The 461373-nt window shown below is 41.3% G+C and carries 404 protein-coding genes, 10 tRNA genes and 1 pseudogene (2 of these 415 only partly in view); 248 read left to right on the top strand and 167 right to left on the bottom strand.

Annotated features, from left to right (window positions below; genetic code table 11):
• The 4 genes from pcnB to sfsA all read right to left on the bottom strand — a co-directional run.
• Positions 1-217, bottom strand: partial view of a polynucleotide adenylyltransferase PcnB gene (gene pcnB / locus OCU78_RS11680; protein ID WP_137373398.1) — the start only. The gene continues 1142 nt to the left of window position 1, outside the view; the window shows 217 of its 1359 coding nt (coding positions 1-217); the start codon lies at positions 215-217; the stop codon falls past the left edge of the window.
• A gap of 164 nt (positions 218-381) precedes the next feature.
• Positions 382-1257 carry a tRNA glutamyl-Q(34) synthetase GluQRS gene (gluQRS, locus tag OCU78_RS11675; protein ID WP_137373399.1) on the bottom strand — a complete coding sequence of 292 codons (876 nt, stop codon included), beginning with the start codon at positions 1255-1257 and terminating at the stop codon, positions 382-384.
• Between the two features lie 129 nt (positions 1258-1386).
• Positions 1387-1833 (bottom strand): RNA polymerase-binding protein DksA, encoded by a 447-nt coding sequence (gene dksA, locus OCU78_RS11670; protein WP_137373400.1) that lies wholly within the window; start codon positions 1831-1833, stop codon positions 1387-1389.
• 134 nt (positions 1834-1967) lie between these two features.
• Complete coding sequence (gene sfsA, locus OCU78_RS11665; RefSeq protein ID WP_137373401.1) at positions 1968-2684, bottom strand: DNA/RNA nuclease SfsA; 717 nt, start codon at positions 2682-2684, stop codon at positions 1968-1970.
• A gap of 112 nt (positions 2685-2796) precedes the next feature.
• Between sfsA and hrpB the strand changes: the two genes are divergently transcribed.
• The 10 genes from hrpB to OCU78_RS11615 all read left to right on the top strand — a co-directional run bounded on the left by hrpB (position 2797) and on the right by OCU78_RS11615 (position 19384).
• Entirely contained in the window at positions 2797-5235 is a 2439-nt protein-coding gene (hrpB, locus tag OCU78_RS11660) for an ATP-dependent helicase HrpB (RefSeq protein WP_240701739.1), read from the top strand.
• Positions 5235-7658, top strand: coding sequence for a penicillin-binding protein 1B (gene mrcB / locus OCU78_RS11655; protein ID WP_137373403.1), 2424 nt, complete (start codon positions 5235-5237; stop codon positions 7656-7658). Before hrpB ends, mrcB begins: the two co-directional genes overlap by 1 nt.
• A gap of 37 nt (positions 7659-7695) precedes the next feature.
• A complete protein-coding gene (locus OCU78_RS11650) occupies positions 7696-10062 on the top strand; it encodes a patatin-like phospholipase family protein (protein WP_137373404.1) in 2367 nt (788 codons plus the stop codon).
• A gap of 289 nt (positions 10063-10351) precedes the next feature.
• Positions 10352-12940 carry a bifunctional aconitate hydratase 2/2-methylisocitrate dehydratase gene (gene acnB / locus OCU78_RS11645; RefSeq protein WP_137373405.1) on the top strand — a complete coding sequence of 863 codons (2589 nt, stop codon included), beginning with the start codon at positions 10352-10354 and terminating at the stop codon, positions 12938-12940.
• Between the two features lie 197 nt (positions 12941-13137).
• Positions 13138-13509 carry a YacL family protein gene (locus tag OCU78_RS11640; protein ID WP_137373406.1) on the top strand — a complete coding sequence of 124 codons (372 nt, stop codon included), beginning with the start codon at positions 13138-13140 and terminating at the stop codon, positions 13507-13509.
• Positions 13510-13756: 247 nt separating this feature from the next.
• Positions 13757-14095: a P-II family nitrogen regulator gene (locus OCU78_RS11635; protein WP_137373407.1), complete on the top strand. Its 339-nt coding sequence runs from the start codon at positions 13757-13759 to the stop codon at positions 14093-14095.
• A 27-nt stretch (positions 14096-14122) separates the two neighbouring features.
• Positions 14123-15352 (top strand): ammonium transporter, encoded by a 1230-nt coding sequence (locus OCU78_RS11630; RefSeq protein WP_137373408.1) that lies wholly within the window; start codon positions 14123-14125, stop codon positions 15350-15352.
• Positions 15353-15614: 262 nt separating this feature from the next.
• Positions 15615-16628, top strand: a complete 1014-nt coding sequence (locus OCU78_RS11625) for a Fe(3+) ABC transporter substrate-binding protein (RefSeq protein ID WP_137373409.1) — start codon at positions 15615-15617, stop codon at positions 16626-16628.
• Positions 16629-16730: 102 nt separating this feature from the next.
• Positions 16731-18356 carry an ABC transporter permease gene (locus tag OCU78_RS11620; protein WP_137373410.1) on the top strand — a complete coding sequence of 542 codons (1626 nt, stop codon included), beginning with the start codon at positions 16731-16733 and terminating at the stop codon, positions 18354-18356.
• Positions 18356-19384 (top strand): ABC transporter ATP-binding protein, encoded by a 1029-nt coding sequence (locus OCU78_RS11615; RefSeq protein WP_137373411.1) that lies wholly within the window; start codon positions 18356-18358, stop codon positions 19382-19384. The genes OCU78_RS11620 and OCU78_RS11615 overlap by 1 nt, the downstream gene beginning before the upstream one ends.
• Positions 19385-19506: 122 nt before the next feature.
• On the opposite strand, the gene OCU78_RS11610 is transcribed toward OCU78_RS11615, so the two are convergent.
• The 14 genes from OCU78_RS11610 to hemL all read right to left on the bottom strand — a co-directional run bounded on the left by OCU78_RS11610 (position 19507) and on the right by hemL (position 42205).
• On the bottom strand, positions 19507-20919 hold the full coding sequence (locus OCU78_RS11610; protein WP_137373412.1) for a phosphoglucomutase/phosphomannomutase family protein: 1413 nt from the start codon (positions 20917-20919) through the stop codon (positions 19507-19509).
• A gap of 67 nt (positions 20920-20986) precedes the next feature.
• Positions 20987-23392 carry a GH36-type glycosyl hydrolase domain-containing protein gene (locus OCU78_RS11605; protein ID WP_137373413.1) on the bottom strand — a complete coding sequence of 802 codons (2406 nt, stop codon included), beginning with the start codon at positions 23390-23392 and terminating at the stop codon, positions 20987-20989.
• Between the two features lie 98 nt (positions 23393-23490).
• On the bottom strand, positions 23491-25407 hold the full coding sequence (locus OCU78_RS11600) for a beta-N-acetylhexosaminidase (RefSeq protein WP_137373414.1): 1917 nt from the start codon (positions 25405-25407) through the stop codon (positions 23491-23493).
• A gap of 21 nt (positions 25408-25428) precedes the next feature.
• Entirely contained in the window at positions 25429-26304 is an 876-nt protein-coding gene (locus OCU78_RS11595; protein WP_137373415.1) for an N-acetylglucosamine kinase, read from the bottom strand.
• A 2-nt stretch (positions 26305-26306) separates the two neighbouring features.
• Positions 26307-28043, bottom strand: coding sequence for a glycoside hydrolase family 9 protein (locus tag OCU78_RS11590; RefSeq protein WP_137373416.1), 1737 nt, complete (start codon positions 28041-28043; stop codon positions 26307-26309).
• A 93-nt stretch (positions 28044-28136) separates the two neighbouring features.
• The gene (locus tag OCU78_RS11585; protein WP_137373417.1) at positions 28137-29132 is read right to left on the bottom strand and encodes an ABC transporter ATP-binding protein; all 996 of its coding nucleotides are present in this window, start codon (positions 29130-29132) and stop codon (positions 28137-28139) included.
• A 108-nt stretch (positions 29133-29240) separates the two neighbouring features.
• Positions 29241-30221, bottom strand: coding sequence for an ABC transporter ATP-binding protein (locus OCU78_RS11580; protein ID WP_137373418.1), 981 nt, complete (start codon positions 30219-30221; stop codon positions 29241-29243).
• A gap of 2 nt (positions 30222-30223) precedes the next feature.
• Positions 30224-31249 carry an ABC transporter permease gene (locus OCU78_RS11575; RefSeq protein WP_137373419.1) on the bottom strand — a complete coding sequence of 342 codons (1026 nt, stop codon included), beginning with the start codon at positions 31247-31249 and terminating at the stop codon, positions 30224-30226.
• Between the two features lie 2 nt (positions 31250-31251).
• The gene (locus OCU78_RS11570) at positions 31252-32238 is read right to left on the bottom strand and encodes an ABC transporter permease (protein WP_137373420.1); all 987 of its coding nucleotides are present in this window, start codon (positions 32236-32238) and stop codon (positions 31252-31254) included.
• A 170-nt stretch (positions 32239-32408) separates the two neighbouring features.
• Complete coding sequence (locus OCU78_RS11565) at positions 32409-34091, bottom strand: ABC transporter substrate-binding protein (protein WP_137373421.1); 1683 nt, start codon at positions 34089-34091, stop codon at positions 32409-32411.
• Positions 34092-34758: 667 nt separating this feature from the next.
• Positions 34759-38148 (bottom strand): response regulator, encoded by a 3390-nt coding sequence (locus OCU78_RS11560; RefSeq protein WP_137373422.1) that lies wholly within the window; start codon positions 38146-38148, stop codon positions 34759-34761.
• A gap of 215 nt (positions 38149-38363) precedes the next feature.
• Positions 38364-39386 (bottom strand): 16S rRNA (guanine(1207)-N(2))-methyltransferase RsmC, encoded by a 1023-nt coding sequence (gene rsmC / locus OCU78_RS11555; RefSeq protein ID WP_137373423.1) that lies wholly within the window; start codon positions 39384-39386, stop codon positions 38364-38366.
• 117 nt (positions 39387-39503) lie between these two features.
• On the bottom strand, positions 39504-40589 hold the full coding sequence (locus OCU78_RS11550) for an AI-2E family transporter (protein WP_137373424.1): 1086 nt from the start codon (positions 40587-40589) through the stop codon (positions 39504-39506).
• Between the two features lie 320 nt (positions 40590-40909).
• Entirely contained in the window at positions 40910-42205 is a 1296-nt protein-coding gene (gene hemL / locus OCU78_RS11545) for a glutamate-1-semialdehyde 2,1-aminomutase (RefSeq protein ID WP_137373425.1), read from the bottom strand.
• A gap of 296 nt (positions 42206-42501) precedes the next feature.
• Between hemL and erpA the strand changes: the two genes are divergently transcribed.
• The 3 genes from erpA to OCU78_RS11530 all read left to right on the top strand — a co-directional run bounded on the left by erpA (position 42502) and on the right by OCU78_RS11530 (position 47455).
• Positions 42502-42843, top strand: coding sequence for an iron-sulfur cluster insertion protein ErpA (gene erpA / locus OCU78_RS11540; protein WP_137373426.1), 342 nt, complete (start codon positions 42502-42504; stop codon positions 42841-42843).
• A gap of 365 nt (positions 42844-43208) precedes the next feature.
• Positions 43209-44345 carry an efflux RND transporter periplasmic adaptor subunit gene (locus OCU78_RS11535; protein ID WP_137373427.1) on the top strand — a complete coding sequence of 379 codons (1137 nt, stop codon included), beginning with the start codon at positions 43209-43211 and terminating at the stop codon, positions 44343-44345.
• 11 nt (positions 44346-44356) lie between these two features.
• Positions 44357-47455, top strand: a complete 3099-nt coding sequence (locus OCU78_RS11530) for an efflux RND transporter permease subunit (RefSeq protein WP_137373428.1) — start codon at positions 44357-44359, stop codon at positions 47453-47455.
• Positions 47456-47643: 188 nt separating this feature from the next.
• Here the strand turns inward: OCU78_RS11530 and OCU78_RS11525 are convergent, their stop codons facing one another.
• Positions 47644-48933, bottom strand: a complete 1290-nt coding sequence (locus tag OCU78_RS11525) for a peptidoglycan DD-metalloendopeptidase family protein (RefSeq protein ID WP_137373429.1) — start codon at positions 48931-48933, stop codon at positions 47644-47646.
• 129 nt (positions 48934-49062) lie between these two features.
• On the opposite strand from OCU78_RS11525, the gene tyrS reads away from it, so the two are divergent.
• Both tyrS and OCU78_RS11515 read left to right on the top strand, forming a co-directional pair.
• Positions 49063-50250 carry a tyrosine--tRNA ligase gene (gene tyrS / locus OCU78_RS11520; protein ID WP_137373430.1) on the top strand — a complete coding sequence of 396 codons (1188 nt, stop codon included), beginning with the start codon at positions 49063-49065 and terminating at the stop codon, positions 50248-50250.
• 421 nt (positions 50251-50671) lie between these two features.
• On the top strand, positions 50672-51517 hold the full coding sequence (locus OCU78_RS11515; RefSeq protein WP_137373431.1) for a magnesium transporter: 846 nt from the start codon (positions 50672-50674) through the stop codon (positions 51515-51517).
• Positions 51518-51646: 129 nt separating this feature from the next.
• Here the strand turns inward: OCU78_RS11515 and dacB are convergent, their stop codons facing one another.
• Together dacB and OCU78_RS11505 are read right to left on the bottom strand one after the other, a co-directional pair.
• Positions 51647-53047 (bottom strand): serine-type D-Ala-D-Ala carboxypeptidase, encoded by a 1401-nt coding sequence (dacB, locus tag OCU78_RS11510; protein ID WP_137373432.1) that lies wholly within the window; start codon positions 53045-53047, stop codon positions 51647-51649.
• A gap of 112 nt (positions 53048-53159) precedes the next feature.
• Positions 53160-54152 (bottom strand): porin, encoded by a 993-nt coding sequence (locus OCU78_RS11505; RefSeq protein ID WP_137373433.1) that lies wholly within the window; start codon positions 54150-54152, stop codon positions 53160-53162.
• Between the two features lie 513 nt (positions 54153-54665).
• Between OCU78_RS11505 and greA the strand changes: the two genes are divergently transcribed.
• Entirely contained in the window at positions 54666-55139 is a 474-nt protein-coding gene (gene greA / locus OCU78_RS11500; RefSeq protein ID WP_137373434.1) for a transcription elongation factor GreA, read from the top strand.
• A gap of 76 nt (positions 55140-55215) precedes the next feature.
• On the opposite strand, the gene yhbY is transcribed toward greA, so the two are convergent.
• Entirely contained in the window at positions 55216-55512 is a 297-nt protein-coding gene (gene yhbY / locus OCU78_RS11495) for a ribosome assembly RNA-binding protein YhbY (protein ID WP_004738252.1), read from the bottom strand.
• 127 nt (positions 55513-55639) lie between these two features.
• Between yhbY and rlmE the strand changes: the two genes are divergently transcribed.
• The 17 genes from rlmE to OCU78_RS11410 all read left to right on the top strand — a co-directional run bounded on the left by rlmE (position 55640) and on the right by OCU78_RS11410 (position 73889).
• On the top strand, positions 55640-56269 hold the full coding sequence (gene rlmE, locus OCU78_RS11490) for a 23S rRNA (uridine(2552)-2'-O)-methyltransferase RlmE (protein WP_137373435.1): 630 nt from the start codon (positions 55640-55642) through the stop codon (positions 56267-56269).
• A 107-nt stretch (positions 56270-56376) separates the two neighbouring features.
• Entirely contained in the window at positions 56377-58347 is a 1971-nt protein-coding gene (gene ftsH, locus OCU78_RS11485; protein ID WP_137373436.1) for an ATP-dependent zinc metalloprotease FtsH, read from the top strand.
• Between the two features lie 108 nt (positions 58348-58455).
• Complete coding sequence (gene folP, locus OCU78_RS11480) at positions 58456-59298, top strand: dihydropteroate synthase (protein ID WP_137373437.1); 843 nt, start codon at positions 58456-58458, stop codon at positions 59296-59298.
• Between the two features lie 19 nt (positions 59299-59317).
• Positions 59318-60658: a phosphoglucosamine mutase gene (gene glmM, locus OCU78_RS11475; protein WP_137373438.1), complete on the top strand. Its 1341-nt coding sequence runs from the start codon at positions 59318-59320 to the stop codon at positions 60656-60658.
• A gap of 240 nt (positions 60659-60898) precedes the next feature.
• The gene (secG, locus tag OCU78_RS11470) at positions 60899-61231 is read left to right on the top strand and encodes a preprotein translocase subunit SecG (RefSeq protein ID WP_137373439.1); all 333 of its coding nucleotides are present in this window, start codon (positions 60899-60901) and stop codon (positions 61229-61231) included.
• A 15-nt stretch (positions 61232-61246) separates the two neighbouring features.
• A tRNA-Leu gene (locus OCU78_RS11465) sits at positions 61247-61331 on the top strand.
• 53 nt (positions 61332-61384) lie between these two features.
• A tRNA-Met gene (locus OCU78_RS11460) sits at positions 61385-61461 on the top strand.
• Positions 61462-61696: 235 nt separating this feature from the next.
• Positions 61697-62152: a ribosome maturation factor RimP gene (gene rimP, locus OCU78_RS11455; protein WP_137373440.1), complete on the top strand. Its 456-nt coding sequence runs from the start codon at positions 61697-61699 to the stop codon at positions 62150-62152.
• Between the two features lie 35 nt (positions 62153-62187).
• On the top strand, positions 62188-63675 hold the full coding sequence (nusA, locus tag OCU78_RS11450) for a transcription termination factor NusA (RefSeq protein ID WP_137373441.1): 1488 nt from the start codon (positions 62188-62190) through the stop codon (positions 63673-63675).
• 20 nt (positions 63676-63695) lie between these two features.
• Positions 63696-66386, top strand: a complete 2691-nt coding sequence (gene infB / locus OCU78_RS11445; protein ID WP_137373442.1) for a translation initiation factor IF-2 — start codon at positions 63696-63698, stop codon at positions 66384-66386.
• A 134-nt stretch (positions 66387-66520) separates the two neighbouring features.
• Positions 66521-66934, top strand: coding sequence for a 30S ribosome-binding factor RbfA (gene rbfA, locus OCU78_RS11440; RefSeq protein ID WP_137373443.1), 414 nt, complete (start codon positions 66521-66523; stop codon positions 66932-66934).
• Complete coding sequence (truB, locus tag OCU78_RS11435; RefSeq protein ID WP_137373444.1) at positions 66934-67887, top strand: tRNA pseudouridine(55) synthase TruB; 954 nt, start codon at positions 66934-66936, stop codon at positions 67885-67887. The genes rbfA and truB overlap by 1 nt, the downstream gene beginning before the upstream one ends.
• 218 nt (positions 67888-68105) lie before the next feature.
• A complete protein-coding gene (gene rpsO, locus OCU78_RS11430) occupies positions 68106-68375 on the top strand; it encodes a 30S ribosomal protein S15 (protein WP_010436144.1) in 270 nt (89 codons plus the stop codon).
• Between the two features lie 378 nt (positions 68376-68753).
• Positions 68754-70874 carry a polyribonucleotide nucleotidyltransferase gene (gene pnp, locus OCU78_RS11425; protein WP_137373445.1) on the top strand — a complete coding sequence of 707 codons (2121 nt, stop codon included), beginning with the start codon at positions 68754-68756 and terminating at the stop codon, positions 70872-70874.
• A 120-nt stretch (positions 70875-70994) separates the two neighbouring features.
• The gene (gene nlpI / locus OCU78_RS11420) at positions 70995-71912 is read left to right on the top strand and encodes a lipoprotein NlpI (protein WP_137373446.1); all 918 of its coding nucleotides are present in this window, start codon (positions 70995-70997) and stop codon (positions 71910-71912) included.
• Between the two features lie 131 nt (positions 71913-72043).
• Positions 72044-72451 carry a MarR family winged helix-turn-helix transcriptional regulator gene (locus OCU78_RS11415; RefSeq protein WP_137373447.1) on the top strand — a complete coding sequence of 136 codons (408 nt, stop codon included), beginning with the start codon at positions 72044-72046 and terminating at the stop codon, positions 72449-72451.
• A 100-nt stretch (positions 72452-72551) separates the two neighbouring features.
• Positions 72552-73889, top strand: a complete 1338-nt coding sequence (locus tag OCU78_RS11410) for an MATE family efflux transporter (RefSeq protein WP_137373448.1) — start codon at positions 72552-72554, stop codon at positions 73887-73889.
• A gap of 93 nt (positions 73890-73982) precedes the next feature.
• Here the strand turns inward: OCU78_RS11410 and OCU78_RS11405 are convergent, their stop codons facing one another.
• From OCU78_RS11405 to OCU78_RS11395, 3 genes are all read right to left on the bottom strand, one after another.
• Complete coding sequence (locus OCU78_RS11405; protein WP_167494033.1) at positions 73983-74861, bottom strand: U32 family peptidase; 879 nt, start codon at positions 74859-74861, stop codon at positions 73983-73985.
• 19 nt (positions 74862-74880) lie between these two features.
• A complete protein-coding gene (gene ubiU / locus OCU78_RS11400; protein ID WP_137373450.1) occupies positions 74881-75894 on the bottom strand; it encodes a ubiquinone anaerobic biosynthesis protein UbiU in 1014 nt (337 codons plus the stop codon).
• A 144-nt stretch (positions 75895-76038) separates the two neighbouring features.
• The gene (locus OCU78_RS11395) at positions 76039-78078 is read right to left on the bottom strand and encodes a bifunctional diguanylate cyclase/phosphodiesterase (RefSeq protein ID WP_137373451.1); all 2040 of its coding nucleotides are present in this window, start codon (positions 78076-78078) and stop codon (positions 76039-76041) included.
• 211 nt (positions 78079-78289) lie between these two features.
• On the opposite strand from OCU78_RS11395, the gene ubiT reads away from it, so the two are divergent.
• The 4 genes from ubiT to rimI all read left to right on the top strand — a co-directional run bounded on the left by ubiT (position 78290) and on the right by rimI (position 80264).
• Positions 78290-78817, top strand: a complete 528-nt coding sequence (gene ubiT, locus OCU78_RS11390) for a ubiquinone anaerobic biosynthesis accessory factor UbiT (RefSeq protein WP_137373452.1) — start codon at positions 78290-78292, stop codon at positions 78815-78817.
• Positions 78801-79304 carry a GNAT family N-acetyltransferase gene (locus OCU78_RS11385; protein ID WP_137373453.1) on the top strand — a complete coding sequence of 168 codons (504 nt, stop codon included), beginning with the start codon at positions 78801-78803 and terminating at the stop codon, positions 79302-79304. The genes ubiT and OCU78_RS11385 overlap by 17 nt, the downstream gene beginning before the upstream one ends.
• An 89-nt stretch (positions 79305-79393) precedes the next feature.
• Positions 79394-79804, top strand: a complete 411-nt coding sequence (locus tag OCU78_RS11380) for a DNA polymerase III subunit psi (protein ID WP_137373454.1) — start codon at positions 79394-79396, stop codon at positions 79802-79804.
• Positions 79797-80264 (top strand): ribosomal protein S18-alanine N-acetyltransferase, encoded by a 468-nt coding sequence (rimI, locus tag OCU78_RS11375; protein WP_137373455.1) that lies wholly within the window; start codon positions 79797-79799, stop codon positions 80262-80264. Before OCU78_RS11380 ends, rimI begins: the two co-directional genes overlap by 8 nt.
• Before the next feature lie 84 nt (positions 80265-80348).
• On the opposite strand, the gene OCU78_RS11370 is transcribed toward rimI, so the two are convergent.
• On the bottom strand, positions 80349-82409 hold the full coding sequence (locus OCU78_RS11370) for a putative bifunctional diguanylate cyclase/phosphodiesterase (protein ID WP_137373456.1): 2061 nt from the start codon (positions 82407-82409) through the stop codon (positions 80349-80351).
• A gap of 236 nt (positions 82410-82645) precedes the next feature.
• Between OCU78_RS11370 and prfC the strand changes: the two genes are divergently transcribed.
• The 8 genes from prfC to deoD all read left to right on the top strand — a co-directional run bounded on the left by prfC (position 82646) and on the right by deoD (position 91651).
• Positions 82646-84235 (top strand): peptide chain release factor 3, encoded by a 1590-nt coding sequence (gene prfC / locus OCU78_RS11365; protein WP_137373457.1) that lies wholly within the window; start codon positions 82646-82648, stop codon positions 84233-84235.
• Positions 84236-84415: 180 nt separating this feature from the next.
• On the top strand, positions 84416-84592 hold the full coding sequence (locus OCU78_RS11360; RefSeq protein ID WP_167494034.1) for a DUF5363 family protein: 177 nt from the start codon (positions 84416-84418) through the stop codon (positions 84590-84592).
• Positions 84534-85352 (top strand): TatD family hydrolase, encoded by an 819-nt coding sequence (locus OCU78_RS11355; RefSeq protein WP_373367625.1) that lies wholly within the window; start codon positions 84534-84536, stop codon positions 85350-85352. The genes OCU78_RS11360 and OCU78_RS11355 overlap by 59 nt, the downstream gene beginning before the upstream one ends.
• A 204-nt stretch (positions 85353-85556) precedes the next feature.
• A complete protein-coding gene (locus OCU78_RS11350; RefSeq protein ID WP_137373459.1) occupies positions 85557-86819 on the top strand; it encodes a NupC/NupG family nucleoside CNT transporter in 1263 nt (420 codons plus the stop codon).
• Between the two features lie 592 nt (positions 86820-87411).
• Complete coding sequence (gene deoC, locus OCU78_RS11345; RefSeq protein WP_137373460.1) at positions 87412-88188, top strand: deoxyribose-phosphate aldolase; 777 nt, start codon at positions 87412-87414, stop codon at positions 88186-88188.
• Positions 88189-88299: 111 nt separating this feature from the next.
• Positions 88300-89628: a thymidine phosphorylase gene (gene deoA, locus OCU78_RS11340; protein ID WP_137373461.1), complete on the top strand. Its 1329-nt coding sequence runs from the start codon at positions 88300-88302 to the stop codon at positions 89626-89628.
• 21 nt (positions 89629-89649) lie between these two features.
• Entirely contained in the window at positions 89650-90870 is a 1221-nt protein-coding gene (locus OCU78_RS11335; protein WP_137373462.1) for a phosphopentomutase, read from the top strand.
• A gap of 64 nt (positions 90871-90934) precedes the next feature.
• On the top strand, positions 90935-91651 hold the full coding sequence (gene deoD, locus OCU78_RS11330; RefSeq protein WP_137373463.1) for a purine-nucleoside phosphorylase: 717 nt from the start codon (positions 90935-90937) through the stop codon (positions 91649-91651).
• Between the two features lie 175 nt (positions 91652-91826).
• Here deoD and OCU78_RS11325 read toward each other — a convergent pair whose 3' ends face one another.
• Complete coding sequence (locus OCU78_RS11325) at positions 91827-92438, bottom strand: YtjB family periplasmic protein (protein ID WP_137373464.1); 612 nt, start codon at positions 92436-92438, stop codon at positions 91827-91829.
• A 108-nt stretch (positions 92439-92546) separates the two neighbouring features.
• Between OCU78_RS11325 and serB the strand changes: the two genes are divergently transcribed.
• The gene (gene serB, locus OCU78_RS11320) at positions 92547-93527 is read left to right on the top strand and encodes a phosphoserine phosphatase (RefSeq protein ID WP_137373465.1); all 981 of its coding nucleotides are present in this window, start codon (positions 92547-92549) and stop codon (positions 93525-93527) included.
• A gap of 109 nt (positions 93528-93636) precedes the next feature.
• On the opposite strand, the gene OCU78_RS11315 is transcribed toward serB, so the two are convergent.
• Positions 93637-95985, bottom strand: coding sequence for a PilZ domain-containing protein (locus OCU78_RS11315; protein WP_137373466.1), 2349 nt, complete (start codon positions 95983-95985; stop codon positions 93637-93639).
• Between the two features lie 179 nt (positions 95986-96164).
• Here OCU78_RS11315 and radA point away from each other — a divergent pair, with 179 nt between their 5' ends.
• Positions 96165-97544: a DNA repair protein RadA gene (gene radA / locus OCU78_RS11310; RefSeq protein WP_137373467.1), complete on the top strand. Its 1380-nt coding sequence runs from the start codon at positions 96165-96167 to the stop codon at positions 97542-97544.
• A gap of 234 nt (positions 97545-97778) precedes the next feature.
• Entirely contained in the window at positions 97779-99863 is a 2085-nt protein-coding gene (gene fusA, locus OCU78_RS11305) for an elongation factor G (protein ID WP_137373468.1), read from the top strand.
• Positions 99864-100006: 143 nt separating this feature from the next.
• Here fusA and OCU78_RS11300 read toward each other — a convergent pair whose 3' ends face one another.
• Together OCU78_RS11300 and OCU78_RS11295 are read right to left on the bottom strand one after the other, a co-directional pair.
• On the bottom strand, positions 100007-100222 hold the full coding sequence (locus OCU78_RS11300) for a VF530 family protein (protein ID WP_137373469.1): 216 nt from the start codon (positions 100220-100222) through the stop codon (positions 100007-100009).
• Between the two features lie 44 nt (positions 100223-100266).
• Positions 100267-101217: a LysR substrate-binding domain-containing protein gene (locus OCU78_RS11295; protein ID WP_137373470.1), complete on the bottom strand. Its 951-nt coding sequence runs from the start codon at positions 101215-101217 to the stop codon at positions 100267-100269.
• Positions 101218-101326: 109 nt separating this feature from the next.
• Between OCU78_RS11295 and OCU78_RS11290 the strand changes: the two genes are divergently transcribed.
• Positions 101327-101527 carry a DUF1127 domain-containing protein gene (locus OCU78_RS11290; protein ID WP_240701737.1) on the top strand — a complete coding sequence of 67 codons (201 nt, stop codon included), beginning with the start codon at positions 101327-101329 and terminating at the stop codon, positions 101525-101527.
• Between the two features lie 120 nt (positions 101528-101647).
• Here OCU78_RS11290 and OCU78_RS11285 read toward each other — a convergent pair whose 3' ends face one another.
• Together OCU78_RS11285 and OCU78_RS11280 are read right to left on the bottom strand one after the other, a co-directional pair.
• Positions 101648-103336, bottom strand: coding sequence for an AMP-binding protein (locus tag OCU78_RS11285; RefSeq protein WP_137373472.1), 1689 nt, complete (start codon positions 103334-103336; stop codon positions 101648-101650).
• 183 nt (positions 103337-103519) lie between these two features.
• Positions 103520-104260, bottom strand: a complete 741-nt coding sequence (locus OCU78_RS11280; protein WP_137373473.1) for a helix-turn-helix domain-containing protein — start codon at positions 104258-104260, stop codon at positions 103520-103522.
• A 172-nt stretch (positions 104261-104432) separates the two neighbouring features.
• On the opposite strand from OCU78_RS11280, the gene OCU78_RS11275 reads away from it, so the two are divergent.
• The 15 genes from OCU78_RS11275 to OCU78_RS11205 all read left to right on the top strand — a co-directional run bounded on the left by OCU78_RS11275 (position 104433) and on the right by OCU78_RS11205 (position 117079).
• Complete coding sequence (locus OCU78_RS11275) at positions 104433-104606, top strand: Flp family type IVb pilin (RefSeq protein WP_137373474.1); 174 nt, start codon at positions 104433-104435, stop codon at positions 104604-104606.
• Positions 104607-104679: 73 nt separating this feature from the next.
• Complete coding sequence (locus OCU78_RS11270) at positions 104680-104841, top strand: Flp family type IVb pilin (protein ID WP_167494035.1); 162 nt, start codon at positions 104680-104682, stop codon at positions 104839-104841.
• A 12-nt stretch (positions 104842-104853) separates the two neighbouring features.
• The gene (locus OCU78_RS11265) at positions 104854-105363 is read left to right on the top strand and encodes an A24 family peptidase (protein WP_137373475.1); all 510 of its coding nucleotides are present in this window, start codon (positions 104854-104856) and stop codon (positions 105361-105363) included.
• A gap of 12 nt (positions 105364-105375) precedes the next feature.
• A complete protein-coding gene (locus tag OCU78_RS11260) occupies positions 105376-106722 on the top strand; it encodes an AAA family ATPase (RefSeq protein WP_137373476.1) in 1347 nt (448 codons plus the stop codon).
• Positions 106719-107465 carry a Flp pilus assembly protein CpaB gene (gene cpaB, locus OCU78_RS11255; protein ID WP_137373477.1) on the top strand — a complete coding sequence of 249 codons (747 nt, stop codon included), beginning with the start codon at positions 106719-106721 and terminating at the stop codon, positions 107463-107465. The genes OCU78_RS11260 and cpaB overlap by 4 nt, the downstream gene beginning before the upstream one ends.
• A gap of 26 nt (positions 107466-107491) precedes the next feature.
• The gene (locus tag OCU78_RS11250) at positions 107492-108940 is read left to right on the top strand and encodes a type II and III secretion system protein family protein (protein ID WP_372264999.1); all 1449 of its coding nucleotides are present in this window, start codon (positions 107492-107494) and stop codon (positions 108938-108940) included.
• Positions 108941-108948: 8 nt separating this feature from the next.
• Positions 108949-109212 carry a hypothetical protein gene (locus OCU78_RS11245; protein ID WP_137373479.1) on the top strand — a complete coding sequence of 88 codons (264 nt, stop codon included), beginning with the start codon at positions 108949-108951 and terminating at the stop codon, positions 109210-109212.
• 12 nt (positions 109213-109224) lie between these two features.
• Positions 109225-110448: a pilus assembly protein TadG-related protein gene (locus OCU78_RS11240; RefSeq protein ID WP_137373480.1), complete on the top strand. Its 1224-nt coding sequence runs from the start codon at positions 109225-109227 to the stop codon at positions 110446-110448.
• Position 110449: 1 nt separating this feature from the next.
• The gene (locus OCU78_RS11235; protein WP_137373481.1) at positions 110450-110899 is read left to right on the top strand and encodes a TadE/TadG family type IV pilus assembly protein; all 450 of its coding nucleotides are present in this window, start codon (positions 110450-110452) and stop codon (positions 110897-110899) included.
• A gap of 13 nt (positions 110900-110912) precedes the next feature.
• On the top strand, positions 110913-111407 hold the full coding sequence (locus tag OCU78_RS11230; RefSeq protein ID WP_240701738.1) for a TadE/TadG family type IV pilus assembly protein: 495 nt from the start codon (positions 110913-110915) through the stop codon (positions 111405-111407).
• A 2-nt stretch (positions 111408-111409) separates the two neighbouring features.
• Entirely contained in the window at positions 111410-112624 is a 1215-nt protein-coding gene (locus OCU78_RS11225; RefSeq protein WP_137373483.1) for an AAA family ATPase, read from the top strand.
• A 33-nt stretch (positions 112625-112657) separates the two neighbouring features.
• A complete protein-coding gene (locus OCU78_RS11220; RefSeq protein WP_137373484.1) occupies positions 112658-114124 on the top strand; it encodes a CpaF family protein in 1467 nt (488 codons plus the stop codon).
• Positions 114125-114136: 12 nt separating this feature from the next.
• Positions 114137-115105, top strand: coding sequence for a type II secretion system F family protein (locus tag OCU78_RS11215; RefSeq protein WP_137373485.1), 969 nt, complete (start codon positions 114137-114139; stop codon positions 115103-115105).
• A 4-nt stretch (positions 115106-115109) separates the two neighbouring features.
• Entirely contained in the window at positions 115110-116057 is a 948-nt protein-coding gene (locus OCU78_RS11210; RefSeq protein ID WP_137373486.1) for a type II secretion system F family protein, read from the top strand.
• 8 nt (positions 116058-116065) lie between these two features.
• Complete coding sequence (locus tag OCU78_RS11205) at positions 116066-117079, top strand: tetratricopeptide repeat protein (RefSeq protein ID WP_137373487.1); 1014 nt, start codon at positions 116066-116068, stop codon at positions 117077-117079.
• 210 nt (positions 117080-117289) lie between these two features.
• Here OCU78_RS11205 and chrA read toward each other — a convergent pair whose 3' ends face one another.
• Positions 117290-118432: a chromate efflux transporter gene (gene chrA, locus OCU78_RS11200; protein WP_137373488.1), complete on the bottom strand. Its 1143-nt coding sequence runs from the start codon at positions 118430-118432 to the stop codon at positions 117290-117292.
• A gap of 115 nt (positions 118433-118547) precedes the next feature.
• On the opposite strand from chrA, the gene OCU78_RS11195 reads away from it, so the two are divergent.
• Positions 118548-119474 (top strand): LysR family transcriptional regulator, encoded by a 927-nt coding sequence (locus OCU78_RS11195; protein WP_137373489.1) that lies wholly within the window; start codon positions 118548-118550, stop codon positions 119472-119474.
• A gap of 87 nt (positions 119475-119561) precedes the next feature.
• Here the strand turns inward: OCU78_RS11195 and OCU78_RS11190 are convergent, their stop codons facing one another.
• The gene (locus tag OCU78_RS11190) at positions 119562-120968 is read right to left on the bottom strand and encodes an O-antigen ligase family protein (protein ID WP_137373490.1); all 1407 of its coding nucleotides are present in this window, start codon (positions 120966-120968) and stop codon (positions 119562-119564) included.
• A 335-nt stretch (positions 120969-121303) separates the two neighbouring features.
• Complete coding sequence (locus OCU78_RS11185; protein WP_290346861.1) at positions 121304-122353, bottom strand: MBL fold metallo-hydrolase; 1050 nt, start codon at positions 122351-122353, stop codon at positions 121304-121306.
• 114 nt (positions 122354-122467) lie between these two features.
• Here OCU78_RS11185 and OCU78_RS11180 point away from each other — a divergent pair, with 114 nt between their 5' ends.
• The gene (locus OCU78_RS11180) at positions 122468-123085 is read left to right on the top strand and encodes a TetR/AcrR family transcriptional regulator (protein ID WP_137373491.1); all 618 of its coding nucleotides are present in this window, start codon (positions 122468-122470) and stop codon (positions 123083-123085) included.
• 100 nt (positions 123086-123185) lie between these two features.
• Here the strand turns inward: OCU78_RS11180 and OCU78_RS11175 are convergent, their stop codons facing one another.
• Positions 123186-123767 carry a gamma-glutamylcyclotransferase family protein gene (locus OCU78_RS11175; RefSeq protein WP_137373492.1) on the bottom strand — a complete coding sequence of 194 codons (582 nt, stop codon included), beginning with the start codon at positions 123765-123767 and terminating at the stop codon, positions 123186-123188.
• Between the two features lie 277 nt (positions 123768-124044).
• On the opposite strand from OCU78_RS11175, the gene OCU78_RS11170 reads away from it, so the two are divergent.
• Positions 124045-125229, top strand: coding sequence for an NnrS family protein (locus OCU78_RS11170; protein WP_137373493.1), 1185 nt, complete (start codon positions 124045-124047; stop codon positions 125227-125229).
• A gap of 189 nt (positions 125230-125418) precedes the next feature.
• Entirely contained in the window at positions 125419-125736 is a 318-nt protein-coding gene (locus tag OCU78_RS11165) for a DUF3622 domain-containing protein (protein ID WP_137373494.1), read from the top strand.
• Positions 125737-125889: 153 nt separating this feature from the next.
• Here OCU78_RS11165 and OCU78_RS11160 read toward each other — a convergent pair whose 3' ends face one another.
• Entirely contained in the window at positions 125890-126936 is a 1047-nt protein-coding gene (locus tag OCU78_RS11160) for a succinylglutamate desuccinylase/aspartoacylase family protein (protein ID WP_137373495.1), read from the bottom strand.
• Positions 126937-127208: 272 nt separating this feature from the next.
• Between OCU78_RS11160 and OCU78_RS11155 the strand changes: the two genes are divergently transcribed.
• Positions 127209-127748, top strand: coding sequence for a DUF3332 domain-containing protein (locus OCU78_RS11155; RefSeq protein WP_137373496.1), 540 nt, complete (start codon positions 127209-127211; stop codon positions 127746-127748).
• 126 nt (positions 127749-127874) lie between these two features.
• On the opposite strand, the gene OCU78_RS11150 is transcribed toward OCU78_RS11155, so the two are convergent.
• On the bottom strand, positions 127875-129347 hold the full coding sequence (locus tag OCU78_RS11150; protein WP_137373497.1) for an aminoacyl-histidine dipeptidase: 1473 nt from the start codon (positions 129345-129347) through the stop codon (positions 127875-127877).
• Positions 129348-130403: 1056 nt separating this feature from the next.
• Between OCU78_RS11150 and OCU78_RS11145 the strand changes: the two genes are divergently transcribed.
• The 15 genes from OCU78_RS11145 (at position 130404) to OCU78_RS11075 (ending at position 143455) form a co-directional block, all read left to right on the top strand.
• Positions 130404-131699 (top strand): NCS2 family permease, encoded by a 1296-nt coding sequence (locus OCU78_RS11145; RefSeq protein WP_137373498.1) that lies wholly within the window; start codon positions 130404-130406, stop codon positions 131697-131699.
• A gap of 40 nt (positions 131700-131739) precedes the next feature.
• Positions 131740-132204 (top strand): xanthine phosphoribosyltransferase, encoded by a 465-nt coding sequence (locus OCU78_RS11140; protein WP_137373499.1) that lies wholly within the window; start codon positions 131740-131742, stop codon positions 132202-132204.
• 88 nt (positions 132205-132292) lie between these two features.
• Complete coding sequence (gene frsA / locus OCU78_RS11135) at positions 132293-133546, top strand: esterase FrsA (protein ID WP_137373500.1); 1254 nt, start codon at positions 132293-132295, stop codon at positions 133544-133546.
• A 116-nt stretch (positions 133547-133662) separates the two neighbouring features.
• Complete coding sequence (crl, locus tag OCU78_RS11130; RefSeq protein ID WP_137373501.1) at positions 133663-134052, top strand: sigma factor-binding protein Crl; 390 nt, start codon at positions 133663-133665, stop codon at positions 134050-134052.
• Between the two features lie 122 nt (positions 134053-134174).
• The gene (gene proB, locus OCU78_RS11125) at positions 134175-135314 is read left to right on the top strand and encodes a glutamate 5-kinase (RefSeq protein WP_137373502.1); all 1140 of its coding nucleotides are present in this window, start codon (positions 134175-134177) and stop codon (positions 135312-135314) included.
• A gap of 64 nt (positions 135315-135378) precedes the next feature.
• Positions 135379-136629, top strand: a complete 1251-nt coding sequence (locus tag OCU78_RS11120; protein ID WP_137373503.1) for a glutamate-5-semialdehyde dehydrogenase — start codon at positions 135379-135381, stop codon at positions 136627-136629.
• Positions 136630-136796: 167 nt separating this feature from the next.
• Positions 136797-137246 carry a transcriptional regulator NrdR gene (gene nrdR, locus OCU78_RS11115; protein WP_137373504.1) on the top strand — a complete coding sequence of 150 codons (450 nt, stop codon included), beginning with the start codon at positions 136797-136799 and terminating at the stop codon, positions 137244-137246.
• A 41-nt stretch (positions 137247-137287) separates the two neighbouring features.
• Entirely contained in the window at positions 137288-138364 is a 1077-nt protein-coding gene (gene ribD, locus OCU78_RS11110; protein WP_137373619.1) for a bifunctional diaminohydroxyphosphoribosylaminopyrimidine deaminase/5-amino-6-(5-phosphoribosylamino)uracil reductase RibD, read from the top strand.
• Positions 138365-138391: 27 nt separating this feature from the next.
• Positions 138392-139048 (top strand): riboflavin synthase, encoded by a 657-nt coding sequence (locus OCU78_RS11105; RefSeq protein ID WP_137373505.1) that lies wholly within the window; start codon positions 138392-138394, stop codon positions 139046-139048.
• Positions 139049-139130: 82 nt separating this feature from the next.
• Positions 139131-140240, top strand: coding sequence for a bifunctional 3,4-dihydroxy-2-butanone-4-phosphate synthase/GTP cyclohydrolase II (gene ribBA, locus OCU78_RS11100; RefSeq protein WP_137373506.1), 1110 nt, complete (start codon positions 139131-139133; stop codon positions 140238-140240).
• 253 nt (positions 140241-140493) lie between these two features.
• Positions 140494-140964, top strand: coding sequence for a 6,7-dimethyl-8-ribityllumazine synthase (ribH, locus tag OCU78_RS11095; RefSeq protein ID WP_137373507.1), 471 nt, complete (start codon positions 140494-140496; stop codon positions 140962-140964).
• A complete protein-coding gene (gene nusB / locus OCU78_RS11090; RefSeq protein ID WP_137373508.1) occupies positions 140964-141431 on the top strand; it encodes a transcription antitermination factor NusB in 468 nt (155 codons plus the stop codon). The genes ribH and nusB overlap by 1 nt, the downstream gene beginning before the upstream one ends.
• A 161-nt stretch (positions 141432-141592) precedes the next feature.
• A complete protein-coding gene (gene thiL, locus OCU78_RS11085; RefSeq protein ID WP_137373509.1) occupies positions 141593-142564 on the top strand; it encodes a thiamine-phosphate kinase in 972 nt (323 codons plus the stop codon).
• A complete protein-coding gene (gene pgpA, locus OCU78_RS11080; protein ID WP_137373510.1) occupies positions 142564-143070 on the top strand; it encodes a phosphatidylglycerophosphatase A in 507 nt (168 codons plus the stop codon). Before thiL ends, pgpA begins: the two co-directional genes overlap by 1 nt.
• Positions 143071-143095: 25 nt before the next feature.
• Positions 143096-143455, top strand: coding sequence for a putative quinol monooxygenase (locus OCU78_RS11075; RefSeq protein WP_137373511.1), 360 nt, complete (start codon positions 143096-143098; stop codon positions 143453-143455).
• An 82-nt stretch (positions 143456-143537) separates the two neighbouring features.
• Here the strand turns inward: OCU78_RS11075 and dxs are convergent, their stop codons facing one another.
• From dxs to xseB, 3 genes are read right to left on the bottom strand one after another with little or no spacing between them, the layout of a single operon-like run.
• Positions 143538-145421, bottom strand: a complete 1884-nt coding sequence (dxs, locus tag OCU78_RS11070) for a 1-deoxy-D-xylulose-5-phosphate synthase (protein ID WP_137373512.1) — start codon at positions 145419-145421, stop codon at positions 143538-143540.
• A gap of 20 nt (positions 145422-145441) precedes the next feature.
• The gene (gene ispA, locus OCU78_RS11065) at positions 145442-146326 is read right to left on the bottom strand and encodes a (2E,6E)-farnesyl diphosphate synthase (RefSeq protein WP_137373513.1); all 885 of its coding nucleotides are present in this window, start codon (positions 146324-146326) and stop codon (positions 145442-145444) included.
• 19 nt (positions 146327-146345) lie between these two features.
• The gene (gene xseB, locus OCU78_RS11060) at positions 146346-146588 is read right to left on the bottom strand and encodes an exodeoxyribonuclease VII small subunit (RefSeq protein WP_137373514.1); all 243 of its coding nucleotides are present in this window, start codon (positions 146586-146588) and stop codon (positions 146346-146348) included.
• A gap of 299 nt (positions 146589-146887) precedes the next feature.
• Here xseB and pomA point away from each other — a divergent pair, with 299 nt between their 5' ends.
• The 7 genes from pomA to rlmM all read left to right on the top strand — a co-directional run bounded on the left by pomA (position 146888) and on the right by rlmM (position 153894).
• Positions 146888-147652, top strand: a complete 765-nt coding sequence (gene pomA / locus OCU78_RS11055; RefSeq protein WP_137373515.1) for a flagellar motor protein PomA — start codon at positions 146888-146890, stop codon at positions 147650-147652.
• An 11-nt stretch (positions 147653-147663) separates the two neighbouring features.
• The gene (locus OCU78_RS11050; RefSeq protein WP_137373516.1) at positions 147664-148605 is read left to right on the top strand and encodes a flagellar motor protein MotB; all 942 of its coding nucleotides are present in this window, start codon (positions 147664-147666) and stop codon (positions 148603-148605) included.
• A 359-nt stretch (positions 148606-148964) separates the two neighbouring features.
• Positions 148965-150413, top strand: coding sequence for a tRNA uracil 4-sulfurtransferase ThiI (thiI, locus tag OCU78_RS11045; protein WP_137373517.1), 1449 nt, complete (start codon positions 148965-148967; stop codon positions 150411-150413).
• Positions 150414-150833: 420 nt separating this feature from the next.
• A complete protein-coding gene (locus OCU78_RS11040; protein ID WP_137373518.1) occupies positions 150834-151760 on the top strand; it encodes a transcriptional regulator GcvA in 927 nt (308 codons plus the stop codon).
• Positions 151753-152418 carry an alpha/beta fold hydrolase gene (locus OCU78_RS11035; protein ID WP_137373620.1) on the top strand — a complete coding sequence of 222 codons (666 nt, stop codon included), beginning with the start codon at positions 151753-151755 and terminating at the stop codon, positions 152416-152418. Before OCU78_RS11040 ends, OCU78_RS11035 begins: the two co-directional genes overlap by 8 nt.
• On the top strand, positions 152408-152806 hold the full coding sequence (locus tag OCU78_RS11030; protein ID WP_137373519.1) for a DUF423 domain-containing protein: 399 nt from the start codon (positions 152408-152410) through the stop codon (positions 152804-152806). Before OCU78_RS11035 ends, OCU78_RS11030 begins: the two co-directional genes overlap by 11 nt.
• Positions 152803-153894 (top strand): 23S rRNA (cytidine(2498)-2'-O)-methyltransferase RlmM, encoded by a 1092-nt coding sequence (rlmM, locus tag OCU78_RS11025; protein ID WP_137373520.1) that lies wholly within the window; start codon positions 152803-152805, stop codon positions 153892-153894. Before OCU78_RS11030 ends, rlmM begins: the two co-directional genes overlap by 4 nt.
• Positions 153895-153994: 100 nt before the next feature.
• Here the strand turns inward: rlmM and OCU78_RS11020 are convergent, their stop codons facing one another.
• The 6 genes from OCU78_RS11020 to queF all read right to left on the bottom strand — a co-directional run bounded on the left by OCU78_RS11020 (position 153995) and on the right by queF (position 162448).
• A complete protein-coding gene (locus OCU78_RS11020) occupies positions 153995-154759 on the bottom strand; it encodes a DNA/RNA non-specific endonuclease (RefSeq protein WP_137373521.1) in 765 nt (254 codons plus the stop codon).
• 186 nt (positions 154760-154945) lie between these two features.
• A complete protein-coding gene (gene xni / locus OCU78_RS11015) occupies positions 154946-155719 on the bottom strand; it encodes a flap endonuclease Xni (protein WP_137373621.1) in 774 nt (257 codons plus the stop codon).
• Positions 155720-155960: 241 nt separating this feature from the next.
• Positions 155961-157316, bottom strand: coding sequence for a nucleotide 5'-monophosphate nucleosidase PpnN (ppnN, locus tag OCU78_RS11010; protein ID WP_137373522.1), 1356 nt, complete (start codon positions 157314-157316; stop codon positions 155961-155963).
• A 305-nt stretch (positions 157317-157621) separates the two neighbouring features.
• Positions 157622-159187 carry a GGDEF domain-containing protein gene (locus OCU78_RS11005; protein ID WP_137373523.1) on the bottom strand — a complete coding sequence of 522 codons (1566 nt, stop codon included), beginning with the start codon at positions 159185-159187 and terminating at the stop codon, positions 157622-157624.
• Between the two features lie 118 nt (positions 159188-159305).
• Positions 159306-161564 (bottom strand): tetratricopeptide repeat protein, encoded by a 2259-nt coding sequence (locus tag OCU78_RS11000; RefSeq protein ID WP_137373524.1) that lies wholly within the window; start codon positions 161562-161564, stop codon positions 159306-159308.
• Between the two features lie 38 nt (positions 161565-161602).
• Positions 161603-162448 (bottom strand): NADPH-dependent 7-cyano-7-deazaguanine reductase QueF, encoded by an 846-nt coding sequence (queF, locus tag OCU78_RS10995; protein ID WP_137373525.1) that lies wholly within the window; start codon positions 162446-162448, stop codon positions 161603-161605.
• Between the two features lie 131 nt (positions 162449-162579).
• On the opposite strand from queF, the gene syd reads away from it, so the two are divergent.
• The 3 genes from syd to lamB all read left to right on the top strand — a co-directional run bounded on the left by syd (position 162580) and on the right by lamB (position 165467).
• Positions 162580-163125 (top strand): SecY-interacting protein, encoded by a 546-nt coding sequence (gene syd / locus OCU78_RS10990; RefSeq protein WP_137373526.1) that lies wholly within the window; start codon positions 162580-162582, stop codon positions 163123-163125.
• A gap of 4 nt (positions 163126-163129) precedes the next feature.
• Entirely contained in the window at positions 163130-163906 is a 777-nt protein-coding gene (locus OCU78_RS10985) for a Zn-ribbon-containing protein (protein WP_137373527.1), read from the top strand.
• Positions 163907-164261: 355 nt separating this feature from the next.
• Positions 164262-165467, top strand: coding sequence for a maltoporin LamB (gene lamB / locus OCU78_RS10980; protein WP_137373528.1), 1206 nt, complete (start codon positions 164262-164264; stop codon positions 165465-165467).
• Between the two features lie 215 nt (positions 165468-165682).
• Here the strand turns inward: lamB and OCU78_RS10975 are convergent, their stop codons facing one another.
• The 3 genes from OCU78_RS10975 to metN all read right to left on the bottom strand — a co-directional run bounded on the left by OCU78_RS10975 (position 165683) and on the right by metN (position 168315).
• A complete protein-coding gene (locus OCU78_RS10975) occupies positions 165683-166492 on the bottom strand; it encodes a MetQ/NlpA family lipoprotein (RefSeq protein WP_137373529.1) in 810 nt (269 codons plus the stop codon).
• 115 nt (positions 166493-166607) lie between these two features.
• Positions 166608-167291, bottom strand: coding sequence for a methionine ABC transporter permease (locus OCU78_RS10970; RefSeq protein WP_137373530.1), 684 nt, complete (start codon positions 167289-167291; stop codon positions 166608-166610).
• Positions 167281-168315, bottom strand: coding sequence for a methionine ABC transporter ATP-binding protein MetN (gene metN / locus OCU78_RS10965; RefSeq protein ID WP_137373531.1), 1035 nt, complete (start codon positions 168313-168315; stop codon positions 167281-167283). The genes OCU78_RS10970 and metN overlap by 11 nt, the downstream gene beginning before the upstream one ends.
• A 215-nt stretch (positions 168316-168530) precedes the next feature.
• On the opposite strand from metN, the gene gmhB reads away from it, so the two are divergent.
• The 5 genes from gmhB (at position 168531) to treC (ending at position 174037) form a co-directional block, all read left to right on the top strand.
• On the top strand, positions 168531-169082 hold the full coding sequence (gmhB, locus tag OCU78_RS10960) for a D-glycero-beta-D-manno-heptose 1,7-bisphosphate 7-phosphatase (RefSeq protein ID WP_137373532.1): 552 nt from the start codon (positions 168531-168533) through the stop codon (positions 169080-169082).
• A gap of 45 nt (positions 169083-169127) precedes the next feature.
• On the top strand, positions 169128-169472 hold the full coding sequence (locus OCU78_RS10955; RefSeq protein ID WP_137373533.1) for an MliC family protein: 345 nt from the start codon (positions 169128-169130) through the stop codon (positions 169470-169472).
• 103 nt (positions 169473-169575) lie between these two features.
• Positions 169576-170520 carry a trehalose operon repressor TreR gene (treR, locus tag OCU78_RS10950; protein ID WP_137373534.1) on the top strand — a complete coding sequence of 315 codons (945 nt, stop codon included), beginning with the start codon at positions 169576-169578 and terminating at the stop codon, positions 170518-170520.
• Between the two features lie 208 nt (positions 170521-170728).
• Entirely contained in the window at positions 170729-172156 is a 1428-nt protein-coding gene (gene treB / locus OCU78_RS10945; RefSeq protein WP_137373535.1) for a PTS trehalose transporter subunit IIBC, read from the top strand.
• A 198-nt stretch (positions 172157-172354) separates the two neighbouring features.
• A complete protein-coding gene (gene treC, locus OCU78_RS10940; protein ID WP_137373536.1) occupies positions 172355-174037 on the top strand; it encodes an alpha,alpha-phosphotrehalase in 1683 nt (560 codons plus the stop codon).
• A 147-nt stretch (positions 174038-174184) separates the two neighbouring features.
• Here treC and OCU78_RS10935 read toward each other — a convergent pair whose 3' ends face one another.
• Positions 174185-174787: a YitT family protein gene (locus OCU78_RS10935; protein ID WP_137373537.1), complete on the bottom strand. Its 603-nt coding sequence runs from the start codon at positions 174785-174787 to the stop codon at positions 174185-174187.
• A gap of 347 nt (positions 174788-175134) precedes the next feature.
• On the opposite strand from OCU78_RS10935, the gene glyA reads away from it, so the two are divergent.
• On the top strand, positions 175135-176385 hold the full coding sequence (gene glyA / locus OCU78_RS10930; RefSeq protein WP_137373538.1) for a serine hydroxymethyltransferase: 1251 nt from the start codon (positions 175135-175137) through the stop codon (positions 176383-176385).
• A 186-nt stretch (positions 176386-176571) separates the two neighbouring features.
• Here glyA and OCU78_RS10925 read toward each other — a convergent pair whose 3' ends face one another.
• From OCU78_RS10925 to tsaA, 5 genes are all read right to left on the bottom strand, one after another.
• Positions 176572-176763 carry a DUF4250 domain-containing protein gene (locus OCU78_RS10925; RefSeq protein ID WP_137373539.1) on the bottom strand — a complete coding sequence of 64 codons (192 nt, stop codon included), beginning with the start codon at positions 176761-176763 and terminating at the stop codon, positions 176572-176574.
• Between the two features lie 2 nt (positions 176764-176765).
• Entirely contained in the window at positions 176766-176969 is a 204-nt protein-coding gene (locus tag OCU78_RS10920) for a YaeP family protein (RefSeq protein WP_137373540.1), read from the bottom strand.
• Between the two features lie 126 nt (positions 176970-177095).
• Positions 177096-177797: a tellurite resistance TerB family protein gene (locus OCU78_RS10915; RefSeq protein WP_137373541.1), complete on the bottom strand. Its 702-nt coding sequence runs from the start codon at positions 177795-177797 to the stop codon at positions 177096-177098.
• Positions 177798-178044: 247 nt separating this feature from the next.
• Positions 178045-179760 carry a proline--tRNA ligase gene (locus OCU78_RS10910; protein WP_137373542.1) on the bottom strand — a complete coding sequence of 572 codons (1716 nt, stop codon included), beginning with the start codon at positions 179758-179760 and terminating at the stop codon, positions 178045-178047.
• A 101-nt stretch (positions 179761-179861) separates the two neighbouring features.
• A complete protein-coding gene (gene tsaA, locus OCU78_RS10905; protein ID WP_137373543.1) occupies positions 179862-180557 on the bottom strand; it encodes a tRNA (N6-threonylcarbamoyladenosine(37)-N6)-methyltransferase TrmO in 696 nt (231 codons plus the stop codon).
• A gap of 121 nt (positions 180558-180678) precedes the next feature.
• On the opposite strand from tsaA, the gene OCU78_RS10900 reads away from it, so the two are divergent.
• From OCU78_RS10900 to OCU78_RS10890, 3 genes are all read left to right on the top strand, one after another.
• The gene (locus OCU78_RS10900; RefSeq protein WP_137373544.1) at positions 180679-180930 is read left to right on the top strand and encodes a type B 50S ribosomal protein L31; all 252 of its coding nucleotides are present in this window, start codon (positions 180679-180681) and stop codon (positions 180928-180930) included.
• Between the two features lie 10 nt (positions 180931-180940).
• Positions 180941-181066, top strand: coding sequence for a type B 50S ribosomal protein L36 (gene ykgO / locus OCU78_RS10895; protein ID WP_137373545.1), 126 nt, complete (start codon positions 180941-180943; stop codon positions 181064-181066).
• Positions 181067-181453: 387 nt separating this feature from the next.
• On the top strand, positions 181454-183040 hold the full coding sequence (locus OCU78_RS10890; RefSeq protein ID WP_137373546.1) for an AbgT family transporter: 1587 nt from the start codon (positions 181454-181456) through the stop codon (positions 183038-183040).
• Between the two features lie 185 nt (positions 183041-183225).
• On the opposite strand, the gene OCU78_RS10885 is transcribed toward OCU78_RS10890, so the two are convergent.
• Positions 183226-183669: a YaiI/YqxD family protein gene (locus tag OCU78_RS10885; protein WP_137373547.1), complete on the bottom strand. Its 444-nt coding sequence runs from the start codon at positions 183667-183669 to the stop codon at positions 183226-183228.
• Positions 183670-183755: 86 nt separating this feature from the next.
• A complete protein-coding gene (locus tag OCU78_RS10880) occupies positions 183756-184043 on the bottom strand; it encodes a hypothetical protein (RefSeq protein WP_137373548.1) in 288 nt (95 codons plus the stop codon).
• 770 nt (positions 184044-184813) lie between these two features.
• Here OCU78_RS10880 and OCU78_RS10875 point away from each other — a divergent pair.
• Positions 184814-185338 (top strand): GNAT family N-acetyltransferase, encoded by a 525-nt coding sequence (locus tag OCU78_RS10875; protein ID WP_137373549.1) that lies wholly within the window; start codon positions 184814-184816, stop codon positions 185336-185338.
• Here OCU78_RS10875 and OCU78_RS10870 read toward each other — a convergent pair.
• Together OCU78_RS10870 and OCU78_RS10865 are read right to left on the bottom strand one after the other, a co-directional pair.
• The gene (locus OCU78_RS10870; RefSeq protein WP_137373550.1) at positions 185304-185618 is read right to left on the bottom strand and encodes a DUF3301 domain-containing protein; all 315 of its coding nucleotides are present in this window, start codon (positions 185616-185618) and stop codon (positions 185304-185306) included. The genes OCU78_RS10875 and OCU78_RS10870 overlap by 35 nt on opposite strands.
• Before the next feature lie 74 nt (positions 185619-185692).
• Complete coding sequence (locus OCU78_RS10865) at positions 185693-186730, bottom strand: DUF3549 family protein (protein WP_137373551.1); 1038 nt, start codon at positions 186728-186730, stop codon at positions 185693-185695.
• Between the two features lie 87 nt (positions 186731-186817).
• Here OCU78_RS10865 and OCU78_RS10860 point away from each other — a divergent pair, with 87 nt between their 5' ends.
• On the top strand, positions 186818-187132 hold the full coding sequence (locus tag OCU78_RS10860; protein ID WP_137373552.1) for a YqcC family protein: 315 nt from the start codon (positions 186818-186820) through the stop codon (positions 187130-187132).
• A complete protein-coding gene (gene truC / locus OCU78_RS10855; protein ID WP_137373553.1) occupies positions 187123-187878 on the top strand; it encodes a tRNA pseudouridine(65) synthase TruC in 756 nt (251 codons plus the stop codon). Before OCU78_RS10860 ends, truC begins: the two co-directional genes overlap by 10 nt.
• Before the next feature lie 198 nt (positions 187879-188076).
• On the opposite strand, the gene OCU78_RS10850 is transcribed toward truC, so the two are convergent.
• The 3 genes from OCU78_RS10850 to map form a co-directional block, all read right to left on the bottom strand.
• The gene (locus OCU78_RS10850) at positions 188077-188460 is read right to left on the bottom strand and encodes a DUF3461 family protein (RefSeq protein WP_137373554.1); all 384 of its coding nucleotides are present in this window, start codon (positions 188458-188460) and stop codon (positions 188077-188079) included.
• A 257-nt stretch (positions 188461-188717) separates the two neighbouring features.
• Positions 188718-191339, bottom strand: a complete 2622-nt coding sequence (gene glnD / locus OCU78_RS10845; protein ID WP_137373555.1) for a bifunctional uridylyltransferase/uridylyl-removing protein GlnD — start codon at positions 191337-191339, stop codon at positions 188718-188720.
• A gap of 160 nt (positions 191340-191499) precedes the next feature.
• Entirely contained in the window at positions 191500-192378 is an 879-nt protein-coding gene (gene map / locus OCU78_RS10840; protein ID WP_137373556.1) for a type I methionyl aminopeptidase, read from the bottom strand.
• A gap of 432 nt (positions 192379-192810) precedes the next feature.
• Here map and rpsB point away from each other — a divergent pair, with 432 nt between their 5' ends.
• From rpsB to OCU78_RS10735, 21 genes are all read left to right on the top strand, one after another.
• The gene (gene rpsB, locus OCU78_RS10835) at positions 192811-193545 is read left to right on the top strand and encodes a 30S ribosomal protein S2 (protein ID WP_137373557.1); all 735 of its coding nucleotides are present in this window, start codon (positions 192811-192813) and stop codon (positions 193543-193545) included.
• A gap of 139 nt (positions 193546-193684) precedes the next feature.
• Positions 193685-194530 (top strand): translation elongation factor Ts, encoded by an 846-nt coding sequence (tsf, locus tag OCU78_RS10830; protein WP_137373558.1) that lies wholly within the window; start codon positions 193685-193687, stop codon positions 194528-194530.
• A 179-nt stretch (positions 194531-194709) separates the two neighbouring features.
• Entirely contained in the window at positions 194710-195441 is a 732-nt protein-coding gene (gene pyrH / locus OCU78_RS10825) for a UMP kinase (RefSeq protein ID WP_009847418.1), read from the top strand.
• 97 nt (positions 195442-195538) lie between these two features.
• Entirely contained in the window at positions 195539-196096 is a 558-nt protein-coding gene (gene frr / locus OCU78_RS10820; RefSeq protein ID WP_137373559.1) for a ribosome recycling factor, read from the top strand.
• 98 nt (positions 196097-196194) lie between these two features.
• Positions 196195-196950 carry an isoprenyl transferase gene (locus tag OCU78_RS10815; RefSeq protein ID WP_137373560.1) on the top strand — a complete coding sequence of 252 codons (756 nt, stop codon included), beginning with the start codon at positions 196195-196197 and terminating at the stop codon, positions 196948-196950.
• 12 nt (positions 196951-196962) lie between these two features.
• Positions 196963-197805 carry a phosphatidate cytidylyltransferase gene (locus OCU78_RS10810; protein WP_137373561.1) on the top strand — a complete coding sequence of 281 codons (843 nt, stop codon included), beginning with the start codon at positions 196963-196965 and terminating at the stop codon, positions 197803-197805.
• Positions 197806-197856: 51 nt separating this feature from the next.
• Complete coding sequence (gene ispC / locus OCU78_RS10805; protein ID WP_137373562.1) at positions 197857-199065, top strand: 1-deoxy-D-xylulose-5-phosphate reductoisomerase; 1209 nt, start codon at positions 197857-197859, stop codon at positions 199063-199065.
• Positions 199062-200420: a sigma E protease regulator RseP gene (gene rseP / locus OCU78_RS10800; RefSeq protein WP_137373563.1), complete on the top strand. Its 1359-nt coding sequence runs from the start codon at positions 199062-199064 to the stop codon at positions 200418-200420. The genes ispC and rseP overlap by 4 nt, the downstream gene beginning before the upstream one ends.
• 48 nt (positions 200421-200468) lie before the next feature.
• Complete coding sequence (bamA, locus tag OCU78_RS10795; RefSeq protein WP_137373564.1) at positions 200469-202880, top strand: outer membrane protein assembly factor BamA; 2412 nt, start codon at positions 200469-200471, stop codon at positions 202878-202880.
• A 27-nt stretch (positions 202881-202907) separates the two neighbouring features.
• The gene (locus tag OCU78_RS10790) at positions 202908-203408 is read left to right on the top strand and encodes an OmpH family outer membrane protein (RefSeq protein ID WP_137373622.1); all 501 of its coding nucleotides are present in this window, start codon (positions 202908-202910) and stop codon (positions 203406-203408) included.
• A 3-nt stretch (positions 203409-203411) separates the two neighbouring features.
• Entirely contained in the window at positions 203412-204443 is a 1032-nt protein-coding gene (gene lpxD, locus OCU78_RS10785) for a UDP-3-O-(3-hydroxymyristoyl)glucosamine N-acyltransferase (protein ID WP_137373565.1), read from the top strand.
• Positions 204444-204534: 91 nt separating this feature from the next.
• On the top strand, positions 204535-204987 hold the full coding sequence (gene fabZ, locus OCU78_RS10780) for a 3-hydroxyacyl-ACP dehydratase FabZ (RefSeq protein WP_137373566.1): 453 nt from the start codon (positions 204535-204537) through the stop codon (positions 204985-204987).
• Between the two features lies 1 nt (position 204988).
• On the top strand, positions 204989-205777 hold the full coding sequence (gene lpxA, locus OCU78_RS10775) for an acyl-ACP--UDP-N-acetylglucosamine O-acyltransferase (protein ID WP_137373567.1): 789 nt from the start codon (positions 204989-204991) through the stop codon (positions 205775-205777).
• A gap of 83 nt (positions 205778-205860) precedes the next feature.
• A complete protein-coding gene (gene lpxB / locus OCU78_RS10770) occupies positions 205861-207045 on the top strand; it encodes a lipid-A-disaccharide synthase (protein WP_137373568.1) in 1185 nt (394 codons plus the stop codon).
• Position 207046: 1 nt separating this feature from the next.
• The gene (rnhB, locus tag OCU78_RS10765; RefSeq protein ID WP_137373569.1) at positions 207047-207667 is read left to right on the top strand and encodes a ribonuclease HII; all 621 of its coding nucleotides are present in this window, start codon (positions 207047-207049) and stop codon (positions 207665-207667) included.
• A gap of 81 nt (positions 207668-207748) precedes the next feature.
• Positions 207749-211228: a DNA polymerase III subunit alpha gene (gene dnaE, locus OCU78_RS10760; protein ID WP_137373570.1), complete on the top strand. Its 3480-nt coding sequence runs from the start codon at positions 207749-207751 to the stop codon at positions 211226-211228.
• 45 nt (positions 211229-211273) lie between these two features.
• A complete protein-coding gene (accA, locus tag OCU78_RS10755) occupies positions 211274-212233 on the top strand; it encodes an acetyl-CoA carboxylase carboxyl transferase subunit alpha (protein ID WP_137373571.1) in 960 nt (319 codons plus the stop codon).
• A gap of 165 nt (positions 212234-212398) precedes the next feature.
• Positions 212399-213745, top strand: coding sequence for a tRNA lysidine(34) synthetase TilS (gene tilS, locus OCU78_RS10750; protein WP_137373572.1), 1347 nt, complete (start codon positions 212399-212401; stop codon positions 213743-213745).
• Positions 213746-213804: 59 nt separating this feature from the next.
• Positions 213805-214119, top strand: a complete 315-nt coding sequence (locus tag OCU78_RS10745; RefSeq protein WP_137373573.1) for a c-type cytochrome — start codon at positions 213805-213807, stop codon at positions 214117-214119.
• 163 nt (positions 214120-214282) lie between these two features.
• Positions 214283-214621, top strand: a complete 339-nt coding sequence (glnB, locus tag OCU78_RS10740) for a nitrogen regulatory protein P-II (protein WP_167494036.1) — start codon at positions 214283-214285, stop codon at positions 214619-214621.
• Positions 214622-214679: 58 nt separating this feature from the next.
• On the top strand, positions 214680-215594 hold the full coding sequence (locus OCU78_RS10735) for an endonuclease/exonuclease/phosphatase family protein (RefSeq protein ID WP_137373575.1): 915 nt from the start codon (positions 214680-214682) through the stop codon (positions 215592-215594).
• A gap of 55 nt (positions 215595-215649) precedes the next feature.
• Here OCU78_RS10735 and OCU78_RS10730 read toward each other — a convergent pair whose 3' ends face one another.
• From OCU78_RS10730 to gloB, 3 genes and pseudogenes are all read right to left on the bottom strand, one after another.
• Entirely contained in the window at positions 215650-216327 is a 678-nt protein-coding gene (locus tag OCU78_RS10730; protein ID WP_137373576.1) for a YIP1 family protein, read from the bottom strand.
• Positions 216324-217724, bottom strand: a pseudogene (locus OCU78_RS10725) (LysM peptidoglycan-binding domain-containing protein); the annotation flags it as partial. The pseudogene OCU78_RS10725 and the gene OCU78_RS10730, both read right to left, overlap by 4 nt.
• Positions 217725-217968: 244 nt before the next feature.
• On the bottom strand, positions 217969-218727 hold the full coding sequence (gene gloB / locus OCU78_RS10720) for a hydroxyacylglutathione hydrolase (protein ID WP_137373578.1): 759 nt from the start codon (positions 218725-218727) through the stop codon (positions 217969-217971).
• A 53-nt stretch (positions 218728-218780) separates the two neighbouring features.
• Here gloB and OCU78_RS10715 point away from each other — a divergent pair, with 53 nt between their 5' ends.
• Positions 218781-219572, top strand: coding sequence for a class I SAM-dependent methyltransferase (locus OCU78_RS10715; RefSeq protein ID WP_137373579.1), 792 nt, complete (start codon positions 218781-218783; stop codon positions 219570-219572).
• Between the two features lie 35 nt (positions 219573-219607).
• Here the strand turns inward: OCU78_RS10715 and rnhA are convergent, their stop codons facing one another.
• A complete protein-coding gene (gene rnhA / locus OCU78_RS10710) occupies positions 219608-220072 on the bottom strand; it encodes a ribonuclease HI (RefSeq protein WP_137373580.1) in 465 nt (154 codons plus the stop codon).
• 56 nt (positions 220073-220128) lie between these two features.
• Between rnhA and dnaQ the strand changes: the two genes are divergently transcribed.
• Entirely contained in the window at positions 220129-220881 is a 753-nt protein-coding gene (gene dnaQ, locus OCU78_RS10705) for a DNA polymerase III subunit epsilon (RefSeq protein ID WP_137373581.1), read from the top strand.
• Between the two features lie 8 nt (positions 220882-220889).
• Positions 220890-222140: a TIGR03503 family protein gene (locus OCU78_RS10700; protein WP_137373582.1), complete on the top strand. Its 1251-nt coding sequence runs from the start codon at positions 220890-220892 to the stop codon at positions 222138-222140.
• Between the two features lie 128 nt (positions 222141-222268).
• On the opposite strand, the gene fadE is transcribed toward OCU78_RS10700, so the two are convergent.
• Positions 222269-224713: an acyl-CoA dehydrogenase FadE gene (gene fadE, locus OCU78_RS10695; RefSeq protein ID WP_137373583.1), complete on the bottom strand. Its 2445-nt coding sequence runs from the start codon at positions 224711-224713 to the stop codon at positions 222269-222271.
• Positions 224714-225059: 346 nt separating this feature from the next.
• On the opposite strand from fadE, the gene lpcA reads away from it, so the two are divergent.
• Positions 225060-225635 carry a D-sedoheptulose 7-phosphate isomerase gene (lpcA, locus tag OCU78_RS10690; RefSeq protein WP_137373584.1) on the top strand — a complete coding sequence of 192 codons (576 nt, stop codon included), beginning with the start codon at positions 225060-225062 and terminating at the stop codon, positions 225633-225635.
• A gap of 107 nt (positions 225636-225742) precedes the next feature.
• Complete coding sequence (locus OCU78_RS10685) at positions 225743-226597, top strand: class II glutamine amidotransferase (protein ID WP_137373585.1); 855 nt, start codon at positions 225743-225745, stop codon at positions 226595-226597.
• Between the two features lie 184 nt (positions 226598-226781).
• Here OCU78_RS10685 and purN read toward each other — a convergent pair whose 3' ends face one another.
• Positions 226782-227420 (bottom strand): phosphoribosylglycinamide formyltransferase, encoded by a 639-nt coding sequence (gene purN / locus OCU78_RS10680; RefSeq protein WP_137373586.1) that lies wholly within the window; start codon positions 227418-227420, stop codon positions 226782-226784.
• Between the two features lie 174 nt (positions 227421-227594).
• Entirely contained in the window at positions 227595-228635 is a 1041-nt protein-coding gene (purM, locus tag OCU78_RS10675; RefSeq protein WP_137373587.1) for a phosphoribosylformylglycinamidine cyclo-ligase, read from the bottom strand.
• 169 nt (positions 228636-228804) lie between these two features.
• On the opposite strand from purM, the gene upp reads away from it, so the two are divergent.
• Complete coding sequence (upp, locus tag OCU78_RS10670) at positions 228805-229431, top strand: uracil phosphoribosyltransferase (protein WP_137373588.1); 627 nt, start codon at positions 228805-228807, stop codon at positions 229429-229431.
• Positions 229432-229580: 149 nt separating this feature from the next.
• On the opposite strand, the gene OCU78_RS10665 is transcribed toward upp, so the two are convergent.
• Positions 229581-230819, bottom strand: a complete 1239-nt coding sequence (locus OCU78_RS10665) for a uracil-xanthine permease family protein (RefSeq protein ID WP_137373589.1) — start codon at positions 230817-230819, stop codon at positions 229581-229583.
• Positions 230820-231102: 283 nt separating this feature from the next.
• On the opposite strand from OCU78_RS10665, the gene OCU78_RS10660 reads away from it, so the two are divergent.
• Positions 231103-232299, top strand: a complete 1197-nt coding sequence (locus OCU78_RS10660) for a DUF2066 domain-containing protein (protein ID WP_137373590.1) — start codon at positions 231103-231105, stop codon at positions 232297-232299.
• 157 nt (positions 232300-232456) lie between these two features.
• Here OCU78_RS10660 and OCU78_RS10655 read toward each other — a convergent pair whose 3' ends face one another.
• From OCU78_RS10655 to bepA, 4 genes are all read right to left on the bottom strand, one after another.
• Positions 232457-232876, bottom strand: a complete 420-nt coding sequence (locus tag OCU78_RS10655; RefSeq protein WP_137373591.1) for a DUF2069 domain-containing protein — start codon at positions 232874-232876, stop codon at positions 232457-232459.
• Positions 232876-233448: an NAD(P)H:quinone oxidoreductase gene (gene wrbA / locus OCU78_RS10650; protein WP_137373592.1), complete on the bottom strand. Its 573-nt coding sequence runs from the start codon at positions 233446-233448 to the stop codon at positions 232876-232878. The genes OCU78_RS10655 and wrbA overlap by 1 nt, the downstream gene beginning before the upstream one ends.
• 6 nt (positions 233449-233454) lie before the next feature.
• A complete protein-coding gene (gene arsC, locus OCU78_RS10645) occupies positions 233455-233805 on the bottom strand; it encodes an arsenate reductase (glutaredoxin) (RefSeq protein WP_137373593.1) in 351 nt (116 codons plus the stop codon).
• 62 nt (positions 233806-233867) lie between these two features.
• The gene (gene bepA, locus OCU78_RS10640; protein WP_137373594.1) at positions 233868-235322 is read right to left on the bottom strand and encodes a beta-barrel assembly-enhancing protease; all 1455 of its coding nucleotides are present in this window, start codon (positions 235320-235322) and stop codon (positions 233868-233870) included.
• 196 nt (positions 235323-235518) lie between these two features.
• Here bepA and OCU78_RS10635 point away from each other — a divergent pair, with 196 nt between their 5' ends.
• The gene (locus OCU78_RS10635) at positions 235519-235758 is read left to right on the top strand and encodes a sulfurtransferase TusA family protein (RefSeq protein ID WP_137373595.1); all 240 of its coding nucleotides are present in this window, start codon (positions 235519-235521) and stop codon (positions 235756-235758) included.
• Complete coding sequence (locus OCU78_RS10630) at positions 235751-236830, top strand: AI-2E family transporter (protein WP_137373596.1); 1080 nt, start codon at positions 235751-235753, stop codon at positions 236828-236830. The genes OCU78_RS10635 and OCU78_RS10630 overlap by 8 nt, the downstream gene beginning before the upstream one ends.
• Positions 236831-236995: 165 nt before the next feature.
• Here the strand turns inward: OCU78_RS10630 and bcp are convergent, their stop codons facing one another.
• The gene (bcp, locus tag OCU78_RS10625) at positions 236996-237466 is read right to left on the bottom strand and encodes a thioredoxin-dependent thiol peroxidase (protein ID WP_137373597.1); all 471 of its coding nucleotides are present in this window, start codon (positions 237464-237466) and stop codon (positions 236996-236998) included.
• 65 nt (positions 237467-237531) lie between these two features.
• Positions 237532-238074, bottom strand: coding sequence for a glycine cleavage system protein R (locus tag OCU78_RS10620; RefSeq protein ID WP_137373598.1), 543 nt, complete (start codon positions 238072-238074; stop codon positions 237532-237534).
• A 370-nt stretch (positions 238075-238444) separates the two neighbouring features.
• Between OCU78_RS10620 and dapA the strand changes: the two genes are divergently transcribed.
• Positions 238445-239323 carry a 4-hydroxy-tetrahydrodipicolinate synthase gene (dapA, locus tag OCU78_RS10615; RefSeq protein ID WP_137373599.1) on the top strand — a complete coding sequence of 293 codons (879 nt, stop codon included), beginning with the start codon at positions 238445-238447 and terminating at the stop codon, positions 239321-239323.
• Positions 239324-239370: 47 nt separating this feature from the next.
• Positions 239371-240402 carry an outer membrane protein assembly factor BamC gene (gene bamC / locus OCU78_RS10610; protein ID WP_137373600.1) on the top strand — a complete coding sequence of 344 codons (1032 nt, stop codon included), beginning with the start codon at positions 239371-239373 and terminating at the stop codon, positions 240400-240402.
• A gap of 96 nt (positions 240403-240498) precedes the next feature.
• Here the strand turns inward: bamC and OCU78_RS10605 are convergent, their stop codons facing one another.
• From OCU78_RS10605 to OCU78_RS10590, 4 genes are all read right to left on the bottom strand, one after another.
• Positions 240499-240711, bottom strand: a complete 213-nt coding sequence (locus OCU78_RS10605; RefSeq protein ID WP_137373601.1) for a DUF2897 family protein — start codon at positions 240709-240711, stop codon at positions 240499-240501.
• Positions 240712-240719: 8 nt separating this feature from the next.
• Positions 240720-241394: a M15 family metallopeptidase gene (locus OCU78_RS10600; protein WP_137373602.1), complete on the bottom strand. Its 675-nt coding sequence runs from the start codon at positions 241392-241394 to the stop codon at positions 240720-240722.
• Position 241395: 1 nt separating this feature from the next.
• Positions 241396-242532, bottom strand: coding sequence for a succinyl-diaminopimelate desuccinylase (dapE, locus tag OCU78_RS10595; RefSeq protein ID WP_137373603.1), 1137 nt, complete (start codon positions 242530-242532; stop codon positions 241396-241398).
• A gap of 72 nt (positions 242533-242604) precedes the next feature.
• A complete protein-coding gene (locus OCU78_RS10590) occupies positions 242605-242952 on the bottom strand; it encodes an ArsC family reductase (protein WP_137373604.1) in 348 nt (115 codons plus the stop codon).
• 205 nt (positions 242953-243157) lie between these two features.
• On the opposite strand from OCU78_RS10590, the gene OCU78_RS10585 reads away from it, so the two are divergent.
• A complete protein-coding gene (locus OCU78_RS10585; protein WP_137373605.1) occupies positions 243158-243445 on the top strand; it encodes a winged helix-turn-helix domain-containing protein in 288 nt (95 codons plus the stop codon).
• A gap of 110 nt (positions 243446-243555) precedes the next feature.
• On the opposite strand, the gene OCU78_RS10580 is transcribed toward OCU78_RS10585, so the two are convergent.
• Together OCU78_RS10580 and OCU78_RS10575 are read right to left on the bottom strand one after the other, a co-directional pair.
• The gene (locus tag OCU78_RS10580; RefSeq protein WP_137373606.1) at positions 243556-243891 is read right to left on the bottom strand and encodes a DUF4156 domain-containing protein; all 336 of its coding nucleotides are present in this window, start codon (positions 243889-243891) and stop codon (positions 243556-243558) included.
• A 9-nt stretch (positions 243892-243900) separates the two neighbouring features.
• Complete coding sequence (locus OCU78_RS10575; protein ID WP_137373607.1) at positions 243901-244245, bottom strand: DUF2956 domain-containing protein; 345 nt, start codon at positions 244243-244245, stop codon at positions 243901-243903.
• Positions 244246-244356: 111 nt separating this feature from the next.
• Between OCU78_RS10575 and OCU78_RS10570 the strand changes: the two genes are divergently transcribed.
• The 5 genes from OCU78_RS10570 (at position 244357) to OCU78_RS10550 (ending at position 249724) form a co-directional block, all read left to right on the top strand.
• On the top strand, positions 244357-244818 hold the full coding sequence (locus OCU78_RS10570; RefSeq protein WP_137373608.1) for a DUF2919 domain-containing protein: 462 nt from the start codon (positions 244357-244359) through the stop codon (positions 244816-244818).
• Positions 244819-244881: 63 nt separating this feature from the next.
• Positions 244882-245805, top strand: a complete 924-nt coding sequence (locus tag OCU78_RS10565) for a Dyp-type peroxidase (RefSeq protein WP_137373609.1) — start codon at positions 244882-244884, stop codon at positions 245803-245805.
• A 134-nt stretch (positions 245806-245939) separates the two neighbouring features.
• Positions 245940-247073 (top strand): flagellin, encoded by a 1134-nt coding sequence (locus tag OCU78_RS10560; RefSeq protein ID WP_137373610.1) that lies wholly within the window; start codon positions 245940-245942, stop codon positions 247071-247073.
• A 234-nt stretch (positions 247074-247307) separates the two neighbouring features.
• Positions 247308-248441: a flagellin gene (locus OCU78_RS10555; protein WP_261856017.1), complete on the top strand. Its 1134-nt coding sequence runs from the start codon at positions 247308-247310 to the stop codon at positions 248439-248441.
• A 155-nt stretch (positions 248442-248596) separates the two neighbouring features.
• Entirely contained in the window at positions 248597-249724 is a 1128-nt protein-coding gene (locus tag OCU78_RS10550) for a flagellin (RefSeq protein WP_137374789.1), read from the top strand.
• Positions 249725-249795: 71 nt separating this feature from the next.
• Here the strand turns inward: OCU78_RS10550 and crr are convergent, their stop codons facing one another.
• From crr to cysZ, 5 genes are all read right to left on the bottom strand, one after another.
• Positions 249796-250305 carry a PTS glucose transporter subunit IIA gene (crr, locus tag OCU78_RS10545; RefSeq protein WP_004737851.1) on the bottom strand — a complete coding sequence of 170 codons (510 nt, stop codon included), beginning with the start codon at positions 250303-250305 and terminating at the stop codon, positions 249796-249798.
• 107 nt (positions 250306-250412) lie between these two features.
• Positions 250413-252137 (bottom strand): phosphoenolpyruvate-protein phosphotransferase PtsI, encoded by a 1725-nt coding sequence (gene ptsI / locus OCU78_RS10540; RefSeq protein WP_137374788.1) that lies wholly within the window; start codon positions 252135-252137, stop codon positions 250413-250415.
• A gap of 137 nt (positions 252138-252274) precedes the next feature.
• The gene (locus tag OCU78_RS10535; protein ID WP_004734263.1) at positions 252275-252532 is read right to left on the bottom strand and encodes an HPr family phosphocarrier protein; all 258 of its coding nucleotides are present in this window, start codon (positions 252530-252532) and stop codon (positions 252275-252277) included.
• 298 nt (positions 252533-252830) lie between these two features.
• Positions 252831-253799 (bottom strand): cysteine synthase A, encoded by a 969-nt coding sequence (gene cysK / locus OCU78_RS10530; RefSeq protein ID WP_137374786.1) that lies wholly within the window; start codon positions 253797-253799, stop codon positions 252831-252833.
• A gap of 202 nt (positions 253800-254001) precedes the next feature.
• Positions 254002-254751 carry a sulfate transporter CysZ gene (gene cysZ, locus OCU78_RS10525; RefSeq protein ID WP_137374799.1) on the bottom strand — a complete coding sequence of 250 codons (750 nt, stop codon included), beginning with the start codon at positions 254749-254751 and terminating at the stop codon, positions 254002-254004.
• A 214-nt stretch (positions 254752-254965) separates the two neighbouring features.
• Here cysZ and zipA point away from each other — a divergent pair, with 214 nt between their 5' ends.
• The 5 genes from zipA to cueR all read left to right on the top strand — a co-directional run bounded on the left by zipA (position 254966) and on the right by cueR (position 261032).
• Positions 254966-255976, top strand: a complete 1011-nt coding sequence (gene zipA / locus OCU78_RS10520; RefSeq protein ID WP_137374785.1) for a cell division protein ZipA — start codon at positions 254966-254968, stop codon at positions 255974-255976.
• Positions 255977-256126: 150 nt separating this feature from the next.
• Entirely contained in the window at positions 256127-258139 is a 2013-nt protein-coding gene (gene ligA, locus OCU78_RS10515; RefSeq protein WP_137374784.1) for an NAD-dependent DNA ligase LigA, read from the top strand.
• A 526-nt stretch (positions 258140-258665) separates the two neighbouring features.
• Complete coding sequence (locus OCU78_RS10510) at positions 258666-259739, top strand: porin (protein WP_137374783.1); 1074 nt, start codon at positions 258666-258668, stop codon at positions 259737-259739.
• 81 nt (positions 259740-259820) lie between these two features.
• Positions 259821-260573 (top strand): YccT family protein, encoded by a 753-nt coding sequence (locus tag OCU78_RS10505; RefSeq protein ID WP_137374782.1) that lies wholly within the window; start codon positions 259821-259823, stop codon positions 260571-260573.
• Positions 260574-260639: 66 nt separating this feature from the next.
• Positions 260640-261032: a Cu(I)-responsive transcriptional regulator gene (gene cueR / locus OCU78_RS10500; RefSeq protein WP_137374781.1), complete on the top strand. Its 393-nt coding sequence runs from the start codon at positions 260640-260642 to the stop codon at positions 261030-261032.
• Positions 261033-261058: 26 nt separating this feature from the next.
• On the opposite strand, the gene OCU78_RS10495 is transcribed toward cueR, so the two are convergent.
• From OCU78_RS10495 to OCU78_RS10470, 6 genes are all read right to left on the bottom strand, one after another.
• The gene (locus OCU78_RS10495; RefSeq protein WP_167494066.1) at positions 261059-261229 is read right to left on the bottom strand and encodes a hypothetical protein; all 171 of its coding nucleotides are present in this window, start codon (positions 261227-261229) and stop codon (positions 261059-261061) included.
• A gap of 293 nt (positions 261230-261522) precedes the next feature.
• Positions 261523-261978, bottom strand: coding sequence for an NfeD family protein (locus OCU78_RS10490; RefSeq protein ID WP_137374780.1), 456 nt, complete (start codon positions 261976-261978; stop codon positions 261523-261525).
• A 2-nt stretch (positions 261979-261980) separates the two neighbouring features.
• A complete protein-coding gene (locus tag OCU78_RS10485) occupies positions 261981-262910 on the bottom strand; it encodes an SPFH domain-containing protein (protein WP_137374779.1) in 930 nt (309 codons plus the stop codon).
• Between the two features lie 213 nt (positions 262911-263123).
• Positions 263124-263978, bottom strand: a complete 855-nt coding sequence (locus tag OCU78_RS10480) for a co-chaperone YbbN (RefSeq protein WP_137374778.1) — start codon at positions 263976-263978, stop codon at positions 263124-263126.
• Between the two features lie 474 nt (positions 263979-264452).
• A complete protein-coding gene (locus tag OCU78_RS10475; RefSeq protein ID WP_137374777.1) occupies positions 264453-265280 on the bottom strand; it encodes an SDR family oxidoreductase in 828 nt (275 codons plus the stop codon).
• Between the two features lie 46 nt (positions 265281-265326).
• Positions 265327-266241: a TIGR01777 family oxidoreductase gene (locus tag OCU78_RS10470; protein ID WP_137374776.1), complete on the bottom strand. Its 915-nt coding sequence runs from the start codon at positions 266239-266241 to the stop codon at positions 265327-265329.
• Between the two features lie 316 nt (positions 266242-266557).
• Between OCU78_RS10470 and OCU78_RS10465 the strand changes: the two genes are divergently transcribed.
• The 5 genes from OCU78_RS10465 to yfcE all read left to right on the top strand — a co-directional run bounded on the left by OCU78_RS10465 (position 266558) and on the right by yfcE (position 269439).
• Positions 266558-267292 carry a DUF1538 domain-containing protein gene (locus tag OCU78_RS10465; RefSeq protein WP_137374775.1) on the top strand — a complete coding sequence of 245 codons (735 nt, stop codon included), beginning with the start codon at positions 266558-266560 and terminating at the stop codon, positions 267290-267292.
• Positions 267289-268083, top strand: a complete 795-nt coding sequence (locus OCU78_RS10460; protein WP_137374774.1) for a DUF1538 domain-containing protein — start codon at positions 267289-267291, stop codon at positions 268081-268083. Before OCU78_RS10465 ends, OCU78_RS10460 begins: the two co-directional genes overlap by 4 nt.
• The gene (locus OCU78_RS10455) at positions 268073-268423 is read left to right on the top strand and encodes a P-II family nitrogen regulator (protein WP_137374773.1); all 351 of its coding nucleotides are present in this window, start codon (positions 268073-268075) and stop codon (positions 268421-268423) included. The genes OCU78_RS10460 and OCU78_RS10455 overlap by 11 nt, the downstream gene beginning before the upstream one ends.
• Entirely contained in the window at positions 268420-268827 is a 408-nt protein-coding gene (locus OCU78_RS10450) for a CBS domain-containing protein (RefSeq protein WP_137374772.1), read from the top strand. Before OCU78_RS10455 ends, OCU78_RS10450 begins: the two co-directional genes overlap by 4 nt.
• Positions 268828-268893: 66 nt before the next feature.
• A complete protein-coding gene (gene yfcE / locus OCU78_RS10445; protein WP_137374771.1) occupies positions 268894-269439 on the top strand; it encodes a phosphodiesterase in 546 nt (181 codons plus the stop codon).
• 98 nt (positions 269440-269537) lie between these two features.
• Here the strand turns inward: yfcE and OCU78_RS10440 are convergent, their stop codons facing one another.
• Both OCU78_RS10440 and OCU78_RS10435 read right to left on the bottom strand, forming a co-directional pair.
• Positions 269538-270053, bottom strand: a complete 516-nt coding sequence (locus tag OCU78_RS10440; RefSeq protein WP_137374770.1) for a regulatory protein ToxS — start codon at positions 270051-270053, stop codon at positions 269538-269540.
• Between the two features lies 1 nt (position 270054).
• Positions 270055-270963 carry a transcriptional regulator gene (locus tag OCU78_RS10435; protein WP_137374769.1) on the bottom strand — a complete coding sequence of 303 codons (909 nt, stop codon included), beginning with the start codon at positions 270961-270963 and terminating at the stop codon, positions 270055-270057.
• A 272-nt stretch (positions 270964-271235) separates the two neighbouring features.
• On the opposite strand from OCU78_RS10435, the gene htpG reads away from it, so the two are divergent.
• The 4 genes from htpG (at position 271236) to rfaH (ending at position 275895) form a co-directional block, all read left to right on the top strand.
• The gene (htpG, locus tag OCU78_RS10430; RefSeq protein WP_137374768.1) at positions 271236-273140 is read left to right on the top strand and encodes a molecular chaperone HtpG; all 1905 of its coding nucleotides are present in this window, start codon (positions 271236-271238) and stop codon (positions 273138-273140) included.
• A 401-nt stretch (positions 273141-273541) separates the two neighbouring features.
• Positions 273542-274186 carry an adenylate kinase gene (gene adk, locus OCU78_RS10425; protein WP_137374767.1) on the top strand — a complete coding sequence of 215 codons (645 nt, stop codon included), beginning with the start codon at positions 273542-273544 and terminating at the stop codon, positions 274184-274186.
• Positions 274187-274297: 111 nt separating this feature from the next.
• Positions 274298-275251: a ferrochelatase gene (gene hemH / locus OCU78_RS10420; protein WP_137374766.1), complete on the top strand. Its 954-nt coding sequence runs from the start codon at positions 274298-274300 to the stop codon at positions 275249-275251.
• A gap of 137 nt (positions 275252-275388) precedes the next feature.
• Positions 275389-275895, top strand: coding sequence for a transcription/translation regulatory transformer protein RfaH (gene rfaH, locus OCU78_RS10415; protein WP_137374765.1), 507 nt, complete (start codon positions 275389-275391; stop codon positions 275893-275895).
• 98 nt (positions 275896-275993) lie between these two features.
• Here rfaH and asnB read toward each other — a convergent pair whose 3' ends face one another.
• From asnB to nagA, 4 genes are all read right to left on the bottom strand, one after another.
• Entirely contained in the window at positions 275994-277658 is a 1665-nt protein-coding gene (gene asnB, locus OCU78_RS10410; RefSeq protein ID WP_137374764.1) for an asparagine synthase B, read from the bottom strand.
• A 256-nt stretch (positions 277659-277914) separates the two neighbouring features.
• Positions 277915-279501, bottom strand: coding sequence for a cation:proton antiporter family protein (locus OCU78_RS10405; protein ID WP_137374763.1), 1587 nt, complete (start codon positions 279499-279501; stop codon positions 277915-277917).
• A gap of 80 nt (positions 279502-279581) precedes the next feature.
• Complete coding sequence (gene nagC / locus OCU78_RS10400) at positions 279582-280796, bottom strand: DNA-binding transcriptional regulator NagC (protein WP_137374762.1); 1215 nt, start codon at positions 280794-280796, stop codon at positions 279582-279584.
• Between the two features lie 2 nt (positions 280797-280798).
• On the bottom strand, positions 280799-281935 hold the full coding sequence (gene nagA, locus OCU78_RS10395) for an N-acetylglucosamine-6-phosphate deacetylase (protein WP_137374761.1): 1137 nt from the start codon (positions 281933-281935) through the stop codon (positions 280799-280801).
• 475 nt (positions 281936-282410) lie between these two features.
• On the opposite strand from nagA, the gene nagE (OCU78_RS10390) reads away from it, so the two are divergent.
• Both nagE (OCU78_RS10390) and glnS read left to right on the top strand, forming a co-directional pair.
• Entirely contained in the window at positions 282411-283970 is a 1560-nt protein-coding gene (nagE, locus tag OCU78_RS10390) for an N-acetylglucosamine-specific PTS transporter subunit IIBC (RefSeq protein ID WP_137374760.1), read from the top strand.
• Positions 283971-284272: 302 nt separating this feature from the next.
• A complete protein-coding gene (glnS, locus tag OCU78_RS10385) occupies positions 284273-285940 on the top strand; it encodes a glutamine--tRNA ligase (RefSeq protein WP_137374759.1) in 1668 nt (555 codons plus the stop codon).
• 108 nt (positions 285941-286048) lie between these two features.
• On the opposite strand, the gene fcrX is transcribed toward glnS, so the two are convergent.
• Complete coding sequence (fcrX, locus tag OCU78_RS10380; RefSeq protein ID WP_137374758.1) at positions 286049-286498, bottom strand: ferric iron uptake transcriptional regulator FcrX; 450 nt, start codon at positions 286496-286498, stop codon at positions 286049-286051.
• Positions 286499-286710: 212 nt separating this feature from the next.
• Here fcrX and OCU78_RS10375 point away from each other — a divergent pair, with 212 nt between their 5' ends.
• Positions 286711-287217 (top strand): DUF4442 domain-containing protein, encoded by a 507-nt coding sequence (locus tag OCU78_RS10375; RefSeq protein WP_137374757.1) that lies wholly within the window; start codon positions 286711-286713, stop codon positions 287215-287217.
• A 59-nt stretch (positions 287218-287276) separates the two neighbouring features.
• Here OCU78_RS10375 and fldA read toward each other — a convergent pair whose 3' ends face one another.
• The 3 genes from fldA to OCU78_RS10360 all read right to left on the bottom strand — a co-directional run bounded on the left by fldA (position 287277) and on the right by OCU78_RS10360 (position 288979).
• Positions 287277-287810, bottom strand: coding sequence for a flavodoxin FldA (gene fldA, locus OCU78_RS10370; protein WP_137374756.1), 534 nt, complete (start codon positions 287808-287810; stop codon positions 287277-287279).
• A gap of 54 nt (positions 287811-287864) precedes the next feature.
• Positions 287865-288086 (bottom strand): DUF2788 domain-containing protein, encoded by a 222-nt coding sequence (locus OCU78_RS10365; protein ID WP_137374755.1) that lies wholly within the window; start codon positions 288084-288086, stop codon positions 287865-287867.
• Positions 288087-288217: 131 nt separating this feature from the next.
• Positions 288218-288979 (bottom strand): alpha/beta fold hydrolase, encoded by a 762-nt coding sequence (locus tag OCU78_RS10360; protein ID WP_137374754.1) that lies wholly within the window; start codon positions 288977-288979, stop codon positions 288218-288220.
• Positions 288980-289071: 92 nt separating this feature from the next.
• Between OCU78_RS10360 and seqA the strand changes: the two genes are divergently transcribed.
• Complete coding sequence (gene seqA / locus OCU78_RS10355; RefSeq protein ID WP_137374753.1) at positions 289072-289614, top strand: replication initiation negative regulator SeqA; 543 nt, start codon at positions 289072-289074, stop codon at positions 289612-289614.
• A 93-nt stretch (positions 289615-289707) separates the two neighbouring features.
• Positions 289708-291354: a phosphoglucomutase (alpha-D-glucose-1,6-bisphosphate-dependent) gene (gene pgm / locus OCU78_RS10350; protein ID WP_137374752.1), complete on the top strand. Its 1647-nt coding sequence runs from the start codon at positions 289708-289710 to the stop codon at positions 291352-291354.
• Positions 291355-291471: 117 nt separating this feature from the next.
• Here pgm and OCU78_RS10345 read toward each other — a convergent pair whose 3' ends face one another.
• Positions 291472-292230, bottom strand: coding sequence for a DUF1853 family protein (locus tag OCU78_RS10345; RefSeq protein ID WP_137374751.1), 759 nt, complete (start codon positions 292228-292230; stop codon positions 291472-291474).
• A 91-nt stretch (positions 292231-292321) separates the two neighbouring features.
• On the opposite strand from OCU78_RS10345, the gene OCU78_RS10340 reads away from it, so the two are divergent.
• The gene (locus OCU78_RS10340) at positions 292322-293080 is read left to right on the top strand and encodes a Nif3-like dinuclear metal center hexameric protein (protein WP_137374750.1); all 759 of its coding nucleotides are present in this window, start codon (positions 292322-292324) and stop codon (positions 293078-293080) included.
• 113 nt (positions 293081-293193) lie between these two features.
• On the opposite strand, the gene OCU78_RS10335 is transcribed toward OCU78_RS10340, so the two are convergent.
• The gene (locus OCU78_RS10335; RefSeq protein WP_137374749.1) at positions 293194-294483 is read right to left on the bottom strand and encodes a citrate synthase; all 1290 of its coding nucleotides are present in this window, start codon (positions 294481-294483) and stop codon (positions 293194-293196) included.
• Between the two features lie 414 nt (positions 294484-294897).
• Here OCU78_RS10335 and sdhC point away from each other — a divergent pair, with 414 nt between their 5' ends.
• The 8 genes from sdhC to sucD all read left to right on the top strand — a co-directional run bounded on the left by sdhC (position 294898) and on the right by sucD (position 304493).
• Positions 294898-295290 (top strand): succinate dehydrogenase cytochrome b556 subunit, encoded by a 393-nt coding sequence (gene sdhC, locus OCU78_RS10330; RefSeq protein WP_137374748.1) that lies wholly within the window; start codon positions 294898-294900, stop codon positions 295288-295290.
• A complete protein-coding gene (gene sdhD / locus OCU78_RS10325) occupies positions 295284-295631 on the top strand; it encodes a succinate dehydrogenase, hydrophobic membrane anchor protein (protein ID WP_137374747.1) in 348 nt (115 codons plus the stop codon). Before sdhC ends, sdhD begins: the two co-directional genes overlap by 7 nt.
• Positions 295632-297398, top strand: a complete 1767-nt coding sequence (gene sdhA / locus OCU78_RS10320) for a succinate dehydrogenase flavoprotein subunit (RefSeq protein WP_137374746.1) — start codon at positions 295632-295634, stop codon at positions 297396-297398.
• Between the two features lie 15 nt (positions 297399-297413).
• The gene (locus tag OCU78_RS10315; protein ID WP_137374745.1) at positions 297414-298127 is read left to right on the top strand and encodes a succinate dehydrogenase iron-sulfur subunit; all 714 of its coding nucleotides are present in this window, start codon (positions 297414-297416) and stop codon (positions 298125-298127) included.
• A 95-nt stretch (positions 298128-298222) separates the two neighbouring features.
• The gene (sucA, locus tag OCU78_RS10310) at positions 298223-301042 is read left to right on the top strand and encodes a 2-oxoglutarate dehydrogenase E1 component (RefSeq protein ID WP_137374744.1); all 2820 of its coding nucleotides are present in this window, start codon (positions 298223-298225) and stop codon (positions 301040-301042) included.
• A 21-nt stretch (positions 301043-301063) separates the two neighbouring features.
• Positions 301064-302269 carry a 2-oxoglutarate dehydrogenase complex dihydrolipoyllysine-residue succinyltransferase gene (odhB, locus tag OCU78_RS10305; protein WP_137374743.1) on the top strand — a complete coding sequence of 402 codons (1206 nt, stop codon included), beginning with the start codon at positions 301064-301066 and terminating at the stop codon, positions 302267-302269.
• A gap of 185 nt (positions 302270-302454) precedes the next feature.
• A complete protein-coding gene (gene sucC, locus OCU78_RS10300; protein ID WP_137374742.1) occupies positions 302455-303621 on the top strand; it encodes an ADP-forming succinate--CoA ligase subunit beta in 1167 nt (388 codons plus the stop codon).
• Positions 303621-304493, top strand: a complete 873-nt coding sequence (sucD, locus tag OCU78_RS10295; RefSeq protein ID WP_137374741.1) for a succinate--CoA ligase subunit alpha — start codon at positions 303621-303623, stop codon at positions 304491-304493. Before sucC ends, sucD begins: the two co-directional genes overlap by 1 nt.
• A gap of 103 nt (positions 304494-304596) precedes the next feature.
• Here the strand turns inward: sucD and znuB are convergent, their stop codons facing one another.
• A complete protein-coding gene (gene znuB, locus OCU78_RS10290; protein WP_137374740.1) occupies positions 304597-305382 on the bottom strand; it encodes a zinc ABC transporter permease subunit ZnuB in 786 nt (261 codons plus the stop codon).
• Positions 305382-306164, bottom strand: a complete 783-nt coding sequence (znuC, locus tag OCU78_RS10285; protein ID WP_137374739.1) for a zinc ABC transporter ATP-binding protein ZnuC — start codon at positions 306162-306164, stop codon at positions 305382-305384. The genes znuB and znuC overlap by 1 nt, the downstream gene beginning before the upstream one ends.
• Before the next feature lie 83 nt (positions 306165-306247).
• Between znuC and znuA the strand changes: the two genes are divergently transcribed.
• The 5 genes from znuA to OCU78_RS10260 all read left to right on the top strand — a co-directional run bounded on the left by znuA (position 306248) and on the right by OCU78_RS10260 (position 314083).
• The gene (gene znuA, locus OCU78_RS10280; protein ID WP_137374738.1) at positions 306248-307132 is read left to right on the top strand and encodes a zinc ABC transporter substrate-binding protein ZnuA; all 885 of its coding nucleotides are present in this window, start codon (positions 306248-306250) and stop codon (positions 307130-307132) included.
• 227 nt (positions 307133-307359) lie between these two features.
• Entirely contained in the window at positions 307360-310707 is a 3348-nt protein-coding gene (locus OCU78_RS10275; protein ID WP_137374798.1) for a helix-turn-helix domain-containing protein, read from the top strand.
• A 651-nt stretch (positions 310708-311358) separates the two neighbouring features.
• Positions 311359-311580 (top strand): FeoA family protein, encoded by a 222-nt coding sequence (locus tag OCU78_RS10270; protein WP_137374737.1) that lies wholly within the window; start codon positions 311359-311361, stop codon positions 311578-311580.
• A gap of 2 nt (positions 311581-311582) precedes the next feature.
• Positions 311583-313856 carry a Fe(2+) transporter permease subunit FeoB gene (gene feoB, locus OCU78_RS10265; protein ID WP_137374736.1) on the top strand — a complete coding sequence of 758 codons (2274 nt, stop codon included), beginning with the start codon at positions 311583-311585 and terminating at the stop codon, positions 313854-313856.
• Positions 313853-314083 (top strand): FeoC-like transcriptional regulator, encoded by a 231-nt coding sequence (locus OCU78_RS10260; RefSeq protein ID WP_137374735.1) that lies wholly within the window; start codon positions 313853-313855, stop codon positions 314081-314083. The genes feoB and OCU78_RS10260 overlap by 4 nt, the downstream gene beginning before the upstream one ends.
• A gap of 145 nt (positions 314084-314228) precedes the next feature.
• On the opposite strand, the gene OCU78_RS10255 is transcribed toward OCU78_RS10260, so the two are convergent.
• Both OCU78_RS10255 and argS read right to left on the bottom strand, forming a co-directional pair.
• Positions 314229-314657 (bottom strand): HIT family protein, encoded by a 429-nt coding sequence (locus tag OCU78_RS10255; protein ID WP_137374734.1) that lies wholly within the window; start codon positions 314655-314657, stop codon positions 314229-314231.
• 105 nt (positions 314658-314762) lie between these two features.
• Positions 314763-316496, bottom strand: coding sequence for an arginine--tRNA ligase (gene argS, locus OCU78_RS10250; protein ID WP_137374733.1), 1734 nt, complete (start codon positions 316494-316496; stop codon positions 314763-314765).
• A gap of 313 nt (positions 316497-316809) precedes the next feature.
• Here argS and OCU78_RS10245 point away from each other — a divergent pair, with 313 nt between their 5' ends.
• A complete protein-coding gene (locus OCU78_RS10245) occupies positions 316810-317406 on the top strand; it encodes a VOC family protein (RefSeq protein ID WP_373367630.1) in 597 nt (198 codons plus the stop codon).
• Between the two features lie 156 nt (positions 317407-317562).
• On the opposite strand, the gene purU is transcribed toward OCU78_RS10245, so the two are convergent.
• A complete protein-coding gene (gene purU, locus OCU78_RS10240) occupies positions 317563-318396 on the bottom strand; it encodes a formyltetrahydrofolate deformylase (RefSeq protein WP_137374732.1) in 834 nt (277 codons plus the stop codon).
• A gap of 216 nt (positions 318397-318612) precedes the next feature.
• Between purU and OCU78_RS10235 the strand changes: the two genes are divergently transcribed.
• The 8 genes from OCU78_RS10235 (at position 318613) to rnd (ending at position 326581) form a co-directional block, all read left to right on the top strand.
• A complete protein-coding gene (locus OCU78_RS10235) occupies positions 318613-318813 on the top strand; it encodes a hypothetical protein (RefSeq protein ID WP_137374731.1) in 201 nt (66 codons plus the stop codon).
• Between the two features lie 119 nt (positions 318814-318932).
• Positions 318933-320861, top strand: coding sequence for an ATP-dependent DNA helicase (locus tag OCU78_RS10230; protein WP_137374730.1), 1929 nt, complete (start codon positions 318933-318935; stop codon positions 320859-320861).
• 57 nt (positions 320862-320918) lie between these two features.
• Positions 320919-321620, top strand: a complete 702-nt coding sequence (tsaB, locus tag OCU78_RS10225) for a tRNA (adenosine(37)-N6)-threonylcarbamoyltransferase complex dimerization subunit type 1 TsaB (RefSeq protein WP_137374729.1) — start codon at positions 320919-320921, stop codon at positions 321618-321620.
• 145 nt (positions 321621-321765) lie between these two features.
• Positions 321766-322071, top strand: coding sequence for a chromosome partitioning protein ParA (locus OCU78_RS10220; RefSeq protein WP_137374728.1), 306 nt, complete (start codon positions 321766-321768; stop codon positions 322069-322071).
• A 39-nt stretch (positions 322072-322110) separates the two neighbouring features.
• A complete protein-coding gene (locus OCU78_RS10215) occupies positions 322111-322671 on the top strand; it encodes a Slp family lipoprotein (protein ID WP_137374727.1) in 561 nt (186 codons plus the stop codon).
• Between the two features lie 37 nt (positions 322672-322708).
• Positions 322709-323560 carry an alpha/beta fold hydrolase gene (locus OCU78_RS10210; RefSeq protein WP_137374726.1) on the top strand — a complete coding sequence of 284 codons (852 nt, stop codon included), beginning with the start codon at positions 322709-322711 and terminating at the stop codon, positions 323558-323560.
• 108 nt (positions 323561-323668) lie between these two features.
• Positions 323669-325363 carry a long-chain-fatty-acid--CoA ligase FadD gene (gene fadD / locus OCU78_RS10205; RefSeq protein ID WP_137374725.1) on the top strand — a complete coding sequence of 565 codons (1695 nt, stop codon included), beginning with the start codon at positions 323669-323671 and terminating at the stop codon, positions 325361-325363.
• Between the two features lie 99 nt (positions 325364-325462).
• The gene (rnd, locus tag OCU78_RS10200; protein WP_137374724.1) at positions 325463-326581 is read left to right on the top strand and encodes a ribonuclease D; all 1119 of its coding nucleotides are present in this window, start codon (positions 325463-325465) and stop codon (positions 326579-326581) included.
• 101 nt (positions 326582-326682) lie between these two features.
• On the opposite strand, the gene minE is transcribed toward rnd, so the two are convergent.
• The 3 genes from minE to minC are packed head-to-tail and all read right to left on the bottom strand — an operon-like array spanning position 326683 to position 328449.
• Positions 326683-326946, bottom strand: coding sequence for a cell division topological specificity factor MinE (gene minE, locus OCU78_RS10195; protein ID WP_137374723.1), 264 nt, complete (start codon positions 326944-326946; stop codon positions 326683-326685).
• 6 nt (positions 326947-326952) lie between these two features.
• Positions 326953-327765 carry a septum site-determining protein MinD gene (gene minD / locus OCU78_RS10190; RefSeq protein WP_137374722.1) on the bottom strand — a complete coding sequence of 271 codons (813 nt, stop codon included), beginning with the start codon at positions 327763-327765 and terminating at the stop codon, positions 326953-326955.
• Positions 327766-327786: 21 nt separating this feature from the next.
• Complete coding sequence (gene minC, locus OCU78_RS10185) at positions 327787-328449, bottom strand: septum site-determining protein MinC (RefSeq protein WP_137374721.1); 663 nt, start codon at positions 328447-328449, stop codon at positions 327787-327789.
• 220 nt (positions 328450-328669) lie between these two features.
• Between minC and OCU78_RS10180 the strand changes: the two genes are divergently transcribed.
• Positions 328670-328954 (top strand): YcgL domain-containing protein, encoded by a 285-nt coding sequence (locus OCU78_RS10180; RefSeq protein WP_137374720.1) that lies wholly within the window; start codon positions 328670-328672, stop codon positions 328952-328954.
• Positions 328955-328978: 24 nt separating this feature from the next.
• Entirely contained in the window at positions 328979-329977 is a 999-nt protein-coding gene (locus tag OCU78_RS10175) for a lytic murein transglycosylase (RefSeq protein WP_180033741.1), read from the top strand.
• A 123-nt stretch (positions 329978-330100) separates the two neighbouring features.
• On the opposite strand, the gene folD is transcribed toward OCU78_RS10175, so the two are convergent.
• Positions 330101-330958, bottom strand: coding sequence for a bifunctional methylenetetrahydrofolate dehydrogenase/methenyltetrahydrofolate cyclohydrolase FolD (gene folD, locus OCU78_RS10170; RefSeq protein WP_137374719.1), 858 nt, complete (start codon positions 330956-330958; stop codon positions 330101-330103).
• 210 nt (positions 330959-331168) lie between these two features.
• Between folD and OCU78_RS10165 the strand changes: the two genes are divergently transcribed.
• The 6 genes from OCU78_RS10165 to aroC all read left to right on the top strand — a co-directional run bounded on the left by OCU78_RS10165 (position 331169) and on the right by aroC (position 339382).
• Positions 331169-331245: transfer RNA gene (locus tag OCU78_RS10165), tRNA-Arg, on the top strand.
• A gap of 323 nt (positions 331246-331568) precedes the next feature.
• Entirely contained in the window at positions 331569-333335 is a 1767-nt protein-coding gene (locus tag OCU78_RS10160) for a hypothetical protein (RefSeq protein ID WP_137374718.1), read from the top strand.
• A 211-nt stretch (positions 333336-333546) separates the two neighbouring features.
• The gene (locus OCU78_RS10155) at positions 333547-335019 is read left to right on the top strand and encodes a serine/threonine-protein kinase (RefSeq protein ID WP_137374717.1); all 1473 of its coding nucleotides are present in this window, start codon (positions 333547-333549) and stop codon (positions 335017-335019) included.
• Between the two features lie 20 nt (positions 335020-335039).
• Complete coding sequence (locus OCU78_RS10150; RefSeq protein ID WP_137374716.1) at positions 335040-335675, top strand: ECF-type sigma factor; 636 nt, start codon at positions 335040-335042, stop codon at positions 335673-335675.
• A 181-nt stretch (positions 335676-335856) separates the two neighbouring features.
• Positions 335857-338076, top strand: a complete 2220-nt coding sequence (locus OCU78_RS10145) for a hypothetical protein (RefSeq protein ID WP_137374715.1) — start codon at positions 335857-335859, stop codon at positions 338074-338076.
• 220 nt (positions 338077-338296) lie between these two features.
• The gene (aroC, locus tag OCU78_RS10140; RefSeq protein WP_137374714.1) at positions 338297-339382 is read left to right on the top strand and encodes a chorismate synthase; all 1086 of its coding nucleotides are present in this window, start codon (positions 338297-338299) and stop codon (positions 339380-339382) included.
• Between the two features lie 103 nt (positions 339383-339485).
• Here the strand turns inward: aroC and OCU78_RS10135 are convergent, their stop codons facing one another.
• On the bottom strand, positions 339486-340109 hold the full coding sequence (locus OCU78_RS10135) for a trimeric intracellular cation channel family protein (protein WP_137374713.1): 624 nt from the start codon (positions 340107-340109) through the stop codon (positions 339486-339488).
• Between the two features lie 231 nt (positions 340110-340340).
• Here OCU78_RS10135 and OCU78_RS10130 point away from each other — a divergent pair, with 231 nt between their 5' ends.
• From OCU78_RS10130 to OCU78_RS10120, 3 genes are all read left to right on the top strand, one after another.
• Positions 340341-340871: an elongation factor P hydroxylase gene (locus OCU78_RS10130; RefSeq protein ID WP_137374712.1), complete on the top strand. Its 531-nt coding sequence runs from the start codon at positions 340341-340343 to the stop codon at positions 340869-340871.
• A gap of 9 nt (positions 340872-340880) precedes the next feature.
• On the top strand, positions 340881-341144 hold the full coding sequence (locus OCU78_RS10125) for a YfcL family protein (protein ID WP_137374711.1): 264 nt from the start codon (positions 340881-340883) through the stop codon (positions 341142-341144).
• Between the two features lie 169 nt (positions 341145-341313).
• A complete protein-coding gene (locus OCU78_RS10120) occupies positions 341314-341841 on the top strand; it encodes an NADPH-dependent FMN reductase (protein WP_137374710.1) in 528 nt (175 codons plus the stop codon).
• Positions 341842-342056: 215 nt separating this feature from the next.
• Here the strand turns inward: OCU78_RS10120 and mnmC are convergent, their stop codons facing one another.
• A complete protein-coding gene (gene mnmC, locus OCU78_RS10115; RefSeq protein ID WP_137374709.1) occupies positions 342057-344186 on the bottom strand; it encodes a bifunctional tRNA (5-methylaminomethyl-2-thiouridine)(34)-methyltransferase MnmD/FAD-dependent 5-carboxymethylaminomethyl-2-thiouridine(34) oxidoreductase MnmC in 2130 nt (709 codons plus the stop codon).
• A 56-nt stretch (positions 344187-344242) separates the two neighbouring features.
• On the opposite strand from mnmC, the gene fabB reads away from it, so the two are divergent.
• The 10 genes from fabB to purF all read left to right on the top strand — a co-directional run bounded on the left by fabB (position 344243) and on the right by purF (position 359663).
• Positions 344243-345454: a beta-ketoacyl-ACP synthase I gene (gene fabB, locus OCU78_RS10110; RefSeq protein ID WP_137374708.1), complete on the top strand. Its 1212-nt coding sequence runs from the start codon at positions 344243-344245 to the stop codon at positions 345452-345454.
• A gap of 424 nt (positions 345455-345878) precedes the next feature.
• On the top strand, positions 345879-347012 hold the full coding sequence (locus OCU78_RS10105) for a 4-phosphoerythronate dehydrogenase (RefSeq protein ID WP_137374707.1): 1134 nt from the start codon (positions 345879-345881) through the stop codon (positions 347010-347012).
• 12 nt (positions 347013-347024) lie between these two features.
• On the top strand, positions 347025-348038 hold the full coding sequence (locus tag OCU78_RS10100; RefSeq protein ID WP_137374706.1) for an aspartate-semialdehyde dehydrogenase: 1014 nt from the start codon (positions 347025-347027) through the stop codon (positions 348036-348038).
• A 206-nt stretch (positions 348039-348244) separates the two neighbouring features.
• Positions 348245-353701 (top strand): FimV/HubP family polar landmark protein, encoded by a 5457-nt coding sequence (locus OCU78_RS10095; protein ID WP_261856016.1) that lies wholly within the window; start codon positions 348245-348247, stop codon positions 353699-353701.
• Between the two features lie 110 nt (positions 353702-353811).
• On the top strand, positions 353812-354606 hold the full coding sequence (gene truA, locus OCU78_RS10090; protein WP_137374704.1) for a tRNA pseudouridine(38-40) synthase TruA: 795 nt from the start codon (positions 353812-353814) through the stop codon (positions 354604-354606).
• A gap of 175 nt (positions 354607-354781) precedes the next feature.
• Complete coding sequence (accD, locus tag OCU78_RS10085; RefSeq protein WP_137374703.1) at positions 354782-355708, top strand: acetyl-CoA carboxylase, carboxyltransferase subunit beta; 927 nt, start codon at positions 354782-354784, stop codon at positions 355706-355708.
• A gap of 42 nt (positions 355709-355750) precedes the next feature.
• Complete coding sequence (gene folC / locus OCU78_RS10080) at positions 355751-357013, top strand: bifunctional tetrahydrofolate synthase/dihydrofolate synthase (RefSeq protein ID WP_137374702.1); 1263 nt, start codon at positions 355751-355753, stop codon at positions 357011-357013.
• Positions 357014-357562 carry an SPOR domain-containing protein gene (locus OCU78_RS10075; protein WP_137374701.1) on the top strand — a complete coding sequence of 183 codons (549 nt, stop codon included), beginning with the start codon at positions 357014-357016 and terminating at the stop codon, positions 357560-357562.
• Between the two features lie 61 nt (positions 357563-357623).
• Positions 357624-358115: a CvpA family protein gene (locus OCU78_RS10070; RefSeq protein WP_137374700.1), complete on the top strand. Its 492-nt coding sequence runs from the start codon at positions 357624-357626 to the stop codon at positions 358113-358115.
• A gap of 33 nt (positions 358116-358148) precedes the next feature.
• Positions 358149-359663 carry an amidophosphoribosyltransferase gene (purF, locus tag OCU78_RS10065; RefSeq protein WP_137374699.1) on the top strand — a complete coding sequence of 505 codons (1515 nt, stop codon included), beginning with the start codon at positions 358149-358151 and terminating at the stop codon, positions 359661-359663.
• 101 nt (positions 359664-359764) lie between these two features.
• On the opposite strand, the gene OCU78_RS10060 is transcribed toward purF, so the two are convergent.
• A complete protein-coding gene (locus OCU78_RS10060) occupies positions 359765-360640 on the bottom strand; it encodes a LysR family transcriptional regulator (RefSeq protein WP_137374698.1) in 876 nt (291 codons plus the stop codon).
• A 231-nt stretch (positions 360641-360871) separates the two neighbouring features.
• Here OCU78_RS10060 and OCU78_RS10055 point away from each other — a divergent pair, with 231 nt between their 5' ends.
• The 7 genes from OCU78_RS10055 to recR all read left to right on the top strand — a co-directional run bounded on the left by OCU78_RS10055 (position 360872) and on the right by recR (position 366755).
• Positions 360872-361975, top strand: a complete 1104-nt coding sequence (locus tag OCU78_RS10055) for a response regulator (protein ID WP_137374697.1) — start codon at positions 360872-360874, stop codon at positions 361973-361975.
• Positions 361976-362134: 159 nt separating this feature from the next.
• The gene (locus tag OCU78_RS10050) at positions 362135-362272 is read left to right on the top strand and encodes a hypothetical protein (protein WP_167494064.1); all 138 of its coding nucleotides are present in this window, start codon (positions 362135-362137) and stop codon (positions 362270-362272) included.
• A 46-nt stretch (positions 362273-362318) separates the two neighbouring features.
• Positions 362319-362684: a YbaN family protein gene (locus OCU78_RS10045; protein ID WP_137374795.1), complete on the top strand. Its 366-nt coding sequence runs from the start codon at positions 362319-362321 to the stop codon at positions 362682-362684.
• A 154-nt stretch (positions 362685-362838) separates the two neighbouring features.
• Positions 362839-363384 (top strand): adenine phosphoribosyltransferase, encoded by a 546-nt coding sequence (apt, locus tag OCU78_RS10040; RefSeq protein ID WP_137374696.1) that lies wholly within the window; start codon positions 362839-362841, stop codon positions 363382-363384.
• An 18-nt stretch (positions 363385-363402) separates the two neighbouring features.
• On the top strand, positions 363403-365649 hold the full coding sequence (gene dnaX, locus OCU78_RS10035) for a DNA polymerase III subunit gamma/tau (protein ID WP_137374695.1): 2247 nt from the start codon (positions 363403-363405) through the stop codon (positions 365647-365649).
• A gap of 143 nt (positions 365650-365792) precedes the next feature.
• The gene (locus tag OCU78_RS10030) at positions 365793-366122 is read left to right on the top strand and encodes a YbaB/EbfC family nucleoid-associated protein (protein ID WP_137357674.1); all 330 of its coding nucleotides are present in this window, start codon (positions 365793-365795) and stop codon (positions 366120-366122) included.
• A gap of 33 nt (positions 366123-366155) precedes the next feature.
• Entirely contained in the window at positions 366156-366755 is a 600-nt protein-coding gene (recR, locus tag OCU78_RS10025; RefSeq protein WP_137374694.1) for a recombination mediator RecR, read from the top strand.
• A gap of 53 nt (positions 366756-366808) precedes the next feature.
• Here the strand turns inward: recR and OCU78_RS10020 are convergent, their stop codons facing one another.
• From OCU78_RS10020 to OCU78_RS10000, 5 genes are all read right to left on the bottom strand, one after another.
• Positions 366809-367921, bottom strand: coding sequence for a PKD domain-containing protein (locus OCU78_RS10020; RefSeq protein WP_137374693.1), 1113 nt, complete (start codon positions 367919-367921; stop codon positions 366809-366811).
• 15 nt (positions 367922-367936) lie between these two features.
• On the bottom strand, positions 367937-368938 hold the full coding sequence (locus tag OCU78_RS10015) for a DUF2860 family protein (protein ID WP_137374692.1): 1002 nt from the start codon (positions 368936-368938) through the stop codon (positions 367937-367939).
• Between the two features lie 117 nt (positions 368939-369055).
• Positions 369056-370654 carry an ATP-binding protein gene (locus OCU78_RS10010; RefSeq protein WP_137374691.1) on the bottom strand — a complete coding sequence of 533 codons (1599 nt, stop codon included), beginning with the start codon at positions 370652-370654 and terminating at the stop codon, positions 369056-369058.
• The gene (locus OCU78_RS10005) at positions 370651-371370 is read right to left on the bottom strand and encodes a response regulator transcription factor (protein ID WP_137374690.1); all 720 of its coding nucleotides are present in this window, start codon (positions 371368-371370) and stop codon (positions 370651-370653) included. Before OCU78_RS10005 ends, OCU78_RS10010 begins: the two co-directional genes overlap by 4 nt.
• A gap of 181 nt (positions 371371-371551) precedes the next feature.
• Positions 371552-371803, bottom strand: a complete 252-nt coding sequence (locus OCU78_RS10000; protein WP_137374689.1) for a YkgJ family cysteine cluster protein — start codon at positions 371801-371803, stop codon at positions 371552-371554.
• Positions 371804-371947: 144 nt separating this feature from the next.
• On the opposite strand from OCU78_RS10000, the gene OCU78_RS09995 reads away from it, so the two are divergent.
• Entirely contained in the window at positions 371948-372388 is a 441-nt protein-coding gene (locus OCU78_RS09995) for a YcgN family cysteine cluster protein (protein WP_137374688.1), read from the top strand.
• Positions 372389-372501: 113 nt separating this feature from the next.
• Here the strand turns inward: OCU78_RS09995 and OCU78_RS09990 are convergent, their stop codons facing one another.
• The 7 genes from OCU78_RS09990 to gap all read right to left on the bottom strand — a co-directional run bounded on the left by OCU78_RS09990 (position 372502) and on the right by gap (position 381695).
• A complete protein-coding gene (locus tag OCU78_RS09990; protein WP_137374687.1) occupies positions 372502-374388 on the bottom strand; it encodes a BCCT family transporter in 1887 nt (628 codons plus the stop codon).
• Between the two features lie 145 nt (positions 374389-374533).
• Positions 374534-374887 (bottom strand): hypothetical protein, encoded by a 354-nt coding sequence (locus OCU78_RS09985; protein ID WP_137374686.1) that lies wholly within the window; start codon positions 374885-374887, stop codon positions 374534-374536.
• A gap of 249 nt (positions 374888-375136) precedes the next feature.
• Positions 375137-376072 carry a ChaN family lipoprotein gene (locus OCU78_RS09980; protein WP_137374685.1) on the bottom strand — a complete coding sequence of 312 codons (936 nt, stop codon included), beginning with the start codon at positions 376070-376072 and terminating at the stop codon, positions 375137-375139.
• Positions 376073-376184: 112 nt separating this feature from the next.
• Positions 376185-377027: a 23S rRNA (guanine(745)-N(1))-methyltransferase gene (rlmA, locus tag OCU78_RS09975; protein ID WP_137374684.1), complete on the bottom strand. Its 843-nt coding sequence runs from the start codon at positions 377025-377027 to the stop codon at positions 376185-376187.
• Between the two features lie 189 nt (positions 377028-377216).
• Positions 377217-379253, bottom strand: coding sequence for a methyl-accepting chemotaxis protein (locus OCU78_RS09970; RefSeq protein ID WP_137374683.1), 2037 nt, complete (start codon positions 379251-379253; stop codon positions 377217-377219).
• A gap of 328 nt (positions 379254-379581) precedes the next feature.
• Positions 379582-380469 (bottom strand): D-hexose-6-phosphate mutarotase, encoded by an 888-nt coding sequence (locus tag OCU78_RS09965; protein WP_137374682.1) that lies wholly within the window; start codon positions 380467-380469, stop codon positions 379582-379584.
• Positions 380470-380699: 230 nt separating this feature from the next.
• A complete protein-coding gene (gap, locus tag OCU78_RS09960) occupies positions 380700-381695 on the bottom strand; it encodes a type I glyceraldehyde-3-phosphate dehydrogenase (protein ID WP_137374681.1) in 996 nt (331 codons plus the stop codon).
• Between the two features lie 361 nt (positions 381696-382056).
• Here gap and msrB point away from each other — a divergent pair, with 361 nt between their 5' ends.
• Positions 382057-382452 carry a peptide-methionine (R)-S-oxide reductase MsrB gene (msrB, locus tag OCU78_RS09955; protein ID WP_137374680.1) on the top strand — a complete coding sequence of 132 codons (396 nt, stop codon included), beginning with the start codon at positions 382057-382059 and terminating at the stop codon, positions 382450-382452.
• 40 nt (positions 382453-382492) lie between these two features.
• On the opposite strand, the gene OCU78_RS09950 is transcribed toward msrB, so the two are convergent.
• On the bottom strand, positions 382493-383323 hold the full coding sequence (locus OCU78_RS09950) for a DUF2989 domain-containing protein (RefSeq protein ID WP_137374679.1): 831 nt from the start codon (positions 383321-383323) through the stop codon (positions 382493-382495).
• 103 nt (positions 383324-383426) lie between these two features.
• Between OCU78_RS09950 and OCU78_RS09945 the strand changes: the two genes are divergently transcribed.
• Positions 383427-383708 carry a YeaC family protein gene (locus OCU78_RS09945; protein ID WP_137374678.1) on the top strand — a complete coding sequence of 94 codons (282 nt, stop codon included), beginning with the start codon at positions 383427-383429 and terminating at the stop codon, positions 383706-383708.
• Positions 383709-383872: 164 nt separating this feature from the next.
• On the opposite strand, the gene ansA is transcribed toward OCU78_RS09945, so the two are convergent.
• Positions 383873-384889: an asparaginase gene (gene ansA / locus OCU78_RS09940; protein WP_137374677.1), complete on the bottom strand. Its 1017-nt coding sequence runs from the start codon at positions 384887-384889 to the stop codon at positions 383873-383875.
• A 130-nt stretch (positions 384890-385019) separates the two neighbouring features.
• Entirely contained in the window at positions 385020-386870 is a 1851-nt protein-coding gene (gene sppA, locus OCU78_RS09935) for a signal peptide peptidase SppA (protein ID WP_137374676.1), read from the bottom strand.
• Between the two features lie 342 nt (positions 386871-387212).
• On the opposite strand from sppA, the gene OCU78_RS09930 reads away from it, so the two are divergent.
• The 3 genes from OCU78_RS09930 (at position 387213) to OCU78_RS09920 (ending at position 392067) form a co-directional block, all read left to right on the top strand.
• A complete protein-coding gene (locus tag OCU78_RS09930; RefSeq protein WP_167494067.1) occupies positions 387213-389222 on the top strand; it encodes an NADPH-dependent 2,4-dienoyl-CoA reductase in 2010 nt (669 codons plus the stop codon).
• 219 nt (positions 389223-389441) lie between these two features.
• A complete protein-coding gene (locus OCU78_RS09925; protein ID WP_137374675.1) occupies positions 389442-389990 on the top strand; it encodes an NAD(P)H nitroreductase in 549 nt (182 codons plus the stop codon).
• Between the two features lie 103 nt (positions 389991-390093).
• On the top strand, positions 390094-392067 hold the full coding sequence (locus tag OCU78_RS09920) for a DNA topoisomerase III (protein ID WP_137374674.1): 1974 nt from the start codon (positions 390094-390096) through the stop codon (positions 392065-392067).
• On the opposite strand, the gene OCU78_RS09915 is transcribed toward OCU78_RS09920, so the two are convergent.
• Positions 392064-393065: a DUF3080 domain-containing protein gene (locus OCU78_RS09915; RefSeq protein WP_137374673.1), complete on the bottom strand. Its 1002-nt coding sequence runs from the start codon at positions 393063-393065 to the stop codon at positions 392064-392066. The genes OCU78_RS09920 and OCU78_RS09915 overlap by 4 nt on opposite strands.
• 323 nt (positions 393066-393388) lie before the next feature.
• Between OCU78_RS09915 and OCU78_RS09910 the strand changes: the two genes are divergently transcribed.
• Positions 393389-394312 carry a histone deacetylase family protein gene (locus OCU78_RS09910; RefSeq protein WP_137374672.1) on the top strand — a complete coding sequence of 308 codons (924 nt, stop codon included), beginning with the start codon at positions 393389-393391 and terminating at the stop codon, positions 394310-394312.
• Positions 394313-394522: 210 nt separating this feature from the next.
• On the opposite strand, the gene OCU78_RS09905 is transcribed toward OCU78_RS09910, so the two are convergent.
• From OCU78_RS09905 to OCU78_RS09880, 6 genes are read right to left on the bottom strand one after another with little or no spacing between them, the layout of a single operon-like run.
• Positions 394523-395317: a TrmB family transcriptional regulator gene (locus tag OCU78_RS09905; RefSeq protein ID WP_137374671.1), complete on the bottom strand. Its 795-nt coding sequence runs from the start codon at positions 395315-395317 to the stop codon at positions 394523-394525.
• Positions 395318-395375: 58 nt separating this feature from the next.
• On the bottom strand, positions 395376-396305 hold the full coding sequence (locus OCU78_RS09900) for an ROK family protein (protein WP_137374670.1): 930 nt from the start codon (positions 396303-396305) through the stop codon (positions 395376-395378).
• Between the two features lie 4 nt (positions 396306-396309).
• Complete coding sequence (locus OCU78_RS09895; RefSeq protein ID WP_137374669.1) at positions 396310-398088, bottom strand: glycoside hydrolase family 13 protein; 1779 nt, start codon at positions 398086-398088, stop codon at positions 396310-396312.
• A gap of 15 nt (positions 398089-398103) precedes the next feature.
• Positions 398104-398937: a sugar ABC transporter permease gene (locus OCU78_RS09890; RefSeq protein ID WP_137374668.1), complete on the bottom strand. Its 834-nt coding sequence runs from the start codon at positions 398935-398937 to the stop codon at positions 398104-398106.
• A 1-nt stretch (position 398938) separates the two neighbouring features.
• Positions 398939-400222, bottom strand: coding sequence for a carbohydrate ABC transporter permease (locus tag OCU78_RS09885; RefSeq protein ID WP_004734076.1), 1284 nt, complete (start codon positions 400220-400222; stop codon positions 398939-398941).
• 9 nt (positions 400223-400231) lie between these two features.
• Positions 400232-401458 (bottom strand): sugar ABC transporter substrate-binding protein, encoded by a 1227-nt coding sequence (locus OCU78_RS09880; RefSeq protein WP_137374667.1) that lies wholly within the window; start codon positions 401456-401458, stop codon positions 400232-400234.
• Between the two features lie 409 nt (positions 401459-401867).
• On the opposite strand from OCU78_RS09880, the gene OCU78_RS09875 reads away from it, so the two are divergent.
• From OCU78_RS09875 to OCU78_RS09850, 6 genes are all read left to right on the top strand, one after another.
• Positions 401868-402872, top strand: coding sequence for a hypothetical protein (locus OCU78_RS09875; protein WP_004734074.1), 1005 nt, complete (start codon positions 401868-401870; stop codon positions 402870-402872).
• A 20-nt stretch (positions 402873-402892) separates the two neighbouring features.
• Positions 402893-403897 (top strand): UDP-3-O-(3-hydroxymyristoyl)glucosamine N-acyltransferase, encoded by a 1005-nt coding sequence (lpxD, locus tag OCU78_RS09870; protein WP_137374666.1) that lies wholly within the window; start codon positions 402893-402895, stop codon positions 403895-403897.
• A gap of 21 nt (positions 403898-403918) precedes the next feature.
• The gene (locus OCU78_RS09865; RefSeq protein ID WP_137374665.1) at positions 403919-404320 is read left to right on the top strand and encodes a hypothetical protein; all 402 of its coding nucleotides are present in this window, start codon (positions 403919-403921) and stop codon (positions 404318-404320) included.
• Between the two features lie 25 nt (positions 404321-404345).
• Positions 404346-404828 carry a glycosidase gene (locus tag OCU78_RS09860; protein ID WP_137374664.1) on the top strand — a complete coding sequence of 161 codons (483 nt, stop codon included), beginning with the start codon at positions 404346-404348 and terminating at the stop codon, positions 404826-404828.
• Between the two features lie 208 nt (positions 404829-405036).
• A complete protein-coding gene (locus OCU78_RS09855) occupies positions 405037-406158 on the top strand; it encodes an ABC transporter ATP-binding protein (protein WP_137374663.1) in 1122 nt (373 codons plus the stop codon).
• A 222-nt stretch (positions 406159-406380) separates the two neighbouring features.
• Entirely contained in the window at positions 406381-408231 is a 1851-nt protein-coding gene (locus OCU78_RS09850; RefSeq protein ID WP_137374793.1) for an alpha-amylase family glycosyl hydrolase, read from the top strand.
• A 326-nt stretch (positions 408232-408557) separates the two neighbouring features.
• Here the strand turns inward: OCU78_RS09850 and OCU78_RS09845 are convergent.
• The 3 genes from OCU78_RS09845 to OCU78_RS09835 all read right to left on the bottom strand — a co-directional run bounded on the left by OCU78_RS09845 (position 408558) and on the right by OCU78_RS09835 (position 410888).
• A tRNA-Ser gene (locus tag OCU78_RS09845) sits at positions 408558-408648 on the bottom strand.
• Positions 408649-408829: 181 nt separating this feature from the next.
• The gene (locus tag OCU78_RS09840) at positions 408830-410632 is read right to left on the bottom strand and encodes a DUF3413 domain-containing protein (protein ID WP_137374662.1); all 1803 of its coding nucleotides are present in this window, start codon (positions 410630-410632) and stop codon (positions 408830-408832) included.
• Positions 410633-410660: 28 nt separating this feature from the next.
• A complete protein-coding gene (locus tag OCU78_RS09835) occupies positions 410661-410888 on the bottom strand; it encodes a YejL family protein (protein WP_137374661.1) in 228 nt (75 codons plus the stop codon).
• Positions 410889-410972: 84 nt separating this feature from the next.
• On the opposite strand from OCU78_RS09835, the gene yejK reads away from it, so the two are divergent.
• Positions 410973-411974 (top strand): nucleoid-associated protein YejK, encoded by a 1002-nt coding sequence (gene yejK / locus OCU78_RS09830; protein ID WP_137374660.1) that lies wholly within the window; start codon positions 410973-410975, stop codon positions 411972-411974.
• Between the two features lie 131 nt (positions 411975-412105).
• Positions 412106-413533: an Hpt domain-containing protein gene (locus tag OCU78_RS09825; RefSeq protein ID WP_137374659.1), complete on the top strand. Its 1428-nt coding sequence runs from the start codon at positions 412106-412108 to the stop codon at positions 413531-413533.
• Positions 413534-413708: 175 nt separating this feature from the next.
• Here the strand turns inward: OCU78_RS09825 and nhaC are convergent, their stop codons facing one another.
• Positions 413709-415145: a Na+/H+ antiporter NhaC gene (nhaC, locus tag OCU78_RS09820; protein WP_137374658.1), complete on the bottom strand. Its 1437-nt coding sequence runs from the start codon at positions 415143-415145 to the stop codon at positions 413709-413711.
• 506 nt (positions 415146-415651) lie between these two features.
• Between nhaC and asd the strand changes: the two genes are divergently transcribed.
• The gene (gene asd, locus OCU78_RS09815) at positions 415652-416767 is read left to right on the top strand and encodes an aspartate-semialdehyde dehydrogenase (protein WP_137374657.1); all 1116 of its coding nucleotides are present in this window, start codon (positions 415652-415654) and stop codon (positions 416765-416767) included.
• A gap of 92 nt (positions 416768-416859) precedes the next feature.
• On the opposite strand, the gene OCU78_RS09810 is transcribed toward asd, so the two are convergent.
• Positions 416860-417804: a PstS family phosphate ABC transporter substrate-binding protein gene (locus OCU78_RS09810; RefSeq protein ID WP_261856015.1), complete on the bottom strand. Its 945-nt coding sequence runs from the start codon at positions 417802-417804 to the stop codon at positions 416860-416862.
• Between the two features lie 267 nt (positions 417805-418071).
• Here OCU78_RS09810 and OCU78_RS09805 point away from each other — a divergent pair, with 267 nt between their 5' ends.
• Positions 418072-420066, top strand: coding sequence for a putative bifunctional diguanylate cyclase/phosphodiesterase (locus tag OCU78_RS09805; RefSeq protein WP_137374655.1), 1995 nt, complete (start codon positions 418072-418074; stop codon positions 420064-420066).
• 103 nt (positions 420067-420169) lie between these two features.
• On the opposite strand, the gene OCU78_RS09800 is transcribed toward OCU78_RS09805, so the two are convergent.
• From OCU78_RS09800 to OCU78_RS09785, 4 genes are all read right to left on the bottom strand, one after another.
• Positions 420170-421009, bottom strand: a complete 840-nt coding sequence (locus OCU78_RS09800; RefSeq protein WP_137374654.1) for an ion transporter — start codon at positions 421007-421009, stop codon at positions 420170-420172.
• A 167-nt stretch (positions 421010-421176) separates the two neighbouring features.
• Positions 421177-421815, bottom strand: coding sequence for a YchE family NAAT transporter (locus tag OCU78_RS09795; RefSeq protein ID WP_137374653.1), 639 nt, complete (start codon positions 421813-421815; stop codon positions 421177-421179).
• Between the two features lie 231 nt (positions 421816-422046).
• On the bottom strand, positions 422047-422757 hold the full coding sequence (locus tag OCU78_RS09790) for a response regulator (protein ID WP_137374652.1): 711 nt from the start codon (positions 422755-422757) through the stop codon (positions 422047-422049).
• A 10-nt stretch (positions 422758-422767) separates the two neighbouring features.
• Entirely contained in the window at positions 422768-426109 is a 3342-nt protein-coding gene (locus OCU78_RS09785; RefSeq protein WP_137374651.1) for a response regulator, read from the bottom strand.
• A 562-nt stretch (positions 426110-426671) separates the two neighbouring features.
• Between OCU78_RS09785 and adhE the strand changes: the two genes are divergently transcribed.
• A complete protein-coding gene (adhE, locus tag OCU78_RS09780; protein ID WP_137374650.1) occupies positions 426672-429374 on the top strand; it encodes a bifunctional acetaldehyde-CoA/alcohol dehydrogenase in 2703 nt (900 codons plus the stop codon).
• Between the two features lie 158 nt (positions 429375-429532).
• On the opposite strand, the gene OCU78_RS09775 is transcribed toward adhE, so the two are convergent.
• The 3 genes from OCU78_RS09775 to sodB form a co-directional block, all read right to left on the bottom strand.
• Complete coding sequence (locus OCU78_RS09775; protein WP_137374649.1) at positions 429533-430216, bottom strand: SDR family oxidoreductase; 684 nt, start codon at positions 430214-430216, stop codon at positions 429533-429535.
• A gap of 267 nt (positions 430217-430483) precedes the next feature.
• Positions 430484-430987 carry a VC2046/SO_2500 family protein gene (locus tag OCU78_RS09770; RefSeq protein WP_137374648.1) on the bottom strand — a complete coding sequence of 168 codons (504 nt, stop codon included), beginning with the start codon at positions 430985-430987 and terminating at the stop codon, positions 430484-430486.
• 141 nt (positions 430988-431128) lie between these two features.
• Positions 431129-431713, bottom strand: a complete 585-nt coding sequence (gene sodB, locus OCU78_RS09765) for a superoxide dismutase [Fe] (RefSeq protein ID WP_137374647.1) — start codon at positions 431711-431713, stop codon at positions 431129-431131.
• 263 nt (positions 431714-431976) lie between these two features.
• Between sodB and OCU78_RS09760 the strand changes: the two genes are divergently transcribed.
• Together OCU78_RS09760 and OCU78_RS09755 are read left to right on the top strand one after the other, a co-directional pair.
• Positions 431977-432312, top strand: a complete 336-nt coding sequence (locus OCU78_RS09760; RefSeq protein ID WP_137374646.1) for a Grx4 family monothiol glutaredoxin — start codon at positions 431977-431979, stop codon at positions 432310-432312.
• 107 nt (positions 432313-432419) lie between these two features.
• Positions 432420-433040 carry a DsbA family protein gene (locus OCU78_RS09755; RefSeq protein WP_137374645.1) on the top strand — a complete coding sequence of 207 codons (621 nt, stop codon included), beginning with the start codon at positions 432420-432422 and terminating at the stop codon, positions 433038-433040.
• 105 nt (positions 433041-433145) lie between these two features.
• Here OCU78_RS09755 and rrtA read toward each other — a convergent pair whose 3' ends face one another.
• Positions 433146-433700 carry a rhombosortase gene (gene rrtA, locus OCU78_RS09750; protein WP_240701772.1) on the bottom strand — a complete coding sequence of 185 codons (555 nt, stop codon included), beginning with the start codon at positions 433698-433700 and terminating at the stop codon, positions 433146-433148.
• 9 nt (positions 433701-433709) lie between these two features.
• Between rrtA and OCU78_RS09745 the strand changes: the two genes are divergently transcribed.
• Positions 433710-434309, top strand: coding sequence for a tRNA-uridine aminocarboxypropyltransferase (locus tag OCU78_RS09745; protein ID WP_137374643.1), 600 nt, complete (start codon positions 433710-433712; stop codon positions 434307-434309).
• Between the two features lie 63 nt (positions 434310-434372).
• On the opposite strand, the gene OCU78_RS09740 is transcribed toward OCU78_RS09745, so the two are convergent.
• The 3 genes from OCU78_RS09740 to OCU78_RS09730 all read right to left on the bottom strand — a co-directional run bounded on the left by OCU78_RS09740 (position 434373) and on the right by OCU78_RS09730 (position 437735).
• On the bottom strand, positions 434373-435698 hold the full coding sequence (locus OCU78_RS09740) for an anti-phage deoxyguanosine triphosphatase (RefSeq protein WP_137374642.1): 1326 nt from the start codon (positions 435696-435698) through the stop codon (positions 434373-434375).
• Positions 435699-435762: 64 nt separating this feature from the next.
• A complete protein-coding gene (gene yfbR, locus OCU78_RS09735) occupies positions 435763-436347 on the bottom strand; it encodes a 5'-deoxynucleotidase (RefSeq protein WP_137374641.1) in 585 nt (194 codons plus the stop codon).
• A gap of 170 nt (positions 436348-436517) precedes the next feature.
• A complete protein-coding gene (locus OCU78_RS09730) occupies positions 436518-437735 on the bottom strand; it encodes a pyridoxal phosphate-dependent aminotransferase (protein WP_137374640.1) in 1218 nt (405 codons plus the stop codon).
• A 218-nt stretch (positions 437736-437953) separates the two neighbouring features.
• Between OCU78_RS09730 and OCU78_RS09725 the strand changes: the two genes are divergently transcribed.
• The 6 genes from OCU78_RS09725 to menE all read left to right on the top strand — a co-directional run bounded on the left by OCU78_RS09725 (position 437954) and on the right by menE (position 445375).
• Positions 437954-439261 (top strand): isochorismate synthase, encoded by a 1308-nt coding sequence (locus OCU78_RS09725; protein ID WP_137374639.1) that lies wholly within the window; start codon positions 437954-437956, stop codon positions 439259-439261.
• On the top strand, positions 439258-440985 hold the full coding sequence (gene menD / locus OCU78_RS09720) for a 2-succinyl-5-enolpyruvyl-6-hydroxy-3-cyclohexene-1-carboxylic-acid synthase (RefSeq protein WP_137374638.1): 1728 nt from the start codon (positions 439258-439260) through the stop codon (positions 440983-440985). The genes OCU78_RS09725 and menD overlap by 4 nt, the downstream gene beginning before the upstream one ends.
• A gap of 9 nt (positions 440986-440994) precedes the next feature.
• Positions 440995-441825 carry a 2-succinyl-6-hydroxy-2,4-cyclohexadiene-1-carboxylate synthase gene (gene menH / locus OCU78_RS09715; RefSeq protein ID WP_137374637.1) on the top strand — a complete coding sequence of 277 codons (831 nt, stop codon included), beginning with the start codon at positions 440995-440997 and terminating at the stop codon, positions 441823-441825.
• Between the two features lie 47 nt (positions 441826-441872).
• Complete coding sequence (gene menB, locus OCU78_RS09710) at positions 441873-442739, top strand: 1,4-dihydroxy-2-naphthoyl-CoA synthase (RefSeq protein ID WP_137374636.1); 867 nt, start codon at positions 441873-441875, stop codon at positions 442737-442739.
• A gap of 97 nt (positions 442740-442836) precedes the next feature.
• Entirely contained in the window at positions 442837-443835 is a 999-nt protein-coding gene (menC, locus tag OCU78_RS09705; RefSeq protein ID WP_137374635.1) for an o-succinylbenzoate synthase, read from the top strand.
• A gap of 1 nt (position 443836) precedes the next feature.
• Entirely contained in the window at positions 443837-445375 is a 1539-nt protein-coding gene (gene menE / locus OCU78_RS09700) for an o-succinylbenzoate--CoA ligase (protein WP_137374634.1), read from the top strand.
• Between the two features lie 171 nt (positions 445376-445546).
• On the opposite strand, the gene nagE (OCU78_RS09695) is transcribed toward menE, so the two are convergent.
• The gene (gene nagE, locus OCU78_RS09695) at positions 445547-446992 is read right to left on the bottom strand and encodes an N-acetylglucosamine-specific PTS transporter subunit IIBC (RefSeq protein WP_180033743.1); all 1446 of its coding nucleotides are present in this window, start codon (positions 446990-446992) and stop codon (positions 445547-445549) included.
• Positions 446993-447184: 192 nt separating this feature from the next.
• On the opposite strand from nagE (OCU78_RS09695), the gene OCU78_RS09690 reads away from it, so the two are divergent.
• Complete coding sequence (locus OCU78_RS09690; protein WP_137374632.1) at positions 447185-448063, top strand: LysR substrate-binding domain-containing protein; 879 nt, start codon at positions 447185-447187, stop codon at positions 448061-448063.
• A 465-nt stretch (positions 448064-448528) separates the two neighbouring features.
• Here OCU78_RS09690 and OCU78_RS09685 read toward each other — a convergent pair whose 3' ends face one another.
• The 3 genes from OCU78_RS09685 to OCU78_RS09675 all read right to left on the bottom strand — a co-directional run bounded on the left by OCU78_RS09685 (position 448529) and on the right by OCU78_RS09675 (position 452140).
• Positions 448529-449449, bottom strand: coding sequence for a YeiH family protein (locus OCU78_RS09685; protein WP_137374631.1), 921 nt, complete (start codon positions 449447-449449; stop codon positions 448529-448531).
• A 209-nt stretch (positions 449450-449658) separates the two neighbouring features.
• Positions 449659-451533 carry an MFS transporter gene (locus OCU78_RS09680; RefSeq protein ID WP_137374630.1) on the bottom strand — a complete coding sequence of 625 codons (1875 nt, stop codon included), beginning with the start codon at positions 451531-451533 and terminating at the stop codon, positions 449659-449661.
• A gap of 16 nt (positions 451534-451549) precedes the next feature.
• Complete coding sequence (locus OCU78_RS09675) at positions 451550-452140, bottom strand: TetR/AcrR family transcriptional regulator (RefSeq protein ID WP_137374629.1); 591 nt, start codon at positions 452138-452140, stop codon at positions 451550-451552.
• 194 nt (positions 452141-452334) lie between these two features.
• On the opposite strand from OCU78_RS09675, the gene OCU78_RS09670 reads away from it, so the two are divergent.
• Both OCU78_RS09670 and OCU78_RS09665 read left to right on the top strand, forming a co-directional pair.
• Positions 452335-453243, top strand: coding sequence for a Tim44 domain-containing protein (locus OCU78_RS09670; RefSeq protein ID WP_137374628.1), 909 nt, complete (start codon positions 452335-452337; stop codon positions 453241-453243).
• A gap of 191 nt (positions 453244-453434) precedes the next feature.
• Complete coding sequence (locus OCU78_RS09665) at positions 453435-453695, top strand: DUF5062 family protein (protein ID WP_137374627.1); 261 nt, start codon at positions 453435-453437, stop codon at positions 453693-453695.
• 195 nt (positions 453696-453890) lie between these two features.
• Here OCU78_RS09665 and OCU78_RS09660 read toward each other — a convergent pair.
• The 6 genes from OCU78_RS09660 to OCU78_RS09635 all read right to left on the bottom strand — a co-directional run bounded on the left by OCU78_RS09660 (position 453891) and on the right by OCU78_RS09635 (position 454906).
• Positions 453891-453975: transfer RNA gene (locus OCU78_RS09660), tRNA-Tyr, on the bottom strand.
• A 101-nt stretch (positions 453976-454076) separates the two neighbouring features.
• Positions 454077-454161, bottom strand: a tRNA-Tyr gene (locus OCU78_RS09655).
• 101 nt (positions 454162-454262) lie between these two features.
• Positions 454263-454347: transfer RNA gene (locus OCU78_RS09650), tRNA-Tyr, on the bottom strand.
• Between the two features lie 101 nt (positions 454348-454448).
• Positions 454449-454533, bottom strand: a tRNA-Tyr gene (locus tag OCU78_RS09645).
• Positions 454534-454634: 101 nt separating this feature from the next.
• A tRNA-Tyr gene (locus tag OCU78_RS09640) sits at positions 454635-454719 on the bottom strand.
• A gap of 102 nt (positions 454720-454821) precedes the next feature.
• Positions 454822-454906, bottom strand: a tRNA-Tyr gene (locus tag OCU78_RS09635).
• Positions 454907-455249: 343 nt separating this feature from the next.
• On the opposite strand from OCU78_RS09635, the gene OCU78_RS09630 reads away from it, so the two are divergent.
• The 3 genes from OCU78_RS09630 (at position 455250) to OCU78_RS09620 (ending at position 459947) form a co-directional block, all read left to right on the top strand.
• The gene (locus tag OCU78_RS09630; protein WP_137374626.1) at positions 455250-456323 is read left to right on the top strand and encodes an efflux RND transporter periplasmic adaptor subunit; all 1074 of its coding nucleotides are present in this window, start codon (positions 455250-455252) and stop codon (positions 456321-456323) included.
• A complete protein-coding gene (vexH, locus tag OCU78_RS09625) occupies positions 456323-459436 on the top strand; it encodes a vibriobactin export RND transporter permease subunit VexH (RefSeq protein WP_137374625.1) in 3114 nt (1037 codons plus the stop codon). Before OCU78_RS09630 ends, vexH begins: the two co-directional genes overlap by 1 nt.
• Positions 459437-459629: 193 nt before the next feature.
• Positions 459630-459947, top strand: coding sequence for a DUF1244 domain-containing protein (locus OCU78_RS09620; protein ID WP_137374624.1), 318 nt, complete (start codon positions 459630-459632; stop codon positions 459945-459947).
• Positions 459948-460064: 117 nt separating this feature from the next.
• On the opposite strand, the gene OCU78_RS09615 is transcribed toward OCU78_RS09620, so the two are convergent.
• The gene (locus OCU78_RS09615) at positions 460065-461129 is read right to left on the bottom strand and encodes a PLP-dependent cysteine synthase family protein (RefSeq protein ID WP_137374623.1); all 1065 of its coding nucleotides are present in this window, start codon (positions 461127-461129) and stop codon (positions 460065-460067) included.
• A 153-nt stretch (positions 461130-461282) separates the two neighbouring features.
• On the opposite strand from OCU78_RS09615, the gene OCU78_RS09610 reads away from it, so the two are divergent.
• On the top strand, positions 461283-461373 hold the 5' end (the start) of the coding sequence (locus OCU78_RS09610) for an Lrp/AsnC family transcriptional regulator (protein WP_137374622.1). The gene runs 368 nt beyond the window's last position; 91 of the gene's 459 nt are visible here — the first part of the coding sequence; the start codon lies at positions 461283-461285; the stop codon falls past the right edge of the window.

Genomic DNA, 461373 nt, shown 5'->3' with positions numbered 1-461373 from the left:
TATCAAAATCTTTTGGCTGAGTACCGAGTAAAATATCGCGTACACCACCACCGACTAAAAATGCGTCAAAACCCGCACCATTCAGCCGATAAAGCACTTTTAGTGCATTGTCACTGATCTGCTTGCGTGAAATATTGTGCTCTTGGCGAGTGTAAATATTCAGAGCTAATTCATGAAAGCTACGTTGTTCACTTGGGGTATTGTCGTTTGTATTCATTAGTTTATAGCAAAGTTGGTATCGCCAACTTTGATTTTCTCTAGTCAAAAGTGGTGTTGCAGCGCGTAATTGCGGCTAATAATAGCCTAGCGCGAGGCATTTGAGAATATGAGCGTGACCGCAAACCATTCTGAATGACGGTATTTTTGTGCTCAAAGACCATTTTAGCTGTCGTGTATTTGCTGCAAAGTGTTCGGTAGCAGGGTTAAATCCCAATTTTTGCAGCCCCATAATAGAATATCGTCTATTGGTGAGGTTGCTATGTTTTTCGGAATATTAAATCCTAAAAATTGCATTGCTGTCAGTAATGTAGGCACTGGATTATCTATATCAATAGCCGTTGCGTAGTTTTGCTTTGATAATTTCTGACCATTTTTATCTGTTGCCAGTGGCAAGTGTAAATAACTGACTTCAGGCTGCCCTAGCATCTTATATAAGCTTATTTGTCGTCCTGTTGGCTCAATTAAGTCAGCGCCTCGAACAACTTCTGTTATTCCTTGGTCAATATCATCCAGAACTACTGCAAGATTATAGGCAAAAAGACCATCACGTCTTTTGATAATAAAATCTTCTTTTGCCAATGCTGGTGGAATATCAATTTGACCATGACGCAAATCCTGGAAATTCTCAACAGGGTATTCCATAGCTAAGCGCACCGCACTCATAGAAGCGTCATTGATATTTTTATGGCGGCATGTACCAGAATAAAAGCCACCTAATTCTTTTATCTGTTTACGAGTGCATTGGCAAAAGTAGGCTTTATCGGTTAATAGCCACTGCTCAATTTGAGCTTGATACAATTCATGCCTTTGGCTTTGGTAAACGACTTCACCATCCCAAAATAGATGATAGCTTTTCAGTGTTTGTAATATTAGTTCAGCAGCCCCAGCCATTTCTCGGGGCGGGTCTAAATCTTCAATTCTAACGAACCATTGTCCACCGTTTGCTTTAGCTTGAAAGTAACTGCCTAAGGCGGCTACTAAAGATCCAAAATGCAAAGGACCTGATGGAGAAGGCGCAAAACGCCCAATATAACTCATGATTTGAACCTAATATTTCAACAAGGAAGAGGAATAAAAACGATGCCGGGATGAATTAAGGACTCGTAACCTGAATTCTGGAAACAAGAAAGGGAGCAAGCGCTCCCTTTCTTTATATTTGCTAAGGCATTAACCCTGCATTTGCTTCTCTTTAATTTCTGCAAGTGTCTTACAGTCAATACAAAGATCCGCAGTTGGGCGAGCTTCAAGACGACGGATGCCAATCTCAACACCACAAGAATCACAGAAGCCAAAATCGTCTTCTTCGATTTTATCTAGTGTCTTTTCAATTTTCTTGATCAGACGACGCTCACGGTCGCGGTTACGCAACTCTAGGCTGAACTCTTCTTCTTGTGAAGCACGGTCAACTGGATCTGGGAAGTTTGCTGCTTCGTCCTGCATGTGGTGCACAGTACGGTCAACTTCAACCCTTAACTGGTTGCGCCAAGCTTCTAAAATCTTGGTAAAGTGTTCAGTTTGCTCAGGTGACATGTACTCTTCACCTGGCTTTTCTTGATATGGTTCAACACCAGCGATGGCTAGGATGCCTAGCGCTTTTTTCTTAGATTCTGGCATACAGCATCTCCTATTTACACCTAGTCAACTGCTAAGCAGCTAATTTTTAGGCGGGTATCTATAGCAGAAAGATGTGGTGCTGGCAAACTCTTGTGCATAAACTTGTAATCAATGTGAACTATCAGTGCTTTTGCTTAGTTCCTGATAAATTTCAGTGAATGTTTAAGTTCCATCTGAGTATTGCTTAGTTCTGCTTTATAGCAAAGAACTTCAACTCCAGCGTCTTGTGCTTGTTTTAGTAATAATGAATATTTGGCGTCTATATGGTGTGCCGAAGAGACTTTTTCAATACCTGAATGTAAAACAGTGAATAAAAGTACAGCTCTGCTTCCAGATTCGACCATTTCTGTGAGTTCGCGCAGATGCTTTTGACCTCTTGTTGTCACTGTGTCTGGAAAATAACCTTGTCCCTGTAGGGTATCATCCAAAAGTGTGACGCTTTTTACTTCAACATAGCAACTCGGTTTATCTGGATCGTCTAAAAGAATATCAATACGGCTATTTTCACTGCCATATTTCACTTCGGTGCGTAATTCTTTGTACCCTGAAAGTTCAACTATAGCTCCATTTTCAATCGCTTCCACTGCTAGTTGATTGGCTCTTGCAGTATTAATACAAATCTTATGACCTTCTAAGGTTTCAGAAAGCTCCCAACTATTGGGGTATTTACGCTTTGGATTGTCAGATGTCGAGTACCAAACGGTGTCTCCTTCCGTTGCACACCCTGTCATTGCGCCTGTATTGGCACAGTGAATAGTGCGCTCGCTGCCATCAGGTAAGGTAATATCAGTGAGGAAGCGTTTATAACGTTTAATGAGTGTGGCTGGTTCTAATGGCGGTTCGAAGTGCATTTTACTTATTTCGATAGATGGGTTTTTATGTACAATATTGGCAACATTACACCATAAGGTCTTCCCATTGTCACAACTTCCTCCGCCGTCAACGCTACCTATTGAAGCTGTGATCCCAGAATTATTATCTGGTGTCCAAAATAGTACCCAACTTATTCTTAAAGCAGCGCCTGGTGCTGGGAAATCTACGTATTTTCCTTTGCAACTCGTCTTATCAAAAGCGGTGGCAGGAAAAATTATCATGTTGGAGCCAAGACGTTTAGCGGCGAGAAATATCGCTACTTACTTGGCTCAACAGTTAGGTGAAAAAGTCGGGGAGACGGTTGGCTATCGTGTTCGTGGGGAAAGCAAAACAAGCCCTTCCACTAAGCTGGAAATTGTCACTGAAGGGATCATGACACGAATGATCCAAGCCGATCCCGAACTTGCCGGTGTCGACTTAGTTATTTTCGATGAGTTCCATGAAAGAAGCATTCACGCTGATACAGCCTTAGCTTTTAGTTTGGAGATTCAAGAGGCACTACGTGATGATCTAAAAATTGTTGTCATGTCAGCAACGCTGGACCAGCAAGCCTTGCAAATCCTACTTCCTAGTGCGGTTTATGTTGAATCTCAAGGGCGTTCATTCCCCGTGTCATTTCATCATCGTCCACTCTCATCTAATGAATATGTTGAAGCCAAAATGGCGCGCCAGATAGAACAGTTAATGGCTTCGGAGTCTGGTTCATTACTGGCATTTCTACCTGGTGTGTCTGCAATTAAACAAGTAGAAAAGCAGCTGCACCATTTAGGTGAAGAGATCGATGTTTGTACGCTTTATGGACAATTGAGCTTTTCACAGCAGCAGCAAGCCATTTCGCCATCTCCCAAAGGGCGTCGAAAAGTTGTTTTAGCCACCAATATTGCCGAAACCTCTTTAACCATTGAAGGTATTCGAATGGTGGTGGATTCTGGGTTAGAAAGAGTCGCTAAGTTCAATTTAAAAACAGGTATCACTAAATTAGAGCAGGTAAGAATCTCTCAATCTTCAGCCGAACAAAGAGCTGGTCGAGCCGGGCGTATCGAAGAAGGTTTATGTGTTCGTCTTTATTCTGAAGAACAGTTGAAACAGCAACCTTTAGTTCCTGAACCTGAGATTTTACATTCTGACTTAGCACCCTTGGTTGCAGAGCTTGCCCAATGGGGAGCAAATGATGCGAGTGATTTACAGTGGTTGGATATCCCTCCTCACGCAAGTATTCAGCAAGCCTCGCAGTTATTAGAGAAACTAGGGCTGCTTGATTCAAAAGGAACGCTTACGGCTCTTGGAAAAGATGCACAAAAGCTTGGTTTAGATCCTCGTATTGCGAGCATGTTAGTAAAAGCATCTCAGAAAAATAACGCACTATTGAATGCCGCTTTAGCGATTGCCGCTTTGCTGGAAGAGCCTGAACGAAATGTCAGTGATTTGCAGCACTCCTTACATCGGTTAAAACAAGGAACTCATGCTAAAGCTAAGATTGTTTTGCAAAGAGGGCAAAGCTTAGCTCGTAAATTCCAGTGCTCTTTTGATGTAAAAGGAGTCGATGAATCGTTAATTGCATTGACTTTGTGCTTGGCTTTTCCTGACCGTTTAGCTCAGTCAAGAAAGATCGGGGATGGTAAATTTCTTCTTGCCAATGGACATGGTGCAGAGATGCGGTCTGATAATTCTTTGATAAATAGTGAATACATTGTCGCGATTGATTTGATGAGGACTTCAAACAGTGCCAGTCAGATATTCTTAGCGGCTGATGTTGATATCAATCTTTTAGAAAATACTTTTCCTGAATTGTTATCAATAGAAGAGTATGTTGACTGGGATGAAAAAAGAGGGCGTTTAATTGCAGAGATGCGTTCATGTATTGGCGATGTAGTTATTCATCGAAAAGCATTACCAGAGCCTAACTCTAGTCAAATTACCGAAGCAATGCTGACGTATATTCGGCGTAAAGGTTTAGCGTGTTTGAACTGGACTGAGTCGGCATCTCAGTTACTTGAAAGAATCCGTTGCGGTATGCTTTGGTTACCAGAGCAAGAATGGCCAGCAATGGATGAAGAACATCTACTTCGAGATATAGAAAGTTGGCTTGCACCTTACTTAGTTTCTGTTAAATCAGTTAAGGGGCTAACTAATGTTTCGGTTGAGCAAGCCTTATTTGCTCGACTTGGATGGCCGCTTAATCAAGATATTGATAATTGGCTTCCAACTAAATACACCATGCCTACTGGGTCTCAAAAAAGAATCCGATATGATGGAAAATCGGAGCCAGTGATTTCAGTGCGTATGCAAGAAGTCTTCGGCGAGCAAGACTCTCCTATGATCGCTTTAGGGCGAAAGAAAGTCGTACTAGAGCTGTTATCTCCTGCTCAGCGTCCCTTGCAAATTACTCAAGATTTAGCGGGCTTTTGGGCTGGAGCGTATAAAGAAGTGCAAAAAGAAATGAAAGGGCGATATCCCAAACATCCATGGCCAGATGACCCTGCGAACCATGTTGCGACGACAAAAACTAAACGACAGCTGAATCGATAATGATTAAAAAAATTGCTCAAATTAAACTTAGCGCTCCTAAAAAAGCACCACCTAAAAAGGCGCCAGCTAAAAAATCACCAGCCACAAAAGCGGCTAAGCCTCGTAAACCAAGAGCGGCTTCAAAAAGTAAAGGGAAAGCAAAATCCACAAAGCAAAAATCATCGAAAGGGTGGTTAAAAACATTGTGGAGCATTGGCTGGAAGTCAACTTTGGCTGTGGCAGCGGTTTTATTATTTGTCGGTATCTATTTAGGCACGATAGTTAAGCAGAAATTTGATGGGCAGTTATTTGACCTTCCCACAGTTGTGTATGCTCGCGTCCTGCATTTATCACCTGGCACTCAAGTAAGCATTGAGCAAATTCGTAATGAACTGGACGTATTGAACTACCGGAAAGTTCAAGCGCCAAGGCACCCAGGTGAGTACTCATCATCATCGACCAAAATTGAATTGATTCGTCGCCCTTTTGAGTTTGTCGATGGTCCTGAGCCTGATCGCCATATTATGTTGTTTTTTAAAGGCAATGAGTTGACTCGTATTAAGTCTCTTGAGCAAGACGCGGATATGGGGTACTTGAGAATTGAGCCTAAAATGTTGGGTATGCTTGAAAAGAGTAATGATGAACAACGTTTATTCTTAAGAAGAGAGCAGTTCCCTGAAGTGATGGTTGATGCTTTGTTGGTAACAGAAGACCGAAATTTTTATCAGCACGAAGGTGTATCACCACTGGCGATTGCCCGAGCGATGGTCGTGAACGTAAAAGCAGGAAGAACGGTTCAAGGTGGTAGTACGCTGACTCAGCAATTGGCAAAGAACCTATTTTTATCCAGTGAGCGAACCATATGGCGTAAAGTGAGAGAGGCGTATATCGCGCTGATTTTAGATTATCGTTACAGCAAAGATCAGATCTTAGAAGCTTACTTAAATGAAGTGTATGTGGGGCAAAGTGGTGGCGAAGCGATCCATGGTTTTGGTCTTGCCTCTCGTTTGTACTTTGGACAACCCGTTCAAGAACTAAGAATTGATCAAGTTGCTCTTCTTGTTGGAATGGTCAAAGGACCCTCTTATTACAATCCCGTTCGTTACCCTGAAAGAGCTAAAAAGAGGCGAGATCTCGTATTACGCTTGATGATGCAGCAAGATATTTTAACGGCTGAACAGTTTAATGAAGCCGCTAGCCGAGATCTAGACATTCAAGATAACCCTCGTATTGCTAGCCGTCAGCCTGCTTATTTCCAGCAAGTAAATAGAGAACTTAAGCAATATGTAGGTGATAAGTTTCAAGCCCAAGCTGGGCTGCGTGTGTTTACCTCTCTTGATCCTGTCTCACAAGATAAGCTTGAAAAATCGATAGCTCATAAAGTGCCTTCTTTAGCCAAAACTGCAGGCGACAAATTAGAAGCTGCTGCGATCGCTGTTGACCGAAATACCGGTGAAATCCGGGCTATGGTTGGAGGAAAGCGAACCGGATACGATGGGTTTAATCGAGCATTAAATGCTAGCCGCCCAATAGGTTCGCTAGTTAAGCCTGCTGTGTATTTAACAGCGCTCCAACAGCCAGATAAGTACACATTAGCCACCACACTTATGGACACACCTTTAAGCCTAAAAGGGAGTAAAGGAAGCGTTTGGAGCCCTAGGAACTTTGATAGGAAATTTCGAGGTGAAGTGCCAATGTATGTAGCGTTGTCAAAGTCTTACAACGTACCGACAGTACGATTAGGCATGCAACTTGGTATCAAAGAGGTGTCCAATACTTTAGAAAAACTAGGGGTTGATAAAAGTGAAATAAGACCTGTGCCTTCTATGTTTTTAGGTGCATTTTCACTAACGCCATATCAAGTGGCTCAAATGTATCAAACCTTAACCAACTCTGGCCGAAAAGCGCCATTGTCTGCCTTGCGTTCTGTAGTGGATTTTGATGGTAATGTGCTTTATCAATCTATCCCAAGAGTCTCACAAAGTGTGGATCAACAAGCTGCATGGCTGACAACTTATGCGATGAAAAAAGGTGTTTCAGAAGGGACTGGGCGCTTTTTATCAAGTAAATTCTCTTGGGCGGCGCTCGCAGGGAAAACAGGCACCAGTAATGATAGCCGTGATAGTTGGTTTGTCGGGGTCGATGGGCGTGAAGTGACCACTATTTGGTTAGGACGAGATGACAATAAACCGACTAAATTAACCGGTTCCAGTGGTGCATTACGAGTTTATGCTGATTATTTACAACAGCGCATCCCAGAAAAACTTATCTTACCGTGGCCGACAAATATTGCGACGGCGCATTTTAATAAAAGCGTGCAGGGCGGTTTAACATTTGATTGTGATGGTTCTATTACCATTCCCGTCTGGGACGAAAAAGGTGAAATAAAACAAGGCTGTGAAAGTCAGCCAAAACAGTGGCTAAAAAAGCTTTTTCAGTGGTAGAGTCGCTATAGAAAACAATGACAAGGAATGAATTTAGATGGTCGTATCCCGTTGGCTAAATAGCTATGTAGGTGTATTGAGCGCTGTATTTAGTTTTAGTGTACTAGCTGATAGTACGAATATATCTGAAAATATTGCAGCTGCAGAAAGCGCTGTGGTAGCAAAGTCAGAGTCTTTATCTCAGGATGAGAAAACACGCCCAACCGTTGCCGTGGTCTTGGCTGGTGGTGGTGCGAAAGGCGCCGCTCACATTGGTGTTCTAAAAGCACTTGAAGAGATGCAAGTTCCCGTTGATTACATAACAGGGACTAGTATGGGAGCTTATGTCGGTGGCTTATACGCTACGGGCATGAGCGCTGAAGAAATTGAAAGTTTCATCTATACGATTGACTGGAATAAAGGTTATCGAGACAGGGTTAACCGCAGTGAACGTCGTGTTAGAGACAAAGAGTATGAAGATCGTTACCAATTAACGACGGATCTTGGTTTGCGCTGGGGCGAGGTACGCGCACCAAAAGGTGTAGTACAAGGTCAAAATATGCTACGCATTCTACGTGAAACTACGGGAAACCTTTCTCAGCTTGAATCGTTTGATCAACTTGCAGTGCCGTATCGCTCTGTTGCTACTGATATTATCGAACTAGAAGAAGTTGTTATCGACAAGGGCTACTTAGTTGACGCGATGATGGCGAGTATGTCTGTACCAGGTGCATTACCTCCATACGATTTGGATGGGAAAATGCTCGTTGATGGTGGCGTGACCAATAATATGCCCGTTGATGTGGCAAGAGCCATGGGCGCTGATATTGTCATTGCTGTTGATATTAGTACGGACTACAAAGATGAAGAAGACTTTACAACGTTTTTAACGGTGGCAGATCAACTCTCAAATTACCTTGTTCGTCGAAGTACTCAAAGGCAAGCCAAAACTCTCAATGAAGAGGACGTATTTCTTCAGCCGGATGTTGGAGAAATGGAAACGACTGAATTTGATAAAATGCCGAGCGCCTATCAGGCGGGTTATGACATTGCATATCAATTTGAAGACCAGTTAAGAGCGTTGTCTGTGACGAGTGCTAAATTTCAAGGTTACATTGATCATAAACAAGCAGCACGAAAGCAGTTAAGTCATATTGATAATGTTGTGGTGGATAGTGTGACCATTAATAACAACACGCACTATACCGATAAATTACTTCAAAACCGTTTGGCTTTGGAAAGTGGTGATGTTCTGAAGACTCGTCATTTAGAGTCGAGTGTTCAAGAGTTATATGCTTTAGATCGATTTGAGCTGATTACTTATCGGTATGAAAAAGTCGGTGATGAAGACCATCTAGTTGTGGATGTGGATGAAAAATCTTGGGGACCTAATTACCTCAATTTTCGTTTCTATTTAGAAGATGACTTTGAAACAGAAAGTACCTACGCGTTAGGGATGTCTGCAAATTTCACCGATATAAATGCACATGGTGCAGAGCTTAGAACGAATATTGAGATGGGGACGGATAAGCTCATTGAGGCTGAATTGTTTTCTCCTTTCTTTTCAAAAGAAAAACTGTTTACGTCCGCCTCATATGTATACAGCAAACAAAAACGAAACCTACCAGCTTCGATTGATGCTATTGAAAAGCCTTCGCTAGAAGTCACGCAAGATTTCATCCCTTTGACCTACTTAGAGAATATCGGAGAGGTTGCTTTTGGCTATCAACCGACGTTATGGCAAGAGTTTAAATTTGGCGCTCGATACACTGACGGTAAAGTGGATTCGTCTTCACTATCCTCAATAGGTAGCATTGATTTTACTCGTACAGGGGCCTTTGCTGCTTATCGTTTAGATACACTAGACAGCTTTAGTTTACCGACAAAAGGTTACTATTTTGATTTTGAATATTTAGTATCACACGATGATACTAAATCGAATGTCGTAGGCACCCCTACCGAAAAGTCGAGTGATACTGTATATGAATTGAATGCTAAATTTTTAGCTGCACAAAGTTATAAAAGGCATACTTTAGTCGCAAAGTTAGATTACGGGATTGTTGAGAGCAAAAACGCTACTTTTCCAATTGATCCCAAAGAGCTTGGTGGCTTCTTGAATTTATCGGGTATTCCTCGAAATAGTTTAATTGGGCAGAACTTAGCTTACTCTAGTTTAGTGTACCGATATAAGTGGTTTGAAAATGATTTTGGGTTATTCCAATCCCCAGTTTATCTAGGTGCGTCGATAGAGCATGGGGGAGTTTGGTCAGACAATAACTTAAAACTGCATGAAGCCCCAATGTACACCGCAGGGTCGATATTTACCGGAGTTGATTCTCCGATTGGTCCTATTATTTTCGCATACGGTAAGACTGAAAATAATTATGATTCCATTTACTTAATTATTGGAACATCTTACAAATAATCAATTATTTGATAGCAGGTAAAACGCATAAATAGCCAAAAAAGTTAGAACTTTAGTCTTAACTTGCTATGTTGGTCAAAATGATGAGATTTTAATTTATCGTTAAATTTGCTATTGTACTGCCCACAGTTTGGCCTCTCTGGCGCTGCTGATTATTCTTTGTATATGTCAAAGATAGTTAGTTGAATTGGCAATGGAGAGCCAAGTTTCCAAGGATGTTCACTCCATCACTATTCTCAATATAGAGTAATGATAATAAATGGAGGAACCGCAATGAGAGGAAAAAGTCGTGCTTGAAGCCTACCGTAAACACGTCGCAGAGCGTGCTGCCGAAGGAGTTGTTCCTAGACCGCTAAATGCCGAGCAAGTTGCTGGCCTAGTTGAACTACTTAAAACCCCACCCCAAGGTGAAGAAGACGTTCTTCTTGATCTACTAGAAAATCGAATTCCTCCAGGTGTTGATGAAGCTGCTTATGTAAAAGCTGGTTTTTTAACTGCAATTACTAAAGGTGAAGTCGAATCTCCATTAGTAAGCCGCGCTAAAGCTGCTGAATTACTTGGTACTATGCAAGGCGGTTACAACATTGAATCACTTGTATCTCTATTAGACGATGCAGAACTTGCTCCTATTGCTGTTAAAGCGCTGTCGCATACTCTACTCATGTTTGACGCATTCTATGATGTAGAAGAGAAAGCAAAAGCGGGCAACGAATTTGCACAACAAGTTCTTCAATCTTGGGCTGACGCAGAATGGTTTACTGCAAAAGATAAAGTTGCAGAAAAAATCACAGTTAAAGTTTTTAAAGTTACTGGTGAAACGAACACCGATGACTTATCACCAGCACCTGATGCTTGGTCACGTCCAGATATTCCAGTTCACGCAAAAGCGATGCTGAAAATGGAGCGTGATGGTATCACTCCTGACGAACAGGGCAGTGTTGGTCCAATCAATCAAATTGAAGAAATGCAAAAAGACGGCATTCCACTGGCTTACGTTGGTGATGTTGTTGGTACTGGTTCTTCACGTAAATCGGCAACAAACTCAGTACTTTGGTTTATGGGTGAAGATATCCCATTCGTACCAAATAAGCGTACTGGCGGCGTTTGTCTTGGTGGTAAAATTGCTCCAATCTTCTACAACACAATGGAAGATTCAGGCGCGCTACCAATTGAACTGAATGTACAAGACATGAACATGGGGGATGTTATTGATATCTACCCGTATGAAGGTGTTGTTCACAAGAACGGTTCTGTGATTTCAAACTTTGAATTAAGCAAGGTACTTCTAGATGAAGTGCGTGCTGGTGGTCGTATTCCACTGATCATCGGTCGTGGCTTAACTGGTCGTGCTCGTGACGCTCTAGGTCTAGCTGAAACCGATCTGTTTGCTAAACCAATCGACCCATCTGCATCTGATAAAGGCTACACGCTAGCTCAGAAGATGGTTGGTAAAGCATGCGGCGTTGAAGGTGTACGTGCTGGTCAGTACTGTGAACCTAAAATGACGACAGTGGGTTCTCAAGATACTACCGGTCCTATGACTCGTGATGAGCTTAAAGATCTGGCGTGTCTTGGTTTCTCAGCAGACCTAGTGATGCAGTCTTTCTGTCACACATCTGCATACCCGAAACCAGTTGATGTAAACACTCACCATACGCTACCTGATTTCATCATGAACCGTGCGGGTGTTTCACTTCGTCCGGGCGATGGTGTTATCCACTCATGGCTAAACCGTATGCTTCTACCTGATACTGTTGGTACAGGTGGTGACTCGCATACTCGTTTCCCTCTAGGTATTTCATTCCCTGCAGGTTCTGGCTTGGTAGCATTTGCTGCGGCAACAGGCGTTATGCCTCTTGATATGCCTGAATCTATCTTGGTTCGTTTTAAAGGCGAAATGCAACCGGGTATCACGTTACGTGACCTAGTACATGCCATTCCTCTTTACGGTATTAAGCAAGGTCTACTAACGGTAGAGAAAGCAGGTAAGATCAATGAATTCTCTGGTCGTGTACTAGAAATTGAAGGTGTTGAGCACTTATCTGTTGAGCAAGCATTTGAGCTTTCTGATGCATCTGCTGAGCGTTCTGCTGCAGGTTGTACTGTTAAGCTATCTCAAGAGTCTATCGATGAGTACCTGAACTCGAATATCGTTATGCTTAAGTGGATGATTGCTGAAGGTTACGGTGATGTTCGTACTATTGAGCGTCGTATTACTGCAATGGAAGAGTGGTTAGCGAATCCAGAATTGCTATCTGCTGATTCAGACGCAGAATATGCACATGTTATCGAGATTGATCTTGCTGACATCGATCAACCTATCCTATGTGCTCCAAATGATCCAGATGATGCTCGTCTTCTTTCTGACGTTCAAGGTACTGAAATTCAAGAAGTGTTCATCGGCTCTTGTATGACGAACATCGGTCACTTCCGTGCTGCTGGTAAGATGCTTGAAGAGTTTAATGGCTCTTTGAATACTCGCCTATGGGTGGCTCCGCCAACGAAGATGGATAAAGACCAACTGACAGAAGAAGGCTACTACGGCATCTTCGGTCGTGCTGGGGTACGTATCGAAACTCCGGGCTGTTCATTATGTATGGGTAACCAAGCTCGTGTTGCTGATGCTTCGACGGTTATGTCGACATCAACGCGTAACTTCCCTAACCGCTTAGGTAATGGCGCGAACGTTTATCTGGCTTCTGCTGAGCTTTCTGCTGTTGGCGCGATTCTAGGTCGCATCCCAACGAAAGAAGAGTATTTAGAGTACGCTGAGAAGATTAATGCATCGGCTGCTGATACATACCGTTACCTGAATTTCCATAAAATGGGTCAGTACACGGAAAAAGCAGATACGGTTATCTTTCAAGAGCCTGCGTAATACCTTGGGATAGCGCTCAGGAAATTCTTCTGGGTAAATGAACTAAACGCCTTCTAATATAGAAGGCGTTTTTGTTTGTTAGCTGTTTTGGGTTTTGACTTTTAGGTCAGCGAACTCCTCGAATTAATCAAGCTCGATCTCTTACGATCTTCGCTATATACTCTCGCCTCATTTTTATCTTATGTCTGGAAGCCATTATGGAATTCGAATTTACAAGAAACACTTTGATGGGTGAATATTACGTAAAATGTAGTATGGGACACGAAATCATTGGTCGTTGGCTTCAGGAAGAAATAGGTAAAGATAAGCAGAAGCTTAATCAAGTAATGGATGCTATTGAGCGTTCTCGAACGAATATGAGTACAGAAACGGCTTTATTAGGAAAAGAAATTAGCCTGTCGATTAATGAAGATGAAGTCACCATACAAGAAAATGTACTTGGCCATGGTGAAGAAATGGAAGAAAGCAGCGAGTTTGATTTTTATAACTGTGAAAGCACCGCAAGCTGTGGCATTGATGACTTCGAACTGCTAATGACGAATTGGCTGGATTTTTTGGGTTATGCATAGCATGAGCTAAAGAGCTGTACTCGCTGTAGTATATTTTGAATATTTACAGCATTGCCCTTAAATGAGGCAACAAAAAAAACGCTTCAAGATAGTGAAGGCTCGCACCGTAATGGTGCGAGCCTTTTTGTTTCTTATTGGTTAAATAAGGGTTTATTACTTAAAAAACAATGATTTAAACTTTTGGCACGGTACTTGGATTGTTAGTAAGTAATTAACGAATTACAGAGAACATCTCAAAGGAAATGCTATGAAACTGATTAACGCAATTGTAAAGCCATTCAAGTTAGATGATGTGCGAGAAGCACTTTCTGATGTAGGTATTGAAGGCATGACTGTTTCTGAAGTGAAAGGTTTTGGTCGACAAAAAGGTCATACAGAGCTTTATCGCGGGGCTGAATATCAAGTCGATTTTCTACCAAAAGTAAAACTAGAAATCGCGACTCAAGCTGAAAATGTAGACCGCGTAGTAGAAGCGATCACTCAAGCTGCACACACTGGAAAAATTGGTGACGGTAAGATTTTTGTTTACGACCTTAGTCAGGCTGTACGTATTCGTACTGGTGAAATGGATTCGGAAGCACTTTAAAGATTATTAGGGATTGGAGATTAATATATGGATATTACAACAACAGTAACAGAGTTACGGTACGCACTAGACACTTTTTTCTTCCTCATTTCAGGTGCGCTCGTAATGTGGATGGCTGCAGGTTTTGCAATGCTTGAAGCTGGTTTAGTTCGATCTAAAAACACCACAGAAATTTTAACTAAAAACATCTGCTTATACGCGATTGCTTGTACCACTTTCTTAGTGGTTGGCTACAACATCATGTATGTCGATAACGGTGAAGGTGGGTGGTTACCATCATTTGGTACTTTAATTGGTACTCAAGGTGAAGGTGCAGATCATTCATTAGAATCAGACTTCTTCTTCCAAGTAGTATTTGTAGCAACAGCTATGTCAGTCGTATCTGGTGCGGTTGCTGAGCGCATGAAGTTATGGTCATTCTTGATTTTCTCTGTAGTACTAACAGCATTTATTTACCCAGTGGAAGGTTACTGGACTTGGGGCGGTGGTTTCTTATCAGAAGCAGGTTTCAGTGACTTCGCTGGTTCAGGTATCGTACACATGGCTGGTGCAGCTGCAGCGTTAGCTGGTGTTCTACTACTAGGCGCTCGTAAAGGAAAATATGGTAAAAAAGGTGAAATCTACCCGATTCCTGGTTCAAACATGCCACTTGCAACTTTAGGTACATTTATCCTTTGGTTTGGTTGGTTTGGTTTCAATGGTGGTTCTCAGTTAATGGTTTCAGACTTTGAGAATGCTACAGCGGTTGGTCAAATATTCCTAAATACGAACGCAGCAGCAGCAGCTGGCGCGATTGCAGCATTATTAGTATGTAAGACAACTTGGGGTAAAGCAGACCTAACTATGGTACTTAACGGCGCGTTAGCGGGTTTAGTTGCAATCACTGCAGACCCTCTTTCACCATCTCCTCTATTTGCTGTTGCTATCGGTTCTGTATCGGGTGCTCTAGTGGTATTCAGTATCGTTGCTCTAGATAAAGTGAAGGTTGATGATCCAGTAGGTGCTATTTCTGTACACGGTGTATGTGGTTTCTTCGGTCTAATGGCTGTGCCACTAAGTAACGCTGATGCAACATTTGGCGCTCAACTACTCGGTGCTGCAGTCATCTTTGCATGGGTATTCGGCGCGAGCTTAGCGGTATGGGCCGTGCTTAAAGCGACAATCGGTATTCGTGTAACAGAAGACGAAGAACTTGAAGGTATGGATATGCATGATTGTGGTGTAGGTGCTTACCCTGAGTTTGTATCAGTTAAGTAATACATATTTGAAGAGTTTATTTAAGTAAAACAAAGCCCGCTTACAAATAAGTGGGCTTTTTAATTTTGGCTAAATAACTAAGGGGAGAATGACTTATCGCTCTATAATCTGTAAAGAACGTAAAGATTTGTTACAAAATAGTGAGGGGGTACAGGGAGTTTTAGTGGGGCTTTTTTTGATGATAAGCATTGAAATTAGACTAATGATGAATATAATAACGCAACTGATAGACATTATCATTTCGATATAAAGGATTTTACTAATGAAAAAACTGCTAACTCTTTCAGCTTTAGCGTGCAGTGCATTTGCTCCAACGGCAATGGCTGCGGAAGAAGTAAACGTATACTCTTACCGCCAACCATTCTTAGTTGAACCAATGTTCAATGAATTCACTAAAGAAACTGGAATTAAAGTAAACGTTAAGTTTGCTAAAAAAGGTTTAGCAGAAAAATTAGCTCAAGAGGGCGAATACAGCCCTGCAGATGTGGTATTGACTGTTGATATCAGCCGCCTATCTGAGCTAACTGGAAAAGATTTAGTCCAAGCGGTAAACAGCGATGTTCTAGAAAAGAACATCCCAGCTCAGTACCAAGATACAGACAATGAGTGGTTTGCTCTAACGACTCGTACTCGTAGCGTTTACTCTTCACGTGACCGTGTTGGTCGTCTAGGTGAAGATTTCACTTACGCTGATCTAGCTAAACCTGAATTCAAAGGTAAAATCTGTACTCGTAGCGGTAAGCACCCATACAATGTTTCTCTAGTCTCTTCTATGATTGCTCATAAAGGCGAAGCGGAAACTAAAGAGTGGCTAGAAGGCGTAAAAGCAAATCTAGCTCGTAAGCCTCAAGGTAATGACCGTGCACAAGTTAAAGCTATCAAAGAAGGTCTATGTGACGTTTCTCTTGGTAACAGCTACTACTTAGGAAAAATGGTTAATGATAAAGAGCAAAAAGCTTGGGCTGACGCTGTTTACATCAACTTCCCTAACCAAGAAACAACGGGTACTCACGTAAATATTTCTGGTATGGCAATGGCTAAATTCTCTCCGAATAAAGAGAATGCAGTTAAACTAATGGAATTCCTATCTGGCAACACAGCACAAGGTATGTACGCAGAAGTAAACTACGAATACCCAGTAAAAGCTGATGTTAAACCTTCTGAGCTTGTGGCTTCTTGGGGTGAATTCAAAGCAGATACAATTTCTCTAGACCAAATTGCAGATCATCACGAAGCTGCAATCAAGCTTCTAGATGAAGTGAAATTTGACCTTTAATCGGAACTAGGGGTATAACTGTACCCCTATTTTTTTAAAGGGATATGAGATGTATTTGCAAACGCATTTATGTGTCATAAAGCCTTGTTGTAAATTGGGCTAATGAAAGAAAAAAACTCTCTATTAAAAACCAGTAGTGGAAGCTTTGCTTTACTGCTGGTTTTGCCGATCTTAGCGATCTTCTATACTGCCATTGGCGAAACCGATGAAGTGTTCAGTCATCTTCTTTCGACCGTCATGCCTACCTACGCCTATAACACTGTTGTGTTAGTGGTGGGTGTTATGGCTTTAACTCTTCTTTTGGGTATTCCAAGTGCGTGGCTCATGGCGATGTGTCGTCTGCCAAGTGAAAAATGGCTTCAATGGGCGCTTGTTCTTCCATTGGCAATGCCAGGTTACATTATCGGGTATATTTTTACTGACTGGTTCGACTTTGCTGGACCTATCCAGATATTCCTACGAGATATTACAGGCTGGGGTCCGGGGGAGTATTGGTTCCCTGATATTCGAACGTTAGCTGGTGCGACAGTTGTTTTAGCATTAGTTTTATATCCTTATGTTTATCTGCTTTGTCGCGCAGCATTTATGGAACAAAATGTTTCTTTACTGCAATCTGCACGGCTCTTGAAGTGTTCTCCTTGGGAAAGTTTCCGCCGAATATCCTTGCCCTTAGTGCGACCATCCATCGCAGTAGGCTTGTCTCTCGTCGCCATGGAAACGATTGGTGACTTTGGTACCGTCAGCTACTTTGCCGTTAATACGCTCACCACTGCGGTTTATGACACATGGCTAGGCTATTCTAATCTCAATGCTGCAGCTAAAATTTCGGCAATCATGCTACTAATTGTCATTTTGTTGCTGAGCGCTGAACGTTATAGCCGTCGAAAACAAAAATTATTTCAAAATCAATTTAGCAGTAATGAAGACTTTCGATATGTGTTAACTGGTTGGAAAAAGTGGCTAGCATTATTGTGGTGCTGGGGCTTGGTTGGTATCGCATTTATTCTGCCATTGATGCAACTCTGCATTTACTCATATAAATATTTTGCACAGAGCTGGACTGCTGAATTTAGAGACTATGCTTTAAATAGTTTGTATGTCTCTGTAAGCGCTGCTGTTATTGGTGTAAGCGTCGCTTTAATTGTGAACTTCTATCATCGTGTGAGTCCAAGCAAACTTAGTGCTAGCTTCATGAGGTTTTCATCATTAGGCTATGCCGTGCCAGGGACAGTGCTTGCGATCGGTGTGATGGTCTCGGTTATTTTCCTTGATCATAAAGTGAATGATATTGCGAAAGCTATGGAGTGGGGTAGACCAGGATTAATATTCTCAGGGTCTATGTTTGCTCTAATTTTTGCTCTTGTGGTGCGCTTTTCAGCAGTTGCTATTGGCAGTATTGAAAGTAGCTTGAGTAAAGTTTCTCCATCTTTAGATATGGCATCTAAAACAATGGGGTGTAATACCAATCAAATGTTATGGCGAGTTCACTTTCCGTTGATCAAACGAGGTGCATTAATTGCTGCACTTTTAGTGTTTATTGAATCAATGAAAGAACTCAATGCGGCATTGCTTTTGAGACCATTTAATTTTGAGACACTCGCAACCTATGTCTATAACTATGCATCGGATGAGCATTTAGAGTTGGCAGCAATGCCTGCTGTATTACTCGTTTTAGTTGGGTTAGTCCCTTTAGTCATCGTTAACCGTTCCCTGGAGCAGAAACACTAATGAGCTGTGCATTATCAATAAAAGATCTGACCTGTCAGTATGAGTCTCAAACAGTTCTAGAGTCGTTGTCACTTGAAGTTGAACATGGTGAGATTGTTTGCCTGCTAGGTGCAAGTGGTTGCGGTAAAACAACCCTTCTAAAAGCAATTGCAGGGTTATTACCATTAACTAGTGGGGTTATGAACCTTAACTGCCAAACGATTGATGACGGTAAGCATTGGTTGCCACCAGAGCAACGTAATATTGGCATGATTTTCCAAGACTACGCTCTTTTTCCGCACTTAACGGTATTTGAAAATGTAGCTTTTGGTCTGCGAAAAGAAAGTGAGCAATCTAAAAAAGATAAGGTTCAAGAAATGCTTGAACTTGTGCATCTTGATGGCTTTGGCGATAGGTACCCACACCAATTGTCAGGTGGTCAGCAGCAGCGTGTTGCGATTGCTCGATCACTCGCTTATAAACCTGACTTACTCTTGTTAGATGAACCATTTTCAAATATCGATACCCAGGTTCGTCATGAATTGATTTCTGAAATTCGTAAGATTTTTAAGAAGCAAGGTGTGACAGCCATTTTTGTTACTCACAGCCGTGAAGAAGCATTTGCCTTCGCGGATAAAATGGCAGTAATGAACTATGGTGTGATAGAGCAATATGGTTCGGCGTCAGAGTTGTATTACCAGCCATCAAGCAAATTTGTAGCTGACTTTCTTGGTGGTGGGAGCTACCTAAAAGCTAAACGTGTTTCAGAGCAAGAGTTTGAAACGGATTTAGGGGTAATAGAAGCAAAACCTCAGACGGAAATAAGCTTAGAAGCTCACTGTGAACTATTACTTAGACCTCAGCATATTCAGGTGACATCCGGCACTGAAAGTACTATTTCGGTTCTAGAGCAGCAGTTTATGGGTGATCATTGTCGTTACGTAATAGAAGCTAATGGACAAAAGCTATTAGCTACCTCTGCAGAGGCGTTAGAAGTGGGGCAACCTGTCGCGGTAAAAGTGGACACTCACGGTGTGCTTGCCTTTTAAATGAAAAAAGCCCGAAACCATGAACACTCTGGATATGTTATGGGCTTCGGGCAAGATTGGTTCTTCTTTGGTGCCTCAAAGGAGGACTGAGAGTTACCTACCAGTACTTAATATAGAAGTACTTAAAGTGATAGGAACTCTTTAACCTGCAGAAGAACTCGCTCGGCAGTTTCTTGGTTTTCCATTTCAGCAAAAATTCTTAAAAGTGGTTCTGTGCCTGAGAAGCGAGCAATTACCCATCCTCCATTTTTAAAGTACACTTTAGCCCCATCTTCATAGCTGACTTTTTCAATCTCATATTCAAATTCTGGCAATTGCTTTTCTACGTAAATGCGTGTGTAAAGCTGCTCTTTTTGAGAGGGCTTGAACGTACAATCGCCTTCTGCTGTATAGGCATAGCCATATTTCGAATAGATTTCATCCAGCATTTCAGAGAGTTTTTTACCTGTCACGCTGATCATTTCAACAAGTAGGCTTGATGCAAACACTCCATCTTTACCTTTGATATGACCTCGAATGGTAAGTCCACCTGAACTTTCGCCACCAAGTAGGGAGTCATCTGCTTCCATTTGGGAGCTAATATGCTTAAAGCCTACTGGTACCTCAAAGCTCTTCTCACCATGATCTGCTGCAACTTTATCTAGAAGGTGTGTGGTGGCGATATTCCGAACAACGGAACCTTTCCAGCCTTTGTATTCCAGCAAGTAGTAATATAGAAGTAGTAGTACTTCATTTGGGTGAATGAAGTTACCTTTTTCATCAATGATACCAAGGCGGTCCGCATCACCATCCGTACCAATGCCTATATCGTAACCTTCAGCCGCTACAAGGTGTTTCAGTCGATATAAAGTAGATGCATTGGGTGATGGCATTAAGCCACCAAAGTCTGGGTTTTTGCCATCGTTAATCACATCAACATCACAGCGACCATTGATCAATACTGTCTGAAGGGCATTTTTTGCTACGCCAAACATAGGGTCGATGAGCACGCGAAGGTTTGCTTTTTTTATTGCATCAATATCGATGAAGTTAATGATTGAATCGACAAATTCATTCATTGGGTTGATCACTTGAATGGTTTTATCATTCAGCGCTTGTTCAAAATCGACCCTAACTACATCTTCTTGAGTAAGGTTTGCTATCTGCTGCTCAATCTTTTCTGTGATGATCTCATCAGCATCACGTCCACCTTCGATGAAGATTTTGATACCATTGTAGTCTGCTGGGTTATGGGAAGCAGTAATGCATGCTGAATAAATGCATCCCATCTCTTTTGCTTTAAACATTACGATTGGCGTTGGAACAAACTTATCAATAAAGCTGACCGGTATTTCATTTGCTGCTAGTACTTCAGCAAACCAACAAGCGGCTTTATCAGATAAAAAACGTCGGTCATAGCCAATAACAAACCCGTTATTAGCGGCATTTTCGTTATTGATGATATTAGCAAGAGCTTGAGCAACTAAACGTACGTTATCACGAGTGAATTCTTCACCTATGAATGCGCGCCAGCCACCAGTACCAAATTTGATCATTATAAAATCCTTTTGGAAATCACTTTTAAGTAGCAGCTCCACTGGTGAAGCTGCCATACCGTGATAATTAACCTAAAACGACAATCACTTCGTTTACGCTGCCTTCTTCAAGGACAGGAACCGTGCCTTCAACCGCTTCGCCATTAACCGTAATGGTTTTAACGCCTTTGCTGACTGAATTTGGGTTTTGGACCGTGATGTTATAGGTTGCTCCTCGCCATTGACGTGATACTTCAAATTCAGGCCAATCTGTTGGAATACAAGGATCGATGGTTAAACCATCAAAGCCAGTACGAACACCTAAAATGAAGTTAGTTACGGCAAAGTAAGCCCAGCCTGATGTACCAGTTAACCAAGGGTGATTAGCTCTACCATGGTCTTGGTGATCTTTACCCATGATGAATTGCACGTAGGAGTATGGTTCTGCGTAACGTGTTTCGATCATGTCATTTTGGTTGTAAGGGTTAAGAGCATCGTAGAACTTCATTGCTCTGTCACCACGACCAAGTTTTGCTTCTGCAACCCATGCCCAAGGGTTTGGATGCGAGAAGATTGCTCCATTTTCTTTTACGCCTTGGTAAACTCGAGTCACGAAACCAATGTCGTCATTTGGTGTAGCGAATGATGGTGAATTTAGGTGTAAACCGTATTCTGAGAATAAATTCTCATCCACCGCATCCATTGCTTTTTCACCACGCTCTTGAGAAACCGCTCCAGAAAGAACAGCTAGGGTATTTGACTCTAGGTGTACTCGACCTTCTGCTTGTTGAGCAGTACCAATCTTTTCACCATTTTTCGTTAAGCCACGGATGTACCAACCACCTTCATCATCCCAAAGGTGTGATTCACAAGCTTCACGAACGTTTGCTGCCATTTCTGTGTATTTTTCTACATCAGCGGTGTTCTTACGGAACTTAGCTAGATCTAGGAACTCTTGAAGTGCCCAAAAATGCAGGAAAGACACCATAGAGGACTCGCCACCACCTAGGTTCAGACAGTCATTCCAGTCTGCTCGAAGACCTTTACAGATTCCTGTTTGACCAACATATTCTGCTGAGAAATTAAGCGCAGCTTTCATATGTTCATAGACAGTTGCTTCACCTGAATCAGCGTAAGGAATCACTTCATCGAAGAAGCTATGTTCGCCTGTCTCAACCACATATTTAATGATGGTTGGAACGATCCATAGGTGATCATCAGAACACGTATCATCAATGCCATGAATTTTGTCATCATCAGATGGTGTAGGTACAACGGTTGGTGACTTAGATGGTTCAACGTCTGCTTTTTCTGGATCAAACCAATCAGGATCAAACAGGTGTAACCCGTAGCCAGCTTTTACCTGTCCACGGAGTAAATCAACAATACGCTTACGAGTCATTTCTGGGTTTGCATGAGGGACCGAAATCGCGTCTTGCGCAGTATCACGGTAACCTAAACCTGTACGACCACCCACTTCGATGAAAGAAGCAAATCGAGACCAAACCACACAGGTTTCAGCTTGGTAAAGCGTCCATGTATTGATCATGGTATCCAAACCTTCGTTTGGCGATTTTACTTGGAATTTCTCACAGCGTTCATTCCAGTGATCTTTAATGCCTTGGAATGCTGCATCAACATTAGCAAGATCTTGGTACTTCTCACGCAAACGCTCGCCATTGCCTTTACCTATGCCTAGCACATAAGCGAAACGAACTTCTTCACCTGGCTGGATGACAAACTGTTTGTGCAGAGAACCACAGTGGTTGTAACAGGTTTGAGCACTGTTCGTACATTTGCCTTGTTCAACGGCAATTGGGTTTGCTTCATCACGGTACAAGCCTAAGAAATTATCACGCTGCCCATCGTAGCTATCAGGATCAAAAGTAGAAGCTAAGTAGTAGAAACCTTCAAAGTCATTGGTGTTGTAGTAAAGATCGTATTCAAGCACACCATTTTTGTATTCAGTTCCAGCAGAGTACAAAGACATTTGATGGTTTTGGTTATCTGATTGAATGTGGCTGAATGAAAACTCAACGAATGAGAAAGTACTAATTGTACGTGGCTTGTCAGTGTTGTTTTTAAGCACTACATCCCATACTTCAGCATCTTCACCTTTTGGAATGAATAGTGTCTTAGTTGCCGTAATGCCGCTGTATTCACACTTAAATTTGGAGTAAGACAAGCCATGTCGAACTTCGTAATTAGCTTCATCCAAACTTTTTGCTACTGGTTGCCATGATATTGACCAGTAGTCACCAGTTTCGTCATCACGAAGGTAGACATAATGCCCAGGACGGTCGAATGTACCGTTAGGGCGAAACTTAGTAACACGGTTATATTCAGGCGAGTTGTAGAATGAATAACCGCCAGCATTATGTGAAATTACAGTACAGAACTTCTCCGTTCCTAAGTAATTTGTCCATGGCGCAGGTACGTCTGGTTGAGTGATGACGTATTCGCGATTATCGTTATCGAAATAGCCGTATTTCATTGTTATATCCTTTTTAACAAACTGCACTTCTTGCAGTTGATCGTACTAATATTGATTCTATTGTGCTGTGAGGCGGTAATACCGTCTTCAGCTTTCCGTTATTTCCAAGGGTTGCGGTATTGAACTTTGAGACGGTCCAATAGAGGCAAATGCCCTTTTAATCGAGATAGGTAATTCAACCAATCTCGGTTGTTTTTATAGGTCCAACAGCCTTCGGCTAATGCTCCTAATCGTGGATGGATCATGTAATCCATACGCTCTTGATTCGTAATAATTTCACACCACAAAGCACATTGAATTCCACGAATGCGCTTTCTAATTGGATCTGTTTCTGGAATATCTGATAAAGCTTCGTAGTTATAGGCTTGCTCTAATGGGATGACAGACGCCCAGTCAACGCCTGGTTCTTCTGGAGAGTAATCTTGAGTCATGTCTAAATAAGTGTATTGACCTGGTTGCAGAACCACATCAAACCCTTGTCGTGCGCAATTCACCGCTGCTTCTTCGCTTAGCCATGAATAAATGATTGTTTCTTTACTTACTTTATTGCCATGCTGCGCTTCTTCCCAGCCAACCATTCGCTTGCCTAGTTGTTTTAACTTATCTTCGGCATAGCGGAACAAGTGACCTTGAAGATCCTTGCTATCTTGGTAACCATATTTTTGCATAACTGACTGCGCTGCTGGGCTTTCGCTCCACACGCCATGAGGCACTTCGTCAGCGCCCATATGGATAAGTTCACTAGGGAAGAGTGCTGCTACTTCCTCAATGACCGTATCAAGGAATTGGTACGTACCTGCTAGCCCCGGGTTTAGGACATTATCGGTGTAGTGCTGAATACTTTTGTATTGAGTGGTATCCGCATCTTCAACCAACATATGTGGCAGAGATTTTATGGCTGCACGACAGTGACCAGGAATATCAATTTCAGGGATAATGGTAATGCTTCGCTGCTCAGCAAAAGCAATCACATCTTTTATTTCTTCTTGAGTGTAATACCCGCCATAGGTTTCAGATAAATGCGTATATTGAGGCTCGATAGCATGTTTTATGCCACGCCATGCACCAATTTCAGTCAACTCTGGCAGTGCTTTTATTTCAATTCTCCACCCTTCGTCATCGGTTAGGTGCCAATGGAAAACATTGAATTTGTAATACGCAAGTTGGTTAATGAGACGTTTTACTTGTTCGACGGAGTGAAAATGTCTCGCACAATCGAGCATCATTCCGCGATATTTAAATCTAGGTTCATCTACAATTTTGCAGTTAGTAACTGAGAAGGTTGAATCTTGTTTAGCTTCGATTAATTGAATGAAACTTGCGACCGCATGAGTAAAGCCTGATTGGCTTCCTGATTCTATACATACACCGTCAGTGGTCACTGAAAGTTTGTATTCACCATCATCTAATATTGGATTACTTGAAAAAGTAATAGAACCAGATGCCGATTCATTAACGTGTAAACCAAAGCAATCATTGAGCTCTTGTGTCAGCCAAGTGACCGCGTTCGTTGCCAGTGTGGTTTTAACTAATAAGCCCGAGGCAGGAGTTAAGCTAAAAGAACCTGACTCTTGTGTTAAAGAATTTGGTTGTGGAATTATTGCAATTTGAGCACTTTCTACATCCTCAATAGTGCTGCACTCTCTATATGGAGAGGCGAGAACAATTGGCGATATAGTGATAGGTAATACCTGAGTCTCACCCTGTACTTGAGATTGAATAAATGCTTCGTTTAAGCCATCAGAATAGAATCTAAATGGGGCACTCTGGATACTAAATTCAAAATAGAAATGGTTGTTCGCCTTCAGTTGGGTAGTATCTGGCGTGAAAGAGCAAAAACTTCCTACTTGTTTGAGAGTGCCTTGAGAAAGGCTTTCAGGAAGAATGAAACGATCGAAAGCGAAATGCAGTGACCAGTCAGTCACATCCATATCACTTAAGTTGTGCACAGTTAAACCAAAGCGGCACGTTTGCTTTTGTTCAGATAAAACAGCTAAGTCGATGCGGTATGTCATAATCCTTCCTTGTATAGCTTGTTAATACAAGTTGTGTTCGGGTTTACCGGCAAACATCAATGCGCCTTCGATAGCGTCAAATTGAGGTTGTACGATCCATTGCTGAACAGGAGGCGATAACCAATCTAGAATGCGTTCAGCGATACTGCCCATCAGGCATACTTTTTGTGCCCCCTTTCGGTGTAAGGCGAGGATAAACATTTCAATGTCAGCGGCGGTTTGTTTGAGCATTTCAATGGCAAGTTCATCACCTTCATTTGCTAGTTGAAAAATGACAGGAGAGAACTGACCGTAGTCTTTTGGAATGGCAGTTTTAGACCAGGATACGATCTCATCAATGTTGTTATTGAAGTGATTCATAACATGTAATGAGAGCGCGGTTTTCTCACGAATACCATCTTCAGCCAGTAGTACTTGTTGGATAAGGCGTAGTCCCATCACTGCGCCACCACCTTGGTCTGATATTGGGAACTCACGCCCACCAACAACATGTTGTGTCTTACCTTGAAGATAGATTCCACAAGAACCAGTTCCACCGATCATGATTGCGCCATCGCTGCCGTTATGTGCACCAATACACGCGCCATAAGCATCCGTATTAAGAGTCATGCTTGCGAATGGGTGCTCTAGCTTCATAAAGTCAATCCATGCAGACTTTTGTTCTGCTCCAGCTAAAGCAAGACCGACATGCATATTAGAAAAATCGCTAAGTGTAAGCCCACCTTTCGTTGCTGCGTCAGTAATGGCTGACGTTAAAGATGCCATCGCGACTTCAACACCAAGTAAAATATTGGCACTGCCACTCTTTGCTTCACCAATTAATATGCCATTGTTGTCTCTGATTCGAGCTCGGCAGGAGGTACCACCGCCATCTATTCCTACATAGTAAAGAGTCATGGTTATAGCTCCTTATTTGAAATGAGATTGTTCGATGTTAGGTGGTTAAACTGACACGCAGTTGCAAGTAAGAACCAAGCCCCATGAGGGATCCATTGCTCACCCCAGCGCCAGTTTTGAAGCATGTCATCTTTTTGACCAGGAGGGTTAAATGCAATGTCTTGTTCGTCGTCGAACCCAGCAGTAATACCGTTACAAACACCGCCTTTAGCATTGAAAAAACCAAGCTTAGGCAGGTAGTCAGGGTTATTATGTCCATGACCGTCTAACATGCACATGTGGTACGGATTAAGACCTAAAATCCAATCTAAGCTGTTTTGCGCTAATTTAGATAAACGCTGTTTCAATTTTGGATCTTGGATGTGTGGTTGAGCTAGGTAAGCCATAGAGGATAATGACCCTAAACGTGCATTTTCACCTTGCCACCAATAGCCTGTTTCATTGTCTTGCGCGACAAAGAAAGCGTCTCTCTTTTCACTATTAACTGATTTGACGTATTGTCTTGGGTAGCCAAATGGATTCGTTACAGCATCGGTAATTGACACTTCAAAATGGCATGCATTTTCAATGGCATTTATAGCTTCTTGTTTGGACTCTGTATCGGTTTCGATAGAGACAAATTCGCATAAAGATATGACAGGTAGACCCGCTTCTGCAGCGTGGAAATAAGGGCGACTACCGTCTGAGTTTGCTGACCAGAAGTGATTGAAATTACGGTCTGTCATTTGACGGTTTATTAAGCGTTTAGCCCAAACTCTTGCTTCTAAAAGGTATTCTTCCTTTTCAGTTACGCGATGAAGTTCTGTGGAAGCCAGCAGTGCGCAATACTCATCAATGATGTTTTCTACACCATCATTTAAATACTGAAGGTTGTACTCTTTCAGGTGGCAGTAACCACGTTCTGCAGCGTCTAGGTATTCTAGGCTGGAGAATTCACCAGACACTTCTAAAGCCGATGCAGATGCTAAAGCTGCAATTGCAACACCAGCGCCTTGGCGAAACCCTGATTGGTAATCATCTGTTTTATGACCTTCTTGAGTCGCATATGCGCAGATATCTCTTTGTTCGATATCTTTGCTCCACTTATCAAAAACAGTCATGTAAAAGTAGCCATCTGGGCTTTGCATTCTGACTAAAAAGTCAGCACCGAAAAGTGCTTCTTCGGTTAGGCGAGTTGTGGAAAATTTCGGAAAAAGAGTGTGTTCACTTGTAAGTGTTAAACTCTTCAACATATTCCAAACAACCATTGGAATCTGCTGCGGGTTTAGATAGTTCGCGTAAGATAAATGGCTGAAATATTTACTCACATCACCGGATGCGTCATACCAACCTCCACGTACATCAACGTGAGTGTCCGAATTCAGCAGTTTGGCGTGCTGATCTTTTTTATCAAAGATCCCACCGCATCGCTGTGATTTGAAATAATGTAGAACATCAGAGAATGTCGAGTCGATAAGCAAGTTTTCACTAATAGAAAACACTTCAGAACGTAAATTATCGAAACGTAGGTAATAGCGGCCAATCTTAGAAATAGCGGTAAAATCTATGGTATAAAACTGCCCTTGATGCCAATTAGCAACCTGACCACTTTTAACCAATTCAAAAGTGTCTACAGTCACGTGGTCATCAGCACATACGAGCAATACTGAATGGCTTGATAAGCGCTCTTTTTGGGTTTGTAGAATCGCTTGTTTAAAGCCGCTAGATTCATAGCCAATATGGTTAGTGAGTAACTGCATCAATATTCTCCGACAGTCCTAGTTTCTTTTGGCTAGGTACTTTTATTTTGGATACAAATAGTTAGGGCGGTTAAGCCCTAACTGGATTTAATGTTAGCTTTCGTGCAAGTAGCAGCGTACAAAGTGGTTATCAGCTAATTGAGTGACACCTGGTAAGCGTTCTTTACATTTATCCATGACTTGAGTACAACGACCTGCGAAAGGACAACCTGCTGATTCTGGTGTCCAAAGAGGAATTTCACCTTTGTTACCTGCAAGTTTTTCATGGATCGACTTTTTAGGATCTGGCACTGCTGAAACAAGAAGTTGAGTGTATGGGTGTTGTGGATTAGCGATGACGTCATCAGTATCGCCCCATTCAACCATGTGACCGACATACATAACTGAAAGGTCTTCAGCAATGTAACGTGCCGTTGCGATGTCGTGAGTGATATAAAGCAGAGACATTTGTTTCTCAAACTTCATTTCTTCCATTAAGTTTAAAACACCAGCTCGAATCGATACATCTAGCATTGATGTCGGTTCATCCGCTAAAACAACCTCAGCTCCGACTGCAATGTTACGAGCCAAGTTGACACGTTGACGTTGACCGCCAGAAAGCTGGTGAGGGTACTTTTCTGCGGTTTCTTTTGGCGGAACAAGACCAACTTGCTCAAGAAGATCGTAAACTCGCTCTTCAAGCTCTTTCTTATTACCCGGAGTCACTTTCTTATGGATAAGCAGTGGACGAGCAATGTGGTGAAAAATATTGTGAGTTGGGTTTAGAGAGCCAAACGGGTCTTGCCAAACCATCTGCACACCTTCGCGGTAGTGCATAAGATCTTTTCTACTTGAAATATCTTGTATATCACGACCTTTGTACTCAATGGTTCCGCCTGATGGAGCGTACATTTTGGCAATCATTTTAGCCGTTGTTGATTTACCTGAGCCGGATTCACCAACTACAGCCAAACCGCGGCTTTTATACATTTTGAAAGACACGTCATTGATTGCACGCATCATAGGGGTTTGTATGGTGGTACTGCTTATTGGGAAGTCTTTTACGACATTCTTGCCTTCTACCAATAATTGACCGAATTCTTTGCTCATAATTGTCTCCAGAAATCCTTATTACTACCAAGCTTGTTCTATTGCGGCTTTATGCTCGCTAGTTGTTATATCCGCCGTTTCCAGCGGACAAGCTATCTTCTCGCTAAGCTATAGTTTGCTATGTGCTATTTCGCCGTATAAATGGCAGTTTGATAAGTGCCCTGGGTCAATAGTGCGCAATGTTGTCGGGACTTTGGTGCATGCTTCATGTACACGGTCGCAACGAGCTTGGAAGCGGCAGCCTTGTGGTATCTCTAGTAAATTTAGAGGGTTACCTGGAATGCCGGCTAGTTTGGTTTTTGGCCCCGTAAGAGGAGGGAATGAACTTCCCAGCCCTTTGGTATACGGGTGATAAGGGTTTTCTAAAATATCCTGTGAATTAGCCACTTCGATTAACTCACCTGAATACATGATGCCGATACGGTCAGAGAACTCGACCATTAGAGACAAGTCATGCGTGATGAATAGAATCGAGAAACCGAACTCTTCTTTAAGCGCGTAGATCTTTTGAAGAATCTCACGCTGAACTACAACGTCTAGTGCTGTTGTTGGTTCATCCATGATGATCAGTTTTGGGTTCAGTGCTAATGCAATGGCAATTACCAAGCGTTGACGCATACCACCAGAGAACTGGTGTGGGTAATCGGTTAATCGACTAGGGTGAATATCAACGATTTCAAGTAATTGACCAGCACGCTTTAGCGCTTGCTCACGAGTCATGCTCGTGTGGCGCATGATTACGTCACAGAACTGCTCAGCCATTGGCAATACAGGGTTTAGCGCATTCATCGCACTTTGGAAAACCATCGACATTTCGCTCCAGCGGAACGCTTGCATACGGTCATCGCTGTACTCCAGGATATTTTCACCGTTGAAAATAACCTCACCGCTTGAAATGAATGCTGGCGGCTTATGGAGGCGCATCAGAGAGAAAGCGACAGTGGATTTACCACATCCAGATTCTCCAGCTAGCCCTAGGACTTCACCAGGGGCAATATCAAAGCTAACATTGTTACAAGCTCGGACATCGCCAGCTTCAGTAATGTAGTCTACGCATAAGTTGCGGACAGAAATTAGTGGATTAGACATGATTATTTATCTCCGCTCCAAAGTGCATTTTGTGGTGGTAGTTCTGGCTCACGCTCAGACTTGTCTTGTGCCGCTAGTTTCTTCCAGCGTTTCATACCTTTGTGTGAACGTAATTGCGGGTTAGCAATTTCATCAACAGCGAAGTTAAGTAGCGCCAGTCCTGTTACAAGGAATGTCAGGGCGATACAAGGAGCCAGTAATTCCCACCATGCGCCAATCAGCATTGAAGATGATGTCTGTACGTTGTACAGCATGATGCCCCAGCTAATTGTATTCGGGTCACCAAGACCTAAGAATGAGATAGTTGCTTCCATCATGATTGCGTACATTACAGAGCCAATGAAGCTCGCACCTACAATCGAAATTAGGTTTGGAAGAATTTCCACAAAGATAATTCGGAATGATGATTCACCTAGAACTTCAGCTGCTTTAACAAATTCTTTCTCACGTAAGGCTAAGGTTTGTGAGCGGACAACACGTGCGCCCCAAGCCCAGGATGTACACCCAATTATCAATGCAATGGTTAATGGACCAGCCTCCCCGACAAATGCTGCTACTACGAATAGAAGCGGGTATTGAGGGATAACCAACATGATGTTCATTGCCGCGGTTAAGATGTCATCAACACGACCACCGAAGTAGCCAGCGGAAACTCCTATTACCGTTGCGAAGAAACAAACTGTTAGACCTGCACCAAAACCTACCGCTAGAGAAACTCGTGCACCGTAAGCCACTTGTGACCAGATATCACGACCCATACGAGAAGTGCCTAATACATGGTCTGCTTTTTTCGACATGATTAGTGTACGTCGGTCATCTGCTAGGTTTGTAGCAATCCAACCATCTGGGTTAGCTTGTGCTGATTTAACAACAAAACCTGGGTATTCATGTGGGTTGCCCGTTCGCTTATCAGGAGCGTGCTTAGTAACCAGTGGAGCTGCTAAAGCGATGAATAAAAATACGCTTAGAATCACAACACCAACTAGTGCTACAGGGTTTCCCCAAATTAGTTTGATAATACCTTTCATGATTATTTACCTCCCTTACGTAGGCGAGGGTCAAGTACAACGTAAAGCATGTCTGCTAGTAAGTTAAAGAACAGCATAAATAGCGTCATGATAAGTAACTGACCTTGTAGAACTTGGTAGTCACGAGCTGTGATTGCGTTGAAAAGAACGCTGCCTAGACCTGGGTAGTTAAAGATGATTTCGATGATAAGCTGACCACCAATTGCCATACCAAGAGACATAGATAAAGCCGTTACACTTGGTAGCATTGCGTTTCGAGCTGCGTAGTTGAATACCACTCGGTTTTCACTTAGCCCCTTACCTTTAGCCATTGTGATGTAGTCTTCAGCCAGTAAGTTGATCATGTTGTTACGCATGTTTACTAAGAAGCCACCAATTTGAACGACAGAAGCACAAAATAGAGGAAGAGCTGCGTGGTATAAGACATCTTTGATGAATTCCCAGCTTGTCCAGTCAGGTAGAGTACCTGCGGTATAAGCGTAACCAGTCGGGAACCATTTTAATCCGATTGCGAAAGTGAACATCGCAAGCATTGCGATAACAACCTGAGGAACAGCTTGAATAACAAGCATCCCTGGAGTAACAAATGTGTCGTACTTACTACCACGGCGCCAAGCAGCAAAAATACCGAGTATTGAGCCGATCGAGAATGACAAGATTACAGCTGTACCGGCTAGGAATAGAGACCAACCAAATGCTCCACCTAGAAGTGTATTAACTGAAAGCGGGTAAAATTGGATAGATGTACCAAGCTCCCAGCTTAGAATGTTTTTCATGTATGCGATGTATTGAACAAGTAATCCGCCATCTACAAAGCCAAGAAGCTCTTTCATGGCAGCGATACGCTCTGGTGTTACTTGAACTGAAGCGTTAGCAAACATCATGGTAACTGGGTCACCAGGCATTGCTCGCGGAATAATAAAGTTTAACGTCGCAGCAACTAACAGCGCGACAAAATAAAATGACAAACGTCTTAAAAAATAACCCATAACTCACACCTTACTCACCCAGATTGTTTCCCTGTTTCTGGTTTCAGGTCGTTCCTAGCGAAATTTGGAACGAAAAACCCCCTGACGACAAGCGCCATACATTCAATTAAGACTGCGGGGGATTTTTATAAGCGGCGTAAGAAGTTACGCCGCCAAGATTGAACGATTACTTATTTAACTGGTTTTAGGTCCAGTACATGAAGTAGACGCTCTGGGATACCAGCCCAAATGTTTGGACGGCCTTTTGGATTTTCTTCGTTCCACCAACCCGTAAAGCGAGTTGTGTTGTACTGGAACATGTAAGCACCAGATAGAACAGGAACTGTTACTTGATCTTCAGCGATGATACGTTGAATACCATGTGCAATTTCTAGCTGTTCGTTCTTATCAGCTGTCTTGTAGAAGCTGTTTAGAAGACCGTCTAGTTTGCTGTTTTCATAGTAGTGCATCGCGAAACGAGGCATACCATCACCAGATTGTAGTGCTGAGTTGTAAGCACTGTTCCAGTAAGTGTATGGATCAGCACCGTGGAAGTAGTTTGTGTAAGCTACGTCGTATGTACCCTCAAGCATCGCTTGGTTGTATACAGAGAAATCAGGTGTACGAGCTTTCGCTTTAATACCGATTTCATTCAATTGCTCTACTGCTAGTTGAACTGTGTTGTTGAAATCAGTCCAGCCGTTTGGCGATTGAATCATTAGCTCGAACGACTTACCAGATGGAGTGTCAACAAAGCCATCTTTGTTGACATCTTTAAAGCCAGCTTTTGCTAGAAGGTCTTTAGCACCTTCAGCATTGTACGTGTTGAAGCCTTTGTACTTGTTGTGAGTCTTTTCGTCAGACCATGCTTCGAATGCGTAACCTAGACCAGATGCGAAGTCATTCACTGTACCGCCACCGTAGAATGCGATGTCGATGATTGTTTGACGGTCAAGAGCCATAGAGAATGCACGACGGAAGTCAACATTGCTTAGCGCTTCGTTTTTAGCAGCGTCTGGGTGCTTGAAGTTAACTACGAATGCTTGAGTACCTGCTGGCGGGTACCAGTAGTGGTGTTTAGGACTTGCAGCAGCGTATGTACGATCAATGTCTGGTACGAATGAAGACGTCCAGTCCATTTCGCTGTTTACAACTTTACCAAGGAATTGGTCATTGTTAGCGATTTGAGGTACACGTAAACAGTCAACGTCTAGGTTATCAGCATCCCAGTAATTCGGGTTTTCACACTGAATGTAAAGTTGAGCTGTGAAAGTATCAATTTCAGTGAACGGACCTGAACCTACTGGGTTTTCATTAGTAAACGTTGCAGGATCTTTGATGTCTTTCCAAATATGCTTAGGTACTACAGGTACTTTAGCAATTTCGTAAGGCACATTTGAGTTTGCTTCAGTTAGACGGAAGCGAACTTGGTTATCGTTCAGTTTCTCAACGCTAGAAACCCAAGAGTTGATACCACTTTGGTCAAGCTCAGGCTTGTTTTTTACTAGGTTGAAAGAAAAAACAACATCATCAGCAGAGAATGTTTCGCCATCAGACCATTTAACACCTTTACGAATGTCGAAAGTCACGCTCATCAAGTCATCAGACATTTTGTAGTTTTCAGCTAAGCGGAAAACCGGCGTGTTACCGTGCATTTCGTTAAATACAACAAGAGGCTCATATAAGAAGTCAGTTGTTGTATGAAGGTTAGTAGCACCTAAGTACGGGTTAAAGTTACGTACGAAAGTAGTAAATTCCTTCGGGTGGATAGTCAGTTCACTGCGTTCTGCAGCGGTTGCTACTGATGCAAAACCTGTCGTAGCAGTTGCAATAATTGCTGTTGCTAGTGCTGTTTTTTTTATATTGGCAAGCATAGCTGTTCCTTACTATTTGCTTTCATTTCACTAATGGATTGAATGTTATCTAATCTAACAAGACACATTCTTTTTAAGGCCTACCTCTTAGATTTTCGCTTCCTCTTGAAGCGTTAAGAGTGGCCTGTAGGCCTTGGGCACCCTTAGAAAACACCGAATGGAGAGATTTGGCAAACTAGATTTACGTTAAAAACGTCAAAAGCACCTCTCGTCTCGTTATTCTCGTTAAAAACATTAAGTTTGGTTGAAAAGTGAGCCAAACTGCCGTGTTGATATGTGTCGCAATAAGGTGTTGGGTGAATTATATCTGTAAGTGGTTACTTACTTGTTGATCTCTGTATTTTGAGGCTTTTTTGTAATTGCAAGTATTTGTAGATCAAGGTCACTTAATGAATTTTCGTTAATTTATCTTGAAAAATTAAATCTGCCGTTCTGTCGTGACTAAGTTCGCAAACTCGAGTAATGAGTAGGGTTATTAAGCTAAATAACGGAAATTAGAGTTTTTTGATGGGTGATAAATTCATATAAATCCATGTTAATTTACCAAGTTAAATAACTGAGGTTTATTGATACATTAATAAACTTTCAGTGAAGAAAGGCACTAACTTCTATCTAAAAAAAAGCCTGCGGAACGCAGGCTTGAAATCGATTCTGGTGGTTAAAAACTTTAGCTAGTCAGTAGTTTTTGGAGCTTATCTCTAAGTGCTTCGATGTGGGTACGCTCAGGGCTTTGTTCATTACAGTGCTCTAGAATAAATTCAATTGAACTGAGCACTGTACGCCATCTAGGAGTCTTAGGCAGCGTTTCTACGCGCAAGTACTTATCTAGTGTTCTAGTTTGTAAAGTGCTTCTATCTAGATAGACTCGCCATAGTTGGCTCTTCTCCGCAAAAGCGAACTTACTTTCACCAGTTACTGATTCCCAGTAATCTAGTGAGTTAGTCATAGCTTCAACTAAGACTTCTCGCATGATGTCTTGCTTATTTTTACCTTCACCAGCGGCTTTATCCGCAATGCGAGTAAATTCTCCACCAAGCTCTTTAAGTTGCTGTAATTTATCTTTGTCCCCTTCGAATGCATAGCTAGAAAGCGCCTCTACAGCTGTCTCTAGGTTATTAATTCGAGCTGAATTAACCCCGCCTCCAACATTGAAAATATACATGGAATCTAACCCTGAGCCTTGTGGAAGCTTGAGAATATCCGTTGATATATGCTGCCTTGTATCATTTATGTATATATCGATGTCGCCACAATAGTGCGCCTGTTCCACATTTAAGTATTTCGGCGCAATAATTTCATCAGCTCTAGAGCGTTTCAGTTGTTCTTGGCTTCTTCTGAATAGTTTGGTCGCAGCTTCGTTCGCGAAACGGATGTGCTTATCATCTCGAATACAAATAATTGCCTCTGGCGCGGACTCTAGCTGTTCCAGTAACCTTCCTTGTGTTTCTAACAGGTTCGCTTCAACCAATGCTCTCTGCTTCAGCTCTTGCTGCAGCTGATCATTTTCTACTCGGCGTTGTTCAGCTTTGCTTGCGGATAAATGTGCAGTAATCCTTGCTGCAAGTTCCTGTTTATTAAATGGTTTTGATAAGTAGTCATTTGCACCAACATCAAAACCTCTTACGCGGTCTTCTGTTTGATTTAGAGCCGTGAGCATTATGATAGGCAGTTGCGCGTGATCGAATTCTTTTCTGAGAGTTTCACAAACTTGATAGCCACTCATTCCTGGCATCATGATATCGAGCAATAAAAGTTCAGGTTTTTCTTTCTTTATTAGTTCAATAGTTTCAGGGCCATCATTTGCTGTACGAACTCTGTAGCCTTCTATTTTTAAGAAGCTATCCAGAACTCTCAGGTTTACAGGCTCGTCGTCGGCAATAATTAATAACGGACCATCAGGGTTTTCATCAATGACACAGGCATCTAGCTGATGGTTTTCAATAATTTCAGGTGCTTGGAAGTGGGAAAAAGGATTAGCAGGGCTAGTTGCCGCTATTTCTTCTTCGGATGCAAGTGGAAGGGTAAAGCTAAAGGTAGTCCCTACCATGGTTTGGCTGCTTACATACAGTGAGCCACCCATTAGTTCGATAAGTTGGCGGCTAATTGATAATCCTAGACCTGCACCTTGTCTATAGCGGTTTGCATCTTGGCCAGCTTGAATGAGCGGTTCGAAAATATGGTCTAAATATTCCGCAGGAATTCCTTGCCCAGTATCGACAACTTGCACGCGAATGTTGTCATCAATAATACTGGCTGAAATGACAATCTTACCTTCAGTAGTATATTTAATGGCGTTGCCAACTAAGTTATACATCACCTGTTCAAGTCGCTGAGGATCTGATGATACAAGTGCTAGGTCATTTGGTACTTGGTTAATAATGCGAATTGGTTTATTGCCCAATAAGTGATGGGAAAGTTCTAAAACTAAGCTGGTGGCTGCTGAAAGGTCTACGGCTGATTTGTTGATGTCTAAGCTGCCATAGCGCATCTTGTGATAGTCCAGAAGATCATCGACCAAGGTGGTTAAGCGTTGTCCGCTGTTAATAATAATGTCGAGTTGGTACTTTTGACTCGCAGGGATAGGACCGTTTGCTCCTGAGATCAAAGCTTCAGCGATACCGACCATACCGTGTAATGGAGTTCTTAACTCATGAGATGTTGTGGCTAAGAATTCATCTTTAAGCTTATTGGCAAGTTGAAGGTCGTCATTCTGTTTTTGGATGACTTTTAAGTTGTCCTCAAGTTCTTGGTTTTGGCTTTTTATCAGGAGTATTTTTTCGCGAATAGAGCGCTGCATTCTTTCAAAGCTTACTGCAAGGCGTCCAATCTCATCTTTTCGCTCCATGTTGATCATTGCTTCATCCAAATCACCAGCCGATACTTTTTCTGCAGCCCAAGTTAACTTTAGAAGTGGGGAAGTAATGAAATTAGAAAGGTAGTGAGAAGCAACTACTACCAAAATAATGGCAGTAAGCATGGTGATAATAAATATTTTTTCGAGTTGATATATTCGAGAAAAAGCTTCTTTTTCAGGTAGTTCCACCACAAGAGCCCAGGTTGCATATTTAAGCTTAATTGGGGTGTATGCTGCAATAGTCGGTTCACCTAGTGCATTATTAAAAGTACCTACTGCATTTTCACCGGCTAAGGCTTTATCTACAACCTCAAGGCTTAAATTTATCGACTCTTGGCTATGAGCTAAACTACGAGGTAAGTGGTCACTACCCACTAAAAGCGAATGCATATTTGATGATTTGTTGAGGTCGGCGATAAGGTTTGTGATGCCATTGTTTGGCAGCCTAAACATTGCGTAACTGTGCAGGTAACCTTGTTGAATAATAGGCGCTCCGAGCCATGCACTTTGCTTACCATTTTCTAATTCAAAATCAGAAACAATGATAGGCGTATAGTCTTCATTCGACTTACGTTTGCTTATCACGTCTTGGTTCAATCGCGTAAATGTTTTCCCTAAATTAGAGTCTTTATATACACCGGTTGTTAAATTAGTACCGTAATTGTCATTCTTATAGACGGAGTAAGTGACGTTACCATTGATATCGACAAGTAAAATATCATCAAAATCAGAGCGTTTTAATAATTCAAGATAGGCTTGATGGTAGCGCTTATGAAGCAGACGGTAGCGTTCGCTTCCAACGTAACTGCTTGATTCAGGAAGGATTGATGTTTTTATCTGGTTGCCAGAACCTTGGATGTATCGTTGTTGTGCATTTTCTCTAGCCTCATCTATATCTAGCCCAAGCCGTTGAAATGCGTTAACTAATCCATAAAAACGTCCACCACTGGCTATGGCGAGCTCGGAGCGTACAAATCCAATGACCTGTGACTCTTGTGCTTGTAAGTAATCGGTGACTTGCTGCTGCTTAGTATCTCGCACTGAAACTAAATGAGAGGTACTTTGTTCTTGTAGGTCCGCACTGTGTGATTGAAGAAAGAAGAAGGCGATGACAGTGACAGGGGTAATACTAAGAACAAGAAATGCAAGCATTAGGGTGTTTTGAAGGCGCTTAAACTTCTGTTTTCGATAGAATCTGAACATAAATAAGGTACAACTTCCCTTTAAAGTACGGCTCACATAGCTGAGAAACAGTACAAAGAATCGAATGAATGGGTCCTAATTTAACGAAATTAACGAGTTTTTTTACTTTGACAAGTAAGTGGTATTTAAAGCGTGTGCGAAGGCGCATTTTTATAGGATATTGCAGATTATCTAAGCGTTTAGTGCAGGGAAACCCCTGCACCAAATAGAATGTGTTATTTGTTAGCGTGATATATCGCGAATTTAGTCGTCTTATTTAGCGTCGAACATTTACCGAAAGCTCGCTCAATGATTGGTGTGTATTTTAAAAAACTGTTGGCTACGATTATAAGCTCGCCTTTTTTATTTAATTGACTAGGAGCTTTTGCTAATAAGGTTTCCGTCGCGCTATAACTTGTATCTAAACCTGAATGGAATGGTGGGTTACTAATAATAAATCGATAGTCTTTAGAGGTGTCGGAATAGACATCAGAGGCGAAGACTTTCCCTTGTAGACCATTAGCTTCTAAGGTTGCTTGGCTAGAAGCAACGGCGAAAGCACTGATATCACACATCTCTAGCTCAATATCAGGGTTTCTTGAGACCATTACGGCACCTAAAACACCAGCACCACAACCAAAGTCGAGCACTTTCCCACTTAACGAAGGTAGGCTATCTAATAGTAGTTGGCTGCCTACATCAAATTCACCATGGCTAAAGACACCTGGTAAACTTTTTACTGTTAAATTTTGGTCGTCGATATTTACAGAGTAGGTTTTGAACCAATCTTGTAGATCAAACTTTGCCGGTTGTTCGAAGCATTGTCCCCAGTAAAATGAACAGCGGCGGGCTGAATCATATTTGACTACTTTTCCGTAGGGGCTAAACATCTTTTCAATGCTCTTAACGCCAGAACGGTTTTCACCGACGACGACGATCTCCGTATCTTTGCCTAATTTAGCAAAGATCATCGCTAATAAGTATTCAGCTTCAGCTTTAGCTTTTGGCCAGTAGAGTAATACTAAATTTGCTTTTGTCTCTTGCGTCAATTCAGTGCCATAGAAACGTTCAATCGAATTGCACCCATCAAGTTGACGGTAATAGCTATAGTTTGATGTAAAAACAGATACAGATTCACAATGCTTTGCCAGTTCAACCGGAAATAAATCTTCCGACTCGCCAGCTACTAGAACATGTTTGCCTTCGAAATAGGCGAGTTGGCGTTGAGCAATTTGGCTTGGAGCAATATATGCAGACATAAGGCACTCTGTTGAATGGTTAGCAAAAAATGAGGGCGGATTTTCGCATAATCCGCCCTAAGCTTGAAGTTTTAATGTTTGTTGGCTGCGCTTAGAGCACAAGCGCGCAGTAGGTCATTAGTTGTTGTCTTGTTGATCGAGAAAATCTTTAAACTCTTCATCATAAATATTAAAGAGTACTATCGTGATTGCGAAAATCAGCGGACCATAAATCAGACCAATCAAACCAAATAGCTGGATACCACCTAGCAGTGAGAAGAAAATCATCAAAGTATTCATGCCCGCGCTGCCTTGCATCAGAAGTGGGCGAAGTAAGTTATCAATCGACCCTACAATAGCAATGCAATAAACCGTTAGGAAAATAGCCCAGGTGGTTTCGCCTGTGAGGAATAGGTAAGTTGCGGCTGGGATCCAAATTAAAGCGGTGCCAACGACTGGGATAAATGAAGCAAAGCCCATCATCGTACCCCAGAATAATCCTGGGAAACCTGCAATCCACATACCTATCCCGCCAGCAAAGCCCTGCGCAATAGCTGTTAAGAACGAGCCCATTACTGCAGATTTAGAAACCTCTTCAATCTCTGTCAGTAATTTGTCTTCTTGGCTGCGTGACAGCGGTAAAATATGCCTTACGACACTGATGATCTTATCGTGGTCTCTTAATAAGAAGAATAAAACGAATAGCATCAAGAAGAAGTCCATCAGGAAGTTGGTTGCGTCACCTAAGATTTTTGCACTAATTCCAACTAACTTAGAGCCGAAGCTTGTCGCAAATTCTCCCACTTTTTGCGCGATAGCTTGAGGCTCAATATTATCAAATGGCAGATAGTTATTGATAAATGCTAAGGCTTTAACTACGAGAGGGTGTTCGAATAGAGTTTGGATGCCTCCATGTGTCACCCATTGATAAGTATTTTGGGAGAATAAAGAACCTTGCTGAACGATGGCGGCAAATACGGCAAGTAGGGGAATGACAATAATAAACGTCAGTATGATACAAGAGAGCAAAGACACGGTATTGGCTTTATTAGGGAGTTTCTTTTCAAGCCATTCATGTATAGGGAACATCAGTAAAGAAATAATAAATGCCATTATTATTGAATTTACATAAGGTTCAATAAGTAAGTAGCAGGCATAGGCTGCAGCGAGTAGAGCAACAATAATGACCCAATGGCTGGAGGTGATTTTAATTTTTTCTGACACGATGATGGTCTCTCGATTAACGTTCTATGTTTATAATGGCTGTAAAACAGATGGTTAGCAATGAGGAGTTTATATTATGGGATGTTGTAATAAGAATGAGAAGTGCGAGAGTGAAGAACAGCAGCCGCGTAAAGAGATTCCTTGGTTTCGGATGTTTTTAGGAACCATCATGCTACTTGTTTTTCTGTTCTGGGAAAGATAAGTACTTATATGAAAGCTAGCGTTCATCGCTAATGTTATAAGTATTCTTTACTCTAAGAAAGTACCAATAAAAAGAGCCGCGGAATCGCAGCTCTTTTTGTAGTTTTACGTTATTTACGTTATTTAGCTTCTGCTGCAATGATAGCAAAGCTGCGATCAGCCGCTTCTAATGTCGCATCAATTTCTTTAGAGCCATGAGCAAGAGAAGTAAAGCTTGCTTCGAATGCTGAAGGTGCAAGGTAAACACCGTGGTCTAGCATTAGATGGAAGAAGCGTTTGAATCGTTCAACATCGCACTTAGTAACATCTTCATAGCAGGTTACTGTTTCTTGGTCAGTAAAGAAGAAACCAAACATACCGCCAACTTGGTGCACTAGCATTGGAATACCATGCTTATCAGCAAGATCTTTGAAGCCATTTGCAAGTTGCTTAGTTTTTGCAGCAAGGCGCTTTTCATTACCTTCTTCACGAAGAAGTTTTAATGATGCATAGCCAGCAGCCATTGCTACAGGGTTACCTGAAAGTGTACCAGCTTGATATACAGGTCCTGTTGGTGCGATGTACTGCATCACATCTTTACGACCACCAAAAGCACCAACAGGCATTCCGCCGCCGATAACTTTACCAAGACAGGTTAAGTCAGGCTTGATGTTGTAGTAAGCTTGAGCTCCGCCTTCTGCTACGCGGAAACCAGTCATTACTTCATCAAAAATAAGTAGCGCGCCTTCTTGATCACAAATTTCACGTAGACCTTCGTGGAAGCCTTCTACTGGTGGAATACAGTTCATGTTACCAGCAACAGGTTCTACGATAATGCATGCAATTTCGCCTTTATTAGCTGCAAAAAGCTCACGAACAGAATCCAGGTTATTGAATGTTGCTGTCAGTGTTAGTTTTGCAAAGTCTGCTGGAACGCCAGGTGAACTTGGTTGACCAAGTGTTAGTGCACCTGAACCAGCTTTTACTAGCAGGCTGTCAGCGTGACCGTGGTAGCAACCTTCAAACTTAAGAATTTTATCGCGACCAGTGAACCCACGAGCTAGACGAATAGCGCTCATTGTCGCTTCAGTACCAGAGCTCACCATACGGAGCTGCTCCATTGAAGGAACCATCTCAGATACTAATTCAGCCATATTAATTTCAGTTTCAGTTGGAGCACCAAAACTTAAACCACGCTGCGCAGCATCAATAACAGCTTCACGAATCACACCGTGGTTGTGACCTAGAATCATAGGTCCCCAAGATCCAACGTAATCAATGTACGCTTTACCATCAGCATCAAAAATAAGTGGGCCATCTGCACGTTCAACGAAAATAGGAGAACCGCCAACACCGTTAAATGCACGAACTGGTGAATTAACGCCACCGGGAATGGTTTGCTGTGCTTTTTGATACAACTCTGCTGATTTGGTCATTGATATATCCTCTTTTGATTGTCGGACCAATTGGCTCGCATTGTACCTATCCATTATCTAACTAGAAATGTTTTCGCTAATATAATCACTTGAAACTGCCTTATTTGAGGTGTTACGCGTCTTATTAAAGAAATTAAATTGCCTTTAAAAGCTTAAACGGACATATCCTATGGTGAATACTTGAACGTTTCAGTCAGGTATTAGATAATCACTGTGTATTATAAAAATATTCAGCAACTATGATCTCGAACTAGATTTGTATCAGGTTGTTTTTGACACGAATGAGAGAGGTTGTCGTGAGCGAAGCAAATATTCCTTTATCTTTTTCTGATGCAGCAGCAAATCGCGTACAAACGCTGATCGCAGAAGAAGAAAATCCAGATCTAAAACTACGTGTATATATTACGGGTGGTGGTTGTAGTGGTTTCCAATATGGTTTTACTTTTGATGAGAAAGTTAACGATGGCGATACAACCATTTTGAATAGTGGCGTAACATTGGTTGTTGATCCAATGAGCTTGCAATACTTAATGGGTGGTATGGTTGATTACACAGAGGGTCTAGAAGGCGCTCGCTTTTTTGTTAACAACCCGAATGCTACGACGACATGCGGTTGTGGTGCTTCATTTAGCGTGTAGCTTTTCGCAGTAACACCAACGATAAAGTAGTACCCCAAATATCCCTAACGCCGAACTTTTGTTCGGCGTTTTTTATTGTCTATTAATTGTGATTTCTTGATTTCCTTCACTCTAGCCTTTCTACCTGCAACATTGGTTTTAAGATTAAACCTTTGTTATTCCATTAGAATGGATTTTAACGGGTATTTTCATTAATTTTGTTTGTGTTTAGTAAACGCCATATTTATTAAACTGTAGATAACATCTCAACTTTGATAAACCTTGGTCTGTTAATGTTACCTTTGTGTATCAGGAAGTTGCACCTGGTTGCGTTTATCTTTATTCGTTTGCCCTCATCGCACGCTCCAAGCAGAAAAGGATTTGTTATGCCCTCTGAGTTTTCTCGAACATTTATTCCCCACCAATTTAAGCAGCCATGGTTAGTTTCCTTAGTTCTCGTGGTGTTGCTATCCATTTGGCTGGGATTAGGTGCTGGTCATGCAGAAGAAGCATTACCAAACAAATCAATTGAAATTCCGCTGGCGAAAGTATCTTTTCAGACCTTTATGTCTTCACCTACTTACAAAACCATTGAGCTTTATGGTCGTACAGCACCTGATCGGCATGCACGATTAGGTGCGGAAATCGCAGGTAAAATCGTCAAATTAAATGTTAAAAAAGGCGATAAAGTAAAAGCCGGACAGGCCATCGCGCAGATAGATAAAGGCGATCTCGAAATTCAACTTGAACGGGCGTCAGCTTTATATAGATTGAAACAAAAAGAATTTAAAGCGGCTCAATCACTTAAGAAGAGAGGGCTGCAGGGTGAAATTGCTTACACCACGGCAGAGGCTTCATTAACAGAAGCAAAAGCGATGAAAAGTAATGCTGAACTGGCTCTAAAGAATACGAAAATCACCTCACCATTTTCAGGTGTGGTTCAAGAGTTACTGGTTGAATTAGGAGATTTTGTTGGGGTTGGTGACCCAGTCGCAGGTGTTATCGACCTTGACCCTTTGGTGATTGAAGCGGATGTTAGTGAGCGTCATATACAGCATCTTCAGGTCGATCAATCAGCTTCTGTACGCTTGCTAGGTAGAAATGAGGTAGAAGGTAGCTTACGTTATATTTCTCGTATTTCATCGACTTCAACCAATACTTTTCCAATCGAAATTGAGATCGCCAACGCACAAGGTTTTTTACCTGCTGGGGTTAGCGCGGAAGTGACTCTCAGCCTTGAAAGTCAAGATGCCATAAAAATAACCCCAGCGATGCTTGCATTAGATGAAGCAGGGAATTTAGGTGTTAAGACATTAGTTTTGAAAGAAGATAAACCTATTGTTAAGTTTGTTGAGATTCAACTTGTTAAAGCTGAGCAAGATGGTGTTTGGCTTACAGGGTTGGGTCAACAGGTTGATATTATTACTGTTGGGCAAGGCTTTGTGCGTGATGGTGACTCTGTAGTTGCTGTGGAGCAGCAATTGACTCCCGAACCTGAACAGTTAACGATGACAGATAATTAGAGGGATAACGAATGTATTCAATTATTGATGCGGCGTTGTCTCGTGCAAGAACAATGTTGTCTTTATTAGCACTTATTCTGATCGCGGGTGTGGGTACATATATAGCCATACCTAAAGAATCCAGCCCTGATATTACGATCCCCATTATTTACGTCTCTGTTGGACACCAAGGGATCTCACCAGCCGATGCGGAACGTTTACTCGTAAGACCTATTGAGCAAGAGCTAAGATCAATAGAAGGTGTGAAGGAAATGACAGCAACAGCGGCTGAAGGCCATGCTTCTGTTGTGTTGGAATTTAATGTCGGTGTCGATCTTACAAAAGCAATGGCAGATGTTCGTGATGCGGTTGATCTTGCAAAACCTAAACTGCCGGAAGATAGCGACGAACCTACCGTAAATGAAGTGACCTTAGCCTCTGAGCAACCAGTACTTTCTGTCGTTTTATATGGCACAGTGCCAGAGCGGACAATTGTTCAGATTGCCCGAGAGCTAGGCGATAAATTAGAAAGTTATAGGCAAATACTAGAGGTAGATATAGCAGGCGACAGGGACGATATTGTTGAGATTATTGTCGACCCTTTACTCATGGAAAGTTATAGCCTAGATCAGGCGGATATTTATAACCTTATCGCCTTGAATAACCGAGTAGTAGCGGCTGGCTTTGTCGATACTGGCTATGGACGATTTTCAGTAAAAGTGCCTTCTGTTTTCAATTCTTTAAAAGATGTACTTGAACTACCTATCAAAGTTGATGGCAAACAAGTCGTAACTTTTGGAGATGTTGCCACGGTTCGCCGCGCCTTTCGCGATCCTGAAAGTTTTGCTCGTTTAGATGGGAAATCGGCTGTCGTTTTAGATATAAAGAAACGCGCCGGGGAAAATATCATAGAGACAGTTGCACTCGTAAAAGCTGTAATGGCTGGTGCTCAGCAACGAGCAGAATGGCCGAATAATTTACTCGTTAAATACACATGGGATGAATCTAAAGATGTGAAGATCATGCTTAATGATCTTCAGAATAATATTTTGTCAGCAATTATCCTGGTTGTGATCGTTATTATCGCCATTTTAGGGGTTAGAACGGCATTGTTAGTTGGCATCTCGATTCCTGGGTCATTTCTTACTGGCTTATTAGTGCTTTCAGTTTTCGGCTTAACAGTGAATATCGTCGTATTGTTCTCACTGATCATGGCGGTTGGCATGCTCGTGGATGGCGCTATTGTTGTCACCGAATTTGCAGATAGGCGAATGCAAGAAGGGGAAAGTAGAAAAGAAGCTTACCGGGATGCGGCTAAGCGTATGGCATGGCCGATTACTGCATCTACAGCGACAACACTTGCAGCCTTTGCTCCTCTGCTATTTTGGCCGGATGTAACTGGCGAATTCATGAAGTATTTGCCATTAACGTTAATTGCTACATTAAGTGCATCACTCATTATGGCGCTTTTATTTGTGCCAGTATTAGGCGGTTTAATTGGAAAGCCGCAATATGTGTCGTCAGCTAACCAAGCTCGAATGGTTGTCTTACATAACGGTGACTTTTCACAAGCGAAGGGGTTAACTAAAGCGTATTACCATACGCTATCGATAGCCATCAAACATCCATTCAAGATTCTTTGTAGCGCAATCATATTATCTGTGGCGGTCGGCTTTACTTATTCTAAAGCCGGGCTTGGCGCTGAATTTTTTCCTGAAGTAGACCCGCCATTCTTTAACGTCAAAGTGCGTTCTCATGGCGATCTCTCAATTCAAGAAAAAGACACTATCATGCGTGATATTGAGCAAACTATGCTGAATCATGATGAGTTTGAAAGTGTATATACTCGAACGGGAGGGGATGACCAAATCGGTTTGATCTCAATAACCCCTGTCGATTGGCAATACCGCCGAAGCGTAAAAGAGATCATTGAAGAGTTAAAGCTACAAACCGATCTCTATGCTGGTGTCGAAATTGAATACAAGTTTCCAGATGCGGGACCACCTGTTGAAAATGATCTGGTTATTGAGTTGTCCGCTCGTACCCCTGAAGAGTTAAATCAAGCTGCAAAAGTGGTGAGAGCTTGGGCAGATGGTAACTCTGTTCTTAAAAACATCAGTGATACTTCAAGCAAAGAAGGGATCGATTGGAAAGTTGATATTCGAAGAGATGACGCGGCTCGTTTCTCTGCGGATGCCACCTTAGTCGGTAATACCGTTCAGTTTGTGACTAATGGGTTGAAAATTGGTGACTATTTACCGGATGATTCCTCAGAAGAAGTCGATATCCTTGTACGCTATCCAAATGATAAGCGAGATATCGGTCGTTTTGATCAACTAAGAGTGAAGACGCCAGCAGGTTTAGTGCCTATTACAAATTTTGCTCAAATTATCCCTGACCATAAACAAGATACGATTAAGAGGCTCGATGGTAAACGAGTCGTAAACATTATGGCGGATATGGAGGAAGGGTTTAATTTAGCGTTAGAATTACCAAAAATAGAGCAAGCATTGAATGAATTAGGGCTCCCTAGCGGCGTTGATTTTCGTATTCGTGGTCAGAATGAAGAACAAGAGAATTCTTCAGCCTTTTTACAGAGTGCCTTTTTGGTTGCACTAGCGGTAATGGCGTTAATCCTTATTACTCAGTTCAATAGTTTCTATCAAGCGTTTCTAATCTTGAGTGCTGTCTTGTTTTCTACAGTTGGTGTTTTTGTTGGTTTGCTTATATTCCAAAGACCATTTGGTATCGTGATGTCTGGGATTGGCGTGATTGCATTAGCTGGGATTGTGGTGAACAACAACATTGTACTCATCGATACTTATAATCAGTTGATTAAGCGGGGTCTAGATAAGCGAGATGCCATTTTAAGAACTGGTGTCCAGCGTTTAAGACCTGTAATGCTGACCACTGTGACAACCATCTTAGGCTTGTTGCCTATGGTTTTAGAAATGAATATCGATTTAATTAATCAAAAAATTGAGTTTGGAGCACCGAGTACGCAGTGGTGGTCACAACTCGCCACTGCTATTGCTGGTGGTTTAGCATTTGCAACTGTGCTGACGTTAGTCTTAACACCTTGCTTATTGATGTTAGGTCGAACTAAGAAGGAAGAGGTTCAATCGGATTAATTGGTTTTAATCAGTCAGCCATTACTATCAATAGTAGTTATTATCAAAGCACTTACTATTAAGAGCCGCTACCTTCAAAATAAGTGAGCAGTAAAATAAAAAATAGCGCCTGATTTCGGCGCTATTTTTATTTTAGACTTTCATTTTTATTACTCAGCTTAGAATCGTTAGGGGCTACTAGTTAGTGATTACTTTGTTGCGAGTAGTTGCCCGTAACGTTCTAATTTATCTAATCGAATCTTAGAGTTAGCAATAAAAGTGTTCTTTGTTTTGCCTTTGAGTGATTTTGATTGGGGTAACTTCACCGTTCGAGCATTTTTGTGAACCCCATTGACTAAGAATTCGTAATGTAGGTGAGGACCCGTGACTCGACCTGTTCCTCCTAAAGTACCAATGGTTTGCCCTTGTTTTACTCGCTGACCTGTTTTGACAGAGCGCTTTTTCAAGTGCAGGTACTTCGTTATGTAGGTGTTGCTGTGGCGTATGAAAACGTAGTTACCATTAAATTGGTTGTAACTCGATTTTTGAACAATACCATCGCCTGCTGCCCAAATTGGTGTACCAACCGGTGCCGCGTAATCCGTACCTCTGTGGGCTCTTATTTTACCCGTAACTGGGTGTTTTCGGTTAGGGTTGAAGTTTGATGTTACACGTCTGAAATCAACAGGAGAGCGTAAGAAAGCCTTCTTCATAGCTCGGCCTTTTTCATCGTAATAGTTACCGCTCTTATCATCTAAAACAGCAGTAAATGTATCACCTTGGTTACTGAATATAGCCGCCATAATTTTCCCGCGCCCAACGACCTCTCCTTCCACTACCTTTTCTTGGTATAGGATTTTAAAACTGTCGTTTTTTCGAATATCTAAAGCAAAATCAATATCCCAGCCAAATATTCCCGCAAGCTCCATGATTTGGTTGGCTGTTAAACCAGCATTGATGCCAGCATTCCAAAAGTTAGAAGTGATGTTGGCTTGGGCATAATTGTATTGGTAATTGACTTCCTTTTTATCCAGTTTAGATGTGAACTGATCACCTGACGCGGTAATGCGAAAGGTCTCAAAAGCATTGAGCTGGCGCTTCAGTTGAATTAGATCGTTATTTTCATCAAAACCGAATTGAAGTACGTCTCCAGGGCGAAGGTTAGACAACTGGTCTTTAATGTCTTTATCGCTGCTGACTAAGTTATGGAGTAAGCGTGGTGATAATCCAATACGCTTAAAAAGGACGGCGGTACTTTCGCCTGAACGAACCGTGTATTTTTCCCATTTGAGAACGGCAGTTGGGGCTATGTCTGTACCTATAGCAAGTGCTTCAGCATTTATGGTTAACGGGTAGAGTTTACCAACCTCAAGTCGATTCTCAGAATCTCTTAAGCTACTGGCGTCTGGTAACAAAAACAAAGCTATGAAAATTATCGCACTAAAGAATGCGATCAAAGCCCGGTGCAAAATAGGAAGGCGTGCAAAAATAGACAACATGATCCGGTTCGTTCTGTAAATTTTGAGAAAATAGGCGACAGAATAGTGTAACTGGTTTCAAAATACATCGCTATTCAAGTAAGATGTCGAACTATTATATTTTTGCCAAATCTGTGGGAGTGAACAAGAATGGCGAGTATTGAAGCAGCATTAGCCGAGATCAAACGTGGCGTAGAAGAACTGATTCCAGAAGACGAACTGATAGCTAAGTTAAAAGAAGGTCGTCCTTTACGCATTAAGTTGGGTGCCGATCCGACAGCACCAGATATCCACCTTGGTCACACCGTAATCTTTAACAAATTACGTGCGTTTCAAGAGCTAGGTCATGAAGTGACATTCCTTATTGGTGATTTCACTGCAATGGTTGGTGACCCATCAGGTAAGAATTCAACTCGTCCACCACTAAGCCGTGAAGACGTATTGAAAAATGCTGAAACTTACAAAGAGCAAGTATTCAAGATTCTAGACCCAGCGAAAACGCAAATTCGTTTCAACTCTGAATGGCTATCTGAACTTGGTGCTGAAGGCATGATTCGTCTTGCATCTAACCAAACTGTTGCTCGTATGCTTGAGCGTGATGACTTTAAAAAGCGTTACGCTGGTGGTCAACCGATCGCAATTCACGAATTTATGTACCCACTTCTACAAGGTCACGACTCTGTTGCACTAGAGAGCGACGTTGAGCTTGGCGGTACTGACCAGAAGTTTAACCTTTTAATGGGTCGTGAACTGCAAAAAGCTGCCGGTCAAAAACCACAAGCGGTACTGATGATGCCATTACTTGTTGGTCTAGACGGTGTTAAGAAGATGTCTAAGTCTGCGCACAACTACATCGGTATTAGCGAAGCTCCAAGTGAGATGTTTGGTAAGATCATGTCTATCTCTGACGATCTAATGTGGAGCTACTACGAGCTGCTGTCTTTCCGTCCTCTCGAAGAAGTAGCGGAACTGAAAGCTGGCGTTGAAGCGGGCAAAAACCCTCGTGACGTTAAAGTTCTACTGGCTAAAGAGATCATCGCTCGTTTCCACAGTGAAGCCGATGCTGAAGCGGCTGAGCAAGAGTTTGTTAACCGTTTTGCTAAGAACCAAGTGCCAGATGAAATGCCTGAATTCGAATTCGAAGCAGGTCTACCAATCGCTAACGTTCTAAAAGAAGCAGGTCTTGTAAACTCTACTTCTGATGCGATGCGTATGATCAAGCAAGGCGCGGCTAAGCTAGAAGGCGAGAAAATTGAAGACAGCAGATTTGTACCTGAAGCGGGTACGGCGGTTTACCAAGTAGGTAAGCGCAAGTTTGCTCGTATTACTATCAAGTAATATTCAATTTAAGTGTTTTTAACGAAAAGGCATCTACGGATGCCTTTTTTATTGCCTAAAAGATTATTGACCGAAAGTTGACGAAGTTTTTAAATGAGTATTGCTACACTGTGCGCGCTGTCAAATAGACAGTAATTCTGGAGATTTTTATGAACAATACCGACCATCCTCCTAGTTTGAATGGAGAAGAATAACCTGTCTCGGTATTGATCTATTGTCCTGCCGTTCAGGTAGGGTATCTTTGTTTTCACCCTTCATTCTTTTCCACACACTAGATTCTAACAAGTAGACACCACGAGTAGTTTTCAGCTCTTGGTGCGCCTAGTTATACGCTCTTGGTATGCTCGTTATATGCTTTTGTCTACTAGCTATAAGCTATTTGTTTTGATGGTCGTTACCTTTGCCAATCGGGAGATTCGCCATGACGGTAATGAACAATACTTTTTTATCTATTGAAGCTCTGTACTCAGAGCAAGACATCCAAGCTGTATCGAATGCATTTCAACAGTACGGACGTGAGCAACAAGTTAACCTTTTGAACCGAATGCCGCTTGAAGATGCGGTGCTAGTACTTGGGCAATGCTCTCTTAGTACGATTCAGACTTTACTTAGTGAGTTAGAAGAGCAGGGCTTTGAGAAGCGCTCTCGACATCTAGCTCACCAATTAGGGCTGATTTACTCAGAGGTTGAACCTCAGCAGGGCTACCTTTCTACAGGGGTGATGAGCCATGTTAGGCAGCGTATCGGCTGGATTATAGCGTTAGCACTACTTGGGATCGTATCCGGGCTTATCATTGCTCAATATGAAGATATTCTCAGCCAGTTAGTACTTTTGGCTATCTACATGCCAGTGATCGCTGCTGCTGGTGGTAATACGGGAACGCAAGCCGCGACTTTGGTCATCAGAGCTTTAGCCACTGGTGAGTTGAAGAAGCGACAATGGGCTAATGTTCTATGGAAAGAGTTTAGAGTCGCGATTTGTTTAGCACTTGCGATTTCGGTGGTGATGATAGGGCGTATTTTGATGTTTAGTGAAAGCCAATCAACAGGCGGCTATGACATCAACATGATTGCTTTAGCCATTGCTGTCGCTCTGTTTATTCAAGTTACGATATCAACGGTGCTTGGTGGTGGGTTACCGATAGTTGCACGACTATTCAAGCTTGATCCTGCCGTGTTAGTGAGTCCTGTACTTGCTTCAATTGTGGATATCTCAGGGATGTGGATCTACTTTACTGTAGTAAATACTTTTCTTGAAATAGCTTGAATCAATACGGGGTAGGTTACAACACTTCTTAGAGCTTAGAGCTTAGAGCTTAGAGCTTAGAGCTTAGAGCTTAGTGTGCAGATATTAGATATAGGGAGCGAACTTAGGTGGTTGCTCCCTATTCAATGATTATTGTTGACTGAATTTGATGACATCTTTGTAAAATGCTTTTTCAAATTGAGTAATTGGAGCAATGACAGGCGTATCAGTATTATTTTTTACAGGGTAGTAATCTCTCACAAATTGAACAAAAACACTGTTAGGTTGACCTGCTTTGTCTAAACCAAAGCCTGCCATATTATAACTCCCGTATAAAGAGCCACTTTTTGCAATGATGTTGCCTTCTATTGGTGCCTTTCTCATACTCTTTCGATAACGAAGTGTACCGCTTAGCCCTGACTTAGGCATAGACTGAAGTAAATTCAGCTCTTTTTCGTTTTCCCAAATATAGTGCAGGACTTGGGTCATACTTTCTGCTGTCATTCTATTGTTACGAGATAACCCCGAGCCATCGGTTAGCTTTGCACTTTGAAGATCAATTCCAGCCTTACTTAATAAAATTTGTTTGATTGCCTCAGTACCATTATTAAAACTACCTGCTTGGACAAAAAAAGTAGCGCCTAACGTCTTCGTTAGATTATCTGCAATTAAGTTGTCAGACTCTTTCAACATAGTATTAAGAAGCGAGGGAAGCGAAGGTGACCTGTGCTTTGATACTAATGTCATCTTGGATGAGCTAGTAGGCTTAACTGTGATTTGCCCTTTTATATCCATTTTAAGTTCAGAGACTAGATCGGAGGTTACATTTTGCACGTACAACTCGGGGTTTTGTATAGCAAACTTAAGAGGGAGAGGTTTCTTTCTCTCTATTAAGCAGCCAGACAGTTGGTATTCATTATTAGGTGTCGTTGTTAATTCTAAGCTGCATTGTGTTGCTTTTTGCCCTGAGCGGGAGACTGTTGATGTTTCAGTGTTTACAGTGATTGGGTAGTGAGCCGGAATGTAAACACGGGTATGTCCATCATCTTGAGTATATATTGATGCTTGAGCGCAATTTTCATCAAGCGTAATAGCCGATGCTGGAGCGCTGTAACACACACCTAAAATATCCCAAGGCCAGCCAACTGCTCGGTCATAGCCTGTAAAAGCGGAGTTATCTAGAAAAATGTTTCCGTCTATTTGATTGCCATACTTTTTTTTATAATCACGCAGTAATTGCTTTAAATGTTCTCGCTTTAAAGTTGGATCTCCAGAGAAAGAAATCACAACATCACTGCCGCTTTTATATAAAGAGGTTGAGTAGTGGAAGTCATTCCCTAACTCTAATTTAGCGGCGAGAGCAGTGACGAGCTTAAGGGTGCTTGCTGGAGGGTAAAACCGATCACTATTGAGTGAAATGAACTCTTCATTTGAATTTAGTGACTCTACGATCAAGCTTGAGACACTTCCTTTTGGTAGATAATTCAGAGGAGTATATGCAAAGACTGAAAAGGAAAAACTAAAAAAAATTAGAGCTGTAAGAATTCGCATAGTCAGATAAAAGTTGTGGTTAGAGTTTTCAGTATACAGATATAAAAAACGCCCGCTAGAGAGCGGGCGTTTTGATTCTCAATTAACTAATTAATCAATTAGCTAACTAGAATTAGAAGTCGTAACGTAGACCAAGAGCTAGTTCGTCTTCAGCTTGGATTGACGTTGCGCCAGTGTTTGCGCCGCCAACAGAACCGTACGTGTCACCTTTTGAGATAAGGTTGAAGTTGTACGATACGTAGCCACGGAAGTTAGGCTTGAAGAAGTAAGTTGCGTCAACTGCTAGGTTATCAGCAGATGTGTCGCCGTTAGTTTCAGCATTGTTGTATGTAGAAGAGAATACAGTTTGGCCCATAGTGTACGCAGCTGCTAGCTCGTAACCAGTGTAGTCGCCGTTGTTCTTCGCTTTTTCACCGTCAGTAAATACACCAGCGAAGTATAGGTCGCCCATTGTGTAAGAACCAGAAAGCATGTATTCGTTTTCTTCAGCTTGGTCTGCGAAGCCTGCACCTAGTTTAACGCCAGTTTCGCCGATAGCGTAGATACCAGATAGAGAGTAACCGTCTTCGCCGTTATCTACATATTCAGTTTCTGCTGTGTTCTCATAACGGTCAGCAAAACGGTAGCTTGCTTTTACGCTTAGATCTTGGAATTGACCTTTGTAAGAAAGCATGTTGTCTGTACGGTCAGCTGCCGCTAGTTTATCTGCAGCAGAGTTACCGTGGTAAGCCATGATATCTGTGAAGTCAGTGATTACGCCAAGTGCGCCATCGTTTTTACCGTAAGTTACTTCACCAAATTTACCGCCAAGACCAGCGTAAGTGTAACGGTTATCTAGATCAGAACCGTCATCGTTGTCAGCTGTAGTGAATTCACCTTCGTAGAAACCAACGCCGTATAGACCGTCTTGGATTTCAACTTTACCTAAAAAGTTAAGACGGATACGAGAGTTATCAGATGCTTTGCCATCTTTCATAGATAGACGAGCTTCAGCACGACCGCCCATTTCTAGAGAAGTACCATCTTGGTTGTAAAGTTCAGCAGCATTTGCACCAGTAGTAAGAGCAGCAGCAGATACTGCTAGAGCGATAATTGTTTTGTTCATGTTATTAATTCCTAATTACTGTCCATAAATAGTTTTATCAAGGATATGTATCCTTTTTGTATTGCCTGTATAAATCAAGCTTCATAATCAGGCTTATAACATTAAGCGAGAAACTTGCCAGTGCAATCCGTGGGTTACTTTTTACCTTAAAGTTCCCTGTTGAGTTAGTAAAACAATATAAATTGAAATTATGAACACTGTTTTATTGTGGTTGTTTTTATTTAAGTTATTGATTTTTATTGTTTTTGATTTTTCGTGCAGTGTAATTTATTTTTATTTTTTTTTGTTTTTTTATATTTTTCTTTTGTTAGTTTTAAAGATGAGACTGAAATTCTAGTTTTGAGAAGTAGGCAAATATGAGCTCGATTACGCTTTTTGAATACAAAGTGGAATAAACGTGATTTAGATATCAAGTTTGTTTACACTATCAAAATGAGTTTGTTTCTATTACCTAATCACTAAGGTTGGGTAGGTTTATTTTGTCCAAAGAAAACTTTGGCATAGAGGTAAGAAATGGAAAAGGTTCCAATGACAGTACGTGGCGCTCAGCAGCTACGTGACGAATTAGATCGCCTATTAAAGCTACGCCCTGTTATCTCAGCAGCGATTGGTGAAGCTCGTGAACTCGGTGATTTAAAAGAAAATGCTGAATATCATGCTGCTCGTGAAGAGCAAGGCATCTGTGAAGCACAGATCCGTGATATCGAATATAAGCTTTCTTTAGCTCAAATTATTGATGTTACTCAAATGGAAAATACTGGGAAAATCATTTTTGGTACGACAGTGACACTAATTGATGTAGATACTGACGAAGAAGTGAAATACCAAATTGTTTCAGAAGATGAAGCGGATATTAAAACAGGTCGTATCTCTGTTAAGTCTCCAATTGCTCGTGGTCTTATTGGTAAGATGGAAGGCGACGAAGTGCTTATTTCTACCCCAGGCGGCGAGAAAGATTTCGAAATTGATAAAGTAGAATATATCTAAGCTGATTATTTTATTGTTGATATTAAAAAGGTCGCTCACAGCGACCTTTTTTGTTTCTCATGTAGGTAATAATAGATTACTTACGTGGAATCTCGATTTTACGTGCTTCTGACTGACGGAACAGTACTAGAACTTTACCGATAGTCTGTACTTTCTCTGCTTTAGTTTCACGTACAATTGCATCGATAATCAGTTGCTTAGTCTCACGGTCTTCTGATGCAACTTTAATCTTGATCAGTTCGTGGTGGTCTAGAGCTAATTCGATTTCCGCTAGAACAGCTTCAGTAAGTCCATTTGCGCCCATTAGCACTACAGGTTTTAAACTGTGAGCTAGGCCCTTTAGATGCTGCTTTTGTTTGGTACTTAGGTTCATTACGCGGCCAATTTTCTTTAATATTAGGGTTGAAAAAACCTATTTTAACGCCATCTAATGCTGAAGACTATAATTTATTCATCATAGTATTGGGCAATCAGTATTTATTCACCGATTTAGGTATCTAATGAGTAAACAGAAACATTCGGCCAGTTCTGGTCGTTGGTTGAAGGAACACTTCGACGACAAGTATGCAAATGAAGCTAGAAAAAAAGGCTATCGTTCTCGTGCTTATTTTAAAATGGAAGAAATTCAGTCCAAAGATAAGCTGCTTGCGCCAGGTATGACAGTTGTTGATTTGGGTGCCGCTCCTGGGGGGTGGTCTCAATACGGTGCTAAGGTTATAGGGGACAGTGGTCAAATCATTGCCTGTGACTTGTTACCAATGGACCCAATTGCTGGTGTTAGCTTTCTTCAAGGTGATTTTCGTGAAGAAGCAGTATTAGATGCTTTATTAGAGCGAATTCAACCTAATATGGTTGATGTAGTTATGTCAGATATGGCACCAAATATTGCGGGTAACAACTCTGTAGATCAACCTAGAGCTATGTACTTAGTTGAATTAGCATTGGATATGTGTCGACAAGTTCTAGCTACCAATGGTAGTTTTGTTGTCAAAGTTTTCCAAGGCGAAGGGTTTGATCAATATGTTAAGGATGTCCGAGAGATATTCAAAACAGTAAAAGTCAGAAAACCCGATTCATCACGAGCACGTTCTCGTGAAGTTTTTATCGTAGCCACTGGTTACAAAGGTTAACGATTCTCTTTCAAAAGTGAGCGTTAACAATATGGCTACAGTTTACAAACTGTAGTACCCTACCTTTAATTACAATTAGTTATCGAGAGGCTGACACCTTGAGTGACATGGCAAAAAATTTAATTCTGTGGCTTGTTATTGCTGTAGTGCTTATGTCTGTATTCCAGAGCTTCGGCCCTGGAGAAAGTAACGGCAGAGCAGTAGATTACACCACATTTGTACAGGAAGTTGGCCAAGGCCAGATTCAAGACGCACAGTTCAATAACAGTGAAATTACCTTTACCCGTCGTGGTGGTGGTTCTAAGTATGTAACTTACATGCCTGTTTATGATCAAAAGCTACTTGATGACTTAATTAATCAAAATGTTCGAGTCCAGGGCACACCACCAGAAGAACAGAGCCTGCTTGGCACTATCTTCATCTCTTGGTTCCCTATGATCTTACTAATTGGTGTGTGGATTTTCTTCATGCGTCAAATGCAAGGCGGCGGCGGCGGTAAAGGCGCAATGTCGTTTGGTAAGAGTAAAGCTCGAATGATGAGCGAAGAACAAATCAAAACTATGTTTGCTGATGTTGCTGGTTGTGACGAAGCAAAAGAAGACGTGAAAGAGCTTGTTGATTACCTTCGTGACCCTAGTCGTTTCCAAAAGCTAGGTGGTAAGATCCCTACAGGTATCCTGTTGGTTGGTCCTCCTGGTACTGGTAAGACATTGCTTGCAAAAGCGATTGCTGGTGAAGCGAAAGTACCGTTCTTTACTATTTCTGGTTCTGACTTCGTTGAAATGTTTGTTGGTGTTGGTGCATCTCGTGTGCGTGACATGTTCGAACAAGCGAAGAAAGCGGCACCTTGTATTATCTTTATCGATGAAATCGATGCGGTAGGTCGTCAGCGTGGCGCTGGTGTTGGTGGTGGTCACGATGAACGTGAACAAACACTAAACCAAATGCTGGTTGAGATGGATGGCTTTGAAGGTAACGAAGGTATTATCGTTATCGCTGCGACTAACCGTCCAGACGTACTTGATCCAGCACTACTTCGTCCAGGTCGTTTTGACCGTCAAGTTGTGGTTGGTCTGCCTGATGTACGCGGTCGTGAACAGATTCTTAAAGTACACATGCGTAAAGTTCCACTGTCAGGCGATGTTGAACCATCTCTGATTGCTCGTGGTACTCCAGGTTTCTCTGGTGCAGATCTTGCGAACCTTGTTAACGAAGCGGCTCTATTCGCTGCTCGCGGAAATAAACGCAATGTATCTATGGTTGAGTTTGAACTTGCGAAAGATAAGATCATGATGGGTGCAGAGCGCCGTTCAATGGTTATGTCTGAAGAAGTGAAAGAATCAACGGCTTATCACGAAGCGGGTCACGCTATTGTTGGTCGTTTGGTACCTGAACACGATCCTGTGTACAAGGTATCAATCATCCCACGTGGTCGCGCACTTGGTGTGACTATGTACCTACCAGAGCAAGACCGCGTAAGCATGTCTCGCCAACATCTAGAGTCAATGATTTCTAGCTTGTACGGTGGTCGTCTAGCTGAAGAACTTATCTACGGTAAGGACAATGTTTCAACTGGTGCATCTAACGATATCGAACGTGCAACAGATATTGCTCGCAAGATGGTTACGCAATGGGGTTTCTCTGAAAAACTAGGCCCTCTTCTTTATGCTGAAGAAGAAGGTGAAGTTTTCCTAGGTCGCGGCATGAGCCAAGCTAAACATGTTTCTGACGATACAACTCGACTGATCGATGAAGAAATTCGTATCCTTATCGACCGCAACTACGCTCGTGCTAAGCAAATCCTAGAAGATAATATGGATTTGATGCATTCGATGAAAGATGCACTTATGAAGTATGAAACGATCGATGCAGGTCAGATTGATGATCTCATGGAGCGTAAAACTGACATTCGTGAGCCAGCTGGTTGGGGTGATCAGGAAAAAGCAGAACCTGCAAAGGAAGAAGCTAAAACTGAAGCCAAATCAGAAGAGCAAGCTAAAACTGAACCAAAAGCTGAAGAGCCTAAAGTTGAAGAAGCTAAGTCTGAATCAGATGATGCCCAAAACAAAGACTCTTAATCTTTAAGTTATAAACAAAAACCCTGAGGAGACTCAGGGTTTTTCTGTTTATAGCTCGAGTATATTTATTGCGTAAAATAACTATTACATTTGTTGAAGATAGTTCCGATGAAATTAAAATCTAACAATAAAACTCTTGTTCTTGACCGAACACATGTCATGGGGATTTTAAATGTTACCCCTGATTCCTTTTCTGATGGCGGAAAATTCAATTCATTAGATAATGCTTTACTGCAAGCTGAACAGATGATTGAAGCTGGTGTAAGTATTATTGATATTGGTGGAGAATCGACTCGCCCAGGAGCTCCTAACGTTTCCTTAGAGGAAGAACTCGCTCGTGTTATCCCTGTTATTAAAGCGATTCGAGCTAAGTTTGATGTTTGGATTTCTATTGATACCAGTAAAGCGGAAGTGATGCGCCAAGCGGTTGAAGCTGGAGCTGACTTGATCAATGATGTGCGCGCTTTGCAAGAACCAGGAGCTTTGGAAGCTGCCGCTGAGGCTAATGTACCTGTTTGCTTAATGCACATGAAAGGTCAGCCAAGAACTATGCAAGCCAATCCAAGTTATGACGATGTTTTAAAGGATATCGAAGCATTCTTGCAAGAAAGAGTGAAGTCTTGTAAAGCCGTCGGTATCTCAAAGGAACAGCTGATTCTTGATCCTGGTTTTGGTTTCGGTAAAACCATCGAACATAATTACCACCTATTAGCGCACCTTGAAAAATTTCATACACTTGAGTTGCCGATCTTAGCGGGGATGTCGAGAAAATCGATGATTTTTAAGCTTTTAGATAAAGCTCCTGCCGACTGCATGATAGCAAGCATCACTTGCGCTACAATCGCGGCAATGAAAGGTGCGCAAATTATTCGTGTTCATGATGTTGAAGAGACATTAGAAGCGATGAAGATAATTCAAGTGATGAACAATAATCATTCAATTGAAAAATAATAAAAATTAAGGAAAACCCATGTCAGATAAAAGACGTTATTTTGGTACAGATGGTGTGCGTGGAAAAGTAGGGCAATACCCTATCACTCCGGACTTTGTACTTAAACTTGGTTGGGCTGCTGGTCGTGTTCTTGCTAAACAAGGAACAAAAAAAGTTATCATAGGTAAAGATACCCGCATTTCTGGTTATATGCTTGAATCTGCTTTAGAGGCAGGTCTTGCTGCTGCTGGCCTTCAAGCAACTTTCACAGGTCCAATGCCAACCCCTGCTGTTGCTTATTTAACACAGACCTTCCGCGCAGAAGCTGGGATTGTTATCTCAGCATCTCATAACCCATATTATGATAATGGTATTAAGTTCTTCTCTTCTGAAGGCACTAAGCTGTCTGATGAAATTGAGTTAGCGATTGAGGCTGAATTAGATAAAGACATTGAATGTGTAGAATCATCAGAGCTTGGTAAAGCGGTTCGCTTAAATGATGCAGCAGGTCGTTATATTGAATTTTGTAAAAGCACATTCCCTAACCACATGAGCTTGTCTGGAATGAAAATTGTTGTGGATTGTGCTCATGGTGCGACATACCATATTGCTCCTGCAGTTTTTAGAGAGCTTGGTGCAGAAGTGATTGCCATGGGTGTTGAGCCAAATGGCACCAACATAAATCATGAAGTCGGTGCAACAGATGTACGAGCTTTACAAGCTAGAGTGCTTGAAGAGAAAGCGGCACTCGGTCTAGGTTTTGATGGTGATGGCGACCGTATCATCATGGTTGATGAGCTAGGTAACAAAGTTGATGGTGACCAAATCGCTTATATCATTGCTCGTGATGCCCTACGTCGCGGTGAACTGAAGGGTGGTGTTGTAGGTACATTAATGACTAACCTTGGTATGGAAAATGGGCTTAAGCAATTAGGGATTCCATTTGTACGTGCAGCTGTTGGTGACCGATATGTAATGGAACAGCTTTTAGCTAAAGGTTGGAAGATCGGTGCTGAGAATTCTGGTCACGTTATTTTGCTTGATAAAGTAACAACTGGTGATGCGATTGTTGCGGCATTGCAGGTATTAGCATCAGTAGTGGACAGTGAAATGTCTCTGAACGAGCTATCACAAGGTATGACGCTATATCCACAAGTTTTAGAAAACGTAAGATTTAGTGGTGACTCAAACCCATTAGAAGCAGAAGCGGTAATTCGGTCAGTTAAAGAGGTTGAACTTGTTCTTGGTGAAAAAGGTCGAGTGCTACTTCGTAAGTCTGGAACAGAGCCTCTACTACGTGTAATGGTCGAAGGTGAAGATGCAGAATTAGTTCAAAGCTCAGCGCTTAAAATTGCAGAGGCGGTAAAAGCCAGCTGTTAATCAACTTATTGTTGAACTAATCAAAACAAGCATAAGGTAGTTTTATGCTTGTTTTGTCTTTTTTTTGAGCGTTTGTTTTCTAAAGGCTTATTTTTGGCAAATTCCACTTGTCAGGTAAGTAAGCATTCGTTAGTATTGCTCGGCCTTCAGTTAGGAGGTCGCTAGCCTTGTTCTCTAAACATCGTGTAAATAGTGTTTTAGAACGGCGCTGGCTCAACAATTAGGAACATAGGTGGAAAAATGTTTACAGTTCTACTTGTGATTTACCTGTTGGCAGCGCTTGGTGTAATTGGCCTAGTGTTAATTCAACAAGGTAAAGGCGCAGATATGGGAGCTTCATTCGGTGCTGGTGCTTCAAACACTGTGTTTGGTGCTGGTGGCTCAGGGAATTTCCTAACCCGAATGACTGCAATTTTTGCAATCGTATTTTTTGTTATTAGCTTAGTACTTGGTAATATGTCTACACATAAAACTGAGTCACAGTGGATTGACCCGACTCAAGGTCAGGTAATTCAGCAAGCTAATGATGCAGTGAGTGAAGTTCCGGCGCAAGGCGACGAGATTCCACAATAATCTGAAAGATTTGATGCCGAGATGGTGAAATTGGTAGACACGCTAGCATGAGGTGCTAGTGCCTTAGGGTGTGAGGGTTCGAGTCCCTCTCTCGGCACCATGTTTACAAACTTGTAAAACATCTTGTTGGGCGTATAATGCTCACAAGTCGGACGCGGGATGGAGCAGTTTGGTAGCTCGTCGGGCTCATAACCCGAAGGTCGTCGGTTCAAATCCGGCTCCCGCAACCAATTTTCAAAGCACGCTATGTGTGAAAGTTGGTAGCAAGTTTACGTAGTGTGAACCTCACTACGAGTTAAGTATTAATCTTATTAGATAATTGCTTAACGAATCAGGGTCCAGCAACAAAAACCCCGGCTTATACGGGGTTTTTTGTTATCTAAGCATTTATAAATGCATTTAGGTAATGTTTGCTTGGAATTTAAATTGGGCTTTGAGCCCTTTTTTTGTTTCTGGAGTGGTTAAATGACTGGTTTAGAAAGACAACTTACTGAAATGCTTGAAGCTCCTGTAGCTGCGTCAGGTTATGAGTTAGTTGGATTAGAATTTATTCGTGCGGGTGAGCACTCAACGCTACGTATCTACATTGATCATGAAAATGGTATTTTTGTAGATGATTGTGCTGAAGTAAGTCATCAAGTAGGTGCAGTATTAGACGTTGAAGATCCAATTTCAGTGATTTACAACCTTGAAGTGTCTTCACCAGGTCTAGAAAGACCACTATTCAAAGCTGAGCATTACCAACAATTTATTGGTCACGAGGTAAGCATTGTTTTGAAAATGGCTGTAGCCAACCGTCGTAAATGGAAAGGTGATATCCAATCTGTTGATGGTGAGACTATTTCAATATTAGCTGAAGGGAACACAGAAGAGTTTCCACTAAGTAATATTTCGAAAGCTAACCTGATCCCTAAATTTTAGTTCTCCTCGTGAGAAAAGCTTAAGAGGCTAGATTAATGAACAAAGAAATTTTAGCGGTAGTAGAAGCTGTTTCAAATGAGAAAGCAGTTCCTCGTGAGCGTATTTTTGAAGCGCTTGAAATCGCGCTTGCAACAGCAACTAAGAAGAAAAGCGAATTTGAAATTGAAGTTCGTGTAGAAATCGATCGTAAAACGGGTAACTTTGAGACTTTCCGTCGTTGGGAAGCTGTTGAAGTTGTTGAATTCCCAACAAAAGAGATCTCTTTCGAAGCTGCACAGTACGATGATCCTGAAATCGAACTAGGTGGTTTCATTGAAGATGATATCGAGTCAGTTACATTTGACCGTATTACGACTCAAACCGCTAAGCAAGTTATTGTACAAAAAGTACGTGAAGCTGAGCGCGCTCAAATTGTTGAACAGTTCATCGATAATGAAGGTGAGTTAGTTACTGGTGTTGTTAAGAAAGTTAACCGTGACACAATTATCTTAGATCTAGGTAGCAACGCTGAAGCGGTAATCCTTCGTGATGACCAACTTCCACGTGAAAACTTCCGTCCAGGTGACCGAGTACGTGGTTTGCTTTACGCAGTTAAGCCAGAGGCTCGTGGTTTCCAGTTATTCATTACTCGCTCTAAGCCTGAAATGCTAGCTGAACTATTCCGCGTAGAAGTACCTGAAATTGGTGAAGAACTGATTGAATTAAAAGGTGCGGCTCGAGATCCTGGTTCGCGTGCTAAAATCGCAGTGAAAACCAATGATAAACGCATTGACCCTGTAGGGGCTTGTGTTGGTATGCGTGGCGCACGTGTACAAGCGGTTTCTAATGATCTTGGCGGTGAGCGTATTGATATCGTGCTTTGGGATGATAACCCGGCACAATTTGTTATCAATGCAATGGCTCCTGCAGATGTAGCTTCTATCATCGTTGATGAAGATGCGCACTCAATGGATATCGCAGTAGAAGCAGATAACCTAGCTCAAGCTATCGGTCGTAGCGGTCAAAACGTACGTCTAGCTTCTCAACTCACTGGTTGGGAACTGAATGTAATGACAGTTGCTGATCTTCAGAAGAAACACCAAGAAGAAGCGGTTGCTTCAATTGAAAACTTCATGAAGCACTTAGATATCGAAGAAGACTTCGCTCAAATGCTTGTAGAAGAAGGTTTCTCTACTTTAGAAGAAGTAGCATACGTTCCAGTAAACGAACTTCTTGAAGTCGATGGTCTAGATGAAGGCATCGTTGAAGAGCTACGTAACCGTGCGAAAGATGCTCTGACTACTCTAGCGCTTGCTAAAGAAGAAACTTTTGATGGTGTTGAGCCAGCAGAAGACTTACTTGCACTAGAAGGTCTTGAGCGTGAGATGGCTTACAAGTTAGCAGCAAAAGGTGTTGCAACACTTGAAGATTTAGCTGATCAAGGTGTTGATGAACTAGAAGGTATTGAAGATCTAACAGAAGAACGTGCAGGTGAGCTTATCATGGCTGCGCGTAACATCTGTTGGTTCGGCGACGAAGAATAACTCAGCAAGGAGAGAGCGGTATGACACAATTAACAGTTAAAGCACTGAGTGAAGAGATTGGTACGCCAGTTGACCGCTTAATTGAACAACTTGCTGATGCAGGAATGAAGAAAGCAGGATCGGATCAAGTTTCAGATGCAGAAAAGCAAAGTTTGCTTACTCACCTGAAAAAAGAACATGGTGACACTTCTGGTGAAACTGAACCGACTCGCTTAACTCTTCAACGCAAAACCCGCAGCACGTTAAGTGTTGCCGCTGGAGGCGGTAAGAGTAAGGATGTTCAAGTTGAGGTACGTAAGAAGCGTACTTACGTAAAGCGCAGCACAATCGAAGATGAAGCGAAACGAGAAGCCGAAGAAGCTGATACTCGTGAAGCGGAAGATAAAGCACAACGCGAAGCTGAAGAGCAAGCGCAACGTGTAGCTGCAGAGAAAGCACAGCGCGAAGCCGAAGAGAAAGTAAAACGTGAAGCAGACGCTAAACGTGAAGCTGAAGAAAAGGCAAAACGCGCACAAGCTGATAAGGCTAAAAAAGACATGAATTCAAAGAACGCAGACACAAACGCACAAGCGAAGAAAGAAGCTGATGAGCTAAAAGTACGTCAGGAGCAAGAAGCAACGCGTAAAGCTGAAGCTGAAGCTGCAAAACTAGTTGAAGATGCTCGTAAGCTAGCAGAAGAAAACCAAGAACGTTGGTCTGAAGAAGAGAAGAAGAAGAAAGAACAAGAAAAATCTGCGGATTACCATGTTACGACTTCTACTTACGCTCGTGAAGCAGAAGATGCAGCGGATAAAAAAGACGAGAAAGCTCCTCGTCGTCGTAAGAAGAAAGCTGCTCCAGCTACTCAACCAGGCAATAACCGTGGTGGTCGCAACCAACGTGGTCGTGGTGGTAAAGGTAAGCTTGCTAAACCAACTTCAATGCAGCAAGGTTTTGATAAATCTGCAACTGTTGCTAAGTCTGATGTTGCTATTGGCGAAACAATCGTTGTTTCTGAACTGGCTAGCAAAATGTCAGTTAAAGCAACTGAAGTAATTAAAGTTATGATGAAGATGGGCGCTATGGCGACTATCAACCAAGTGATCGACCAAGAAACAGCAGCTCTTGTTGCTGAAGAAATGGGTCACAAGGTTATTCTTCGTAAAGAAAATGAACTTGAAGAAGCAGTACTAGCGGATCGTGATAGCGATGCAATCGCTGAAGGTCGTGCTCCTGTTGTTACTATCATGGGTCACGTTGACCACGGTAAAACTTCAACACTTGATTACATTCGTAAAGCACACGTTGCTTCTGGCGAAGCTGGCGGTATCACGCAGCACATTGGTGCTTACCACGTAGATACTGATAACGGTATGATCACTTTCCTTGATACTCCTGGACACGCGGCGTTTACTGCCATGCGTGCTCGTGGTGCTCAAGCGACAGATATCGTTGTACTAGTCGTTGCAGCAGACGATGGCGTAATGCCACAAACAATCGAAGCAATCCAGCACGCGAAAGCGGCAGGCGTTCCTCTGATTGTTGCTGTGAACAAGATCGATAAAGAGGGTGCAAACCCAGACAACGTTAAGAATGAGCTAGCTCAATACGACGTTATCCCTGAAGAATGGGGCGGTGAGAACATGTTCGTTCACATCTCAGCTAAACAGGGGACAAACATCGAAGGTCTTCTAGAAGCAATCCTTCTTCAGTCTGAAGTTCTTGAACTTACAGCAGTTAAAGAAGGCATGGCGTCTGGTGTTGTTGTTGAATCTCGTCTTGATAAAGGTCGCGGTCCAGTTGCAACAGTACTAGTACAGTCTGGTACTCTAAACAAAGGCGACATCGTTCTTTGTGGTCAAGAGTACGGTCGTGTTCGTGCAATGCGCGATGAAAACGGAAAAGACATCGAAACTGCAGGTCCATCTATTCCTGTAGAAATTCTAGGTCTTTCTGGTGTTCCTTCGTCAGGCGACGAAGCGACTGTTGTACGTGATGAGCGTAAAGCACGTGAAGTAGCTAACTACCGTCAAGGTAAATTCCGTGATGTTAAACTAGCTCGTCAACAAAAAGCTAAACTAGAAAACATGTTCGCAAACATGGAAGCTGGTGAAGTTGCTGAACTTAACGTTGTACTAAAAGCAGACGTTCAAGGTTCTGTTGAAGCAATCGCTGACTCTCTACTGAAACTTTCAACTGACGAAGTTAAAGTGAACATCGTAGGTTCTGGTGTTGGTGGTATTACTGAAACTGATGCAACGCTTGCAGCAGCTTCTAACGCTATTATCCTTGGTTTCAACGTTCGTGCTGACGCAACTGCGCGTGGTACTGTTCAGAATGAAAACCTTGACCTACGTTACTACTCAATCATTTACCAACTGATCGACGAAGTGAAACAGGCGATGGGCGGTATGCTTGCTCCTGAATTCCGTCAAGAGATTATTGGTCTTGCTCAAGTTCGTGACGTATTTAAGTCTCCTAAGATCGGCGCAATCGCTGGTTGTATCGTGACTGAAGGTATCATTAAGCGTAACAACCCAATCCGCGTTCTTCGTGAAAACGTTGTTATCTACGAAGGTGAACTAGAGTCACTTCGTCGCTTTAAAGATGATGTTCAAGAAGTTAAAAATGGTTACGAGTGTGGTGTTGGCGTTAAGAACTACAACGACGTTCGCGTTGGTGACCAGATCGAAGTATTCGAAATCGTTGAGGTTCAACGTACTCTAGACTAACCAGTCTGTACGACTCGACATATTGACTAAGGTTACTAACATTACTAGTAAAGGTAATAAGTAATCGGTTGTTGAATACACCATGGGGGGCTGGTTATTACCAAGCCCCCCATCTTTCTAAGTGAGAAAAGAAAATGTCAAAAGAATTTAGCCGCACACAACGTGTGTCTCAGCAGCTACAAAAAGAGCTAGCACTTATCTTGCAACGTGAAGTCCGTGACTCACGCATTGGTATGGTTACGATCTCAGACGTAGAAGTGTCTCGTGATCTTGCATACGCAAAAGTGTTCGTGACTTTCCTATGTATCGGTGAGCAAACACCTCAATCATGTCTTGCTGCTCTTAAAGAGCACGAAGTGCCAGTCCGTATGGCTCTAGGTAAGCGTATTCGCCACCGCCTGACTCCTGAAGTTCGTTTTACATATGACGATACATTAGTTGAAGGTATGCGTATGTCTAACTTAGTAAGTGAAGTTTTGAGTGAAGACAAGCGTAAGCAGCATGAAGCTGGTCGTGATGAAGATACAGAAGTAAAAGGTGAAGAGTAATGGCTCGCCGTCGTAAAGGTCGCCCAATAAACGGGGTAATTCTGTTAGATAAACCAACTGGTATCTCATCTAATGATGCACTGCAAAAAGTAAAACGCATTTACTTTGCAGAGAAAGCTGGGCACACAGGTGCTCTGGATCCTCTTGCGACTGGCATGCTGCCAATTTGTCTTGGTGAAGCGACGAAGTTTTCTCAGTTTCTTCTAGATTCTGATAAACGCTACGTGGTGATCGCTAAGCTTGGTGAGCGTACCAATACCTCTGACTCTGATGGTGAAGTGGTAGAGACTCGTGATGTTAACGTGACTCAAGAGCAGCTTGAACAGTGTATTGCAAGCTTCAAGGGCGAAACCGACCAGATACCATCAATGTTCTCAGCATTGAAGTATCAAGGTAAGCCTTTATATGAATACGCACGTGCTGGTATCGAAGTTCCTCGTGAATCTCGTAAGATCACTGTTTACTCTATCGAGCTACTTCGTTTTGAAGGTAATGAAGTTGAGATGGAAGTACATTGTTCGAAAGGCACTTACATCCGCACAATCACCGACGATCTTGGTGAAATGTTAGGTTGTGGTGCTCACGTTACAATGCTTCGCCGTACTGGTGTTGCAAAGTACCCGTACGAGCGCATGGTGACTTTGGAGCAGTTAAACGCGATTTTAGAGCAAGCTCAGGAACAAGAGATTGCACCTAAAGAGCTACTCGATCCTCTGCTAATGCCGATGGACACTGCCGTTGAAGATTTACCAGAAGTAAACCTGAATGCAGAGCTGACTGACCTTGTTCAACATGGTATGCCAGTTCAAGTATCCGGAGCACCAGCCGAAGGCACTGTACGCATGACAAGCGGCGAAGAGAAGTTGTTTGTTGGCGTTGCTCAAATTGCTGAAGATGGTCGAGTTGCACCAAAGCGTCTGGTTGTTTTCAGAGATGAAGAGCCACAAGTTTAATGTGTAAATCTAGTTAGATATTAGCTTTTCGCATTGAAAAGTTGATAAATAAGACAGAAAGCGAACGCCTGATTTAGGTAGTTCGCTTTTTTCGTTTTTCACGGGTTCGATTGTTATTGCACCAACTCGTAAACTTCCCTATAATCCTCGGCTCGCGTAGCGGCTGAATCAGAGATTGGCTGCTACAAATATAAACTTACTCTTATCAGGAGAGATTTATGTCTCTGAATGCAGAAACTAAAGCAGCAATCGTTGCAGAATACGCACAATCTGAAGGCGACACAGGTTCACCAGAAGTACAAGTAGCACTACTTACTGCTTCTATCAACCACCTACAAGGTCACTTCAAAGCGCACAAACACGATCACCACAGCCGTCGTGGTCTACTACGTATGGTTTCTAGCCGTCGTAAGCTTCTTGATTACTTGAAAGGCAAAAACCTTGCTCGTTACCAAGACCTAATCAAGCGTCTAGGCCTACGTCGCTAATAGCGATGTCTGCAAAGACAGTTTGAAGAAAAGGAGCATTTATGCTCCTTTTTTTGTGCCTGTAAGAAAATGGCTGACCGGATGCTCAGAATATCGTCTGGCTTTTTCTGATAGGAAATATCTCTCCTAATAAAAATAGTTTATACTACGCCCGCCTATAGCGTTTTCACGTTAGGCACTCAACCTCTCAAGAGATTACAGTCACAGATGTCGGCCAATAGGTCGCGACTATTCAAAGGCGGATTTAGTCTTAATTCGGCGCGTGAACTCATGTAAAGAGTCACTATTCTGAGTCCCTTTTCACTAGTCGCGATTGGTAATATCTTGAGTCATTATTCACTTAATCTAAAGTCATGACTTTAGAGCTAAGGATATACAATGTTTGAAAAACCAGTTGTAAAATCGTTCCAGTACGGTAACCACACCGTTACTCTAGAAACGGGCGTAATTGCACGTCAAGCTACTGCTGCTGTAATGGCAACTATGGATGATACATCAGTATTCGTTTCTGTTGTTGCTAAGAAAGAAGCTGTTGCAGGTCAAGACTTCTTCCCTCTAACAGTTAACTACCAAGAGCGTACATACGCTGCGGGTAAAATCCCTGGTGGTTTCTTCAAGCGCGAAGGCCGTCCATCTGAAGGCGAAACGCTAACAGCTCGTCTGATTGACCGTCCAATTCGTCCACTTTTCCCAAGTGCGTTTAAAAACGAAGTTCAAGTTATCGCTACGGTTGTTTCTATCAACCCTGACGTAAACCCAGACATGATCACTATGATCGCAACGTCTGCTGCACTTGCTATCTCTGGTGCTCCATTCAATGGTCCTATCGGTGCTGCACGTGTTGGTCACATCGACGGTGAACTAGTTCTTAACCCATCAAATACTGAGCTTGAAAACTCTAAACTAGACCTAGTTGTGTCTGGTACAGAAGGCGCAGTACTAATGGTTGAATCTGAAGCAGATAACCTATCTGAAGAAGAAATGCTTTCAGCTGTTGTTTACGGCCACGACCAACAACAAGTTGTAATCAAAGCAATCAACGAGTTTGCTGCTGAAGTTGCAACTCCATCTTGGAACTGGGAAGCGCCAGCAGTTAACACTGAACTTAAAGCTAAAGTTGCTGAGCAAGCTGAAACTCGTCTATCTGACGCGTACCAGATCACTGAGAAAATGGCTCGTTATGAGCAAGTTGGCACAATCAAAACTGAAGCTGTAGCTGCACTTCTTGCTGAAGATGAAAACCTAGATGAGCGCGAAATCCGCGGCATGCTTGGTTCTCTAGAGAAAAACGTAGTACGTAGCCGCATCATCGCTGGCAACCCTCGTATTGATGGTCGTGAAAAAGACATGGTTCGTGCGCTAGACGTACGTACAGGTGTTCTTCCACGTACACACGGTTCTTCTCTATTCACTCGTGGTGAAACTCAAGCTCTTGTTACAGCAACGCTTGGTACACAACGTGATGCACAAATCATTGACAGCCTAATGGGTGAGAAGAAAGATAACTTCCTTCTACACTACAACTTCCCTCCATACTGTGTAGGTGAGACTGGTTTCGTTGGTTCTCCTAAGCGTCGTGAAATTGGTCACGGTAAGCTTGCTAAACGTGGTATCCAAGCAGTAATGCCTTCTGTTGACGAATTCCCATACACAGTTCGTGTTGTATCGGAAATCACAGAATCTAACGGTTCTTCTTCAATGGCTTCTGTATGTGGTACATCTCTAGCACTTATGGATGCTGGTGTTCCAATCAAAGCTTCTGTTGCGGGTATCGCAATGGGTCTTGTTAAAGAAGGCGACGATTTCGTTGTTCTTTCTGACATCCTTGGCGACGAAGATCACCTAGGTGACATGGACTTTAAAGTAGCAGGTACTAACGCTGGTATCACTGCACTTCAAATGGACATCAAGATCGAAGGTATCACTAAAGAGATCATGCAAATTGCACTTAACCAAGCGCAAGGTGCACGTAAGCACATCCTTTCTGTAATGGATGAAGCTATCTCTGGTGCTCGTGAAGATATCTCTGAGTTCGCTCCACGTATCCACATGATGAAGATCAACTCTGATAAGATCAAAGATGTTATCGGTAAAGGCGGCGCAGTTATCCGTGCTCTTTGTGAAGAAACGGGTACTACAATCGAAATCGAAGACGATGGCACAATCAAGATTGCTGCAACTGAAGGCGCAGCAGCTAAAGAAGCTATTCGTCGTATCGAAGAGATCACTGCTGAAGTTGAAGTTGGTCGTATCTACCAAGGTAAAGTTGCTCGTCTAGCTGACTTTGGTGCATTCGTAACGATTCTTCCTGGTAAAGATGGTCTAGTACACATTTCTCAAATCGCTGATAAGCGTGTTGAAAAAGTGTCTGACTACCTAACTGAAGGTCAAGAAGTACCAGTTAAGGTTCTTGAGATTGACCGTCAAGGCCGTGTACGTCTAAGCATGAAAGAAGCAGTTGAAACTCCAGCTGAAGGTGAAGCACCAGCTGCTGAGTAATCAGCCTATGATAGGTTTATCGCTTTTTGGTGATTTCTAACCTATCAATACTAAAGCATGTTATAAAGGGGAGCATATCGCTCCCCTTTTTTTATTGCGGTCTTATAGGAGTATTTATTCGTGAAATGGTTTCAAACCGCGAGCTTGTGTGTGTTACTCACGCTGACTGGTTGTGCATCAACATCTGATAAGATTACTCAGCAATGGGTTTACCCTCCAATGGCTGTGCCTCTGCAGGCTAGCGTCCAACAAGAAGTTCAAATAGCTCGGTTAACTCAGTTACTACAACGTACTGATTTAAAAAAAGAAGTTCGAGCAAAGATGCTATTTGAACGCGGTAATTATTACGATAGCGTAGGTCTACGTGATTTAGCTCGTCTTGACTTTAACCAGTCACTTTCTCTTAATCCCGCTCAACCGGATATCTTCAATTTATTGGGCGTGTACTTTACTCAAATAGGTGAATTTGATGCGGCTTATGAAGCATTTGATTCAACGTTAGAGCTTGATCCTAGTAACTCTTATGCTGAAAGAAATCGTTCAATTGCGCTTTATTATGGTGAACGATATGACTTAGCCAATGAAGAAATGTTGAAACATTACAAAGATGACCCTAGCGATCCATTCCGTGCTTTATGGCTTTATGTGATTCAAAATGAACTAACGCCTGAACAAGCGAAAAAAGATTTAGAACAACGCTACAGCGCTCGTGATGAACAATGGGGTTGGGTGCTTGTTGCTATTATGCTAGGGGATATTACTGAAGAACAAGCGTTTAAAGCTATCTTATCAGGAACCCGTGACAACACATTGCTAGCACAAAGATTAACGGAAACGTATTTCTATTTAGCCAAGCGTCACCATTTAGCTGGTGACTACGCGAATGCTATCTCACTTTATAAACTCGCGTTATCATTCAATGTTTATGAGTATGTAGAACATCGATATTCTTTCTTAGAGTTGGGACGTATTTTCGAGCAGCTTCAGGCTGAGCGTATTGCTCAAGCTAAGCTCAAGGAAATAGAGCAAGCTCAGTAATAGATAATTTTTTACAAGCATTGTTGTATATAACTAGTTTCATCGTGAACCGCTGCCTGTCAGCGGTTTTTTCTTGCCAAAATAAACTCACAGAGTATTATAGTTAGCCATGCTAACTAATTGGGTTGTTTATGTTAACGTCTAACTTAGAAAAAATAGAACGTTTTGCTGCTAAAGTTTGGCGAATTCATAGTAAAGAAGATCCTATTAACCAGTTGAGCTTTAATGAGTACGACTACTTAAAAGTGATTCAGTTGGCTCCAGAGCCGATTCGATTAACTGATTTAGCTGTGGAAATGGAAGTGACAAAGCCATCTGCCACCAATATGGTACAACGCTTAGAGCGAAAAGGGCTGGTACAGAGAAAAATGTGCACGGAAGACTCACGCGCGAAGCGAATTGAGCTGACGGAAAAAGCAATAATAGGCTTACAAGAAGAAAGCCATGTATATGGAATTATGTCTAAAGGATTAGAAAAAAAATTATCACGTGAAGAGTTAGAGCAGTTAAACCTGCTTTTGACTAAAGCGTTGAAATAAGTTTCTCTGATTTAAGTAAATAGTTAGCTATGTTAACTAAATTGCTAACGTACAAACTGCACTTAAAGAAGACTATATTCTCGGAAATAGAGATACCTTGATGAGTAATTCAATTAACCGCCAGTTCTGGCGATATACAATCCCTACAGTCGCAGCAATGCTGGTGAATGGTTTATACCAAGTTGTAGATGGCATTTTTATTGGTCGTTATGTGGGAGCTGACGGCTTAGCTGGAATTAACGTTGCTTGGCCTGTGATCGGAACTATTTTAGGGATAGGGATGATGATAGGCGTGGGTACGGGAGCTCTGGTTTCAATCAAGCAAGGTGAGCAAAAGCCTTTAGAAGCTAAGCAAACTTTAGCCACTGGTTTTTTAATGTTGCTTATACTTGCCCCTATTGTTGCGACAACATTATGGTTTTTCTCCGATGATTTCTTGGCCTTGCAAGGAGCAAGCGGAAGAGTTCTAGAGCTTGGGGTTCAATATCTCGACATCTTAATTGTTGCGAGTGTTTTTTCATTAGGGTCGATTGCGATTCCTTTCCTATTGAGAAATGACGACAGCCCTAATTTGGCAACTATCTTGATGATTGTCGGTGCGGTTATCAATATCGTGCTCGATTATATTTTTATTGCCCATTTACAGTGGGAACTTAGAGGTGCTGCGATTGCTACCGGAATTGCTCAAATGACGGTAACTCTTTTAGGTATCTTATATTTTTTCTCTAAAAGAGCCAAAGTTCGCTTAACGCTTAAGTGTTTGGTTTTACGATTGGAGTTTGTACCTACTATTCTGACTATTGGTATTTCAAGCTTCTTTATGTATGCCTATGGCTCAATGATGGTCGCTGTACATAATGCGCTATTTACCCAGTATGGTAGTTCTGTGTTAATTGGTGCTTACGCTATTATTGGCTATATTGTGACTGTTTATTATCTCACGGTAGAAGGGGTTGCGAATGGTATGCAACCATTAATGAGTTATAACTATGGAGCTAAGAACCCCGAAAACATGCGTAAGTTGCTTAATATAGCAATGGTAACGTCTGTCGTTGGTGGTTTGGTGTTTGTAATCGTATTGAATATCTTCCCTTACCAGGCGGTATCTGTATTCAATTCAAATAACACAGAATTAGTGGAAGGGGCTGTTCTAGGGTTAAGGCTACATATGTTTGCACTGTTCCTAGATGGTTTTTTGGTGGTCGCAGCTGCTTATTATCAGTCCGTGAACCGTGGCAGTAAGGCAATGTTTGTGACTATCGGCAATATGCTGATCCAACTGCCATTCTTGTACCTACTTCCTAAAGTCTGGGGGCTAACCGGTGTATGGATTGCGTACCCAATTTCAAATATTGCACTGAGTTTAGTAGTGATAGTGATGTTACTAAAAGATGTTAAGAAGCTAAACCCACCTTCAGAACAACCAGTGATGGTATAGATATTCTGATGTGAACTCTTTATAAACAGAAAAAGGTCTAGCGTTAGCTGGACCTTTTTATGATATCGAGTGGTGTAAAGCTGTACTGAATATCTAGATATTCTTAACGCTTAACCCCGCCAATTGATGCCAATAACCATTACATTGTCTATCTGAAATAGGTTGAGGTTTTAAGCCTTGCTCATTAGCTTTGAACTTTTCAACTTCAGAGAATGTATCAACACCTAATGGGCTAAGCCTAGCCACATCAACTAATTCATTCATACTCGGTAAGTCATTCACTAAATTATAGCAGTAGCCAGACTGAGTTTGAATACCGTTTAAGTTGAAGACTGATTGCCCTTCTTGGCTGTCTACTTGTAAGCCTGTTGGGTACTTAATACAGCAAGTTTCACAGTCATCTTTCGCTTTATTCTCTGCACGAGCGGTAAAGCAACGTGCTGAATACGCTAAAGGTAAATAGCCATGGCTGAATACTTCGACTTCAAACTTATTACGAATATTTAGCTCTTCGCATTGTGCCATTATATTGCTCAACCATTCGCGAGAAAGCTCAACTGGCATGCACCAGCGCGTCATTCCTTGCTTTAAGAATAGGTTTAACGTGTGAGCGTTATAAGTATTTACAGCAGGACCTACAACAAAAGGCACTTTGCTTTCACTAGCCAGTTGGATTGCAGATACATCATTTGCTTCAATAGCAAAGTCACCATTATCGATGTACTTCTTCATGATGTTCACTTCGCTTGGTGCTTCCAGCAATGCCATTGTCGATAACACGACCTGTTTACCGGTAGACGATAAATCTTTAGCGATATCAAGCCAGTGTTTAGTTTTCATTTCTCGACGTTTTGAACACACAGATTCACCCAGATAAATAATATCCGCTGAACTATTTTTTGCTTGTTCGTAAAAACTTTCAACATCTTGTTTTGGCCAAAAATATAATAGAGGCCCTAATGCGTATTTCATAGAATTCTCCATCTATTTATTATTGCCATTTACGGTGGTAAGCACCCAGGGTAGTTTGAGTACCTTCAGATACATTAGCCAATGCAGCATTCCAAGAAGGCTCCACATGATATTGTTTTGGGTTTGCTAAGTACCGGTCAATAGCTGCGCGCCATGTTCGAGTTACTTGTTCAACATACGCTGGGCTACGTTGGCGTCCTTCAATCTTCACTGAAGCAACATTTGCAGCAAAAAGCTCTGGTATCATGGATAAGGTATTCAGGCTAGTAGGCTCTTCTAATGCGTGATAGCGCTTACGTTCGCCATCAATATTCGCATCAAAACGTCCTTTACAAAGTGTAGGGTATCCTGCATTTTCACCTGCGGCATATTTATCAATTAATATCTCATTTAAACGAGATTCTAACCCTGATTCTGTTTCTTGCCAGCGTACATACTTTGCTGGTGAACAAGCGCCTACAGTGTTAGGAGACTCACCCGTCATGTATGAAGAAAGGTAACAACGACCTTCTGCCATAATACAAAGACTGCCAAATGCGAAAACTTCAAGTTCAACGTCAGAAGTGATGTTACGAGAAAGTTGTTTTACTTGATGAATTGACAGTACGCGAGGCAGCACGACTCGTTTTACATTGAAGTTTTGCTTGTAGAAATCTATCGCTGCAATGTTAGTCGCGGATGCCTGAACAGATAGGTGAAGTTCAAGATCTGGGTATTTGTTAGCTGCATACTCCAACACAGCAATATCTGCAACGATCAGCGCATCAACACCAAGTGCGGCAGCGTTATCGACTGCGTTCGTCCAGCGTTCAAACCCATTAGGATGTGCAAAAGTGTTGAGTGCAACGTGGATTTTTTTATTTCGGTCATGAACATATTGGACAGCACGGTCCAGTTTTTTTCCGGCAAAATTCAAACCAGCAAAATGGCGAGCGTTAGTATCATCTTTGAATCCGATATAAACCGCATCTGCACCACAATCAATTGCTGTTTTTAAAGCAGGTAAGTTGCCTGCTGGGCATAGGAGTTCCATTTGCTTGATACCAATAGGATAAAATTGAAGCGAGCATTTTATGAAGAATTATGAATACCATAATTGATGTGGGGCAGGTTTAGATGGATAAATCGAGTTTTACTCAATAAGGAGTAGGGAAGGGCAGGTGTTTAAATAAGAAAATCAGTTTTTATGACGGCGATTTTGTGCAAACAACTCTTCAACTTCTTCTTTTGGTTGAGGTCGATAAAAGTGAAACCCTTGTATAGAGCTGCAATTAAGATTGGAAAGAAGTGTGGCTTGCTCGCGTGTTTCAACACCTTCAGCAACAACCGTTAAATCGAGTGATTTACCTAAATTGATAATGTTTTCAATCACAGTCACTTGCTTTGGCAAAGTGTCAACATTCATGATGAATGCTCGGTCAATTTTTAGCTCATCAATAGGGAAACGAGCTAAATAAGATAATGAAGAATAGCCGGTACCGAAATCATCAATTGAAAGGGCGAACCCTAACTTCTTGATAGCATTAAGCATTTGCAATGTATGATCACTATCACTCATTACGGCACTTTCGGTTAATTCAAACGTTATTGCGCTAGGGTCAAGCTCTGTGGTGCGAAGCAGTTTTTCCATGTAATCGATTAATTTAGGATTTCCAAACTGCTCAGGTGATAAATTGATTGCGACTCTTCCTGGCAATATGCCCTGTGTTTTCCAACGTTTGACTGTGGTGAATACGTCTCTCATGACGACTCTACCTAAGTGTTCTATCAAACCTGCTCGCTCTGCTACTGGTATAAATGCAGCAGGGCTAATGTAGCCTTCTACAGGGTGTTTCCAGCGAACTAAGGCTTCCGCACCGTTGATAGTAAAATCACGAGCATTAACTTTAGGTTGGTACCATACTTCTAAACCGTTTTGTTGAAGTGCTTTTTGCAATTCAATTTCAAGCCAAAGGCGCATACGCGCTTCTTTGTTCATTTGGTCGTTGAATTTAATCAAACGGTTACGTCCACGATCCTTCGCTTCATACATAGCGGTATCGGCATTCTGCAGCAAAATGCGAGCATCTCTGCCATCTTGTGGAAAAGTAACGCTGCCAATTGAACAAGCCAATCTTTTACTAAAGTGGTGTAGGTCAAATGGTTGGTTAATAAGGGAAATAATCCTTTCAGCCAGCATTTCAGCCATTCGGTCATTTTCAGGTTCAGGTAAAATGACCCCAAACTCATCGCCGCCTAAATGACCAATTACAGCATGGCGAGGTAACAGTCTCTTAAGACGTGAAGAGACTTCTTTAATGACTTTATCACCAATATGGTGACCGAGAGAGTCATTGATATTCTTAAAGTTATCGATGTCTAAGTAGAGCATCACAACAGGTGTATTATTTTGAATAAATTGTTCTAGCCGCTTGGTAAAACCCACTCGGTTATACAGCTTTGTTAGACAATCAATATAAGCGTCTTCATTGGTCGTACTAGAAAGTTGTTTCGGTGCATCTTGAGCATTTTGGATAAGCACTAATTGAGTTGTGTTACCTAAAATTGCTGTTGAATCAGTATGTAACTGAACTTTTCTTTCGAAGCCACAACGTGCGCCAGTTAAGCAAACCAAACCAGACTCTGAGATTAAAGAGCTAATTTTAGTACTGAATACTGTTTTGGTTTGCTGATCTATAAATAATCGCCCTAACTCTTCACCAATCAATTCAGTGGTTGAGTTAAAGCCAAGAATTCGGGCTGCTGCCGGGTTAGATGACAAAATATAATCATCTTCTACCAGTAAAAGGCCATCAGGGAGGAGCTGAGACAATTTTGTAAATTTGGCTTCAGACTCTTCAAGAGAACGTATTAATACTTGGTTTTCTGAGGTGTCGATTGCATGAAATACAATGTATTCCGTTTTATCGTCACTAACGAGGGGGGATAAACTGAAATGAATACTGGTTTCTAAGTCAGTTTCATTAAGCGTTATTTCTGCTTCAATTGTTTCACCTGAAAAAGCACGCTCATAATAAGGTTTTATATGGTTGTAGAATTGTTCGCCGAGAGTTTGTCGATCATTCATGCCTGCCAATTCATTTTGGCTTAACCCTGCAATATCACAGTAACGTTCGTTGACCATAAAATAATTATGTTGGTCATCGAGCACCGCAAAAAAGAACGGGCTATTTGATGTGAATTTTTCAAACCAATGCTGTAATTGCTGGGGAGGCATCAAAGTACTACCAATTCTCCAAAAGGTTGCACACTCACAGTAGGTGAATGCTTGTAACCATATATCTACTAATAGTTCTAACTATAACTGTGATTTTCAGGATATTAAAGCTGAGTAGCAAAGAGAAATTAATTGATACACAACAGTAATAGAGGCTAACACATCATTTATGATGGTTTCATTGTTATTGTTTAAGTTACGGATAAGTCACGTGATACACAAGATTCGCACTCAACTAGTTCAAAATGCCGCATCAATTTTGCGATCCCCAGTCCAGTTATTGCCTAAATCAGTACAAAAAAAAGCCTTGCTTGAAGGGCTGAAAACAGTCTTCCAAGAAGCCTTAGAAGATGGTGACTTTGAATTCCTCGAAGATAAGTGGCTGAAAGTTTCGATAAAAGACATGGAGCTAAGTTGGTGTATTAGTTACCAAAATGAAAAGCTTATCGTCGCTGATAAAGAAGTAGCAGAAGATGTAAGCTTTAGTGGTAACTTGAATGATCTTGTTCTGATTGCAGGTCGAAAAGAAGATCCGGATACTTTATTTTTCCAACGACGTCTTTCTATTGAAGGTGATACAGAGCTGGGATTAGAAGTGAAGAACTTAATGGACAGCGTAGATTTAGAGTTACTTCCCGCTCCTATGAAAATGTTATTAAATCAATTAGCTGATTTTGTGCAGAAGGGAGTACAATCGCCTCATACACAAAATGAGGTAATAAATGCTTATTCGAACTGAAGCACCCGCTGATATCTTAGCGATAGACCGCCTACTTAAGTCAGTGTTTGAAACCGATGCGGAAGCCAAACTGGTCATGAGCCTGCGTGAAAATAGTCACTTAACGTTATCGTTGGTGGCTTGCTCTGATGAAGGTGAGGTGATCGGTCATACTATGTTTAGCCCTGTGATGTTGGATGGTACTGACCACAACTGGCAAGGTTTAGCGCCTTTAGCTGTAAAAGAAGAGTTCAGAAAACAAGGCATCGGTGAAACTTTAGTGAAAGAAGGCTTATCTTCTTTGCATGAATTTGGTTACCCAGCTTGTATGGTGCTTGGCGATCCGAATTACTACTCTCGTATGGGCTTTAAATCTGCCAGCCAGTTTGATCTGACGTGTGCTTGGGAAGTTCCAGCCGGCGCGTTTCAGGCTGTTGAGCTAGCTTCTGGGGCTTTTGACGAACATAGCGGTGTTATTGAATATTGCCCTGAGTTTAATGAACTGTAGTGTTTCTATTTGATTCATTAACAGAATAAAGGAGCTTGATGCTCCTTTATTTTTTGTTAGTATCGGCGTCGTTCTATAAAGGGTTATTTATGGTAAGCATATCATCATCAGTACAGTCTCAATATTTGCACGAAATGGGTATAGACCAATGGGAGCTTATTCACCCAGAGCGGTTAACCGGATACACAGTTGACCTCGAGGTATTGCCTGAAGGCTGTAAGTTACTGCTGGTTTCTGATGAAAAGCCTGAAGGTAAATTAGCCGAGATGTTTGAGCGTGTGGTAAAAAGTATCAAGCTAGATTTATCGCAAGCCTTATATATACCTTCTAACCAATTTGCATCTATCGAGAGTAATACGGCTGATTGGGTATGGTTTGCTGGTTGTTCTTCTCCAATCAAACTAGACGCTAAAGTACTTCAATCTCCTTTGTTATCTGAGATTGACGGTAATAACCAACATCGCCGTGATTTATGGCAACAAATTTGTGCTTATGACTAACCAATCTGCTGTAAATAAAATTCAACTATTACCCACTTCTGAACAGCATTTAGATTCTGTTTGGCGAATAGAGCAAGAGGCTCATTCTCACCCATGGTCTGAGACTATGATTCGTGACCTGAATAGTCGTGGTGCATGTCATCATGCCATGATTGTTAATGATGAAATCGTTGGCTATTTCTTTGCTCAAAATATTGTTGGGGAAGTCACCTTGTTGAACATTGCCGTTGACCCAAAAGAGCAAGGTAAAGGCTACGGTAAAGCCTTAATTGAACATTTTCTTAATGTGTGTGAAAAAGCAAAAGCGGAAAGCGCATGGCTTGAAGTCAGAGAAAGCAACCACAACGCATTTGGTTTATACGAGTGGGTCGGTTTCAATGAAGTTGACCGCCGTAGAAACTACTACCCGAGCAAACAAGGTAAAGAAGATGCCATTATTATGAGTTACATCTTCTTCTAGAGATAAATGCTGTGTCTTAAATTGAGCGAGTGAGCAAGCAAGGCTATCCTCATTAGCTCATTAGCTCATTAGCTCATTAGCTCATTAGCTCATTCGTTCATTTCTTGTTGCTAAAGGTTCCTCGCTTTTCAATTCATAGTGGTAATTCAATAATCGCTGAGTGACTTCACTTACGGGTAAAGGCTTATCAAATAGGTACCCTTGAAATTGCTTACAGCCTAAGGCTTTTAATGAATCGAGTTCAGGTATTTCTTCCACTCCTTCAGCTATGACTTCTAGGTTTAATCGTTGTGCAGTCATAATGATTGTGTCGACAATGGCTTGATCACTTTCATCTAAATGCAGCTGGGTAACAAAAGAGCGATCTATTTTCAAAACATCTACAGCGAGATGTTTTAAGTAGCGAAGAGAAGAGTAGCCAGTACCGAAGTCATCAATAGATATTTTTAAGTTATGTTCTTTAAGCTGCGCCATTTTTCGGATGGCATCATCGACATTCTCAAGCAGTAAACTTTCCGTTATTTCAAGCTCTATATTTTCTCCAGTGATACCGGCTTGAGATAAAGTGTGGGTTATGTGCTCGACAAAAGACTCTTGAGAAAATTGCAGAGGGCTAATGTTTATGGCGAGACGATGGAAGCATTCAGGTAAAACGCCTTGTTTTTCCCAGCTCGCATATTGGTAGCAAGCCTGCTCTATGATCCAATCCCCAATTTTCAAAATTTGCCCGGTTTCTTCTGCAATCGGCATAAATACACCAGGAGGTAGCAAACCGCGATCCGGGTGATTCCAGCGAATTAAAGCTTCCACCCCGATGATTTCATGTTTGTCATTCACCTGTGGTTGATAGTAAAGCTCTAATTGATCTTTACTCAGAGCTTCATGTAGACCCTTTTCAATATCAAGAAAGGTTTCAACCTGAGCTTGCATCTCAGGTTCATAAAACATGTATTTATTCCGACCTGCCACTTTGGCTCGGTAGAGCGCTGTATCGGCTTGACGCAATACATCAATACTGGTTATCCCTTCTGAAGGGAACATGGAAATACCAATACTCACAGTGCAATAAAGCTGGTGGTCATCAATGGAGTAAGGGTTAGAGATTAAAGCCAACAATTGTTTTGCCATATCTGGAGCTTGCTCGATTTTGATGTCAGGCATTAAAATCGCAAACTCATCCCCGCCTATTCTCGCGGCAATATCTTGTTCTTTCACCCAAGCTTCAATTCTCATAGAGATAGCTTTAATTAAATGGTCTCCAATCGTGTGACCTAATGAATCGTTGATAGTTTTGAAGCGATCCAAGTCTAAATAAAATAAAGCTCCAGACGTTTTAGACTTCATGGCTGAACTGATGGTCTCATTGAGTTTTTTCAGTAATAAGCTACGGTTTGCCAGCCCTGTTAACGTATCAAAATACGCAAGTTGATTAAGTTGGTTTTCAGCCGCTTCACGAGCTTGCCAAATGTTATGAAAGGATGTCGCGAGCCGGCTTAATTCATCCTGTCGATTATTCATCGGAAGTGGGAGAGCGGTTTGACGATTTTGAAGAGATTGCACCCATTCAATTAATGTCACGATTGGTTTTGACAGCTTGTAATAGAAGAAAGCCAGCAAAATAGTGGTCAGTAATATATTTCGAATGAGATCAAAAATAAGTATCCGGCTGGATTTAGAAATAAATGCTTCAGCTATGGTGGTTCCATTGACTGAAAAATTGAGCGTTCCAACAATAACATTAGAATCTGGCTGATGAAGTTCAGCGCTATAAAAAGGAGTATCAGGTGTTAAGAAGTCCGAAAGTAAGCGTGTAATAAGATCTTGCTGTTCGATTACACGATCTTGTTTGGTCAGCATATCGCCAAAATCATCAATAATAGCAACGCTATAAATAGCTTTATCCATCATTAGGCTAGAGGCAACTTGATCTGCCAATAAATGATTAAGGTGATATGCCGCTTGGCTTGCATTCGAATAATTCTGCAACAGCTTGAACTGGTAATGGTCTTCAATTCGAGTTTGTTCTTGGTGTAAATCCACAACAATGTGGTAGAAGCTAAAAAACACCCCAAGAACAACGGAAACTAAGAAAACTGTTTTAGCCTGTTTAAATGCTAACGAATGTATTTTTTTTGTTGTCGTCATACCTATAACCATTATCTGCCACTTATTTAGTTATAGCTCATATTTATTGATAATTTGATCATCTATTGTAATTTCATCAACATTGCATCAAAGGTTGTGCTCGAAGCTTATATACAGACAAGTTGCCCATTGAGTAAATATAGGGGAAAATACGCCGTAATAGATTCGTCCAACTCGCTCTCATACAATTTTATTGAATTGTTTGATACATTGGCCAACCAAAGAAGAACACATTCATGTCAAATACTCCATTTATTGGTGAAGTATCTAAACGTAGAACTTTCGCCATTATCTCTCACCCGGATGCGGGTAAAACCACGATTACTGAAAAGGTACTTTTATTCGGAAACGCGATTCAAAAAGCGGGTACTGTTAAAGGCCGTGGCTCTAACCAGCATGCAAAATCTGACTGGATGGAGATGGAAAAAGAACGTGGTATCTCGGTAACTACATCTGTAATGCAGTTTCCATACAACGAATGCCTAGTGAACCTATTAGATACTCCTGGACACGAAGACTTCTCGGAAGATACTTACCGTACCTTAACTGCGGTTGATTCTTGCCTAATGGTTATTGATGCTGCGAAAGGTGTCGAAGACCGTACACGTAAGCTAATGGAAGTAACTCGTCTTCGTGATACGCCGATCGTTACATTTATGAACAAACTTGACCGTGATGTTCGTGATCCAATGGAAGTGCTGGATGAAGTGGAAAGTGAGCTAGGTATGGCTTGCGCTCCAATCTCATGGCCAATTGGTTGTGGTAAAGAGTTTAAAGGTGTTTACCATATTCACCGCGATGAAACGATTTTGTATGAATCTGGTCATGGTCATGAAATTCAAGAAGTGCGCATCATTAAAGGGTTAGATAACCCAGAGTTAGATGTTGCTGTTGGTGAAGACCTTGCTGGAAGTGTTCGTGAAGAACTAGAACTAGTGATTGGCGCATGTCCTGAGTTTGATCATGAGCTTTTTTTAGCTGGTGAGCTAACGCCTGTTTACTTTGGTACTGCATTAGGTAACTTCGGTGTGGACCACATGTTAGATGGTCTGACTGAATGGGCTCCGGGTCCACAAACCCGCCAAGCAAATGAGCGTGAAGTTGAAGCAACTGAAGAGAAGTTCTCTGGTTTCGTATTTAAGATCCAAGCAAATATGGATCCTAAGCACCGTGACCGTATTGCGTTCATGCGAATTGTATCGGGTACTTATGACCAAGGTATGAAGATGAACCATGTTCGTACTGGTAAAAATGTAAGTATTTCAGATGCAGTAACTTTCATGGCAGGCGATCGTTCTCGTGCAGAAAAAGCATACGCAGGCGACATTATCGGTTTACATAACCACGGCACAATCCAGATTGGTGATACTTTCACTCAAGGTGAAAATCTGAAGTTTTCTGGTATTCCAAACTTTGCACCTGAGTTATTCCGTCGTATTCGTTTACGTGATCCTCTTAAGCAAAAGCAACTTCTTAAAGGTCTGGTTCAATTATCTGAAGAAGGTGCGGTTCAAGTATTCCGACCACTGCAAAATAACGACCTAATTGTTGGCGCGGTTGGTGTACTTCAGTTTGATGTGGTTGTGGCTCGTCTAAAAGCAGAATACAACGTAGAAGCGATCTATGAAGGTGTTAACGTTGCAACAGCTCGCTGGGTTGAATGCGATGACGTGAAAAAGCTGGAAGAGTTTAAGCGTAAGAGCCAAGCTAACTTAGCATTAGATGGTGGTGACAACCTTTCTTATATTGCTCCAACGATGGTAAACCTGAACTTAGCTTCAGAACGTTTCCCTGAAGTTAAGTTCCGCGCTACACGCGAGCACTAATCAACTCGATAACACTCGTCTTTGGCTTTACGCTTAATCACGATGTGTATGTTTGATAAAACGCCTATTGTTCAGCAATAGGCGTTTTTTTATACTCGAAATATTATCTTGGTGATTTTTACTTCATTTATTTAGAAGTTATGAAATTACAGGGAACAAACACATGTGTGAGAGGCTGCGATGTTGAGTTGGTTAAAATCATTAGTAAGGCGATATGACAAGTGGTGTGAAGAACTTGGCTTAACACCAGAAAACAAGCGCAGTTGTGTTCCACATCGAACTGACACTATTAATGCTGATGACGAAACCACTAATACAAAGCGGTCCAACGGGAAGCACCATGACTCATTTGTTTGATACCCATTGCCATTTAGATTTTGAGGTTTTTAGTGAAGGTGTTGAGCAGTATCTTGCTGATGCAGGGAAGTCTCATGTGACTAAATTTATGGTGCCTGCAATTGGAAAAGCTAATTGGGCTCGTCTCCATGCTATTTCTAAGCAATATAGGAACGTGTACTTTGCCGTTGGTTTCCACCCTTATTTTTTGGATGATTACTCATCATCTCAATTAGAGTCACTGCGAGATTTTTTGATTCAACGTTCAGGACAATGCGTGGCAATAGGTGAATGTGGCTTAGATTTCGCGATTGGTGTCGATGTGCAAAAACAAGAGGATTTCTTTGTTGCTCAATTGACTTTAGCTACTGAGTTTAAGCTACCTATAGTAGTCCATGAAAGACAATCACATAATCGCCTTATACAACTTATTAAGCAAAATAAGTTTAAAGGTGGTGGAGTGGTTCATGGTTTTTCTGGAAGTAAACAGCAAGCGTTAGAGTGGATAAAGCTCGGTTTCTTCATTGGTGTAGGAGGAACGATAACTTATCCTAGAGCAAAAAAAACACGAACTACGATCTCAGAACTTCCGCTTGAATCATTAGTACTAGAAACGGATGCGCCGGATATGCCTTTTAATGGGTTGCAAGGGCAGCTGAATCATTCGAAATACTTAGAGGTTTTATTGAATGAACTGGCTTTGCTGAGAAAAGAAACAAAGCAATCGGTTGCAGTGCGAATGTGGCAAAACAGCCATTTGCTATTCGATATCTGTGAATAAAATCTGAATATTTTGTTTATCGTTTGCCTAAATTACACATCACCTGTGATCCGACTCACAGATGCGTGTGAATGATTCATGAATCTTATACCAAAGTGTGAGGCCGGCATTACTTTATTAGTGGTCGCATGAGTATAATTGCTCCCGCTTTATAGCTCCATTTTGTCACACGCCAATCAATAACTAATAAGGAAGTCATAAACTATGAGCCTGTTTATGAGCCTCGTCGGAATGTTTGCACTGATCGCAATCGCAGTACTACTATCCGATAACCGCAAAGCAATTAATATCAGAACAGTGGCTGGCGCTTTCGCTATCCAATTCGCACTTGGTGCATTCGTACTTTACATCCCTTGGGGTCGTGATCTACTTGCAGGTTTCTCTGCTGGTGTAGCAAACGTGATCGACTACGGTAAAGATGGTACTGGCTTCCTATTTGGTAGCCTAGTTAACTTCTCAGTTGACGGTATCGGTTTCATCTTTGCATTCCAAGTTCTACCTACACTAATCTTCTTCTCTGCTCTAATCTCTGTACTTTACTACATTGGTGCGATGCAAGTTGTAATCAAGGTTCTTGGTGGTGGTCTTCAGAAAGCTCTAGGTACTTCTCGCGCCGAGTCTATGTCTGCAGCAGCAAACATCTTCGTTGGTCAAACGGAAGCTCCTCTAGTTGTTCGCCCATTTGTTCCTAAAATGACTAACTCTGAACTATTCGCAGTAATGTGTGGTGGTTTAGCATCTGTTGCTGGTGGTGTACTAGCGGGTTACGCATCTATGGGTGTTCCTCTAGAGTACCTAGTTGCAGCGTCATTCATGGCAGCACCTGGTGGTCTACTATTCGCTAAAATCATCAAGCCTGAAACTGATGAAGTTGATGAGAACCTAGGTTCTGACATCGACGGTGGCGACGACAAGCCTGCTAACGTTATCGATGCAGCTGCTGGCGGTGCTTCTGTTGGTCTTCAACTAGCACTTAACGTAGGTGCAATGCTACTAGCATTCATCGGTCTAATCGCTCTTATCAACGGTATCCTAGGTGGCATCGGTGGTTGGTTCGGTATGGACAACCTAACTCTAGAACTTCTTCTAGGTTACATCTTCGCTCCACTAGCATTCATCATTGGTGTGCCATGGGAAGAAGCGACTATCGCTGGTTCTTTCATTGGTCAGAAGACAGTTGTTAACGAATTCGTTGCATACTTAAACTTCGTACCATACGTTGGTGAGAACGCTCAAATCGTTGAAGCGACTGGTCAAGTGATGTCTGAGAAGACTCAAGCTATCATCGCATTCGCACTATGTGGTTTCGCAAACCTTTCTTCAATTGCGATTCTTCTTGGTGGTCTAGGTGGTATTGCTCCAAACCGTCGTCACGACATCGCGCGTATGGGTGTTAAAGCGGTTATTGCTGGTACTCTATCTAACTTGATGGCAGCAACTATTGCTGGCTTCTTCCTATCTTTCTAATTCGTTAGAACTCGATATATAGACGCCATTATAATATCGCCCCGTAGCAAGAAATTGCTACGGGGCTTTTTTGTTTTAGAAACGAGCAAATATCTCTGTTGAATGGAAAGTGATAGTTTTCATCTTAGATATTCATTGAGTAAATGCAGTTTTCTAATTTATTTTGAGATACAAACCGTTTGCGTTCTAAGGAGCACTACAAATTTTGGGCTGATGCCTATAATGTATAAGCTTAAGAGATAGGATTCTCTTCTTGGCTTTACACTGATGATTCGTAATATTTGCTCCCTATAAGTGATATTGGTTTTATTAGATTAGGAATTTAGCCATACTTAGCTTTCGTTAAATGTAGCTTAGCTAGATTTGACTCAAGTTATAGATGTTAGACACAACATGACTGAATTGTTGTGCCATAGACCAAACTGGTACTGTGCGGTGACAAGGATAGCAATTGATAATGCAGTAGTGTGTTATCAAGTCTTCAGGGAACCAAGTCCGTTCATTGGTGACTACTGAGCATTTTTTTATTCTCCATCTATACTGGATGGGGGCGAAGTAGTTAACTATTTGAATATATTGATCGGAGATAGAAATGAGCGATTTAAAAGCAGCAGCTCTACGTGCACTTAAACTTATGGACCTAACTACGTTGAATGACGACGACACGAATGAAAAAGTGATCGCTCTTTGTCATGACGCGAAGACTGCAGTGGGCAACACAGCTGCAATCTGTATCTACCCTCGCTTTATTCCTATTGCTAAGAAGACACTACGTGAGCAAGGTACGCCAGAAGTTCGTATTGCTACTGTAACTAACTTCCCACACGGTAATGACGACATCGATATTGCTGTTGCAGAAACAAAAGCAGCAGTTGCGTACGGCGCAGATGAAGTTGATGTTGTCTTCCCATACCGCGCATTAATTGCTGGTAACGAAGAAGTTGGCTTTAACCTAGTTAAACAGTGTAAAGCTGCTTGTGGTGACATCACTCTTAAAGTGATCATCGAAACGGGTGAGCTAAAAGAAGAAGCTCTAATCAAGAAAGCATCTCAAATCTGTATTGAAGCAGGCGCTGACTTTATTAAAACTTCTACTGGTAAAGTGCCAGTAAACGCAACACCTGAATTTGCACGCATGATGCTTGAAGTTATTCGTGACATGGGTGTAGCAAAAACAGTTGGTTTCAAACCTGCTGGTGGCGTTCGTACAGCTGAAGATGCACAAGCATACTTAGCAATGGCTGACGAGCTTTTAGGCGCAGAATGGGCTGATAACATGCACTACCGTTTTGGTGCTTCAAGTCTTCTGACTAACCTACTTAATACATTAGAAGTAACAGACAAAACTGCGGATCCAGCAGCATACTAATTTACCCATTCGGGTATAAAAAATTAAGTCTGTTTGATGGAGTGGCGTTAAGTCACTCCATATTACCTCTTTATCCTACAACCATACTCGCTCAGAGTTTGGGAGGCACTAATGTATCTACCTCAAGAAATTATCCGTAAAAAACGCGACAACGAAATTCTTACTACTGAAGAAATCAACTTTTTCATTCAAGGCGTTGCTAAGAATGAAGTATCTGAAGGCCAAATTGCAGCATTCGCAATGGCTATTTTCTTCAATGAAATGTCTATGCCAGAGCGTATTGCACTAACTTGTGCGATGCGTGATTCAGGTATGGTTATTGATTGGAGCCACATGAACTTTGATGGTCCAATCGTTGATAAACACTCTACTGGTGGTGTGGGTGACGTAACTTCATTAATGCTTGGCCCTATGGTGGCAGCATGTGGTGGTTTCGTTCCAATGATTTCTGGACGTGGTCTAGGACACACTGGCGGTACGCTAGACAAGCTAGAATCAATTCCTGGTTACAACATTACCCCAACAAACGATGTGTTTGGTCAAGTTACTAAAGACGCTGGTGTTGCGATCATTGGTCAAACTGGCGATCTTGCACCTGCTGATAAGCGTGTTTACGCGACTCGTGATATCACGGCAACAGTAGATAACATCTCGCTAATCACTGCTTCTATCCTATCTAAGAAATTGGCTGCTGGCCTTGATTCTCTAGTCATGGATGTAAAAGTAGGTTCAGGCGCATTCATGCCAACGTATGAAGCATCTGAAGAACTTGCGAAGTCTATCGTTGCAGTAGCAAACGGTGCTGGTACGAAAACAACGGCAATCCTAACTGATATGAACCAAGTATTGGCTTCATCGGCAGGTAATGCAGTTGAAGTACGTGAAGCGGTTCAATTCCTAACGGGTGAATACCGTAACCCACGTTTATTAGAGATCACTCTAGCGTCATGTGCTGAAATGCTTGTTCTGGGTAACCTCGCGAAAGATTCAGATGAAGCACGCGAAAAACTGATGGCTGTACTGGATAACGGTAAAGCTGCAGAGTGCTTTGGTAAGATGGTTGCAGGGCTTGGTGGTCCAGCAGATTTCGTAGAAAACTACGATAATTACCTAGATAAAGCAGAAATTATTAAACCAGTGTATGCGTTAGAAAGCGGTGTCGTATCTGCGATGGATACGCGTGCAATTGGTATGGCTGTTGTTGGTATGGGTGGCGGTCGCCGCGTAGCAACAGACAGTATTGATTACGCTGTTGGTTTTGATAACTTCATTCGCCTAGGCGAAGTAGCAAGTGAAGATAAGCCATTAGCAATGATTCATGCTCGCAACGAACAACAGTGGCAAGAAGCCGCGACTGCATTACAAAATGCAATCACTGTGGGCGGAGAATATACAGCAACTCCAGATGTTTACCGTCAGATTCGTTCTGAAGACGTATAAATTACTCTGGTGGAGAGAGCAATGAAAAGAGCATTTATTTTAGTTTTAGATTCATTTGGTATTGGCGAAACTGCAGATGCAGATACATTCGGTGATGTAGGTTCTGACACTATGGGTCATATCGCAGATCACTGTGATAAAGGCTTAGCAGATAACGCTGATCGTCAAGGTCCGCTAACATTACCTAACCTGTCTAAGCTTGGCTTAGCTATGGCTCATAAAGAGTCAACAGGTCGCTTTGCTCCTGGTATGGATGCAAATGCTGAAATTATTGGTGCATACGGTCATGCAGCAGAGTTGTCTTCTGGTAAAGACACGCCATCTGGTCACTGGGAAATTGCTGGTGTACCGGTATTGTTTGATTGGGGTTACTTCACTGATAAAGAGAACAGCTTCCCTAAAGAGCTAACTGATCGCATCCTTGAGCGTGCTGGTTTGTCTGATTTCTTAGGTAACTGCCACTCATCAGGTACCGAAATCCTGGACAATCTAGGTGAAGAGCACATGAAGACGGGCTTACCAATCTTCTACACTTCAGCGGATTCAGTATTCCAAATTGCTTGTCATGAAGAGACATTCGGTCTGCAAAACTTGCTCGATCTTTGTCAAATCGCTCGCGAAGAATTAGAAGATTACAACATTGGTCGTGTTATCGCGCGTCCGTTCGTTGGCCCTGGTAAAGGTCAATTTGAGCGTACTGGTAACCGTCGTGACCTTTCTGTTGAGCCTCCAGCGGCAACTGTTCTTCAGAAACTTGTTGATGAGAAGGGTGGTAACGTTCACTCAATCGGCAAGATCTCTGATATCTATGCAGGTTGTGGTATTACTCAGAAAACTAAAGCGACAGGTATTCCTGCTTTATTCGAAGCGACAAAAGAAGCAATCAAAGAAGCGGGCGATAACACTATCGTATTCACTAACTTTGTAGACTTCGACTCAGCTTACGGTCACCGCCGTGATGTTGCAGGCTACGCTGCAGCGCTTGAGTACTTTGATGGTCGTATCAATGAAGTCATTGATATGATGGAGCAAGATGACGTACTTATCCTAACTGCCGATCACGGTTGTGATCCGACATGGCCAGGAACTGATCATACACGTGAACATATCCCAGTGATTGTTTACGGTAAGAACATCCCTGCGGGCTCTTTAGGACGTCGCGATACATTTGCAGATATTGGTCAGAGTTTAGCAACATACTTTGGCACATCGGCGATGGGACACGGTACAAGCTTTTTATAATAGTTAACTAAGAGAGAGGGAGACCTCTCTCTTCTTTTTTGGTTTGAGATAAAGGATATTTTCAATGGCAACTCCACATATTAATGCAGAAATGGGTGCATTCGCTGACGTTGTTTTAATGCCAGGTGACCCGCTACGCGCCAAGTACATCGCTGAGACTTTTTTAGATGATGTTGTACAAGTTTGTGATGTTCGAAGCATGTTTGGTTATACCGGTACTTACAAAGGTCGTAAGATCTCAGTAATGGGGCACGGTATGGGCATTCCATCTTGCTCAATCTACGTGACTGAACTTATTAAAGACTTTGGTGTTAAAAAGGTTATCCGTGTCGGCAGTTGTGGCGCTGTAAATGAAGATATTAAAGTTCGTGATGTTGTGATTGGCATGGGTGCATGTACCGATTCTAAAGTGAACCGCATTCGCTTCAAAGGTCATGACTTTGCCGCTATTGCTGACTACAAGATGGTTCGTAATGCAGAAGAAGCAGCAAAAGCTCGCGGTATTGATGTAAAAGTCGGTAACTTGTTCTCTGCTGAACTGTTTTATACGCCAGATCCTGAAATGTTCGAAGTAATGGATAAGTACGGAATTGTGGGCGTTGAAATGGAAGCGGCTGGGATCTACGGTGTTGCGGCTGAGTACGGTGCTCAAGCACTAACGATCTGTACTGTTTCAGACCACATTAAAACGGGTGAGCAAACCACATCAGATGAGCGTGCAACCACTTTTAATGAAATGATGCTGATTGCTTTAGATTCAGTTCTTCTTGGCGACGCATAATAATTATGAGTGTTAATCTTTTTATCATAAAGAGATGAGACATTTGTAATGGACAAACAAAAGCCCTCAAAACTGCCTGAGTTTTGGGGGCTTTTTTTATCTGGAATCTAATTAGAGCCAGAATATTGAATCTTAGCTTCTAGCTACTGATTGCACGGCACTTTATTTAGTGTTCTTACTGAGCCACATTCTTAAGTAGTAAGTTTTCACCAGGCTTTGTTTTCTTTTTACGGATGATTAAGATGAAAAGCATCCCACTAATAAACCCCATCAAAATCATTCCTAGCATGTAACGATCAATCCTACGGTAATGATGATCTGAAATCGAGGTCACCTTTCCGGTTTCGAAGGTCACTCTAACAAAACCTATAATGGCATTTTCTGCTGAGTAAATAGGCTCAACAAGTTGTTGTCGCCCAATGCTTGCCGTTGCGAGTGGCGTATCTAAACCTAGAATCTCTCTTACAGTGCTTGCTTGTTCACTGGATGCTAAACGAATCCCTTCAGCGTCGTAAATAGTGGCATCAAATACCAAGCGATCTTGGGATAGCTGGTTAGTCAGCTGTAGCAACCTTTCTTGATCTTGTTGAGCAATCATCTTGCTTGCTGATAAGGAGGCTTGAGAAATTAAAACCTTGGTTAGGGTTTCTAACTGTTTACTTTGAATTTTCTCGTTGCCTTTACTAATAACGACGCTATTTTTGATGGTGACAATAAACATCACACTAAGCAAAATTAAGGCAAAAATACGCAGAGCATTACGCAATGAAAAAAGTGATTCATTCATGTTTAGATAAACCTAGAGTAAACAAATTTTATATTTAGACATATTGAGACTTGCGTTTTTAAATTGCAATAGGTTAACGTCTAGCTAGGTTATTTAGGAATTACATACATGGACGCTCACAAATATTTGCCAATTAAAAGGCATACAACACTTATCACTCGGTTGCCTGAAACTCGTTTTTCATCGCAATTGTCTAAATCGAAAGCCAATTGGATCGTGTTTGCCGAGTACTTATCTCCTCAGTATTTTGATGATATTGATTTCTTCACGGGTTTTTACAACACGATTTTAGATACTTGGAAAGTGGGGCAATACGAAGTCGCCTTAATGTCCGGGAATTTGACTCCTGCGCATGAAGAAATCTTACAAGCACTAAAACTTGATTACGCAAACTTGAGTGAAGTACCTGACTTGTCTAAGCCGGGTCTGATTGTGATGGATATGGACTCAACCGCTATCCAGATCGAATGTATTGACGAAATCGCAAAGTTAGCCGGTGTGGGCACATTAGTCTCGGATATTACGGAGCGAGCAATGCAAGGTGAGCTCGACTTTGAGCAAAGTTTACGTCAGCGTGTTGGTGCATTAAAAGGTGCAGACCAAGAGATTCTAGAGCAGGTTCGTAAGACATTACCATTCATGCCTGATCTAGCTGAACTTGTGAATACGCTGAAGGCGCTTGGTTGGAAGACTGCAATTGCTTCCGGTGGCTTTACTTATTTCTCAGATTACTTAAAAGATACGTTAGATCTCGATCATGCTCAGTCAAACACCTTAGATATTGTGAATGGAAAACTGACGGGTGAAGTGCTTGGTGATGTTGTGTCAGCACAAACCAAAGCAGACATTTTGGTTGAACTAGCGGAAGAACATGAAATCGAAATCCATAACACAGTCGCAGTTGGCGATGGTGCTAATGATCTGGTGATGATGGGAGCAGCTGGTTTGGGGATCGCATATCATGCCAAACCTAAAGTTGAGGAGCAGGCTCAAACTGCTGTCCGTTATTCTGGGTTGGGTGGTGTACTGTGTATTTTATCTGGAGTTTTAGCTAAGCAGCAAAAAATCAGCTGGAAAGTAAAACCGTAGCGAATTTCAGTTTCTATTACGTTTACATTCTTAACTAAAAAGAGAAAAGCAGGCATAACGCCTGCTTTTTTATTTCTAATGTACATCTTTATCTTTATCTTTATCTGTATCAGGTTGTTAACTCTAAGCGGATAAGCACTTCTTCAGTAATATCTTCAGCTTCACCATACCCAACAAATGCTGTGACTTCCTTTTCAAGTTTACGTGCTTGATGCATGCTGACTTTGGCTAACTCTTCTAAGTCCGTCTGAAATAGGCTACTTAACGGGTTGAAAATTGGTGCAGTTGATACTCGGAGCACATAAATTTCACCCATTTGCTGTGCTTTCTTGATGAAGAGAATACGTTCTTTAACCGATGTGAAATCTTTCGTTAGCTTAGAATGAACGGATTGAATCTTCCCTGCAAATTTTATGGCGGCAATATACACGTCGTGGTGCTGTGGCTCTGCCCCTTCAATTTTTCTGAGAGGTTCAGCAAGTAATGAGTTCGAATGTCCTTTAAAGATAGGTTCTAAAGAGAAATGTTGCTCATGCCCAAGCTTTGCTAATAACATTAAGTGATTCGGCAATGGGAAGTTGACCCCAATGACTTTGGTTCTCAATGTAGAGCTTGGTTTATCAATAAAAATCGGGTTGCTGACTATTTTGCTTAAAAGAATATTGTGTAAAGATTCCAATAAAGCGTTAGTTGGAAGCAGTTCCTTTTTCTTCATCAGCTTATCTTGGTTTTGTTCTATCAAACCATTTAAGAAACCAATAGTGCGTACTGTTTTACTGTTTTCTTCAATAACCAGCTGTACATTTTTTCCATTGGGGCTCACTCGAATGACGCGATAGGGGACTGAGCTTAAAGGTAGCTTTTTGTCATAAAGTTGAAGTTCGCTGAAATTAACAGAAATTAAATCGTCAATCTTCAATACTAGAGGTTGCTCTAGCGCCAAACTTAACCCGCGCTTTGAAAGGTCAACGGTAGAACCATTTGCAGACGCATCATTAGGGCTAGTTATTTGCAGTGGCGATTTGAATTGGTATCTTGGTTCTTTACGACGCGACTGGGAATCAAAGTAAATACTTTGAATATTTCCTATCACTTTTCGAGGGTGACGGAAGCGATTCAGCTCACTACTAGCAATTCTTGGTTTTTCAGAAAGTAAGTAATCCTGAGCGCTTTCTTCATCGCCAATCTCCTGCAAAATACCACAGTGCGTTAATCCATCAGAGCTTTGAGCTAAGCTGTCGGAGTGAGAGGCTAACGCTTGTCGTTCTTCTTTTGACAACTCGAATACAGAAAATTTGAAAGCTTTCCAACTCTTGCGCTTGGCACCGACATGCCAAAATAATTGTCTTTGTTCTCTTGAGGCTTCAGGGAGCATCATTGAATAAAATAATGTTTTATCTTGGTGAACATGAGTAAAAGAATAAATAACAGTGCTCGTGCCTTTAACACCAGGCTTAGCTAGCTGTTTCATTCTCTGTTCGTTAAACAAAGTGCCGAGAGCATGCTGGTTGCGCTCATCATGCCAATACTGCCACAACGGGTGGTTGTTATCTGTTAGTAAGGCGAGCTTGAGTTCATCTTCTTTAAAAAAGAGTGGCAAATTACAAGTGTGCTTTAAAAAGGTATGTTCAAAGCCTCGAGAGCGAGCTCGTATTATTTTGTCTTGGTTCTCATGCTGTGTTTTTTTACTTGTGCTGTGCAGAGCCTCATCAATCAATTGACTCATGATATTAGTATCTGTGAGGCGGATGGTTCTGAGATACTTAACAGCATTGTTTTCGTAAGAGTCGTCTATACCTAAGACTCTAAATTCAACAGCGTCACTCACATCAGTTAATGATGATTTTTCTGCCAATTCAGTAAATGAAACGGCAATGACTTCGCCTAAGTTATATTTGAATGCGCTCGGGACTTTGAACTTAGCCCCTGACGGAGAAATATCGACAGTAACGGCTTGTAATACTTGCCCCTTAGAAGCTTTGACTTCGACTTGAGAATGAAGTCGAAGTCGGTTTTCTTTGCGTTTAAGATCGTAACCTAGGTTGATCGGTTCCGCTTCGTAAGGGCTACTGGCGCTGGTAAGTTCTTTGGTTTCAGCTGGTGGTTTATTGACATTATTTGTTCGGAAGGTGTTTCGAGAGTTGATTAGATTCTCCCATACACCTTCAGTATAACCTTTGAATTTTATTGTGCCTTTTTGATACGCGTTAAATGCAATATCATCTAACCAGTGCTTACGACCATCTAAAACGTATTGATGGCACTCTGTATCGACTCGACCTCGTAAATCAATGCTCTTAGTACACGGAGCCATGATACGATTCAATTCCATCTTAACGAGTAATTTGAGCGACGGGGATTCCCCTTCTGTCATTTGTGCAAGAAGGTAATCAAAGTCACTGGCATGGTAAGCGGAGATAAGCCGCTCAGCTAAAGATAGAATTTCAGATTGCTGCATACTTTTATTGTTAAAATGGTCTGGGCATTTATGTTATCGACTAGTTACCTTCGATCTTTAAGTATAAGTAAGCTTACTGCAACTTTTATTTTCATGCGTACGGTCAACTGAGTCACAGAGTTTTAAATTTTAGGTTACTTAGTACAACTTTAATTATGTTGTATAACAATTGAGGTCATATGGCTAAAGCGAAACGAGCATATGTATGTAACGACTGTGGCGCAGACTTTCCGCGTTGGCAAGGTCAGTGCAATGCATGTGGGGCATGGAACACAATAACGGAAGTCAGGTTAGCTGCGTCGCCACAAGTTGCGAGAAATGAAAGGTTATCTGGTTATGCAGGTGGAGCGACGGAATCAGCCGTTCAGACTCTTTCTGAAATTAACCTTCAAGAAGTCCCACGCTTTAGTAGTGGCTTTAAAGAGCTCGATCGTGTGCTTGGTGGTGGTGTTGTTCCGGGTGCAGCGATTTTGATTGGTGGTAACCCTGGTGCCGGTAAGTCGACACTGCTGTTACAAACAATGTGTTTGTTGTCTTCGCAGATACCAACCTTATATGTCACGGGTGAAGAATCATTACAGCAAGTCGCCATGCGAGCTTCTCGCTTGGGTTTGCCTAAAGATCATTTGAAGATGCTGTCTGAGACCAATGTCGACAAAATTTGCCAAGTTGCAGAGAAAGAACAACCCAAAATAATGGTGATCGATTCGATTCAAGTTATGCATGTGGCGGATGTGCAATCCTCACCGGGTAGTGTTGCTCAAGTTCGAGAATCGGCGACGGCTTTGACTCGTTATGCCAAGCAAAATAATGTTGCGGTATTCTTAGTAGGTCATGTAACTAAAGACGGCACATTGGCAGGACCTAAAGTTCTGGAACATATTATCGACTGTTCGGTTTTGCTAGATGGTGGAACGGATAGCCGGTTTAGAACACTTCGAAGTCATAAAAACCGTTTTGGTGCTGTGAATGAACTAGGCGTTTTTGCAATGACAGAGCAAGGTTTGAAGGAGGTAAGTAACCCTTCAGCTATATTCTTGTCTCGCGGTGAAGAGGAAACGTCAGGCAGCTCGGTTATGGTTGTCTGGGAGGGCACTCGACCTTTACTTGTCGAAATTCAAGCCTTGGTGGATTACTCACAACTGGCTAACCCGCGTCGTGTCGCGGTTGGTCTTGAACAGAATCGCTTATCACTCCTGCTGGCAGTATTACATAAACACGGTGGTTTGCAGATGGCTGACCAAGATGTATTTGTCAATGTAGTCGGGGGCGTTAAAGTAACCGAAACCAGTGCTGACCTAGCATTAGTGATGGCGCTTTTATCGAGCTTTAGAGACCGCGCGCTACCAAAAGATGTGGTTGTATTTGGTGAAGTTGGTTTAGCCGGTGAAATTCGCCCTGTACCAAGTGGACAAGAACGTTTAAATGAAGCGTTTAAGCATGGGTTTACTAAGGCGATTGTACCTGCGGCAAATATGCCCAAAGGTGGGATTCCTGGAATGCAAATCCATGGGGTTAAAAAGCTTTCGGAAGCAATTAATGCCTTTGATGAGTTGTAATCAATTTTACTTCAGCTAATCTATAGGTCAGTAATCAGCTTAGGGTTATTAAATAACATTTAATGATTCTAACCTTTTAATAAACAATCGCTTAGATTGTTTTAATTGAGTCACCTTTTCATTTTATTCTGAAAAGGTGAAGTTTTTCAATCTCAAATGCATGCAAAGCTATCAGTCTTCACAGATTGTGATATACTCTGCGCGCATTTTATATCCTATTAACAGAGTAAGACAATGGCAGATTTATCGAAATACAGAAACATTGGTATTTTCGCGCACGTTGATGCGGGTAAAACTACTACCACTGAGCGTATCCTTAAGCTAACTGGTCAAATCCACAAGACTGGTGAAGTACATGATGGCGAATCAACGACTGACTTCATGGAACAGGAAGCTGAGCGCGGAATTACTATCCAATCAGCAGCTGTAAGCTGTTTCTGGAACGGTCACCGTCTAAACGTTATCGATACTCCTGGACACGTTGACTTCACAGTTGAAGTATACCGTTCTCTTAAAGTACTTGATGGCGGTATCGGTGTATTCTGTGGTTCTGGTGGTGTTGAACCACAATCAGAAACTAACTGGCGTTACGCTAACGAATCAGAAGTATCTCGTCTGATCTTCGTTAACAAACTAGACCGTATGGGTGCTGATTTCTACAACGTTGTTGACCAAGTTAAAAACGTTCTAGGCGCAAACCCACTAGTTATGGTTCTACCAATTGGTCGTGAAGACGAATTCGTTGGTGTTGTAGACCTACTAAGCCGTAAAGCATACGTTTGGGATGACACTGGTCTTCCTGAAAACTACGAAATCCTAGATGTTCCTGCGGACATGGTAGATGACGTAGAGCAATACCGTGAAGAGCTAATCGAAACTGCTGTAGAGCAAGACGATGACCTAATGGAAGCTTACATGGAAGGTGAAGAGCCTTCTATCGAAGACATCAAGCGTTGTATCCGTAAAGGTACTCGTGACCTAGCGTTCTTCCCAACTTTCTGTGGTTCTGCATTCAAAAACAAGGGCGTACAAATCGTTCTTGACGCTGTTGTAGATTACCTACCTTCTCCAACTGAAGTTGATCCTCAACCTCTAATGGACGAAGCTGGCGAAGAAACTGGCGAACACGCTATCGTTTCTACAGAAGAAACTTTCAAAGCGCTTGCATTCAAAATCATGGATGACCGTTTTGGTGCTCTAACTTTCGTTCGTATTTACTCTGGTAAATTGAACAAAGGTGACACGATTCTTAACTCATTCACAGGTAAAACTGAGCGTGTTGGCCGTATGGTTGAGATGCAAGCTGATGACCGTAACGAATTAACTAGCGCACAAGCTGGTGACATCATTGCGATCGTTGGTATGAAGAACGTGCAAACTGGTCACACTCTATGTGATCCAAAAGATCAAGTAACGCTTGAGCCAATGGTTTTCCCAACTCCAGTAATCTCTATCGCTGTATCTCCAAAAGATAAAGGCGGTTCTGAGAAAATGGGTATCGCGATCGGTAAAATGGTTGCAGAAGATCCATCTTTCCAAGTTGAGACTGACGAAGAAACTGGCGAAACTATCCTGAAAGGTATGGGTGAGCTTCACCTAGACATCAAGGTAGATATCCTTAAGCGTACATACGGCGTTGACCTAACTGTAGGTGCTCCTCAAGTTGCTTACCGTGAAACTATCACTCAAGCAATTGAAGATAGCTACACGCACAAGAAGCAATCTGGTGGTTCTGGTCAATTCGGTAAGATCGATTACCGTATCAAACCAGGCGAAGCTGGTTCAGGCTTCAAGTTCAATTCTGTAGTTGTGGGCGGTAACGTTCCTAAAGAATTCTGGCCTGCAGTTGAGAAAGGCTTTGCTGGCATGATGGATAACGGCGTACTAGCTGGCTTCCCTACGCTAGACGTTGAAGTTGAACTTTACGATGGTGGTTTCCACGCAGTCGATTCATCTGCTATCGCATTTGAAATCGCAGCGAAAGGCGCATTCCGTCAATCTATGCCTAAAGCTGGCGCGCAACTTCTTGAGCCTATCATGAACGTTGACGTGTTCACTCCAGACGATCACGTTGGTGATGTTATCGGTGACCTTAACCGTCGTCGTGGCATGATCAAAGATCAACAAGCTGGTGTTACTGGTGTTCGTATTAAAGCTGACGTACCTCTTTCTGAGATGTTCGGCTACATCGGTCACCTACGTACTATCACTTCTGGTCGTGGCCAATTCTCTATGGAATTCGCACAATACTCACCATGTCCAACTAACGTTGCTGACGAAGTGATTGCAAAAGTTAAAGCAGAAAAAGAAGCTAAGTAATTAGCCCTTATCTGAAATAACTTAAAAAGCCCCGCTAGTTTAACTAGCGGGGCTTTTGTTTATTAGTAACACTGTGTTTAGCTGTTTAGCTGTTTAGCTGTTTAGCTGTTTAGCTGTTTAGCTGTTTAGCTGTTTAGCGAAAGCTAGCTTTGCTTTAACTGCACGTAGATATTTTCTACTTTAGTACGTGCCCAGTCTGTTTTTCTTAAAAACTTCAAACTAGATTTAACGCTTGGATCTTTCTTGAAACAGTTTATGTTGACCATATAGCTTAATTCTTCCCAGCCATAATGCTCCACGAGCTCAGTTAGTAGTTTCTCTAAAGTGATGCCATGCAGTGGGTTGTTCGCTTGTGCCATTATTCTATCTCATCTGTAATTATCAGCGCATTATAGCAGCTAGTTTACTTCTCTTGTTCCCATTTTAAGGTGTAGTCGGAGTCTATAATTTCTAAGTCATTAAGATTTTGATTTTGAAATTCTTTAACTTGTTCATTAATCCACAATTGGAAATCTTGAACTTTCTTTCGCTTAAAATAGCCCTTTGGTGCACATAAGAAGTACTTATATTTGGGTTTCATTGCTTTATTTCCGATTCGGACCAGCTTGCCTTCTTCAATATATCGCCGAGCTAAACTGTGTTTGACCAGTGCTACTCCTTGTACAGACAAAGCGCCTTCTAGTACAAAATGTGAACCGTCATACTTAATACTGGATTGCTTACCTACTTTGCTGAAGGTTGTTAGCCAGTGCTCCCAATCCATATCTGGCCATGAGTCTTCAATTAGTTCTGCCCTTGAGAGGTCTTCAATATCATAGATCTTGTGCTTTTCTTGATAAATAGGATGACAAACAGGGTAGATAATTTCTTCCATCAAGAGAGTTGACTCTAAATTAGGGTACTTTCCTTGCCCGTAACGGATACATAAATCGACAGACGAGTCTTCAAAAGTGACTAGCCTGTTTGTTGGCTCTATCAGCAAAGATAAGCTAGGGAATGTTTCTCTGAATTGATTGACTCTTGGTACTAGCCAGTTTTGAGCAAAAGATGGCAAAGTCGAAATAGATAACCGATTTGGATCGGGGTCCTGATTAATTTGTCTGACACCATCTTGAATATGAGCAAAGCCTTTTTTGGCTTGTGTAAACAAGATCTGCCCTTCAGAAGTGAGCACAACTTTTCGGTGCTGTCTGATAAATAAGGAAGTGCCTAAGAATTCTTCCAGTACACGAATTTGTTGGCTTACGGCTGCTGACGTGACAAATAAGTTTTCGGCTGCGAGTTTAAAGCTTCCAAATTGAGCTGCCTTATAGAAGTAGTACAAGCCTTGTAGCGGGGGCATTTTATCTTTCACATTAGAATACCTTAACTGTATGGCGATATTAATCGTTTGTTAGAAATACGAACTTGTTCGATTATTAATCACGAAAAGAGAATCGACAAGAGGTATTTGGACCATGGAAATGACAACGAAAAGAAACGCAGATTTATTACAACCTTTCTCTGCAACTTTGGTTAAGAAATTCTATACTTACTTTTTAAAATGGAGACAGAATTCAAGGACTCGCAAAGCTCTTTCAGAATTACCCGATTACTTACTGGAAGATATTGGAGTGACTAAGCTTGAGGCGAACAAAGAATCGTCAAGACTATTTTGGGACTAGTGCTTATGAAAGGAGAAGCGTTGGATGTTACAAATTAGTGTATTAAAAAAAGGGAGCTTTAGGCTCCCTTTCTGTTTTTATTAGAAGGATTGTATTCAGGTGATAGGGTTACTCTGAACTTTATTCTTCCCAAACAACCAATTTATCACTCGGCCAGTTGTGCCCAATTTCATGGTATTTTTGCTCAAGGACATGTCGTTTAATTTTTAATGTAGGAGTAAGAACACCGTTCTCAATACTCCATGGGTCTTTTATCATTAAGACGCCTTTAATTTTTTCATGAGAGGCTAATTGCGCATTCATTTTTTCGATTACGCGTTTAGTGGTTCTCTCATAGCGGTCTTTATCAAAATTCGGAAAGTCATGAGGGACGACAAGTAAAATAGGACCTGGAAGACCTAAACCAATTAAACACATCATTTCAACACGGCTGTATTCAAATAGCTTATTCTCAATCGGTACGGGAGCAACAAATTTCCCTTTAGCGGTTTTAAAGGTATCTTTCTTACGACCTCTAATGGTTAAGTAGCCTTCACTATCAAGTGAACCAATGTCACCCGTATGAAGCCATCCTTCAGCGTTAAAGGCTTCTTGTGTCGCAATATCATTCTTATAATAGCCAGAGAATAACCCCTCACCTCGGACTAAAATTTCATCATCTTCAGGAGCTATTTTTAGCTCTATTCCTGGTCCAGCATTACCTACAGATCCAATTTTGTCGGCTCTGAATGGGTAGTTGAGCGTGCTATAAGCGAATGATTCGGTCATTCCCCAAGCTTCAGTAATGTGTAAACCAACGCTTTCATACCACTCAAGTAAAGCTGGTGGTACAGCAGCTGACCCACATCCTAAAACGCGAGCTTGATCTAACCCTAAACCGTCAGCGAGCTTTTTCTTAATGATTCCATTTACAAACGGAATCTTCAGTAAGAAATTGAGCTTCTTCTGCGGGAGTTTATCTTGGATTCTTTGTTGAAATAGCGTCCATAAACGCGGCACTGAGATAAACAGTGTTGGTCGTTGCATTTTCACATCATCGATAAAAGTATCTAGTGACTCTGGGAAAGCTGTTTGTACGCCACCCACAATGGATGAACCAAAGATGTAAACACGTTCAGTTATATGAGCAAGTGGAAGATAGGAAAAGAGTCGATCGTTTTTCTCTATACCAATATGATCAATTAACCTTTGGACAGACCAACAGAATGAACCATAAGTGAGCATTGCGCCTTTAGGTAGACCAGAGGTGCCAGAAGTATATACGAGCGACATGAGTTTATCGTCGTAATGTTCAGGGCGTTTCTCTGTTGGACTGTTTTGGCTGATGAGGTCATCAAATGTGTGAGTGCATTGTGCAGCCGTATCATAAGGTAATGAAATGCTGATTAAGCTCGGGTTGTCATCTAAAACTTTTTGAGTAGCGGCTGGGTCATCTAGCTTACCAGTGATAACGATTTTGCTTTCACTATGTGTAATACAGTATTCAATGGTATCAGCGCCGGCTGTAGGGAAAATTGGTACGCTGACAAAGTCGCCCAGCATCATGGCTAAATCGCAAATAAACCATTCAGCACAGTTTTTTGAAACCAGCGCGACTCTATCACCAGGCTTTGCACCTAAGTTTTCAAGTGCACTGGCAAGACGAAGTGCTTTATCGGCAACCTCGTGGTAAGTAAATTCAACGAATTGTCGATTAATTATCTGTCTTAAGTAAACCTCATTTGGGCGTTCCTCTGCCCATTTTAAGATCATTTCGTTTGGTGGCGGGAGAGCGCAGGTTGGTTTGCTTAACTCGTTAGGTTGGATCATTCTCTAACTCCGTGTTATTGGCAATCTAGCTTATTATTTTTATGATAGCTTATTGATTTATGATAGCTTATTTTTCTTGTTAAATACTTGTTAACTTTATCATGCCTTTTTACAGAGTTAAAACATAAGCAGTATAAGTGTGATTTGAACGCGAGTAGGTTGGTTCGAGATTTTGTAAGCAAGTTAGTGAACGTGTCTAAAAGCACAAGGAGTCATCCCTGTCTTCTTTTTAAAGATTCGAGAAAAGTACGATACATCGCTGTAACCGCATTGATAAGCAATAAAAGCAACTTTTGAGGAGCGATCGCTTATTAACATAGACTTGGCTTGATTAATCCTTTTGTTGCATAGGTAATCACGGAAGCTAATACCGATAGATTTATGAAATATTTTAGAGAAATAGGTGACAGAATAGTGGCACTTCTCCGCAATATCTTCCTCTCGAATAGTGTCAGAAAGGTTATTCTCGATATATCGCAATGTATTGATAAGTTCTTTATTCACACTCTTTTTTAGAATAAGTGGCTCTAAATGCTTATTTTCTAAGTACTCGTGATTCATAGAGAAGCTTAATTTCACTTTTGAAGCTAACTCATCTATCCAGTTATCGAACCCTTCAGTATTTATGTTGTAACTGTCATATATAGAATGATGATTTGGTGTTCTTCTTTCAATATCACTTTTATTTATAATTATTAGATTCTTAGCAAGATTATTACTTATCACTAAAGCTGAATTTAGAAGGTCTTGATTACTTCCGTAGTCATAACAAAAAAAACAAAAACTCACCTCACTGTCGCTAAGAATAGAAATATCTTTTCCATGCTCAATAATATTGAATCTATCTGATATTTCAGATGATATTTCTATCATTAAGCTGTTGAGGGGTGCACCAATCCAGTGACCAATATGTGTGGCTTCCATAAATCACGCTCGTGTTTAATAAACTTTAAGATTACATCCTTGTATATTTATAGATTAGAAGAGTGACAAGAAAGTGCAAGAAGAAGATAAGAAAGTCCTAACGACTCTTGAAAGTTGTACCTAAGTTTAATAGGCACTTAGGCATAAGTTGCATTTGGAAGGAGACCAAATTATGAATAACTTTATTAATAATTGTAAAGCATTTATGAAAGACGAAGAGGGGCTAACAGTAGTTGAATACGTAGTTGGTGCAGGGCTATTGGTTGCTGGACTTACTGGTATCTTCACTACTTTCAGTAGCACACTAACTACTGAGCTAGGTAGTATATTCTCATCCGGTAGTTAGGAATGATAATTGGTTATCGAATGTTTAGAGCTTGTTTAATTATAAGCAAGCTCAGCATTTATGAGGTTTAGATATGTTTAATCAATTTGAAAAAATTAAAGATTTTATTGATGATGAATCCGGACTTACGGTTGTTGAATATGTTGTAGGTGCTGGGCTGATTGTTATTGGTTTTGCTGGGTTGTTTATTGCATTTAGAGATATATTAACAGCTAACTTTTCCACTTTATTTTAATAGTGGGTGGATATGGACATTATTATCTGGGGATTGTTTTTTATTATTGCTGTTTTTGATGCTCGAGATAATAGAATACCCAATAAGTTGCTTATTTCAATAATAGTAGTGGTAACTATAAATAGTATTATATTTACTCATTCTGTATCAATGATGCACTCCCTTTTAGGGGGGGGAGTATTGTTTTCTATAGGGTTATTGCTTTTTTTCGTTAAAGCTATGGCTCCTGGGGATGTGAAATTACTTGGTGTAGTTGGCTATTATATTGGTTTTTGGAATATCCCGAGCTTTACGTTCTATACACTTATTTCGGGTGCAATAGTTGGCTCTTTATATAGTTTACAGGTTCTTGCAGATAACCCTAATCAATTTAAATTACTGGTTAATAGATACTCAACAGTATTTTTATATGGGAAAGGATCAGAAGACCTAATAACTAATACTGAACCCTCAAAAAAACTGAGAATGCCATTTGGGCCTGTTGTTGTTATAGGGCTTGCGTTATATAGCTATTTCCAATAAGGCGAAACCTCTATGGAAATGAATAAAGAAGCTAAACATAGAGACATATTGGTACCGCAAGCGAGTGCTCCGGCCGTACCCACTTCTCTTGATAGCCTAAAAATTCCCTCAGCTGTTGTTGAAAATCTACTTATAAAGCAGTTAGCTGCCTATCCTAAATCGGATGTTTTGACGTTAACTCGGTTAATGGGGATTAACAGCCATATCATTGAAGACTTAATTGCAGGTCTTAGAAAGAAATCCTTAGTAGAAGTGTTTCAAGCATCAACAGCTCAATTTGGGAGCGATAAAAGTAATAACGTTCGCTATGCGCTATCTGAAACCGGGATGTCCGAGGCGGATGTTGCTTTTAATAAAGACGCTTATTTAGGACCTTGCCCTGTTTCAATGCAAGATTATAACCAAATGGTTGAAGCTCAAGACGTACGAGCAAAACTAGTAAGAAGAGACGATGTGTCTTTTGCTCTGCAAGATGTGCTGGGAGCCGATCGTATGGTCTCAGTTTTAGGACCTGCCATTAACTCTGGTCGAGCTCTTCTGCTGTATGGTGATGCCGGAACGGGTAAAACTTATGTAGCCACACGTTTACTTAATTCTTTAAATACATCTGTTTATATTCCTTATTCGGTGTTTGCAGCGGGCAACATCATCAAAGTGTTCACTCCACAACATCATAAGCGGGTGGATGAAAATCACCAATCTCAAACGATTCTGTTTAAAGAGCAATACGACAGACGTTGGACCTTATGTGAAAGACCTAGTATTCAAGTCGGTGGTGAGTTAACTATGGACATGCTCGAAGTGAATCATACCGAGCATAACCGTGTATGGATGGCTCCTCTGCAAATGATGGCGAATAACGGTATTTTCATTATTGATGACTTGGGCAGACAACCTATGCCTGTCGATACGCTCTTAAATCGCTGGATTGTTCCTATGGAGTATTTTTACGACTACTTGTCATTACCCAATGGACAGCAAATCTCTATCCCCTTCATTTTAACAATCGCATTTTCAACAAACTTAAGCCCAGAAACGATCGCAGACCCTGCTTTCTTGCGACGTCTTGGTTACAAAATTCAATTCCAACCTCTGCTCGAAGAGGAATACCGAGAATTGTGGCACATCATGGCATCAAACAAGTCACTCGTACTTGATGAAGCTTTATTCGACACATTATTGAACCTACACCGTCAACACTCCGTTGGGTTTTACCCATGTTTACCCAAAGATCTTGTCGGGATAAGCCGAGATATTATCGCCTTTGAAGAGGTCGAGCCTGTGATCTCTTCTGCTGTATTGGAAAGATCTTGGGAAGTGTACTTCACAGCAGACGGTAAGGGAGGGGGAGAACGATGAGTAGAAATCAAATCATCCTATTGTTTTTATTATCTATTCTATTTGGTTTGGCAGCGGTTTTCTTTGCAAAGCAATGGATGGATAGCCAATTACAACCTCAAGTAGAAGTAGAGGTGGTAGAAAGAGAGCCTGTCATCATTGCCGCCCAAGAAATTGCAGCAGGCAGTGTGATAGAAGAGCAGCATCTTACGACCAAATTACTAGAAAAAAGTTGGAGAAGTGAAGACCAATTTACTTCTGCTGAAGAACTACTTGGTCAGGTTGTCGCGACATCCATATACCAAGGTGAGATTGTTAGCCGTATTCGATTAACGACTCCTGGAGAGGGCTCAACACTTGCCTCTTTGATTCCTGAAAATAAACGAGCCGTCACTATTCGGGTAAATGATGTGATTGGGGTGGCTGGGTTCCTATTGCCGGGTAATAAAGTCGATATTCTCAATACGATTAGTTATGGGCAGGGGTCTGCAACGACTAAAACAGTACTAAAAGAAATAAAAGTATTAGCGGTCGACCAAACGGCAAAAACTAAAGAAAACAAGCCAGTTATTGTACGAGCGGTGACGTTAGAAGTGACCCCTAGAGAAGCAGAGAAACTGCTGTCTGCAAAAAGTAAGGGGCAAATACAGTTAACACTTAGAAATCCACACGAACCAGAAGAAAAAGTTGTGAAGCGCTACGTAGCTCCGCAGGTAACGATAATCAAAGGAACGCAATCTTCCAATGTTCGAGTTAGGGATTGAGGTGATGTATGAAAATAATAATAGCAATGGTATGCACATGGGTTATCTGTAGCTTTTCAGTTTTAGCTTCAACTCAAACGGGGAAAGTCGTTAAAGTTCCTCATCATAAATCGACTCATGTTGAGCTTTCTGGCAAAGCGAAAAGGGTGTCACTGGGTGACCCTGAAGTGCTTGATATTGTGATGCTTAAATCCGATGAACTGTTTTTAATCGGTAAAAAGTTAGGCTCGACTAACTTAATGGCATGGGATAGCCGTGGGCGATTGATTGAATCGATTAATATAGAAGTCACCCATGATCTTAATAGCCTAAAAGCAAAGTTGTATGAATTTCTTCCGGATGAAACGGTGCAAGTTCATAGTGCCCAAAATCGCTTAATCTTGAGTGGTCAAATTAGTTCTCAAGAGAAAATGAATGTGGCGTTGAGGGTCGCGGAAACGTATTCAGGTGGTCAAGAAGTTGATGAAGCTGAAGAGTCAGCAAGCGCGCAGGTAGAAAAAACAGGGATCATAAACCTAATGTCTATTGGTGGGGCGCAGCAAGTTATGCTTGAAGTGACGGTAGCGGAAGTTCAACGCAGTTTAGTACGACGCTTTGATGCCAATTTTCACTTCTTAGAGAGTAATGGGAACTTCTCTTGGGGGGCAACATCAGGGGGCGGAATTATTGATGATATTGGCGGCAGTATCGGACCAATATTTAATGCGCCAAGTATTGATTCGACTGGTTTACTCGGCACTTTCATTGATGGGGATACCTTGTTTACTTTCGCATTAGATATTGCGAAAACCAATGGGGTAGCCAAAGTTTTAGCTGAACCAAATTTAACCGCATTAAGTGGCGCAAAAGCTGAATTTTTAGCTGGGGGAGAATTCCCTATTCCGGTACCCAATGAAGATGGGATCACCATTGAATATAAAGAATATGGTGTTGGGCTTAAGTTTATCCCTACGGTGCTAAGTGATAAGAAAATCAATCTGAATTTAGCGGTCGATGTGAGTGAAATAGCGAGTGCAAGCAGCTTAACGTTAAATCCAAATGGTTCGAACGGGACGTATTTTATTCCACCTATCACCCGTCGTAGTGCGTCTTCCACCCTAGAACTTGCAGATGGTCAGACTATTGGTATCGCAGGTCTACTTAGCGAGAATGTGCGTGACTCAATCAGTAAAATGCCGGGCTTTGGTGATATTCCTGTTCTGGGGCAACTATTCAATAGCCAAGAGTATATTTCTGGTGAAACTGAATTGGTTATTTTGGTGACTCCACGTCTTGCCCGTCCTGTTGATCGTAACGATATTTCGCTTCCAACTGACTCATTTGTAGAGCCAACAGACTTAAAATATTACTTATTAGGTCAGGGTGCATACATTGACTCTTCATCTGCTAATCGCACATCCAAAAAACCTCAAGATGAACAATTTTTGGAAAATTCCAGTGGTGGTTCTGAGGGATCTTTTGGGCATAGTTTATAAGGATATTTATGATGAATGTACGAATTACAGCAGTCATTTTAGGATTATCAACCATACTTATAGGGTGTGCTAATGATGCGCCTTTAGGGAGTCACGTCGCAAAGCTTAGAGTGGCTCAAACCTACGACCCAAATGCGACACAAGATAATTTAGGCATAGTGCCAGATGGTAATGGGGAAAGAACGGAAGGGGCTTACCAAGCGTACACTGGGAAAGAAAGTAGTTCATTGCAAGGGAGTAGTGAAAGCCAAGTTTTAGAAGGCTTTAACTAGTTAGGTGGTTATATGTTACATGGATATCGAGCTGATTTACGTTTTTCTAAATCAATGAAAAATAAACAAAAGGGTATCGTACTGGTCCTTATGACCGCTGCGCTTTTGTTATTGATTGTTGCCGCAGCCTTTGCCATTGATGTGAACCATTACCGCTTAAACCTAACACGTTTACAAAATGCGGTTGATTCAGCCGCCCTGGCCGCCGCCGATGAAGCTAATTTTGGAGGAAGTGAAACCTCAGCGACTACCGCTGCTAATAACCTGTTAAGTGCAATAACGAACGCCAGTGGTAACTCCGAAATGGACATGTCCAACGCAACGGTTGAGGTCCAATTTTCAAATGATCCGCTGACATTTCCTGATAACAGCTTTGATATTGATTTAGATGTGTATGCGCGTGTTTTAGTGACAGGAATGGATCTGGATGAATACCTGATTGACACAATGGGCATGGAAAAGTTGGTTACAGCCAGTGCAGTTGCAGGCCCTAGCTCAGCGCTGAATACTGTCAATATTGTGCCTATTGGAGTGTGTACCGGTGATGAATCCACCGGTGTGTTTGGTTACACACCAGGAGAGGTATATGCCTTAAAAGTAGGGGACTCTTCTGTAAGTTTAATGGGAAGCGGTAACTATCATTTACTCGATTTTGGCTCAGGGGCAAGCACGGTTAGGAAAGGGCTCGCTGGAGCATACACCCAATCGGTTTCTATTGGAGATACTGTTATCACCAAGCCTGGAGCATCAACAGGTCCAACTGCACAAGGTATCAACACTCGCCTTGGCGTATATAAAGGTGGGTTAAGTGACAGCGATTACCCACCAGATCTTGTTACGGAACAACCTTCAGACGAAGCCGAATTAGATAGCGATGGAGACGTGGTCTATAACGACACCTATGACTATGCTGAGTATAAAGAACAGACGGAAGATTGTTTAAGTGGCGTGGGTTCTGATTGTGAGACCGATGGTGTCGCATGGCGAAGAATGCTAACGCTGCCTATGCTCAACTGCACAGGGCAATCTGGCGGGGTTTCATCTTTTGTTGTTGAAGATATTGGTTGTTTCTTTTTCCTTCAACAAGCACCCAATAATAACTCTGGTGGACAAACGGTATTTGGTGAATTTGTTGAATCTTGCGCGTCATCCAATGGTGGCTTAGGGCTTGTACCGAGTGCCGATGGTGCATTTCGAATTGTACTTTATAACGACCCCTTGAGAGAGGAGTCTTGATATGAAGAATATGAAAAGTTGTTTACAGCAGCAAAAAGGGCTAGCCGCCATAGAGGTTACTCTGACATTACCAGTGTTGCTGATATTGCTCATGAGCATTTCTGAAATAGGAAATATGTTCACTCAGTACAATAACTTAACGAAAGTGGTACAAAGCGGATCTCGATTTGCAGTGACTCAATCTTATGGAACTGCTGGGGTAACTTGTACCGATATTACCGACAAGCTTAGTGATATTCGTAACGTTGTCGTTTATGGCGATATTGATGGTGGGCAGACCTCCGCATTAGAGTCGATGCAGGTCTCTGATGTTAGTGTTTCTTGCTCAAGCTCAGGGCTTGTTACGGTGGCCGCCAATTATTCATACACACCTAAAATGGCTGAAAAAATACCTTTTACGGATTTTTCTTTAACCTTTCCAATGAGTGCATCTTCGATAAATCATTTCTAGAAGGAGATGGATTGTGGCTAAACGGATAAATAAAAAACAGAAAGGTTTAGCTATTGTGGAGTTTTCTATCGTGGCGACATTTCTACTGTTGCTTCTTTTGGGGATTGTTTCGATAGGTTATTACATGTACTCAGTGCAAACGCTTAATGATATGACAAGGAAAGCAGCAAGGTTAGCAAGCGTCTGTAATACTTCTAATGTAAGCCAACAAGAAATTTTCGATATTGTCATTGATGATAACGCTCCCGTCGGCTTTACATCCGCTAACTTAGTTGTCGAATATCTTGATGAAGATAGTGATGTCACTGCTGTATTTGCCGATATTCGATATGTTCGAGCTCGAATACATAACTATGACTACCAGTTCACATCTTTATTGAATTTCATTGGGAATGACGGAGAAGTAACGGTTTCTGCATTTGAAACCACCCTACCTTCAGAAAGCTTGGGGGTGATTAGACCAAATAAAAATGATAACGATGGTAGCAATTTTGACTGTGGGGGATAGTGATGGGAGAAGCAGTGAAGTTAACTCGAAACGACGACAGTGCAATTAGACTAAAAACAAACCTGCACATTTGGGTTTTGTATTCTAATGACCGTTTTAAATTACATATGAGCCATGAACTGTCTCAATGTCGAAGTATCACTTTCGATACGATTTCAATGCATGCCCTTGATGTCGAATCTCTTAAATCACATACCCCACCGGATATTATCTTTGTAGAAACAGGACCTAATTGGGCGCAGAAAATAGTGTCACTTCAAGAATACGAAGCGCCAAGTGATGACTTTGAGGCATCCCTGATTGTATTTGGAAATGAATCAGATAATGGGGCACTTAAGATAGCATTAAGAATTGGTGCGGCTGACTTTATTTCTGACAAAGCGACGCTTGATGAGTTTACTCCGCTACTAAAAGGGGTGGCAGAAGAAAAGGTATCAAATAGAGATCTTGGTGAGCTATTTGTTTTCTTGAATAGTAAGGGCGGGTGTGGAGCATCGACTCTTGCGCTGAATACCGCGCTGCAAATAGCGCTTGAACATAAGAACGAAGTGCTTTTGTTAGATTTAGACCTACAGTTTGGTGTGATACCTGATTATTTAAATATCTCACCGAAGTATAGCCTTTCAGACGCTATCTCTAGTGTCAGCGATTTAGATGAAGAATCACTAGATTCAATGGTGACTAAGCACTCATCGGGGCTACATGTACTAAACTTTCAGCATGAAAACAGTAATGACGATTACGATAAAGCTAAAAATATAGGCAAGCTACTGCCAGTGCTTAGAGAGTTTTATCCTTACATTATTGTGGATTTATCTCGAGGTATAGATCGCATGTTCTCATCGGTTTTGTCTCCTGCTACAAAAGTGTATTTGGTATCACAACAAAACTTAGTCGCGATTAAAAACACCACTCGAATTTCTAAGTCACTGACTTTTGAATTTGGCCTATCAAGAGAACAAGTTGAGTTGATTATTAACCGTTATGAGAAGCGTCAGTCGATCAAAATAAAAGATATTGAACAAACCGTTTCAGGGGTGGTGATTCATATCATCCCGAACGATTTTAAAGTGGCGATAGAAAGTGCGAATTTAGGTAAGCCTTTTATCGAATCAAGAAAGAGCAGTTCGATTTCGCGATCCGTTATTGAGTTTTCCCACACCATAGCCGCTCCTGGGGATAATAAAAAAGGTTGGTTTAAGCGCCTATTTTCTTAGGGCTTCTTAGGTCAGCGAATAAAGGGAATGAGTATGTTTTTTAAAAGAAAGAATGTGAATTCAGAATTTCAAAACAACGTAGTCGAAGAAGAGCAGGAAGCATCATCACCTAATGAAAGTGGTCTAGGTCGATCGGCATCGGATGACTCTGGAACTGAAAACCGAATAGAAAAAAAACTTCGAGCTGCTGAAGAAAAAGATAAAGAGATCGAAGAGTCGCGTAAGGTTTTAGAGCAAGAGCTGGAAATTAAGCATTATTATCATCAGCGCTTACTTGAAACGTTGGACTTAGGCTTACTGTCTAGCTTAGATCAAGACCGAGCTAAACAAGATTTACACGAAGCGATCATTCAAATCATGGCAGATGATCAATCACACCCAATGAGTGCTGAAGGGCGAAAACGCGTCGTCCGCCAAATTGAAGATGAAGTCTTTGGCTTAGGACCTCTCGAACCGCTTCTTAATGATAAAACGGTTTCGGATATTCTAGTGAATGGTCCGAAAAGTGTATTTGTGGAACGCCGCGGAAAACTAGAGAAAACACCGTATACCTTTCTTGATGACAGGCACTTAAGAAATATTTTAGACCGCATAGTGAGCCAAGTGGGTCGTCGTATAGATGAAGCCTCACCCATGGTAGATGCTCGTCTCATGGATGGTTCAAGGGTTAATGCCATAATCCCACCTTTAGCATTAGATGGTCCTTCATTATCAATTCGTCGTTTCGCGGTAGATAAACTGACTATGGATAACCTGTTAGGTTTTAATTCCATCTCTCCTGAAATGGCAAAGTTTGTCGAAGCCGCCGTTAAAGGTGAACTGAATATCTTGATTTCCGGTGGTACAGGGTCTGGAAAAACCACCACCTTGAATATTTTCTCAGGTTTTATTCCAAGTGATGACCGCATTATTACCATTGAAGATTCTGCTGAATTGCAATTGCAACAGCCTCACGTAGTGCGTTTAGAAACTCGCCCCGCCAACCTTGAAGGTAAGGGCGAAATATCCCAAAGAGAACTGGTTAAAAACTCTTTACGTATGCGACCTGACCGAGTGGTCTTAGGAGAGGTGCGTGGCAGTGAAGCGGTAGATATGCTGGCGGCGATGAACACGGGTCACGATGGTTCATTAGCGACCATTCATGCCAATACCCCACGAGATGCTTTAAGCCGTGTTGAGAACATGTTCTCAATGGCTGGGTGGAGCATTTCAGCTAAAAACTTACGCTCACAAATTGCTTCGGCTATTCACCTTGTTGTTCAAATGGAACGTCAAGAAGACGGTAAGCGCCGAATGGTGAGTATTCAAGAAATAAATGGCATGGAAGGGGAGATCATTACCATGTCTGAAATATTCAAATTCCACCGTAAAGGCTTGGATGAAGACGGCAATATCATTGGATATTATACGGCAACAGGCGTTGTGCCAGCTTGCCATGACCAGCTTGCGAAAAGAGGGCTCGATCTTCCCTTTGAGCTATTCAATGAAAGTGTCGAGTAGGGAGATAAGACTATGGGTGATGACATTACGTATTTCTTGGTTTTACTCTTCTTTGCTGTGGTGTTTATTTCTCAGGCACTCATACTTCCTGCGGCTGGGAGTAAAGCAAGACACAAAGAGTTAGCGGCTAGGTTGAAGGAAACACAATCCAACTTAGATGATGAAAGCCGATCACTACTCCAAGAACATTACTTAAAAGGACTAAGCCCGCTTGATAGAAAGCTCGTGAGTGTAGAAGCTTTTTCCTCATTAAAGAAAATGATTGAGTTAGCGGGCTATGATTGGTCATTAAACCACACCCTTTCAGTCACAGGGTTGATCAGCCTCTGTACGGCGATTGTGTTATTGATTCTCGGGCAGTTTTGGTACGTGGCGCTTGCCGCGGCAGTGGGCATTTGGTTCATCATGTACTTTTCCCTTCAGAAGAAGATTGGAGACCGGCTTGCCATGTTTGAAGAGCAACTTCCGGATGCGCTCGATATTATCCGTAGGATGCTACAAGCCGGCCAGCCGGTGACTCAAGCGTTCAATGAGGTGGGTAATGAGATGCCAGATCCGATTGGTACTGAGTTTAAAAATACCTTCAATTTATTGAATTATGGCTATGACTTACGTTTAGCAATCATGCAAATGGCGGAGCGAACTCCGACGGTTTCGATGCTGGCTTTCTCAAGTGCTGTTCTTTTACAAAAAGAAACGGGGGGCAACTTGTCTGAAAATTTGGATAAGGTGTCTAAGGTATTAAGAGCTCGTTTTAAACTGACTCGGAAGATTAAAACTATTTCAGCTGAAAGCCGAATGTCAGCATGGATACTGGTGCTATCTCCGTTTGTTTTGTTTATTGGGTTATTGTTTATTAACCCTGAATATGTTGCTCCTCTGTATGAAGACCCCAGAGGTTTTACCATTGTTAGTGTTGGTATCGTAAGTTTGTTTATTGGTTCGATATGGATGCGCAATATCATAAACTTTGAGGTGTAACAGTATGGGTAGCCTTCTCAGTTTTTTTTCAGAAATACAATTTAATGAACAGACATTTTTTCTATTTGTCATCTTAATCGCAAGCATCTTAATCGTGATGAGTTTGGGGCTGTTTTTGATAGGCAGTAAATCTCCACTGAAGCAAAAATTAGAATCGCTTAGGGCTGGTGAAGTGTCTCATTCAAGAGCTAAGCGCCATGGTCGTTTAGATTCAACGTTAGAATCACTCGCGCCTATCGTGACCTCAAAAGATACCAAAGAGCGGGAAAGTATTCGGCACAAACTTATGCATGCTGGGTTTCATGACAGTAATGCTTTAACCATTTTTTATGCCGTGAAAGTTTTTTTCTTAGTGGTTGGTGTGGGTTGCGCAGCTTCTTTATACTTTTTTGCCCCTGACTTTAAGCACTTGAATCTATCTATGATAGGCAGTGTTGCTCTTGGCTTCTTTACACCTAACGCGATCCTTGAGCGTTACGTAGATAAAAGACAAAGGTTAGTACGTGGTGGGGTGCCTGATGCGCTCGATTTGCTGGTGGTTTGTACTGAATCAGGTCTTGGTTTCAATGCAGCTTTAAGAAGGGTTGCGGATGAATTAATGATCTCTCACCCTGATTTTGCTGATGAGCTTGATACGGTTTGCGGCAAGATCAAAGCGGGTGTTGAAATGTCGGATGCCTTTGAGGACTTAATTGAAAGAACGGGTGTGGTCGAGATTACTGGCTTGGTGAGTATGCTGTCTCATGCCTCACGTATAGGGGGCAGTTTGTCACAAACGTTACGTGATTATACGGAAGATTATCGAGATAAGAGAAACCAAGAAATCGAAGAAATTGCGGCGAAAATCCCAACGAAAATGATTTTCCCATTATTACTTTTCATTTGGCCCTGTTTCTTTATTGTCGCTATCGGGCCTGCCATGCTCACACTTACGAGCACGCTTGGAAACTAGGAGTCAGTATGAAACAACTATGGATAGTGTTAGTCACGGTGCTTTTTATCTCGGGGTGTGCGAGCGAACCTGAGCCAGAAAGTTTTGATAGCGTACTCTACGATGGTCGACCAATCGACACTCTTACCTCTGAGTTAGCTCCTCTTACTGAAAAAGAGGCGATTACCCGCGGTGATTTAGCGTTATCTAGCGGTAATACTGACTTGGCACTTTATGAATATATCCGATCTCTAGAGTTTGCAGATGCGAAGTATCAAGACCAGTCTCTTTATACCATAGGGAGAATTCATTACTCCCGCGGCAACTTCGCCTTGTCTGAGAAAGCGTATTTGATGTCTGTGGAATACAACCCAAACAACGCTAAAGTATTGGAACATTTAGGGGCAATGTACACCAAGCAAGGAAATATTGAGCAAGGGCGATCTTACTTTTTCCGTTCGGTGAATGCAGACCAGGTGCGTTTGAGTAATACCGATGTTTTTGACGGTGATGAGCTAACCGTTGCAGGTATTGATGATTTGCAAGTCGATAATTCATCCCCAGCTTTGGCTTATATGGGGCTTGGGGTTTTATACGACGTGGAAGCTAATCATGAAATAGCCAAAGCCTTTTTGCATAAAGCGTTAAAGATTAAGCCAGGCTCTGTAAAAGCATTAATCAATTTGGGCTACTCTTATTACATGAATGGTGAGTATAACGACGCTCAACGTTTTACCTTGGCCGCACTTGAAAAATCACCCAATAATGAAAATGCTCTGAATAATTTAGCGCTTATCTACTTAGGAAAAGGGGAGATTAAGCGGGCGATTAATGTATTTATGAGGCATATGGATGCTGCTGAGGCTTTGAATAATGTCGGTTACTTCTTGATTCTGCAGGGTAAGCCCGATAAGGCGATTCCTTACTTAGAACAAGCAATAGATAAAAAGCCTTCATATTACAAAGTGGCGAATGAGAACTTGGAAAGAGCGGTTGCAGAAGTGAGAGCGAATAAGCCGAAAGATACAGAACCCGAGTCTTAAGCTTCTTTCCACTCTATGTTTAATGCACGATGCTTAAAATACGTTTAATACTCTGTGTTTAATAAAAGAGCCTACTAAAATAGTAGGCTCTTTTTTGTTTGGGTATTATCTTTAAGCCCAAAGCCCAAAGCCCAAAGCCCAAAGCCCAAAGCCCAAAGCCCAAAGCCCAAAGCCCAAAGCCCAAACGCTACTCTGAGTGAGTAACGAGCTTTAAATCAAACCAATGAAAGCGCCTGATAATGCAAAGAAAGCCACTAAGTACACGATAGGTAATTTGAGCTGTTTCAGTAAGTAAATACCCGTGATCACAAGTGCTATGTCGATAGCACTAAAAATAGCACTGGTAAATACAGGGATATACAGCGCAGCTAATAGTAATCCCACAACTGAAGCATTGACCCCAACCAGAGCTCCTGCAATTTTTGGTTGGCTTGCCAATGCTTGCCAGTTTTTAAGTACGCCAAGTAGTAATAAAAAGCCCGGTAAAAATACTGCGATGGTCGCTAAGAACGCTCCTGTTAATGGTGCACTAGGAAGCATCTCATAACCGACATAGGTTGCCAGTGTGAACATTGGACCCGGTACGGCTTGTGCTGCCGCATAGCCTGTTAAAAATGCATCTTGGCTAACCGTATCGCCAACAATATTTTGCAGTAATGGAAGAACCACATGACCGCCACCGAATACTAAGCTGCCAGCTTGATAAAAATCAGAGAACAATTGAACAGAGTCACTTAAAGATGCCGCAACAGGTAATCCAATCAGTAAAGAGATAAAAATAATGAGAGGAGTGAATGACAATTCAGACGTTTTAAATGGCTTTGCTTCTCCTTTTTTTAGGTAATAGCTACCTAATAGAGCAGCGAAGATCAACACACCAATTTGAGTCATGATGCTCGGGGCAACAAGCAGTGCAATAGCTGTAAATACACATAACCCGACGGTAAGTTTGTCTTTGCAAAAATTCTTGTACATCCCCCAACAAGCGTCGGCAACCACGACAACGGCTAACAACTTTAGGCCGTGAATAATGCTTTGAAAGAGTGATGATTCAGTGAACTGGCTACTTAGTACGGCAAGTAGCAGCATGAGAATAACAGAAGGTAGAGTGAACCCGACAAAAGCAGATACCGCTCCTAACAGCCCTCCTTTTTTGTAACCCACAGCAAAACCAACTTGGCTTGACCCCGGACCTGGCAGAAATTGACTTAAAGCGACAATCTGCGCGTATTCTTCATCACTCAGCCATTTACGCTTTTCCACGAAAGCATTTCTAAAATAGCCAATATGTGCGGCAGGTCCGCCAAAGCTTACCCAACCTAATAAAAAGAAGGTTTTGAATATAGAGAACATCTTTGTTTACTCAGTGATGGTTTATGATCGTCGCTAGAATAAAAAATGAATTATAATGATTCAAATCGATAGTTTTAATTTTAACTATGAATAAAATTGATTGGGTGGATCTGGTGTGAATGAGTTCAATTGGAAAAGTATTGATTTAAACCTGTTAGTCGCTTTTATGGCTTTGTATGAAACTGGAAGCGTGACAGGAGCGGCTGAAAGAGTTTTTGTGAGTCAGTCTGCTATGAGCCACAGCTTAGCGAAATTAAGAGAGCTCATGGGAGACCGATTATTCGAAAGAAAAGGTCATAAAATGCAACCAACTGAAAGAGCCGACCAGATTGCCCCCATCATTCAAAAGTCTCTTACTCAGTTACAAATGAGCGTATTTACGACCGAAGAGTTTAACCCAACGCATTATCAAGGAACCTGCAAAATTGGACTAACTGATTATGCAGAATTGATCTTCGCACCAATCCTTTTTGACGCCATTTCTCAAGTTGCCCCTCAGTCTCGGGTGAGCTTTGTGCATGCTAACCGACATAATTACCAACAGCTGTTAACTGAAGAAAATGTCGATGTGATGATAGGAAGCTTCCCTGCTTTGGATTCCTCTTTATCCGCTGAGAAAATTTATACTGAAAAACACGTATGCATGTTCGATCCAACAAAAGTCAGTTTGTCTTCTCCATTTCGTGTTGAAGAATTTGTTCAGTATCCTCATGCCTTGGTGAGTCCCGATGGGCATTTGAAAACACAAGTGGATGAAATGGTAGGGGAGTTAGGTTTAAGTCGAAGAGTGGCGGTAGCATCGCGAAACTTTCTCACTATTCGGCACTTAATTGCTGGCAGGGCGTTGTTATGTATTGTTCCTGAACTCATGGCAAAAATAGACTTAGGTGAAACTCACCTATCGTCTGTTGAGCCGCCATTACCTATCGCCGATTTTGATATTTCGCTTATTTACCGTAAAGGTGTGGCTCATACCGAGAAAAACCAGTGGTTAAGGGCGTTAGTGCATGACTCTATCTCAAGCTTTGTTGAACAGCCGTGATGCCTGGCTAACCGTGATATTTTGTTAAGCATGAGACTTAGTTAAACGTGAGATTTAATCACCGTTTTCTAGATATCAAAATTTTTATTAATATAGTGATTTTTCACAGTTATACCCCATCCAAAATTGCGGATAGATTTTTTTGTGCGCGACATGGTTTTCGTATCCCTCAATACGCAGGTAACTTTTGTACGTTATTGCCGATATTGAAAAGACAGCACATATGATGGTGATATATAAGAAAGCTTGGAAGTATGAACCAGCCCGAGGGAGGGGAGGTTTAAAGGCTGAATAGGTTCTATTTCGAGAGGTTAGTGAGAACCAGAAAAGACCAAGAGTTAAGGCCATTAATAATTGGCTTAAAGGCATAGTGAGCACTCCGGAAATTAAGCTGTATGCAAAACCTGTCAGTAAGCTTAACCCTGTGACTCTTATTTTGCGCAGTGTGCTTTGGAGCACATGTTTGAAAGTGTAAAGCAGCAAGCATAGATAGCTTAGAGCTGGAATTACTCCCCAGTTAACCAGTAGTAATAAAGCTGAATTATGTGGATGTCCAAAAGCAGATGATGTTCGACAAACAAACCCGTCTCCACCATAGCCCCACCATTGAGCTATTTCTAATGACTCTTTCCATAGCGCTAATCTTCCTGGAGAGTCGGTTCGAATTTTTGAAATAGAGAAAGGTTCACCGTAGACAAGAAAAGCAGGTAAAGGCTCTAGTATCACTAGCTTTAAAATTATGCCGAATACAATGCTTTGCCAGAGAAGCTTTAATATCAACCCGCGCAATGGCTTGTCTAGCCACGCCCACAGTAACACTCCTGTTGTGACTGCAATCGTAACTCCCCGAGCATCTAACGCCATAAAAATAGCGACATGCATCGCCAAAGTTAATCTAAGAAAATTAAATAGAAGAGGTTTCCTGCGCTGTGTTATCGCTAGATACAAAGTAGGTAGCACTAGCCACACTTGCATTTGATTAAGAAAACGCGCGTTAGCAAAGCCGAAAATAGAGTGGATGGTCGTATCTAATTGATAGTAAACCCGTATCCAAAATGCAGTGAGCACTGAAAGAAACAGTAAGACAGAGATCCAAGAAAGATAAATGTAAATTCGAACTCGATGATTCTGCGCTGATATGGAAAATAAAACGCTTAATAAGCCTAAGCTTAGCAGGTAAAAGAAATCAGTGTGGGAGCGAAGAGGGTGCTCACTCAATGTGTTCGCAATCAAGGCTCCAACCAGCATAATGGTAAGCAGGATACGGGTGGTTTGATTTAAGTGGATGAGCCTGTCATAGGTTTGTTGTTTGAGGGTGTTTGAATAGAGTAAAGCACACCAAGCGAATAGAATTAAAAAACAAACGAAGAAACGTTTGGCGTCGTAGAGAAGAATGATGTCATCACGTGAAATGAAAGTATTAAAGCTGAAAACAAGTAAACCAATGAGAGCTAAAAATAATAAACTTGAGAGAAGAATCCCTTCTGCTTTCATAGGCGGTTGTCCCCGATAGCTCTCTGAAATATGTATCTATAATCCTAGTGTAAAACACGGCTCCTTGATTGGTTTTAAAAAGGAATCAATCGTTGAGATAGGAAGAGAGAAAAAGAAGCAAATAAACGCGAGAAATTTGAGTTTGTGACTATACTTAATTTAAAGCTCCTTTTAGTCATATCAATCCTTCTTAGGCTTGTTTTGTAATATGAAAACTAAGCCCTGTCTATATTATGTAGGCAAAAGTTCTCCTTTACTAAATGGATTTAGTAGGAAATCAAAGCGCTAGTTCCCCCTAGCGCTTTTTCTTTATTTACCGAGTTCTAATTCACGTATTAATCTTTCCACCAAGCATTCACTGGAAGTGGTTCGCTTAATGACATTCTTTGCCCAATTTCAGGGCTGACCATAGTCACGTTTTTTTGTTGGCTCAGTTCCATGGCTTGTTGCAATGGTTCATTCCAGTCATGCATAGATAGATCAAAGGTACTGTTATGAATAGGCATCAGGACCTTGCCTTTCAAATCAATGTGAGCTTGGATACTTTCCTCTGGGAACATGTGGATGTCGGACCAAAGGCTGTTATAAGCACCGGTTTCTATCATGGTGAAATCAAATGGACCATATCGCTCACCAATTTCTTTAAACCCACCGAAATAGCCAGAGTCGCCACTGAAAAAGACTTTATTCTCTTGAGCATTGATCACCCAACTTCCCCAAAGAGTGGCATCTCTGTCCGTTAGCCCACGACCTGAGAAGTGCTGAGTGGGTGTGAGTGTGTATTCAATACCGTTATGAGTGTGAGATTGCCACCAATCAAGCTCAACCACTTTTTCTTGAGGCACCCCCCATTTGATCAGTAGCTGACCAACTTTCAATGGTGTTAAGAACAGCCCGGTTTTTTCTGCGAGAACTTTGACTGATGCTTTATCTAAGTGATCGTAATGATCATGGCTGATCACAATCGTATCGATGTTAGGTAATTCACTTAGTGTAATCGGTGTTTTGTGAAAACGTTTTGGACCAGCCCACTGAACTGGTGAAGCTCTATCACTGAATACCGGATCGGTTAAGATCAATTGATTATCAAGCTTCATCGCCACGCTGGAGTGCCCTAAACGAAAGATAGCGTCTTCCTTTTCTGTCACTAACTGTTCAGCGGTAATGGTATGAACAGGTAATTCAAAAGTGGGAGTAGGGTTAGCTCGCTCCGTTGTAAAGTAAGCTTTCGCGATACTAAGGATGTCACTCAGACCACTTTTATACTCAAGCTCTGTATTTGTAAACTTATTTGGATAAGTGGTTTCTTCTTCTACTTTTGAACAAGCGGTCAGTGATGAACTCATGGCAAAGACTCCTACAGTCGCTAATAGTATTTTCTTCATGGCAGTTTCGTTTTTTAATGTAAACTATACGGTGTAGTTTACATTGAAAGCTTTAAAAGTAAACTGCCTAGTGTAAAATAGAAATCAATGAATTGAATTAGAGTAACTAAGCTCATGAATATAAAAAAAAAAGGTCGTAGTGAAATAAAGCGAGAATCTATTTTGCTGGCGGCGAAACAAGCCTTTCAAGAGTTTGGTGTGCAAAATACTAGTATGGATAAGCTTTCTGCGATGGCAAAAGTATCCAAAAGAACGGTGTATAACCACTTTAACTCTAAAGAAGCGATTGTGATGGAGCTGTTGTCTGAGCTTTGGCGTAGTGCAATGGCTGAAGATGATATTTCAGGATTGAGTTTATTGCCTCTTGAACAGCAGTTGATAGCTTTGCTTGAAAGTGAAATTAAAGTTGTGACCGCACCGCATTATATTGAGTTAGCGAAAGTGGCGTTGGGGCATTATTTTTATAAGCCTGATGAACTGAAAGAGCAAGAAGCAAAAATGTCGAAGCAAGATACGGCTTTATTTCGTTGGTTAGAAGCCCAAAATGAGCAAGGGAAACTCAGTATTGATGATGTTGTACTTGCAGGAACTCAGCTTCATAGTTTAGTAAAAGGCAGTGCGTTTTGGCCCCAAATTATGGGTGTGAAAGCTTCGCTTACCGATAGTGAATCACATGAACTTGCGCTGCAAACCACACAATTATTTTTAAGTCATTATAAGACTAAAAAATAGTGATGGGCTTACGGCTAAACAGTTAAACGACTTAACTGTTTAGCATTTGGAACACTATGATCCTAAAGCTTACGAGTTAATAAACCTCATGAGTACGTAATTAGGCTTCGCAGCGTACATCAATCAGCAAACCGTCAATGACACTATGGTGGTGCTCTGCAACACCAGCAAGTTTGTTGTATTTAGGCTGGTGGCGATCATTTTCAAAAGGGTGATGCCAGCCTTTAGTGTGTGTTACGAAGTGTTCTGCGAATTTTTCAGAGACTTCTAAACATCCCGCCATGACAGTGTCTACGTAGCTTTGCACAATAGGGCTTTGCTCACTGGGAGCAATCACTTCATCATTGATGTAAACCCAAATGGCTTGCTGTGAGTCAAAAGCTTCAGCGTGATTTTTTGAATCAATATTGAGTTCAATTTGTTCCGGAGAAAGCTTGACTCTATGGTAGCCACGTTCGCGAATATCGAACTCATCTAGTGCTTCATCATCGACTTTTAAAAGTACGCCATTAACTTGTCCTTGACCTTTATTGACCACTAAAGGGGATAGCACGTAGCTATCGTCTATTTTACTCCAATGCCTAACTAAACCATGCACTATTACAGGAATGGCTGCGCCGGTTTGCCCTGTGAGTTGTCTTGAAGACGAATTCATTAAACTGCCATAGCCGAAAATATACATACCATTCCTTGTGCTGCTTTAGTGATTGAATCCTATTATTACTAGAAGTTAACCCAAGATAAAAGTAGCCTAATCTGTAACTAATGACACATTGTAGTCATAGTGACCTTTTGTGGTGAGTCTTTATGACTTTATTTTAGCTAGGTTTGTATTGTTAAGTGCTGATTTTATTGGTTTTATACTGTTGGCTTGAAATCTGCATTGATATGGGTAATTGAATGATTGAGTGTAATATAACCTTAAGCTTATATTGCCATTTAGAGTGTTAGGAGTGAATTTGTTAAATATCACCGATAAAAGTGTTGAGGATGCTATTCCCGCTTATCTTCGCTTAGGGTTCAGACCGTTCTTTTTCTTGGGCAGTGCCTATGCGGTTATTGCCATTGCGGCTTGGGCTTGGATGTTTCAATACGGTCAGCCTGACATGCTAAAAGTACCAGCCTTGTGGTGGCATGTTCATGAAATGCTTTTTGGATTTTCAATGGCAATTGTCGTAGGCTTTGTGCTCACTGCTGTTCAAACTTGGACAGGCGTCAATGGAACCAAGCATCACAGGTTAGGTGTGCTGGTGGCATTATGGCTAGCACCAAGAATACTATTTTGGACGCCTGCGCCAATGTGGTTAATTTCCTCAATCGAAGCGGTGTTTTTATTAATGGTTGCTTACGAAGTGGGCTTTAGAGTGGTTCGCTCTAAAGGGTGGAAAAACTTATTCTTCGTTCCTTTATTTATATTGGCAATCGTGGCGAACTTTGCGAGTTACGCAACCATTAAAGGTCTTCCTCCTTTCCCTTCTTCGGCGGTGTGGCAGGCCATGTTGTGGTGGTTTACCCTGTTACTGTCAGTCATGGGGGGAAGGGTTATTCCTTTCTTTACCGCGCGTCGCTTTAATTTTGAAAAAGCCCAACCACTGGTTTGGTTAGAGTGGGTTGCGAACTTACCGCTCGTCGCATTATTCATTTTAAGTTTCTTCCCGCTGACTTTTGCACAGGTGGGGGCGCCATTAATGGTGCTGGCTGGTATCGCGCAACTTGTTCGTTTTATGCGTTGGAAGCCATGGTTAACATTGTCTGAGCCTTTAGTGTGGTCTTTACATACTGCTTATCTTTGTATTCCGTTGAGCTTGTTATTACGAGGCTTGCTGGATAATCCATTTGCCAACCACAATATGATTCACTTATTTGCGATTGGCGCTTTAGGCGGACTAATCATTGCGATGATTTCACGAGTAACAATGGGACACACTGGTCGAGCGATCTACAAAGGTCCGAGCATGGCGATTGCTTTTTTCGCTATATTTGTTGCCGCGTTAGTGCGCAGTGTTGGTGTCGCTTTTTTCCCTGTATATCTGATAGAAATGGTTAACATTAGCGCAGGGCTTTGGGTGTTAGCTTATGTGATGTTCATGTGGAAATTCGGCTTAATGTTATTAACTCCAAGGGTTGATGGGCATCCTGGTTAACTGGCTAATGCAAGAGTGAAAGGGCACAAGCAAAGAAGGTGTGATCTACGGCAAATATTTGCAGCAATGTGTATTGAATTGTGCTCTAATACCGCGCTTACCAAGGGATGGTGTTGAAAGATGCTCACTTAGATGGAGTTATCAAAGTTGACCGATCCCTTAATGATCTCCCTTAGGAAATAAAAATACATGTCTAAAAGCAAAAAATTCGATATCCGCCTTTCTGAAAAACGCACTGGTTGGACGGCTGAAATCACTCGCCAAGTAACGTCTCGCAGCACTACCGTTTCTAAACGTGAAAACGGTTTTGAAACAGAAGAGCTTGCAAAAGAGTGGGCTGAAAAAGAACTAGCTGGTTTCATTAAGAACCAAGCTGAGCGTAACGAGCGTAAATCTGAACAGCGTAAAGAACGTGATGAAATTCGTCACACTAAAGAACTAAAAGCAGAGCAAGCTCGTGAAGCACGTGCAAAAGCTCGTGAAGCTGATGATTTTGACGCTGAGTAATTAGCCTAAATTGATGGCGCTTTTTCTCTTTAGAATGAGCGCATAAAAAAGCCCCGATGTTTACTCATTCTGAGTGTATATCGGGGCTTTTTAGTTTTAGTGAATCTTTTTATTCGTTCTTCACTTTAGCCATTGAACGCTAGTAATTAAGCGCTAGTTGTTAAGCTCAGTTAGCCAATTATCTTCAGCCACTTCTTCAATGTAGGTTTCAACGGTTTGTTCAACATCGTCATCATCTTGCTTGAAATACGCAAGGTGGAAGACTGCATCGCCTTCATTTACTAAAGGAAGGGTTTGTTGTCCAATTACAATTCCGCCTTTCAATGTTTTGATTTGAGTTTCTTGGTGACCAAGTGGTGAGCTAATGTAAGCCAGAGTTTGCCCTGCTTCTACCTTTTCACCTAGCCTAACCATATTACGTAAAATACCGTCTGATTCAGCGCGAATCCAACTGGTTGATCGACTAATCACTGGTTCTGGTAGCTTTTTACGGTTTGGTCTTAACATGCCAATTTCTTTCATTACTTGGTGAATACCTAAGTAACCCGCTCGGATGGCTAAGTGATCAAAACGTAATGCTTCTCCGCCTTCATATGTCAGAACTGGAATTCCCAGTTTTTCCGCTTCACTTCGTAATGAACCATCTCTTAGTGGTGAATCAATAATAACAGGTGTTGCAAAGGCTTTTGCCATTCTCAGAGTTTCTGGGTTAGATAAATTCGCACGAATTTGTGGCAAGTTAGTTCGGTGGATCGCACCTGTATGTAGATCCAAAATATAGTCACAATGCTTCGCGACACTTTCGAAAAAAGTATAAGCAATACGTGATGTTAATGAGCCTTTTTCACTACCCGGGAAGCATCGGTTTAAATCACGTCGGTCTGGCAGGTAACGAGATTTATGTATAAAACCAAATACGTTCACAATAGGAACCACAATTAATGTTCCTTTAAGCTTATTCGGCTCAATTGCGTTGGTGAGCTGTCTTGCTATCTCAACACCGTTTAACTCATCACCATGTATTGCAGCATTGACCATTAAGGTTGGTCCAGCTTGACGGCCATGAATGATTTCAATAGGGATAGAAAGTGGTGAGTGAGTGTATAGCTGAGCGGCTTGCAGCTCAATCTCCATTCTCTGACCGGGCAGTACAGTGTACCCAAGCATTTCAAAAGGGTTATTCGGTTTTAGTCGTGCCATCGTAGAGAGTTCCCATTAAAGTGATTTATGCTTTTGGGGGAATGTAACAATCGTTGATTTTTAGTACGAATCAATCGCTTTGAGGTCACGACAAATAATATTAATCATGAGATGTTTTTTTAGGTTATTCTCTTTTAAAACAATGCTATAACTTTAATTGAGCAATCTGGTTTTAGCTTCATTTCTGACAATTCCCTGATAAAAGTAAAATTGTTTATCGGTATCATCCAGCCCCCCAATTTTGTGGGGGTACTGTTGAAATAGAGATAATCATGAAAAAATCAATTGCTAAAATTGTCGCACTTTCTGTTGTGGCGGTTGCTTTGTCTGGCTGCGTTGGTAGCAATGCTGTGACTGGATACTTAATGAAGTTCAACCTTAAGGCGGTAGATAACCGTTACGCACGTGGTGGTCTGAACCTTCTATTAGCCCCAGTTTATGGTTTAACGGTTGCTGCTGATTATTTAGTGATTAACTCACTGGAATTTTGGACAGGTAAAAACCCAATCACGGGTACACCACATATCTTTGATTCGAAGATGGATACTTACATCGATATTAATGATCAACTGGATAAGTCATTAACAGAAGCTCCAGTAGGACCAATTTCAAACGTTCATATGATTGAAAAAGGTGAGATGCAGCAGATTGACGAAAATACTATTCAAATGAATATTACGTATTTATCTGGAGAGAAAGCGACGCTGATTGGTATTCGTGAAGGTGAAGTTGTGACTTACTTCCTTGATGGAGAAATGATCTCTCAAACTTCAATGACAGAATTAGAAGCATACGCAGATTCGCGTGCTTAAGTCGTTCGTTATGAGATCACTTTGCATAATGAAATAGCTTTGTAGATAGAAAAACAGGTACTCAATGAGTACCTGTTTTATTTTGTTCTTATAAATTGTGTTTCTTTCAAACAGCAATTAAAGCAACTATGCTTTTTCAGGAATAGCTTCTAGTAGAGCAACCATTTGGTTCCAGAACAGTTCAACGGTATCAATCTGTACTTTCTCATCTGGAGAGTGTGGGAACTTGATAGTTGGACCGAAAGAAACCATATCCATTTCAGGGTAAGGTTCTTTGAATAGACCACACTCAAGACCAGCATGAATAACCATGATGTTTGGTTTATGACCGTAGATGCCTTCGTACATGTCACGGAAAATGTGCATGATCTCTGAATCTGCGTCTGGCTTCCAACCTGGGTAAGCTCCAGAGAATGCGATGTTCGCGTCTGCTAATTCAGCAACAGAATGAAGCATGCTTTCTACTTGGCTACGACCAGAGTCGATAAGAGAGCGAATTAGGCAAAGAACAGTGATTGAGTTTTCTTCTGTTGTGATAACACCAACGTTAAGAGACGTTTCAACAACACCTTCAATTTCATCACTCATACGAATCACGCCATTCGGACATGCGTTAAGTGCAGCGATAAAGCGTGCTTGGTCAGCTTGTGCAAGTACACCTAGTTCAACTGTTGCTTCTTCGTTAAAAGTCACAATGCTGTCTTCAATTTTGCCAAGTTCAGTAGAAAGAAGCTCAGTATAGAAGTTGTATAGAGAAGCCAGTTTTTCTTGGTTCTCACTAGGAACAGCAACAGTAACGAAGCCTTCACGAGGAATAGCGTTACGTAGGCTACCACCTTTAAATTCAACAACTCGTAGATTAAGCTCTTGTGCGTGACCTGCTAGAAAACGAGCAAGTAGTTTGTTCGCATTAGCACGACCTGTGTGAATATCACAACCAGAGTGACCGCCTTTTAAGCCTTTCAGCGTTAGTTTACGAGTAACAAAACCTGTAGGAAGTGCTTCACGAGTGATATCAAATGTCATTGCACCATCAATACCGCCAGCGCAACCCATGTAAACTTCGCCTTCTTGCTCTGAATCTGTGTTTAGAAGAATGTCGCCTTCTAACCAATCAGCTTCAAGACCAAAAGCACCAGTCATGCCTGCTTCTTCATCTACAGTTAGAAGTACTTCCAGAGGACCGTGCTTAATGTCGTTTGATGCCAATACTGCAAGACATGAAGCCATACCCATGCCGTTATCTGCACCTAGTGTTGTGCCTTTCGCTGTTACCCACTCACCATCAATATATGGTTGGATAGGATCTTTAGTGAAGTCATGCACTGTATCTTCATTTTTCTGTGGAACCATGTCGATATGAGCTTGCAGTACGACACCTTTCTTGCCTTCCATTCCTGGTGTTGCAGGTTTTTTAATGAAGACATTTCCAGTTGGGTCGCGGCGAACGTCAAGACCTTGCTCTTTTGCCCAAGAGATAATGTATTGAGCTAATGCTTCTTCATGTTTTGAAGGGTGCGGAATAGAACAAATTTTATCGAAAAACTGCCAGATTGGAGCTGGAGATAGGTTGCTAATTTCAGAATGGAATTCAGACACGGATGACTCCTTTTGTATATTTTAGCCACAGGTATTGGAGTGTTCATACTTAATATGTAGATGAAAAAACTAGATATAGAGTAAAGAACTAAAATATGGCTCTGTTTGATGGCGACAGCATACCACTAGTGCCTTTTTACGAGTAGGGCTTCTAAGCTTCAAATGTTTCAATATTTGAAAGGAGTCTTGTCTATAAGATCACTAAAGAACAATGGCTAAGTGCGTAAGTGCATAATTACTAGTCAAGCAAACGTTTGTAATTGTCTTTTTTTGTAATTTAATTACATTTTACTAAGTGTTTTTAGCTTTTTTTAATAAAAAATGTGATGAAGTGCAAATAATTCTTGTAATAAAAATTCTTTAGGGTATATTAAAACCAACTTCAGCAGTGAAGACGAAATGCTCAAAGGAAGAGTCCGTTTTATCGCCTCCATGGAACTGAGAAATCAAACTTAATTTTTATTGATTTAATAAGGTGATATTTATGAAAGGTTTACCATCTGCAATGTTCTGGATTAACAACTCTGTTTACACTGGCAACTTTGCATACCCAACAAGCTTTGGTTACTAAGACCAACTGCATGTGACTTGAACAGTTTGTTCACCCCTATATTTATTAAGAATTTTTCTTACAACCTATATTGGTTGAGTAATTCTACCGCCACTCATTTTAGAGTGGCGTTTTTTTTGCCTGTTACTTTCAGTGTGTAAATTTTAAGCTCAGACATAGATAACCAATGCTTATAACTAATTATGTTGAAGTTGTAATGCATTTCATTAGGTTGATGATGAGCTATTGGGCTTATATTGTTTAGAAAATTGGTGTGAAGTATAAAAAATCACCATTAGATTTACATATAGTAATCTAATGTATTTTATTGTTTTATAAGCACTAAATTAAAACCCTCCCTCCCTGTTATGTCCTTAGTTTCGTAATGTTTGTCATAAATATCTATTAGAGTCTTAATTCTATCTGGAATTTGTTATTTGATAACTTTATAATCCGAAGCCAATCGTTTACGCAACCGTTTACCTTTACCCTTATAGGAAATGAAAATGCTCGAAAGGCTATTCAAACTTAGTGAAAATGGCACAAATGTGCGCACTGAAATCATTGCTGGTTTAACAACCTTCTTAACCATGGCTTACATTATTTTTGTAAACCCAGCGATGCTAGCAGATGCTGGTATGGATCATGGGGCTGTATTTGTTGCCACTTGTCTTGCTGCTGCCGTTGGTTGTTTCATCATGGGCTTCGTAGCAAACTACCCAATCGCACAAGCTCCGGGTATGGGGTTGAACGCATTTTTTACGTATGCCGTTGTTTTAGGCATGGGTTACACATGGCAGGTTGCACTTGCTGCTGTATTCGTTTCCGGTGTGCTATTCATTTTCTTAAGCATTTTTCGCATTCGTGAATGGATCATTAATTCAATTCCGATGTCACTGCGTACCGGTATCTCTGCGGGTATTGGTTTATTCCTTGCGTTTATCGCACTGAAAAATGCAGGCATTGTTGTTGATAACCCAGCGACATTAGTTTCTATGGGCGCAATTACGTCGGTTCCTGCTGTTCTCGCCTCTATTGGTTTCTTCATTACTATTGCTCTTGTACATCGCGGTGTTAAAGGCGGTGTAATGATCGCAATTTTAGCGGTTACAGGTCTTGGCCTTATTTTTGGTGATGTTGAATACGCGGGGATTATCTCTGCTCCGCCAAGTATTGCTCCAACATTTCTACAGTTAGATTTTTCAGCTGTATTTGAAATTGGTATGATCTCTGTTGTATTTGCTTTCTTGTTCGTCGATCTTTTCGATACGGCAGGTACGCTTGTGGGTGTGGCTCAAAAAGCTGACCTAATAGGTAAAGATGGAAAAATTCCACGTTTAAACAAAGCGCTACTGGCTGATTCAACTGCTACATCTGTAGGTGCTTTATTAGGTACTTCAAATACAACGTCATACATCGAGAGTGTTTCAGGTGTTGCGGCTGGTGGTCGTACAGGTTTAACTGCGGTTGTAGTTGGTATTTTATTCCTACTTGCATTATTCTTCTCGCCATTAGCAGGTATGATCCCCGCTTACGCGACAACTGGTGCGCTTTTCTACGTAGCAATTCTAATGCTATCTGGCTTAGTTAGCATCGATTGGCGTGATTTAACGGAAGCTGCACCAGTTGTCGTGACGTGTCTATTAATGCCACTGACTTTCTCTATAGCAGAAGGTATTTCTCTAGGGTTCATTGCTTACGCTGCAATCAAACTAGCAAGTGGTAAAGGCCGTGATGTTTCACTTAGTGTGTGGGTGATGTCTGCAATCTTTATTTTAAAATACGTTTTAACTGCTGCTTAATTCGTAAACCAACAAGCTTATAACTATTAGGTTCAATACTATGACTACAAAATTCGTCATCTCTTGGGACAACATGCAAACATATTGTCGCCAACTTGCAGAAAAGCAAATGCCTGCAGAGCAGTGGAAGGGAATCTGGGCTGTAAGCCGTGGAGGCTTAGTTCCAGGTGCAATTCTTGCTCGTGAACTGGGTATTCGCCATGTTGATACGATTTGTATTTCTAGCTACGACCACGATCACCAACGTGATATGACAGTAGTTAAAGCGCCTGAAGGTGATGGCGAAGGCTTCTTGATTGTAGAAGATTTAGTGGATAGCGGTGATACTGCCCGTAAGCTTCGTGAAATGTACCCGAAAGCAAAACTTATTGCGGTATGTGCTAAGCCGTCTGGCGCTGATTTACTTGATGATTATATTGTTGATATTGCTCAAGACACTTGGATTGAGCAACCGTGGGATACAGGCATCACGTTTATTGAGCCTATTAACCGCAAGCAAAAGTAAGCTCTAGTTACGATTTATGAAAAATGCCCCTTTATTGGGGCATTTTTTTTTATATTATGAGAATAATAGTTCCCTACTAAGTAAGCCCATGTCTGAATCAAAAGAAACCAGCAGCAACCTCTCAGAAACCTTGTTTGTAAAACATAAGCAAGCTAAAGAGACATCCATGCTCACGCGTTATATGCCAAGTTCAATTGAATTGCTTGACGAAAAGAAAGCAAAGCAAGATCAAGCTTGGTATAGAAACTTAAGGCGCTTGCAGTGGGTGTGGCAGGGTGTTGATCCAATAGAACAAGAAGAAGTGCTTTCTAGAATCGCCTCTTCTACTCATTCCCGTACGAGTGATGAGTGGTTAGATACTGTGATGGGATACCACAGTGGAAACTGGGCGTATGAGTGGACCAAATTGGGAATGCGACACCAAAAACGTTCAAACAACTTGGATGATAACAGTGCTGCAGAAGAGCTCTTTTCGGCATCTTTGTGTTTTAGTATTGCTGGTTACCCTCACCTTAAAAACGATAATTTAGCGACACAGGCGCAAGTCCTTGCGAATTCGGCATACAGCGAAGCCATCAAAAAGACCGATTTTATTGTTAAGCAGATCGAGATTCCATACGAGAATAAAAAAATCAAAGCGCATTTACACCTCACCAAAACGGATAAGCCTCAGCCAGTTGTGATTGTGAGTGCGGGTTTAGACAGTCTACAAACCGATATGTGGCGTTTGTTCCGTGATTTCTTAGCTCCCAAAAATATTGCGATGTTAACGGTAGATATGCCGTCTATTGGTCATAGTTCTCACTGGAACTTATCTGAAGATTCTTCGTGTTTACATCAAGCCGTATTAAATGAGCTCTATAATATTCCTTGGGTTGATCACCATAAAGTGGGTCTATTTGGCTTTCGTTTTGGCGGGAATGCAATGGTTAGATTGTCGTTTATGGAGCAAACGAAAATCAAAGCCTGTGTTACTTTTGGGGCGCCTATTCACGATATATTCGCAAACTCCAAGAAACTCAAACAAATGCCCAAAATGTATTTGGATGTATTAGCATCACGTCTTGGTAAAAGTGTGGTCGATATTAATAGTCTGTCAGGGCAATTAATGGCTTGGTCACTGAAAGTGCAAGGGTTGCTTGCCAATAGCAAAACTCGAGTGCCGATTTTAGCTTTATCGCTAGAAGGCGACCCAATCTCACCTCATTCAGATAATCAATTGGTTGCGATTTACAGCGATTACGGTAAAGCCAAAATGATCAAATCTAAATCAATTACAAAAGGGTATGAGCAATCCCTCGATTTAGCGATAAAATGGCTGGAAGATGAATTATTTAGATGACATTCCTCCTAAATTAGTTAAGCATGATATACGTATGCGCAAGCATATGACATTTAACAATAATTTATAAAAACTGTTAGATGGCGTCATTCTTAACATTGAAATGGAGATTCAATATGTCAGAAGTGACAAAGAAACCTACACATTATCGTTTGTTGACCGCACTTAAAGCGATTGGACCATATCTGAGGGAACCTCAGTCTGAAGATGGGCATTATATCTTTGACTGTTTATCAGTATGTGTTAGTGACAAAAAGTCACCAGAAGAACGCGAGTTCTGGGGGTGGTGGTTAGAGCTAAACCGATCAGAAGATGGATTTACGGCAAAATATAACATTGGTCGATACAATGTTGCTGGTGATTGGGATTCACAGGCTTTGCCGAAAAAAGCAGTAGCAGAAGTTAGCCGTACCCAAGAAGCCTTCCACCAGAAGTTGGTAGATGAGCTTTCCAAAAAGTTTGAAATCAATGTTCAATTGGATGAAGAGTCTGTTGAATTCGTCTGATTTTAAGCGTTACCTTCCTCGATAAGATAAAAAGGTGCTAATTAGCACCTTTTCTACTTGTGAATTGGTGCTTTGATTGCTAAAACATTACCTCTTATTTGTTTTATTCCATAAAAGACCCAATGACTACAAATCAACAAAGCGGAACCGCAGCACAGCGTAAAACTGTTGTTGTGAAACTAGGTACCAGTGTTCTTACTGGTGGAACGTTAGCATTAGACCGAGCTCATATGGTTGAGTTGGTGCGTCAGTGTGCTGAATTAAAAAAACAAGGCCATTCAGTGGTCATGGTTTCGTCTGGTGCAATTGCTGCTGGGCGTGAACACCTAGGTTACCCCGCACTCCCCAACTCAATGGCAAGCAAACAGTTGCTTGCGGCAGTAGGGCAGAGCCAGTTGATTCAAGCATGGGAATCATTATTCGCCATTTATGGTATTAAAATTGGTCAAATGCTACTTACCCGTGCTGACCTTGACGATCGTGAACGTTTCCTTAATGCCCGCGATACCATAAATGCATTAGTCGACAATGACATTATTCCAATCGTGAATGAAAACGATGCGGTTGCCACCAATGAAATCAAAGTCGGTGATAACGATAACTTATCGGCATTGGTTGGCATTTTATGTGGCGCAGATAAATTGTTACTTCTGACGGATCAAAAAGGGCTGTTCACTGCAGACCCAAGAAAAGATCCGAATGCTGAGCTTATTAAAGAAGTAAAAACCATTGATGATACGCTACGTAAAATAGCGGGTGGCAGTGGTTCTACATTAGGTACTGGCGGTATGGCGACTAAGTTGCAAGCTGCTGATATTGCACGTCGCGCTGGTATTGAAGTAATTATTGCAGCGGGCAGTGCTGAAAATGTGGTTTTTGACTCATTGAGCAATGACCCGCAAGGCACTCGCTTTTTACCATTAGCCGAAGCGCTAGAAAACCGTAAGCGCTGGATTCTGGCTGGGCCGGCATCTGCTGGCGATATTATGATTGATGATGGCGCTGTAAATGCCGTTATCACTAAAGGTAGTAGCCTTTTGGCTAAAGGCGTGACGAAAGTCAGCGGAGAGTTTTCTCGTGGAGAAGTGACTCAAGTGACTGATTTGAAAGGAGCCGTTATTGCTCGTGGTATTTCAAGTTACTCAAGCCAAGACCTGGCAAAAATTGCCGGTAAACACAGTAAAGATATTGGTGCGATTTTAGGTTATGACTATGGTTCAGAAGTCATTCATCGTGATGACTTGGTTGTGATTCAAGAATAACTTTTTAGAAGAACACACCCTTAGAATAGCATTCAGAGACAGACAGAATTTAGGAGAGTTAAACGTGGATTTAACTAACATGGGTATTGCGGCAAAAGAGGCTGCCTTTCACCTTGCGACTGCTTCGACAGCGCAAAAGAACCAAGCTCTAGCGATTATTGCTGATGAGCTGGAAGCAAATGCCAGCACAATTTTAGAAGCAAACTCGAAAGATATTCAATTAGGTCGAGATGCAGGTCTAACAGAAGCATTACTTGATCGTCTTTTATTGAATGAAGAGCGTCTGACTGGAATTGCTAACGATGTTCGCAATGTTATTAGTTTAAATGACCCTGTAGGCAGTGAAATTGACAGCAAAGTCTTAGAAAATGGCATGTCACTTTCTCGCCGTCGTGTTCCTTTAGGTGTTGTTGGCGTAATTTACGAAGCTCGTCCTAATGTGACGATTGATATTGCTGCTCTTTGTTTAAAAACAGGCAACGCGAGTATTTTGCGTGGTGGTAAAGAAACGTTTTTCTCAAACATGGAATTGGTAAAAGTAATCCAATCTGCACTTGAGAAAGCGAAGCTACCTGCGGCTTCTGTTCAATACATCGAAAAGCCAGATCGTGAGCTAGTTTCTCAATTGCTTAAATTGGATGACTACGTTGATATGATCATTCCTCGTGGTGGTGCCGGATTACATAAAATGTGTAAAGAAAACAGCACTATACCTGTAATTATTGGTGGTTTTGGCATTAGCCATATTTTTGTTGATGAAAGTGCCGATCTTGATAAGTCTGTTGATGTTGTTGAAAACTCGAAAGTTCAACGTCCATCAGCATGCAATTCACTCGATTCATTGCTCGTTCACGAGGCGATTGCGCCAGAGTTTCTAGCGAAACTTAAAGCACGATTAGATGGAAAAGTGACTTTAGTAGCGGATGCGAGTGCAAAAGAGTTATTAGTAGGCTTTGCTGACCAGCGAGACGCAGTTGAAGGTGACTTTGATACTGAATGGCTAAGTTACACGCTAGGCGTAAAAATCGTGGCGGATGTAAAAGAAGCCGTTGACCATATGCGTATTCATAATGCGAGCCACTCAGATGCTATCATGACTAATAGCTTAGAAAGCTCAGAGCTATTCATTAACTCTGTAGGCTCAGCGGCGGTTTATGTCAACGCTTCAACTCGTTTCACTGATGGCGCACAATTTGGTTTAGGTGCTGAAGTGGCCGTTTCAACTCAAAAACTTCACGCCCGCGGGCCAATGGGGCTTGAAGAGTTAACCAGTTATAAGTGGGTAGGCAAGGCGAACTACTTAGTTCGAAGTTAAACTTATCCATCACGTAGCTGACAGCGAGTACGACCTAGTGAGTGATAAATACTAATTTATAACCGCATATATAGGTGTACAACCTGAGTAAAGGACCTTAAATGGTCCTTTTTCTTTCCTAACGTTTAGCAATTCCGTTACACTGAATATAATTGTTTGGAGGTGATATGCATTGTCCTTTTTGTTCAGAGAACGACACTAAAGTTATTGATTCGAGGCTAGTTGCTGATGGGCACCAAGTGCGTCGTCGTCGTCAATGCCTAGCATGCAGTGAGCGTTTTACTACTTTTGAATCGGCTGAACTCGTGATGCCGAAAGTAATTAAATCGAATGGAAACCGTGAACCATTTAATGAAGACAAAATGGTGGGCGGTGTCCAACGAGCATTAGAAAAACGTCCAGTAAGTGCTGATTCTATTGAACTTGCAATCAGCACCATCAAATCTCAACTTCGCGCTACTGGTGAACGAGAAGTACCGAGCGATATGATTGGTAACTTTGTTATGGACCAACTTAAAGAACTCGATAAAGTCGCTTATATCCGCTTTGCATCGGTTTATCGTAGTTTTGAAGATATTCGAGAGTTTGGTGAAGAAATCGCAAAATTAGAAGACTAGTACGCCTTATCATGCCTAAATTTACTCCCTTTGATTTTGAAATGATGTCACGAGCTATTCAGTTAGCAAAGCGTGGTATCTATACAACAGCTCCTAACCCAAATGTAGGGTGTGTGATTGTCAATGATGGTCATATTGTTGGTGAAGGTTATCACCACAAAGCAGGAGAGCCTCATGCTGAGGTCCATGCTATGAGAATGGCTGGCGAGCAAGCAAAAGGTTCGACAGCTTATGTCACTTTAGAACCATGCTCGCATTATGGTCGAACACCTCCATGTGCTGAAGGGCTTATCAAGGCTCAAGTTTCAAAAGTGATTTGTGCCATGGTCGATCCTAATCCTCAGGTAGCCGGTCGCGGTATTGCAATGTTGCAAGACGCTGGGATCACTGTTGAAGTAGGGCTGTTAGAGCAAGATGCGAATGATTTGAACCCGGCATTCATAAAAAAAATGAAAACGGGTAAGCCTTTTGTACAACTAAAAATGGCTGCCAGTTTGGATGGGCAAACCGCTCTGAGCAATGGTGAAAGTCAGTGGATTACTTCTTCAGAAGCTCGAAGAGATGTTCAGCATTTCCGAGCAAAAGCTGGAGCCGTATTATCAACAAGCCAAACGGTTATTGATGATAATGCGTCACTGAATGTTCGCTGGGAGGATTTCTCAACGAACTTAAAAAGCCAGTATTTTAAAGACGCATTACGTCAACCTGTCCGAATTATCTTAGATCGCCAAAATAAACTGACGCCTGAATTGAAGCTATTTCGTTCTGAATCTGCAGTCTTAAGAGTAGCGGAAAGTAACGCTGACATTCATGTCATTGCATCTGATAAAGGGCTAGATCTAGAGGCTCTTTTTTCTCAGTTACCAGCACATCATATTGACCATGTTTGGGTTGAAGCGGGCGCTACCTTGGCAAAAAGCCTGATGGAAGCGCAGCTTGTTGATGAACTAATCCTTTATTTAGCACCTAAGCTTATGGGCAGTGATGGACGGGGTCTAATGGGTGCTCTTGGGATTGATTCAATGTCTGAAGTTATTGACCTTGATATTAGCGATCTTAGAATGGTAGGTCCTGATATCCGCATTATTGCAAAACCGCGCTGGAAAGCATCGAATTAATCACGTTAAAAATACAAGAGCTTGAATATGTTTACAGGAATTGTAGAAGCCGTTGGCACCCTAAGCGCAATCACTCCTCGTGGAGAAGATATTACCGTAACGGTAAAAGCAAATAAGTTGGATATGTCTGATGTTAAATTAGGCGACAGCATTGCGACCAATGGTGTGTGTTTGACTGTGGTTGAATTTGACGAGAATAGCTACAGCGCTGACCTTTCACTAGAAACATTAAAAAAAACCGGTTTCATTGATTACCAAGCTGGCGATAAATTGAATTTAGAAAAAGCCATGCTGCCAACAACGCGCTTTGGTGGGCATATCGTTTCTGGTCACGTTGATGGTGTAGGCGAAATCATAGAGCGAAACCAAGTTGGACGAGCCATCGAGTTTTGGGTAGAAATGCCTGAAGAGATATCTAAATATGTCGCTCAAAAAGGGTCAATTACCGTTGATGGCATTAGCCTAACAGTGAATGATTTACGTAAAAACGCGTTTAAATTGACGATTGTTCCTCATACTTCATCCGAAACCACAATCGACCAGTTTAATGTTGGGCGAAAAGTAAATTTGGAAGTGGATGTTTTAGCGCGATATATGGAGCGTTTGTTACAAGGGCAACAGCAAAATGCTGAGCCTGAGTCACGTCTTACAATGGAATTTTTACAGCAGAATGGTTTTGCTTAACTGAAACAGCATAAGTTAAGTAATATCATCAGGTTTAATCGTGTCGGTTCTAGGAAGCTGAACCATTTCATAGGAATAGAAAATGCCAATTAGTACTCCTCAAGAAATTATTGAAGACATTCGTCTAGGAAAGATGGTTATCCTGATGGATGATGAAGATCGTGAAAACGAAGGCGATCTTATTATGGCTGCGGAGCATGTAACACCAGAAGCCATCAACTTTATGGCTATGTTTGGTCGCGGTTTAATTTGCTTAACATTGACTAAAGAGCGCTCAAATCGAATGGGTTTAGCGCCAATGGTTCAAGATAACAATGCCCAGTACACCACTAATTTTACGGTTTCGATTGAAGCTGCTGAAGGGGTAACTACAGGTATTTCAGCTTCTGATCGCGCTGTCACAGTGCAGGCTGCCGTTGCAAAAGATGCGAAAGCGGCTGATCTTGTGCAGCCAGGACACATCTTCCCTTTAACAGCTCAAGAAGGTGGGGTGTTAACCCGTGCTGGTCATACAGAGGCAGGTTGTGATTTAGCTCGTCTAGCGGGCTGTGAACCAGCGTCTGTTATTGTCGAAATTCTTAATGACGATGGCACAATGGCACGTCGTCCAGACCTTGAAGTGTTTGCTGAAAAACACGATATCAAATTGGGTACGATTGCCGATCTCATCGAATACCGTAACAACACCGAGACCACAATTGAGCGTGTTGCACAGTGCCATTTACCGACAGAGTTTGGTGACTTCGAGCTTGTTACTTACCGTGACACTATCGATAACCAAATTCATTACGCCATGCAGAAAGGGGATTTATCAGCAGGTGCTCCATTAGTTCGTGTGCACTTACATGATACTTTCACAGACCTTCTTCATTCAGACCGTGGTACAGAGCGTAGTTGGTCGCTAGATAAAGCGATGAAGCGCATTGGTGACGAAGGTGGAGTGCTGGTTATCCTTGGCAACGAAGAGTCGTCTGATTCTTTGATTCACAAAGTGAAGACCTTTGAAGCTCAAGATAAGAACGAGCAGCCAAAGATGGCGAAGAAGCAAGGTACCTCTCGTCGTGTTGGTGTTGGCTCTCAGATCCTACAAGACCTAGGTGTCCATGATATGCGCTTACTTTCTTCAAGTTCGAAGCGTTACCACGCACTTGGTGGTTTTGGTCTTAATGTTGTGGAATATGTGTGTGAGTAATTGTGGCTTTTGCTGTTCAAGTGCCCACATTAGTATTTTACGAAAAAAGAAAACACACAGTATTACGTGAATTATCAATATAAAAATAAAGGAAACAACCATGTTTCCTTTATTAATTTTTCTGAGTTGAATTCTAGCTTGCAATTCCAATAGCGTGGTTAAGGTATAAACCTAAATTCCATTAGATATTGCTCACAGTTTTATGCTAGAATCCGGCGATTCTCACTTGATGAATATAGTTAAAGGAAGGCTTATGAAAGTGATCGAGGGTGGCTTCCCAGCGCCAAATGCAAAAATTGCTATCGTTATAGCTCGTTTCAACAGTTTTATTAACGAAAGTTTACTTTCTGGTGCAATCGATACTTTAAAACGTCACGGACAAGTAAGCGAAGACAATATTACTATTGTTCGTTGTCCTGGTGCGGTAGAACTTCCACTTGTAGCGCAACGCGTTGCAAAAACAGGTAAGTTCGACGCTATTGTATCTCTAGGTACAGTTATCCGCGGCGGTACGCCTCATTTCGACTATGTTTGTAGTGAATGTAATAAAGGTTTGGCACAAGTGTCTTTGGAATATTCTCTTCCAGTAGCATTTGGTGTTCTTACTGTTGATACGATCGATCAAGCTATTGAACGCGCAGGGACCAAGGCTGGTAATAAAGGTGCAGAAGCTGCACTAAGCGCACTTGAGATGATCAACGTTCTTTCTGAAATCGATTCCTAATGGGGGCCAGTGTGAAACCAGCCGCACGTCGTAACGCACGTCAATTTGCTCTACAAGCAATTTATTCGTGGCAAATTACTAAAGAAAATGTTGCTACTGTTGAAGAACAGTTCTTATCTGGTGGTAAGTATGATGAAGAAGAGCATCATGCAGCAGAGCCTGCTCTTGCTATGCCAGAAACAGACGTTGCATACTTCCGCGACCTACTGACTGGTGTTGCTCTTAGCCACATGGAACTAGATAGCAAGCTTCGTCCTTTCGTATCTCGCCCTATGCAAGATCTTGATTTGATGGAACTGGCTCTTCTACGTTTAGCTATGTACGAGATGACTCGTCGTGAAGATGTACCATACAAAGTGGTCATCAATGAAGCTATCGAGCTTGCAAAAGTATTTGCAGCAGAAGACAGCCATAAGTTTGTTAACGGTGTGCTTGATAAAGCTGCACCACATGTACGTAAGAAGTAATACGTTCATAAACGAATATAAAAGGTCAGCTATCATGCTGGCCTTTTTTGTAGCTAAAATAAAGTGACTGTAGTGATTAAATACACGTAACTAAAAAAGCAACATAGCTAACAAGAGTACGTGTTTACTAGGTTCAAAAAACAAAATAATAGGCTTATCTGATGTCTGGTGAATTTAACCTGATTGACAAATATTTCGTAAACCGACAACCACAAAGAAAAGATGTACATTTAGCGGCGGGTGATGATTGTGCGCTTGTGAAACCGCCTAGCAATGTTGAGATTGCAATAAGTACGGACACTTTAGTTGCGGGTACTCATTTTCTTCCTGAAGCTAACCCTGCATGGGTAGCGCATAAAGCACTATCTTCCAACATCAGTGATTTGGCTGCCATGGGTGCAACGCCTGCGTGGGTATCATTTGCTTTGACGATGCCAGAAGTCGATGAAGAATGGCTGGCTCCTTTTTGTGACTCCTTTTTTGAATTAGCTGATTATTTTGGTATTCAGCTCATTGGCGGAGATACCACTAAGGGGCCTTTAAGTTTAACCTTAACGGTTCAAGGCTTCGTACCTGAGGGTAAAGCACTGCGCCGAGATGGAGCTAAAGTTGGTGATTGGATTTACGTTACAGGAAACTTGGGTGATAGCAAAGCTGGCTTAGAAGTGTTGCTTGATACAGAGAATCGAGTACGTCCAAACGCAGAAGAATTGGAAAAGCGTCATTATTTGAGTGCACCGAGAGTGTTAGCTGGGCGTGCATTATGCGACCTTGCTTCTTCAGCCATTGATATTTCAGATGGTGTTATAGCTGACCTTAAGCATATCTTGAAGCGCTCTGAAGTAGGGGCAAGTATAGATGTAAGTTTGCTACCGCTCTCTGTTGAATTATTGGAATATGCGACCTCCATTGATAAAGCACAGCATTATGCGTTAACCAGTGGTGAAGAGTACGAATTGTGCTTTACTGTACCTGAAGAAAATAAAGGGTCACTAGAGAGTGCGTTGGCGCACGCAGGGACAAAAGTCACCTGCATTGGCCAGATAAGACCTGTAGACTACTTTGAAATTCATGATAACAATAAACCACTTAATTGGGATTTAAGTGGTTACGATCACTTTAAGGCGAAATAATGACAAACCCTCTATCACTTATCTCATTGAAGAACCCATGGCATTTATTAGCGACAGGGTTTGGAAGTGGCTTGTCTCCAATTATTCCCGGCACTATGGGTACTTTGGCTTCTATTCCATTGTATTTTCTGCTGGTTCAGCTGCCTTTTCCAGTTTATGTAATTGCCGTAGTGATTAGCTGTATTGTTGGAATTAAAATTTGCCAAGTGACTTCTGATGACATGAAAGTTCACGATCATGGCTCTATTGTATGGGATGAGTTTGCAGGCTTTTGGATCACCATGGGCCTTGTTCCACTTCTCAATATTCCACCAACAGATTGGAAGTGGTTATTAACGGGTTTCATATTGTTCCGTTTTTTCGATATGGTAAAGCCTTGGCCAATTGGTTGGCTAGATAAGCGCATACATGGCGGCTTAGGTATTATGATTGATGATATCGTTGCAGGTATCATGGCTGGTATCGCGTTGTATGCGATTGCTCGATATGCAGGTTGGCTGGTTTAGTCGTTAATGAATAATAGGAATAAAAATGTCTAAGAAAGTTTATTGTATTGCTCAATTTCTACCGAAAGAAGGTAAATTAAATGAGCTATTTAAAGTGCTACAAGCGCTTGAACCGAACACTTTACGTGAAGATGGTTGCATCCAATATACAGTGACACGTCATATTCAAAGCCCATTTGCTGAAGGGGAAAGTTACCCTATTGCATTCAATGAAATTTGGGCAGATAACGAAGCGTTCGAAGCACACTGTCAGCGTCGTGAAATTCAGGCTTTCTTCGAAGAGCAATGTGTTTCTGAAGATGGGCTAGTTGATAAATTTAATGTTTCTATCTATTCAGATGAACCAGAAAACTACGATGCACCTAAGTTGAAGCCTTGCTGCTAGCATTAAGTTTTTCCCATTAAAAAAGGTTGACCATTTGGTCAACCTTTTTGTTTTTAGCTTCAAGTAATATCGACTACTTAGCTTACTTAGATACATAAGTAGTTATTGAATTAAGAATGCCTTTAACATCTAAACCTAGCTCTTCGTGAAGCTCGCCTTGAGTCCCTTGAGATATAAACTTATCTGGTAAGCCTAAATTCAGCACTGGCATAGGCTGTTTTTCTTGCATTAAGAATTCCACAACACCGGAACCTGCACCACCGGCAATGGCATTTTCTTCTATAGTCACTAGCACATCATGCTCTGCTGCTAAAGACTGAATAAGCGCTTCATCGAGTGGCTTAACAAATCGCATATCCGCGACTGTTGCATCGATAGATTCAGCTGCTTCTAGAGCACTTTCAAGGAAAGTACCAAAGCTAAGAATTGCGACTTTCTGACCACCCTTAACTTTATTACTTTGACGTACAATCCGTCCCTTACCAATCTCTAGAGCAGTAAATTCACTTTGGATTTCAGTGCCCATACCATTACCCCTAGGGTAACGAACGGCACTTGGACCAGTATGTTGGTGACCGGTATACAGCATCTGGCGGCATTCATTTTCATCACTTGGCGCCATGATGACCATATTTGGAATACAGCGCATAAAGCTTAAATCAAAAGCACCTTGGTGAGTTTGTCCGTCTGCCCCAACAAGACCTGCGCGATCAATGGCGAACATTACGGGTAAATCCATAATCGCCACATCATGGATCAGTTGATCATAACCACGCTGTAGGAATGTTGAGTAAATCGCGACAATTGGTTTATCACCAGAAATCGCCATACCTGTTGCTAGGGTCACTGCGTGTTGTTCTGCGATAGCAACATCAAAGTACTGGTTAGGGTACTCTTTAGAGAAGCGAACCATTCCAGAACCTTCACGCATGGCTGGTGTAATTGCCATTAGCTTTGGATCTTGAGCTGCCATGTCACAAAGGAAGTCACCGAAGATCTTAGAAAAAGTCGGTTTTGAGCTTGTACTCTTAGGCAAGCTTGAGTGTGCAGGATCAAATTTCGGTACGCCATGGTAGCCGATAGGATCTTTTTCTGCAGGCTCGTAGCCTTTGCCTTTTTTCGTCATGATATGAAGAAATTGAGGACCTTTTAAATCTCTCATGTTCTTCAATGTTTTGATTAGCTCATTAACATCGTGACCATCAACAGGACCAATGTAGTTAAAGCCAAGCTCTTCGAACATAGTGCCAGGTACAACCATACCCTTCAGATGCTCTTCAGTGCGACGAACCAGTTCTTTAATTGGTGGTACACCTGATAACACCTTTTTTCCACCTTCACGGATCGAGGTATAAAGGCTGCCAGAAAGGACTTGAGCTAAGTGGTTATTTAACGCGCCAACATTCTCTGAAATAGACATTTCATTGTCATTCAGTACGACAAGCATATCGTTGTGAATGTCACCAGCATGGTTCATTGCTTCAAATGCCATGCCCGCAGTAATAGCGCCATCACCGATAACACTTACGACTTTACGGTTCTGACCTTCTTTCTCAGCGCTGATCGCCATACCAAGTGCAGCACTGATAGAAGTAGAAGAGTGACCTACAGACAATGTGTCGTATTCACTTTCTTCGCGCCAAGGAAATGGGTGTAATCCACCTTTTTGACGAATCGTAGCTAATTTATCACGACGACCAGTCAAGATTTTATGCGGGTATGCTTGGTGACCCACATCCCACACTAATTGGTCAAATGGTGTGTTATAAACATAATGTAATGCGACAGTTAGCTCCACTGTGCCTAAACCTGATGCTAAGTGGCCACTTGATTGGCTCACAGAATTCAGTAAATAGGATCTCAGTTCTTCACAGAGTTGCGGTAGCGTCTCTTTTGGAAGTAGACGCAAATCCTCTGGCTTATTAGCCAAAGCAAGTGTTGGGTACTTTGAAATATCAAGAGTCATAGTAATGCGCGCTTATAATCTTAGTTCTTGCGCTCGATGACGTATCGGGCGAACTCTTCGAGTGACTGAGTATTGTAGGGGATCATGTCCAAAGCTTGAAGTGCTTCATGTAACAGAGTTTGTGCTTTTTCTTGAGCACCCTCTAAACCTAACAAAGAAGGATAAGTACTCTTGTTTAATTCTAGGTCTGAACCTTGTGGTTTGCCTAATGTTTCAGTATCACTAATGATATCCAAAATATCGTCCTGAACTTGAAAAGCGAGCCCTATAGCGTCTGCAAATTTATCAAGTTGAGGTAACAGATCTAATCCTTTTTTACCGGCAGATAATGCGCCTAAACGAATCGCACACTTTAATAAAGCACCGGTTTTATTCCTGTGGATTTCTTCTAATTCGGTAAGAGAGACCGTTCGGTTTTCAGCAGCAAGATCAAGAGATTGCCCTAAGCACATGCCCTGAGCACCAGAAGCTTGAGCTAAATTTTGGATCATTTTAACTCGGCAACTTTCACCTGCAGAACTGAGTTCACCTTCAGCAAGAATAGTAAATGCTAACGTTTGTAAGGCATCGCCCGTTAAGATAGCTGTCGCTTCATCAAACTTTATGTGACATGTTTGATGTCCGCGGCGTAACTCATCGTCATCCATCGCTGGTAAATCATCATGAATGAGGGAATAGGCATGAATGCATTCAATCGCAGAGGCTGGAGTATCCAGGTCTTCGCTACTGCACCCAAGCATTTCACCAGTCATGTATACAAGGAAAGGACGAGCACGTTTTCCACCAAGCAATAGCCCATAGCGCATTGCGTTAATGAGATCTAAATTTTGGTGAGGGAGGCGATTTAGCCAAAGGTTTAGTTGAGCATTATTACGTGCTTGATAAGACGATAAAGTCTCAATCATAGAGGGTCTCATACAATAATTATTCTGGTTGTGGGTTAAAGTCACTAAGTTCTGCGTTTTCATCATTTTGCAGCAAGATACTGACGCGCTGCTCGGCATCATTTAGTTTACTTTGACCAGCACGAGCGAGAGAAATACCACGCTCAAATTTTTTCAGCGCATCATCTAAAGCTAGATCACCATTTTCTAGTTGATCAACCAAGCCATCAAGCTCTTCAATTGCAGCCTCGAAGGTCATATTTTCCGGTTTCTTAGTCGCCATAATAATTCTGCGTTGGGAAAGATGAACGAACGTTACCTTAGGGCGTAGAGTTGGTCAAATTTAACCAATAAAATTTGTCAGAAAGTTTGTTTTCAGACGGTCTACACTTATGGTCGCAAAGCTTGGTTAACTCTCGTAGAGTCACAGGAGGAAGATATGAGTCCAAATGCCGAGCAATTGCTGGTGTTAGAACAGAAAAGTGTGATACTTAGACCAAGAATTTACTTAAAGATCTTATGATCTTGCCGATAACAAGATTATTCTAAAAGTAGAAAGATAAACAGCATGAGGAGTGCTCAGTGGATTTAGCAACCCTATTAGGTTTGATTGGTGGATTTGCCTTTGTAATCATGGCGATGATCTTAGGTGGAAGCCTAGGCATGTTCTATGACACGACTTCGTTACTGATCGTGGTAGGTGGTTCTACTTTTGTTGTATTAATGAAATTCACTATGGGCCAGTTTTTTGGAGCCGCAAAAATTGCAGGCAAGGCATTCATGTTTAAAGCTGATGCGCCTGAAGAATTGATTGCTAAAGTGGTTGAAATGGCAGATGCCGCACGTAAAGGCGGTTTCCTTGCATTGGAAGAGATGGAAATTACCAACAGTTTTATGCAGAAGGGCATCGATCTGTTGGTTGATGGTCATGATGCTGATGTCGTTCGAGCGGCTTTACAAAAAGATATTGCGCTTACCGATGAGCGTCATGAGCAAGGCGGTAAAGTATTCAGTGCATTTGGTGATGTTTCCCCTGCAATGGGAATGATTGGTACTTTGGTTGGTCTTGTTGCCATGCTTTCAAATATGGATGATCCAAAATCAATTGGTCCAGCAATGGCGGTAGCACTTTTAACAACACTATACGGCGCTGTGCTTTCAAACATGGTGTTCTTTCCTATTGCCGACAAACTAGCCTTACGCCGAGATCAAGAAACACTGAACCGCCGCTTAATTATGGATGGAGTCCTCGCTATCCAAGATGGTCAAAACCCTCGAGTCATTGATGGCTATCTGAAAAACTACCTAAATGAAGGTAAACGAATTCTTGATGGCGAAGCAGACTAAGGATATTCACAATGGAAGAAGAAGTTCCCTGTAAATGTCCCCCTCCCGGTCTTCCTTTATGGATGGGAACGTTTGCGGATTTAATGTCACTGCTAATGTGTTTCTTTGTATTACTACTTTCATTCTCAGAAATGGATGTACTGAAATTCAAACAAATTGCAGGTTCAATGAAATTTGCTTTTGGTGTGCAGAATAAGCTGGAAGTAAAAGATATTCCCAAAGGCACCAGTATTATTGCTCAGGAGTTTAGACCAGGTCGTCCTGAGCCAACGCCTATTGATGTCATCATGCAGCAGACGATTGATATTACTCAGCAAACCCTTGAGTTTCATGAGGGAGAATCAGACAGAGCTGGCGGCACTAAACGTGACCAAGGTAAATTGACTGGTGGTCAATCACCAGATACGTCGACTCAGAATAATCAAAACTCCGAATCTGAGATGCAACAGCAACAAGCTGAAGCACAATCTCAAGAAATGGAAACCTTAATGGAGAGCATTAAAAAAGCTCTAGAGCGAGAGATTGACCAAGGGGCGATCGAAGTTGAAAACTTAGGTCAGCAAATTGTGATTCGTATTCGTGAAAAAGGTGCATTTCCATCAGGGTCTGCGTTTCTACAACCTAAGTTTCGCCCCCTAGTGAGGCAAGTCGCGGAACTTGTTAAAGATGTTCCGGGGATTGTTAGAATTTCAGGGCACACTGATAACCAGCGCTTAGACTCTGAACTTTATCGTTCTAATTGGGATTTATCTTCGCAGCGCGCTGTGTCTGTTGCTCAAGAAATGGAGAAAGTTCGTGGTTTCTCACATCAGCGTTTACGTGTGAGAGGCATGGCGGATACAGAACCTGTTGAACCTAATGATACTGAAGCTCAGCGCAGTTTAAACCGCCGTGTTGAAATCAGCATTATGCAAGGTGAACCTTTGTTTAGCGAAGAAGTGCCAGCGCTTTAATGGGTCCTGCTTAAATAGCATTAGCTCTGCAGAATTGTTATTAGTTCTATTTAATATAGAACGGTTCTAGCTAAAACGGTTCATAGCAGAAACAGAAAAGCCTGAGGTGTCATAGCCTCAGGCTTTTTTATTATCAGTGCGCCGTGTTTTATTTATTGAATTGTTTGGAAAATGCATCAGATCTGAAGGAGTATTTTTAAGCAGAAAGGCGGTAGTCTTTTCTTTGAATCTGGTTCTCATGTATAATTCGCGCCCTTAGATTTAGATAATGATCTATTCTGCTTTAAGTGCCGTGTTAAAAACGCTTCACTTAACGATGGACCTTCTAAAATTGTGAACCTTATTGTTGTGAAAGTATTATGAAATTTATTGTTAAGCCCCATCCGGAAATTTTTGTAAAAAGTGAGTCGGTGCGTAAGCGCTTCACAAGGATTCTAGAATGCAATATCCGAAATGTTATTCAGCGCAAGGCTGAAGGCGTTGCGGTATTCAACCGTCGTGATCACATTGAAGTCACATCTGAAAGTGATAAGTTTTACCCTGAAGTGTTAGAGGCATTAACTCACACTCCGGGAATTCATCACTCGCTTGAAGTTCAACAATCAGAATTTAAAGACCTGCACGATATTTACGAGCAAGTTTTAGAGCGCAGCCGTGCTGATATCGAAGGTAAAACTTTCTCAGTTCGTGCTAAGCGTCGTGGTAAGCATGAATTCACATCGATTGAATTAGAGCGCTATGTTGGTGGTGGCTTAAACCAAGCGGTTGAGTCTGCAAAAGTAAGACTGAAGAACCCAGACGTAACCGTTAAAGTTGAAATAGCTAACGACAAACTAAATCAAGTATTGGCTCGCCATAAAGGTTTAGGTGGTTTCCCTCTTGGTACTCAAGAAGATCTGCTTAGCTTGATCTCTGGTGGTTTTGATTCTGGTGTCTCAAGTTACCTACATATTAAGCGTGGCTCTAAAGTGCATTACTGTTTCTTCAATCTTGGTGGGCCTGCTCACGAGATTGGCGTTAAGCAAGTTGCTCATTACCTATGGAATAAATATGGTTCATCGGCAAAGGTGAAGTTTGTTTCAATAGATTTTGAACCTGTAGTGGCTGAGATTCTAGAAAATGTAGAAGATGGTCAAATGGGTGTGGTACTGAAACGTATGTTTATGCGTGCTGGTGGCATGGTTGCAGAGCGTTTTGGTATTGAAGCATTAGTCACTGGTGAAGCGCTTGGCCAGGTGTCTAGTCAAACGTTGACGAACTTACGCCATATCGACAATGTGACAGATACTTTAATTCTTCGTCCTTTGATTAACTGGGATAAAGAAGACATTATCGATTTGTCTCGTATTATTGGCACTGAAGACTTCGCGAAAGTAATGCCGGAATACTGTGGTGTGATTTCTAAGAAGCCGACGGTAAAAGCGAAGAAAGGCAAACTTGAAGCGGAAGAAGCAAAATTCAATTTCGAAATCCTTGATCAAGTGATTGAAAATGCTCGTGTGATGGACATCCGTGATATTGAAAAAGAAAGCCAAGAGCAGGCGCCTGAAGTGGAACAAGTTCAAGCGGTCGCTGAGCATGCTGTTGTGCTGGATATTCGTAGCCCAGATGAAGAAGATGACAGCCCATTAGAAATTGATGGCGTAGAAGTAAAACATCTTCCATTCTATAAGCTTGCGACTCAGTTTGGTGATCTTGACCAAGGTAAAGAATACTTACTGTATTGTGACCGTGGCGTGATGAGCCGCTTACAAGCGCTTTACCTGCAAGAGCAAGGCTTCCACAATGTGAAGGTTTACCGCCCTTAGGTGACTTACCTGAATCGCAGATGTGATTTGAAAAGCCGCTTACATGGGTAAGCGGCTTTTTTATTTGAATAAGAAAATTTATGGGCACCTATGTGCTGTTAAATTTGTTTTCTTCCATAAAAAAACACCGCCATATAGGCGGTGTAAAGAAATTTGACAGACAGGTCAAAATAAACAGGAAGTAGATGCCTCGTTACATTGGATTAGCTGTAACGAAACACTTGGTAGAACTCTACCCAACTCGAAAAGTTCGAGTTTGCAAACACAACATCGCAACAACTAAGCCAATTGATTCTAGAGAGAATCAAGCCGTTCAGGCTAGCGCTGCGAAACGAAATATAGAATTTCTCTAGCCGCTAGACAATGGACAATTTATAATGTTTCAGATGAAAAAAACTAATGCTTTAGTAGAGAGTAGCCATGTCTCGTAGATTACCCCCATTAAACTCCTTAAGAGTGTTTGAAGCGGCGGCACGTCATTTAAGTTTTACTCGTGCAGCGGAAGAGCTTTTTGTTACGCAGGCGGCAGTTAGCCACCAAATAAAAGCGTTGGAAGAATTCTTAGCTTTAAAGTTATTTCGCCGTCGAAACCGTTCTTTATTATTAACGGAAGAAGGGCAAAGCTATTTTCTTGATATCAAAGATATCTTCACATCCCTTGCTGAGGCTACCGATAAGGTACTTGAACGCAGTGAGAAAGGCGCATTAACCATAAGTTTACCGCCTAGTTTTGCTATTCAATGGCTAGTTCCGAGATTAGCGGATTTTAATCAGCAAGAGCCTGATATTGATGTAAGAATCAAAGCGGTTGATATGGATGAAGGCTCGCTCACGGACGATGTGGATGTTGCTATCTATTATGGTCGGGGTAATTGGCCGAGTTTAAGAGCCGATAAACTGTACCAAGAGTACTTGATACCATTATGCGCGCCATCAGTATTACTAGGAGCAAAACCATTAGAATCCCTAACTGACTTAGCATGTCATACGTTATTGCACGATACATCTCGAAAAGATTGGAAACAATTTGCTAAGCAGAATTTCATTGATGGGGTCAATGTGAACCATGGTCCTATCTTCAGTCACTCTACTATGGTACTGCAAGCTGCAGCTCACGGGCAGGGGATTGCACTAGGCAACAACGTACTGGCACAACCTGAAATTGAAGCGGGTCGTTTAATTGCTCCTTTCGATGAGGTTCTTGTTAGCAAGAATGCGTTTTATGTCGTGTGCCATGAAAAACAGGCTGATATGGGCAGAATAGCGACATTCCGAGATTGGATGTTAGCGAAAGCTCAGAGTGAGCAAGAGGATTTATTGGATGAAGCAGGAAGTGAGCATGAGTAATGTGTCAGTTGATGCGCTGTCGGCTGTAGAGAAAGCTTCCAGTTTGCTTATTGATGGTGAGAAGCACCCTTATACCTTTATCTTTGCTCACGGGGCTGGAGCGGGAATGGACCATGAATTTATGGAATCCGTTGCGAAAGGGTTATCTTTTAAGGGAATACGGGTTATTCGCTTTAACTTCCCATATATGATTAAACGTGCGGAAGACGGCAAGCGTCGCCCACCAGATAGAGCGCCTAAGCTACTGGAAGCCTACCAGCGTGTGATTGATGAGTTATCAGTAACGAATGTGGTTATTGGTGGTAAATCTATGGGGGGGCGTATGGCGAGCCATCTATCGGAGTATGACAAAGTTGCAGGTGTCGCGTGTTTAGGGTTTCCGTTTCATCCCCCAGGTAAACCGGAAAAATACAAAGGTGAGCACTTAGCTGAAGTGCAAAAGCCTTGTTTAATCCTGCAAGGAGAGCGAGACACCTTTGGTAAGCGCGAAGAGTTTGCAGAATTTAACTTATCAGATTCAATCAAAGTCTCATTTATCCCTGATGGTGATCATAGCTTTAAGCCTCGTAAAAGCTCAGGGTATACAGAACAGAAAAATATAGCGCTGACGGTTGAGTTGCTTTCTACTTTTATCAAAGAGGTGTTGGATGAAAAGTAAGGCACTGCTTATATTTTCTGGGCTTTCAGCAATGGTAGCTGTCATTTTTGGAGCTTTTGCTGCGCATGCATTGAAAGGGCAGTTATCTGAATATTTACTTGGTGTGTTTGAAACGGGTGTTCAGTATCAGTTCATTCATACGCTGGCTATTTTATCCTGTGGCATCTTACTCCAATTGAAACTTGGCTTAAAATCACAAAAATATTTTTTCATTGCCGCGATTTGCTTTATCATCGGCATCCTTTGTTTTAGTGGCAGCCTTTATGCGCTCGCTTTAACAGGAATTAAATGGTTTGGTCCCATCACTCCACTGGGTGGGCTACTATTTATTATCGGTTGGGGAGCTTTCTCCTTTGCTGCTTTGAATATAAATGAGGTAACTAAGTGAAACACGTACTACTCTATTGTCGCTCTGGTTTTGAAAAAGAATGTGCTGGCGAAATTCAAGACAAAGCAACACAACTTGAAGTGTTTGGTTTTCCTCGCTTAAAGAACAATACGGGTTTTGTTTTGTTCGAATGTTATCAAGCTGGCGAAGCCGATAAACTGGTTAAAGGTGTTGATTTTCAGTCTCTGATTTTTGCTCGTCAAATGATTGCAGTTGCTGTTGAAATTAAAGATCTACCAAGTGAAGATCGTATCTCCCCAATTTTAGAAGCGCTTTCTACAAAAGATAACTTCCCTCGTTGTGGTGATATTCGCATTGAAACACCAGATACGAATGAAGCGAAAGAGCTTTTGAAATTCTGTCGTAAGTTTACAGTGCCTATGCGTCAAGCATTACGCGGTAAAGGTCTTATGACATCAAAAGACAATGTTAAGAAGCCTGTGCTTCACGTATGCTTTATTGCACCGGGTCATTGCTTTATTGGTTACTCCTACCCAACAAACAACTCTCAGTTCTTTATGGGTATTCCTCGTTTGAAGTTCCCTTCAGACTCTCCAAGCCGTTCTACATTGAAGCTAGAAGAAGCTTTCCATGTATTTATTCCTCGTGATGAGTGGGATGAGCGTTTAGCTCCGGGTATGTGGGGTGTCGATTTGGGCGCTTGCCCTGGCGGTTGGACTTACCAACTGGTGAAGCGTTCAATGTTCGTTCACTGTGTTGATAACGGCATGATGGCTGATAGTTTGATGGAAACGGGCCAGATTAAACACCACATGGTTGATGGTTTTAAGTTTGAACCAGATCGTAAGAACGTAACTTGGATTGTTTGTGACATGGTTGAGAAACCAGCTCGAGTTGCTCACCTTATGGGAGAATGGATCATTAAAGGTTGGGCAAAAGAAGCCCTATTTAACCTGAAGCTTCCTATGAAAGGTCGTTACGATGAAGTACTTCAAGATATCGAAAACTTGAAAGTCTTCTTAATTGAGAATGGCGTGAAGTTTAAGATGCAAGCTAAGCACCTTTATCATGACCGTGAAGAAATTACGGTTCACATTCAGTCTCTATCGAATATTTCTCCGCACTAAAACGGTTAATAAATCGATAATAGAAACGCTCCTTTTTAGGAGCGTTTTTTATACTTAATATTCTAAAGTAAACGGCTTTAAACGAGACTGGAACATTCGGTTATTCCGGTGTTGGCCACATTTCCCAAAGCATTGCTTCCATCGTTGTTTCTGTGCCGTCTGCAGTTGCAGAGAAGAAGTCTAAATTAGTGCGCTGTTCTACTTCATCAATGGTCGTTACAAAATTAACTAACTCAGAACCCGATACATCTCTGTGTGGGACAATAAATGCAATCGCATCATTGTAGTAGGGGTCTAGGATAACTTTGTAGAATGCACTTGGGATAACTACCCCATTGCCAATCGTTGCTTCGTTTCCTTCATAAATAGGACCTGTTACTACGTAAAGCTCTTGATATTCATTGGCAAGATCTCGAACGTGCTCTTCCAGTAATCGCCAGCCCACGCGGTTAAAGCCGGGAAGTTGTGGTGACATGTTACTGAGCAAAAAGCTAGATTGCATAGATTCTTGAGAAAAATCCATAGCGGCAGAAGGCGCTAAATGTCCACGGTCATAGCCTGATTTGGAGTAGTCGCTTAACGTTGATTGAGCATACTCTGGTAGTTCTTGGTCTGCTTTGAAGCGGTTACTGCGTTTGAACTTTGCATTCACACTTTCTGCGGTGATGTGATAGGCAACCCAGTCTGCATTTTTAGTGTCATAGTTATAACCAACTGCATACCCAGATCTACATAATATTTGGTCTGAGGTTTCAGATGGTGTGCCTTTTATCAGGTGCTGACCGCAAGCTTCACTTTCTGCAGAAGATAAAGAAGAAAAGCTGACTAGAAGGGTAGTTAATGAGAGTAATAGTATTTTTTTCATGTGTTGCTCCTTATTGGGAGCTACGAAAATAAATACTTTTGTCAGTAAGACTGTGACGGTGGTTGAAAGTTAATCAATACTAGGTAAGGTATTGATTCAACAATGCAAAGTTTTGTGAATGCAACGGAGAACACAACAGGTTTCATTAACATTTAAACTGGCTGATTTCCGTTTTTCTTGTCTTCGTTACTGAGGTTCGTTATAGCGGAGATCTTGCAGGTTAAAGCCTAATTCTATATCGGTTTTCAGAGCTGAGATCTTTTTGCATACACGTGCAGATTCAATGTGCTCATCAAACTTCTTACGGTATTTCTTAGGTAAGTCATCGGCTTGATAGGCTTCTTCAATGTCGTTATAGGCAGTTAGAATTTCTTTTGCTGCTTTTGGACCCACGCCGGGGATGCCAGGCACTTGGCTAGAGCTGACTCCAGTTAGCCCCCAATAGTCAGATAATTGTTCAGGTTTAACACCAAACTCACTTTCAATGAATGGTTTATCTAACCAGCGATGCTGGAAGTAATCGCGAATTTGCAGAGTAGGAGAGAGTAATTGGCAGTAACCCTTATCTGTAGAAATAATGGTCACAGTTTCACCGTGGTCAGCGACTTTTTTTGCGAGTGTTGCGACCAAGTCGTCAGCTTCATCACCATCGGAAAGTAATGAGTCAATTCCTAGTTCCCACCAAGCTTGTTGAATGGCATCTAACCCTTCCATTAAAGGTGTTGGCATGGGTTTACGGTTTTGTTTATAAGTCGGTAGCAGCTCGGCTCGCCAGCCACGATCTTGTAGGTGATGGTCAAAAACAGCAATGATATGCGTAGGTTGAGATTCCGATAAAATTCTAGATAGTGTGCGATTGGTAGTCGTAATAGTTCTTGCGATATCGGCTGGATCCGGCTGAGCAGAGTGTACGCGTCGGATGAGGTTTAAAGCATCGATAATAACAAGGTGGATAGACATACGTTTCCAGTAAAGGTAATAAATAAGGGGCTTATCAATTCGCCCCTTATAGTAACGCATCGTTTAGTCAGTTGAAATGTCAGTGACGTGTGTGTGGCTTTTTATCCATTGCCATTCTGGTTTTACTTATACCATTTAGACAAAAATCTTTCGGCTCAATCACCAATCTGGTTAATTACCTCTTGGTTTAATAACCTTTCACCCAATAACCTTTGGGTTCAAAACTTTTAGTTTCAAAAAACTAAGCAATTTTATAGCAAGGCACATAGTCGCTACCGCCAGGCAGTTTCATTCGATGCTGATCTACAAAGTCATTAAGCAGTTTGTCCATTTTTGTCATCAGTGCTTTATCGCCATCTATGATGAATGGACCATGTTGTTCGATTTCTAAAATACCTTCTGCTTTTACATTACCAGCGACAATACCAGAGAATGCTTTACGTAAATTCGCCGCCAGATCTTCCGCTTTTTGATCCATATGTAGGTCGAGCGCAGCCATAGACTCATGAGTTGGATCAAATGGCATCTGGAATTCAGGTTCAATATGTAAAGACCAGTTGTAGCTATAAGCATCACCTGTCTCTTTACGGTGAGAGCGTACATTTGGCATCGCTTGCTTCATGATTTTTGCGGCGCGTGCAGGGTCATCAATGACAATCTCGTAATGTTTCTGAGCTTCTTCACCTAAGGTTTCTGCAATGAATTTGTCAATCGAACGGAAGTAAGCTTCGCTTTCTTTTGATCCCGTTAATACGATTGGCATTGGTTGATCGGCATTTTTCGGATGCATCATGATCCCAAGGATATAAAGTAGCTCTTCTGCAGTACCTGGTCCTCCTGGGAAAATCACAATGCCATGAGCCATACGTACAAAAGCTTCAAGACGTTTTTCGATGTCTGGCATGATCACCAGCTCATTAACAATAGGGTTAGGCGGCTCAGCAGCAATAATTGAAGGTTCAGTTAGCCCTAAGTATCTATGTTGAGTATAGCGCTGTTTGGCATGCCCAATTGCCGCCCCTTTCATTGGTCCTTCCATTGCTCCAGGACCACAGCCTGTGCATATGTTGAGCTCCCGGAGCCCCATTTCATTGCCAACTTCGCGAGTATATTGGTACTCGGTTGCATTAATTGAGTGACCACCCCAACAGACTACAAGGTTGGGTTCAATACCTGGAGTTAGAGCTCTAGCATTTCTTAAAATACCAAAGACTAAGTTGGTGATATGTGTAGCGTTGGTAGGGTTTAACCTTTGGTTATCTGCAAGGTGCATATTTACATACACAATATCTCGAAGTACTGAGAATAGGTGCTCTTGGATACCTTTAATGATCTCACCATCAACAAATGCGTGCTCTGGTGGATTGCTGAGTTCAAGCTTTATTCCACGCTCTCGTCGAACTACTTCTACATCAAATGATTGATATTTATCGAGTAACTCTTTGGAGTTGTCAGTATGGCTGCCTGAATTAAGCACTGCGAGAGTACAGTTACGATACAGTTGGTAAAGGTCACTGGATGCAGTTTTTTTAAGACGCTCAACTTCAAGTTGAGAAAGCAAATCCATGCTGCCTGCTGGGCTGATATGAGTAATCATAATGCCTCCTAATAAAATCTGAATCAGGCCATAGTGTTTGTGACGGGCGCTAATTCATATGATGAGAAAGCAAAGCATTGGAACGCTTTTAGAGGAATGTAGAAAACGGAAAACAATTAATTATGATTAAATCAAAAGAATCAGTTTGCTTTGCCTTCAAAGAAAATGACATGTCTGCATGAAGCTATGCATTACATTTAGATTTGCCTGTTAAGCAAATGTTAACCATTAGCTTAGCAAAGATTTGAGGGTTTGTTATGTGATAAGTATTTGAATTATTGAAGGTAAATTAATAAGCCAATAAATTAGTGCCAAACCAACTGGTTAGTACCGCGCTTTTTCGCTTTATTTAATGTCTTATTCATTCGTTCTAATACTTCTTCAGGAGTATCGGATTCTTTGAATTGGGTACTAGCAGCACACAGTGTGATCGTAATTTGCTGGTCGCGGAACTTAAATGGTAAGCGGCTTACCTGAGCTTGAATATTTTGAATGAGCTGGTGGCAATATTCATCACTTTGTTCCGGCAACAGTAAAACAAACTCCTCACCAGAGAAACGAGCAACCGTGTCGGTATCACCTGCTTCTTTTGTGATAGTACGAGCGATAATTTTTAGTGCTTTATCGCCAGCGGTGTAACCGAAACTATCATTGATCGCTTTGAAGTTATCAATGTCTAAAAGCACGACTCGTAGCGAGTGCTGAGAGCGGATCCAACGACGATACTCTAACTCTAAACGATCCGTCAGAGCTGTACGGTTATAGACCTTAGTTAGAGGGTCAAGCAGCATTCGCTTAGCTTGATCTTCTAAACGACGACGATAATCTTGGGTCACTTCGTAAAGTGTACCAAGTTGATTTTTGCCGTAATTCATTCGTTCGATCAGAATTTGTTCCCTTTCTTCTGCGTGATTTAATCTTTCAGATAATGAAGCGAGCTCACTGAGTAGAGGGTTAATCGAGGTTTTTAGTGTGTCGAGATCTTTTGAGTTATCAACAGAGGCTTGGCTTTTTACGACTAACTCACCGAGCTCATTATTCAGATTCTGGCGGTGCTCGAAATAGCTTTGGCTTTGGTCTGCATTTTGGTCTGCGGTTTTGATACTTGAAGATAGGGAAGCGTTGAGTTGTTCAATGAACTGTTCAGATGTTTTACGTTCTAGGTTTGTCCCTTCAATGACGAGCTTTAGGACTTGTAGAGTTAATTCAAATAAATTTTGGGTGGATACGCCAAGTAAAAGCTTTGCTCTAATATCTATCAAAACATCACCAGACTCGCCTTCAAAATCAAGTTCAGTAATTAAGTGCTGGAGTTCGTCAGCGAGTGCGGAAAGTAATTCTTGTTCCGGAGAATTATCTGAGTCGGCAAAGTTAGCTTTAGAATTGGTGGCCATAATCTTAATGGCACGTTCATAGATACCCAGCAACTTCATTGCGTGGTCAACCTTCTGGCTGCCATTGCTCTCTGAAAAGCTCAGTAAATTGCGTAGGTCTCGCTTTAATTGAGCGGGTAGCCCAGTTATGCGCTGAAGTGTTTCACCGCTGTGTTTTATGCTTTCGTCTAGATATCCGGTCTGTTTTTCCATAGCCAACGTTTTTTGCTTGAGCATCCTTTCTATGACTGCAAGACGAGGGATCATTGAGCTGATATCTTTTTGTTTTTCTAGCTCTTCCCTAAGTGCCGTCAGGTTTTCATCAAGGTGCTGGTTATTGCCAATGCAAGCACCACTTAAAGATGCAACTATGCGCTTAAGAACTTTTTGTTCTCGTTTAAATTTGAACGATGTATCTCGTTGTGTCAAACGCACCTGTTCTAACTGAGATTTCAGTAGGTGAAGTTGAGCTTGAATGTCTTGTTCGAGCATACCCATAAATTAATAAACTATTACCGCATAGATCAATTACGATCTTTATAATGAAATCAGAATTCATTGATAATAACAAAACTAAAAATAAGGTCACTGATTCAGGTCATCAACCGCTTGCTAATTAGTCATCTTTTAGCATTTTTTTGATGCTGTCCTCATTCTTATAAGAGGACTGAACCTTTATTAGCCCTTGATTTATTGCGTGTTTACAAGCTTCTCTTATGTTACCAGTTGCAAGGCTTGCTGCTGGTGCACTGTCGATTGCCTTCAGATATACCCACTGACTACTGCGCTCCTTAAGGCTAATCTCACGAGCAATGTTGGTCGACATGAGTAGAACATCTAGCAACTCCTGGTCATTGATAGCTGTGTATGCGCGAGGCAAGAATGGATAGTCGGCAATACCGACTCTAATATTTCTATTAATATTGCGCTCAGGTTCAAATTCAACAATCCATGATTGGACTTTTCTGAACATACTTTCTGGTGAAGTATTTCGCTCACTATTAGGTTCGATATAGAGTAAGTTCGCATCTGAAAAGTGATAAATACGAGCGGGTCCTTCTAGCTTGCTCTTCAAAAATGCGCCAAAAGCTTCTTCTAACTCTAACCCTGCTTTGTAACCATTTTGAGTGTACATATTGCGCAGGAAAGGCAAGTCAATCATCACAAAGCGGAGCCGGTCATTGAGTGGTTCATGAATGAGCTCACCAAGCTGCCATTGTTCAAATGTCTGACTTGTTTGTAGCAATGAATTCGAGAGCTTTGCATTCAGCATTCTTAGGTTACTCATCTTAGACCGAGAGTGCGTGAAGAGATCTTCTCGTAATGAATCAATTTCTCTAGCTTGATTTTGAATGATATATCCACGTCGCAATACAAAGAAAAATAAAATGATGCTAAATAAGAAGAGCGCAAAAGAGATTTTTTGGAATTTACGATGCTCTAATTTATATCGCTTGAGCTCAAGTTCTTGTCCTGAATAATGAAGTGTCTGCTCCGCAAACTCTTTTTGCTGACGGAATGCGTCTTCACTTACGCGGTTGAGCGTTTGCTGCTTTAAAGCCACAAGAGCATTGTATTGTTTTAAGTAACTCAATGCTTGTTGGGGCTGACCGGCTTGCTCATAACCAAGAGATAACAAAAAGTAAGATCGTTTAGATAAAACGGTGTTGTCTGATGCAAGTGCAATATCCAGCGCTCTGCTAGCATTCTCAATTACAGCACTGCTTTCTTGTAGGTGATACGCTAAACCTGCGGATAGTAAAGCAGCTTTTGCCTCTAAATGTGGTGCGTCGGTGTATTCGAGTAAGTCGAGAGCGCGTGATAAGTATTGTTCCGCTAGTGGGTAATTATACAAGCGTAAATAAGTAGCAGCTAAACTGATGCGAATATCTATAACTTGTGAGATATCTCGGTCCGTACTTTCATGGTCTAACACGTTAAAAAAGTGAACGAGGGCTAGGTTATATTTACCTTGGAAGTAATACACATCACCCATTTGCTTTAGTACATTTGCAAGAATCGGGGATTTTTCAAAATTATCATAAAAATCAGCAGCTTGAGATAGGTGTTCGAGTGCTTTATCCAGAACTTGTCTTTCAAAAAACAGTTGAGCAAGTAGACGGTTTACTTTAGCCAGTCTTGAGCTTAAATTCCCTTCTACAGACTTCCAGTACCCGTATAAAAGCTCAGATAAAGCGTGGTTATATTGCTGATGCTTTAGGTAAAACTCACCAATAGAAATATGGTAATCAATGGTGACTTTTTCGGAATAACGCTGATCTAAATACGATTTAGCTTGTTTAAAGTAACTTTCAGCATCATCCACTCTATTTTCAAAAGAAGCGACTTCAGCTCGGAGCATGGTTAATCGATAAGTAATACCATCGGTTAGGCGTAAAGTTTGGCTTGCCGACTCCAATTCACTTTCAATCGTGTCTAGCGTTTGGTTTGCTTTTAATGAATTTTGATCATTTTTCCAAATCAATCTTGCCTTGAGTATTTGAACATCTAAGTAAACATAAGGAAGATGATGTGTTTCTGTTAACTTCTCTGCATCATTTAAGTACTGAATAGCAGCACGGGTATTGCCTAGGTTGAATTCTGCCTGCGCGAGAATTCGGTAAGCATCAATACTGCCATTTGGCGTTCGTAAAGAAGAGTCCGTTTCTTCTCTTGATATCGCTGAGGGGCTCTTCTCACTTTGATCAGACAAAGTGCGATGATTTAGGTAATTGCTAGCAATGAGCCGAGCTCGCTTAGGCTCTATTTCTATAAGATTGTTCGCTTCATTCAGCAATGCTGAAGAGTACACAGAGGCGGTTGCCGCTGAGCTTAAACTGACAAACAATAAACCAATTACATAAAACCAACGCATTTTAAGATCCCTGAATAATAATGTGATTAAGCCAAACGCTATTGGCGAGCCATGCGCATGTTATGGTTTGGTTTATCTTGCTCACTTGAGCGATATGGGTTGATGTCTAACCCACCACGACGAGTATAGCGAGCGTAAACGGTCAACTTACTTGGTTGGCAGTACTTCATGATGTCTGTAAAAATACGTTCAACACATTGTTCGTGGAACTCATTATGCTCACGGAAAGACACCAAATAACGAAGCAGGGCTTCACGGTCAATTTGTTTTCCTGAATAAGCAATCTCAACACTTCCCCAATCTGGTTGGTTGGTTATTAGACAGTTCGATTTTAATAAGTGGCTATGCAGTGTTTCTTCTACTTCTTGTTCACTTGCCGCCCCCTCTAAAAGAGAAGCTTCAAATTCATAACTTGAAATTTCAATGTCTTGATCATCAATACATGAACCTCCCATCGTTACAATTGGCTGATCCGTATATTCAGAAACAGAATGAATATTAACATCAACCGCTTCACCAGCACATCGTGATAGGTCTTGAATCAAGCGCGCTTGCACATCACTCCAAGACTTGAAACGAGTTTGGTTGTAGCTGTTCAGATAAAGCTTGAATGATTTTGACTCGATCAAATTTTGACTAGTTGCCGGAATATAAACATCACCAACCGCGACTTGAGGTAACCCTTTGTCGTTTAACCAAGAAAGTTCATACATTGTCCATAAATCATGCCCTTTGAAAGGCAGTTCATTACCAAGATTTAGGTCATCACGGTTTAGGCTACGCGGAACTGGTTGCAAGAGGCTCGCATCGTATTGGTTTGAGTACTCGGTTTTTTGCCCTAAGGTTAAACCCGCTAGCTCTTTTGCATCAGAATATTTGCTCATACTTTCGCTTCAAATTCGATTAGAATGGTGCCAATTTTACTGAATCCCCTTAACTGTGTCATTAAGTCATCGCTTAGTCGATGCAGAAAGGTGAGAGATTCCAATTTAATATTATGCGTTAGGAGATTTTCATGGCTCAATGTGCCCAAGATGCACTGTTTTCTTTTAGTCAACGTTATGTTGATGCATGGCAGCAGCATCACCAGAGCTTACCTCGTAATGAAGAACTTATGGATTTAGTGTCACCTTGTGTTGAAAGCAAAACTGAAGACGCAGTGCTATGGAAAAGCTACCCACGTGAGCAACATGCTGATTTTACTAATGTCGAGAATGGCATTGAATTAACACTGCATGAAGATATTAAAACTTTCTATGGGGTGCAATATAGCGCCGATATGAATGCGACTTTCGATGGTAATGAATTAACCTTGCTTCAAATTTGGAGTGATGAGGATTTTGATTGCCTACAAGAGAATATTCTTGGTCACCTGGTGACTCAGCGCCGTTTAAAATTAAAACCAACGGTATTTATTGCTGCAACTGATGCTGAACTCGATGTTATCTCTATCTGTAATTTAACTGGCAATGTTGTGCTTGAACGTTTGGGTACCAGTAACCGTGATGTATTGGCAGAGACTCTTGCAGAATTTTTAGAAAAACTTGTTCCAGCGGTATAAATCCATGTACGTATTAGAATTACAATTTGAATGTTTTGATAACACAACAGTAAGCGCCGTTGATAAAGCCGTAAATGGATTAATGGATGCATTTCGTTACAACGGTCAAGTTCTCGGTCGTGAATTTCCTATTGTGATGGGAGATGGTGAGTTTTTTGTTCGTGTTGTTTGCCCGGATGAAGACAGCCTTCACCCTAAATATCATTCTGATTTCGTAAAGGTGTGTTTAGGGCGTTTGTCTGAAGCAAGCTTGTTAGCACCTAAAATGAGAATGTTGGGTCGAGATTTAAACTCTGAAGAAGTAGCTGAAGAGGAAGCACCAAGCTGGCAAGTTCTTTACACCACATTTGTTCACACATGCTCACCATTGCGTAGCGGTGAAAGTTTGTTGCCGATCCCTTTATACCGTAACCCACCAACTTTTAACGGTGACCACAAAGCGGTGTTGAAATGGCAAACGGAATGGCAAGCCTGTGACGAAGTCCAAATGGGAGGCGGATGCCGCGCTGAACATGCGACACTAACCGAAATAAGTGACGCAACAAGTGTGTTATTTAAACGAGGCTGGGGACTGCGCGGGCGTATTGAGTTTCTGACTAAGATTCCAACCTACTATTACTTATATCGTGTTGGTGGTGTGAGTTTGAAAGCCGAAAAAGAGCGTAAGTGCCCTAAATGCGATGGTGAATGGTTACTTGATGAGCCTTTGCATGACATTTTCTATTTTAAATGTGATGACTGCCGTTTAGTGTCTAATATCTCTTGGGATCATCTAAAATAACCCCTTTAATAATTAGCTCTGTATCATTACTTTTGGTGCCGAGTGAACAGGCTAAATCTGATAGAAGTCTGATTTAGCCTGAATATCTTCTTTCTACCTCTCTTCTTGATTCATCTTGTTTTTGGTGATGTAAACATGTCGCTTCTATGCTTTTCGTGTTTCTTTTTTGCTTTAACTATTCATCAAATTAATCCAACTTCGCTCAACTTTATTTCATTTCTATAGTTAGCTTGATCACAGTAATTAATCGACTCTCTTTCAATTTATAATTTTCAGAATATAAATGGGATCGATCCCATGGGAATGTTCCCATTTGTAAATAATAAGCTGAACGAAGATCTGAAAGGAATAGACGATGAAACTTTTACCAATTGCTGCTGCGCTATCAACTGCGTTACTGACACCAAATTTATTTGCAGGTGAGACCACACCTCTGGAATTTAATGGCTACATGAGGGGCGGTGTAGGACTAAGTAATGAAGGAGGTTCCAACAGCAAGTGGGAAGTGAATAAAGTCGGGCGCTTAGGAAATGAAAATGATCTTTACGGTGAATTTGGATTTAAGAAAGAGCTGTACTCTGAAGATGATGTTTCGTTTCTTGTCGACTCTATGCTGGCTTACTGGCAAGGACAAGATGACAATGCCGCAGATAAGAGCGTAGATGTAGTTCAACTCAACATTCAAGCGGTTGGTTTATTTGAAGATAAAGACGTCGCGATGTGGGCGGGTGAGCGTTATTACCAACGTCACGATGTGCATATCATTGATAACTACTACTGGGATGTGAGTGGCATTGGTGGTGGTGTCGAACACATTAAAATGGGACCAGGTAAATTATCGGTGGCTTTGATTCAAGATACCGTTACTGGTGATATTGACGATGGGAAAGAAACGACCGCTATGATCGCTGATGTTCGTTACGCAGGTATTCAGTTGTGGGATAAAGCGGATCTCGAGCTCGGCGTTGACATGAACTTCGCCAATGAAAAACAAGGTCAATCGGTTGATGCTGATGACAGCGTTTTATTCACTGCGAGTTTAAATCAGGGCTTTTCTACCGGTTTCAATAAGACCATTGTTCAAGTGGCAAACTCTGGTTATGCGGAACAAATGGCGACATTCGGAACAGGTAAAGGCATTGTTCGTGATGCTGGAAATAATAATGCAGAAGGGTTTCGTATTATTAACTGGGGCGTAGTTTCTATCGGTGACAATATCGAATTTGGACACACAGTTCGTTATGCCTCTGCGTCTGATGTTGGCAGTAACAACAGTGATGATGAATCTTTCAGCGCCGTTATTCGTCCTTTATACAAGTGGGATGAAAGAATGCGTACGGTTGTAGAGATCGGTGGCTTTGTTGAAAACATTAATAATAAAGATGGTGCAGGGAGCAAATTTACTCTTGCTCAAGCTTGGGTTCCCCAAGTCGGTTTTTGGTCTCGCCCTGAATTTCGAATCTTTGCAACGTACTTAAATGATTCAGAAAACGAAAACACATTCGGTGAAGGTAAAAGCAGCGAAGTCAGTGTAGGCATGCAAGTAGAGGCTTGGTGGTAAGCTTGTTCAAGACTGTCAGAATACAATTGATGAGCTTATTCATCCGTTAATAGGATAGCGCTTTAAATAGCAAAGAGGCTGACAAAAAATGTCAGCCTCTTTAATTTAGTTGCTAGTTGCTAGTTGCTAGTTGCTAGTTGCTAGTTGCTATTGGTTAGTAAGGCAGTAATTAATTACTAATTATTTCCAATAATAACTATTATCAACCTGAGCGATTACCAACCTTTAACTACGCCACCTTGGAAGATTTCTGAAGCTGCGTTGTACACTTCTTCAGTTTGGTATGCTTTAACGAAGTTTTGTACGTTTTCAGCATTTAGGTTGTCTTCACGAGCAACGATAAGGTTAACGTATGGAGACTCTTTGTCTTCAACGAAGATACCATCGCGTTGTGGTGTTAGGTTAATAGAACTTGCGTAAGTTGTGTTGATGATAGAAAGCGCTACATCGTCAAGTGAACGAGGAAGTTGTGCAGCATCAAGCTCAACAATAGTGATGTTCTTTGGGTTACCAACGATGTCACGAACTGTTGCTAGAAGACCAGCGCCGTCACGAAGTTCAATTAGACCTTGTTGTTCTAGAAGAAGTAGAGAACGGCCAAGGTTTGTTGGGTCGTTTGGTACTGCGATGCGAGCATCATTTTGAATCTCAGATACTGATTTTACTTGCTTAGAGTAACCCGCAATTGGGTAAACAAAAGTGTTACCAGCGACAGCTAGCTTGTAACCACGGTCAGCCACTTGTTGATCTAGGTAAGGAACGTGTTGAAATGCGTTGATGTCGATAGAACCATCATCCAGAGCTGCGTTTGGTGTTACGTAATCAGTAAAAGTTACAAGCTCAACGTCAAGACCATATTGCTCTTTTGCTACTTTAGCTGCCACTTCAGCTACTTGAGCTTCAGCTCCAGCCATTACACCTACTTTTACTTTCGTAACATCAACTTCTTTCTCACCACAACCAGCAAGAACAAGTGCAGAGGCAGCAGCTGCGATAGTCAGTAAACCTTTAAGACTAAATTTCATAATAATTTCCTTTTAGTATATCTATTTAATTATTTGTTCCAGAGTGCACCTAATAACTGTGAGCAAAATGCATTCTGTGATTAATTTTTTATTTGTTTAAGTACGATTTGTATAGCTATCTGTGGTCTACTCGTCGAACAATGCTGTCACCAATAGACTGAATGATTTGAACTAACACAATCAGCATGACGACTGTGACTGCCATGATAGTTACGTCATATCGGTGGAAACCGTATCGAATCGCAACGTCACCTAAACCACCACCACCAACAGTACCTGCCATTGCAGAGTAGCTTACTAGCGTCACTAGAGTGATAGTTACAGAGTTCACAATAGTAGGTAGAGCTTCAGGAAGCAGTACCTTGTTGATAATTTGAGTTGGAGTTGCCCCCATTGATTGAGCTGCTTCAACTAACCCTGTTGGTACTTCAAGCAATGCACTTTCAATTAAACGAGCAACAAATGGAATAGCGCCAATCGTTAAAGGCACGATAGCTGCTGTGGTACCTATGAAAGTGCCGATCAGCATTTTCGTTAATGGAATAATCGCCACCATTAGTACTAAGAAAGGTACAGAGCGGCCTATGTTGACAATCGCACCGAGAATCTTGTTGAGTTTAGTATTCTCAAGTAGCCCACCTTTTTTAGTCGTGTGCAGAATCACACCAAGAGGAATACCCACAGCAAAGCCAACAATGCCAGCAACTGCTACCATGTAGAGTGTTTCCCAAGTAGCACCTAGAAGTAGGTTGCCGTTCAGGCTTATCCAATCTGTAATTTCACTGACATTAAAGGACATAACCTAGCACCTCTACTTTTACATTGTGTTCGCGTAAGAATTCAATTGCTGCATTATCGTTTTCTTCATTACCAAATAGCTCAGCGACCATCATGCCGAATTTCACGCCACCTGCGTAATCAAGGTCAGAACTTAATATGCTTACATCGATATTAAATTTACGTGCAATTTGCGTCATTAAAGGGGCATCAACGGTTGCGCCAGTAAACTCAAGACGTACAAGAGGGTAGCTACCGTCTACACGAGCCTGCTGCAAACGTGCTTGGTAGTCTTCAGGAATGGTTAAATCTAATGTTGAACGAATGAACTGATGCGCTAATTCTGTTTTAGGGTGAGCAAAAATTTCACCTACCGTGCCTTTCTCAACCAATTCACCACCACCAATGATAGCGACTTCATGACAGATGCTTTTCACAACATCCATTTCATGGGTAATCAGTAAGATGGTGATATCTAGTTTACGGTTAATCTCACGCAGTAGCTCAAGAATTGATTGTGTCGTTGCTGGGTCTAAAGCACTGGTTGCTTCATCGCACAGTAGAACTTTAGGGTCAGAGGCAAGGGCACGAGCAATCGCGACTCTTTGTTTCTGACCGCCGCTCAAATTAGCTGGGTAAGTATCGCGTTTGTCAGCAAGCCCTACCAGATTCAGTAATTCATTAACTTTAGTTTCAATCTTTTCTTTATTTGTGCCAGAAAGCTCTAAAGGTAGCGCGATATTTTCAAACACTGTACGTGATGAAAGTAAATTAAAGTGCTGAAAGATCATACCGATATTACGGCGAGCTTCGCTGAGTTCAGATTTACTGAGTTTTGTTAGATCTACACCATCAACAATCACTTCGCCTGTTGTCGGTGCTTCTAACATATTAACACAGCGAATCAGCGTGCTTTTCCCTGCACCTGAAGAGCCGATCACCCCAAAGATTTGACCTTGAGGAATATGTAGGTTGATGTCTATTAAGGCATTGATTTCCTTAGTGCCTTGATAGAAAGTCTTGTTTACTTGATTAACTGTAATCATAAAAAACCTGTGCAGGGAAAACAGAATAAAATGTTGATAATTAGTTCGATTTACAGACGATGCTATGGTGTTATGTGATCTAAGTCAATAGATATTTTTACGTCTAGACGTCTAAACGTAAATGGCTGAGTCACCGTTCATTTAAATAGATAGTGATGAAGCAAATAAAGCGTGTAATAATTAATGATTATAGAGAGTCTATTGAGAACTGAATTTTGTCTAAACCTGCCGTTTTTTTAGATCGTGATGGTGTGATTAATGTGGATCACGGTTACGTACATGATGAACATGACTTTGAATACATTGATGGTGTATTTGAAGCAGCTAAAGCCTTTAAAGATATGGGCTATTTATTGGTTCTAGTGACAAACCAATCGGGTATTGCTCGTGGCATGTTCAGTGAAGACCGTTTTATTTCTTTAACCCAGTGGATGGATTGGAACTTTGAAGATAACGGTGTTGAACTTGATGGTATTTACTATTGTCCTCATCACGCCGAACATGGTGTAGGTGAATATAAGCAAGATTGTGAATGCCGTAAGCCTAAGCCTGGTATGTTTATTTCAGCTCGTGATTTTCTAAAAATCGACATGGCTAACTCAGTGATGATCGGAGATAAAGCAGAAGACATGATGGCCGCTGAAGCTGCAGGTGTGGGTACTAAGGTGTTAGTGCGTACAGGTAAACCTGTTACTGAGAAAGGCGAATCGCTTGCGAGCGTTGTACTCGACAGTATTGCTGACGTTCCGCACTATCTTAAAGGCTAAATCAGTTAATCGACTTAACGCTAATAATATCTTTTGGAGCATTAAATGAAGAAGACATGGTCTATTCCTGTTTTAATCATTGTTACGGCTTTAGTGGGCTGTAGTCAGTCTGCAGTAGTAAAAGATGATACTTCTAGTCAGTTTATGACGTATCAGTGTGAATCTAATCGCTCATTTGACGTGGCGTTTCCTGAACATGAAAAAGCGGTGTTACGCTTACCTGATCATGAATATCGTCTTACGCAAGTTGCAGCTGGATCTGGAACTAAGTACATTTTGGATGATGGTACTGCCGAAATACTGAATAGCGTGGCGCTTCATACTAAAGGTGACAATGCTCGTCTTGAGCTAGGTCGAGTTATCTATAAAAACTGCTACTTATCGAACTAATATAAACCGTGCATTGTTAGTCAATGTACGGTTTAATTTTATGAGTTAAGCGGGATTACCTTCATTATTTCATACTCTTTTTTCACTAAATATTAGACTTTTTATGCGCAAAAACCTCACCATTCTTGATATCGCAAAACTCTCCGGTGTTGGAAAATCAACAGTTTCACGAGTTCTGACCAATGACCCTAAAGTAAAGCCAGCAACACGAGAAAAAGTGGAGAGAGTTATTGCGGAATCTGGGTACATTCCTTCTAAGTCGGCTCAGTCTATGCGTGGCGGAAGCCAAAAAGTCATTGGTGTCATTATTTCTCGTTTGGATTCTCCTTCAGAAAATAAAGCCGTAAGCACCATGCTCAATAAGCTTTATGGTTCTGGATATGACGTAGTGATCATGGAGAGCCAATTCGACCGTGATAAAACCAATGAACACCTTCAAGTTTTAAAGAGAAGGAATGTTGATGGCGTTATCGTATTTGGGTTCACAGAGTGTGATATTGCTGAGATAGAGTTATGGCAACATCGCGCAGTAGTGATTGCGCTAGATACTGAAAACGTCACTTCAATTAATTATGATAACCAAGGTGTTATTGATAACGCACTGGATCATCTTACCCAGAAAAACTTATCAAATATTGCATTTATTGGTGTTGACCCAAGTGATAAATCGACTGGTGAGATGCGCCTAAAGGCCTATTTAGATTGGTGTGAGCGAACTCAGTCTACTCCCAATTATCAAACTGGGCAGCTGCATCATGAGAGTGCATACCAGCTGGTGGATCGTGTCATACAACCTGAAACCCAAGCCATAGTATGCGCCAGTGACACACTTGCGTTAGGCGTAATCAAACGCTTACAAGAATTACAACGTGAAGATATTGCAGTAACAGGGGTCGGTGGTAATGATCTCTTATCTTTCCTATTTCCAAATGTCCATAGCATTGATCCTGGTTATCAAAGCGCAGGTGAATTGGCGGCTAACTTATTGATCTCCCAGCTTTCTGGTCGAGAAGTGATCACTCACCATACTCAAGTTCCTATCATCTAGTACCTCAAAAACAAACCTTTAATCCAAAAGTCATTTAAAATTAGAGTGTGATCTCTTTCAATTATTGGGACTGTTCCCATTTTAATTCTATCAATGTTTGGGCAGTATACTTGCAAGTGGGTGGGAATGTTCCCATTCGTGCTTTTGCAAATCCGGATTGCATGATATCTGGGTAAAGAGATGATCCAAGAACCAGGGTGGGGAAAGTATGAGTAAGATTGCGAAGCAAGACATCACGCGTCTTATCGAGCAAATCGGTGGAAGTGATAATATTGCGAGTGTAAGTCACTGTTTGACACGATTACGCTTTGTATTAAACGATACTGAAAAAGCGAATACAGTAGAATTAGAAAAGCTCAAAATAGTGAAGGGCTGCTTTACGAATGCTGGTCAGTTTCAAGTTGTTATTGGTACAGAAGTTGATGACGTTTATAAGCTGCTTATTGAGCAAACAGGTAAGCAATCTTCCTCAAAAGATGAATCAAAACTTGCAGCTCGTCAGAACATGAACTTTCTAGAGCGTGGTATTTCCCATTTAGCTGAAATTTTTGTACCTCTGCTCCCTGCCATTATTACTGGTGGTCTGATCCTTGGTTTCCGTAATGTGATTGGCGACATTCGCATGTTTGATGGAAAAACCTTAGTTGAAATCAGTCAATTTTGGGCAACGGTTCATTCTTTCTTGTGGTTAATTGGCGAAGCAATCTTCTTCTTCTTACCTGTTGGCGTGTGTTGGGCAACGGTGAAAAAGCTAGGAGGGACACCAATTTTAGGTATCACGTTAGGTGTTACTTTGGTTTCTCCTCAATTAATGAATGCTTACATGATAGGTAAATCGGTACCTGAAGTGTGGGATTTTGGCTTCTTTGTCATTGAAAAGGTCGGTTACCAAGCACAAGTTATCCCTGCAATGTTAGCTGGTGTGGCGTTGGCATTTATTGAAACAAATCTAAAGCGTATTGTACCTGCTTACTTGTACTTGGTCGTGGTTCCATTCGTATCCATTATTCTATCGGTTATTCTGGCTCACGCTTTCATTGGACCATTTGGTCGTGTTCTTGGTGATGGGGTTGCGTTCGCGGCTAAAGCTGCAATGACGGGTGATTTCGCGATTCTAGGTTCGGTAATCTTTGGCTTCTTGTATGCACCTCTGGTTATTACAGGGATTCACCACACCACGAATGCAGTTGATCTTCAATTAATGCAGGAACTTGGCGGAACTCCAATTTGGCCATTAATCGCATTATCTAATATCGCACAAGCATCGGCTGTCGTTGGCATCATTATTCTAAGTAAGCGTGAAGGTGAAAGAGACATCTCAGTACCTGCGGCGATTTCTGCTTACTTAGGTGTAACAGAACCTGCAATGTACGGTATTAACTTGAAGTATAAATTCCCAATGCTGAGTGCAATGATTGGTAGTGCAGCCGCAGCGGCGATTTGCGGCAGTGCAGGCGTGATGGCAAATGGCATCGGAGTAGGTGGCTTACCAGGTATCCTATCGATTCAACCTCAATATTGGTCTATTTACCTAGTTGCAATGTTAGTTGCCATTGTTCTACCTGCAATGCTTACGCTGTTTTTCTATAAGCGTGCACAGTCTAAAGGTGAACTTGAAATGGCAAGCGCTAGCTAATACTACCCATTAATTAAAACATGGCATCCACTATGTTTAGTGGGTGCTTACCTTTCTTCCTCTCTACTAAACTAATGATTTTTAAATTAACTAATTGTGGTTTGGAGTGAAGGGCAAGTAGTAGAGATTTTTGGAGTAGCAATGTTCGTTCCTCCACATTTTGTTTTGTAAGTTTTGAACTGGTAAGAGTAAGTAGAGATGACGATTAATAAGAAAGATAAGTTGTGGTGGAAAACAGCAACCATCTATCAAATTTACCCAAAAAGCTTTTGTGATAGTGGCGCTCAAGGTTCTGGTGATATTAAAGGCATTATCTCTAAGTTAGATTATTTGAAAACCTTAGGGATAGACGCGATTTGGCTAACGCCTGTTTATGAATCACCAATGATTGATAATGGTTACGATATTTCCGATTATTATGAGATCAACCCAGAGTTTGGAACCATGGCTGATTTTGATGAACTGCTTGCTGCTGCTCATCAACGCGGTATCCGAATTGTAATGGATATCGTGGTTAACCATACTTCCACAGCGCATGCTTGGTTTCAGTCTGCGCTCGGCGATAAAAACAGTCCATATCGAGATTACTATATTTGGAAAGACCCTATCTACGGGCAAGCACCAACGAATTGGCAATCAAAATTTGGTGGTAATGCTTGGGAATTGGATGAAGCTACAGGTCAATACTACCTGCACTTATTTGCTAAAGAGCAAGCGGACTTAAACTGGGAGAATCCTAAAGTCCGTGAAGAAGTGAAAGGGATTATCAGTTATTGGGCTGAAAAAGGCGTGGATGGTTTCCGTTTAGATGTGATCAACCTTATTTCTAAACAGCAAGACTTCCCTAATGATGAAATTGGAGATGGTCGCCGATTCTATACAGATGGTCCACGTGTGCATGAATACTTACAAGAAATAAGTGAAGCGGTATTTCAGCAATATGGCAGTGTAACCGTGGGTGAAATGTCATCAACCACACTTGAACACTGTCAGCAATATTCAAACGTAGATAACAGTGAACTGTCTATGGTGTTTAACTTTCATCATTTAAAAGTGGATTACACCAATGGTGAAAAGTGGACGAATGCCCCGTTCGATTTCTTACAATTAAAATCCATTTTTAACCATTGGCAGACTGGCTTGAACGGCAAAGGGTGGGGTGCTTTATTTTGGTGTAACCATGACCAACCGAGAATTGTTAGCCGGTTAGGTGATGATAAAAACTATCGAGTTGAGTCAGCCAAAATGCTTGCGGCGTCCGTACATATGATGCAAGGCACACCTTATATTTATCAAGGTGAAGAGATTGGAATGACGAATCCTGGCTACACTGACATTGAGCAATACCGAGATGTAGAAAGCACCAATATGTATCAGCTAATGGTTGAGGAGCAAGGTGTATCTCATCAGGATATGATGGATGTATTGGCTCAAAAGTCTCGTGATAATTCGCGTACACCAATGCAGTGGAATAGCGCAATGAACGCAGGGTTCTCAGAAGGAAAGCCTTGGTTAGATGTTGCTAAAAACTATGTGGATATCAATGCTGAAAAAGCACTGCAAGATAAGGACTCAGTTTTTTACTTCTACAAGCGATTAATTGAGCTGAGAAAAGAGGTAGCAGTGATTACCCAAGGTGATTACACCGATTTATTGCCCGAGCATGAACGTGTGTTTGCTTACCAGCGTAAGACTGAAACACAGACCTTAGTGAGCATTAGTAACTACTATGGTGAAACGAGTGAGGTTGAGCTGCCAAATGAGCTTGAATTGGATAAAGCACAATTGTTGTTGGGGAATTACCCTGATGAGCAGTCACACATTCCTTCAAGTACGGTGACCTTGCGCCCGTATGAAACAAAAATTCTCTTGATAGAGTAATACTTGTTCCCCTATACGAGTAAAAGCTTTGAGTCTGAACTCTATGTCAGGCTCAAAGCTTTCATATTTATAGTTTTCTTTAACTGGTAGATCGTGAGTTTTTAGACAGTTAGCTTCCAGTATCCCGCTTTACGATAAAATAAGCGATTAAGACCCGTAGTTAACAGAGTAACGCGTAGGCTTATGGTTCATGGCTAGTACTACATTCAATGCAACGGTGCCGATGATTGAAACCATTATGATCCATGGTGATACAAAGAAGAAAGAAGCAAACAATATACAAGCGTCTATCCCCATTTGAGTCTTGCCAACCGAGATGCCATATTTATCTTGGATGAATAAGCATAAAACGTTGAAGCCACCCAAGCTTGAACGGTGTCTAAATAGGATTAACATTCCTAACCCCATTAATAAACCACCCGCAACAGCACAATAAATTTCATTAAACGTATCGAGTGATATCATCAAATAGAGGTTATCTGCGAAAACGGAAACCAAAGCACCAGATATTGCACTGTTGATCGCGAACCTGCGCCCAAATCGTTTCCATGCTAAAAGATAGAAAGGGCTATTTGCGATAAAGTACAGGACACCAAATGTCACAGGCAGAAACTGGCTAAGTAAAAGAGCTAAACCTGTTGTACCACCAGTCAGTAGGTGAGCCGATTGTAGAAAGAAGACACCTTGGGCGACTAAGAAAGTCCCCGTTAAAATTGCCATCCAGTCTTCTTTTTTTGAGTGTTTTTCCATCAATTTCATAATTATCTAGCCAGTAAGGGCGAGCATAGTAGAGAAAAACTTATCATTTCGGTAGCTAGAGGCATAAAATTAAGGTAAATGTATGTAATCTGCGTTTTACAGGGTGTAAAGCGTAAAATTGACAGTAAGGTAAATTATCGATGCGACTCGTCGCACAAGTATGATGAGGCTTACATGTCATTATGAAAAAACTGCATGATAAAATTGCAATTAGCTCTTTATGACCTAGATCAAATTATGTAGAATGCGTCGCATTGAAACGGTGACGAAAACGTTTGCTTTCGGTCGTTATGTGGTTTTTTTGAAACTTTCAGTACAATCTGAGTCAGGAGATACAGATGCTTAAGCGTGACATGAACATTGCTGATTACGATGCGGATCTATTCGCAGCTATCCAAGAAGAGACTCTTCGTCAGGAAGAGCACATCGAACTTATCGCTTCAGAAAACTACACAAGTCCACGTGTAATGGAAGCTCAAGGTTCTCAGCTTACTAACAAGTACGCTGAAGGTTACCCTGGTAAGCGCTACTACGGTGGTTGTGAGTACGTAGATAAAGTTGAAACTTTAGCAATTGAACGTGCATGTGAACTATTTGGTGCAGAGTACGCGAACGTACAGCCTCACTCAGGTTCTCAAGCAAACAATGCGGTATACATGGCGCTTCTAAACGCTGGTGATACTGTTCTTGGTATGAGCCTTGCTCACGGTGGTCACCTGACTCACGGTTCTCCAGTAAACTTCTCTGGCAAGCTTTACAACATCATTCCTTACGGTATCGATGAAGCTGGTCAAATTGATTACGAAGAAATGGAAGCGTTAGCAGTAGAACATCAGCCTAAGATGATCATTGGTGGCTTCTCTGCTTACTCTCAAGTTTGTGATTGGGCGCGCATGCGTGAAATCGCTGATAAAGTAGGTGCTTACTTCTTTGTAGATATGGCTCACGTTGCGGGTCTTATCGCTGCTGGTGTTTACCCTAACCCAGTACCACATGCGCACGTTGTTACTACTACTACGCACAAAACGCTTGCGGGTCCTCGTGGCGGTCTAATTCTTTCTTGCGAAGGCGAAGACCTTTACAAGAAGCTGAACTCCGCGGTATTCCCTGGCGGTCAAGGTGGTCCTCTAATGCACGTTATCGCTGGTAAAGCAGTAGCGTTCAAAGAAGCTCTAGAGCCAGAATTCAAAGAATACCAAGCGCGCGTTGTTGCTAACGCAAAAGCAATGGTTGCTGAATTCCTAGCACGTGGCTACAACATCGTTTCTGGTTCTACTGAAAACCACCTGTTCCTTGTTGACCTAATCGACAAAGACATCACGGGTAAAGAAGCGGATGCTGCACTAGGTTCAGCTAACATTACAGTGAACAAGAACTCAGTACCAAACGATCCACGTAGCCCATTCGTTACTTCTGGTATCCGTGTTGGTTCTCCTTCTATTACTCGTCGTGGTTTCTCTGAAGCTGACGCGAAAGCTCTTGCTGGTTGGATGTGTGACATCCTAGATAACATGGGCGATGAATCTGTTATCGAAGCAACTAAAGCTAAAGTACTAGAAATCTGTAAGCGTCTACCTGTTTACGCTTAATTTTTCTTAGTAGTGATTTGAAAGGCTCCTTCTGGAGCCTTTTTTGTATCTGGAGTTTGGTAAATGTGGCGAGAATACATGAGCCGTAGTTTGCTACAGTGAGAGGTGATTAAGGAAGTTAAAGTCAGCAGAAACAAAAAGACCAACACTAGGTTGGTCTTTTGGAAGAATATCGTTTTCAAATTATTATCTGAATTGTTTTGCTTCTTCTATAAATTCAAAACCTGCAGAGGCAAGTTTTGCAATAAGTGCATCTTTGTCTATTTCGTAGAAATTCACTACGCGGTCTAAATCCCCTGCGAAATCGTCACGTAATTTCATGTTGACGATGCTCATGAGCATGACAGGATCCATCTTTTGATAGTTCGCTAGGTTCATGCTTAGTCCTCGAAATCTGAGATAAGTAGATTTGCCGCAGCAAATGCAGCGCTGTCTCGTGTTTCTTTAGGGAGAGATTCATCTGCAGCAATATCGTTAAGTGTCTTTACTGCGCAAGTGATCGCTTTAGGGATGTAACCTTGATCACCACTACCAATCTGAGAATACAGCTCACGAACTAAATCACAACAATCGTATACTTTCATCTTTATACCTAACCAAATGATAACTGCTCTCAATATACACATAGAGAAAAGCAAAAACAAAGCTGTTCTGATTAAGATCAGGATTAGTTTGTTCTTGCTCAATGTCTCATTTTGTATAGCGTTAAATTAACCAGATATCTGCTGTTGAAGTTGTTCTGTGACTTCATTTGAAAGCTGTAATTGTTTAGCCAACTCTTTGAGATAAGCTTTTTCCATAAAGTTCTGCTCATCAGCAACAATTAGTGAGGCTAAGTAAATTTCGCTGGCTTGTTGAGGTGAGGTAGCCAGTTGAGCTATCTCGCTTGGGTCTAGTGGCTTGTGAAGTTCTTCCGAGACTAGGCGAGTCAGTTGGTAATCGGCACCCATGCTTTCGACAGCTTGTTCTATTTTTGCCATCTCTTCTTCATCAACATGACCATCAGCTTTTGAAGCTGCGATCATAGAGCGCAAAATCAACACGCTATGGTTAGCATCATTTTCATCAAATTGAGCTTGCTGAGGTTCGACAGGTTGACCTTGTTTTGATTGATGGTCGTTATAGACCTTGTAAGCAAGCGCGCCTAAAGCCGCAACACTGCCCACACCTATGGCTTTTTTCCCCATCTTCTTAGTTTTCTTAGAGCCCATAAGCATTCCTAAGACACCACCACCTACAGCTCCTGCACCTAATGCGCTTAAGGTACTGGTGTTACCTGATTTACTTGAAAGAGGACTACTATTTGATAGAGAACTATTACTGAGTTTAGAGGAGCCTTGAGATAGCTTCTGTGCTCCCTGTTTAACTAAATCAGATTTAAGAGCTTGATTCAGTAGACTTTTGATATCCATAGATATCCTCCAACGTAATTATCTAAATGAGTGATGCGATCCAAATTAATAAGATCAATATACGGATTTAAAGATGAACAGGGGATTAACTTACGTTATTTATTTTAGCTTGTGCATGAGAGATGTAGGATTTGGGAAATAGTCGATATAAAAGGGTGGGTTTAAAAGGAAAGTATAAAAAAGGCCACCAAATGGCAGCCTTTTAAATCAAAAACTCTTTACTTAATGTGTAAGCAAGTACTTAAACTTAAGCAAGTTGAGCTTTAAGGTGTTCGATAACAGTGTCCATTGCGATAGCTTCTTTATCACCTGAACGACGGTTTTTGTATTCGAAGTTACCTTCGTCCATGCTGCGGTCACCGATAACGATAGTGTGAGGAATACCCACTAGCTCGATATCTTTAAACATAACACCTGGGCGCTCTTTACGGTCATCAAATAAAACTTCGATGCCCATAGCCGTTAATTCAGCGTATAGCTTCTCAGCGGCTTCTTTAACGCGTTCAGACTTGTGCATGTTCATTGGAACGATAGCTACTTGGAAAGGAGCTAGCGCTTCTGGCCAAATGATGCCGAATTTATCGTGGTTTTGCTCGATAGCTGATGCAACAACACGTGAAACACCGATACCGTAACAACCCATTTCTAGCGTAGTCGCCTTACCGTCAGGACCAAGAACATTACAGTTCATCGCTTTAGAGTAAGTGTTACCTAGCTGGAAGATGTGACCAACTTCGATACCGCGTTTAAGTTGAATAGTGCCTTGACCACATGGGCTAAGATCGCCTTCAACAACGTTACGTAGGTCTTCAACTTGAGCAAGCTCAACGTCACGACCCCAGTTGATACCGAAGTAGTGCTTACCGTCTACGTTTGCGCCAGCGCCGAAGTCGCTCATTACAGCAACAGAGCGGTCAACGATGAATGGTAGCTCTAGACCAACAGGACCTAGTGAACCAGGACCTGCACCAACAAGAGTACGGATTACAGCTTCATCAGCCATCTCTAGTGGAGAAGCAACCTGTGGGAGGTTTTCTGCTTTCACTTCGTTAAGTTCGTGATCACCACGGATGATAAGTGCGATGATGTCTGCTTCAACATCGTCAGATGCTTTAACGAATAGAGTCTTAACAGTCTTCTCGATTGCTAGACCGTGCTGCTCTACAAGTTCTGCGATTGTTTTTGCGTTTGGCGTATCAACCAGTTCCATCTCTTGAGTTGGCGCTGCCGCTTCAGTTGTAGGAGCTAGTGCTTCTGCTTTCTCGATGTTCGCTGCGTAATCAGATTCAGAAGAGAATGCGATTAGATCTTCGCCGCTTTCAGCAAGAACGTGGAATTCTTGAGAACCGCTACCGCCGATTGCACCAGAGTCTGCCAATACTGGACGGTACTCAAGACCCATGCGGTCGAATGCTTTACAGTAAGCATCGTGCATCGCTTGGTAAGACTTTTCTAAGCCTTCTTTGTCGATATCAAAGCTGTACGCATCCATCATAGAGAATTCACGTGCACGCATTACGCCAAAACGAGGGCGACGCTCATCACGGAATTTAGTTTGAATTTGGTACAGGTTTAGAGGTAGCTGCTTGTAAGAGCTGATCTCGTTACGTACTAGGCTCGTCACAACTTCTTCTGCTGTTGGGCTAAGAACGAATGGACGAGAGTGACGGTCTGTGAAACGAAGTAGCTCAGGACCCATCTTTTCAGAACGACCAGTCTCTTCCCAAAGCTCAAACGGTTGAACAACGGGCATCAAGATTTCAACGGCACCTGCATTATCGATCTCTTGGCGAACGATATTTTCGACTTTACGCAGAACACGTAGACCGGTAGGTAGCCAAGTATATAAACCTGAAGCTAGCTTACGGATCATACCTGCACGTAGCATCAGCTGGTGGCTGATAACTTCTGCGTCGTTTGGAGTCTCTTTCACAGTAGAAAGAAGATAGTTACTGGTACGCATTTTATGGTATCCGTTTCATCATTGATAAAAGAAAACTTACTGTAGCCCTTTGCTACAATAAATCTGATTTAGCCGCATATAATATCAGCCTATTTCGAATCTCAAAAGCGCTCAATGTCAGTAACATTGATGAAAAACGCCTCAACAACGAATTTCACGTTAAGATCGAACAAATTTACTGCATATTCTTTATTGTCGGGCTTTCCCTTCTTATAAGCAGGTCGTGGGTCTTGTGCCAATACTTCTTTGATTACTTGCATAATATGGCGGGCGCTTGGGTGAGATTGCAGCTTATTAAGTGCGCATTCTGAAAAGTTGACATCTAAAGTCACTGGCTCATCAGCAGCAAACCCTCCTTGTGCATTTGGGATAGAATCCGAGTAGGGGATATAAGGTTTTATATCGATGATCGGAGTCCCATCAACAAGATCGGCGCTACCCAGATCAAGCCAAGTTTGGTTCCCTTTCTGTGTTATTCCCTTCAACTCCACTGCTGACATACCAATAGCGTTAGGTCGAAAAGTTGCACGAGATGCAAATACACCTATTCGTTCATTTCCTCCTAATCTGGGCGGTCGAACAGTAGGCTTCCAACCAGCTGCAATATTTTTATCAAACAAAAATAGTAACCATAGATGGCTGAATTGTTCTATACCGCGAACGGCTTCTGGTGAATTACTGTCTCCGATTAGCTCGACTCTGGAGTGCGCGCTGGGCGTTAATCTAGGCTGTCTAGGAACTGCAAATTTCTCTTTAAATGGGCTCTGAATATAGCCTATAGGTTCAATTGAATGCATCGGAAAGGCGCTGTTTTACGAGAAAGAATGCAAAGGTAGCACATTTTATCCCTTTACTTTTAATTGATAATGGTTATCATTTGGTATGTTATAACATTTCAAATTAAGCGTAGAGGAAATTATGAAAGAAGGAATTCACCCAGACTACCGCCCTGTTGTATTTCATGACACGAGTGTAGATGAGTATTTTGTTGTTGGTTCAACTCTTAAAACTGACAGAACCATCGAATGGAAAGATGGGAAAACGTACCCTTATTGCACCTTAGACGTGTCTTCTGAATCTCACCCTTTCTACACTGGTAAGCAACGAGTTGTAAGCCAAGAAGGGCGAATTGCTAACTTTAAACGTAGATTTGGAAAGATCGTTAAATAAGGACATTAAAATGAAGGTATTAAGTTCACTAAAAAGCGCTAAAAATCGACACCCTGATTGCCAAATCGTAAAGAGAAAAGGGCGCCTTTATGTGATTTGCAAAACTAACCCGAGGTTTAAAGCGGTTCAAAAATGACCGTCAATATGATGTGACTCGTGTGTAAAAACGAGGGGAAAGTCAAACTTCATTTATTTGCCTGTTTTTCTTTTCCTTCGAGAGAAGCTTTACCAAATGTAGAGTGTATATTTATCGTACGCTGTGTCTTGTTGTTTAAAGAAATCAAAGAGTTATATTTTTAGTTATACCTCCGGTGAATGGGTGGTTGTGAACTATAAATCTTAATTTTGTATTTAATTTAGATTTATTTGCTAATTAATTGTTTAAATTTAGTTAAGAATACCTGCCTGTTACACATTTTGTAACATTTTGAGTTTCTAATTGATAATGTTGTCGCGTACCCTTCGCTGGCAATTTGAACATTTTTGTCACAATTGCACAGGAATCACTACAAGGAGGGAACTGATGAGTTCATCAGCTTCAATAAAAAACAATTCGCCAAAGAAACCTATTTTTACCCGCTTTCTCGATGGCGTTGAATATTTGGGGAACCTTTTACCCCACCCAATCACTCTTTTCGCAATCTTCTGTGTCGCAATCCTAGTCTCTTCAGGAATTGCTGGTTACTTCGAAGTATCTGTAATGGATCCTCGCCCAGAAGGTGCTAGCGGTCGTGCTGCTGATGGCATGATCCACGTTGTAAGCTTACTTAATGCTGAAGGCTTACAACTAATCGTAACTAATCTAGTTAAGAACTTTGTTGGCTTTGCGCCACTTGGTACCGTGCTTGTTGCCATGCTAGGTGTTGCGATCGCTGAACACTCAGGTCTGTTATCTGCGGCAATGCGCGGCATGGTAATGGGCGCATCTCAGCGCATGGTTACTGTAACCGTGGTATTTGCTGGTATTATCTCTAACACTGCTTCAGAGCTAGGTTACGTAGTACTTATCCCTCTTGCAGCAATGCTTTTCCACTCATTGGGTCGTCACCCATTAGCAGGTCTAGCGGCAGCATTTGCTGGTGTATCTGGTGGTTATTCTGCAAACCTACTTATCGGTACGGTTGATCCACTGCTTTCTGGTATTACAGAAACCGCAGCACAAATGCTTGACCCTTCTTACTCTGTTGGCCCTGAATCAAACTGGTACTTCATGTTTGTTTCAACCTTCTTTATCTCTATTGCTGGTGCATTTGTAACAGAGAAGATTGTTGAACCTAAACTGGGTAAATACAACGATGAAGACGCGTCTGAAGATCTTTCAAATGACTCAATGGGCAAGCTCACTGCTATTGAGAAGAAAGGTCTTAAATTTGCTGGGGTTGCAGTATTAATCGTTAGTGCGCTTTTAGCTTGGACTGTAGTTCCTGCTGACGGTGTTTTACGTTCAGAGGCGGGTACTATTTCAGGTTCTCCATTCCTGAAGAGTATCGTTGCGTTTATCTTTGTATTCTTTGCAATTCCTGGCTTTGTTTATGGAAAAATCACCGGTTCAATGAAAAATGACCGTGATGTGATTAATGCAATGGCAACGTCTATGTCTTCAATGGGCATGTATATTGTTCTAGTATTCTTTGCTGCGCAGTTTGTCGCTTTCTTTAAGTGGACGAACTTTGGTCAAGTAGTTGCTGTAGGTGGCGCAAGCTTCTTACAAGATATTGGCTTAACGGGTCCAATGTTGTTCTTCGCATTTATTTTAATGTGTGGTTTCATCAACTTGATGATTGGCTCGGCTTCTGCTCAGTGGGCAGTGACGGCTCCTATCTTCGTTCCTATGCTAATGCTAGTAGGCTACGCACCTGAAACGATTCAAGCGGCTTACCGTATCGGCGATTCAACAACCAACATCATTACACCTATGATGAGCTACTTCGGTCTTATCCTTGCGGTAGCAACTCGTTATATGAAGAACTTAGGTATTGGTACTCTAATTGCAACTATGTTGCCTTACTCTATGGTATTCATGTTCGGTTGGAGTATTTTGTTCTACTTATGGGTATTCGTCTTTGGTTTACCTGTTGGTCCGGGCGCCGCAACGTTCTACACGCCTTAATCAATTTTACTAGAGCAACACGCTTACTTTATTCGAGCTTCATGCTTATATAGCTAAGCTCTAAAATTGAGATAATAAAAAACCTGCACTTGATGCAGGTTTTTTTTGTTTTAACAGCCTAAGTGATGAAACCAAAATTTAGCAGCTTTAGATTTCAATCAACGGAGTCTCTCAATAAATATGGATTAACGTTTAGCTAAAATTTTATCTAAATGATTAGCAAATTCGCGTCGGTCTGTTTGAGATAATGAGCTTGGACCGCCCGTTTGAATTCCGCTTGAACGCATGGTGTCCATAAAATCTCGAATATTGAGGCGCGCTTTGATCGTTTCTTTAGTGTAAAGCTCACCTCGAGAACTTAGAGCTTGCCCTCCCTTAGTGATGACTTCGTCTGCTAGAGGGATGTCTGAAGTAATCACAAGATCACCTGGCTCTGTTCGTTTCACTATTTCATCATCAGCAATGTCAAAGCCACTTGGCACTTGAATGGAATGTATATTGTTGCGCTTAGGGACAGGGACTAGATGGTTTGCAACAAAAGTACATTCAACTCCTGTTCTTTCTGCTGCACGAACGATGGTTTCTCTAATTACTTTTGGACAGGCATCGGCATCAACCCATATTTTCATGATTAATTCTCTTTATCTTGGGGCATTAATTAAAAGTTCGAGTCTTAGTACTTAAAACGAATGACCTTAAATTTGTGTTATATCGATTATTTATCTGACAACTGAGCTTCTAGAGCTGTAATTCGTGCGGTTAAATCGAGCACCTGTTGCTCAAGTTGAGATACTCTGTTTATCTCGGGTTGCTCAGAAGCCGCCACTTCAATTTTGGGAATTCGGTTCGCACTTTTCCAGCTTTTAATGGTTGTGATAAGTGCAGGCATTGGAACTGAAGTGCTCATTCTCGCTTTAACCAGCGCAACGGTTGGTTCTTTTCCTTGCGCTTGCAGTCCTTCAAGTACGGCTCTTAATTCTTCTGAAACATCTTTAGTCAGCATGATAATGACCTCCATTTTCGTTGATACCGCATAATACTTGTTCTAGTGGTTTTTAGCGAATATCAAAAGCGCCCAAGGCTTGTGCGAGATCTCTTACAAAGGGTGTGAGAGAAAGTAAGTTTAGATATGGTGTAAATATACCGTAAAATTCTAAATTGCTGATTTTTAAGTGTAATATATATTTAACAACTATTGTATGTTCGGAAGTGTGACCTGAATCTATTGTTTAAAATAGCCAATCACGTAAATTATATCTTGTCGGAAGGATACTGACACGGAACAGGAAAGCACCACGGATTTGGTCATCTTCAGGATGAAGATTTGGTTACTTAGGATTAGTAATCAAGCATGGAGTAAAGGACATTGTAGGGAAACAACAGTTAATAGGATGTTAGCTGCAACGGAATGACAATGGACACCTTTTGGATGAAGGTTTTGGAACAACATCAGGATGATGTAAAGGACACCGCTCACGGAACAAGTGATGTGCGCTAACTAGGATTGTTAGCTTTCAGGATGATTGGACACCGCTAGGACGGCGAAGTAAAGGAAAGAGCTGAAGGATTACAGCCACTATTATGGATGATGCATGGAGCATTAATAAGTAGCCGGACTGCTGCGAGTAAGACTATAGCCCTGACACTTCGGTGTCGGGGCTTTTCTTTTTCTGCTCCTTTAAAACAAAGCCACGCTGTTTTATAAAGTTTAACTTGTCACTTTGAATACACGATTTATCACTGAAATAAACAGTCAACACAAGGAATGTGGAAATGACGATTGCAACTTCAAGAGCTTTACTCGTACCGTATACTGAACATTTAGAACACGATTTTATTTTATTAAATTGTTGTCCAATAAATCGATTAGAAATGAATGGTCCCCATACGCTTGCTTCAGCTAAGCGTGTCTTTGAAAACTTAATTACAGATAATCAAAGCTTTACACGAGCGATCATTGATAACAAAACTCGTGAATATATAGGGCACTTATTTGTGACACAAAGTGAAGGCAAGCATGAGCTAGGCTATATCATTAATAAAGAGTACTGGAATGAAGGTTTGGCGACAGAAGTTCTGCGACCGTTTTTCACCATGGCTTGTTTTGAATTAGACTTATCCGAGGTTTTTGCTACAGTGAATATCGACCATGTACCATCGATTAAGTTGCTAGAAAAGTTAGGGTTTGTGCAACAAGAAGCCAAACAAGATCAGTTTGGCCCTTATTATTTATATCAATATTCAGCGTATGGAAGTAAAGCGACTACATCTTATGGGGCTGTAGCTCAAAGTGCATAGGTCGAAAGCCGATCATGACTAGTTTACCGTGGTAACAATCATCGCCCAAAGATGAAAACTCAAATTGGTAAACGGTGTGCCAGCGCCATTTTACTTTCATTGCGAGTTCATCTGGCATTTTCAATTTATGACCATTGAAAGCGACACTTAACAGTTGCAAATCCAGTTGCTTACATTTTTTCGCTATGGCTGATTTTGCCAATTCTGACTGCCTACGCTGCTGCCAAAAAAAGAAGCAGAAGAAGCAAAGCAGTAAAATCGCCAGTAGATTATCTATCATTCCTGATGTGTTCCTTTCATATAATCTGAAGCTTTCTCATTCAGCACCTAATACCTAGTACCAAATATCAATACTTAAGCTTTTGCTGCTTGTTGAAGTTTGAGCAAAGCATTGGTTAACTCTGGAGATGGGCTGGAATTCAATAGTGGTAAAAAAATCATTCTTAATGCAGGGATCATAACGAGATCGGCAAAAAGTTGGTTAAACAGCGTTTGGTTACCTGTTTGAGCTAAGCGAAGCAGGAATTGCTCGGCAATGATCGGATCTTGCAGAGTTTGCCAACTACGACCCGCTAACCCAATAAGTACCTCTTGGTGGCTCAGTCTAGGACTTGATAAGATTTGAGATATAACCGCATGGCTAATTGTATTTTTAGCGCCTGATAGTGCACGAGCAAGGGCTGACAGTAAAAATAGATCTGGGTCTTGGCTGTTGATTTGATTTTCTGCTAACTCTTGGATGCGCTCTGCCAATTTGTCGGAAATCTTCGTATGCTCTAAAGCACCTAGCGTTGCATATAATGGCTCGTTAGGCAGTTTTATTAATGCTTTACGTACCGCAACACCATTTTGCTGGCTACTTAGTCGAGCGCAGATATCGGTAATACCTTGTAACCCTACGGTTTGCCAGTTTTCCCAACCAAGATCACCTGTGAAATAATGCTGAGCATGTTCGTAGTATTGGCTTGTCGGTAAATCTAGTTCAGCTCTTACTTGGCTGTGAAATACTGCCATTTTGTCTTCAGATGGTTTGAACGTGTAGGGATTGTTAGATAATTTTTGTTGTTGATCTTCACTCATTTCACCACTTAGACGGGTGCCCATAGCTTCAATAACAAACTTTAAAAAATTACCCACATCCCCTTGATTTAACAATCCACGTTCATCAAGTTTGAACTTTAAGAACCAAATCCAAGGTTGTTTTTCTGAATTCCAATAAGCAATTGCAAGATGAGCTTGTTTTTGAAGTGGAAACGGGTAGGGCTGCTTACCCTGTTCAACATCCGAAAATAGGCTGTTATCGACTTTTTGAATACGTCGACCAAGATCGTAAATATTATATTGGCTGCCGCTATTCTTAAGTAACTGGGTAAGAGTATGAATTGTTTCCATGAGTAATAAGGTCCTAACTTTCTTTACTAAATAGATGGTACTCTATGGCCCAATTTCAAGGTCACAGGACAAATTACTTGGTGAAAAATGACAGCTGCCGCAAAGTTATCTTCATTACTTGTTCAACTTAAGCAACAAATGCAAGAAGCGAAGTTATGGGAGACTCTCCCACCATCAGATCAAGCTTTAGCGAGTGTTGAACCATTTGCAATAGATACCTTACAGCCAGAGCAGTGGCTACAGTGGGTGTTTATTCAAAAGTTAAGTGAGATGCTCAAAGCTAATCAACCATTGCCTAAAGGTTTCTCAATATCGCCCTATTTTGATGAAGTGTGGAAATTAGAGCCGGCTCTGAATGGCATTCTGAAGACTTTAAATTTAATTGATGAGGTATGCGCGTAGTGTTAGAAATCATTTATCAAGATGAATACTTTGTTGCGGTCAACAAGCCCGCAGGGATGCTCGTTCACCGTTCTTGGTTAGATAAGCATGAAACTCAGTTTGTGATGCAAACACTGCGAGATCAAATAGGTCAGCATGTATTCCCACTTCATCGCCTAGATAGACCGACATCTGGAGTGCTGGTTTTTGCTCTTTCGAGTGAGGTGGCGTCTGAAGTAATGCCAATGTTTGCTAACCAAGAGATGCAAAAGACCTATCATGCCATCGTACGAGGTTGGATAGAGGAAGGGGATACGCTCGATTACGCTTTAAAAGTTGAACTGGATAAAATCGCAGATAAGTTTGCTAAAGAGGATAAAGAGCCTCAAGAAGCGGTTACGGTTTACGAGCCTTTGGCTAAAGTTGAAGTGCCTTATTCTACTGGTCGTTTTCCTACCAGCCGTTATTGCTTAGTAGAGATGCTACCTAAAACGGGTCGAAAGCATCAATTAAGAAGGCATATGGCTCACCTAAGACACCCAATTGTAGGTGATACATCCCATGGTGACGGCAAGCATAACCGGTTATTTAGAGATGATTTAGATTCGCACCGTTTATTATTACATGCATCGGAATTACGTTTTATCCACCCTTTTACAGAAAAAGAGGTGATCATGACGGCTGGGCTGGACGAGACTTGGTTACGTTTATTTGAGACGTTTGGCTGGGAAGTGTCGATGGTGGATTTGAAAAACGGTCAGCTATAACGGCAATGATTTTTTACGCAAAACTATCCAATGCGACCTATGAAAAACAAGCAACACGGTAATTAAAACAGTATAGAACTTAAAGCTACCTAAACATAAACGTTAAAATCAACTAAACAGACGCTTAAAATAAAGGGTTAATGCTCAGCATTAACCCTTTATATATTTGGAATTCAAAAGCTAAAGTAGGTAAAAAGCCTACTTTAGTTTTTCTAAATCTGCTTCAATTTCCGCAATTTTACTTGAGACAACTTTTTCAAGATGTCTTAAATCAGTAAGAATCTTTTCTTTCACATCGACTTCAGCTTTAGGTGCTGGTTTTGTGATCTTATTTAATTCATCGATAACCAGCGTTAAATTACGGTTTATTTCAGTCACTTCTTTGTACTGATGGCTACCGCTATCAACTAGCACATTCTTGACTTGTCGTGGGTATTTGAATTTCACGCTTTTAGCGAAGAGTTCGCCTTTTTGCTTGCGGAAATAAATTTTAAGGATGTCTTTGTGAGCTTCTTGACGAAGAGAGTAGCGTTCAATCTGTTTAGGTTCATGAATACCTAATCCAGTGAGGTTTGGAAACATAAGCGACCTCTAAATTTTTAGTGAAATACATCAATGTTATAAGTTGTGACAGAAATAATGTAGCAGCCAAATGGCGAGCTAGATAGCGCTTATCAGTATTATCGTTTAAGTTGTGGGCAAGATCGCTCTATACCTTACCCACTGTTTCAATTACTGATGTTTATATTTCTATACTCGTTAGATCATTATTTCGTATGCTCTCATCGGTAAATAGACGGCTTAGTTATAATCATCAGTAATCAGTAATCAGTAACCAGCTAGGGTGCAAGCTCAGAAACGTTCTCGGTAAGCTTTTCTCTGAGAGCTTGCTCTTGCTCTTCAGATAATCGACCACCGGTATCACTGGTAAGAATAAATAAATCTTCCGCTCTTTCACCAATAGTGGTGATTTTCGCGCCGTGTAGATTGATATTAAGCTTGGAGAAAGTTGCACCGACATGAGCTAATAATCCTGGGGTGTCTAATGCTCTGAACTCCATGAGCGTACGCTTTTTGTTCTTACTGGGTAGAAACTCAACCACCGTTTTCACGGTGAAATGCTGTAAATTTCTAGGTGTTTTTCTTGCTTTAATTTTTGTTGGGCGACCGTCTTCTAACACATGAGTTAGATGTTTAATGACCGCCTTATGGCGGCTTTCATCAATGGCTTCACCATGCTGATCCAGCACCATGAAAGTATCAAGAACATGGCCATCTTTACTGATCATGACTTGAGCATCATGCACGTTAAAATTGCGTCTATCCAACTCAGCTACGACTGAAGCAAAAAGGGCGGGTTGATCTTTGCTGTAGACAAAGACTTCCGTACCACCACGAGTTGACTTCTTGCTAATAAGAACAACTGGTTGATTTGGGTTTTCTTGACGAAGCAAGTGCTCACAATGCCAAGCAATCTGTTTGTGCGTATGCCTCAGGAAATAGTCAGCTTTAAAGCGTTGCCAAAGCACTTCAATTTCGCGAGCGGTGAAGCCTTCTTTTCTTAATAGCGCCGACGCCATTTGCTGATTGTGGCGAATGCGGTCTCGGACATCGACTGGGTTTTCTAGCCCTCGGCGTAGTGCTCGTTGAGTAGAATGGAAAAGCTCAGCAAGTAAGGTGCGTTTCCAGCTATTCCAAAGCTCTGGATTGGTTGCACAGATATCTGCAACAGTTAAACAAACTAAGAACTCTAACCGCTCTTCATCTCTTACTTGTTTGGCAAATTCGGTAATGACTTCAGGGTCGTAAATATCTCGACGTTGAGCAGTCACAGACATTAACAAGTGATTTTGAACTAACCATGAAACGAGCTTCGCCTCTGGCTTAGAAAGCCCGTGTTCCATACAGAAATCATAGGCTTCAACCGCTCCAATTTCTGAGTGATCACCTCCTCGACCTTTACCAATGTCGTGGAAAATTGCCGCAAGAATTAACAATTCTTTTTTATAGATGCGAGGATAGACTTCACAGCAAATCGGGTGACGATCTCGATTAGAAGCATAGCTGAAACTATTGATGTGTTTTAGTAAGCGAATACTGTGCTCGTCTACTGTATAAACGTGGAATAAATCAAATTGCATCTGACCTACAATTTGGCTCCACTGAGGCAGGTAGGCAGAAAGTACACCAAGCTTATGCATTAAACTGAACGCTTTATGTAAAGCATTAGGATGGCGGACTAAATCCATGAATTTTTCACGAGCAGCGGGAATAGAATGTAGGAATTTATTTAGCCTACGTCTTGCGGTTCTCAGCTGACGAAGTGTCGGAGGGCTAACACCTTCGATCGAAGAGTCATTGGCAATGTGGATAAACATATCGAGGATGGTTTCAGGTCTTGCTTGGAATAGCGCAGGCTTACGAGCCTCGATAAGTGCCCCTCTACGTTGAAAATCTCCATCAATGATTTCAGCCTCTAGCGTAGCTCCACCATTGATAATCGCTTGATCAAATAATTTAAGTAGCATTTTGTTGAGTTCAGCTACGCGACGTAAGGTGCGGTAGAACTCTTTCATCATCATTTCGATGCCGCGGTTTCCTTCGCCTATGTAGCCTAAATGCTCGGCAACTTGGACTTGATGTGCGAAGGTTAGCCTGTTGTCATAGCGGCGTAATTCAACGTGTAAAGCAAAGCGAACGCGCCATAAGAAATCCTGACACTCTACCAGTTCACGGTATTCGGCATCCGTGAGAAAGCCATATTTACTCATTTCTAGAAGTGAAGTTGCACCGAAGTGCCTGCGAGCAACCCAGCTTAATGTATGTATATCTCTTAACCCGCCAGGTGTTGATTTAATATCAGGCTCAAGATTGTAAGTTGTATCATGGTAACGAGCATGTCGACTTTTTTGTTCTTGAATCTTTGCGCGATAAAAAGTTTCGCTAGGCCAGAATGAGTCCGAATCTATTTTACGTTTGAGGATTTTAAAGGTGTCCTCACTTCCACAAAGTAAGCGAGATTCTTGAAGATTGGTGGCAACTGTTAAATCTTCGCCTCCAATTTCAATGCATTCCTCAATCGTTCGAACTGCGTGACCCACTTCTAATCTTAAATCCCATAGCATGGTAATAAATTGGCTGACTTTCTCGCCTAATGCTGCTGGTAGCGTTTTCTTTGAAACAACGAGGATGTCGATGTCAGACAGTGGGTGAAGCTCTCCTCTTCCATAGCCCCCAACCGCAACCAAACTTATATGGGGTAAATCACTGAAGCCAAAATGCCGCCACAAACGGTTGAGCAGCAAATCCATATACTCAGAACGACCAAGTACAAGATCAGTAACCGGGTGGTGGTTAAGAAATTCGTTTTTTTGATAGAGTGTAAAACCTTCTAACTGGCTTTTTAACACTGAAATATCAATTTGTTCATCAGTGAACGTGAGAGGAGATTGGTACGGCATTGTTTGCTATCCATGCAGGTCGAGATAAATTCAATTTAACAGATGTTGAACATGGAACAGAAGGGATTAGATAAAAAAATCCCCGCATGAGCGAGGATAGGGGAGTTACTATTGTAATAATGACCATCATGTGAGTTCTGATGGCTTATTAGTTTGTGATTTATACGTTTTTCATGATGCGTGGAATCGCGTCATCACTGCGTAAAGTCAGCACTTCACAGCCAGTTTCAGTGACAACTAAAGTGTGTTCCCATTGCGCCGAGTTCTTGCTGTCGCCAGTGTAGACTGTCCAGTTATCTTCATCGTCTAGGCTGCAACCGAATTTACCTGCATTAATCATTGGCTCAATGGTGAAACACATGCCTGCTTTTAACACAGTGCGGTCATTGTTTTTGTAGTGAACAACCTGAGGATCCTCATGAAATTCAGAACCAATACCATGACCACAGTAATCTTTAACAATTGAGAACTTCGCTCTTGGGTTGTTCTTGTTATTTGTTTTTATGTATTTCTCAATTGCTGTACCAACTTTACCCAGTTGTACTCCTGGTTTTACTTGGCGCATGCCTTCATAAAGCGCTTCTTGTGCCACCATACATAGACGTTTGTTTGCAGGAGAAACTTCACCAACTAAGAACATTTTTGACGTGTCACCGTGGAAGCCTTGTGGGCGAACGCTAAGATCTGCATTCTCGTCATCAGGAACAATCACCGTGATGTCGACGTTAAGAATATCGCCGTCTTTTAAAACCGCTGGTTTCAACTGACCATTGCTGCCCATTTCATCTTGTGATGCAGGAATGCCATGGCAAACAACGTGGTTAATAGATGTGCAGATTGATTTAGGGAAACCATGATAGTCAAGTGGTGCTGAGTATGCGCCTTTTGCTAGTGCGTACTCGTGACAGATCGTGTTCAGTTCCTCTGTTGTTGTACCCACTTGGATGTGAGGTTCAATCATTTCTAGGATTTCAGCGGCAAGCTTGCCAGCAACGCGCATCTTTGCTATTTCATCAGCAGTTTTAATTTTTACAGCCATTGTATGTCTCTTAAATTCTGTAGCACCTGAGTGTGCATATGGCGCTATTCTAGCAGTGCAGCATATAAGCGCAACAACCCGATAACCCGAGAAGGAAAGTGGTTTTAGATAATTGGCGTTTTATAGCAAATTTTAGGGACCGTCTAGGCGATCTATTTTTGGCTAAAGATTCGGTGTGATCTCATCGAGATTCTTATTTTTTTCTAGCCAAAGATAGACGAAATATGGTATAAAGCGCGCCGGACACAAGGACTGATTTCTCCACATTGGCGAATTAGGCTTTCTGTCTATACTAATTATCTTTAAATCACACACATTTCGACACATGCTCCGGGGTGCCTCAACAATAAAACTGCTTGTGCTTAAACAAGTAGATGTTAGGGGTCGGATTTATGGGAAATGTGGAGGCCTAACCCCATAGAGGATTTTAAAATGGCAACTGTATCAATGCGCGATATGCTTAAAGCTGGTGTTCACTTCGGTCACCAAACTCGTTACTGGAACCCAAAAATGAAGCCATTCATCTTTGGTGCTCGTAACAAAGTACATATCATCAACCTAGAAAAAACTGTACCAATGTTCAACGACGCTCTAGCTGAAATTGCTAAAGTTGGCGAGAAGAAAGGTAAAGTTCTATTTGTTGGTACTAAGCGTGCTGCATCTGAAGCTGTTAAAGAAGCTGCTATCAACAGCAACCAATTCTACGTTAACAACCGCTGGTTAGGCGGTATGCTAACGAACTACAAAACTGTTCGTCAGTCTATCAAGCGTCTGAAAGAACTTGAAGCGCAAGCTCAAGACGGTACTTTCGACAAGCTTACTAAGAAAGAAGCTCTAATGCGCACTCGTGAAATGGAGAAGCTAGAGAAGTCTCTTGGTGGTATTAAGAACATGGGCGGCCTACCTGACGCTCTATTCGTAATCGATGCTGACCACGAACACATCGCAGTTAAAGAAGCTAACAACCTAGGTATCCCAGTTTACGCTGTAGTTGATACTAACTCTAACCCAGACGGCATTGACTTCATCATTCCTGGTAATGACGATGCAATCCGTGCAGTACAGCTTTACCTAAACGCTGCTGCTGATGCGGTTAAAGAAGGCCGTAACAAAGATGTTGTTATCGCTGCTGCTGCTGAAAAAGACGGTTTCGTAGAAGCTGAATAATAGCGGCTCTGAGCCATATTTAGTTCATATTCGGCTGTCATTATAGATAGCTGAAACAAACTAAATACAGTCAATATCAGGGGCCATTTAATGAGGCCCCTGTTTTTTATCTTTTTTAGAATTAACTGAGGAATAGAGAATGGCAACTGTAACTGCAGCTCTAGTTAAAGAACTTCGTGAACGCACAGCTGCGGGCATGATGGAATGTAAAAAAGCGCTTGTTGCTGCTGAAGGCGACATCGAGCTAGCAATTGAAAACATGCGTAAATCTGGCGCAGCGAAAGCAGCTAAAAAAGCTGGTAACGTTGCTGCAGAAGGCACAATCATCATTAAAGAAGAAGCTGGCGTTGCTGCTCTTCTTGAAGTGAACTGCCAAACTGATTTCGTAGCTAAAGATGCAGGTTTCCTTGCATTCGCTAACGAAGTTGCTGAAGCTGCTCTAGCAGAGCGTTTAGATATCGTTGCACTTCAAGCTAAATTTGAAGACGCACGTATTGCGCTAGTAACTAAAATCGGTGAAAACATCAGCATCCGTCGCGTTGAGCTTGTTGAAGGTGTAGCACTAGCTTCTTACCGTCACGGCGAAAAAATCGGTGTTGTTGTTGCTGGTGAAGGCGAAGCTGAAACGCTTAAGCACATCGCTATGCACGTTGCTGCTTCTAAGCCTGAGTACGTTAACCCATCTGACGTACCTGCTGACGTAGTAGAAAAAGAGAAAGCTGTTCAAGTAGAAATCGCTATGAACGAAGGCAAGCCTCAAGAGATCGCTGAGAAAATGGTTATCGGCCGTATGAAGAAATTCACGGGCGAAGTATCTCTTACTGGTCAAGCTTTCATCATGGAACCTAAGAAAACTGTTGCTGACATTCTTAAAGAGAAAGGCGCATCAGTATCTACCTTCGTTCGTTTAGAAGTTGGTGAAGGTATCGAGAAAGCTGCTGAAATGAGCTTCGCAGACGAAGTTGCAGCGGTACAACAAGGTTAATCCTTAGTGTATTGATTGAATAAAGACCGTGGCCATTGCTACGGTCTTTTTATGACTAGTACTTTTTCAACGAATATTAGGTCATATTTTAGAATTTAGCCGTTATGAATGAAAATTGCTTTGAGCATTTAGTTTTCATCCATGACTGTTAATCATCAACTTTTTGAAAGGTAAACTCCATGACTACGAACCCTAAACCAGCGTATCAACGTATCCTGTTAAAACTTAGCGGTGAAGCCCTACAAGGCGAAGAAGGTTTTGGTATTGATCCAACGATCCTTGATCGTATGGCTCAAGAAGTGAAAGAATTGGTAGAACTTGGTGTTCAAGTTGGTGTGGTTATCGGCGGTGGTAACCTTTTCCGTGGTGCAGGCCTTGCTGAAGCTGGCATGAACCGCGTAGTAGGCGACCACATGGGTATGCTTGCAACGGTAATGAACGGTCTTGCAATGCGTGATGCTTTGCACCGTGCCTACGTAAACGCACGTGTAATGTCTGCTATTCCGCTTAAAGGTGTGTGTGACGATTACAACTGGGCAGATGCAATCAGCCAACTGCGCCAAGGCCGCGTTGTGATCTTCTCTGCTGGTACAGGTAACCCATTCTTCACTACAGATTCTGCTGCGTGTCTACGTGGTATCGAAATTGAAGCTGACGTAGTTCTAAAAGCGACGAAAGTTGATGGTGTATTTACTGCTGACCCAGTAGCAAACCCAGACGCAGAGCTGTATGATACTTTGTCTTACAACACGATTCTTGAGAAAGAATTGAAAGTAATGGATTTGGCTGCATTTACACTAGCTCGTGATCATAAAATGCCAATCCGTGTATTTAACATGAATAAACCAGGCGCACTACGTCGCGTGGTTATGGGTGAAACTGAAGGTACATTAATCAGCGATGCTGACTAATTTTTCGGGCCTACTGAGGTTTACACTTTGGTAGGCTTATCCTTATCACTCCAAATAAAAAGCTTTCTTGAAGAAAGAACATAATCAAGGTGAAATTGTGATTAACGAAATCAAAAAAGACGCTCAAGAGCGCATGGTAAAAAGTGTTGATGCACTAAAAAACAGCCTGCAAAAGATTCGTACAGGTCGTGCTCACCCGAGCCTACTTTCTGGTCTGACTGTTGAGTACTACGGTGCTCCAACGCCTTTGACCCAAGTTGCTAACGTTATTGCTGAAGACGCACGTACTCTAGCGATCACTGTATTTGATAAAACACTGACGCCTCTTGTTGAAAAAGCAATCATGTCGTCTGACCTAGGTCTAAACCCTATGTCTGCTGGTACAGTTATCCGTGTTCCACTTCCACCGCTAACGGAAGAGCGTCGTAAAGACCTAGTTAAAATCGTTCGTGGCGAAGCTGAAGGTGGCCGTGTTGCTATCCGTAACATCCGTCGTGACGCAAATGGCGATCTAAAAGCACTTCTGAAAGACAAAGAAATTTCTGAAGATGAAGATCGTAAAGCACAAGACGAAATTCAAAAGCTAACTGATGCTGCAGTAAAAAATGTAGATGAAGTACTAGCTGGTAAAGAAAAAGAGTTGATGGAAGTTTAATTTTCCTTATTCTTTATGTTGGAAAAACGCTGCACTCACACAGTTCAGCGTTTTTTTATGCTAATCTGTCCAGCTGTTAGAATGTAGTTCACTCTTTTATGCATAATTCTCAAGTATTCTCAGATTCCCTTCCTAAGCATATTGCTATCATTATGGATGGCAATGGTCGTTGGGCTAAAGCTCAAGGCAAGCCACGTGTCTTTGGCCATAAAAATGGCGTAAAAGCAGTCAGAAAAACCATTTCTTCAGCCGCTAAACTAGGTATTAAAGCTGTATCTTTATTCGCTTTTAGTAGTGAAAACTGGCGTCGACCTGAAGCTGAAGTTGGTGTGCTGATGGAGCTTTTTATTACCGTTTTATCCAGCGAAGTAAAAAAGCTACACAAAAATAACTTACAACTTAGAGTTATTGGCGACAAAAGTCGCTTCAATGAACGTTTACAAAAAAAAATTGAAGAAGCTGAAACTCTAACCAGTACTAATACCGGTATGGTTATTAATATTGCTGCTAATTATGGTGGTAAATGGGATATCCAACAGGCGGTGAAATCGATTTCTCAAAAAGTACAAGCTGGGAGCTTAGATGTAGAGGCTATTGACGAGTCTTTGATTACACAACATCTAACCATGTCTGATATTCCAGAAGTTGATCTGTTGATTCGTACTAGTGGTGAATGCCGAATTAGTAATTTTATGCTGTGGCAACTCGCTTATGCCGAGATGTATTTTACGGAACAATACTGGCCTGATTTTAATGAAGATAGCCTTGTTGAAGCCGTTACTTGGTTTATTAATCGAGAGCGTCGATTTGGATGTACAGGCGAACAAGTCAAAGCATTGATGGAAACCGAATAAGGATTTATAAGTTTGAAACAACGAATTATTACAGCGTTGATTTTAGCTCCCCTAGTTATTCTAGGCATTTTTGAGTTAGCTCTGCCCCATTTTATTTTGGCCCTTGCTGCCATAACCATTTTAGGTTTTTGGGAGTGGACTCAATTTGTTGAAAGCAAATCTCGATATCTCGCACTTGTACCTACTGTTGCTATTAGTGCGCTTAGCCTCGTATTTATCCCCTTCGATGCATTCAGTTTAAATGACATTTCAAGTGCCCATTATGCCATCTTAAGTGCTGGGTTTATCTGGTGGATAATAGCCAGTGGATTAGCCATTAGCTATCCTAAATCTTTACCTTCATGGCAACAATCAACGATATTGAGGCACAGCTTTGGTCTACTAACATTACTCCCATTTTTTTGGAGTATCATTATTTTAAGAGCGACAAATATCAGCGTAGATCCTTACCACGGCGCAAAGTTAGTGATGTTTGTTTGCTTTATCGTTTGGGCTGCTGATAGTGGAGCGTACTTCACTGGAAAGAGTATTGGTAAACGAAAAATGGCGCCATCGGTCAGCCCTAATAAGACTATTGAGGGTTTAATTGGCGGGATTATCACTGCTTTAGTCATTGCGTGGATCTTTGCTGGCATGTTTGATATTCAATTTACTAGCCCTGTTCACATGGTTGTTATTACATTAATAACTGTAGTGATTTCTGTGCTTGGCGACCTTGTTGAAAGTATGTTCAAACGAGTCTCCGGGATAAAAGACAGCAGTAATCTTATTCCAGGCCATGGTGGCATATTAGATAGAATTGACAGTTTAACCGCTGCTTTCCCTGTCTTTGCTCTGCTTTATCTAGCATTCTAATAAATAAGGGCAGACATTCTGCCCTTTATTACATCTCAACGGTCATACGCAATGCGATATATAACGATTCTTGGCGCTACTGGTTCTATAGGAACGAGTACATTAAAAGTTGTTGAACAAAACCCTCAGCAATATTCAGTAATTGGTTTAGCAGCTGGCTCCAATGTCGAGAAGATGATCGAATTGATCGACAGATGGAAGCCTAAGTATGTCGCTATGGCTTGTCCTGAAGCCGCTAGCAAGCTAGCTGATACTCTCAAATCGAATAACCTTGATACCTCAGTTCTTTCAGGACCGGAAGGAATGTGTCAGATTGCTTCTCTTGAAGAGTCCGATACCGTTATGGCTGCAATTGTTGGCGCTGCTGGGTTACTTCCAACAATGGCTGCAGTAAAGGCTGGTAAGAGAGTGTTACTTGCCAATAAAGAAGCTTTGGTTATGTCTGGTCAGCTATTTATTGATGCAGTTAAACAATATGGTGCGGAGCTTCTGCCTGTAGACAGTGAGCATAATGCAATTTTTCAGTGCTTAAGTGAGAAGGTTCAGACGAATTTAGGCTATTGTGATCTTAAAGAGCATGGTGTTAACCATATTTTGCTGACAGGCTCTGGCGGACCTTTTCGATACACCGAAGTTAAAGACCTCGATACTGTCACCCCAGAGCAAGCTATTGCTCATCCTAATTGGTCGATGGGTCCCAAGATATCTGTAGACTCTGCAACCATGATGAACAAAGGCTTAGAGTTTATCGAGGCTAAGTGGCTATTTAACGCTTCTGAAGAACAGCTAAAAGTCATTATTCACCCACAGTCTGTTATCCATTCCATGGTTCAATATAAAGATGGCTCTGTCCTTGCGCAGATGGGGGAGCCAGATATGGCAACGCCTATTGCCTTATCTCTATCTTACCCTGATAGAATTGAGGCCGGCGTTCAAGCTTTAGATTTTACAAAAGTGGGTGAGTTAACTTTTCTTGAACCTGATTTTGCACGCTATCCTTGCCTTAAATTGGCAATAGATGCTTGCTATAAAGGCCAACATGCTACCACTGCAATTAATGCAGCCAATGAGATTGCTGTTGATGCTTTTTTAAACTCTGCAATTAAATTTACACAAATTGCCATGATCAATGAGCATGTAATGAACAAAGTCTGCGAACAATATGGCTCTGATGAGTTAGATAGCTTGGAAAGCTTGATAGAGCTAGATAATATATCGCGTAAATTTGCCGTTAAATATATTGAAGAGAATCTATCATGACAGGAGTTTTATGGAACTTTGCCTCCTTTATAGTCGCTCTGGGCATTCTGGTTGCCGTGCATGAATATGGTCATTTTTGGGTCGCTAGACGCTGTGGCGTAAAAGTTGAAAAATTCTCAATTGGTTTTGGTAAATCAATTTGGAGTAAAGTTGGACGTGACGGCACTGAATATAGCCTTTCTATTATTCCTCTAGGTGGATACGTGAAAATGCTAGACAGCCGGGTCGATGATGTCCCTGCTAGCCAACATCAATATGCCTTTGATAAAAAGCCTTTGTGGAAGCGAAGCTCAATCGTTGCAGCGGGACCTGCATTTAATTTTATTTTTGCTATTTTTGCATATTGGCTTGTTTTCCTCATCGGTATTCCTGCGGTAAAGCCCGTTATCGGTGAAGTTACTCCTCAGTCTATTGCAGCACAGTCAGGAATTGAAACGGGAATGGAACTTAAATCTATTTCAGGAATCAAAACCGCTGATTGGGAATCTGTAAATATGGGTTTGATTTCTCATATCGGTGACGAATCAATAGCAATGACTGTAACCTCACCTGATAATATTGGTGTAGAACAGCATATAGTGGTTGATACTTCTGAATGGAAATTTAACCCAGAGACAGAATCCGCGATGGGATCATTAGGCTTTTTGCCTTACACCCCTGAAATATCAACGGTATTAGCTCAAGTGATTGAAGATGGTGCAGCTAAGCAAGCTGGCTTTGAGGCGGGAGATAATATAGTTGCAATCGATGGACAGAAGATTGAGCGCTGGCAGTCAGTCGTTGAGCTTATTCGTTCTAATCCCAACAAAACTATAGAAGTAGTTGTATTGCGAAATGGGTATGAAGTCGAGCTGGCTTTGACCCCAAATAGCCGTAACGCAGCTGACGGTACAAGTATTGGTTATGCTGGCATTGCTCCTGAAGTCGCAGAGTGGCCTGAAAATTATCGCTTTGAATTACAATTTGGTGTAATTGAATCTATTGGCAAAGCGATAGATAAAACTGGGCAAGTCATTGGGCTTACCGCGAGTATGCTAAAAAAATTAATTGTTGGCGATGTAGGTCTCAATAATTTGAGCGGACCGATTTCAATTGCTAAAGGTGCAGGCACTACTGCTGATTATGGATTGGTGTACTTTTTAGGCTTCTTAGCCTTAATAAGTGTCAATTTAGGTATTATAAATTTAGTTCCACTGCCGATGTTAGATGGTGGGCATTTACTCTTTTTCGCTATTGAAGCAATCACTCGTAAGCCAGTACCTGAAAAAATTCAGGAAATGGGATATCGACTGGGAGGGGCGATTATTTTCTCCCTCATGGCTCTAGCAATATTTAACGATTTTACTCGTCTGTGAATGGTTTCTCACAGGCTTTAGTAGTAGCAAGGAATAATTAGAATAAGTATGGCGATTAAGAAAATCCTGTTCGCAAGCCTCTTGGCAACAAGCGTCGCTGCGAACGGCTCACAAAATTTTGTAGTTCAAGATATTCAAATTGAAGGCTTACAGCGTGTTGCTTTAGGTGCTGCTTTATTGAAGATGCCAGTTCGTATTGGTGATGAATTAAGCCCGAATGATGTGTCAGAAATTATTCGAGCATTATATGCCTCTGGTAACTTTGAAGATGTAAAAGTACTGCGCGATGAAGGGGCTTTGATTGTTCAAGTTAAAGAGCGACCAACAATTGCCAGCATTTCATTCTCAGGAAATAAAGCGATAAAAGAAGAGCAACTTCAACAGAACCTAGATGCTTCAGGTGTACGTGAAGGTGAAGCTTTAGATAGAACGACGTTAAGTAATATCGAAAAAGGTCTGGAAGATTTCTACTACAGTGTTGGTAAGTACAACGCAACGGTAAAGGCGGTTGTTACTCCACTACCTCGTAATCGTTCAGATCTAAAATTCATTTTTACTGAAGGTGTATCTGCAAAGATTCAGCAAATAAACTTCATTGGTAATGAAGTTTATTCAGATGCTGATTTACTTGGTCGCTTTAACTTAAATGTAGATGTTGCTTGGTGGAACTTCCTGGCTGATGAAAAATATCAGAAGCAAGTACTAGCTGGTGATATTGAGGCTCTAAAATCTTACTACTTAGATCGCGGTTACTTGAAGTTTAAAGTCGACTCTACTCAGGTTGCGATCTCTCCAGATAAGAAAGGGGTTTACATTACCCTTGGGCTTGATGAAGGTGAAGCTTACACGGTAAAAGATGTCTCTTTTCGTGGTGAGCTAATCGGACGTGAAGACGATTTTAAAGCTCTGGTTCCATTTGAAGATGGTGATACCTATAACGGTTCTAGAGTGACAAGCTTAGAAGAGGACGTGAAGCGAGTTCTTGGTGAATCTGGCTATGCATATCCTCAGGTTCGCACTATCCCTGAATTTAATGATGAAACAAATGAAGTATCACTTGTTATCAATGTTGAAGCTGGAAGTCGTATCTATGTACGCGATATTCGTTTCTCAGGGAATAACTCAACGAAAGATGAAGTTTTGCGCCGTGAAATGCGTCAAATGGAAGGTAGTTGGTTAAACTCAAAAGCTATTGATACCGGTAAAGGTCGTTTGAATCGTTTAGGTTTCTTTGAAACGGTTGATGTACAAACGGTTCGAGTGCCTGGAAGTGAAGACCAAGTCGATTTGGTTTACAACGTCAAAGAAGCAAACTCTGGCAGTGTTAACTTTGGTGTCGGTTACGGTACTGAGTCGGGTGTGAGTTTCCAAGTTGGTTTACAGCAGGATAACTTTGCAGGCTCTGGTGATCGTGTTGGTATCAGCGCGATGATGAATGACTACCAGAAAAATGTAAGCTTGGACTATCGAGACCCTTACTGGACGCTAGATGGTGTAAGTCTTGGTGGTAAGATTTTCTACAATACATTTGAAGCTTCTGAAGCGGGTATTGTTGACTATACCAATGAAAGTTATGGCACAAGCTTAACATGGGGTTTCCCTATGGATGAGCTGAATCGTATTGACCTTGGTGTTGGTTATACGCATAACAAGATCGGTAATGTCCCGACTTATATTCAAGTTGAACAATTTGCTAAAAGTATTGGCCAGTATGGTGACGAAAATATTTTAGTAAACGATTTTGATGTCAATATCTCTTGGACGCGTAATAACTTAAACCGTGGTTTTTTCCCAACTGCTGGTAACCATCAACGTGCGTTCTTTAAAATGACGGTACCTAGTTCAGATGTTCAATATTTTAAAGCGCAGTATGATGTAAAACATTACATTCCCCTGACCAAAAAACATGAGTTCACTCTGTTGATGCGTGGTCGTTTAGGCTACGGTAATGGTTATGGTCAAACGGATGGTAACGACAACTTGTTCCCATTCTATGAAAACTACTACGCAGGTGGCTTTACAACTTTACGTGGTTTTGGTTCGAACTCTGCAGGTCCAAAAGCTGTGTATGCTGATGGTGGCGGTAATAACCCTAACCACACATCGGTAACCGATGATTCTGTTGGTGGTAATGCAGTAGCATTAGCAAGTTTAGAACTTATTGTTCCAACACCATTTGCGTCTGATGAAGCTCGTAGCCAAATTAGAACCAGTGTTTTCTTCGATATGGCTAGTGTCTGGGATACTGAGTTTAATTATCAAAGCAGTAGTCAGATAACATCTGGTGGTCAGTATTATTACGATTACTCAGATCCAACGAATTACCGAGCTTCATATGGTGCAGCTTTACAGTGGATGTCACCAATGGGACCACTTGTTTTCTCAATTGCTAAACCAACAAAAATTTACGAAGGTGATGATGAAGAATTCTTTACATTCACCATTGGTAGAACTTTCTAAAATTTAAAGGACAATATTTTGAATAAAATGATTAAAGCAGCAGGCCTAGGTCTTGTAGTACTGAGTTCATCTTTCTTTGCAACAGCTGCAGAAGCTGCACAAAAAGTTGGATATGTTAACACTGCTCAAGTATTTCAAGCTTTGCCTCAGCGTGAAGTTGTTCTTCAGAAAATGCAGGAAGAATTTAAAGATAAAGCGGCAGAGCTTCAAAGTATCCAAGTAGAAGCTAAAACTAAAATTGAGAAGCTGAAGCGTGATGGCGAGCTACTAGGGCCTGATGAAGTAGAAAAACTTCGTATCGAAATTGGTCAACTAGACAGCAAGTATAAAATTAAAGCTCAGGCTTTAGAGAAAGCGAGTCAACGTCGCGAAGCTCAAGAAAAGCAAAAACTGTTTAAAGTGATTCAAGATGCTGTGCAAAAAGTGGCCGAGAAAGAAGGCTACGATCTTGTTGTGGATATTCAAGCAATGCAGTACGGCAAACCTGAATACAATATCTCTGAAAAAGTAATTAAAGCACTGAAATAATTTATGAAAAATCTGACTTTAGCCGAAATAGCAACAATCACTGGTGGTGAACTTCACGGTGATGGTGATGCGATCATCTCAGCAATCGCTCCAATGGATAAAGCAAAAGAAGGGGATATTACATTCCTTTCTAATGCTAAATACAGTAAGCATTTAGCAAGTTGTAATGCATCAGCCGTAATGGTTAAGTCTAGTGAATTAGAGCTATGTTCTAGTAACGCAATTGTTGTCGATGACCCGTATATTGCTTTTGCAAAGGTGTCACAGGTTATGGACACCACACCGGCTCCCGCTTGTGAAATCGCAGACTCTGCCGTTATTGCAAGCACTGCGACTATTGGTACTAATGTTTCAATTGGCGCTAATGCTGTGATTGAAACTGGTGCTGTACTTGGCGATAACTCTGTTATTGGAGCCGGGTGTTTCATTGGTAAGAATGCAAAAATTGGGGCTGGAACTAAGCTTTGGGCAAACGTCAGTATCTACCATGATGTGGTTTTGGGTGAAGCTTGTTTAGTTCAATCAAGCACTGTTATTGGATCTGATGGTTTTGGCTATGCGAATGAAAAAGGCGAGTGGATTAAGATTCCACAAATTGGCTCTGTTCAAGTAGGCAATCGAGTTGAGATTGGTGCGTGTACTACTATAGACCGTGGTGCTCTGGATGATACGATTATCGAAGATAACGTTATTCTTGATAACCAACTTCAAATCGCCCATAACGTGCACATCGGATATGGTTCAGCGATTGCGGGTGGTACTATTATTGCTGGCAGTACAAGCCTAGGTAAATACTGCATCGTTGGTGGTGGTTGTGTGATTAATGGACACATTGAAATCACTGACGGAGTAACCATTACTGGAATGGGGATGGTGATGCGTAATATTACTGAAAAAGGTATGTACTCGTCTGGCATTCCATTGCAATCCAATAAAGACTGGCGCAAGACAGCGGTTCACGTCCATCGTATTGATGAAATGAACAAGCGTTTAAAAACTGTCGAAAAGCAAATCGAAAAGAATGTGGAATCATAATTCCATTTTCTAATAAAAGGCTCGCGAAAGGCGGGCCTTTTTCGTTTATAATCCTCATAATTGAATAAAGAATCCAAATAGGAATACGACTTTGACTACTGAACAGAAAACGATGAATATTACTGAAATTCAGGAGCTACTTCCTCATCGCTACCCATTCTTAATGATTGATCGTGTGACTAACTTCGATGAAGCTAAAACGCTAACAGCTATTAAGAATGTCTCTGTGAATGAGCCTCAATTCACTGGCCACTTTCCACAATTACCAGTATTCCCAGGTGTTCTAATTTTGGAAGCTATGGCTCAAGCGACTGGCTTATTGGCATTTAAATCGTTTGGTGCGCCATCTGAAAATGAACTGTACTATTTTGCGAGTGTCGATAAAGCTAAATTCCGTAAGCCTGTTGTTCCTGGTGACCAGCTAGTGATTGAAGTTGAATTTTTGAAAGAACGACGTGGTATTGCTTCATTTACTGGTGTTGCCAAAGTTGACGGCGACGTGGTGTGTTCAGCTGAACTTAAGTGTGCTCGTAGAGAGTTTTAATATGATTCATGAAACCGCAAAAATTCATCCAGCAGCCGTAATTGAAGGTGATGTGACTATTGGTGCTAATGTGTCTGTAGGTCCATTTACTTATATTGCGGGTAATGTAACGATTGGTGATGACACTGAAGTGATGTCACATGTTGTAATCAAAGGTCACACTACGATTGGTAAAGAGAACCGAATTTTCCCTAATGCGGTTATCGGCGAAGAAAACCAAGATAAAAAATACGGTGGCGAAGAAACAACGGTAGTGATCGGCGATCGTAACGTGATTCGTGAAGCCGTTCAGATCCACCGTGGTACGACTCAAGACAAAGCAACCACAGTGATTGGTGACGACAACTTACTTTGTGTAAATGCTCACGTAGCGCACGATGTAATCGTTGGTAACCACACTCACATTGGTAACAACGCTATCCTTGGTGGTCACGTTACAGTTGGTGATTACGCTGGTGTGATGGCTCTTTCTGCGATTCACCCGTTCTGTTCAATTGGCGCTTATGCGTACATTGGCGGTTGTTCTGCGGTTGTTCAAGATGTACTACCGTACGTGCTTGCGCAGGGTAACCATGCAGCGCCATTTGGTCTTAACCTAGTGGGCTTGAAGCGTAACGGTTTTGAGAAACCAGAAATCCGAGCACTACAGAAAGCGTACAAAGAGTTATACCGTTCAGGTAAAACTTTAGAGGAAGCTAAGGTCACTCTTACTGAGATGGCAGAAGAATTTCCTTCAATTACCCCTATGTTGGATATGCTTGAAAGTTCAGAACGCGGTATTATTCGATAGCGATTTGAATTGGAGTAAAGAAAAGATCGCCTACTATTGAGCGATCTTTTTTGTTTTAAGCTTGGATGAATTTAGGAAGAACAATGACACAGCAGCAGTCTCAAACATTATCTGCAGACATTAATGTAGACTCTAGACCAATAAGAGTTGGTATCGTCGTGGGTGAACTTTCTGGGGATACCCTAGGTGAAGGTTTCATCAAAGCGATCAAATCTAAATACCCTAACGCAGAGTTTGTTGGTATCGGTGGTCCTAAAATGAATGCGTTAGGCTGCGACTCTCTTTTTGATATGGAAGAGTTAGCTGTTATGGGGTTAGTTGAGGTATTAGGTCGACTGCCTAGGCTGCTGAAAGTTAAGGCCGAACTGGTTAAGTATTTTACTCAAAACCCACCAGACGTTTTTGTTGGTATCGATGCTCCTGATTTTAATCTGAGACTAGAATTAGATTTGAAAAATGCGGGTATAAAGACGGTTCATTATGTGAGCCCTTCAGTGTGGGCTTGGCGTCCGAAGCGAATTTTCAAAATTGATAAAGCAACGGATCTGGTTCTTGCATTTTTACCCTTTGAAAAGGCTTTCTACGACAAATATAACGTTGCATGTGAGTTTATTGGTCATACATTAGCTGATGCGATTCCATTACAGTCGGACAAACACCAAGCTCGTGAATACTTACAGTTAGAAACTGACAAGCAGTGGGTAGCCGTTTTACCAGGCAGCCGTGGTGGTGAAGTAGCATTAATTGCTAAGCCATTTATTGAAACTTGCCAACGCATTCAGCAAAAATATCCCGAGATAGGTTTTGTAGTTGCAGCCGTTAATGAAAAGCGTAAACAGCAGTTTATAGATATTTGGCGAGCAACAGCCCCTGAATTAGATTTTGTGATCGTTGAAGATACGGCGCGTAATGTCATCACAGCAGCAGATGCGGTATTGCTTGCATCAGGAACTGTTGCATTAGAATGTATGTTGATCAAACGCCCTATGGTTGTGGGTTATCAAGTTAATAAACTCACTGGGTGGATAGCTCAGAAGTTGTCGATTACAGAGTTTGTGTCTCTTCCAAATGTTCTAGCCGGTGAAGAGTTAGTTAAAGAGTTCATTCAAGAAGAGTGTCACCCAGACTTCTTATACCCAGCAATGGATAAAGTGCTTTCTAATGATAATTCTGAATTGATAGCGAAGTTTACTGAAATGCATCAATGGATCAAAAAAGATGCCGACCAACAAGCTGCGAACGCAGTTCTAAAATTAATAGAGAAATAAAATGGCAGCGAAAGATAAAAAAGAACTTCCACCTTTTGAATATCCATCAGGTTATCAGCTGATTGCTGGTATTGATGAAGTTGGAAGAGGTCCTCTGGTCGGGGATGTTGTGACTGCTGCTGTTATTCTTGATCCAAACAACCCAATTGAAGGGTTGAATGACTCCAAAAAGCTCTCTGAGAAGAAGCGACTGGCCCTTTTCCCAGAGATCAAAGAAAAGGCGTTAGCTTGGTCTGTTGGACGATGTTCTCCACAAGAAATTGACGAATGGAACATTTTGCAAGCAACCATGATCGCAATGCAAAGAGCGATAGCAGGGTTAGCTACTCAGCCTGATCTTGCTTTAATTGATGGTAATAGGGTACCTGATTTACCAATGGATGGTATTGCCGTTGTAAAAGGCGATTTAAGAGTCGCGGAAATCAGTGCCGCTTCAATTATTGCGAAAGTAGTTCGTGACCAAGAGATGGAAGAATTAGATAAGCTGCACCCGGAGTTTGGCTTTGCTAAGCATAAAGGTTATCCGACTAAAGCGCATTTTGAAGCAATTGAGAAACATGGCGTAACCGAGCATTACCGTAAAAGTTTTAAACCGGTTAAGCGTATTTTAGGTTTAGATTAACCTTGTTTAGCCAGTACGTAAAAAAATAGAATACACCCAGTTAGAACCCTAGGCGAGAACGTCTAGAACTCAGGAATAATAATGTCAGATCCGAAATTTGTTCACCTGCGCGTACACAGTGATTTTTCAATGGTGGATGGTCTCTCTAAAGTGCCACCCCTTGTTAAAAAAGTCGCTGAAATGGGCATGCCAGCATTAGCTCTTACCGACTTCACTAACCTTTGTGGTTTGGTGAAGTTTTACGGTACTGCCCATGGGTGTGGGGTTAAGCCAATCATTGGTGCAGATTTCTTAATGCAATCCGCTGAATTTGGTGAGGAGCTTACTAAGCTCACAGTATTAGCTACCGACAATAAAGGTTATAACAACCTCACATTATTGATTTCTAAAGCCTATTTGAGAGGTCATGTTCAGCATCAACCTGTCATAGATAAAGAATGGTTGGTTGAGAATGCAGAAGGGCTGATCATTTTATCTGGTGCTAAAGAAGGTGAAATTGGTAAAGCTCTTTTAAAAGGTAACCAAGAATTGGCTGAAAGCTGTGTTGAGTTTTATCAAACACATTTTGCCGATCGCTTCTACCTTGAATTAATTCGAACTGGACGCCCAGACGAAGAGTCTTATCTGCATTTTGCCCTAGAGTTGGCAGAGCAAACTGAACTTCCTGTGGTTGCTACCAATGAAGTTGTTTTTCTAACAGAAGACCTATTTGACGCACATGAAATTCGTGTTGCGATTCATGACGGCTATACCATTGTTGATCCTCGCCGACCTAAGAACTACAGCCCGCAGCAATACCTTCGAACTGAAGAAGAGATGTGCGAACTGTTTTCTGATATTCCTGAAGCTTTAGAAAATAGTGTTGAGATTGCTAAGCGCTGTAATGTGACAGTTAGGTTAGGTGAATACTTTCTACCAAACTTTCCTACCGAAGGTTTGGCAATTGAAGACTTCTTAATCAAAAAATCAGAAGAAGGTTTAGAACGACGTTTGGCGTTCTTATTTCCAGATGAAAAAGTCCGTGAAGAACGCAGACCTGAATACGACGACCGCCTAAAAATAGAACTTGAAGTTGTCAATAACATGGGGTTCCCAGGGTACTTTTTGATCGTAATGGAATTCATCCAATGGTCAAAAGACAATGATGTACCTGTAGGACCTGGACGAGGTTCTGGTGCTGGTTCTTTGGTTGCTTATGCTCTTGATATCACAGACCTTGATCCACTTGAATATGATCTCCTCTTCGAACGTTTCTTGAACCCAGAACGTGTATCTATGCCAGATTTCGATATCGATTTCTGCATGGATAAGCGTGATCAAGTTATTGATCACGTAGCTGAAATGTATGGTCGAGATGCGGTATCCCAGATCATCACGTTCGGTACTATGGCTGCAAAAGCGGTAATCCGAGATGTGGGTCGTGTGCTTGGTCATCCATTTGGTTTCGTTGACCGAATTTCAAAACTGGTTCCGCCTGATCCTGGCATGACTCTAGAAAAAGCATTTCTAGCAGAACCCGCATTGCCTGAGCTTTATGATGGTGATGAAGAAGTTCGTGAACTGATCGATAAGTGCCGGATTCTAGAAGGTTGTACGCGAAACGCAGGCAAACATGCTGGTGGTGTTGTAATTTCACCCACCACGATCACTGATTTTGCCCCAATTTATGCCGACGCGGAAGGCAACTTCCCGGTTACTCAATTTGATAAGAATGATGTAGAAACGGCGGGCTTAGTTAAGTTCGATTTCTTAGGTTTACGTACACTTACCATCATCGATTGGGCTTTAGGTTTGGTTAACCCTCGCTTGGCTAAAGAAGGGAAAGACCCTATACGAATAGACTCGATTCCTCTAGATGATCAAGCGTCATTTAACCTTTTGCAAAACTCTGAAACTACGGCTGTATTCCAATTGGAATCTCGTGGTATGAAAGATCTGATCAAGCGCCTTCAACCAGACTGTTTTGAAGATATTATCGCATTGGTAGCTTTATTCCGTCCTGGTCCACTGCAATCAGGCATGGTAGATAACTTTATCGACCGTAAACATGGTAGAGAAGCGGTTTCTTATCCTGATGAAACGTGGCAGCACGAATCACTAAAAGAAACATTGGATCCGACATACGGAATCATTCTATACCAAGAACAGGTAATGCAAATTGCACAGATCTTAGCGGGTTATACGCTAGGTGGCGCAGATATGCTACGTCGTGCGATGGGTAAGAAAAAGCCTGAAGAAATGGCAAAGCAGCGTGGCACTTTCAAAGATGGTGCAATAGCAAACGGTGTAGATGGCGAACTGTCGATGAAGATCTTCGACTTAGTAGAAAAATTCGCAGGTTACGGCTTTAATAAATCTCACTCAGCGGCTTACGCACTGGTTTCGTATCAAACATTATGGTTAAAAACGCATTACCCTGCTGAATTCATGGCTGCAGTAATGACTGCTGATATGGATAACACAGAGAAAGTAATCGGCTTAGTTGATGAATGTATCAGAATGAAGCTCAAGCTGCTTCCACCAGATATTAACTCAGGACTTTATCGATTCAATGTTGATGAAGAAGGAGCGATTGTTTACGGTATCGGAGCTATCAAAGGTGTAGGTGAAGGTCCGATTGAAGCGATCATTGAAGCTAGAGAAAAAGGCGGGTATTTTAAAGACCTATTTGATTTCTGTGCTCGCATTGACTTGAAAAAAGTTAACAAGCGTGTGATAGAAAAGCTGATTTATTCGGGCGCGCTTGATAGATTAGGTCCTCACCGAGCTGCAATGATGGCATCACTTAAAGATGCGGTGAAAGCGGCGAGCCAGCATCATCATGCTGAATCTTTCGGTCAATCGGATATGTTTGGTGTGTTAACTGATGCGCCAGAAGAAGTGGAACATAAATATACGCAAGTTCTCAAATGGCCTGAAAAAGTATGGCTAGAAGGGGAACGCGAGACACTGGGCTTATACTTAACCGGTCACCCAGTTAATGCGTATATTAAAGAGTTAGCTAAATATACGAGCTGTCGCTTAAATGATGCAACTCCAACAAGACGAGATCAATCACTGACCATCGCAGGTTTAGTTATTGCCGCGCGAGTCATGACGACAAAGCGTGGAACTCGTATCGGATTGATGACTTTAGATGACCGATCAGGCCGAATGGAAGTCATGTTATTCTCTGATGCCTTAGATAGGTACGCAGAATTACTAGAAAAAGACAAAATTGTGGTCGTTTCTGGACAGGTCAGCTTTGATGACTTCAACGGTGGCCTTAAAATGTCCGCGCGCGAGGTGATGGACTTAGGAAGCGCCCGCGAAAAATATGCTCGAGGATTATCAATATCAATTGAAGAATCCCAAATAACGGGTCAATTTTTTGAACGCTTTGGTCAAATCTTAGAACCGTATAGAGCCGGAACAGTCCCAGTCAATGTATACTACCAGCGTGCCGACGCTAGAGCGCGGTTAACTTTGGGCACAGAATGGCGTGTAACGCCAAGTGATACATTGCTTGATGAATTAAAACAGCTGCTTGGAAATAACCAAGTAGAACTCGAATTTAACTAAATTTAGCTCCACTTACTTGAGAGCTGAATCAACAAGGATTCATAGATGAGCCTGAACTTTCTAGAATTTGAAAAGCCTATCGCTGAACTTGAAGCAAAAATTGAAGCGCTACGTGACGTTTCTCGTCATGGTGGTGACACAGCGGTAGATCTAGACAAAGAAATCGCACAACTAGAGAAAAAAAGCTTAGAGCTTAAACAAAAAGTATTTAGTGACTTAGGTGCTTGGCAAGTCGCTCAATTGGCTCGTCACCCACAGCGTCCATATACTTTAGATTATTTAGAGCACGCTTTTACTGAATTTGAAGAGCTTGCGGGTGACCGTGCTTTTGCTGACGACAAAGCGATTGTCGGTGGTATGGCTCGTCTGAATGGTCGTCCTGTGATGGTTATTGGTCATCAGAAAGGTCGCGAGACAAAAGAAAAAGTAAAACGTAATTTCGGTATGCCGAAACCTGAAGGTTACCGCAAAGCTTTGCGCTTAATGGAAACAGCAGAACGTTTTAATATGCCAATCATTACGTTTATTGACACAGCTGGTGCATATCCTGGTGTTGATGCTGAAGAGCGTGGGCAATCAGAAGCGATCGCTAAAAACTTAAAAGTAATGGCTGGTCTAAAAGTCCCAGTTATTTGTAATGTTGTTGGTGAAGGTGGTTCTGGTGGCGCACTTGCAATTGGTGTAGGTGACTACGTCAATATGCTTCAATACTCAACTTACTCGGTAATTTCTCCAGAAGGTTGTGCTTCAATCTTATGGCGTGATTCTGATAAAGCGCCACAAGCGGCGGAAGCTATGGGTTTGATCGCTCCGCGTTTAAAAGAGTTAGAGTTGATTGACGAAATTATTCCTGAGCCATTAGGCGGTGCACACCGTGACCCTATTCAAATGGCTGAGAATATGAAAGCGACGCTAGTTAAGCAACTAGAAGAGCTAGAGCAATTTGATAATGATGATTTGTTAGAGCGTCGTTACCAGCGCTTAATGAGTTACGGTTACTGCTGATCATCAAGTACTATTGATCGTCAAGTCGCATTGTTCATCGAGTAGTATTGGTGATCAAGAAATAATATAAATCAGCGATAGAATGAAAGGGTTGGACTCAGTGCCAGCCCTTTTTTATTATTAAAACTATTCTTTATTTAATTTTAGTCACTTCTAGGGCGTTTCATGTCGAGTTTGTTTGAGACATTTACATTAGCAATGCAATCTATCACTCACCAACCAAAGCGTATTGTGATTGCGTTTAGTGGTGGCGTCGATTCAAGAGTGTTGCTTGAGTTGAGCTCGAGATATCAAAAAACGTTCCCGTCAATTGCAGTGATTGCTGTACATGTACATCACGGTCTGAGTGCTCATGCCGATGAATGGGCGGAGCAATGCTCAACTTGGTGTGATCAATTAGGAATTTCGTTTTTTATAGAGAAAGTGACATTAGATGAGAATTCAGGGGAAAGTTTAGAAAAACTAGCAAGAGATGCAAGATACAAAGTACTTAGCCAATATCTTGATGATGGTGATTTTCTTCTTACAGGGCAGCACAGTGATGATCAGGTCGAAACGTTTCTATTAGCGCTAAAGCGAGGAAGTGGACCTAAAGGGCTTTCTTCAATGGCGCAAATAATGCCGTTTAGAAACGCCTTTATAGTAAGACCTCTTTTGGCAGCTTCACGTACAGATATAGAAGCATTCGCTCATCAGCAAGGTTTAAGCTGGGTAGAGGATGAAAGTAACACTGATTTACGATTTGACAGAAACTTTATACGCCATGAAATTGCTCCTCGCTTCCAACAAAGGTGGTCCAGCTTTAGTGCTTCAGTTCAACGCAGTGCACAGTTATGTGCTGAACAAGAGCAATTACTTGATGAGCTTTTAGCCCCACAATTTTCTCAGGCTTATCATCTGGATCAGAGCTTAGATATTACGTTTCTTGAAAATCAAACGACGTTATTACGTGCACGCTTAATTCGAATGTGGCTGGCAAAATTAGGTTTTACCATGCCAAGTAGAACGCAGCTACAGTTGATTTGGGATGAAGTGGCAGAAGCAAAGCATGATGCTAACCCCAAATTTATATTGAATAGTGTAGAAATTCGACGCTATTCAGGGCGATTATATGCAGTAAAAAATGCTAAGGACATCACAAATTGGTCTCAATCAATTTCGCTGAATGAACTAATCTCATTGCCTGACCGTATCGGTTCAATATGCTTACAAACTGACGAAAATAAGTTTGGAAAGCATAAAATGGATAGCGTTGGAATGTTGTCGCTTGATGTTATAAAAGATGCGGAATGTTTGCGGGTAATATTTAACCCTGAAGGTTTAGTAGCACACCCTGTTGGGCGTAATCATAGTCGTAAGATGAAGAAACTATTCCAAGAATATAATGTGCCGAGTTGGTTAAGAAGACGAACGCCGATTGTTATGGATGGTGAAAATGTCGTTGCTGTTCTTGGAGTGTTTGTTGACCAAAAATATCAAGGTCAAGATTGTGAGGTTCTTTGGAGTAAGTGACTTTTATTTATGTCACAATTACTCTTAATCTTATATAAAAATAAATAATGGAATGAGCAATGAAAAAAATTACTCTTGGATTGGTTTTGGGTTTTGGCTTATTAAGTGGTAACGCTCTCGCAGCTGGTGATGTTGCAGCTGGACAAGCAAAGGCTGCTATTTGTGCAGCATGTCACGGAGCTGACGGTATTGCTGTTATCCCAGGCTACCCTAATCTTAAAGGTCAGAATGAGCAATACCTAGTTTCTTCAATGAATGCCTACAAAACAAAGCAGCGTAATGGTGGTTTAGCCGTAGTTATGCAAGCTCAGGCTTCTATGCTTAATGATGCAGATATTGCAAATTTAGCGGCGTATTACTCAAGTTTGAAGTAACTTAGCTTTACGTTGTCCTAAAAGGCAGCCGTAATGGTTATATAAGCTGTTATGATTTATGAATTATTTTGGAAGCCAGAGCCTTTATGCTCTGGCTTTTTTGATTGAATGTTTAGTATAGCTATCCGATAATAGTCATATTCGTAGAGTTTAAGGGATGAACATGAAAAAAATTGAAGCCATCATCAAGCCATTTAAGCTGGATGACGTACGTGAAGCGTTAGCTGAAGTAGGCATTACAGGCATGACAGTATCAGAAGTTAAAGGCTTTGGACGTCAAAAAGGACATACAGAATTATATCGTGGCGCCGAGTACATGGTTGATTTTTTGCCGAAAGTAAAACTAGAAATTGTTGTGACAGATGATGTTGCAGATCAATGCGTGGATACCATCATTGAAACAGCTCAAACTGGAAAAATTGGAGATGGCAAAATCTTCATTACTGAAGTTGAGCGTGTAGTTCGTATTCGTACTGGCGAAGAAGACGAAGACGCTGTTTAAAATGAATTATTGAAAGGAGCGTTTATCGCTCCTTTTTCTTTCCTAAGTAGATCGACCTATGCTCAAAAAATTAACGTGTTTAGCTGCTCTTATTATTCTTGTTAGTTTTATTTCTTTCAAAGCTGTTTTTACCGTCCCTTCTCAAGTACAGCTAAATATCATCACTAACTCAAACTCAAACTCAAACTCAAACTCAAACTCAAACTCAAATCGAACCGCTTCTTCTTTATTAAATGAAATCGGCGTGGCAGAGCACAGCTGTTTTACTCAATCATCCCCTCAGTCTCTTGATGTATCTAATGGCTTATCGATCTTAGTATGGAATATCTATAAGCAAAATAAAGTGAATTGGCAGGAGGCTTTAGAGGAGCTCTCTAAAGATCGCCAGCTGATCTTATTACAAGAAGCGAGCATGACCGATGAGCTGAGAAGTTACATTAGTAGCTCCGAGTGGAGAGTAAACCAAGTGAATGCATTTGAAGCTTTTAATACACAAGCGGGAGTGCTTAACCTTGCATCAGTCTTGCCAATTAAAGCGTGTGCTTATACGCATGAAGAGCCGTGGTTACAGTTACCTAAATCAGCTTTGTGGACATTATATCAACTGAGTGACGGGCAAAAATTGGCTGTTGTTAATATCCATTCTGTTAATTTTACGTTTGGTACAGAAGACTATTTTGAACAGTTAGATGTTCTGACTAATCAGTTACTAGTTCATAAGGGACCAATTATTTTTGCTGGGGATTTTAATAGTTGGAGTGAAGCTAGGTTTACCGTATTAAAAGGAGCTTTAAAGAAGGTAGGCTTACAGGAAGTGACGTTTGAGCCTGATAATAGGACTCAATTTGTTACCGGTCTGCCACTTGATCATGTTTTTTATCGTGGGCTCGAAGTGAAAAAAACAAAAGCGCCCATTTCGGACGCTTCTGACCATAATCCATTACAGGTGACCTTTTCAGCGAAGGTTAACTAATCAAATCGAGGAGGGCGAACAGTTTATGACCTTACATGACCAGGTTATCGTTTGATTAAGAAACTAGAATATAAATAGCCCAGATCAAGTAGTAACCAACCCAAGGTAAAGCTGAGATAACAAGTGCTTGACCGCGTTCAAACTCAGTCCATGTCAATACTGCTGAATACCCTAGAACAATATACCAAGGTAGTAGCAATGGTAGTGAACTTGCAAATTGAGACCAGTCATTGGTCAATGGAAGCTTAATCAAACCATTTAAACTATTAAGATCAGCAGCATAATACATCACGTTACCGTGTTTCAGTATTAAACTGGCGTAGCTTGCAATATCACCCAATACAGCAGGGAACATTACCGCTGAAGATACTGCAAACCACTTCCAGTAACCGTGCTGGTGGACACTTGGCTTTGCCGCGAGGTTAAACCAAAAAGCAAGCATCAGAACGGCAAGGGTACGACCAAATACATCACTGATAATTTCACTGGCAAGTAGGGTATTACTGTCTAATAGTTCCAGTTGCTCTGGATTAAGTTGTTGGGATAACTCAGCACTTAGCCAAGTAAAATCGACATTTGAAAAATACGCACCCCAAAACAAAAATGGACTCAATATTAATACAATGTAGGGTTGCCATCCCCAAGCTCCACGTTGATGAAGCGCTAAAAAACAAGATGTTGGTGAACGGAATATATCCAACAACATCACGAGCGGGTTACTTGAAGGGTTCATACACTTACCTTAGTTACATCAACATACAGCTTCAGTTTTTGCCCAGGCTGCAGATATTTTTTATTTTTCAAACTGTTCCATTTAACAACATCAGCACTTTTTACTTTGAATTTTGAAGCAATTCCGCTGATAGTATCTCCTGAACGTACATTGTAAAAAACGGTGCGGATTATTGCGCCGTCAGAGCCGTTTTTCCAAATAACCAGTTCTTGACCGACACGTAATGTATCTCGAGGTCCCATTCCATTCCATTTCGCTAGAGACTGATGTGAAACTTTATTCTTTCTGGCAATCGTCCATAAATTATCTCCAGGCTCAACAGTATGAGTCAGTTTATATTGCCCACGAGATTTTGATTGTGTGGCTGTTAAGCGGTTTGATGCACTTAACGCATATACATTATCGTTACTGGTTGATGTTGGAATCATAAGGTACTGACCAATTCGTATATTGTTATTGGTCATATTATTGGCAGAACGAATCACTTTGCTGGTGGTGCTGTATTTGTTTGCTAATACGCTAAGGCTATCCCCAGATTGCACTTTATAACGAACAAGCTTCATGCCTTTGCCGCGATTCTCTTCAACTTGTTGGTTGAATCGCTCAATAGATTCGATAGGAAGCAATAGTTGATGAGGACCATCAGGTGCTGTCGCCCATTGGTTATACGCTGGGTTTAGCCCTTGTAGCTCTTTCACGGTTATATCAGCGTACTTAGCTGCAATCGCGAGATCGAGTTGTTCATTCGGATTCACTAATTGAAGAACAGGCTCGTTCGCAATGGCAGGGATCTCTAAGCCATATTTTTCTTGGTTGGCTACGATATCAGCAAGAGCAAGGAGTTTAGGGACATAACTACTGGTTTCTTTGGGTAATTCTAGAGAGAAGAAATCAGTTGGCTTTCCTTGTTTTTTATTTCTTTTGATTGCATTTGATACACGACCACCACCACTGTTGTATGCAGCTATTGCATGGTTCCAGTTGCCTTCAAAACGTTTGTTTAGATAAGTCAGGTAATCTAGCGCGGCATCCGTTGATGCATCAACATCACGGCGTCCGTCGTACCAAAAATCTTGCTTTAGACCAAACCATTCAGCGGTCCCTGGAATAAACTGCCATAGACCAGCAGCACTGCCATGAGAGTATGCAAAGGCATCAAAAGAGCTTTCTACAACAGGCAGTAAAGCCAGCTCTAATGGAAGGTCACGCTGCTCAATTTTCTCTGTTATTAAGTAAAGAAAAGGCTCGGCTCTTTTTGACACTGTGCGAAGATGGTTGGGATGTTTTAGATACCAAGTACGGTAGTAGTCGACTTTTTTATGATCTGGAACCGTGAGCTCCAATTGCATCGCGATACGTTGCCATACATCCTGTTGATCTTGTGGAGTGACAATCGGTGCTTGTATTTGAGTTTTTGATTCAATAACAGGTTCAGCCGTTGTTTCAGATGAGACGACGTGATCAGGCGTAGGTTGATTCGTTGGTTCGGGATCTTGTTGTTGATTGTCTGACTGAGTTAATTGGCAACCAGAAAGCAGAAGCGCCAATGCCCAGCTGTACTTAACTCGCATGATACAGCCTTTTAAATAAACGGCTGCTGATAATACTTGCCACCCCCTAGGAGTGACAAGTATCAAATCGTTAAAATTCGTTCTTCCACTCACGTAATGCAGTAAAAACAGAGATTGGATCGGTTTCTTGAGTTCTATTTGAGACTGATTTTATAACGCTTGGTTGCGTATAACGTAAGAATGGATTGATCCACTTTTCTTGTCGGAGTGTTGTAGGAATAGTGGACTGATTCTGGGCTCGTAAACGGTTCACCTTGTCTCGATATTGGTGAAGTAGATCATTATCAGGTTCAACAGCCAACGCAAAAGCTACATTACTAGCCGTATACTCATGAGCACAATAGACTTCAGTTTCCTGAGGTAAGGCTGCGATCTTATTGAGGGAGTCAAACATTTGCTTTGGTGTTCCTTCAAAAATACGACCGCATCCAGCAGAGAATAAGACATCACCACAAAAGAGTTTGGCGTCTCCTACAAAGCCAATATGTCCTGCAGTATGTCCACTTAAACCTAGTACAAGAAAAACTTCATCAAATAGTTTAATTTGGTCGCCATCTTCCACTGGGTGAGTCAATGTTGGAATTGGTTCATTTCTTGGTCCCACGACATCAATGCCTGGGTATTGTCTAACTAACTCTGGAACACCGCCAATGTGATCGTTGTGGTGGTGCGTAACGAGAATTGCATCTAAAGTAAGCTCATGTTTTTGCAAATACTCTAATACTGGAGCGGCATCACCTGGGTCAACGACAGCACAACGGCGATCGCTATTTTCAATCAGCCAGATGTAATTGTCATTAAATGCAGGTATGCTTTTGATATGTAACATTATTGGTTCTCCAGTCACTTTTAGTGAGACAGAATAAGTGAGACAGATTATTGATGAAGCCCGCGCGTAGCCAAAAGAAATTTGAACGCCCTTATACTTGGTCCCAGTTACATAATGGTGAATGGGTAAGGGAATCAATTCAAATGAGACTTGATGAATGGTGCCCAAAACTTTTTGGTTACCATATGCTCAAACTCGGCGGACTTAGTAGTGAGCTTGCTAGCTGTACTTGTAACATTCAACATCAAGTAAACTTAGATATCCAGAACCCATTACATAATGTGATTGCGGATGTTTATAATTTACCCTTTGTCGAAAAAAGTTTTGATGTTGTAGTTCTCAGCCATCAACTGGATTATAGCAACGACCCCCATAGATTACTTCGAGAAGTTGATCGCGTGATGATGGATGATGGCTATCTGATTATCTCAGGCTTTAATCCGTTTAGCTTAACGGGTTTAGCGAGCTTAATGCCATGGCGGAAAAACAGCTTACCTTGGAGTGGAAGGATGTACACGCCAAGTCGAATGAAAGATTGGCTAGGGGTACTTAACTATCAAGTTATCCAATGTGATAGCTATGCTTTATTTCCGATGAAGAAATATCAAACGGTGTGGACTTGGTTAGAGAATAGTCTTGGTGACTGGGCATCATCTGCCGGAAGCCAATATTTCATTGTCGCGAGAAAGCGCACTTATCCTATCAAACCAATTAAACCACACTGGCACTTAAAACGACGATTTTCCCCCGTAGGAGCAAGCTTGACTACGAGGTGTACAGCGCATGCTGGGTCTTTATCACCTAAAAAAACTCAGCACCCTACAAAGCATAAAAAAGCCGACTAACGGCTTTCATTCAAGACTCTATGCTGGATAACTGGTTAATTGGGTTGATAGCCAATATCTTCTTCAGATGGGTTTTCTGCAGCGGTTCTTGCTAATTCATCACACATTTCATTTTCGCGATGACCCGCGTGGCCTTTTACCCAGCGCCAATCTACGCTATGGCGTGCTGTTTCTTGATCAAGTTGCTTCCATAAATCGGCATTTTTTACTGGTTTTTTGTCTGCGGTTTTCCAGTCTCTCTTTTTCCAGTTATGTATCCATTGAGTGATCCCTTGGCGAACATACTGGCTATCGGTAGTTAAAATAACAGAGCAAGGTTCTTTCAAGGCTTTTAGCCCGACAACAGCAGCAAGCATTTCCATGCGATTATTTGTGGTGAGGGTATAGCCTTTTGCTAAGGTCTTTTCGACTTTTTTATAGCGAAGTACAACACCATAGCCACCGGGGCCTGGGTTACCTAAACAAGACCCATCAGTGAAAATTTCGACTTGTTTCGTCATGATTTGATACTATTACTTTAAGCACATTATTGGCATAGTCTGACACAGTTATCCTTATGAATACCAGCAGCAATTCTGAACGACAAACCGACGCTAAAAACAAGCGCATCATCGTACTCGATACCGAAACAACCGGTATGAACACCGAGAGTGGTCCACACTATCTTGGTCACCGAATCATTGAAATTGGTGCCGTTGAGATCATTAATCGCAAATTAACGGGGCGTCACTTTCACGTTTATTTGAAGCCAGATCGAATGATTCAAGATGAGGCGGTTGGAGTTCACGGTATTACAGATGAATTTCTGATTGATAAACCCTTGTACCGAGATGTTCATAAAGAGTTTCTTGAGTTTATTAATGGTGCCGAGCTTGTTGCTCATAATGCGCCCTTTGATACAGGGTTTATGGATTATGAGTTTGAAAAGCTAGATCCAACCATAGGCAAAACGAGTGACTTCTGTGAAGTGACCGATACCTTAGCGATGGCAAAAAAGATATTTCCAGGTAAGCGAAACAACCTAGATATCTTATGTGAAAGATACGGAATTGATAATTCTCACCGTACTTTGCACGGCGCTTTGCTCGATGCTGAGATTTTGGCCGACGTTTATTTATTAATGACGGGTGGTCAAACATCACTGCAATTTAATGCTGGTCAGCAAGATGGTGGGGCAGAAAGTATTCGCCGAGCACAGACTGGGCGAAAACTATTAAAGGTTTTAAGGGCTTCGGCCGATGAACTAGATGAACATCAAAATCGGTTAGATATCGTAGAGAAAAGCGGAAGCTGCCTCTGGCGTCAGTAGGAGAATATATGTTGAGGGTAATGGTTACCTGTTGTTTGTTATTGATGAGCCTTGGTGCAAAAGCTGCTACTGAATCAACAATGAGTTTGTTGGATAATCTTTTTCGAGTTGACCCTACTATTGAGCAGATTACCTTCGTAATTTATCGTGCGGAAAGTTCTCAACCCGTTGTACTTGTTCGCCCTGATGGTAAAAAGTATTACTCGTGGAGAAATGCCGACAATGTACGTTGGTATGAAGAATCGTCCATGGATATTATTTCGATTGATAACCCTATGCCTGGTCCTTGGCAGGCGGTTGGTAAAGTTTCCCCTAAGAATAATATTAAGCTCCTTTCGCACCTTGTGCTAAAAACGGGTAACTTCCCGAATAGGCTTTATCAAAGCGAGCACATTAAGTTTACTGCTCGCCTTTCTTCTGATGGTAAGCCTTTAGTCCTGCGGGATTTCTTAGATAGGGTGAAGCTTAAAGTCACTTTTACTAAGTTCGTTGAAAATGAAGACACATTAGTTAAAGAAGCTCGCCCAATTCCTATGGTTATGGGTGAGTTTGCCGATGACGGTGAAGGTTTGGATGAAATACCTGGTGACGGAGTGTTTACCGTTGCTCTGCCCGTTGATATCGAACCGGGAAAATACCGAGTGCGAATTACTTCAGGCAATGGAGTCTTTCTTAGAGCTCAGGAGCAAGAAGTTTTAGTTTACCCTTCGCCGATTTCGACTACTTTCATCCAATCCAGAAAAGAAGGAAAACCTCATAGTGTGGTGGTTTCTGGTGAGCAGGGGATGATTGAACCTGGCACATTAGCTGTCCATATTGAACATAAAGCGCCTGATGAATATGTTTACTATGAGCAAGGTCAGGCTGGCACTGATGAAATGAAAGTCCCGCTTACTATTAATTTTAATGGTGAATTAGGGATTTATTCATGGTTCGGTAAAGTGTTTGCTAATGATGCTTCAACTAAGCGTCCGTTGATGTTCCCAATTCAAGAGCATACTTATAGTGTGGTTGAAGAAATTGATCTAGCTGAATCTAGAAGATTACAAGAAGCGGCTTTAGCGGAACAGAAAAAGCTAGAAGAAGAGCAACGCATCTTAGAGCAAAGAGAAGCTGATAGACAAAAAAATATGATTATCATTGGCGTTGGAAACGTAGTTGCAATCCTTTTAGGGCTGTTGATTTGGTTTGTGATTAGAAAGATAAAGGCTAAGAAACAAGCAATGCCAGAGATGCAATTACAGGCTCCTAAGAAATAATCGTGAAGATAGAAGATAGAAGATAGAAGATAGAAGATAGAAGATAGAACAAACAGAAAGGGACTCATCAGAGTCCCTTTTTTATTGAGTGTACTAGATTGAATTTAAATGTACTTAGAAACAATAAACTAAGCGACGTTCTCAATCGTTGGGTACTGAGGTTTTGCTGCTAATTCCTCTGGGTTAAAGTCATCGACGTTAATTGTGTATAAACGATGTACTTCAGCTGTTTTTAATAGCTCGGCTTCTTGCGCGTTTAAGATGCCTTTTTCTAGCCCAATATCAGCGATCAGATCTAAGCGAAGGAAAGGTCTCTTTTTATGAGTTTCTTTACAAACGCGGTCGAACAGAGGTTCGGCTTTCAGAATGATTTCTAAAGCTTGTTCTATTTTCCCTACGGCATTGTGCTCTGTAGGTTCTAGGTATTGGCCTCGACCTATACGTGAACGAGTAGCACTTGGTGTTTGGATAATATGCGCCACTTGGCTATCCAGTTTGTCACTTGGCGCGCGGCGAACACGACCAAATGGCATTAGAATTACGCGTAACGCACGACCAAGGATTGGGTTAGGGAAGTTCATCAAGAATTCATCAATGGCAACTTCAGCTTGTTGTAGGCTATCTTGCATACCCCAGTGAACTAAAGCTAAATCTTCGCTATGTCTGCCGTCGCTTTCATAACGTTTTAAGGTTGCAGAGCTTAAATAAAGTTGGCTAAGAATGTCTCCAAGCCTCGCCGATAAACGTTCTCTTCGTTTTAATGAACCACCAAGCACTGCCATCGAAACATCTGAAAGGAATGCCAAGTTTGCACTGTAGCGGTTGAGCTGCTGGTAGTAACGTTTAGTTTCATCTTTAGCTGGAGAGTTAGACCCAATACCATCGGTTAAACCTAACCAGAAGCTGCGGACAAAGTTACTGAGTGTGAAACTTACATGCCCTGCAAGTGCAGAATCGAATTTTTCTACAGAGTTAGCATCATCGGAATAAGCGGCTTCCATTTCTTCTAAAACATAAGGATGGCAGCGAATCGCGCCTTGTCCGTAGATAATCATAGAACGAGTCAGAATATTCGCCCCTTCAACGGTGATTGCAATAGGCGCACCTTGGTAGCTACGAGCTAGGAAGTTAGATGGACCTAAGCAAATCCCTCTACCACCAACTATATCCATTGCATCAATAATGCTGCGCTGTCCACGATGGGTACAATGGTACTTTACAATGGCTGAGATAACAGAAGGTTTCTCGCCTAGATCAATTCCCGCTACGGTTAGAGTACTTGCAGCATCTAGAACATAAGCATTACCTGCAAGGCGAGCTAGTGGTTCTTCCACTCCTTCCATACGCCCGATAGGCTGTTTGAATTGACGACGAATACGAGCATAAGCTCCAGTTGCAAGAGCGGCTGTTTTTATGCCTCCAGTCGAGTTGGAAGGCAAAGTAATACCACGACCAACTGAAAGACATTCAACCAGCATTCTCCAACCTTGACCTGCCATTTTCGAACCGCCAATGATGAAGTCCATCGGCACAAATAAATCTTGAGCTTGAGTTGGACCATTTTGGAAAGGAACATTTAATGGGAAGTGGCGGTTACCAATTTCAACACCTTTTAAGTCAGTTGGAATCAGGGCACAAGTGATCCCTAGATCTTCCTTATCACCCAGTAAACCTTCAGGATCTCGTAGCTTAAAAGCAAGACCAAGCACGGTTGCCACTGGTGCTAGTGTTATATAGCGTTTATTCCAAGTCAGACGCATACCGAGTACTTGCTTACCTTCCCATTCACCTTTGCAGACTATGCCATAGTCAGGGATAGAACCTGCATCTGAACCTGCTTCAGGGCTGGTCAAAGCAAAACATGGAATCTCTTTCCCTTCTGCTAGGCGGGGCAGGTAGTAGTCTTTTTGATCTTCTGTGCCGTAGTGTTGTAATAACTCACCTGGACCTAGGGAGTTAGGAACACCAACAGTAGAAGATAGAACGCTTGAGACACCCGTTAGCTTTTGTAATACCAGAGACTGTGCATAAGCTGAAAATTCCAAGCCACCATATTTTTTCTTAATGATCATCGCGAAAAATTTATGGTCTTTGAGGTATTGCCATACTTCTGGCGGTAGATCTGCCAGTTCATGAGTTACGTGATAATCACTGACCATTTCGCAGACGTGATTAACGGGTCCATCTAAAAATTTTTGTTCTTCTTTAGATAGCGATGGCGCAGGGATTTGTTGAAGCTTCTCCCACTGTGGTTTGCCTTTAAAAAGTTCGGCTTCCCACCAAACCGTACCAGCATCTAGTGCCTCTTTCTCGGTTTGAGACATAGCAGGCAGCACTTTTTTAAACAGAACTAAGGCTTTTTGGCTAATTAGGGTTTGTCTAATACTTGGCACAGCGAAAATTGCAGTGAACAGTAAGTAAGTTAACCAACCCGTAGCACCTATGTTTCCATTAAAGGTTAGCCCTATCATTACCAGCGTAATGGCTAATAGAGCACGAGTTAAGCTAAGGCGATGATATAAGCACACACCAGCAGTTAAAGTGACGCAGAGTAGGGAGAGCAATATGTCCATTGTTGATTTCCTTTTCAGACATTATTCTTGTTTTTAGTTACTAAAATTTTTTATGTAAGCTAATAAAGAGGTCGAACCAGTTAAGTGTAATTGAATTGTTGAATATTTGTAAAATCCCTAACTGCATAAAAAGTGATCTAAGTAGAGTTAAAGTTCTAATTATGAGAGGTGGGCGGTGAAGAAGTGCTCAGTTTCGGCTTAGGAAGAGAATTAACGTGGCAATCTTTTAGCTTAAGTGTCGACACTATGAAATGTTTCTGGGTAAACTCAGATAATAGAAGGAATAACCTTCAGTTCTCACTTTACGAGCGATACGCTGCGTGAACTAATATAAGAGATAAGCCTTATGTACCAAGACCTAATCAAAAGTGAATTGAACGAAGCTGCTGACGTTCTAAATAAATTTTTAAGTGATGATCATAATATTGCTCAGATAGAAGCCGCAGCTAAAATGATCGCAGATTCTTTTAAGCAAGATGGCAAAGTTCTTTCTTGTGGTAATGGTGGTTCGCATTGTGATGCTATGCATTTTGCTGAAGAGCTAACAGGTCGATACCGTGAGAATCGTCCAGGTTATGCGGGTATCGCAATTTCAGATCCAAGCCACCTTTCTTGCGTGAGTAATGATTTTGGCTACGATCACGTATTTTCTCGTTATGTAGAAGCGGTTGGCCGTAAAGGCGATGTGTTGTTTGGTTTGTCGACTTCAGGTAACTCTAGCAACATTTTAAAAGCGATTGAGGCGGCGCAAGCAAAGGGTATGAAGACCATTGCTTTAACCGGTAAAGATGGCGGTAAAATGGCTGGTTGTGCAGATATTGAAATCCGTGTGCCACATTTTGGCTACGCAGACCGTATTCAAGAAGTACATATTAAAATTATCCATATTGTTATTCAGCTTGTTGAAAAAGAAATGGAATAATCGCTATATCTAAAGTTAGTTAAACAGAATTTATAGTGAATTAAACAGATATAAATTGGAGCATGCTTTGCTCCAATGATGGTGATAACAAGGGAGTAGGTTAGACCATGTGTGAATTGCTCGGTATGAGCGCCAATGTGCCAACTGATATATGCTTTAGTTTTACAGGGCTCATTCAACGTGGGGGGAATACTGGTCCGCATAGAGACGGATGGGGTATTACTTTTTATGAAGGAAAGGGCTTTAGGACGTTCAAAGATCCTAATCCTAGCTGTGAATCTAAAATTGCTGAACTTGTTCAAAACTATCCAATTAAGAGCTGCGCTGTTGTTAGCCATATTCGTCAGGCAAACCGAGGTGGAGTGAATTTAGAAAATACTCACCCATTCACGCGAGAACTATGGGGAAGGTATTGGACATTTGCTCATAACGGTCAGCTTACGGATTATGATGATCTAAAAAGTGGTCGCTTTCGTCCTGTTGGTCAAACAGACAGTGAGCTTTCTTTTTGTTGGCTATTAAAGCAATTAGAAGAACGTTACCCAGAGCCACCACAAGATCAAGAAAGCATGTTCCGCTTTGTTGCGCAGTGCTGCGATACCCTCAGAGAAAAAGGCGTATTTAATATGCTGCTGAGTGATGGTGAGTATGTAATGACTTATTGCACTAACCATTTGTACTGGATTACACGACGTGCTCCTTTCGGGAAAGCGAGTCTAATCGACGAAGATGTTGAGATTAACTTCCAAGAAGAAACGACGCCGAATGATGTGGTGTCTGTTGTGGCGACCCAGCCTTTAACAGATAACGAGGAATGGTGTCGTATGAAGCCAGGGGAGTTCACACTGTTCCACTTTGGCGAAATGGTGGATAGTAATCATGGGCAGCTTTCAGATGTGGCTTACGCCCCGAAAAAAGTGTTGAGCCAGGCTCCCACGGCACCTTTAACCAGTGATTGCTAACAGTTTCTGTTACGTTTCTGCTATGTAGTTAGCTGTTCATAGCTAATCTATGATAGTTAACTACAGCTTGGGTAGTTAATTACAGACAGTTAACGAGTGAGTATGATTTTATAGCACTCATTAAAAAGCCGCTTAAACTGAGCTTTTAGTTTAAGCGGCTTTTTATTTGATTGTTCACTTGTTGCTATTCTTCGGCGTAGCCGTGTTGACCTAAACATTCACCGTCTAACAGTGCTTTTCCGTTATTCATCTCTAATCGACCTTCAATAAACCATTTGCTGACTAGAGGGTAAATATTATGCTCTTGAGTCAGAACACGGTTAGCCAACGCATCGGAGTCGTCATCGGAGAAAACCGGTACTTTGGCTTGTAATATAACCGGACCGCCATCTAATTCTTCCGTAACAAAATGCACACTTGTTCCATGCTCGGTATCTTTAGCATCAATAGCGCGCTGGTGGGTATGCAGACCAGGATATTTAGGAAGTAGTGATGGGTGAATATTGATCATTTTACCTAAGTAATGACGAACAAACTCAGGGCTTAAGATTCGCATATAGCCAGCAAGAACAATTAAATCTGGCTGGTATTCATCGATTTGCTTCATTAACTCAATATCAAACAATTCACGAGATTCGTAAGCTTTAGGGCTTAGACTACGAGCAGGAACATTAGCTGATCTTGCGCGCTCTAAACCGAAAGCGTCCTCTTTATTTGAAAAGACCGCTTTTACAGAAGCGTCGATGATATTGTCCTCGCAAGCATCGAGAATGGCTTGAAGGTTACTTCCGTTTCCTGAAATTAAAACAACAATATTTTTCATGCGGTAGTCTAACTCGTTTGTTCAAAGTACATTTATAGTGAATAAGCTTTATGTAATGTACCTATACATTTTAAGGTTTTCTGGGGGCTAAATAGCAGAATGAGGACCATAAGGTCCTCATTCGTGAAATTCACTAATAATGTTTTGGATAAAACCAAATCAGATAATAGGCTATTAGTTGATTTCTACTTGTTCTTCACCAGCTTCAGCATTGGCAATCTCACCGATAACCCAAGCGTTTTCGCCTTCAGCTTTCAGTAGTTCGACAGCAGCATCTGCTTGATCTTTCGGTAAAGCAACCACAAGACCTACACCACAGTTGAAAGTGCGGTACATTTCGAATGTTTCCACGTTACCTTTCTCTTGTAGCCAGTTAAAGATAGAAGGCCATTCCCAGCTCTTACCATCAATTACGGCTTTCGTACCTTCAGGAAGTACGCGAGGGATGTTTTCCCAGAAACCACCACCAGTAATGTGCGAGATAGCATGAATGTCATGTTCTGCAATCATTTTAAGTGCTGATTTGATGTAAATTTTAGTCGGCTCTAATAGGTGTTCGCCAATCGTGCGACCTTCTAGTTCTTCACTCTTATCAGCACCAGAAACTTCTAGAACTTTACGAATTAGAGAGTAACCGTTTGAGTGAGGACCGCTTGAGCCAACAGCAATAAGAGCATCGCCCGCTGCTACTTTTGTGCCATCAATGATGTTTGCTTTTTCAACAACACCCACACAGAAACCAGCTACGTCATAGTCGTCGCCTTCATACATGCCTGGCATTTCAGCAGTTTCACCACCGATAAGCGCACAACCTGCTTGAACACAACCTTCAGCAATACCAGAAACTACATCAGCTGCAGTATCAACATCTAATTTGCCAGTCGCGTAGTAATCTAGGAAGAAAAGAGGTTCACCACCTTGAACGATTAAGTCGTTCACACACATAGCCACAAGGTCAATACCAATTGTGTCGTGCTTTTTCAGATCCAGAGCAAGGCGAAGTTTAGTACCAACGCCGTCAGTACCAGAAACGAGAACAGGCTCTTTATATTTAGTTGGAAGTTCACATAGGGCACCAAAGCCACCAATACCACCCATTACTTCAGGGCGACGAGTGCGTTTAACAGCACCTTTAATACGGTCTACTAGTGCGTTACCTGCATCGATATCAACACCAGCGTCTTTGTAGCTTAGAGAAGAAGTATTACCACTCACGGGATAGTCCTCGAACTTAAGTTGGATGTGAAAACGGCGCTATTCTAACAGGGCTTGATTACGAAGAGCAAACGTTTGCGCGGTTTTTTTTATTAGAATAAAGATTCTGAAATAACCACAAAATTCGTGTATAATCTACAGGTTTGTTTAAATATTGCCGGAGTTGGAAATGAAAGTTGTTGAAGTGAAACACCCGCTAGTAAAACATAAAATTGGCCTGATGCGTGAAGGTGACATTAGCACTAAGCGTTTTCGTGAGCTAGCAACAGAAGTGGGTAGCCTTCTAACGTATGAAGCGACATCTGATTTCGAGACTGAGCGAGTAACCATTAATGGTTGGAACGGCCCAGTAGAAGTTGACCAAATCAAAGGTAAGAAAGTAACCGTAGTGCCAATTCTTCGTGCTGGTTTAGGTATGATGGATGGTGTACTTGAGCACATGCCAAGTGCTCGTATCAGTGTGGTTGGTATCTACCGTGACGAAGAAACACTAGAGCCTGTACCATACTTCAACAAGCTAGCATCTAACATTGATGAGCGTATTGCTCTAGTTGTTGATCCAATGTTAGCAACTGGCGGTTCTATGATTGCAACTCTAGACCTTCTAAAAGAGCAAGGCTGTAAAGTATTTAAAGTACTTGTACTTGTTGCTGCTCCTGAAGGCATTGCTGCTCTAGAAAAAGCACACCCAGATGTTGAGCTTTACACTGCTGCAATCGATGAGAAGCTAAACGACAAGGGCTACATTGTTCCAGGTCTTGGTGATGCAGGCGATAAAATCTTCGGTACTAAGTAATTCGGTTTTTTGTTTAAGTTAATCTGAACAGTTTTTTACTCGCTGAATTGGCTTAATTAACCGCATTAATAAAAAGGGAGAGCGTTTGATGCTCTCCCTTTTTTGATCTTGTTAGTTTGTGATTTTTTGTAGGTTGCCTTAACGACTGATTAATCGATTTGAGCTTTGTCTACTACAGTGTTGTCACCTAGCTCTTCTGGAAGCACTAGATTAAGTAATATTGCAACGATACCGCATAAGCTTACACCTTGTAGGCTGAAATCACCGATGCCAAATGCCATGCCACCTATACCAAAAACTAAAGTAATGCCCACAATCACTAGATTACGTGATTTGTGAAGGTCTACATTATTTTTAATGAGGGTATTCAAACCGACTGTTGCAATAGAACCAAACAGTAGAATCATGATGCCGCCCATTACTGGAACTGGGATCGTTTGCAGTAGAGCGCCGAGCTTACCTACCAACGCAAGAACGATTGCTGTCACCGCAGCCCAAGTCATGATCACTGGATTAAATGCCTTAGTAAGCATTACAGCACCTGTTACTTCACTATAGGTTGTGTTTGGCGGGGCGCCCAACATAGAAGCAGCAATCGTTGCTACACCGTCGCCAGTGATAGTGCGGTGCAAACCGGGTTTCTTAAGGTAGTCTTTGCCTGTCACATTAGAGATAGCAAGCATGTCACCAACGTGCTCGACAGCTGGAGCAATCGCAACAAATATCATGAATAGGATGGCGTTGATGTTGAACTCAGGTGTTGTGAAGTTTGGTAAAGCTAACCAAGATGCTTGAGCTACTGGGGTGAAGTCTACCGCACCATACACTAAGCTCGTGACGTATCCCGCGACAATACCAGAGAAAATCGGCAACAGCTTCAGGAAGCCTTTTGAGAATACACTGACGACGATCGTTACTAGCAGTGAAATCGAAGAAATCCAAAGTGCCGCGTCAGCATCAACAAGCTGAACTGCACCATCTCCTGTTTTACCTAAAGCCATGTTTACCGCAACAGGCGCCAGACCTAAACCGATAACCATGATTACAGGACCAACTACCACCGGCGGAAGCAGTTTGTGAATAAAGCCGACACCTCTTACTTTAATTAGAGCGCCCATCAACACATACACAACACCTGCAGCCATGAGACCACCCATGGTTGCGCCTATGCCCCACGTTTGTATACCAAACATGATAGGAGCAATGAATGCAAAAGAAGATGCTAAGAAGATTGGCACTGAACGGCGTGTAATAAGTTGGAATAAAAGGGTACCGATGCCGGCACCAAATAATGCAACGTTTGGATCCAAGCCAGTTAATAATGGTACGAGGACGAGTGCACCAAATGCAACAAACAGCATTTGAGCGCCCTGCAAAGCATTCTTCATGGAATATCCTTTGAACTTAAGTGAGAAGATAAAATTTAAGATAAATAAAATTCGCAGGATTCTATCATTTGGCAATCGATTGCTATGTCGGGTAGATCAAACTTATTCGTCTAAATGATAGATTGAGGAGGAAAATTTTTTATTTCATGTCGTTTTTGAATGAGTGATGCCTAGTTAGGCTATTTCAATTTAATTTTTATCAAGCTATCTGAACGGACTATCCTTGCCCCTTTTTCGATAGTTGCTTATCATCAAGCCACAAGATTAGAATATTAGGATCAGTATGCGCTATATAGCATTGTTGTTGATGGTTTTTTTGTCATTACCGAGTTACGCATTAACTCAAGTCGATATCTTTAGTTCCGAAGTCGTAATTAACGGTGAAAATAAGCAACCAGAAACGGTCGCTAGAAATACTGGTATGCAGCAAGTACTTGTTAGAGCTACAGGTCTAAAAGACGTAGCGTCTAATGACATGATCAAAAAAGCGATGCGCCAAAGCTCTCAATATATCTCTCAGCTAAGCTATGGTGAGCAGGGCGACCAAACGACATTACGCATGAGATTTAATTCAGCGCAAATTCGTTCATTACTCACCCAAGCACAGTTACCTTACTGGCCAGATACTCGCTCGAATATTTTAGTGTGGCTGGTAGAAGAGCAGAACTTTGATAAGAATATTGTTTGGGAACATTCTGCTTCTGAATTAGCTGCTGGTTTACAAGTTAATGCTGAAACCCGTGGTTTACCCTTGATTCTGCCTGTTGGTGATTTTGATGATATTACAGGAATCGCTACTTCTGATTTATGGGGAGGTTTTGTTGGGCCAATCAGTACCGCGAGTCAGCGTTACCCTGCCGATGCTGTTTTAGTGATTAAGTCTCAAGGCAACTCGCTACGTTGGACTTTATACGACCAGCAACCTGCATTTATGACAAGCTCACCTAAAGCACCTTTAAGTGGTTCTGCTTCCTCTTCTAAGCAATTAATTGATGAAGTGAGCCATTACTATGCGAGCAAAAGCGCAGTTACAGTAGCAAGCGAATCTTCAGAATATATTTTGGCTCAGTTTATTAGCATCAATAATGCTAAAAGTTTCTTTGAATTAGAAAATGCACTGAAACGATTAAACTCTGTTGCAAGCTTAGATATTTTAAAAATTCAAAACAGTGAAGTGACATTCCGTATTCACTTATTGTCGACTCAACAAGAGTTTGAACAAGAGGTAGAGCGAATTCGTCAGGTGACTGTTATCGAGCGACAATCTGATCTGCCGGAAGTTGCACCAGGGTTTGAAAAACAAGTTAACACGCAGACGGTTGGTGATGAAAGTGAGGCTCTTGAGGCAGTAGAACAGTCTTCTATTGAAGGTGTTTTCGAAGGTCAAAACGGGGAACCAACTGAACTGAATGAAGCCGAAATCGTGGTTCCCGTTCAGGAAGTTAAGCCTGACTTGGTTTATGAGTGGCTTACTAAGTAAGCAAAATTGTAGATAAGTAAATAAACTGTAAGTGATTATAAAAAGCCCGATACGTCATAATGGATGTATCGGGCTTTTTTATGAACAAACGGTGTCTTGTGAAGTCGTTGAACTCAGCTTGTCTTCGGAAAGGAACAAACTTTAAGAAAAATAAGGGTTACTGATTGAATCTTGATTTCTCTTGTTTTTCCACTTCTGATAACAATGGTAACTTAAGGCTTAGTTCTTTGCCGCGCGCGCGCGTATAAAGAATATTGCCAACGAAACCTAAAGAGGTGAGGGCGAATTCAACCACGGCGAGTATACGCTCACCACCGTCAACGTAGAAAATAGTGAGAGCATGTAAGAAATACAGCATGAGCACGAAATTAGCCCAAGCATGCGTATAAGGCTTACCAGCAATAATCCCTGGCAGTGGTAACAACAATGGTATCGCCCATACAAAAGCTAGTGTTAAGTTGTTTAAATGGGGGTGGGGCGATAGTGTGACCTGCCACAAAACCACCCAAACAAGTAATGAAACATTACTGATTAATGCAAGGTAACGAAATTGCTTAGTGCGCAGTGACATATCCATTACAACTGAACTTCCTTCTGTTTTATAGCAACTTTAGCTAAGCGCTTACCTAACTTCTGAGCCAGTTCCATTTCATCTTTTGTTAATGAAGCTGAGTGACCGGTACTGCTGGCACCGTAAGGTGTTCCACCCGATTGAGTGGTGTGCAGAAGTGGTTCAGAGTAAGGAATGCCTAATATCATCATCCCGTGGTGCAGCAGTGGCAGCATCATGGTTTGTTGAGTGGTTTCTTGCCCGCCATGCAATGACGAAGACGAAGTAAACACACAAGCTGGCTTATCTATAAGATCGCCATTTACCCAAAGTGGTGTGGTTGAATCCCAAAAATGCTTCATAGAGCCAGACATATTGCCAAACCAGACAGGACTACCAAGTGCGAGTCCATCACACTCTCTAAGCTCAGCTAGAGTGACTATCGGTTCTATCGGCTCGCCATGCGGGGTGATATCTTCAACTGTGCGTAATACGGCTTCACAATCAGGGATAGATTCTATCCCTCTTGCGATTTGTCTTGCGAGTGCTTGAGTAGAACCATGGCGACTGTAGTACAGCACAAGTATTTTAATGCTCATCGTGAGTTATAAGATCTCTAAGACTTGTTCTGGTGGGCGACCAATCTTTGCTTTGTTATTCGCAACAACAACAGGTCTTTCAAATAGTTTTGGATTATCTACCATCGCAGAAAAAAGTTGCTCATCAGTAAGTGACTCATCACTTAAATTCGCTTCTTTGTAATCAGCTTCCTTTGTTCTCATCATTTCACGAACGCTTTCAAAGCCGAGCTGAGAGAATAACGTTTTCAGTTGCTCAACAGTAAAAGGTGTATCTAAATATTTGATGATTTCAGGTTGAACCCCGTTTTCTTCTAGCACTGCGAGCGTTTGGCGGCTCTTTGAGCAACGAGGGTTATGGTAAATGACGACAGACATATTGTTCTCCTAATTATTATTGTTGTTAATGTTACACAGTTACCGCGTGAGAAATAGAGCCATTATTGTAATGATAGAAAACGATCACGTTGAATCATCAGTTGATCGATTCTGGCATCGTAGCGTGCCTGTTTTAAACTTCCTAATTCAGCAAGTTGGCTAGCCTGTGTGTAGTACTGGATGGCTTTATTCCATTGAGCCTGTAAAGCTAGAATTTCCGCTCGAGCTGCGAGATCTTCATCACTATTCGCTAGGCTGATGTTCGCTTTAGATAGTAAGTGCCAACCATTGGTGTCGTTTGGGTTATCGTGAGTGTAGCGTTGTAGTACGCGAATTCCTTCTTGGTATTGCTCTTTTTCTAATAAGGCGTTGGCATAATTAATTGTTAATACTGGGTTATTTGGCTTACGAGTTAGTGCAGATTTCATCTCTTTTATGGCTAGTTCAGGTTTATTCTGTTCGATGTGAAGGTCTGAAATAGCATCTAGATAGAAGGTATTTAGTGGGTCATTAGTGATCAATTTTGTCAGGATTGGTTCGGCTTTATCTAGCTTTTTAGAATCTAAATAAACTAAGGCTTTACCGTATTCTAATGAAGGCACTAGTGATGTAGGGGCTTTCTTCAACTTACGTTCAAACCAATCTAAAGCAGAATCATTCTCTATACCCGCATAACGAGCAACAATCCGAGCTCGTGCTAGGTGGTAATCGAGAGATGGCGATACTTTTAAAGGTGGATATTGACGTGCACGCTCACGAGAATCAGTAATACGGTCTTCAGGCAGTGGGTGAGTAAGCAGCATGGGTGGTGGTGTGCTTGCGTAGCGATATTCATCGGCTAATCGACCAAAAAATCGTGGCATTGCTTTTACATCAAACCCAGCTTTAGCCAAAGTGTTAATACCGAAACGGTCAGCTTCTTTTTCGTTGCTTCGAGTGTAGTTGATCTGACTTTGCATACTACCCGCAGTCGTAGCTGTAATCGCTGCAATACCAGCTTCTGGGGCTGCGATAGCCAGTAAGACAGAAGCTGCAAGCGCAGCAATAGTTGCTGGGGAGCGTCTTGCTTGATCTTCCATACTACGAGCTAAATGACGCTGAGTTACATGTGCGATTTCATGTGCAATAACAGAGGCTATTTCACTTTCAGACTGGGCATGAAGAAATAGCCCTGAATGCAAAGCGACGTAACCACCAAAAAATGCAAAGGCATTAATATTACGGTCACGAATCATAAAGAATTCGAAAGGGGTTTTTACATCGTTGGCATTCGCAACGAGTCTATGACCGAGGTTACTGATGTACTCATTTAACACCGGATCATTGACGATAGGCTGGCTACCTCTGATGATCCTCATGTAAGCATCACCATAAACGAGTTCTTGATCTATGGTTAATGTGCCACCTGCAGCAGTGCCAATATCTGGGAGATCTAGGCTATTTGCATTGGTTGAAATAGGGGTGCTTAATGCAGTTGCTATACACAAGCAAACAATCGAGCGGGTGCGTTTTAACATATTAGTCAGTAATACTCCGTTTCATCTGACATTAAGACAAGGGTTGTTTGAATTGGTTTCCTTTATCTCATAAAGCTTTATGAGATAAAACTTCACGATACGCGACTCTCATCTCTCGTGTTAATGAAATAGAAAGATGGCGCGTTTTAAAAAACAGATTACAATACGCCTCTTATAATAAGCATCGAGCTCAAGAATGAAACCTAATATTCTCGATTTACGCGAAGAGCGTTGCCCAATGGCACTATTATTAGCGAAGCGTTATGCTGCTAGGTTAGAGAACGGTCAATCATTATTAATATATATATCTGACATGAGCTCAATGAAAGACATTGTGAACTTCTTATCACAACAAGCTTATTCTGTAGAACAGGAAGCGAGTTCTGGTTTTCACCAAATCCAAGTTATTAAAAAGGAAGTGCAGTCAAATGCTTGAAATGGTCAGTCGCTGGTATAAGCGACGTTTTTCAGATCCTCATGCCGTCAGCTTAGTTGCTATCATTCTTTTCGGTTTTATTACTATTTACTTCTTTGGTCACCTAATTGCTCCGTTATTGGTAGCGATTGTATTGGCATACCTTTTAGAGTGGCCGGTGGTTCAACTGCAAAGAATAGGTATTCCTAGAACACCGTCGGTTATGTTAGTCATTTTGATGTTCTTCAGCTTAATGCTTCTAGCATTGTTTGGCTTGGTCCCGACAATATGGAACCAAGTGGGAAATTTGATTAATGACATTCCAAGCATGTATGGTGGATTGCAGAATTTTATCTCTACTATTCCAGAGCGCTACCCTGAATTAGCCAACCTTCAGATTGTTGAATCTGTTGTTTCTAATGCGAAAAATAAAGTGTTAGGGATGGGAGAGAGCGTCGTGAAAGGATCGCTAGCTTCATTGGTTAGTATCGCGACATTAGCGGTGTATTTAATTTTGGTCCCTTTGCTCATCTTCTTTTTGTTGAAAGACAAAGAAGAAATGATTCAGATGGCAAGTGGCATATTGCCCCAAAATCGTCGACTTGCTACGAAAGTGTGGGTGGAGATGAATCAACAGATCTCAAATTATATTCGAGGCAAGGTTGTTGAAATTCTAATTGTAGGCGGTGTTAGCTACGTCACGTTCGCCATTCTTGATCTTCGCTATTCCGCTTTACTTGCGGTTGCTGTCGGCTTATCTGTGTTGATCCCGTATATAGGTGCTGCTGCTGTGACAGTTCCTGTCGCGATTGTCGGTCTGTTCCAATGGGGCTTAGAGCCACAGTTTTATTGGTTGCTTTTAGCTTATGGTATAATCCAAGCTCTGGATGGTAATGTTTTAGTACCAGTACTGTTCTCAGAAGCGGTGAACTTGCATCCTGTGGCGATTATTGTTGCTGTACTCGTGTTTGGTGGGTTATGGGGCTTTTGGGGCGTCTTTTTTGCGATTCCATTAGCAACTTTAGTTAAAGCTGTTTGGAACGCGCTCCCAAGTCATGAGTTACATGAAGCAGAGTCTAAAGCTAAAGGTTGATATATGCCTCGGGTTAGTTATTGATGATAAAAAGGGCGAACATGAAAATGTTCGCCCTTTTGCTATCTGTATTTCCAACTAACCCACGTTAACGTTAGGCACCGTTACGTTATATCAAATAACTACACCGGCAATTAAACCGTGGGCTATTTTTATGAGTTAGGCTTAAGCGTCTTTGTTGAAGTAATCCAACACAACTTCATGGTGCGTTTTTGTTTTGAATTTATTGAATACGTGCTCAATAACTCCTTCTTCATTGATTAAGAAGCTAATTCGGTGCAGGCCGTCGTACACTTTACCCATGAATTTCTTCTCTCCCCATACTCCGAACTGTTCAGCGACAGCGTGGTCTTCATCCGATAATAGAGTGAAGTTAAGGGATTTTTTCTCAACAAAGTTAGGTAAGCGTTTTACTGGGTCGATACTCACACCAAGTACAACTACATTGAGATCATCAAGTTGAGGCTTTATATCTCGTAGACCTTCAGCTTGAACAATACAACCAGGCGTCATCGCTTTCGGGTAAAAGTAGAAAAGTACTTTTTTTCCTGAAAAGTCACTAAGAGAAACGGTATTTCCGTCTTGATCGAGTAGAGAAAAAGCAGGAGCCGGAGTGCCAGCTGTCAGCGTATTCATGAGTTTTCCTTTTTACGGTTACTATGCTTTCAAAAAGCCATCAAAAATGGTCAAAGGGTACATAATTATTGGCTGTTTTTAATAAAGTTGAGCGAGCCTTGAACATTGAGCTCTTGGCACAATGAATTGAATTCTTCTTGTAGCTGCATCAAATTACATTCTGAATGAACGGAAGCGGTAATTGAGATATGAAATTGGTCATTATCTAGATCAACCTTTGATTTATTGATTGTTTGAGCACTCAATGAATCAATACCTATTTGGCGATTTGCAAAAAAAGTGGTGAATTTTTCAGTTAAACCAAGTTTGTCATCGGACTCGACGAATACTTCTAAGGTATATGAGTTATCGATTTGTGCATGAGTAGAAGTGCGTTTCATTATGGTAATGAAATCGTGCTCTTGCCCCAATAAAGGTAAGGTAGTTTCTACTCTAGTAATGTTACTTGCTTTACCTGATAACAGCATAATCAGGGTGAACTCTTCACCGAATAAAGCAATGCGGCTATCAATAATATTACAGCCTGATTGGGTGACTAACTGAACCACTTGGTTACATATACCCGGGCGATCTGTGCCCACAGCTGTGATTACTAGATGCTGAGTCATAAAATCACGTCTCTTAATATTCCATTGTTTCATGCATGTTAGCACAGTTACCAAAATGAATAAGTGACGGTAAAGGTTTTTACTTAAAGGGTACATGCCGTTTTAGGGCACATATCTATGGCTGATTTTGGTTTGAGTCACTTTCATTGAATAGAAACAAGCAGGTACTTTATCCCTTAAATAAGGACCAGAGAGCCATACATGCGAACAGTTGTTACCCAAATGTATAACCTTCCGAAGCTTAAGTTGGTGCAACCTCAAACATACGACAATATTTAATGCCGATGTGGTCGGTAAGAGGCTTTAAAGTCTTGTGTTTATCAATCGCCATACAGTACCATGCAAAAAGATTAAATTAAGGGAGATAGACATGTTTTCAGGAAGTATCGTTGCGCTCGTTACGCCATTTAACTTAGATGGTGAAGTGGATTTCGACAGCCTTAAAAAGTTAGTTGATCATCATGTAGCTGCTGGAAGTGATGGTTTAGTTGCTGTTGGTACAACAGGTGAGTCTTCTACACTTACTATTGAAGAGCATGTCAAAGTCGTGAATAAGATTGTTGAGTTTGCTGACGGTCGTATCCCTGTTATTGCAGGTACGGGCGCGAATGCGACTCATGAGTCAGTACTATTTAGCCGTTTGCTTAATGGTTCTGGCATTGTTGGCTGTTTAAGCGTGACGCCTTATTACAACAAACCGACTCAAGAAGGCTTATATCAACATTACAAAGCCATAGCTGAAGTGAGTGATGTACCTCAAATTCTATACAATGTACCAGGTCGTACCGCTGTCGATCTATTACCTGAAACGGTAGCTCGCTTATCTAAAATTGAAAACATTGTTGCCTTGAAAGATGCGACAGGTGATTTAGAAAGAATTGCAATTCACCGTGAACTTTGTGGCGAAGATTTCATCTTACTAAGTGGTGATGACTTAACAGGTCTTGAGTTTGTTAAGCGTGGCGGTGATGGTGTTATCTCGGTTACTAATAATATTGCAGCTGCAGACATGGCTAAAATGTTTAAACTAGCCAAAGAAGGCAAGTTTGAAGAGGCAGAGATTATTAATGAACGCCTGATGCCATTGCACAAAAACCTATTTGTTGAGTCAAACCCAATTCCTGTAAAATGGGCGGTTCACAAGCTTGGCTTAATTTCTGAGGGTGGTTTACGCTTACCGCTGACAGAACTTTCAGCTGAACAACAACCTACGGTTGCTCAAGCTATGACAGAAGCGTGTATTTACTAATTAGTATGAAATAATGCCGGAGTAAACTTCGGCATTTAGGAGCTTAAATGAAGTATTCTCACCAGCTAGTGATCGGTTCACTGGCTGTTTTTGTTCTTACTGCGTGTTCAGGCAGTGCGACTCAACGTCGCCAAGCCAAAGATGATTTTGAGTATTTAGAAACACCAGAATTTACACAGTGGCAAGTACCTGAAGGTGCTGAGCCATTCTTTTACCCTAATTTTGATATCCCACAAGGTGAGTTCACTGGCGGTACTGGTCCTAGTGTTGATATTCGACCACCTCAGCAAATCTTAGAGCTTATTCCCGGAGCTCGTGCTGAACGTCAAAATGGTGAAGTAACGCTTTGGCTGCTGCGTAAAGAGGAAGCTGACAGAGTATGGCAAACTGCGGTGGATATGTTATCTGCTCGACAAATTGAAATTCGTGAGCAATCTACAGACTCTGTTGAGACAGGTTGGGTTACGTGGGTTTCTGAAGATGAAGAAACTGAAATCGGCAGCAGATACTCTATTTCTCGTTTTGAAGCCAATAACCGATTTGGTTTTAAGATTAATCTGATTGATTGGCGAGAAGGCACGACTGTTCAGCCTGTGACAGCAACGAACAAAGAACGTTATAACGCGTTTATGACGAACTTAGTGACAGCAAGATACGATCAAGATTTGCGAGATGAAGCGGCATTAAAAGCTCAAGAATTGGTGAAGAGAATCCCAATTACAATGGGCTCAGACAGAAGTGGATTCCCTGTAATTATTGCTCGTACTCCATACAATGTATTGTGGCAGCGCCTACCTGAACTATTACCGACGATGGGTTTTGAGCTAGAAGAACGAAATCAATCTCAAGGAACGATCAAAGCTAAATATGCCTCTCCAGATGATGAATTTTGGGAAAGCATTGGTGTTAAACCTCTTGAACTTGAGACAGGGACGTACACTTTCCTAATGGGTGATTTAGGTAACCGAACTTCAATTAACGTGACTGATGCGTCAGGTAAACCGGTAGAAGAAGAGTTCCTTAAATCATTAGCTCCTGTTTTAGCCGCAATTGTAGAAATTAAAGAACCAGCTGAATAAAGAAAAAGTTGGTTAGCAGATACAAAAAGAGGACGTAAGTCCTCTTTTTTATATCTGTCGTTTTTAACTGAACAACTATGTATCAACTAAGTTTAATTATGCGTCTTTATGGGCGTCTTGCTCGGCTGCCTTTCTCGCATTATTCAATTTATCTAAACGGTTCAGCTTATCTAAATCACTTTCACCTTTAAGTTTACTTGGCTTACCTACGTTCATATTTGCAGTGTATTTTAACGCCGCGATATTTCCGACAATAACACTGACCACGATGAAGCAAATGACCCATGGATTCGTTAAGATCTCTAACATAAAGGCTCCTAATCGCTGATGTTTCCAATAAATTGAGAATAGATGTTATCTAACTGTTCAATAATGATCGCTTGCCCTAATATTGGCTCAGATAGCAGCTGATTACCAAGTATTAATGGAGATAACTGAGATAAGCAATCTTTCGATATTGAACGATGACTAATATGCCAAGGTTCAATAGCAACCCCCCCTAAATCTTTACTGTAGGGGAAAAAGAAATGGTACTTCTCTATGTTAGTAAGCATCCAATTATAAAAGGATTTTTGGTGCCCAGTTAAATACTCCCAAGGCTCTAATTGAAGTTGGGTATCTTCGGGTAAGCAGGTTCGTGAGAATACATCGAAATCACAGCCCCAATGATGACGGCTTGCACCTGGAAGTGCAGACCACCTTAAAATCGCCCACATTCGCTCTTGCTCACTGAGTGAATTAAAATCGATAGGCTGGCTGTGTGAATCTAGAATTGTACGCTGCCCAGAAAACTTACTATTCCAAATGGAAGCCTGCCTTGCGTAGCTTCTAAATCCACTCGCAATTTCTAATTTAAAGCCATCATCATGAGCAGCTTTGACCAAACTTTGTAAATCACTCTGAACTTGAGGGTGAGTGAGAAAGTATTTCTCACCGATTAGCATCTCAGTAAGGTGTGATTCAGTTTGTCCGGTCAGCTGCTCAGGGGTCATATTACTTTCCGAAAAGGTTAACTAGGGTACGTTGGTACATTTGTGTGAGTTTTTCTAAGTCGGCAATATTCACACACTCATTCACTTTATGAATAGTGGCATTAACTGGACCTAATTCAATCACCTGTCCGTTCATTCGGGCAATAAATCGGCCATCAGATGTCCCACCAGTGGTGAGCAATGCTGGTTTTACGTCGTTAACATGGTCAACAGCTTCCACTACAGCATCAAGTAAGTCACCTGCATCTGTTAAGAATGGGTCACCATTGAAAGTCCATTGTAAGTCATATTCAAAGTCGTACTTATCTAAGATCGCGGAGATGCGTTCTACGATAATGTCGTTGTTTAACTCTGTGCTAAAGCGCAGGTTAAACTGGACGTTAAATTCACCAGGAATAACGTTTGATGCGCCTGTACCTGCACTTACATTCGGAATTTGAAAGCTCGTCGGTGGGAAGTAATCATTACCTTTATCCCATTCTGTTGTTGCGAGTTCATTAATTGCTAACAAAGAGCTGTGAATTGGGTTACTCGCCAGGTGAGGGTAAGCAACGTGGCCTTGTACCCCTTTAATAGTTAAATCACCAGTAATTGAACCTCGGCGTCCGTTTTTGACGACATCTCCAACATACTTAGTACTAGAAGGTTCACCAACGATACACATGTCAATCATCTCATCTCGAGCCATTAAAGCTTCGACAACACGAACCGTACCATTAATAAATGGACCTTCTTCATCAGAGGTGATCAAAAAACCAATCGACCCAGAATGATCTGGATTCTCGGCGATGAACTGTTCTACTGCGACTACCATAGAAGCAAGTGAGCCTTTCATATCAGCAGCGCCACGACCGTAAAGAACGCCATCAATAATGGTTGGTTCAAAAGGAGCTGTGTTCCATTGTTCAACAGGACCAGATGGTACGACATCTGTGTGCCCTGCAAATGCGAATAGCGGAGCTTCAGTACCACGACGTGCCCAGAAGTTAGTTGTATCTTCGAATACCATTACTTCGATCTCAAAGCCAAGTGCTTTTAATCGGTTAATCATTAACTCTTGGCAGCCTGCATCTTCTGGTGTTACCGATTGGCGGCTAATTAGGTCTTTTGCGAGAGCCAAAGTTGGGCTATCTGTCATCCTTGAATTCCTTGTTAAGTAAACGTAATTTTGAATGTAATGCTATTTGATTCGTGACCGAATAAATCGAAGCTATGCAAAAATAGCTGAGTATTGATCGGCTTTAAAGCCTAAATGATATTGCGCATCCACTTTTAAAATAGGACGTTTAATCATCGCAGGTTGTTCTATTAATAATTGAATCGCAGAAGCTTCATTTAAATTGTCTTTTTGCTCTTGAGTCAGTTGGCGATAAGTCGTGCCACGTTTATTGACGACTAGCTCCCAACCTAGTTCTGAACAAAACTCAGTAATGAGCGCTTCACTGATACCTTGTTTACGGTAATCATGGAAATCGAACTCAATTTCTTCACTTTGAAGCCATTTTTTCGCTTTTTTGATGGTATCGCAGTTTGGAATACCGAACATGGTGACAGTCATTATTCTTCCTTTTGGTGATATTTTTTCATTCTTATGCTTTGAATCCTAACAGGAAGCAGTAAATCAGACAAAATCCAGCGTGAAATATTTACTAGAACGAAAAAAAACAGTAAGAAAATGCCACTATTGGAGACTTATTGATCAACCTCAACATGTCATGAGTGAAAAAAGAAATAATTGATTGGCACAGACATAGGAGGTGTCAATGGAGTTGAGTCCTGTTTTTGCAAGGCGGCTATATTTAGCATTATTAGTTGAAAGCCTTGAAAGGCCTAATGTGCCTAAACTCATCGAGAAAACGGGATGGCCTCGTCGTACAATTCAAGACGTACTCAAGGCTTTACCGGGGATTGGAATTGAACTGATGTTTATTCAAGATGGGCGGCGTCATAATGATGGTTACTACCAGTTATCTGATTGGGGACCATTTGATAGCCAGTGGGTGCTTGAGCGTCGGAATGATATAGCAACAAGCCTTGGATTTAGTGCATAAGCCAGCGAAAGCTGGCTTTCTTTTATTTTTAGTAGCTAAAAATACATTGTAAGGCGCATGCTCAAAGTACCAGAAGCCCCTTGGTATTTAAGTTTAAAAAATGCTCGCTATTATTTATCACAAGAATAGGCGGTACCTAGCATAGTTACTGATGTATTGAACGTTTGTGGAACGGAAATAATAACAGTATCAGCCCCGAGGTTGATGGCATTACTTTTAAGCTCGTTTAATGCACCTTGAATGAGGGTATCATTCGGAAAAAATAGAAAACTATACCAATGACCTTCATTTCCAGTTACATCGCCTAAATACTGACATTTACTTACATCAAATAAACCCAATATGTCGACCTTTACAGACGCCGCATCAGAATGGGCAAGTTTTGTTGGTGTTGTACATCCTGAGAGTAGAGCCACCAACGAAAAAATGAAATAAAGTCTTTTCATATAATTACCTTAGGATTGGAAAAAATAGGCGGCAAAGCCGATCCAACTTAGGGCTAATAACCCCCAAGGTAGTTTATTATTAGAACTGTCACCTACCTCTACGGTTGCTTCTACAGCCTCTTGGTTTTGCAGAGCTTGACTTTGCTGCTTGTCTTTTTGAGACTTTTTCTTGGCTTTATCAGCTTGGCGGCTTCTCTCTTTTTGTTGTTTTTTATAGAGAGCTATACCTTTCTCTATACCTTGAGCAATCAACTTTGTTTGCTCTTTTGTTTGGCTAGGCTTTTGAGTCGCTTTGGCTATTTTCATTGCTTCTTGCTGAGATTCAACTGAGGGTGTGTTTGGTTTGTTTTTCATAGTGATATCGTGAAATAGAAACAGACTTTCTAATAAGATAACTCAAAATCTAGCCGAATATGAAGAAATTACGTTAAAGTGTTGCTTTGAAATAAAGTTAAGTAGTTATTTGTGCGATATTCCTTTGATCAATACGATAAGCACGGCTTTTTAAAAGCACCAGTGCTGCTTTGGCTTGTCTGGTTGTTTCTTGCAAAAGCATTAGTCGTATTTGTTGTTGCTGGTGCTAGCCGAGAGTCTGGTGCGAAAATATTAGAGATCATTTACCCAGATCATGACATGTTTTATGTAGGTATAGTTTTGAGCCTTCCCAGTTTGGCTTCAATGTGGTTATTTGGTCTACGTTCACCAGATAGGGAAAGGATCAATCGATTGGTTACGTGGGGGAGGAGTATCACTATGATCACTGTCTTACTGCAAATGCTTCATACCGGTTACCTTGTATATTTAGATAATGGTGGGTTTCATTGGGCTAATGCGATCACCCTTGTGATGTTGCTATGGTTTGCACTGTATTTATTCAATAGCCGCTTAGTGAAAGATTGTTTCCGGATGACTCTAGCTAAAGACTGATAATTATCAAAATAAGAAAATTAATTAAAATTATACTGAAGTAAAAATCGAGAGGATGTATTTATGGTTAACACGTCGCATGACGCGCAAAATGTACAAAGTGCAATATTGCCTGAAGCAGGACCTTTTGCTCTTTATGCCCAGTTAAAAGTGAAGAGTAATGACTCAACAGTATTAGAACAGTTACAGAGTTTGCCGAACTTAATTGAAGAACTGAACCAAAGCCAACCAGGTGCTGATCTAGCAGCGTCTATCGCATTTTCTAAGGCTTTCTGGGATAAGTTTGAACAAGATGCTCCTTCTGACCTTATCGCATTCCCTGAACTTGGAGAGGGCGAAATTACAGCGCCATCAAGTGAGGTTGATGTACTGATTCACTGTCACTCAAATCGACACGATCTACACTTTTATGTTCTGAGAAAGCTGCTATCTGAAATCGCAGACAATGTAGAAGTGGTCGACGAAACATATGGCTACCGTTATTTAGACTCTCGTGATATGACAGATTTTGTAGATGGCACAGAGAATCCTAAAGAAGCACAAAGAGCTGAAGTAGCAATTGTACCTGAGGGTACGTTTGCTGGTGGTAGTTATGTGATGGTTCAACGTTTTATCCATAATCTACCTGCTTGGAATCGCCTAAGTGTTTCTGCGCAAGAGAAAGTAGTTGGACGAACTAAACCTGATTCAATTGAGCTAGACAATGTTCCTGCTGCGTCTCACGTTGGTCGTGTTGATATTAAAGAAGAAGGCAAAGGGCTAAAGATTGTGCGCCACAGCTTACCTTACGGAAGTGCTACTGGTGATCATGGCTTGTTGTTCATTGCATATTGTAATGTGCGTCATAACTTTGATGCAATGCTTGAAAGTATGTATGGCGTTACTGACGGTAAAACAGACCAACTGCTGCGCTTTACTAAAGCGGTAACTGGCGCGTACTTCTTTGCACCATCAAGTACTATGTTGGGTGAGTTAAACATTAAGTAGATACGATTCAAGAAATCAGTAAAAGTTATCACTGAATACAGTGAAATATTAAGGAGCCGTTGTGCTCCTTTTTTATTAAAGTTTTTTTGTAAACGGTCGATATGTGTTTAAGTTTTCACCTTATTTAGTGTGCTATGGCAATTACTGTAAATACAAATGTTTCGGCATTGGTTGCTCAGAGAAACCTCTCCAACGCAAACAATATGCTTAATCAATCCTTGGAGCGTCTAGCTTCAGGGAGTCGTATTAATAGTGCTAAAGATGATGCTGCAGGGCTTCAGATTTCGAATCGACTAGAGGCTCAAATGAGCGGTCTTGATGTAGCGGTTAGAAATGCAAATGATGGTATTTCTATCATGCAAACTGCAGAAGGTGCGATGAATGAAACTACGAACATCATGCAGCGAATGCGTGATCTTTCACTTCAGTCATCAAATGGGTCGAATAGCCAAGCTGAACGAGTTGCACTACAAGAAGAAATAAGCGCGCTAAATGATGAACTGAATCGAATTGCGGAAACCACCTCTTTTGGTGGAAAAAAACTCTTAAATGGGAGCTTTGGCAGTACTGCTTTTCAAATTGGTTCAGCATCAGGAGAGGCGGTTCAAGTTAACTTGAATAACATGCGAACAGACACCCTTGAGATGGGCGGCTTTAGTTATATAGCGAATGGAATGGCAAGCGATTCATGGTCAGTTCAAAGTGGAAGTAATGATATGACCATGTCATTTACTGATCGCTTTGGGCAGCAGCAGGAAATTACTATTAATGCTAAAGCGGGTGATGATATTGAAGAGCTGGCGACTTATATCAATGGTCAGACTGATTTAGTCTCAGCTTCCGTGAATGATGATGGTCAGCTTCAAATATATATGGCAGGCGATGAGTCTTCAGGGACAATCGCGTTCTCTGGTGGATTGGCTAATGAACTAGCGATATCTGGTGGGCAATATGAATCAGTAGATAATATTGACATCACCAGTGCTGGTGGAGCGCAAAGGGCTGTATCTATTCTCGATACAGCAATGAAGTATGTTGATAGCCATCGAGCTGAGCTAGGGGCAATGCAGAACCGCTTTGGTCATGCAGTTAATAACCTAGAAAATGTTCATGAAAACCTGGCTACATCGAACAGCCGCATTAAAGATACAGATTACGCAAAAGAAACCACTCAAATGTTAAAGCAGCAAATTCTTCAACAAGTCAGCACTACTATTCTTGCGCAAGCTAAACAAGCCCCGAATTTAGCATTAACTTTACTTGGCTAAATTCGCCGAATATCGGCAGCATGAATACGAACTTTAATCCTTTTTTCATCTTTTTGTACTTTTTAAACCTCTCATCACGTTTTCCCTTTCAAACCTATTTTTTCCGATATTTTTTCTAAATATCTCTAAAGAATTTCGAAATTACGCCGTTATAAAAAGTAACTTTGAGAGAACTACTTGGTTTTCCGAGACGTCGGAAACCGCAACACCGGAAAATCAATTGGAGAAATCACCATGGCAGTGAATGTAAATACAAACGTATCAGCAATGACAGCGCAACGTTACCTAAACAACGCGAACAGTGCTCAACAAACCTCAATGGAGCGTCTAGCTTCTGGTTCTAAGATTAACAGTGCAAAAGACGATGCGGCAGGTCTACAAATCTCTAACCGCTTAAACGTTCAAAGCCGTGGTCTTGATGTAGCAGTACGTAACGCGAATGACGGTATCTCTATTGCACAAACTGCTGAAGGTGCAATGAATGAAACGACAAACATTCTGCAACGTATGCGTGACTTGTCACTACAATCTTCAAATGGCTCTAACTCAAAATCTGAACGTGTGGCTATTCAAGAAGAAGTAACGGCGCTAAACGATGAATTGAATCGTATCGCAGAAACGACGTCTTTCGGTGGTAACAAACTACTGAACGGTACACACGGTACTAAATCATTCCAAATCGGTGCGGATAATGGTGAAGCAGTAATGCTTCAACTGAAAGATATGCGCTCTGATAACACTGAAATGGGCGGCGTTAGCTACCAAGCTGAAAACGGCAAAGGTAAAGACTGGAACGTTCAATCAGGCTCAAACGATTTAACTATCTCGCTAACAGACAGCTACGGTAATGAGCAAGAGCTTCAAATTAACGCTAAAGCAGGCGACGATATTGAAGAACTAGCAACGTACATCAATGGTCAACAAGACCTAGTAAAAGCGTCAGTAAGTGAAAAAGGTGAACTGCAAATGTTCGCTGGCAACAATAAAGTTGACGGTGAAGTGTCGTTCTCTGGTGGTCTTGCAGGTGAACTAGGCATGCAAGATGGCAAACAAGTAACTGTTGATACTATCGATGTAACATCGGTAGGCGGTGCTCAAGAATCAGTAGCTATTATTGATGCGGCACTGAAATACGTAGATAGCCACCGAGCTGAACTGGGTGCATTCCAGAACCGTTTCGACCACGCTATCAGCAACTTAGACAACATTAACGAAAACGTAAATGCTTCTAAGAGCCGTATTAAAGATACCGACTTCGCGAAAGAAACGACTCAGATGACTAAGACTCAGATCCTTTCTCAAGCATCAAGTTCGATTCTTGCACAAGCGAAACAAGCGCCTAACTCAGCGTTGAGCCTACTAGGCTAAAAAAGTAAAATTATGAATAAAGCCAGGTGTCCTCACCTGGCTTTATTTTTTTGTGGAGAATATACCAAATAGAATTTTGAATAATTCAGTTATATGAACGTATTGAATCCATAGCTTTAAAATAGACAACTGAAGAGGAGAGGGATTTTAAATACATGGTGTCATTGAAGACCAACATGTCTGCCATGATCGCCCAAAAATATATGGGAGATGCTCAAGCGGATGTTGTCGACGCCCAAAGTAAACTGAGTTCTGGCTCTCGAATTGTTAAAGCTAGTGATGATGCAGCAGGTTTGCAGATAGCTAATCGATTATATGCACAAACTCGCGGAATAGACACTGCGCAAAGCAATGCAAATAATGCTTATTCTATAGCTCAAACAGCTGAAGGTGCATTGCATGAAAGTACTAATATGCTGCAAAAGCTACGTGAACTTGCGTTGCAATCAGCGAACGGTGCGAATACGCAAAACGATAGAGAGAGCATGCATCTAGAAGCTGAAATGTTGAAAGATGATTTAGATAGGATTGCTTTAACAACCACTTTTGCTGGTGAAGAGTTATTCGATGGATATTTTGGGAAAAAAAGTTTTTATCTTGGTCCTGATGCTAATGGAGTCTCACTGAATTTGAAAAATATGCGAACAGATCACTCTGAAATGGGGGGTAATTTTGTTCGTGCATCGGATTCTACTGATGAAAATTGGTCTGTGACTGAGAATGAAAATGAGCTGAAATTTGATTATAACGATAGGCAAGGTAAATCAGAGCAACTAGATATTAGGCTTAAAACAGGTGATGATGTTCATCAGGTGGCAAGTTATATCAACGGGCAGCAAGATGTGATGAAAGCTTCGGTTACAGAGGATTTCGAATTACAGTTTTTTGCTTCTACGAAGCTTGCTCCTGAGGGTTTTGAGGTTTCTGGTAGTTTTGCTAATAGCCTAGCAATAGGAGATACAGAGCCTATTGGGCTAGATGACTTAGACCTATCAAATGTAGGAGATGCTCAGTTAGGGATCGCGGTTGTAGATGCGTCCTTAAAGTATGTCGATGGTCACCGTAGTGAAATTGGTGGATTTCAAAATGGAGTAAGCAGAACAATAGATAACTTGACTAGCATGGACAGCAATATATCGGTAGCGGAAGGTAGTATCCGAGATACTGACTATGCAAGAGCGTCGACTCGGTTAGTGAAATCGCAAATTTTAGGGCAAGCGACTTCTGCACTTTATGCCCAAGCGAATCAAAATCCGACAGCAGCTTTAAGCTTACTAGGTTAGTTATTGGGTTAGATTGTTCTAGAAACAAAAAACGCTGCTCAAGGGCAGCGTTTTATTTTAAAGGAACTAGATTATTTAGTTACTTTAAGAACTGGAGTTTCACCAACAGTTACAGAACCAGAAAGCTTGTTCAACTCTTTGATTTCGTCCATGTTAGAAATAACAACAGGAGTAAGAGTTGATTTAGCTTTCTCTTCTAGAAGCGCTAGGTCGAAAGTGATGATAGTGTCACCAGCTTTAACAGATTGACCTTCTTCAGCTACACGAGTGAAGCCTTCACCTTTTAGTTCAACAGTATCGATACCGAAGTGAACGAAAAGCTCAACGCCATCGTCAGACTCAATAGAGAATGCGTGGTTAGTTTCGAAGATTTTACCGATAGTACCGTTTACAGGAGCTACCATTTTGTCGCCTGCTGGTTTAATTGCGATGCCGTCACCAACAATTTTTTCAGCGAAAACTACATCTGGCACATCTTCGATGTTTACGATTTCGCCAGAAAGAGGTGCGATGATTTCGATTGCACCAGCATCAGCGCTGTCATCAGATACAAGCTTTTTCAGTTTGTCAAACAGACCCATTGTGTCATGCTCCTAACGTTTAGTTTTATTCTGTAGAATATACTATACCAATCTAACAAATTAGACGACTATTTTTAAGCCGTCTAACTTTATTAAGCTCTTGGTGATTACTGAGTTTTCTCAGCGATGAATTTTTCTACGCAAGCTTCAATTTCTGCAGCTGTAGGTAGAGATAGTGCTTCGTCAGCCATAGCTTTAACTTCTGCGAAGTTAGAGTTACGGATTACTTTCTTAACTTTAGGGATAGAGATACCGCTCATAGAGAACTCATCTAGACCCATACCAAGAAGAAGTAGAGTTGCACGCTCATCGCCTGCTAGCTCGCCACACATACCTGTCCATTTGCCTTCTTTGTGAGAAGCATCGATTACTTGCTTGATTACAAGAAGAACCGCTGGAGATAGTGGGTTGTAAAGGTGAGAAATCATCTCGTTACCACGGTCAACTGCAAGAGTGTATTGCGTTAGATCGTTAGTACCGATAGAGAAGAAAGCTACTTCTTTAGCAAGGTGGTGGGCGATTGCAGCAGCTGCTGGAGTCTCAACCATTACGCCAATTTCGATGTCTTCATCGAATGCGTGACCTTCTGCGCGAAGTTCAACTTTGTACTCTTCGATTGCTTTTTTCAGTTCACGGATCTCTTCAATAGAAATGATCATTGGGAACATGATACGTAGCTTACCGTGCGCAGATGCACGAAGAATGCCGCGTAGTTGGTCACGTAAGATTTCACGACGATCCAAGCTGATACGTACTGCACGCCAGCCTAGGAACGGGTTCATTTCTTCTGGAAGATCCATGTATGGAAGATCTTTATCGCCACCGATATCCATTGTACGGATAATCACTGACTCGCCGTGCATTGCTTCCGCTACTTCTTTGTAAGCAATATATTGCTCTTCTTCAGTAGGAAGTGCAGTACGGTCCATGAATAGGAATTCAGTACGGTACAGACCAACACCTTCGCCACCGTTGCGCAGGATACCGTCACAGTCTTTAACTGTACCGATGTTGCCGCAAACTTCTACTTGATGGTTATCAAGAGTGATAGCTGGTAGGTCTTTAAGTTTTGCTAGTTCAGCCGCTTCTGCTTCAAAATCAGATTTGATTTTCTTAGCTTCTGCTAATTCAGCGTCAGAAGGGTTGATGATGATCTTGTTGTTCATCGCGTCTAGCACAAGCATGTCGCCGTTCTTAACTTGCTTAGTGATATCGTTAGTACCAACGATAGCTGGAAGCTCAAGTGAACGTGCCATGATTGAAGTATGAGATGTACGACCGCCGATGTCACAAGCGAAACCAAGAACGTAGTCTAGGTTGATTTGCGCAGTTTCAGATGGCGTTAGGTCGTAAGCAACTAGGATAACTTGTTCATCGATATCTGCTAGAGACACAATGTTGATGCCTAGTGCATTTTTAACGAAGCGAGTACCGATATCACGGATATCAGTCGCACGTTCTTTTAGGTACTCATCATCAAGTGACTCAAGTGCAACAGCTTGCTCTTCGATCACTGTGTAGATCGCGTTGTCTGCGTGCATTTTGTCTTTCTTGATGAGTGCTAAAATCTCTTCTTCTAGCTCTTCATCTTCAAGCAGCATGATGTGGCCTTCAAAGATTGCTTCTTTTTCTTCGCCAAAAGTTTCAAGTGCTTTTTGCTTTACAACTTCAAGTTGTTGAGAAGATTTGTTACGAGCGTCAAAAAAACGCTGAACTTCTGCTTCAACTTGATCGTCTGAGATAGATTGAGTGTTTAGGACAATTTCATCTTCTTGAAGTAGTAGTGCTTTACCGAAAGCAATACCAGGAGATGCTAGGATGCCTGAAATCATAGCCTTACCTTAGTTGTTCAACTGTAAACGGGAGAATGTGTGACTTTAAGCTGCTGACAATAAGTCGTGCTTATTCGTCTCTATTTCGAACAAAGCCACTTTGCTATGCAAAATGGCTTTGAAAAGAGGAGACCGGATTAGTGTAGTTGATCCATAAGAGCAACTAGGTGGTCTACAGCTTGCTGAGCTTGAGGACCTTCAGCAGAAATAGTTACGTTAGTACCTTTTACTAGGCCTAAAGTTTGTAGCTTGAAAAGGCTTTTTGCGCTAGCGCTTTTGCCGTTCGAAGTCACAGTGATGTCTGCATCGAAAGATTTTGCTTCTTTAACGAACTGTGCAGCAGGACGAGTGTGAAGACCATTTTCTGCTGTGATTTCTACTTGCTTCTCGTACATTTTATATACCCCAATTAATTTATTTTTTGTAAGTTTGTAACCAGTTCAGCTTAACTGCTTTGACTCAATTCTGCTAGAGCCGAAGAGTTTTGTTCGTGTCAGAAATGAAACTGGTTAAAAGTTTTCCAGCTATGGTGTTCTTTTTTGAATACTCACAACCTTCGAAAATCTGTTTATTGCTTCTTTTATTTTGAAGCGAAAAATAAAACAGATGTGATATTACCAAAGGTGAGGCAGGGATCAACAAAAAAGCCCCTAATAGGGGCTTTTTTGGAGTAAAAATTGATTTGACCACATATTACTGCTGGTTCTCTTTCTCCGTGAAAATGCCAGCAAATAGGGCTGTACTTAGGTAACGCTCACCAGAGCTTGGCAATACGGTAACGATAGTTTTTCCTTCAAATTCAGGAAGTTCCGCTAGTCTGTTAGCTGCAACAACGGCTGCGCCAGAAGAGATGCCAGCCAGGATACCTTCTTCTTCCATCAAGCGACGAGCCATTTCAATTGCTTCATCAGATGTTACAGATTCAACGCGGTCAATAATCTCTAAATCAAGGTTTCCAGGAATAAATCCAGCACCGATACCTTGAATCTTATGAGGAGCAGGCTTAATTTCTTCACCCGCTAGAGCTTGTGCAATCACTGGAGATTCTGCTGGCTCAACTGCAACTGAAGTGATTGCTTTGCCTTTTTCACCTTTGATGAATCGGCTTGTACCTGTGATTGTACCGCCAGTACCAACACCGGCTACAAACACGTCAATTTCGCCGTCAGTAGCTTCCCAAATTTCAGGGCCAGTAGTCTGTTCATGAATTTGAGGGTTTGCTGGGTTGTTGAATTGTTGTAGTAGTAAGTACTTGTCTGGATCGGCTGCAACGATTTCTTCTGCTTTTGCGATAGCGCCATTCATACCTTTTGGAGCTTCAGTCAGCACAAGGTTAGCACCTAAAGCTTTTAGTAGTTTACGACGCTCTAAGCTCATAGACTCAGGCATTGTTAGTGTTAGCTTGTAACCACGAGCAGCAGCAACGAAAGCTAGAGCAACACCTGTATTACCACTTGTCGGCTCAACCAGCTCGATACCTTCTTTTAAAGTACCTGCTTTTTCTGCTTCCCAAATCATATTTGCGCCAATACGGCACTTAACACTAAAGCTAGGGTTACGAGCTTCAATTTTTGCTAATACTTTACCTTTACTTACTTTATTTAAGCGGACTAGGGGAGTATTGCCAATTGTTTGAGTGTTGTCTTCGTAGATTTTGCTCATCTGATGTTCCTTCATTTAATGATAGAACTAAACGTAGTATATCAATCGGAATACCGTCTAGTGTCTCTTAATGTTTTTTGATCTTGAAAAGAGATTAGAATAGATGAAAAAAAGGTAAAAGGATTAAAAAGTTATATCATATAGAGATGTGGTGCAAAGACGCAGGATTATCCCTAGATGTTGGGCATCTAGGGAAGATAGATTAACGCTTAATTTGATCTTTGAATTCACCCACCCACATTGCAGTTGCACCACAAACAGCAACAGGCATAACAATTAGATTAAGAATTGGAATGGTTGTAAATAATGAAACCAACATGCCAAAGCTATAGGCTTTTCCTTGTTTTTGTTTCAAATTGTTTCTCATGTCATCAAAGCTGATTTTATGGTTATCAAATGGATAATCAGCATACTGAATCGCTAAAATCCATGCAGTGAAAATAAACCATAGAAATGGCGCGACAGTTTGACCTAAAGCTGGAATCAGTAATAGAAGGAAGAGACCAATGGCTTTAGGTAACACATAGACAAGTTTTCTCCACTCACGCGCTAGGATCCTTGGTGTATCTTTTAGGACGTCGAGCAAACCATCATCATTTACTTTTTTTCCGCTAAGCATCTCTTCTACTTTTTCTGCTAGAAGCCCATTGAATGGGGCAGCGACAAAATTAGCGAGGGTGCTAAAGAAGTAAGAGAAAGTTGCTAAGATAGTTAAAGTCAGCAATGGCCATAATATATAAGATAACCATGAAAGAAATTCAGGTAACCCACCAATCCAACTTTCTATCCAGATATTCAAGTTGGAAAATATATAAAATAGAGCACCACCTACAAGTAAGACGTTAGCAAGTAGCGGCAGGAGCACAAACTTACGAATACTTGGGGATAAGGCTATTTTAAGGCCATATATAAAGTAGCCGAAGCCAGAATGTCGTTTAGATTCAGTATGCATATTCAATATGTTGGTTAATTTGCGGACAGATATAGTGTACTCGACCAGAATTAAGAAAAAAAGCGTGGTGAAAATCACATCATCTGATGAACTTCTTTCATTAAATTGTTCTAAAACAGTCACTACATTTGGTAGAGTAGTGAGATTAGCCAAATTAACTTAACTCAGTAACAGCTTTAATAAGCTAGTTAACTGGGGCAGCTGAGAGCGAAAAATGCAGGAATTGCGATTTGTACTCATTATTGTAGGCGCTTTAGCTATCGCCGCATTATTGTTCCATGGCTTATGGACGAGTAAGAAAGAAGGAAAAGCAAAGTTTGGTGATAAACCGTTGGGTAAGCTTGATAACGGTGAACTTGATAGCCAAGAAGACTTACCTAGCCGTTCATTTGCTCCTGAAGATGATTTTGAAATAATAAGGAAAGAGCGTAAAGAACCTGATTTTGCTACGCCTGAGTTTACAGCAGATCCTCTTATTGATTCAGATGTATTAATGAGCCCTCAAAGCGTTGATGCTAAAAAATCATTTGAATCTGACGACGTACCTTCCTTTAGTGTTACAGATACTCCTGAAACCTTCGAAGACAACGCATCTGAGAGCATTTACGATGTAGTACCATCTCAATCGATTGCCAGCCCTTCGTCTGAAGTGGCTGAGAGTGAAATTAAGCAAACAGAGCAACCTCAGCCTGCAGATGTATTCGGTTCAGAGTCTCCTCATATAGTGAGTACTCCGCTGGCACACGAAAACCAAGTGAGTGATGCAGAAGAAGGCACCGTTCAAGAAAGTGTGGTTAAAGACGAAGAACCGGAATTAGAAGTCATTGTCTTAAATGTTCATTGCGCGGGTGAGGCACCATTTATTGGAACTGAATTGTTCCGTAGCATGGAAAATAATGGCCTGACTTATGGTGAGATGGCTATTTATCATTGTTATGCAGGAAATGCTGATTCACCTAAAGTGATTTTTAGTGTGGCGAATATGATGCAGCCAGGTACTTTAGAGCATGACAACCGAGCAGATTTCTCTACGAAAGGTATTTCATTCTTTATGACCTTACCTTGCTTCGGAGAAGCGGACCAAAATTTCAACGTAATGTTACGTGCTGCTCAAAAAATTGCAGATGACATGGGTGGGAATGTGTTAGATGAATCTCGTAATTTGATGACACCAAATCGTTTATCAGATTACAGAAAACAGATTCGAGACTTTATGACTAAGTAGTTCCGTATTGTTAAGCCATATTACCTCCAATATCAGTACATAGTGACTATACTGGTACACAGTCTAGAAAATAATCGCTGTAAAATTCATAAAGAGAAAAGGGTTCCTCAGGGAGCCCTTTTTGATGTTTAGATATATACCGAGAATATTATGAAAGAATCCATTCAAGCTACCTTAGAACAGCTCAAAGAAACACTGCACTACCATGCTGTCCGTTATTACGTGGAAGATAGTCCTGAAATACCTGATGCAGAGTATGATCGGTTAATGCAGCAGTTACTTGAAATTGAAAAGCAGAATCCGCAGCTCATCAGCATTGACTCTCCTAGCCAGCGTGTTGGCGGGCAGCCACTTGATGGCTTTAGTCAAGTAAGCCATGAGATTCCAATGCTGTCACTGGATAATGCATTTGATGATAGTGATCTGGATTCATTCTATAAGCGAATGTCTGACCGCGCTCCGACTTCAGACTTAAGTACATTCTGTTGCGAACCAAAACTGGATGGTTTAGCCGTTAGCCTTCTATATGAACAGGGTACATTGGTTCAAGCTGCGACACGTGGTGATGGAGCGACAGGGGAGAACATTACCGAAAATGTCCGAACAATAAGCGCAATCCCTTTAAAACTGCAAGGTGAAGGTTGGCCCGAACGAATCGAAGTTAGGGGGGAAGTCTTCATGCCTAAAGCTGGATTCGATAAGTTAAATGAGCTTGCAATTAAAAAAGGTGAGAAAGCGTTTGTAAACCCAAGGAATGCTGCCGCTGGTAGTCTAAGGCAGTTAGATTCAAGAATTACCGCGACTCGCCCTTTAAGCTTTTATGCTTATAGCGTCGGAGTCGTAGAAGGCGCGGAGTTATCTGGAAGCCACTACAATCGATTTCTGCAACTTAAAAGTTGGGGACTCCCAATGTGCCCTGAAACTAAGCAACTAAGCTCTCTCGATGATGTGAAGGCTTACTATCAAGATATCATGGCTCGTCGTGATGCTTTAGCTTATGAAATTGATGGTGTCGTGATTAAAATTGACAGTATTAAAGCGCAAGAAACTTTAGGGTTTGTGGCAAGAGCTCCTAGATGGGCTATTGCTTACAAATTTCCAGCGCAAGAAGAGATCACGCTTTTAAATGATGTGGAGTTTCAGGTTGGTCGAACCGGTGCGATTACTCCTGTGGCGAAGTTAGAGCCTATTTTTGTAGGTGGCGTAACCGTTAGCAACGCAACCCTGCATAATGCTGATGAGATTGAACGACTTGGCGTTAAGATTGGTGATAGCGTTATTATCCGAAGAGCGGGAGATGTTATTCCCCAAATTGTATCTGTTAATGTTGAACGTAGACCGGAAAATGCTCAAGACATCGTATTTCCAAGTGCCTGTCCTGTATGTTCCTCTTCGGTGGAAAGAGTGGAGGGGGAAGCTGTTGCCCGTTGTAGTGGTGGGTTAGTGTGCCAAGCTCAACGCAAAGAAGCCCTTAAGCATTTTGTTTCACGAAAAGCATTAGACGTGGATGGTTTAGGAGTAAAAGTAATAGAGCAGCTTGTCGATCGTGAAATGGTTGAGACTCCCGCGGATTTATTCAAATTAAGTGCAGGTCTACTAACTGTATTGGATCGTATGGGACCTAAATCTGCTCAAAATGTTGTTAATGCGCTGAATACCGCTAAAGAAACTACATTGGCAAGATTTATCTATTCACTCGGCATTCGTGAAGTCGGGGAAGCAACAGCGATGAATTTAGCTCAACACTATAAGTCCCTAGATGCTGTTTCATTGGCGACACACGATTCTTTACTCGAAGTTTCAGATATAGGTAATATTGTTGCGAAGCATATCACATCTTTTTTCTCGCAAGAAAAAAATAAAAATGTAGTCAATGAGCTGATTGAGCTTGGTGTTCACTGGCTTGAAATCGTATCGCTTGATGAAGGTGTTGAACTACCATTAGAAGGTAAAGTGGTGGTACTTACTGGTTCATTATCCCAACTCGGTCGCTCAGAAGCCAAAGCGGCATTGCAGAGTTTGGGTGCCAAAGTAACGGGCAGCGTTTCAAAGAAAACGGATATTTTATTTGCTGGTGAAGCTGCGGGTTCGAAACTGGCTAAAGCTCAGGAGCTAGGAATAGACATTAAAACTGAGCAAGACTTGCTCGATATGATTAATTAATACATTTTCCATGCTTCTAAAAAGGCACCACTTAGTGGTGCCTTTTTTATTTTTAGACTTAAAATAAAAGTACAAAATTCGTTCAATGAATTAAGCCATATAATACGTGAGCTTTTTATTACGTGATCACTATCTATGTTAAGGATAATCAATAAATAAAATAAAAATAATGCGACGCACTTCAATTGAATTTTAGCTTTGTATATATCTAAATTGTTGTTTTTTAAGGTTTATATGTATTTAAGGTTTTCCGTTCTGTTTATTGTGTACTTGGATCACTAAGTTGATGAAAATTTGGAGTTGCTCATATTTTTTTAGATGAGAATTAAGTTCTGGTTGATATTTTTTGTCGCAAAGTTAGTCTGGGTTTCATGGATGCACGAGGTGTATGCAGGACAGAGTTAGAGAATTTATGAATTAAGATAATAGGTTCTCAAAATGAAAGAGATAATGTTTCTCCCTTCGGCGGCCAACTTAAGGTGAGAAATATAAAAATAGCTATATCCAATTTTTTAGGAGTTTTTCCATGGAACACAAATTTTTTAAACGTACTCTACTAGGTGCAGTAATTGCAGCATCTTCAATCGGTTCTGCAAATGCAGCAGTAGAATTAGCAGGTGATGCAGTTCAATTCTACGGTCAAGCAGCTGGTTTCATGATTCTTGGTGATGATACAGATACACAAAGCGTCGGTGCAGTTATTGAATCTCGTATTGGTTTTCGTGGTGTAGTTGAATTTGATGATTTCGCACCAAACTTAGTATGGCAAATTGAAGGCGGTGACGCTAACAATGGAGCTAAATCTGGTCAACTAGGTGCACGTGATACTTACTTAGGTCTGGACTTTGAAGACGTAGGTTCATTTAAGTTTGGTCGCCAGTTAGTTGCTGCATATAACTATGTTGATTGGCCTCACTCAAACCCTGGTCTAGGTAACGTTTTTGATTGGAATAATGACATTGGTGTATCTTATCAAGATCGTGCAGACAATACTTTGCGTTTCGATTCAGCTAGCTTTGGTGGTTTTAACTTCCAAGCTACATTAAGTGGTATGGAGCAAGACACTGACCGTATGGTTTCTAGTATTGCTGCATCATACTCAAAAGATATGTTCAGTGTTCATGCTGGTTACTACGCACGTGGTGAGTACAAGTCTGTTAAAGATGAAGCGCCAAAATACATCATTGATGAAAATGGTAACGTAGTTGCGAACCCTGATTATGTTGCTGGCGGTGAAGTTGTTACTAATGCTGCGCATAACTATGCAATTTTGGGCGGTAGCGTATTCTTAGGTGATTTGACACTAACCGCTGCTTATAAAGCAATGGAAACAGATAAAGTAGGCGGCGGAAGTCAAGGTCAAAACGCAATTTCAGCAACAGCTCAATACGTACTAGATGGTAAATGGGTATTTAAAGGCGGCTATGCTGCAACTGATGATGCAGATGGAACAACGGATACAGGTGATATCGCTCTAACTGCTCGTTTAGGTTACCTACTTCCAAGTACTTACATGTACACAGACCTACGTAACTACAAAATGAATAATGCTGATGATTGGTCTTCTTACATCTTAATTGGTACTGAGTACTACTTCTAAGGCATAAATTGTTAAAGTTTTAACCACTGTTTATTTTTGCGAGTATCATATGATACTCGCTTTTTTCTAAGGAGAGTTGTAATGAAACGCGCAATTAAAACGTTAGTTGCTTTAGCTGTATGTGTGCCATTTTCTTCGTTGGCAGCGGTTAATGTCCAAATTCATAGAGACGTAGCCCCTATTATCATTGATGGCGAGTCTGTAGGTTTTAGCTTCAGCAAAAAGTCTGAAGTAGAATTAGCTAATGGTGTTAATCAGCTCGTTGTGCGAGTTGAAAAGCTAGTTGATAAACAAAGCGAAAAAGAAAAATTTAACTCTCGTCCAATCGTATTAACATTTAATGCCAGTGATACTGAGATTTATTTAGAACCTGCTGTAAATGTAAAAAGAAGTTCACAAGCAGAAGAGTTTAATGAAAACCCAGCGATGAGACTTACTGATCAATCTGGTAATGAAATCGAAGTTACGCAAGCAGTTTTACCCACATTAGGTGGAATAACACGAGATTATGAAAAAGAGTTAATTGCTTATAATAAGAAAAGTGGTGTTAGCTCTGAAGTAGATAGAAACGTTGTCACTGCCGTTACTGTAGGAACGACAAGCAGTATAAAATCCCAATCATCAGATATGCCTTCAGATATGATTGAGTATTGGTTTACGCAAGCTTCAGTTACTGAGCAAGAGCAATTTACTAATTGGGTATTTGAAAATAGGAAAAATACGGAAGCAGAATTGAAAAGTGAATCTAAGTCGCTTCAAATGCTTTCTTACTGGTATGGTCAAGCTGACAAACCTCAACGTTCTCAAATATTGTCATGGTTAGTTAGTCAGTAACTTAAGTTAAAAAAGAGTATTATAATAGGGTGCATATTTGCACCCTATTTTTCTTTGGAGTTTGGGATGAACATTAGTGAAGTGTCTGAAGTAACTGGACTATCAGCTAAATCAATTCGATTATATGAATTAAAGAAAGTCATATCCGAACCAATACGTTCTTCTAACGGCTACAGAATTTATAATGAACGACAAGTAAAAGAATTAAGTATTGTGGCCAAAGCTCGTAGCGCAGGGTTCTCTTTAGAGGAGTGTGCAGCTTTAGTTGAACTTGCGGCTAATCCATGTAGAAAAAGCTTAGAAGTAAAAGAGAAAGCTCAAAAAAAACTAGATGAGGTTAATAATAAGATCACAAATTTATTGACCATAAAAAAAACGCTTGAAGCTTGGGTTGAACAATGTCCCGGTGATTTGAGCAGCCAATGCCCAATTATTGACTCACTAGAAAGCAAGCGGTAGAACTTATAACTACCGCTTAATATTGGTCAACCTTTCATTCCACCATTTATGCGGCACATCATGCTAGGTATATAATCTGTATCACCTGAAGGTAATGTACAATCTACTAAAGGGCCTAATTCAGTCGCGCTAGTTGTACCAGCATAAGTTGGTAAAGCAATAAAAAAGCTAATGACAAAAGCTAAAATAATCTTCATATGATCCCCACTAAATATTATGTAATTCAAATAAGGCGCATCTTGATTATGGTTCACTTTTAACCATGATCAACTAATTTTGTAAAAAATCAAATTTTTCTACAAATAAAAAGTGATCGCTATTTAATCGATAAATAAGTGTAACTGATTGATCTTGGGTTTATAGGCAGGATTAAGTAGAAGTGATATGAACTCATACTTGGTCTTATTTTCTAACCAAAAGTATGAGTTTATATCGTAGTTGATTGATTTAATTATTAATTGAATTTGCTTTCCACGAAGGTCTGTCTCTGTTAACCATTTTTTTGCTGAATAGTTAAAATGATACCATCAACATCGGTCACTACTACTTCTGTACCAGCTTTTAAATCTTCATTTGAGATTGCAGACCAAGAGCTATCACCAAGCTTTACGCGACAATTTCCCTTTATGATATCTTCATCTAACCGGATTGTTTTTCCAATTAATTGTTTATCTCTTTGGTTCAAATCCCGAGACTTATCCGAAGCTTTGTCTTGTGAAAGTTGCCTTCTCCACCATAACCAAGTTGTTATTAAAGAGAAACTACCGAAAGATAGCCACTGAACTTGCCAGCCTATAGGTAAGACAGCGACAAGTACACCAACTAGCATGGCTGAAATACCTAGCCATAGAAAATAGCCCGCGGCTCCTAAAAGCTCGACAGAAAGTAACGCGAGCCCGAAAGCTAACCAATGCCAGTGGTTAACTTGTTCTAACAGTTCGACCATACCTACCCCTTATTTTGAGAGTCCGGTTTTTGATTAAACATTTCAGCGACACCGGCAATTGACCCCATTAAACCGGTAGCTTCAAGTGGAAGCATTATCACTTTACCATTTTCTGCTTGACCGATAGATTTTAGAGCATCGGTATAGCCTTGAGCTATAAAGTAATTAACCGCTTGCATATCACCTTGAGCAATAGCCGTTGATACCATCTCTGTTGCTTTAGCTTCAGCTTCAGCAGCACGTTCACGGGCTTCAGCTTGTAGTATTGCAGCCTGTTTCTGACCTTCGGCTTTTAAAATCTCTGACTGTTTATGACCTTCAGCCTTAAGGATCTCAGCTTGTCTAACGCCTTCCGCTTCTAAAATATCAGCACGCTTATTACGTTCTGCTTTCATTTGTGCATTCATCGCGGCAGTTAAATCTGCTGGTGGTTGTACATCTTTAATTTCGATACGAGTAACTTTGACACCCCATGGGTTCGTTGCGCTATCGACGATAGTCAAAAGTTTCGTATTGATCATGTCTCGTTGGCTTAACATTTCATCAAGCTCCATTGAGCCAAGAACGGTACGGATGTTAGTCAGAGTTAGGTTGCGAATCGCATGTTCAAGATCATTCACTTCATAAGCAGCTTTAGGTGCATCAATGACTTGAACAAAACATACAGCATCAATAACGACATTTGCATTGTCTTTAGAAATAACTTCTTGTGCGGGAATATCAAGAACACGTTCCATCATACTGATCTTTTGACCAATACGATCAATGAAAGGGATGATTAAATTAAGCCCTGGCTTTAGGGTGACGGTATACCTTCCAAAGCGTTCAACGGTCCAATTATTACCTTGAGGTACCGTCTTTACACCGGAGAAAATAAATAAAACCGCGACGACAATAAAGCCGCCGATAGTTATTAAAGTATCAATAGCCATACAATATCCTTTTAATTAATAGTTATTAAAGAGATATTGGCTTAAATTGGTTTTATGGGCAAATTTATAAATGAGAAATGGGTTATAAAACATTGATTTTATAACCCATTACTCATAATTCCGATGAATAGATGACCCAATATTCTTGTTTACAATTCGGTCAAGTTTAAATGAAGCTTAGTTCATATTTTTGGTGATTAACTTGGTTGATGATTAATAAAGTAGTGAATACAGTTGGCGACGGTATTTACTTGCTGATGTATTACTTTGTCCTAGCGCACTTAAAATATCCATGAAGGCTTTTTTCATATCGCCATCGTGAGCATTGAGGTTCTTTTGTAAGAAGCCCCATAACAGCTCTAATGCCTCTTCACTACGATTAACTTGATGATACTGCAGAGCAAGCTCTGATGCTGATTTCTCATCAGTAGGATTAGACGTTAGTGCTGCTTCCAATGCTTGGATTTCTGGACTATCAGCTGCTTGTTTATGTAACTCAAGCTTAGCAACTAGCCCTTTATAGTAATTATCTTGATATTCGAGAGGGATAGTTTGAAGTTGTGTATCTGCTAAATCAAATTGTTGTGTTTCTAATAAGCATTCTGCAATCGCAAGTTTGACTTCGCCTTTTTTTGAAAGCTCTTCGGGTAATTGTTGCATGCCCGCGAGTGCCTGAGTGTACTCTCCAGCTTGCATGAGTTCTAGAGATTGGCGTAATGCAAGTTCATCTTGGCTTGGCAGGTGTTTATTTAGCATTTCAGTTATAGCTTCGATGGATTGAGGACCACCTAAACCATCAACGGGCTGACCATTCACAAACAATGCGATTGTCGGTAAAGCTTGTACACCAAATTGTCCCGCAATTGCTTGTTCTTGTTCGCAGTTGAGTAAAGCAAGTGTGAAAGCCCCATTATATTGCTGTGTGAGTGTTTGAAGCTCTGGGATGATTTGCGCACTTTCTTGGCTCATCGGCGCCCAAAAATGAATGAGTACAGGTGCCTGCATTGAACCTTCTAAAATTTGGCGAAAGTTCTGTTCATTGAGTTCAACAATATGCGGAGATTGCATTGACGTTCCTTGAATATTTTATGGGTACGCTGCAAATATGGGGTGAGCTTTCAATAACTTCAAGTTTAACGTTATGTATTTCTTATCACTATGAGCTAGAAGGTAATGAATAATAGGGTGAAAGAAATAACGAGATGAAATCGATGACGCTACGAAACTCTGCGGGAAGTAGGGTCCCAGCTCATAAGTTTCGTAGCGTAAAAGATAGATTTATTAATGGATTAAGTAATTCGGCAGTAAAGAGGCGTGATGAGATAAGCGGTAAACTATTCAAAATATTATAAATAAGGTTATTGCAACGCTCACGCCAACCCAATTTAGTAAGTTTAATGTCATTGATTTCCTTTCTATTCACTTAATGGATGCATGGATAGCTCAGGTTCAATATTGACATCTTATTGTTACGGAAAAATTACATCGTTACATCTAATTCTGTGAATCTTCGTGTAAAAATGTAATTTATTTTAATGGATTTTAAGCCGCTTTTCTTAATAAGGGGTCGAGCCAGCGACTTGGTAGAATTCGCTTTAATACTGAAAACACTTTTGTCGGTGTCGTAATTCGATACCTTAGTTTGGGCTTACTCGCAGTAAGAGCATGCATAACAGGCTTGATGCAACTTTCAGGAGGAAGAACGAAAGCATTGTTGGAACCTGTGTTTGAAAGCCTTTGTAATTGTTGTTCATAAGCCGCTTTATGATAGCTATCTGATGGGGTTATCCAGCGTTTGAAAGATAGTAGCGCATTTGCCCTGAATTGAGTTTCAATCGGACCGGGTTGGATTATTGATACGTGTATGTTTGAGCTATGGAGTTCAAGCCTTAAAGTATCCGTCCAGCCCTCAATAGCAAATTTAGATGCGTTGTATGCCCCTCTGTATTTCATTGCTGCAAAACCTAGTACAGAGCTATTTTGGATAATTCGTCCTTTACCATTTTCTCGCATATGAGGAAGAATCTGCAGCACAAGGTGATGCCAGCCAAAGAAGTTAGTTTCGAATTGCTCCCTTAGACCTTGTGTAGGAAGATCTTCCAGTGCACCGGCTTGCCCATACGCTCCATTATTGAAGAGAGCATATAAACCATTGTCAGATAGAGAGATAGCCTGTTTCGCTCCTTCTTCAATACTTTGTTCAGAGGTAAGGTCTAGCTGAATGCAAGTTAATCCTTCTTCTTGAAGGCGCTGAACATCCTCTGACTTTCGGCAGGAAGCAATAACATGGAAACCATGGTTATTGAGGTAGTGAGCAGTGGTATAGCCAATACCGCTTGAACAACCTGTAATTAAAATGGATTTCTTCACAAAATGAACCTAAATCAAGTAATAAGCATCTTGCTAGAATAAAGAATTAATTAGGGTGTTGTAATAGATTTTTTAACGCTGGTTCAACTCTTGAGTAACTAAATATAAACCCCATTTCTGTCAGCTTCTTTGGTTTTGCTCTTATGCTGTCAAAGAGTAGGCAAGAAGACTCACCCATGAGTAGTGACATTGCCCATTTAGGTGTGAATAAAATATGAGGTCTTCTGAGCTGTTTGGCTAAGGTTTGACTAAATTGTTTATTAGTCGCAGGGTGAGGAGCACATAAGTTGAACTCTCCCTGAGCATGTTGGGTGGCAAGTAAGTGATTAATGGCCCTAACCATATCAAGTATATGAATCCACGGCATATATTGCTTTCCAGAGCCTATAGGACCACCTAGCCCTAATTTGTAAGGTAACAGCATTTTTTGAAGTGCTCCGCCATGCTTGCCCAGAACGATTCCTGTTCTGAGTAAAAGGACGCGAGTCATGTTTGATTGGGCGCGCTTAGCGATATCTTCCCAATGAGAACAAACTTGATGAGGAAAGTTCATGTGATAAACATGCAGGCTTTCATCAAAAGGGTGTTCTTGTTGGTCACCATAATAACCGACGGCAGAACCACTGATAAAAACCTCAGGCGGCTCAGTACTTGCGTGAATAAGCGAGACGATTTTTTCCGTAATATTCCAACGGCTATGACAAATTTCTTCTTTTTGAGTCGCGGTCCATCTTTTATCGGCTATTGGTTCTCCGGCTAAATTGATGACTGCGGTAAACCCGTTGAGATCATTCAAATTATCTAGTGATTGAATGTAGCGAATATTATTTTGGTTTATATGGCTAAGGTTTTGCTTAGCTTTACTTGGATCACGTGTGAGTAAAGTTACCTCGTGTGTATTCCAGCTTTTTATTAGTTCAGAACCGATAAAACCAGTCCCGCCAGTCAACAATATCTTCATAAATCCCTCCCAATCTTTTTAATTATAGACATGGCTTGTTTTGATTGGCTAATTCAATACGTCACTTTCACTATAACGATCAATTAGTTTCATTATTGTGATAGTGCAGTATTAGGCTTCTAGAACGGTTGCTCATTTTTTAAACCCCTCTAAACATCACATTTACAATAAAAAATAATAGGGGTTACTTAGCGCTTTAGGTTCGTCACACCATTGCAGATGACTATTTGCCATGATTACTCTGCGTTATAGGAATTGGCTCACTAATAAAAACACGTAATTACTATAAGTATGTAGAGTCATTTAAGGAGAATGAATGTCAGCAGTGCTCGCTTTACTAAAAGCCATGTTAGGTAGTTTTAGGGATCTGCTACCGATCGTTGTTGTTATTGCATTTTTTCAGTTGGTGGTACTTCAAGAGCCATTGCCAAACTTATTGTCTATTTTATTTGGATTAATGCTGGTGGTGCTTGGGCTTACATTTTTTATTTTTGGGCTTGAAATGGGGCTGTTTCCAATAGGGGAATCTATGGCTCAATCCTTTGCTCGAAAAGGAAGTGTGTTTTGGCTACTAATTTTTGCTTTTTGTTTGGGGTTTGGTACCACGATAGCAGAGCCCGCTTTAACGGCTGTTACTGCAGAAGCAGCAGAGGTGGCTGCTGAAGGTGGTGTTATTCCAAACAATGAGCATGACATGGAAAATTATGCAGACGGACTTAGGTTGACTGTCGCTGTTTCAGTTGGCTTAGCTATTTTACTTGGTGTTTTAAGAATTCTAAAAGGGTGGCCAATTCATTACATGATCATAGGTGGCTATATAGGTGTCGTGATACTGACAGGATTTGCTCCACAAAATATTATTGGGATTGCTTATGACTCAGGGGGAGTCACTACCTCTACCATTACTGTTCCATTAGTCACTGCTTTAGGAGTAGGGCTAGCTTCTGCAATTAAAGGTAGAAACCCAATGGTTGACGGCTTTGGGTTGATCGCTTTTGCTTCGTTACTGCCAATGATGTTTGTAATGATTTATGGAATGGTGATGACATGATCAGTCTTCATCAGTTCATCGCAACTTTTATTAGCACTGTAAGCGATGTAATTCCTATCGCGGCAATTATCTTTGGTTTTCAATTTGCTGTATTGAGGAAGCCAGTTAAGAACCTAGGCACGGTTTTACTGGGTTTCTTTTACGTGATTCTTGGACTTTCGCTATTTTTACTCGGGCTAGAATTAGCACTGTTTCCGCTGGGGGAGACAATGGCTATGCAGTTGACAGAGCCTGAATTTCTGACTGAATTTAAAATAAGTTCTGGGTTAGTCCTTACTTGGTTTGATTACTACTGGGTATATCTATTCGCTTTTTTTATTGGATTTAGTACCACCATTGCAGAGCCCTCATTAATTGCTGTAGCAATAAAAGCCAACCAAGTTTCTGGTGGCAGTATTAGCGTTAATGGCTTGAGAATTGCTGTTGCACTTGGAGTGGCTTTTGGTATTTCTTTGGGGAGTTATCGAATTGTCGCAGGTGATCCTATTCATTACTACATCATTACTGGCTATGTAGTTGTGGTGATACAAACATTTTATGCCCCTAAACTGATTGTCCCACTGGCTTATGATTCAGGTGGTGTCACAACATCAACAGTCACGGTTCCTCTTGTCACGGCTTTAGGGCTCGGGCTTGCCTCTACGGTTCCTGGACGAAATCCTGTTATTGATGGTTTTGGTTTGATTGCCTTTGCCAGTTTATTCCCCATTATTTCCGTTATGAGTTACGCACAGATAACTCAATGGTTAAACAACTCTCGAGCCGCTAAGGAGAAAAGAGATGCGCTTTAAACTTATCTTGGCATTTGTAGAAGACAGTAAAACAGACATGGTACTTGATGCAGCACGGAGCGCCGGAGCGACTGGTGCAACGGTCATTAACCATGCGAGAGGGCAAGGCTTAAACCAAAAACGCACCTTCTTTGGGCTGACACTAGAGGTACAAAAAGATGTGTTGCTGTTTGTGGTGGAAGAGCACCTATCTCGGCATATTTTAGAAAGAATTGGAGAGGTTGGTGAATTTGATAAAGAGTCAGGTCAGGGTATTGCCGTGCAGATTGATATTGAAGATGCTGTTGGTGTGGCACACCAAGTAGAAACGTTAACGAAAGTTGTTGAGGGGGAGCTATGACAACTCATGAAAAAGTGCGCGTGAGAGACGTAATGGCAAACACATATGTTCTTGTGGATGGCTTAACAAGTGTTCATGAAGGAATAGAGTTAGCCAGAAATCATAAGGTTAAGGCTTTGATTGTTGATAAGCGTCATGACGATGATGAATACGGTATTGTGCTGATGAATGACATTGCTAAGAAAGTACTGGCGAAGAACCGTTCATCAAAGCGCACTAATATTTATGAAATTATGACTAAGCCAGCTTTGGCTGTTTCAGCTGATATGAATGTAAAATATTGTGCTCGGTTATTTGAACGTTTCGGTATTAGCCGGGCGCCAGTTATTTCTGAAGGTAAGATCATTGGAATGGTTAGTTACAATAATATTGTGATTAATGGTATGGCTAAAGGTGATCTATAAACTCTGACTTTTTTACTCGCAGGAATACGAATACAATGACCTGACTAATTTTAGGGAGAAGTAAGCGTGAAATTGTTCTTTGCCTCTGATTTGCATGGTTCGTTGCCAGCAACAAAAGAAGTACTTCAGCGATATGTTGAGTCAGGTTGTGATCATTTGATTTTATTGGGTGATACGCTTAATCACGGTCCAAGAAACCCGATTCCTGAAGGGTATAACCCGCCCCAAGTGGCAGAAGCGTTAAATATGTATTCTGATCAAATTATCGCAGTGCGCGGTAATTGTGATAGCGAAGTGGATCAAATGTTGCTGTCGTTCCCAATGATGTCTGATTATGCGTGGGTATTGTTGGAATCAGGTCGTCGCCTATTTTTAACACATGGGCACTTATTTAATAATGATAAGAGACCGCCTCTAAAAGAGGGTGATGTACTTGCACATGGGCATACTCATATCCCTGTAGCGCAATATCAATCTGGAATATTCATATTCAACCCTAGCTCAGTGACTTTTCCGCGAGAAGGGCATCCAGCAAGCTATGGTATTTATCAAGATGGATGCTTTGAAGTGTTCAGTTTAGCGAATGAGTTGCTGATTTCAGGGCGTCTTTAATCGTCACTTTCTTTAGACGATTGAGTTAATACCAATAATAAAACTAAAAAGGTCAGCAAATCGCTGACCTTTTAATATTTTATCTAGAAGCTTTAATACTAGTTTGAAAAGAGCACGGTAGACCCGTGGTTTAAGCTAGTCAGTAACAACGTCTTCTGGTTAACAATATCAATTCTTCTGCTTTGCTCCGCGTCCATTTTAATTACTTGAGTAATCAGTTTTAGTTGGTCTTGAGTAAAGTCTTTACTTTGTGCAGATGAGACATCTTTAAATTCAGTTGGAGAGATGAGCAGGTAATTATCATTAATATCCCACTGACCTGTTTCTGAAATATTGATGATATTTGGCGTTTCGCTTTCCTCTACAAACAAGTGCACAACAGATATACGTATGTAAGTACCATTAGGTAAATACTTTGCATTTGACTGTAATTCAACACGACGAAGCGGACCAATAGCATCTTCTTGAACGACTTCATTCAGTAAGGTAACCATCTTAGACTGCCATTCTCGGGATGTGAGAAGCTGTTCTACTTTCGCATCGCTTCCCCAATATAACCAACCACTTAGAATTGCTGAAGCCACAAGCATTAGTAGAGATACTTTCAATTTCATACTAGTGGTTTCCTTTGCATATTGTGCTTAAATCGGTTTGGTTAGCAAAAATTCTCAAAGTAATATTTTCACTTGAATGCTCTTGAGAGTGTACGTAATTCAACACTAGCTGATTACCTTGTCCACCAGTAGCAATCACTTGTGATGGTTTGAGTTCACCTTGGTGCTCATTCGTATAATGCACTACACATTTTTCTATCGCAGGCAACCATGAATCTAAAGTTGGGTGATTCATTGGGTATAAAATATCAACTGAGTTCACGGTTGATAACGTTCGAAAATCTGATTGAGCAGGTGTGGTAAAAGCAAGCACCAATATAGGCAGTAAAAGAGCAAACAAAATAATACCACGGCTAAGCCATGGGTTTTCTTGGGCCATTACTTTTGCTGGAGTCCCAACCTTTGGTACCTCTAGAACGCTTTCTGCTACGTGTTGTGATTCATGCTGGGCTGTTGGTCGTTCAACCTCTTGTGCTTCGGGCTCAGAAAATTCGATTTCTTTATCTAGGCTTTTACCTAATATAGAGGTGTCTATATTGATTGGAGTGTCGCTAGAAGAAAGAGGTGCAGAACGTTCAACACTCGCAATAAATTGGTAGCCTCGTTTGGGCACAGTTTTGACAAATTCAGGTGATTTTGTCGAATCCTTGAGCATCTTACGTAATGTTGATACGGCTTGAGTTAGGCTTGAATCATCCACTTCAAAGCCTTGATCTCGCCATACATATTCATGCAGTTCATTACGGGTAATGACTTCGTTCGGTCTTTCTGACAGCATAAGTAGAATGCGGCTTTCATTACTGCCAAGACGAACGACGTCACTGTCATTCATTTGATCAACTAGCGAGTTGCTGTTTGGGTCAAATACAAACCGTTGTGCGAGAATAAACTTAGTGCCTATATTACTCATTGAATTCTTCTATATTGGAGATGATTCTTAATTGCTCATACATAACCTGGAGTGAAAACCGCTTCAAAATGAATTCATATTCAGGTTTGTTTGATGTTCTTTTATAGTTTGGCGAGGCAAGCATAATCAAAACAAAACAAAAAAACAGTGTTTTTATGTTTTTTGACCTTGAATTTACATTTGTCATCCTCATGTTAATGAACATATGTCAGCCCTGCAAGGTGGGCTGAATCTCGAATTACTATTATCAGTATAGATGTTTTGGAGTAAAAATGAGCGAAACAGCAACGCAAAATAAAGAAACTCGTGGCTTTCAATCTGAAGTAAAACAATTACTTCACTTAATGATTCATTCATTGTATTCAAATAAAGAGATTTTCCTTCGTGAATTGATTTCTAACGCATCTGATGCTGCCGATAAACTTCGCTTCCAAGCTTTATCAAATGGTGATTTATACCAAGGTGATGCTGATTTAGGTGTGAAGCTTTCTTTCAGTGCTGAAACCAATACTCTAACCATTTCTGACAATGGCATAGGTATGAGCCGTGATGATGTTATTGAACATTTAGGTACGATTGCTAAATCAGGAACGGCTGATTTTTTCTCAAAGCTATCAGATGACCAGAGCAAAGATTCACAATTAATTGGTCAGTTTGGTGTTGGTTTCTATTCTGCATTTATTGTTGCTGACGCGGTAACTGTTCGTACTCGTGCCGCTGGTGCAGCAAATGATCAAGCTGTTCAATGGTCTTCTGCTGGTGAAGGCGATTACACGATTGAAGATATTACTAAAGAGTCTCGCGGCACCGATATCATTCTTCATATGCGTGAAGACGGTAAAGAGTTCTTAAATGAATGGCGCTTACGTGAGGTTATTGGTAAGTACTCTGATCACATCGGTATTCCTGTTTCAATCTTAACAGCAGTAAAGGATGAAGAAGGCAAAGATACTGAAGAGAAAAAATGGGAACAGATAAATAAAGCTCAGGCTTTATGGACTCGTAATAAGTCTGATATCGAAAAAGAAGAGTACCAAGAGTTCTATAAGCATGTATCTAATGACTTTGCTGATCCACTAACGTGGAGCCACAATAAAGTTGAAGGTAAAAACGATTACACAAGCCTACTTTATATTCCCGCGAAAGCACCATGGGATATGATGAACCGCGATCATAAAAGTGGTCTAAAACTTTATGTACAACGCGTATTCATTATGGATGATGCAGAGCAATTCATGCCTTCATACATGCGTTTTGTTCGTGGTTTGATTGATTCAAATGATTTACCACTGAACGTATCTCGTGAAATTTTACAAGATAACAAAGTGACTCAATCGCTTCGTGGTGCATGTACTAAGCGTGTACTTACTATGCTTGAACGCATGGCTAAGAATGACAATGAAAAGTACCTAGAATTTTGGAAAGAATTCGGCTTAGTCATGAAAGAAGGCCCTGCTGAAGATATGGGTAACAAAGAGAAGATTGCCGGTCTTTTACGTTTTGCATCGACTCATGTTGATTCCTCTGATCAAACTGTCGATCTTGCTTCTTACGTTGAGCGTATGAAGGAAGGGCAAGATAAGATTTATTACTTAACAGCAGATAGCTACGCAGCCGCAAAAAACAGCCCTCACTTAGAGCAGTTTAAAGCGAAAGGTATTGAAGTTGTTCTTATGTTTGATCGTATCGATGAATTCCTAATGAACTACTTAACGGACTTCGATGATAAGCAATTCCAATCTATCACTAAAGCAGGCTTAGATTTAAGTAAGTTCGAAGGTGAAGAAGAGAAAGAAAAGCAGAAAGAAACAGAAGAAGAGTTTAAGTCTGTTGTTGAACGTACTCAGTCTTACCTTGGTGAGCGTGTTAAAGAAGTTCGAACTACGTTTAAGCTTGCGAATACTCCGGCAGTTGTCGTGACAGATGATTTTGAAATGGGCACACAGATGGCTAAGCTTCTTGAAGCTGCAGGTCAAGCAGCCCCAGAAGTTAAGTATATTTTTGAAATTAACCCTGAACACGCGCTGGTAAAACAGATGGCTGATGAAGCTGACGAGCAAGCATTTGGTCGCTGGGTTGAAGTGCTTCTAGGTCAAGCTATGCTAGCTGAAAAAGGCTCAATGGAAGACCCATCTCAATTTTTAGGTGCAATTAATAACCTATTGACTAAAGGTTAATTAATCATACAATAGTTTAGTTGGTCAATAAAAAGCTCGTTTTTACGGGCTTTTTTGATGATTATCGTCGATATTGTATTGTTTTAGATTATTCTGGTTGGCAACTTTATTAGGTTGCCATACTTATATATTCTTTAGTCTTAAATTCAGCAAAACTGAATATTAATGTGGTAGAATGCCGACCTAAATAGACGTTTAGATTAAGTTTTTCTTTCCAAGTTAAACCAATTTTACTTTAAACATTATACCGAAACTTACCGCTAGAACTTATTGTTAGCCATTTCATGCGTTCTCAGTTTTTGAGAGTTGCCCGGTGTTACTGAATACTAGTAATGCTAATTGTGAGTGTTTGCTAATAGTGAGCTTCGGTATAAATCATATTTTTTATAAGAGGATTCAACATGCGCATCATCCTTCTAGGTGCTCCAGGTGCTGGTAAAGGTACTCAAGCTAACTTCATCATGAATAAATTTGGTGTACCTCAAATTTCTACTGGTGACATGCTTCGTGCTGCTATCAAAGCGGGCACTGAGCTTGGTAAGCAAGCAAAGTCTGTGATCGATGCTGGTCAACTAGTGTCTGATGAAATCATTCTTGGTCTTATCAAAGAGCGTATCGCTCAAGATGATTGTGAGAAAGGTTTCCTTTTAGATGGTTTCCCTCGCACAATTCCACAAGCTGATGGCTTGAAGGAAATGGGTATTACAGTTGACTACGTTGTTGAATTTGACGTAGCTGATGACGTTATTGTTGAGCGTATGGCGGGTCGTCGTGCTCACCTAGCTTCAGGTCGTACATACCATGTTGTTTTCAACCCATCTAAGGTTGAAGGTAAAGATGACATTACTGGTGAAGACCTTGTTGTTCGTGATGATGATAAAGAAGAAACAGTACGTGCTCGTTTAGGTGTTTACCATGAGCAAACAGCACCGCTGATCTCTTACTACGGTAAAGAAGCGGAAGCTGGCAATACTAAGTACCTTAAATTTGACGGTACTAAGCAAGTTGCAGAAGTTAGTGCTGAACTTGAGAAAGCGTTATCATAATTGGCTAACAGCCAGTTTTATAATTTGATATATTAGAAGCGACCTTTTGGTCGCTTTTTTATTTTTAAATTGTATGGATTTTATATTCATCAGTGATCGTCTTAGGTAAATATGGAAAATAATAAAAAACAGGGTGTCTTGCTTGTTAACCTTGGCACACCAGATGAAGCAACACCTGCCGCGGTTAGGAAGTTTTTAGGTGAATTCCTACATGATAAACGTGTAGTGAACCTTACTCGTTGGTTATGGTGTCCCATACTCCATGGCGTAATCTTACCTATTCGCTCTCCCAAAGTTGCAAAGTTGTATCAGTCAGTTTGGATGGATGATGGCTCACCGTTACTTGTTTATTCACTACGTCAGGTGGAAAAATTACAAGCGAAGCTAGATATGCCAGTGGCTCTTGGAATGACTTACGGGAATCCCAGCTTAAAATTTGGAATAGAGACACTTATGTCTCAAGGGGTAGAAGAGGTTATTGTCTTGCCTCTATATCCTCAATATTCAGGAACCACTACAGCCGCGGTTTCTGATGGCTTAACTAAAGCTTTTAAAACCCTTCCGGTACTCCCTAGCTATCAGTTCATTCGTGATTACTATTCACAGCCTTTATATATCAAAGCCTTAGCAGCTAGTGTTAGAGAGCATTGGGAAAGTAATGGTCGAGGGGATTATTTATTGTGCTCTTATCATGGTATTCCTAAACGTTTAGCTGATGAAGGTGATATCTACCCTAATCATTGTGAAGAAACGACCGAGTTACTTGCGGCAGAATTAGGGCTAAATAAGGATCAGATAGGGATGACGTATCAGTCGCGTTTTGGGCGTGAAGAATGGTTAAAACCTTATACAGACAAAACTCTGGAAGAGCTTCCAAAGCGTGGAATCAAAAAATTAGATATTATGGCTCCGGCATTTTCAGTCGACTGTTTAGAAACATTAGAAGAGATTTCTGATCAGTGCCAAGAAATATTTTTAGAGGCTGGTGGTGAAAAATTTAGTTATATCAGTTGTTTAAATGATAGTGATCAACACATTGATATGATGAAGCAGCTTGTTTCATAATTTCATTAGATAAATATAAAACTTAACCGTAGAATTCGAGAGTACAGTGGGTTAGTATCTCCAAAATTATTCAGATACGTCATTCTGTATAGTTGGTGGTGTTAAATAGAATATAAATAAATAAATGGCTTAGATATATGAAACGTTGGTATTTACTATACTGTAAGCGTGGAGATCAATGTAGAGCAAAATTACACTTAGAAAATCAAAATATAGAGTGTTTTTATCCTCAAATTGATGTCAAAAAAACAGTAAGAGGAAAGCAAAAGGTCGTTCAAGAACCGTTATTCCCTTCTTACATGTTTGTTCGCTTTGATTATGAGAACGGTCCGAGTTTTACGACTATTCGTTCTACAAGAGGTGTTGTGGACTTTATTCAATTTGGTTCCGTACCTTATGAAGTTCAAGGCGATTTGCTGTATGAACTTAAGCAGTTAGAAAAAAAAGAAAAGCTTTCTTGTACGGAATTAAATATATCACCAAGCTACGGTGATATGGTGAAGGTGACTAATGGACAATTTGCTGGAATGGAAGCGCTATACCAAGAAAAAGATGGTGAAATGCGTTCGATTATTCTGGTTAAAATGATTAGCCAAGTGGTTCCCGTTAGCGTTGACACTCAAAATTTGGCGTTCGCATGCTAACATTTCGTTCGTAATGAATATTTACTAACAATGTAATTTTTAAATATGAAAAAGGCGCTTTTAATAAGCGCCTTTTGTATTTTTAATGGAATTAAACTTTAATAAGCATCGTTATGGACGGCTTGAACTGCACGACCTGAAGGGTCAACACAGTTTTTGAATGACTCATCCCATTCAATTGCTTTCGCCGATGAGCAAGCTACTGAAGGGCCGCCAGGAACACACTCTGCTGCAGATTCAAGAGGGAATAACTCAGCAAAAATCTCACGATAAGCATAACCCTCTTTTGTTGTTGGAGTGTTGTATGGGAATCGGAAAGCTGCTGTTTCCAACTGCTGATCCGTTACCTTTGCTTCCGCAGTTGCTTTTAGTGTGTCGATCCACTCATAGCCAACACCATCAGAGAATTGCTCTTTTTGACGCCATGCAATTGAATCTGGTAGATAGTCTTCGAAACACTCACGTAGAATATGTTTCTCCATTTTACCGTTACCGCACATTTTATCTTCAGGATTCAGGCGCATTGCCACATCAATGAACTCTTTGTCCAAGAATGGAACACGACCTTCAACACCCCAAGCCGCAAGTGATTTGTTTGCACGGGCACAGTCAAACATGTTCAGCGCAAGGAGCTTACGTACTGTTTCTTCATGGAACTCTTGAGCGTTTGGTGCTTTGTGGAAGTATAAGTAACCACCAAATATTTCATCAGCACCTTCGCCAGAAAGTACCATTTTGATGCCCATTGCTTTGATTTTACGAGCAAGTAAGTACATTGGAGTTGAAGCGCGAATAGTTGTTACATCATATGTTTCAATGTGGTAAATAACATCACGGATAGCATCCAGACCTTCTTGAATGGTGTAAGTCATTTCGTGGTGAACAGTACCAATCTTATCTGCGACTTCACGCGCAGCAATCAGATCTGGAGCGCCTTCTAAACCGACAGCAAATGAGTGCAATTGTGGCCACCAAGCTTCAGATTGCTCATCGTCTTCAATACGCATAGCGGCATAACGTTTAGCAACTGCAGAAGTGATTGATGAATCAAGACCACCAGAAAGAAGTACACCATAAGGTACATCTGTCATTAGCTGGCGTTTAACGGCTGCTTCTAGTGCTTCAGTAAGTTCTTCTTTACTAGTGCTGTTACCTTGAACGGCGGCATATTCGTTCCAATCACGAGTGTAATAACGTTGAGGTTCAGCATCTTTTGAGCTGTAGAAGCTACCTGGAGGAAATTCACTCACTGTTTTACATACAGGTACTAGTGCTTTCATTTCCGAGGCAACGTAGTAGTTACCGTTTTCATCATAGCCTTGATAAAGAGGGATGATACCGATGTGGTCACGACCCACCAGGTACTCATCTTTTTCTTCATCGTAAAGTATGAATGCAAAAATACCATTCAATTCTTCTAGAAGATCGGCGCCCATTTCTTGGTAAAGCGCTAAGATAACTTCACAATCTGAGTCTGTTTGGAAATGGTACTTATCTTCATAACGAGCACGAAGTTCTTTGTGATTATAGATTTCACCATTTACTGCAAGGATGTGTTTCTTATCTTGGCTGTATAGAGGTTGAGCACCACTATTTAAGCCTACGATAGCAAGACGTTCGTGAGCTAAAATTGCTTTCTCACCAGCATAAATACCAGACCAATCAGGACCACGATGACGTAATTTTTTAGACATCTCAAGAGCAACAGGGCGAAGTGCTGCAGCATCACTTTTAATATCAAGAATGCCAAATACTGAACACATAGAACTTCCTTTTAAATAATTTCTAAATCAACTGTATTCAATTTGCCATTCTGACTAAAAAAAGCAACCGAATATCAATAAAATAATTATTTAAAAGACGTTTGATTAGAATTTATTTAATTAAACTGCCATTTTGTTAGATGAGATTAACTTTCTGTGCGAAGGTTGACCAAATACCTCAAAAATTAATCTAAAAAGATAAATTAATGAGGTATTTTCGCCTGAAGCCTGAAGCCTGAAGCCTGAAGCCTAAAGCCTAAAGCTTAACGATTTGCGGTTGGAGTTGATCGCAGACATGTCTAGCAAAACCACTACCAGCTTCACTATAGATATTAAATGCTGCATCTACGCCTTGTTCTTTCAGTGAGTCTAGCTGATCTTGGTATTCAGCGATGGCAGCAATTTGCCCTTTGAATTGGCGGGTTTGAAGCTGCTCTAAGGCAATTTGGTTACCTTGGTGGTGCGGCATCGCTAGAATAACGAGCTTTACGTTAGCAGTATCAAGTATACGCTCCCAAAAATCTGGATCGGTCGCATCGCCAGTGATGACATTTCGCCCGTGACTTCGGTGAACATGGGCACCTTCCTCACGGACTTCAACTCCTAGGCTTACTTTTCCGTAACGGGATCTCAATTCGTCATAAGCACCAGTGCCGATACGCCCCATACCTAAGATTAAAACTTGAGCGCGACCTGGGTCGATTAATTGATCCCGTTGGTTAAGGTTTTCTGCCGCGTGCTCTTTTAACCATTTGCCTGATTGCTGGTAAAGCTTGTGACCTGCCCTATTTAGCGGAGCTGCAATAATGAAGGAAAGGGAGACTGCAATTGCGACTGCAACAAGTATATCACCTGACATCCATCCCATCTTGAAAGCAAGTCCACCAACAATTAACCCAAATTCGCTGTAGTTAAATAAGGATAGAGAAGCTAATAGCGATGTTCGAACTCTAAATTTAAACTTATTGAGAACCCAAAAGTATAAAATGCCTTTAATTGGAAGTAGCAATAAAAATAGAAGAGCAAGAGCAAAGCCTTGGACTGTAGGTTGATCTGACAACCCAATATTTAAGAAGAAACAAACAAGGAACAACTCTTTGAGGTTGAACAGTGATTTAGACAGTTCTGAGGCTTTAGAGTGACCAGCCAGTAACATACCTAAAACGAGCGCACCTAAATCTGCTTTCATTCCTACCAATTCGAATAACCCAGCACCGACGACTAAAGCAAAGAAGATCCCGAAGAGAACTAACATTTCCCCATGTCCGACCCAGTCTAGTACTTTATAAAAAATAGGGCGAAGAAGCGGAAGTGCGAATAGCGCAATAGCGTACCACTCTGGAATCTTCCCTGTGGATGCGGTTAGGAAGACCACTGCAAAGATATCTTGCATGACCAGAATACCAATCGCTAAGGTGCCGTAGGTAGCATTCATTTCACCTTTTTCTTGTAGTGATTTGACTGCGAAAACTGTACTAGAAAAGGAAAGCGCAAAGCCAAGTAGAACAATTTGTTCTGTGGACATGTTGACCAGTGCAGAAACACCAAGAAATTTAAACGCAAACAAAGCCAGGGCAAAAAAGAGGGTAGAGAGTAGGTTATGTACTGTGGCACCAGCCCAAATTTCTTTTGAGAGAAGGGTCTTTATGTCCAGCTTTAAACCAATGGTAAAGAGTAGGAGAGTAACACCTAGGTCAGATAGAGTGATGATGGTGTCATTGGTTTGAAAACCCGCAGCATAAAGCCCAAACCCCGCGAGTAAAAAACCCACAAGTGGAGGGAGGTGGCACTTAAGAGCGATGAAACCAGCTATAAACGCTGTTGATATAAGAATAAGTTCCATAAGTTATTATTGTTGTTCCCTAGCTTAAAAAAACGGGCCGTGTTTATACAAACACGACCCGTGAGTAATCAGATAATAGTCTAGCCTTCGAGTAACTTCTGCAGTAAAACGCCATTGAGCATTGCGCGCTTAATCATAGCAAAAGCGCCCATTGTCGGATGCTTGTCGATTTCAGATGCTACAATAGGTAATCCGCTATGGAAAGCCGTTAACGATTGATTCTCTACATTACGTCTTATTGCTGGGAAAACAATGTCTTGAGCGTGAGTTATATCACCTGCAATAATAACCTTTTGAGGGTTAAACAGGTTGATGGTCATCGCAATTGCTTTTCCGAGCTGATTGCCTACTCGTACTAAGCTTTGTTTCGCAAGCTCGTCGCCGTTTAGTGCATGCTCACAAACATCGTGGATGGTTATTGTATCCAGTTCAGTTAATGAAGATTCATAACCTTGTTTAATCAGCTTTCTTACTCGATCAATGATGGCTGGATTTGCAGCAACCGTTTCTAGGCAGCCAAAATTACCACATTGGCATTGTTCGCCCAGTGGATCGATCTGAATATGACCAATTTCACCTACATTTCGATTAAACCCAAGAAATACCTGACCATTCACAATAATGCCTGCACCAGTTCCTCGGTGAACACTCACTAAAATTGAATCTTGGCAATCTTTGCTTGAGCCAAAGTAGTGTTCAGCTAGAGCCATCCCGCGAACATCATTCCCAACAAAACAAGCTACATGGAAAGTATCACGTATGATATCGCCCATTGCGAGGTTATCGATGTCAGTGTTTGGCATGTATTCAACCACGCCTGTTGTCGGGTTAACTAGCCCTGGAAGGGTAATGCCGATGGCAATCAGTTGATCAATGTAAATTTGGTTTGCATCGATGAATGATTTCAAGTGATTAACAAGACCTTGTGTAAGGTCAGATTGATTGGTGTAATCGAGTTCTTGTTGGGAGAAAGCGAGCTCTTTTCCGCCTAAATTATATAAGCTGAATTGAATGTAATCTCGACCAAGCCTAACGGCAATTGAGTGAAATGGCTCAACTTCCGTAGTCAAAGAAATAGCGCGCCTACCGCCGGTAGACGCTTGCTGCGCGACCTCTTTTATTAGACCGCGTTCTAATAGTTGGCGGGTAATTTTTGTAACACTAGCAGGTGCTAGTTGACTTACATCAGCCACTTGTATGCGACTGATAGGACCTTGTTGGTCAATCAGTCGATATACAGCTGCACTATTTAGCTGTTTAACTAAATCTACGTTACCTATTTGTCCGCCATTCATTATTAATTGTGCTCGTATTGTCCGTTAACAACAGTCGCTTGAACATTAAAGTCACGGTCAAAAACAGCTAGGTTAGCAACAAGGTCTTTTTTAATTCGACCCAATTTACTTTCCACACCGATTGCCTTTGCAGGATATAAAGTAGCCATGCGTAGAGCTTCGTCCAAAGCGATACCAGCGTGCTCGACAGTGTTCTGTACTGCTTCGATCATGGTCAAAGCTGAGCCGCCTAGTGTGCCGTTTTCATCAACACACTTACCATCACGGTAATATACTTTCTTACCGACAAAAATAAAGTATTCCATGTCAGCGCCTGCAGGAGCTGTGGCATCGGTCACTAATACGAGCTTTTCACCTTTGATTTTATGAGCAATTCGGATGTTTGCGTAATCAACGTGGAAGCCATCAGCAATAACACCAGCATACACTTCAGGAGTGTCGTAGATAGCACCGACAACACCAGGCTCGCGCCCAACCATTGGGGTCATGGCATTAAAAAGGTGTGTAGCAAAAGTGATGCCTGCTTCAAAACCTTGACGTGCTTCTGCATAAGTTGCGTTTGTATGACCAATTGATACCACAACGCCAGCTTTTCTTAATCGCTCAATATGTTCAGGATCATTCTGTTCAGGAGCCAGAGTTACCTTAGTTACCAGATCGCTGTTTTCGCAGATAAGACTGATCATTTCGCTGTCAGATTTACGAATGTGGTCTACGCTGTGAATGCCTTTTTTTGCAACATTTAAGTAAGGACCTTCAAGGTGTAAGCCAAGAGATTGGTTTTGGTATTGATTGTGGTACTCACGAGCGGCTGCAATAACAGCTCGCATGTCTTCATCGGAAGATGTGATCAGTGTTGGAAGGAAGCTAGTACAGCCTGATTGAAGGTTAGCCTTATGCATAATTTGCATTGTTTCAGCTGTGATTTCGTCGTTTAGCATTACGCCACCACAACCATTCAGTTGTAGATCAATAAAACCAGGGCTTACGTTTGCACCATTAAGGTCATGGACTTCGATATTTTTTGGTAAATCAGCTACAGGGCAGACTGATTTTATAAGTTCATTTTCAATGATAACGGCGTGGTCCGTTAAAATGTCACTACCAGTGTAGATTTTACAGTTACTTAGCGCGTACATAGTCAGCTAATCCTTATTTCGAGAGATCTTTAAATTTATATACATTACGTGAATAGGAACTTAGTTTTCGAACATCATTTACGTAACGATTTATCTTTCTAGCAAGCGACCGAATTAATGGGGCGCCAATTTAACTTGTTGAAAAATATTGTGAAAAAATTTGTTTTCATTCTATTTTTAGGCATCGTCTATAGGCGTTGATGCGGTGGTTTACCACGGCTCAAGCTGGATTAGAGCAATACATCATGACTGAAATTTTAACTACAAATGTTCATTTTTTTGAATGATAAAATAAGTTTTATGATCTCGCTAGCAAAAACCTTGGGATTTGGCAAAAACTGGTGATTAGGATCACAAATGGTAAGCTTTTAATTTGCGGAGCAAAATTAATGCAATACACTGAATAGGACTAAATTGAGTGACTAAAATAAGTTTCTCAAACGAATTCTAAAAATCCTATAGGGGGAAACAACAAGTGAATATTCTAGGATATGCACAGAAGCTTGGTAAGGCATTAATGCTACCTATCGCAACGCTTCCAATTGCGGCGCTTCTATTACGTTTGGGTCAAGGCGATCTACTTGATATTCCATTTATGGCACAAGCTGGTGGCGCAATTTTTGGCAACCTTCCACTGCTATTTGGTCTAGGTATCGCGATTGGCTTATCTAAAGACGGTAACGGCGCAGCAGGTCTTGCTGGTGCAGTTGCTTACTTCGTATTAACTGCTACAGCAACGACAATTAACGCAGACGTTAATATGTCATTCTTCGGTGGTATCTTCGCAGGTATCATTGCTGGTCACTCATACAACGCTTTCCATGCAACACGACTTCCTGAGTGGTTGGCATTCTTTGCCGGTAAACGTTTAGTACCAATTATGGCCGGTCTATTTGCTCTAGTGGCAGGTGCTGTGTCTGGTGTGGTATGGCCGGGTGTTCAATCTGGTCTAGATGCTCTAGCTCACGCAGTTTCAACGTCTGGTGCTATCGGTCAATTCGTTTACGGTACTCTTAACCGTGCACTTATCCCTGTAGGTCTACACCACGTATTAAACTCATACTTCTGGTTCGGTATGGGTACGTGTCAAGAAATCATCGTTGCTGGTCAAGGCGCATTCGCTAGCATCACTCAACTTTGTGTTGACCCTTCTCTAGCTAAAACTCTAGTTGTTGGTCAAGAGCACACATTCACATTCGCTAACTCAGTAACACCAGAGATTACTACTGTTGTTAAAGAAGTTACTGAAACAGTTAAATCTGGCGACCTACACCGTTTCTTCGGTGGCGATAAAGGCGCTGGCGTATTCATGAACGGTTTCTTCCCAGTAATGATGTTCGGTCTACCTGGTGCTGCACTTGCAATGTACCTAGCTGCTCCTGCTGAAAAACGTAGCCAAGTTGGTGGCGCATTGTTCTCAGTTGCATTCTGTTCATTCCTTACAGGTATCACAGAGCCGCTTGAATTCATGTTTGTATTCCTAGCTCCTGCTCTATACGCAATGCACGCTGTATTTACAGGTCTGTCTCTAGTAGTGGCAAACATGTTTGGAACTCTGCACGGTTTCGGTTTCTCTGCTGGTCTTATCGACTTCGTATTGAACTGGGGTCTAGCAACTAAACCATTCACTCTACTATTGATTGGTCTAGGGTTCGGTGCTCTATACTTCTTTACTTTCTCTTTCGCAATCCGTGCTTTCAACTTGAAGTCGCCAGGTCGTGAAGATGATGACGAAGCAGTTGCAGCTCCAGCTGGTGACGCTCCAAAAGGCGAAGTTGCACGTCAATACCTGAAAGCTCTAGGTGGTCACGAAAACCTAACTTCAATTGACGCATGTATCACTCGTCTACGTCTAACTCTGAAAGACCGTTCAATCGCTGATGAAGCTGTACTTAAGAAACTAGGCGCTAAAGGTGTTGTTAAACTAGGTGAGAACAACCTTCAGGTTATCCTTGGTCCACTAGCTGAAATCGTTGCTGGCGAAATGAAAGCTATCGGTGCTGGTGAAGACCTATCTGATGTTAAACTTCCTTAGTTTCAATCACGCTTAATATAAGCTGTGTAAACTTTAAGAAGATTAAATTATAAAGCCTCCCTTGGGAGGCTTTTTTATTATCTCTGGATCAGACTGATTTGGCGTGTTCTTCAGCGAATAGAAGAATTAATCACAAGAATACGATGGTTCTTATTGTGTAAACACGCAGAATTGTGGATGATTAGCGACAATGATCTTTCAGGCTTTACCTCCTTTGAATATGACATTAAGTCAGCGTGGGTAGGGTGAAGCTCGAAAGCCGATTTTCTGACAATACTAAACCATATATAGAGGTGCTATAGATGAGTGAAGCTGAGGCTCGTCCATCGAATTTTATTCGCCAAATTATTGATAAAGATTTAGCGGATGGTAAACACACTAGCGTGCATACTCGTTTCCCGCCGGAGCCTAACGGCTACCTGCACATTGGTCACGCTAAGTCTATCTGCTTGAACTTTGGTATTGCTCAGGACTATCAGGGACAATGTAATCTACGTTTCGATGATACAAACCCTGAGAAAGAAGACGTTGAATACGTTGAGTCAATTAAGAATGATGTGAGCTGGTTAGGCTTTGAGTGGGCTGGTGATATTTGTTATTCATCAAACTACTTCGATACGCTTTATAACTACGCTGTTGAATTAATTAATAAAGGCTTAGCGTACGTTGACGAGCTAAGTCCTGAGCAGATCCGTGAATACCGTGGAACTCTAAAGGAACCTGGTAAAGCGAGTCCATATCGTGAGCGTAGCCCTGAAGAGAACCTAGCGTTATTTGAAAAAATGCGTGATGGCGCTTTTGAAGAAGGCAAAGCGTGTCTGCGTGCTAAGATCGACATGAGCTCTTCATTCATGGTTATGCGCGATCCAGTTATCTATCGTGTACGTTTTGCACATCATCACCAAACCGGTGATAAGTGGTGCATTTACCCAATGTACGATTTCACGCATTGTATTTCTGATGCATTAGAAGGTATTACGCATTCTATCTGTACATTAGAGTTCCAAGATAACCGTCGCCTATACGATTGGGTTTTGGATAACATCACTATTGAATGTCAGCCTCGCCAATACGAGTTCAGCCGTTTAAACCTTGAATATACGGTTATGTCTAAACGTAAACTGAATCAACTAGTTGTAGAAAACTTAGTTGAAGGTTGGGATGATCCACGTATGCCTACTATTTCTGGTTTACGTCGTCGCGGTTTCACTTCTGCTTCAATTCGTGAGTTTTGTAAGCGTATTGGTGTGACTAAGCAAGAGAATATGATCGAATTTGGCTCTCTAGAATCTTGCATTCGTGATGATCTAAATGAAAACGCACCTCGTGCAATGGCTGTACTTGACCCAATTAAAGTAGTTATTGAAAACTTTGAACAAGATCAAGTTGAAACTCTAACGGTTTCTAACCACCCAAATAACCCAGAGATGGGAACTCGTGAAGTTCCATTTACTCGAGAGATTTGGATTGAACGTGATGACTTCCGTGAAGAAGCAAACAAGAAATACAAACGTTTGGTTCTTGGGAAAGAAGTTCGTCTACGTGGTGCATACGTGATCAAAGCTGAACGTATCGAGAAAGATGCTGAAGGTAATATCACGACTATCTTCTGTTCTTACGATAATGAGACTTTAGGTAAGAATCCTACTGACGGTCGTAAAGTGAAAGGTGTTATTCACTGGGTATCTGCTGATAAAGCATTACCAGCTGAAATCCGCTTATATGATCGTCTGTTTACTGTAGCTAACCCTGCAGCTGCGGATAACTTTGCAGAAACACTTAACCCAGATTCGTTAGTTAAACTGAATGGATTTGTTGAGTCTAGTTTAGGGCAAGCGAAAGCGGAGCAAGGTTTCCAGTTTGAGCGTACTGGCTACTTCTGTGTTGATAATAAAGAATCAACTTCGGACAAGCTAGTATTTAACCGAACTGTAGGTTTACGTGACACTTGGGGTAAAGCTGAAGGGTAAGCCCTTAGCTTAAACAAATGTTTATTAGAAAAAATGCCAGCAATTGATTGCTGGCATTTTTATTATTTGACGAATTGAGCTTAAAGCTGAATCAGCATCTAACCGTTATTATTTTTTTGGTTTGTGTGCGTCTGGGTTGCCTTTACAGTCACCACCTAAGCTTTTGCCGTAAAGGTACAAGCTATGATTCGTTAGGTGAACATTGTAGCGCTCAGCAATTTCTTTTTGACGCTCTTCGATAAGATCATCTGAAAACTCAATTACAGCGCCACAGTCTAGGCACACAAGGTGATCATGGTGATGCTGAGTCGATAGTTCAAATACAGACTTACCGCCCTCAAAATGGTGACGGGTAACAATACCAGCGTCATCGAATTGGTTTAAGACACGATATACTGTCGCTAGACCGATTTCTTCCCCTAAATCGATCAGCTTTTTATACAAATCTTCAGCACTAATATGTTGGCAATCTGGTTGTTGTAATACTTCTAGAATTTTTAGCCTTGGAAGAGTGACCTTAAGTCCTGCATCCTTTAGCGCTTGATTATTGTCTGACATATACTTTCCTGTTGATGATCTGCAGCAATTAACAGAATTCAATATTCCTAACATTATAGGTCACTCAGTGATAACAATAAACCACGAAGTTCAAAGGGTTACTAGTTAGTTTGATAATATGGTTTTGTAAAATAGAGGTATCTCACTTATAGTGGAGGTATGACCAGTTTTACTGGGTGTATTTTACCTCTTGATAGACATGGAATGTCGTTATGAACAAGCGATTAGCGAAGATATATAAACCCAGTATAGTTACTTTTGCCCTGAATATCTGGCCACCTTTTTGGGGGGCTGGTATAAAAATCTTAAATATCAGCGACGACTTTAGAGTTGTGAACATGCGTTTAAAATTACGCTGGTGGAATAAGAATGCTAACCGGACCCAATATGGGGGGAGTATTTTTTCACTGACCGATCCGGTTTACTCACTCATGTTGATGGGGATTCTTGGTGAGCAGTACTACGTCTGGGATAAGGAAGCGAGTATCAACTTTATCAAACCTGGACAATCAGATTTATATGCAGACTTTGAGGTAACCCAAGGTCAACTCGAAGAAATTTACAGTAAAACGACTTCAGGTGATAAATGCTTTCCTGAGTTTATCATCTATATAAAAGATAAAGATGGGAATGTTGTATCTGAGGTGCAGAGAAAGCTGTACGTAAGAAAGAAACCTCAGTTTAGAGAGCAAGATGCAGATACAGCTGTAGAAGTTTAAGCACTGAATACAAAAAAGCCTCCCAATTAGGAGGCTTTTAAAATGATTAGAAAGACAAATTAGTCTTCGAGTTCTGCTAAGCACATCTCTTCATGGATTTGTTTAACCCAGTTAGATACACGCTCGTCAGTAAGTTCTGGTTGACGATCTTCATCAATACAAAGACCTACAAACTGGCTGTCATCGCCTTCAACTAAACCTTTTGATGCTTCAAACTCATAACCTTCAGTTGAAGTATAACCTAGGATAGTTCCGCCTTTTGCTTCAACGATATCACGGATAGTGCCCATCGCATCACAGAAGTACTCAGCGTAATCTTCTTGGTCACCACAACCAAAAATAGCAACAAGCTTAGTTGAGAAATCAATAGCTTCAAGTTCAGGGAAAAAGTCATCCCAATCACATTGTGCTTCGCCGTAGTACCACGTTGGGATACCTAACAGTAGCAGATCGAAATTATCAATATCTTCTTTGCTGCTTTTAGCAATGTCTTGAACTTGAACGAGCTGTTTGCCCAACTGCTTTTGAATCATCTTAGCAACAGCTTCAGTGTTACCTGTATCGCTACCAAAGAAGAGACCTACACTTGCCATAGAATAATTACCTTTAATTGTGTCTGTTGTTGGTGATAATAGGAGTTAGGAGAATCAACCGATCCCTGTCCCTTCCCAACTGAGCTGGATTAACCCTTTGGCTATAAATCCGGCACATCCTAGAAAGAGCACTAACCATACGATTCGACGCCCAAAAACGGGAACATTGCCTTGCTTTAGAACGTCTTTAATCGCCATACCGATCAAGAAAAAGATCCCGGCGAATAAAAGGTCTAACCCAATAGATTCAATGACGTTTATGTAGTCGTAAAGCATGGGATTCCTATATACCAATTTTGCTTGCGCGCACTATATCATTCTTAAACAATAAAGTTAATGCGCTGTTGTAACCAAGTTCGCAATATCATGCATCAATATCGCCCTAGTTTTCTATTAAATGATCGCTCTCAAACAATAAACTTTCTAATTGCACGAAGAACTTCTGCTGGCTTTTCAGCGTGGAGCCAATGACCGGTATTTGCGATTACATGGGCTTTTGCGTTAGAAAATTGTTGTTGAACTGCGGCTTGGTGCTCAGTTGTTAGGTAATCAGAATCCCCACCTTTTATGAGCAAGGTTTTGACCGATGTTTTATCTATCGGTTCCCAACCAATGATCTGTGAGTAATTGGAGAGTAATGACGCCACGTTAAAGCGCCATTCCATGATACCTTGCTCTGATTTGAATAACGATTTAGTTAAGAATTGGCGAACTCCGTCGATTTCGATATGTTTAGCGAGCACTGTTAGTGCTTCAGAGCGAGATACGGGCTTTGCTTCGATCACAGCTTGAAGGCCGGCAAAGACGTTGTCGTGTCGGCGCTGTTGGTAGGCAACGGGAGCCATGTCTAACACCACTAATTGTCTAATTGTTGTTAGTTGGGTCAAAGCCATGGCGACTTTTCCACCCATAGAGTGCCCGATAATCGTCACGTCAGTCAGCTCGAGTGTGTTGAGTAAATTGACGACGTCACGTGCCATTTCAAGGTAATTATGTTGGTCACTATGGAAAGATTGTCCATGGTTTCTTAGATCAATACTCAGCACTTGGTGATCATTTCTTAGATCCCTAGCAAGAAGCCCAAGGTTGTCTAAATTACCGAATAAACCGTGGATCAAAACAATGGTGTGACCTTCACCTTCAATTTTATAGTTGAGCTGTGCTGACATTTTATCTTATTCATGGTGGGTTTATCGTAGAGTATCCTCGCGGATCTCGCTATAATCCCTCAGAGTTTAAACATTGAGATTGTGAAAAGCGAATGAAAACAATTGAGGTTGATGAGGACCTATACCGTTATATTGCGGGTCAGACAGAACATATTGGCGAAAGCGCTTCAGATATTCTGCGTCGCTTATTGAAAATTGATAGCCAAGGTGAACTTAATCCTGTTGAGGAAGTAGTTGAGCCTAAAGGAATTATTGTTAGCAAAGACGCTGGTTTTACACCGGCGAAGCTAGATGGCGTAAAAGAAATGCGCTCGCTTTTGATTTCAGATGAATTTGCGTCTCTTAAAAAAGCGATTGATCGATTTATGTTGGTTTTATCAACTTTATACAAAATCGACCCGAGTAGCTTTTCTGAAGCATCTCAAGTGAAAGGTCGAAAGCGTGTATATTTTGCTGAAAATGAAGAAACACTTTTAGCAAACGGAAACACGACGAAACCTAAAGCTATCCCATGCAGTAATTTTTGGGTGATCACCAACAATAATACAAGTCGTAAGAGACAAATGGTTGATCAGCTAATGAGTCGTATGAATTTCCAAGCGGAATTGATAGAAAAAGTAACAGGTTCAATTTAAAGAAATCTGATTTAAACCTCATAATGTCCCCTAAATAGTCGATATTATGAGGTTTTTTTTGTTTTTAAATTTTATATATAAGGATGTCAAAAAATGGCTATGCACCCTCGTGCTGGGCAAAAAGCTCAGCAGGAAGATCTTCATAATATACCGGCTTTAGTAGCGAACTATTTTTTACAGCAACCGGATGCGACTAACCCAGATCATAGAGTACTCTTTGGTACTTCAGGTCACCGTGGTACAGCAGACAAATCAACATTTAATGAAAACCATATTCTTGCAATCGCACAAGCTGTTGCAGAAGTTAGAGCAGAGCAGGGCACAACTGGTCCACTTTTCTTAGGTAAAGATACACACGCCCTTTCAGAGCCTGCGTTTTCTACAGTAATTGAAGTGTTAGTGGCGAATGGTGTTGAAGTTATAATTCAAGAAAATAACGGCTTTACCCCAACTCCAGGTGTGTCACATGCAATTCTTACGCATAATTTAGTTAATACTAAAAAAGCAGATGGTATTGTTATTACACCATCTCATAATCCACCTCAAGATGGTGGCATTAAATATAACCCAACACACGGTGGTCCTGCTGAAGCTGCGCTTACTCAAGCAATTGAAAACCGTGCAAATGTTATTATTGCTGAAGAGATGCAAGGTGTTAAACGCACTCCTATTACACAAGCTAAGCAATCAGAATTAGTTAAAGAAGTTGACTTAGTTGCCCCATACGTTGCTGATCTTGTAAACGTAGTGGATATGGAAGCTATTCAGAAAGCGAAAATTAAGATTGGTGTTGATCCACTTGGCGGCAGCGGCATTGATTACTGGCGTCAGATTGGTAAGGCATATAACTTAGATTTAACTTTAGTCAGTGAAGCGGTAGATCCTTCATTCCAATTTATGTCTTTAGATAAAGATGGTGTTGTTCGTATGGACTGTTCATCACCTTATGCAATGGCTGGTTTGTTAGCGCTGAAAGATGAGTATGCTTTGGCATTTGGTAATGATCCTGATTACGACCGTCACGGCATTGTTACACCAAAAGGCTTGATGAACCCTAACCACTTCTTAGCGGTTTGTATTGATTACCTATACCGCAACCGTGAAGGTTGGGGTAAAGACGTTGCTGTGGGTAAAACACTAGTGTCAAGTGCTCTAATCGATCGTGTAGTCGCAGACCTTGGGCGCGAATTGTGTGAAGTGCCAGTTGGTTTCAAATGGTTTGTTGATGGCTTGTATAACGGTCAATTTGGTTTTGGCGGTGAAGAAAGTGCAGGTGCATCTTTCCTACGTAAAGACGGTACACCTTGGTCTACAGATAAAGATGGTCTAATTCTTTGTCTACTTGCTGCTGAAATCACAGCGGTAACCGGTAAGAATCCACAAGAATACTACGAAGAGCTTGCTGCTAAACACGGTGAATCTAAGTACAACCGTATCCAAGCGGTTGCTAATGGTGCGCAAAAAGACGTACTTAAGAAGCTCTCTCCAGAGATGGTTTCAGCTGAGACGCTTGCTGGTGATGCAATCACTGCTCGCTTAACGCATGCTCCAGGTAATGGTGCTGCGATTGGTGGGCTTAAAGTGACGACAGAGAATGGTTGGTTTGCTGCTCGTCCATCAGGTACAGAAGACATCTACAAGATCTACTGTGAAAGCTTTAAGGGTGAAGAACACCTAAAAGCAATCGAAGAAGAAGCTCAAGAGATCGTTAATCAAGTATTCGCTGCAGCTGGCCTATAGTTGAATTTGATTCAGTAGCTTATTGAGGTGTCACCTCAATAAAGGGTTGATGTTAAAGCATCAGCCCTTTTTTATTGAGATGAGAATGACTTAAAATTCTATATATCTCCAATAGCTTTAATTGCGGGGCCAACTTTCAGGCATAACAAACCAGAATTGTCCTGTATTCGTTTGAGCATGGATGAAACGATCACCAAACTCTTTGATAGGTTCTCCGTCAAAATTGTCAATACCAGCAGCCCATTGATCTTTATTTATGGGGTAGAGAGCTTCTTCAACTAAATGCACTTGGCTTTTATAACACCAAAACCCATTAACTTGGCTTGGGTTTATCTTATAGCCTAAACACTCTGTTGGAATACTCTGTTCTAAGAATGGGTTTATGTATAAACGACCTTGCATTAACAAATGTTCGGAGTTGGTTTTTAGCTCAGGATATTGTTCAACAAAGGCACTAGATGAAGACATCGCCAATTGGTGGTTGAGCATTCTTTCGAGTTTTTTATCAAGTTGGTCATGAGAGTTTGGCCCAAACCAAATATCTTCATGGAGTAAATAGAATTTAATGGCAACTTCCCAGTGTTCCAGTAAGTTCGATTGCTGGTTTTCGACTATAAAGTCAATAGCTCCCAATGTTCTGCCATCTACATTAATTTGTATCTCGTCATGTTTAATCGAGTGATTTGGAGATGCGATAATTACTTGTTCACAAAGGTGTTGATACAAAAAACCAAGACGAGGGTTCCCTTGGTAGATATGTGTGTCATCCAGTCTTTGACTGCTCGAAAAGACACTAAGATCGGATATAGGAGGGTTAAGTTCTAGCAAGGGTGGGGAATCAATGACCCATTGATAAAAACGCTGTATTGGTGTCATATATTCCTCATAGAGTTTAATGATCGGCTTTCGACATTTTAACTGTAAATTGATATAACAACGTTATCAAATATGCATGTTGGAACAAGCAATGAATAACTTACAATTAGAAAGAATTCTTAACGAAAAGCTACAGCCTCAACAAATTAAGGATTACTGCCCAAATGGCTTGCAAGTCGAAGGTGTACAGCAAGTTAAGAAGATTGTAACAGGAGTTACAGCTTCACAAGCGTTGATTGATAAAGCGGTTGAACTGAATGCTGACGCATTGCTTGTTCATCACGGTTTTTTTTGGAAAGGTGAACCGGAATCGATCCGTGGAATGAAAGGGAAGCGAATTCGCACTCTGATTAAAAACGATATTAATTTGCTAGGTTACCACTTACCACTTGATATCCACCCAGAGCTAGGTAATAACGCAAAATTAGCTGAATTGTTAGATATTGAAGTTGAAGGCGGGCTAGAAGGGCATCCACAATCGGTCGCTATGTTTGGTAAGCTAAAAGAGCCAATGACCGGGGCTGAATTCTCGGAAAAAATTAACCAAGTCCTTAACCGTCATCCGCTCCATATTTCGCCAGAAAATGAGCATAAACTGATTACAACTGTTGGCTGGTGTACTGGTGGCGGGCAAGACTATATTGAGCTTGCAGTCGCTAACGGTTTAGATGCGTTTATCTCTGGAGAAATCTCAGAACGAACGACTTACTCTGCTCGTGAGCAAGATATTCATTACTTCTCTGCAGGGCATCATGCAACTGAAAGATATGGTGTAAAAGCATTAGGTGAATGGTTAACTCAAGAGCATGATTTAGACGTTGTGTTCATTGATATCGATAATCCGGTATAAGCCATAATAATCTTAACAGCGCTATCTCTACTAATGTGACTATGAGTAGAATGGAAACAAAAAAGGTTGACGATAACGTCAACCTTTTTTAGTTCTAGCTACTGTGTAAACGACTATTCGCGTTCATGAAGAGGCTGGAATTCACGCTTTTCTTTACCTGTATATAGCTGACGAGGTCGGCCAATACGGTTTGTTGGGTCACTATGCATTTCATTCCAGTGTGCAATCCAACCGATAGTACGAGACATCGCAAAGATTACGGTAAACATAGATACTGGAATGCCAATAGCTTTAAGAATAATACCTGAATAGAAATCTACGTTCGGGTATAGCTTCTTAGAAACAAAGTATTCATCTGAAAGCGCAATACGTTCAAGTTCCATTGCTACATCTAATAGTGGATCTTTGATGTTTAGCTCTTTCAATACTTCATGACAAGCTTCGCGCATTACAGTTGCACGTGGGTCATAGTTTTTGTAAACACGGTGTCCAAAGCCCATAAGACGGAATGGATCATCTTTGTCTTTTGCTTTAGCAACGTATTCGTCAATGTTTTCTACACTGCCAATTTCTTCAAGCATCATCAAACAAGCTTCGTTTGCGCCACCGTGTGCTGGTCCCCAAAGAGAAGCAATACCTGCTGCAATACAAGCGAATGGGTTTGCACCTGAAGAACCGGCTAAACGAACAGTTGAAGTAGAAGCGTTTTGTTCGTGATCTGCGTGTAGAGTAAAGATTTTATCCATCGCACGAGCTACAACTGGGTTTACTTCATACTCTTCACATGGATTTGCATACATCATGTGTAGGAAGTTTTCAGCGTAGCTTAGGTCGTTACGTGGGTAGATGAATGGTTGACCAATCGAATATTTGTAACACATTGCCGCCAGTGTCGGCATTTTTGAAATAAGACGATAAGCAGCAATTTCACGGTGTGTGTCGTTGTTGATATCGAGTGAGTCATGGTAAAACGCTGCGAGAGCGCCTACAACACCACACATTACTGCCATCGGGTGAGCATCACGTCTGAAACCATGGAAGAAGCTAGCAATTTGCTCATGTACCATGGTGTGACGTGTCACAGTTGTCTTAAATTCTTCGTATTGAGCACGAGATGGAGCTTCGCCGTAAAGAAGAATATAACAAACTTCTAGGTAATCAGCGTTATTGGCCAGTTGATCAATTGGATAACCACGGTGTAAAAGGATACCTTTCCCACCGTCAATGTAAGTGATTTGCGATTCACAAGATGCAGTGGCAAGAAAACCAGGATCAAAAGTGAAAAAACCATTAGAACCTAGTGTACGAACGTCGATAACTGGCGTACCAAGTACACCTTCTGAAATCGGCAATTCGATTGGCGCTTGACCTTCAATATGAAGGGTAGCTTTCTTATCCGCCATAACAATCTCCTTTGTTATTATTAATCCGTCCAGGATGTTTATGTGCCATTTTTTTACTGCTCTTGGCGTCGAAAGTCAATTAATCTGCACTTTTGTGTGCACTTGTTAGTGTTTTTTGCATTAAATTCGTTAAAAATCTGTTCTATGTAGCATTATTTGTTACATCAATTGTATTAGAATGTTGCGAGTCGTATAGTGGCGGTGAAAATTCTGGTCCAGACCTTTAAATTCAAGGCTAAAAAGAATTGTGAGGTGTCTCTAGTAACCTTGTTGTTAACATTTATTTTACAATTAAAGTGCGATTAATACGCGTCGATTGTTAATTTAATGTTAAGTTTTACCGGTTTTCGACCAAAATTTGTCCATAACAATATCTAAGGTTATTTAATGACCATAAAAGCTCGATGGAGCTGAGTGAGCAAGCCCGTGAAAGAAAGAAAGACAAGACCTGTTAATTTAGATTTACAGACCATCCACTTTCCTATCACTGCAATTGCATCCATCCTACACCGTGTGTCTGGGGTGATTACATTTGTTGCGATCGGAATTCTGCTTTGGTTACTATCCATTTCCCTCTCCTCCCCTGTAGGCTTCATGGAAGCAAGCGACATTGTCGACGGCTTTTTTGTTAAGTTTATTTTGTGGGGCATTTTAACCGCTTTGGCTTATCACATTGCTGGTGGCATTCGTCACTTATTAATGGATCTAGGTCATTTTGAAGAGCTGGAATCTGGTGCTAAAAGCGCTCAGGTTGCATTCGCAGCTACAGCGGTATTGTCTCTACTTGCGGGGGTTTTAGTATGGTAAATAATATATCCACTTTTGGTCGTAATGGTGTTCATGATTATTTATTAATTCGTGCAACCGCAATTATTATGACGCTTTACACAGTCTACCTTGTTAGCTTCTGTGCTTTCTCGGGAGATATCTCTTACGTATCTTGGACGCAATTCTTTGGTGGTACCTTCACTAAAGTCTTCACTATGCTAGCACTGACTTCAGTGTTAATTCACGCTTGGATTGGCTTATGGCAAGTCCTGACTGACTACATCAAATGTGCAATGTTGCGTGGTGGTCTTCAATTAGGTGTTGTTGCTGTTCTTATTGGATATTTCTTCTCTGGTCTGTTTATTTTGTGGGGTGCGTAAGTGACTATTCCTGTTCGTGAGTTTGATGCCGTTGTAATTGGCGCTGGTGGTGCTGGCATGCGTGCTGCGCTACAAATTTCAGAGCAAGGCCTATCTTGTGCATTGCTTTCAAAAGTTTTCCCAACTCGTTCCCATACCGTTTCTGCACAAGGTGGCATTACAGTTGCTCTTGGTAATGCGCACGAGGATCACTGGGAACAACACATGTACGATACTGTAAAAGGTTCTGATTATATTGGTGACCAAGATGCAATCGAATACATGTGTAAGAATGGTCCTGAATCAGTAATTGAATTAGAGAAAATGGGTCTTCCTTTTTCTCGTTTTGATAACGGTACTATTTACCAACGCCCATTTGGTGGCCAATCTAAAAACTTCGGTGGTGAGCAAGCTGCTCGTACCGCCGCTGCTGCTGACCGTACTGGTCACGCGCTTTTGCATACTCTTTACCAGCAAAATATTAAGCATAAAACTACGGTTTTTTCTGAGTGGTATGCTCTTGATCTTGTTAAAAACGAAGATGGCGCAATTTTAGGTACAACTGCACTTTGCATGGAAACTGGTGAAGTATGTTACTTCAAAGCTAAAGCGACAATTTTAGCGACTGGTGGTGCTGGTCGTATTTACGCTTCTACAACGAATGCTCACATTAACACTGGTGACGGTGTTGGTATGGCGATTCGTGCTGGTGTTCCAATGCAAGATATCGAAATGTGGCAGTTCCACCCAACAGGTATCGCTGGAGCTGGTGTTCTAGTAACGGAAGGCTGTCGTGGTGAAGGTGGTTATCTACTTAACAAAGACGGTGAACGTTTCATGGAGCGTTATGCTCCTAATGCGAAAGATTTAGCAGGTCGTGATGTTGTTGCTCGTTCAATGATGATCGAGATCCGTGAAGGTCGTGGCTGCGATGGTCCATGGGGTCCACATATCAAACTTAAATTGGATCACCTTGGTAAAGAGACTCTTGAATCTCGCTTACCTGGTGTATGTGAGCTGTCACGTACATTTGCACACGTTGATCCAGTAAAAGAACCAATTCCAGTAATTCCTACTTGTCACTACATGATGGGTGGTGTACCAACTCAAGTTTCAGGTCAAGCTATTAAGCAAGATCCTGCTGGCGCTGATGTTGAAATTCAAGGTCTATTCGCTTGTGGTGAAATCGCCTCTGTATCTGTGCATGGTGCTAACCGTTTAGGTGGTAACTCGTTACTTGATTTAGTGGTATTTGGCCGTGCAACAGGTCTACATCTTGGTGAGACGCTGAAGAAACAAGAAGAAGCGAAACCAGCTACGGAAGCAGACATTGAACGTTCATTAGAGCGTTACAACCGTTGGGAAAACAGTACTGGTGGTGAAGACCCTGCTCAAATTCGTAAAGATTTACAGCAATGTATGCAGAATAACTTCTCGGTATTCCGTGAAGGTGATGCTATGGCTAAAGGTTTAGAAGAGCTTAAAGTTATTCGTGAGCGCCTAAAAAATGCTCATCTATCTGATAAATCTACTGAGTTTAATACGCAGCGTATTGAGTGTTTAGAGCTTGAAAACTTGATGGAAACTGCTTTTGCAACAGCTGTTGCAGCAAATTTCCGTACAGAAAGCCGTGGCGCACATGCTCGTTTTGACTTCCCAGACCGTGACGATGCACAGTGGTTATGCCACTCAATTTACAACCCTGAGACTGAAGAAATGTCGAAGAGAAATGTAAATATGGAACCTGTACATCGTGAAGCATTCCCGCCAAAAGCGCGTACGTACTAAGGAGAGGGCATTAAAATGAAACTGAATTTCTCTTTATACCGCTACAACCCAGATGTTGATCAGAAACCATACATGAAGGATTACATCCTTGAAGTAGAAGAAGGTTCTGACATGATGCTTTTGGATGCGCTAATTCTTCTGAAAGAGCAAGACCCATCGATTGCATTTAGACGCTCTTGCCGTGAAGGTGTTTGTGGTTCTGATGGTCTTAACATGAATGGTAAGAATGGTTTGGCGTGTATTACTTCGCTATCAGCACTTACGGGGCAAGATAAAATTGTCATCCGTCCGCTGCCAGGTTTACCGGTTGTTCGTGACCTAATTGTAGACATGACACAGTTCTACGATAACTATGAAAAAGTGAAACCTTTCTTAGTGACAGAAGGTAGTGTACCTCCTGCTCGTGAAAACTTACAAAGCCCTGATGAGCGTGCGCATTTAGATGGTTTGTATGAATGTATCATGTGTGCATGTTGTACAACATCATGCCCATCGTTCTGGTGGAACCCTGATAAATTTATAGGTCCTGCTGGTCTACTTGCTGCTTACCGTTGGTTAATTGATAGCCGCGATACAGCAACAGATGAACGTCTGTCAGATCTTGATGATGCATTTAGCGTTTTTCGTTGCCATGGCATCATGAACTGTGTAAGTGTTTGTCCTAAGGGACTAAATCCAACGAAAGCAATTGGTCATATAAAATCCATGCTTGTAAATCGTTCGGTTTAAAATAACAAAAATTGCCGCCCTTGAAGTTTTGGGGCGGCCTTTTAATAGCTCGGCATTGACCGATGCAAATGTGAAACTACAGGTTAAGGGAAATTATGCACAACGGCGTGATGAAGGCATGGCTCGAGTCTTCACACTTGGCTGGCGCCAATGCAACTTATGTAGAAGAAATCTACGAACTGTATCTAAGTGACCCAGACTTGGTAAGTGATGAGTGGAAACGTGTATTTGAAGACTTGCCTGTGCAAGCTTCTGAAGTGGTTGAACAACCGCATTCACGTGTTCGCGAATACTTCCGACGACTCGCTCAAGAAACAAAGCATTACAACGTCCAAGTTAGTGATCCTGATGTCGATGCGAAACAAGTAAAAGTACTGCAACTAATCAATGCTTATCGATTCCGAGGGCATCAAGCTGCAAATCTAGATCCGCTAGGTTTATGGGAACGAGGAACAGTTGCTGAACTGGACCCTGCATTCCACAACCTAACCGAAGATGACTTCAATGAAACGTTTAACGTTGGTTCTTTTGCCATAGGGCAAGAGACAATGGTGCTAAAGGACTTATATAAAGCCCTTAAGCAAACGTATTGTGGTTCAATCGGTGCAGAATACATGCACATGACTAACACAGAGCAAAAACGTTGGATTCAACAACGTTTAGAGTCTGTTTCTGGTCAACCATCATTCAATCATGAAGAAAAACAAGCATTCCTAGAAGAGCTAACTGCTGCTGAAGGGCTTGAACGCTATTTGGGTGCTAAGTTCCCAGGCGCAAAACGTTTCTCTCTTGAAGGTGGTGATGCGCTTGTTCCAATGACGAAAGAAATTATTCGTCATGCTGGTGGACAAGGTATGCGTGAAGTTGTAGTCGGAATGGCCCACCGTGGTCGTTTGAACATGCTTGTTAACGTGCTTGGTAAAAAGCCACAAGACTTATTTGATGAGTTTGCTGGTAAGAAGCATGATGATACATGGGGTACTGGTGATGTTAAATACCACCAAGGCTTCTCTGCTGACTTTGCAACACCAGGTGGCAATGTCCACTTAGCGCTTGCATTTAACCCGTCTCACTTAGAAATTGTAAACCCTGTAGTTATCGGTTCAGTTCGTGCTCGTCAAGACCGCCTTGATGATAAAGACGGTAGCAGCGTACTTCCTATAACTATTCATGGTGATTCCGCAATTGCAGGGCAAGGCGTTGTTCAAGAGACGTTTAACATGTCTCAAGCACGTGGCTTCTGCGTTGGTGGTACAGTTCGTATCGTCGTGAATAACCAAGTTGGTTTCACTACATCTAATCCTCGTGATACACGTTCTACTATGTACTGTACTGATATCGCGAAGATGGTACAGGCTCCAATTTTCCACGTAAATGCTGATGACCCAGAAGCGGTTGCTTTTGTGGCTCGTATTGCACTGGATTACCGTAATACATTCAAACGTGACGTAGTTATTGACCTAGTTTGTTACCGCCGTCATGGTCACAATGAAGCTGATGAGCCGAATGCAACTCAGCCTCTAATGTACCAAAAAATCAAAAAACACCCGACGCCTCGTAAGCTTTATGCTGATGTGCTAATTGATCGTGGTGAGTTTGACATTGAAACGGCAACGCAATTAGTTAATGAGTATCGTGATGCTCTTGACCACGGTGAAGTGGTTGTAAAAGAGTGGCGCCCAATGGCTCTTCATTCTGTTGACTGGTCTCCTTACCTAGGACACGACTGGAATATTGAATGGGATAACGAAGTTGCGATTGATCGTCTAAAAGAGCTGGGTACTAAGCTATGCCAATATCCAGATAGCCATAAACTGCAAAGCCGTGTTAACAAGCTTTATAACGACCGAACTGCAATGATCAATGGTGAAAAGCAGATCGATTGGGGTATGGCTGAAACATTAGCGTATGCAACATTGGTTGATGATGGTAAACGTATCCGTATTTCTGGCCAAGATTCAGGCCGTGGTACGTTCTTCCACCGTCACTCTGTTCTTCATAACCAAACAGATGCAAGCACTTATGTTCCACTAGCTAATATTCATGATAAACAAGGTCCATTCCAAGTCTTTGACTCTGTATTATCTGAAGAAGCGGTATTAGCATTTGAATACGGCTATGCAACAGCCGAACCAGGTGGTTTAACCTTGTGGGAAGCTCAGTTTGGTGACTTTGCGAACGGCGCTCAGGTTGTTATTGACCAGTTTATTTCATCAGGTGAGCAGAAGTGGGCACGTTTATGTGGTCTGACTATGCTGCTTCCTCATGGTTATGAAGGTCAAGGTCCAGAGCACTCTTCAGCTCGACTAGAGCGTTACTTGCAGTTATGTGCTGAACAGAACATGCAAGTAGTCGTTCCATCTACACCGGCTCAGGTTTATCACATGATTCGCCGTCAGGTTGTAAGACCGATGCGTCGTCCATTGATTGTGATGTCTCCTAAATCTCTGCTACGTCATCCATTATGTACGTCTTCACTTGAAGATCTTGCGCAAGGCACTTTCCAACCAGCCATTGCTGAAGTTGATGACCTAGCTCCTGAGAATGTGAAACGCGTAGTGTTCTGTTCTGGTAAGGTTTATTTTGACCTACTAGAGCAACGTCGTAAGAATGAGCAAGATGATGTGGCCATTGTACGTATTGAGCAAATTTACCCGTTCCCAACAGAAGATGTTGAAGCGGCAATTGCACAATATACAAATGTAGAAGACTACGTTTGGTGTCAAGAAGAGCCTCAGAACCAAGGTGCTTGGTACTCTAGCCAACATAACTTCCGTGCTGCTATCCCAGCCGGTGCTGATCTTAAGTATGCAGGTCGTGCTGCTTCAGCATCGCCAGCTGTTGGTTATATGTCAGTACACTTGAAACAACAAAAAGCGTTAATTGAAGACGCTCTGACCCTACTTAAGAACTAGAAGTAAAAGGAAGATACAGATATGACAATTGAAATTCTGGTTCCAGATTTACCTGAATCAGTGGCTGACGCGACAGTTGCAACTTGGCATAAAAAACCTGGTGAAGCTGTAGCTCGTGATGAAGTCATTGTAGATATCGAAACAGATAAAGTAGTTCTAGAAGTACCAGCGCCTGAAGCTGGTGTTCTAGAAGCTATTATTGAAGAAGAAGGTGCAACGGTTCTTTCTAAGCAGCTGATTGCTAAAATCAAGCCTGGTGCTGTTGCAGGTGAGCCGACTAAAGATACAACTGAAGAAACTGAGTCATCTCCTGATAAGCGCCACAAAGCAGCACTTACTGAAGAAAGTAACGATGCGCTTAGTCCAGCGGTTCGTCGTCTTCTAGGTGAACATAACCTTGAAGCGTCACAGGTTAAAGGTACTGGTGTTGGCGGTCGTATTACCCGTGAAGATATTGATGCTCACTTAGCTGCTGCGAAATCTGCACCAGCAGCAAAAGAAGAGCCAATTCAAGCGCCAGCGACGGCTCGTAGCCAAAAACGAGTACCAATGACTCGTCTTCGTAAAACGGTAGCTAATCGTCTGCTTGAAGCGAAAAACAGCACGGCTATGCTAACAACGTTTAACGAAGTAAACATGAAGCCAATCATGGATCTTCGTAAGCAATACAAAGACCAGTTTGAAGAACGCCACGGTACACGTTTAGGCTTTATGTCTTTCTATGTGAAAGCGGTAACTGAAGCTCTAAAACGTTTTCCAGAAGTAAATGCTTCTATCGATGGAACTGACATTGTTTACCATAACTACTTCGACATCAGCATGGCTGTTTCTACACCTCGTGGTCTAGTAACTCCTGTACTGAAAGATTGTGACACGCTTGGTTTTGCTGATATCGAGAAAGGTATTAAAGAGCTAGCAATTAAAGGCCGCGATGGTAAGTTAACCGTTGATGAGCTTATTGGTGGTAACTTTACTATCACTAATGGTGGTGTTTTCGGCTCATTGATGTCTACGCCAATCATTAACCCGCCTCAAGCGGCAATTCTTGGTATGCACAAAATCCAAGAGCGTCCAATGGCAGTAAATGGTCAAGTTGAAATTCTACCAATGATGTACCTTGCGCTTTCTTATGACCACCGTTTGATTGATGGTCGTGAGTCAGTTGGCTTCTTGGTAACGATTAAAGAACTTCTAGAAGATCCAGCTCGATTACTATTAGACGTATAAAGTAATACTGAATGAGAAGCTGCCTTGTAGCTTCTCATTTTTATAAATTGGGAAGCTCACTCCTGATTTATTGCTCATCAATTTTTGATAAGCATTTTAGAAGCACCCTACGAAATAGACGCAGTTAAGCTGATGTCTGATGGAAATAATAAATCCCTTCAGGGATAAACAAATGGAATAACAAAATGAATTTGCATGAATATCAAGCAAAGCAGCTATTTGCAGAATTCGGTTTGCCTGTACCAGAAGGCTTCGCATGTGACACAGCTCAAGAAGCATTTGAAGCCGCGGGTCGAATCAGCACAGCTCAGAAAGTCGTTAAGTGTCAGGTTCACGCAGGTGGTCGCGGTAAAGCGGGCGGTGTTGAATTGCACGATACTAAAGAAGGCGTTAAAGAGTTTGCACAAAAGTGGCTAGGTAAAAACCTAGTGACTTACCAAACAGACGCTAATGGTCAACCTGTAACAAAGATCCTAGTTGAAGAAGCATCAAACATTGCTAATGAACTTTACCTAGGTGCTGTTGTTGACCGTGCTACTCGTAAAATTGTATTCATGGCGTCGACTGAAGGCGGTGTGGACATTGAGAAAATTGCTGAAGAAACGCCTGAGTTGATTCATCAATCAGCGATCGATCCTCTAGTAGGTCCTCAAGCTTACCAAGGTCGTGAACTTGCGTTCAAACTTGGTCTAGTTGGCGATCAAATTATACAGTTCGTTAAGATTTTTATGGGTCTTGGTGAAATGTTCTCTCAGTACGACTTAGCTCTACTAGAAATCAATCCGCTTGTAATTACTGGCGAAGGTAATCTTCTTTGTCTTGATGGCAAAATCAACATTGACTCAAACGCAATGTACCGTCAGCCAAAACTTCGTGAAATGCATGATCCTTCACAAGAAGACGAGCGCGAAGCACACGCAGCACAGTGGGAACTGAACTACGTAGCACTAGATGGCAACGTTGGCTGTATGGTTAACGGTGCAGGCCTTGCAATGGGTACGATGGATATCGTAAACCTACATGGCGGCAAGCCAGCAAACTTCCTTGATGTAGGCGGCGGCGCGACTAAAGAGCGTGTAGCTGAAGCATTCAAGATCATCCTTTCTGATGACAATGTTAAAGCAGTACTAGTTAACATCTTCGGTGGTATCGTTCGTTGTGACATGATCGCTGAAGGTATTATTGGTGCGGTTAAAGAAGTAGGCGTAACAGTTCCTGTAGTTGTTCGTCTTGAAGGTACAAACGCAGACCTAGGTCGCGAAGTACTTGCTAATTCTGACGTTGATATCATTGCAGCTGAATCTCTAACAGATGCTGCTCAGAAAGTTGTTGCTGCTGCGGAGGCTAAATAATGTCTGTATTAATTAACAAAGACACTAAAGTAATCTGTCAGGGTTTCACTGGCGGTCAAGGTACATTCCACTCTGAGCAAGCTATCGCATACGGTACGCAAATGGTCGGTGGTGTATCACCTGGTAAAGGTGGTCAAACTCACCTAGGTCTTCCTGTATTTAACACAGTACGTGAAGCGGTTGAAGTAACTGGCGCAACAGCTACAGTTATCTACGTACCAGCTCCGTTCTGTAAAGATGCAATCTTAGAAGCTATTGACGCAGGTATCGAGCTGATTGTAACGATTACTGAAGGTATTCCTACAACAGATATGATCGACGTTAAAGTGAAGCTAGAAGAAACTGGCGTTCGCATGATCGGTCCTAACTGTCCAGGTCTTATCACTCCTGATGAGTGTAAGATTGGTATTATGCCTGGTCATATCCACAAGAAGGGTAAAGTAGGCATCGTATCTCGTTCAGGTACTCTGACTTACGAAGCAGTTAAGCAAACAACAGATGAAGGCTTTGGTCAGTCTACATGTGTTGGTATCGGTGGTGACCCTATTCCAGGTTCAAACTTCATTGATATCCTAAAACTTTTCCAAGAAGATCCAGAAACTGAAGCAATCGTAATGATTGGTGAAATCGGTGGTACTGCGGAAGAAGAAGCCGCTGAGTTCATTAAAGCGAACGTGACTAAGCCCGTTGTTTCTTACATTGCTGGTGTTACTGCTCCTCCGGGTAAACGTATGGGCCATGCTGGCGCAATTATATCTGGCGGTAAAGGTACTGCTGAAGATAAATTCGCAGCACTAGAAGCTGCAGGCGTTAAGACTGTTAAATCTCTTGCTGACATCGGCAAAGGTCTACGTGAAATCACCGGTTGGTAATCAGCTGGCTTTTATCGAGTAGATAGAAGTGAATTGAACGATATAAAAAGGCTTGGTCATTGACCAAGCCTTTTTTATGTTTCCAAGAAACAAGTTCGAATTGCTAAGCGCGGCTTTTAGCCAATTGTGACAGAATAAACATTGCAGCAGCGCTGATAACCACGGAAGGACCCGCTGGAGTGTCATAGAACCAAGACAGGCTTAACCCACCAAACACTGCGATAGAGCCGATAACTGATGCCAGGAATGCCATCTGCTCAGGTGTGCTCGAGAACTTCCTTGCAGTTGCTGCAGGAATAATCAGTAATGATGTCATGATCAACGCACCAACAAACTTCATACCAACAGCAATCACAATTCCTACAAGTAGCATTAGAATAAGACGCATCAAATCAATATTGATGCCATCAACTGCAGCCAGATCTTCATTAACAGTCGTTGATAATAGTGGTCGCCAAAATATAAAAAGCACCAAACTAATTACTGCTACACCTGTATAGATAAAGACTAAGTCCGTTGGCGATACTGCCAGCAAGTCGCCAAATAAGTAACTCATTAGGTCGACGCGAACGTTATCTAAGAAGCTAACTGCGACAAGACCCAAAGAAAGCGCGCTGTGTGCCAATATACCAAGTAAAGTATCAGTCGCGACCAATTTTTGTTTTTGTAAGGTTACGAGTAATACTGCAAGCATTAAGCAGCAAATCAGAAGCGCGAAATACAAATTAATATTGAACAAAAAGCCAAGGGCTAGACCCATCAAAGACGCGTGAGCAAGCGTGTCACCGAAGTAAGCCATTTTACGCCACACTACGAACGAACCCAGCGGACCAGCAATAAGAGCGATGCCTAAGCCTGCAAGAATAGAAGGTAAAAGAAACTCAAGCATTATTGATGGTGTCCGTGTTTGTGGTTAGAGCAGTCATGCACATCTCCAGGTACAGGTTGACCTGCCAAGTCGTGGTGATGGTGTTCATGTTGGTGGTGGTAGAAAGCCAAGCTCTCTTGAACCGCTGTACCAAATAAAGCGATATATGAAGGGTGCTGTTTGATGTCAGCAGGTGCGCCTGAACAACAAATGTGGTGATGTAAACAGATTACATCATCGGTTTTAGCCATGACCAAATGCAAATCGTGGGAAACCATAAAAACCCCGCACCCAAAGCGATGTCGAAGAGTATCTATTAGGTCATATAAATCAATTTGCCCTTGTACATCAACACCTTGAGCAGGTTCATCAAGCACTAGTAGGTCAGGTCTTTTTAGTAATGCCTTAGCGATCAGTACTCGTTGGTTTTCACCTCCAGACAGCTGGTGCATATTGTTTTTAAGCAGATGCTCCGCGCCAACGAGTCTCAAGGCCTCTAGAATTTCTTGAGGGCTGTATTTTCCTGTTAATCTTAAAAAACGTTCTACATTTAACGGTAGCGAATCGTTAAGTTTCAGCTTTTGAGGAACATATCCAATTCTAAGCTTATTCTTACGGCTCATCTTTCCTTGGTATTTATTTTGAAGACCGAGTAGTACTTTTACTAAGGTAGATTTACCAGCACCATTGGGACCAATTAAAGTTGTGATACGCCCGCGTTGGATATCTAGGGAGATATTGTCCAGCACTTTACGGCCGTCAAATTCCACACTTACCGCATCTAATTGGATTAAGGTATCCATGAATAGAACTCATTTGCAATTAACTAATGTTATAATGTAACATTTGAAACTTACCTACGCTACTTTTCTATTATAGAGGCACCATGTTTCGTTCAATTATACTCTTAGTTACTTCACTTTTACTCCCCACAGTAGCGAATGCTAGTACAATCTTGACTAGTTTTAAGCCGATTCAAATGATCGTAGTAGAATTAACGCTGGGGGTGAGTGAGCCTGATGTTTTAATGAATAGTAACGCGTCACCACATGATTATGCTTTGAAGCCTTCTGATGTAAAAAAAATCCAACAAGCTGATATGGTTATTTGGTTTGGTCGTGATTTAGAGACATCTTTTGTTAAGGTACTTGAAGGGAAAAGTAATGTTCTTACCATTAGTCAAATCCCTAACTTAAACTTAAGGGAATTTGGAAGCGCAGATCATGATGCCCACGAAGGGCATGATCATGGAAGCCATGATCCTCATTTTTGGCTAGGTATTGACCAAGTGAAAGTGGCTGCTCAATATATTTCTTCTGAGTTAATTAAACTTGATCCCGAGAATACTAGTCAATACGAAGATAATCTAAGCCAGTTTATTACGAATTTAGATGAAAAAAAGCGATCTATTGTTGAGCAGTTGAACCCTGTAAAAGATACTGGGTATTATGTTTTTCATGATGCGTATGGCTATTTTGAAGAAGATTTTGGCTTGAATAATTTAGGTTACTTTACTGTTAGTCCTGAACGAAAACCAGGAGCAAAAACCCTTATTACAATCAGAAATACGCTTAAACGAGACAATGTTCAATGCGTTTTTTCTGAACCACAATTTACCCCAGCGGTGATAGCATCAGTGACTAGAGGAAGCCAAGCGACCAAAGGTCAGTTGGATCCTGTAGGCTCAACTATTGATGTGAAACCTGGTAGTTATTTTGATTTTCTTCAACAACTTACTCAAAGCTATACTGATTGTTTAGGTAAGAAATAAGTGTATTAAATGTCGTAAATACCGCTTTGTTGCGGTATTTACGTGATCCCCTAGATAAAAAGACTTCCGCATTCATAAACCTGCTTTTTCCTAGAACATTTTCAGCTAGAATGATTAGATAATTATTAGTATAAAAAATGTCTGCTATCAATTGTAGTGCATAATAGATTCTTCTTGCTGTTTAGGGTTTAAAGTTGTTCCATTATTTAATTCGAGTATTCATATTACTGAGTACTTCATTTAATGCTTTCGCGTTAAATACTTCTCCAACTGTTTTTTATCCTTTGCCGATTCAGGTGCAAGGAAACTTCCTTGCGGCTAAAAATCTTTACTTAGGTGAAGGAGGCGGCTTATGGATTCATGATGTTCATGGCAAAGTTCAGTTTTATGATGGGGTGAATTTACTACCAAGGAAAGGAAGTTTACTGCCTTTTTCTTCAGATAATATTGCCTTTCATAAAGGTGAATTTTGGACTTTTTTTGACAACGAAGTCTATCGTCACACTCCAGGGCAAGAAAGTGCATTAGCCTTCAGTTTGAGTCCAGGCTCTGTGATTACTAACATAGGCACCTCAAATGGTTATATTTGGGTGACGGATGATACGAATTTTTATACATACAGTGTTCATTCTGAAGGGTTTGAAACTTACTCTCTCTTAAGTTTATATCAGCACAACAAGCGAAGTGATATTCAAATCAATGATGCAATTAAAGTGCTATCTAAGTGGGTGCTAGCAACAAGTTCTGGTGTTTACTTATCAAATGAAGATGAATTTAATCATATATCGCCTTCGGGGAAGAATTATGTCGAAAAGCTGTATTTTTCTAGTACTCGGCGCGAGCTAGTTATTGGAACGTTAAAAGGTATCATCATAATAAAAGTTGGGGAGGGGAATCAGCCAATTAAAAAGGTTCGTGGGTCACATGTTCTTTCGCTTGCTGAAACTTCGGATGCTTATTGGGTGGGAACTGAGCATGGGTTATTCAGTTATGATTTTTTTTCTGGAGATATTACTCGATTTAAAAAATCACCTAACGAAGATTTCGCGTTACCCGGAGAGAAAATCTATTCATTAATTAATGACACATATGGCGGCATGTGGATTGCTACCAACAATGGAATTAGGTACTTCTCACTGTTTAGCAAAACATTTTCCCGAACTCCTTTGAAAGGGAAAGGAATGCAATCTAGCGATATTATCGTGAACAAACTGCATGTAGAGACCCCTACTAGTTATTGGGTCGCTTCTTCTTCTGGAGTTTACTTTATTGAAGAAAATAGCACTCCTAAATTAGTGTATTCGGGCAATGTTTCGGACTTTTACTTTAATAAAAATAAAATGTGGTTGGCGACAGATTCGGGGCTAGTTTCAATTGATAAGCTAACATTTGAACGTGTTATGTTGCCGAATAACTTACGTCATTTAACTATTCAGAATATTGCTTTTAGCCATGATAAGACGGTGTGGATGACATCGGGGCAAGATTTATATGCGTTAAACCTTGTCACCGGACGATTAAAAAATTACGGTTCAGATTGGTTAGTGGACAAATACCTACCTGCTAAAATTACCGAATTAACAGCCAGTGAGAGCGAAAGTGTATACATTGGTACCGATCATGGTTTTTATACTTTTTCTAACGAATCTATAAAGTTTAATAAACCGAGTGGACGTTTTGGTAATATTGTCGACATTGTAAATGCGGCTGATGGTTCGCAGTGGTTTGCCAGTAGCTATGGGTTGTACCGTATGCCTTTTGAAGGTTCCTTCCTTGAAGGTGTGCCATTAGTTGAAGACAACATTAATCCACGCTGTTTGATATCAGACACTAACGGTATTTGGTTGGGGTCTTCAAAAGGACTGAGCTATTACAACTTAGATGGTGAACTCCTTAGGCATATAGGAGCCCCCTTTGGATTAGTCGCTAATGAGATTGCTGTAGGAGCTTGCTCTTCATTTTACGATGAGGGGCAAAAGTCGATGTCACTATTATTAGGCTCAAAACATGGTGTAATCAAAACTTTATCGGCAGAGCTGCTTGTTTCAAATCCCCCTCAAAGTCGTGTTCTTTTAAGCCGGATAAGTGTTGATCAAGAAACCGTATCTATAGGTGGGAAGCAGGTGGTATTAGAGCCATTCACGTATGGCACATCAATCAGCTTTAAATTAGGTGTCCTTCCAACACCGTTTATACACTCTTTAGAGTATCGTTTAAGTGAGAAAGAGCCTTGGACTGAATTCGAAGGAGGTTTGCTGACTTTAGAGCACTTATTGCCAGGTAGTTATACCTTACAAGTCCGCCCCATAGAGGACTCTCATTACCATTTTGATACGATTATTCAGTCTTTTTCCGTATCTGAACCTTGGTATTTCACGCGTTTAGCTGCTTTTGCAAGTTTACTCCTATTTATTGGTATTATTACTATTTGTGTTTTTTGGCGTTCTAGGTTTGTCACTTATGCAAATAAACAGTTAAAAGCCCAGGTAGCTTTGAAAACAGACCAGTTAAGGCATCAAAGCCGAATATTACTAGCAACTAATCAGCAACTTAAGAAGCAACTGCAAGTAAAGAATGTATTGGTAGAAAGTGTAGCAGACTCACTATCGACACAGGTTAATGAAGTTGTACATCAACTACCTAGCTGGGAAGGTAACCCCAATCAAACGCCTATTATTAATTTAAAAAATGGCTTAGAGCAGCTAAAAAATAGCCCTGAAAGAGCAAGCAGCTCAATGTTTGGATGCGACATTATCCTTATTTTTGAATCTGTTCTGAAAGCTTGGCAAGCTGATTTACTTAAAGCTGGTATTAATCTAGATATAAAAGTAGACACGACCTATAGGCACATTGAGTTGCACTATTTTAACCTTGATATACTTTTCAATAGTTTGATATCAAGCATAATAAAACGCAGCTTCAAATCTCAAACAATGAAAGTTTGGATTGAAGAAGAAAATGAAAAGTTAGTCATTACAATCATTGATAATGGTTCTTCATTGTCCAAGCTCTCAAATAGCCATCTAGAAAATGAGGCTAACCCTATCCCTGACCTCAACATCGAAAAGTTGCCGCTCTTAATAAAGCAAAGCGGTGGGGATTTTGAGATGTTCACATCTGAAGCTCAAAATAAAGTGAGGCTTTCTTGGGGGATTGATTTTTCAACTCTACAGAAGGTTGTGGCAAGCACTCTTGAGCAAGTCACCACAGATAACGTTAATGCTAGTGATCTTGAAGTGGATAAATTGAGTCCAGAAGAAGAATGGAAACATAAAGTCTATCTTCTTATTTGTGAGCATTATTCTGATCCTGAATTCGGAACAGCTGCCGCGGCTAAGAGTTTATTCATGTCAGAAAGAAGCCTTCAGCGACGTTTTAAGTCTGCTTATCAGCGAACATTTAATGAGTATCTGAATGAGGTACGTTTAGAAAAAGCATGCGAGAGGTTATTAGCTGGTGGAAAAATATCAGAAGTCGCTTTCGATTCAGGCTTTAATGACCCTTCTTATTTTAGTCAGAAATTCAAACATCACTTTGGAGTGTCTCCCTCTAAGTTCTCTGAAAATTCCGATTAGTTTTCTAACGCTAATTAAGCCCATAAATAAGCCTCAGCCAATGCTGGGGTTTTTTATTGCTTACTGCGAATCAGGTATGGATATACTGAGTTAAGAGAGTTAAGAGAGTTAAGAGAGTTAAGAGAGTTAAGAGAGTTAAGAGAGTTAAGAGAGTTAAGAGAGTTAAGAGAGTTAAGAGAGTTAAGAGAGTTAAGAGAGTTAAGAGAGTTAAGAGAGAAATGAAAAAAAATATCGTGGCATAGCCGGGGGGACTATGCCACGGGTGCCAATGACACCTTCGCTTGCTGCCGGAGTGATAGGCAAGCCCATCACTTCTGGAATTAATGTTAAAGAGAAGTAGTTTCTCTTCGATGGAATAACTATATGCTGGTCCACTTAATTTCCTTATAAAATTAACGACAATTGATAGTGATAAAAGCGACAATCTTTTAACTTGCTGTTTTTAAATGGTTAAATTCAAAATTATTATTTTTGTACTAGTTAGTTAGTTTATTGCTAGTGTTGAAAATAACGTTTTTGACGAGGTTTTTTTAACGAAAGTTACGTATTTATTTTTGGAAACTTTGATTTCACACAGTAAAAGCAAGGTTTTATGTCTGTAAAATTATCGCTAATAAAAATCCTTCTCATTATCAATGGTAAGTAGCAATCATGAAACTCTCACAACTAGAACAAGGGAAAACAGCTTCTGTTGTAAACCTTGCGGATTTAACTTCTGACGTCAGAAAAAAACTGATGGTAATGGGTTTACTCCCTAATACAGAAATAAAACTGATTCGCAGAGCGCCTATGGGTGATCCTCTGCAAGTTGAGGTGAGAGGTGTGTCCATCGCTATTCGCCAAAGTATCGCTGAGTTAATTGAGGTAATGTAATTATGGAATATCAAGTACTCACGGTAGGTAATCCGAACAGTGGTAAAACAACTTTGTTTAATGCGTTAACTGGCGCAAAGCAACATGTTGGTAATTGGGTTGGTGTGACAGTTGAAAAGAAAACTGGTCAGTACAGCCACGCTGGTGATCAGTTTAAGCTAACAGACTTACCGGGGATCTATGCTTTAGATAGCGGTAATGACAGTAACAGTATTGATGAATCCATTGCTTCACGTGCGGTTTTAACTCACCCCGCAGACGTTATTATTAATGTTGTTGATGCTACATGTTTAGAGCGAAGTTTATACATGACACTTCAATTGCGCGAATTAGGTCGCCCAATGATTGTTGTTTTGAATAAGATGGATGCGTTAAAACGTGAGCGCCAAGTCATCAATTTGAAGGCATTAGAAAAGGAACTAGGGTGCCCAGTGCTTAGTCTTTCTGCTAATGACAAAGCACAAGCTGGTCGCTTCAAAGAAAAGCTACATAAGCTCTTGGTACAAGAAGTCAATTTAGAGCCTTTATCTATTCAGTATTCCGGTGATATGGAAGCTTTGATTACAAAAGTCTCAACACAATTTACAGATGCTGATGTTTCACACCGTGCTTTGGCTATTCGATCTTTAGAAAATGATTTATTAGTTCTAAATAGTTTGTCTCAGAAAGAACGAGAACTTGTTGATGAAATACGCTTGGGCGCTGGCTGCGATATAGATTTGTGCGTTGCGGATGCTAAGTACACTTTTTTACATGATCTTTGTAAACGTGTTCGCCGCAGTGAAGGTAAGCTGAGCAGAAATTTTACTGAGAAAGCAGATCAATTCATTCTCAACAAGTGGGTGGGTATTCCATTCTTCTTTATTGTTATGTATCTGATGTTCATGTTTTCTATCAACATTGGTGGCGCATTTATTGATTTCTTCGATATTGGTGTCGGTAGTTTGTTAGTGGATGGCGGGCATTACCTTCTTGATGGTCATTTACCTGTTTGGTTGGTGACAGTTTTAGCGGATGGTATTGGTGGCGGTATCCAAACCGTTGCAACATTTATTCCGGTCATTGCTGCGTTATACTTATTCTTAGCAGTGCTTGAAAGCTCAGGTTATATGGCACGCGCAGCTTTTGTTCTTGATAAAGTGATGCAAAAAATTGGCTTACCGGGTAAAGCATTCGTTCCTTTAGTTTTAGGCTTTGGCTGTAATGTACCTTCAATTATGGCAACAAGAACGCTAGACCAAGAACGTGAACGTAAACTAGCAGCGGCAATGGCACCCTTTATGTCTTGTGGAGCTCGTTTACCTGTATATGCATTATTTGCTGCAGCTTTTTTCCCAGGAGCGGGGCAAAACGTTGTATTTGCGTTATATATCTTAGGTATCGTCGCGGCAGTGTTTACCGGTCTATTTTTGAAAAGTACTTTATACCCGGGTAGCAGTGATAGTTTAGTCATGGAAATGCCAGACTATGAACTACCAACTGTACAAAATGTCATGATTAAAACTTGGCAGAAACTTAAACGTTTTGTTCTTGGTGCCGGTAAAACCATCGTAATGGTCGTAGCAATTTTGAGCTTTTTAAATTCACTGGGTATGGATGGTAGCTTTGGTAATGAAGATAGTGAAAATTCAGTACTTTCAAGAGCAGCACAAATTGTAACACCTGTATTTTCACCAATTGGTATCACTGAAGAAAACTGGCCAGCAACGGTTGGTATCATCACTGGTATTTTCGCCAAAGAAGCCGTAGTAGGTACATTAAATAGCCTTTACACGTCGCCTAGTGATGAAGATGGTGCTGAGTTTGACTTAGCGGCAAGCCTTGAAGAGGCTGTTATGTCTATACCTGAAAATTTAGCTGGTTTAAGTTACTCAGACCCTCTTGGAATTGAAGTGGGTGATTTAACTGACTCTGGCGCGGTTGCAGAAGATCAAGAGGTCGATTCTTCAATTTTTGGTAACTTGAAAGATAAATTCGTGTCTGGTCATGCTGCCTTTGCCTACTTGATCCTTATCTTGTTATATACCCCATGTGTAGCCGCAATGGGTGCCTATGTAAAAGAATTTGGTCAAATGTTTGCACGTTTTATTGCCGTGTGGACGATGGCTTTAGGTTACTTTGGTGCGACTTTTTACTATCAAGCAGCTAACTTTGCGCTGCACCCTGTGAGTAGTGCTATTTGGATGATGGCGATTGCTGGCGGTTTTGTACTTACCTATCGTGTATTTAAGACTATTGGTAATAAGCAGAAAACGCTTGAGGTGCAAGTTGTATGATTTTGACTGAACTTCATCATTATATTGATAGCCATGGTGTGGCAGCTCGAAAAGAGCTATCGTCTAAATTTGGCATGAGTGAAGATGGCGTTGATGCAATGCTGAATGTGTGGGTTAAGAAAGGTAAAATCTCTCGATTAGTGGATACTAATCAACATGGGAACACTACACGTATTCGCTATACTATTAGTAAGCAGGATGGCTTGTCGCTAAATGTAATGATGTAATCCCAAGCCTTACATGATCGTAAATTAACAAACAGTACGGTTATTAAAAAAGCCGCTCATCTAATTAGGTGTGCGGCTTTTTGTTATTCGTTCTGAGCAATATTTCTTACTAGTCGCCTTATAAGGACAAACAAGGCAGATAAAATTATGCTTTTTTGAAGATTGAGCTCAGTGATAACACATTTTGAATTCGTGTCAGAATGGTAAGTTGATCTTCTTCACTACGTTGCTCACCTTTGGTATTCCCCCAAACAGGTCCTGGCCATGCAATGTCATCTTTGAAGCGAGCAATATGGTGAATGTGCAGTTGTGGCACCATGTTGCCTAGTGCACCTAGGTTTAATTTATCTGGTTGGAATGTCGCTTCAAGAGCTTGGTTAACTGCTTGCGATTCATGTAGGAATTGCTGCTGCTCTTTCATGGGTAAATGATGCAGCTCTTTGAGGTTGGCACGTTTAGGCACCAAGATAACCCAAGGTACTGCGCTGTCTTTGTGCAGTAATGCTAAGCTCAGCGGAAATTCGCCAATCAGTGTTGTGTCTTTTGCTAATTGTGGGTGAAGTTCAAAACTCATTATACTATCCATTTCAGTTTCTTGAATTCAGTATACGCTAGATAAAACAAAAGGTTGATGCTCTCACATTAACCTTTGTATTTAATCATAGTAACTCTGTTGGAATTACATACGCTCTAGTGTTTCGATGCCTAGAAGCGATAGACCTTGCTTAATTGTCTTCGCTGTTAGCGCAGCAAGCTTAAGGCGGCTCTGCTTAACTGTTTCGTCTTCTGCTACTAGGATAGGGCACGCTTCATAGAAGCTAGAGAATTGACCGGCAAGTTCGAACAGGTAGCTACACATAATATGCGGCTGACCTTCACGAGCAACAGACTGTACCGCTTCTTCAAATTGTAGAAGTTTCGCGATAAGTGTTTTCTCTTTCTCTTCAGTGATTTTGATGTCACCTTCAAGAGAGTCCATAGAAACACCAGCTTTAGCAAATACAGAAGCAACACGAGTGTATGCGTACTGCATGTATGGTGCTGTGTTACCTTCGAATGCAAGCATGTTGTCCCAGTCAAACACGTAGTCAGTGGTACGGTGCTTAGAAAGGTCTGCGTATTTAACTGCCGCCATTGCAACAGTGTTAGCAATCTTAGTTTTTTCTTCTGAATCTAAGCCTGGGTTTTTAGACTCAATCAGTTTTTCAGCGCGCTGTTCAGCTTCGTCTAGTAGGTCTGTTAGTTTTACAGAACCGCCTGCACGAGTTTTGAATGGCTTACCATCTTTACCTAGCATCATACCGAACGCGTGGTGCTCAAGAGAAACAGACTCAGGGATGAATCCAGCTTTACGAACGATAGTCCAAGCTTGCATTAGGTGTTGGTGCTGACGTGAGTCGATGAAGTAAAGTACGCGATCTGCGCCTAGCTCTTCATAACGGTATTTTGCACACGCAATGTCTGTTGTTGTGTAAAGGAAACCGCCGTCACGTTTCTGGATGATAACGCCCATTGGGTCGCCATCTTTATTCTTGTATTCGTCTAGGAATACAACCTGTGCGCCGTCATCTTCTTTAGCAAGACCTTGCTCTTTTAAATCAGCAACGACTTTAGGAAGCATGTCGTTATACATGCTTTCACCCATCACATCATTCAATGAAAGTGATACGTTTAAACGCTCATAGTTACGTTGGTTTTGAACCATTGTGATATCGACAAGCTTCTTCCACATTTCAGCACAGTACTCGTCACCACTTTGTAGCTTAACCACGTAGTTACGAGCCTTAACTGCAAATTCTTCGTCTTCGTCGTAAAGCTTTTTAGATTCACGGTAGAAAGCTTCAAGGTCTGAAAGTTCCATTGAAACTTGACCTGATTCAGCCTGAACGCGCTCAAGGTTGGCGATAAGCATACCGAATTGAGTACCCCAATCACCAATGTGGTTAGCACGGATAACGTTGTGACCTAAAAACTCAAGAGTGCGAGTTACCGCATCGCCAATAACGGTTGAACGAATGTGGTGAACAGCCATTTCTTTTGCAACGTTTGGTGCTGAGTAGTCAGTCACAATTGTTTGTGATTCAGCAGTCGCAACACCAAGGCGAGAGTCGGCTAAAGCTGCTTCAGCTTGTTGTGCTAGGAAAGCTTCATCTAGGAAGATGTTTAGGAAACCGGGACCCGCGATTTCAACTTTAGAAGCGATACCGTCTAGGTTTAGAACGTCCAATACTTTTTGAGCAAATTCTCGTGGGTTAGTGCCTAGTCGTTTAGCAACGCCCATTACGCCGTTTGCTTGGTAGTCACCAAATTGTGCTTTTGCAGATTGGCGAACAGCAGCAGGAGAGCCTGCAGGTGCGCCAGCGGCTTCTAGAGCCTGAGATACTTTGTCATTAATAAGTGCTTGGATATTCACACGAGTTTCCTTCAATTCAAGGATGATAAGAGTGGCCGTTATTTCGTGGTCATTGAATCGACTATTAGTGTTCTCACTTAACGATTTAATGATGAAATTAACAGCAGACTCTGTTTAAGTTCACAAAAATGGCGGTAATCATACCAATTTTGTGTAGCTTCTTATAGGTCGAATTGCTAGAAAATTGACTTTTTCTAAAGCCAGTTTGGTTACTGGCTATTTATAATTAAAAGCGTGGAATTTTGAGAGCGGCTCTTGTTGCTAATCGTAGAGCTGATAACATGCGCCGATTAATGGCAGAACAATGAGATAAATGATGAGCCTACAGCAAGCGGCATTAGAGCCAACCCAAATGATCGCACGTTTAGACGATTTTATGGAGCAGATCGAAGACTTAGGAAATAAGCTTGGATTGGATTTGAGTTTTGCTCAAGCAGACCATATTGCACTACGTATTAACGAAACTGAATTGGCGAAAGCTGCTCATCAAGCATGGTCTAAATATGGCTCTACTATTTCAGAAGCGATGATCAATGGTCGTCCAATCGTAGTATTGGCGTTTGATAAACCACTACAAAGCCGTGGTTGGAAAATTGAATGCTTAGAGCTGCCATATCCAGCAGAAGGCAAAGTTTACCCAAACCAAGATTGGGAGCACGTCGAGTTTGTCATCCCATCTCACGCGCAAACGGCAGATGAATATTTAGCTGACTTAAAAGAAACTTACCCGATGTTTGCGTTGAAAATGCAGACTATCGCTGAAGAAGGCGTGAAGATTAAGTTATCTAGCCCGAAAGGTGAGGGTGAGCGCTTAAACAACCCTACGGTGGCTTTCAAGTATCAGGGGATTTGTATCAAAGTGCACCCGCATTCATTGAAGAAAATAGTTGAGTCTGAGCAGGAAGGCTAGAGAGTTCTATTCATCTCAATTTTTCTTTTCTGAAAAACAAAAGGGTTGGCGTTTGTGCCAACCCTTTAAAGTGTTATCTATTACACGTTTTCATTCGTGATGTGCTTTTTTAAACGCAATGTGCTTTTACGAAAACCGCTTTAACGCAATGCGCTTTTATAAGATAACGGTTTTATTGCCGTATACAAAAACGTGATCGTTAATCACTTTATTCAGTGCTTTACTTAGAACATTTTTTTCAACATCTCGACCAGCTTGTGCCATATCTTTCGCGCTAAAGTTATGATCCACTGGGATTACATCTTGCTTAATGATCGGTCCTTCATCGAGGTCGTTTGTTACAAAGTGAGCCGTTGCACCAATAATCTTCACCCCTCGTTCATAAGCCTGTTGGTAAGGCTTTGCGCCAATAAATGCAGGCAAGAAACTGTGATGGATGTTAATGATTTTATGATTATATCTTTCAACGAAGCCAGGGGTAAGCACTCGCATATATTTCGCGAGAACTAAATAGTCAGCTTCGTAAGTGTCTATCACTTCAAGCATCTTCTGCTCATGCTCTTCACGATTCAACCCTTCGTGTGAAACATGATGATAAGGAATGTCAAAACGCTCGGTTAGGCTTTGTAGCGTGTCGTAGTTACCTACAACGGCAGCGATGTCTACATCTAGGCTGCCATCAAAATTTTTCATTAAAATATCACCAAGACAATGCGCTTCTTTTGTCACAAGAACGACAACACGTTTACGAGAAGAACCGATAAGTGTGCGTTTAGCATTACTTGGTAAAGCTTGGTCTAAATCAGCCAGCAAGGTTTCATCATTGAAGTACCCTTCTAGCTCTGTACGCATGAAAAAGTGACCGCTAGTGTTATCTACAAATTCATTATTATGAATAATATTTAGTTGATGCTTATAACAAATATTCGTTATTTTTGAGATTAGGCCTGGGGCATCGGTACAGTGTGTTAGCAGTGTTTTCTTTTCCATTTGCATCCTACTTCCATGAAATATTTTTTTTATTCTCTGAATTAAATATCGACCCGCCGAACGGTGAGCTAAGCCGCAATATCAGAGCTACAATTAATCTATCATTATTTTGCTTTCAACAAAATCTACCATGTATTTTATAGATTAATAAATTTTCTTCGATGGTCGATTTGTACTTATAGCTGCTTAGCTATAGCGTTAACCAAGGTGGTATTTATGGATAAAGAGTTACTAGCAAAAAAACTGTATTGCGAACGAGTAAGCTCGCTACTGGGTGATGAGCAAATGGACGATGATGTTCTGGCTGAAATGTGGGAAAGCAAAGCCTCACCAACAGAAGCAGCTAAAGCCATGCAGCCATCAGATGACGGTTTCGGCGCAGCTCCTTGGTTATCTCGTTACCTTAACCGTAAATAACTTGTATTAAGTTTCCCGCAATACATCCCGAACACCCCGGTGCGAAGTCATTCTTGATTCGCGCCGGCTCACTAAACCTGACATAATTCCTCTTCTTTCTACTCTCTAAATCGTACTCTATGATCTCTAAAACCTTTTCTGCGAATGGTGCGCTTGGCAAAGCAATTCCAGGGTTTCAGCCGCGACAAGCTCAATTGGATATGGCCGAAGCTGTTTCAAAAGCAATTCAATCTGAAGGGCAACTTGTGGTTGAAGCTGGGACCGGAACAGGTAAAACGTTCGCTTACCTTGTGCCTGCATTACTCAGCGGTAAAAAAATTATCATAAGTACCGGCTCTAAGAACCTTCAAGAGCAGTTGTACCATCGTGACCTGCCGTTAATGGTTGATGCACTTGGCTATTATGGTCAGGTTGCGTTATTAAAAGGGCGATCGAACTATCTGTGTTTAGATAGATTAAGTCGGCAGATGGTTGAAAGCCATGGTATGCATTCTGACCCCACACTTCTTGCTCAACTTGTTAAAGTTCGCTCTTGGTCGTCGAGTACAAAAACTGGTGATTTAGGGGATTGTGACGATATAGCTGAAGACAGCGTAATTATTCCAACCATCACTTCCACCAATGATAATTGCTTAGGAAAAGAGTGCCCTAGTTACACGGACTGCTTTGTGTTGAAAGCCCGTAAAAGAGCCATGGATTCTGATGTGGTCGTAGTGAATCATCACTTATTTCTTGCGGATTTAGCGATAAAAGAAACGGGATTTGGTGAGCTGATCCCAGAAGCCGATGTATTTATTTTTGATGAAGCGCATCAGCTGCCAGACATTGCGAGTCAGTATTTTGGTCAATCGGTATCTAGCAGGCAAGTACAAGAACTCGCAAAAGATATTGAAATTGCTTATCGCACAGAAGCTAAAGACATGCGTCAGTTACAAAAAGTGGGCGATAAATTAATTCAGTCAGCAATGGATATGAGGATTGTCTTAGGTGATACCGGTTTTCGTGGAAATTGGCGTGAAGCCTTAAAATCTGAATCGATCGCTAGAGAGCTTTTGCGTCTCCAGGATGCGTTGCAACTGGCAGTCGATGTTTTAAAACTGGCTTTAGGTCGCAGCCAACTTCTAGATACCGCCTTTGAGCGTGCCAATATGATAAAAGCGAGGATTGAACGTGTTTGTGACGTTTCAATCACTGGATATTCCTATTGGTACGATACAACACCAAGACATTTTGCCTTACATATTACTCCGCTATCAGTAGCAGATAAATTTCATGAGCAAATTCAACTGAAACCAGGAGCGTGGGTTTTCACTTCGGCTACTTTAGCTGTTTCCGATGACTTCGATCATTTTACCTCTCGTTTGGGCTTAAAGCCTGAGTCCCAGTTTTCATTACCAAGCCCGTTTGATTTCCCAAGCCAAGCTCGGTTATGTGTGCCTCGCTATTTACCAGAACCCAATAGCCCAGGGCTTGCAGATAAACTGGTGCGAATGTTAACCCCGGTAATTGAACAGAACCAAGGCCGCTGTTTTTTCTTGTGTACTTCTCACAGTATGATGAAAGAACTTGGCGAGCGTTTTCGGGAAACATTAAGTGTACCAGTGTTACTACAAGGTGAGACAAGTAAGCAAAAAACGTTGGCAGAATTTATGGAATTAGGTAACGCATTGCTGGTGGCGACAGGGGCTTTTTGGGAAGGGATCGACGTTAGGGGCGACGCGTTAAGCTGTGTTATCATTGATAAGCTACCCTTTACGGCTCCTGATGACCCTTTGTTAAAAGCTAGAATTGAGGACTGTAAACTGAAGGGAGGAGACCCGTTTGCGCAAGTTCAGTTGCCTGACGCTGTTATTACATTGAAGCAAGGAGTAGGGCGGTTAATTCGTGATAAACGAGATCGTGGTGCTTTGATCATTTGTGATAACCGCTTAGTTACCCGAGTTTACGGAGGCATATTTTTGGCAAGCTTACCGCCAATACCGCGTACTCGTGACTTAGGGGTCATAAAAGATTTCTTAGCTAAACATTCAACAGTAACGGATGAATAAAACGTTATTCGGGTTTAGCCATTACTTAATACCAAACAAAGATTATTTGAGACATTAATGAGCGCAAAAATTCTTGCAGTAGATACCGCTACTGAAAACTGTTCAGTAGCATTGATGGTTGGCGAACAAGTGTTTGCACGCAGCGAAGTAGCCCCTCGTGACCATACAAAAAAAATACTACCTATGGTTGATGAAGTACTGAAAGAAGCCGGTATGACATTAAACGAACTCGATGCGATTGCCTTCGGTCAAGGTCCTGGTAGCTTTACTGGAGTCCGTATTGGTATAGGTATTGCTCAAGGTTTAGCATTTGGAGCAGAACTGCCAATGGTAGGGATTTCTACTTTAGCAGCAATGGCACAAGGTTGTTACCGTAAGCAAGGTGATACTCATGTAGCGAGTGCCATTGATGCTCGTATGAGTGAAGTTTACTGGGGACGTTATAGCCGAGAGCAAGACGGAAGCTGGGCAGCTTTTGATGCTGAATGTGTTATTGCGCCAAGCGATTTAGTTGAGCAAGTTCAACGAGATGAGCAGACATGGTCTAAAGTGGGAACTGGATGGGAAGCGTATGCTGAGCATATGGATACCATTGATCTACATAGTAAAGAGAGCGATGTGTTATTCCCAGAAGCACAAGACATTGCTTTTCTTGCTCAATTTGCTTTTGCTGAAGGCAAAGTGGTAGAAGCTGAGCAATCTGCACCAGTTTATCTACGTGATAAAGTTGCTTGGAAAAAACTACCAGGTCGTGAGTAAACCTTTCAGGCTAACTTAATGACAATCTGTTTAAGCCGTTGTGAGTTACGTTAGCAGCTTAAGTCATTAATGAAATGTTTATTTATCGCAGAGTATGATTAACCTGATGACGTGTTCAGGTTAATCATCAAATTCGGAGGCTATCATGGTTTCGATTAATGGATTACCCCCTTCTTCGATAGGCAATACTCAAAAGACCAATCGAACCAATAAGAAGAATGAAGTCAAGAAGGGTGATAATAAAGGGTCTGTAGGGCAACCCACAAAAGTTGCTAATGCTGTCTCTCACTCTATTCGTCATGTCCAAGAGTCTGATATTCATAAAGCCCAACTTCAATATGATCTTCCAGAAGGACGAGCTCGCCGAGCGATGGAAGAGTATATGGATGTGATGAATCAAGCTAAAAAAGAGGAACTTGCCAAGCTTATCGGAGTCGATATCTATATCTAACGCTGAATTTTCTTTTCTCCTGCTTTAAGGATGCACATCATGTTTTCTCTATTTCCTAAGTTTCGTTTTATTTTTCTTATTCTATTTTCTGCTTTGGTGATGGGATGCTCTACGCTGCCAACTGAACTAGAGGCGAACTCTGAAGCTGTGATCACAGATTATCAGGAGTGGGTTAATCAGCTACCAGAAGCAAGTGATATTCGATTAGGTGGTGTGATTGCAAAAATCACAAACTTAGAGAATAAAACTCGAATTGAAGTGGTAAATTTACCAATATCAAAGGATGGAAAGCCAGACATCAACGCTGAGCCTAGTGGACGTTTTGTTGGTTACATCGACGGGTATCTTGAACCTTTAAGTTTTGCTGAAGGGCGACTAATTACGCTGGTTGGTACATCAACAGGTACAGAAGATGGCAACATTGGTGAGTTCCCTTATACCTTCCCCGTCATGGACATTTACAATCATCGTTTATGGCAAATTACAGAGAGAGTGGTGGTTAACGATTTTGGTCCAACTTATTACTCTTGCAGCAGTTTACATTGCCGAAATTTCAGAACTATGCCAACTCAAGGTCGAGTTGTGAAAGACCTTGAATAGACATTATACAAATTAACATTAGGGCTTTATCTAAGCGATGATTGAAAAATCGTATTCCCTCGCAAGTGGGACTCTTGCGGCACAAGAGCTAGGAAACCCTGAAACGGCCGTAGTGACGGTCGTTTTTATTCATGGTTGGCTAGATAACTCTTCAAGCTTTTCTACCGTAATGGAAGAATTATCAGCTTTATACCCAGAAGGACACTTGGTTGCAATTGATCTTTTGGGTCATGGGCTCTCTTCTCATAAACCTCAGGCTTTTTACCCTTTTCATGACTACATCGATGACTTACACCAAGTATTGTCTAAAATCTCAGCAAACAGATTGGTTCTGATAGGACATTCGCTTGGTGCATTAATCGCAAGTTGTTATAGTGCCGCCTTTCCTGAAAATGTATCAGGATTAGTTCAAATTGAAGGTCATGGACCTCTTTCTGAAGCACCTGAGCAAACAGTTTCTCGGTTGAGAAATGGGGTGTTGAGCCGACAGCGGCATCGCAGAAAACCTTCACGTCCTTTGGCAAGTATTGAGGACGCAATAAAGCTAAGATCAATCACTAACCATATTAAACCGGAACTCATTGCTCCTATTGTTGTAAGAGGAGTAGTTAATCGTGAAGGTATATGGCAGTGGCGATATGACCCAAATTTAAAGTGTGACTCTCTCTACCGAATGTCTCAAGAACATTCGGATGCGATCATGGCATCTATTGTTTGCCCGCAACTAATTATATTAGGCAATAACGGTTTTCGTCATTTACAACACAATCGCTACAAGTTAGCCGATAGTGACCTAAGAATAGAGAGAATCCCCGGCGGTCATCATTGCCATTTAGAGAATCCTATAGCTGTATCTGAACTAATCTTTGGTGTAGTTAACAAAATTTAAACAAGTGTTTGAGCCTTTTAGTGCTCAAGCACTAAAGCTGTGCTGTAATACTCCGCATATAAAAATAGCGGCGGTTATGGTCGTCAGCTTATTACGAGGAGTAACATCGTGGATAAACCTTGGCTTTCACGCTACCCAAGTGACGTACCAGAAACGATCAACCCAGATCAATACGCATCTCTTGTTGAAATGTTTGAGCAATCTGTTCAGAAATATGCAGACCAACCTGCATTTATGAATATGGGTTCAGTCATGACATTCCGTAAGTTAGAAGAGCGCAGCCGTGCTTTTGCCGCTTACTTGCAAAATGACTTGAAGCTTAAAAAAGGTGATCGAGTTGCGTTGATGATGCCTAACTTGCTTCAATACCCAATTGCCTTATTTGGTGTATTACGTGCAGGTATGATCGCGGTTAACGTGAACCCTCTGTATACCCCTCGTGAATTAGAGCACCAGCTGAATGATTCTGGCGCTAAAGCTATCGTTATCGTTTCTAACTTTGCTAGCACGCTAGAAAAAGTCGTCGATAACACACCAGTTAAACACGTGGTATTGACTAGCCTAGGTCAGATGCTACCTCGTGCGAAAGGCACGATTGTCGACTTCGTTGTCAAATACGTGAAAGGTATGGTGCCAAAGTATGATCTTCCAGGCGCTATCTCTTTTAGAAAAGCACTGCATAAAGGTCGACGCCTTCAATATGTAAAACCGTTTATGTCGGGAGATGATATTGCTTTCCTTCAATACACTGGCGGTACAACGGGTGTAGCGAAAGGGGCGATTCTTACTCACAGAAATATGATTGCGAATGTACTTCAAGCGAAAGGGGCTTATGGTCCTGTACTTGAAGAAGGTCGAGAGTTGGTAGTTACGGCATTGCCGCTTTATCACGTATTTGCTCTTACGGTGAACTGCCTATTATTCGTTGAAATTGGTGGTCAAAACTTATTGATTACTAACCCAAGAGATATTCCAGCGTTCATTAAAGAACTACAAAAGCATGACTTTACCGCTATTACAGGCGTAAATACGCTGTTTAATGCACTGGTCAATAATGAAGATTTCCATGAACTTGATTTTAGCAACCTTCGCCTATCTGTAGGTGGCGGTATGGCAGTTCAACGTGCAGTTGCGGAACAGTGGAAGAAAGCGACAGGTATTCATTTACTGGAAGGCTATGGCTTAACTGAATGTGCACCTCTAGTAACCGGGAACCCATACGATCTGAAAGACTACACGGGTGCTATTGGCTTGCCTGTACCTTCTACAGAAGTTCGTATTATTGATGATGAAGGTCACCCAGTATCGAATGATCAAGTCGGTGAATTGCAAGTACGTGGCCCTCAAGTGATGCAAGGATACTGGCAGAGACCGGAAGCAACAAAAGAAGTGATCAATCAAGAAGGTTGGTTATCAACAGGTGACATAGTTAAGTTTGATGACGAAGGCTTATTACACATTGTTGACCGTAAGAAAGATATGATTTTAGTTTCAGGCTTTAATGTTTACCCGAATGAAGTAGAAGATGTGGTTGCTCTTCATGGGAAAGTGTTAGAAGTGGCTGCGATAGGTCAAGATAATGATGTGTCTGGTGAGCTTGTTAAAATTTACGTAGTGAAGCGTGATCCTAGCCTAACGAAAGATGAAATCATTACCCATTGTCGTGAGCATTTAACTGGCTATAAAGTTCCTAAACTTGTTGAGTTCAAAGAAGAGTTACCTAAAACAAACGTAGGAAAAATTCTTCGCCGCGTATTACGTGAAGAGAATGAAGCTAAGTTAGCAGAGCTAGAAAGTGCGTAAGCAGACAATCTAATAAAATCATGTGAAAAGTGTTAGAATGCCGGCAGTTATGTCGGCATTTTTGTATGCGACAATTATTGAAACCTAGTGAGAGTTTTTGTGAACTATCAAATCATTACCCAATTGCAAGATCTTGAGCAAGTCTGCCTTCAAGCACGAGAAGCTGATGTTGTTATGCTCGATACGGAATTCGTGCGAACAAGAACCTATTATCCTCAGTTAGGTTTAATTCAGTTATTTGATGGTGAAACATTATCTTTAATCGACCCTGTCGCACTTGATGAAATGACACCGTTTGTCGACTTATTGCAAGACACTTCGGTATTGAAAGTATTGCATGCCTGTGGTGAAGACCTTGAAGTGTTCCAAAATGCTTTTGGTTGTACACCAACGCCAATGGTTGATACACAAATCATGGCGGCTTTCTTAGGGCATGGTTTGTCGACTGGCTTTGCTGCATTAGTTTCTGAGTTTGTCGGTGTTGATTTGGATAAAAGTGAATCTCGAACGGATTGGCTAGCGCGCCCACTTTCCCAAAAGCAGCTAGATTACGCAGCAGCAGACGTGCATTACTTATTGCCGATGTATAACAAGCTGTTAGATAAAGTGACAGAAGTGGGCTGGTGGGATGCAGCCAAGCAAGAGTCGGCTTTGCAAGTAGCCAAGCGTATTCGTCCAAGTGAGCCTGAAAAAGCATACCTTGATATAAAAGGGGCATGGCAGCTTAAACCAAATCAACTGGCGATTCTTAAGCCATTAGCAACTTGGCGACTAAAAGAAGCGATCAAACGAGATCTCGCGCTTAATTTCGTATTTAAAGAGCAAGACTTATGGGCTGTGGCTCGGTTTGCACTTAAAAATCCGAAAGATATGGAAAAAGAAGGGTTTGATATTCGTTCGGTTCGCCGTCACGGGGCAAAACTAAGCTCTATTGTGAAACTTGCAGAGCACACGCCTGAAGAAGAGTACCCAGCGGTTGTGGAACGTTTGATGGACTTCCCTGGTTACAAACAAATCTTTAAAGTATTGAAAGATGAAGTGAAATTAGCGTCTGAAAAGAGTGGTTTAGCGACGGAGTTTTTAGCGTCTAAGAAGCAATTAAATCAAATGCTAAGCTGGGTTTGGAAACACAAGCGTAATCCTGAAAAGCTACCAGATGTTATGCAAGGCTGGCGTTTAGAGTTACTTGGTGTTCATCTGGACAAAAAAATTAAATAGCATGAGGGAAAACTAATTACTGTTTTTCTGATTTAATAGAAATAAAAAAGAGAGCCGAGGCTCTCTTTTTTTACGTATTACATCAAGATGAAAGTAAGTGATTACTTTTCGTCGTCTGGCAGTTTTACATTCAGTTCGAGTACTGAAATGTCATCATCTTTATGCTCGAAAGAAAGATCAACCATTGAGGGGTCTACATCTACATACTTAGCAATCACTTTAAGAATATCTTCTTTAAGCTGTGGTAAATATGAAGGTGAAGGATCACCATGACTGCGGCGTTCAGCAACAATAATTTGTAAACGCTCTTTTGCTAAATTTGCAGTGGTTTTCTTTTGTGGTCTAAAAAACTCTAGTAATGACATCGTATATTAGCCTCCGAACAGTCGTTTGAAGATGCCCTTCTTCTCTTCCGTTAAGAAACGGAAATCAACTTGGTTACCGAGTAGTCGTTCTACGGTATCGTTATATGCCATGCCTGCATCTGTCGCGTCATCAAAGATAACGGGTACACCTTTGTTTGAAGCGTTCAAGACTGCTTGGCTCTCAGGGATAACACCTAATAGTGAAATATGAAGAATATCTTCAACATCTTCTACGCTAAGCATTTCACCTTGAGTCACACGCGCTGGGTTGTAACGAGTTAACAGTAAGTGCTGCTTTACTGGCTCTAGCCCATCTTCGGCACGTCGTGATTTTGAGTCTAAAATTCCTAGAATACGGTCTGAATCGCGTACTGAAGAAACTTCTGGGTTAGTCGTAACAATGGCTTCGTCTGCGAAGTAAAGTGCCATTAGAGCACCTTGCTCGATACCTGCTGGTGAATCACAGATGATGAAGTCAAAGCCCATCTCATCTAATTCAGCAAATACACGTTTTACGCCATCTTTCGTCAAGGCATCTTTATCGCGAGTTTGAGAAGCGGGCAGAATAAATAGGTTATCTGTACGCTTATCTTTGATCATTGCTTGGTTTAGTGTTGCTTCACCATTGATCACGTTAACAAAGTCATAGACGACCCTGCGTTCACAGCCCATGATTAAATCTAGATTACGTAAGCCGATATCGAAATCAATTACGGCGGTTTTTTTGCCTTTTAGCGCTAAGCCAGAGGCGATAGCCGCACTTGATGTCGTTTTACCAACTCCACCTTTACCTGACGTTACAACAATAATGCGTGCCATTGTTTTTTCCTTTTTATCTTTCTAAATCGCGAGTACATCTAAGTGCAGAACATCATCAGTCATACTGAGTATGATCTTCTTCTGCCAGTATTCGCTTTCAATTTGGTCGCTTAACCAATAGTTACCAGCAATAGAAACAAGCTCAGCTTGTAAATCATTACAAATGACTTTGGCTTGCGTTTGGCCACTTGCACCAGCGATAGCTCTGCCGCGTAGTGTGCCATGAATATGGATGCTGCCATCAGCAATAACTTCAGCTCCAGCACTGACATGGCTAAGGATCACTAAATCACAGTCTTTAGCGTAAACCTGCTGCCCAGAACGAATAGGGGTTCTGACAACTTTAGTAGGCGCCATTGTTGCGGGTGCTTGGGAAGGCGATTTACTTGCTGTCATCACAGCAAATCCGGCTTCCTTCGCTAAATTTTGTATACGTTTATCTTTGCAGCCTGCAATACCCACAGGGATCATCCCTGCAAGAGAAATCCCTTTTTTCAGTTGAGAAAAATCAATATCACCTTCTACTTGGCTGATATTGATCACAACCGGAGCCGCTTCAAAAAATGAAGGTGCTTGCGTTACTTTCTCTTGGAGGAAAGCCACCGCATTTTCGACTTGGGCATCTGATAAATGCAATACAGATAGAGTAAAACTGCTACCTTTTAGATCTGGGTTACTAGACATCGAAAACTACAGGACCTCAATAACGAATGGCTACAATTTCTTTCATCTTTACAATAAAGGGAATTGCCTGAAACTAGGTTTATCATGTTATATTCCCAAACCAAGCACAGCAAGTAATCTTGTTGTCAAATGAACGTTTTGTTCCCAATATTTCATCTATATAAACGACATTACTCTCAACTTAGAGTTTTGTGGTTATAAACTATAAAAAAGGCTTGTCATGCTGTGTTCTATTTATAAAAGCTCTAAGAAAGAAGGCACATACCTTTATATTCCTAAGAAGGATGATTTTTCACAAGTTCCTGACGCACTGATGCAAATGTTTGGTAAACCTAGCTTTGTTATGGTCATCAAAATGGAAGGCAGAACTTTGGCTCAAGTTGATATTGAAAAAGTGAAGGTATCAATGGCTGAAGATGGCTTCTTTTTGCAAGTGCCACCGCCACCAGTGAACGAGCTGGAACTGTATAAAGAGCGTAAAGCACAAGCGGATAATGAAGATTAAGTACATTAATTCAAGGAGGAAGCATTGAGTAAATTAAGTAAATCGACAGTTGGCTTAACAGGCTTGTTATTGGCGAGTAGCCTGATGACGAGTAACTCATTCGCTAATGAATTGAGTTTTGAACAGTATGTTGAGAAATTAAAAACTCAAGGTCGTGAGCACGGTATTTCAGAAGTTATTCTTGAAGAAGCGTTTGATGGCGTAACTTTCAAACCAAGAGCCGTCAAAGCCGATAAAAATCAGCCAGAAAAAAAGCTAACCTTAGATGAATACATTCCTAGAGCCGTCCCGGCATGGAAAGTGAAGCAAGCACAAACCTTGTATAAAAAACATTATGAAGCCCTTCATCGAATTGGTAAGGAATACGGTGTTCAACCTAGGTTTATTGTTGCGCTATGGGGCGTGGAAAGTAACTTCGGCAAGTTTACTGGTAACTATAGTGTCATCGATGCTTTGACGACAATGGCTTATGACGGTCGTCGTGAAGCCTTTTTTAGTAAAGAGGCAATGGCTGCATTAACCATTCTTGAAGAAGGTCATATCAAGCCTAAAGATATGAAAGGTTCATGGGCTGGGGCAATGGGGCAACCTCAATTCATGCCTAGTTCATTTCTAGCTTATGCTGCGGATGGTAGTGGTGATGGTAAAAAAGACATCTGGAATACTGAAGAAGATGTGTTTGCCTCTGCTGCTAACTATCTAAACCAGTCAGGCTGGGATGACCAATATACTTGGGGTCGCCAGGTTTCTGTTCCTTCTGATATTTCTCTTGATCTGCAAGGTAGAACGGCAGACAAAGCTAAGTATTTACAGGAGTGGTCTGAACTTGGTGTGAAGCGTTTTGATGGCAGTGCATTGCCTAAGCTGGATGAAGACATTCAAGCTTGGTTAATTATGCCAGATGATCAATCAGGTCGTTCGTATTTGGTTTATAACAACTACAACGTCCTGATGAAGTGGAATCGCTCGTATTACTTTGCACTCGCGGTGAGTCACTTAGCAGATAGAATTAAATTCAACTGATTGTGCCATCTGAAAGACTACTCATTTGAAAATAAACAAAAGCCGCTGCGTTATGAACGCCGCGGCTTTTTAATTTGAATGAGTTTATGTCTCCCTTAATTTCGGGGGAACCTTGAACTCAGATTATTTTGAATGAAACTGCTCACAAGCGATCATCGTATTTTCGATGAGGCTAGCAACAGTCATAGGACCTACACCGCCAGGAACCGGAGTAATGAAGCTCGCGTTCTCTTTTGCTACATCGTATTCAACATCACCGACAAGCTTGCCCGAATCTAGTCGGTTAATACCTACATCGACCACGATTGCACCTTTCTTAATCCACGCGCCAGGGATGAAATTAGGTTTACCTACCGCAACCACAACCACATCTGCTTGGCGAACGTGACCTTCAAGATCTTTAGTAAAGCGGTGACAAGTTGTTGTCGTACAGCCCGCTAGTAAAAGCTCTAAAGTCATAGGGCGACCAACAATGTTAGATGCACCAACAACAACGGCGTGTTTACCACGTAAGTCAATGTTGTATCTGTCTAGTAGAGTAATGATGCCTTTAGGTGTGCAAGAGCGAAGCTTTGGCATACGTTGAGCAAGGCGGCCCACATTATATGGGTGGAATCCATCTACGTCTTTTTCTGGAGTAATGCGCTCTAAAACATGAGTGCTGTCAATTCCAGCAGGTAAAGGTAGTTGGACTAAGATGCCATCAATCTCAGGATCTTCATTAAGCTGATCAACTAAGTTTAATAGTTCTTCTTCAGTTGCGGTTGCATCTAGGTCGTAGGATTTTGAAACAAACCCGACTTCTTCACATGCTTTACGCTTGCTTCCTACATAAACTTGAGATGCTGGGTCTTCACCCACTAATACAACTGCTAATCCTGGAGCTCGTAAACCCGCCTCAGTGCGAGCTTTAACACGTGCTGCGACTTCAGAGCGAACGGTTTGAGAAATTAGCTTTCCATCAATATTTTGAGCTGTCATGAATTTCCTTAGTATTGATATTCAAGTTAGTGGCTGATGTTTTGGCGCATTATTTCAGAAAACGTTTTTGATTTCCATCAAGCAAACGTTTGCATTGGTCTATTTTTCTTCACTTATAACGTAAGTGACTTTTTTTTACCCACTTAGATCAGAATGTTACATAAACCCGTTGATTTACAGAATCTATCTCGTATAATCTTTTCCTGCAGCGCGCCCTTAGCTCAGCTGGATAGAGCACCTCCCTTCTAAGGAGGTGGTCGAAGGTTCGAATCCTTCAGGGCGTGCCATTATTTAAGAAACCCGATAACTCAATGAGTTGTCGGGTTTTTTGCGTTTGGGCGATAATGTTTATCTGACTCAATTGTTTTCTTACATACCCACATAGTTAGATTCTTATGTCTTTAAACGAGTGAATCACTCACTCTCAGCATGCTTTTTTAATCAGCGATATAAACAAGACATGATGACTATTTATTGATTCCACTACTATGAAATTCTATTTGGCTACTTTAAATTAGTAGCCTCAAACTTCTTAGTTTCAGTTTATGCGTTCACTCCTACCTGTAGGGGAGAAATTAACGCAAACTGAATTTTCACAGTGAAAACATTTATGCAAAGTTCAAATCCAAGGAAAAGTGGAGATCTCCACGTTCAGGCTGTTACCTCACAAATAAGAAGCTACTTAGATAGCAAAGTGTTACCTGAATTTGACGGAATAGCTTCTGCTACCGCGCGTTTTATCATAGAAAAGCATAGTGACATTGTGGAAGTGACGAATAAGTTTGAAGCGGAGAATTCAAACACAGCACCTGATCTTACATTACGTAAAAATGATGGTGAAACCGTATGCGTTAATTTGTACAAAATTAAGAACAAACAAACGATACAACCCAAAAACTTAGGGGCTAAAAGTTTTATTGAAAAATACTTTAATTCACCTAACTTGCAAGATGAATTCAATTCCTACTTTGAAAGTGCTTATCGAGATTTCTTGTCTGAGACGACTGCCGTTTTTAGTGATAATTTTAAAAAAGATGCAACAGAGCGTGAGCTAAAAGATGAATTAAAAAAGGTATGTCCGAAGTTTGTTCCTGAAGTCGAAGCGTTTCGGTCGAAGTTTTTATATGAACTTCGAGAAAAGTGTTTTGGCTTATTCATCAAAGAATATAACCAAGCAAGTGGTGCTATTGAACAGGCTTTCAATGCTTTATTTATGACAAGTTCCTTCAACGTGATTACGCGTTATGACGGTGATGTACTTAAAGGTGTTGATGAGTTTCGAGTGGACGTTCATGAGACTAAAAACGTCAGTATCTCTAAAGTTGGAATGAACAGCGTGGGCATAACTTCTGACGATATCACTCTCTTGCTTAGGTTTAAGTTCGAAAGTAGCCCTGTATCCTCGATAAAGCTGGCAACGAGTTATTCGAAGCCTAAAGCTGATCAAACCATAGTGAAAGGAAACCTCCGTGCTTTAAGTCGGTTTAACGAAGCACTTTCAGGGGGATTTAAGCCCGCAGGAAGTCAAGCGAACCCTAATGCGATTGGTAAATGTTCTGAAGCCATTTTTTACTCACAGATACTGAAAGTTAACTCAAGTGTTCGGCAGCTTGATGAAAATAACTTCGTCGATATGTTCAAAAAGTACTCCCCAAATATCACTGAAAACGAATGTGAGTGCATCACCAAAACCACGGTTGGTGCGGTAGATGGGTTAATGGCATTTCTAAAAAGAAAGCATGGTGAATATACGATGGATTCGATAGAGCTTGTCCCAGACGCTTACTTAGATAACCGTCTTGATACTGCCGATATCGAATTAATTTTAAAAGTCGATAATAAGTATGTGTCTGAGCCTATTTCCCTCAAAGCGATAGCCAAAGCTTCTAATGAAATTAACTGTAAGAATCCAGGCATTGGGCAAATACTCGGTCCCACTTATTTTGGATTAGCACAAGATGAGCTTAATGCGGTGTTGGGTGACGTAAGAGATAAATTTGCAAGTGATGATGTTGATCATCGAGGGGCTTTAGAGGCAATTTCAAAAAATATTGGTAGGCAATTAGCTCAAGCTTTTAGTGACCAACAAGAGCAACTCATCAAAGGAACGGAGTCGCTGCTAGGCAAAGCGCTCGTAGTGATTGTTTATTATGTAGATAATAAATATGCAGTTTTGGAACACGGTGCACCCATACCTCAAGTTGAAGTTTTTCCAGAAAATCCATCTTTGATACAGAATACGCTGTCTTGGGCTGGTGGCGACGAAAAGATCAGGCTAAGAGTGAAATTCAGTGGAAGTCAGAAACACGGATGGACATCTATAAAGCTCGCTTGCGCGTATATTTTCCCCCGTCATAAAATCAAAGGGTTGGTGTAGATATACGGTCGTAAATGCTACTCAGAAATAGTTGATACGCATGGTGTTGCTTAATTGCTTGCATGGCATTCTTTAACGGTTAATGCTGGGTTATATAACCATGCTATAAGTGTGCTTATTTGATACCTAGTGTGTCCAAATGTTTCTATTTTATTTATCATGGTTACTCCTTGATGTATAAAATAAATTGCGTCATAACCATTTAAATTCAATGACTAATAATGTAAGCAGCACTGAATTGTTTTATCGTTTGATTGACTGTGATATGGATGAACAAAATGCCATTCTTGCAGATATCGACCGCACAATGCCGGAACTCGTCTCTCGTGTAGAAGCTTTATTGTCTTCCCCTCCTAGCTATCCTTTAACGACCCTTATTGATGAACATTTATCATCAACATCTAACGTAGCTCTATGTTTCGAAAATGAAGTGGTTGATCGGTATCGAGTAGAACAAGAGTTAGGGCGAGGCGGATTTGGAGTTGTGTATTTTTGTTCTCGAAATGACCCTGTGTTTGAACAAAATTTTGCTATTAAGTTTTTTAAGCAAGAAATTGTTCAGCTATTCGGCAGTTCATTACTTTTTCGAGAAGCTCAAATGTTGGCGAGCTTGAACCACCCATTTATTGCAAAAGTTTATGATGCTGGGATACATGAAGGCACTGTCTATATTGTCATGGAGCATATTGAAGGCGTTGCCTTATCTGAATACCTCAATAAGTCCAGCTTAAAGAACATGGATAAACTGACGTTGTTTTGCGATATATGTCTGGCGATAGAGCATGCACATTCTTTTGAGATATTACATGCAGATCTGAAGCCGGATAACATCTTGATTGATGCTCAGGGTAAGCCTAAGTTAATAGATTTTAACCTAACCCAACAGAATGAAGCTCTGTCTGGCTTATTTGCGGAAAACTCCAGCGATTTTGTGGTTCGTGCTGCCAGTTCTGATTTTGCGAGTCCAGAGCAAATAAAGGGCAAGCCTATTAATACAATGGCGGATGTCTATGCTCTAGGGCAGATTTTAGACTTGATGTTTTCATGCAATGGGCGATCTAAACAACTTGAAGAGGTTATTCATTATGCTTCGAATGATCAAATTCATTTAAGGTACTCAACCGTGGGTGCACTTCGTAAAGATGTCGAAAATGTACGCTCACGTTTCCCTCTTACTTGTCATACACAGAGTAAAACTCATGTCGCGCTGAGTATCATCCAACGACACCCAGTAAAAGTGGCAGTTGCAATAGCCTGCTCTCTGAGTCTTATATCTGCCATGTCGATTTACATCAGCGCCTACCAAAGCCTACAAACAAAAAAAAGCCAGTTAGATTCGATTGTGAATGAACTTACTGCTCTTAATTATCCAATGAATAACCGCTTTGCAGAAAGGAATGTAAATAAACCAGTAAAAAGTTCTCATATGGATGTACAACATAGGGAGGGAGTTGGTGATAAGCAACTTTGGGATTCGTACTTTAACCCTCACTTTAGAATGACAGAATCGTTTGAGACTAATCGATATTTTGAAGTGAATATTAGCGATATTGATTACGAGGATTTGAGTGAAGAAAAACTTCACCCTTTTCAAAGTTTAATTCTAAATAAAGAACATCAAAGCCATGAGTATGATCTTGAGTTTGAGGTAAGTACAACTCGTAGGTCTTTTTCTGTAGTTTGAACATTTTAAGAAGTAATAGCATGGAACATAGTGTTGTACAAAAAGATGAAAATAAACTGACCCAATTAATTGAAGGGTGGCAGGTTGGTTGTAAATCTTCAGAAGCTAAATTGTATCGATTTGCTTATTTTAGGCTGAAAAAGTTAGCTAAAGCAAAGCGCTCTAGGTGTGTGCAAATACACCAGGAAGCCCAACATGAACTATGTGATGATGGCAGTTCGACTACTGAGCTCATTCATGAAAGCTACCTTAAGTTATCATCGATAGATCGGTTGCAAGTGAGCCGGTCACGAGAGTTTTACTTAATGGCTGCCAAAGCGATGCAGCATATTTTGATCAATCGTTCTTGGGCATTAAGAGCAAATAAGCGAAAAAAAGAGACTAATAGTAGTGCCGGTAACAGTGCTTCCGGTAATTGTTTGTGTGATAGCACCTTATTTATTGACCAACTTCCTTTAGAAAAAAGAGCAATACTGGAACAGTCTTTAACTATTTTTAGCGAGAGATACCCGCGGCAGTCCAATGTTCTCAAACTAAAATATTATATTGGACTTAAGCACTCTGAGATTAGTGAATTATTGGAATGCAGCTCTAGCTTGGTAGAGAAAGACATTAAATTTGCAAAGAGCTGGCTTCATACTCGCTTGAGCGCCTGATGATGTTAGTTGTAAGTGATCAACGCCAAAATAAACAGAATCTTAATAAAAAATATTACGTGTTTTTTACTATTCCCTGTGTCTTGTTCTAAGTACACGTCTTCCTTGAAAATACAGCTAAACAAAAATAAATCATCAGACGATGCTTATTTTTTCTTCTTAGGCTTAACAGGGAATAACAATGAAAAAGAAAGGTTTACTGGCAACGTCAATTGCAATGGTTCTTGTGGGGTGTGGTTCTGATAGCAGCTCCGGAGGCGCAAGTACGTTTTCAATCACCGCTATTGATGGGTATTTGATTAAAGCGAATGTTTCAGTTGATACGACCCAAGATGGTATTTGTGATACAGCTTTAACAGGAGCGAGTAGCCAAACAGATATTGATGGGAAGGTAAACGTTCCAGTTGAGCATCAAGGTGCTGTAGTGTGTGTTGACGCCGTTGCAGGTCAAACAATTGATAGTAATCGTGGTCTCGTTCAACATAACTTCACGTTAGCGAGCATGGGGTCGGGACCTATTGTTAACCCAATGACCAATATGGTTAAAATGCTTATGGCGGACGATGAAACATTAACGGTTGAAGATGCAGAAGCGGAAGTGGTTGCATCGATAACAGAGAGCTCAGGTTTAGAGGTATCTGAAAGCTTGATCTTTGGTGATTATATTATTGACTCGTCAGAGCAAGCTGAAGCGTTGAACCTAATTGGCGAAGTGCTCGTCGATTATTCCGATGAATCAATTGATAATCAGTTGAAGCTTGCTGCTGTGCTTGCTGAAGCTACGCAAAAAATCATCGAAGATGATACCCAAACACTCGATGATTATTCTCCAATTGTTGATATTCCAGCTAACGGTGGTGACATCATTGTTACCCCAAACACCCGACCTAAAGTTGTAGGTTCTATCGATCTCATCGAGCTCGATCCAGAAGACTCTTGGGTACCGATTGATGTTTCTGAAAAATTTGAAGATGCAGAAGATCATGTAATGACATTCAGCCTAAGTTACATCGGTGACGAAGGTAATAATAATCTTTCGATTGATAGTAATTCTGGAGTTATCAGTGGAGAGTTTGGAACTGAAGGTGAGTACGTTTACCATATTTTCGCAACCGATTCTCATAATGCACGCTCATACCCATTAGAAATGAAAGTGTTAGTAGAAGGCGATAATCAATTACCTGTTGTCGATGAAGCGGTTAAAGCGGCACTTCAAGCGGAAATGAATAGCTGGGCGATAACCGAAGGTGAAACGCTGAGCCAAAGTTTAGATGTGAGCGCATTATTTACAGATGCTGATGGCGATGTATTGAGCTATGAAGTTGAAACGACGCTTTCAACAGCGACTCGCACTGGTTTTGATGCATTGGTAAGCCCAGAAGGTAAGGTAACTTTCAGTGGTGCTATACCAAGAGCAGCAGCGGCCGGTGAAGAAACACTAACCGTTATTGCCAATGACGGTAACGATCTTGAATCGGTTACAACCACCTTAAGCTTCCCACTTATCGATGAATCGGGTACTCCACCTGTAGACGGTCACCCATTAGAAAACCAAACTTGGCATTTCCTTGAGTGGGGTTCAGATGATGGTACAGATAGCGGTGTTAATGAAGTCGACAGAGTATGGTGTGATTCGATTCGTTTGAGTGATGGCAAAGTTTACTTTAATCAACGCAGCTTAGATAACCTGCAATCATGTGGTGAAGCGGATACTTTAGAGAGTGAGAGCTCTTATGTTATCAAAGGTAATATCGTTGAACTTACAATGAGCTGGGAAGATGAAGAAGACGGCATCCTATCAGAGATTATACACCTTAAAATTGTTGAAGATGCCGATGCAATGGGCGCAGGCACAAAAATGGTGTTGATGTCATTTATTGAAGAAGACGAAGAGCATCAAAGACTTGCTTGGTATAGTAATAAGTCTTTAGCTGAAGCTCGTATCAACCTTGAATCTGATACTCACGATGGTGACAATGATTTCCCGATGTATCTACCCGGAGCTGCGGATGGTCAGTATGAACTGGGGTATGTTTCTATGTCGATGGGGCTACCTCAATCAGGTGATCAAGGCCAGTATGATGCGAATATCTTTTTTGATACTCCAGGACATGACATTACGTGTAACGACCTAAGAGAGTTTTACAGTCAGTTTTATTTAAGTGGCTATGATGAGTCAGGCGAGCGCTTCTACTCATATTCAGGTGGGGACTGGGACGGCGGCTTCGAGTGTTACGATAATCAAGAAAATGGCGTAAATTATGCGGCTATCGACTTTGATATTAATGAAAATTTAAAAGTTGGAAATGTGTATAGTTTTATCGGTGTTATGCAGTTTTCTGAACTTGAATATCTAGAAGAAATTAAGTTCAACATGACATGGAAAGGTGAGAATTACTAATTTACTTTTATCATTCTTGATATGTAGATTATAGATTGAAAGGAAGCCTAACTAAGGGCTTCCTTTTTTATTTTGGCGATAAACTGTCAATTGTGTATTTTTTGGGGTTTACATCATTTGTTATTAAAGCCACTATGAATCTACGAAGAATAGACAAGTAAAGCTGTTAAATAGAAGGATTCTATCCATTTCTTGAATAATGGCTAATTTAGAGGAAGTAATGGCAGGAAACAGTATCGGACAACATTTCCGCGTGACCACATTCGGGGAAAGTCACGGTATCGCACTAGGATGTATCGTAGATGGATGCCCACCAGGATTAAAAATTACGGAAGAGGATCTTCAGAAGGATTTGGATCGTCGTCGCCCAGGCACTTCTCGTTATACCACTGCTCGTCGCGAAGCTGATGAGGTGAAATTCTTATCAGGTGTATTTGAAGGGCAAACAACAGGCACTTCTATTGGTCTGTTAATTGAAAATACTGACCAGCGCTCTAAAGACTATTCTGAAATAAAAGATAAATTCCGCCCAGGTCATGCTGATTACACCTATCATCAAAAATATGGTGTGCGTGACTACCGTGGTGGTGGCCGTTCTTCTGCCCGTGAAACCGCCATGCGTGTTGCCGCTGGTGCTATTGCTAAGAAGTATTTGAAGCAAGAATTTGGCGTTGAAATCCAAGCTTATCTTTCTCAAATGGGTGATATCTCGATTGAGAAAGTGGATTGGAACGAGATTGAGAACAACGCGTTCTTCTGCCCTGATGCAGATAAAGTCCCTGAATTTGATCAGCTTATCCGTGACCTTCTCAAAGAAGGCAACTCGATCGGCGCTAAAATCCAAGTGGTTGCGACCAAAGTCCCTGTAGGCTTAGGTGAACCAATCTTTGATCGTTTAGATGCGGATATTGCTCATGCGTTAATGAGCATCAACGCGGTGAAAGGTGTCGAAATTGGTGATGGTTTTGATGTAGTAAACCAAAAGGGTAGTGAGCATCGTGACCCACTGACTCCTGAAGGTTTCTCAAGTAATCATGCTGGTGGAATTTTAGGTGGTATTTCTACTGGACAAGATATTGTGGCAAGCATTGCGCTTAAACCAACATCAAGCATTACCGTTCCAGGTGATACCATTACTAAAGATGGCGAAGCAACGCAGTTAATTACTAAAGGTCGTCATGACCCATGTGTTGGCATTCGTGCTGTGCCGATTGCAGAAGCGATGCTGGCAATTGTATTGCTTGATCACTTATTGCGTCACCGTGGTCAAAACTTTGGTGTAACAACAGAAACACCAAAAATCTAATTCAGTTTATCTTCATTCAATACCGAATTAAGAGAGACAAAAAAAGGGTTGCTTCGTAATGAAGCAACCCTTTTTATATTCTGCGTAGTTGGGAATATGGTATTTAATGGACAGAGCTTTCTGGGTCTAGCTGGAAAGAAGGTAAACGCCATTTGAATCTAACCGCAGCCATACGTAGCAAATATCCAACGACCAAAGTAACGATTGTCGCTGTCACATCGTTAATACCAAGTTCAAGCAAACCTAGGTATAAACCTGAAGCGATAAGTGCGATAGAGGCATAGAGCTCTTCATGTAAAACGAGTGGCGTTTGTCTGCAGATTAAATCACGTAATAAACCACCAAATACGCCCGTAACCAATGCTGAAACCATGCATATCCCAGGGTGCAGACCCATAGAAATCGCGACCTTAGTACCAATGATGCTGAAAACAATCAGACCAAGCGCATCAAGACGAATGAACAGCCCTTTAAGCTTTATTACCCACTTAGCAAGACCGGTAGTGATGACACCGGCTACGCAAGTAATCGCCAAAAACTCAGGGTTTTCCACCCAACCAAGAGGGTAATGCCCAAGAAGAATATCTCGTACTGTACCACCACCAATTGCGGTCGCACTTGCCACAAGCATAACGCCAAACCAATCCATTTTTTGTTTTCCAGCGCTGAGTGCGCCAGTCATTGCTTCAGCCGTGATGCCAATGATATATAAAACACTTAATAGCATTGTTGTAACTCTATAAGTTGAGCCTATAAATTGGTGAAATATAAGCTCTAGGATATAAAAATGAAGCGAGAGTTTAGTGGCAAAATGGGTTGATGACGAATGAATATTTGTACTTTAAACAGGGCTTTCAGATTAGCTATAGTAATCGCTATAACAATACGAGCTATAAGGCTTTACCTTATAAATAAAAAACCGCAAAATGCAGCCGTTATTCATCATTTATTGAACACTATGAATCATCAATATTCTGACATTATTGCTATCTTCAATAACACTTTCTTTGAAAGTTTTAATACTAAGTTAGAGCTAGGCAAAGACGAACCTATTTACCTACCTGCCGATAATATGGTATCTCACCATCGAATAGTCTTTGCTCGAGGCTTTTACGCATCAGCATTACATGAAATTGCGCATTGGTGCGTTGCAGGTGCAGAACGTCGCTTGCTTGAAGATTTTGGTTATTGGTATGAGCCAGATGGGCGGACTGAAGCTGTTCAATCTGAGTTTGAAAAGGTTGAAATTCGCCCGCAAGCGTATGAGTGGATTTTAGCAATGAGCGCAGGCTTTCCTTTTACGGTAAGCTGTGACAATCTACACGGCGATTTTGAGCCAGATCGTTTGGCTTTTATGCATAAAGTACATAAAGAAGTGATGGGTATTTTAGAAAGTGGCTTACCGCCAAGAGTGAAAATGCTTTCAGAAGCTTTAGTTAGCTTTTACAACACCCCCAACTTATGTACTAGCCAATTTATAGTGAAATAAGAGAAGACCATGATTATAGAGTTTGAAGAAAAGTTACTGGAATTGATTGATGCAAGAATTGAAACTGCATCTGATGACGAATTATTTGCTGGTGGCTATCTGCGTGGTCATATCTCTCTTTCGGTTGCGACTTGTGAAGACGACGGCATTGAAGATGTTGCAGAAGTAAAAGTGCGCATTGAAAAAAGCTTAGATGAAGCACGTTCAGAACTAACACCTGCAGATCGTACTATCGTGAATGATCTATGGGTTGAATTACAAAACCTCGCTTAACCCTCTCTTCTACACTTTGTCTATTTTGTGATTTTTAGACTCATTCGAATTTTTTGAATGAGTCTGTACAATTATTCTGATTGTTCCATTTGTTGAGTAAGTTATTCTAAACGCACTTAACGAGAATATGAAATCTCATCCAATCAGATTAAATATACAAGGATCTATCATGAAAGTTATCGCATTTGGTGCAAGCACAAGCTCTACTTCTATCAACAAAGCTTTGGCAACTTACACAGCAAACTTGATTGAAGGTGCTGAAGTTAAAGTTCTAGATATCAAAGATTACAACGTTCCGATGTTCAGTGAAGATACTGAAAAAGAAATTGGTCAAGCAGAAGGTGCTCAAGCTTTCTTGCGTGATTTAGCAGAAGCTGATGCATTTGTTATTTCGTTTGCGGAGCACAACGGTCACTACCCAGCGGCATACAAAAACTTGTTTGATTGGGCAACACGTATTGAGCGTTCTGTATTTGGCGAAAAACCAGCTGTTTACCTAGCAACTTCACCTGGTCCTGGCGGCGCTCAAACAGTACTTGGCGCAGCAGTTGGTTCAGCTCCTTACTTTGGTGGCAATGTGAAAGCATCACTTTCTGTTCCAAGCTTCTACGACAACTTTGATTTTGCAACTGGCTCAGTAAGCAATGATGACATTTCTGCACAGCTTAAAGGTGCTGTTGCTAAGTTAGCTGAGTAAAAGCTGTAAGTCGATTATCACTTTTTAAGCTTTCTGTTAAAAATTGAAAAGCTAGAAAATAAGATTATAAAAAGCCTGACTACAATTCTATTGGTCAGGCTTTTTTGATTGTTTTGCCTACAAAGATAGGCTTAGTTATTTAGTTACTCATCTGCTTGATTGGTTATATATGTGTATGTTTTAAATGATCTTAGTTGCACTTATATAGGTATCAGCTATGAATTTGCATTTTTGTCTGCAACCCAGCCAGCAGTGAGTTCCTTGCCTTTACGTAATCTTCTTACCCACATTCTACTTGGATGAATGGCTTCGAGCACATCAGTAGGTAAGGGTAAAGGGTCTCCACAAATTTGAGATGCTAACACTTCAGCTAGTAAAGGCGCCGAGCTTAAGCCGCGGGAGCCTAAGCCAATAAAGCTATAGAGGTTAGGGTAGCTTGCAACAGGAGTTGCCTCTGATTCTTTAGTCGTATGCAAGTTTTTATACTCATCAGTAATTTTCTCAAAATCACCAATGTTCCCAACAAACGGCAAGTGATCACGGCTAACACTACGAATCCCTTGTCTTGATAAATTCGCGCTAGTATCGACATCGTTAGCCCAAGCTTGTTCGGGCAAGCTGCCCGCTAGCCTTTCGCCATTATGCTTTTGCACTTCCACATCAAATGCTTGGTCTATATTGCTTTTATCATAGTTAGCCCCGATGCAGTGATGGCCATTATTCGTATTTTGTGGGGTTAAATAACCATCAAAACAAAGCACAGTGTTGAGCTTACTTAAATTGTCTGTGGTTGGGATATGGCTGACTTGCCCTTTAACTGGAGTTAAAGGTATACGCTGTGACTGCTCAAACTGAGTGAACTTGTGCCCATTAGCAATCACAACTTGTGAATGGGTCGTGGTTTTAATTCCGTTTGGTGTTGAAATTGTAAGCTGCCACTGTTGCGTTGCTGGTTGCCATTCAAGGTTTTTTACTTCGTGCTCATAATGAACATGAAAATTGTCCCCAGCGTCTAGTTGCTTGATCAAACCTTGTGTGAGTTGTAATGGGCTTAACCAGCCTCCAAGAGGGAAGTAGACACTTTCTTTATCAACAGGTAAACCGATCTTTTCATTTGCTTGCTCGGGTGTTAGGCGTTGAATCAGATCTGTATGGAAGTTACCTTCCAACATGCGATTGAGCTTTTTCTTAGAGCTTTCATCCCACATTAAAATATTGACGCCGCACCAATCATGGTCAAATTGAATGCTTTCCGCTGCTTGGTTGATAAATTGACGAGCAAACAAAAGCCCCGGTCCAAATACTCGAGAAACATTGGCTTTTGCTTCACTTAGTAATGGATAAATAGCACCTTGATTATTACCTGAGGCATTACCTGCGGCTTGCTGATGTTCGCAGTACAAGGTGATATTTTTTCCTCGGCGGGAAAGCGTTTTAGCTAGAGATGCACTCGCAATGCCACCGCCTACAATAGCAATGTCATCAGTGGATGCGGGCTGAGATAGTGCAAACCAAGGTTTGATATTGGTATAAGGCGTTTTGTCTCTTAGTGCGCCTGCAATCATTTCACGTTTAGTACCAAAGCCTTTGACTTTTTTCATATCAAAGCCAGCTTCAATCAGTCCTCTTCGAACAAAACCAGCAGCGGTGAATGTCGCGCATGTGCAATCTTGTTTAGCCAGTTTTGCCATGCCGTTGAATAGGTTCTGATTCCACATTTCTGGGTTCTTGCTTGGCGCAAAACCGTCTAAGAACCAAGCATCAACTAAACCTTCACACGGGGTAGGCACGTTTGGCATACAATCTTTAATATCACCAAACCATAAGTCGAGCGTAATTGCTCCATCAGCAAGAACTATGCGGTGACATTCAGGAAGCGCGATTGGGTAGTGAGCCTGTAATTGCTCTGCATATTTTGCGAGTTCGGGCCAAGCTTGATGTGCTTTAATTAAATCCGCTTTATTAAGCGGGTATTTTTCGAAACTGACAAAGTGTAATTCTTTAGTAATAGCTTCAGGGTTATCTTTAAGAAAGGCTTCGAACCAGTGCCAAACGGCTAGGAAGTTTAAGCCTGTACCAAAGCCTGTTTCGGCAATCACAAAACGGCGTTGTTGATGTTCAATCCAACGCTCTGGTAGGTGGTTTTGTTTTAAGAAGACATAGCGAGTTTCTTCTAATCCATTTACATTAGAGAAGTAAACGTCGTCAAATTGGTCTGAAACTGGGGTACCAGCTTCGTTCCATTCCAGCTCTGCATTAGTAATTGAAGTCATAAAACCTGTCATTTTGTGATTTGAAGCGATATGTTGGAGGGGATTGTACGAATTTCTAGGAAAGCTGACCACTTTTGTTATGCTTCTTAGTTATCATCTAGTTGAATTTTGAATTATAGGAATGTCACATGAAACGAGTCGTAATCACCGGTATGGGTATTGTTTCAAGTATCGGTAACAACGTCGAAGAAGTTTTAGCATCTTTAAAAGAGGGTAAATCTGGTATCACAGCTTCAGAGCAGTTTAAGGAAAACGGTCTTCGCTCTCAAGTTTGGGGTAACCTAAAAATGAACCCTGCTGACCATATCGATCGCAAAAAAATGCGCTTTATGGGTGATGCAGCGGCATTCGCATATCTTTCAATGGAACAAGCAATTGCAGATTCAGGTTTAACTGAAGACCAAGTATCTAATGACCGCACGGGTATCGTTGCGGGTTCAGGCGGTGCTTCTTCTCTAAACCAAGTTAATGCAGTAGACATCATTCGTGAAAAAGGCGTTAAGCGTGTTGGTCCTTACATGGTTCCACGAACAATGGCTTCGACGGTTTCGGCTTGTTTAGCAACTCCTTTCAAAATCCGTGGTGTGAACTACTCTATGAGTTCTGCATGTGCAACATCTGCACACTGTATTGGTCACGCAATGGAGCTTATCCAACTTGGTAAGCAAGACGTAGTATTTGCTGGTGGCGGTGAAGAACTGGATTGGTCTTTGACTATGATGTTCGACGCAATGGGTGCACTTTCTACTAAATACAACGACACTCCAGAATTAGCTTCTCGTACCTACGATGCAGACCGTGACGGTTTCGTAATCTCTGGTGGCGGCGGCATGCTAGTTATCGAAGAGCTTGAGCACGCAGTTGCTCGTGGTGCAAAAATCTATGGCGAGATTGTAGGTTACGGCGCGACTTCAGATGGCTACGACATGGTTGCTCCTTCTGGTGAAGGCGCAGTTCGTTGTATGAAGATGGCAATGCAAAACGTTGATGGCGTTGACTACGTGAACACTCACGGTACTTCAACTCCAGTTGGAGATGTTAAAGAACTTGGCGCAATCCAAGAAGTCTTTGGCGGTAACAGCCCTGCAATCTCAGCAACTAAAGCGATGACAGGTCACGCTCTAGGCGCAGCTGGTGTACACGAAGCAATTTACTCAACACTAATGCTAGACAACGGCTTTATTGCTCCAAGCATTAACGTTGCAAACCTAGATGAAGCAGGCGCAGGCCTAGACATCGTAACGGAAGCTCGTGACCAAGAGCTGACTACAGTAATGTCTAACAGCTTTGGCTTTGGTGGTACTAACGCAACATTAGTTATTAAAAAGTACCAAGCTTAATCTTTAGCTTTATAACTGAATTTTAGTTTTATAACTTACCCTTTAGTTTCAATAAAAGGTTAAGCACAGTTTCCAGAGCTGGTCAGTGCTCGTTTTTAACGGCTGACTGAACAGACGCAGACTTTGTCCCACGGAGAGCGGGACAGGATCCTTTTGTTCTGGATATTTGCCCGGTTGTTTATCAGCCGGGCATTTTTATATCTACATGCTCAGTTTATTTCATGTTCTAGCTTTTATATTTAAGTACTTGTACTAATAGGGCGACGAATAGATTAGAGACTTTATTTGGAACTCGCTTTCTGAATAAAAGCTCTTACTGGCTTTAGCCTATGATGAATCAATTGCAGGTATATTACCTTTCGATACTGTGATAGCTTTTCTGCATAACCTTTCCATTTTCACTTACTTCAAAGAACTTACCTCGATGAAAATCTTAATTGATGAAAACATGCCTTATGCTGAGCAGTTATTTAGCCAGTTAGGGGAAGTAACGCTTAAATCTGGTCGCACATTAACAGCCGATGACCTTGTTGATGTAGACGCACTTATGATCCGTTCTGTTACTAAAGTAAACGAAGCTCTACTAGCAAAAGCCAACAAATTAAAATTTGTAGGGACTGCCACCGCAGGTATGGACCATGTTGATCAAGAGTTAATGAAAGAGCGTGGTATTTTCTTCACAGCTGCGCCAGGGTGCAATAAAGTTGGCGTGGCCGAATATGCTTTCAGCTCAATGATGGTGCTAGCTCAACAGCAAGGTTTTTCAGTTTTCGATAAAACGGTTGGTATCATTGGTTGCGGTCAAGTGGGTAGCTACTTGGCAAAATGTTTAGAAGGCATTGGCATTAAAGTGCTGCTAAGCGATCCTCCTAAGCAAGAGGAAGGGGATACGCGCAAATTTACTGAATTATCGACGCTCCTTGAACAGTCAGATGTGATTACCTTACATACCCCAATTACAAAAACGGGTGATCACCCAACTCATCACTTAATTGATGAAAAAGTCTTAAACAAGTTGAGGGCAGATCAAATACTGATTAACGCGGCTCGTGGTCCAATAGTGGATAACCAAGCGTTAAAAGCTCGCCTTCAAAAGGCTGATGGTTTTACCGCGGTATTAGACGTATTTGAGTTTGAACCTGAAGTTGATATGGAGCTTTTGCCACTACTGGCTTTTGCTACTCCACATGTCGCAGGTTATGGCTTAGAAGGCAAAGCTCGCGGTACGACGATGATCTTCAATAGTTACTGTGAGTTCTTAGGTAATGATTTAAGTTCTTCTGCCAGTGATTTATTGCCAATAGCGCCAGTGCCGCAGATGAAATTAGATAGAGCATGGGATGAAGCAACACTGCACAATTTAACTCAGTTAGTCTATGATGTGCGCAAAGACGATGCATTGTTCCGTCGTAACATTTCTACCCCAGGATCTTTTGACAAGATGCGTAAAGAATATTGGGATAGAAGAGAGTACAGTGCGATCGAGCTGATAGGTGATGAAGCATGTAACTTATCGCCATTAGCTAAACTCGGTTTTATGGTTAAGCCAAATTTATAAAAGAGAGAAACAATGAGCCAAGAATTTAATATTGCTATTTTGGGTGCGACTGGTGCGGTTGGTGAAACCATCCTTGAAGTACTTGGAGAGCGTAAATTCCCTGTCGGTGAACTGCACTTACTAGCAAGTGAACGTAGTGAAGGCAAAACTTCCCGTTTTAACGGCAAAACAATACAAGTGCAAAATGTAGAAGACTTCGATTGGTCTCAAGTACATATTGCGTTTTTCTCTGCAGGCAGCGAACTTTCTGAAAAATGGGCACCAATTGCAGCTGATGAAGGTGTTGTGGTTATCGATAACACATCACGTTTCCGTTATGAATACGATGTTCCTCTGGTTGTGCCAGAAGTGAACCCAGAAGCTATTGCTGAATTCCGTAATCGAAACATCATTGCTAACCCAAACTGTTCTACGATTCAGATGGTAGTTGCACTTAAACCAATTCATGATGAAGTAGGTCTTGAGCGTATTAACGTATCAACCTACCAATCAGTTTCTGGTGCAGGTAAGACTGGTATTGATGAGCTTGCGGGTCAAACGGCTAAGCTACTGAACGGCACTCCAGCTGAACCTGAAACATTTTCTCAGCAAATTGCTTTCAACTGTATTCCACAAATTGATGAATTCACAGAAAACGGCTACACACGTGAAGAAATGAAGATGGTTTGGGAGACTCAAAAAATCTTCGCTGACTCTTCAATTACCGTCAACCCGACTTGTGTTCGTGTTCCTGTATTCTACGGTCACGCAGAATCTTTACACATCGAGACTCGCTCACCAATTGGTGCAGAACAGGCTGTTCAGCTTTTAGAGAACACTGAAGGTGTTGAAGTTTTCCAAGCACTAGACTTCCCAACTCAGGTTCGTGATGCTGGTGGTAAAGACCACGTAATGGTTGGTCGTATCCGTAATGACATTAGTCATCACAGCGGTCTGAACATGTGGGTTGTAGCGGATAATGTCCGTAAAGGCGCAGCGACAAACGCAGTACAAATTGCTGAAGTGCTTATTCGCGATTATTTCTAAGCACAAAGCCATATCGATTAAAGCCTCACATTAAAGTGGGGCTTTTTTAATCAACAAGAACAATCGTGAATTAAATTGTGTGAAATTACTGCGAATATTGCGGCTGTGACACATTTTTTGTTTTCATTCCTATAGTTTTGCCACGTTTATCCGATATATTTAATAGATCATCATTTTATTTGAACCTAGCACTAGCTGAGCCTTTTATGTGTCAATTTTTTAAGCAGTGGTTAATGCCTTTAGCATTGATTATTGCTACTCAGATTTCCGTTGTTCATGCAGATACCATTCGAGTGGTTGGACCTAATGGTCAAATACAATCAGCTCCTACGTTTTCAGAACCAGTGCAGAGAACACAACAAACAGCCGCTTCCAATCAAGCGAGTGAACCATCGCGTTTTTACGGCCCAACTAATGGCAGTGAAACGTTATGGTCAATTGCATCAAAATTACGCCCTGCTAATTCAGTTTCAGTTCAACAAACCCTGCTCGCTATTTACCAACTAAACCCGCAGGCTTTTGAGAATCAGAACATCCATAGCTTGCTCCCGAGCAGTAACTTACGAGTGCCTTCTCTAGAGCAAGTTCGCTCAAGTTCGACTCAGCAAGCTGTCAGAATTATGGATTCTCATCTTGCTAAATTAAATACACCGGCAACAAATCCTGCACCTATCAGGGTTCCAGTTCCTCCAGTTAAGTCTGTCACATCTCCGACAGTACCTGCAGTTACATCATCAGCAACACCAAAAGTTCAAACAGCACCTTCGCGTAGTCAGTCTACTGGCTCAAAGAAAATGAACGTACTGGAGCAGCAGCTAGAAGTATCAGAAAGTGAACTTTTAGCACTCGAAGAAAAAAACCATCAACTACGATTAATGCTTTCAAATGTGCAATTAGAGGTTGATGGACTAAAAGATGAATTAAGTGATGAAGACAGAATTCGCAATGAAGTTGAAAAATTATTGTCTGAAGAACGTCAAAAAATTGCAGAAACTCAAAAAATGGCTCCAAGCCCAATGGATGACTTTTTATCTAATGGGTGGATTGTCGCAGCTTTAGCCATTATTCCAGGTGCTTTAATTGGATTAATTGTTGTATTACTTCTTGGCCGTAAGTCGAGTAAAGAAGATGACCAACAGCCTGAACAGAAGACTGAGCAACAGCCTCAAATTCAAGATGAAATGGCTCCTATCGCAGCTGGCGATGATATGGAGAGTCTTGATGATGATCTTGACCTGAGTGATGAACTATTCGGTGACGATGATGATGCTGAAGCGTTATTCAGTGATGAACCTTCAAATGAAGAAGATGATGTCTTTGCCGGTCTTAGCGACGACGATCTAGATTTCAACCTTGATGGTGAAGATGGCGATGACCCGTTTGCTGGTATTGGTGACGACGGCGATTTAGACGCTGGGTTTGATGATCTTGATAGTGCAACTGGCATTAGTGTTAATGGTGAAGATAAAGCTCTTGGATTGGAAGAGATGGAGCGCTCCCTGGATGAGAACCCTGTTGATCCTCTTGAAGATAGTGAAGGCGACTTTGACCTTTCAGATGATAGTGCAATGTCTATGGATGATATTGAGGCTCTCCTTTCTGAAGAAGCACCTGTTGAAGATTTAGGCTCTGACTCGCTTGATCAATCTATGCTTGATGACCTGCTTTCTGGCGCTGGTGATGACGACGATGATGATTTTGACATCGATGCACTAATTTCAGACCAACAAACGGACACCACACCTGTTGAAGATACAGCAAGCGACGATTTTGATATTGATGCGTTACTTGCAGAGCAGCAAAGCGACGCTACTGTTCCTGAAGGTGCGGCTAGCGAGCGCCTAGACTCTGATGATTTGGCTTCTAATGATTTAGCTAGTGATGACTTTGACATCGATGCATTAATATCAGAACAACAAGATGCTCCAGCAGTAAGTGCTGAAGATGATATCGACGATATTTTTGCTCAAGTAGAAGCAGAAACGAATGCCGCAAAACCAGCTGCTGACGAGTTTGATCTTGGTGCTACCGATCTCGCATCCGATGACGATATTGATAGTATTCTTTCTCAATTCAATGAACCAGTTTTGGAAGAGTCTTCACTAGATGAAGCTGAAGATGTCCCGATTAGCTCTGCTGAAACTGCAGCAGATTATGGCTTAGAGAATACAGAACTGCTTGACGAGTTACTTGATGGCAATGATCTTGATTTGTCGGATTCTACAGATTTACTTGATGATGTACTTAATGAGCCTGAAGTTACCTCTGAAGACGATGAATATGATCCATTAGCGGAATTAGAAGAACTATCCGGTTTATCAGATGAAGAGTCCGTTGATGAAGTTTCAATTGATGAAGACAGCACTGATACGTTAGAAGAATTACTATCTGAAAACTCTGATGAGACTGATGATTTTAATCTAGAAGATGACAGTACTGATCTTCTAGATGATTTCTTATCGGAAAGTTCAGATGACGATATCCCAAATATCTCTTTAGATAGTGATGAGACTTTAGATGAACTTCTTGGTGATGATTTAACCGATGATGGATCAGAAGATGCGGGAAGTTTGGACCCGTTTGATGATCTTATTGGCAGCGATATCGAAGACTCAGAGCCTCTTGATATTGACTTAGAGGAAGAGTCTAAGCCAACGGAGCAACCTGAATCATCGAATGCGGAGCTTGAACTTCCAGAAGAGCTAGAGGCTGATACTCTAAAATCAGAAGAGCTATCTTTAGATGATGATTCGGAAGATGATATTGAGTTCAATAGTGAAGAGTTTATCGATGATTTATTTGAGGTAGCCCCTCAAGCTGATCCACTGCTTGACGACACTATTGAGCCGTCTAGCGAAACGGTAACTAATGACATCAATTCTATTGACGACTTTGATTTGGACGGGGCAGATTTAGAATCTCCAGAATCTCCAGAATCTCCAGAATCTCCAGAATCTCCAGAATCTCCAGAATCTCCAGAATCTCCAGAATCTCCAGAATCTCCAGAATCTCCAGAATCTCCAGAAGAGCCTGTTTCCGTAAGTGAGGTCCTAGAAGCCGGTGATCTCGATTTAAGTGGTGTATCAGAGGAAAACGAAGACACCGTTGAAGATTGGTTATCAGAAGCGATTGATGATGTTGAGTCCGCCTCTGATTTTGAAGCAGATTTTGATTTCACTCCCGAAATTCAAGGGAATGAACAGTTTGACGAACCTGAACAGACGGTAGAAGAATCCTTGCCAGAGCCAGAGCCAGAGCCAGAGCCAGAGCCAGAGCCAGAGCCAGAGCCAGAGCCAGAGCCAGAGCCAGAGCCAGAGCCAGAGCCAGAGCCAGAGCCAGAGCCAGAGCCAGAGCCAGAGCCAGAGCCAGCTAAGTCAGAAGTTATGCCGGAGTCAATTCCAAATGAATTCGGCGTGCCTCAAGATGATGACTGGTTGTTTGAAGAGGAATCATCAACGGCAGAGCAAGAGAGTGTTCAGGATATCGCTACTGAAACAGAGTCTGTTCCTCAACAAGAAGCGCAACAAGCAGATCTAGATCTTCCTGAGCTTGAAGGTGTGGCTGAAACTGACTTCTCTGAATCTGACTCTGAAGTCGCAGAGCAGCAAGTGGCTGCGTCAGTAGAAGGTGATGATGCACTTAGTTCGGATGAAGGTGTGTTTACAGAAAGCTCACCAACAGTAGAAGAACCGACTCGCGATGAAGCTATTGCAACAGAAGCTCCTCTAGTAGAAGAAGTTTCATCAGCCGATGAAGTTGCTGAAAAAGAAGAAGCGATTACACAAGAAGAAGCTATTGCGTTAGAAGAGCCTACTAAAGCAGAAGAATCTAGTGTGGAAGAAGATTCTTCGTTGGAACAAAATCCATTTGTTGAAGATTCCCAAATTGAGAGCTCTGATGACATCTCGTTTGATGACTTAGAACTTCCAGAATTTGCTGAAGAAGAAGCGCTAGCTGATTTTGAAAGTGACCTTGAGAGTGGACAACAAGAAGCTGTACCTTCATCTGTTGAACTGCCAGCTTCAGAAAACCTCGAAGATGAAGATCTGGAAGATTTCTCAATTGATGACTTAGAACTTCCCGAGTTTGGCGAAGAAGAAGCACTAGCTGATTTTGAAAGTGGTCTTAATAGTGAACAACAAGAAGCCGTACCTTCATCTGTTGAACTACCAGATTCAGAAAGCCTCGAAGATGAAGAACTGGATGATTTCTCAATTGATGACTTAGAACTTCCCGAGTTTGGCGAAGAAGAAGCGCTAACTGATTCGGAAAATATTCTTGATGCTGAACCAGAAGTAGGCGCCTCCTTACAGGATGCTGCTCAAGGTGAGAATAAGTTTGAAGAATTAGGTCAAGAGATTGAGTCACTTGCTGAGCCGGTGGAAGAAGTTTTACCTTCAAATGAAGATAGTCATGCTCCTGAAGAAGGTTCCACTCAAGAAGAGTTACCTGACGACATTAGTCCAATAGAAAGTGAAGCAGATGAAGATTTCACTTTTGATGATTTAGAGCTACCGGAGTTTGACGAGGCTGATGCGCTAGCTGAAGCTATTAGCTCTGGAGACGAAGAACTTTTAGAACAAGACTTAACTAGTGATTTAGAAGCTTTTGAGTTTGATGATAAAGATCTACCTGAATATGACGAAGAAAGCGCTAAAGCTGACTCTGCGGTAGAACCTGGCGATTCAGATGAGTCACTGCCTGTATCTGAAGAGTTTGGCTTAGAAATCGATGAACTTGAACTACCTGAGTATGGTGAAGACGATGCTATCTCTGATGCTTTCTCAGAAAGTGCGCCTATTGAAGCTGATTCAAGCGAGAGTCAACTTACAGAAGAGGTTCCTCAAGAGAAGCCAGCTGAGAGCTTTTTAGATGTAGAAGGAAATGATCAAGATGCATTACATGATCTGTTTTCTAACCCAAGCACGTTAGACACTCCAGATTCATTAGACTCTGAGCAGTCAGAGTTGGGGGAATACAACTCAGACAAACCGAATACTGAGAATCTTGGTTTTGATGATGAGCTTTTAGATGGCTTCGATAATTTCGATGAGACAGCCTTGGCTGAACTACTGTCTGAAGATGTTCAAGATTCGGTAGACAACATGTTCTCTCAACCTATGGATTCTACCTCGATCGACAGCGCTGGTTTAGATCTTGAAGCTATGTTGGAGGTGGGTGGTGAAGATTGGAATGGTTTTAGTTTATCGCCAGACCAAAAGTCTGAACTGCCTAATGATGTACCTGCCGATCAACAAGAAGTGTGGGAATCATTAAAACAGCAGTCTGAACCTAAAATTCAAGAAGAAAATTGGGGGCAGCAAGAGAACCTTACAGAGCAAGAGTCTAGCTCAAATTCTTATATGACTATTGATGAGTTGATGGCTCAAGTTGAAGGTGAGGGCGAAGCTCTGAATCCTGATGAAGAAGAGCTTAAACTTGATGTTGGGTTGAATGAATTTCCAGATGTTATTGGTGACATAGGAGATATTGATGTCGACAGTAACGCTGAGGCAGCTGGTAAGCTTGATTTAGCTAAGATATACATTGAGATGAGCGATCCACAAGGTGCAATTAAGTTACTTGAGGAAGCCATAGTTGATGGTAGTGATGATATTCGCCGTGAGGCAAAAAATCTTATCGATGTCTTAAATGGCAGATAATAAACATCATAAAAGGGTAGCAGAAGCTACCCTTTATTTTTCTTGCTCACTGGCTCCATAAGCCTTTTTAAGTATATACTTCCAGCCCCTTTTTCAAAGAGAACGAAAACATGAAAATTGCTTTAGGTATTGAGTATAACGGTACCCACTATTTTGGTTGGCAGCGCCAACGTGACGTAAAAAGTGTCCAAGAAGAATTGGAAAAGGCTCTTTCTGTTGTCGCAAATCATCCTATAGAAGTGCAATGTGCAGGTCGTACAGACGCTGGGGTTCATGGTACAGGGCAAGTGGTTCACTTTGAGACTAATGTTGACCGAAAAATGGTGGCTTGGACTATGGGGGCAAATGCAAATATGCCTAAAGATATCGCCGTCCGCTGGGCTAAAGAAGTTCCTGAAGAGTTTCATGCTCGCTTTACTGCAACGGCAAGGCGTTATCGCTATGTGATTTTTAATCACGCTCTAAGACCTGGAATCTTGAACTCAGGGGTAAGCCACTATCATGGTGATCTTAATGAAAAGAAAATGCATGAAGCGGGTCAGTATTTACTTGGTGAAAACGACTTCACATCATTTAGAGCCATGCATTGTCAGTCTCGTAGCCCTTGGCGCAACATCATGCACTTAAATGTCACTCGTCATGGTCACTATATTGTCATTGATATTAAGGCGAATGCTTTCGTCCATCATATGGTTCGAAATATCACAGGAAGTCTAATTGCTGTCGGTAAGGGCGACCAATCTCCAGAATGGATTCAATGGTTGCTTGAGGCTAAAGAGAGAAGATTAGCGGGGGCAACGGCAAAAGCGGAAGGTTTATACTTAGTTGATGTTGATTACCCTAAACATTTTGAGTTACCACGCGAACCAATAGGCCCGTTATTCCTTCCTGATAATTTGAATTAAATGTGAGACTTAGGTTCAAAAAATATTATCAGATGGTGAGTAATATAGAGTGAAAAAATAGGTACAACCAGTTTTTTATCTACACTCGCTGTTTTATGTGGTTTAATCTCCTCGCATAATTCCCAAATTTATTTCTTTCGCAATTAGGCGGAGGAATCGAAATAAAAGGTCTTCCATGAGTTGGCTTGAAAAGATTTTAGAAAAGAGCAACATCGTTTCATCTCGTAAAGCGTCTATCCCTGAAGGGGTTTGGACTAAATGTACTTCTTGCGAGCAAGTGCTTTACCATGCTGAGTTAGAGCGTAACCTAGAAGTATGTCCGAAATGTGACCATCACATGCGTATGAAGGCGCGTCGTCGTCTTGACACCTTTCTTGATAAAGGTGAACGCGTTGAACTAGGTTCTGAACTAGAGCCGCGTGATAAGCTTAAATTTAAAGACTCAAAACGTTATAAAGAACGTATCTCTACTGCTCAAAAGAACAGTGGTGAAACGGATGCATTGATTGCAATGAAAGGTGAACTTCTTGGCATGCCAATCGTAGCGTGTGCTTTTGAATTTTCTTTCATGGGCGGTTCAATGGGTTCTGTTGTAGGCGCTCGTTTCGTTAAAGCAGTCGATGCGGCTATTGAAAACAACTGTGGTTTAGTTTGTTTTTCTGCTAGTGGCGGCGCACGCATGCAAGAGGCTCTAATGTCTCTAATGCAAATGGCGAAAACCAGTGCAGCACTAGAACGTTTATCTGCTAAAGGTCTTCCATTTATTTCAGTTATGACTGATCCAACAATGGGTGGTGTTTCGGCGAGTTTAGCTATGCTAGGTGATGTCAATATTGGTGAGCCCAAAGCTCTGATTGGTTTTGCTGGTCGACGAGTGATTGAACAAACGGTTCGTGAAGACCTTCCTGAAGGTTTCCAGCGCAGTGAGTTCCTATTGGATCATGGTGCAATCGATATGATCGTTGATCGACGTGAAATGCGTCAACGTGTTGCTAGCCTAGTTGCGAAAATGACCAATCATTCTTCTCCATTAGTAGTTTCTGTGAACGATTCACCGAATGAAGCTGCTTATGAAGTACCAGAAGCGTCAGAAAAAGGGTAAAGTACTCTCTAACAAGCCAACATAATTATGGTTATTAGTTAGATGAGTCAACAACCTATCCCTCAAGCCACATCCTCATTAGAGATGTGGCTTGATTATTTATCAAACATCCACACTAGCGCTATTGACTTAGGTCTAGACCGAGTTAAAGCTGTCGCTTCAAAAGCAAACCTCACAAAACCAGCTAAGCATATAATCACTGTTGCCGGAACTAACGGTAAAGGTTCAACATGCGCCTTAATGGAAGCTATCTTACTTGATGCCGGATACTCAGTTGGCGTCTATAGTTCTCCTCACTTGATTCGTTATAACGAACGAGTTCGTATTAATGGACAAGATCTTCCGGACGAAAAATTAGTCTCTTCATTCGATTTTATTGAGCATGAACGCGGTGAAATTAGTCTGAGCTTTTTTGAATATGGCACATTAGCAGCTTTGCGAGCATTTCAAGTAGAGCAAGTTGATGTGGTTTTACTCGAAGTAGGGCTTGGTGGAAGATTAGACGCGACTAATATCGTTGACCATGATGTTTCTGTGATTACGAGCTTAGCTGTCGACCATGTTGATTGGCTTGGCGATGACATTAATGTAATTGGTTTTGAAAAAGCGGGTATCTATCGCAGCGGAAAGCCTGCTATTTGTGGTCAACCTAAGCCGCCTGCAACGGTTGCAGCTCATGCTGATGACATTAGCGCTGAATTTTACCAAGTTGGTATCCAATATACTTATCAAGTAGATGGTGATGTATGGCACTGGAGCAGCGGTGCATTCCAACTTGAAAGCCTTCCTGTACCAAGTTTACCACTACCGAATGCGGCAACGGCTTTAATGGCTTTAGGAACATCAGAGCTAAGCATCAGTGATGTCAATGTCGTTAATGGTCTGAAAAGTGCTAAGCTGCCAGGAAGAATGCAGCAAATTAGCCATGAACCTATAATTGTTTTAGATGTGGCGCATAATCCTCATTCAGCTGAGTATTTTGCAACGCAAGTAAAGCAGCTTTATGCTGGAAAAACACTGCATATGGTTGTGGCAATGCTACATGACAAAGATATCCCCGCGACTTTAGAGGTTCTCTCCCCAATTGCTCATCATTGGTACCCTGCATCATTACAAGGTCCTAGGGCTGCAACAGCTAACGAGCTTTGCCTGAGTTTACCTGCAAGTGTTAGTGAGTTTTCTAGCCCTGTAGATGCGTTTAATGCCGCTTTAGTTGCTGCAGAGCCAGAGGATGTCATACTTGTCGTAGGTTCGTTCCATACCGTGGGTGAGGTATTGGAGCATTGGCAGAAAAAAGGAAATTAGATGACAAGTAAGTTTCAAAGCAGACTGGTTGGCACTATTGTTTTGGTCGCTATCGGTGTGATTGTTTTACCTGATGTACTTGATGGTAAAAAGGCACACTACAAAGAAGAATTTGCGAGTATTCCAATCAAGCCAGAGCTCGAAAGTAATGTTGAAATCTTTGAGGTTATAGAACCAATAGAAGATGATATTGCACTTCCAGACTCACCAGTTGAACAAACCGTAGAAAGCTCAGTTGAGAGCTCCAAGCAAGCTTCTGTTGATGAAGTTGCTGTAGTCGAGAAAGTTATTCCTGAGAGGAATGAATATCAAGAGAGTGCTTGGATTATTCAGCTGATGGCTTTGAAGAATGCAGATAATGCGAAAAATGTGGTTAAGGATTTGCAAAAGCGTGGCTATCAAGCCCACACCAAGCAAGAAAAATCATTTACGAGAGTAATTGTTGGACCTGATGTCTCTAAATCGAAACTTGAGCGACAAGTTAAGGAATTAGAAAAAATTACCGGTTCAAAAGGTCAATTGCTTAAATTTAAACCGTTAAATCCATAAGAAAACGTTTGCGTCAGCATTTTTTCTGTTAAAATGCGCGCCAACTTAAGATGAAGAATTCATGAATTGGTTAGATTTTGTCATTTTAGGCGTGATCGGCTTCTCTGCCGTGATCAGTTTAGTCCGTGGTTTCGCTAAAGAAGCATTATCACTTGTTATTTGGTTTGGAGCATTTTTTATTGCTAGCCAGTACTACGCAAAATTAGCGGTGTACTTCACCAATATCGAAGATGAGATGTTTCGTAACGGAACGGCAATTGCAGCGTTATTTGTTGCAACACTAGTGGTTGGTGCATTGGTTAACTATGTCATCGGTCAACTGGTACAGAAAACAGGGCTATCTGGTACAGATAGAATCCTCGGAGTGGTATTTGGTGCTTTACGAGGTGTTTTAATTGTATCTGCAGTACTGTTTTTTATGGATGCGTTTACCGCATTCCCAAGTTCAGAATGGTGGACCAGCTCGCAGTTAGTACCTGAGTTTAGTCGAATTATTGCTCCATTCTTTGAACATTTACAAGCAACATCTAGTTTCTTATCTGGCGCATTTTAGCGCCAGTTACTGTCGCAAATCGAGGATTAGAACATGTGTGGTATTGTTGGAATCGTAGGTTCAACGCCTGTAAACCAGTCAATTTATGACGCGTTAACGGTATTACAGCATCGTGGCCAAGATGCCGCTGGTATTTGTACCATTGAAAGCAATCGTTTCCGTCTGCGTAAAGCTAACGGTTTAGTAAAAGATGTTTTTGAAGCAAAACACATGCAACGTCTACAAGGCTCAGTAGGCATTGGACATGTTCGTTACCCAACTGCAGGTAGTTCAAGTGCCTCAGAAGCTCAGCCTTTTTATGTAAACTCTCCTTTTGGTATCACTCTTGCTCACAATGGTAACTTAACGAATGCGACACAAGTTCGTGAAAAACTATTTGAAAAAGATCGCCGTCATGTAAACACCACTTCTGATTCAGAAGTGCTGCTTAACGTTCTTGCTCATGAAATTGACACGGTTAAAGGCAACGTAACATCAGATGATGTATTTCGAGCTGTAACGAATGTTCACCGTACAATTCGTGGTGCTTATGCGGTTACTGCGATGATTATTGGTCACGGTATGGTTGCGTTTCGTGACCCACATGGCATTCGTCCTTTATGCCTTGGTAAGCGTGAGATTAATGGTCAAACAGAGTACATGGTCGCTTCAGAATCAGTCGCTTTAGATGCCGTTGGTTTTGATTTTATGCGTGATGTAGCTCCGGGTGAGGCCGTTTATGCAACATTCGAAGGTGAACTATTCACTAAGCAATGTGCTGATAACCCACAGTTGAACCCATGTATTTTTGAATTTGTTTATTTCGCACGTCCTGATTCTTTCATCGATAAAGTGTCGGTATACAGTGCTCGTGTTGAAATGGGTGAAATGTTAGGTAAACGCATTAAAGAAGAATACTCTGATCTTGATATCGATGTGGTTATCCCTATTCCAGAGACTTCTAACGATATAGCATTGCGAATTGCTCAAGCTATCGATAAGCCATACCGACAAGGGTTTGTTAAAAACCGCTATGTAGGCCGTACGTTTATTATGCCGGGTCAACAGCAACGTAAGAAATCAGTACGTCGTAAACTTAATGCTATTCGTTCTGAGTTTAAAGGTAAGAATGTGCTGCTGGTTGATGATTCAATTGTTCGCGGTACGACTTCTGAACAGATTATTGAGATGGCTCGTGACTCTGGTGCGAATAAAGTCTTTATGGTGTCAGCGGCACCTGAAGTTCGTTTCCCAAATGTGTATGGTATTGATATGCCAAGCGCAACAGAGCTGATTGCTCATGGTCGTGATAATGCAACGATCTGTAAGCAGATTGGTGCTGATGCACTAATCTTCCAAACACTTGAAGATTTAATCTCTGCAGTTGGTATGGGCAATCAAGACATCGCTCGTTTTGATACCTCGGTATTTAACGGCGAATATGTTACCGGTGATATTGACCAGAAGTATTTGGATTTCTTAGATTCATTACGTAATGATGATTCGAAGACAGAGCGTGAAATCGCTCAAGACTTAGCGAACCTAGAATTGCATAATGAAGGTGCGTAGCACTTTGTAGCACCTCAGTTCAAACAAAAAAACCAGAGCCTAGCTCTGGTTTTTTGTTTTTAATCGGACTGAAAGCTAAATTATTCTAGTCAGTTCAGTGATTAGTGAATGTGGTAAGCGATCACAAAATCAATGAACAAACGTACTTTTTCAGGTAAATGGTCTTTGTGATTATAGAGCATGTAGATGTCTCTAGGGTTTGCACTCCAATCTTCTAAAACCTGAACTAAACTTCCATCTTCAATGTATTCACGGATCATGACATCAGGCATAAGGGTGATACCTAATCCTTCAGAGCATGCTTGTCTTACTACATTTAAAGCATTGGCATTGAAGCGCCCTTTTTCACTATTAACAACGGTTTCATCATTCGAGTTATTCAGTTGCCACTTTATTAAAGGGTAACCTTTAAGCAGGGAGTGGTTGGCAAGTTCTTCAGCATGACAAGGTGCTGAGTTTTTCGATAAATAAATAGGGCTTGCGACTAGAATGTCCTTCACTTCACTTATCTTTCTTGCGATAAGGCTTGAGTCTCGCTGCGGACCCACGCGGAAAATAACATCCCACTCTGTTGGATCTAATTGATCAGCTTGGTTGTTCATCATCAGTTCCAAATTGATATCTGGATACTTTGTCATGAAGTCGCTGAACATTGGCATCATCATACGCTTTGTCAAATTCGATGGCGCTGATATTTTAATTTTTCCAGATGCACCTTTGCATTCATCGGTCAGTTCTTCAGCGGTTGAAGCCAATCTTTGCAGTAAAGGGGAGCATTCGTTAAAAAAACGTTCGCCCGCCTCTGTCAAAGAAAGTTTACGGGCATGGCGATTGAGTAGCCTTAGATTTAGTGAATCTTCTAAAGCTTGAATGCGTCGAGTAATTGTCGCAACTGGGATCATCGTCTTGCGTGATGTTGCGGTATAGCTCCCATTTTCAACGACTAATCGAAATAGGTTTAAATCATCTAATTTCATACGTCCAGACACATTTATTTACGAATTGACTTAATTTATACGTAACACAGTAATCAAAGTTTGCGTCACGTCAACTTGTAGCGCTATTTATAGTATTCCAATGCCTATAAATAATTACCAGTTGTAGTGACGAAATTTGTGTAAATAGTATTTTATTACTAAGTTTTATATGAATATCGATAAACAGATAACAATAATAATTCGAATAATTGTTTTGTGAGGTTAAAGATTATGTACAAGACTCACAGTCAGCCTGTAATGACCTCGGCACAAGAAGTGATTAACCAGAAGTGCATTATGTTGGTTGACGATGACCCAATTTTTCGCCGTATAACCAGCGCTTTTTTAAACGCGCAAGGGTATGAGGTGATAGAAGCTGAAAATGGGCTAGACGCACTACAAAAATTACGCAATGCAGATACTGATCTCGTTGTGTGTGACTTATCTATGCCTGTACTTGATGGTATCGAGTTGGTAGAGGAGGTAAGTCTAGAGTATCCATCACTACCCATGATTGTGGTTTCTGCCACTGACGAAATGTCTGATGTGGCGAAAGCTCTTCGTTTTGGCATTAAGGATTTCCTACCGAAACCAATTGAAAACCACCAACACCTAGCCAGTGCCATAGAAAATACATTAAAAGATTCTTTTGACCATTTATCAGACCAAAGAGATTTTTCTAGTCAATGGTTCTGTGTGGATGATGGCGGTGAGATACCTGAAGATCAGGAACTGCACTGGCATCTCGACTACCTTCAAGATAACCCAAGTGCAGCAAAAGATTTACTACACGCCTTACTGCCCGATAAAGATACGCATCAAGGTATTTGGAAATGCAGTTATCGCTTATTGCAATCTGCAGATGTAATGCCTTTAGTTTTTGATTACGCATGGATGATGAATGGTCAATTCGCTTTTTATCTGGTGGATTCGTCATCCGCAGATCAAGGCGGTGCAGCAACCACCTTGCTAGTTCGAGCGTTGTTCCATGATTACTTGAGAAATTTAAAAAGTTTTAATCCTGACTTAAAAGATATGGCGGATATTCTAGAAAAAGGCATTCAGTGTTCTGAGTGTGCAACACCCGTGAATGCCTTGTTTGGTATTGCAGATTTGTCTGAAGCGACAGTGTCTATTTTACCTGCAGGGTTAGATGCCCAGTGGTCTAATGGTTATGTAAATCAGCATATTGCTGCAGGTAATCAACTTGGCAGTAATTGTAAGAAAAACTTTATTACACAAGAGCTACCTATTCGGTCTGGGTGTCAGCTATCGATGAGTTGTTTGGGGGCATCAAGCTTCAGTTTAAATATTCATCAAGGATCGACAAATTAACCCTATAGTTACTCGGTTTTTGTGAATAAATGATTAAGGTATAGTTGCGCAATTGGTGTGGCTATGCCTTTTTTGTTAAATGCGTATTTTGTCGGAGTATGTGAGCAAAGGGTACATGGTTGCATGAGACTTATTTACTAACAAAAACAAGAAGCAATCATGGCAGATAACAAAGACTTTCAAGACCCGTTTAATGTATTCTACTTTTTAGGATTTTTAGCCGCATTTTTATTAATTCCATTACTACCCGCAACACTGACGTTGTTCCGTGTCTTTAATGGCTATGCTACTTTTTAGTTGATTCTCGGAGGTCACTATCAGCATTCGACATCTTAGCCTGAATATTGCTGGTGGCCTTTGTATTATTCTCGCCTTTCTTGGCATCCTTCTCCCTGTTCTTCCCACTACACCATTCTTGCTTCTGGCAAGCGCTTGTTTCATGCGCAGTAACCCTAAAGTACATCGCTGGATGCATGAGCATAAGACCTTGGGCCCACTTCTTAAGAATTGGTATGAATATGGTGCAGTCACAAAACAAGTAAAAACACGTGGTGTGATTTTTATACTGTTTAGCTTCTTTCTATCCATATATTTCTCCCCGATCCTTTGGGTAAAAGGCTTCCTTGTCGTCGTTCTTATAATCCTCTTATCATGGTTTCTTCGTCTTCCAACGCACGAGTTGGTTGCTGATAGCGAAGAAAATCACTAACATTAACGCAGTATGCCTGCTTATGTAGCGGGCGATTATTATTTCATCAACGATAATGGTAAATGTCGCTGATAATGTGAATTAACTGCATCTTTTCTTAACAGAAACCAAGTCTATTCGTTAGAGAAGCCGCCAATTTAAGTGCATCAATATTATGACAACAAATAAAATCGAGCTGATCAAAGCAAGCATCAAAAGCATTCAAGATTACCCAAAAGAGGGGATCTTATTTCGTGATGTAACCAGCCTTATGGAAGATCCAGCAGCTTACAAAGCAACAATTGAACTGCTAACTGAAACCTATAAAGACATGGGTTTCACTAAAATTGTTGGTACTGAAGCGCGTGGCTTCCTATTTGGTGCTCCTCTTGCATTAGAACTTGGTGTGGGCTTTGTTCCTGTACGTAAGCCTGGCAAATTACCGCGTAAAACTATCGCTCAAACCTATGAGCTTGAGTACGGTACGGATACTTTAGAAATTCACACTGATGCTATTGTTGAAGGCGATAAAGTGTTGATGGTTGATGACTTACTAGCAACGGGTGGCACAATTGAAGCGACCACTAAGTTAATTCGTCAGCTAGGCGGTTCTGTTGATCACGCGGCATTCGTTATCAATTTACCAGAGATCGGTGGTGATAAACGTTTAGAAGGTTTAGGCCTTGAAGTGTTTAGCATCTGCGAATTCGACGGTCATTAATCCTTTTCGGAATTATTCATGAGTTATCTTGCCTTAGCGCGAAAATGGCGACCAACTAAATTTAAAGAAGTAGTTGGTCAAGCCCATGTTTTAACTGCATTAGAGAATGCACTTAGCCAAAACCGATTACATCACGCTTACTTATTTAGTGGGACTCGTGGTGTCGGTAAAACAACCATAGGGCGTTTGTTTGCCAAAGGGCTAAATTGCGAAACAGGGATCACATCAACACCTTGTGGGGAGTGTTCTACCTGTAAAGAAATCGACGAAGGACGGTTTGTCGATTTGCTCGAGATTGATGCTGCGTCACGTACCAAGGTTGAAGATACCCGTGAACTGCTAGACAACGTTCAATATAAACCTGCACGTGGTCGCTTTAAGGTTTACCTGATTGATGAAGTTCACATGCTCTCAAGGCATAGTTTCAATGCATTATTAAAAACATTGGAAGAGCCACCGGAGTATGTGAAGTTTCTTCTGGCGACCACTGATCCACAAAAATTGCCTGTGACTATTTTGTCACGCTGCCTTCAATTCCACCTGAAGCCAATTAGCGTTGATAATATCCACGAGCAGTTAGATCATATCCTTGCTGAAGAAAGTGTTGATTCTGACGCTCGTGCACTTGGTATGATTGCGCATGCAGCTGATGGCAGTATGCGTGATGCTTTAAGCCTGACTGACCAAGCGATTGCTTTGGGTAATGGTAGCGTAACAGCGGATAGGGTTTCTCATATGTTGGGAACTCTAGATACTGATCAAGCTATTCATTTATTGGAAGCAATCAGCAGCAAGCAGCCGCAGTTGGCTATGGATAGTATCCAAAACTTGGCTGAAAATGGCATTGAGTGGGATGGGTTACTCAATCAACTGTCTACTCAGTTACATAGAATCGCTATGTACCAAGCGCTGCCTTCGACCTTAGATAAAGCGCTGCCTGATGCTGAAAAACTAGAGCTGCTGAGCCGAGCTCTGAGCCCTCAAGATATTCAGCTGTATTATCAAATTGCCTTGAAAGGGCGTGAAGATTTGCCTTTGTCACCGACTGCTCGTGTTGGTATTGAGATGATTGTTCTTCGTATGATGGCATTCAGACCTGCAGAGCAAGTTAGTGCGACGGTTATCTCGACTAGCCCAGCGACAGCAGTTCAAGGACTGGCTCCAGCTCAAAACGTTGCTCAGCCTGTGAGTCAACCTGCGTCAATGGTCGATCCGAGACAGCCCACTCAGGCTCCTACGGTTTCACAGCCTCAAGTGCAGCAACAAGCTCCTGCTCCGCAGCAGCCTATACAACAGCAGAATCCAGCACAATATGCAGATTCACAAGGTTACGCTGATCATTCAGGCAACCATGGTTATTCAGAACAGGATTACCCGCACAGCCAGTATGATGCGCCACCTGCTTATAACGAACGTTCTAGCTACGGTGCGGAGCAACATATGAGTCCAACGGCTCAGCAAATGCCACCACAGCAGAATCAAGCGACGAATCAGAGCCAGCCCCAACAGGCAAGCACTGAACCGACGCAACAAGAACAACCAGCGCGCTCTTCATCGCCAGTGAGTGGTTTACGCCACCAACTGCGTTCTCAACGCAGAGGCAATGCAACAACGGAAAGCAAAGGCGCAGCGCCAAAAAAGGCTAAAGCGGCACCAGTTAAATCTTCAGTATTAGATCGTGTTGCTCAGCAACATGGTAGCTCTGATCGGGTGTCGCCAATATCTCAATCTACAGTTCCAGGAAAAGACGATGCGAATGAGCCTTATCGTTGGAAGCCTTCTAAGCCTGTAGTGAAAGAAGTTTCTAAAGAGTTAACACCTACTCAGATAAAGCGAGCGTTAGAACACATCAAAACACCAGAAATGGTCGAGAAATTGTTTAATGAGTCTGTAGAGCAAGATGAATGGTCAGCGACGATTAAGAAGCTTGATACCGCAAAGCTTGTAGAGCAGCTCGCGTTAAACTCTGTGTATGAGCAAAACGGTACGTCTGTTACGTTAACCCTTCGAGCGAATCAAGCGCACTTGAATACCGATAGAGCTCAGAGCGAGTTGCTTCAAGCTCTTAACACAGCCCTTGGCGAAGAGTGCCATTTGAGTGTAGAAATTGGAGAGAAGGGGGAAACCCCACTAGAATTACGAGAGCGCCTGTATCAAGGGAAGCTACAACACGCATTCTCAAGTTTAGAGAATGATGCAAATGTTCAATTTATTGAGAAACGTTTTGCAGCAGAGCTTGATCGCGACAGTGTTCGACCGATTTAGCGTGATGTAACTCACTCGTTATTAAGACAACTCATATATTCGCTGTTTTAAGTCACTTACTGGGGTTGAATAGTCTGTATTCATCCCCCATTTAAGCCTCATAGCTTATTTATATTTATAACCAATTAACCAGAGAGATTATCATGTTTGGTAAAGGTGGTATGGGCAACTTGATGAAGCAAGCCCAGCAAATGCAAGATCGCATGCAAAAGCTTCAAGAAGAAATCGCAAATATGGAAATTACAGGTGAGTCTGGTGCTGGCCTTGTAAAAGTTACGATCACTGGTAGTCACAGTGTTCGCCGTGTTGAAATTGATGAAAGCCTAATGGAAGACGATAAAGAGATGCTTGAAGATCTTATCGCAGCGGCTTTCAACGATGCAGCTCGACGTGTTGAAGAAACTCAAAAAGAAAAAATGGCTGGCGTAACTGGCGGTATGCAATTACCACCAGGTATGAAAATGCCATTCTAAATCGCAAGTGATTTAATTTAGAGCGATTTATTAATGCGTACCAGTCATATGCTGGAGCATTTGATGGAGGCCTTACGTTGTCTACCTGGGGTTGGTCCCAAGTCGGCACAGCGTATGGCCTTTCATTTGTTACAGCGCGATAGAAAAGGTGGTCTGCAACTTGCGGATGCACTAAGCCAAGCGATGACAGAGATCGGCCACTGTAGTGAATGCCGAACTTTTACTGAAGAAGAAATCTGTCATATTTGTACTAACCCGAAAAGGCAAGATAACGGTCAAATCTGTGTGGTCGAAAGCCCTGCAGATATCGCTGCTATTGAAGCAACAGGTCAATATTCAGGTCGCTACTTTGTTTTAATGGGGCATTTATCTCCATTAGATGGAATTGGACCAAGTGACATAGGGTTAGATACGCTGGATTACCGACTGCGCCGTGGTGATATCACGGAAGTCATTTTGGCGACCAACCCAACGGTTGAAGGTGAAGCCACAGCGCATTATATCGCTGAGCTGTGTAATGCTCACGAGGTTAATGCTAGCCGAATTGCTCATGGGGTTCCTGTGGGCGGTGAGCTAGAACTTGTAGATGGCACTACGCTTTCACACTCGTTATTAGGTCGTCACAAAATATAAAAAAAGCCGCTAATGAGTTAGCGGCTTTTTTTGTTTTTGAGCTGTGTTTCTAGTTATAAATAAATAGCTGTAACGACATACTTTTGATTAAAGATAAACTCCGGTACCCCAAGTTCTTGGGTTAACAAATATTCCTCGATCACTTTTACTGCCTGATGGCTGTGCGCCTTTTTCATTCGTACTATTGATTGCGGAAGGAGCGGGTTACTGCTGATGAGCAACTCACTTATATCATCAGCTTGTGCATCTAAATATATGTGAGTAGCTTTGTGAGTGAATAACATCATTAGCTGTAGGGCAACTTGCTCATTAATTTGTCCCTTTTCAGGAAAACCCAACCAAAGTTCATGGGTATCTTTTAGCCCTATCAGCGCTTGATTAATTTCTTTGTTTAGCTGCTTTAGATTTACTGAACTTAAATCGTTAAACGTTATTAGTCCAATATTGTTATTCGTTTCCCAGCGTAAATACAATGTTTCAAAACCTTTGGGAGTTTGCTTCACTTGTTTAGGGTGGGCTAATGGTTGATCGCGGGCTAATGATTGAGAGTGAACGAATGGATTGATGACTAATCGAGCATCCTTTACTTCAAGAAGCATCTCTTGTACTAACTTCAGCCACTCTTTTTTGGTATCGATATTATCGGCTTTGATTTTATATGGCTGGTATATCTCATGCCATTTATCTTCTATTTGGTCGTATGCCGTATAGTTTTCAGCAACTGAATGCCAAATCTCATCATAGTCGTCATGGAACCCTGCACTCATTCTAGCTGAAGTCATCTGAGCTTGTTCGTGTAGGATTACTGTAACTCGGTCAGTGTTTGTTCTTCGGGCACTGTCTTTAACATAGAGCTCAAAAATGTAGGTACCGGCAACTGTTGGATTAATGAGAGTTGCGTTTAATGAATCGGAATTGAGTACAGTTAATTGTTGGGGACCTGAAAGTTGAGTCCATCTAATGGTTTTAATCTCGTAAACATGTTTTGGGTAGGTTTTTGCTGAGCCACTCAAAGTAATTGTGTGTACGGGAAGTGTATGAAGTTGGTCAGCACCAGCATTCACTGTGGGTTTTGTGTATTTATCAGCGTCAGTAACATCATCCACACTGCAGGCTGATAGAAATAACGCTGAAGATAGAAACATCACTTTAAATAAGTTAGACATTTTTGATCCTTGAAATTAGAAGTTGTAGCTCATACCGGAGGAGAGAAAGGTGGAGTCGGTATCATAGAATTCGATGTCGGAATCACGTTGTTGGTAGCCCGCCATGACGTGTATCTGGGTATTTTTCCAATTAAAAGGACTGTGGTAGCTATACACAGAAAAGATACCCAATGAGTCGTAATCTTGTTTGAGATCGAATACGGGGTTCTGAGAGTCGAACTCAGCTTGGCTGGTTCTAACTGTGGTAATGAGGTTGTGCCTTGATTTAGAAAATAAGATGGAAAGTTGAGCGCTTAATTCATCAAAACTTTTTGCCTCGCCTTGAGCGTCTCTCATTGTGTAATAGAAAGCAGGGGAAAGGACGAAACTTCGAGCTAGTGGTAAGGTTACTTCTGTTCCAAATCGGTGGTAATCACTCTTTCTGCCTAATAAATTAGCTTCTGCAATCGAAAGCCCCTGAGAAACTCCGATGTTATCGTGGTCAACTTTACTTTGTGCAAAAGCATATTTTATTTTTATAGGTATCAGAACATTTAAATCAAAGGCTACACGTGCACCTCTAACGGTTTGCTCTGTTGAAACTCGCTTTTGACTAGTAAGGTAAGGATCTTGCCATACCTCGTCCATGCTGGGTGCGTTTCCAAATAGTGCGGCTGTGAGAATAGTATTTTTGCTTAGTTTTTGAGAAAGCCCTAATTCGGCTTGGAACTGGGCTTCTGCAATTTGGTCTTCACTGTTCCCTAGAAAGAGTAAAGTATCCCCAAAGCTGTATTGTAATCGCCCTAAAATGAAGGGTAATACTTGCTCTGTTTGTTTACCATTGTTGGTTAGATTAGGCGTAATCGCGTTGTCGTCATGCGTGCTACTTTGTGATTGGCTTTGGCTCACGCCAACATTCAGGCTAATGCTCCCGCTTAAGCCTGGAGTGAAATTATCAGGTTGAGCAAAACAGTTATGGGTAACGAAACTACACATTGAACTGAGTAAAAGAGTGTTGAGACGAGTGAAGATCTTCATGTTAATTCCCTATAAGTGACTAATCTAAAGCCACGTAAAATTAACATTCACACTAGTTATAAGTCGTTGGTGTTTTATAGACGGTTTGTGTCCAAGTTGGTCACATTACTCGAACTATCATTTGGGTTGCCTATTTAAACTCGTTGGCCAAGAGAGTACAAAGCACGCGCCTTGAGAAGCCGATGTATCTACTGTTGCAGACCCATTATGCCAATTCATGATTTGTTTAACGATAGCTAACCCCAATCCATGCCCTTTATCACTCCCCCGTTCTTGGTTTTCAAGCTGAGAAAAAGGTTCGAATATGTACTTTGATTGTTCGACGGGCACACCACAACCATCGTCTTCAATAATAATTTTATATTGTTGCTCTTCGATCTTAAAAGAAACGTTTATCTCTGATTGAGCAAAACGACTCGCGTTCGTGAGCAGGTTTTTAATGGCTCTCATTAGTCCTTTATTATCAATGAATAGAGATCGTTCTTTAAGGTCAGGTGAGCAATAAAAACGTGTTTCTAGTTCAGGGTGTTCCAGCTTAAATTGCTCGATCTCATCAAGTAATTGCTCGGCAAAACAACATTCAGAAAAATGGCTAATATCGGCTACTCGGGTATAACGAGAGAGGAGAAGGTTTTGATTAATGAGATGATCTAGATCTTCAATGCTCGAATGAACAGTTTTTCGATATTTTTCTTTTTGTTCCTCTGCTATTTGGTCGTCTTCTATCATTTCTAACGCAAATCGAAGCCGATAAAGTGGTGTTCTTAAGTCATGTGCCACCGCATTTGTGAGTTCACGTTGGCTGGCGATCAGCTTTTCAATGTTGTCAGCCATCTTATTAAATGAATCACTAAGTTGAGATATCACAGACATTTTGGTGGTGCTTGCTCGTTTAGAAAGTAAACCTTGACCGAAGTCGTTTGCTGTCTTCACTAGCCGTTTTAAATCACGCCATAATGGGTATACCCACATCACCATCGCAATCGAAATGAAGAACACAAAGAAGGCACAGACCGTTGCAATAAGTTTTATCTGCGTAAGGTGAGAGAGATCATCTTCTATATGAAGCCAAACATTGTCTATAACAGGGGCAAGCAATTCAATCTGCCCATTAGTACTGGTATAGCTGATGATTTTCCTAGGTTTATTCGTGAGAGCTTCTTTCGCTTCTGGTGGGAGTTTATCGTCTTTTTTTAAGCTGATCCTAAATGGAATCTGAGTGTTCGTGTTTTCAATAATCTGCACCCATTGGCTTTGTGGGTGGTTGCGTAAATCTTCAGCTGCTAGAAATAGCGTTCCTTTAGCTTGGTTTAGCACTGCCAACTCTGTTGATTCGTTGAGGGCGAAATAAATGACTTGATCACTTTTGCCTACTCTTTGGACCAATGCCATTGGGTCGCCGAATAAGAAGGTAATTTCCCCACCTTGAATAGCATCGTAAGATTGTCTATTCGATTGGTATGTACTCATAGGTTGCAGTTTTAAAGGGTAGCCAAAATGAGTCTCATATTTTTTTATCACAGGTTGCCATTTATCCTGCGGATAGTTCGAGAGCTTTTCTGTGAGCATCTCGAAGTTAACGGTGTAGACTTTCTTGTAAAAACCTTCAGAGAAATATTCAGTTACGTGCTGTACTGGATTAATTGCCGTAGGAAATAGTAGTAATGCTATAGGGATAAAGACGGCAAGCCAAAGAATTGAAAATGCTCTAATCATACCGATGCCTCAAATGTGGTGGCGCATAACTGGTATCCAACTCCTCGAATGGTTTTAATGAGGTCTGGTTCGTTCGGGTCATCATTGAGCGTGCGGCGTAAACGTGAAATTCGCCTGTCGATAGAACGATCGAGCCCGTCGTATTCAAACCCCCGAATATGCTGAGCAATATCATCACGAGAGACAACTTGCCCTACGTTCTGAGCCAGTAAGTAAAGAAGTTCAAACTCTGATGTGGTGAGTTTTACAGGTTGCTGGTTTAAAGTGACAGCACGGTGCTGTAAGTTGATAGCAAGAGGTCCAAACTGTAATTGGTCTTTGTCGTTATCGAGTGTGTTCCTATCATGGCGACGAAGCAGGGCTCTAATTCTTGATAGCAAAAGACGGGGTTTTATCTTTTTCACAATATAGTCATCGGCACCAAGTTCCAGCCCCATGACTTGGTCTATGTCATCATCGAGTGCTGTTTGCATTAAGATCATACCGTGATAATTCGAACGAATAGAGCGACACACAACCATTCCACTTTGCCCTGGTAGCATGATGTCGAGAATGACTAAGTCCGGTTGTTTTGACAGAATCTCGTTCACAGCGGTAATGCCATCACTGACAATCTCGATGGTAAATTCATAGTTTTGTAGAAAATCTTGAATTAACTCTGCGAGTTCTAAGTCATCTTCTACAAGAATGATATTGAATGGATTTGATGAGTTCATGTGTTAGAGGATCTAATGAATAGTACATGAACTATAACTTAATCAAATGATGTGCAGTGTGACCATTTGTGACGTGAAGGCGAAGATGTGACGAGATTTATAAAATCATTATGTTTTAGATAAAACTAGAGCCGTAGAGTGGAATACGACTCTGTTATTAAAGTTTGGTTATGTTTCATGACTACTGAGTGCAGGTTTCTAAGTCAGTGATGATAGTGATAGCTTCGAGTGAGCTAGTACCGCATACCCATTCAGCTGCTTTAAAGTCATGGCACACAGGAGGGCGCTCGGGTTTGCCAAATAATTTGCAAAGATTATCGGTATTAAGTTGTTTGCAGCGTTCTCCGGCTTGTTTTCCATTAGGGTGCAAAGGGAAGCTACTACTGATACTTGGGGCGATACAGCAAGCGCCACAACCTAGACGACAATCCATCACTTGACTCATTTATTAATAAAGGTGCGCGATAGTAGCAAAAAATACTCAAGCAAGCAGTAATGATGAGTGATTTTTATCCTTGAACTTTGTATGGGCTAGCGGTATAACACGCATCCCAGTAAAAGAGTAAGAAGTAATCCAATGAGTAATCCATTTTGGCAAGAAAAAACACTAGATAAAATGACGGAACAAGAGTGGGAATCACTGTGTGACGGATGCGGTAAGTGTTGTCTGCATAAACTTATGGATGAAGATAGCGATGACGTTTATTACACCAATGTTGCTTGTAGTTGGTTGAATGACAAAACTTGCTCTTGCAAAGACTACCCGAATCGATTTACTTCAGGTGAAGAGTGTTTGAAATTAACACGCGATAAAATTGATGAATTTCATTGGCTACCTGACACTTGTGCTTACCGTTTATTATCAGAAAACAACCCAATTCCTGAATGGCATCCGTTGATCACTGGCTCTAAATCAGCCATGCATGCTGCTGGTGAAAGTGTGCGTAATAAAGTGGTGTATGAAATTGATGTTGTAGATTGGGAAGACCACATTCTTAATCATCCAAATCGTGCTTAATTTCACATTCGATATTAGAATGTATAAAGACAAAGAAACAAAAAAAGGCTCACAGATGTGAGCCTTTGTTATTTAAGAGTGTATCCAATTGACTTGGACTGTTATGGCTAAGGTTAAACCGGAGACAGAGCTGCTACCACCTGGTTAAACTCGATTCGAGCGTTCTGAGCTTGATCAGATAACTCAATTTTATTTTCTTGCGCAGCTGTCAAATTGCTTTCTGCAAGTTCTAATTCTTGTTGCAGTTCTAAAGGAAGTTCGTGAACTTGAACGTCTTCACTCTGTTCCAAAACATAAGAGCGGATTTTTTTCTTGATAGCTGTTAGTTGTTGGTACGCTTCACGTTCATTTTCTGCGGCTTCTTGCGCCAAATCTCTAACCTTCTCGAATTTAGCGAGAGCCATCCCTTCTGAAGACCAAGGATCCATGTCTGGCAGTTCTTCAATATTGATCGTAGGTTCAATGTAATCTTCTTGATGGCGTAAATCTAAGCTGGTTGCACGTACGGCTGAGATCATTAGCATTACCGAGATAACAAGCAGCGGTAACCCACCAACAATGGCGGCAGTTTGCAATGTGCTTAATCCACCTAAGAACATCAACACTGTTGGTAAGAATGAAAGTGTGAATGCCCAGAACATACGGTTCCAACGCATAGGCTCTTCGGTAACGTTATTCTGTACAACAGAAGCCAAAATGTAAGAGATAGAGTCAAAAGTTGTCGCGGTAAAAATAATACAAAGCACGGTAAATACAGCAATAACTAAAGTGCTCATCGGTAATTCTCCCAACATAGAGAAAATTGCCTTAGTTGCCCCTTCATTATTTAAAATACTGACTACATCTAACTGGCCTGAAAGTTGTAATGAAAGACCGTAGTTACCCAAAATCATAAAGAATAGAAAACAGCCTAGAGAACCAAAGAAAATCGAACCTGAGACCATTTGTTTGATTGTTCTTCCGCGAGATATGCGTGCTACAAATAAGCCCATACTAGGTGCAAATACTAGCCACCATGCCCAATAGAAAATAGTCCAATCTTGTGGAAAGTGAGTGTTTTCAAAGGTGCCATAGCCACCAAATGGTTCTGCCCATGTTGCCATGACGAAGAAGTTAGAGAGTAATCGGCCGATAGAATCTAACCCGGTTTCGAGCATGAAAATTGTAGGTCCGGCAACCAGAACAAACGTCAGTAATCCCATGGCACCCCAGAAATTAATATTGCTGAGGATTTTTATGCCTTTCTCTAAACCCGCGTAAGAGGAATAAGCAAAAATACCAGTACAAACCAGCAAAACTAATGCTTGAGTTAAGGTATTTTGTGGCATACCAAAGAGGGCATTCAAACCTTCGCTGATCAGTGGAGCTGCAAGGCCTAAAGTTGTTGCGGCTCCGCCTAGTAATCCAAATATGAAGAAAACATCGACCAGTTTACCAATGCCGCCTTTACTGCGTTTTTCTCCTAGAACTGGCATTAGCGCACTTGAAACTTTCAATACTGGCTGCTTACGAACATAAAAGAAGTATGCGATAGGTATTGCAGGGATTAGGTAGATAGACCAAGCAATTGGACCCCAGTGGAACAGACCATAAGTCGCGGCCCAACGAACGGCTTCTTCACTTCCTGGTTCTAATTGAAATGGTGGTGATTGATAATAGTAGGCCCACTCAATGCAGCCCCAGTAAAGAATACTGGCTCCAATACCCCCACAAAATAGCATTGCAGCCCATGAAGCTGTGGCAAATTCTGGTTGTTCATCTGGTTCACCCAGTTTGATTTGTCCCATATCACTGAAAACAACGTAAACCATAAAAGCACAAGCGGATAAGCCTAATGCTAGGTAAAGAAAACCGAGTTTGTCAGTCATGAAAATTTTAGCGACGGCAATCCATTCTGCGCCCTGAGTTGGGAACATAATTAGTGGAAAGACGATCGTGAGCAGGAGTGCAATAGCACCAAAAAATGTTGGCTTATCAATAAGCGAGAATGAGTTTTTCACGAGTTTTATTCCATAAGTACGATCCTAGAAGTATCTCGTGAACGTATTGTAGGGAACAAATCGACTATTTTATCAAGACGATAAAAATTTCATCAGGAGGTGATGTTTGATGTGATGGGTATATGTGTATGGTGATGCACAAATACTACAGTATCGCGAGTAATATCCCGCCAACTGTTGCCGCAGCGGACAGGTATTGCCCTGCTGAATAAGAGCCATCATCTTCTTCTTCAATTTTATCCGGGTGATCCATCCCCAGAGCTCCATGAGCAAAAGATTCAACTTTGTCCCCAACAGACTCGTTAGCCGCTTTATCTACTTTGGCTTCCTTATCTATTTCTTGTAGTGCAGCCAGAAGTGCCTTCCCTTCTTCAGAAAGGGTAACTTTATTCTGTTCAACCTTTATTGGAGACGCTTCAGAAGCTGCATTGGTTGTGCTTTGCGCTTTCAATTGTTGTGGCGAATATACTTGAGTCGTACTCGATCCTACAGGTGTCATGTGGCTCTCCCTTTACATGCCCTACAAAGTGTATCGGCTAGCGAGTGAAAAACTTGTGTAAATTTTCAGCTTTGTGATTGTTTTTTACTCAAGCAATTCTCGTGCCGATACATCTATAGCTATTCGGGTTACAGCAGTAATTCAAGTTAAAGTAACTGGCTCGAGTTAAAGGAACTAGTTCAAGTTAAAGGAATTACTCCAGAGCTAAAGGAGCTAGCCCAAAGTTAAGGAACAAAGCCCAGCTTAGAATCAATTACATGACAGACCTTTACTGCGTCCAGCCAGCTTTTTATATGCCAGCATCCGATTTTCTGGCTTAACAAAGCGAGTTGGTGGATCAAGAACCTGTAATTGATAGTCTACAGAGTCCATTGTTAGTTCAGACACAGGTGTAATGACGATCACCTTTAAGTCTGGAGACCTCTTCAAGATCGATGCAGCAGTACCAAGCCCACCTTCAGTATGAAACTTACCCGCTATATGAACAATAGACTTATCTGGGTTACTGGATAGGTAGTTAACAATTGATTCAGCCATAGTTTCATCCCATGCTATCTGCGCAGCGTATTGTTTCTCCGTTTGCTCTGGAGAACCATGATGCAGCGATGCCATAAATTTATCTTTATATGGGCTACCTGAGGTATCAATGTCTTTTGCTAAGAAAGCTCGCTCTTGATCATCTAATGAATCTAAGTATCCAAGACCTTGGCGCCCTATACATTGAACCACTGGTTTAGGGGCGTTAGAGGCGATAATGTCTAGACGGTTTGCTTTTGCTAGTTCAACCAGTGGGCGGTAATCACTTTCGTAATTTGGCCAGGCCGCAGCTTTGGACATTAATGTTTGTTCGCCAATCTCTCCTACTAGGTAGGCATTCAAAATCCCTTGGTGGTTTCGAGTGAATTGCTCCATAGAGACAGCAATATTCGGATTGTTGTTTGAAAGAGACTTTAGTAAATCAGTTTGGAAGCGATGTACACCTGAATGAGTGTGCCATTCGCCTATAAGGATTACATCCGCTTGACTTAGCTCGTCAGGAAGTTGGTTGAGTGAAATAGCCTGACCTGATGGGCTTGCGAGTTGGTAATCATAATAGGTTAAAACAGCTTGAGAATCTCTATCCGAGGGTTGGCTTGCACAAGCAGTAAGTAAAACAGTTGTGATGAGAAGAATAATACGTTGCATAAAAATGCCTCCTTGATGAACGAGCATACTAAAGGAGGCAAGGTTTTTATTCAATGCAAATGATAACTAATATCACCAAGGGTTAGATGATACTTTTGATATCGGCAGCAAGTTAGACTTTGCGATACACCCTTAGCATGAAATCGGCTTCACACTTGAATTGCTCAGAAGCCATCAGCTGTTGTTTGAACTGCTCTGTTGCTTTCCACGCAAAAGGTGTCATCTGTAATAAATCAAATGCCTCTGAACCGGTTAGATCCATCATATAGTTTAGTTGTTCTTGGTGGGAAAGCTCAAAACCAGCAATCTTTTCTGCAGTTTCATCATGCATTCTTACACCATCATAGATTTCATCTCGTAGCTGATATAAATGTCGACCAGCAGGTGTGACGGTGATGACAACGCCATCATCTACAATGGTTCGATGTAGCTCTTCAGCTTTACACGGTGCATAAATGCGAAGTACTGCACCTAAGCTTTTATCTGAAAAAGGAAGGCGGTGACTTGAAGCTACAGAAAATGAGCATGAATCATAGCGTTTTGCCGCATATTTAATGGCCACCTTTGAAATGTCCAAGCCGTAAGTTTGAGCGATTTCCTGTTGGCTTTCTGATGCTTCTTGAGGTTTATTTATTAACTGTAAGGCGACTTCGTTTGTGTAATAGCCTTCGCCACAGCCTATGTCGAGTAACGTAGGAGTCGATTGAGATAAGTGTTGGGTACACAGTTTCGCCACAGCTTGACGCATAGGATCGTAATGTCCGCCTTCAAGAAAGCGACGGCGAGCTTGCATCATCTCTTTGTTATCACCTGGATCTTTTGAACGTTTATGGTGAGCTGGCATTAAATTTACGTAGCCTTCTTTAGCCAAATCAAACTGGTGATTCTTATCACATGAAAAAGTACGCTCTTTTTGAGAAAGAGGCTGGTGGCATAAAGGGCATTGATAAGTCATTACGAACTCGAACTAGAAATTTTAAGTCGAAAATTTTAACAGGAAGCTGATCGGTTCGCTAGCGTAACAAAAGAGTGGGGGATGAATATAGAGCCAACGGATCGCTGGCTCTAAGGATTGATTTATAGACTTTATGTTTCCCTAAAGCCATCTTTATCTACAGCTATCTTTGCCTAAGGCAATGAATGTCTAGTTAAAGAAATCGACTTGATGTTTAAGTGACTCTGCTTGTTTTTTCAGTTCATCGGCACTTTGTGAAGTTTTAGCACTTGTGGCACGACTTTGCTGATTCAAATCACTGATTGAGTGCGCGTTAGATGCAATCTCTTGGGACACTTGTGCTTGCTCTTCAGATGTTGCAGCAATCGTTTCGGCTTGTGCTGCAATCGATTGAACCTGAGAGGCAATGGATTCAAGAGCGGATCCAGCACCTTGTGCTTTATCGAGCACTTGATTGGCGTTCTCTTGGCTTTGTGTCATCAAACTTACGGCATTACTTGTTGATGCTTTGAGTTTTTCGATGATACTTACTACGTCTTTAACCGATGTTTGAGTTCGGTGAGCGAGTGTCCTTACTTCATCAGCAACCACGGCAAAACCACGACCTTGTTCGCCAGCTCGGGCTGCTTCAATCGCGGCATTGAGTGCAAGTAAGTTAGTTTGTTCAGCAATGTCATCAATCATCTTGGTAACGGTTTGTATGCTTTCACTGTCTGAACTCACTTGTTCAATTGCAGAAGCAGACTTATCTAGTTGGTCGTTGAGTTGTGCAACATCAATACAAACACCTTCGACAACCTCTAAGCCTTGTTGGCTATCGTCGTTAGCTAAGCGCACATTGTCTGCAATCGTACCGACTTGCTGTGCGACAGATTCTGCAGACGTTGCCATCTCTTCGATTGCAGTTACAACTTGTTCAACCTGTTCTTGTTGGCGATCTGACTGAGTTAAGTTATGGCTTGCATCTTGAGAGACACTGCTAGAACCTACCTGTACTTGATCACTGGTGTCTCGTATTTCCCCAACCAGCGTATTTAGCTGAGTAGCCATTGCCGCTACTCCATTGTTTAAATTGCTGATTTCATTTTTGGTCTGCTGACCGGAATGAGGAATTTTAAGGCTGACTTCCCCTTTTCCTAAACGCATCATATAACCATTAAGGGTGGTCAATGGCGTTAGAGTTCTGTTTAAGAATACCGTTAGGACAACAATCGTTGAAATTGCAATTAAGGTTGCGATAAATGCGATGAGTTTTAGTAATTCGTCGCTGCCTTTGGTCACCTCTTTGATGAAGGTTCCACCAAGCAACTTCCAATTCCAGCCCGGTACCTCTGTATACACGAGGTATTTCTCACCAACAGTATTTTGATAGGCAAATGGGTATCGGATTAATCCTGAAGCCTGTTCAAATAGTTGATAGAAAGGCTTATTTCCTTCGTAATCTGCAACATCAATAATGGACTTTTTACCATCAGCGTTAGTTGGGTGTAGAAGATATTTACCTTGGTTGTCTTTATCATTATCGACAATAATCGTGTAGCCAGTTTCACCCCAAGAAACAGATCGCAAAGAATCAAATAGACTCTGTGTTGCATCTTCTACAGGCAAACCAATGAAAGAAATGCCATTAACCTTACCGTTCGCGCTGACCAAAGGAGAGTAATAAGTAATGTATCTTTGGCCAAATAAAGTCACCTGGGCGTAATAAGGCTGCCCGTTCTTGATTTTGTTATAGCCAGGGTGACTTTTACCTAATGAAGCGCCAACAACTCGATTGCCAGATGGATCTTTTAGGGATGTAGATACTCGAATAAAGTCGTCACCAAAAGGGGCAAATAAAGTGGCTACAGCACCTGTATCACGAGTAAAGCTGTCTACAAGCTTCGTATCATTAATTAAGCTTTCCCCATACTGAGTCATATTTAGAATGTTGTGACCATTAAATTCAACTTCGTAGTCTTCAACATAAATACCAGCTAAGTATCCATTTCGGAATGTCGATTCTAAAACCTTTGAAGTATGTAAATAGGCATCAAACTGACCTGATATGGTTTTCGCCATTGCTTCTACTTTGGATTGGTGCTCTCTAAGCGTGTTATCCAGTAATACTTGGGATGCGTTTCGATATACGAGTGTGGCTATGGAACCAAATGCGACAAGCAAACAAAGCAAAATAACCAATTTGAGTTGGAAGCCAACGCTTTGATTTTTGTATTTTTTGAACATGAACTAACTATCCTGTATTCATAGAGGTGTAGCGGGTTGGTTTATAGATCATTCTCTATCATATTTTTTATAATACAAACTTATAAAACAGCATTGATTGATAATAATTAATGATTTAGTCATTAATTAGAAAACACTAACAATATAAGAAAGAGAAACTAGGAAGAAAATTTCCCAATGAACGAGATTTGTTCAATAGATATGAGTCTAGGCGGGTATTTTCGAATAAGAAAGTAAATGCAGCCCTAAAGCTGCATTATATTCCGACGCTTAAATCGTTATCGAGGTTATTGATTAAGCAAGGAGTTATCTATAAATAGTGCAAGCTTTATGCTTGAGCAGAGATCCTTGTAACTAGCTGGTGGCTTTCACCTGGTGACAGTTCTTTGCCGGTCTCAATGCTTGGAGCGTGCAAAGTGGATTCAACACAAAGCATGGTGAGGTAACCGTCGTCTTGCATATCACCCATACTTGCAGCACCTTCTACCCATGGGTTCCAAAGTACAGCGGAATTATGTCCTTTGTTGTGAACGGTGATAGTGCGGTTTAGCACTTCATCTTTAACTAAAATGTTCTCTTCAGGTTGAGTGTAAACACGATCAATCGAATCAGTTAAGACTAAGCTTGGTTCACCTTGGCAAACTTTAGCGTCTTGCAATCCATCAATGTATTCAGGCCCCATACCTGTTGTCACTGTTTTGTGAATATCACCAACGTTTAGATAAGTGTGTAGAGCTCCAGAGAATAGCCATGCCTTATTATCTGTGTTTTTAACATCAAGAGTGATCACTAACTCTTCTGATATTTCGACGTTCAAACGAGCTTCAAATTGATGTGGCCAAATAGCTAATGTTTCTTCATTAGGTTCAAGTCCAAGGCTCACAATGACACCATTTTCACTTTCACGATGTTCAACAATTCGCCATTGACTAGATCGTGCAAAACCGTGTGCAGGTGCGGCTACTCGACCAAACCAAGGCCAACAAACTGGTACGCCACCACGTAAAGCTGCTTTACCATCAAAGTTAGCTTGTTGGCTCATCCAAATTAGGTCTTCTTGATCAGTAGGCTTAAAAGATACAACGTGACCACCATGTAATGAGATAGCAGCCGTTGCTTTGTCATGAATAACTCTGACAAGTTTTACGCCATCTTTTTCAACAATAGTAATGTTGTCAGAAAGAACACTTAAAGCCGGTAAGTTTGATAAATTCATTACGATACCCTCATGGATAAATAAGATTCAGATATTGGCTTACGTTAAGCTGTCTAGGGAGGTTTCTTCCTATCTATCGTGACAATATTTGAATCTTATTTAGAGTTTTAGACGTTAAACTCAAATTTTGGATACAAAAAAGGCGACTCAAGAGTCGCCTTTTAATATCTATTGTCTCAAGACAAGTACTGCTAATTGCGACTAACCGAAGTTAGTTCACTAAGTAATAATTACTTAGAGATGTGAGCAACTAGGTCAAGAACTTTGTTTGAGTAACCGATTTCGTTGTCGTACCAAGATACAACTTTAACGAATTTGTCAGTTAGTGCAACACCAGCTTTAGCATCGAATACTGAAGTTTGAACTTCACCGATGAAATCTTGTGATACAACTTGGTCTTCAGTGTAACCTAGAACACCTTTAAGCTCGCCTTCAGATGCTTCTTTCATAGCAGCACAGATTGCTTCGTAAGATGCAGCAGTTTTTAGGTTAACTGTTAGGTCAACTACAGAAACGTTAGCAGTTGGTACGCGGAAAGCCATACCAGTTAGAAGGCCGTTTAGTTCTGGAAGAACTACGCCTACAGCTTTTGCAGCACCAGTAGAAGATGGGATGATGTTTTGAGAAGCACCACGGCCACCGCGCCAGTCTTTAGCAGAAGGACCATCTACAGTTTTTTGAGTTGCTGTAGTAGCGTGAACTGTAGTCATAAGACCAGATTCGATACCGAACTTGTCGTTAAGAACTTTAGCTACAGGCGCTAGACAGTTAGTAGTACAAGAAGCGTTAGAAACGATGTCTTGACCAGCGTAAGTTGAATCGTTTACGCCCATAACGAACATTGGAGTTGCGTCTTTAGAAGGACCAGTAAGAACAACTTTCTTAGCACCAGCAGTGATGTGCTTACGTGCAGTCTCGTCAGTTAGGAAAAGACCAGTTGCTTCAGCAACTACGTCTACTTCGATAGCATCCCACTTAAGATCTTCTGGGTTACGCTCAGCTGTAACACGTACAGTTTTACCGTTAACGATTAGGTTACCGCCTTCAACTTCAACAGTACCGTTGAAACGGCCGTGAGTTGAGTCGTACTTAAGCATGTAAGCCATGTATTCAACATCGATAAGGTCGTTGATACCAACAACTTCGATGTCATTGCGCTCTTGCGCTGCACGGAATACGAAACGACCGATACGGCCAAAACCATTAATACCTACTTTGATAGTCATTGTAGTTGCTCCACAACTTAATTTCTGATTAAAGATAACTGGTAGTAAAATTACAGAATCCAGTATACATCTGCAATAGATAATCCGTCTTAACTTGTTTAAAGTCAAAAAAAAGCGACGCTTTTCTTAACAATTACATGTAAACGATTGAAATTTGACCGATGCAGGTGGTTCTGTGTGCTTCCAGTTGGGTAAAATACCTCTAAATGACGATTCACTTATGAGTGTATATGTACAATGTATCTCGGGAAGGAAGTATGTGCTACAAAACGAGATAGATGCAAGTTTTTATAGAAAAAAGTAAATATAATAAGAGTTAATGTAGAGAGATATTAACGTGAAAAACGTGAGAGGAAATACGATGAAGCCTGATGAATACTGGCGTGAACGCCTTACTGATAGTGAGTTTGAAGTGTGCAGATTGCGCGGTACTGAGGCTCCGTACACAGGAAAGTTACTGCATAATCATGAAACTGGCATTTATAGTTGCACGTGTTGTAGTGCTTCGCTCTTTTTGTCTGACAATAAATATGATTCGGGGTGCGGCTGGCCAAGCTTCGACGCTCCTATTAATGATACATCAGTACGTTATATTGAAGATCTAAGTCACGGTATGAAGCGTATTGAGATTAGATGTGCAGCATGCGATAGCCATCTAGGTCACGTTTTTCCTGATGGACCACAAACAACAGGTGAAAGGTTTTGTGTAAACTCAGTGTCGTTAATTTTCAACAAAAATGAAAAAAGCGGTGAATAAGTCACCGCTCTTGTTTGATTTTTTCAAAAATGTATAAATATTAGCTTTGCTTATCCCATTTGGTTGGAACAAGTGAAGCTTTAAACATCCCTTCTTGAATCGCGTCTTCTATTATGTCCGCGATATCGTTCAATTCTTGGTACTTCTCAGCATTAAAGCGATACATCACTGAAAGTTCTGCCTGTGATGCAATGGGTACTTCAAACCGTTTCGCCACCATTGCCCACATATATGCCTTTTCTAAATTACCAAGACGGTGGTTAACACTGGCGAGAGATTTGAATATTTCAGTATTGACCTTTTTTCCATTAGAGAGAACCAATGCATTCTTTAATAGTGCAATGGTTTTTGGGTAATCCCGCGTAGTATAAAAGGTTGCCAGCGCATACTGCATCTCTGCTGTGTTTAATGCTTTAGTGCCTTCAAGCTGAAGAAAGCTACGTCTTGCATCAGTATTACCTGTTTGAGACCAAAGGAAATACAAGGTTTCAGGCTCTTTCGAATCTGATAACTCATCGACAATACGGTCAAGCTCACCAATACTGTGCATCAAAGCAGAGAATCGGCGCTGTTTTAAAGCGGATTGATCGATAGGTTCAAGCTGAGAAGCAAGCTCGAGACATTTTCTATAGGCGGCAACTAATGTGTATTCTTTTACTTTGTGAGCATCTGTCGGCTGCTTTAAAACTTCAAATCGGTGCCATATTAAATCGGTTCGAGGAATGCGGCATTGCCCGTCGTTCATGTTGAGCTCTGAACATTGCAAACCTTCATGGCTTTCACAAAGTTGATCGGTATTTTTATTACCTTCTAGACACCCAGATAAAATCACAGGCGCTACGGCTAAGCTTAGCCATTTTAAAATTCTCATAATCCTTCACTTGTGATCAAATACACTTATTTATTAGCTTCTTCTTGACTCAAATTACCCAGAGGTTACTTTCTGGTGAATAATGTAACGAAAAAGGCATTCCATGAATTCAGAACAACTCCTGAGCGCGATGACGCCAGATGTATACGAACGTTTAACTTATGCCGTTGAAACCGGGAAGTGGCCTGAAGGCACTGTGCTTTCACAAGAACAGCGTGATTCATGTATGCAAGCTGTCATGCTTTACCAGTCTAAGCATAATGTAGATGCTCAGCATATGACAGTGGCAGCAGGTGGTGATATTAGCTTTAAGTCAAAGTCTGAACTAAAAAAGCAATTTCATGCTGAGCAGCAAGATATCGTTAGAGTGAATCCAAACGATTAATATCTGTTTCTTCGGTCTATTTTATATATGCACATTGCGATCTATATAATTTAGAGGAAAGACAGTGGTTTTTATGTAAAAAGGCTGGTTATTCATGATAACCTGCCTTTTATCTTGAGCAAGAAAATGACTTAGAGCTTTATGTCATTCACTTTGTAGGCTCTTTATAAGCTCATTTCGCCACGTAATACTTGTTGCATTTGAGCTTTCACTTCTTCGTAGCTTAAGTTTTGGCTCAACAGGTAATGTAACTTAGCCAGTGCCGCTTCTGGTGTCATATCGTAGCCACTGACAACACCTGATTCCGCTAGTGCACAACCCGTCGCGTAGCCACCCATATTGACTTTACCCGCCAAACACTGAGTTAGGTTCACCACAATAACACCTCGCTCTGAAGCATCTTTTAAGTGCCGAAGTAGTTCTTGATTTTGTGGGGCATTACCCACACCAAAAGTAAGCAAGATCATTGCGTTTACGGGTTGAAGTAAGGTGTTGCGAATCACTTCATGTGAGATGCCTGGATACATGGTTATTACACCAATTGGCTGTGGTGTGATGTTATGTACTCGGAATTCTCCTTCAGGCTTTTGATCCACCACCACATTATTACCTAGTTGGATATTAATACCCGCTTCAAGTAATGGTGAAAGGTTTGGTGACGTAAAAGCGTTAAACCCATCGGCATGAGATTTAGTACTGCGGTTTCCTCGCATCAATTTATTATTGAAGAATAATGTCACTTCATTGATTGGGTAATTCGCGGCAAGGTGCAAAGCATTAAGCAGATTCGCTTGTCCATCTGAACGTAATTCAGCAAGTGGAATTTGAGAGCCCGTGACGATAACTGGCTTACCGAGGTTTTCTAGCATGAAAGAAAGCGCAGAAGCGGTATATGCCATGGTGTCTGTGCCATGCAAGATAACGAAGCCGTCGTAATTATCGTAGTTTTTACGAATATCATCAGCAATAGTTTGCCAGTCTAACGGCGTCATATCTGAAGAGTCCATCAATGGTGAGTATTCATGAATGGTGTACTCAGGCATTTCAGAACGATGAAATTCAGGCATGCTTGCCAGTTGTTTATCCATAAAGCCAGCGACAGGTACATAGCCATGGTCGTCAGATTTTTGCATACCGATAGTGCCGCCAGTATAGGCGATGTAGATATGTTTTCTTGGCATAGTGATAATTACTTAGTGTTATATGGGGAACAGGGCGGCGATTATAGCGAATTATGATGTAATAAAAAGAGGTACCTCACACAGAGGTACCTCTCGTCATAACTTATATTGAATGAAAGAAGAGTCGCGCTTATTGAACTTGGCAGTTTAAGCAGAAAGCATAACGTCCTTGAGGATCGTTAAAGCTGTCTAATAGTTGACTATCTTGCACTAATTGTTGGGTAACTGGCTGTAAACTGCTAGGAACCAGAGATTGTATATCAAGCCCAATAGAGACTTTAACTTGGTTCATGAACTCTTGGATGAATTGCTGGGTTGGAGATAACGGCTCTTCTACCCAGTAGATATTGTAGTTTTCTAGTTCTGCAAGTTCAGCTGCAATACTAATCGCATCATCAAAATCGCCCATTTTATCTACGAGTCCGAATTGAAGTGCGTCTTGACCGGTCCAAACTCGGCCTTGGGCAACCTTATCAACTTCCGCCAGTTCAATCCCACGGTTGTCACTGACTAGGCTAATAAAGCGGTGGTAGCCATTTTCAATGCCCATTTGGAAAGCATCTTTAGCACCATCTGAAAGCCCCGTTGTCACTCCTAGACCTGAGAAAGGAGATGTGCCAACACCATCGGTGTACACGCCTAAGTTATTTAAGCCTTTCTCAAATGTAGTAATAACGCTAAAGATACCAATAGAGCCAGTCAAGGTAGTCGGTTGAGCGACGATTTGATCCGCACCCATAGAGATCCAGTAACCACCAGAAGCGGCTAGGCTCGACATAGAAACTACAACGGGTTTACCGGTAGCGCGAATCGCATCAATTTCATTGCGAATCACTTCAGATGCAAAAGCACTTCCACCAGGGCTGTCTACACGCAATACCACCGCTTTTACTTTGTCGTCGTTACGAGCTTGGCGAAGCAAAGAAGCGGTAGTGTCACCACCAACTGTGCCACGTGGTTGGCGACCATCCATAATCGCGCCACTCGCCACTACAACTGCAACATCACTTTCTGCTGTGTCCATTTTAGGCAGCATAGTCGTTTGATATTCATAGTAACCAAATGCGTTATAGCTATCTTCCCCGTCACTGCCGAAAACGTCTGCTAGTTCAAGTCTAACTTGTTGACGAGTTGATAGTTGATCGACAAGCCCCAGTTTTTTTGCAAGATCAGCAATATTACCATCTACTGATTTTAGATCTTCGAGGAAAGAATCCATGCTTGGGTTGAGAGTGTCCGCGGATATTTGGCGGTTATTGGCAACATCATCGACATATGCTCCCCATAATTGACCTAACCAACGAGAAGCTGATTGCTTCGCTTCATCTGACATATCGTCACGGATGAAAGGTTCGATGGCTGATTTATAAGTGCCAACTCGGAATACGTGTGTGTTCACGTCCAGTTTTTCTAAGAACGTTTTATAGAAAAGGGAGTAAGCACTGTAGCCTTTTAGCATCACCCCACCATCAGGTGACATGAAGATTTTTGTCGCATAACTGGCTAAATAATATTGGCTTTGATTATAGAAATCGCCAACCGCATAGATAGGCTTACCAGAGGCTTTAAACTCATTTAATGCCTTCGCTATATAGCGCAGCTTTGTCAGGTTTGTCTCCGGTAATTCACGCAAGGCAAGCACAATACCAGTGATGTTATCGTCGTCTTTTGCATAACGAATGGTTTCAACGATATCAAAAAGCACATTCTCTTTAGGTAAGTCTTGACCAAAGATAGAGCCAGTAAAAGAGTCGACAGGGTTCATGTAGCGACTTTGTTCGACAATGGGACCTGAAAGGTTAAGTACTAGAGCAGATTGTTGCTGAACCGTTGGCTGCGTCGGGGTTGAGTAAAAATACACAAAATAAATCAGTGCAATACTCAGTAAAAAGAAAATGTTAGCTAACGCTAAACGAATAAAAGTGATGAGCTTCCATATTCCTTTGAAGATCATGCTAATAAATTTGAATATTTTTTTCATTCTGTCTCCACAGCAAGATTACGGCTTTATTGATTCGGCTATACAGGTAATCTTAATAATATTAACTGCTTAATATCCTACGTTAATTCTATCAACCAAACTATCTTTCATCGAGTATTCGCTGGTCAATACAGGTAATTGATATAAATTCTCAGTTAAGTAACACAATTTAACAACTCATTAAGTGTAGGTTGCTTAACGTAACGTGGTGATTTTTAGCGTTCTTATCGGCGTTCATTTAGCTGCGCATTATGATCGGTGTTACATAATTGTAAACAGGTGTTTGATATTTTGGTTTTTGGGTAATATTCTGGTCTGACCACAAAGATAATAAAATAAGTGATGTCTGCCATGTACCCACATTTGCTCGAACCATTAGATCTCGGATTCACTCAATTACGTAATCGCGTATTGATGGGATCAATGCATACCGGATTAGAAGAAAATAAAGAAGGTTTGCATAAACTCGCCGCTTTTTATGAAGAAAGAGCAAGAGGTGGTGTAGGGCTTATCGTTACGGGAGGCTTCTCCCCGAACTTACGAGGCAGGCTTCACCCATTCAGTGCGGAGTTTAGTAAACCTAAGCACGCCAAAGCTCATAAAGTTGTGACTGATGCTGTACATAAGCATGATGGGAAAATCGCACTACAGATCTTACACGCTGGTCGTTATGCGATGCATCCCTTTGCTCAAAGTGCTTCTGGTATTAAAGCGCCGATAGCCAAGTTTGCTCCTAGTGAAATGAGCCCTCGTCAAATTAGAAAAACGATTGATGCTTTTGCAAACAGTGCTGAACTGGCACAACTTGCGGGCTATGACGGCGTGGAAATCATGGGTTCAGAGGGTTACTTGATTAACCAATTCATCTGTAAGCGAACCAATATGCGTTACGACGAATGGGGGGGCTCTTATGAAAAGCGCATGCGTTTCCCTCTTGAAATCGTAAAAACAATCCGTGAGGCCGTAGGGCAAGATTTCATCATCATCTTCCGATTATCGATGCTTGATTTGGTTGAACAAGGCAGCACTTTTGATGATGTTGTATTGCTGGCTAAAAAATTAGAAGAAGCGGGCGTTACGATTATTAATACTGGTATTGGCTGGCATGAAGCACGCGTGCCTACAATTGCCACTCAAGTTCCTAGAAGTGCTTTCTCTTGGGTAACGGAGAAAGTGAAACCGCATGTCTCGATTCCGGTGGTGACTTGTAACCGAATTAATACACCAGAAGATGCAGAAAGAATTTTGAGTTCTGGGCAAGCTGATATGGTGTCAATGGCGCGGCCATTCCTAGCCGATCCAGATTTCGTTAACAAAGCAGCCCAAGATCAAGCTAAATTCATCAACACCTGTATTGGTTGTAACCAAGCTTGTCTTGATAATGTGTTCAAGGGGAAAAGAGCCAGTTGTCTTGTGAACCCTAGAGCATGTTATGAAACAGAAATTGTGGTTCAACCTGCGGTGACGAAGAAAAAAGTAGCGGTTGTGGGGGCGGGTCCTGCAGGGCTTGCTTGTGCGACGACCCTTGCACAACGTGGACACGACGTTGACCTACTAGAGAAAAATGACCGTATCGGCGGTCAATTCAGATTAGCTATGCAAATCCCTGGGAAAGAAGAGTTTAGAGAAACGATTCGTTATTTTGCTAATCAAATTGACGCATCAGGGGTCAATCTTAAATTAGACACGGAAGCCACATTCGAAATGCTGCTTAAATACGACGAAGTCGTGATGGCAGCAGGGGTTGAGCCAAGAAAGCTAGATATTGAAGGTATTGAACAAAGCAATGTTGTTGATTACCAAACGCTCATTCGTGAAAAAACAACTTTAGGCGATAAAGTGGCAATAGTTGGAGCGGGTGGTATTGGTGTGGATGTCGCGACAATGCTAACGGAACCTGCTTCTCATAGCCTGGATGACTGGTTACACGAGTGGGGTATTGATAAAAATATGGAACACTCTGGGGGGCTGTACCCTTACCCAGACTCTCTCAGTGAGAAAACCGTTTGGGTGATGCAGCGTAAGGCTGGTCGCGTAGGTAAAGGTCCTGGTAAAACAACGGGGTGGATTCATAAACGTACGCTTGAAAAACGCGGTGTGAATCTATTAGGCGGTGTGAGTTACCAAAAAATTGATGATCAAGGGCTGCATATTGAAATCAATAAGAAACAGCAAGTGCTAGACGCTGATTCGGTGGTTGTTTGTGCAGGGCAAGTGTCTGTTCGTCCATTTGAAGATATGTGGCAAGAATTTGGTGGCAAACTGCACGTGATAGGCGGTGCTGATTATGCGGGTGAACTGGATGCTGTGCGTGCGATTCGCCAAGGTGTTGAGCTAGCAATCAAGCTGTAGAGCGGGTTATCAAGCTTTAGAATTTCGTTAAATGTTCTTGCTAAACGAGCTTGAAGTGGAAAAGTAAATAAGGCTCCTAAGTCATAGGCTTAGGAGCCTTTGTTGTTTCCACTACCGTTTAAAATAATGCTTCAAATGGACAGATGTTGAGATTTATTATCGTTTGTAATCTGTGCTACAGTTCAACTATACAAACAATAAAATTAGTAAGGACTTCAAATGGATGCTTTGGATCTATTGCTCAACAGACGCTCAATCGCAAAACTCTCTGATCCGGCACCTGAAGGTGTTGCGTTAGAAAATATTATCAAAGCCGGTTTACGAGCTCCTGACCATGGTGCGCTAACGCCATGGCGCTTTGTGATTGCACAAGGTACAGGTCTACAAAAGCTTTCCGATATTTTAGTTCGAGCAGCAGAAGCGGACGAAAGTGAAGAAGCGGTCATTGACAAAGTAAAGAAAGCGCCGTTTCGAGCACCTATGGTTATCACTGTCATCGCAAAAGTGACTGAACACGACAAAGTGCCTGCATTCGAGCAACATTTGTCTGCGGGTTGCGCTGCACAAGCAATGCAAATGGCCGCAGTCGCGCAAGGTTTCCAAGGTTTTTGGCGTTCAGGCAAGTGGATGTTCCACCCAGAGGTTCATCAAGCATTTGGTCTAGAAGGTGACGACGAAATCGTTGGTTTCTTATATCTAGGTACACCGGGTTGCACACCTATGAAAGTCCCGGAAAGAGAGTTTTCTAAATTTGTTGAGTTCCTATAATCCGATACGGACTTTTATAGCTGTACAAATAAACAGTTTTCCTTGATTTATTAGAGCTACATTAGATAATGTGGCTCTAATTATTTATAGCTATTGGAAAACTATGTCTCGTCTTATCATCGCCGAAAAACCAAGCTTAGGGCGTGCAATTGCGGCAGCATTACCTAACCCACAAAAGAAAGACCAAGGTTTTATTCGTTGTGGTAATGGCGATATCGTTACGTGGTGTATTGGTCACTTATTAGAGCAAGTTGAACCCGATAGTTATGATGAACGCTATAAAAAGTGGAACTTAGCCGATTTACCGATTGTTCCGGAGCAATGGCAGCTTCGTCCAAGAAAAACATCCAGTAAACAGCTCACAGTAATCAGAAAGCTACTCAAAGAAGCCACTCAAATTGTTCATGCTGGCGATCCTGATAGAGAAGGGCAATTGCTCGTAGATGAAGTCATTGATTACTGCAAGGTTTCTAAAACCAAAAAAGAAGCGATGCAGCGTTTGCTTGTCAGCGACTTAAACTTACCCGCGGTTAAACGAGCATTAAATCAAATGCGCAGTAACCGAGAATTTATCCCACTTTCTATCTCCGCTCTTGCACGCTCTCGTGCGGATTGGTTATACGGAATGAATATGACGCGCGCCTATACCTTATTAGGTCAAAAAGCGGGTTACCAAGGTGTGTTGTCGGTAGGTCGAGTGCAAACGCCAGTGTTAGGTTTGGTGGTTCGCAGAGATGAAGAAATAGAAAACTTTGTTTCGAAAGACTACTTCACTTTGCATGCACTAATTCCATACCAACCAACGGATGGTGGCCAAAGCGGTCAGTCATTTGATATTCGAGCTCGCTGGAAACCAAGCGAGGCATGCAAACCTTGGCAAGATGAAGAAGGGCGCGTGCTTAATCGTAAATTGGTTGAAAATGCGGCTAATCGCATTGCGAATCAACCTGCGACCGTTTTTGAGTCTGAGCAAAAACAAACCAAACAATCTGCTCCTTTACCTTATTCTTTATCTGCTTTACAAATTGATGCTGCCAAGCGTTTTGGTATGAGTGCGCAGCAAGTCTTAGATACCTGTCAGTCTTTATATGAGAAACACAAACTCATTACTTATCCGCGTTCAGACAGTCGCTATCTCCCTAAAGATCATTACTCTCAAAGAGAATCTGTTGTTGACGCTATTGCGAATAACGCTAAAGAGCTGTCCAGTGGTGCTCAAGGGGCTGACTTATCTCTTAAATCGAAAGCTTGGAATGACAGTAAAGTCGATGCGCACCATGCGATTATCCCTACGCCTAAAAAATCATCGGTTAATGGCTTGTCAGCGAATGAAATGAAAATTTACCAACAAATTGCTAGGCAGTATTTAATGCAATTCTACCCACATGCGGTTTTTGCTGATGCGAAGTTAGTCTTTGATATTGCTGGTGGTGTTTTTACTGCAAAAGGACGCCAGCTTGTAAGCCCTGGCTGGAAAGTGCTTATGGGTAAAAGTGATACAGCGGAGAAAGAAGAAGGAGTTGATACGGTTCCACCTCTAGCGAAAGGGACAGTGCTAACTTGCCGTGAAGGGTTAATCAGCGATAAAAAAACAGAACCACCGAAGCATTTTACTGAAGCGACTTTATTACAAGCAATGACTGGTATTGCTAGATTTGTTGCAGATAAAGATCTTAAAGCAATACTAAAAGAGACCGATGGCTTAGGCACGGAAGCAACACGAGCAGGGATTTTGGATACTTTATTTAAGAGGCAACTCCTAACTCGTCAAGGAAAAAGTATCCATAGTAGCCCTGCAGGTCGAGGGCTAATTAATGCATTGCCGACTGATTCAACATACCCAGATATGACCGCTCACTGGGAGCATCAACTGCAAGGCATGGCTGAACGAAATCAAGCCTACCAGCCATTTATGCAGGCGCTTGAAGGAAAGGTCGATGGTTTGATGGCGCTAGTCAAAACGGGCGAAGTGCCGGAATCATTGCGTCATTTACCTAAAGTGGAAAGACCCGCCTTCAAGCGTAGAAAAGGTGGAACACGTAAAAAAACAACTGCAAGAAAATCGACCAAAGGCTAGCCTAGCTTTTTACCGCAACGTTGGAAAAGCTGCTGCCAATATTTTACGTGATCTAATATGGCTAGCCTAAACCTCTGGTGGTTATATCTAATCGGGAAATGATATTGATGGATTGAAAGCGTCTGAGAGAAAAGGGTTAGGCTTGGAGAAAGTGTTTGGTAATAGCTATCAAGGTGAGCCATATAGGGTTGCACTTTTTCTATGTATTGCTGTTCAAATACGTTATTTAGATATCGAAATTGGGTTTGGTCACGCTGTTTTCCACAAGTGATCTTATGGTCATTTTGTTCTAGTTGGGTCGTGATTAAAGCCAGCTGAAATGCTGCATTGGCTAAAGAGTAATTCAAATCCCCTATAATAGGGTTTCTTTCCAAAACCTCTTGTACGTCTACAGTTTTGGTTTGGGTTGATGGTGTGTGTATAGCGCTATTGAGAAAAGTAAGTGCATCGCTGACTTGTCCTACCCGAACATCAACATCTTCATTTATCCAACCTTTAAATCTAAGCTGACTTTGCATTGCTTGGCTTGTATACAGCAGGTTCCATTTGTGTATTTTAAGCTGAGCATCTTTCTTTTTCTTAATTTCAACGAGCTGCTGAACGACGCTATCATCTAACTTGGTGACGTTGTTGGTTGCTAAGCACGACTCTAAACCCTCAATTAAAGCGACTTGGTAGTCAAAATTACGAAACTCATCGGCGACTTTTCCAAGTACCGAGTTTCTTTCTGCTATGAGATTAAATAGACCACACTGGCGCAGTTGGTAACTGTCTAACAGGCTTATCGATATTTCAGGAGGGCTAATGAAGAGCTCACGTTTACGTGGCAAGGGTGAAGCTTCGAATTCACGAGTTAGCTGACTTACATCTTGAACACGAGCGATACGTTCGTGGTAGTCGTTAAAAACATCGCCAGGAGATGCTTGTTTGCACCCTGATATCAAGACGAAGATCAGGGATAGAAATAACGAAGATAGTGGCTTGCGAGTGGTCGGCATATGTTAAGTGTAGCGAAGTTTATCAAGTCGATTCAAGATCTGGCTAATACACTTAACTTTTATACACTGAATTCTCATACCCAACATTTAAGCTACATTGTTCACCGATATCAGAAAATCGATAGCCAGCCAACTTAACATCATAAAGCTTATAAAAGCACCGAGTGCCGCTAAGGTACCTGCAAGTATACCTAAGAAGAATGAGTAGTTAAGATTCATAAAAATCCAAATAATTATATTGATTGATAATTATTATCATTTAATTAAGTTGAATCCAAGCTTTATCCTGATACCATTTTAGTATCTCAGATTTGGTACCTTGTATGATCCCTCTTATTTATCATCCGTTCTACTCTCAACTTCCATTGCCTGACGGGCACAGATATCCAATAGATAAGTACAGGTTGCTCTATGAAGCTGCAATACAGCAAATCGAGACACTGTCTTCGTGGTCGGGTGTGTTCAATTTTGTGGTACCAGAGAAGCTTGATGTTAAACAGGTTAAACAAGTTCATTGCCCTGATTACATTGACCTATTGGTTCAAGGATCTATGCCAGCAGCTAAAATGAGGCGGATTGGTTTCCCTTGGAGTGAGCAGTTAATTGAACGGACATTACTATCTGGAGGGGGAACGTGTTTAACGGCAGAACTGGCGATTGAACATGGACTGGCTATCCATTTGAGCGGAGGGTATCACCACGCACATTATGATTTTGGTAGTGGTTTCTGTTTAGTTAACGATTTGGTTCTTGCTGCGAAACACGCTCTAGAATTTGATGGTATAGATAAAGTGCTGATTATTGATAGTGATGTTCATCATGGAGATGGCACCGCTACATTATGTGCTAACGATTCTAACGTGATTTCAGTGTCATTTCATTGTGATAAGAATTTTCCTGCTAGAAAGCCAAGTTCTGATTTTGACGTTCCTTTAGCCAGAGATACGGGTGACGAAGAGTTCCTAAACTGCTTTGAACAAGTGACAAAAATGGCGATTGCACATCATCAACCTGATCTGATTATTTATGATGCGGGGGTCGATATTCATATTGAAGATGAACTTGGCTACTTAAATATTACGACTGAAGGTATTTATAAGCGTGATTTATTCATGTTGGCATTAGCAAAAGAGAAAGGGATTCCGATTGGATGCGTAGTTGGTGGAGGGTACCGAACGCAACATGAAGACTTAGTACCTATTCATTTACAGCTGTTAGAGGCGGCAGTGAGCCTAAATGTATCTTAATCTGCTGGGGGGTGTTTTCGATATTTTATAAGTTCGTTGTTCAGCCAGTCTTCACTTCGCAGTTACCTTTTCTCATCTGGTTAATTATCAAAACACCAGAGATCAGTGTTCATCAATGATTTTTCCAGCAAAGAATAAATTGTTAGTCAAACCATAGATGGAAGAAAAAGAAAATCCGCTGATTTTTCAGCGGATTGTTAAATGTGACCATTAATGTTTCTTAAGCTCATCTAGCACCATGGAATTGTGCTGTTCATGAATTGTGTTCACACGCACGCGTTTTTCAGGCTCTAAACGTTCATATTCAGTTAGGTAGATATCACTATGAATATGCTCTGCAATCATCTTAACGATCAGCCGGTTATTCGCATACAAACCCACAGTTTCTTCACGATGAGAAAACATCAAGGCTAGCTTCATATCTGCCACACACATAAAGCGATGTGAAGGGTATTCTGTCTCTTCCGTTTCAGAGCGTGAGTATAATTCTATCTTTTCATGTGGTTTCGCCATTTTATTGAATGAGAAACCGATAACTCTGACGCCACGCTCTACTGCATCACATAATTCTTTTGAAAAAAGCTCTAAATTAAAATCAGTGTTGAGGTAAACCTCAAGGTTAGCCTGATTAATAATTTCTTTGGCTTTTTGCAGTAAATTCTCAGAGCCTGTGAGGTTATAGACGAATTCTTTTTCCTCTTGCAGCATCATCTTTGAAAGTTCTGTTTTGAGGATATTAATGTTCTCTACAGTCTTCTTCTCAATTTGGCTAAAAATTAAATCGGGTGATTTGGCTTCATACTCTTTTGTGTCCCCATCGGACAGAAAGATATAGCCATTGGTGTAGAGGTTATCTATCGATGAGTAGACAGAAGATCGCGAAATAGAGATCTCTTTCGCTATTTTATATCCGCTGGAGCGGCCATTTTTCAGCAAATTAATGTAAACAAGTGCATCGGTTTTGGTAAATCCAAAATCCATCAATTTGGTCACTAGCTCTGACACGGGTTGTCCTCTGAAACTGTTCAATGTTTTCTTCCTGCTAAGGTTACCATTCCTGCAACTATGAGCGTAAATGATTGTTGTTATTTTTTATTGCGATGAGAGAAGCGCCGTATGCAAAAAGGAATTCATCTTGCGGTAGCTGAGTGATTACGGGTAAGTCACTCGCGACGTTGTTGCGATAGAGCGCGACTTTCAAATCGTTACGTAAAGAAGGATAGGCGCTTGCGGACCCAGATAAAATTAACTGACTAGGGCGTAAAGACTGGATGGGCTTAATTAAACTACGAGCCAGTTGGTCAACAAAAGTTCGATAGATTCGGGTTGAATGTGTGTCTATTTCATCAACACCATCAAAGATTTGTGAAAGAGTTCGGTCACGCAATACGACTTGGTGGTACTGACGTTCAATGCCTTGTTCGGAGACAAACTGTTCGATGCATGTTTCATTTCCGCAGCGACAGATTGGTGTTAAGCCATCAACGAGCCACTGAAAGTTGGGCAATGTTGAATGAGCCCAATTAGCGCATAGTGAGTGATGAACATTCTTCATTTTATTGTAGAAACTGATCCCGCAGCTATCACCAATGGTGGCACTTAATACCGTCTCATTGGTAAGGTTTTTTGAGTGTTGGAACTCCGTCATGATGGCACTTTGCGAGTGGTTGACGAGTATGCAATCACAGTTAAAACGGTTTGTTAAATCAATAGCCAATTGTGCTAGGGGTAAATGGTCGTCTTGAGAGCCGTCACGCTCTGCGGGTAGATACTCTGAAGAGTAATATTCAGAAGCACTGATACCTATTGCGGCGACTTGCCCATATCGCCAGCTAACTTGAGTGATCAGTTCAGCGAGATTTTTAAATAGGCTTTGTTTATCTTCTGCCGTTTTCTGCACTGTTCGATACACCTCTTTACCAAAAGAAGTGCTTATTATTGAGTGAGTAAGTAGGGAATCAATAGAGATTCCCATAACAATCGCAGTGTTCATCAAGTTATTGAACTTTCTCGATAAGGTAGCCAAATGCTTTGATTGAGATTGAACGTCCTTCTAGCTCAATTTGCTTGTCGTGTTCGCTATTATTGAGAACAAATAAGTGCTCAGCTCGGCGATAAGCAATACAGTCAGCATCGTTTACAGATACCCAGTCTAGGTTTGGTTGGTTTAAATCGGGATTAGCCTTACGTAAAGCGATCATTTCTTTGATGAAAGCCTTAAAGTCTAAGTCGTGATTATCCACATTCCACTCCATGCATTTACGATTATTCTCACTGCCCATACTACGGCCGCCATCCATACCAATTTCGCCACCGTAATAAATACAAGGTGCACCTACTTGAGTGAACATGAATAAATACGCGAGTTTTGCTTTACGTGTATCGCCTTGGCATAGAGAAAGGATGCGTGTAGTGTCATGGCTATCAAGCAAGTTAAACATCGCTTCATTAACGTTTCTTGGGTATGCCATGTACGAGGTATTTACAGCATTAATAAAGCTATGCTTATCAAACGCAGAGAGCGCAAAGTAGTCGGTAATGGCTTGGGTTAGTGGGTAGTTCATCAATGAATCGTATTGATCACCACGCAGCCAAGGCATGCCTTCATGCCAAATCTCACCAAGAATGTAGCAATCTGGGTTGACTCCTTTGACGACTTTTCGGAAGTCTCGCCAGAAGGCGTGGTCAACTTCATTGGCCACGTCTAAACGCCAGCCATCGATATTGAATTCTTCTACCCAGTGACGGGCTACATCTAAAAGATACGATCGGCATTCTTCGTTTTCAGTATTTAACTTTGGCATTTCAACGACGTTGCCGAAGGTTTCGTAGTTGAGGTTCCAGAAGTCCCATTCATCTTTGGGCGTATCAGGATAAACTGGGAATTTATTAATCCAGAACCAATCGGCGTATTGAGATTCCGCTCCTTTTTCAACAACGTCCAGCCATAAAGGAGATTGAGTGCCAATATGGTTAAATACAGCATCTAACATGACTTTCATGCCGCGCTGGTGGGCTTCTGTTACCAGTGCTCTGAACGCTTCATTACCGCCAAAGTGTGGGTCGACATTATAGTAATCAACCGTGTCATATTTGTGATTGGCATTAGCAGTAAAGATAGGGCACAGATATAAGCCATTTACGCCCAGATCTTGTAAGTAATCGAGTTTTTCAATTACGCCCCACAAATCTCCACCCATAAAGTTATCCGATTTAGGCTCGGTTCCCCAAGGTTGGACATTGATAGGTGATATGTCAGGTCGACCATTTGCAAATCGTTCAGGGAAAATCTGGTACCAAATGGTATCTTTCACCCAATTTGGTGTTTTCAATACATCGCGTGGGTTGATGTATGGGAAACAATAAAAGTTACTCAAATTACTGAGTTCTGTTTCTGCTTTTTTAGGTTCAGATAAATCAGCGCATCGTTTTTCACCGAAAAGAATCTTTTCTCCCTCTTTACCGTATAAAATAAATCCGTAACGGCTACGGCGTTTTGGTGGCTTAAACTCAGCAAACCAATGGTCGTGGTGCTCAGTTTCACCTTCGTGAATCATTGCTACTTCGTTACCACCTACCCAACCGTGGGCATCGCTTCCTCCTAAATTACCACCATCAAGACCGCCTTCAGCCCAATGGTAAGGGTCGCCTATCCACAGGGATACACGTTCAATTTCACCTTTTGCACTACGTAATCGAAGGTGCAGTGTTTCATTATCATAGGCGTAACTGTCCGCACTCTTTGCCGAGTGTGTAAGTGAACTTCTTGTAATCATGCTGTATTCCTAGCGTTATTCTTTTACTGCACCGCTGACGAGACCAGTGGTGATGTGTTTTTGTGTTGCAACGAATAGCAACGTGATGGGGACGGCTACCAACAAAGAACCTGCGGCAAATAAGGTGAAATTCTCAGCGGAGTTCGATGAAATCCAACTGAAGATACCAATTGCGAGAGTCATTTTTTCTTCACTACGCAAGATTAGCGTTGGCAAAATGAAATCCATCCATGGCCCTGTAAATGAAACTAAGCCGACAAAGACAAGGATAGGTTTGGCTAGTGGTAAAATGATTTCTAAGAAAATCGTCATATGACCAGCGCCATCAATTTTGGCCGCTTCATCTAATGATGTTGGGATAGCGTCGAAGTAACCTTTCACAAGCCAAATCATGAAGGGAAGGGAGCCGGTGACGTAAACAAACAGTAAGCCAGCGTAAGTATCAATTAAGCCCATTTTGGACAATAAAATGTAAATAGCGGTCATTGATAGAAACGCAGGGAACATTTGCAACACTAAAATACTCATCATTACGTTCCGTTTACCCTTGAAGCGGTAACGTGAGAATACAAACGCTGAAATGGTTACCACGATCAGTGAAATGACCATATTGGCGGTTGCTAGGAAGAACGTATTTTTGTACCACTCAAAATATGGCGTGTCGGTAAAAAGTGCTCGGTAATGGTCAAGAGTAAACTCCATCCCTGTAAACGATGAGCTAAATAAGTTATTACCCGCTTTAAATGACGCCATAACGGTCCAAATTACCGGTCCAAGTACTAACAACGCATTGGTTATTAGGAAGAGGTAAACGATAGCTGTACCGATTTTTCCAATAAACTTATCCATGTTACATACCTACATCGTCTTTAAAGGAATTCATGCGGCGGAACTGCCAAATAGCAATACCAGACAAGAATAAGAAGATAACAATTGAGATAACAGAAGCAATTTGGTACTGCTGGAAATCTAATGTCAGTTTGTAGATCCAAGTGATCAAGATGTCGGTGTGACCAGCAAATCGATATTCAGGGTTTATTGGACCACCTTCGGTTAATAGGAAAATTGCACCGAAATTATTGAAGTTATGGGCAAAGGTCATCACTAGAGATGGCGCCACTTGGTGTAATACCATAGGCAAAGTTATTTCCCAGAACTGCTGGAGTTTATTGGCTCCATCCACTTCACTGGCTTCGTAAAGGTCTTCGGGAATGTTCGTCAATGCACCCGCGATAAGTAGCATGAAGTAAGGTGCGCCGACCCAAACACTGACTGCAATAACCGTGATTTTTGCGGTAAATGGGTCAGATAAGAAAGCAACAGAATCTAGTCCCCAAGAATTCAATACCGCGTTAACTGGACCTATACCATTCAAAAGTAGGCGGAACATCAACAAGGTCACAAAGGCTGGAATGGCATAAGGAAGAATGAAAACAAAACGCCACGCTTTCTTTGCTTTGATGTTTTTGTTTTGCAATGCAAGCGCCAGCAAAAATCCAAAACCGCAAGTACAGATAGTGGCAAAAAATGCCCACATCACTGTCCAAGATGCCACGCCAAAGAAGGTGCTTGACCAAATTTTAAGCTCAAATAAGGCAAAGAAATTCTTAAAACCAACCCAATCAACCAGATTCCTTGGTGGAATATGATGAGGCGCCGAATAGTTAGTAAATGACACCATCACAGTAATGATGATCGGCATTATGATGAAAGCAATACTGGCTACAAAAGCAGGGGACAGCATGATAAATGCGAACTTTTGGTCGTAAATATCTTTGATCTGTTCACGTAAAGTCAGGTTGGTTCTTTGGGTTTCTTTTGCATCTTTAACGTTGGCTAAATATAAGCAAATGAATAAGAAGCTATAGAGTAGGGCGATCACACCTTCTACCAGCATAAATACTGAGTTGTCGCCTTGGGTGATCGTAAAGCCTTTACGCACTTGAGCTACGTCGCCTAAAGTGACTAACCCTTTCAGCGAAGAGAGTAGCTCAGGGAAAACCAATAACGTAATTAGCTGCATTGCTAAGAATACGCCACCTTTTACCCAGTGACCTTTTAAGAGTTGTGTGCTCCCCATTATGAGGAGAGCAGCAGGCACTCGTGGTGCCGGCTTAGTCTCTGATAACAACATAGATCCTCTTTACTCTTGGAGTTCGATCTGTTCTTCGATAATTGAGCGAGCTCGGTCTAATACGTCTTTTGGTGACTTATCATTTACCCAAAATGCCGTAATTGCACTTGCCATTGGCGACCAAATGAACCCCATCTCAGGTACTGAAGGCATAGCGTCTGAATAGAAACCTTGAGTGATAATGGCGTAAGTTGCTTCGTCAGCATCGACGATAATCTCTTCCATAACGGTTTGAACTGGCGGGATAGCTTGAGCCATTTCGTAACGTTTCTTGAGCATTTTGTCGGTCGTGAGGTAGTCAGCAAATAATTGAGCTGCTCTTGGGTATTCAGTATAGGAAGAGACAACGGCAAGCCTAACTGTTGAGAAAGTACGAGGCTGCTGACCTTCTAATTTAGGCATAGGCACAACTCCAAAGTTGATACCTGAGTTTTTATAACCTTGAATCGCCCACGGACCATCGATAATCGCGGCAACTTTACCTTCGCTGAATAAACCACGGCGAACTTGCGGGTTACGCATATCAATAGGGTTAGAGTCATTAGCAACGCGCAGTTTCTTCATTGCCTCTAAACCTTGTTGAGCCTTTTTAGAGTCAATGCCAATATCTTTTGCATCCGTCCCGTTTTTACCAAATTCATAAGCGCCATAGAGTGTGACGAACATACGTGACTCATAGTAATTTTGGATATCCCAAAGTAAGGCGTACTTATGCTCTTTTTTACTATTGAAGGATTTTGAAAACTCAATGAGTTCCTCAAAGTTTTCAGGCGCTTCAGGCAGTAGGTCTTTGTTATAGAAAAGAGCCGTTGTTGCGAAGCTGACAGGGAAGCCATAACTACCGCCTTCTGCTTGTGACGCACTGATAGCATTTTGCATGAATGTACTATTGATTCGGTCTGCAGAGACTAGATTTTCCATTGCGCCACCGGCAACAACTAAACGCCCTAGTAGGTCATGTTCAATCTCGGCAACGTCAGCAACACGCGCTGAGCCACCATCTTGAATAAGTCGAGATGCCGAATCGATGGGTGCAAGCCCTCTAAATGAGAACTTAATATCTTGGGCGAAATCTTTGTTGAAAGATTTAGCTGCATATTCCATGTAATCGACAGTTGATTTATCTGTCCAGATTAATAGCTCTGCACCGCTTTCTGGCACAATTTCTTCAGCACAAGCGAATCCTGATACTAAAGCTGCAGCCATTAACGTTGTCGTAAATAGATTTTTTTTCATATCCACACCGCACAATCAAAGTAGTAGTTCATAAGATACTACTAGGTTATGTCTCGACCAAAATATGTCAATACGAATTGAGTGGAATAGAAGCGTGTTTGTGATGTTAATCACTATATTTACAGGTTTAATAGTATTGTGGCTTGTTATGTATGAAACCAGGTTAGCTAAGGAATGACAGCAAGAACTAGGCTCAATTTGACACTTAGATTGATGAAAACCCTACTATTCGTGATGGTGGTCAATTATTTCCATAGCTAAAGGTGACCAATGTCTCATATATCATTTCTATAGGAAGAAAAATAAAAATAAATGCAGAACAATAATTAGGCGTTCAACGTGAACTACTAAAATTCGTGGCCAGAATTATTAAAAAATAACTCCATTGCCGGATTAATAAGGAAATACTGTGAAACGAACAATATTGTCTGTAGTGATAGCTAACACCCTACTCATTAGCACCACTGCACTAGCAAGCGACCGAGGCTTTGCACCTGAAGATACTTTTTTTGATGAAGCTATGCAGTTTGGCGGGCACGTTGGATCATCAGTTGAGTATGAATACAAAACGACTACCGACTGGGCGAAGTGGGGGGGGACTGAATCTACTGAGAAAACCAGGACTCACGAAGTAGTAAGTTTGTTCTACAAAAATGCTAAGTGGAATATGTCGGCTCTGTATGCGTTTAAATTGGAAGACCGTAAGAAAGAACAAACGGGATACAGTGAAACAGAAGATGGTTACAAACATCTTTTATCACTGAACAAAGGTTTTAACATAGGCAGTGGCTGGGCGACTGGTGCGGTCTATGACATCGAATATACAAGAAGCCAGATATATAGCACGGCAGGTGTTAATGGATTACGCCATACCACAACAGAACACAGTTTTAGACCATACCTAACCTACTGGAATAATGAATATGGTGCTGGTTTCTATTCAAACCTTGAATATTTATTGAATGATGAAGATAAGAGTGCGTGGGGCACGATAAAAGAAGAGGGTTATAGCTTACTCTTCAAGCCATATAAGCGTTTTGGTAACTGGGAAATGGGTGTTGAGTTTTTCTACCAAATTAAAGAAAACGACGCAAACGGCAATAAAGTCAGTGACTTTACTGAAAAATACGCTGAACCAATTGTTCAATACAGCTTTGATGATGCAGGCACAATGTATGTGCGAGCGCGTATCGGTGAAAACGAAACGAATGGAATTGGCAGTAACGACGATTACTTCAAAGATATTCGTAAAGCGACAGTAGGCTATGAACAAGCTGTAGGTGACGATTGGTTAATGAAAGCTGAGTATGAATGGGCGAAAGATACTGAAACATCGAATGCTGCTCAATATGCAGGTGATGAAAAAGTGGTTGAACAAAACACCCTCTTCTTACAAGCTTTATACCGCTTTTAATAAATAGTAGGTCGAACATCATGATAAAAGTTTCAGAAATTGCTCAAATCCTTGGTGGCAAAGTAGTTGGTGATGAATCAATAGAGATATCAACGATTCGCCCAGTATCAAGCGATGAAAAAGGAGGGTTAGCGATAGTATTCGCTAAGTCAGACCTTAAAGGGCTTTCTGAAACTTTAGCGGATGTCATTGTTGGACCAAAAGTCGTGCTTGAAACTCAAGCCAAAACGAAAATTATCATTGATGAGCTTGATGCCGATAAGCTCAATCAACTAATGCGCTTTTATAAAGTACATAAGTATCAATTATTTGATCAAGGCAATACCTCTGAAACTCCAGATGTCTATATTGGAAAGCACTGTCAAATAGGTGAAAACTGCCATTTTATGCCCGGTGTGAAAATCATGAACGGCGTGACAATAGGTAATAATGTCGCTATTCATGCCAATACGGTTATCAAAGAAGGGACCGTGATCGGTAATAACGTGACTATCGATTCCAATAACTCGATAGGTAATTACAGCTTTGAATATATGACTGGCAAGTTAACACGCTATGAGCGCGTAGAAAGCGTTGGTCGAGTGATTATTCAAGACGATGTTGAAATTGGATGTAACAACACTATTGACCGTGGCACCTTAGGCAACACCGTGATTGGACGAGGCACCAAAATTGATAACCTAGTGCAAATAGGTCATGACTGTAAGATTGGGCAGCATTGCTTATTAGTTTCTCAAACGGGTTTCGCAGGGCACACCATTCTTGAAGATAACGTGATTGTACATGGTCAAGCTGGGACTGCTGGGCACCTCACTATAGGCAAGAACTCGGTTGTTAAAGCGAAATCAGGTGTGAGCCACTCTTTCCCAGAAAATAGTGATTTGTTTGGCTATCCAGCAAAAGACGCACGTTCGTATTATAAAAATTTAGCCACACTTAATAAATTAACAAATAAAAGCAAGAAATCGAATAGTAATGAACCTCCTAAGAATAAGGGGTTTATCGCGAGAGTTTTTAATTTATGAATATTATTAAGTGATGATTTTATGAACGAATCAATTAATATTGTTGATGCTTATATAAGAGATAGTGTTGAAGGTGTGTATTTAGAGCTAGGAGATAACTCCACATTAAATATCCCGTTTCATCACCAAGAATGCTTATCCAACTATATTAACGAAAAAGTTAAGTTTGGTATTCGACCTGATTTTATTTATCTAGCAGATGATAACGATAAATTGAATACCGTAGAAGGTCAGTTTACTGAGTTACAAAAACAGAATAATGGCTATAACCTTATTTTTAATATTGAACATAAACTGTTTGTTTCAAAGGTTAGAAATAAAGTTTTGAATACCGATGATATTGGTAAATATTTTAACGTGAACTTTGATACTTACTTTAGTCACATTTTCGACCATGACACGAAGATGAATCTGACTATTTAAAGATTAGAATAATAAGGAATTTATAATGAAACGTACTCTGCTGCTTACTGCTCTTTTGTCTTCTGCATTAATGGGGTGTGCAAGCACTTCAGATGCTCCAGCAGTTGCACAAAACCTTGCTACTGGTCCTTTTGCCGATTGTAATCTAGCAAGTGTTGAAGACCGTGGTCCTATTCGCCCTTCACTGTTTGTGATTGGTACTTTCCCTGACGGCCAGTGGATGCACATGGATAACCGCCAGATGTCTCATAAAGGCAATGGCATCTATCAAGTAGTGAGTGAAGAAAAAGCAGGCAATGTAAGCTTACAGTTTGCAACCATGAGTTGGAATCCTCAATTTACTGCTGCAGGTAAAGAGATGGTTGTAGGCTATGAAAAAGAACTGAAACGTGGTGGTTTTGCAAAAAATACAACAGTAAACATCCCTGAAGATGGAAAATACTTATGGAGTATTGAGATCAATAAGGATAAGAAACCAGTGCGAGCTCTTATAAAAGCGTGTAAATAGCATTATTTCCGTTGAGAGTACTAATCGATCTTCAAAGTCGTTAGGGTCACCTATAAGTGACCTTAGTACTCTCTTCTTTTGCCTATTTAGCGAGTGTTTTTACTCTTTAGAATCACTCGCTAAATAGACAGTTTTAATTTTTGAACAAGTGATACCAAGTGAGCCTTATTTTTACACTTGAGTATATAAACCGTATGCGGAGTATCAAATGGCAACAGTTAGCCTACGCAAAGTAGAAAAAGAATATGATAATGGCTTCAAAGCTGTACATGGAATTGACTTAGATATTCATGAAGGTGAGTTCATGGTATTCGTGGGTCCATCTGGTTGTGCTAAGTCAACCACACTTCGCATGATAGCGGGGCTTGAAAGTATTTCAGGTGGTGATATTCGTATTGGTGATCAAGTTGTTAATGATTTACCTCCTAAAGATCGTGGCATTGCAATGGTGTTCCAAAACTATGCGCTTTACCCGCATAAAACGGTTTTTGACAACATGGCCTTTGGTCTAAAGATGCAGAAAAAGCCGAAAGAAGAGATCAAACAACGTGTTGAAGAAGCGGCTGAAAAATTAGAAATTACAGATTTGCTTTATCGTAAACCGAAAGAGATGTCGGGTGGACAACGCCAGCGTGTAGCCGTGGGACGAGCGATTGTCCGTAAACCGGATGTATTCTTGTTTGATGAACCACTGTCTAACCTTGACGCCAAATTGCGTGTTTCAATGCGAGTTAAAATTGCTCAACTGCATCAATCTTTGAAAGAAGAGGGCAACCCGGCAACAATGATCTATGTGACACATGATCAGACGGAAGCGCTAACGCTAGGGGATCGAATTTGTGTGTTAAACCAAGGCAACATCATGCAAGTAGATACCCCTGCCAATCTTTATAATTACCCCAAAAATAAATTTGTAGCGGGCTTTATTGGTTCACCAGCGATGAATTTAGTGAGCACAACCTTACGCAAACTTGGTGACGATATTTACGTAGAACTTGCGCCTGGTGCGCAAATTATTATTCCTAAAGATAAGCAAGAGAAGTTGCTTAACTATATAGATAAGCCAGTGTGTTTAGGCATTCGTCCTGAGCATATTGACTTAGCTACCGATGATGAAACTGTGAATGTTCATCCTGGTGAATTAACCGTCGTCGAAAACTTAGGTAATGAAAAGTATTTATACTTTAGAATTGGTAATAATGAAATTGTTGCTCGTGTTAATAATCAAACTATTACCACCTCGGATATTGGCAGTAATGTGAGGTTTAATTTTTATTCAGGGTTCTGTCATATATTTGATGCGGAGACAGAAGAAAATATAACCTTGTAAATTGTTAACCACAACTATCGATCTTTAAATATCCCCTAAATAAATATATAGGGGTTATTTTTAGTAAAAAGTAAAAAGTAAAAAGTAAAAAGTAAAAAGTAAAAAGTAAAAAGTAAAAAGTAAATCAAGACTATTTAATATCGATATAACCATCCAATACTTTATTTGGAGGGTTTGCTGCACCCCTAATAACCACTTATCAACGTAAAATAGGACAAGATGATGAAGAACAAGTTAGTACTCTTTTCAGTATTGCTTGCTTCCTTGCCTGCTGCTGCAGATTGGAATCAAGCTTATTTTCGTGGAACTGCAAATAATTGGCAAACAGAAAGCATGGTTAAAGTGAAACCTAACCATTGGCAAATAGTTAAAAAATTTAATACAGGGGATGGCAGTAACCCTCCAAGTTTCAAGATCGACCGCTTTGGTGATTGGTCAGAAAATTACCCACTAACTAATTTTGTTGTTGATCCAAATAAAACGTATGAGATTAACTTCTACGCAGATACCAATAGTGTTGTGGTCCATGAAAAACTAGCTTTTGATATGCGTGATGAAACGATGTACTTCGTCTTTTTAGACCGTTTTTCTGATGGCGATTCTGCAAATAATACGGGTAATAATGCTCAAACTTACTCTGCAGACCGATCTGATTATAAGAAGTATTTTGGTGGTGACATCAAAGGGTTATTAGGTAAGTTAGATTACCTAAAAGACATGGGAATCACTTCTATTTGGATTACCCCACCTGTTAATAATGTCGACCAATTAAACAAAGATGGTTCAGCTGGTTATCATGGCTACTGGGGACGTGATTTCTTCCAAGTGGATGAGCACTTAGGCACAATTGACGACTTTCGCGCTCTGAGCCAGAAAATGGATGACTATGACATGAAGTTGGTGCTGGACTATGCACCAAACCATTCTAACCCCAATGATGAAAATGAATATGGTGCGTTATATCAAAATGGCGAGTATCAAACTAACTTCGATGGCGATACTCAAAACTGGTATCACCATAATGGTGGAGTGACTGATTGGAATGATTACTATCAAGTTCGAAACCATAATTTATTTAATTTATCTGACTTTGACCAAAGTAATGAGAAAACCTATCAATACTTAGTTGAAGGAGCAAAGTTCTGGATTGACCTCGGTGTAGATGGCATTCGTATTGATGCGATTAAACATATGGATAAATCTTTTATTCAACGCTGGACTGGCGATTTGAACAATTACGCAAAAGCGAAGGGTAAGCCTGGGTTCTATTTCTTCGGTGAATGGATGGATGCAGGTGCCACCGCTACAGGTATTAATGCGAAGTCTATTGATTTTGCAAACACATCTGGCTCTGCACTATTAGATTTTGGTCTACGTAATACGATAGAAGATGCGCTGTTGCGTGCCAATGGTACCGGTATGTACGCGATTAACGAGTACATGAAAATTCGCGATACTAAGTTTACATCGAGTGATTGGCAGGTTGTATTTTTAGATAACCATGATGCTCCACGTTTATCTACTGTACTTCGTTCAGACGCTACCAACTTTGGACCCGGTAAAGATAAATGGGGCGGTCGCCAGAGTGCTCCATTCGCTCAAGATCGTGTCGAGCTAGGTTTAGCTCTTATTATGACCTCTCGTGGTGTTCCTTGTATTTACTATGGCACAGAACATTATGCAGCTAACTTTACGACAAATGGGTTTGGACAGGTGGGTAATGACCCATATAACCGTGAAATGATGCCAAGTTTTGATACCAATACACCGGCTTATCAAATGATTAAGAAACTGAGTAAATTGCGTAAAGAAAGTTATGCGATTCAGCAAGGCTCTTACATTGAACGTTGGGTAAGTAATGATGTTTTAGTCTACGAGCGCAATGCTGGGGATGATGTTGTTGTCGTTGCCATGAATTTAGGTAACAGCACCTCTGTGAATGCCATTAACCTAGGCTTAGCAAACGGAACTTACGATAATATTTTAGGTGGTGATCAAGTTGTTGTGACGGATGGTAGTGGTACATTTAACTTGGAGCAGAATGAAGTGGTGGTGTTGAGAACACTTCAATAGTAGAAAACTAATAGTAGGTAGTAGGTTAAGACTAAACGCTAGCAATGAAGGTTGCTGGCGTTTTTTATGGGTGGCACTTTGATTGATGTACAGACCATAAATCGAGTATTGAGCAGTTCAGAGTGAGTTTTATCATTTAGCTGGGTCTTAGAAGGTAATAGTGATAACTGAGTGGCTATAGCTACTTAGAGGCGGCATATTGGAATGACGTAATGTTTGATGATGTAGATGCAGATATGATTGTTTCTATGAGACTTAATCAAATCTCAAATAGAAATGTTTCAAATGCAAAAAAGCCGCTGATTTCTCAGCGGCTTTCTTTAATGTGGTGGAGGGATAGGGATTTGAACCCTAGAACCGCTATTAACGGTTGCCGGTTTTCAAGACCGGTGCTTTCGACCACTCAGCCATCCCTCCGTTGGCGTGCATAATATAAGGGTACGAAGATCTTGTAAACCCCTAATTTGCATAATTAAGTTCGTTTGTTTGTTTTATGAACATTACTGATAATAGAAAAGGAAGCAATGGCTTCCTTTTCTAATTTAGCTAGTGGTTTATATCAATTCAAATAGGTATCTATCAAAAACTGGATGACCACTTAGTCAGTTTTTGTATAAAAACGCTGTAATTCCGTTAACCCTTGCATTAATACAGGGAGGCGGGGGTTGGCATCTTTTAAGCGTTTGTAATTCTCATCATAAAGTTTGTAGTTGCCAAACTTATCTAGCACAGTGGTTTGCTTCGGTGTGACGAGTGCGAGTTCTCTAGAATCACCAGCCAAAATCCACTTTCGCTTACCTTCATCGAAGATATTACGCCCACTACTGAAGTCCGTTGGGTTAGAAGACACGCCTAGCAAGTCTTGTAGTAGTGTTACTGATAAATCTAAATGGCTTGAGCGGTGGGTGTATTCCGTCGCTTTTTTCCCTGGCCAATTAATTACCATCGGCACTTGTAATTGATAGCGGCTGTAGTTGGAGTTAGCTCCCCAGCTGTTTGTCTGGGTTTCATTGAATTCAGTACCGTGGTTTGAAGTAATAATCACAACGGTGTTTTGATCTAACTCCAAGCGTTCTAATTCATCATAAATTTTAGATAAATGCGCATCGGCGGCTAAAGCAGCTTGGTTGTAATCTTGTTTAAATCGTTCACTAGGGCTTAGAAGGCTACCTTGAGGCTGATTTTCACTCGAGAAATTATCTAAGGTTGTTAATTCAATGAAATTAAACCATGGGTCATTAGTGGCTGATGTTTCTAACCATGAAGACCAAGCTGAAACCGCACTTGCGTCATCCAAGGTCGATTCATAATCGCTTAGTGTTTTATTTCGGAAAATAACTTCGCTGTATAAGTTGTCATCAAAGTTGTCACCACTGAAAGCGGCAAATTGATAACCGTTATGATCCAATACATCGAGTAGAACAGAGCTTGAACCTTGAGCTTTAATACTGCTTGAGTAGCTACTTGGTAATCCATAAAAGAGACCGAAGACGCCATACATATCATTACTTGAACTGTAGTGATTTGTGAAATTGATGCTGTTCTGCGCATAAGCATAGCTAGCCGGCATTGAATCCGCATTCAGTGTATCTGAGCGTAGATTGTTTACACTTACCACTAGAATGTTTAAGTCATCACTTCGGCGATTATATTGAATAGTTTCTAATGGGTAACGAACGAGATCAACATTACCTTCGCTATCTTTTAAGCGTTGAAGGTAATCTTCTCTATCCAATAAACCGTGCTTTTCCATGAAGCTTTTTGCTGTCATAGGATAAGAAAGCGGGAAGTTGGCTTTTTGGTTTGTGATCGGGTTATAGAAATACGCATCAGCCCAAATGTAAATGACATGGCTTGCCATAAAGCATAGGAAGAAAACAGCGGCTAAAGGGCGACCCACGTGTTTGTGCGCAAGTTTACGCTGCTTACGCCATACCCACTCAGACAAGCCAAGTTGGAGTAGGAATATAAGCGGCATAACAATAAATAAATGCTGAAGATCAGAACTGATCGCAGTTTGTTCATCACTAAACAGTAACTCCCACACTACAGGAGTGAGGTGGAGGTTAATGGTTTGATAAGTTTGAGTATCAATCAGAAGAACAGTTAAGCCAATCGTGGCGAAACATATAGCAACTAACCGTAATAATTTTTTTGCGGGTAATAGAAAAGTAAGTGGAAATAGCACTAACAGGTAGAGAGCGAAAACCAAGAAACCGAAGTGACCAACCCAAGATACAGCTAAATAAAATTGCCCTAATAACGTTTCAGGCCAAGCCGATTGGGTGATATAACGAGTACCGATCAACATCGCTGCAATGATGTTGAAGAATGCAAACCAGTGTCCCCAGCCAACAAGCCGAGAAACGCGATCGCTATATGAGTTTGCGCTGTCTACCATTTATTATTCTTTTATCCGTCTGTCAGTCTTAGTGGGATTTAGTGTCATCTAGTGAAGAGACTAAAGCCTCTGCAAATTTTTCAGCAATTCCTTTGCGTTGTGAAGCAGCAACGTTTGTATTTAAGACATTGGTTGCGATATTTCCAGCGATCATCAGTGAAAGTTCTGGTGAAGCTTTATGCTTAGAAAGTACAGCACCTACTTCAGCTAGGATATTTTCAACTTGTTCATCTGTGTATTTAGATATAATCGGCATAAGGACTCTAATAATGATAGTAAAAGCGGCTTATGATAACCTACTATTCACGACAACTGAAACCTGAACGATAATATTTTCATTATGAGCCTTCACCTTTCCAACGTAATTTTACATCAGCTAAGAAAGAATGATCAGGAAGAACTGATTGTTAACTATCGAGCTGAGTCTTTAGACAATGATTCTTCATCTGAAAGCCTTGTTGCCGAGCTGCACCGAGTTTTTAACTCGAAAGCTGGCAAAGGATTCGGATCTTTTAAATCTGACAGCGAATTTCAGCTATGGTTGCAAGAGCTACGTAAAGGCGAACGAAACTTTTACGATTTCTCTCAACAAAGTGCGCTACGTCTAAAAGATGAACTATCAAAGTATCCATTTGCCGATGAAGGCACTTTGATTTTAGCCGAGTATCAATCACTTGCTACTGATTATCTGTTCATTGGTTTACTGCCTTCTAATGAAAGCTTGAAAGTCACTGAAGGGCTAGATATCAGCGCAACAGATTATTTAGATATCTCTAAAATGGACATTGCAGCTCGTGTCGACCTTTCGACTTATGAAACAAACAAAGAGTCGAACCGCTACCTTGCTTATATTAAAGGACGCGTAGGTCGTAAAGTTGCAGATTTCTTCTTAGATTTCCTACAAGCTGAAGTGGGTTTAGATACTAAGCAACAAAACCAAGTACTAATGCAAGCCGTTGAAGATTTTGTCTCTGACTCTAAATTAGAAAAAGAAGAAGCAATTAGCTATAAAAAGCAAGTGGCTGATTACTGCAGTGAACAGCTTAAAGCTGGCGATGAAGTTCAAGTTCGCGAATTATCTGGTGAACTACCAGCCAGCACTGATGGTACTAGCTTTTTCGACTATACTAATGAGCAAGGATATGAGCTAGAAGATAGCTTCCCTGCTGATAGAGCCACTATGCGCAAGCTGACAAAATATGTAGGAGCTGGTGGCGGCTTAAATGTTAGTTTTGATAGTTTGTTATTGGGTGAGCGTATTTTCTATGACCCGGAAACAGATACCTTAACGATTAAAGGCACACCCCCAAACTTACGAGATCAACTGACTCGCAATAAATAATGTGCTCTAGCAGTAAATAATTTAAAACAAGCGATGATAGGATGTCATCGCTTTCAACATTTGCATTTTTTCGGCAATTTGGCTTACATTTTTTAGCTAATGTCGTTAAATAGTGTCGCAAAGGAAACTAGATGGAACTATCAGTCGCGATCCCTCAAAAGCCATCCATTCGGCTAAAACTATTTCTTATCATTGCCTTTATATGGTTATTGCCGTCACTTGCTCTTCTTCATATAAGCAGTTCTTACAATCAGTCTCTTGAAAGTGTAGAGGAGCTGGGGGCTCGGATTATCGAATTACGTCAATCTATCTATCATGAAGAGCCATTAAGAATCACCAGAGTCAATAATCTCGCCTTAGATGCACAATTAGTGTATTCAATTCGCTTACAAATCGAGTCTGAATTTAAAGACTCTTGGTTTCTGCCTGATATCAATCAGTTGCTGTATTCAACGGACCAGTTCTTAGAAAAGTTTAATGAATTTAGTCCTCTTGAAAGCCAACTTCAGGGTTTGGTTAGCGAGATAAAATTACAACGTTCAAATGAAAAGTCATCGGAATCATTTAAACAACTTCTTAACGAGTTAGGTGTCGTTGTTTTTGAAGCTATTTATTCTGATAGCCAATCTTCTCCGGCAATTTATCGAACGTTCGATTCTATTTTAGAAGCATCTTATGATTTAGGTTTAACTGAACAGCAAGGTATTCAAAAAATGTTAGCGGAAGGTTCTGGGGTATTGGGGGACTACGCAAGGCTCAATTACATCATTGAGAAAATGAAACAAAACTCAGCACAAGAGCAGATGATCATTGTTGAAGCTAAATTCCATGAAGGACAGTTTTATTTTTTACTCTGTATGACCTTTGTTAATTTAGTATCACTTTTCTCTGTTATAGCTTTGTTCAGTTTGGCAAAAGTGAACTCGCAGAGAGAGGAGTCATCACCTATTAGTAGTACTTCTGATAAACATACAGATAGTATTCTTCAGAGCCATATTGAAGAGCAATCGCAAGATAAATTAAGCAATGCCTCAAGTAATGTCTCAAGCGATATTAAGCAAAGCGATGCTTCATCTTTTAATGGTTTTTCGGATAAAAAACCAATTCAAGGTAGCTCAAGCTTTTTTGATGGACACGATTTAGAAAGTGGTAATGCGGAACAGGTAGTGAGCGCCCAAGATATAAATAAGACAGAGTCTACTTTCAAGTCACTTAATGGCTCTGCAGCTGTTATTGATATACCCGCGATGCTTGAAAATTTAGATAATGATGAAGAATCTGTGGTTCTGTTACTCACTGTATTTATTCAAGACCATGCTCGGGATGCTGATAAATTTAAGCAACTCTTAGCGGAAGATTTAGTGGCTGCTTTACGGGTTGTTCATAGCTTAAAAGGTGTTGCTGGCAGTATAAAAGCCGACAGGCTAGGAAAGATATCATCCAGCCTTGAATTATCATTAAAGCAATCTAACTTAGTATCAGAAGCCGCTTTAAAAGAGTTAGATGATGCTATTTGTGCAACGGTTAAAGCTGCTCAGGAGTATGTTTCAGAGGATTAGAATGATGTTTATATCTTTGGTTGGATTCTAAAACTCTGATCATTGAGGGACATGTCTATATAAGTTTTATATAGATATCGACATCATACTTGAGCTTTCTGGATGAGGTTGATGAAATAAAAAAGAGCGCCTTATTGGGCGCTCTTTTTTATTTACAGGTTCTCAATTTAAAGGTTTAAGCTGACTGTTTACTTAAATCGGCTTGAACATTTTCTTCTGCAGCTGGTGCGGTAGGCTCACATTTATCGACAAACCAACCCATGTAAGACGTCACAATAGTCACGATAATACAAATGAAACTTAGCCACATGAAAGGCGCATAAGACAGTGTCGCGACACCAAGGATGCTCGCCATGTAAATGCCATTGTCACTCCAAGGCACCATACCTGAAGTTAATGTCCCACCAAACTCAGCATTACGTGAAAGATTTTTACGCTTATAGCCAAGACGATCATAGTTCTTAGCACAAATCTTTGGTGTCAGAATCAAAGATACGTACATAGCTGAACCGAACACGTTACCCATGAATGCGGTACCAATCGTACTTGTCGCCAATGAACCTGCACTATTAACACGTCGCTCGAAAATTTTAGCAATCGTTTCAAGTACGCCTACCTTATCTAGTAGGCCACCAAAACCTAAGCCAAATACGATAACAGCAACAGAACCCAGCATTGACGACATTCCGCCACGGTTGAGTATCGAATCAATGAATTCAACGCCTGATGAAATCGAGAACGGAGCCCATGCTGTATTAAACGCCGTTAAGAAATCAATGTCTTGGATCATAACTGCCCAGATGATCCCGAGTAGAGAGCCGAAGCTAATGACTGGGAATGAAGGCATACGGAAAGCAAGCAAGCCAAGAACGATCAAAACAGGTACGAAAGAATAAGGTGTGATGTAGAACTGAACTTCCATCGCTTTAATGACAGACTCAACTTGAGTCATATCAACATTACCTGCGTAGTGAAAGCCAAATGCAGTAAACATTATCCCCGTAATGACATAGCTAATTAAGGCGACTGGCAGCATTCCCTTAATGTGTTCAACAACTTCTACATTCGACATAGAAGAAGCAAGGATCACCGAGTCAGAAAGCGGCGACATTTTATCACCGAAATAACAGCCAGAAAGTACAGCACCAGCAGTGATTGGAGCTGGAACACCAAGCCCTTGACCAATTCCCATCATCGCGATACCCGCTGTACCAGCCGCTCCCCAAGAGGTACCTGTTGCTAGAGCAGTAAGTGAACAAATGATCATAGTAGCAAGAAGGAAAATAGAAGGGTGAATCGCTTTAAGACCATAGTAAATGATGGTAGGTACAATGCCGCCTGAGATCCAAGTCCCGACAAGCGCACCAACAGCTAAAAGTATTAAAACAGCCCCTAAGCCATTAGATATTCCGTTTAATGCTGATTTCTCTAGATCTTTATATTCGTGACCGAGTCGAATACCAAGCCCAATGATAATAAACCAGCCTATATAAAGGGCGAGTTGAATTGGGAGATCAAGTTGTGCTGTGAAAGAGAATGCGAGTGATAAAAATAATCCTAACGCTATGACTACCTGTAACAGGCTAGGTAGGCGGGTTATTCGTTGCTGCATAGAAGCCTCTTGTTATTTTGAGCATTTGTAGTGCTTTATTATGGAGTGGGGTGCGCAAAGGACACTACATTAATTAGTTTATTATATCGAAAAAATGCTCATAAGTTGTGATATTTGACTATTAAATATCACATATGTGGTTTTATGGTCTAATTATTTGTTAAATTCATGGTTATTACATGTTGATTTCTGTCGCACGTTGTTTTCGTTATGTGAAGTATTATTCTGCCTAACTAATAATCGTTAGTGGTAATTTCTGTTTAATTGGAATGAATATAGATAATCTTTAGTGTGTTTTTTGTTCTACTTTTTGATTTTTAGAATAAAAATAGGCGATCAATCAGTGCAATAAGCTCTGGTTTCTCAAGATGGATAACTCCATGATTCACCGTGTTCACTTAAAAGAAACGAAAAACTTACAATTTTTGACAAAAAGCACTTGAGTTCTTTGCCTGAAAAACTTATAGATGGGATAAGCAATTTAATTTTTACATGGAGAGTTCGAGATGAGAGTAGGTCTAGTCGGTTGGCGTGGCATGGTTGGTTCTGTACTAATGCAGCGTATGGTTGAAGAAAAAGATTTTGATCTTATTGAACCTGTTTATTACAGCACATCTCAAATTGGTATTCCTGCACCAGTTTTAGGCGGTAAAGACGCGGGTATGCTACAAGACGCTTTTGATATTGAAAGCCTCAAACAATTAGATGCAATCATTACCTGTCAAGGTGGTGGTTACACCGAGAAAGTTTACCCAGCATTGCGTCAAGCGGGTTGGAAAGGTTACTGGATCGATGCTGCTTCTACACTTCGTATGAATGCAGACTCTATCATCACACTAGACCCTGTAAACTTGGCTCAAATTCAGCAAGGTATTCATAGCGGCACAAACACTTTTGTTGGTGGTAACTGCACTGTTAGCTTAATGCTTATGGGACTTGGCGGTCTTTATGAAAAAGGTCTTGTTGAGTGGGTAAGCGCAATGACTTACCAAGCGGCTTCTGGCGCAGGTGCTAAGAACATGCGTGAATTGATTTCTCAAATGGGAGTGATCAATGACAGCGTGAGTTCAGAATTGGCTAACCCATCAAGCTCAATTCTGGATATTGATAAAAAGGTTGCAGACACTATCCGTTCAGGATCATTCCCAACTGATCAATTTGGTGCTCCACTTGCTGGCTCACTGATTCCTTGGATTGATGTGAAGCGTGAAAATGGTCAGAGCAAAGAAGAGTGGAAAGCAGGCGTTGAGGCAAATAAAATTCTTGGCCTAGACGGTGCACCAATTCCAATTGATGGCACATGTGTTCGTATTGGCGCAATGCGTTGTCATGCTCAAGCTTTAACTATCAAGCTGAAGCAAGATGTGCCAATGGATGAAATTGAAGAAATCATCGCGACTCACAATGATTGGGTAAAAGTGATTCCAAACGATCGCGACATTACTGCACAAGAACTGACTCCAGCAAAAGTAACGGGCACAATGTCTATTCCTGTGGGACGTCTTCGTAAGATGTCGATGGGTAATGACTTCTTGAACGCATTCACTGTTGGTGACCAATTACTATGGGGTGCTGCAGAGCCACTTCGTCGTACACTACGCATCATTCTTGCTGAGAAGTAATATGTAAAAAACGATGAATTAACTAAAAAGCACCTTTAAGGTGCTTTTTTTGTTTAGTCTAGGAGATAAAATTAGATTACTTCAGTAGTCAGTTACTCTCCGTGTAAGAACTGCTCAAAGTTAGAGCTGAGATCTTCATTGTTAAAGACAGATCCAGTCTTGCCTTTTTGTAAGATACTTCGTGCTTGATCGTACATCTCGGCTGATAGAGGAATATAACCGGATTTAGTAACCGTTCTATGAATATTGTCTTGATGAAAATAGAGTTCTAAAAGACGCTTTAATGAAGCTCGTTTATCCAAAGCCGATTTGTTTACGTATACAAAGAGCGGTCGTGATAAGTCTCCGTAAAGTCCGTTTGTCACATTCTCAACACTAGGAAGAGTGGCGACTCCATTTTCGTCAATAATGGCGATAGCTTTTAATTTATCTTGATTCGATGAATAGTAAGCAAAACCCAAGAAAGCCATTGCATATCTATCTACTGCAACTTCAGCAGTCATAGCATTATCATCTTCATTCGCTATGTAATCTTGACGACTGATTTCTTTATCCAGCACAACATCGACAAAATAATCATAAGTACCAGAATCTGAGCCCGGACCGTGTAAGTTTAAAGGTTGATTGGGGTAGTGATCATTAACTTTCTCCCAAGTGCTCAATACGTTTTCGGATGGTGCACGCCAAATTCTATTTAGCTGCTCTAAAGAAAGTGAATCAACCCAATTGTTTTGTTTATTCACAACGACAGTTAATGCATCCAAGGCTACGGGCAACTCTAAAAACTCTATTCCGTTTGCTTTGCATAGGGCTTTTTCGGTTTCTTTAATCGGTCTTGATGCGTTGGATATATCTGTTCTTCCACGGCAGAATTTGCGAAACCCCCCGCCAGTACCTGTAATGCCAATGACAACTTGCGTTTTTGTTCCTTCCGCTAACATGAATTGTTGTGATAGTTGACGAGTGATTGGATACACAGTACTCGAACCTTCAATTTGGATTAGATCTTTTGCCCATGCTGTATGAGCTGAAAGCAAAGCCACACTAAAGAAGAGGCGAGTGATGAGATTGAACAAAGTGTTAAGCATGGCATTTGGGCATAGTGAAAAAGGATCGACCGATAAAACAATTGGTGAAAAATATAAAACTTCTCAATGGTTTAAACAACTCATTGAATAAAAGTTCATCAAACTTTCATGAAAGTCATAAAACTCTGGAGATTCACTAAATTGAAATAATTTTGACTTATGGTTTAAAGCTTCTGTTTTTATTCTTATTTTTGGTCACCAAACTCGTATCGTCTTATGAAACGTAAGTACTTATTTACATCACTATTAGCAGTGTTAGTTATCACATTTACTTCGGCACTTGTGTCTCAATCCACTCATTTGCTGGTTAAGAAATCACCGTTAGCGGAAGCGGCAGCGGAGATAAAGGTTAATGGCACTTTAGCGTATTTGTGGTTTGATGAAATCATGTCGGGCGATACTGCCCAATCAATACAGGAAGTATGGTACTACCTTGAAATAGCTGATTGGCATCTCGTTGCATTACTAGAGGGTGGAGAAAGTATCATGGGGAGCTACCAACCTGTTGATGACCCCGAGATTCGTAAACGACTGATTGCCTTACGTGAGATGTTAGCTGATTTTAGAATTAAAGCTGAAGCGAATTATCAGCATATTCAATCTGATCGTGCTGTTGTGTTCAGTTCAGTTCGACGTGATGAGCAATTTTTAGAGTTTGCGAGTAAAGCTGATGATATACAGCGGGTGATTAAAACCAGTTATGAGCTTGGGATTGATAGCTACACACGAACCAGTATTACTCTGATTCTTGCTGTTATTGTTATTGCCGCTTATTCAATCCGAATTCAACATAAGTATGAAAAAAATAGAGACTCTCTTTTACAGTCTTTGACGGATGCCAAAAGTGCCATTGAAGAAAAAAACACTCAATTACATAACAGAGCGTACTTTGACCCTCTTACTGGTCTACCAAATCGTTCATTGTTTTTAGACCGGCTTAATCAATCTATCCTTAATGCTGAACGCTCAAAAAAATCGTTTGCTCTGCTTTTTATCGACCTTGATCACTTCAAAGATGTGAATGACCAGCATGGACATGACGTGGGCGATCAGTTGCTTAAGCTGGTGGCAAAGCGCATTAATCACTGTATACGTGTTACCGATCTCTCAGCCCGCTTCAGTGGTGATGAGTTTGTCGTGGTACTCGGCCACCTTGCTGATGTCAGTAAAGCCATTAGTGTTGCGAATAAAATCGCGTCACAAGTTAATACTGCCTTAGCGACTCCATTTCAACTTGGCAGTGCTAGCGTTCATGTTTCTGCAAGTATTGGTATTTCTATCTACCCGGAAGACAGCGCGACTCAAGATAGCTTGATTCGGTACGCAGATAACGCCATGTACCATGCAAAATCAATGGGTAAGAACAACTTCCAGTTTTATTCAAAAGAGCTTAATCGTATAGCAATGTCTCAGAAGGACACGGAGACTTCGCTCAATATCGCGATCGAAAACGATGAATTTGAGCTTCATTATCTTCCTAAATGGCACTTAGCAACGGAGAAAGTAGAAGGTGTTGAAGCATTAGTTCGATGGAAGCATCCAACTAAGGGGCTGTTAAACCCGAATGATTTTATTCCAGTTGCTGAATCTACCGGCCAAATTAGGTTGCTTGATTTATTGGTTACTCAAAAGGCACTTAACCAGCAGAAACGATGGTTAGAGCAGGGCGTTGATCTTGGTATCGTAGGAATTAATATTTCAGCAAGAAGCCTTAAGCACCCAGAGTTTTTTGAGCGATTAAAAAACATTATTGTAGATTCAAATGTGCCTACGAATAAGCTTGAAATTGAAATTACTGAAACGGTGATGGTGGAAGACATTGAACTTGCACAAGTCATTTTTGCTGAGCTTAAACAATTAGGTGTAAGAATTGCGCTGGATGACTTTGGAACGGGGTTTTCTTCGCTTTCTTATCTGAAAGATTTTGACTTTCAAACACTTAAAATTGACCGAAGTTTCGTCATGGATTACACATTGAATAATACCTCACAGGTCTTACTTAAATCGATTATCCAATTAGGGAACGAGTTGGGTGTGTCAGTTGTTGCTGAAGGTGTTGAAACGAAACAGCAGCAGCAAGATTTGTTTGATATGGGTTGTCTAACTGGGCAGGGCTTTTATTTATCTAAACCATTAACGGCTGACGCATTAGTGGAGCAGTTAGTAAAAAGTGATAAAAGTAATGTGGTTAAGCTGGAAATAGCAGGCTAGTTATCTTTATAACAAAATAACTCTATAGCAAGGCACCTATATAACAAGATACTTATATAGCAAGATACCTATATAGCTTAGCCTGCTTTTATTTGTTGAATGTCTATTCTGGTGTGGTAATTCTTTTATCTGGATCTGCCAGTTCACTGCCACAATATTTGCAATGCATAGCGTCACTTTCATGCCCTGATTTAGAACAGTTTGGGCATTTAACTAATGACTTATGCGAGTTCATTTCTTGATTCAGTTCAGCTGTGATGATCCCTGTTGGAACCGCTAAAATGGAATAGCCCAGCAGCATGGTAATAGAGGCGATAGCTTTGCCTATGCTAGTTTGCGGAACCAAATCACCATAGCCCACCGTTGTAATGGTCACAATCGCCCAATATATACTTTGCGGAATGGAGGTAAAGCCGTGTTTTGGTCCTTCAATAACGTAAATTATTGAACCTAATATGATGACTAAGATGCCAACGGTGCTAAAGAAAATCAGGATCTTTCTTTTAGCCATCAACAGAGAACGCAACAAGATATTTGAGTCTTGCAAATATCGAACTAATTTTAGGATTCGAAAGATTCGCATCACGCGTAACATTCTGATTACGCTGATATAAGCTGCTGTTGGGAAGAAAAGTGCAAGATAAGTCGGGAGAATCGCGAGTAAATCGATGACACCGTAAAAGCTACCCGCATAAGCTTTTGGTTTCGGTGAACAGTAAAGTCTCAGTAAGTATTCAATAGTAAATAGACCGGTGAAACCGAATTCTAAATACATAAAAACGTCTGCCCATTGCTCATTTAAAGCTGGAATGGAATCTAATACCAGCACAATCAAAGAAGCAATGATTGCAATGATTAAGCCTAAATCAAAAGCTCTTCCTGCTGGAGTGTGCGTTCCAAAAATAATGACGTATAAATGATGCTTAAGTGAATGGCGAGACATAAGTAGACGCTGTAAATACTATGATATTTTTAATAGTACCGTTTTCATTCGAAAGAGGCGAGTGTAGAGCTCACCTCTAAGTTCCTCACCTCAACGTTTTAGTTTCAGTACTCAATGTGTAAATCGAATGAAAAACACTTGATAGCCTGATAAACAGCCTAAGTGAGTTAAGCAAGCCCTGGAAATAGGTTTCTTAATCCATTCGCTATGAATTCAATCCCAAGTGCGCCTAAAATTAAGCCCATGATACGAGTGATCACATTGATACCTGTTTGCCCTAAAAATCTTACGATGACAGGAGCTGAACGAAATAGCATCCATGAACATAAAGCAAATGTGACGATACTGATGGCGATTCCAAATGTGTCAATTGCTGCGGGATAACGTGAACCATAAACAATGGTTGAGCTAATTGCACCAGGACCAGCCATCAAAGGCATAGCCAGTGGAACTACTCCAATTTGTTCTTTGCTTATGTACTCTGATTTTTCCTGCTTGTTCTGTTTATCTTCACCTAACTTACCACTCATCATCGAAAAAGCGATGCTAAGCAGAAGTAACCCGCCAGCAACACGAAAAGAGTCTAAAGAAATGCTGAACATATCAAGCAACATTTGACCAGCGACTAACGACACCATCAAAATAACTGCGACGGCAACATTCGCTTGTAAAGCTGTCTTATTCCTTTCTTCTGCAGGCATGTGTGCCGTCAGGGAAACAAACACAGGCATTATGCCAATAGGGTTAACTGCGGCTACTAAACCAAGAAAAAATTGAAGGAATATTGCCAGTTCTAAATTTTGCATATTGTTGAACCTCCAAGTGACCAAATTAGGTGAATTGGGCGTAATGTAATGCAGAAAAGAAGAAACAACTAATGAAAAAAACTAAGTCGAAAGCTTGTGTTTTTTTTAGAAAAACTAATAGAACGAAGCCAGATTTAGATGAGATGAATCTGGCTTGTTTTCAGTATTACATTTACGTGTTACTGAGGTGTTAAATGTGAATCTACTGATTCATTTCTAGCGAGTAAATACTTAAGTCACTGTATCTTTTTGATCGACTCTTACACGGATATGACCAAATTGTACAACTTCACTTAGCTCGTACAACCGGCGAAGTAGCTTCTGATTTATTAAAGTACCAGCCTTTAGTAAGCATGAGCCATTTGATAACTCAATGTCGTCTAAAATAGTCATTTCACTTTTAAGTTCAGAGAGTGTCGCTGGGATGAAAAAGTGGCATGAAACTTCTTTTATCCTTGGTTGTTTAGTCTCTGGCTGTAGGTTTTTAGGAGATAAACTAATCTCCGTTGAGATATCGGCGTAAAGATGTTGCTGATACAGCTCTTTCGGTTCTGAAATGGCAAGCAGGATTTTTTGTTGAGCTTCTTTGACCGATATAGGTTTAACTAAAAAAGCATCGACTTCCAGTGTCATACAAGCAGAAGTCGTGGCTGCGTCAGAGAGAGTCGTTACAGCGATAATACTCGTATATTGTGAGCTCTTAGTCTGGCTTGTTCTTATTTTCTTGATGAGCTCAATGCCGTTTTGATTGGGCATATTAATATCGGTGATCACAAGATCTATTGGATCTGTGTTGAGTATTGTGACAGCACTTTCTCCGTCTTCGGCAGACTTAACATTTTCAAATCCAGTTCTTTTCAGCATGCTGACAAATGCCTCCCTAGAAAAAGGGTGGTCTTCAACGACGAGTATAGACAGTAAACTCTTTGCGAATGTATTCATTAGCGTATCCTTACTTAATGATTGCATTGTCTTGTAGATATTTTCCTAGCTTATGTAACTCAGCTTTTCCATGGTCAATAGTCAGGTTTAGTTCATTCCAATCTTTTTCCAATGCGATATTCTGTAGCTGTTCAAAGGTGTTGGCTATAGGAATAGCTCCTGCAGATCTGGCTGCTCCTTTTGCGGCGTGTGCCACCTGCTGAATTTGTGTTTCATCTTTATTGTCAAGAGCTTGGCTTATTAAACCAACGTCATTATTGACAGAGTCCCAGTAGTTTTTAAGAAGTGGAGCGATAATGTTTCCTTCCGAAGTCCCTAGCAGTTGGCTGAGAGTCTCAAGGCAAATTGGGTCGTTGGGGACGGTATTTTGGGGGCGGTTTTGGGTTTCCTCATGCTCGGCAGGCTGGTTCTCTTGAGGTAATATTTTTAACCACTTTTGTATTGTGGTATCGAGAGTTTTCAATTCGACAGGTTTAGACAAATATCCATCCATCCCTGACGATAAGCACTGGTCCGCCGCATCGGCGACAGCATTTGCGGTAATCGCAATGATCGGAATATGTGGGCTAACTTCTCTGTTTCGTTCGACTTGTCGAATATGTTCAGACATCTCATAGCCATCCATGATCGGCATGTGGCAATCAGTCAGAATTAAATCAAATTCAAGTTCTTTCCATTTTTGTATGGCCTCTTGCCCGTCTCTCGCCAATTCGCACTGGTAGCCTAAATGCTCCAACTGTCGCGATATGACATCTAAGTTGGTTGGTTGATCATCTACGACCAATATTTTTCCAGATTTGATTTCTTGAGGTGAATTACCTGTTTCTAGTTCTTCAAGCAGAGGCAGATCTGGTGACCGAGTGCCATTCATAATGGCGAGTGAATGAATCAATTGGCTTGGTTTTAATGGGGAGCAACTTAGTATGTAGTCATGATCTTGGTTGAGACCATTACCAACTGTAATGTCTTTAGTCAAAATTATTACTTTACTGTAATCATCTGAGTTGATTAAGGTGGACTTTAACTTGTCGGCGCTAAAATCCGGTCCTAAAACGATGACACTGTACGGTGTTTGGTTTTGTACTCCATAATTCAATACGGACTTAGCTCTTTCAATTGAAGTTACGAAAGTACTGGAGCATTGGTGACCTTGTAAGTTTAATTTATAGCATTCAATGACATACTCATCATTGGTGATGAATAATAGCCGTGAACCTTTTAGATCAGCTATGTCGTTATCTATTGGTGGAGTGGTGACTTCTATATAGGGAAGGCGAATAGTGAAAGTACTTCCAACACCAAATTCACTTTCAACTGTGATATCTCCTCCCATTAATTCTAGTAACGTTTTCGTTATTGAAAGCCCTAAGCCTGTGCCACCAAATAAGCGAGTAGTACTGGTATCGGCTTGTGAAAAAGCGTTGAACAGTTTGTGGATCTGTTTGGGTGTCATTCCGATGCCGCTATCTTTAATGGTCACCTCGACATAGGGGGCAATGTCATCAGCCACTAGTTTTGCATCAATGTTGATGCGCCCTCTAATATCGATATAGCCCTCAGTGAACTTGACGGCATTACCCACTAGGTTAAGCAAGACTTGGCTCATTCGTACGCTGTCCCCCATTAACAATTTCGGGAGGGCTGCGTCATAAGACAAACATAGGTCTATATGTTTTTTATCTGCTTGAAGAAAAAGCACATCCAATGTTCGTTCTAGCAACATCTGTAGTTCGGTTGGTACGCTTTCTAATGACATTTTACCGGCTTCAATTTTTGAGAAATCTAAAATGTCATTAATAATGTGTAGGAGGGTTAGGGATGAATCTCTAATGGTGGTGACCATGGTTTTCTGGTCATTTGTAAGCTCAGTTTCATTGAGCAGGCTGAGCATACCCACCACGCCATTCATTGGGGTTCTAATCTCATGACTCATGTTTGCTAGAAACATCGATTTTGCTTCATTAGCTGCTTGCGCAATTTCACTTTCGTGGCGCAGAAAATCCTGTGCATTTTTTTCTTTAGTTATATCGATATTCACTCCGCCCATTGCAATAGCGGTATCGGAATCGCTATCAAAAATCACATCGGCGGCGGCTTTAATCCAGCGAGTTTCATTGTTAGGTAAAATGATACGAAACTCAGAAGTAAACTGAGAAAGTGTTTCTCTAGCATGTGCGAGCGATTGTTCAGCATGTTCAATATCTTCCGGATGAACCCTTTCTTTCCACATATCATAATTATTAGTAGAGGATTCTGGGGAAACTCCGTATATGTCATACATGCGCTTATCCCACTCTAAAATATTCGTATCGAAGTCCCAATTCCAAATCCCAATCCCTCCGGCGAGAGCTGCCAGGTTAAGTCTTCTTACCGTTTCTTGAAGCTCATCTTGGCTTCTTTGTAGTTCCTTTTCAGTGACTTTGAATTGTTGAGTATCTCTTAGCGTAACAAGAGTGTGGTTCGCTTGGTCTAGTTGAACTCTGTGGATAGTACCAATCAAAGGGATGGTTTGATTATTCACTTGTGCAGAAAGACCGGCAACTTCGAGTTCATCCCGGTGTTCGAATAAAGATGCCGGGATTTTGAGCTCTTTGTTTGATTTGTGCTTGATGAACTGGCTGATAGGGCGACCAATTATATCACTCGTGTTTTGGTTGAGAAGTTGAGCCATGGTGAGATTGGCATCCAGAATGATGCTGTTGTCATCAAGTAGCAGTAGGCATTCAAAAAATTGATCAAACATTGCGCCAGCAACAGAAGTTGAGGTAACTGAAGTATTGACTACTTTTCCTGAATTCATTGAATCCAGTTCATTCACTAGCTGTTTTTTTTCTGCTTCAAGCTGTTCAATAGCCGCTCGATTTTCTTTTATTAGTACTTCAACTTTATCATTAAGCGTATTGTTACCACTTTGTAATCCAGACAAGTTGTTATGTAGCGACGATATATCAGTGTGGGTCAGTAATAAGTACTGGACTCCTCCTTCTGCGTTACAAATAGTGCTTACTTGAAGGCTTAGATAAGCCCCAGAAAAAGTAGAAAGAGTGAGTACATGGCTATCGCTTGGAGTACTTAAAGATATTTGCACTTCATTTAAAATTTTTGAATCACAAAATTCACGGTAGATTTCTGTGACGCTCTGTCCCAAGACTTGCATTCTATTTAGGTTAAAAAATTTTAGAAAAGCGTTATTGGCATACAGGATAGCTAACGAATCTTCTATGGCGTCACAAACTAAAACACCATCCGGGAGTGTGTCTAAGATATTGTTTTGAATATTCACATCTTTAGGTGGGGTATTTATTGGCTGCTTTAGAAAGCTTCTTATTTTTGATGTGAGTGATTCTCTCATAGTTCCAGCCTTAGTTATTTTTATGAAACTTATTTCATTTTAATTATAGGCATCATTGCGAAGAAAGCTGATAAAAGAAGGAAAATGAGATCAAGTCAGCTATGTATTGGACTAGATGTGTTACGGATATGAGATCTAATCGAGAAATTGTTAAGAGATACACAAATTTAATAAAAATTATGTCAAGATCTGGTGCGTTGCAATTTGATGGATATACTCCTAGTGGCACGTATTTACCCATCTACATGTAACTTAACTGATTAAAAATGAAACTTTTTTACAGAATATTACAACGTATATACGAAAATATTTTGTTTGCTTGTTTTTTATCCAAAATTAAAATGTGATTTAAATCTATATAAATCATTAGTTTAAGTGTTGTTTTGCGAGTGTTGTACTACTTTTTGGTTAATTATTTTTTGGTAACTGATCTGGGTCAATTTTTTTCATACCCTGAAATAATATACTCAGCCCTGAAAGCAATTTACTAAGAGAGCTGTTGAGTACAACACAGCAGTTTTAATAAAAAGTTTTTAATATTTATTATTTTAGGAGATCCACCATGCCTGTAACTAACTTAGCTGAACTAGATGCTCTCGTAGCTCGCGTTAAAGCAGCACAAGAAGAGTTCGCAACTTTCTCTCAAGAGCAAGTAGATGCAATCTTCCGCGCAGCGTCTCTTGCGGCTAACCACGCTCGTATTCCGCTAGCTCAACAAGCGGTTGCTGAATCTGGAATGGGTATTGTTGAAGATAAAGTAATCAAAAACCACTTTGCTTCTGAGTTTATCTACAACAAATACAAAGACGAAAAAACATGTGGCATCCTAGATGAAGATGAAAGCTTAGGCACAATGACTATCGCTGAGCCTGTAGGTATCATCTGTGGTATCGTTCCAACAACGAACCCAACTTCTACAGCAATCTTCAAATCTCTAATTTCTCTTAAGACACGTAACGGCATCATCTTCTCGCCACACCCACGTGCAAAGAACTCAACTAACGATGCAGCGAAACTGGTTCTAGACGCAGCTGTTGCAGCGGGTGCTCCAAAAGACATCATCGGTTGGATCGACCAACCATCTGTAGAGCTTTCTAACGCGCTTATGAAGCACGACGGTATTGCACTTATCCTAGCGACTGGTGGTCCAGGCATGGTTAAAGCTGCATACTCTTCTGGTAAGCCTGCTATCGGTGTTGGTGCTGGTAACGTACCTGTAGTTATCGATGAAACAGCTGACATCAAACGTGCTGTAGCATCTATCCTTATGTCTAAAACATTCGATAACGGCGTTGTATGTGCTTCTGAGCAAGCTGCAATCGTTGTTAGCGACGTATATGAAGAAGTTAAAGAGCGTTTTGCTTCTCACAAAGCTCACGTTTTATCTAAAGCTGACGCTGATAAAGTACGTAAAGTGCTTCTTATCGACGGCAACCTAAACGCTAAAATCGTAGGCCAACCTGCTCCAGCAATCGCTGAAATGGCTGGTGTTAAAGTTCCTGCTGATACAAAAGTACTTGTAGGTGAAGGTCTGGGTAAAGTTTCTTACGATGACGAATTTGCTCATGAGAAACTATCTCCAACTCTAGGTCTATTCCGTGCAGACGACTTCGAAGATGCAGTTGCTCAAGCGGTAACTATGGTTGAAATCGGTGGTATCGGTCACACATCTGGTCTTTACACTAACCAAGATACTAACGCAGACCGCATCCGTTACTTCGGTGACAAGATGAAGACGGCTCGTATCCTAATCAACATCCCTACTACTCACGGTGGTATCGGTGACCTGTACAACTTCAACGTTGCACCTTCTCTAACTCTAGGTTGTGGTTCATGGGGTGGTAACTCTATCTCTGAGAACGTAGGTCCTAAGCACCTTATCAACAAGAAAACTGTAGCGAAGCGAGCTGAAAACATGTTGTGGCACAAACTACCTAAGTCTATCTACTTCCGTCGTGGTAGCCTTCCAATCGCTATGAGCGACCTAGAAGGTAAGAAACGCGCATTCCTAGTAACTGACCGTTTCTTGTTCAACAACGGTTACGCAGATGACGTAGTACAAATCCTGAAATCTCAAGGTATTGAAGTTCAAGTATTCTTCGATGTAGAAGCGGATCCAACACTATCTGTTGTTGAGAAAGGCGCTGAAGCAATGAAGAGCTTCCAACCTGACGTAATCCTTGCTCTAGGTGGCGGTTCTCCAATGGATGCTGCTAAGATCATGTGGGTTATGTACGAGCACCCAGAAACTCACTTCGAAGAACTTGCAATGCGCTTTATGGATATCCGTAAACGTATCTACAAGTTCCCTAAAATGGGTAAAAAAGCTGAGCTTGTATGTATCACTACTACTTCAGGTACGGGTTCAGAAGTTACTCCATTCGCGGTTGTTACTGACGACAAGACAGGTGCTAAGTACCCACTAGCTGACTACGAAATCACGCCAAACATGGCTGTTGTTGATGCTAACCTAGTAATGAACATGCCTAAGTCTCTAACAGCATTTGGGGGTTACGATGCAGTAACTCACGCTCTTGAAGCTTACGTATCTGTTCTTGCGAACGAATACTCAGATGGTCAAGCTCTACAAGCTCTTAAGATGCTTAAAGAATACTTACCATCAAGCTATAAGAATGGTTCAGCAGACCCAATCGCTCGTGAGAAAGTACACAACGCTGCAACGATTGCTGGTATTGCCTTTGCGAACGCATTCCTAGGTGTGTGTCACTCAATGGCTCACAAAATTGGTGCTGAGTTCCACCTACCACACGGTCTTGCTAACGCACTACTTATCTCAAACGTTGTACGTTACAACGCGAACGATAACCCAACTAAACAGACTGCATTCTCTCAGTACGACCGTCCACAAGCACGTCGTCGTTACGCTGAAGTTGCTGACCACCTAGGCCTAAGCCAAGCTGGTGACCGTACTGCTCAGAAGATTGAACGTCTACTAACTTGGTTAGAAGAGCTTAAAGTTGACCTAGACATCCCACTATCTATTCAAGCGGCGGGTGTTAACGAGTCTGACTTCATCGCGAAACTAGACGAGCTAGCTGTTGAAGCGTTCGATGACCAGTGTACAGGTGCTAACCCACGTTACCCTCTAATCACTGAGCTTAAAGAAGTTCTAACAACGTCTTACTTCGGTAAAGCATACGTTGAAGGTGAAACTTTTGAAGGTACGACTGTAATTTTGAAGAAAGCTGACCAAAAGCCAGCTGAAGAAAAAGCAGCACCAAAAGCTAAAAAAGCTAACGCATAATAAGTAAGCATTAGTTTTGAGGTAGGTCTTCGCTAGCACGATACTTATCCATCGGGAAATTCAAAGCCCCAACCGAAAGGTTGGGGCTTTTTTTGTTTTTACAAAGCGGCTATAACGTGAATTTTAACGTCTCTGTTTATTATCTAGCATTCGTGCTCTTACACCTCGGCAGCAACCACCCGTCCGCTAAAGTAATCATTAGAGACTATGTATTCAGTCGTTCTGGTTAACTCGTCTTGAATTTGAGCCCAATGGTACTCATCAAGTTTGGCGTCAGAGTTATGAATTGCGGGAATCACTCCTCCCACACGAATGTTGAAAGGGGTAAGCTCTTTTGCCCAACTGTGAGTAAACCCTGCGACCATAGAATTGGCATTTTCTAACCCAGAGAAATCATGAAAATCGTCATGGGATATCACATTGACGATGACACCTTCTTTATTGGCTTTTCGTAATCTTGCAGCACTGATCTGCCCAAAAGAAAAAAGTGTGGAAGCCATAGTGGATAAGTCTTCCATGAAGGAATGGTCGTGATGTTCACTGATTAAGCTGGGCATAGGTGAGCTAGTCCAATTATTTACAAGCACATCTGGCGTGGTATTAAATTGCTCTTGAATGAAATCAAATAACGCCTGAATAGTTTCATTACTATAGGTAGAAATAGGGTAGCTATATACGGAATCGGACAACTTTGAGCATTGAATGTACGTTGCTTGTAAATTATCTGGGTCGTTGTCGCATAACACAACGGTTGCCCCTAAGTTCACAAAATGATTGGCAATTGTACTTCCGAGCAATGACCCTGCAGATGTCACCAGTATGATTGAGCTTTTAATTTCCATCCCAAAACCTAAGCAATGTTAAACGTCGAATAAGAATGGGTTAATTTTCGTAAGGGTGGTGTGAATTAGTTCAAACTAAATTAGATGGAAAAAGAAGATTTGATGAATTTGGCTACTACTCACACTATTGGCGAATAAATGAGCAAAGTTTCATATTTAATGTATGGAAAAAGAGAAGGAGGCTGCTCTTTAATTAGAGAGTTAGACAATAATCAGCATACAACAAATTATGATAATTGCTCGATAGCAAGGCTCAAGACAAACTAATCAAGCTTGCACTTGGATTTGATGCATACGATGAGCTGTTGAAAGCTGGTTATATAAAGTTGCATTAGGTAGATCTGGGGCTTTCTTGTTTGCCAATTTACGGCGATCGTGCCCCGACAAGTTTTGGTAAACCTCTTCAGGGAAGTCGTAAGTATCTTCCGGCATGTAAGCCAGAACTTCAGGTTTTAAGTAGTGGCTGAGCTTTGCGCTCGCAATGCTTGCTTGGTGAAAACCAGCAGATTGCTGCGCAGAAATATCGTAAGACGATTGATCTGAACGAAGTTGTTGTGGTTCAGGGACGCCAAATTGCAGCCGTAGACGATTTTCACTGGTATCTAATTCATCAATGGCTTCAACGGGAGTGTGGTCTCGTACATCATTAGAAAACATAGAAAGCAGCAACGCAAAATCAGCACGGCGACCTTGTTCAACCGCATGGCTGATCCCAGTCCCGAACTTGAGTTCGTTGATTATTCCGGCTTTATCTAAAGTGTGTATTTGCATGTTGCCTCTCGTTTGATACATCTATAACGGCAACGAGAAGGTGAACTTTAGAGTTATTTTACTGAAAAGTAAGCAGATATAAAAAAGCTCATGCACAAGGCATGAGCTTAAAAATTCAGCGTTTAATCCAGACGAATTGGATTACTTAGCTAGGTTCTCTTCTACGAAAGACCAGTTTACTAGGTTCCAGAATGCAGCCATGTAGTCAGGACGAACATTGCGGAAATCGATGTAGTAAGCGTGTTCCCATAGGTCAACAGTTAGAAGTGGAGTAACACCTTCTTCTGTTAGAGGAGTTGCAGCGTTAGACGTGTTAACGATGTCTAGAGTGCCATCTGCTTTTTTAACTAACCAAGTCCATGAAGAACCGAAGTTGTTGATTGCAGAATCTGTGAATTTTGCTTTGAATTCTTCGAAAGAACCAAATGCAGAATTGATTGCTTCAGCAACAGCGCCAGTTGGTTCGCCGCCTGCTTTAGGAGCAAGACAGTGCCAGTAGAACGTGTGGTTCCAGATTTGAGCTGCATTGTTGAAAACGCCGCCAGTAGAAGTCTTGATGATTTCTTCTAGAGTTTTGCCTTCAAACTCAGTACCAGGGATAAGACCATTTAGCTTAACAACGTAAGTGTTGTGGTGTTTACCGTGGTGGAAATCTAGAGTTTCTGCTGAGATATGTGGTTCTAGTGCGTCTTTAGCATAAGGAAGAGCTGGTAATTCAAATGACATTGCTCGATTCTCCGTTTAGGTGAAAGTGCTAACTTTCGATTGCTTCCAATGATTATTATTTTTTAGTCAAAGCTGACTTGCGATTTATTTTAGCAAGTTTTTACTTTATTAAAAGCTTATTCAATGACTTTTGCATGAAATTAATCAATTTTGCGCAAAAATTTGAATTGCACAAATAACCATACCTTTTATGTGCTTTTTATTCTCATTCATTGGGGTAGAATGAGATCAATGAATGCAGTCAATCCATTAACGAGGAAGCAATGGAAACTATCGATAAAATCAAACAGCAAATTGAAGAAAATACCATTCTACTTTACATGAAAGGTTCTCCTAAACTGCCTAGTTGTGGTTTTTCTTCACAAGCATCTCAAGCACTTATGGCGTGTGGTGAGAAATTTGCTTACGTAGATATTCTACAAAACCCTGATATCCGTGCTGAGCTTCCAGCTTACGCACAATGGCCGACATTCCCACAACTATGGGTAGATGGCGAGCTTATCGGCGGTTGTGACATCATTCTAGAGATGTTCCAAAAAGGCGAACTTCAGCCTATCGTTAAAGAAGCTGCTGCAAAAGTTGCTGGCGACGAAGCTTAAAAACGTTAAACTGAGTGACACGTTAATTGTAAAGGAGCCTTTGATTGGCTCCTTTTTTATTGCTTTGGTAAAATACTCCAATAGTTAAGTATCAACAGGTATAGATCATGATTGTTAAACTTCATTACGTGCACGACCCTATGTGCAGTTGGTGTTGGGGCTATAAGCCAACATTAGAACTACTAAAACAACAACTTCCAGCGAGTATTGAATTCAACTATGTTGTTGGTGGGTTAGCGCCTGACTCTGATGAGCCAATGTCGGATGACATGAAGCAAAAGCTACAAGCTATTTGGAGGCAAATTGAAGCGAAGTTAGGCACCGAGTTTAATCACGAGTTTTGGACTAAATGCCAGCCAGTTCGCAGCACATACCCTGCATGTAGGGCTGTTATTGCTGCGGGTTTTCAAGACCATTATGAAGCGATGTTAGAGGCGATTCAGCATGCTTATTACTTACGTTCAATGCTGCCTCATTCTGAAGAAACTCATAAGCAGCTAGCGGAAGAACTTGGTCTAAATGTTCAGCAATTTACGACTGATTTATCCAGTAAATTGTTAGAAGGGGAGCTGGATGACCAATTAAGCTTTAAGCATGCTATTGGCGTTCATTCGTATCCAACCCTTATGCTTGAAGTTAATGAGATTTTCACAGAGGTTGAATTGGACTATCAATCAACTGAGACGACGCTGCGCTCTATCAGAAATATCTTACAAGCGAGTTTATAATTGAAAGGTCGACTTGAAATGGTTGGTTCTAATATTTGAAGTCGACATTCCCCATCTCTCTGAAAATAATTTAGCATTCTAGGCAAATGCAGTGCAGATCTATCATCAGTCTTTCGCTGGTATGCTTTGGGCTTTTCTATAGGCACAAGGTAATGCAAGTGCTATTCCGGTTAATGTTCCTGCTAGATGAGCCTCAATGGCAACCCGAGCATCAATCATACTGCTGGTGGTAGCTGATGCTCCATATAACTGTTCCCAGCCTACTTTTACGATTACCCCGGCAACAAGTACCCAGCTAGATTTTCGTCCTTCAATCGCTTCCTTTAAAGCAAATAAAGCAAAGAGCCCATGCAAGGTGCCTGATAATCCAACATAAAGTTTAATATCAGTCGCTAATAAAGCGATACCTGTTGCCAAACTGATCAGGAGTAATGCCGTGATAAGCTGATTTCTATTCGGAGAGAATAAAAAGCAAATTCCGCTAAGTGCCGCCAAATTCATTAGTAAATGCGAGATGTTGGTATGTGAAAAGTTTCCTGTTAGGATCCGCCATAACTCACCATCAAAGATCGCGCTTTTGTCCCAAATAACCCATTGCTGAAAAATATCTATTTGGAAGATTACACATAAAAGTGTCGTAAAAACTAAAACAGGGTACACATCAATTCCATGTATCGTTATTGCCAAAAATGCAGCAAGGCTACTAAAGCTTGTATTTGTGAGTGGATCTCGCCAATCCGTTCTAATGTTGAGCTTATCATTCTTCAGCATCCTTCAGAAGAGCATCGGCCAATGGGCACAGCGAGGATCTTATCTTTATCGCTAAGTAATAGCGTGACATTTGTGGGCGAAGATTTTAGTGATCACGTTTCGTTAAATGAATTACTGGCAGAACAAGACGTTGAACATGTGATCCTTTATCCAAGTGACTCTTCAATGGAAGTGAAAGAAGCGGTTTCAGCCAATAAGAGAACGCGAATTATCTTATTAGATGGCACTTGGAAGAAAGCCTTCAAAATTTGGCAAGTATCTAAGAACTTACAAGGTTTGAAGACTGTACATTTACCTAAAGATTTAAAAGGTAACTATCGGATAAGAAAAGCGCCGAGTGAAAATAGTTTATCTACGGTTGAAGCCGGTTATCACTTACTGAACCAACTTGAACCGCAGAATGACTTTAATTCGCTGCTGGTGGCTTTTGATAAAATGATTCAATTTCAAATTGATCAAATGCCTCCTGGTGTATTTGAAAAGAATTACCTTTCTTAGCCATGATTACAGCATGCTCGTTTAGCTTCTTAGCTTTCGGTTAGAACTAAAGAGCAGTATTGGCTAAAAACCAGTGTGAGCTGAAAACAATTGCTGATGCATTTTCTGAGCAAGGTCATCCGTCATTGAAGATATATAGTCCGCTATGGTTCGCATTTGACCTGACTCATCGGTTTGTTTCAACCATTGCTCTTTTATTGTTAAAGGCAGCAGACGTTCAGGATCAGCGCTAAATGCTTCAAACATGTCCATGATGATTTGCTGGCCTTTGTATTCAATGATCTGAGCTTGTGGGATCTGAATAACGAATTGGCTAACAAAGCGTTTGAGCGTACTAAGCACTAGATCCATACTTGGCTCTAAATACGCATTATAAGCAAGTAGATCACTTTCAAATTTTTCAGGTACACGACTGATTGAAATACTGGTTAAGAGTGCATTGACGATTCCACCGATAGCATCTTTTCTGCGGTAATGTTCACCAGAAAACAGCATTTTAGTGATTGATTCTAAATGCTCGTTGACCCAAGGGTCGTTTGCTTCCATGAGGCTATTATGGACAGATTCTAGCCACTGTGACTTCGTGACCAGACCTAGAACAATCGCGTCTTCTAAATCATGAACACCGTATGCAATATCATCCGATAACTCCATGATTGAGCAATCAAGTGACTTGTACTTTGTTTTTTTATGCTGAGAGTCTTCAACTTCCACATCACGCATTTGGCTGAGTAAAGCTTTATCATTGTTTGATAATGGTGCAACAACCCAATCAAACAAGCTTTTATCTTGGTCATAAATGCCTTTAGCGGGCATCCAATCTTTAGCCCTAAGCTGTCTTTGGTGCTTAACTGGTTGCGGCTTGAGTTTAGCTTGAACTTTACTTAGCAGGGCTGGATATTTGATAAGCCCAAGTAAGGTACGACGCGATAAATTCATCCCATGGTGCTCAGTATAGGGTTCTAACCGAGTCACAATTCGAAATGTTTGAGCGTTACCTTCAAAACCGCCATGGTCACGCATCATATAATTTAGAGCGACTTCACCACCATGACCATAAGGTGGGTGACCAATATCATGCGCTAAGCATATTGAATCAATAAGGCTGTCAGAAGGAAGCAGGTCTCGGAACTCAGGCTGCTTCTTTTTAAGCTGAGCCACAATACCCGTGCCTAACTGCGCAGCTTCAAGTGAATGAGTCAGGCGAGTACGGTGAAAATCATTAACCGCAGTTCCGTGGACTTGAGTTTTGGCTTGTAAGCGACGAAATGCAGCCGAATGAAGAACGCGGGCGCGATCTCTCTGATACGGGCTGCGGTGGTCATCTCTTCTTATTTTATGTTCATCGTCATTGCGATGTTGCCATTCTGGGCTGATTGAAAAGTCCAAATCATCACCTATCAATTTGATTTTATTAGGGCTATTGCCTCTGATATCTCCAACTTATACTCAGCTAGCTGATTTCGTCTAGCGATAATTCAAAACTAGGGGCAAAAGTCGTTAAAAAATAGGTTAACTCTGGGCTTTTACGCTGTTCTAGTGTTTCTTCTAAGCGACGTTTGGCTTGCTCGAATTCATGGTTACCTGCGCTGAGCTCTTCCAAACACTTAAGGTAAGCGCAGATAGTATCTGCCTGTTTAACTATGGATTGCTCTTCATTACTTACAGAGCCAGATATTAGAAATGGCGCAAAGTCATCTTGAAAATCTTCTGGGACCATGGAAAGTAATCGTTGCTCGGCGGCAGCTTCAATTTTTTTGTATTCTTGTGCAATATCAGGGTTGTAGTATTTGACAGGAGTTGGCAAATCACCAGTCAGAACTTCACTTGTATCGTGGTACATGCCAAGTAATGCAATGTGTTCCGGGTTAAGTTGACCTCCGAATTTTTTATTCTTAATAACCGCGAGGGCGTGGGCGACAAATGCGACCTGCAAGCTGTGTTCTGAAATGTTTTCTGTAGATACGGAGCGCATTAATGGCCAGCGTTGAATAAGCTTCATTCGAGCAAGGTGAGCAAAAAAATGGCTTTGAGTCATAATGATCCCTTTAAAATGCAATGCACTTTTGATGCTGAGTAGTAGATACAAAAAAGGTTCCTAATTAATAGGAACCTTTTAAGCATAGAAGCCAATGATTACAATTTAAAGCCTTGTTAAAACAAGTGATTATAATTGTTCATACTGGCTTATGGCTTCAAAGTCTAAAGCTAGTCTTGGCGATAAGTCGATAAGAAACGTTCTAAGCGTCCAATTGCCGTTTCAAGATCTTCGATGTGAGGTAAAGTCACAATTCGGAAGTGATCGGGTTTTGGCCAGTTGAAGCCGGTTCCTTGTACAAGCAATACTTTCTCTTGTTTAAGGAAGTCGAGCACCATTTTTTGGTCATCTTTGATGTTATACATCTTAGTATCAATTTTAGGGAATAAGTACATTGCCCCTTTAGGTTTGACACATGATACACCTGGGATTTTATTAATAAGTTCCCATGCGCGGTCACGCTGCTCTAGTAGGCGACCACCAGGCAGTAGTAGTTCATTGATACTTTGATAACCACCTAAAGCGGTCTGAATAGCATGCTGCATCGGAACATTGGCACACAGTCTCATCGAAGCAAGCATATCCAAGCCCTCAACATACCCTTTAGCTAGGTGCTTAGGTCCTGTTAAGAACATCCAACCACCGCGGAAGCCACATACACGGTAGGCTTTTGATAAACCATTGAAAGTCACCATAAGTACATCTTCAGCGAGTGTAGAGATTGATGTATGTACAGCCCCGTCATATAAGACTTTATCGTAGATCTCATCGGCAAAAATTATTAGATTATTTTCGCGTGCGATATCAACGACTTTTAACAGGAAATCACGGCTATAAACTGCACCTGTTGGGTTATTTGGGTTGATTAAAACGATACCGCGAGTTTTTGGTGTAATTTTCGCGCGCATGTCATCCAGATCCGGATACCAATCTGCATCTTCATCACATAGGTAATGTACTGGCGTACCACCAGAGAGTGCGACAGAAGCTGTCCATAGTGGATAATCTGGAGCTGGAATAAGAACCTCATCACCGCTATCGAGCAAAGCTTGCATAGACATGACGATAAGCTCAGAAGCACCGTTTCCGATATATACATCTTCTACGTCAAGGTTGCGTAAGCCTTTTTTCTGATAATGCTGCACTACCGCTTTACGTGCTGAGTAAATACCCTTTGAATCACAGTAACCTTGAGAAGTCGGAAGGTTACGAATTACATCAACAAGGATTTCATCAGGGGCGTCAAAACCAAATGGGGCGGGGTTTCCTATGTTTAGCTTTAGGATTTTATGTCCCTCTTCTTCCATGCGCTTAGCATGTTTAAGTACAGGTCCCCTTATTTCATAGCATACACTGTTGAGTTTTGACGACATCCCGATATTTTGCATTGCCGATTTCCTGAAAATAATTTAAATACTTTATTAAAGTACCTTAAAATGAAGTTTGATAGAATAAAAATCTACAGAATGTGGTTTTTACGGATAAGCTTTGTTCGTTTTAAATCACAGGAATGTCGAAAAGATTTTATACATTCTTGATCTGAGTAGGGGCTACCCATAAAGTATCCAACTAATATAATAATAAATTAGATGTGAATGAGGTCGATTTGTCACATTTCCAGCAAACAGTCGCTTCTTTAATTGAACGAGTACAAAATTCTCAGCCTAACGAGGTAAGGTGCGTTGAAGTTTTAACGCATAAACCTTCGTTCGCATTTATTGAGTGGCTTCACGCTCAACCTTTATTTCCTAAGTTTTATTGGCAATCTCGTGATACTCGTGAAGAAGTCGTCGCGCTTGGTCAGATTCATACTTTTTCCGATCCTGCGCCCGCTTACGCTATTCTTGGTGAAGACCAGCGTATATGGGGTGGGCGGTCATTTGATGGTCATACCGATAAAAATCGTCGTTGCATGGGATCATTCTTCTTTCTCCCAGAAATAGAACTGGCTCGTTTTGATAATGAGTGGTCTCTTGCTGTCAATCTTATTGATGACCGTAAGCAAACCATCAAGGCTCTGAACAAACTGCAGCTTGATGCAGCATCACTTCCGCCTCTTTCTTCACATATTGATCGCATAGAGCACATCCCTGAGAAACCGCAATGGGGTAAGCTAGTAGACACGGTGCTAAATGGCATTGATGCTGAAGATTATAAAAAGGTAGTACTAGCTCGCAAAACAACGCTGACTTTAGATAAGCCGATTTGTGCTGCTCAATTACTGAAAGCGAGCTATTTGCAGAATCACCACAGTTTTCATTTCATGTTGGTACTGGATTCGAAACACAGCTTTATCGGGTCGACACCAGAGCGCCTATATAGCCGTCATGGAACTGAATTACATACTGAAGCACTTGCAGGAACGATTGGACGGGGTGATAACGCTACTCAAGACATGGAGCTTGCGAACTGGTTATCTCAAGATACAAAGAACCTCAATGAAAATCAGTATGTCGTTGATGACATTATTGAACGCTTAACACAGCATTCTCACTCTGTTGATGTGGAACAAGAAGCAAGATTGGTTCGGCTACGTAAAGTTCAACATCTGAAAAGAAATATTCATGCTCAATTAAAAAGTGGTGTGAATGGGGTGCAACTATTAGCTTCCTTACAGCCGACAGCGGCAGTTGCTGGCTTACCTCGTAAAGAGGCGATAGACTTTATTCTAGAAAACGAACCCTTTGCACGTGGTTGGTACGCCGGTTCTGTCGGTTTTATTAGCCACCAACGAGCAGAATTTTGTGTCGCAATCCGAAGTGCTCTAGTGGTTAATGATCAAGTTCAATTATTTGCTGGCGCAGGGATCGTTCCAGGGTCCGTCGCTGAGCATGAATGGCAAGAGTTAAATAAGAAGGTCTCTACACTATTGAGCTTGATTTCAGATCACCCACCGCTGGGGGTTGCTTCATGATTTATGATCAAGCCGTGGTTAATCGAATTTGGTGTGACACGCTTTTAGAAGAACTTGTACGATGTGGAGTGGAGGATGTTTGTGTGGCTCCCGGCTCTCGTTCGACGCCATTAACATTGGAAGCAGAAGCTAATTCGGGCCTAACTTTACATACGCATTTTGATGAACGTGGTTTAGGTTTTTTTGCGCTTGGTCTTGCGAAAGCCAGTAAAAAACCTGTCGCGGTCATTGTGACATCAGGGACCGCGGTTGCGAATCTTTTGCCTGCGGTTGCTGAAGCGGGACTTACTCGTGAAAAGTTGATTTTGCTGACCTCAGATAGACCGACGGAATTAATCAATTGTGGAGCGAATCAGGCGATTCAACAGCAAGGGATTTTTTCATCTCACGTTGAATCGGCTTTGAATTTACCCAGCCCATCGTTGCAGGTTCCTCTCAACTGGTTACTGACATCAGTAGATCAACTCGTGAATAAACAAGCCTCTGCTGGCGGGGCTATCCATATCAACTGCCCATTTCCTGAGCCTTTGTATTCAAATAATGAAAAAGTCATGTACGAAGACTACCTACAGTCGGTGCATAATTGGAAGAAGAGCTTAATAACCTACACAAACACGGTTTTTTTCAAAACTTCAGCTTCAAACACGTCCGTCCAAGCCAGCGATTACGCGTATCAAAAAGGTGTAGTAGTGATAGGTTCTGTAGACGTTAAGGAAGCGGAAAAGGCTCTGGATTTTGCGAAGTCACTTGGTTGGCCTGTGTTTTGTGATCCTCAGTCTGGTATGAATAGCGATTGGGCACATTACGATCTTTGGATGCAGAACAAGCATGCACAGCACCTTTTAGCGGACTGTCAGTTTATCTTACAGTTGGGTGAGAGAATCGTTTCCAAGCGTTTGAACCAGTGGATCAAGCAACAAGCCACGGAGTTTAATTCAGAGCAGTATGTTGTCATCTCTCCCGAAACTCATCGCATTAATCAAGATCACCTTCCTCAAACCCATATTGTCTCTGGTATCTCACAATGGCTGAGTGCTCAAAGTACACCTAGCTTATTAAAACCTTCAGCCGGTTGGGGGGATGAGTTAACGCAGCTATCACGATCAATAAGTGAACTCACGCTCGCTCAGTTAACCAGCAATGACCAGCTGACGGAGCTGTCAGTCGCTGCTGATTTGTCTGCTAGAGTTATTGGTAGAGATGTTTTTATTGGTAATAGCCTAATTGTACGACTTATCGATATGCTGGCTCGCTTAGACAAAACACAAGTTTTTACTAATCGTGGTGCGTCAGGAATTGATGGTTTGGTCGCGACTGCTGCTGGGGTCATATCAGCAACGCATAAGCCACTTTTGATGTTGATTGGCGATACATCACTGCTTTATGATTTAAATTCTTTAGCTTTACTCACGCACGTAAAAACGCCAATGGTGATTGTTGTTAATAATAACGATGGCGGTGCTATTTTTGATTTGTTACCTGTTCCAGAGCAGCAAAAGCAGGCACTTTATCAAATGCCTCATGGGTATGATTTCGAACATGCAGCTCATCAATTTCAATTGCAATATGCCAGTCCAGAAACGCTATCTAGTTATCAAAATAAGATTGAAGAGCACTTTTCTAATGGCAGCGGCGTGCTTATTCTTGAAGTAAAGACACCTGCAGAGCAAGCTTCTAGCTTGTTAAAACAGTTCAATGTAATGCTTAAAGAGGCATTAATCTAAGGAGTTGACATGCTTTACTCTACTTATCACCCCACTTTAGATGAAGAATCTAAGAAACCGTTGCTTGTGTATCTACATGGTCTTTTAGGAAGTGGGGATGATTGGAGTTCATGCCACCCATTTCTTTCTGATTTCCCACAGGTATGTATTGATCTTCCTGGTCATGGACAAAGCCGATTTGTTGATTCAATCGGCTTTGATGATTGTTGCCAAATGATAGCGACAAGTATCGAATTTCAGATAACGCAACAAGGTCTGCCTTCACAATACCCAATCGTCTTGATTGGGTATTCTTTAGGTGGGCGACTGGCAATGTATGGGATGACTCAATCGGTCTTTAAGCATCTAAATATTCAAACTGTGATTATTGAAGGTGGTAACTTCGGTTTAGATAACGATGAAGATAGAGCGCAAAGGTTAGTGCATGATACGCAGTGGGCTGTTAGATTTGCACAGCAATCAATTGAGCATGTTCTAGACGATTGGTACCAGCAAAGTGTTTTTTCTTCACTAAATCATGAGCAAAGACAAACTTTAGTGATAAAGCGAAGTGGTAACCTTGGAGTATCCGTAGCAAATATGTTGTTATCTACTTCACTTGCTAAGCAACCTGATTTACGTGCTACATTGAAAGCGTGCACTCCTAAGTTGCATTACATTTGTGGCAAAAAAGATCGTAAATTCATTGAACTAGCTGCGGGTAGTGGTTTTGATTATAGCGAAGTGGATCATGCCGGGCACAACGTTCATTTTGAACAGCCTGAGCTATTTACAGACTTAATCAAACAGTATTGTGGAGGCGGCTCAACGCCTGATAATCACCACAACAAGACTAATTAATCAGACCATGGTTTTCTGTGGTCTTTTAAAGAACAATGGGAATCACCATGGCAAAAACAGTAGGCATAACCGAAGAAGAACTTTACGCAGCCGTTAATTGGAATGATGCGAGCGGTGAGTATGAAGATATTCAATACCATAAATCTGATGATGGTATTGCAAAGATCACTATTGCTCGCCCACAGGTTCACAATGCATTCCGTCCCCAAACCGTGAAAGAGATGATTAATGCTCTTGCAGATGCACGCTACGATGAGAAAGTCGGTGTGATCATCCTAACGGGCTTAGGTGAGAAGGCGTTCTGTTCAGGTGGTGATCAAAGTATCCGTGGCGACTACGGCGGTTACCAAGATGACACAGGAACACACCACCTAAACGTTCTTGATTTCCAACGCCAAATTCGAACTTGTCCAAAACCTGTTATTGCCGCTGTTTCTGGCTGGGCAGTTGGTGGTGGTCATGTGCTTCATATGATGTGTGACTTAACGATTGCTGCTGAAAATGCACAGTTTGGTCAAACCGGTCCTAAAGTAGGTTCGTTTGATGGCGGTTGGGGCGCTTCATACATGGCTCGTATTGTGGGTCAGAAAAAAGCTCGTGAGATCTGGTTCTTGTGTCGTTTCTATGATGCTCAAGAAGCCGTTGATATGGGCTTAGTGAATACTGTTGTTCCTGTAGAAGATTTAGAAAAAGAAGCAGTACGTTGGAGTCGTGAAGTATTACAACACAGCCCAATGGCATTACGTTGCTTAAAAGCCGCTTTAAATGCTGACTGTGATGGTCAAGCAGGTTTACAAGAGCTGGCTGGTAACGCGACCATGATGTTCTACATGACAGAAGAAGGTCAAGAAGGGCGCAATGCCTTCAACGAAAAACGTCGTCCTGATTTCGATAAATTCCCTCGTAACCCTTAATCCCTATTTACTTCAAAGTGTCTACACTTAGATGGCTTTTCTTAAGAGTGACTTATTCGGTCGCTCTTAATTTCTTTATTTCTCTTTAGGAACTCCTATGAACTCAGATCGTCAAGCTACTCTGTACCGTTTTCGTTTGCCTATGGATAGCGGTGTTATTCTTAGAGACAGCAAGCTCACAGAGCGAACCGGTTACATCATAAAACTGGTAGAAGGTGGTCTAGTTGGCTATGGCGAAGTTTCCCCTTTGCCTGGGTTTAGTCTTGAAAGCTTAGAAGACGCTGGGATTCAAACTCAAGAATTTTTAGAGCGTTGGGTATCAGGGGGGCAATTATCTAATTTAGATGAACTTCACCCTTCAGTGGCTTTTGGTTTGTCTATGGCTGAGCTAGAGCTAAATAAGCAATTGCCAACAGAGGGCAATTACCAAGCTGCTCCGCTTTGTTCAGGAGACCCTGATGAGCTGATCCCCACTCTGAATGAGATGAAAGGCGAGAAAGTCGCTAAAGTAAAAGTCGGGTTGTATGAAGCCATTCGTGATGGAATGCTCGTCAGCTTATTTCTTGAATCAATTCCTGATCTGACTTTGCGTCTTGATGCCAATCGCGCTTGGAAGCCTGAGAAAGCAAAGCAATTCATTAAGTATATCTCACCATCTTTGCGTCAACGCATTAGTTTCATTGAAGAACCTTGCATGCAGCCAGAAGCGAGCTTGGCGTTTGCTATTGATAATGGCGTTGCTATTGCTTGGGATGAGACGTTGCAAGAATTGGTGAAACAAGCCGATTTTGAACTGGATTCTTTAACTGGCGCAAAAGCGATTGTTATTAAGCCAACTTTGATTGGTTCTGTTGATCGCTGCGTTTCGCTTATCAAAAGAGCAGAACAACTAGGGATGAAAGCGGTGATCAGCTCTAGTCTCGAATCTAGCCTTGGTTTATGTCAACTTGCTCGCTTAGCACAGCAGCACTTGCCAAACGAAGTCCCTGGGTTAGATACCATCGGGTTATTTAAAGCTCAACTGGAAGTTACGTGGCCTGGAAGTTTACTCCCAGTAACACCTCTTGAATCGCAAGAGATCGTGTGGCGTTCGTAGTATGAATTCTGCTTCCCATTCGCTCATTTATACTTCTTCACTATGGGAGAATTGGTCTCATAGTGAACAGCAACGTTGCGCCTTAGATACACCTAATAAGCGATACAGCTGGGGAGGTGTTCAGCACTTGGTGAATGAATATGTGGCTTGTTTAAATCAGCAAGGATTAAAAGAAGGGAATGTCCTTACTATAATCGGGAAGAACTCAAGCGAACAAGTGATCACCTTATTAGCGTGTCTGAAAATGGGGGTTATTGCGGCGTTTGTGATGCCGCAACCAGAAGTTAAACTTCAGCAAAAGCTCGATACGCTATTTGCGAAAGAGCAGCCTATCTATGTGTGGAATACTTCTTCTAAAAATCCCTACTTAGCTCCACAGGTCACCGTGGTATCACTTCCAAAGCTAGATGACATCTCCTTGAATCCCGTTAGAGAATTAAAGTCGTCTATTGATGAGCATAGACACCATCGTTTAACTACTTCTATTTCTTCATCTGTAGCTATAAATACCACTCATTTATCTACGATTGTTTTTACGTCGGGCTCGACTGGAAATCCCAAAGCAGTGGTACATACCGCAGATCAGCATCTTGCTTCTGCAGGTGGTTTACTTAATGGCTTTTCTTACGAACACTCGGATACCTGGTTACTGAGTTTACCGATGTATCATGTGTCTGGCTTAGCCATTGTATTTCGCTGGTTAAGTGCTGGCGGGTGTTTGAAAGTAGGGATTGGGCATTTAGAAGAAGATATCAAAGGTTGCACACATGCTTCTTTGGTCGCTACTCAATTACAGCGTTTACTCAGTGCTGAATATCCATTACAACTGACTCATGTACTATTAGGTGGCAGTCATATTCCAGAGTCATTAGCAAAAGAATCTAACGTCCAAGGTATTGAAACTTGGCTTGGTTATGGAATGACAGAAGCAGCCTCAACAGTGACTGCTCGTGCAATTTCCAGTGATATGACGAATCAAAAAAAAGAATTGAGTCAAACTGAAGAGTCAAACACGGCTGGTTCTATTTTAGATTACCGAGCAATCAAGCTGGTGGATAAAAGAATCTTTATCGGCGGAAAAACACTCGCTAGTGGTTACTACCATCAAGGGTGCGTTTCACCTTTGACTGACTCTGAAGGTTGGTTTGACAGTAAAGATTTGGGTGTTTGGGTAAATGACCAACTGAAAGTGATTGGACGAGCGGATAATCAATTTATTTCTGGTGGAGAAAACATTCATTGTGAAGAAATTGAAAGAGCACTTAATCAGGTGGCTGGTGTAAAGCAGAGCTTTATTGTTCCTGTTGAAGATACGGAATTTGGCTTTAGACCTATAGCGATTATTGATTGTAATGAGCTCGAAAGTGATAGTTGGTATACAAAGCAATTAAATGATGTCATTGAACGTTTCAAACACCCAGTTGAGTACTATCAAATGCCAAAGTTAGAGCAGCAAGGCATAAAGGTTTCGAGAGCCCAGCTGGCACAATGGCTTAAAATAGAGCGTGAAAAAGCCAGTGATACTAAAGCAGTGAATTGAAATAAACTGATGAGTGTGGCTAATTGATATAAAACGAAGCGCAATCACGGTGACTAATCGGAATTGCGCTTCAGGGGGTTGTGATGGAAGTGAAACCATCACAAATTCTTAGAACTTTTATTTATTGTTCATGCTAACCATTAGCTGTGTACATACTTATTGTTGATAGTGTCACGCTAGAGCTTTCTTCATTTGGTCGGCAACTTTATCGACTTTTCCTAATCCAATAATGACTTGCAGTCCACCTTTCCCAACGGGTACTACGCCTGCTGCACCTAACTTTTTCAACTTGTCGCTGTCTGCTACTGATGAGTCTTTTACGGTTAGGCGTAAGCGAGTAATACAGTTATCTACTTCTAGAATATTGTCTGCACCACCAATGGCTTCGATATAACTGTTTGTTAAGTTAGCAAGAGCCTCTGGGGTTTCAGATTCTTCTGCCGCCGCCATTTCTTCGCCACGACCAGGTGTTTTTAAGTTGAACTTAATGATTGCGAAGCGGAATATGCAGTAATAAAGCGCGAAGAACACAACGCCTTGAATCAGCAACATATACCAGTTAACCGCTAATGGATTCTGGCTAGAAAGCACTAAATCTACGAAGCCTGCCGAGAAGCCAAAGCCTGCCATCCATTCCATGCTTGCAGCGATATACAGCGATAAGCCTGTTAAAACTGCGTGAATTAAGAAAAGTACTGGAGCTAAGAACATAAAGCTAAATTCTAATGGCTCAGTAATCCCTGTGAAGAAAGAAGCCATTGCTGCCGCTAGCATAATCGCGAAGACCTGGTTTTTATTCTTAGCATCAGAACAGTGGTACATAGCAAGAGCAGCAGCCGGTAAGCCAAACATCATGATTGGGAAGAATCCCGCTTGATACATGCCTGTCTTTCCAGGAATACCTGTTCCGTTAGCGATGGATTGAGCGCCACCTAAGAAGTTTGGAATATCGTTAATACCGACAACATCAAACCAGAAAACAGGGTAAAGCGCGTGGTGCATACCTACAGAAAGGAATAAGCGGTTAAAGAAACCAAATAGACCAGCGCCAATTGCGCCCATACCTTCAAGCTTGATACCCAAAAGAATTAAAGCATCGTAGATTGCAGGCCAGATGTATAAAAGAGCAAATGAAAGTGCCATACCTGCAATTGAGGTCAAAATAGGCACTAAACGTTTACCACTAAAAAAAGCTAATGCTTGAGGAAGTTCAACGGTTGAATAACGGTTATATATTTCAGCAGAAATAATACCGACAATAATACCGATGAATTGATTACTGATCTTACCAAAAGCTGCAGGTACTTCACTCAGCTCAACATTCATCAATTGCCCAACAGAACCCGGTGATAGTAAGGTTGTTACGACTAGGAACATCACGAAACCTGAAAGAGCAGCTGAACCATTTTTGTCGCGGCTTAACCCAAAAGCAACACCAACGGCAAATAGTACCGCCATGTTGTCGATGATTGCTCCCCCAGACTTGATGAGAAATGCAGCTAGGATACTTTCTGAACCCCAACCAACCGGATCTAGCCAGTAGCCAATCCCCATCAAAATTGCCGCAGCAGGTAATGTTGCCACTGGAACCATCAGTGCTTTACCTACCTTCTGCATATACCCAAGTATATTCATAAATGCCCCTAAGCTTGTTATTAATTTTTTTAATGACCCTGCAGATGAATAATGATGTTCAGTTTTGTTCAATGCAGGGTTTTAAGTAACTGCAACTATTAGAAACTTATTTATTGGTGCAAACAAACGAAACGAGTAGTAGGATGGATTAAAAATTTTAATGCATGAGGCAATATGGCAAACCACCAGTCTTTACTTAGAAATCTTCATACTTTCAATGTGGCGGCTGAGAAGATGAGCTTTACGCTAGCAGCAAAGAAACTGCATTTAACTCAAGGTGCTGTGAGTCATCGAATCAAAGTTCTGGAAGGTGAATTGGGGTTTAATCTTTTTGTGCGTGGGACTCGGAAACTTGAATTAACGGAAGAAGGGCAGCGGTTCCAACGTACCTTATCTAAATCGCTAAGTTCTATTTTTGGAGAGATAGAAGATATTACCAATACCGATTTGTACGGTCAGATCAATATTGGGACTAGCCCTGCTTTTGCCAACAGTTGGTTATTGCCAAGGCTTGCCGATTTCAAGCAGCGATACCCAAAATTTAATCTCAATATTTTCTCGCAAGAAGAGCAAGATTTTCATCAAAACCACTTAGATATAGCCATTTATTATGGCGCGGAAGATTTGACTGATATGCACCGTCAACGGTTATTTGGTGAAAGCTATATCCCAGTTTGCACTCCTAGTTATGCAGCACAGCATAATATTTTTGATGACGGTTTGGATTCCTTGCACCGAATTAACTTTATTCACGCATTAGGTTCAGATGTTTGGCAGCGTTGGATCAAATATCATGATCTTGATATCAATTTATTCGAGCAATTTTACTGCGTGAGTCACCGTGATATGGGAGTACAAAGTGCCTTACATAACATTGGGGTTGCAATGGGGCGCTACCACTTCATCAAACCATACATTGAAACAGGTGAGCTTATTACGCCGTATCCCAGCATGGATACCAAAAAAAGCTATGACTTGATTTGCCCGTTAGGAACAGAAAAAAGACCCAAGGTAAGAACTTTTATTCGATGGTTAGAAGAACAGTTGAATTAGGCTACTTGGATGCGAACTCTATCAAGAGTAAATAGCCATGCTAAGCGGCTAAACTAGCAAAAGTTATCTAAACAACATGGAGTAACTTTCTTGGATGAGTTAGTTGATTTAGCGATAAAATAGTCCGAAACAGAATTTAAGATATTTATAACTTTCAATCATAATAAAACCGTAAATCAAGGAAATATTGAATAACTAAGGGAATAGTGATTAACGGTATTAATATGAAAATGGTTCTGGTATCCGCAATACTGCTGCAAATTGCTTTAGCAATTGTCTCTGAAGGTTTGATTCGATCACTCGCTGAGTTAACAGCCTTTGTTCTAACCATTGCGCTTGTTATGAGTATAAAAAAGGCAAAGCAACATAATTGCTCTGCCTTCGTTAAATAATTTATATCTACTTTAAGCTTGTTACTTTAGATGGAGTGTTTTCCGCTGAGCATTAAGCCGCGTTAATTTCAAATTAAGTCAGTGTTAACCAAGCAAGTGAACCTGTGGATATCATCACCCACAAACTTACGCCAAACATAAGTGGTTTTGGACCTGCTGCTTTTAACTTTTCAATTGAAATCCCGCAGCCAATTAAGAACAAACACACCACAAGCGCCCGCTTAGATACATCAAAAATTCCTTGGTAGATAGCATCAAATTGTGGCATTACGTCGCTGATAAAAATGGCAGCACAATAAAACAGAATGAAATATGGAATAGTAATTTTCTTCTGGTCATTTCTGAAGAGAAGAGCGCTGATAAAAGCGATTGGGATGATCCAAAGAGCCCGTGCCAATTTCAAGGTTGTTGCAGTAGTTAGTGCTTCCTCACCGTAGGCTGAAGCCGCCCCTACAACTGAAGATGTATCATGGATCGCTATTGCTGCCCAAGTACCGAAAGTATGTTGGCTAAGCTCTAAAGCGTGACCAATAACAGGAAAGAGAAATAGCGCAATAGAGTTAAGAACGAAAACGGTCGCCAGAGCCAGCCCGATCTGTTCATCGTCTGCTTTAATCGCTGGTGCGACTGCTGCAATTGCACTGCCACCACAAATCGCGGTACCTGAAGAGATAAGATAGCCAGTGGTTTTTTCTAAGCCCATCTTTCTAGCCAGTATCCAGCCTACAGATAATGTACCCAAAATACTTACGACAATAAGCCCAATGCCATCACCAGTAACCGCTAAAGCTTGTTCAAATTGAATTCCAAAACCTAAGCCAACAATAGAGTAGGCGAGTAATTTTTTGGTGAGTTTTCCAATTTGTAGGTGCGAAGGAACAAGCCCAAGACTTGCCAGTAAAAAGCCAATAACAAGTGCGGTGGGAGAACTAACCCAAGGTGTTAAACAAAAGAGAGCGGCAATATAAAAAGGGGCTGTTTTTTTTAGGTTCATGGTATTCAGGTTAGCTGGCTGGGTAAGTTTTGTCTAAGGGGGTACTATACGCTTAATCTTTCGGTAAGTAAGTCTAAATGATTTGAACAAACGTTAAGAAAAACTAAACGCCTGCTCAAGCTTCATTAAGCATTAAGCATTAAGCATTAAGCATTAAGTGGCTAAGTAATTAAGTGACTAAGCCACCAAGTGATTAATCGAACAAGCAACTACCGTCTGTTGCCACGTAGATCAATGACAGCTTCTCTTAGCCCTTGGCTCGAAGCCTGCTCCGCGGGAATTGAGGTGCCTACTTCTATTTCTAATTTCGTCCAAAAACGGCTCGGTAGCCCTTTACATGCTGTGCCCTTGTAACGACTAAAATAGCTTCCCCAAAGCCCTTTAAGCGCCATTGGGATAACAGGCACAGGTGAGCGTCTAATAATAATTTCCATCCCTCGCATGAATTCACCAACATCGCCATCAGGCGTTAAACGCCCTTCAGGAAAAATACAGACAATGTGCCCATCAGCTAATGATTGCTCAACCTCATTGAATGCATTACGAATGGATTTTCGATTGGTTGCAGAAATTGGTATCACGCCAGCACGCTTCAAAAAACGTCTTAATGGAGGCAAATTTGCGTACTCTTCTTCCATTACAAAGTGGATTAAACGAGGGCAAACCGCGCTTACTAATAGAGCGTCCATATAGCTAACATGGTTACAAACAATCAACGCTCCGCCTTTCTCAGGCAAATTTTGCAGATTTTTATGCTCTACTCTGTACATTGTGTGAGTGACGACCCACATCAAGAAGCGAACCGCGAAAATGGGTACTTGATAAAAAAGGTAGCAAACAATCAAAGAGTTAATGATTGCCAGTAATAAGAAAAGTTGGGGGATAGTTAGCTCTAAAAAGCTTAAGCAAATTATGCCTAGAATAGCACTGCCAACCATGAATAAAGAGTTATAGATATTAAGAGCGGCAATGACTTGAGCTCGTTCGTTTACTTTAGCCCTGTGCTGCATTAAAGAGTATAGAGGGACAATAAAAATCCCCCCAGAAATACCCAGTAAAAGTAGGTAGGTGAATAGAGGCCAAAGCTTATCGTAACTAATGAACTCAGAAAAAGAAGTAAAACTAGGCAAAGACTCAGGAATCGATGTTGCTAATAGGAAGCCAAAAATGGAAATACCTAAACTTCCCAGAGGAACAATTCCAATCTCTATCCGATGGTTTGACAGCTTATCGCATGCTAAAGAACCAGCAGCGATACCAACCGAAAATAGAGCCAGTAAGAAAGCTACGGAGCTTTCTGTACCGTTGAGATATATTTTTGTGAAGTTTGGAAATTGAGTTAGGTAAGTCGCGCCCAAGAACCAAAACCAGCTAATTGCCATTAGGGCTTGGAAGGTGGCTTTATCACGTTTAGCTATCGCCAGAGTATTACGCGTCAGCTTTAACGGACGCCACTGTACCTTTAGATCAGGAGCGCTTGCAGGTGACTCTGGGATAAATCGGCTAGAAACGTAGCCTAAAATTGAAAAAGCAACTACACATGCGGCAGCAAAATATTTTGAATATTCGACAGAGGTTAATAGCCCTGCACCTATCGTACCCATCAAAATAGCGAGAAATGTACCAGTTTCAACTAAGGCATTTCCTGGAACTAACTCTTCAGGTTTAAGTTGCTGAGGTAACAAAGCATATTTCACAGGACCAAAAAATGCGCTTTGTGTCCCCATTAGGAACAATAAGCCTAGTAAAATTCCGTAACTTTCGTAAATGAAGCCGATCGCTCCAAGGGACATTATTGCAATTTCTAGTAACTTAACCTTACGGATAAACCACGATTTTTCGTATTTATCAGCCAGCACTCCAGCTAAAGCTGAGAATAGAAAAAAGGGAAGAATAAACAATCCAGCCGCTAGATTGATGAACAAGTGGCTAGATATGGGTAGGGATTCTACATTCGCGAAAGCTACAAAAAGCAACAATACATTCTTAAAGATATTATCGTTAAAAGCGCCCAGAAATTGAGTAATAAAGTAAGGGAGGAACTTTTGTTGCGTTAACAGCGAAGTGGGGCTGTTGCTATTCATTGGTTGTCCTTCGCGTTTACCAGCTGATTAAGTAACTAGAAATTAAGTTATGAATTAACTCTTTACCATCAATAGGTTCTGCTGAGAAAAATTTATCGTCAACGCTTAAAAGTGTTATTCCATGAACACCAGACCATAGTACACGGCTCGCTTTTAATACTTCATCTTCACTGCGTTCCGGTGCTAGCACACTCAATAGTTGTTCTAGCATGCCAGTCATTCCATCAATACGCTTAGTTTGCCATTCAGGCAAGGTTTCACCATTCATATTATGCTCAAAAATGAGTTGCCAGCGATTTGGATGTTTTTGAGCGAAATCATGGTAGCAATAAGCAAGTTTAAATAATGCGTCTTTTGGGTCTATGGACTCATCAACGACTTTAGCCGCTTCTATTGACAGTTCATCAAGGGTTTGAGCGACGGCATGAAGGAGTAATATGTTGTAATTACCGAATACATTGACAAGCGTGCTAGGAACATAGCCGATCATATTAGCCACTTTTCTCAGGCTTAGTTCATGATACGAATTCTCATCTAAAAAACCTTTAACAGTCGCTAAGGTAAGCTGAATAAGTTGTTCGCGAGTATGATCGTTTCTGCGTGCCATGGTAATTTCTAATAAATGAACATTGTTCAATATTTTAGTCTTGCGCAGAAAACGCGTCAACTGTTTCAATTCTCAAGAAAACAATAAGAGTCGCAATATTCTGATACATGTATGCGTGATGTGAACATTTCATTGTTCATTGTTAACGAGTATGATTAAGGAGTCGAAAAAAAAGAAACCTATAAAGGATAACAATGAAACGATTTTTCTCACTAATCGCGATCATGTTTGTAACTGTCGCGGTGACACCAATCGCAGAAGCGAAAAAATTTGGTGGTGGTAAGTCATTTGGCAAAAGTTTCAAAACGGCCCCAGCACAAAAAAAACAAAATACGGACACGATTCAACAAAATCAAGCTGGTAAAACTGCTGCCAATAAAAGCTCAAGTAAAAAGGGCTTGATGGGCGGTATTTTAGGTGGACTTCTTGCCGGTGGTCTTTTAGCTGCATTTTTTGGGGGCGCATTTGAAGGTATCCAATTTATGGATATGCTCATCATGGGTCTAATTGCATTCTTGGCATTCAAGTTTTTACGCAAAATGCTTGGTGCTAAGCAAGGCTCGATGAATCAGGGTGGTCGCCAACCTGCTTTCGGTGGTATGAATCAAAATAAATTTGAGCAGCCAAAGCAACCGCAACAGCCTAATGTACATAACTTTGAACAAGCTCAACCTCAGTCACAAAATCAAGCTGGTGGTTTTGGGTTTGGTGCTCAAAGTGATGTTCCGCACAATTACCCACCGGGTTTTGATCAGGCGGCATTCATTAATGGTTCTCGTGAGCATTACCGTACACTGCAAGGTGCATGGAATCACAACGAATTGAATACGATTGAAGAATACGTTTCAGCAAGTCTATTTGAAGACTTGAAAGCAGAACGTAATAAGCTAGAAGGTGAGCAGAATACAGACGTAATGTATGTTGATGCTGAGATCGTTCGAGCAGATCATGATGCGAGCAAAGCACAACTTAGCTTACAATTTAGTGGTCGTTACCGTGATACCGCTGAAGGTGTAGAAGAAGACATCACTGATGTTTGGCACCTAGAGCGTGATTTAACGGTTCCAAATGCACCATGGTTGATTGTTGGTATCCAAGGTTAATCACTAATTCATTCAATTTAGTCATTGAATTAAACGCCTGTCGAGTATTCGGCAGGCGTTTTTATTTGTCTCTATATTCTATTTTTAGACCTGACTCTCGATAGTTAGTTAAGGTTTGGGAGCAATGTAATCGTGTAACAACTTGAGTTTGATATACTTACTCTTCAATCGATACAGAGAGTGGTGACGGTATGTCAAAAACAACAAAGTTACATAATGAAGACAAGCTAGTAAAAAAAGCTCTGGAAGTCGGTTTAAAAATGGCAAAAATGCAAGGGTTGAACTTGCCTACTACTCCGCAGCCTTTGAAAACGAAAGCTGTTTATTTGTTTTTAGTTGAGGTGAATCAGATCACTCCTCTTCCTGATGAAAAATTAGATGGAGCGAATATTAAGAAGAGGTTAGCACTTTGGATACATAAGGTATTGCCTGATAACGATCCTCTGAAGTAGAGACTGAACAAGATAGAGCTTAAATAATACAAAGCTGGAACAAGTAGCGCTTAATACTAGGTAATCGCGAATAGAGTAGGGTCTAGTAGTTGAATATTGCTTAGATAAGTATGATATAGAAATAATGTTTACTGCTAGAAACGAAAAAAGCCAACTCAATGAGTTGGCTTTTCGATTTTCCAATTAAGGATAATATGGTGGAGGGAGACGGATTCGAACCATCGAAGGCAGTGCCGGCAGATTTACAGTCTGCTCCCTTTGGCCACTCGGGAACCCCTCCAGGGTGTGTCTTACTCTTCACAAAGTAAGCCTAAATTGATGTTTTCCCATAAGCCCATCAATCAGGTTGTTCTCTTAACTCAAATAGAGGTAAGAAGAATATGGTGGAGGGAGACGGATTCGAACCATCGAAGGCAGTGCCGGCAGATTTACAGTCTGCTCCCTTTGGCCACTCGGGAACCCCTCCAGGGTGTGTCTTACTCTTCACAAAGTAAGCCTAAATTGATGTTTTCCCATAAGCCCATCAATCAGGTTGTTCTCTTAACTCAAATAGAGGTAAGAAGAATATGGTGGAGGGAGACGGATTCGAACCATCGAAGGCAGTGCCGGCAGATTTACAGTCTGCTCCCTTTGGCCACTCGGGAACCCCTCCAGGGTGTGTCTTACTCTTCACAAAGTAAGCCTAAATTGATGTTTTCCCATAAGCCCATCAATCAGGTTGTTCTCTTAACTCAAATAGAGGTAAGAAGAATATGGTGGAGGGAGACGGATTCGAACCATCGAAGGCAGTGCCGGCAGATTTACAGTCTGCTCCCTTTGGCCACTCGGGAACCCCTCCAGGGTGTGTCTTACTCTTCACAAAGTAAGCCTAAATTGATGTTTTCCCATAAGCCCATCAATTAGGTTGTTCTCTTAACTCAAATAGAGGTAAGAAGAATATGGTGGAGGGAGACGGATTCGAACCATCGAAGGCAGTGCCGGCAGATTTACAGTCTGCTCCCTTTGGCCACTCGGGAACCCCTCCAGGGTGTGTCTTACTTTTCACAAAGTAAGCCTAAATTGATGTTTTCCCATAAGCCCATCAATCAGGTTGTTCTCTTAACTCAAATAGAGGTAAGAAGAAATATGGTGGAGGGAGACGGATTCGAACCATCGAAGGCAGTGCCGGCAGATTTACAGTCTGCTCCCTTTGGCCACTCGGGAACCCCTCCAGGGTGTTTTTCCTATCTCATAATGGATAGGCTAAAGAAATGTTTTTCCCAACGCATCTCTCAAGTTCGGAGCGCATCATAGCAAACACGTAAAACCTGTAAAGGGTTTTTCTAATGCTTTTGTGTTGAATGCTGACTTTTTGGGCAAAGGTGCTGAAAACTGCGCATTTTGATCGGTTACTAAGCATTTTTTCCTTAATATAATTGGTTTTAAGTAAACCGATGTTTTCCTATTTCACCTATTTACGGATATTTACACTTCTTGACGTTATAAATGGCTTCAATTGATAGAATATGTCCAACTTCATTTGCAGATACCTATTTTTACTTGCAGACCAATATTATGAAAAACAAAACAATTATCTCACTGCTAAGTCTGTCTATTCTCATGGCTTCGCCAGTTGCAATGTCAAAACGTATGGGACCAAGCTCAGTTACTGTAGTGACAGAGCAAGTTGATATTCACCAAGTTAATCAATCGCTTTCTTTGATCGGAAAATTAGAAGCTGAGCAATCGGTTATTATTTCTTCAGAAGTATCAGGGAAAGTGGATTCCATCCATATAAAAGCGAATCAAGAAGTAAAGCAGGGACAAGTTCTGGTTTTACTGAATGATGACAAAGCCAAAGCAGCAGTTGCTGAAGCTAAAGCCTACTTAAAAGATGAACAACGTAAACTTGCAGAATTTGAGCGCTTAGTTAAGCGCAATGCAATTACACAAACCGAAATAGATGCACAGAAAACGAATGTTGATATAGCAAATGCTCGTTTATCTGCTGAAAACGCTAATTTGAAAGACTTGCACATTACTGCTCCGTTTGCGGGTACTGTCGGCTTTATCGACTTTAGCCGTGGCAAGATGGTTAGCGCAGGGACTGAACTCGTCACCCTTGATGATCTTTCTGTTATGCAATTGGATCTACAAATTCCTGAGCGTTACCTATCTAAATTATCTGAAGGTATGGAAGTGACGGCTCAAACTAGCGCGTGGGGAGATACTGTTTTCACCGGTACCGTGGTTGGTGTTGATTCTCGAATTAATGAAGAAACCTTAAATTTACGTGTACGTATTCACTTTGATAATGAAAGTCGTCAGCTAAAGCCTGGTATGTTGACCGCGGCTAATATGAATTTCCCAGCGATTGAAGCGCCTATCATTCCTGTTCAGGCTCTAGAATACTCCGGTACCAAGCGATTTGTGTATGTGGTGGGTGAAGATAATAAAGCGACTCGTACCGAAGTGTTCTTAGGTGCACGTATTGGTAATGAAGTAGTTATCGATAGAGGCATTGAAATCGGCCAAAAGATCGTAGTTCAGGGCATTGTTAATATGCGTGATGGTGTTGCTGTTCAAGAACTGGGTGTATCAAAATCTACTGCTCAAAAAGATAAGCCAGCAAAAGAAGGGGCTAACTAATGCTGTTATCTGACGTCTCCGTCAAGAGACCAGTCGCAGCCCTGGTATTGAGTTTGCTTCTGGTTGTATTCGGTATTGTGTCATTCTCGAAACTTGCTGTGAGAGAAATGCCAGATATTGAAAACCCTGTCGTCTCCATTAGTACTCGGTATGAAGGTGCATCTGCAACCATCATTGAAAGTCAGATAACGTCGAATTTAGAAGATCAGTTATCAGGCATAAGTGGGATCGATGAAATCGAATCCACGACTCGAAACGGCTCTTCACGGATCACCATTACGTTTGAATTAGGTTATGACCTTAATACTGGTGTCAGTGATGTTCGTGATGCCGTTGCGCGTGCTCAGCGTTCATTACCTGATGAAGCCGATGACCCTATTGTTTATAAAAATAATGGTAGTGGTGAAGCGTCTGTTTATATCAACCTAAGTTCGACAGAAATGGACCGAACGCAGTTAACCGATTATACAGAGCGTGTATTGATTGATCGCTTTAGTTTGATTTCAGGTGTGAGTTCAGTCGATATATCAGGTGGCTTGTACAAAGTCATGTATGTGAAACTGAAACCGGCATTAATGGCTGGGCGCGGCGTCACTGCTTCTGATATTACTTCAGCATTGAAAAATGAAAACATCGAAAGTCCTGGCGGTGAAGTTAGAAATGACGCCATTGTCATGTCAGTTCGAACCGCCCGTTCATACACTGAAGCCAGAGATTTCGAGTATTTAGTGGTTAAGCGAGCTTCAGATAACTCACCTATCTATTTAAAAGATGTAGCAGATGTTTATATCGGCGCTGAAAACGAAAATTCGACCTTTAAGAGTGACGGTGTTGTCAACGTCAGCATGGGTATTGTCCCTCAATCAGATGCTAACCCACTTGAAGTCGCTGACTTAGTGCATAAAGCCGTTGAGGATATTCAAAAATTCTTACCTGATGGCACTAGGCTAGCAGTTGATTACGACTCGACTGTTTTTATCGACCGTTCAATTTCAGAGGTGTATAGCACACTCTTTATTACTGGTGGTTTAGTTATACTTGTGCTTTATGTCTTTATAGGCCAAGCACGCGCAACGCTCATTCCAGCAGTGACGGTTCCAGTATCTTTGATTTCATCATTCATTGCTGCTTACTACTTTGGTTTCTCAATTAACCTTATTACGCTGATGGCGTTGATCTTGTCCATCGGTTTAGTTGTTGATGATGCCATCGTAGTCGTTGAAAACATTTTCCACCATATTGAGCGTGGAGAATCTCCTCTACTTGCTGCTTATAAAGGGACACGAGAAGTAGGGTTTGCTGTTATTGCGACAACACTCGTGCTTGTAATGGTGTTCCTGCCTATTTCGTTTATGGACGGAATGGTTGGTTTATTGTTCACTGAGTTTTCCGTGTTGCTTGCAATGTCGGTAATTTTCTCATCGATAGTGGCGCTAACATTAACACCAGTTCTTGGAAGTAAAATTCTAAAAGCTAATGTGAAGCCTAATCGTTTCAATATGTTTGTTGAACGTATATTTGGCAAATTAGAAAGCGGTTATAAAGGTATTTTACGTCGAGCGTTGAATTGGCGTTGGGCCGCTCCTATCGTCATCATTGCGTGTATGGGAGGCAGCTACGGTTTAATGCAACAAGTACCTGCTCAGTTAACACCTCAAGAAGACCGAGGCGTAATTTTTGCGTTTGTGCGTGGTGCAGATGCAACCAGTTATAACCGTATGTCTGCGAACATGGACATTGTTGAAGAACGCTTAATGCCATTACTTGGTCAAGGGTTCTTGAAATCATTCAGTATTCAATCTCCAGCCTTTGGCGGTAATGCCGGTGACCAAACTGGATTCGTTATCATGATCTTAGACGATTGGAATGAACGAGAAGAAACCGCTCAAGAGGCATTGAATGTCGTTCGTAAGTCACTTACGGGTATTCCTGATGTCCGAGTTTTCCCATTCATGCCGGGTTTCCGAGGTGGTTCGAGTGAGCCTGTACAATTCGTACTTGGTGGGTCTGATTACAATGAACTTCAAAAGTGGGCTGACATCTTAAAGCAAGCTGCGGAAGATTCCCCAATGATGGAAGGTGCCGATATAGATTACTCGGAAAAAACACCTGAATTATTGGTAACGGTTGATAAGCAGCGTGCCGCTGAGCTTGGTGTTACTGTGTCGGATATTTCCGATACATTAGAAATTATGCTGGGCGGGAAAAGTGAGACAACATTTGTTGAGCGTGGTGAAGAATATGACGTTTATTTACGTGGTGATGAGAATAGCTTTAACAACGCCACTGATTTAAGCCAAATATACATGCGTACGCAATCGGGTGAGTTAGTGACATTAGATGCGCTCACTAATATCGAAGAAGTCGCTTCGTCGATTCGTTTATCTCACTACAACAAGCAAAAGTCAGTGACCATTACAGCGAATTTAATGGATGGATATACACTTGGTGATGCACTCGACTTTCTTGACCAACAAGCAATAGAGCAGCTACCTGGTGATATCTCTGTGAGCTATTCAGGTGAGTCGAAAGATTTTAAAGAGAATCAATCCAGCATTTTGGTGGTGTTTGCTCTAGCTATGTTAGTGGCTTATTTAGTGCTGGCTGCTCAATTTGAAAGCTTCATTAACCCATTAGTTGTTATGTTTACTGTGCCTATGGGGATCTTTGGTGGTTTCTTAGGGCTAGTAGTGATGAGCCAAGGGCTGAATGTGTACAGTCAAATTGGTATGATCATGCTGATTGGTATGGTAACGAAAAATGGTATTTTGATTGTTGAGTTTGCTAACCAACTGCGTGATAGAGGCATTGAGTTCGAGAAAGCAATTATTGATGCTGCAGCAAGACGTTTACGCCCAATATTAATGACCGCGTTTACGACATTAGCGGGTGCTATTCCACTAATTACCTCAACGGGTGCCGGTTATGAAAGCCGAGTGGCCGTTGGTACGGTGATCTTTTTTGGTATGGGTTTCGCGACATTAGTTACGCTCTTTGTTATTCCTGCTATGTATCGCTTAATCTCTGGTTCAACTCGTTCTCCTGGGCATGTTGAAGCTGTACTTAATAAAGAACTGAGTCATGATACTGTCGGAAGAACGAACCACGGTTAGTCATTCTGTGAACGTGATGAAGTATTTGCGTTTATGCGCATGTATTAATCGCTAGGTAGTAAAATACTCTTCTAATGAAAAGCCTGCATTTGTGTATAGCGAATAGCCGGCTTTTTTTGTATAACAGGAAGGCTGGACAGAAAATTCGTAACTGAAAATAATAAAACAACAAAACCTTAAGAAGGAAAGTAAAGTGGCAGAATTCAAATACAAGAACCTTTCTCAAGAAGAACAAGATAAGTTAGATGCGGCATCATTCCGTCGTTTGCTTGCACACTTAGATGATAATAAAGATGTTCAAAATATTGATTTGATGATCTTAGCGGGTTTCTGCCGTAACTGTTTTAGTAAATGGTACAAAGCAGAAGCTGAACAGTTAGGAGTAGATATCGATATAGATGATGCGCGTGAGCGTGTGTATGGCATGACTTACGATGAGTGGAAGCAAAACCACCAGCCAAAAGCGACAGCTGAACAGCTTGCTGCTTTTGAAGCAAAGCAAAAAGATTAATGTACAACAAGGTGGATGTAGTCGTGACTTCAAATTAAGAAAACGGTTTTGGGTGATTACAGCCTCTGAAAACAAAAGAGCCCGTAAAGGGCTCTATTATGTTTCACTTAGCTAGAATTACATTTCGCCAGTTTGGTCGAAGGTTTTTAGTTTTGCAGTATACTCTTTTAAGTCGCCAATATTTTCACGAATCCACTCATCGTTAAAATAAGTATCTAGGTATCGTTCACCGCTATCGCATAATAAAGTCACGATAGAGCCTTTCTCCCCTCGCGCTTTCATGTCAGATGCTAATTGAAGAACCCCATACATATTCGTACCAGTCGAAGCACCTACTTTTCGGCCTAACATCTCAGACAACCAGTGCGTAGTGGCAATACTGGCTGCATCAGGGATCGTGCGCATTTCATCAATCACCCCAGTGATAAAACTTGGCTCTACACGTGGGCGACCAATACCTTCAATCTTACTGCCTTTGTCACCAGTAATATGCTTATCACCCGTTTTAAAGTAATCGTGGAAAACCGAGTTTTCAGGGTCAACGACGCACAGTTTTGTTTCATGCTGCTGGTAACGAATGAATCGTCCAATCGTCGCTGAAGTACCACCAGTGCCTGGGCTCATCACTACCCATGTTGGAACCGGATGATCTTCCATCTGCATTTGGTTGAAAATGGAGTTAGCGATGTTGTTGTTCCCTCGCCAATCCGTTGCACGCTCTGCGTAAGTAAACTGATCCATGTAGTGACCATTGAGTTCATCAGCTAAACGGTAAGATTCTGCGTAAATTTGGTCAGAACGATCGACCAAATGTGCTTGCCCGCCATAGTACTCAATTTGGTCAATTTTAGTTTGAGCTGTAGATTTTGGCATCACAGCAATGAAAGGTAGACCGAGTAAGCGAGCAAAGTAAGCTTCTGAAACCGCAGTGCTACCAGAAGATGATTCGATAACCGTTGTTTCAGGACCAATCCAACCATTGCAAATGGCGTAAAGGAATAATGAACGAGCTAAGCGGTGCTTAAGAGAACCTGTTGGGTGCGTACTCTCATCTTTTAGATAAACATCAATACCTTCGATGCTGGGAAGATCGAGTTTGATTAGATGAGTATCCGCAGAACGTTGGTAATCGGCTTCGATTTTACGGATGGCGTTATTGATCCATTGATGGTCTGTACACATAGGAAACTCCATGAGCAGCTAAGCTGTCTATTCGTTATTATTAATTAGTATGGTAATAATTTATCTATTTTTCAGGAGAAAAGCTTTGCTATATTTACTATGATTAGTCAGTTTTATAGAAAACTTTTCTACTAATATTGGGTTTTAAAGGAAATGTTAGATTCGGTTGATAAAAAAATACTGGGGTTGTTGCAGCAAGACAGTACATTATCTTTAAGTGATATGGCTGAAGCTGTAAATTTAA

The organism is Vibrio gallaecicus, from assembly GCF_024347495.1.
Taxonomy (GTDB): Bacteria; Pseudomonadota; Gammaproteobacteria; order Enterobacterales; family Vibrionaceae; genus Vibrio; species Vibrio gallaecicus.
Note: the sequence above shows the minus strand (reverse complement) of the source record. Positions and strands in the feature narration are given on the sequence as shown.

Bases quoted from the DNA above. Each gene is read 5' to 3' on its own strand.
- OCU78_RS09690 (WP_137374632.1), top strand. From the start codon at position 447,185: ATGGCAAACCACCAGTCTTTACTTAGAAATCTTCATACTTTCAATGTG.
- OCU78_RS09680 (WP_137374630.1), bottom strand. From the start codon at position 451,533: ATGAATAGCAACAGCCCCACTTCGCTGTTAACGCAACAAAAGTTCCTC.
- dnaQ (WP_137373581.1), top strand. From the start codon at position 220,129: ATGAATACCAGCAGCAATTCTGAACGACAAACCGACGCTAAAAACAAG.
- ispC (WP_137373562.1), top strand. From the start codon at position 197,857: ATGCGATATATAACGATTCTTGGCGCTACTGGTTCTATAGGAACGAGT.
- OCU78_RS10470 (WP_137374776.1), bottom strand. From the start codon at position 266,241: ATGAAGATATTGTTGACTGGCGGGACTGGTTTTATCGGTTCTGAACTA.
- fldA (WP_137374756.1), bottom strand. From the start codon at position 287,810: ATGGCAAGTGTAGGTCTCTTCTTTGGTAGCGATACAGGTAACACTGAA.
- OCU78_RS10605 (WP_137373601.1), bottom strand. From the start codon at position 240,711: ATGTTAGAGATCTTAACGAATCCATGGGTCATTTGCTTCATCGTGGTC.
- OCU78_RS10335 (WP_137374749.1), bottom strand. From the start codon at position 294,483: ATGGCGGATAAGAAAGCTACCCTTCATATTGAAGGTCAAGCGCCAATC.
- OCU78_RS10910 (WP_137373542.1), bottom strand. From the start codon at position 179,760: ATGCGTACCAGTAACTATCTTCTTTCTACTGTGAAAGAGACTCCAAAC.
- arsC (WP_137373593.1), bottom strand. From the start codon at position 233,805: ATGTCTGTCGTCATTTACCATAACCCTCGTTGCTCAAAGAGCCGCCAA.
- OCU78_RS09925 (WP_137374675.1), top strand. From the start codon at position 389,442: ATGGATGCTTTGGATCTATTGCTCAACAGACGCTCAATCGCAAAACTC.
- OCU78_RS11050 (WP_137373516.1), top strand. From the start codon at position 147,664: ATGGAAGAAGAAGTTCCCTGTAAATGTCCCCCTCCCGGTCTTCCTTTA.
- OCU78_RS09615 (WP_137374623.1), bottom strand. From the start codon at position 461,129: ATGTGTACAGACCATCAATGGATCAATAACGCCATCCGTAAAATCGAA.
- OCU78_RS09745 (WP_137374643.1), top strand. From the start codon at position 433,710: ATGTATCGTTATTGCCAAAAATGCAGCAAGGCTACTAAAGCTTGTATT.
- sfsA (WP_137373401.1), bottom strand. From the start codon at position 2,684: ATGCACTTCGAACCGCCATTAGAACCAGCCACACTCATTAAACGTTAT.
- rfaH (WP_137374765.1), top strand. From the start codon at position 275,389: ATGAAACGTTGGTATTTACTATACTGTAAGCGTGGAGATCAATGTAGA.
- OCU78_RS11005 (WP_137373523.1), bottom strand. From the start codon at position 159,187: ATGGGTATGCTCGAACAAGACATTCAAGCTCAACTTCACCTACTGAAA.
- OCU78_RS10375 (WP_137374757.1), top strand. From the start codon at position 286,711: ATGAACAAGCGATTAGCGAAGATATATAAACCCAGTATAGTTACTTTT.
- fusA (WP_137373468.1), top strand. From the start codon at position 97,779: ATGGCAGATTTATCGAAATACAGAAACATTGGTATTTTCGCGCACGTT.
- OCU78_RS11410 (WP_137373448.1), top strand. From the start codon at position 72,552: ATGAGTAATTCAATTAACCGCCAGTTCTGGCGATATACAATCCCTACA.
- OCU78_RS10635 (WP_137373595.1), top strand. From the start codon at position 235,519: ATGAAACCTAATATTCTCGATTTACGCGAAGAGCGTTGCCCAATGGCA.
- OCU78_RS10790 (WP_137373622.1), top strand. From the start codon at position 202,908: ATGATTAAAGCAGCAGGCCTAGGTCTTGTAGTACTGAGTTCATCTTTC.
- OCU78_RS11580 (WP_137373418.1), bottom strand. From the start codon at position 30,221: ATGTCTAATCCACTAATTTCTGTCCGCAACTTATGCGTAGACTACATT.
- gap (WP_137374681.1), bottom strand. From the start codon at position 381,695: ATGACTATCAAAGTAGGTATTAATGGTTTTGGCCGTATCGGTCGTTTC.
- OCU78_RS09880 (WP_137374667.1), bottom strand. From the start codon at position 401,458: ATGAAAAAAAATCTATTTACGACAACGTTAATGGCTGCAGCTTTAGTA.
- OCU78_RS11300 (WP_137373469.1), bottom strand. From the start codon at position 100,222: ATGGCACAAGCGAACAACCCACTGCATGGCATCACTTTAGAGAAACTA.
- OCU78_RS09910 (WP_137374672.1), top strand. From the start codon at position 393,389: ATGATCCCTCTTATTTATCATCCGTTCTACTCTCAACTTCCATTGCCT.
- OCU78_RS09995 (WP_137374688.1), top strand. From the start codon at position 371,948: ATGAGTAATCCATTTTGGCAAGAAAAAACACTAGATAAAATGACGGAA.
- OCU78_RS09920 (WP_137374674.1), top strand. From the start codon at position 390,094: ATGTCTCGTCTTATCATCGCCGAAAAACCAAGCTTAGGGCGTGCAATT.
- OCU78_RS10815 (WP_137373560.1), top strand. From the start codon at position 196,195: ATGCATAATTCTCAAGTATTCTCAGATTCCCTTCCTAAGCATATTGCT.
- rpsB (WP_137373557.1), top strand. From the start codon at position 192,811: ATGGCAACTGTATCAATGCGCGATATGCTTAAAGCTGGTGTTCACTTC.
- OCU78_RS09885 (WP_004734076.1), bottom strand. From the start codon at position 400,222: ATGTTGTTATCAGAGACTAAGCCGGCACCACGAGTGCCTGCTGCTCTC.
- OCU78_RS10480 (WP_137374778.1), bottom strand. From the start codon at position 263,978: ATGCAATCTCCGCATATTGTTGAACTCAATGAACAGAACTTTCGCCAA.
- OCU78_RS10880 (WP_137373548.1), bottom strand. From the start codon at position 184,043: ATGCTGACTAAAGATGTTTCAGAAGAATTAAGAGCCGTACTTGAAGGA.
- OCU78_RS11575 (WP_137373419.1), bottom strand. From the start codon at position 31,249: ATGAAAGGTATTATCAAACTAATTTGGGGAAACCCTGTAGCACTAGTT.
- OCU78_RS11560 (WP_137373422.1), bottom strand. From the start codon at position 38,148: ATGTTCAGATTCTATCGAAAACAGAAGTTTAAGCGCCTTCAAAACACC.
- yfbR (WP_137374641.1), bottom strand. From the start codon at position 436,347: ATGACTCAAAGCCATTTTTTTGCTCACCTTGCTCGAATGAAGCTTATT.
- OCU78_RS09915 (WP_137374673.1), bottom strand. From the start codon at position 393,065: ATGCCGACCACTCGCAAGCCACTATCTTCGTTATTTCTATCCCTGATC.
- ribD (WP_137373619.1), top strand. From the start codon at position 137,288: ATGATGTCACGAGCTATTCAGTTAGCAAAGCGTGGTATCTATACAACA.
- truB (WP_137373444.1), top strand. From the start codon at position 66,934: ATGGCTCGCCGTCGTAAAGGTCGCCCAATAAACGGGGTAATTCTGTTA.
- vexH (WP_137374625.1), top strand. From the start codon at position 456,323: ATGCTGTTATCTGACGTCTCCGTCAAGAGACCAGTCGCAGCCCTGGTA.
- hemH (WP_137374766.1), top strand. From the start codon at position 274,298: ATGGAAAATAATAAAAAACAGGGTGTCTTGCTTGTTAACCTTGGCACA.
- OCU78_RS10050 (WP_167494064.1), top strand. From the start codon at position 362,135: ATGGCAGATAACAAAGACTTTCAAGACCCGTTTAATGTATTCTACTTT.
- OCU78_RS10565 (WP_137373609.1), top strand. From the start codon at position 244,882: ATGGTTAACACGTCGCATGACGCGCAAAATGTACAAAGTGCAATATTG.
- nrdR (WP_137373504.1), top strand. From the start codon at position 136,797: ATGCATTGTCCTTTTTGTTCAGAGAACGACACTAAAGTTATTGATTCG.
- ptsI (WP_137374788.1), bottom strand. From the start codon at position 252,137: ATGATTTCAGGCATCCTAGCATCTCCTGGTATTGCTTTCGGTAAAGCA.
- upp (WP_137373588.1), top strand. From the start codon at position 228,805: ATGAAAGTTGTTGAAGTGAAACACCCGCTAGTAAAACATAAAATTGGC.
- OCU78_RS11640 (WP_137373406.1), top strand. From the start codon at position 13,138: ATGGAATTCGAATTTACAAGAAACACTTTGATGGGTGAATATTACGTA.
- OCU78_RS09865 (WP_137374665.1), top strand. From the start codon at position 403,919: ATGAACGAATCAATTAATATTGTTGATGCTTATATAAGAGATAGTGTT.
- OCU78_RS10630 (WP_137373596.1), top strand. From the start codon at position 235,751: ATGCTTGAAATGGTCAGTCGCTGGTATAAGCGACGTTTTTCAGATCCT.
- OCU78_RS09840 (WP_137374662.1), bottom strand. From the start codon at position 410,632: ATGGTAGACAGCGCAAACTCATATAGCGATCGCGTTTCTCGGCTTGTT.
- OCU78_RS10870 (WP_137373550.1), bottom strand. From the start codon at position 185,618: ATGATAGATAATCTACTGGCGATTTTACTGCTTTGCTTCTTCTGCTTC.
- pgm (WP_137374752.1), top strand. From the start codon at position 289,708: ATGGCTATGCACCCTCGTGCTGGGCAAAAAGCTCAGCAGGAAGATCTT.
- nagE (WP_180033743.1), bottom strand. From the start codon at position 446,992: ATGCAGAAGGTAGGTAAAGCACTGATGGTTCCAGTGGCAACATTACCT.
- OCU78_RS10850 (WP_137373554.1), bottom strand. From the start codon at position 188,460: ATGTTTCCAAACCTCACTGGATTAGGTATTCATGAACCTAAACAGATT.
- OCU78_RS09850 (WP_137374793.1), top strand. From the start codon at position 406,381: ATGAAGAACAAGTTAGTACTCTTTTCAGTATTGCTTGCTTCCTTGCCT.
- menH (WP_137374637.1), top strand. From the start codon at position 440,995: ATGCTTTACTCTACTTATCACCCCACTTTAGATGAAGAATCTAAGAAA.
- glnD (WP_137373555.1), bottom strand. From the start codon at position 191,339: ATGCCGTACCAATCTCCTCTCACGTTCACTGATGAACAAATTGATATT.
- rbfA (WP_137373443.1), top strand. From the start codon at position 66,521: ATGTCAAAAGAATTTAGCCGCACACAACGTGTGTCTCAGCAGCTACAA.
- OCU78_RS09630 (WP_137374626.1), top strand. From the start codon at position 455,250: ATGAAAAACAAAACAATTATCTCACTGCTAAGTCTGTCTATTCTCATG.
- tsaB (WP_137374729.1), top strand. From the start codon at position 320,919: ATGAGCGCAAAAATTCTTGCAGTAGATACCGCTACTGAAAACTGTTCA.
- OCU78_RS10220 (WP_137374728.1), top strand. From the start codon at position 321,766: ATGGTTTCGATTAATGGATTACCCCCTTCTTCGATAGGCAATACTCAA.
- OCU78_RS11595 (WP_137373415.1), bottom strand. From the start codon at position 26,304: ATGACTCTTTACTATGTAGGAATAGATGGCGGTGGTACCTCCTGCCGA.
- purF (WP_137374699.1), top strand. From the start codon at position 358,149: ATGTGTGGTATTGTTGGAATCGTAGGTTCAACGCCTGTAAACCAGTCA.
- adk (WP_137374767.1), top strand. From the start codon at position 273,542: ATGCGCATCATCCTTCTAGGTGCTCCAGGTGCTGGTAAAGGTACTCAA.
- OCU78_RS10135 (WP_137374713.1), bottom strand. From the start codon at position 340,109: ATGCTATTAAGTGTTTTATATATCATTGGCATCACGGCTGAAGCAATG.
- bamA (WP_137373564.1), top strand. From the start codon at position 200,469: ATGGCGATTAAGAAAATCCTGTTCGCAAGCCTCTTGGCAACAAGCGTC.
- purU (WP_137374732.1), bottom strand. From the start codon at position 318,396: ATGGAAAAGAAAACACTGCTAACACACTGTACCGATGCCCCAGGCCTA.
- apt (WP_137374696.1), top strand. From the start codon at position 362,839: ATGACAACAAATAAAATCGAGCTGATCAAAGCAAGCATCAAAAGCATT.
- OCU78_RS09730 (WP_137374640.1), bottom strand. From the start codon at position 437,735: ATGCAAAATATCGGGATGTCGTCAAAACTCAACAGTGTATGCTATGAA.
- OCU78_RS09855 (WP_137374663.1), top strand. From the start codon at position 405,037: ATGGCAACAGTTAGCCTACGCAAAGTAGAAAAAGAATATGATAATGGC.
- OCU78_RS10580 (WP_137373606.1), bottom strand. From the start codon at position 243,891: ATGAAAAGACTTTATTTCATTTTTTCGTTGGTGGCTCTACTCTCAGGA.
- fadE (WP_137373583.1), bottom strand. From the start codon at position 224,713: ATGGACATATTGCTCTCCCTACTCTGCGTCACTTTAACTGCTGGTGTG.
- sucD (WP_137374741.1), top strand. From the start codon at position 303,621: ATGTCTGTATTAATTAACAAAGACACTAAAGTAATCTGTCAGGGTTTC.
- asnB (WP_137374764.1), bottom strand. From the start codon at position 277,658: ATGTGTTCAGTATTTGGCATTCTTGATATTAAAAGTGATGCTGCAGCA.
- infB (WP_137373442.1), top strand. From the start codon at position 63,696: ATGACACAATTAACAGTTAAAGCACTGAGTGAAGAGATTGGTACGCCA.
- tsaA (WP_137373543.1), bottom strand. From the start codon at position 180,557: ATGCATTCAATTGAACCTATAGGCTATATTCAGAGCCCATTTAAAGAG.
- OCU78_RS10920 (WP_137373540.1), bottom strand. From the start codon at position 176,969: ATGAAAGTATACGATTGTTGTGATTTAGTTCGTGAGCTGTATTCTCAG.
- ligA (WP_137374784.1), top strand. From the start codon at position 256,127: ATGAAAGAATCCATTCAAGCTACCTTAGAACAGCTCAAAGAAACACTG.
- pnp (WP_137373445.1), top strand. From the start codon at position 68,754: ATGTTTGAAAAACCAGTTGTAAAATCGTTCCAGTACGGTAACCACACC.
- recR (WP_137374694.1), top strand. From the start codon at position 366,156: ATGCGTACCAGTCATATGCTGGAGCATTTGATGGAGGCCTTACGTTGT.
- OCU78_RS10550 (WP_137374789.1), top strand. From the start codon at position 248,597: ATGGTGTCATTGAAGACCAACATGTCTGCCATGATCGCCCAAAAATAT.
- OCU78_RS10715 (WP_137373579.1), top strand. From the start codon at position 218,781: ATGAAGCCCGCGCGTAGCCAAAAGAAATTTGAACGCCCTTATACTTGG.
- OCU78_RS10490 (WP_137374780.1), bottom strand. From the start codon at position 261,978: ATGGTCGAACTGTTAGAACAAGTTAACCACTGGCATTGGTTAGCTTTC.
- OCU78_RS10655 (WP_137373591.1), bottom strand. From the start codon at position 232,876: ATGGATATGTCACTGCGCACTAAGCAATTTCGTTACCTTGCATTAATC.
- asd (WP_137374657.1), top strand. From the start codon at position 415,652: ATGAGAGTAGGTCTAGTCGGTTGGCGTGGCATGGTTGGTTCTGTACTA.
- OCU78_RS10590 (WP_137373604.1), bottom strand. From the start codon at position 242,952: ATGACTGTCACCATGTTCGGTATTCCAAACTGCGATACCATCAAAAAA.
- OCU78_RS10575 (WP_137373607.1), bottom strand. From the start codon at position 244,245: ATGAAAAACAAACCAAACACACCCTCAGTTGAATCTCAGCAAGAAGCA.
- OCU78_RS10900 (WP_137373544.1), top strand. From the start codon at position 180,679: ATGAAAGAAGGAATTCACCCAGACTACCGCCCTGTTGTATTTCATGAC.
- OCU78_RS10955 (WP_137373533.1), top strand. From the start codon at position 169,128: ATGAAGAAGACATGGTCTATTCCTGTTTTAATCATTGTTACGGCTTTA.
- OCU78_RS10125 (WP_137374711.1), top strand. From the start codon at position 340,881: ATGATTATAGAGTTTGAAGAAAAGTTACTGGAATTGATTGATGCAAGA.
- OCU78_RS11535 (WP_137373427.1), top strand. From the start codon at position 43,209: ATGCCCTCTGAGTTTTCTCGAACATTTATTCCCCACCAATTTAAGCAG.
- OCU78_RS11615 (WP_137373411.1), top strand. From the start codon at position 18,356: ATGAGCTGTGCATTATCAATAAAAGATCTGACCTGTCAGTATGAGTCT.
- OCU78_RS11650 (WP_137373404.1), top strand. From the start codon at position 7,696: ATGGTCGTATCCCGTTGGCTAAATAGCTATGTAGGTGTATTGAGCGCT.
- nagC (WP_137374762.1), bottom strand. From the start codon at position 280,796: ATGAATGGCGGACAAATAGGTAACGTAGATTTAGTTAAACAGCTAAAT.
- OCU78_RS11370 (WP_137373456.1), bottom strand. From the start codon at position 82,409: ATGACGACAACAAAAAAAATACATTCGTTAGCATTTAAACAGGCTAAA.
- OCU78_RS11625 (WP_137373409.1), top strand. From the start codon at position 15,615: ATGAAAAAACTGCTAACTCTTTCAGCTTTAGCGTGCAGTGCATTTGCT.
- deoC (WP_137373460.1), top strand. From the start codon at position 87,412: ATGAGCGATTTAAAAGCAGCAGCTCTACGTGCACTTAAACTTATGGAC.
- OCU78_RS09965 (WP_137374682.1), bottom strand. From the start codon at position 380,469: ATGAATTTATCAAACTTACCGGCTTTAAGTGTTCTTTCTGACAACATT.
- OCU78_RS11325 (WP_137373464.1), bottom strand. From the start codon at position 92,438: ATGAATGAATCACTTTTTTCATTGCGTAATGCTCTGCGTATTTTTGCC.
- cueR (WP_137374781.1), top strand. From the start codon at position 260,640: ATGAACATTAGTGAAGTGTCTGAAGTAACTGGACTATCAGCTAAATCA.
- OCU78_RS10505 (WP_137374782.1), top strand. From the start codon at position 259,821: ATGAAACGCGCAATTAAAACGTTAGTTGCTTTAGCTGTATGTGTGCCA.
- pyrH (WP_009847418.1), top strand. From the start codon at position 194,710: ATGACTACGAACCCTAAACCAGCGTATCAACGTATCCTGTTAAAACTT.
- OCU78_RS10060 (WP_137374698.1), bottom strand. From the start codon at position 360,640: ATGAAATTAGATGATTTAAACCTATTTCGATTAGTCGTTGAAAATGGG.
- OCU78_RS11210 (WP_137373486.1), top strand. From the start codon at position 115,110: ATGGGTAGCCTTCTCAGTTTTTTTTCAGAAATACAATTTAATGAACAG.
- OCU78_RS11000 (WP_137373524.1), bottom strand. From the start codon at position 161,564: ATGCGTTGGTTTTATGTAATTGGTTTATTGTTTGTCAGTTTAAGCTCA.
- OCU78_RS10555 (WP_261856017.1), top strand. From the start codon at position 247,308: ATGGCAGTGAATGTAAATACAAACGTATCAGCAATGACAGCGCAACGT.
- menB (WP_137374636.1), top strand. From the start codon at position 441,873: ATGGCAAAAACAGTAGGCATAACCGAAGAAGAACTTTACGCAGCCGTT.
- OCU78_RS09835 (WP_137374661.1), bottom strand. From the start codon at position 410,888: ATGCCGATTATATCTAAATACACAGATGAACAAGTTGAAAATATCCTA.
- OCU78_RS10730 (WP_137373576.1), bottom strand. From the start codon at position 216,327: ATGAACCCTTCAAGTAACCCGCTCGTGATGTTGTTGGATATATTCCGT.
- OCU78_RS10000 (WP_137374689.1), bottom strand. From the start codon at position 371,803: ATGGATTGTCGTCTAGGTTGTGGCGCTTGCTGTATCGCCCCAAGTATC.
- OCU78_RS10230 (WP_137374730.1), top strand. From the start codon at position 318,933: ATGATCTCTAAAACCTTTTCTGCGAATGGTGCGCTTGGCAAAGCAATT.
- OCU78_RS11140 (WP_137373499.1), top strand. From the start codon at position 131,740: ATGACTACAAAATTCGTCATCTCTTGGGACAACATGCAAACATATTGT.
- OCU78_RS11225 (WP_137373483.1), top strand. From the start codon at position 111,410: ATGGGAGAAGCAGTGAAGTTAACTCGAAACGACGACAGTGCAATTAGA.
- OCU78_RS10585 (WP_137373605.1), top strand. From the start codon at position 243,158: ATGGAGTTGAGTCCTGTTTTTGCAAGGCGGCTATATTTAGCATTATTA.
- OCU78_RS11160 (WP_137373495.1), bottom strand. From the start codon at position 126,936: ATGGCACGACTAAAACCGAATAACCCTTTTGAAATGCTTGGGTACACT.
- OCU78_RS11570 (WP_137373420.1), bottom strand. From the start codon at position 32,238: ATGGGTTATTTTTTAAGACGTTTGTCATTTTATTTTGTCGCGCTGTTA.
- OCU78_RS10270 (WP_137374737.1), top strand. From the start codon at position 311,359: ATGAAACTCTCACAACTAGAACAAGGGAAAACAGCTTCTGTTGTAAAC.
- pgpA (WP_137373510.1), top strand. From the start codon at position 142,564: ATGACAAACCCTCTATCACTTATCTCATTGAAGAACCCATGGCATTTA.
- OCU78_RS10975 (WP_137373529.1), bottom strand. From the start codon at position 166,492: ATGAAATTTAGTCTTAAAGGTTTACTGACTATCGCAGCTGCTGCCTCT.
- OCU78_RS11315 (WP_137373466.1), bottom strand. From the start codon at position 95,985: ATGCAGCAATCTGAAATTCTATCTTTAGCTGAGCGGCTTATCTCCGCT.
- OCU78_RS10450 (WP_137374772.1), top strand. From the start codon at position 268,420: ATGACAACTCATGAAAAAGTGCGCGTGAGAGACGTAATGGCAAACACA.
- OCU78_RS10015 (WP_137374692.1), bottom strand. From the start codon at position 368,938: ATGAAGATCTTCACTCGTCTCAACACTCTTTTACTCAGTTCAATGTGT.
- ubiU (WP_137373450.1), bottom strand. From the start codon at position 75,894: ATGGAACTCCTATGCCCAGCAGGCAACTTACCTGCTTTAAAAACAGCA.
- chrA (WP_137373488.1), bottom strand. From the start codon at position 118,432: ATGTTCTCTATATTCAAAACCTTCTTTTTATTAGGTTGGGTAAGCTTT.
- OCU78_RS10700 (WP_137373582.1), top strand. From the start codon at position 220,890: ATGTTGAGGGTAATGGTTACCTGTTGTTTGTTATTGATGAGCCTTGGT.
- OCU78_RS10260 (WP_137374735.1), top strand. From the start codon at position 313,853: ATGATTTTGACTGAACTTCATCATTATATTGATAGCCATGGTGTGGCA.
- sodB (WP_137374647.1), bottom strand. From the start codon at position 431,713: ATGTCATTTGAATTACCAGCTCTTCCTTATGCTAAAGACGCACTAGAA.
- OCU78_RS11360 (WP_167494034.1), top strand. From the start codon at position 84,416: ATGTTGAGTTGGTTAAAATCATTAGTAAGGCGATATGACAAGTGGTGT.
- OCU78_RS11290 (WP_240701737.1), top strand. From the start codon at position 101,327: ATGACAACGAAAAGAAACGCAGATTTATTACAACCTTTCTCTGCAACT.
- lpxB (WP_137373568.1), top strand. From the start codon at position 205,861: ATGACACAGCAGCAGTCTCAAACATTATCTGCAGACATTAATGTAGAC.
- sucC (WP_137374742.1), top strand. From the start codon at position 302,455: ATGAATTTGCATGAATATCAAGCAAAGCAGCTATTTGCAGAATTCGGT.
- OCU78_RS11515 (WP_137373431.1), top strand. From the start codon at position 50,672: ATGACGGTAATGAACAATACTTTTTTATCTATTGAAGCTCTGTACTCA.
- thiI (WP_137373517.1), top strand. From the start codon at position 148,965: ATGAAATTTATTGTTAAGCCCCATCCGGAAATTTTTGTAAAAAGTGAG.
- OCU78_RS10620 (WP_137373598.1), bottom strand. From the start codon at position 238,074: ATGACTCAGCATCTAGTAATCACAGCTGTGGGCACAGATCGCCCGGGT.
- znuB (WP_137374740.1), bottom strand. From the start codon at position 305,382: ATGCTTGAGTTTCTTTTACCTTCTATTCTTGCAGGCTTAGGCATCGCT.
- xseB (WP_137373514.1), bottom strand. From the start codon at position 146,588: ATGGCGACTAAGAAACCGGAAAATATGACCTTCGAGGCTGCAATTGAA.
- lpcA (WP_137373584.1), top strand. From the start codon at position 225,060: ATGTACCAAGACCTAATCAAAAGTGAATTGAACGAAGCTGCTGACGTT.
- rlmE (WP_137373435.1), top strand. From the start codon at position 55,640: ATGAGTAAACAGAAACATTCGGCCAGTTCTGGTCGTTGGTTGAAGGAA.
- OCU78_RS10735 (WP_137373575.1), top strand. From the start codon at position 214,680: ATGCTCAAAAAATTAACGTGTTTAGCTGCTCTTATTATTCTTGTTAGT.
- greA (WP_137373434.1), top strand. From the start codon at position 54,666: ATGGAAAAGGTTCCAATGACAGTACGTGGCGCTCAGCAGCTACGTGAC.
- OCU78_RS11105 (WP_137373505.1), top strand. From the start codon at position 138,392: ATGTTTACAGGAATTGTAGAAGCCGTTGGCACCCTAAGCGCAATCACT.
- glnB (WP_167494036.1), top strand. From the start codon at position 214,283: ATGAAAAAAATTGAAGCCATCATCAAGCCATTTAAGCTGGATGACGTA.
- metN (WP_137373531.1), bottom strand. From the start codon at position 168,315: ATGATTACAGTTAATCAAGTAAACAAGACTTTCTATCAAGGCACTAAG.
- OCU78_RS10145 (WP_137374715.1), top strand. From the start codon at position 335,857: ATGAAAAAGAAAGGTTTACTGGCAACGTCAATTGCAATGGTTCTTGTG.
- znuA (WP_137374738.1), top strand. From the start codon at position 306,248: ATGTTTCGTTCAATTATACTCTTAGTTACTTCACTTTTACTCCCCACA.
- OCU78_RS09895 (WP_137374669.1), bottom strand. From the start codon at position 398,088: ATGATTACAAGAAGTTCACTTACACACTCGGCAAAGAGTGCGGACAGT.
- menC (WP_137374635.1), top strand. From the start codon at position 442,837: ATGAACTCAGATCGTCAAGCTACTCTGTACCGTTTTCGTTTGCCTATG.
- OCU78_RS11155 (WP_137373496.1), top strand. From the start codon at position 127,209: ATGAAAAAATCAATTGCTAAAATTGTCGCACTTTCTGTTGTGGCGGTT.
- OCU78_RS10865 (WP_137373551.1), bottom strand. From the start codon at position 186,730: ATGGAAACAATTCATACTCTTACCCAGTTACTTAAGAATAGCGGCAGC.
- OCU78_RS10985 (WP_137373527.1), top strand. From the start codon at position 163,130: ATGTACGTATTAGAATTACAATTTGAATGTTTTGATAACACAACAGTA.
- OCU78_RS10495 (WP_167494066.1), bottom strand. From the start codon at position 261,229: ATGAAGATTATTTTAGCTTTTGTCATTAGCTTTTTTATTGCTTTACCA.
- OCU78_RS11620 (WP_137373410.1), top strand. From the start codon at position 16,731: ATGAAAGAAAAAAACTCTCTATTAAAAACCAGTAGTGGAAGCTTTGCT.
- nagA (WP_137374761.1), bottom strand. From the start codon at position 281,935: ATGTACGCGCTAAGTAACTGTAAAATCTACACTGGTAGTGACATTTTA.
- truA (WP_137374704.1), top strand. From the start codon at position 353,812: ATGAAAATTGCTTTAGGTATTGAGTATAACGGTACCCACTATTTTGGT.
- OCU78_RS11145 (WP_137373498.1), top strand. From the start codon at position 130,404: ATGCTCGAAAGGCTATTCAAACTTAGTGAAAATGGCACAAATGTGCGC.
- OCU78_RS11265 (WP_137373475.1), top strand. From the start codon at position 104,854: ATGGACATTATTATCTGGGGATTGTTTTTTATTATTGCTGTTTTTGAT.
- htpG (WP_137374768.1), top strand. From the start codon at position 271,236: ATGAGCGAAACAGCAACGCAAAATAAAGAAACTCGTGGCTTTCAATCT.
- OCU78_RS10365 (WP_137374755.1), bottom strand. From the start codon at position 288,086: ATGCTTTACGACTACATAAACGTCATTGAATCTATTGGGTTAGACCTT.
- rnhA (WP_137373580.1), bottom strand. From the start codon at position 220,072: ATGACGAAACAAGTCGAAATTTTCACTGATGGGTCTTGTTTAGGTAAC.
- adhE (WP_137374650.1), top strand. From the start codon at position 426,672: ATGCCTGTAACTAACTTAGCTGAACTAGATGCTCTCGTAGCTCGCGTT.
- OCU78_RS11610 (WP_137373412.1), bottom strand. From the start codon at position 20,919: ATGATCAAATTTGGTACTGGTGGCTGGCGCGCATTCATAGGTGAAGAA.
- OCU78_RS11565 (WP_137373421.1), bottom strand. From the start codon at position 34,091: ATGCTTGCCAATATAAAAAAAACAGCACTAGCAACAGCAATTATTGCA.
- OCU78_RS11505 (WP_137373433.1), bottom strand. From the start codon at position 54,152: ATGAACAAAACAATTATCGCTCTAGCAGTATCTGCTGCTGCTCTTACT.
- menE (WP_137374634.1), top strand. From the start codon at position 443,837: ATGAATTCTGCTTCCCATTCGCTCATTTATACTTCTTCACTATGGGAG.
- lpxD (WP_137373565.1), top strand. From the start codon at position 203,412: ATGAAAAATCTGACTTTAGCCGAAATAGCAACAATCACTGGTGGTGAA.
- OCU78_RS11235 (WP_137373481.1), top strand. From the start codon at position 110,450: ATGAAGAATATGAAAAGTTGTTTACAGCAGCAAAAAGGGCTAGCCGCC.
- OCU78_RS10535 (WP_004734263.1), bottom strand. From the start codon at position 252,532: ATGTACGAGAAGCAAGTAGAAATCACAGCAGAAAATGGTCTTCACACT.
- syd (WP_137373526.1), top strand. From the start codon at position 162,580: ATGGCTCAATGTGCCCAAGATGCACTGTTTTCTTTTAGTCAACGTTAT.
- rnhB (WP_137373569.1), top strand. From the start codon at position 207,047: ATGGCAGCGAAAGATAAAAAAGAACTTCCACCTTTTGAATATCCATCA.
- thiL (WP_137373509.1), top strand. From the start codon at position 141,593: ATGTCTGGTGAATTTAACCTGATTGACAAATATTTCGTAAACCGACAA.
- OCU78_RS10315 (WP_137374745.1), top strand. From the start codon at position 297,414: ATGAAACTGAATTTCTCTTTATACCGCTACAACCCAGATGTTGATCAG.
- aroC (WP_137374714.1), top strand. From the start codon at position 338,297: ATGGCAGGAAACAGTATCGGACAACATTTCCGCGTGACCACATTCGGG.
- ppnN (WP_137373522.1), bottom strand. From the start codon at position 157,316: ATGATTACTCATATCAGCCCAGCAGGCAGCATGGATTTGCTTTCTCAA.
- accD (WP_137374703.1), top strand. From the start codon at position 354,782: ATGAGTTGGCTTGAAAAGATTTTAGAAAAGAGCAACATCGTTTCATCT.
- OCU78_RS11240 (WP_137373480.1), top strand. From the start codon at position 109,225: ATGTTACATGGATATCGAGCTGATTTACGTTTTTCTAAATCAATGAAA.
- bamC (WP_137373600.1), top strand. From the start codon at position 239,371: ATGAAGTATTCTCACCAGCTAGTGATCGGTTCACTGGCTGTTTTTGTT.
- OCU78_RS11075 (WP_137373511.1), top strand. From the start codon at position 143,096: ATGTCTAAGAAAGTTTATTGTATTGCTCAATTTCTACCGAAAGAAGGT.
- mrcB (WP_137373403.1), top strand. From the start codon at position 5,235: ATGATTAAAAAAATTGCTCAAATTAAACTTAGCGCTCCTAAAAAAGCA.
- OCU78_RS11245 (WP_137373479.1), top strand. From the start codon at position 108,949: ATGATGAATGTACGAATTACAGCAGTCATTTTAGGATTATCAACCATA.
- cysZ (WP_137374799.1), bottom strand. From the start codon at position 254,751: ATGCATACTGAATCTAAACGACATTCTGGCTTCGGCTACTTTATATAT.
- OCU78_RS11635 (WP_137373407.1), top strand. From the start codon at position 13,757: ATGAAACTGATTAACGCAATTGTAAAGCCATTCAAGTTAGATGATGTG.
- nusA (WP_137373441.1), top strand. From the start codon at position 62,188: ATGAACAAAGAAATTTTAGCGGTAGTAGAAGCTGTTTCAAATGAGAAA.
- dxs (WP_137373512.1), bottom strand. From the start codon at position 145,421: ATGACTCTTGATATTTCAAAGTACCCAACACTTGCTTTGGCTAATAAG.
- OCU78_RS09945 (WP_137374678.1), top strand. From the start codon at position 383,427: ATGAATTCAGAACAACTCCTGAGCGCGATGACGCCAGATGTATACGAA.
- rseP (WP_137373563.1), top strand. From the start codon at position 199,062: ATGACAGGAGTTTTATGGAACTTTGCCTCCTTTATAGTCGCTCTGGGC.
- OCU78_RS10460 (WP_137374774.1), top strand. From the start codon at position 267,289: ATGATCAGTCTTCATCAGTTCATCGCAACTTTTATTAGCACTGTAAGC.
- OCU78_RS11585 (WP_137373417.1), bottom strand. From the start codon at position 29,132: ATGAGCAAAGAATTCGGTCAATTATTGGTAGAAGGCAAGAATGTCGTA.
- OCU78_RS10005 (WP_137374690.1), bottom strand. From the start codon at position 371,370: ATGAACTCATCAAATCCATTCAATATCATTCTTGTAGAAGATGACTTA.
- OCU78_RS10860 (WP_137373552.1), top strand. From the start codon at position 186,818: ATGACAGCTGCCGCAAAGTTATCTTCATTACTTGTTCAACTTAAGCAA.
- proB (WP_137373502.1), top strand. From the start codon at position 134,175: ATGACTACAAATCAACAAAGCGGAACCGCAGCACAGCGTAAAACTGTT.
- fabB (WP_137374708.1), top strand. From the start codon at position 344,243: ATGAAACGAGTCGTAATCACCGGTATGGGTATTGTTTCAAGTATCGGT.
- OCU78_RS10345 (WP_137374751.1), bottom strand. From the start codon at position 292,230: ATGACACCAATACAGCGTTTTTATCAATGGGTCATTGATTCCCCACCC.
- OCU78_RS10970 (WP_137373530.1), bottom strand. From the start codon at position 167,291: ATGTCCTTTAATGTCAGTGAAATTACAGATTGGATAAGCCTGAACGGC.
- OCU78_RS10180 (WP_137374720.1), top strand. From the start codon at position 328,670: ATGCTGTGTTCTATTTATAAAAGCTCTAAGAAAGAAGGCACATACCTT.
- OCU78_RS10510 (WP_137374783.1), top strand. From the start codon at position 258,666: ATGGAACACAAATTTTTTAAACGTACTCTACTAGGTGCAGTAATTGCA.
- OCU78_RS10600 (WP_137373602.1), bottom strand. From the start codon at position 241,394: ATGACCCCTGAGCAGCTGACCGGACAAACTGAATCACACCTTACTGAG.
- OCU78_RS09800 (WP_137374654.1), bottom strand. From the start codon at position 421,009: ATGTCTCGCCATTCACTTAAGCATCATTTATACGTCATTATTTTTGGA.
- OCU78_RS10440 (WP_137374770.1), bottom strand. From the start codon at position 270,053: ATGAAATTGAAAGTATCTCTACTAATGCTTGTGGCTTCAGCAATTCTA.
- crl (WP_137373501.1), top strand. From the start codon at position 133,663: ATGTCAGAAGTGACAAAGAAACCTACACATTATCGTTTGTTGACCGCA.
- deoA (WP_137373461.1), top strand. From the start codon at position 88,300: ATGTATCTACCTCAAGAAATTATCCGTAAAAAACGCGACAACGAAATT.
- OCU78_RS09760 (WP_137374646.1), top strand. From the start codon at position 431,977: ATGGAAACTATCGATAAAATCAAACAGCAAATTGAAGAAAATACCATT.
- OCU78_RS11260 (WP_137373476.1), top strand. From the start codon at position 105,376: ATGGAAATGAATAAAGAAGCTAAACATAGAGACATATTGGTACCGCAA.
- OCU78_RS10075 (WP_137374701.1), top strand. From the start codon at position 357,014: ATGACAAGTAAGTTTCAAAGCAGACTGGTTGGCACTATTGTTTTGGTC.
- OCU78_RS11380 (WP_137373454.1), top strand. From the start codon at position 79,394: ATGGTAAGCATATCATCATCAGTACAGTCTCAATATTTGCACGAAATG.
- ribBA (WP_137373506.1), top strand. From the start codon at position 139,131: ATGCCAATTAGTACTCCTCAAGAAATTATTGAAGACATTCGTCTAGGA.
- OCU78_RS09950 (WP_137374679.1), bottom strand. From the start codon at position 383,323: ATGAGAATTTTAAAATGGCTAAGCTTAGCCGTAGCGCCTGTGATTTTA.
- odhB (WP_137374743.1), top strand. From the start codon at position 301,064: ATGACAATTGAAATTCTGGTTCCAGATTTACCTGAATCAGTGGCTGAC.
- OCU78_RS11525 (WP_137373429.1), bottom strand. From the start codon at position 48,933: ATGTTGTCTATTTTTGCACGCCTTCCTATTTTGCACCGGGCTTTGATC.
- seqA (WP_137374753.1), top strand. From the start codon at position 289,072: ATGAAAACAATTGAGGTTGATGAGGACCTATACCGTTATATTGCGGGT.
- OCU78_RS10360 (WP_137374754.1), bottom strand. From the start codon at position 288,979: ATGTCAGCACAGCTCAACTATAAAATTGAAGGTGAAGGTCACACCATT.
- lpxD (WP_137374666.1), top strand. From the start codon at position 402,893: ATGATAAAAGTTTCAGAAATTGCTCAAATCCTTGGTGGCAAAGTAGTT.
- feoB (WP_137374736.1), top strand. From the start codon at position 311,583: ATGGAATATCAAGTACTCACGGTAGGTAATCCGAACAGTGGTAAAACA.
- deoD (WP_137373463.1), top strand. From the start codon at position 90,935: ATGGCAACTCCACATATTAATGCAGAAATGGGTGCATTCGCTGACGTT.
- gluQRS (WP_137373399.1), bottom strand. From the start codon at position 1,257: ATGAGTTATATTGGGCGTTTTGCGCCTTCTCCATCAGGTCCTTTGCAT.
- OCU78_RS11605 (WP_137373413.1), bottom strand. From the start codon at position 23,392: ATGAAATACGGCTATTTCGATAACGATAATCGCGAATACGTCATCACT.
- OCU78_RS11530 (WP_137373428.1), top strand. From the start codon at position 44,357: ATGTATTCAATTATTGATGCGGCGTTGTCTCGTGCAAGAACAATGTTG.
- ribH (WP_137373507.1), top strand. From the start codon at position 140,494: ATGAAAGTGATCGAGGGTGGCTTCCCAGCGCCAAATGCAAAAATTGCT.
- tsf (WP_137373558.1), top strand. From the start codon at position 193,685: ATGGCAACTGTAACTGCAGCTCTAGTTAAAGAACTTCGTGAACGCACA.
- OCU78_RS10030 (WP_137357674.1), top strand. From the start codon at position 365,793: ATGTTTGGTAAAGGTGGTATGGGCAACTTGATGAAGCAAGCCCAGCAA.
- OCU78_RS10935 (WP_137373537.1), bottom strand. From the start codon at position 174,787: ATGGAAAAACACTCAAAAAAAGAAGACTGGATGGCAATTTTAACGGGG.
- rsmC (WP_137373423.1), bottom strand. From the start codon at position 39,386: ATGTCTGCATATATTGCTCCAAGCCAAATTGCTCAACGCCAACTCGCC.
- OCU78_RS09775 (WP_137374649.1), bottom strand. From the start codon at position 430,216: ATGGAAATTAAAAGCTCAATCATACTGGTGACATCTGCAGGGTCATTG.
- OCU78_RS11385 (WP_137373453.1), top strand. From the start codon at position 78,801: ATGCTTATTCGAACTGAAGCACCCGCTGATATCTTAGCGATAGACCGC.
- sppA (WP_137374676.1), bottom strand. From the start codon at position 386,870: ATGAAAAAAATATTCAAATTTATTAGCATGATCTTCAAAGGAATATGG.
- ftsH (WP_137373436.1), top strand. From the start codon at position 56,377: ATGGCAAAAAATTTAATTCTGTGGCTTGTTATTGCTGTAGTGCTTATG.
- OCU78_RS10155 (WP_137374717.1), top strand. From the start codon at position 333,547: ATGACTAATAATGTAAGCAGCACTGAATTGTTTTATCGTTTGATTGAC.
- cysK (WP_137374786.1), bottom strand. From the start codon at position 253,799: ATGAGCAAAATCTACGAAGACAACACTCAAACAATTGGCAATACTCCC.
- OCU78_RS09985 (WP_137374686.1), bottom strand. From the start codon at position 374,887: ATGACACCTGTAGGATCGAGTACGACTCAAGTATATTCGCCACAACAA.
- OCU78_RS11220 (WP_137373484.1), top strand. From the start codon at position 112,658: ATGTTTTTTAAAAGAAAGAATGTGAATTCAGAATTTCAAAACAACGTA.
- treB (WP_137373535.1), top strand. From the start codon at position 170,729: ATGAGTAAGATTGCGAAGCAAGACATCACGCGTCTTATCGAGCAAATC.
- dapA (WP_137373599.1), top strand. From the start codon at position 238,445: ATGTTTTCAGGAAGTATCGTTGCGCTCGTTACGCCATTTAACTTAGAT.
- OCU78_RS10685 (WP_137373585.1), top strand. From the start codon at position 225,743: ATGTGTGAATTGCTCGGTATGAGCGCCAATGTGCCAACTGATATATGC.
- OCU78_RS11395 (WP_137373451.1), bottom strand. From the start codon at position 78,078: ATGCCTCCCCAGCAATTACAGCATTGGTTTGAAAAATTCACATCAAAT.
- fcrX (WP_137374758.1), bottom strand. From the start codon at position 286,498: ATGTCAGACAATAATCAAGCGCTAAAGGATGCAGGACTTAAGGTCACT.
- OCU78_RS11035 (WP_137373620.1), top strand. From the start codon at position 151,753: ATGAGTAATGTGTCAGTTGATGCGCTGTCGGCTGTAGAGAAAGCTTCC.
- OCU78_RS11590 (WP_137373416.1), bottom strand. From the start codon at position 28,043: ATGCAGTTACTCACTAACCATATTGGCTATGAATCTAGCGGCTTTAAA.
- OCU78_RS11215 (WP_137373485.1), top strand. From the start codon at position 114,137: ATGGGTGATGACATTACGTATTTCTTGGTTTTACTCTTCTTTGCTGTG.
- cpaB (WP_137373477.1), top strand. From the start codon at position 106,719: ATGAGTAGAAATCAAATCATCCTATTGTTTTTATTATCTATTCTATTT.
- OCU78_RS11175 (WP_137373492.1), bottom strand. From the start codon at position 123,767: ATGTATATTTTCGGCTATGGCAGTTTAATGAATTCGTCTTCAAGACAA.
- OCU78_RS10100 (WP_137374706.1), top strand. From the start codon at position 347,025: ATGAGCCAAGAATTTAATATTGCTATTTTGGGTGCGACTGGTGCGGTT.
- yhbY (WP_004738252.1), bottom strand. From the start codon at position 55,512: ATGAACCTAAGTACCAAACAAAAGCAGCATCTAAAGGGCCTAGCTCAC.
- sdhD (WP_137374747.1), top strand. From the start codon at position 295,284: ATGGTAAATAATATATCCACTTTTGGTCGTAATGGTGTTCATGATTAT.
- xni (WP_137373621.1), bottom strand. From the start codon at position 155,719: ATGTCTATCCACCTTGTTATTATCGATGCTTTAAACCTCATCCGACGC.
- OCU78_RS10255 (WP_137374734.1), bottom strand. From the start codon at position 314,657: ATGAGTTTTGAACTTCACCCACAATTAGCAAAAGACACAACACTGATT.
- OCU78_RS09805 (WP_137374655.1), top strand. From the start codon at position 418,072: ATGAAACGTAAGTACTTATTTACATCACTATTAGCAGTGTTAGTTATC.
- rimI (WP_137373455.1), top strand. From the start codon at position 79,797: ATGACTAACCAATCTGCTGTAAATAAAATTCAACTATTACCCACTTCT.
- dnaE (WP_137373570.1), top strand. From the start codon at position 207,749: ATGTCAGATCCGAAATTTGTTCACCTGCGCGTACACAGTGATTTTTCA.
- dapE (WP_137373603.1), bottom strand. From the start codon at position 242,532: ATGACAGATAGCCCAACTTTGGCTCTCGCAAAAGACCTAATTAGCCGC.
- glnS (WP_137374759.1), top strand. From the start codon at position 284,273: ATGAGTGAAGCTGAGGCTCGTCCATCGAATTTTATTCGCCAAATTATT.
- OCU78_RS10020 (WP_137374693.1), bottom strand. From the start codon at position 367,921: ATGTCTAACTTATTTAAAGTGATGTTTCTATCTTCAGCGTTATTTCTA.
- OCU78_RS11280 (WP_137373473.1), bottom strand. From the start codon at position 104,260: ATGGAAGCCACACATATTGGTCACTGGATTGGTGCACCCCTCAACAGC.
- tilS (WP_137373572.1), top strand. From the start codon at position 212,399: ATGTCGAGTTTGTTTGAGACATTTACATTAGCAATGCAATCTATCACT.
- secG (WP_137373439.1), top strand. From the start codon at position 60,899: ATGTTTACAGTTCTACTTGTGATTTACCTGTTGGCAGCGCTTGGTGTA.
- OCU78_RS09790 (WP_137374652.1), bottom strand. From the start codon at position 422,757: ATGAATACATTCGCAAAGAGTTTACTGTCTATACTCGTCGTTGAAGAC.
- znuC (WP_137374739.1), bottom strand. From the start codon at position 306,164: ATGGATACCTTAATCCAATTAGATGCGGTAAGTGTGGAATTTGACGGC.
- OCU78_RS09675 (WP_137374629.1), bottom strand. From the start codon at position 452,140: ATGGCACGCAGAAACGATCATACTCGCGAACAACTTATTCAGCTTACC.
- folP (WP_137373437.1), top strand. From the start codon at position 58,456: ATGAAATTAAAATCTAACAATAAAACTCTTGTTCTTGACCGAACACAT.
- OCU78_RS11275 (WP_137373474.1), top strand. From the start codon at position 104,433: ATGAATAACTTTATTAATAATTGTAAAGCATTTATGAAAGACGAAGAG.
- crr (WP_004737851.1), bottom strand. From the start codon at position 250,305: ATGGGTCTGTTTGACAAACTGAAAAAGCTTGTATCTGATGACAGCGCT.
- OCU78_RS11250 (WP_372264999.1), top strand. From the start codon at position 107,492: ATGGTATGCACATGGGTTATCTGTAGCTTTTCAGTTTTAGCTTCAACT.
- OCU78_RS11180 (WP_137373491.1), top strand. From the start codon at position 122,468: ATGAATATAAAAAAAAAAGGTCGTAGTGAAATAAAGCGAGAATCTATT.
- OCU78_RS10340 (WP_137374750.1), top strand. From the start codon at position 292,322: ATGAATAACTTACAATTAGAAAGAATTCTTAACGAAAAGCTACAGCCT.
- OCU78_RS09860 (WP_137374664.1), top strand. From the start codon at position 404,346: ATGAAACGTACTCTGCTGCTTACTGCTCTTTTGTCTTCTGCATTAATG.
- queF (WP_137373525.1), bottom strand. From the start codon at position 162,448: ATGAGCAAATATTCTGATGCAAAAGAGCTAGCGGGTTTAACCTTAGGG.
- OCU78_RS10925 (WP_137373539.1), bottom strand. From the start codon at position 176,763: ATGAACCTAGCGAACTATCAAAAGATGGATCCTGTCATGCTCATGAGC.
- OCU78_RS10235 (WP_137374731.1), top strand. From the start codon at position 318,613: ATGGATAAAGAGTTACTAGCAAAAAAACTGTATTGCGAACGAGTAAGC.
- OCU78_RS11020 (WP_137373521.1), bottom strand. From the start codon at position 154,759: ATGAAAAAAATACTATTACTCTCATTAACTACCCTTCTAGTCAGCTTT.
- prfC (WP_137373457.1), top strand. From the start codon at position 82,646: ATGTCAAATACTCCATTTATTGGTGAAGTATCTAAACGTAGAACTTTC.
- hemL (WP_137373425.1), bottom strand. From the start codon at position 42,205: ATGACCAAATCAGCAGAGTTGTATCAAAAAGCACAGCAAACCATTCCC.
- lpxA (WP_137373567.1), top strand. From the start codon at position 204,989: ATGATTCATGAAACCGCAAAAATTCATCCAGCAGCCGTAATTGAAGGT.
- accA (WP_137373571.1), top strand. From the start codon at position 211,274: ATGAGCCTGAACTTTCTAGAATTTGAAAAGCCTATCGCTGAACTTGAA.
- OCU78_RS10465 (WP_137374775.1), top strand. From the start codon at position 266,558: ATGTCAGCAGTGCTCGCTTTACTAAAAGCCATGTTAGGTAGTTTTAGG.
- OCU78_RS09795 (WP_137374653.1), bottom strand. From the start codon at position 421,815: ATGCAAAATTTAGAACTGGCAATATTCCTTCAATTTTTTCTTGGTTTA.
- gloB (WP_137373578.1), bottom strand. From the start codon at position 218,727: ATGTTACATATCAAAAGCATACCTGCATTTAATGACAATTACATCTGG.
- nhaC (WP_137374658.1), bottom strand. From the start codon at position 415,145: ATGCAGCAACGAATAACCCGCCTACCTAGCCTGTTACAGGTAGTCATA.
- OCU78_RS09930 (WP_167494067.1), top strand. From the start codon at position 387,213: ATGTCTGCCATGTACCCACATTTGCTCGAACCATTAGATCTCGGATTC.
- truC (WP_137373553.1), top strand. From the start codon at position 187,123: ATGCGCGTAGTGTTAGAAATCATTTATCAAGATGAATACTTTGTTGCG.
- purN (WP_137373586.1), bottom strand. From the start codon at position 227,420: ATGAAAAATATTGTTGTTTTAATTTCAGGAAACGGAAGTAACCTTCAA.
- OCU78_RS11415 (WP_137373447.1), top strand. From the start codon at position 72,044: ATGTTAACGTCTAACTTAGAAAAAATAGAACGTTTTGCTGCTAAAGTT.
- frsA (WP_137373500.1), top strand. From the start codon at position 132,293: ATGTCTGAATCAAAAGAAACCAGCAGCAACCTCTCAGAAACCTTGTTT.
- bcp (WP_137373597.1), bottom strand. From the start codon at position 237,466: ATGAATACGCTGACAGCTGGCACTCCGGCTCCTGCTTTTTCTCTACTC.
- minD (WP_137374722.1), bottom strand. From the start codon at position 327,765: ATGGCACGCATTATTGTTGTAACGTCAGGTAAAGGTGGAGTTGGTAAA.
- ansA (WP_137374677.1), bottom strand. From the start codon at position 384,889: ATGCCAAGAAAACATATCTACATCGCCTATACTGGCGGCACTATCGGT.
- OCU78_RS11285 (WP_137373472.1), bottom strand. From the start codon at position 103,336: ATGATCCAACCTAACGAGTTAAGCAAACCAACCTGCGCTCTCCCGCCA.
- menD (WP_137374638.1), top strand. From the start codon at position 439,258: ATGATTTATGATCAAGCCGTGGTTAATCGAATTTGGTGTGACACGCTT.
- OCU78_RS10070 (WP_137374700.1), top strand. From the start codon at position 357,624: ATGAATTGGTTAGATTTTGTCATTTTAGGCGTGATCGGCTTCTCTGCC.
- glyA (WP_137373538.1), top strand. From the start codon at position 175,135: ATGCTTAAGCGTGACATGAACATTGCTGATTACGATGCGGATCTATTC.
- nusB (WP_137373508.1), top strand. From the start codon at position 140,964: ATGGGGGCCAGTGTGAAACCAGCCGCACGTCGTAACGCACGTCAATTT.
- OCU78_RS11270 (WP_167494035.1), top strand. From the start codon at position 104,680: ATGTTTAATCAATTTGAAAAAATTAAAGATTTTATTGATGATGAATCC.
- OCU78_RS10435 (WP_137374769.1), bottom strand. From the start codon at position 270,963: ATGAGTAATATAGGCACTAAGTTTATTCTCGCACAACGGTTTGTATTT.
- radA (WP_137373467.1), top strand. From the start codon at position 96,165: ATGGCTAAAGCGAAACGAGCATATGTATGTAACGACTGTGGCGCAGAC.
- OCU78_RS09890 (WP_137374668.1), bottom strand. From the start codon at position 398,937: ATGGATAAGTTTATTGGAAAAATCGGTACAGCTATCGTTTACCTCTTC.
- OCU78_RS11030 (WP_137373519.1), top strand. From the start codon at position 152,408: ATGAAAAGTAAGGCACTGCTTATATTTTCTGGGCTTTCAGCAATGGTA.
- OCU78_RS11335 (WP_137373462.1), top strand. From the start codon at position 89,650: ATGAAAAGAGCATTTATTTTAGTTTTAGATTCATTTGGTATTGGCGAA.
- OCU78_RS11355 (WP_373367625.1), top strand. From the start codon at position 84,534: ATGACGAAACCACTAATACAAAGCGGTCCAACGGGAAGCACCATGACT.
- zipA (WP_137374785.1), top strand. From the start codon at position 254,966: ATGCAGGAATTGCGATTTGTACTCATTATTGTAGGCGCTTTAGCTATC.
- ispA (WP_137373513.1), bottom strand. From the start codon at position 146,326: ATGATTGAGACTTTATCGTCTTATCAAGCACGTAATAATGCTCAACTA.
- glmM (WP_137373438.1), top strand. From the start codon at position 59,318: ATGTCAGATAAAAGACGTTATTTTGGTACAGATGGTGTGCGTGGAAAA.
- OCU78_RS11350 (WP_137373459.1), top strand. From the start codon at position 85,557: ATGAGCCTGTTTATGAGCCTCGTCGGAATGTTTGCACTGATCGCAATC.
- OCU78_RS11405 (WP_167494033.1), bottom strand. From the start codon at position 74,861: ATGAAATACGCATTAGGGCCTCTATTATATTTTTGGCCAAAACAAGAT.
- dksA (WP_137373400.1), bottom strand. From the start codon at position 1,833: ATGCCAGAATCTAAGAAAAAAGCGCTAGGCATCCTAGCCATCGCTGGT.
- OCU78_RS11165 (WP_137373494.1), top strand. From the start codon at position 125,419: ATGTCTAAAAGCAAAAAATTCGATATCCGCCTTTCTGAAAAACGCACT.
- OCU78_RS11040 (WP_137373518.1), top strand. From the start codon at position 150,834: ATGTCTCGTAGATTACCCCCATTAAACTCCTTAAGAGTGTTTGAAGCG.
- OCU78_RS11205 (WP_137373487.1), top strand. From the start codon at position 116,066: ATGAAACAACTATGGATAGTGTTAGTCACGGTGCTTTTTATCTCGGGG.
- OCU78_RS10010 (WP_137374691.1), bottom strand. From the start codon at position 370,654: ATGATTAGAGCATTTTCAATTCTTTGGCTTGCCGTCTTTATCCCTATA.
- OCU78_RS09980 (WP_137374685.1), bottom strand. From the start codon at position 376,072: ATGCAACGTATTATTCTTCTCATCACAACTGTTTTACTTACTGCTTGT.
- OCU78_RS10105 (WP_137374707.1), top strand. From the start codon at position 345,879: ATGAAAATCTTAATTGATGAAAACATGCCTTATGCTGAGCAGTTATTT.
- tyrS (WP_137373430.1), top strand. From the start codon at position 49,063: ATGGCGAGTATTGAAGCAGCATTAGCCGAGATCAAACGTGGCGTAGAA.
- folD (WP_137374719.1), bottom strand. From the start codon at position 330,958: ATGACAGCTCAAAATATTGATGGAAAGCTAATTTCTCAAACCGTTCGC.
- OCU78_RS09665 (WP_137374627.1), top strand. From the start codon at position 453,435: ATGTCAAAAACAACAAAGTTACATAATGAAGACAAGCTAGTAAAAAAA.
- wrbA (WP_137373592.1), bottom strand. From the start codon at position 233,448: ATGAGCATTAAAATACTTGTGCTGTACTACAGTCGCCATGGTTCTACT.
- OCU78_RS09770 (WP_137374648.1), bottom strand. From the start codon at position 430,987: ATGCAAATACACACTTTAGATAAAGCCGGAATAATCAACGAACTCAAG.
- OCU78_RS09785 (WP_137374651.1), bottom strand. From the start codon at position 426,109: ATGAGAGAATCACTCACATCAAAAATAAGAAGCTTTCTAAAGCAGCCA.
- ykgO (WP_137373545.1), top strand. From the start codon at position 180,941: ATGAAGGTATTAAGTTCACTAAAAAGCGCTAAAAATCGACACCCTGAT.
- folC (WP_137374702.1), top strand. From the start codon at position 355,751: ATGAGTCAACAACCTATCCCTCAAGCCACATCCTCATTAGAGATGTGG.
- OCU78_RS09970 (WP_137374683.1), bottom strand. From the start codon at position 379,253: ATGTTCAAAAAATACAAAAATCAAAGCGTTGGCTTCCAACTCAAATTG.
- OCU78_RS09825 (WP_137374659.1), top strand. From the start codon at position 412,106: ATGGAACTATCAGTCGCGATCCCTCAAAAGCCATCCATTCGGCTAAAA.
- OCU78_RS09685 (WP_137374631.1), bottom strand. From the start codon at position 449,449: ATGAACCTAAAAAAAACAGCCCCTTTTTATATTGCCGCTCTCTTTTGT.
- OCU78_RS10665 (WP_137373589.1), bottom strand. From the start codon at position 230,819: ATGAAGAATGCTTTGCAGGGCGCTCAAATGCTGTTTGTTGCATTTGGT.
- sucA (WP_137374744.1), top strand. From the start codon at position 298,223: ATGCACAACGGCGTGATGAAGGCATGGCTCGAGTCTTCACACTTGGCT.
- treC (WP_137373536.1), top strand. From the start codon at position 172,355: ATGACGATTAATAAGAAAGATAAGTTGTGGTGGAAAACAGCAACCATC.
- serB (WP_137373465.1), top strand. From the start codon at position 92,547: ATGGACGCTCACAAATATTTGCCAATTAAAAGGCATACAACACTTATC.
- OCU78_RS10485 (WP_137374779.1), bottom strand. From the start codon at position 262,910: ATGGCTATTGATACTTTAATAACTATCGGCGGCTTTATTGTCGTCGCG.
- treR (WP_137373534.1), top strand. From the start codon at position 169,576: ATGCGCAAAAACCTCACCATTCTTGATATCGCAAAACTCTCCGGTGTT.
- OCU78_RS10660 (WP_137373590.1), top strand. From the start codon at position 231,103: ATGCGCTATATAGCATTGTTGTTGATGGTTTTTTTGTCATTACCGAGT.
- OCU78_RS09755 (WP_137374645.1), top strand. From the start codon at position 432,420: ATGATTGTTAAACTTCATTACGTGCACGACCCTATGTGCAGTTGGTGT.
- OCU78_RS10560 (WP_137373610.1), top strand. From the start codon at position 245,940: ATGGCAATTACTGTAAATACAAATGTTTCGGCATTGGTTGCTCAGAGA.
- rimP (WP_137373440.1), top strand. From the start codon at position 61,697: ATGACTGGTTTAGAAAGACAACTTACTGAAATGCTTGAAGCTCCTGTA.
- map (WP_137373556.1), bottom strand. From the start codon at position 192,378: ATGGCTGTAAAAATTAAAACTGCTGATGAAATAGCAAAGATGCGCGTT.
- OCU78_RS10095 (WP_261856016.1), top strand. From the start codon at position 348,245: ATGTGTCAATTTTTTAAGCAGTGGTTAATGCCTTTAGCATTGATTATT.
- OCU78_RS10745 (WP_137373573.1), top strand. From the start codon at position 213,805: ATGAAAAAAATTACTCTTGGATTGGTTTTGGGTTTTGGCTTATTAAGT.
- OCU78_RS10055 (WP_137374697.1), top strand. From the start codon at position 360,872: ATGTACAAGACTCACAGTCAGCCTGTAATGACCTCGGCACAAGAAGTG.
- bepA (WP_137373594.1), bottom strand. From the start codon at position 235,322: ATGTTAAAACGCACCCGCTCGATTGTTTGCTTGTGTATAGCAACTGCA.
- OCU78_RS11185 (WP_290346861.1), bottom strand. From the start codon at position 122,353: ATGAAGAAAATACTATTAGCGACTGTAGGAGTCTTTGCCATGAGTTCA.
- OCU78_RS10245 (WP_373367630.1), top strand. From the start codon at position 316,810: ATGATGAGCCTACAGCAAGCGGCATTAGAGCCAACCCAAATGATCGCA.
- OCU78_RS10215 (WP_137374727.1), top strand. From the start codon at position 322,111: ATGTTTTCTCTATTTCCTAAGTTTCGTTTTATTTTTCTTATTCTATTT.
- yejK (WP_137374660.1), top strand. From the start codon at position 410,973: ATGAGCCTTCACCTTTCCAACGTAATTTTACATCAGCTAAGAAAGAAT.
- OCU78_RS10885 (WP_137373547.1), bottom strand. From the start codon at position 183,669: ATGAAAATATGGGTTGATGCCGATGCCTGTCCAAAAGTAATTAGAGAA.
- OCU78_RS10455 (WP_137374773.1), top strand. From the start codon at position 268,073: ATGCGCTTTAAACTTATCTTGGCATTTGTAGAAGACAGTAAAACAGAC.
- OCU78_RS10150 (WP_137374716.1), top strand. From the start codon at position 335,040: ATGGAACATAGTGTTGTACAAAAAGATGAAAATAAACTGACCCAATTA.
- dacB (WP_137373432.1), bottom strand. From the start codon at position 53,047: ATGCGAATTCTTACAGCTCTAATTTTTTTTAGTTTTTCCTTTTCAGTC.
- OCU78_RS11190 (WP_137373490.1), bottom strand. From the start codon at position 120,968: ATGAAAGCAGAAGGGATTCTTCTCTCAAGTTTATTATTTTTAGCTCTC.
- OCU78_RS10890 (WP_137373546.1), top strand. From the start codon at position 181,454: ATGAGTTCATCAGCTTCAATAAAAAACAATTCGCCAAAGAAACCTATT.
- msrB (WP_137374680.1), top strand. From the start codon at position 382,057: ATGAAGCCTGATGAATACTGGCGTGAACGCCTTACTGATAGTGAGTTT.
- OCU78_RS11630 (WP_137373408.1), top strand. From the start codon at position 14,123: ATGGATATTACAACAACAGTAACAGAGTTACGGTACGCACTAGACACT.
- OCU78_RS10130 (WP_137374712.1), top strand. From the start codon at position 340,341: ATGAATCATCAATATTCTGACATTATTGCTATCTTCAATAACACTTTC.
- OCU78_RS10160 (WP_137374718.1), top strand. From the start codon at position 331,569: ATGCAAAGTTCAAATCCAAGGAAAAGTGGAGATCTCCACGTTCAGGCT.
- OCU78_RS10875 (WP_137373549.1), top strand. From the start codon at position 184,814: ATGACGATTGCAACTTCAAGAGCTTTACTCGTACCGTATACTGAACAT.
- OCU78_RS10120 (WP_137374710.1), top strand. From the start codon at position 341,314: ATGAAAGTTATCGCATTTGGTGCAAGCACAAGCTCTACTTCTATCAAC.
- OCU78_RS09670 (WP_137374628.1), top strand. From the start codon at position 452,335: ATGAAACGATTTTTCTCACTAATCGCGATCATGTTTGTAACTGTCGCG.
- rlmA (WP_137374684.1), bottom strand. From the start codon at position 377,027: ATGACTTATCAATGCCCTTTATGCCACCAGCCTCTTTCTCAAAAAGAG.
- minC (WP_137374721.1), bottom strand. From the start codon at position 328,449: ATGTCTAGTAACCCAGATCTAAAAGGTAGCAGTTTTACTCTATCTGTA.
- rpsO (WP_010436144.1), top strand. From the start codon at position 68,106: ATGTCTCTGAATGCAGAAACTAAAGCAGCAATCGTTGCAGAATACGCA.
- dnaX (WP_137374695.1), top strand. From the start codon at position 363,403: ATGAGTTATCTTGCCTTAGCGCGAAAATGGCGACCAACTAAATTTAAA.
- OCU78_RS10405 (WP_137374763.1), bottom strand. From the start codon at position 279,501: ATGGAACTTATTCTTATATCAACAGCGTTTATAGCTGGTTTCATCGCT.
- minE (WP_137374723.1), bottom strand. From the start codon at position 326,946: ATGTCATTACTAGAGTTTTTTAGACCACAAAAGAAAACCACTGCAAAT.
- OCU78_RS10915 (WP_137373541.1), bottom strand. From the start codon at position 177,797: ATGGATATCAAAAGTCTACTGAATCAAGCTCTTAAATCTGATTTAGTT.
- OCU78_RS09900 (WP_137374670.1), bottom strand. From the start codon at position 396,305: ATGAACACTGCGATTGTTATGGGAATCTCTATTGATTCCCTACTTACT.
- lamB (WP_137373528.1), top strand. From the start codon at position 164,262: ATGAAACTTTTACCAATTGCTGCTGCGCTATCAACTGCGTTACTGACA.
- OCU78_RS10210 (WP_137374726.1), top strand. From the start codon at position 322,709: ATGATTGAAAAATCGTATTCCCTCGCAAGTGGGACTCTTGCGGCACAA.
- OCU78_RS11600 (WP_137373414.1), bottom strand. From the start codon at position 25,407: ATGACATACCGCATCGACTTAGCTGTTTTATCTGAACAAAAGCAAACG.